Source organism: Deinococcus aetherius (genome assembly GCF_025997855.1).
Classification (GTDB): Bacteria; Deinococcota; Deinococci; order Deinococcales; family Deinococcaceae; genus Deinococcus; species Deinococcus aetherius.
In genome coordinates this window covers 992,991-1,449,264 of sequence record NZ_AP026560.1, presented here as the reverse complement: position 1 = coordinate 1,449,264, position 456,274 = coordinate 992,991, and the positions used below count along the sequence as shown (strand labels likewise).

The 456,274-nt window shown below is 69.5% G+C and carries 416 protein-coding genes, 5 tRNA genes, 2 pseudogenes and 2 riboswitches (2 of these 425 only partly in view); of the genes and pseudogenes, 198 read left to right on the top strand and 225 right to left on the bottom strand.

Annotated elements, in window-relative coordinates:
• From DAETH_RS07250 to DAETH_RS07240, 3 genes are all read right to left on the bottom strand, one after another.
• Positions 1–765, bottom strand: partial view of a S1C family serine protease gene (locus DAETH_RS07250; RefSeq protein WP_264777240.1) — the 5' portion only. The gene continues 552 nt to the left of window position 1, outside the view; the window shows 765 of its 1,317 coding nt (coding positions 1–765); its start codon is at positions 763–765; its stop codon lies beyond the left edge, outside the window.
• A 61-nt stretch (positions 766–826) separates the two neighbouring features.
• Positions 827–2,485: an FAD-binding dehydrogenase gene (locus tag DAETH_RS07245; RefSeq protein ID WP_264777239.1), complete on the bottom strand. Its 1,659-nt coding sequence runs from the start codon at positions 2,483–2,485 to the stop codon at positions 827–829.
• A gap of 172 nt (positions 2,486–2,657) precedes the next feature.
• Positions 2,658–3,050 (bottom strand): S1 RNA-binding domain-containing protein, encoded by a 393-nt coding sequence (locus tag DAETH_RS07240; protein ID WP_264777238.1) that lies wholly within the window; start codon positions 3,048–3,050, stop codon positions 2,658–2,660.
• A 123-nt stretch (positions 3,051–3,173) separates the two neighbouring features.
• On the opposite strand from DAETH_RS07240, the gene DAETH_RS07235 reads away from it, so the two are divergent.
• The 5 genes from DAETH_RS07235 (at position 3,174) to infB (ending at position 7,908) form a co-directional block, all read left to right on the top strand.
• Positions 3,174–3,773 carry a septum site-determining protein MinC gene (locus tag DAETH_RS07235; protein ID WP_264777237.1) on the top strand — a complete coding sequence of 200 codons (600 nt, stop codon included), beginning with the start codon at positions 3,174–3,176 and terminating at the stop codon, positions 3,771–3,773.
• 226 nt (positions 3,774–3,999) lie between these two features.
• Positions 4,000–4,467 (top strand): ribosome maturation factor RimP, encoded by a 468-nt coding sequence (gene rimP / locus DAETH_RS07230; RefSeq protein ID WP_264777236.1) that lies wholly within the window; start codon positions 4,000–4,002, stop codon positions 4,465–4,467.
• 15 nt (positions 4,468–4,482) lie between these two features.
• Positions 4,483–5,667, top strand: a complete 1,185-nt coding sequence (gene nusA / locus DAETH_RS07225) for a transcription termination factor NusA (protein WP_264777235.1) — start codon at positions 4,483–4,485, stop codon at positions 5,665–5,667.
• A 5-nt stretch (positions 5,668–5,672) separates the two neighbouring features.
• Positions 5,673–6,002, top strand: coding sequence for a YlxR family protein (locus tag DAETH_RS07220; RefSeq protein ID WP_264777234.1), 330 nt, complete (start codon positions 5,673–5,675; stop codon positions 6,000–6,002).
• Positions 6,003–6,072: 70 nt separating this feature from the next.
• A complete protein-coding gene (infB, locus tag DAETH_RS07215; protein WP_264777233.1) occupies positions 6,073–7,908 on the top strand; it encodes a translation initiation factor IF-2 in 1,836 nt (611 codons plus the stop codon).
• Positions 7,909–7,993: 85 nt separating this feature from the next.
• On the opposite strand, the gene DAETH_RS07210 is transcribed toward infB, so the two are convergent.
• A complete protein-coding gene (locus DAETH_RS07210) occupies positions 7,994–8,827 on the bottom strand; it encodes a hypothetical protein (RefSeq protein ID WP_264777232.1) in 834 nt (277 codons plus the stop codon).
• A 190-nt stretch (positions 8,828–9,017) separates the two neighbouring features.
• Here DAETH_RS07210 and DAETH_RS07205 point away from each other — a divergent pair, with 190 nt between their 5' ends.
• The 6 genes from DAETH_RS07205 (at position 9,018) to DAETH_RS07180 (ending at position 16,565) form a co-directional block, all read left to right on the top strand.
• Positions 9,018–9,380, top strand: a complete 363-nt coding sequence (locus tag DAETH_RS07205; protein ID WP_264777231.1) for a hypothetical protein — start codon at positions 9,018–9,020, stop codon at positions 9,378–9,380.
• Between the two features lie 57 nt (positions 9,381–9,437).
• Complete coding sequence (secD, locus tag DAETH_RS07200; protein ID WP_264777230.1) at positions 9,438–11,732, top strand: protein translocase subunit SecD; 2,295 nt, start codon at positions 9,438–9,440, stop codon at positions 11,730–11,732.
• A gap of 193 nt (positions 11,733–11,925) precedes the next feature.
• Positions 11,926–12,729, top strand: a complete 804-nt coding sequence (locus DAETH_RS07195; RefSeq protein ID WP_264777229.1) for an intradiol ring-cleavage dioxygenase — start codon at positions 11,926–11,928, stop codon at positions 12,727–12,729.
• Positions 12,730–12,950: 221 nt separating this feature from the next.
• Positions 12,951–14,645, top strand: coding sequence for a dihydroxy-acid dehydratase (gene ilvD / locus DAETH_RS07190; protein WP_264777228.1), 1,695 nt, complete (start codon positions 12,951–12,953; stop codon positions 14,643–14,645).
• Between the two features lie 66 nt (positions 14,646–14,711).
• The gene (locus DAETH_RS07185) at positions 14,712–15,626 is read left to right on the top strand and encodes a restriction endonuclease (protein ID WP_264777227.1); all 915 of its coding nucleotides are present in this window, start codon (positions 14,712–14,714) and stop codon (positions 15,624–15,626) included.
• A 162-nt stretch (positions 15,627–15,788) separates the two neighbouring features.
• Positions 15,789–16,565: a methyltransferase domain-containing protein gene (locus DAETH_RS07180; RefSeq protein WP_264777226.1), complete on the top strand. Its 777-nt coding sequence runs from the start codon at positions 15,789–15,791 to the stop codon at positions 16,563–16,565.
• Here DAETH_RS07180 and DAETH_RS07175 read toward each other — a convergent pair.
• From DAETH_RS07175 to DAETH_RS07160, 4 genes are read right to left on the bottom strand one after another with little or no spacing between them, the layout of a single operon-like run.
• On the bottom strand, positions 16,562–16,966 hold the full coding sequence (locus tag DAETH_RS07175) for a type II toxin-antitoxin system VapC family toxin (RefSeq protein ID WP_264777225.1): 405 nt from the start codon (positions 16,964–16,966) through the stop codon (positions 16,562–16,564). The genes DAETH_RS07180 and DAETH_RS07175 overlap by 4 nt on opposite strands.
• The gene (locus DAETH_RS07170; RefSeq protein WP_264777224.1) at positions 16,963–17,271 is read right to left on the bottom strand and encodes a type II toxin-antitoxin system prevent-host-death family antitoxin; all 309 of its coding nucleotides are present in this window, start codon (positions 17,269–17,271) and stop codon (positions 16,963–16,965) included. Before DAETH_RS07170 ends, DAETH_RS07175 begins: the two co-directional genes overlap by 4 nt.
• Positions 17,272–17,315: 44 nt before the next feature.
• Positions 17,316–18,497, bottom strand: a complete 1,182-nt coding sequence (locus tag DAETH_RS07165) for an acyl-CoA dehydrogenase (RefSeq protein ID WP_319993741.1) — start codon at positions 18,495–18,497, stop codon at positions 17,316–17,318.
• A gap of 37 nt (positions 18,498–18,534) precedes the next feature.
• On the bottom strand, positions 18,535–18,795 hold the full coding sequence (locus tag DAETH_RS07160) for a hypothetical protein (RefSeq protein WP_264777223.1): 261 nt from the start codon (positions 18,793–18,795) through the stop codon (positions 18,535–18,537).
• A 270-nt stretch (positions 18,796–19,065) separates the two neighbouring features.
• Between DAETH_RS07160 and DAETH_RS07155 the strand changes: the two genes are divergently transcribed.
• The 8 genes from DAETH_RS07155 (at position 19,066) to DAETH_RS07120 (ending at position 26,165) form a co-directional block, all read left to right on the top strand.
• A complete protein-coding gene (locus DAETH_RS07155) occupies positions 19,066–19,368 on the top strand; it encodes a hypothetical protein (protein WP_264777222.1) in 303 nt (100 codons plus the stop codon).
• Between the two features lie 76 nt (positions 19,369–19,444).
• Positions 19,445–20,485 (top strand): rod shape-determining protein, encoded by a 1,041-nt coding sequence (gene mreB, locus DAETH_RS07150; RefSeq protein WP_319993740.1) that lies wholly within the window; start codon positions 19,445–19,447, stop codon positions 20,483–20,485.
• Positions 20,486–20,554: 69 nt separating this feature from the next.
• Complete coding sequence (fabZ, locus tag DAETH_RS07145; protein WP_264777221.1) at positions 20,555–20,983, top strand: 3-hydroxyacyl-ACP dehydratase FabZ; 429 nt, start codon at positions 20,555–20,557, stop codon at positions 20,981–20,983.
• Between the two features lie 145 nt (positions 20,984–21,128).
• Positions 21,129–22,274 carry an LptF/LptG family permease gene (locus tag DAETH_RS07140; protein ID WP_264777220.1) on the top strand — a complete coding sequence of 382 codons (1,146 nt, stop codon included), beginning with the start codon at positions 21,129–21,131 and terminating at the stop codon, positions 22,272–22,274.
• Between the two features lie 80 nt (positions 22,275–22,354).
• Complete coding sequence (locus tag DAETH_RS07135; protein WP_264777404.1) at positions 22,355–23,461, top strand: MGDG synthase family glycosyltransferase; 1,107 nt, start codon at positions 22,355–22,357, stop codon at positions 23,459–23,461.
• The gene (locus DAETH_RS07130) at positions 23,458–24,723 is read left to right on the top strand and encodes a polysaccharide deacetylase family protein (RefSeq protein WP_264777219.1); all 1,266 of its coding nucleotides are present in this window, start codon (positions 23,458–23,460) and stop codon (positions 24,721–24,723) included. Before DAETH_RS07135 ends, DAETH_RS07130 begins: the two co-directional genes overlap by 4 nt.
• Positions 24,724–24,746: 23 nt before the next feature.
• On the top strand, positions 24,747–25,490 hold the full coding sequence (locus tag DAETH_RS07125) for a class I SAM-dependent methyltransferase (RefSeq protein WP_264777218.1): 744 nt from the start codon (positions 24,747–24,749) through the stop codon (positions 25,488–25,490).
• A gap of 54 nt (positions 25,491–25,544) precedes the next feature.
• Positions 25,545–26,165 carry a LysE family translocator gene (locus DAETH_RS07120; RefSeq protein ID WP_264777217.1) on the top strand — a complete coding sequence of 207 codons (621 nt, stop codon included), beginning with the start codon at positions 25,545–25,547 and terminating at the stop codon, positions 26,163–26,165.
• A 22-nt stretch (positions 26,166–26,187) separates the two neighbouring features.
• Here DAETH_RS07120 and DAETH_RS07115 read toward each other — a convergent pair whose 3' ends face one another.
• A complete protein-coding gene (locus DAETH_RS07115) occupies positions 26,188–26,700 on the bottom strand; it encodes a metal-binding protein (RefSeq protein WP_264777216.1) in 513 nt (170 codons plus the stop codon).
• Between the two features lie 67 nt (positions 26,701–26,767).
• Between DAETH_RS07115 and DAETH_RS07110 the strand changes: the two genes are divergently transcribed.
• The 4 genes from DAETH_RS07110 to DAETH_RS07095 all read left to right on the top strand — a co-directional run bounded on the left by DAETH_RS07110 (position 26,768) and on the right by DAETH_RS07095 (position 32,790).
• Complete coding sequence (locus tag DAETH_RS07110; RefSeq protein ID WP_264777215.1) at positions 26,768–28,852, top strand: S8 family serine peptidase; 2,085 nt, start codon at positions 26,768–26,770, stop codon at positions 28,850–28,852.
• A gap of 137 nt (positions 28,853–28,989) precedes the next feature.
• Positions 28,990–30,567, top strand: a complete 1,578-nt coding sequence (locus DAETH_RS07105) for an ABC transporter substrate-binding protein (protein ID WP_264777214.1) — start codon at positions 28,990–28,992, stop codon at positions 30,565–30,567.
• Between the two features lie 81 nt (positions 30,568–30,648).
• Positions 30,649–31,686 (top strand): ABC transporter permease, encoded by a 1,038-nt coding sequence (locus DAETH_RS07100; protein WP_264777213.1) that lies wholly within the window; start codon positions 30,649–30,651, stop codon positions 31,684–31,686.
• Positions 31,687–31,788: 102 nt separating this feature from the next.
• Positions 31,789–32,790, top strand: a complete 1,002-nt coding sequence (locus tag DAETH_RS07095; protein ID WP_264777212.1) for an ABC transporter permease — start codon at positions 31,789–31,791, stop codon at positions 32,788–32,790.
• 56 nt (positions 32,791–32,846) lie between these two features.
• Here DAETH_RS07095 and DAETH_RS07090 read toward each other — a convergent pair whose 3' ends face one another.
• Both DAETH_RS07090 and DAETH_RS07085 read right to left on the bottom strand, forming a co-directional pair.
• Positions 32,847–33,599: a shikimate dehydrogenase gene (locus DAETH_RS07090; RefSeq protein WP_264777211.1), complete on the bottom strand. Its 753-nt coding sequence runs from the start codon at positions 33,597–33,599 to the stop codon at positions 32,847–32,849.
• 73 nt (positions 33,600–33,672) lie between these two features.
• Positions 33,673–34,881: a hypothetical protein gene (locus DAETH_RS07085; RefSeq protein ID WP_264777210.1), complete on the bottom strand. Its 1,209-nt coding sequence runs from the start codon at positions 34,879–34,881 to the stop codon at positions 33,673–33,675.
• A gap of 197 nt (positions 34,882–35,078) precedes the next feature.
• Here DAETH_RS07085 and recN point away from each other — a divergent pair, with 197 nt between their 5' ends.
• From recN to pckA, 3 genes are all read left to right on the top strand, one after another.
• On the top strand, positions 35,079–36,773 hold the full coding sequence (recN, locus tag DAETH_RS07080) for a DNA repair protein RecN (protein ID WP_264777209.1): 1,695 nt from the start codon (positions 35,079–35,081) through the stop codon (positions 36,771–36,773).
• A gap of 83 nt (positions 36,774–36,856) precedes the next feature.
• Positions 36,857–37,984 carry a protease complex subunit PrcB family protein gene (locus DAETH_RS07075; protein ID WP_264777208.1) on the top strand — a complete coding sequence of 376 codons (1,128 nt, stop codon included), beginning with the start codon at positions 36,857–36,859 and terminating at the stop codon, positions 37,982–37,984.
• Positions 37,985–38,241: 257 nt separating this feature from the next.
• Entirely contained in the window at positions 38,242–39,831 is a 1,590-nt protein-coding gene (gene pckA / locus DAETH_RS07070; RefSeq protein ID WP_264777207.1) for a phosphoenolpyruvate carboxykinase (ATP), read from the top strand.
• A gap of 216 nt (positions 39,832–40,047) precedes the next feature.
• On the opposite strand, the gene DAETH_RS07065 is transcribed toward pckA, so the two are convergent.
• The 5 genes from DAETH_RS07065 to glgP form a co-directional block, all read right to left on the bottom strand.
• Entirely contained in the window at positions 40,048–40,833 is a 786-nt protein-coding gene (locus DAETH_RS07065) for an IS982 family transposase (RefSeq protein WP_264774389.1), read from the bottom strand.
• A gap of 43 nt (positions 40,834–40,876) precedes the next feature.
• Positions 40,877–41,227, bottom strand: coding sequence for a PIN domain-containing protein (locus DAETH_RS07060; protein ID WP_264777206.1), 351 nt, complete (start codon positions 41,225–41,227; stop codon positions 40,877–40,879).
• Positions 41,228–41,236: 9 nt separating this feature from the next.
• Complete coding sequence (locus DAETH_RS07055; protein ID WP_264777205.1) at positions 41,237–41,650, bottom strand: helix-turn-helix domain-containing protein; 414 nt, start codon at positions 41,648–41,650, stop codon at positions 41,237–41,239.
• Between the two features lie 134 nt (positions 41,651–41,784).
• Positions 41,785–42,675 carry an EamA family transporter gene (locus DAETH_RS07050; RefSeq protein WP_264777204.1) on the bottom strand — a complete coding sequence of 297 codons (891 nt, stop codon included), beginning with the start codon at positions 42,673–42,675 and terminating at the stop codon, positions 41,785–41,787.
• A gap of 89 nt (positions 42,676–42,764) precedes the next feature.
• Positions 42,765–45,281 carry an alpha-glucan family phosphorylase gene (gene glgP / locus DAETH_RS07045; protein ID WP_264777203.1) on the bottom strand — a complete coding sequence of 839 codons (2,517 nt, stop codon included), beginning with the start codon at positions 45,279–45,281 and terminating at the stop codon, positions 42,765–42,767.
• A 144-nt stretch (positions 45,282–45,425) separates the two neighbouring features.
• Here glgP and DAETH_RS07040 point away from each other — a divergent pair, with 144 nt between their 5' ends.
• Entirely contained in the window at positions 45,426–45,908 is a 483-nt protein-coding gene (locus DAETH_RS07040; RefSeq protein WP_264777202.1) for a hypothetical protein, read from the top strand.
• Positions 45,909–45,930: 22 nt separating this feature from the next.
• Here the strand turns inward: DAETH_RS07040 and DAETH_RS07035 are convergent, their stop codons facing one another.
• Positions 45,931–46,107: a hypothetical protein gene (locus DAETH_RS07035; protein WP_264777201.1), complete on the bottom strand. Its 177-nt coding sequence runs from the start codon at positions 46,105–46,107 to the stop codon at positions 45,931–45,933.
• A 6-nt stretch (positions 46,108–46,113) separates the two neighbouring features.
• Positions 46,114–46,899: an inositol monophosphatase family protein gene (locus tag DAETH_RS07030; RefSeq protein ID WP_264777200.1), complete on the bottom strand. Its 786-nt coding sequence runs from the start codon at positions 46,897–46,899 to the stop codon at positions 46,114–46,116.
• Between the two features lie 28 nt (positions 46,900–46,927).
• Here DAETH_RS07030 and DAETH_RS07025 point away from each other — a divergent pair, with 28 nt between their 5' ends.
• Positions 46,928–47,590 (top strand): hypothetical protein, encoded by a 663-nt coding sequence (locus DAETH_RS07025; protein ID WP_264777199.1) that lies wholly within the window; start codon positions 46,928–46,930, stop codon positions 47,588–47,590.
• Here the strand turns inward: DAETH_RS07025 and DAETH_RS07020 are convergent.
• A complete protein-coding gene (locus tag DAETH_RS07020) occupies positions 47,587–48,186 on the bottom strand; it encodes a hypothetical protein (RefSeq protein WP_264777198.1) in 600 nt (199 codons plus the stop codon). The genes DAETH_RS07025 and DAETH_RS07020 overlap by 4 nt on opposite strands.
• A 41-nt stretch (positions 48,187–48,227) precedes the next feature.
• Between DAETH_RS07020 and purB the strand changes: the two genes are divergently transcribed.
• On the top strand, positions 48,228–49,535 hold the full coding sequence (gene purB, locus DAETH_RS07015) for an adenylosuccinate lyase (RefSeq protein WP_264777403.1): 1,308 nt from the start codon (positions 48,228–48,230) through the stop codon (positions 49,533–49,535).
• Between the two features lie 33 nt (positions 49,536–49,568).
• Here purB and DAETH_RS07010 read toward each other — a convergent pair whose 3' ends face one another.
• Positions 49,569–50,444, bottom strand: a complete 876-nt coding sequence (locus tag DAETH_RS07010) for a phosphotransferase family protein (protein ID WP_264777402.1) — start codon at positions 50,442–50,444, stop codon at positions 49,569–49,571.
• Positions 50,445–50,595: 151 nt separating this feature from the next.
• Here DAETH_RS07010 and DAETH_RS07005 point away from each other — a divergent pair, with 151 nt between their 5' ends.
• The 7 genes from DAETH_RS07005 (at position 50,596) to DAETH_RS06975 (ending at position 56,012) form a co-directional block, all read left to right on the top strand.
• A complete protein-coding gene (locus tag DAETH_RS07005; protein WP_264777197.1) occupies positions 50,596–50,964 on the top strand; it encodes a phage holin family protein in 369 nt (122 codons plus the stop codon).
• A complete protein-coding gene (gene panC, locus DAETH_RS07000) occupies positions 50,961–51,845 on the top strand; it encodes a pantoate--beta-alanine ligase (protein ID WP_264777196.1) in 885 nt (294 codons plus the stop codon). The genes DAETH_RS07005 and panC overlap by 4 nt, the downstream gene beginning before the upstream one ends.
• Positions 51,842–52,918, top strand: coding sequence for a PilT/PilU family type 4a pilus ATPase (locus tag DAETH_RS06995; RefSeq protein ID WP_264777195.1), 1,077 nt, complete (start codon positions 51,842–51,844; stop codon positions 52,916–52,918). The genes panC and DAETH_RS06995 overlap by 4 nt, the downstream gene beginning before the upstream one ends.
• Positions 52,919–52,951: 33 nt before the next feature.
• Positions 52,952–53,149 carry a hypothetical protein gene (locus tag DAETH_RS06990; protein ID WP_264777194.1) on the top strand — a complete coding sequence of 66 codons (198 nt, stop codon included), beginning with the start codon at positions 52,952–52,954 and terminating at the stop codon, positions 53,147–53,149.
• A 33-nt stretch (positions 53,150–53,182) separates the two neighbouring features.
• On the top strand, positions 53,183–53,653 hold the full coding sequence (greA, locus tag DAETH_RS06985) for a transcription elongation factor GreA (RefSeq protein ID WP_264777193.1): 471 nt from the start codon (positions 53,183–53,185) through the stop codon (positions 53,651–53,653).
• Between the two features lie 183 nt (positions 53,654–53,836).
• Complete coding sequence (gene malQ / locus DAETH_RS06980) at positions 53,837–55,342, top strand: 4-alpha-glucanotransferase (RefSeq protein ID WP_264777192.1); 1,506 nt, start codon at positions 53,837–53,839, stop codon at positions 55,340–55,342.
• 97 nt (positions 55,343–55,439) lie between these two features.
• Positions 55,440–56,012 carry a cob(I)yrinic acid a,c-diamide adenosyltransferase gene (locus tag DAETH_RS06975; RefSeq protein ID WP_264777191.1) on the top strand — a complete coding sequence of 191 codons (573 nt, stop codon included), beginning with the start codon at positions 55,440–55,442 and terminating at the stop codon, positions 56,010–56,012.
• A 525-nt stretch (positions 56,013–56,537) separates the two neighbouring features.
• Here DAETH_RS06975 and DAETH_RS06970 read toward each other — a convergent pair.
• On the bottom strand, positions 56,538–57,650 hold the full coding sequence (locus tag DAETH_RS06970) for an N-acetylmuramoyl-L-alanine amidase (RefSeq protein WP_264777190.1): 1,113 nt from the start codon (positions 57,648–57,650) through the stop codon (positions 56,538–56,540).
• 142 nt (positions 57,651–57,792) lie between these two features.
• Between DAETH_RS06970 and DAETH_RS06965 the strand changes: the two genes are divergently transcribed.
• The 10 genes from DAETH_RS06965 to DAETH_RS06920 all read left to right on the top strand — a co-directional run bounded on the left by DAETH_RS06965 (position 57,793) and on the right by DAETH_RS06920 (position 66,580).
• The gene (locus DAETH_RS06965; RefSeq protein WP_264777189.1) at positions 57,793–58,419 is read left to right on the top strand and encodes a hypothetical protein; all 627 of its coding nucleotides are present in this window, start codon (positions 57,793–57,795) and stop codon (positions 58,417–58,419) included.
• A 120-nt stretch (positions 58,420–58,539) separates the two neighbouring features.
• A complete protein-coding gene (locus DAETH_RS06960; RefSeq protein ID WP_264777188.1) occupies positions 58,540–59,769 on the top strand; it encodes an RICIN domain-containing protein in 1,230 nt (409 codons plus the stop codon).
• A 376-nt stretch (positions 59,770–60,145) separates the two neighbouring features.
• Positions 60,146–60,637: a hypothetical protein gene (locus tag DAETH_RS06955; RefSeq protein WP_264777187.1), complete on the top strand. Its 492-nt coding sequence runs from the start codon at positions 60,146–60,148 to the stop codon at positions 60,635–60,637.
• Positions 60,638–60,908: 271 nt separating this feature from the next.
• Complete coding sequence (locus DAETH_RS06950; RefSeq protein ID WP_264777186.1) at positions 60,909–61,361, top strand: DUF1775 domain-containing protein; 453 nt, start codon at positions 60,909–60,911, stop codon at positions 61,359–61,361.
• A gap of 51 nt (positions 61,362–61,412) precedes the next feature.
• The gene (locus DAETH_RS06945; RefSeq protein WP_264777185.1) at positions 61,413–61,811 is read left to right on the top strand and encodes a copper resistance CopC family protein; all 399 of its coding nucleotides are present in this window, start codon (positions 61,413–61,415) and stop codon (positions 61,809–61,811) included.
• A 73-nt stretch (positions 61,812–61,884) separates the two neighbouring features.
• Entirely contained in the window at positions 61,885–62,820 is a 936-nt protein-coding gene (locus DAETH_RS06940) for a CopD family protein (RefSeq protein WP_264777184.1), read from the top strand.
• 90 nt (positions 62,821–62,910) lie between these two features.
• A complete protein-coding gene (locus DAETH_RS06935) occupies positions 62,911–63,858 on the top strand; it encodes a response regulator transcription factor (protein ID WP_264777183.1) in 948 nt (315 codons plus the stop codon).
• A complete protein-coding gene (locus DAETH_RS06930; RefSeq protein ID WP_264777182.1) occupies positions 63,855–65,234 on the top strand; it encodes a sensor histidine kinase in 1,380 nt (459 codons plus the stop codon). The genes DAETH_RS06935 and DAETH_RS06930 overlap by 4 nt, the downstream gene beginning before the upstream one ends.
• A 39-nt stretch (positions 65,235–65,273) precedes the next feature.
• Positions 65,274–65,963 (top strand): hypothetical protein, encoded by a 690-nt coding sequence (locus tag DAETH_RS06925; RefSeq protein ID WP_264777181.1) that lies wholly within the window; start codon positions 65,274–65,276, stop codon positions 65,961–65,963.
• An 83-nt stretch (positions 65,964–66,046) separates the two neighbouring features.
• Complete coding sequence (locus tag DAETH_RS06920; RefSeq protein WP_264777180.1) at positions 66,047–66,580, top strand: hypothetical protein; 534 nt, start codon at positions 66,047–66,049, stop codon at positions 66,578–66,580.
• A 3-nt stretch (positions 66,581–66,583) separates the two neighbouring features.
• On the opposite strand, the gene arsB is transcribed toward DAETH_RS06920, so the two are convergent.
• The 4 genes and pseudogenes from arsB to DAETH_RS24635 form a co-directional block, all read right to left on the bottom strand.
• On the bottom strand, positions 66,584–67,867 hold the full coding sequence (gene arsB, locus DAETH_RS06915) for an arsenical efflux pump membrane protein ArsB (RefSeq protein ID WP_264777179.1): 1,284 nt from the start codon (positions 67,865–67,867) through the stop codon (positions 66,584–66,586).
• A gap of 82 nt (positions 67,868–67,949) precedes the next feature.
• A complete protein-coding gene (locus DAETH_RS06910; protein ID WP_264777178.1) occupies positions 67,950–68,360 on the bottom strand; it encodes a response regulator in 411 nt (136 codons plus the stop codon).
• Positions 68,357–69,160 carry a sensor histidine kinase gene (locus tag DAETH_RS06905; protein WP_264777177.1) on the bottom strand — a complete coding sequence of 268 codons (804 nt, stop codon included), beginning with the start codon at positions 69,158–69,160 and terminating at the stop codon, positions 68,357–68,359. The genes DAETH_RS06910 and DAETH_RS06905 overlap by 4 nt, the downstream gene beginning before the upstream one ends.
• An 82-nt stretch (positions 69,161–69,242) precedes the next feature.
• Positions 69,243–69,836: pseudogene (locus DAETH_RS24635) on the bottom strand (PAS domain-containing protein); the annotation flags it as partial.
• Between the two features lie 96 nt (positions 69,837–69,932).
• Here DAETH_RS24635 and DAETH_RS24630 point away from each other — a divergent pair.
• The 3 genes from DAETH_RS24630 (at position 69,933) to DAETH_RS06890 (ending at position 72,944) form a co-directional block, all read left to right on the top strand.
• A complete protein-coding gene (locus DAETH_RS24630) occupies positions 69,933–70,376 on the top strand; it encodes a response regulator (protein WP_406585105.1) in 444 nt (147 codons plus the stop codon).
• 7 nt (positions 70,377–70,383) lie between these two features.
• On the top strand, positions 70,384–70,824 hold the full coding sequence (locus DAETH_RS06895; RefSeq protein WP_264777175.1) for a response regulator: 441 nt from the start codon (positions 70,384–70,386) through the stop codon (positions 70,822–70,824).
• A gap of 296 nt (positions 70,825–71,120) precedes the next feature.
• Entirely contained in the window at positions 71,121–72,944 is a 1,824-nt protein-coding gene (locus DAETH_RS06890) for an ABC transporter ATP-binding protein (RefSeq protein WP_264777174.1), read from the top strand.
• Positions 72,945–73,411: 467 nt separating this feature from the next.
• Here DAETH_RS06890 and DAETH_RS06885 read toward each other — a convergent pair whose 3' ends face one another.
• A complete protein-coding gene (locus DAETH_RS06885) occupies positions 73,412–74,452 on the bottom strand; it encodes an HD-GYP domain-containing protein (protein WP_264777173.1) in 1,041 nt (346 codons plus the stop codon).
• Positions 74,453–74,789: 337 nt separating this feature from the next.
• Here DAETH_RS06885 and DAETH_RS06880 point away from each other — a divergent pair, with 337 nt between their 5' ends.
• From DAETH_RS06880 to DAETH_RS06845, 8 genes are all read left to right on the top strand, one after another.
• Positions 74,790–75,599: a TIGR00282 family metallophosphoesterase gene (locus DAETH_RS06880; protein ID WP_264777172.1), complete on the top strand. Its 810-nt coding sequence runs from the start codon at positions 74,790–74,792 to the stop codon at positions 75,597–75,599.
• Complete coding sequence (locus DAETH_RS06875) at positions 75,583–78,069, top strand: phosphoenolpyruvate carboxylase (RefSeq protein ID WP_264777171.1); 2,487 nt, start codon at positions 75,583–75,585, stop codon at positions 78,067–78,069. Before DAETH_RS06880 ends, DAETH_RS06875 begins: the two co-directional genes overlap by 17 nt.
• A gap of 102 nt (positions 78,070–78,171) precedes the next feature.
• Positions 78,172–78,906, top strand: a complete 735-nt coding sequence (locus DAETH_RS06870) for a Stf0 sulfotransferase family protein (RefSeq protein ID WP_264777170.1) — start codon at positions 78,172–78,174, stop codon at positions 78,904–78,906.
• Between the two features lie 79 nt (positions 78,907–78,985).
• Complete coding sequence (locus DAETH_RS06865) at positions 78,986–80,434, top strand: alpha-amylase family glycosyl hydrolase (RefSeq protein WP_264777169.1); 1,449 nt, start codon at positions 78,986–78,988, stop codon at positions 80,432–80,434.
• A 73-nt stretch (positions 80,435–80,507) separates the two neighbouring features.
• The gene (locus DAETH_RS06860; protein WP_264777168.1) at positions 80,508–82,154 is read left to right on the top strand and encodes a chloride channel protein; all 1,647 of its coding nucleotides are present in this window, start codon (positions 80,508–80,510) and stop codon (positions 82,152–82,154) included.
• A gap of 56 nt (positions 82,155–82,210) precedes the next feature.
• Entirely contained in the window at positions 82,211–83,455 is a 1,245-nt protein-coding gene (locus DAETH_RS06855) for an MFS transporter (protein WP_264777167.1), read from the top strand.
• A gap of 96 nt (positions 83,456–83,551) precedes the next feature.
• A complete protein-coding gene (msrP, locus tag DAETH_RS06850) occupies positions 83,552–84,550 on the top strand; it encodes a protein-methionine-sulfoxide reductase catalytic subunit MsrP (RefSeq protein ID WP_264777166.1) in 999 nt (332 codons plus the stop codon).
• Positions 84,551–84,639: 89 nt separating this feature from the next.
• Positions 84,640–85,188, top strand: coding sequence for a protein-methionine-sulfoxide reductase heme-binding subunit MsrQ (locus tag DAETH_RS06845; protein WP_264777401.1), 549 nt, complete (start codon positions 84,640–84,642; stop codon positions 85,186–85,188).
• 3 nt (positions 85,189–85,191) lie between these two features.
• Here DAETH_RS06845 and DAETH_RS06840 read toward each other — a convergent pair whose 3' ends face one another.
• The 3 genes from DAETH_RS06840 to DAETH_RS06830 are packed head-to-tail and all read right to left on the bottom strand — an operon-like array spanning position 85,192 to position 87,155.
• A complete protein-coding gene (locus DAETH_RS06840; protein ID WP_319993738.1) occupies positions 85,192–85,977 on the bottom strand; it encodes an amino acid ABC transporter ATP-binding protein in 786 nt (261 codons plus the stop codon).
• 57 nt (positions 85,978–86,034) lie between these two features.
• Positions 86,035–86,529 (bottom strand): HIT family protein, encoded by a 495-nt coding sequence (locus DAETH_RS06835; RefSeq protein WP_264777165.1) that lies wholly within the window; start codon positions 86,527–86,529, stop codon positions 86,035–86,037.
• Positions 86,529–87,155, bottom strand: a complete 627-nt coding sequence (locus DAETH_RS06830; protein ID WP_264777164.1) for an HIT family protein — start codon at positions 87,153–87,155, stop codon at positions 86,529–86,531. The genes DAETH_RS06835 and DAETH_RS06830 overlap by 1 nt, the downstream gene beginning before the upstream one ends.
• 49 nt (positions 87,156–87,204) lie before the next feature.
• Between DAETH_RS06830 and DAETH_RS06825 the strand changes: the two genes are divergently transcribed.
• Together DAETH_RS06825 and DAETH_RS06820 are read left to right on the top strand one after the other, a co-directional pair.
• Positions 87,205–88,161 (top strand): TAXI family TRAP transporter solute-binding subunit, encoded by a 957-nt coding sequence (locus DAETH_RS06825; protein WP_264777163.1) that lies wholly within the window; start codon positions 87,205–87,207, stop codon positions 88,159–88,161.
• Positions 88,162–88,241: 80 nt separating this feature from the next.
• Positions 88,242–90,407, top strand: coding sequence for a TRAP transporter permease (locus DAETH_RS06820; protein WP_406585097.1), 2,166 nt, complete (start codon positions 88,242–88,244; stop codon positions 90,405–90,407).
• Positions 90,408–90,512: 105 nt separating this feature from the next.
• Here DAETH_RS06820 and DAETH_RS06815 read toward each other — a convergent pair whose 3' ends face one another.
• The 3 genes from DAETH_RS06815 to DAETH_RS06805 form a co-directional block, all read right to left on the bottom strand.
• Positions 90,513–91,304 (bottom strand): amino acid ABC transporter permease, encoded by a 792-nt coding sequence (locus DAETH_RS06815; RefSeq protein ID WP_264777162.1) that lies wholly within the window; start codon positions 91,302–91,304, stop codon positions 90,513–90,515.
• A gap of 183 nt (positions 91,305–91,487) precedes the next feature.
• A complete protein-coding gene (locus tag DAETH_RS06810) occupies positions 91,488–92,243 on the bottom strand; it encodes an ABC transporter substrate-binding protein (RefSeq protein WP_264777398.1) in 756 nt (251 codons plus the stop codon).
• 170 nt (positions 92,244–92,413) lie between these two features.
• Positions 92,414–93,619 (bottom strand): ABC transporter ATP-binding protein, encoded by a 1,206-nt coding sequence (locus DAETH_RS06805; RefSeq protein WP_264777161.1) that lies wholly within the window; start codon positions 93,617–93,619, stop codon positions 92,414–92,416.
• Between the two features lie 260 nt (positions 93,620–93,879).
• Here DAETH_RS06805 and DAETH_RS06800 point away from each other — a divergent pair, with 260 nt between their 5' ends.
• Positions 93,880–94,503 carry a LysE family transporter gene (locus DAETH_RS06800; protein ID WP_264777160.1) on the top strand — a complete coding sequence of 208 codons (624 nt, stop codon included), beginning with the start codon at positions 93,880–93,882 and terminating at the stop codon, positions 94,501–94,503.
• 65 nt (positions 94,504–94,568) lie between these two features.
• Here DAETH_RS06800 and secA read toward each other — a convergent pair whose 3' ends face one another.
• On the bottom strand, positions 94,569–97,178 hold the full coding sequence (secA, locus tag DAETH_RS06795; protein ID WP_264777159.1) for a preprotein translocase subunit SecA: 2,610 nt from the start codon (positions 97,176–97,178) through the stop codon (positions 94,569–94,571).
• A gap of 145 nt (positions 97,179–97,323) precedes the next feature.
• On the opposite strand from secA, the gene DAETH_RS06790 reads away from it, so the two are divergent.
• The gene (locus tag DAETH_RS06790; protein ID WP_264777158.1) at positions 97,324–97,578 is read left to right on the top strand and encodes a type II toxin-antitoxin system Phd/YefM family antitoxin; all 255 of its coding nucleotides are present in this window, start codon (positions 97,324–97,326) and stop codon (positions 97,576–97,578) included.
• A complete protein-coding gene (locus DAETH_RS06785; protein WP_264777157.1) occupies positions 97,578–98,000 on the top strand; it encodes a type II toxin-antitoxin system VapC family toxin in 423 nt (140 codons plus the stop codon). Before DAETH_RS06790 ends, DAETH_RS06785 begins: the two co-directional genes overlap by 1 nt.
• A 3-nt stretch (positions 98,001–98,003) precedes the next feature.
• Here the strand turns inward: DAETH_RS06785 and tsaD are convergent, their stop codons facing one another.
• Positions 98,004–99,014 carry a tRNA (adenosine(37)-N6)-threonylcarbamoyltransferase complex transferase subunit TsaD gene (gene tsaD / locus DAETH_RS06780; protein ID WP_264777156.1) on the bottom strand — a complete coding sequence of 337 codons (1,011 nt, stop codon included), beginning with the start codon at positions 99,012–99,014 and terminating at the stop codon, positions 98,004–98,006.
• 177 nt (positions 99,015–99,191) lie between these two features.
• Between tsaD and DAETH_RS06775 the strand changes: the two genes are divergently transcribed.
• Positions 99,192–99,926 (top strand): class I SAM-dependent methyltransferase, encoded by a 735-nt coding sequence (locus tag DAETH_RS06775; protein WP_264777155.1) that lies wholly within the window; start codon positions 99,192–99,194, stop codon positions 99,924–99,926.
• A 4-nt stretch (positions 99,927–99,930) separates the two neighbouring features.
• Here DAETH_RS06775 and DAETH_RS06770 read toward each other — a convergent pair whose 3' ends face one another.
• From DAETH_RS06770 to DAETH_RS06755, 4 genes are all read right to left on the bottom strand, one after another.
• The gene (locus DAETH_RS06770; protein ID WP_264777154.1) at positions 99,931–100,329 is read right to left on the bottom strand and encodes a barstar family protein; all 399 of its coding nucleotides are present in this window, start codon (positions 100,327–100,329) and stop codon (positions 99,931–99,933) included.
• Complete coding sequence (locus DAETH_RS06765) at positions 100,326–100,769, bottom strand: ribonuclease (protein ID WP_264777153.1); 444 nt, start codon at positions 100,767–100,769, stop codon at positions 100,326–100,328. The genes DAETH_RS06770 and DAETH_RS06765 overlap by 4 nt, the downstream gene beginning before the upstream one ends.
• Positions 100,770–100,820: 51 nt before the next feature.
• Positions 100,821–101,816 carry a heme-dependent oxidative N-demethylase family protein gene (locus DAETH_RS06760; RefSeq protein WP_264777152.1) on the bottom strand — a complete coding sequence of 332 codons (996 nt, stop codon included), beginning with the start codon at positions 101,814–101,816 and terminating at the stop codon, positions 100,821–100,823.
• Between the two features lie 75 nt (positions 101,817–101,891).
• On the bottom strand, positions 101,892–102,719 hold the full coding sequence (locus DAETH_RS06755; RefSeq protein WP_264777151.1) for an undecaprenyl-diphosphate phosphatase: 828 nt from the start codon (positions 102,717–102,719) through the stop codon (positions 101,892–101,894).
• 71 nt (positions 102,720–102,790) lie between these two features.
• On the opposite strand from DAETH_RS06755, the gene DAETH_RS06750 reads away from it, so the two are divergent.
• The 8 genes from DAETH_RS06750 to DAETH_RS06715 all read left to right on the top strand — a co-directional run bounded on the left by DAETH_RS06750 (position 102,791) and on the right by DAETH_RS06715 (position 110,251).
• Positions 102,791–103,594: an aminoglycoside phosphotransferase family protein gene (locus DAETH_RS06750; protein WP_264777150.1), complete on the top strand. Its 804-nt coding sequence runs from the start codon at positions 102,791–102,793 to the stop codon at positions 103,592–103,594.
• A gap of 151 nt (positions 103,595–103,745) precedes the next feature.
• Complete coding sequence (rpsB, locus tag DAETH_RS06745; protein ID WP_264777149.1) at positions 103,746–104,543, top strand: 30S ribosomal protein S2; 798 nt, start codon at positions 103,746–103,748, stop codon at positions 104,541–104,543.
• Between the two features lie 92 nt (positions 104,544–104,635).
• On the top strand, positions 104,636–105,439 hold the full coding sequence (tsf, locus tag DAETH_RS06740; protein WP_264777148.1) for a translation elongation factor Ts: 804 nt from the start codon (positions 104,636–104,638) through the stop codon (positions 105,437–105,439).
• 118 nt (positions 105,440–105,557) lie between these two features.
• Positions 105,558–106,265, top strand: coding sequence for a UMP kinase (pyrH, locus tag DAETH_RS06735; RefSeq protein ID WP_264777147.1), 708 nt, complete (start codon positions 105,558–105,560; stop codon positions 106,263–106,265).
• A 74-nt stretch (positions 106,266–106,339) separates the two neighbouring features.
• On the top strand, positions 106,340–106,891 hold the full coding sequence (frr, locus tag DAETH_RS06730; RefSeq protein WP_319993737.1) for a ribosome recycling factor: 552 nt from the start codon (positions 106,340–106,342) through the stop codon (positions 106,889–106,891).
• Between the two features lie 112 nt (positions 106,892–107,003).
• Entirely contained in the window at positions 107,004–107,834 is an 831-nt protein-coding gene (locus DAETH_RS06725; protein ID WP_264777145.1) for a phosphatidate cytidylyltransferase, read from the top strand.
• Between the two features lie 135 nt (positions 107,835–107,969).
• On the top strand, positions 107,970–109,136 hold the full coding sequence (dxr, locus tag DAETH_RS06720; protein WP_264777144.1) for a 1-deoxy-D-xylulose-5-phosphate reductoisomerase: 1,167 nt from the start codon (positions 107,970–107,972) through the stop codon (positions 109,134–109,136).
• A complete protein-coding gene (locus tag DAETH_RS06715) occupies positions 109,133–110,251 on the top strand; it encodes a M50 family metallopeptidase (protein ID WP_264777143.1) in 1,119 nt (372 codons plus the stop codon). The genes dxr and DAETH_RS06715 overlap by 4 nt, the downstream gene beginning before the upstream one ends.
• Positions 110,252–110,322: 71 nt before the next feature.
• Here the strand turns inward: DAETH_RS06715 and DAETH_RS06710 are convergent, their stop codons facing one another.
• On the bottom strand, positions 110,323–110,778 hold the full coding sequence (locus DAETH_RS06710) for an SRPBCC family protein (protein WP_264777142.1): 456 nt from the start codon (positions 110,776–110,778) through the stop codon (positions 110,323–110,325).
• A 184-nt stretch (positions 110,779–110,962) separates the two neighbouring features.
• Here DAETH_RS06710 and DAETH_RS06705 point away from each other — a divergent pair, with 184 nt between their 5' ends.
• Positions 110,963–111,610 carry a glycosyltransferase family 2 protein gene (locus DAETH_RS06705; protein WP_264777141.1) on the top strand — a complete coding sequence of 216 codons (648 nt, stop codon included), beginning with the start codon at positions 110,963–110,965 and terminating at the stop codon, positions 111,608–111,610.
• Between the two features lie 15 nt (positions 111,611–111,625).
• On the opposite strand, the gene DAETH_RS06700 is transcribed toward DAETH_RS06705, so the two are convergent.
• Positions 111,626–112,087: a MarR family winged helix-turn-helix transcriptional regulator gene (locus tag DAETH_RS06700; protein ID WP_264777140.1), complete on the bottom strand. Its 462-nt coding sequence runs from the start codon at positions 112,085–112,087 to the stop codon at positions 111,626–111,628.
• Between the two features lie 122 nt (positions 112,088–112,209).
• Between DAETH_RS06700 and DAETH_RS06695 the strand changes: the two genes are divergently transcribed.
• Complete coding sequence (locus tag DAETH_RS06695; protein WP_264777139.1) at positions 112,210–112,605, top strand: VOC family protein; 396 nt, start codon at positions 112,210–112,212, stop codon at positions 112,603–112,605.
• A 48-nt stretch (positions 112,606–112,653) separates the two neighbouring features.
• Positions 112,654–113,763, top strand: a complete 1,110-nt coding sequence (locus DAETH_RS06690; RefSeq protein ID WP_264777138.1) for a prephenate dehydrogenase — start codon at positions 112,654–112,656, stop codon at positions 113,761–113,763.
• Positions 113,764–113,768: 5 nt separating this feature from the next.
• Here DAETH_RS06690 and DAETH_RS06685 read toward each other — a convergent pair whose 3' ends face one another.
• The 5 genes from DAETH_RS06685 to DAETH_RS06665 all read right to left on the bottom strand — a co-directional run bounded on the left by DAETH_RS06685 (position 113,769) and on the right by DAETH_RS06665 (position 119,052).
• Positions 113,769–114,119 carry a hypothetical protein gene (locus tag DAETH_RS06685; protein WP_264777137.1) on the bottom strand — a complete coding sequence of 117 codons (351 nt, stop codon included), beginning with the start codon at positions 114,117–114,119 and terminating at the stop codon, positions 113,769–113,771.
• Positions 114,116–115,951 carry an arginine--tRNA ligase gene (locus DAETH_RS06680; protein ID WP_264777136.1) on the bottom strand — a complete coding sequence of 612 codons (1,836 nt, stop codon included), beginning with the start codon at positions 115,949–115,951 and terminating at the stop codon, positions 114,116–114,118. Before DAETH_RS06680 ends, DAETH_RS06685 begins: the two co-directional genes overlap by 4 nt.
• A 97-nt stretch (positions 115,952–116,048) precedes the next feature.
• Positions 116,049–116,468 carry a VOC family protein gene (locus DAETH_RS06675; RefSeq protein WP_264777135.1) on the bottom strand — a complete coding sequence of 140 codons (420 nt, stop codon included), beginning with the start codon at positions 116,466–116,468 and terminating at the stop codon, positions 116,049–116,051.
• Between the two features lie 39 nt (positions 116,469–116,507).
• Positions 116,508–118,415 carry an N-acetylmuramoyl-L-alanine amidase family protein gene (locus DAETH_RS06670; RefSeq protein ID WP_319993736.1) on the bottom strand — a complete coding sequence of 636 codons (1,908 nt, stop codon included), beginning with the start codon at positions 118,413–118,415 and terminating at the stop codon, positions 116,508–116,510.
• Positions 118,416–118,611: 196 nt separating this feature from the next.
• Positions 118,612–119,052, bottom strand: a complete 441-nt coding sequence (locus tag DAETH_RS06665; protein WP_264777134.1) for a class I SAM-dependent methyltransferase — start codon at positions 119,050–119,052, stop codon at positions 118,612–118,614.
• Between the two features lie 45 nt (positions 119,053–119,097).
• Between DAETH_RS06665 and DAETH_RS06660 the strand changes: the two genes are divergently transcribed.
• Positions 119,098–119,244, top strand: coding sequence for a hypothetical protein (locus DAETH_RS06660; protein WP_264777133.1), 147 nt, complete (start codon positions 119,098–119,100; stop codon positions 119,242–119,244).
• Between the two features lie 53 nt (positions 119,245–119,297).
• On the opposite strand, the gene leuB is transcribed toward DAETH_RS06660, so the two are convergent.
• From leuB to DAETH_RS06635, 5 genes are all read right to left on the bottom strand, one after another.
• Complete coding sequence (gene leuB, locus DAETH_RS06655; protein WP_264777132.1) at positions 119,298–120,353, bottom strand: 3-isopropylmalate dehydrogenase; 1,056 nt, start codon at positions 120,351–120,353, stop codon at positions 119,298–119,300.
• The gene (locus DAETH_RS06650) at positions 120,346–120,873 is read right to left on the bottom strand and encodes a 3-isopropylmalate dehydratase small subunit (RefSeq protein WP_264777131.1); all 528 of its coding nucleotides are present in this window, start codon (positions 120,871–120,873) and stop codon (positions 120,346–120,348) included. Before DAETH_RS06650 ends, leuB begins: the two co-directional genes overlap by 8 nt.
• 177 nt (positions 120,874–121,050) lie before the next feature.
• Positions 121,051–122,313, bottom strand: coding sequence for a hypothetical protein (locus tag DAETH_RS06645; RefSeq protein ID WP_264777130.1), 1,263 nt, complete (start codon positions 122,311–122,313; stop codon positions 121,051–121,053).
• A 33-nt stretch (positions 122,314–122,346) separates the two neighbouring features.
• Complete coding sequence (locus tag DAETH_RS06640; protein ID WP_264777129.1) at positions 122,347–122,673, bottom strand: hypothetical protein; 327 nt, start codon at positions 122,671–122,673, stop codon at positions 122,347–122,349.
• Between the two features lies 1 nt (position 122,674).
• The gene (locus DAETH_RS06635; protein ID WP_264777128.1) at positions 122,675–123,964 is read right to left on the bottom strand and encodes a 3-isopropylmalate dehydratase large subunit; all 1,290 of its coding nucleotides are present in this window, start codon (positions 123,962–123,964) and stop codon (positions 122,675–122,677) included.
• A gap of 352 nt (positions 123,965–124,316) precedes the next feature.
• On the opposite strand from DAETH_RS06635, the gene DAETH_RS06630 reads away from it, so the two are divergent.
• Positions 124,317–126,782 (top strand): Vgb family protein, encoded by a 2,466-nt coding sequence (locus DAETH_RS06630; RefSeq protein ID WP_264777127.1) that lies wholly within the window; start codon positions 124,317–124,319, stop codon positions 126,780–126,782.
• Between the two features lie 135 nt (positions 126,783–126,917).
• Positions 126,918–128,141, top strand: a complete 1,224-nt coding sequence (locus tag DAETH_RS06625; RefSeq protein WP_264777126.1) for a sugar efflux transporter — start codon at positions 126,918–126,920, stop codon at positions 128,139–128,141.
• Positions 128,142–128,216: 75 nt separating this feature from the next.
• Here the strand turns inward: DAETH_RS06625 and trpA are convergent, their stop codons facing one another.
• From trpA to gluQRS, 3 genes are read right to left on the bottom strand one after another with little or no spacing between them, the layout of a single operon-like run.
• Complete coding sequence (gene trpA / locus DAETH_RS06620) at positions 128,217–129,017, bottom strand: tryptophan synthase subunit alpha (protein ID WP_264777125.1); 801 nt, start codon at positions 129,015–129,017, stop codon at positions 128,217–128,219.
• The gene (gene trpB / locus DAETH_RS06615; protein ID WP_264777124.1) at positions 129,014–130,291 is read right to left on the bottom strand and encodes a tryptophan synthase subunit beta; all 1,278 of its coding nucleotides are present in this window, start codon (positions 130,289–130,291) and stop codon (positions 129,014–129,016) included. Before trpB ends, trpA begins: the two co-directional genes overlap by 4 nt.
• A gap of 60 nt (positions 130,292–130,351) precedes the next feature.
• A complete protein-coding gene (gene gluQRS, locus DAETH_RS06610; RefSeq protein ID WP_264777123.1) occupies positions 130,352–131,257 on the bottom strand; it encodes a tRNA glutamyl-Q(34) synthetase GluQRS in 906 nt (301 codons plus the stop codon).
• Between the two features lie 38 nt (positions 131,258–131,295).
• Between gluQRS and DAETH_RS06605 the strand changes: the two genes are divergently transcribed.
• Together DAETH_RS06605 and DAETH_RS06600 are read left to right on the top strand one after the other, a co-directional pair.
• Entirely contained in the window at positions 131,296–131,538 is a 243-nt protein-coding gene (locus DAETH_RS06605) for a hypothetical protein (protein WP_264777122.1), read from the top strand.
• Between the two features lie 255 nt (positions 131,539–131,793).
• Positions 131,794–132,627 (top strand): PIG-L deacetylase family protein, encoded by an 834-nt coding sequence (locus tag DAETH_RS06600; RefSeq protein ID WP_264777121.1) that lies wholly within the window; start codon positions 131,794–131,796, stop codon positions 132,625–132,627.
• A 24-nt stretch (positions 132,628–132,651) separates the two neighbouring features.
• Here DAETH_RS06600 and DAETH_RS06595 read toward each other — a convergent pair whose 3' ends face one another.
• The 4 genes from DAETH_RS06595 to DAETH_RS06580 are packed head-to-tail and all read right to left on the bottom strand — an operon-like array spanning position 132,652 to position 134,368.
• The gene (locus DAETH_RS06595) at positions 132,652–132,957 is read right to left on the bottom strand and encodes a roadblock/LC7 domain-containing protein (protein ID WP_264777120.1); all 306 of its coding nucleotides are present in this window, start codon (positions 132,955–132,957) and stop codon (positions 132,652–132,654) included.
• Complete coding sequence (locus DAETH_RS06590) at positions 132,954–133,295, bottom strand: roadblock/LC7 domain-containing protein (protein WP_264777119.1); 342 nt, start codon at positions 133,293–133,295, stop codon at positions 132,954–132,956. The genes DAETH_RS06595 and DAETH_RS06590 overlap by 4 nt, the downstream gene beginning before the upstream one ends.
• Entirely contained in the window at positions 133,292–133,642 is a 351-nt protein-coding gene (locus DAETH_RS06585; RefSeq protein ID WP_264777118.1) for a roadblock/LC7 domain-containing protein, read from the bottom strand. The genes DAETH_RS06590 and DAETH_RS06585 overlap by 4 nt, the downstream gene beginning before the upstream one ends.
• A gap of 27 nt (positions 133,643–133,669) precedes the next feature.
• Positions 133,670–134,368 carry a tyrosine-protein phosphatase gene (locus tag DAETH_RS06580; protein ID WP_264777117.1) on the bottom strand — a complete coding sequence of 233 codons (699 nt, stop codon included), beginning with the start codon at positions 134,366–134,368 and terminating at the stop codon, positions 133,670–133,672.
• Between the two features lie 219 nt (positions 134,369–134,587).
• Between DAETH_RS06580 and gyrA the strand changes: the two genes are divergently transcribed.
• From gyrA to ispH, 8 genes are all read left to right on the top strand, one after another.
• Entirely contained in the window at positions 134,588–137,017 is a 2,430-nt protein-coding gene (gene gyrA / locus DAETH_RS06575) for a DNA gyrase subunit A (RefSeq protein ID WP_264777116.1), read from the top strand.
• A 340-nt stretch (positions 137,018–137,357) separates the two neighbouring features.
• The gene (locus DAETH_RS06570; RefSeq protein ID WP_102126665.1) at positions 137,358–137,972 is read left to right on the top strand and encodes a helix-turn-helix domain-containing protein; all 615 of its coding nucleotides are present in this window, start codon (positions 137,358–137,360) and stop codon (positions 137,970–137,972) included.
• Positions 137,973–138,105: 133 nt separating this feature from the next.
• Positions 138,106–139,485: an FAD-dependent oxidoreductase gene (locus tag DAETH_RS06565; protein WP_264777115.1), complete on the top strand. Its 1,380-nt coding sequence runs from the start codon at positions 138,106–138,108 to the stop codon at positions 139,483–139,485.
• A 101-nt stretch (positions 139,486–139,586) separates the two neighbouring features.
• Positions 139,587–140,600: an NAD(P)/FAD-dependent oxidoreductase gene (locus tag DAETH_RS06560; RefSeq protein ID WP_264777114.1), complete on the top strand. Its 1,014-nt coding sequence runs from the start codon at positions 139,587–139,589 to the stop codon at positions 140,598–140,600.
• Between the two features lie 43 nt (positions 140,601–140,643).
• Positions 140,644–142,317: a glycerol-3-phosphate acyltransferase gene (locus DAETH_RS06555; RefSeq protein ID WP_264777113.1), complete on the top strand. Its 1,674-nt coding sequence runs from the start codon at positions 140,644–140,646 to the stop codon at positions 142,315–142,317.
• A 90-nt stretch (positions 142,318–142,407) separates the two neighbouring features.
• A complete protein-coding gene (locus DAETH_RS06550; protein ID WP_264777112.1) occupies positions 142,408–143,970 on the top strand; it encodes a phospholipase D-like domain-containing protein in 1,563 nt (520 codons plus the stop codon).
• Positions 143,954–144,499 carry a DinB family protein gene (locus DAETH_RS06545; RefSeq protein ID WP_264777111.1) on the top strand — a complete coding sequence of 182 codons (546 nt, stop codon included), beginning with the start codon at positions 143,954–143,956 and terminating at the stop codon, positions 144,497–144,499. Before DAETH_RS06550 ends, DAETH_RS06545 begins: the two co-directional genes overlap by 17 nt.
• Positions 144,500–144,562: 63 nt before the next feature.
• Positions 144,563–145,558: a 4-hydroxy-3-methylbut-2-enyl diphosphate reductase gene (ispH, locus tag DAETH_RS06540; protein WP_264777110.1), complete on the top strand. Its 996-nt coding sequence runs from the start codon at positions 144,563–144,565 to the stop codon at positions 145,556–145,558.
• 114 nt (positions 145,559–145,672) lie between these two features.
• On the opposite strand, the gene DAETH_RS06535 is transcribed toward ispH, so the two are convergent.
• Genes DAETH_RS06535 through DAETH_RS06525 form a run of 3 tightly spaced genes read right to left on the bottom strand, consistent with a single transcriptional unit; the run spans position 145,673 to position 147,537 of the window.
• Positions 145,673–146,554: a hypothetical protein gene (locus tag DAETH_RS06535; protein ID WP_264777109.1), complete on the bottom strand. Its 882-nt coding sequence runs from the start codon at positions 146,552–146,554 to the stop codon at positions 145,673–145,675.
• Complete coding sequence (locus tag DAETH_RS06530; protein ID WP_264777108.1) at positions 146,551–147,084, bottom strand: gamma carbonic anhydrase family protein; 534 nt, start codon at positions 147,082–147,084, stop codon at positions 146,551–146,553. The genes DAETH_RS06535 and DAETH_RS06530 overlap by 4 nt, the downstream gene beginning before the upstream one ends.
• Before the next feature lie 27 nt (positions 147,085–147,111).
• Positions 147,112–147,537 (bottom strand): NUDIX hydrolase, encoded by a 426-nt coding sequence (locus tag DAETH_RS06525; RefSeq protein WP_264777107.1) that lies wholly within the window; start codon positions 147,535–147,537, stop codon positions 147,112–147,114.
• A gap of 166 nt (positions 147,538–147,703) precedes the next feature.
• Here DAETH_RS06525 and DAETH_RS06520 point away from each other — a divergent pair, with 166 nt between their 5' ends.
• The 3 genes from DAETH_RS06520 (at position 147,704) to DAETH_RS06510 (ending at position 150,436) form a co-directional block, all read left to right on the top strand.
• Positions 147,704–147,979, top strand: a complete 276-nt coding sequence (locus tag DAETH_RS06520) for a cold-shock protein (RefSeq protein ID WP_264777106.1) — start codon at positions 147,704–147,706, stop codon at positions 147,977–147,979.
• A 163-nt stretch (positions 147,980–148,142) separates the two neighbouring features.
• The gene (locus DAETH_RS06515) at positions 148,143–149,315 is read left to right on the top strand and encodes a YjgN family protein (RefSeq protein ID WP_264777105.1); all 1,173 of its coding nucleotides are present in this window, start codon (positions 148,143–148,145) and stop codon (positions 149,313–149,315) included.
• Between the two features lie 17 nt (positions 149,316–149,332).
• Positions 149,333–150,436 (top strand): M48 family metallopeptidase, encoded by a 1,104-nt coding sequence (locus DAETH_RS06510; RefSeq protein ID WP_264777104.1) that lies wholly within the window; start codon positions 149,333–149,335, stop codon positions 150,434–150,436.
• 1 nt (position 150,437) lies between these two features.
• Here DAETH_RS06510 and DAETH_RS06505 read toward each other — a convergent pair whose 3' ends face one another.
• The 5 genes from DAETH_RS06505 to DAETH_RS06485 form a co-directional block, all read right to left on the bottom strand.
• On the bottom strand, positions 150,438–150,983 hold the full coding sequence (locus DAETH_RS06505) for an endonuclease dU (protein WP_264777396.1): 546 nt from the start codon (positions 150,981–150,983) through the stop codon (positions 150,438–150,440).
• A gap of 424 nt (positions 150,984–151,407) precedes the next feature.
• The gene (locus DAETH_RS06500) at positions 151,408–152,589 is read right to left on the bottom strand and encodes a trans-sulfuration enzyme family protein (RefSeq protein WP_264777103.1); all 1,182 of its coding nucleotides are present in this window, start codon (positions 152,587–152,589) and stop codon (positions 151,408–151,410) included.
• A gap of 21 nt (positions 152,590–152,610) precedes the next feature.
• Positions 152,611–153,084 (bottom strand): GNAT family N-acetyltransferase, encoded by a 474-nt coding sequence (locus tag DAETH_RS06495; protein ID WP_264777102.1) that lies wholly within the window; start codon positions 153,082–153,084, stop codon positions 152,611–152,613.
• Between the two features lie 351 nt (positions 153,085–153,435).
• Positions 153,436–154,224, bottom strand: coding sequence for a nitroreductase family protein (locus tag DAETH_RS06490; protein ID WP_264777101.1), 789 nt, complete (start codon positions 154,222–154,224; stop codon positions 153,436–153,438).
• A gap of 113 nt (positions 154,225–154,337) precedes the next feature.
• A complete protein-coding gene (locus DAETH_RS06485) occupies positions 154,338–157,427 on the bottom strand; it encodes a heterodisulfide reductase-related iron-sulfur binding cluster (protein WP_264777100.1) in 3,090 nt (1,029 codons plus the stop codon).
• A gap of 175 nt (positions 157,428–157,602) precedes the next feature.
• On the opposite strand from DAETH_RS06485, the gene DAETH_RS06480 reads away from it, so the two are divergent.
• Positions 157,603–158,406, top strand: coding sequence for a histidinol-phosphatase HisJ family protein (locus DAETH_RS06480; protein WP_264777099.1), 804 nt, complete (start codon positions 157,603–157,605; stop codon positions 158,404–158,406).
• Between the two features lie 165 nt (positions 158,407–158,571).
• Here DAETH_RS06480 and DAETH_RS06475 read toward each other — a convergent pair whose 3' ends face one another.
• Positions 158,572–159,657, bottom strand: coding sequence for a hypothetical protein (locus tag DAETH_RS06475; RefSeq protein ID WP_264777098.1), 1,086 nt, complete (start codon positions 159,655–159,657; stop codon positions 158,572–158,574).
• 705 nt (positions 159,658–160,362) lie between these two features.
• Between DAETH_RS06475 and DAETH_RS06470 the strand changes: the two genes are divergently transcribed.
• The 4 genes from DAETH_RS06470 to nudC all read left to right on the top strand — a co-directional run bounded on the left by DAETH_RS06470 (position 160,363) and on the right by nudC (position 163,918).
• Complete coding sequence (locus DAETH_RS06470; RefSeq protein WP_264777097.1) at positions 160,363–161,385, top strand: ATP-binding protein; 1,023 nt, start codon at positions 160,363–160,365, stop codon at positions 161,383–161,385.
• A gap of 97 nt (positions 161,386–161,482) precedes the next feature.
• Positions 161,483–162,598 carry a vWA domain-containing protein gene (locus DAETH_RS06465; protein WP_264777096.1) on the top strand — a complete coding sequence of 372 codons (1,116 nt, stop codon included), beginning with the start codon at positions 161,483–161,485 and terminating at the stop codon, positions 162,596–162,598.
• 280 nt (positions 162,599–162,878) lie between these two features.
• Positions 162,879–163,058 carry a hypothetical protein gene (locus tag DAETH_RS06460; protein WP_264777095.1) on the top strand — a complete coding sequence of 60 codons (180 nt, stop codon included), beginning with the start codon at positions 162,879–162,881 and terminating at the stop codon, positions 163,056–163,058.
• 53 nt (positions 163,059–163,111) lie between these two features.
• Positions 163,112–163,918: an NAD(+) diphosphatase gene (nudC, locus tag DAETH_RS06455; RefSeq protein WP_264777094.1), complete on the top strand. Its 807-nt coding sequence runs from the start codon at positions 163,112–163,114 to the stop codon at positions 163,916–163,918.
• Between the two features lie 7 nt (positions 163,919–163,925).
• Here the strand turns inward: nudC and DAETH_RS06450 are convergent, their stop codons facing one another.
• Positions 163,926–164,642, bottom strand: coding sequence for a metallophosphoesterase family protein (locus DAETH_RS06450; RefSeq protein ID WP_264777093.1), 717 nt, complete (start codon positions 164,640–164,642; stop codon positions 163,926–163,928).
• Positions 164,643–164,687: 45 nt separating this feature from the next.
• On the opposite strand from DAETH_RS06450, the gene DAETH_RS06445 reads away from it, so the two are divergent.
• Positions 164,688–166,091, top strand: a complete 1,404-nt coding sequence (locus tag DAETH_RS06445; protein WP_264777092.1) for a hypothetical protein — start codon at positions 164,688–164,690, stop codon at positions 166,089–166,091.
• A 518-nt stretch (positions 166,092–166,609) separates the two neighbouring features.
• A complete protein-coding gene (locus tag DAETH_RS06440) occupies positions 166,610–167,071 on the top strand; it encodes an NUDIX domain-containing protein (protein ID WP_264777091.1) in 462 nt (153 codons plus the stop codon).
• 172 nt (positions 167,072–167,243) lie between these two features.
• Here the strand turns inward: DAETH_RS06440 and DAETH_RS06435 are convergent, their stop codons facing one another.
• Together DAETH_RS06435 and DAETH_RS06430 are read right to left on the bottom strand one after the other, a co-directional pair.
• Positions 167,244–169,484, bottom strand: a complete 2,241-nt coding sequence (locus DAETH_RS06435) for an ATP-dependent helicase (RefSeq protein ID WP_264777090.1) — start codon at positions 169,482–169,484, stop codon at positions 167,244–167,246.
• Between the two features lie 75 nt (positions 169,485–169,559).
• Positions 169,560–170,015, bottom strand: a complete 456-nt coding sequence (locus DAETH_RS06430; RefSeq protein ID WP_264777089.1) for a DinB family protein — start codon at positions 170,013–170,015, stop codon at positions 169,560–169,562.
• A gap of 145 nt (positions 170,016–170,160) precedes the next feature.
• On the opposite strand from DAETH_RS06430, the gene DAETH_RS06425 reads away from it, so the two are divergent.
• Positions 170,161–171,048 carry a cation diffusion facilitator family transporter gene (locus DAETH_RS06425; protein WP_264777088.1) on the top strand — a complete coding sequence of 296 codons (888 nt, stop codon included), beginning with the start codon at positions 170,161–170,163 and terminating at the stop codon, positions 171,046–171,048.
• 57 nt (positions 171,049–171,105) lie between these two features.
• Here DAETH_RS06425 and DAETH_RS06420 read toward each other — a convergent pair whose 3' ends face one another.
• From DAETH_RS06420 to DAETH_RS06395, 6 genes are all read right to left on the bottom strand, one after another.
• Positions 171,106–171,312: a DUF1540 domain-containing protein gene (locus tag DAETH_RS06420; RefSeq protein ID WP_264777087.1), complete on the bottom strand. Its 207-nt coding sequence runs from the start codon at positions 171,310–171,312 to the stop codon at positions 171,106–171,108.
• Positions 171,313–171,511: 199 nt separating this feature from the next.
• Positions 171,512–172,036 (bottom strand): hypothetical protein, encoded by a 525-nt coding sequence (locus DAETH_RS06415; protein ID WP_264777086.1) that lies wholly within the window; start codon positions 172,034–172,036, stop codon positions 171,512–171,514.
• 105 nt (positions 172,037–172,141) lie between these two features.
• Positions 172,142–173,119, bottom strand: coding sequence for a hypothetical protein (locus DAETH_RS06410; protein ID WP_264777085.1), 978 nt, complete (start codon positions 173,117–173,119; stop codon positions 172,142–172,144).
• A gap of 184 nt (positions 173,120–173,303) precedes the next feature.
• Positions 173,304–175,085, bottom strand: a complete 1,782-nt coding sequence (gene typA / locus DAETH_RS06405; protein ID WP_264777084.1) for a translational GTPase TypA — start codon at positions 175,083–175,085, stop codon at positions 173,304–173,306.
• 184 nt (positions 175,086–175,269) lie between these two features.
• Positions 175,270–176,214, bottom strand: a complete 945-nt coding sequence (locus DAETH_RS06400) for a hypothetical protein (RefSeq protein WP_264777083.1) — start codon at positions 176,212–176,214, stop codon at positions 175,270–175,272.
• A 43-nt stretch (positions 176,215–176,257) separates the two neighbouring features.
• Entirely contained in the window at positions 176,258–176,752 is a 495-nt protein-coding gene (locus tag DAETH_RS06395; RefSeq protein ID WP_264777082.1) for a Uma2 family endonuclease, read from the bottom strand.
• A 117-nt stretch (positions 176,753–176,869) separates the two neighbouring features.
• Between DAETH_RS06395 and DAETH_RS06390 the strand changes: the two genes are divergently transcribed.
• Positions 176,870–178,516 carry a methylmalonyl-CoA mutase family protein gene (locus DAETH_RS06390; protein ID WP_264777081.1) on the top strand — a complete coding sequence of 549 codons (1,647 nt, stop codon included), beginning with the start codon at positions 176,870–176,872 and terminating at the stop codon, positions 178,514–178,516.
• A 122-nt stretch (positions 178,517–178,638) separates the two neighbouring features.
• On the opposite strand, the gene glgC is transcribed toward DAETH_RS06390, so the two are convergent.
• Positions 178,639–179,880, bottom strand: a complete 1,242-nt coding sequence (gene glgC / locus DAETH_RS06385) for a glucose-1-phosphate adenylyltransferase (RefSeq protein WP_264777080.1) — start codon at positions 179,878–179,880, stop codon at positions 178,639–178,641.
• Positions 179,881–180,069: 189 nt separating this feature from the next.
• Positions 180,070–180,978 (bottom strand): tRNA (adenosine(37)-N6)-dimethylallyltransferase MiaA, encoded by a 909-nt coding sequence (gene miaA, locus DAETH_RS06380; protein ID WP_264777079.1) that lies wholly within the window; start codon positions 180,976–180,978, stop codon positions 180,070–180,072.
• A gap of 37 nt (positions 180,979–181,015) precedes the next feature.
• Here miaA and DAETH_RS06375 point away from each other — a divergent pair, with 37 nt between their 5' ends.
• Positions 181,016–181,411, top strand: a complete 396-nt coding sequence (locus tag DAETH_RS06375) for an Hsp20/alpha crystallin family protein (RefSeq protein ID WP_264777078.1) — start codon at positions 181,016–181,018, stop codon at positions 181,409–181,411.
• A 28-nt stretch (positions 181,412–181,439) separates the two neighbouring features.
• On the opposite strand, the gene DAETH_RS06370 is transcribed toward DAETH_RS06375, so the two are convergent.
• Positions 181,440–181,514: transfer RNA gene (locus DAETH_RS06370), tRNA-Val, on the bottom strand.
• A 52-nt stretch (positions 181,515–181,566) separates the two neighbouring features.
• Positions 181,567–182,988, bottom strand: a complete 1,422-nt coding sequence (locus DAETH_RS06365) for an amidase family protein (protein ID WP_264777077.1) — start codon at positions 182,986–182,988, stop codon at positions 181,567–181,569.
• A 70-nt stretch (positions 182,989–183,058) separates the two neighbouring features.
• Here DAETH_RS06365 and DAETH_RS06360 point away from each other — a divergent pair, with 70 nt between their 5' ends.
• Positions 183,059–183,955, top strand: coding sequence for a prephenate dehydratase (locus DAETH_RS06360; RefSeq protein ID WP_264777076.1), 897 nt, complete (start codon positions 183,059–183,061; stop codon positions 183,953–183,955).
• Here DAETH_RS06360 and DAETH_RS06355 read toward each other — a convergent pair.
• The 3 genes from DAETH_RS06355 to DAETH_RS06345 all read right to left on the bottom strand — a co-directional run bounded on the left by DAETH_RS06355 (position 183,915) and on the right by DAETH_RS06345 (position 186,582).
• Complete coding sequence (locus DAETH_RS06355; RefSeq protein WP_264777075.1) at positions 183,915–184,565, bottom strand: hypothetical protein; 651 nt, start codon at positions 184,563–184,565, stop codon at positions 183,915–183,917. The two genes, DAETH_RS06360 and DAETH_RS06355, sit on opposite strands and share 41 nt — an antisense overlap.
• Positions 184,566–184,822: 257 nt before the next feature.
• Positions 184,823–185,236, bottom strand: a complete 414-nt coding sequence (locus DAETH_RS06350) for a DUF4383 domain-containing protein (protein WP_264777074.1) — start codon at positions 185,234–185,236, stop codon at positions 184,823–184,825.
• A 164-nt stretch (positions 185,237–185,400) separates the two neighbouring features.
• Positions 185,401–186,582: an MFS transporter gene (locus DAETH_RS06345; protein WP_264777073.1), complete on the bottom strand. Its 1,182-nt coding sequence runs from the start codon at positions 186,580–186,582 to the stop codon at positions 185,401–185,403.
• Between the two features lie 341 nt (positions 186,583–186,923).
• Here DAETH_RS06345 and ada point away from each other — a divergent pair, with 341 nt between their 5' ends.
• The 5 genes from ada (at position 186,924) to DAETH_RS06320 (ending at position 195,413) form a co-directional block, all read left to right on the top strand.
• Entirely contained in the window at positions 186,924–187,985 is a 1,062-nt protein-coding gene (ada, locus tag DAETH_RS06340) for a bifunctional DNA-binding transcriptional regulator/O6-methylguanine-DNA methyltransferase Ada (RefSeq protein ID WP_264777072.1), read from the top strand.
• Between the two features lie 54 nt (positions 187,986–188,039).
• A complete protein-coding gene (locus DAETH_RS06335; RefSeq protein WP_264777071.1) occupies positions 188,040–188,945 on the top strand; it encodes a DMT family transporter in 906 nt (301 codons plus the stop codon).
• A gap of 353 nt (positions 188,946–189,298) precedes the next feature.
• Positions 189,299–193,051: a methionine synthase gene (gene metH / locus DAETH_RS06330; RefSeq protein WP_264777070.1), complete on the top strand. Its 3,753-nt coding sequence runs from the start codon at positions 189,299–189,301 to the stop codon at positions 193,049–193,051.
• Complete coding sequence (locus DAETH_RS06325; RefSeq protein ID WP_264777069.1) at positions 193,048–193,812, top strand: methylenetetrahydrofolate reductase; 765 nt, start codon at positions 193,048–193,050, stop codon at positions 193,810–193,812. Before metH ends, DAETH_RS06325 begins: the two co-directional genes overlap by 4 nt.
• Positions 193,813–194,015: 203 nt before the next feature.
• Positions 194,016–195,413: an HD-GYP domain-containing protein gene (locus tag DAETH_RS06320; RefSeq protein WP_264777068.1), complete on the top strand. Its 1,398-nt coding sequence runs from the start codon at positions 194,016–194,018 to the stop codon at positions 195,411–195,413.
• 32 nt (positions 195,414–195,445) lie between these two features.
• Here the strand turns inward: DAETH_RS06320 and DAETH_RS06315 are convergent, their stop codons facing one another.
• From DAETH_RS06315 to DAETH_RS06250, 14 genes are all read right to left on the bottom strand, one after another.
• Entirely contained in the window at positions 195,446–196,723 is a 1,278-nt protein-coding gene (locus tag DAETH_RS06315; RefSeq protein WP_264777067.1) for a DUF4139 domain-containing protein, read from the bottom strand.
• A 133-nt stretch (positions 196,724–196,856) separates the two neighbouring features.
• The gene (locus DAETH_RS06310) at positions 196,857–197,882 is read right to left on the bottom strand and encodes an ABC transporter ATP-binding protein (RefSeq protein ID WP_264777066.1); all 1,026 of its coding nucleotides are present in this window, start codon (positions 197,880–197,882) and stop codon (positions 196,857–196,859) included.
• Positions 197,879–198,949: an ABC transporter ATP-binding protein gene (locus tag DAETH_RS06305; protein ID WP_264777065.1), complete on the bottom strand. Its 1,071-nt coding sequence runs from the start codon at positions 198,947–198,949 to the stop codon at positions 197,879–197,881. The genes DAETH_RS06310 and DAETH_RS06305 overlap by 4 nt, the downstream gene beginning before the upstream one ends.
• Before the next feature lie 84 nt (positions 198,950–199,033).
• Positions 199,034–200,173, bottom strand: a complete 1,140-nt coding sequence (locus tag DAETH_RS06300) for an ABC transporter permease (RefSeq protein WP_264777064.1) — start codon at positions 200,171–200,173, stop codon at positions 199,034–199,036.
• Positions 200,174–200,183: 10 nt separating this feature from the next.
• Entirely contained in the window at positions 200,184–201,164 is a 981-nt protein-coding gene (locus tag DAETH_RS06295; RefSeq protein WP_264777063.1) for an ABC transporter permease, read from the bottom strand.
• Positions 201,165–201,255: 91 nt separating this feature from the next.
• Positions 201,256–203,007, bottom strand: coding sequence for an ABC transporter substrate-binding protein (locus DAETH_RS06290; RefSeq protein WP_264777062.1), 1,752 nt, complete (start codon positions 203,005–203,007; stop codon positions 201,256–201,258).
• A gap of 287 nt (positions 203,008–203,294) precedes the next feature.
• Positions 203,295–203,519: a preprotein translocase subunit SecG gene (gene secG / locus DAETH_RS06285; protein WP_264777061.1), complete on the bottom strand. Its 225-nt coding sequence runs from the start codon at positions 203,517–203,519 to the stop codon at positions 203,295–203,297.
• Positions 203,520–203,669: 150 nt separating this feature from the next.
• Positions 203,670–203,752 (bottom strand) — tRNA-Leu (locus DAETH_RS06280).
• Positions 203,753–203,806: 54 nt separating this feature from the next.
• Entirely contained in the window at positions 203,807–205,060 is a 1,254-nt protein-coding gene (gene purD / locus DAETH_RS06275; RefSeq protein ID WP_264777060.1) for a phosphoribosylamine--glycine ligase, read from the bottom strand.
• Positions 205,060–205,977: an MBL fold metallo-hydrolase gene (locus DAETH_RS06270; protein ID WP_264777059.1), complete on the bottom strand. Its 918-nt coding sequence runs from the start codon at positions 205,975–205,977 to the stop codon at positions 205,060–205,062. The genes purD and DAETH_RS06270 overlap by 1 nt, the downstream gene beginning before the upstream one ends.
• Positions 205,974–206,159, bottom strand: a complete 186-nt coding sequence (locus tag DAETH_RS06265) for a hypothetical protein (protein WP_264777459.1) — start codon at positions 206,157–206,159, stop codon at positions 205,974–205,976. The genes DAETH_RS06270 and DAETH_RS06265 overlap by 4 nt, the downstream gene beginning before the upstream one ends.
• Before the next feature lie 43 nt (positions 206,160–206,202).
• Positions 206,203–206,547 carry an RNHCP domain-containing protein gene (locus tag DAETH_RS06260; RefSeq protein WP_264777058.1) on the bottom strand — a complete coding sequence of 115 codons (345 nt, stop codon included), beginning with the start codon at positions 206,545–206,547 and terminating at the stop codon, positions 206,203–206,205.
• The gene (locus DAETH_RS06255) at positions 206,544–206,978 is read right to left on the bottom strand and encodes a hypothetical protein (protein ID WP_264777057.1); all 435 of its coding nucleotides are present in this window, start codon (positions 206,976–206,978) and stop codon (positions 206,544–206,546) included. The genes DAETH_RS06260 and DAETH_RS06255 overlap by 4 nt, the downstream gene beginning before the upstream one ends.
• 342 nt (positions 206,979–207,320) lie before the next feature.
• On the bottom strand, positions 207,321–208,907 hold the full coding sequence (locus DAETH_RS06250; RefSeq protein WP_264777056.1) for a phospholipase D-like domain-containing protein: 1,587 nt from the start codon (positions 208,905–208,907) through the stop codon (positions 207,321–207,323).
• 147 nt (positions 208,908–209,054) lie between these two features.
• On the opposite strand from DAETH_RS06250, the gene DAETH_RS06245 reads away from it, so the two are divergent.
• The gene (locus DAETH_RS06245; RefSeq protein ID WP_264777055.1) at positions 209,055–209,702 is read left to right on the top strand and encodes an MOSC domain-containing protein; all 648 of its coding nucleotides are present in this window, start codon (positions 209,055–209,057) and stop codon (positions 209,700–209,702) included.
• Between the two features lies 1 nt (position 209,703).
• Here DAETH_RS06245 and DAETH_RS06240 read toward each other — a convergent pair whose 3' ends face one another.
• Both DAETH_RS06240 and msrA read right to left on the bottom strand, forming a co-directional pair.
• On the bottom strand, positions 209,704–210,321 hold the full coding sequence (locus DAETH_RS06240) for a hypothetical protein (protein WP_264777054.1): 618 nt from the start codon (positions 210,319–210,321) through the stop codon (positions 209,704–209,706).
• A 263-nt stretch (positions 210,322–210,584) separates the two neighbouring features.
• Positions 210,585–211,136, bottom strand: coding sequence for a peptide-methionine (S)-S-oxide reductase MsrA (gene msrA / locus DAETH_RS06235; RefSeq protein WP_264777053.1), 552 nt, complete (start codon positions 211,134–211,136; stop codon positions 210,585–210,587).
• A 669-nt stretch (positions 211,137–211,805) separates the two neighbouring features.
• Between msrA and DAETH_RS06230 the strand changes: the two genes are divergently transcribed.
• On the top strand, positions 211,806–214,868 hold the full coding sequence (locus DAETH_RS06230; RefSeq protein ID WP_264777052.1) for a DUF11 domain-containing protein: 3,063 nt from the start codon (positions 211,806–211,808) through the stop codon (positions 214,866–214,868).
• Positions 214,869–214,950: 82 nt separating this feature from the next.
• On the opposite strand, the gene DAETH_RS06225 is transcribed toward DAETH_RS06230, so the two are convergent.
• From DAETH_RS06225 to DAETH_RS06210, 4 genes are all read right to left on the bottom strand, one after another.
• Positions 214,951–215,763 (bottom strand): CAP domain-containing protein, encoded by an 813-nt coding sequence (locus DAETH_RS06225; protein WP_264777051.1) that lies wholly within the window; start codon positions 215,761–215,763, stop codon positions 214,951–214,953.
• A 115-nt stretch (positions 215,764–215,878) separates the two neighbouring features.
• A complete protein-coding gene (locus DAETH_RS06220) occupies positions 215,879–216,628 on the bottom strand; it encodes a TSUP family transporter (protein WP_264777050.1) in 750 nt (249 codons plus the stop codon).
• Positions 216,629–216,873: 245 nt separating this feature from the next.
• On the bottom strand, positions 216,874–217,665 hold the full coding sequence (gene proC, locus DAETH_RS06215) for a pyrroline-5-carboxylate reductase (protein ID WP_264777049.1): 792 nt from the start codon (positions 217,663–217,665) through the stop codon (positions 216,874–216,876).
• 70 nt (positions 217,666–217,735) lie between these two features.
• Complete coding sequence (locus tag DAETH_RS06210) at positions 217,736–220,060, bottom strand: HD-GYP domain-containing protein (protein ID WP_264777048.1); 2,325 nt, start codon at positions 220,058–220,060, stop codon at positions 217,736–217,738.
• Between the two features lie 150 nt (positions 220,061–220,210).
• Here DAETH_RS06210 and DAETH_RS06205 point away from each other — a divergent pair, with 150 nt between their 5' ends.
• From DAETH_RS06205 to DAETH_RS06190, 4 genes are read left to right on the top strand one after another with little or no spacing between them, the layout of a single operon-like run.
• Complete coding sequence (locus DAETH_RS06205; RefSeq protein ID WP_264777047.1) at positions 220,211–221,044, top strand: 50S ribosomal protein L11 methyltransferase; 834 nt, start codon at positions 220,211–220,213, stop codon at positions 221,042–221,044.
• 19 nt (positions 221,045–221,063) lie between these two features.
• The gene (locus DAETH_RS06200; protein WP_264777046.1) at positions 221,064–221,756 is read left to right on the top strand and encodes a 16S rRNA (uracil(1498)-N(3))-methyltransferase; all 693 of its coding nucleotides are present in this window, start codon (positions 221,064–221,066) and stop codon (positions 221,754–221,756) included.
• A gap of 44 nt (positions 221,757–221,800) precedes the next feature.
• Positions 221,801–222,187, top strand: coding sequence for a hypothetical protein (locus DAETH_RS06195; protein WP_264777045.1), 387 nt, complete (start codon positions 221,801–221,803; stop codon positions 222,185–222,187).
• Positions 222,184–222,612: an inorganic pyrophosphatase gene (locus tag DAETH_RS06190; RefSeq protein WP_264777044.1), complete on the top strand. Its 429-nt coding sequence runs from the start codon at positions 222,184–222,186 to the stop codon at positions 222,610–222,612. The genes DAETH_RS06195 and DAETH_RS06190 overlap by 4 nt, the downstream gene beginning before the upstream one ends.
• 25 nt (positions 222,613–222,637) lie before the next feature.
• Here DAETH_RS06190 and DAETH_RS06185 read toward each other — a convergent pair whose 3' ends face one another.
• The 3 genes from DAETH_RS06185 to DAETH_RS06175 are packed head-to-tail and all read right to left on the bottom strand — an operon-like array spanning position 222,638 to position 225,884.
• On the bottom strand, positions 222,638–223,549 hold the full coding sequence (locus DAETH_RS06185; protein WP_264777043.1) for a hypothetical protein: 912 nt from the start codon (positions 223,547–223,549) through the stop codon (positions 222,638–222,640).
• A 56-nt stretch (positions 223,550–223,605) separates the two neighbouring features.
• Complete coding sequence (locus tag DAETH_RS06180; protein ID WP_264777042.1) at positions 223,606–224,301, bottom strand: response regulator transcription factor; 696 nt, start codon at positions 224,299–224,301, stop codon at positions 223,606–223,608.
• Positions 224,298–225,884, bottom strand: coding sequence for an ATP-binding protein (locus DAETH_RS06175; RefSeq protein ID WP_264777041.1), 1,587 nt, complete (start codon positions 225,882–225,884; stop codon positions 224,298–224,300). Before DAETH_RS06175 ends, DAETH_RS06180 begins: the two co-directional genes overlap by 4 nt.
• A 203-nt stretch (positions 225,885–226,087) precedes the next feature.
• On the opposite strand from DAETH_RS06175, the gene DAETH_RS06170 reads away from it, so the two are divergent.
• The 3 genes from DAETH_RS06170 to DAETH_RS06160 all read left to right on the top strand — a co-directional run bounded on the left by DAETH_RS06170 (position 226,088) and on the right by DAETH_RS06160 (position 229,169).
• A complete protein-coding gene (locus tag DAETH_RS06170) occupies positions 226,088–227,035 on the top strand; it encodes a Bug family tripartite tricarboxylate transporter substrate binding protein (RefSeq protein WP_264777040.1) in 948 nt (315 codons plus the stop codon).
• Between the two features lie 109 nt (positions 227,036–227,144).
• The gene (locus DAETH_RS06165; RefSeq protein WP_264777039.1) at positions 227,145–227,678 is read left to right on the top strand and encodes a tripartite tricarboxylate transporter TctB family protein; all 534 of its coding nucleotides are present in this window, start codon (positions 227,145–227,147) and stop codon (positions 227,676–227,678) included.
• Positions 227,679–229,169, top strand: coding sequence for a tripartite tricarboxylate transporter permease (locus DAETH_RS06160; RefSeq protein WP_264777038.1), 1,491 nt, complete (start codon positions 227,679–227,681; stop codon positions 229,167–229,169).
• A 32-nt stretch (positions 229,170–229,201) separates the two neighbouring features.
• Here the strand turns inward: DAETH_RS06160 and DAETH_RS06155 are convergent, their stop codons facing one another.
• The 3 genes from DAETH_RS06155 to DAETH_RS06145 all read right to left on the bottom strand — a co-directional run bounded on the left by DAETH_RS06155 (position 229,202) and on the right by DAETH_RS06145 (position 231,704).
• Positions 229,202–229,597 carry a hypothetical protein gene (locus DAETH_RS06155; protein WP_264777037.1) on the bottom strand — a complete coding sequence of 132 codons (396 nt, stop codon included), beginning with the start codon at positions 229,595–229,597 and terminating at the stop codon, positions 229,202–229,204.
• Positions 229,598–229,688: 91 nt separating this feature from the next.
• Positions 229,689–230,318 (bottom strand): superoxide dismutase [Mn], encoded by a 630-nt coding sequence (sodA, locus tag DAETH_RS06150; protein ID WP_264777036.1) that lies wholly within the window; start codon positions 230,316–230,318, stop codon positions 229,689–229,691.
• 177 nt (positions 230,319–230,495) lie between these two features.
• Positions 230,496–231,704: a tetratricopeptide repeat protein gene (locus tag DAETH_RS06145; protein ID WP_264777035.1), complete on the bottom strand. Its 1,209-nt coding sequence runs from the start codon at positions 231,702–231,704 to the stop codon at positions 230,496–230,498.
• Between the two features lie 240 nt (positions 231,705–231,944).
• On the opposite strand from DAETH_RS06145, the gene coaE reads away from it, so the two are divergent.
• Both coaE and DAETH_RS06135 read left to right on the top strand, forming a co-directional pair.
• On the top strand, positions 231,945–232,604 hold the full coding sequence (gene coaE / locus DAETH_RS06140) for a dephospho-CoA kinase (protein ID WP_264777034.1): 660 nt from the start codon (positions 231,945–231,947) through the stop codon (positions 232,602–232,604).
• Positions 232,601–233,446: a phosphotransferase family protein gene (locus DAETH_RS06135; RefSeq protein WP_264777033.1), complete on the top strand. Its 846-nt coding sequence runs from the start codon at positions 232,601–232,603 to the stop codon at positions 233,444–233,446. Before coaE ends, DAETH_RS06135 begins: the two co-directional genes overlap by 4 nt.
• A 63-nt stretch (positions 233,447–233,509) precedes the next feature.
• On the opposite strand, the gene DAETH_RS06130 is transcribed toward DAETH_RS06135, so the two are convergent.
• The gene (locus DAETH_RS06130) at positions 233,510–235,171 is read right to left on the bottom strand and encodes a CTP synthase (protein WP_264777032.1); all 1,662 of its coding nucleotides are present in this window, start codon (positions 235,169–235,171) and stop codon (positions 233,510–233,512) included.
• 111 nt (positions 235,172–235,282) lie between these two features.
• Here DAETH_RS06130 and DAETH_RS06125 point away from each other — a divergent pair, with 111 nt between their 5' ends.
• Positions 235,283–235,588 (top strand): hypothetical protein, encoded by a 306-nt coding sequence (locus DAETH_RS06125; protein ID WP_264777031.1) that lies wholly within the window; start codon positions 235,283–235,285, stop codon positions 235,586–235,588.
• 164 nt (positions 235,589–235,752) lie between these two features.
• Here the strand turns inward: DAETH_RS06125 and DAETH_RS06120 are convergent, their stop codons facing one another.
• Positions 235,753–236,652, bottom strand: coding sequence for a toll/interleukin-1 receptor domain-containing protein (locus tag DAETH_RS06120; protein WP_264777030.1), 900 nt, complete (start codon positions 236,650–236,652; stop codon positions 235,753–235,755).
• On the opposite strand from DAETH_RS06120, the gene DAETH_RS06115 reads away from it, so the two are divergent.
• On the top strand, positions 236,651–237,436 hold the full coding sequence (locus DAETH_RS06115; RefSeq protein WP_264774389.1) for an IS982 family transposase: 786 nt from the start codon (positions 236,651–236,653) through the stop codon (positions 237,434–237,436). The genes DAETH_RS06120 and DAETH_RS06115 overlap by 2 nt on opposite strands.
• 188 nt (positions 237,437–237,624) lie before the next feature.
• Here DAETH_RS06115 and recD2 read toward each other — a convergent pair whose 3' ends face one another.
• The 5 genes from recD2 to DAETH_RS06090 form a co-directional block, all read right to left on the bottom strand.
• The gene (recD2, locus tag DAETH_RS06110) at positions 237,625–239,736 is read right to left on the bottom strand and encodes an SF1B family DNA helicase RecD2 (protein ID WP_264777029.1); all 2,112 of its coding nucleotides are present in this window, start codon (positions 239,734–239,736) and stop codon (positions 237,625–237,627) included.
• Positions 239,737–239,785: 49 nt separating this feature from the next.
• Positions 239,786–240,346 (bottom strand): Uma2 family endonuclease, encoded by a 561-nt coding sequence (locus DAETH_RS06105; RefSeq protein WP_264777028.1) that lies wholly within the window; start codon positions 240,344–240,346, stop codon positions 239,786–239,788.
• A 107-nt stretch (positions 240,347–240,453) separates the two neighbouring features.
• On the bottom strand, positions 240,454–242,304 hold the full coding sequence (locus DAETH_RS06100) for a VWA domain-containing protein (protein WP_264777027.1): 1,851 nt from the start codon (positions 242,302–242,304) through the stop codon (positions 240,454–240,456).
• Positions 242,305–242,415: 111 nt separating this feature from the next.
• Positions 242,416–243,411 carry a DUF6745 domain-containing protein gene (locus DAETH_RS06095; protein WP_264777026.1) on the bottom strand — a complete coding sequence of 332 codons (996 nt, stop codon included), beginning with the start codon at positions 243,409–243,411 and terminating at the stop codon, positions 242,416–242,418.
• Positions 243,411–243,722: a hypothetical protein gene (locus DAETH_RS06090; RefSeq protein ID WP_264777025.1), complete on the bottom strand. Its 312-nt coding sequence runs from the start codon at positions 243,720–243,722 to the stop codon at positions 243,411–243,413. The genes DAETH_RS06095 and DAETH_RS06090 overlap by 1 nt, the downstream gene beginning before the upstream one ends.
• 138 nt (positions 243,723–243,860) lie before the next feature.
• Here DAETH_RS06090 and sbcD point away from each other — a divergent pair, with 138 nt between their 5' ends.
• The 3 genes from sbcD (at position 243,861) to DAETH_RS06075 (ending at position 248,397) form a co-directional block, all read left to right on the top strand.
• The gene (gene sbcD, locus DAETH_RS06085) at positions 243,861–245,060 is read left to right on the top strand and encodes a metallophosphoesterase family protein (RefSeq protein ID WP_264777024.1); all 1,200 of its coding nucleotides are present in this window, start codon (positions 243,861–243,863) and stop codon (positions 245,058–245,060) included.
• Between the two features lie 88 nt (positions 245,061–245,148).
• The gene (locus tag DAETH_RS06080) at positions 245,149–247,881 is read left to right on the top strand and encodes an AAA family ATPase (protein ID WP_264777023.1); all 2,733 of its coding nucleotides are present in this window, start codon (positions 245,149–245,151) and stop codon (positions 247,879–247,881) included.
• A gap of 3 nt (positions 247,882–247,884) precedes the next feature.
• A complete protein-coding gene (locus DAETH_RS06075; RefSeq protein WP_264777022.1) occupies positions 247,885–248,397 on the top strand; it encodes an NUDIX hydrolase in 513 nt (170 codons plus the stop codon).
• Positions 248,398–248,401: 4 nt separating this feature from the next.
• Here the strand turns inward: DAETH_RS06075 and DAETH_RS06070 are convergent, their stop codons facing one another.
• The 3 genes from DAETH_RS06070 to murA form a co-directional block, all read right to left on the bottom strand.
• The gene (locus DAETH_RS06070; protein ID WP_264777021.1) at positions 248,402–249,226 is read right to left on the bottom strand and encodes an alpha/beta fold hydrolase; all 825 of its coding nucleotides are present in this window, start codon (positions 249,224–249,226) and stop codon (positions 248,402–248,404) included.
• Positions 249,227–249,307: 81 nt separating this feature from the next.
• A complete protein-coding gene (locus DAETH_RS06065; RefSeq protein WP_264777020.1) occupies positions 249,308–249,544 on the bottom strand; it encodes a hypothetical protein in 237 nt (78 codons plus the stop codon).
• A gap of 308 nt (positions 249,545–249,852) precedes the next feature.
• The gene (gene murA, locus DAETH_RS06060) at positions 249,853–251,136 is read right to left on the bottom strand and encodes a UDP-N-acetylglucosamine 1-carboxyvinyltransferase (RefSeq protein ID WP_264777019.1); all 1,284 of its coding nucleotides are present in this window, start codon (positions 251,134–251,136) and stop codon (positions 249,853–249,855) included.
• Between the two features lie 265 nt (positions 251,137–251,401).
• Here murA and DAETH_RS06055 point away from each other — a divergent pair, with 265 nt between their 5' ends.
• On the top strand, positions 251,402–251,626 hold the full coding sequence (locus tag DAETH_RS06055; protein ID WP_264777018.1) for a transcriptional regulator: 225 nt from the start codon (positions 251,402–251,404) through the stop codon (positions 251,624–251,626).
• A 72-nt stretch (positions 251,627–251,698) separates the two neighbouring features.
• On the opposite strand, the gene DAETH_RS06050 is transcribed toward DAETH_RS06055, so the two are convergent.
• Positions 251,699–252,661 carry a C40 family peptidase gene (locus DAETH_RS06050; protein WP_264777017.1) on the bottom strand — a complete coding sequence of 321 codons (963 nt, stop codon included), beginning with the start codon at positions 252,659–252,661 and terminating at the stop codon, positions 251,699–251,701.
• A 438-nt stretch (positions 252,662–253,099) separates the two neighbouring features.
• On the opposite strand from DAETH_RS06050, the gene DAETH_RS06045 reads away from it, so the two are divergent.
• Together DAETH_RS06045 and DAETH_RS06040 are read left to right on the top strand one after the other, a co-directional pair.
• Positions 253,100–254,407 (top strand): MFS transporter, encoded by a 1,308-nt coding sequence (locus DAETH_RS06045; protein WP_319993735.1) that lies wholly within the window; start codon positions 253,100–253,102, stop codon positions 254,405–254,407.
• A 48-nt stretch (positions 254,408–254,455) separates the two neighbouring features.
• The gene (locus DAETH_RS06040; protein WP_264777015.1) at positions 254,456–254,605 is read left to right on the top strand and encodes a hypothetical protein; all 150 of its coding nucleotides are present in this window, start codon (positions 254,456–254,458) and stop codon (positions 254,603–254,605) included.
• A gap of 47 nt (positions 254,606–254,652) precedes the next feature.
• Here DAETH_RS06040 and DAETH_RS06035 read toward each other — a convergent pair whose 3' ends face one another.
• The 3 genes from DAETH_RS06035 to DAETH_RS06025 all read right to left on the bottom strand — a co-directional run bounded on the left by DAETH_RS06035 (position 254,653) and on the right by DAETH_RS06025 (position 258,749).
• Complete coding sequence (locus tag DAETH_RS06035; RefSeq protein WP_264777014.1) at positions 254,653–256,395, bottom strand: SLC13 family permease; 1,743 nt, start codon at positions 256,393–256,395, stop codon at positions 254,653–254,655.
• A gap of 183 nt (positions 256,396–256,578) precedes the next feature.
• Positions 256,579–257,676 (bottom strand): [LysW]-lysine hydrolase, encoded by a 1,098-nt coding sequence (locus DAETH_RS06030; RefSeq protein WP_406585096.1) that lies wholly within the window; start codon positions 257,674–257,676, stop codon positions 256,579–256,581.
• A complete protein-coding gene (locus tag DAETH_RS06025; RefSeq protein ID WP_264777012.1) occupies positions 257,676–258,749 on the bottom strand; it encodes a hypothetical protein in 1,074 nt (357 codons plus the stop codon). Before DAETH_RS06025 ends, DAETH_RS06030 begins: the two co-directional genes overlap by 1 nt.
• A gap of 136 nt (positions 258,750–258,885) precedes the next feature.
• Here DAETH_RS06025 and DAETH_RS06020 point away from each other — a divergent pair, with 136 nt between their 5' ends.
• Together DAETH_RS06020 and DAETH_RS06015 are read left to right on the top strand one after the other, a co-directional pair.
• Positions 258,886–259,170 carry a hypothetical protein gene (locus tag DAETH_RS06020; protein WP_264777011.1) on the top strand — a complete coding sequence of 95 codons (285 nt, stop codon included), beginning with the start codon at positions 258,886–258,888 and terminating at the stop codon, positions 259,168–259,170.
• 29 nt (positions 259,171–259,199) lie between these two features.
• Positions 259,200–259,436 carry a hypothetical protein gene (locus DAETH_RS06015; RefSeq protein ID WP_264777010.1) on the top strand — a complete coding sequence of 79 codons (237 nt, stop codon included), beginning with the start codon at positions 259,200–259,202 and terminating at the stop codon, positions 259,434–259,436.
• Between the two features lie 9 nt (positions 259,437–259,445).
• Here DAETH_RS06015 and DAETH_RS06010 read toward each other — a convergent pair whose 3' ends face one another.
• A complete protein-coding gene (locus DAETH_RS06010) occupies positions 259,446–259,751 on the bottom strand; it encodes a magnesium chelatase subunit ChlI family protein (RefSeq protein WP_264777009.1) in 306 nt (101 codons plus the stop codon).
• 426 nt (positions 259,752–260,177) lie between these two features.
• Here DAETH_RS06010 and DAETH_RS06005 point away from each other — a divergent pair, with 426 nt between their 5' ends.
• The 3 genes from DAETH_RS06005 to DAETH_RS05995 are packed head-to-tail and all read left to right on the top strand — an operon-like array spanning position 260,178 to position 264,844.
• Positions 260,178–262,631 carry a Mu transposase C-terminal domain-containing protein gene (locus DAETH_RS06005; protein WP_264777008.1) on the top strand — a complete coding sequence of 818 codons (2,454 nt, stop codon included), beginning with the start codon at positions 260,178–260,180 and terminating at the stop codon, positions 262,629–262,631.
• Positions 262,628–263,467 (top strand): TniB family NTP-binding protein, encoded by an 840-nt coding sequence (locus DAETH_RS06000; protein ID WP_264777007.1) that lies wholly within the window; start codon positions 262,628–262,630, stop codon positions 263,465–263,467. The genes DAETH_RS06005 and DAETH_RS06000 overlap by 4 nt, the downstream gene beginning before the upstream one ends.
• The gene (locus DAETH_RS05995; protein ID WP_264777006.1) at positions 263,468–264,844 is read left to right on the top strand and encodes a TniQ family protein; all 1,377 of its coding nucleotides are present in this window, start codon (positions 263,468–263,470) and stop codon (positions 264,842–264,844) included.
• A 78-nt stretch (positions 264,845–264,922) separates the two neighbouring features.
• On the opposite strand, the gene DAETH_RS05990 is transcribed toward DAETH_RS05995, so the two are convergent.
• Positions 264,923–265,573 (bottom strand): hypothetical protein, encoded by a 651-nt coding sequence (locus tag DAETH_RS05990; RefSeq protein ID WP_264777005.1) that lies wholly within the window; start codon positions 265,571–265,573, stop codon positions 264,923–264,925.
• Positions 265,574–265,799: 226 nt separating this feature from the next.
• Between DAETH_RS05990 and DAETH_RS05985 the strand changes: the two genes are divergently transcribed.
• Positions 265,800–266,039 carry a helix-turn-helix domain-containing protein gene (locus DAETH_RS05985; protein ID WP_264777004.1) on the top strand — a complete coding sequence of 80 codons (240 nt, stop codon included), beginning with the start codon at positions 265,800–265,802 and terminating at the stop codon, positions 266,037–266,039.
• An 11-nt stretch (positions 266,040–266,050) separates the two neighbouring features.
• Positions 266,051–267,541: a TniQ family protein gene (locus DAETH_RS05980; RefSeq protein WP_264777003.1), complete on the top strand. Its 1,491-nt coding sequence runs from the start codon at positions 266,051–266,053 to the stop codon at positions 267,539–267,541.
• Between the two features lie 96 nt (positions 267,542–267,637).
• Here the strand turns inward: DAETH_RS05980 and DAETH_RS05975 are convergent, their stop codons facing one another.
• The 9 genes from DAETH_RS05975 to DAETH_RS05935 form a co-directional block, all read right to left on the bottom strand.
• On the bottom strand, positions 267,638–268,300 hold the full coding sequence (locus DAETH_RS05975) for a hypothetical protein (protein ID WP_264777002.1): 663 nt from the start codon (positions 268,298–268,300) through the stop codon (positions 267,638–267,640).
• Entirely contained in the window at positions 268,293–269,174 is an 882-nt protein-coding gene (locus DAETH_RS05970; protein ID WP_264777001.1) for a Panacea domain-containing protein, read from the bottom strand. The genes DAETH_RS05975 and DAETH_RS05970 overlap by 8 nt, the downstream gene beginning before the upstream one ends.
• 507 nt (positions 269,175–269,681) lie before the next feature.
• Positions 269,682–270,074 (bottom strand): hypothetical protein, encoded by a 393-nt coding sequence (locus tag DAETH_RS05965; RefSeq protein WP_264777000.1) that lies wholly within the window; start codon positions 270,072–270,074, stop codon positions 269,682–269,684.
• Between the two features lie 174 nt (positions 270,075–270,248).
• Entirely contained in the window at positions 270,249–270,788 is a 540-nt protein-coding gene (locus tag DAETH_RS05960) for a hypothetical protein (RefSeq protein ID WP_264776999.1), read from the bottom strand.
• Between the two features lie 1,255 nt (positions 270,789–272,043).
• Entirely contained in the window at positions 272,044–272,685 is a 642-nt protein-coding gene (locus DAETH_RS05955) for a hypothetical protein (protein ID WP_264776998.1), read from the bottom strand.
• Positions 272,682–272,918, bottom strand: a complete 237-nt coding sequence (locus DAETH_RS05950; RefSeq protein ID WP_264776997.1) for a hypothetical protein — start codon at positions 272,916–272,918, stop codon at positions 272,682–272,684. Before DAETH_RS05950 ends, DAETH_RS05955 begins: the two co-directional genes overlap by 4 nt.
• 21 nt (positions 272,919–272,939) lie before the next feature.
• Positions 272,940–273,650, bottom strand: a complete 711-nt coding sequence (locus tag DAETH_RS05945) for a LexA family protein (RefSeq protein WP_264776996.1) — start codon at positions 273,648–273,650, stop codon at positions 272,940–272,942.
• A gap of 33 nt (positions 273,651–273,683) precedes the next feature.
• The gene (locus tag DAETH_RS05940; RefSeq protein WP_264776995.1) at positions 273,684–274,085 is read right to left on the bottom strand and encodes a hypothetical protein; all 402 of its coding nucleotides are present in this window, start codon (positions 274,083–274,085) and stop codon (positions 273,684–273,686) included.
• 127 nt (positions 274,086–274,212) lie between these two features.
• Complete coding sequence (locus tag DAETH_RS05935; RefSeq protein ID WP_264776994.1) at positions 274,213–275,286, bottom strand: LGFP repeat-containing protein; 1,074 nt, start codon at positions 275,284–275,286, stop codon at positions 274,213–274,215.
• A gap of 383 nt (positions 275,287–275,669) precedes the next feature.
• Here DAETH_RS05935 and DAETH_RS05930 point away from each other — a divergent pair, with 383 nt between their 5' ends.
• Positions 275,670–276,857, top strand: a complete 1,188-nt coding sequence (locus DAETH_RS05930) for a helix-turn-helix transcriptional regulator (protein ID WP_264776993.1) — start codon at positions 275,670–275,672, stop codon at positions 276,855–276,857.
• A gap of 107 nt (positions 276,858–276,964) precedes the next feature.
• Here the strand turns inward: DAETH_RS05930 and DAETH_RS05925 are convergent, their stop codons facing one another.
• The gene (locus DAETH_RS05925; protein WP_264776992.1) at positions 276,965–277,975 is read right to left on the bottom strand and encodes an excalibur calcium-binding domain-containing protein; all 1,011 of its coding nucleotides are present in this window, start codon (positions 277,973–277,975) and stop codon (positions 276,965–276,967) included.
• Positions 277,972–278,256, bottom strand: coding sequence for a DUF3006 domain-containing protein (locus DAETH_RS05920; protein ID WP_264776991.1), 285 nt, complete (start codon positions 278,254–278,256; stop codon positions 277,972–277,974). Before DAETH_RS05920 ends, DAETH_RS05925 begins: the two co-directional genes overlap by 4 nt.
• Before the next feature lie 184 nt (positions 278,257–278,440).
• Between DAETH_RS05920 and DAETH_RS05915 the strand changes: the two genes are divergently transcribed.
• Together DAETH_RS05915 and DAETH_RS05910 are read left to right on the top strand one after the other, a co-directional pair.
• Positions 278,441–278,872 carry a DUF3761 domain-containing protein gene (locus DAETH_RS05915; protein WP_264776990.1) on the top strand — a complete coding sequence of 144 codons (432 nt, stop codon included), beginning with the start codon at positions 278,441–278,443 and terminating at the stop codon, positions 278,870–278,872.
• A gap of 514 nt (positions 278,873–279,386) precedes the next feature.
• Complete coding sequence (locus tag DAETH_RS05910; RefSeq protein WP_264776989.1) at positions 279,387–284,051, top strand: PKD domain-containing protein; 4,665 nt, start codon at positions 279,387–279,389, stop codon at positions 284,049–284,051.
• Between the two features lie 1,094 nt (positions 284,052–285,145).
• Here the strand turns inward: DAETH_RS05910 and DAETH_RS05905 are convergent.
• From DAETH_RS05905 to DAETH_RS05875, 8 genes and pseudogenes are all read right to left on the bottom strand, one after another.
• Positions 285,146–285,958, bottom strand: a complete 813-nt coding sequence (locus tag DAETH_RS05905) for a CAP domain-containing protein (protein WP_264776988.1) — start codon at positions 285,956–285,958, stop codon at positions 285,146–285,148.
• 153 nt (positions 285,959–286,111) lie between these two features.
• Positions 286,112–287,152 carry a hypothetical protein gene (locus tag DAETH_RS05900; RefSeq protein WP_264776987.1) on the bottom strand — a complete coding sequence of 347 codons (1,041 nt, stop codon included), beginning with the start codon at positions 287,150–287,152 and terminating at the stop codon, positions 286,112–286,114.
• A 42-nt stretch (positions 287,153–287,194) separates the two neighbouring features.
• Positions 287,195–287,599, bottom strand: a pseudogene (locus DAETH_RS24625) (TniQ family protein); the annotation flags it as partial.
• Positions 287,600–287,717: 118 nt separating this feature from the next.
• Positions 287,718–287,930: a hypothetical protein gene (locus DAETH_RS05895; protein ID WP_264776986.1), complete on the bottom strand. Its 213-nt coding sequence runs from the start codon at positions 287,928–287,930 to the stop codon at positions 287,718–287,720.
• Positions 287,931–288,156: 226 nt separating this feature from the next.
• Positions 288,157–288,462, bottom strand: coding sequence for a Sec-independent protein translocase subunit TatA/TatB (gene tatA / locus DAETH_RS05890; RefSeq protein WP_264776985.1), 306 nt, complete (start codon positions 288,460–288,462; stop codon positions 288,157–288,159).
• A gap of 106 nt (positions 288,463–288,568) precedes the next feature.
• Positions 288,569–290,518, bottom strand: coding sequence for a serine/threonine-protein kinase (locus DAETH_RS05885; RefSeq protein WP_264776984.1), 1,950 nt, complete (start codon positions 290,516–290,518; stop codon positions 288,569–288,571).
• A 91-nt stretch (positions 290,519–290,609) separates the two neighbouring features.
• On the bottom strand, positions 290,610–292,019 hold the full coding sequence (gene trmFO, locus DAETH_RS05880) for a methylenetetrahydrofolate--tRNA-(uracil(54)-C(5))-methyltransferase (FADH(2)-oxidizing) TrmFO (RefSeq protein ID WP_264776983.1): 1,410 nt from the start codon (positions 292,017–292,019) through the stop codon (positions 290,610–290,612).
• Positions 291,922–292,860 carry a YdcF family protein gene (locus DAETH_RS05875; protein ID WP_319993734.1) on the bottom strand — a complete coding sequence of 313 codons (939 nt, stop codon included), beginning with the start codon at positions 292,858–292,860 and terminating at the stop codon, positions 291,922–291,924. The genes trmFO and DAETH_RS05875 overlap by 98 nt, the downstream gene beginning before the upstream one ends.
• 55 nt (positions 292,861–292,915) lie before the next feature.
• On the opposite strand from DAETH_RS05875, the gene DAETH_RS05870 reads away from it, so the two are divergent.
• Together DAETH_RS05870 and DAETH_RS05865 are read left to right on the top strand one after the other, a co-directional pair.
• A complete protein-coding gene (locus tag DAETH_RS05870; RefSeq protein WP_264776982.1) occupies positions 292,916–293,245 on the top strand; it encodes a YciI family protein in 330 nt (109 codons plus the stop codon).
• Positions 293,246–293,283: 38 nt separating this feature from the next.
• Positions 293,284–293,910 (top strand): DUF305 domain-containing protein, encoded by a 627-nt coding sequence (locus DAETH_RS05865; RefSeq protein ID WP_264776981.1) that lies wholly within the window; start codon positions 293,284–293,286, stop codon positions 293,908–293,910.
• Positions 293,911–293,963: 53 nt separating this feature from the next.
• Here DAETH_RS05865 and DAETH_RS05860 read toward each other — a convergent pair whose 3' ends face one another.
• Positions 293,964–294,269 carry a hypothetical protein gene (locus DAETH_RS05860; RefSeq protein ID WP_264776980.1) on the bottom strand — a complete coding sequence of 102 codons (306 nt, stop codon included), beginning with the start codon at positions 294,267–294,269 and terminating at the stop codon, positions 293,964–293,966.
• An 82-nt stretch (positions 294,270–294,351) separates the two neighbouring features.
• Positions 294,352–295,215: a GNAT family N-acetyltransferase gene (locus DAETH_RS05855; protein WP_264776979.1), complete on the bottom strand. Its 864-nt coding sequence runs from the start codon at positions 295,213–295,215 to the stop codon at positions 294,352–294,354.
• A gap of 277 nt (positions 295,216–295,492) precedes the next feature.
• Here DAETH_RS05855 and DAETH_RS05850 point away from each other — a divergent pair, with 277 nt between their 5' ends.
• Complete coding sequence (locus DAETH_RS05850) at positions 295,493–296,137, top strand: DUF4258 domain-containing protein (protein ID WP_264776978.1); 645 nt, start codon at positions 295,493–295,495, stop codon at positions 296,135–296,137.
• Between the two features lies 1 nt (position 296,138).
• Here DAETH_RS05850 and DAETH_RS05845 read toward each other — a convergent pair whose 3' ends face one another.
• Positions 296,139–296,420, bottom strand: a complete 282-nt coding sequence (locus DAETH_RS05845) for a hypothetical protein (RefSeq protein WP_264776977.1) — start codon at positions 296,418–296,420, stop codon at positions 296,139–296,141.
• A 315-nt stretch (positions 296,421–296,735) separates the two neighbouring features.
• On the opposite strand from DAETH_RS05845, the gene mnmE reads away from it, so the two are divergent.
• The gene (gene mnmE, locus DAETH_RS05840) at positions 296,736–298,055 is read left to right on the top strand and encodes a tRNA uridine-5-carboxymethylaminomethyl(34) synthesis GTPase MnmE (RefSeq protein WP_264776976.1); all 1,320 of its coding nucleotides are present in this window, start codon (positions 296,736–296,738) and stop codon (positions 298,053–298,055) included.
• Positions 298,056–298,107: 52 nt separating this feature from the next.
• On the opposite strand, the gene DAETH_RS05835 is transcribed toward mnmE, so the two are convergent.
• The 3 genes from DAETH_RS05835 to DAETH_RS05825 all read right to left on the bottom strand — a co-directional run bounded on the left by DAETH_RS05835 (position 298,108) and on the right by DAETH_RS05825 (position 299,588).
• Entirely contained in the window at positions 298,108–298,389 is a 282-nt protein-coding gene (locus DAETH_RS05835) for an M-like protein (RefSeq protein WP_264776975.1), read from the bottom strand.
• A gap of 78 nt (positions 298,390–298,467) precedes the next feature.
• Complete coding sequence (locus DAETH_RS05830) at positions 298,468–299,028, bottom strand: phosphoribosyltransferase family protein (protein WP_264777395.1); 561 nt, start codon at positions 299,026–299,028, stop codon at positions 298,468–298,470.
• Positions 299,029–299,057: 29 nt separating this feature from the next.
• Positions 299,058–299,588 (bottom strand): phosphoribosyltransferase family protein, encoded by a 531-nt coding sequence (locus tag DAETH_RS05825; protein WP_264776974.1) that lies wholly within the window; start codon positions 299,586–299,588, stop codon positions 299,058–299,060.
• Positions 299,589–299,861: 273 nt separating this feature from the next.
• Between DAETH_RS05825 and DAETH_RS05820 the strand changes: the two genes are divergently transcribed.
• A complete protein-coding gene (locus DAETH_RS05820) occupies positions 299,862–300,350 on the top strand; it encodes a hypothetical protein (RefSeq protein ID WP_264776973.1) in 489 nt (162 codons plus the stop codon).
• A gap of 58 nt (positions 300,351–300,408) precedes the next feature.
• On the opposite strand, the gene DAETH_RS05815 is transcribed toward DAETH_RS05820, so the two are convergent.
• Genes DAETH_RS05815 through hspR form a run of 3 tightly spaced genes read right to left on the bottom strand, consistent with a single transcriptional unit; the run spans position 300,409 to position 302,409 of the window.
• Positions 300,409–301,233: a metallophosphoesterase gene (locus tag DAETH_RS05815; protein WP_264776972.1), complete on the bottom strand. Its 825-nt coding sequence runs from the start codon at positions 301,231–301,233 to the stop codon at positions 300,409–300,411.
• Positions 301,230–301,646, bottom strand: a complete 417-nt coding sequence (locus tag DAETH_RS05810) for an NUDIX domain-containing protein (RefSeq protein WP_319993733.1) — start codon at positions 301,644–301,646, stop codon at positions 301,230–301,232. The genes DAETH_RS05815 and DAETH_RS05810 overlap by 4 nt, the downstream gene beginning before the upstream one ends.
• Positions 301,609–302,409 (bottom strand): heat shock protein transcriptional repressor HspR, fused homodimer type, encoded by an 801-nt coding sequence (gene hspR, locus DAETH_RS05805; RefSeq protein ID WP_264776971.1) that lies wholly within the window; start codon positions 302,407–302,409, stop codon positions 301,609–301,611. Before hspR ends, DAETH_RS05810 begins: the two co-directional genes overlap by 38 nt.
• Positions 302,410–302,793: 384 nt before the next feature.
• Between hspR and DAETH_RS05800 the strand changes: the two genes are divergently transcribed.
• The 5 genes from DAETH_RS05800 to DAETH_RS05780 all read left to right on the top strand — a co-directional run bounded on the left by DAETH_RS05800 (position 302,794) and on the right by DAETH_RS05780 (position 306,279).
• Entirely contained in the window at positions 302,794–304,173 is a 1,380-nt protein-coding gene (locus DAETH_RS05800; protein WP_264776970.1) for a dipeptidase, read from the top strand.
• 94 nt (positions 304,174–304,267) lie between these two features.
• Positions 304,268–304,852 (top strand): phosphoribosylglycinamide formyltransferase, encoded by a 585-nt coding sequence (gene purN / locus DAETH_RS05795; RefSeq protein WP_264776969.1) that lies wholly within the window; start codon positions 304,268–304,270, stop codon positions 304,850–304,852.
• Positions 304,853–304,860: 8 nt separating this feature from the next.
• Complete coding sequence (locus DAETH_RS05790; RefSeq protein WP_264776968.1) at positions 304,861–305,400, top strand: DUF402 domain-containing protein; 540 nt, start codon at positions 304,861–304,863, stop codon at positions 305,398–305,400.
• A gap of 46 nt (positions 305,401–305,446) precedes the next feature.
• Positions 305,447–305,536: transfer RNA gene (locus DAETH_RS05785), tRNA-Ser, on the top strand.
• 656 nt (positions 305,537–306,192) lie between these two features.
• A tRNA-Ser gene (locus DAETH_RS05780) sits at positions 306,193–306,279 on the top strand.
• Between the two features lie 69 nt (positions 306,280–306,348).
• Here DAETH_RS05780 and DAETH_RS05775 read toward each other — a convergent pair.
• Positions 306,349–306,780 (bottom strand): type II toxin-antitoxin system VapC family toxin, encoded by a 432-nt coding sequence (locus tag DAETH_RS05775; RefSeq protein ID WP_264776967.1) that lies wholly within the window; start codon positions 306,778–306,780, stop codon positions 306,349–306,351.
• Entirely contained in the window at positions 306,780–307,025 is a 246-nt protein-coding gene (locus tag DAETH_RS05770) for a type II toxin-antitoxin system prevent-host-death family antitoxin (protein WP_264776966.1), read from the bottom strand. Before DAETH_RS05770 ends, DAETH_RS05775 begins: the two co-directional genes overlap by 1 nt.
• A gap of 94 nt (positions 307,026–307,119) precedes the next feature.
• Here DAETH_RS05770 and DAETH_RS05765 point away from each other — a divergent pair.
• Positions 307,120–307,207: transfer RNA gene (locus tag DAETH_RS05765), tRNA-Pro, on the top strand.
• A 239-nt stretch (positions 307,208–307,446) separates the two neighbouring features.
• Positions 307,447–308,238: an MHYT domain-containing protein gene (locus DAETH_RS05760; protein WP_264776965.1), complete on the top strand. Its 792-nt coding sequence runs from the start codon at positions 307,447–307,449 to the stop codon at positions 308,236–308,238.
• A gap of 73 nt (positions 308,239–308,311) precedes the next feature.
• Here the strand turns inward: DAETH_RS05760 and DAETH_RS05755 are convergent, their stop codons facing one another.
• Entirely contained in the window at positions 308,312–309,496 is a 1,185-nt protein-coding gene (locus DAETH_RS05755; protein ID WP_264776964.1) for an MFS transporter, read from the bottom strand.
• Position 309,497: 1 nt separating this feature from the next.
• Complete coding sequence (locus DAETH_RS05750) at positions 309,498–309,917, bottom strand: cobalamin B12-binding domain-containing protein (protein ID WP_264776963.1); 420 nt, start codon at positions 309,915–309,917, stop codon at positions 309,498–309,500.
• Between the two features lie 124 nt (positions 309,918–310,041).
• On the opposite strand from DAETH_RS05750, the gene DAETH_RS05745 reads away from it, so the two are divergent.
• On the top strand, positions 310,042–311,175 hold the full coding sequence (locus DAETH_RS05745; protein WP_264776962.1) for a WD40 repeat domain-containing protein: 1,134 nt from the start codon (positions 310,042–310,044) through the stop codon (positions 311,173–311,175).
• On the opposite strand, the gene gltX is transcribed toward DAETH_RS05745, so the two are convergent.
• The gene (gene gltX, locus DAETH_RS05740) at positions 311,172–312,611 is read right to left on the bottom strand and encodes a glutamate--tRNA ligase (protein WP_264776961.1); all 1,440 of its coding nucleotides are present in this window, start codon (positions 312,609–312,611) and stop codon (positions 311,172–311,174) included. The genes DAETH_RS05745 and gltX overlap by 4 nt on opposite strands.
• A 173-nt stretch (positions 312,612–312,784) precedes the next feature.
• On the opposite strand from gltX, the gene DAETH_RS05735 reads away from it, so the two are divergent.
• Positions 312,785–315,103 (top strand): putative bifunctional diguanylate cyclase/phosphodiesterase, encoded by a 2,319-nt coding sequence (locus tag DAETH_RS05735; protein WP_264776960.1) that lies wholly within the window; start codon positions 312,785–312,787, stop codon positions 315,101–315,103.
• 30 nt (positions 315,104–315,133) lie between these two features.
• On the opposite strand, the gene mutL is transcribed toward DAETH_RS05735, so the two are convergent.
• The 3 genes from mutL to mutS are packed head-to-tail and all read right to left on the bottom strand — an operon-like array spanning position 315,134 to position 319,772.
• Positions 315,134–316,795, bottom strand: a complete 1,662-nt coding sequence (mutL, locus tag DAETH_RS05730) for a DNA mismatch repair endonuclease MutL (protein WP_264776959.1) — start codon at positions 316,793–316,795, stop codon at positions 315,134–315,136.
• Positions 316,792–317,229 carry a hypothetical protein gene (locus DAETH_RS05725; RefSeq protein WP_264776958.1) on the bottom strand — a complete coding sequence of 146 codons (438 nt, stop codon included), beginning with the start codon at positions 317,227–317,229 and terminating at the stop codon, positions 316,792–316,794. Before DAETH_RS05725 ends, mutL begins: the two co-directional genes overlap by 4 nt.
• Positions 317,226–319,772, bottom strand: a complete 2,547-nt coding sequence (mutS, locus tag DAETH_RS05720) for a DNA mismatch repair protein MutS (protein ID WP_264776957.1) — start codon at positions 319,770–319,772, stop codon at positions 317,226–317,228. The genes DAETH_RS05725 and mutS overlap by 4 nt, the downstream gene beginning before the upstream one ends.
• A 398-nt stretch (positions 319,773–320,170) precedes the next feature.
• Between mutS and DAETH_RS05715 the strand changes: the two genes are divergently transcribed.
• A complete protein-coding gene (locus DAETH_RS05715) occupies positions 320,171–321,688 on the top strand; it encodes an MHYT domain-containing protein (RefSeq protein ID WP_264776956.1) in 1,518 nt (505 codons plus the stop codon).
• Between the two features lie 100 nt (positions 321,689–321,788).
• Here the strand turns inward: DAETH_RS05715 and DAETH_RS05710 are convergent, their stop codons facing one another.
• A complete protein-coding gene (locus DAETH_RS05710) occupies positions 321,789–322,562 on the bottom strand; it encodes a hypothetical protein (RefSeq protein ID WP_264776955.1) in 774 nt (257 codons plus the stop codon).
• A gap of 184 nt (positions 322,563–322,746) precedes the next feature.
• Here DAETH_RS05710 and DAETH_RS05705 point away from each other — a divergent pair, with 184 nt between their 5' ends.
• Both DAETH_RS05705 and DAETH_RS05700 read left to right on the top strand, forming a co-directional pair.
• On the top strand, positions 322,747–323,079 hold the full coding sequence (locus DAETH_RS05705) for a 4a-hydroxytetrahydrobiopterin dehydratase (protein WP_264776954.1): 333 nt from the start codon (positions 322,747–322,749) through the stop codon (positions 323,077–323,079).
• The gene (locus DAETH_RS05700) at positions 323,076–323,540 is read left to right on the top strand and encodes an acyl-CoA thioesterase (protein ID WP_264776953.1); all 465 of its coding nucleotides are present in this window, start codon (positions 323,076–323,078) and stop codon (positions 323,538–323,540) included. Before DAETH_RS05705 ends, DAETH_RS05700 begins: the two co-directional genes overlap by 4 nt.
• A 4-nt stretch (positions 323,541–323,544) precedes the next feature.
• Here DAETH_RS05700 and DAETH_RS05695 read toward each other — a convergent pair whose 3' ends face one another.
• From DAETH_RS05695 to DAETH_RS05685, 3 genes are all read right to left on the bottom strand, one after another.
• Positions 323,545–324,189 carry a cyclase family protein gene (locus DAETH_RS05695; RefSeq protein WP_264776952.1) on the bottom strand — a complete coding sequence of 215 codons (645 nt, stop codon included), beginning with the start codon at positions 324,187–324,189 and terminating at the stop codon, positions 323,545–323,547.
• A gap of 103 nt (positions 324,190–324,292) precedes the next feature.
• On the bottom strand, positions 324,293–324,808 hold the full coding sequence (locus tag DAETH_RS05690; protein ID WP_264776951.1) for a hypothetical protein: 516 nt from the start codon (positions 324,806–324,808) through the stop codon (positions 324,293–324,295).
• Between the two features lie 36 nt (positions 324,809–324,844).
• Entirely contained in the window at positions 324,845–326,803 is a 1,959-nt protein-coding gene (locus DAETH_RS05685; protein WP_264776950.1) for a vWA domain-containing protein, read from the bottom strand.
• A gap of 275 nt (positions 326,804–327,078) precedes the next feature.
• Here DAETH_RS05685 and DAETH_RS05680 point away from each other — a divergent pair, with 275 nt between their 5' ends.
• Positions 327,079–329,064: a DNA topoisomerase subunit B gene (locus DAETH_RS05680; protein ID WP_264776949.1), complete on the top strand. Its 1,986-nt coding sequence runs from the start codon at positions 327,079–327,081 to the stop codon at positions 329,062–329,064.
• Positions 329,065–329,133: 69 nt separating this feature from the next.
• Here DAETH_RS05680 and DAETH_RS05675 read toward each other — a convergent pair whose 3' ends face one another.
• The 5 genes from DAETH_RS05675 to DAETH_RS05655 form a co-directional block, all read right to left on the bottom strand.
• Positions 329,134–329,496 (bottom strand): endonuclease domain-containing protein, encoded by a 363-nt coding sequence (locus tag DAETH_RS05675; RefSeq protein WP_264776948.1) that lies wholly within the window; start codon positions 329,494–329,496, stop codon positions 329,134–329,136.
• Positions 329,497–329,661: 165 nt separating this feature from the next.
• The gene (locus tag DAETH_RS05670) at positions 329,662–332,793 is read right to left on the bottom strand and encodes a DEAD/DEAH box helicase (RefSeq protein WP_264776947.1); all 3,132 of its coding nucleotides are present in this window, start codon (positions 332,791–332,793) and stop codon (positions 329,662–329,664) included.
• Between the two features lie 105 nt (positions 332,794–332,898).
• Positions 332,899–333,336, bottom strand: a complete 438-nt coding sequence (locus DAETH_RS05665) for a hypothetical protein (RefSeq protein ID WP_264776946.1) — start codon at positions 333,334–333,336, stop codon at positions 332,899–332,901.
• A gap of 313 nt (positions 333,337–333,649) precedes the next feature.
• Positions 333,650–333,901: a hypothetical protein gene (locus DAETH_RS05660; protein ID WP_264776945.1), complete on the bottom strand. Its 252-nt coding sequence runs from the start codon at positions 333,899–333,901 to the stop codon at positions 333,650–333,652.
• Positions 333,902–333,916: 15 nt separating this feature from the next.
• Positions 333,917–335,092, bottom strand: a complete 1,176-nt coding sequence (locus DAETH_RS05655) for a VLRF1 family aeRF1-type release factor (protein ID WP_264776944.1) — start codon at positions 335,090–335,092, stop codon at positions 333,917–333,919.
• Positions 335,093–335,371: 279 nt separating this feature from the next.
• Between DAETH_RS05655 and DAETH_RS05650 the strand changes: the two genes are divergently transcribed.
• The 7 genes from DAETH_RS05650 (at position 335,372) to DAETH_RS05620 (ending at position 346,336) form a co-directional block, all read left to right on the top strand.
• Entirely contained in the window at positions 335,372–336,346 is a 975-nt protein-coding gene (locus DAETH_RS05650) for an ABC transporter substrate-binding protein (protein WP_264776943.1), read from the top strand.
• Between the two features lie 111 nt (positions 336,347–336,457).
• Entirely contained in the window at positions 336,458–337,213 is a 756-nt protein-coding gene (locus tag DAETH_RS05645) for a hypothetical protein (protein WP_264776942.1), read from the top strand.
• A gap of 289 nt (positions 337,214–337,502) precedes the next feature.
• Complete coding sequence (gene glgX, locus DAETH_RS05640; RefSeq protein WP_264776941.1) at positions 337,503–339,662, top strand: glycogen debranching protein GlgX; 2,160 nt, start codon at positions 337,503–337,505, stop codon at positions 339,660–339,662.
• Positions 339,663–339,849: 187 nt separating this feature from the next.
• Positions 339,850–341,664 (top strand): malto-oligosyltrehalose trehalohydrolase, encoded by a 1,815-nt coding sequence (gene treZ, locus DAETH_RS05635; protein ID WP_264776940.1) that lies wholly within the window; start codon positions 339,850–339,852, stop codon positions 341,662–341,664.
• The gene (gene treY / locus DAETH_RS05630) at positions 341,661–344,522 is read left to right on the top strand and encodes a malto-oligosyltrehalose synthase (protein WP_264776939.1); all 2,862 of its coding nucleotides are present in this window, start codon (positions 341,661–341,663) and stop codon (positions 344,520–344,522) included. Before treZ ends, treY begins: the two co-directional genes overlap by 4 nt.
• 144 nt (positions 344,523–344,666) lie before the next feature.
• Positions 344,667–345,359, top strand: a complete 693-nt coding sequence (locus DAETH_RS05625) for a Bax inhibitor-1/YccA family protein (protein WP_264776938.1) — start codon at positions 344,667–344,669, stop codon at positions 345,357–345,359.
• A 104-nt stretch (positions 345,360–345,463) separates the two neighbouring features.
• On the top strand, positions 345,464–346,336 hold the full coding sequence (locus DAETH_RS05620) for a methyltransferase domain-containing protein (protein ID WP_264776937.1): 873 nt from the start codon (positions 345,464–345,466) through the stop codon (positions 346,334–346,336).
• Positions 346,337–346,345: 9 nt separating this feature from the next.
• Here DAETH_RS05620 and DAETH_RS05615 read toward each other — a convergent pair whose 3' ends face one another.
• Both DAETH_RS05615 and treS read right to left on the bottom strand, forming a co-directional pair.
• Positions 346,346–347,536, bottom strand: a complete 1,191-nt coding sequence (locus tag DAETH_RS05615) for a multidrug effflux MFS transporter (protein WP_264776936.1) — start codon at positions 347,534–347,536, stop codon at positions 346,346–346,348.
• Between the two features lie 96 nt (positions 347,537–347,632).
• Complete coding sequence (gene treS / locus DAETH_RS05610) at positions 347,633–349,312, bottom strand: maltose alpha-D-glucosyltransferase (protein WP_264776935.1); 1,680 nt, start codon at positions 349,310–349,312, stop codon at positions 347,633–347,635.
• A 92-nt stretch (positions 349,313–349,404) separates the two neighbouring features.
• Between treS and DAETH_RS05605 the strand changes: the two genes are divergently transcribed.
• The 3 genes from DAETH_RS05605 (at position 349,405) to DAETH_RS05595 (ending at position 352,098) form a co-directional block, all read left to right on the top strand.
• Entirely contained in the window at positions 349,405–350,358 is a 954-nt protein-coding gene (locus DAETH_RS05605; protein WP_264776934.1) for a metal ABC transporter solute-binding protein, Zn/Mn family, read from the top strand.
• Positions 350,359–350,456: 98 nt separating this feature from the next.
• Positions 350,457–351,179 (top strand): metal ABC transporter ATP-binding protein, encoded by a 723-nt coding sequence (locus DAETH_RS05600; RefSeq protein WP_264776933.1) that lies wholly within the window; start codon positions 350,457–350,459, stop codon positions 351,177–351,179.
• A gap of 109 nt (positions 351,180–351,288) precedes the next feature.
• Positions 351,289–352,098 (top strand): metal ABC transporter permease, encoded by an 810-nt coding sequence (locus tag DAETH_RS05595; protein WP_264776932.1) that lies wholly within the window; start codon positions 351,289–351,291, stop codon positions 352,096–352,098.
• A gap of 10 nt (positions 352,099–352,108) precedes the next feature.
• Here the strand turns inward: DAETH_RS05595 and DAETH_RS05590 are convergent, their stop codons facing one another.
• Both DAETH_RS05590 and DAETH_RS05585 read right to left on the bottom strand, forming a co-directional pair.
• A complete protein-coding gene (locus DAETH_RS05590; protein ID WP_264776931.1) occupies positions 352,109–353,017 on the bottom strand; it encodes a DUF2268 domain-containing protein in 909 nt (302 codons plus the stop codon).
• 70 nt (positions 353,018–353,087) lie between these two features.
• On the bottom strand, positions 353,088–353,825 hold the full coding sequence (locus DAETH_RS05585) for a MerR family transcriptional regulator (RefSeq protein ID WP_264776930.1): 738 nt from the start codon (positions 353,823–353,825) through the stop codon (positions 353,088–353,090).
• Positions 353,826–354,138: 313 nt separating this feature from the next.
• Here DAETH_RS05585 and DAETH_RS05580 point away from each other — a divergent pair, with 313 nt between their 5' ends.
• The gene (locus tag DAETH_RS05580; protein WP_264776929.1) at positions 354,139–355,683 is read left to right on the top strand and encodes an ABC-F family ATP-binding cassette domain-containing protein; all 1,545 of its coding nucleotides are present in this window, start codon (positions 354,139–354,141) and stop codon (positions 355,681–355,683) included.
• A 551-nt stretch (positions 355,684–356,234) separates the two neighbouring features.
• On the opposite strand, the gene DAETH_RS05575 is transcribed toward DAETH_RS05580, so the two are convergent.
• A complete protein-coding gene (locus DAETH_RS05575) occupies positions 356,235–356,711 on the bottom strand; it encodes a hypothetical protein (RefSeq protein ID WP_264776928.1) in 477 nt (158 codons plus the stop codon).
• Between the two features lie 99 nt (positions 356,712–356,810).
• Positions 356,811–357,431 carry a nitroreductase family protein gene (locus DAETH_RS05570; protein ID WP_264776927.1) on the bottom strand — a complete coding sequence of 207 codons (621 nt, stop codon included), beginning with the start codon at positions 357,429–357,431 and terminating at the stop codon, positions 356,811–356,813.
• A gap of 88 nt (positions 357,432–357,519) precedes the next feature.
• Here DAETH_RS05570 and DAETH_RS05565 point away from each other — a divergent pair, with 88 nt between their 5' ends.
• Entirely contained in the window at positions 357,520–357,882 is a 363-nt protein-coding gene (locus DAETH_RS05565) for a winged helix-turn-helix transcriptional regulator (RefSeq protein ID WP_264776926.1), read from the top strand.
• A gap of 105 nt (positions 357,883–357,987) precedes the next feature.
• On the opposite strand, the gene DAETH_RS05560 is transcribed toward DAETH_RS05565, so the two are convergent.
• The gene (locus DAETH_RS05560) at positions 357,988–358,542 is read right to left on the bottom strand and encodes an AAA family ATPase (protein WP_264776925.1); all 555 of its coding nucleotides are present in this window, start codon (positions 358,540–358,542) and stop codon (positions 357,988–357,990) included.
• A gap of 93 nt (positions 358,543–358,635) precedes the next feature.
• Entirely contained in the window at positions 358,636–359,088 is a 453-nt protein-coding gene (locus DAETH_RS05555) for an OsmC family protein (RefSeq protein ID WP_264776924.1), read from the bottom strand.
• An 88-nt stretch (positions 359,089–359,176) separates the two neighbouring features.
• On the opposite strand from DAETH_RS05555, the gene DAETH_RS05550 reads away from it, so the two are divergent.
• Positions 359,177–360,037: an alpha/beta hydrolase gene (locus DAETH_RS05550; RefSeq protein ID WP_264776923.1), complete on the top strand. Its 861-nt coding sequence runs from the start codon at positions 359,177–359,179 to the stop codon at positions 360,035–360,037.
• Positions 360,038–360,049: 12 nt separating this feature from the next.
• On the opposite strand, the gene crtI is transcribed toward DAETH_RS05550, so the two are convergent.
• From crtI to DAETH_RS05535, 3 genes are all read right to left on the bottom strand, one after another.
• Positions 360,050–361,720, bottom strand: a complete 1,671-nt coding sequence (gene crtI / locus DAETH_RS05545; protein ID WP_264776922.1) for a phytoene desaturase family protein — start codon at positions 361,718–361,720, stop codon at positions 360,050–360,052.
• A gap of 211 nt (positions 361,721–361,931) precedes the next feature.
• Positions 361,932–362,831: a phytoene/squalene synthase family protein gene (locus tag DAETH_RS05540; RefSeq protein ID WP_264776921.1), complete on the bottom strand. Its 900-nt coding sequence runs from the start codon at positions 362,829–362,831 to the stop codon at positions 361,932–361,934.
• Between the two features lie 97 nt (positions 362,832–362,928).
• Positions 362,929–363,618 carry a class I SAM-dependent methyltransferase gene (locus DAETH_RS05535; protein WP_264776920.1) on the bottom strand — a complete coding sequence of 230 codons (690 nt, stop codon included), beginning with the start codon at positions 363,616–363,618 and terminating at the stop codon, positions 362,929–362,931.
• Between the two features lie 67 nt (positions 363,619–363,685).
• Between DAETH_RS05535 and DAETH_RS05530 the strand changes: the two genes are divergently transcribed.
• The 3 genes from DAETH_RS05530 (at position 363,686) to DAETH_RS05520 (ending at position 366,074) form a co-directional block, all read left to right on the top strand.
• On the top strand, positions 363,686–364,795 hold the full coding sequence (locus tag DAETH_RS05530) for a phage holin family protein (RefSeq protein ID WP_264776919.1): 1,110 nt from the start codon (positions 363,686–363,688) through the stop codon (positions 364,793–364,795).
• Complete coding sequence (locus DAETH_RS05525; RefSeq protein WP_264776918.1) at positions 364,795–365,604, top strand: hypothetical protein; 810 nt, start codon at positions 364,795–364,797, stop codon at positions 365,602–365,604. Before DAETH_RS05530 ends, DAETH_RS05525 begins: the two co-directional genes overlap by 1 nt.
• Positions 365,605–365,687: 83 nt before the next feature.
• Positions 365,688–366,074 carry a Fur family transcriptional regulator gene (locus DAETH_RS05520; RefSeq protein ID WP_264776917.1) on the top strand — a complete coding sequence of 129 codons (387 nt, stop codon included), beginning with the start codon at positions 365,688–365,690 and terminating at the stop codon, positions 366,072–366,074.
• A 3-nt stretch (positions 366,075–366,077) separates the two neighbouring features.
• On the opposite strand, the gene DAETH_RS05515 is transcribed toward DAETH_RS05520, so the two are convergent.
• Both DAETH_RS05515 and DAETH_RS05510 read right to left on the bottom strand, forming a co-directional pair.
• Positions 366,078–366,638, bottom strand: coding sequence for a hypothetical protein (locus tag DAETH_RS05515; protein WP_264776916.1), 561 nt, complete (start codon positions 366,636–366,638; stop codon positions 366,078–366,080).
• A 91-nt stretch (positions 366,639–366,729) separates the two neighbouring features.
• On the bottom strand, positions 366,730–368,808 hold the full coding sequence (locus DAETH_RS05510) for a zinc metalloprotease (RefSeq protein WP_264776915.1): 2,079 nt from the start codon (positions 368,806–368,808) through the stop codon (positions 366,730–366,732).
• A 214-nt stretch (positions 368,809–369,022) separates the two neighbouring features.
• A riboswitch (SAM riboswitch) is annotated at positions 369,023–369,128 on the top strand.
• A 197-nt stretch (positions 369,129–369,325) separates the two neighbouring features.
• On the opposite strand from DAETH_RS05510, the gene DAETH_RS05505 reads away from it, so the two are divergent.
• The 3 genes from DAETH_RS05505 to DAETH_RS05495 all read left to right on the top strand — a co-directional run bounded on the left by DAETH_RS05505 (position 369,326) and on the right by DAETH_RS05495 (position 373,199).
• Positions 369,326–370,333: a homoserine O-acetyltransferase family protein gene (locus DAETH_RS05505; RefSeq protein ID WP_264776914.1), complete on the top strand. Its 1,008-nt coding sequence runs from the start codon at positions 369,326–369,328 to the stop codon at positions 370,331–370,333.
• Between the two features lie 168 nt (positions 370,334–370,501).
• Positions 370,502–371,773 carry a glycosyltransferase family 2 protein gene (locus DAETH_RS05500; RefSeq protein WP_264776913.1) on the top strand — a complete coding sequence of 424 codons (1,272 nt, stop codon included), beginning with the start codon at positions 370,502–370,504 and terminating at the stop codon, positions 371,771–371,773.
• 103 nt (positions 371,774–371,876) lie between these two features.
• Entirely contained in the window at positions 371,877–373,199 is a 1,323-nt protein-coding gene (locus tag DAETH_RS05495) for a glycosyltransferase family 2 protein (RefSeq protein ID WP_264776912.1), read from the top strand.
• A gap of 58 nt (positions 373,200–373,257) precedes the next feature.
• On the opposite strand, the gene DAETH_RS05490 is transcribed toward DAETH_RS05495, so the two are convergent.
• The 4 genes from DAETH_RS05490 to DAETH_RS05475 all read right to left on the bottom strand — a co-directional run bounded on the left by DAETH_RS05490 (position 373,258) and on the right by DAETH_RS05475 (position 376,828).
• The gene (locus DAETH_RS05490; RefSeq protein ID WP_264776911.1) at positions 373,258–374,118 is read right to left on the bottom strand and encodes a bifunctional 5,10-methylenetetrahydrofolate dehydrogenase/5,10-methenyltetrahydrofolate cyclohydrolase; all 861 of its coding nucleotides are present in this window, start codon (positions 374,116–374,118) and stop codon (positions 373,258–373,260) included.
• Between the two features lie 13 nt (positions 374,119–374,131).
• Complete coding sequence (gene purH / locus DAETH_RS05485) at positions 374,132–375,676, bottom strand: bifunctional phosphoribosylaminoimidazolecarboxamide formyltransferase/IMP cyclohydrolase (protein WP_264776910.1); 1,545 nt, start codon at positions 375,674–375,676, stop codon at positions 374,132–374,134.
• Between the two features lie 60 nt (positions 375,677–375,736).
• Positions 375,737–375,825: riboswitch (ZMP/ZTP riboswitch) on the bottom strand.
• An 18-nt stretch (positions 375,826–375,843) separates the two neighbouring features.
• Positions 375,844–376,251 (bottom strand): RidA family protein, encoded by a 408-nt coding sequence (locus DAETH_RS05480; RefSeq protein ID WP_264776909.1) that lies wholly within the window; start codon positions 376,249–376,251, stop codon positions 375,844–375,846.
• Between the two features lie 34 nt (positions 376,252–376,285).
• Positions 376,286–376,828 carry a hypothetical protein gene (locus tag DAETH_RS05475; RefSeq protein ID WP_264776908.1) on the bottom strand — a complete coding sequence of 181 codons (543 nt, stop codon included), beginning with the start codon at positions 376,826–376,828 and terminating at the stop codon, positions 376,286–376,288.
• Between the two features lie 104 nt (positions 376,829–376,932).
• Between DAETH_RS05475 and DAETH_RS05470 the strand changes: the two genes are divergently transcribed.
• On the top strand, positions 376,933–377,829 hold the full coding sequence (locus tag DAETH_RS05470; RefSeq protein WP_264776907.1) for an FRG domain-containing protein: 897 nt from the start codon (positions 376,933–376,935) through the stop codon (positions 377,827–377,829).
• A gap of 15 nt (positions 377,830–377,844) precedes the next feature.
• The gene (locus DAETH_RS05465; RefSeq protein WP_264776906.1) at positions 377,845–378,552 is read left to right on the top strand and encodes a hypothetical protein; all 708 of its coding nucleotides are present in this window, start codon (positions 377,845–377,847) and stop codon (positions 378,550–378,552) included.
• Between the two features lie 9 nt (positions 378,553–378,561).
• Here the strand turns inward: DAETH_RS05465 and DAETH_RS05460 are convergent, their stop codons facing one another.
• Positions 378,562–378,825, bottom strand: coding sequence for an acylphosphatase (locus DAETH_RS05460; RefSeq protein WP_264776905.1), 264 nt, complete (start codon positions 378,823–378,825; stop codon positions 378,562–378,564).
• Between the two features lie 174 nt (positions 378,826–378,999).
• Here DAETH_RS05460 and DAETH_RS05455 point away from each other — a divergent pair, with 174 nt between their 5' ends.
• Positions 379,000–388,788, top strand: coding sequence for a translocation/assembly module TamB domain-containing protein (locus DAETH_RS05455; RefSeq protein WP_264776904.1), 9,789 nt, complete (start codon positions 379,000–379,002; stop codon positions 388,786–388,788).
• A gap of 131 nt (positions 388,789–388,919) precedes the next feature.
• Here the strand turns inward: DAETH_RS05455 and DAETH_RS24620 are convergent, their stop codons facing one another.
• Together DAETH_RS24620 and DAETH_RS05450 are read right to left on the bottom strand one after the other, a co-directional pair.
• The gene (locus DAETH_RS24620) at positions 388,920–389,162 is read right to left on the bottom strand and encodes an Imm7 family immunity protein (RefSeq protein ID WP_406585104.1); all 243 of its coding nucleotides are present in this window, start codon (positions 389,160–389,162) and stop codon (positions 388,920–388,922) included.
• 164 nt (positions 389,163–389,326) lie between these two features.
• Positions 389,327–390,067, bottom strand: a complete 741-nt coding sequence (locus DAETH_RS05450; protein ID WP_264776903.1) for an alpha/beta hydrolase — start codon at positions 390,065–390,067, stop codon at positions 389,327–389,329.
• A 124-nt stretch (positions 390,068–390,191) separates the two neighbouring features.
• On the opposite strand from DAETH_RS05450, the gene DAETH_RS05445 reads away from it, so the two are divergent.
• Complete coding sequence (locus DAETH_RS05445) at positions 390,192–390,710, top strand: pyridoxamine 5'-phosphate oxidase family protein (RefSeq protein WP_264776902.1); 519 nt, start codon at positions 390,192–390,194, stop codon at positions 390,708–390,710.
• A gap of 144 nt (positions 390,711–390,854) precedes the next feature.
• Here DAETH_RS05445 and DAETH_RS05440 read toward each other — a convergent pair whose 3' ends face one another.
• A complete protein-coding gene (locus tag DAETH_RS05440) occupies positions 390,855–391,493 on the bottom strand; it encodes a helix-turn-helix transcriptional regulator (protein ID WP_264776901.1) in 639 nt (212 codons plus the stop codon).
• 60 nt (positions 391,494–391,553) lie between these two features.
• Here DAETH_RS05440 and DAETH_RS05435 point away from each other — a divergent pair, with 60 nt between their 5' ends.
• On the top strand, positions 391,554–391,754 hold the full coding sequence (locus DAETH_RS05435; RefSeq protein ID WP_264776900.1) for a YgaP family membrane protein: 201 nt from the start codon (positions 391,554–391,556) through the stop codon (positions 391,752–391,754).
• 78 nt (positions 391,755–391,832) lie between these two features.
• Here the strand turns inward: DAETH_RS05435 and aspS are convergent, their stop codons facing one another.
• Both aspS and DAETH_RS05425 read right to left on the bottom strand, forming a co-directional pair.
• Positions 391,833–393,152, bottom strand: a complete 1,320-nt coding sequence (aspS, locus tag DAETH_RS05430) for an aspartate--tRNA(Asn) ligase (protein WP_264776899.1) — start codon at positions 393,150–393,152, stop codon at positions 391,833–391,835.
• 198 nt (positions 393,153–393,350) lie between these two features.
• Positions 393,351–393,833: a GreA/GreB family elongation factor gene (locus tag DAETH_RS05425; RefSeq protein WP_264776898.1), complete on the bottom strand. Its 483-nt coding sequence runs from the start codon at positions 393,831–393,833 to the stop codon at positions 393,351–393,353.
• A gap of 364 nt (positions 393,834–394,197) precedes the next feature.
• Here DAETH_RS05425 and DAETH_RS05420 point away from each other — a divergent pair, with 364 nt between their 5' ends.
• The 3 genes from DAETH_RS05420 to DAETH_RS05410 all read left to right on the top strand — a co-directional run bounded on the left by DAETH_RS05420 (position 394,198) and on the right by DAETH_RS05410 (position 396,799).
• Complete coding sequence (locus DAETH_RS05420) at positions 394,198–394,842, top strand: hypothetical protein (protein WP_264776897.1); 645 nt, start codon at positions 394,198–394,200, stop codon at positions 394,840–394,842.
• A gap of 89 nt (positions 394,843–394,931) precedes the next feature.
• Positions 394,932–395,486: a TetR/AcrR family transcriptional regulator gene (locus DAETH_RS05415; RefSeq protein WP_264776896.1), complete on the top strand. Its 555-nt coding sequence runs from the start codon at positions 394,932–394,934 to the stop codon at positions 395,484–395,486.
• Entirely contained in the window at positions 395,471–396,799 is a 1,329-nt protein-coding gene (locus tag DAETH_RS05410; RefSeq protein ID WP_264776895.1) for an MFS transporter, read from the top strand. The genes DAETH_RS05415 and DAETH_RS05410 overlap by 16 nt, the downstream gene beginning before the upstream one ends.
• Positions 396,800–396,884: 85 nt before the next feature.
• Here the strand turns inward: DAETH_RS05410 and DAETH_RS05405 are convergent, their stop codons facing one another.
• Complete coding sequence (locus DAETH_RS05405) at positions 396,885–397,562, bottom strand: hypothetical protein (protein WP_264776894.1); 678 nt, start codon at positions 397,560–397,562, stop codon at positions 396,885–396,887.
• Between the two features lie 220 nt (positions 397,563–397,782).
• On the opposite strand from DAETH_RS05405, the gene DAETH_RS05400 reads away from it, so the two are divergent.
• From DAETH_RS05400 to DAETH_RS05390, 3 genes are read left to right on the top strand one after another with little or no spacing between them, the layout of a single operon-like run.
• Positions 397,783–398,829, top strand: coding sequence for a 3'(2'),5'-bisphosphate nucleotidase CysQ (locus tag DAETH_RS05400; RefSeq protein ID WP_264776893.1), 1,047 nt, complete (start codon positions 397,783–397,785; stop codon positions 398,827–398,829).
• A 5-nt stretch (positions 398,830–398,834) separates the two neighbouring features.
• Positions 398,835–399,431, top strand: a complete 597-nt coding sequence (locus tag DAETH_RS05395) for a GNAT family N-acetyltransferase (protein WP_264776892.1) — start codon at positions 398,835–398,837, stop codon at positions 399,429–399,431.
• Positions 399,412–400,302 carry a D-2-hydroxyacid dehydrogenase gene (locus DAETH_RS05390; RefSeq protein WP_264776891.1) on the top strand — a complete coding sequence of 297 codons (891 nt, stop codon included), beginning with the start codon at positions 399,412–399,414 and terminating at the stop codon, positions 400,300–400,302. The genes DAETH_RS05395 and DAETH_RS05390 overlap by 20 nt, the downstream gene beginning before the upstream one ends.
• A 147-nt stretch (positions 400,303–400,449) precedes the next feature.
• Here the strand turns inward: DAETH_RS05390 and mnmA are convergent, their stop codons facing one another.
• The 4 genes from mnmA to DAETH_RS05370 all read right to left on the bottom strand — a co-directional run bounded on the left by mnmA (position 400,450) and on the right by DAETH_RS05370 (position 404,331).
• Positions 400,450–401,571: a tRNA 2-thiouridine(34) synthase MnmA gene (gene mnmA / locus DAETH_RS05385; protein WP_264776890.1), complete on the bottom strand. Its 1,122-nt coding sequence runs from the start codon at positions 401,569–401,571 to the stop codon at positions 400,450–400,452.
• A gap of 237 nt (positions 401,572–401,808) precedes the next feature.
• The gene (locus DAETH_RS05380) at positions 401,809–402,456 is read right to left on the bottom strand and encodes a phospholipase (protein ID WP_264776889.1); all 648 of its coding nucleotides are present in this window, start codon (positions 402,454–402,456) and stop codon (positions 401,809–401,811) included.
• A gap of 166 nt (positions 402,457–402,622) precedes the next feature.
• Complete coding sequence (locus DAETH_RS05375; protein WP_264776888.1) at positions 402,623–403,573, bottom strand: electron transfer flavoprotein subunit alpha/FixB family protein; 951 nt, start codon at positions 403,571–403,573, stop codon at positions 402,623–402,625.
• Positions 403,570–404,331, bottom strand: a complete 762-nt coding sequence (locus DAETH_RS05370) for an electron transfer flavoprotein subunit beta/FixA family protein (RefSeq protein ID WP_264776887.1) — start codon at positions 404,329–404,331, stop codon at positions 403,570–403,572. Before DAETH_RS05370 ends, DAETH_RS05375 begins: the two co-directional genes overlap by 4 nt.
• Before the next feature lie 352 nt (positions 404,332–404,683).
• On the opposite strand from DAETH_RS05370, the gene DAETH_RS05365 reads away from it, so the two are divergent.
• The gene (locus DAETH_RS05365) at positions 404,684–405,367 is read left to right on the top strand and encodes a hypothetical protein (RefSeq protein ID WP_264776886.1); all 684 of its coding nucleotides are present in this window, start codon (positions 404,684–404,686) and stop codon (positions 405,365–405,367) included.
• A gap of 19 nt (positions 405,368–405,386) precedes the next feature.
• On the opposite strand, the gene DAETH_RS05360 is transcribed toward DAETH_RS05365, so the two are convergent.
• The 3 genes from DAETH_RS05360 to DAETH_RS05350 form a co-directional block, all read right to left on the bottom strand.
• Entirely contained in the window at positions 405,387–405,794 is a 408-nt protein-coding gene (locus tag DAETH_RS05360; RefSeq protein WP_264776885.1) for a carboxymuconolactone decarboxylase family protein, read from the bottom strand.
• Between the two features lie 65 nt (positions 405,795–405,859).
• Positions 405,860–406,336, bottom strand: coding sequence for an OmpH family outer membrane protein (locus tag DAETH_RS05355; protein ID WP_264776884.1), 477 nt, complete (start codon positions 406,334–406,336; stop codon positions 405,860–405,862).
• Positions 406,337–406,418: 82 nt separating this feature from the next.
• Positions 406,419–406,907: an OmpH family outer membrane protein gene (locus DAETH_RS05350; RefSeq protein ID WP_264776883.1), complete on the bottom strand. Its 489-nt coding sequence runs from the start codon at positions 406,905–406,907 to the stop codon at positions 406,419–406,421.
• Between the two features lie 115 nt (positions 406,908–407,022).
• Here DAETH_RS05350 and DAETH_RS05345 point away from each other — a divergent pair, with 115 nt between their 5' ends.
• Complete coding sequence (locus tag DAETH_RS05345; RefSeq protein WP_264776882.1) at positions 407,023–407,658, top strand: CBS and ACT domain-containing protein; 636 nt, start codon at positions 407,023–407,025, stop codon at positions 407,656–407,658.
• Between the two features lie 141 nt (positions 407,659–407,799).
• On the opposite strand, the gene DAETH_RS05340 is transcribed toward DAETH_RS05345, so the two are convergent.
• Complete coding sequence (locus tag DAETH_RS05340) at positions 407,800–408,579, bottom strand: hypothetical protein (RefSeq protein WP_264776881.1); 780 nt, start codon at positions 408,577–408,579, stop codon at positions 407,800–407,802.
• A gap of 306 nt (positions 408,580–408,885) precedes the next feature.
• Here DAETH_RS05340 and rpoB point away from each other — a divergent pair, with 306 nt between their 5' ends.
• Complete coding sequence (gene rpoB, locus DAETH_RS05335) at positions 408,886–412,344, top strand: DNA-directed RNA polymerase subunit beta (RefSeq protein WP_264776880.1); 3,459 nt, start codon at positions 408,886–408,888, stop codon at positions 412,342–412,344.
• A 121-nt stretch (positions 412,345–412,465) separates the two neighbouring features.
• Positions 412,466–417,106: a DNA-directed RNA polymerase subunit beta' gene (locus DAETH_RS05330; protein WP_264776879.1), complete on the top strand. Its 4,641-nt coding sequence runs from the start codon at positions 412,466–412,468 to the stop codon at positions 417,104–417,106.
• A gap of 50 nt (positions 417,107–417,156) precedes the next feature.
• On the opposite strand, the gene DAETH_RS05325 is transcribed toward DAETH_RS05330, so the two are convergent.
• On the bottom strand, positions 417,157–417,690 hold the full coding sequence (locus DAETH_RS05325; protein ID WP_264776878.1) for a DUF2721 domain-containing protein: 534 nt from the start codon (positions 417,688–417,690) through the stop codon (positions 417,157–417,159).
• A 15-nt stretch (positions 417,691–417,705) separates the two neighbouring features.
• On the bottom strand, positions 417,706–418,176 hold the full coding sequence (locus DAETH_RS05320) for a hypothetical protein (RefSeq protein ID WP_264776877.1): 471 nt from the start codon (positions 418,174–418,176) through the stop codon (positions 417,706–417,708).
• A 101-nt stretch (positions 418,177–418,277) separates the two neighbouring features.
• Here DAETH_RS05320 and rlmN point away from each other — a divergent pair, with 101 nt between their 5' ends.
• From rlmN to DAETH_RS05290, 6 genes are all read left to right on the top strand, one after another.
• Entirely contained in the window at positions 418,278–419,315 is a 1,038-nt protein-coding gene (gene rlmN, locus DAETH_RS05315; protein WP_264776876.1) for a 23S rRNA (adenine(2503)-C(2))-methyltransferase RlmN, read from the top strand.
• Positions 419,316–419,526: 211 nt separating this feature from the next.
• Positions 419,527–421,143 (top strand): tetratricopeptide repeat protein, encoded by a 1,617-nt coding sequence (locus DAETH_RS05310; protein WP_264776875.1) that lies wholly within the window; start codon positions 419,527–419,529, stop codon positions 421,141–421,143.
• Positions 421,140–422,369 carry an SPOR domain-containing protein gene (locus DAETH_RS05305; protein ID WP_264776874.1) on the top strand — a complete coding sequence of 410 codons (1,230 nt, stop codon included), beginning with the start codon at positions 421,140–421,142 and terminating at the stop codon, positions 422,367–422,369. The genes DAETH_RS05310 and DAETH_RS05305 overlap by 4 nt, the downstream gene beginning before the upstream one ends.
• A 5-nt stretch (positions 422,370–422,374) precedes the next feature.
• Positions 422,375–423,073: a redox-sensing transcriptional repressor Rex gene (locus DAETH_RS05300; protein WP_264776873.1), complete on the top strand. Its 699-nt coding sequence runs from the start codon at positions 422,375–422,377 to the stop codon at positions 423,071–423,073.
• Positions 423,070–423,711 (top strand): hypothetical protein, encoded by a 642-nt coding sequence (locus DAETH_RS05295; protein ID WP_264776872.1) that lies wholly within the window; start codon positions 423,070–423,072, stop codon positions 423,709–423,711. The genes DAETH_RS05300 and DAETH_RS05295 overlap by 4 nt, the downstream gene beginning before the upstream one ends.
• 5 nt (positions 423,712–423,716) lie before the next feature.
• Entirely contained in the window at positions 423,717–425,810 is a 2,094-nt protein-coding gene (locus DAETH_RS05290) for a PKD domain-containing protein (RefSeq protein ID WP_264776871.1), read from the top strand.
• Between the two features lie 82 nt (positions 425,811–425,892).
• Here the strand turns inward: DAETH_RS05290 and cpdB are convergent, their stop codons facing one another.
• Entirely contained in the window at positions 425,893–427,779 is a 1,887-nt protein-coding gene (gene cpdB, locus DAETH_RS05285; protein ID WP_264777393.1) for a 2',3'-cyclic-nucleotide 2'-phosphodiesterase, read from the bottom strand.
• 44 nt (positions 427,780–427,823) lie between these two features.
• Positions 427,824–429,104, bottom strand: coding sequence for a lactate 2-monooxygenase (locus tag DAETH_RS05280; RefSeq protein WP_264776870.1), 1,281 nt, complete (start codon positions 429,102–429,104; stop codon positions 427,824–427,826).
• Between the two features lie 137 nt (positions 429,105–429,241).
• Between DAETH_RS05280 and DAETH_RS05275 the strand changes: the two genes are divergently transcribed.
• Positions 429,242–430,654, top strand: coding sequence for an SAM-dependent methyltransferase (locus DAETH_RS05275; protein WP_264776869.1), 1,413 nt, complete (start codon positions 429,242–429,244; stop codon positions 430,652–430,654).
• Positions 430,655–430,861: 207 nt separating this feature from the next.
• Here the strand turns inward: DAETH_RS05275 and DAETH_RS05270 are convergent, their stop codons facing one another.
• The 17 genes from DAETH_RS05270 to DAETH_RS05190 form a co-directional block, all read right to left on the bottom strand.
• Positions 430,862–431,521 carry a DUF5639 domain-containing protein gene (locus DAETH_RS05270; RefSeq protein ID WP_264776868.1) on the bottom strand — a complete coding sequence of 220 codons (660 nt, stop codon included), beginning with the start codon at positions 431,519–431,521 and terminating at the stop codon, positions 430,862–430,864.
• Positions 431,508–432,956, bottom strand: coding sequence for an FAD-binding oxidoreductase (locus DAETH_RS05265; RefSeq protein ID WP_264776867.1), 1,449 nt, complete (start codon positions 432,954–432,956; stop codon positions 431,508–431,510). The genes DAETH_RS05270 and DAETH_RS05265 overlap by 14 nt, the downstream gene beginning before the upstream one ends.
• A 181-nt stretch (positions 432,957–433,137) precedes the next feature.
• A complete protein-coding gene (gene glcF, locus DAETH_RS05260) occupies positions 433,138–434,415 on the bottom strand; it encodes a glycolate oxidase subunit GlcF (protein ID WP_264776866.1) in 1,278 nt (425 codons plus the stop codon).
• Between the two features lie 140 nt (positions 434,416–434,555).
• Entirely contained in the window at positions 434,556–434,735 is a 180-nt protein-coding gene (locus DAETH_RS05255) for a hypothetical protein (RefSeq protein ID WP_264776865.1), read from the bottom strand.
• Positions 434,729–435,874, bottom strand: a complete 1,146-nt coding sequence (dinB, locus tag DAETH_RS05250) for a DNA polymerase IV (RefSeq protein WP_264776864.1) — start codon at positions 435,872–435,874, stop codon at positions 434,729–434,731. The genes DAETH_RS05255 and dinB overlap by 7 nt, the downstream gene beginning before the upstream one ends.
• A 15-nt stretch (positions 435,875–435,889) precedes the next feature.
• The gene (locus DAETH_RS05245; protein WP_264776863.1) at positions 435,890–437,113 is read right to left on the bottom strand and encodes a 23S rRNA (cytosine(2499)-C(5))-methyltransferase; all 1,224 of its coding nucleotides are present in this window, start codon (positions 437,111–437,113) and stop codon (positions 435,890–435,892) included.
• A gap of 120 nt (positions 437,114–437,233) precedes the next feature.
• The gene (locus tag DAETH_RS05240) at positions 437,234–437,653 is read right to left on the bottom strand and encodes a DUF6194 family protein (protein ID WP_264776862.1); all 420 of its coding nucleotides are present in this window, start codon (positions 437,651–437,653) and stop codon (positions 437,234–437,236) included.
• Between the two features lie 150 nt (positions 437,654–437,803).
• Positions 437,804–439,015: a thiolase family protein gene (locus tag DAETH_RS05235; RefSeq protein ID WP_264776861.1), complete on the bottom strand. Its 1,212-nt coding sequence runs from the start codon at positions 439,013–439,015 to the stop codon at positions 437,804–437,806.
• Between the two features lie 14 nt (positions 439,016–439,029).
• Positions 439,030–439,248: a hypothetical protein gene (locus DAETH_RS05230; RefSeq protein ID WP_264776860.1), complete on the bottom strand. Its 219-nt coding sequence runs from the start codon at positions 439,246–439,248 to the stop codon at positions 439,030–439,032.
• 275 nt (positions 439,249–439,523) lie between these two features.
• Entirely contained in the window at positions 439,524–440,705 is a 1,182-nt protein-coding gene (locus tag DAETH_RS05225; protein ID WP_264776859.1) for an alpha/beta hydrolase family protein, read from the bottom strand.
• Positions 440,706–440,707: 2 nt separating this feature from the next.
• Positions 440,708–443,041, bottom strand: a complete 2,334-nt coding sequence (locus DAETH_RS05220) for a 3-hydroxyacyl-CoA dehydrogenase/enoyl-CoA hydratase family protein (RefSeq protein ID WP_264776858.1) — start codon at positions 443,039–443,041, stop codon at positions 440,708–440,710.
• A 110-nt stretch (positions 443,042–443,151) separates the two neighbouring features.
• Positions 443,152–444,258: a hypothetical protein gene (locus DAETH_RS05215; RefSeq protein WP_264776857.1), complete on the bottom strand. Its 1,107-nt coding sequence runs from the start codon at positions 444,256–444,258 to the stop codon at positions 443,152–443,154.
• A gap of 43 nt (positions 444,259–444,301) precedes the next feature.
• Positions 444,302–444,580, bottom strand: a complete 279-nt coding sequence (locus DAETH_RS05210) for a hypothetical protein (protein WP_264776856.1) — start codon at positions 444,578–444,580, stop codon at positions 444,302–444,304.
• Positions 444,577–445,416, bottom strand: coding sequence for a plasmid pRiA4b ORF-3 family protein (locus DAETH_RS05205; RefSeq protein ID WP_264776855.1), 840 nt, complete (start codon positions 445,414–445,416; stop codon positions 444,577–444,579). Before DAETH_RS05205 ends, DAETH_RS05210 begins: the two co-directional genes overlap by 4 nt.
• A 12-nt stretch (positions 445,417–445,428) precedes the next feature.
• Positions 445,429–446,175, bottom strand: a complete 747-nt coding sequence (locus DAETH_RS05200; protein WP_264776854.1) for a sulfite exporter TauE/SafE family protein — start codon at positions 446,173–446,175, stop codon at positions 445,429–445,431.
• A gap of 140 nt (positions 446,176–446,315) precedes the next feature.
• The gene (locus DAETH_RS05195) at positions 446,316–447,551 is read right to left on the bottom strand and encodes an MFS transporter (protein ID WP_264776853.1); all 1,236 of its coding nucleotides are present in this window, start codon (positions 447,549–447,551) and stop codon (positions 446,316–446,318) included.
• 56 nt (positions 447,552–447,607) lie between these two features.
• A complete protein-coding gene (locus DAETH_RS05190; protein ID WP_264776852.1) occupies positions 447,608–449,752 on the bottom strand; it encodes a molybdopterin oxidoreductase family protein in 2,145 nt (714 codons plus the stop codon).
• 219 nt (positions 449,753–449,971) lie between these two features.
• Here DAETH_RS05190 and nirB point away from each other — a divergent pair, with 219 nt between their 5' ends.
• From nirB to DAETH_RS05170, 4 genes are all read left to right on the top strand, one after another.
• On the top strand, positions 449,972–452,545 hold the full coding sequence (gene nirB, locus DAETH_RS05185) for a nitrite reductase large subunit NirB (RefSeq protein ID WP_264776851.1): 2,574 nt from the start codon (positions 449,972–449,974) through the stop codon (positions 452,543–452,545).
• A gap of 74 nt (positions 452,546–452,619) precedes the next feature.
• On the top strand, positions 452,620–452,976 hold the full coding sequence (gene nirD, locus DAETH_RS05180) for a nitrite reductase small subunit NirD (protein WP_264776850.1): 357 nt from the start codon (positions 452,620–452,622) through the stop codon (positions 452,974–452,976).
• Positions 452,955–453,788 carry a uroporphyrinogen-III synthase gene (locus DAETH_RS05175; RefSeq protein ID WP_264776849.1) on the top strand — a complete coding sequence of 278 codons (834 nt, stop codon included), beginning with the start codon at positions 452,955–452,957 and terminating at the stop codon, positions 453,786–453,788. The genes nirD and DAETH_RS05175 overlap by 22 nt, the downstream gene beginning before the upstream one ends.
• A gap of 26 nt (positions 453,789–453,814) precedes the next feature.
• A complete protein-coding gene (locus DAETH_RS05170; RefSeq protein WP_264776848.1) occupies positions 453,815–454,408 on the top strand; it encodes an FMN-binding negative transcriptional regulator in 594 nt (197 codons plus the stop codon).
• Positions 454,409–454,414: 6 nt separating this feature from the next.
• On the opposite strand, the gene DAETH_RS05165 is transcribed toward DAETH_RS05170, so the two are convergent.
• The 3 genes from DAETH_RS05165 to DAETH_RS05155 form a co-directional block, all read right to left on the bottom strand.
• Positions 454,415–455,500 (bottom strand): quinone-dependent dihydroorotate dehydrogenase, encoded by a 1,086-nt coding sequence (locus DAETH_RS05165; protein ID WP_264776847.1) that lies wholly within the window; start codon positions 455,498–455,500, stop codon positions 454,415–454,417.
• Positions 455,501–455,594: 94 nt separating this feature from the next.
• Positions 455,595–456,056, bottom strand: a complete 462-nt coding sequence (locus DAETH_RS05160) for an RrF2 family transcriptional regulator (protein ID WP_264776846.1) — start codon at positions 456,054–456,056, stop codon at positions 455,595–455,597.
• 114 nt (positions 456,057–456,170) lie between these two features.
• A protein-coding gene (locus tag DAETH_RS05155; RefSeq protein WP_264776845.1) for an alpha/beta fold hydrolase crosses the window boundary here: on the bottom strand, positions 456,171–456,274 show its end. 706 nt of this gene lie beyond the right edge of the window; 104 of the gene's 810 nt are visible here — the last part of the coding sequence; its start codon lies beyond the right edge, outside the window — the gene reads right to left on this strand; its stop codon occupies positions 456,171–456,173.

Sequence of the window (456,274 nt, the reverse complement as noted above, 5' to 3'; positions counted from 1 at the left end):
GCCGCCCGAGTTGCCGGGGTTGATCGCCGCGTCCGTCTGGATCACGCTCTGGCTCACGCCCTTGGTGCCGACGGGCACCGTGCGCTCCAGGCTGGAGATGATGCCCTCCGAGACGCTGAAGTCCAGGCCGAAGGGGGCGCCCATGGCGATGGCCTTGAGGCCCACGTCGAGCTGCGAGGAGTCGCCGAGCGGGATGGGCTTGACGGCGTCACGCGGCACCCCCTCCGCGCGGATGAGGGCGAGGTCGAAGTCGGGGGCGCGGCCGATCACCCGCGCCTTGTAGGTCTGCTTGTTGCCGTGAAGGCGGATAGTGATCTCGCTGGCCCCCTCGACGACGTGGTTGTTGGTGATGATGTCGCCCTGCGAGTTCACGAAGAAGCCGCTGCCGGTGCCCTGCTGCACGCCGCTGGGCCCACCGTCTGACCCGCCTTCCGGGAGGCCGGGAATGTCGAACCCGAACTGGTCTTGCGGGCGCTGGCCGGGTTCGGCCTGGGGGCCGCTCGCGTTCTCGGTCACGCTGATGTAGACGAGGCCGTCCTGGCGCCCCTTGACGACCTGCACGGTGTTCGCCTCCGACTCGGTGCGGGCGCGGCCCGAGTCGTAGACGGGAGAGGAGGGCCCGGAGGAGGAAGGTGTCGCCGTCCGGGTCACGGCGGTCGGCACGAGCGAGGTCTGCGCGTTCGTCCGCTCCGACAATTCAAAACCCGCGAACGCTCCGAGGGCGAGCGTGCCTGTCAGGGCCAGCAGGGAAAGGTTTCTGTTCATGCCCAGAGCTTGCCCGGGGTCGGTTACGCGGTGGTTAAAATGGGCGGAAACGGCCCTCGCTTCACACCGCCGCCGCGCTCGCCCGCCCCGCCACCCGCCCGCTGAAGAGGCAGCCGCCCAGGAAGGTGCCCTCCAGCGAGCGGTAGCCGTGCATCCCGCCGCCGCCGAAGCCCGCGACCTCGCCCGCCGCGTAGAGGCCGGGGATGACGTCGCCGCCCGGCCTCAGCACCCGCCCCTGCAAGTCCGTCTCCAGCCCGCCGAGGGTCTTACGAGTGAGAATATTCAGCCGCACCGCGATCAGGGGCCCGCCCGCCGGGTCGAGGATCGGGGCGGGCGGCGAGACCCGCATCAGGCGCTCGCTTCTCAACCCCCGCGCCCCGCGCACGAGGGCGAGCTGGGTGTCCTTGCCCACCTCGTTCGCAAGCTGGGCGTCGCGGCCTTGCACCTCGCGCTCCACGGTCGCGTAGTCCACGTCCCCGGTGCCCACGAGCGCGTTCATCCCGGCCACGAGGTCGCGCAGGTTGTCCCGGATCACGAAGTCCTCCCCGTGGTCCATAAAGGCCTGCACGGGAGCGGGCACCTTCCCCGTCACGCGGCGCAGGACGAGGCGCACGTCCCTGCCGGTCAGGTCGGGATTCTGCTCGCTGCCGGAGAGGCCGAACTCCTTTTTGATGATGCGGCGGTTGAGGAGGAACCAGGTGTGCGGATAGCCGCTGCGGGTGATGTGCGTCAGCGTGGCGAGGCTGTCGAAGCCGGGGTAGTGCGGGAAGGGCAGGCGCTTGCCGGTCGGGTCGAGCCACAGGCTGCTGGGGCCGGGCAGGATGCGGATGCCGTGCCCCGGCCAGACCGGGTTCCAGTTCCGCAACCCCTCGGTGTAGTGCCACATGCGGTCGGGGTGGATGAGGCTGGCGCCCCCTCTCGCCAGGGTCGCCTGCAACTCGCCGTCCACGTGCTGGGGCACCCCGGCCACCATGAACTTCGGGGGAGGACCCATCCGGTCCACCGGCCAGTTTCCCCGCACGAGGTCGAAGTTGCCGCCAATGCCGCCCGAGGTGACGACGACCGCCCCCGCGTTCAGGCTGAAGTCGTCCACCACCACCCGCGAACTCGCCTCACCGCGCGCCACGTCCGAGGATTCGAGCACGTCGCCGTAGACACCGTGGACGACGCCGTCCGTAATGTTCAGGCCGCGCACCCGGTGGCGGAAGCGGAGGCTGATCCGCCCCGCCCGGACGTGTTCGCGCACCCGCCGCTCGAAGGGCTCGACCACGCCCGGCCCGGTGCCCCAGGTGATGTGGAAGCGCGGGACGCTGTTGCCCGGCGCGTCCGCCCCCTGCCCGCCGCGCTCGGCCCAGCCGACGGCGGGGAAGAACCGTACCCCCTGCCCGGCCAGCCACGACCGCTTCTCCCCCGCCGCGAAGTCGAGGTAGGCCTGCGCCCAGCGACGCGGCCAGTGGTCCTCCGGGCGGTCGAAGCCCGCCGTCGCCGACCAGTCGCGCCCGGCGAGTTCGCGGGAATCGCGGATACCCAGCCTGCGCTGCTCGGGCGAGTCGATCAGGAAGAGGCCGCCGAAGGACCAGTAAGCCTGCCCGCCTAAGCTTTGCTCGCCCTCCTGTTCGAGGAGGAGGACGCGACGCCCGGCGTCGGCGATCTCGGCGGCGGCGACGAGTCCGGCGATTCCGGCGCCGACGACGATGACGTCTGTGTCAGGGGTGTGCATGGGGGCTCTCAGTAGACCGCCTCCTACGACACGCCGCAAGCTGGCGCCCTGTCGTGAACCCCCTGCGCCTCCTCGCCACAGGCGCCCAGCACCCGAAACGAAAGGACACCCACCGGCCGGGAGTGTCCTTTCCTGCTTTTCCTGCTTTGAATTGTGGCCCTGCTCGTGTGGTCTACTTCTTGCGCTTGGAGGTCGCGGGGCCCTTCTTGCCGCCGCCACCACCACCGCCGCCACGTTCCTTGGCGTCGCGCATGAAGGAGCGCAGCTTGGCCTCGAATTGGGGGCTCTGGCGGCCGATGGCGCGGGGGCGCGGGATCTCCTCGGGTTCTTCCAGCAGCTCCTTGATGGAGAGGTCGAGGCGGCCCCGCTCGTCGCGGCCCAGCACCTTGACCTCCACGTTCTCGCCTTCGCGGACGTGGTCGTGGATGTTCCGCACGAAGGAGTGCGCGATCTGCGAGATGTGGACGAGGCCGGTCTCGCCGTTCTCGAACTGGACAAACGCACCGAAGTCGGTGACGCGCGTGACACGGCCCTCGACGACCGCGCCGGGGTCAAGCTGCACCAAGGGTGCCCTCCTGAATCGACATGAGGGTCAGTCTACACCATGCCTGCCGCCCCCTGCATCCCCGAATGTGAGAGCTTGCCGGGAGCCTCCAGGGGCGACGGCCCACCCGCTAGAGTGAAGATCATGAAGCTTCGCGGCACGCTCGGCGGTCTCAATCTCCTCCTCGAACCGGGCGACACGGCCTCCGGCGTCTCGCACGCCCTCGCCTCCCGCGCGGAGCTGCTGGGCTCCAACGTGACCATCGAGATTCAGGGGGACACCGATCCCGCCGCGCTGGAGACGGCCCTGGGCGCCATCCGGGCGGCGGGCGGCACCCTGGGCCGGGTCCGCGCCCCCCGCGTGACGGTCCCCAGCGCCCCGGGCGACGACGGCAGCGCCCGCACGGTGATCCTGCCGCACGGCGTCCGGGCGGGCTTCCGGGGCGAGTACCGGGGCAGCGTGGTGGTCCTCGGGGACGTGAACCCCGGCGCCGAGATCGTGGCGGGCGGCGACGTGATCGTCATGGGCGCCCTGCGCGGGGTCGTCCACGCGGGGTACGGCGGGAACGCCGACGCCATCGTGTGGGCCCGCCCCATCGCCAGCGCGCAAATCCGCATCGGCGACGCCGTGGCCCGCGCCCCCGAGGGCAGCAGCCTGAGCAACATGCGGCGGCTCGACGGCCACGAGGGGGCGGAGCAGGCGAGGCTCCAGGACGGGGTGATCGTGATCGACGCGCACCGGTGAGTGGTTCGTGGTGAGTGGTCAGTGGGAAAGGAGGCTGAAGCAAGAGCTTTGACGAGGGGCTCCACTCTCCACCGATCACTCCCCCCTTTGTGACCCGTTTCCCCGCCCCAGCCCACATTTCGGGTATACTTACCGGGCAATTCCTCGAACGAGGGGTGGGCGAGTGGTGGCCCACCCTTTTTCGTGGAGGGGGTGGTGGAGGGCCGCCGCCGAGGTGGCCGACAATATGAATAACAACGCAGCCAACAACTCAAGCAACCTGCACGGGCTTGCCGACGGGGTCCTGCGGCCCCTGGGCTTCGAGGTGCTCGACGTGCAGGTGCAGAATCCCGGGCGGCGACCCATCGTGGTCATCCGCATGGACCGCCTCGACGAGCAGCCCGTCACGGTGGAGGACCTGGAGGCCGCGAGCCGGGCGGTCGGGGCCGAGTTCGACCGCCTTGACCCCATCTCTGGCGAGTACCGGCTGGAACTGGAGTCGCCGGGCGCCAAGCGGCCCCTGACCCGGGCGCGGCACTTCGAGCGGATGGTCGGCCTCAAGGCCCGGGTGCGCGGCGAGGGGCACGCCTTCACCGCCCCCATCAAGGCCGTGCAGGGCGAGCAGGTGACCTTCGACTGTGAGGGCGAGGACGTGACGCTGACGGTGGGGACCTTCCAGGGCAACTTGGCGGAGTTTCCGGACCGCCACCGCTAACAAAGGAAGAGTGAGATGACCCAAGGTGAATTCAATTTCGCGGACGCTCTGCGTGAGGTCGCGCAGGCCCGCAACATCAACGAGATGCAGCTGATCGAGGCCTTCGAGCAGTCGCTGGCGCAGGCCTACACGCGCAACGTCGAGCCCGACCGCCGGGTGGAAGTTCACCTCGACCCAGTGAGCGGCGAGCTGGAGGTGCTGATCGTGCGCGAGGTCGTCGAGAAGGTGGAGGACGAGAACCTCCAGATTTCCCTCGCCGACGCTCTCGAACTCGACCCCGGCGTCGAGATCGGCATGGAGATGGAGTTCCCGGTGGACCGCGAGAAGTTCTCGCGGATCGCCCTTCAGGCCGCCAAGCAGACCCTGACCCAGAAGATGCGCGAGACCGAGCGCAACGTGGTCTTCAACGAGTACAAGGACCGCGAGGGCCAGGTCTTGACCGCGCAGGTGGTCAGAAGCGACAACAAGGGAAACTGGTTCGTGGAACTGGGCGCGGGCGAGGCGATCCTGCCGCCCCGCGAGCAGATTCCCGGCGAGAAGCTGGTGCCCGGCAACCGGGTCAAGATCTACCTCAAGGAAGTTCGCAAGACGCCCAAGGGCCCGACCATCCTGGCGAGCCGGGCGGACGAGAGATTGCTCGACTACCTCCTCCGCCAGGAAATCCCCGAGGTCGCCAACGGGATCGTTGAGGTCAAGGCCATCGCCCGCGAGGCGGGGCAGCGGTCGAAGGTGGGCGTGTTCTCCCACAACCCCAACGTGGACCCTATCGGCGCGTGCATCGGGCACCGCGGCAACCGCATCCAGGCGGTGACGGGCGAGCTGGGCCGCGAGCGCGTGGACGTGATCCTGTGGGACGCCAACACCCGCGACTTCATCCGCAACGCGCTCTCGCCCGCCAAAGTGGGCCTGATCGAGGTCCACCCCGATGTGCGCGAGGCGACGGTCACCGTCACGCCCGACCAGCTTTCCCTCGCCATCGGCAAGGGCGGGCAGAACGTGCGGCTGGCGGCCAAGCTGACGGGCTTCAAGATCGACCTGCGCGAGACGGCGGCGGTCAGTGACCTCGACCTGGCGATGCAGCAGGCGATGCAGGACGAGCGGGCGGCGGCGAGCGGTGCCGGGAGCACCAAGTCGGCCTTCGACGCCCTCTTCAAGGACAGCAAGTCGGTCGCCACGGCCAGCCCGGACGACCAGGAGTAAGACCCGTGTCCGTCAAGCCCCGTCCCCATGAGCGGCACATTCCCGAGCGGTCCTGCGTGGCCTGCCGCCGCAAACGCCCCCAGGGCGAGTTCGTGCGGGTCACGCGGACGGCGGAGGGGTGGCGGGTGCTGGACGGGAAACGAACGGGCCGGGGCGCCTACGTCTGCGCCGACTCCCCTGAGTGCTGGGCGGAAAAACGCCTGCGCCGGGCCTTCCGGGGGGATGCCCCGGCGGTCAGCGCGGCGTTGCGGGCGCGGCGACCGGGCTCCACCCCCCCGAACTCCAGCCACCCAAACCCGACTCACACAGCAACGGATCAGCCTATGACAATCTGATCTTCTGCCCCCACCGCCCTCTTCCCTGTGGACGAACGGGCGGCAGGCGGGGGCCTCACCGGAGGTGAGCATGTCTAAAGTTCGCATCTACAACCTCGCCCGCGACCTGGGCGTGGACAACGGCAAAATGCTGGAAATCCTCGACGGGCTGGGCGTCTCCTACAAGAGCGTGAGCAGCACCATCGAGGACGACACGGTCGATCTCATCAAGCAGATTCTGGAGGAGGAAGCGGCGGGCGGCCCGGCCCAGGCACCGACGAGCACTCCTGCGGCGGAACCCGTTCAGGCCAGCGCTCCTCAGGCTCAGGCCGAGACGCAGGCCCAGGCCGCCTCCCAGTCCGCTCCGACTGCAACGGTGGAACGTATGCCTGAACCCGCCCCCACCGCTTCCCCCGCCCGTGAACTCCCCCACCGCGCCCCGGTCGTTACGATCATGGGGCACGTGGACCACGGCAAGACCTCGCTGCTCGACTACATCCGCAAGACGAAGGTGGCGGCCAAGGAGGCGGGCGGCATCACCCAGCACGTCGGCGCCTTCGAGGCGAGGACGAGCAAGGGCAGGGTCGTCTTTATCGACACGCCGGGCCACGAGGCCTTCACCACCATCCGTGCTCGCGGGGCGAACGTCGCCGACATCGCCATCATCGTGATCGCCGCCGACGACTCCTTGATGCCGCAGACGCGCGAGGCCATCGCGCACGCGCAGGCCGCCAAGGTTCCCATGATCGTGGCGATCAACAAGATCGACCTCCCCCAGGCTGATCCCGAGCGGGTGAAGACCGACCTCACCTCGCTCAACCTCGTGCCCGAGGAGTACGGCGGCGACCTGATCGTCGTGCCCGTGAGCGCGCGGACGGGCGAGGGCGTCGAGGACCTGCTGGAGTACATCTCGCTGACCGCCGAGCTCGAAGACCTGCGCGCCGACCCGGGGGGCGAGTTCCGGGGCGTGGTGATCGAGAGCCGGGTGGACCGCCAGGCGGGCGTCCTCGCCACCGTGATGGTGCAGGAGGGCACGCTGCACGTCGGCGACTTCCTGGTGGTGGGCGAGGGCTACGGCAAGATCAAGGCGCTGACGGACACGAACGGCGGGCGCATCAAGGACGCCGGGCCGAGCACGCCCGTGCAGGTGCTGGGCTTCTCCGAGAACCCGTCGAGCGGCGAGACGGTCCGCAGCGCGAAGAACGAGCACCAGGCGCGCGAGGTCGTGGCCGGGCGCGTGGGTGACCGCCGCGACGCCGAGGAGGCCCGGGGCCGCCGCCGCCTGAGCCTGGAGGAGATGATGGGGCCGCTCGGGGAGACCCGCACGGTGAACGTCATCCTGCGCGCGGACACCCAGGGCAGCCTGGAGGCCATTCAGGGCATCCTCGCCAAGAAGGAGACGGACGACGTGAAGATCAACGTCCTCCTCGCCGGGATCGGCTCGCCCACCGAGGGTGACGTGCTCCTGGCCTCCACCGCCGAGGCGACGATCCTGTGCTTCAGCGTGACGGCGGCGGGCGGCGTGAAGAAGATCGCCGAGCAGAAGGGCATCGAACTCAAGAGCTTCCGCATCATCTACGAACTCATCGACGAGGTGGACCGCCTGATCAAGGGCAACGTCGAGCCCGTCTTCGAGGAGCGTTACCTGGGCCGCGCCGAGGTCCGCATGATCATCAAGCACCCCAAGAGCGGCAACATCGCGGGGTCGTACGTGACCGACGGCATGCTGCGGCGAAATGCCAAGGCCAAGGTCACGCGCGGGCGTCAGGTCGTGTACCAGGGAACCATCGTGGGCCTCAAGCGCTTCAAGGACGACGTGCGCGAGGTGCAGACCGGCTACGAGTGCGGGATCAACCTCGACTGGAACGACGTGCAGGAGGGGGACATCATCGAGGCTTCCGAGATGGTGGAGGTCACGCAGGCGTAAGGGAGCGGTCAGCTCTCAGCAGTCAGCAAAAGGAGAGGGGCGGTCTCCCACACGGGGCCGCCCCTCTTCTCTTTGTATGGGAGGCTCAGGAGCCTTGGGTGCCGGGGGTGGTGTTGCCTGGGTTGTTCGGCTGGGTGGGGGCGCGCGGGGTGCCCTGGCCGTCCCGTCCGGGGTAGCCGTGACCGGCATGTCCGAAGTTCAGGCCGAAGTTCTCGTCCGCCTGGGCGCGGGCGAGGAGTTGCTGGGCCTGGGCCTGGGAGAGACGACCGGCCTGCTCCTCGGCGGCGAGGCTGGTTCTCAGGGCGGCGACGGCGGCGTTGTGGACGGTCTGGGTGCTGACGCCCCTGGCCTGGGCGATCTGGCGAACGGTCTGTCCGCTCTGAAGCTGCCCCACGAGCGCCTGCTCGCTCAGCCCGAGGGTGCGGGCGACGGCGGCGGCGATGGCCCGACCGAATCCGGCGCGGGGGCCACGGTCATCCATCCGGCCGTCGGGTCCACCGCGACCCATGTGGCCCCGCCCACCGAAACGGCCGAAGTTCAAAGGCGCGTCTTGCAACCGGGCCTTGAGGTCGGCGGCACGGCCTTCAGGGATGTCCCCGTTGCGCACCGCCTGGTCGATGGTGGCGTTCCCGGCGGCGACGGCGGCGGCCCGCAGGCGCTCGACGGTGATGCCGAGCCCTGCGGCGAGGCGTTGCAGGAACAGATCGGCGTAGTTCGTGCCGCTGGACTGACGCTGCCGCGAGGGCGTCTGCCCGCCGCTCTGGGTGCCCTGACCCTGCTGTTCCGGCTGGGCCGGTTGCACTCGCTGGGGGTTTGTGGACGTTCCCGCCGCGAACACCAGGCCCGCCGTGAGGGGCAGGGCGGCGGCGAGGGCGAGCAGGGCCGTCTGGCTCTTGGAGTTGGACTTCACTGGGTTCACGCTCCTTCTGAGGGGCGCCCGGCCAGAGGGAACCGGGCACGGCGCCAGGGTGGGGCGGGGCCGTTAAACGGGGGCTAACGCGGAAGAGGGTGACGGATGGGCTGTCCCGTCCCGGGAGCCTTGCTATGCTGGGGCGCTCCGTCGCACGGCCCGGCCCTACCGGGAACGACTCGCGCGCGGCCCTCCGAAGATGCCCACCCCCGAGCCCGTCCCCCCCCGCTCCACCGTGACGCCGCCCTGGCGGTCGCGGCTCCTCGCGTGGCCGGGCGTGCTGACGCTGCTCTCGGTGCTGGCGGTACTGCTGGGGCACCACCCGCCCATGCCGGATCAGGGACCGAGGGCCACGGCGGGCACCGTCGCCCCGGCCCTGCCCGAGTTGCGCCCGGCGCCGCAGCCCACCCCCGCGCCCGCCCTGAGCGCCGCCTCACCCCCCGAGCCGTTCCGGGTTGCCGAGCGGGCCGACCGGGCCCTCGGGCACCTGCCGATCTGGGCTCCTCCCCTGCCGGAGCGCAGCCTCGCCCTGCTGGGACGGCGGCAGACGGACGGAGGCTAGAGGAAAGGTGGTCGACCGCAACCGGCGCCTCTCCCCTTTCCAACCCGGAGTCTTTCCGTGACCTACAACAACCCGAACCGCAACCGCAACCGCCGCCCGCCCCCTAAGCGCGTGGCCCCGACGCCGGGCAAGCCGAACCGCTGGACGGGCCTGCTCCTGCTCCTCACCCTGCTTGCCAGCCTGGCGTACATCTGGCGGCCCTGGGAACACCCGCAAACCCCGTTCTCGCTGTGGAACGACAAGTACCAGTTCATGACGCTGGGCCTCGACCTCAAGGGCGGCCTGCGGATCGAACTCGCCCCGGAGGGCGGACCCGCCACCCGCGAGGAACTCGACCGGGTGAAGACCGTCATCGAGAACCGCATCAACGCCCTGGGCGTGGCCGAGCCGACCGTGACCGTGGCGGGCGGGCGCCGGGTCGTGGTGGAAATCCCCGGCGCGACCCCTGCCGTGCAGCAGCGGGCGCGCGAGATCATCCAGCGCACCGCCCGCCTCGAATTCCGCGTCGTGAACCAGGGAGCGCAGCCCGACCCCGGGCTCGCGCAGCAGAAGCCCGAGACGGGCGGGTACAAGCTCTCCGACCTCGGCCCGGTGCAGGCCACGGGGGAGGTGATCGCCAATGCGCGGGCGGCGACCGACCCCACGACCGGGCGCTGGGTGGTGACCTTTCAGAACACGGACAAGGGCGCGCAGACGTTCGGGGACTTTACCGGGAAGAACGTCGGGCGGCTGATGGCGGTCGTGCTCGACGACCAGATTCAGTCGGTGGCGACGATCCAGCAGCGCCTCTTCCGCGACGTGCAGATCAGCGGCAGCTTCGACGCCGAGGAGGCCGGGCAGCTCGCCCTCGTGCTGAAGTCGGGCGCGCTGCCCATCAAGATCAGGACGGAGGCGGAGCAGGCCATCGGCCCGACGCTGGGCGCCGACGCCATCCGCAGCGGCGCGATTGCCGCCGTGGTGGGCATCGGGCTCGTGTTCGCCATGCTCTTCCTGTACTACGGCTTCTGGTTCGGGCTCGTCGGCGCGCTGGGCCTGCTCTTCTCCAGCGTGATCATCCTGGGGATGCTGGGCGGCTTCGGCGCGACCCTGACCCTGCCGGGCATCGCGGGCCTGGTGCTCACCATCGGCGCGGCGGTGGACGGCAACGTGATCTCCTTCGAGCGGATCAAGGAGGAACTCGCGCGCGGCAAGGGCATCAAGAACGCCATCGGGGCCGGGTACGAGCACTCGACCGCCGCGATCCTCGACGTGAACGCCTCGCACCTGCTCTCGGCGCTCGCGCTGTACAACTACTCGACCGGTCCGGTGAAGGGCTTCGCCGTCACGCTGATTATCGGCGTCCTGGCCTCGACCTTCTCCAACCTCGTGTTCGCCAAGTGGGGGATGCAGGTGCTGGCGCAGCGGAGGCCGAACATCGGCGCCCGGCAGTGGATCAAGAACACCCGCATCGACTTCATCAAGGCCGCGCCCATCGTCACCACGGCGAGCGTGCTCCTCGCCATCGTCGGCGGGATCATCGTGGGAACCAGGGGGCTGAACTACGGGGTGGACTTCGCCAGCGGCACCACCCTGACCGTGCGCACGGGCGGGCAGACGACCACCGAGCAGGTGCGTGCGGCGGTGGCGGGGGCCGGGGTCGCCAAGGTCACCCCGCAGAGCGCGACCATCCAGCGCACCGTGACACCGGGCCTGAGCGGCGCGCAGTACACGGTGAAGGTGCCCGAACTCACGGCGCCCGAGGTGCAGCGGGTGGGCACCGCCGTCGCCCGGCTGCCGCAGGGTCAGGTGCAGGCCAGCGAGACGGTCGGCCCCGCCGTGGGGCGTGAGCTGACCCAGAAGACGGTCTACGCCGTGCTGCTCGGCCTGGGCCTGATCCTGATCTACGTCGGCTTCCGCTTCGACTTCATCATGGGGCTGGGCAGTATCGTGGCGGCGATTCACGACGTGGCAATCGCGATGGGCCTCTTCAGCCTGCTGGGCCTGGAGTTCACCATCGCCAGCGTCGCGGCGCTGCTCACGTTGATTGGCTACTCCTTGAACGACTCGATCATCGTCTCCGACCGCATCCGCGAGAACCTGCGCGAGATGCGCGGTCGGCCCTACCGCGAGATCGTGAACACCTCGATCAACCAGACGCTCTCGCGCACGATCATGACCTCGGTGAGCACCATGCTGCCCCTCCTGAGCCTGCTGATCTTCGGCGGCCCGGTGCTGCGCGACTTCAGCCTCGTGCTCCTGATCGGCATCCTGGTCGGCACCTATTCCTCCATCTACATCGTCGCCCCGATGGTCGTGTACCTGGAGGAGTGGAAGGATAAGCGCAAGGCGAGCGGGCGGGCGGTCAAGGCGTAAGGGGAACCGTCAGCTTTCAGCCATCAGCAGTCAGCCAAAGGGGCGGCTTCCGAGTGGAGGTCGCCCCCCTCGCTTTCTGGGTTGGGCGGTCGGCACGGCCAGCCCTATCGCTGCTTTCAGGAGGGTGCCCACCTCCAACCCAGCTCTAACCGGCGACCCGTACGCTGCATCCACCCTTCCCAGGAGGTCTGCCATGAACGCGCATCCACAGCACGACGACCCGGACAACGACGACGAGACGGTTGGAACCCTGCTCAGCAGGAGAACGGCCCTGCGGCTGCTGGGGCTGGGCGGCGCGGGGCTGGCGGTGGGCGGCGGCGTGCTCGCCCAAGGCACCCTGGCACAGCGGCGCGGTTCTCCCCCCGGTGGGGCGGGCGGCACGGGCGCGAGCGGCGCGGCCAGCCTGCCGGGCTGCGTGGTGCGCCCCGCTATGACCGAGGGGCCGTACTTCGTGGAGGAGGAACTGCGCCGCTCGGACATCCGCCGGGACACCACCACCGGACAGGTCAGCGCGGGCGTGCCGCTCACGCTCACCTTCGTTACCTCGCGCGTGGCGGTGGGCGCCTGCCAGCCACGCGCGGGCGTCCTGATCGACGTGTGGCAGTGTGACGCGCTGGGCGTCTATTCGGGCGTGCAGGGGGGCGGCGGCGACTTCTTGCGGGGCTCGCAGGTCACGGACGCTCGGGGCCGGGCGACCTTCACGACCGTCTACCCCGGCTGGTATCCGGGCCGGGCCGTCCATATCCACTTCAAGCTGCGGCCCCTGAACGCGGGCGGGCAGGCGACCGGCGAGTTCACCTCGCAACTGTTCTTCCCCGAGGAGGTCACCGACCGGGTACACGCCCGCGCCCCCTACAGCCGCAAGGGCAGGCGCAACGTCCTCAACGCCGAGGACGGCATCTACCGCAACGGGGGCAACCAGCTTCTGCTCAGCCTCACGGGCAGCCCGGAGCAGGGATACAAGGCGACCTTCGACGTGGGTCTGAACATCGGTTAGGGGCGGGCCGCGCAGGGTGCTGACGCTCTTTTCCTCTGCTGCGCCGCTCTGTAAGTCCCTCTTGAGGGGGGAGGCCGGGTAGGGGTAAGCAGGCAGGGCGCCCAAGAAGCGTCACCTCATGACCCCGTGCGGTCTTCCCAGGTGGAAGGTCGGAGGCGGGCCCAAGCCCCTGTCTGTGCCGCCGTTCTTTTCCCCCTGGAGGATTGGCGTAGCTTGAAGGCATGACGGACACCACAGCGAAGAGGAAGCTCAACTGGAACAGCCACCACGTCACGCAGGGCGACGAGCGCGCCCCCAACCGGGCGATGCTGCGCGCGGTGGGCTTCGGGGACGGCGACTTCGAGAAGGCGATCATCGGCGTGGCGCACGCGCAGAGCAACATCACGCCGTGCAACAACGGGCTGGGCGAGCTGGCGGGCCACATCACGGACGCGATCCGCGAGGGCGGCGCGATGCCGCAGGTGTACGGCACGATCACGGTCTCCGACGGCATCAGCATGGGCACGGAAGGGATGAAGTGTTCTCTCGTCAGCCGCGAGGTGATCGCCGACTCCATCGAGACCGTCTCGCGCGGGCAGTCGCACGACGGCGTGATCGTGGTGGGCGGCTGCGACAAGAACATGCCCGGCGCGATGATCGGGATCGCGCGGCTGAACATTCCCGCCGTCTTCGTCTACGGCGGCACCATCAAGCCCGGGCACCACGACGGCAAGGACCTCACCATCGTCTCGGTGTTCGAGGCCGTCGGCGCTTTCGGGGCGGGCAAGATCGACCGGGCGGAGTTCGAGGCCATTGAGAAAAAGGCCTGTCCCGGCAACGGCGCGTGCGGCGGCATGTACACGGCGAACACGATGAGCAGCGCCTTCGAGGCGATGGGGATGAGCCTGCCGTACTCCTCGACGATGAGCGCGGTGGACGCGGAGAAGGCGACGAGCAGCGCCGACTCCGCCCGCGCCCTGATCCGGCTGATCGAGCAGGACATCCGCCCGCGCGACATCCTGACGAAAGAGGCGTTCGAGAACGCCATCACCGTCGTCATGGCGGTGGGCGGCTCCACGAACGCCGTGCTGCACCTGATGGCGATTGCCCACGCCTGCGACATCGACCTTTCGCTTTCGGACTTCGAGCGTATCCGCGAGCGCACCCCCGTCTTCTGCGACCTCAAGCCCAGCGGGAAGTACGTCGCCACCGACCTGCACGAGGTGGGCGGCATCCCGCGCGTGATGAAGATGCTGCTGGGGGCCGGGCTGCTGCATGGCGACTGCCTGACGGTAACGGGCAAGACCATCGCCGAGAACCTGGCGGACGAGCCCGGTCAGCCCGACGAGGGACAGGACGTGATTCATCCCTTCGAGGAGCCGATCTACACGCAGGGGCACCTCGCCATCCTGCGCGGGAACCTCGCGCCGCAGGGCTCGGTCGCCAAGATCAGCGGCCTCAAGAGCATCAAGATCACCGGCCCCGCCCGCGTGTTCGACTCCGAGGAAGAATGCATGGCGGCGATCATGGGTGACCGGATCAAGGCAGGGGACGTGCTCGTCATCCGCTACGAGGGGCCCAAGGGCGGCCCCGGAATGCGCGAGATGCTCTCCCCCACGAGCGCGATCATCGGCAAGGGGCTGGGCGACAGTGTGGGCCTGATCACCGACGGGCGCTTCTCGGGCGGCACCTTCGGGCTGGTCGTGGGGCACGTCGCTCCCGAGGCGTTCGTGGGCGGTCCCATCGCGCTCGTGCAGGAGGGGGACACCATCGAGCTGAACGCCGAGACGCTGCAACTCACCCTGCACGTGGACGAGGAGGAGCTGGAGCGGCGGCGGGCGGCGTGGGTGGCCCCTGAGCCTCGCTACAAGCGCGGCGTGCTGGCGAAGTACGCGCGGCTGGTGAGCAGCGCGGCGGTGGGGGCGTACACGGACTGAGCGGAGGTTGGAAGGAGGGCCGTCCATCTGGAGCGGGCGGCCCTTTTGCCTAGGATAGGTTGAGATATGGCTGTACCGGATTTTCAAGCCTTCATGCGGCCCATTCTGCATTTGATTCAGGACGGTCAGGATCACCGGATCAGGGACCTTTACGAACCACTCTCACGGCACTTCTCGCTGACAAACGAAGAGGTGCAAGAACTTTTACCGAGTGGTCAACAGGCCAAGTATGTCAACCGCATCTTGTGGGCAAAATTCCACCTGAGCAAGGCGGGCGCAGTCGTCAGCCCAAGTCGGGGCACCGTGCGGATCACTGAGCAGGGCCGACGCCTTTTGCAACAGCACCCCAATGCTGTTTCCATGCGGGAACTGAGTACCATCCCTACCTACGCGCAATTCGTGGGACGTGGGAAGGCAAGCGCCGACCCTCCAGCGGAGCCGCAACCGACCTCAGCTACTTCAACAACCTCACCCGAGGAGCAACTCGATGCCCTTTACGCCGAACTCAACGCAGCACTCGCCGACGACCTGCTGGCCCAGGTTACGCAGCTCACGCCGCAACAGTTCGAGGCGCTGGTGGTGCAACTGCTCGTGGCGATGGGCTACGGCGGAACGACCCGCGACGCCGGACAGGCCCTTGGCAGAAGCGGCGACAACGGCATCGACGGTCTGGTCAAACAGGACCCGCTGGGACTGGACAAGGTGTACTTGCAGGCGAAGAAGTGGCAGAACACCGTTCACAGTCCGGAAATTCGGACCTTCGCGGGAAGCCTCAGCTACCACAAGGCCAGCAAGGGGGTGTTCTTGACGACTTCCAGCTTCAGCGATGGGGCCAGGGAGACCGCAGAACGTCTCGGCAACATCATCCTGATTGACGGGCCGAGGCTGGCGGAGTTGATGATTCAATACGGCGTCGGTGTCATCATCCGCACGACCTATGCCCTCAAACGCGTGGACAGCGAGTTCTTCGAGGGCATCTGATTCCCCATTGTCTACCCTCCCCCACCCTGCTACTTTGTCTCCATGCCACTGACGGGCTCGCTTCTTACCTCTGGGGTTCGCTAGAGGGAGTAAGCCCATCCCCGACGCGCCCCGCCCGAGCCTGGGCGGGTTTTTTCTTGCCTTACGGCAGATTGGAGACCGATGAACCCTTCCGAACAGCCCCCGACCGACCACTGGCAAGCCGCCCACTACCGCGACCGCCACGCCTTCGTGTACGAGTCGAACCGCGACCTCGTGACGGGCTGGCTCGCGCCGCAGCCGGGCGAGCGCATCCTCGACCTGGGGTGCGGGACGGGGGAACTCACCGTGCAGATCGCCGGGAGCGGCGCGGTGGTGACGGGCGTGGACGCCTCGCCGGACATGATCGCGGGAGCGCGGGCGCAGCACCCCGGCGTGACGTTTGAGGTCGAGAACGCGCACCACCTGGCCTTTCTCGCGGAATTCGACGCCGTGTTCAGCAACGCGGCGCTGCATTGGATGAACCCCCTGCCCCCGGTGTTCGCCAACATCCACGCGGCCCTGCGCCCCGGCGGGCGGCTGGCGCTGGAGATGGGCGGGGCCGGAAACGTGGCGGGCGTGCGGGACTCGGTCGAGCAGGCACTCAACGACCTCGGCCTGCCCACCCCGCCCTCCGTTTGGGTCTTTCCCACCCCTGGCGAACTCGCCACTCTGCTGGAGGCGGCAGGCTTCCGGGTCGAGCGCCTGCACCGCTTCGACCGCCCCTCGGTGCTGAGCGGCGCGGACGGGTTCCGGGCGTGGCTGGAGGGCTTCGCTGGAGGCTGGCTCGCTCCACTTGGAGACGGCGAACGGCAAGCCGTCCTGACTCGCGCCGAGGAACGGGCCCGGCCCCGGCTGTGGAACGGTCAGGACTGGGTGGCCGACTACGTGCGGCTGCGGGCGCTGGCGGTGCGGCCCTAAAGGTCTTCGGGGTACAGCACGCCCAGTTCCAGAATCTCGCCTGGCCGGAAGTCCTTGCGGTTGTTCGTGAGGAAGGCGTCGGCTCCGGCCTCCACGGCGGAGGCAAGGTGCAGGGCGTCCGGGGCCCGAAGGCGGTAGGCGGCGGCGAGCTGGGTGGCGAGGAGGGCTGTGCTGCGCGTGATGTCGCGCAGACTGAGTGCAGCCAGCAGGTCTCCGAGAAGTCGAAGCTCCGTGTCCCTCCCCTCACGCAAGGGTTTGGCGAGCACTTCCGTGAGAAGGAGGACGGAACCGACATGGGTCTCCGGTCCGGCTTGCTGAAGGAGTCGCCGAACTGACTCGCCGAGAGGGTGACCCTCGCTGGCAGCGTAAATCAAGACATCACTGTCGAGCGCGTACTTCACTCGCTCTCGTTTCTCTGGCGGTCGACGTCCTGAACCAACTCCTCGGCACGTTCGGGGCGGATGCCCTCGCCGGACAGCCTCAACCCATTTTGACGGACACGGTTTCTCGCTGCCTCCAGTTGTGCGCTGAGGGCGTTCACGGCGACAGTGTTCGGCGTCACCACACGGGAACGCAGCCGCTCGGGGTGGACCAGCGCGGCGACCACCACCCCGTTCTGGACCACCTCGATCTCCTCTCCGGCCTTCACCTGCTCCACCGCCTCACGCAGGTTCTGGCGAAGCTGGCTGATGTTCAGTCGGGTCATGCCGAAGTGTACAACGGACGTACTTTGAGCGTACGCCAGCCCTCTTAGCCCACGATCTCCCCGAACACCGCCCGGCTGATCACAAGCTGCTGAATCTCGCTGGTGCCCTCGTAGATCTCGGTGACCTTCGCGTCGCGGTAGAGGCGCTCGACCGGGTACTCGCGGCTGTAGCCGTTGCCGCCGAAAATCTGGATGGCGTCGCGGGTGGTGTCCACGGCAGCCTCCGAGGCGAGGAGCTTGGCGATGCTGGCTTCCTTGCCGTGGGGCAGGTTGCGCTCGCCCAGCCATGCGGCCTTGAGGGCGATCAGGCGGGCAGACTCGATGCGGGCGCTCATCCGGGCAATCTTGAAGGAAACGCCCTCGAACTCGCGGAGCTTCTTGCCGAACTGCTCGCGCTCGGCGGCGTAGCGGGTGGCGTGCTCCAGCGCGGCGCGGGCGATCCCGAGCGCCTGCATGGCGATCCCCACCCGCCCCGAATCGAGGCTGGAAAGGGCGATGACGAGGCCCTGGCCCTCCTCGCCGACCATGTTCTCCCCAGGGACGCGCACGCCGTCGAAGGTCACGGTCGTCGTGTGCGCCGCGTGCAGGCCCAGCTTCTCCTCGGGCCTGCCGAAACTCAGGCCGGGGGTGCCCTTCTCGACGACGAAGCAGCTCACCCCGCGAGCGCCGGGGCCGCCCGTGCGAGCCATCACGAGGTAGGTGTCGGCCTGGCCGCCCGAGGTGATCCAGGCTTTCGAACCGTTCAGGACCCAATCCTCGCTGTCGCGCGTGGCCCGAAGTTGCAGGCTGGCGGCGTCGCTGCCCGCCCCGCTCTCGGTGAGGCAAAACGCCCCGATGTGCTCCCCGGTGGCGAGGGGCCGCAGGTACCTCTCGCGCTGGGTGTCCGTGCCGTAACGCAGGAGCATCTTCTCCGGGAGGCCGTTTTGCACGGAGACGATCACGGCCACGCTGGCGTCGGCGGCGGCGATCTCCTCCAGGCACAGGGCGTAGGTCACGGCGTCGAGCCCGGCGCCGCCCCACGCCTCGGGCACCGTCGCCCCCAACAGGCCCAGTTCGGCGAGGCCACGCAGTTGCTCGCGGGGGTACTCGCCGCTGCGGTCGTACTCGGTGGCGAGCGGGGCGATCTCCGCCCGGCAGTAGTCGCGGACGTGCGAGACGATGAGCCGCTGGTCGTCGGAAAGGGCGAACCCCATGCCGAGGTCGGGGGCACTGGCGGTGGCGGTCATGTCCCCACGCTACCAAACGGGCGTTCGTTCGGGGGTGTCAGCCTTCACCGAGCGCCCCGGTCAGCGCCTCCTCGATGCCGCGCCCCCGCCAGCCCGGGTCCACTCCCAGGGCCTCGCCGTCCTCCCACTTCAAGGCCGCGCCGATCACCGCGCCGCCCGCGATGGCGAGGGCCGCTCCGGTCAGGGTGCCGGGCGGGGCTCCCGGGCACAGCCTCGCCGCCGCCGCCTTGAGATGGGGCGCGAGCGGAAGGGGGGGCCGGGTGACGCGGACGCGGGCGGGCAGGGACGGGCGGCTCACGGGGCGGAGTCTACCGCCCGGGGGCGGCCAGGCTTTTCTCTCAAATAGGTTCAGGATGTCTACGACGGCAAGGAAGCGTCGTTCTGTTGCCCCTCTCCCCGGGTGGGACTTGCAAAGCTGCGAAGCAGAGAGGGCGTTGCGAAGCAACGGGTGAGGGGGCGTGTGACCACCCCAGCCGCTCACCCAGGGCCAGGGAACGCCTCGCCCTCTGCCGAGAGAAAGGCCTGGGGGGGGCCTCCTTCGGCCCCTTCTCAGGCGGCACCTCCTACAATGCGCGGCGATGACGGCGACGATCCGGACAGCGAGGCGAGGACGAGGGTGCGGGCGCTGAGGTGGGGGCTGGTCCTCCTGCTCCTGCTGGCCGTGGTGGCGCTGGCGGCCCTCACGCTCGGGGTGTTCGCCACGCTCAACCCGAACGCGCCGCTGTGGCTGCGCTCGCTCGGCAGCCTGGAGGGCGTGCTGAGCGCGCAGGCGGGCCTCGGGGAATGGGGGGGTTTCGACCGCGCCGTGGCCCTGACGGTCCTGACGAGCCTGCTCGCGGGGCTGGCGGCGTACCTGAAGCCGAGGGGCTGAACGTGGGCGGCAAGACTGCTTCGGGGCGCTTTCATGGCCCGTGCTACGATTGGGGCGTTTTGAGCGGAGGCATGGCGTGAGGTTTTCTGAAGACATCGGCATCGATCTGGGCACCGCGACATTCCTGATCTACAGCAAGAGCCGGGGCCTGGTCCTCCAGGAACCCAGCGTGATCGCCATGACGCGCGACAGCAAGCAGGTAAAGGCCGTCGGCGAGGAGGCCTACCGCATGATCGGGCGCACACCGGGCGGGATCATCGCGGTGCGGCCCATCAAGGACGGCGTGATCGCGGACGAACTCCTCACCGAGCGGATGATCACCATGTTCCTGCAGAAGGTGCAGGGCGGGGCGGGGCGGCTTTTCGGCCTCAAGCCACAGCTCATGGTGGGCATTCCCAGCAACGTGAGCGACGTGGAGCGGCGGGCGGTGCTGCGCGCGGCGCTGAACGCGAACGCCCGCCGGGCCTTTCTGATCGAGGAACCCCTGGCGGCGGCCATCGGGGCGGGGATCAAGATTGCCGAGCCGGTGGGCAGCATGATCGTGGACATCGGCGGCGGCAGCAGCGACATCGCGGTGATCTCGCTGGGCGGGATCGTGGTGAGCGAGTCGCTGCGGGTGGCCGGGGACGAGTTCGACGAGAGCATCATCCGCTACGTGCGGCGCAAGCACAACGTCCTCGTGGGCGAGCGCACCGCCGAGGAGATCAAGGTCAAGGTGGGTGCCGCCACCCTCCTCGACGAGAGTGAGAACCTGACCGCCGAGGTGCGGGGCCGCGACCTCGTGAACGGCCTGCCGAAGACGATCACGCTCGACACCCGCGAGGTGGTCGAGGCCCTCGCCGAGCCCGTCAGCCAGATCGTCGAGGGCGTCAAGCGGGTGCTGGAGATCACCCCGCCCGAACTCGTGAGCGACATCCTCGACCACGGCATCGTGATGACGGGCGGGGGCTCGCTGCTCAGGAACTTCGATCAACTCATCCAGCAGGCGACGAACATCCCCGTGCGGGTGGCGGACAATGCCGTCGAGGCCGTCGCCGTCGGCACGGGCATGGCGCTGGAGATGATCCCGGTGCTCGGCGACAGCCTGGTGTCGAGCGACCACTACCTGCGCCGCTGACCCCCGCGAGACCTCGACCGGGGGCTGAGTATGGCCCCTGCCTCTCTCACGCCCCCTGGAGACGACCCGATGGAACCCCTCCTCATCCAAGACGTGCTGCGCGTCCTGCCGCACCGCTTCCCCTTCGTGCTCGTGGACCGGGTGCTCACGGCCGGGAACGGCGAGGTCCACGCCCTCAAGAACGTCACCGTGAACGAGCCCTTCTTCCCCGGGCACTTTCCGCAAGAACCCGTGATGCCGGGCGTATTGATCGTGGAGGCGCTCGCCCAGGCGAGCATGTTCTGCCTGCACGGGGAGCTGGAGCCGGGCACGGTCGGCTACCTCGCGGGGGTGGAGGGGGCGCGGTTCAGGCGCAAGGTGATTCCAGGCGACCAACTGCACCTCTATGCCAAACTCGACTTCCTGCGCCGGGGTCTGGGCAAGACGACCTGCCGGGCCGAGGTGGACGGGCAGGTGGCGGCGGAGGCGACGATTCTCTTCGCGGTGGGGAAGGGGTAAGTGGGAAGTGGTCCGTGGTGAGTGGTGGGCGGCGACCCATGCTTGACGATGTGCTCCTCGGGGCCCGGGGGGGGTGGGGGGAGGGCGGTCGGCCTTCCTCCACTGACCACTCCCCACTTCCCACTTCCTGCCCCGAAGGGGCCAAGTGACCCACCTCACCCGCTACGTCACCCGTGAGCTGCTGCCGCCGCTGCTGGCGGGCACGCTGCTGTTCACGGCGATCCTGAGCTTCGGGTACTTCTTCGTCAGCAGCCAGTGGCTGCGGGGGGTGCCGCCACTGCTGGTCGGGCGGTGGATCGGGTATCAGGTGCCCGACACGCTCGTCAAGATCTTCCCGATGGCGGTCGTGCTGATGACCGTGGTGGCCTTCGGGCGCCTCGCCACCGAGCGCGAACTCGTGGCGGTGCAGTCGGGCGGGATCGGGCTGGGGAGGGTGGCGCGGCCCGTGGCGGTGGTGGCGGGAGTCGTGACCCTGCTCGCCGTGTGGCTGAGCCTGTGGATCGCGCCCCGGGCGAACGTGGAGACGCGCGGCTTGTACTGGGACGTGCTGACGGGGGCGGGCCTGGGGCGGCTGGCCGGGCAGACGCTCGACCTGCGGGGCGGACTTACCCTCTCGCTTGCCGGGTACGACCACGAAACGCGGCAGATGAGCGGCGTGCGGGTGGAACGCTGGCAGCCCGGCGACCTCCGGCGCGGCACGGTGATCTTTGCCGACGCGGGCACCTTCGAGGGCAACGTGCTCACCCTGACGGGGTATCAGGTGTTCACCGTGAACTACGGGGCGGCGGCGAAACTCGCGCGGGTGCCCGAGGACGACCCGGCGGCCTTCCGCGCGGCGGTGCAGGAGGTCTTCCCCAGCGTGATCCTCCCCGAGCGGCCGAGCGACGTGCTGACCCTCGATACCGGCCTCTCCCGGCAGGAGACCTTCGCCCAGTACGCGGACGCCATCGGGGCGGACTCGCAGGGGTGGCGTGAACTGACCACGGCCCTGACGAGGCCGGGCGTGCCCCAGACCGAGCGGCAGGACGCGCGGCTGAACCTCAACCGCAAGCTGGCGCTGCCCTTCGGGAACCTCGTGCTCGCCCTTGCCGCCCTGCCCTTCGCGCTGCGCTACGGGCGGACGCTGGGCGTTTCGCTGGGCATCGCGCTGATGATCGCGGTCGCGTATTACCTGCTGTTCTTCGTAGGGCTGACGGTGGCAGGGAATCTGCCGGGGTTGCCCGAGGTCGGGGTGTGGCTGGCGAACGTGGTCTTCGCGGGGATGGGGATATGGCTGCTGAGGCGCGCGTGAGGGAGGATTCGCAGGACGCCGTGGGCGGGACGCGGGAACAGCCGCACACCTCACACAACGTCCCGTCTCCCTCTCCCGAGTTGCGCGCCCTGATCCTCTCAGCGTCGTTCGGGAGCGGGCACCACCAGGCGAACGACGCGCTCGACCGGGCGTTGCGGGCGGCGGGGGTGCGGCTCGACGCCCGGCACGCGGACTTCATCTCGTACCTGAACCCGCTGGAGCGGGCGGTCACGGTGGGCACCTATTCGGCGTGGCTGCGCTACGCACCGGGGATGTACCGGGCCTTTTACGAGTGGACCGACCAGGAGACCGAGCCCCGGGAGCTGACCGGGACGTTCGGCTGGCTGGGCCTGCGCGGGATGCTGCGTGACGTGCGGGAGGTGCGCCCCGAGGTGGTCGTAAGCAGTTTCCCGACACCCGTGGCGCTGGCCCACACCGCCCGTACCCGGCTGGGGACCGACTTTCTGAACGCCCTCGTCGTCACCGACTACCGGATTCACCACCACTGGGCGCGACCCGAGGCGGAGTTGCTGATGGTGCCCACCGAGGAGGCGCGCGAGCAGATGGGCCGCTGGCGCATTCCCGAGGCCGATGTGACCGTCACCGGCATCCCCATCTCGCCCAGGTTCCGGGAGCTGATCGGATCGGACCGGGCAGCCCTGCGGGAGCGGCACGGGTTGAGGGCGGACGAGCCGCTGATCCTGGTGTCGGGGGGCGGGACGGGCACCTACCGGGCGCTGGGGCGAGTGCTCGCCGAGTTGGCGAACCTGGGGCGCCGGGTGCAGGTACTCGTGCTCGCGGGGGCGCGGAGGCGGGGCGTCTGGCGGACGGGGGGCGCGACCATTCACGCCCTGGGCTTCACCCGGGACTTCCCCGAACTCCTCGCCGCCTCCGACCTCGTGGTGGGGAAGGCGGGGGGGCTGACGGTCGCCGAGGCCACCACGCTCGGGGTGCCGCTCGTCATCCACGACCCCATTCCCGGGCAGGAGGAACACAACGCCGACTACCTCGTCCGCCACGGGGCGGCCCTGTGGGCGAAGGGGGTGGCGGACGTGCGCCCTGCGGTGCTGCGCGCCCTCGACCCGGACGAACACGCCCGCCTGAGCGGGGGCGCGACCGCCGTGAGCATCCCCGACGCCGCCGACCGGGTGGCCTGCGCCCTGCTGCGCAAACTGGGGCGGTTATGAGACGGCGGGGCTGGCTGGGACTGGGCGCCCTCGCCCTGCTGGGGTACGTGGGTCTCCCCTCCCTGGTCGTGCAACGGCTGAACCTGGGCCTGATCCGCGAGGGGCGGCAGGGGAAGAAGGCGCTCGCCCTCACCTTCGACGACGGGCCGAACCCCACGACCACCCCCGCCGTCCTCGACGCCCTGAGGGGGGCGGGCGCGCGGGCCACCTTTTTCGTGATCGCTTCCCAGGCGGAGGCGCACCCGGAGTTGGTCGCCCGGATGATCGCCGAGGGGCACGAGGTCGAGCCCCACGCGGCACGGCACATTCACGCCTGGCTGAGGACCCCGTGGGGCGCCTTCCTCGACCCGGGGCGGGCGGCGCGGCGGGTCGGGGCCGTGACGGGTCGGCCCGCGCGGCTGCACCGCCCACCCCACGGCGCCTACACCCTCGCCACCATCCTCGGCCAGCGCGCGGCGGGGGTGACGGGCGCCCACTGGACGGTCGAGGGGCGCGACTGGCACCCGCAGTCCACCCCGGAGAGCGTGCGGGCGCGGGTGAACGCCCTGGCCCACCCCGGCGCGGTCGTCGTCCTTCACGACGCGGGGCCGGGGGCGCGGAACACGGTGCCCGCCCTGCCCGGCCTCCTCGCCGACCTGCAGGGGCGGGGGTACGCCCTGGTGCCGCTCGGGGAACTGGACGGGGCCGCGCCGCTGACCCTCCGGAGCCTGCCGCGCCGCCTGCTGGGGGGCCTCGACGGGCTGGTGGACCGGCTGGGAGGCGTCCAGCCCGGCGGGGGACGGGCGGACAACCTCTTCCGGGTGGGTCGCGTGCGCTTCGCGCTGGAGGGCGTCAGGCTCGCGGACGGCACTCCGTTGCCGCGCGGCATCCCCGCCGCCGAACTTCACCTCAACAGCCCGCTCCTCGTGGATATCGGCCTGCGCCGCGCCTTCCGCCTCGCCCAGGGGGACTTCCGCGACCTCGCCCGGGACCTCCAGAACCGCCCGGAGCTGAAAGGCGCGCAGGTGGTGTTCGGCATCAGCCCCTTCGCGCCCCTCCTCGCCCTGCTGGGCTTCGAGACCCACGAGCTTCCCCCAGCCGCCGCCCGCCGTCTGCGCCTGTGGTCACGGGTGCTGCGCCGCGCCTACCGAACCGAGGGCGCCCCCCCCGAGACACGGCTGAGCGTGGTGCCCCGGGAGGCGTTCCTGGAGAGGTTCGGGGAGCCGGTCAGTGGTCAGGAGTCAGCGGGAAGTGAGAAAAGACCCTGGCCCACTCACCACTAACCACTTCCCACTACCCTCTCCCAGTGAACTACGACGACTTTGCCGAGCTCTACGACCACCAGTACGACGTCTACCGCGACGACCTGCACTTCTACGCTGGGGTGGCGGAGCGCGTCGGCGGGCCGGTGCTGGAGGTGGGGGCGGGGACGGGGCGGGTGACGGCCTTCCTCGCGCGGCGCGGCGTGCGGGTGGTGGGCCTGGAGCCCAGCGCGCGGATGATCGAGCGCGGAAGGGCGCGAGCGGCGGAGGGCGGGCTCACGCTGGAGTTCGTGCAGGGGGACGCGGAAAGTTTCGCGCTGGAGGAACGCTTCCCCCTGGTGATCGCCCCCTTCAACTCCCTGATGCACTTATATACGCCGAACGAGCAACTGGCCGCGCTGGAGAACCTGCGGGCGCACCTCCGGCCCGGCGGCGCCTTCGTGTTCGACCTGTACGTGCCCCGCTTCGGGGAGATGAACACCTTGCGCCACGAGGGCGAGACCTTCCACGCCCCGGACGGCTCGCGCACCGACGTTTTTCTGGTGCAGCGTCACGACCGGCCCCGCCAGCACGTCACCACCGAGTATTTCGCGGACACGACCGCCCCGGACGGCACCCTGCGGCGGCGGCACTACACCCTCACCCAGCGGTATTACACCCGCTACGAGGTCGAGTGGCTCTTGCGCTGCGTGGGCTTCGAGCCGCCGCGAGTGAGCGGGAGCTTCCAGGGCGGGCCGCTGGAGGAGGGAAGCGACGTGATGGTGTTCCAGACGCGGCGGGAGGGGTAGACAGGCTCGCCGACCCGTGCCGCCGCCTCCGCGCCTTCCACGTTATGCTCAACCATGATTGACGCCCACCACTACAGCACCTTCCTCCTGGCGGCCCTGGTCCTCGCGGTACTCCCCGGTCCCGGGCTGCTCTACGTTCTGGCCCGCAGTCTGGGAGGAGGGCGGCGCGACGGGGTGCACAGTTCGTTCGGCACCCTCGTCGGGGGGATGGTCCACGTGTTCGCCTCCGCCGTCGGGCTCTCCGCCCTGATCCTCGCGTCCTCGCTCGCCTTCAGCGTCGTGAAGTACGCGGGGGCGGCCTACCTGATCTACCTCGGCGTGCGGACCCTGCTGTCCAGGGAGCAGCTCCACCTCGACGTGGAGGGCGTTCGTGGGCAAAATCACGCCTTCAGGCAGGGCATCGTCACCGAACTGCTCAACCCCAAGACCGCGCTCTTCTTCCTGGCCTTCATCCCGCAGTTCGTGAACCCGGACGCGGGGGGCGTGTTCTGGCAGTTCGTGCTCCTCGGAACGACCTCTGTCGTGCTCAACACGCTCGCCGACCTCCTGGTGGCCGCGTTCGCCGGACCGCTCGGGGCACGCCTTCGGCTCGACCCACGGTTTCAACGCGGTCGGAAGGTGGCCTCGGGCGGCGCGATGATCGCCCTCGGCACCTACGCGGCGGTGGAACGCTGAGCGGGTCGGCGTCCCTGCCCCCTCACCTCCCCAATTTCCGCATTCCCCGCCGCATCCCGTGGTCGGGCCTCACCCCGTCGGCGACGAGATGGAGCCACTGGCTGAGGTAGTAGCCGAGGAGGACGGGCACGAGGAACTTGAGGCTGATAGGCTCGGGGATGCCCGGCAGGGGCACGTCGGGCACGAACGTCCGCAGGAGGCCGACCACGAGGGCGACGATCACGGCGACGTAGGCGAGGCGGGTCAGCGGCCCGACGACCCAGGTGTGCGAGAGGCCCCGGTGGCTGAAGATCATGCCGTAGGGCACCCACAGGGCGCCGAGCAGGCCCCAGTGGCGCTTGCTGTCCACCCGCCCTTCCGCGAGGTCGAGGTCGGGCGAGAGGAGGAAGGTGCCCGCCGCGAACCCCAGGGTGAAGTTCAGCGCCTGCACGGGCGTCACGGTGACGAGCCCCGCCCGGGAGGCGACGAGCACCCCGGCGGCGAGAACGCTGTAGGCGGCGATGTTGATGAGGTTGTGAACACGTCCGCTGGGCACGCCCCCATTGTGGGGCCCGGCCCGTCTTCACACACTGCCCGCCCCGCTGCGGCATCCTGGGGCACGCATGAAACGTCTCCTCGGTCCCCTCACCGCCGCCCTCCTGCTGTCCGCGTGCAGCCAGACGCCCACCACCGTTCCCCCGCGAACGGTCGACCTCGGCGCGCGGCTGAGCCTCCCGGCGGTCCAGACCTTTGCGGGGACTTGGAGCGTGGAGGAAGCCAGTCTTCCCGCCTGGCTGACCGTCTCGCCCCTGGGGGGAACGGGTGACGTGCGGCTGACCGTCACGGCGGACCGGGCGCGGGGCACGCGGGCGGCGGCCGATCAGGCGACGCTCAGCGGTCAGATCACGGTCGTCTGGCAGCACGGCGCGGAGAGCGGGCGAACGACCTGGACGGTCACCGCCGACCAGTACACCCTGACCGGACGTGTGGTGGACGCGGCGAAAGTTCAGGGGGCGGACGTGGGCACGCGGGCGGCGACGACCCCGGCCCCGGCCCCGGAGGCGCGCGGCGTCATCGTCAAGTACCGCTCGGCGGCGGCGCAGTCGGTCGCCCTGGGACGCGACGTTCCGGCGGTCAGGCTGGGCGAGGCGGCGCAGGAGCGCACGCGCGGAGCCCTGGCGCGGTTGAACGTGCCCGCCGCCGAGAGACGCGACCTCGGCGGGCGGGCGGTGCGGCTGGAGACGGGGGACGTGGAAGCCGCGCTGCGGACGCTGCGGGCCGACCCGAACGTCGAGTACGCCGTGCCCAACGCCGTGCTGCGGGCGCAGGGGCTCGCCGCGCCGGTCGTGCCCACCGACAGTTACGCCGGGCTGCAATGGGCGTACAGGCTGCTCGGCTACGGGAGCGTGTGGCGGGACATGGAGGGGGGCGCGTACACCCGGCCCGTCACGGTCGCCGTGGTGGACTCGGGCGTGCGCTACGACCACCCCGACCTGGAGGGGCAACTGTACGGGCCGGGGGACGGGGCGCTCGACGTGCTGGGCTTCCGGGCGGCGGGAACGGACGTGTCCGGCTACGACAACGGGGACGGGGACGGCCCCGACCTCGACCCGACCGACCCCGACACGCCGGGCCGCACCGGGGGGAGCCACGGCACCCACGTCAGCGGCATCATCGCGGCGCGCTGGGGCGAGATTCGGCAGGCGTGCCCGGAGTGCAGCACGAGCGGGGTGGTGGGAGCGGCGTACCGGGCGCCCGTCCGGGTTCTGCCCGTGCGCGCCATCGACGCGCAGGGGGACGCCGAGATCGCGGACGTGGCCCTCGCCGTGCGCTACGCGGCGGGTCTTCCCGTCACGCTGGAGGGCAAGGCGTTCACCAACCCCCACCCGGCACAGGTCGTCAACCTCAGCCTGGGGGGCGACGTGGACGCGGAGACGGCCCAACCCCTGTGCGACGCGGTGGCCGACGCGGCGCGGGCGGGCGCGCTGGTGGTCGCGGCGGCGGGGAACGGCTCCGGGACGAGGCCCTTCTACCCCGCCGCCTGCGAGGGGGCGGTGGCCGTCGGCAGCGTGACCCTCTCGGGGGCGAGCGCCCCTGTTCGGGCCTCCTACAGTAGCGTCTACCCGCAGGTCGCCCTCGCCGCGCCGGGGGGAGTAAACCCCCAGGACGCCACCTTCTTCGGCGGCGGCACCCTGAACGGCCAGCCCTTCCCCGACCTGATCTTCTCGACCGAGTGGGACTATGCCAAAGACCAGCCCACCTACCTCGCCGAGTCGGGCACGAGCCAGGCCGCTCCCCAGGTCAGCGCCCTCGCCGCGCTGCTGCTGAGCAAGGGGGTCACGACCGGGCGCGAGGACACCCTCGCCCGGCTGGAGGCGACGGCGACCGACCTCGGCGCCCCGGGCCGGGACGATCAATTCGGCTTCGGCATGATCAACGCGGCGGCGGCCCTGGGCGCCCCGGCGGTGAGCGACACGCTCGGCGTGCGGGTGCAGGACGCGCGGGGGAACGCCTTCCAGCCCGCCCTCGACCCGCTGGGCCGCTTCAGCGCGTTCCTGCCGGACGGCACCTTCCGGGTCGTGGGCGGGCGCGACCGGGACGACAACGGCGTGTACGGGGAGGCGAACGAGCCGCGCGCCGAGGGCTCGGCCACCCTGGGGCCGGGGCGGACGAGCGCGGCGCTCGGGGACCTGACCCCGCAGCCGTAAGAGGAAGGCTCCGCCTTGACACGGTTCGGGGGGGCCCCTACCCTGGACCCACGCTGGCCCTTTACCCACCCCTCACGTCCGAACGCCGCCGACCCCTGACGATCCGGCGCGGACGTGCGGCGGCCCCTGGAGGCTTCATGAAGAAAGTGCTTCTGACCGCCCTGCTCGCCACCCTGCCCTCGGCGGGGGCGGCGACCCTCGTCTTCGGCGCGAACGGTGACCCCGTGAGCCTGGAGCCCGGCAACATCACCGACGGCATCAGCATCCTGGTGCAGCGTCAGATCTACGACACGCTGGTGGACTTCAAGGACGGCACCACCGACCTCGCCCCCGGCCTGGCGACGAGCTGGAAGAGCAACCCGAATGCGACCCAGTGGACTTTCACCCTGCGCCCGAACGTGCGCTTCCACGACGGTACGCCGATGAACGCGGACGCCGTCGTCTTCAACGTGAGCCGCTGGTGGGACCCCAAGCACCCCTACGGCTTCCGTGACCAGGGCCGCACCTTCGAGATCGTGGGCGAGCTGCTGGGTGGGTACAAGGGCGACCCCACCGCCGTCATCAAGAACATCGTGAAGGTCAACGACAACACGGTGCGCTTCGACCTGAACAAGCCCTCCAGCGTGTTCCCGAACGTGATGGCCGCTGGGTACTTCGGCATCGCCAGCCCCACCGCGATCCGCAAGGACGGCGCGAAGTACGGCACGCCCGCGAGCAAGCCGGTTGGCACGGGCCCCTTCATCTTCCAGAGCTGGCGCACGGGCGACCGGGTGACCCTGCTCCCCAACAAGCTGTACTGGGGCGAGAAGCCCAAGGTGGACCAGCTCGTCATTCGGGCGATCAAGGACCCCTCTCAGCGGCTCAACGAGCTGAAGGCGGGCACCATCGACTTCGCCAACGACCTGACGCCCGAGGCCCTCAAGAACGTGCAGGCCGACCGCAACCTCGTGGCGGTCAAGCGGCCCTCCTTCAACGTGGGCTTCGTGAGCCTGAACAACCGCAACCAGTACCTCAAGAACGACAAGGTGCGGCAGGCGATCTCCATGGCGATCAACAAGGACGCCATCGTGGAGGCCTTCTGGCCGGGGCTGGGTGTCAGCAACGCCTCGTTCCTGCCGCCCGTGCTGGGCTGGGCGAACTCGAAGAGCGTGCCCGCCGACTACAAATTCGACCCGCAGGCCGCCAAGCGGATGCTCGCGGAGGCGGGCTACCCCAACGGCCTCTCCATCGACCTGTGGTACATGCCGGTCAGCCGCCCGTACTTCCCCAGCCCCAAGCCCATCGCCGAGGCCATCGCCGCCGACCTGAGCGCCATCGGGATCAAGGTGAACCTCAAGACCGAGGACTGGGCCAAGTACCTCGACGACCGCAACAAGGAACCCGGTTTCGACATGTACATGATCGGCTGGACCGGGGACTACGGCGACCCCGACAACTTCTACAGTGCCTACTACGGGGCGACCGCCTCGGACGACATCAACTGGAACCCGCCGCAGCTCCAGCGCCTGCTCGAACAGGGCCGCGCCGCCGTATCGCAGGCCGATAAGGCGAAGATCTACTCCCAGATCCACGAGATCACCTACAACGCGAACTACCGCATCCCGGTGGTCCACAGCCAGCCGCTCGCCGCCGCGCGCACCTACGTCAAGGGATGGGTGCCCAGCCCGCTCGGCAGCGAACCCTTCAACTCCATCAGCGTGGTCGGCAAGCGGTAAACGAGGCAAACGTCGGGGGCGGGGCGGGCAGCACAGAGGCCCGCCCCGTCCCCCATCTCCACAGTAGAGGAGTCACCTCCCTTGGGCAGTTACCTGATCCGCCGCGTGCTGCGGACCCTGCTGGTGATCGTCGGCATCAGCGTCGTGGTCTTCGCGTTCGTGCGCTCGATTCCCGGCGACCCCGCCACCGCCCTCCTCGGCGAGCGCGCCACCCCCCAGGCCAGCGCCGCCCTGCGTGAGCAGCTTGGCCTCAACAAGCCCTGGTTCATCAACTACCGCGATCCCGCGAACCTGCTCGACGCCCAGTTCCCCAAGTACGTGGGACAACTCGTGCAGGGCAATCTCGGGAGCGGCCTCAAGAGCAACATCCCGGTGCGCAATGAGCTCGCCGCCCGCTTTCCCGCCACCGCCGAACTCGCCATCGCGGCCCTGCTCTTCGCCCTGATCATCGGCCTGCCTGCCGGGATCATCGCGGCGTTGCGGCGCAACAGCATCTGGGACAACCTCGCCACCACGATCAGCCTCGTCGGCATCAGTATGCCGATCTTCTGGCTGGGGCTGCTCCTCGCGTACTTCTTCGGGGTGCGGCTGGGGTGGCTGCCCCCCAGCGCGCGGCTCGGCAACGACACCGTGCTGGAGCCCATCACCGGCTTCTACGTCCTCGACGCAATCTTGCGGGGCCAGCCTGCCGCCGCGTGGGACGCCATCCGGCACCTGATCCTGCCCGCCATCGCCCTCGGCTCCATTCCGCTCGCCATCATCGCGCGCATTACCCGCTCCAGTCTGCTGGAGGTGCTGGGGCAGGACTACGTGCGCACCGCCCGCGCCAAGGGGCTCGCCGGACGGACCGTCACCCTCAAGCACGCCTTGAGAAACGCCCTGCTGCCCGTCGTCACCGTGATCGGCCTCCAGGCGGGCGCACTCCTCGGCGGCGCGGTGCTCACCGAGACGATCTTCTCGTGGCCGGGTCTGGGGTCGTGGGTGTACGACGCGATCAGCCAGCGCGACTACCCGGTGATCCAGGGCGGGGTGATCTTCGCCGCCCTGGTCGTGAGCGTGGTGAACCTGATCGTGGACCTGAGCTACGCGGCGCTGGACCCGAGGATTCAATACCGGTAAGTGGGAAGTGGTGAGTAGTCAGTGGAGGCTACGGCTTTCGCGGCTGCCTCTGCCCTCTTTCCCCACTCACCACTGTCCACTCACCACTCACCGAGGTAGCCCATGACCACCCTCTCCCCTCCCCAGACCGCGCGCAAGCGTCAGCCCAGCATCTTCTGGCGGCGCTTCCGGAAATCTACGCCCGGCAAGGTCGGAGCGGTGATCGTCGCCGTGTTCGCGCTGCTGGCCCTGCTCGCGCCGGTCATCGACCCCTACGACCCCACCACCGACCGCAACTACCGCCTCAACCTCAAGCCGCCCTCGGTGGCCGCGCTGTGGAATCCGGAGGTGGCGGAGGAATACCGCGACCCGGTGACCGGGGTGGTGAACGTCTGGGCCGCCCCCTTCGGCACGGACAACCTGGGGCGCAGCGTCGCCACGCGTGTCCTGCACGGGGCGCAACTCAGCCTCAAGGTCGGCGTGGTGAGCACGGTCCTCGCGCTGATCGTGGGCACCTTGCTCGGGGTGCTGGCGGGGTACTTCGGCGGGTGGTTCGACACGGTGGTGGGCTACTTCTCGGACGTGATGCTGGCCTTCCCGAGCATCCTGCTCGCCATCGGCTTCGCCTCCATCTTCTCCAGCGACAACCCGCCGCTGCTGATCGGGGCGCTCGACCGCCTCTTCGCGCTGAACAGCCCGCAGCTCGTGACCGCGATGCTCGCCGTGTCGCTCGTGCAGGTGCCCGTGTACGTGCGCCTCGCCCGCGCGGTCGTGCTCAGCGTGCGCGAGCGCGAGTTCGTGCAGGCGGCGGGGGCGCTGGGAGCCACCCAGGGGCGGATGATCTTCCGGCACGTGCTGCCCAACAGCCTCTCGCCCTTGATCGTGCAGGGTGCTTTGAGCATCGCCACCGCGACCATCGAGGTGGCGGCGCTGGGCTTCCTGGGCATCGGCGCGCAGCCGCCCCTGCCAGAGTGGGGCACCATGATCAGCGACTCGCGCCAGTATTACGTCGATGCGCCGTGGACGATGGTCTTCCCCGGCCTCGCCATCTTCCTCACCGTGCTGGGCTTCAACCTGCTCGGCGACGGCCTGCGGGACGTGCTGGACCCGAGAAGCACACAGTAGAAGGCAGATGGTCAAAGGCGGGAGGGGGGCCTTTTGCCCTCTGCCCTCCGCCTCCCTCAGGCCAGCCCGCCCGCGAGTTCCGTCAGGTCCTCGGGGCGATACCGCTGCCCGGTCGCGTGCAGGAGCTGGCGGGCGAGGCGCAGGGAGGGCAGGAGGCCGAGGTTGAGGGTGGCCGCGCCGCTCGCCCCAGGGGTCACGCGCCCCGTGAGGTCGGCGAGGGTGTGGTACGGCTGGAGGAGGCCTGGAGGCAGGGTGCCGCCCGTGAGGACGATCAGGTCGGCGCGCTCGGCGAGGGAGGCCAGGGCGGGGTCGAAGCGGCTGACGGGGAAGGCACGCAGACCGGCGGGGAGGTCGCGCACGAACCGCTCGGCGTCGGGCACGCTGTCGGCGGCGATGCCGACGGAGGTGAAGCCGAGCCGCATGAGGGGCAGGGCGCGGGCGAGTTCACCCCCGGAGCCCAGCAGCAGGGCGCCCGCGCCGCGCGCCGCGTAGCCGCTCGCCTCCACCGCGTCCGTGAGGGCGTCGGCGAGGGCGTAGGTGCCCTGGGCGCCCCCGGCGGTGAAGGCGGCTGCGTCCACCCGCCCCGCCCGCCGCGCACTCGCGTCGGGGTCCACCACCCCGGCGGTCGCCACCTCCCGCGACTCGTGCACGAGCGCCCCCGAAAATCGCAGGGTGCGGCACGCGCCCATGACCGCGCCCAGGTTCTCGTCCGGGACGCCGACGGCGATCAGACCCGCCGTTCTAAGGGCGCGGGCGGCGGCGGGGGAGTAACCGATCAGGGCGAGCGGCGCGTCTGGGGGGGTGGACATCCCCCCGAGTGTACCGCGCGTCACGAATGGAAAGGACCGCCCGGCAAGCGAGCGGTCCTTCCCCGACGTGAGGTCAGTTGGGCTTGTTGCCTTGATTCTGCGCCGGGGTCGAGGGGCCGCTCGCCCCGCTCGCGGCGGGGGACCCGGCGGCAGGCGAGCCGCCCCAGGTGGCGCCCGTGGTGCCCGCCTGGGTGCCCTTCGCCGCCGCCGGAGCGGGGGCCGGTTCCTCCAGCCGTTCGAGCCACATCGTCCCCACGAGGTTGCGGGCGTTGCGGCCCGCGCGGTGCAGGGTCTGCGCGGCCTCCGGGTTCACGTTCCCCACTGCGTTGAGGATGGCCTGGCGGGCGGCGGGAACACGTGCCAGGACGACCCCACCCATGACGAGCAGCACGAGGGCCGTGAGCCCGCCGCTCCCAGAGGAGCCGTCCTCGGCCCGAACAGCCCGAGCCTTGCGGCCCCCCTGCTTCTCCAGGCGGGCGAGTTCCTTCCGGGTTTCCTTGGGCAGGGACCCGAGCTGCCGCCTCACCTCGCGCTCGATCTCGTCGCTGCGCCAACTGCTCTGCGTGGCCCGCAGCTCCTTCGCGGCCTCCTGGCGGGCGGCCCTGAGGGTCTGTTCCGCCTGCCGCAAGGTAGCCTCGGCGGAGAGGGCGGCCTTCCCGGCAGTCTCGGCACCTTCGGCCTTTCCAGCGCGCACTTCCTTCTTCACCCCCGTCTTGACACCCTCTAGGATATGCTCACCCTGGCGGCGGCGAGTCTCGACGGCGTGAGCCGCCTTCGTGGCCGTACGGGCTCCCTGAGCCTGCCTGACCCGCACCTCGCGCTTCACCTGGCGCCCGGCCCCCTTCAGCGCCCGCTCGGCGTCCCCGGCGAGGTCCTGGGCCGTCTCTCCGAGCGCCGCCACGCCTTTAGTGACCCCCCGGTGCAGATCGTGGGCGAGGTCGGCGGCCTTCGCCGTGGCGCTCGCGGCGGCCGACGTGACCGTCCCCGCCGCCGCCTCCACCGTGTCCCCGGCGCGGTCGAGCACGGCCTCGGCGCGGGAGGCGCCGCCTTCCGTCTTCCGCGCCGCCTTGTGAACCGCGTGCCCGGCCCCTGCGGTGGCAGTCGCCAGCGCGGGCTTCACCGCCCTCGCCGTGTCCTCCACCGCCTCCTGAGCGTCCCCGAGGAGGTCGCGGGTGCCGCTCACCAGCTTGCGCCGCGCCTCGGCGTTCAGGGCCAGGGCGCTCAGGCCGCCCAGCAGCAGCATCCGGCGGCCCGTCCCCTTGTCCGGGTTGAGGTTGTCCATGTCCTTGCTCCTTTCACGTTCCGCGCGCCTCCTCGGGGAGGCGGGGAATCCACGCGGCCCCCATTGTGCGAGGCGCCGCCGCCCGGAGTGTGGGCAGACCGTAACGTGCATTTCATGTTCCCGGCGCCCCGCGCCCATCCACACACCGTGACGTCCGTGCTCCTTTCCCCCGCCCCGGACGCTCTACACTCGGGGGCGTGACCCGCAAGGCCCGCGCCGCCACCGCCCCCTCCGCGCCGCCTTCGCCCGCGCCCACCCCGGCCCCGGCGGGGCCCCTCCTGTCCCGGCTGGAGGTCCGCAACCTCGCCACCATCCGCGACCTCTCGCTGGAGTTGCGGGGGGGCTTCAGCGCCTTTACCGGCGAGACGGGCGCGGGCAAGAGCATCATCGTGGACGCCCTCGGGCTGCTCCTGGGCTCGCGGGCGAACACCGACCTGATCCGCACGGGGGAGGACGGCCTGCTCGTCACCGGCTTCTGGGGCGAGGGAGAGGGCGAATACAGCGCCAGCCGCCGGGTCACCAACCAGGGGCGTGGCACGGCCCGCCTCGACGGCGAGGTCGTCTCCGTGCGCGAGCTTCAGGAGTGGGCCTCCACCCGCCTCACGATCCACTGGCAGCACAGCGCGGTCAGCCTGCTGACCCCCGCCAACCAGCGGGCCCTCCTCGACCGTCAGGTGGGCGGGGAGGTCGCGGTGTACACGGCGGCCTACCGGGCGTGGGGCGAGGCGAAGGCCCGGCTGGAGAACCTGCGCGCGGGCGAGCGCGAGCGGGCGCGGCAGCTTGACCTCCTGACCTTCCAGGTGCGCGAGATCGAGGGGATGGCCCCCCAGCCCGGCGAGGAGGAGCCGCTGGGTGCCGAACTCACCCGCCTCTCCAACCTGGAGACCATCGCGCAGGGGGCGGCGGGGGCGCTCGACCTCCTCTCCGACGGCGAGACGAACGCGGCGGGGCTGATCGCCGAGGCGGTGAAGGCCCTGAACGCCGGGGCGCGGTACGACGAGACGAGTGCCCAGCTCCAGCGCGACCTGCGGGAGGCCCTGGACGCCGTGCAGGCCGTGGTCGGGGAACTGCGCGACGTGGCCGAGGACAGCGCCCCCGACCCCGAGGAACTGGGGCGGGTGGAGGGACGGCTCACGGCGCTCGGCAGGCTGCGCGCCAAGTACGGCCCGACCCTGGAGGACGTGCTCGCCTTCCACACCTCCGCCGAGGCCGAACTCGCCGAACTGGACCGCGACGAGCGGGACGCGGGCACCCTGGAGGCCGAGGTGGGGCGCCTGGAGCGCGAGGCGGTGCGGGCGGGCGAGGCGCTGGACGAGGCGCGCCGCCGTCTCGCCGGTCCCCTCGCCTCGCAACTCGTCGCCGTGATCCGCGAGCTGGGGATGCCGCACGCGCGGCTGGAATTCCGCCTGACGCCCCTGCCCCACCCCGGCCCCTCGGGGCTGAGCGACGTGGCCCTGCACTTCACCGCCAATCCAGGCGAGGACTTGGGGCCGCTCGCGGACGTGGCCTCGGGCGGCGAGCTGTCGCGCGTGATGCTGGCGATCAGCACGGTTCTCGGCGCGGAGACCCCCGCCGTCGTCTTCGACGAGGTGGACGCGGGGATCGGCGGGGCGGCGGCGCTCGCGGTGGCCGGGCAACTCGGGCGGCTGGCGGGAGAGCGGCAGGTTCTCGTGGTGACCCACCTCGCGCAGATCGCCGCCCGCGCCGACCACCACTACAAGGTGGAGAAACAGGTCGAGGACGGGCGGACGGTGAGCCGCGTCCGGCTGCTGGACGAGCGCGAGCGGCTGGAGGAGATCGCGCGGATGCTCAGCGGCAACACCTCGGAGGCGGCGCTCTCGCACGCGCGGGAACTGCTGGGGGCCCGGCGGGGGCGCGAGGCGGCGACCTGAGCGGGAGGAAGGCGCCCTCAGCGTGGGCGTTTCCTGAAGGTGAGCTTCAGTCGGTCGTCAGCCTGCGTGCCTAAGCTGGCCGCATGAAGACATCCCTGACTGCCGCGCTGCTTTTAGGCGCGGGCCTTCTCGCGGGCTGCTCAATGAACGGCCCCGGCAACCTAAGGGTCCACGAGGCCCTGCTCTACGGCGGCACCCAGGAGCGCATCACCTGGGTGTACGGCGACCTGCGGGGCTCGGCCCAGAGCAGCGTCAAATTGGGCAACACGGCGGTGGAACTGCGCGCCCAGGTGCCCGACCCCCTCGCCGTGGCGGGGAGCCTCAGCGTGAACGGGAAGGCGACGTACCGCCTGCCGACCGCCGCCATGACCCCCAAGCTGGCCCTCACCCACGACACGCAGGGCCTGTTCAACGTGACGCTCAACGAGGCGGCAGGCACGGTGTACTTCACCGACGGGCGCACCTGGAGCCGCCTGAGCGCCCCAGCGGGGGCGGGCCTGCGGGGCACCGCCGTCGCCGGGCTGCGCGGGGCGGGCAACTTCACCGACGCGGAGGCCGACGCCCTGAGCGCCGCGCTGCTCAACCAGGGCCCGCTCGCCGTGACCGTGCTGAACGAGGCGGGCGTGCCCGACGCGCCCCTCGCGGTCGAGCCCGCGCCCACCGAGTACCGCCGCACGGCCCTGTACGTGCTGCCGAACGTGCGCACGGTCGTCGCGCAGGGGAGCGCCACCGGCAGCGTCACGATCACACCGGGAGCGGGGCAGCCCGGTTCCGTTCAAGCCCAGGGGGCACGCGTGACCTTTACCGAACTCGCCAGCGGAACGAACGCCGCCGTCACCGACCCCACCGTGCGGGTCGCCACCAGCCAGGGCGAGCTGAGCGCGCTGTACGGCCTCGCCTACGGGCGGCAGACGGGCGTGCCCGCCGCGCCCAGCCTGGGGGCGGGAGGCACGGCGGTCGGCATCTTCCTGGGGCAGCGGCCCACCGGCGGCTACGGGGTGCGGGTTCTCGGCGCCAGCACCCAGGGCGGCGTCCTCACCCTCACCGCCGAGGTGCGCTCACCGGGGCCGGGCAGCATCACCACCCAGGCCCTCACGAGCCCCTGGACCATCGTCCGCGTGAGCGGCACCTACCGCGAGGTGCGCGTGGTGAACGCCCAGGGCCAATCCCTGCCGGGCGGCGCGGGCGGCGGCACCGGACAGACGCGTTGAGGCAGGGCTTCATCCAGAGGGGGGCATCCGGGAGACCGGGTGTCCCCTCGCCCGTGGTACTGGAGGCGTGCCAGCCGCACGCGAAAGGCCCGGAGGCGACCAAGAGGCGCCGGGGTGACCACCCGAAATTTGAAGGTTTCTCGCGTTCCGTGTGCCGGTGTTTCCGGCGGCGTGACAACACCAAGGTTGGTTTGGAACCGCTTCCTGGGCCAGGATCAGGGTGATCTTTCCTACACCAACTCTCTTGGAGGCAACCCATGAGCCTGACCAGCTCCAATCCACTTCAGACCCTCGGTATCCGCCACGCCGCCTTTCACCACAACCCCGGAGTGGACGAGCTGTACGAGGCCGCCCTGCGGCTGGGCGAGGGGCAGGTCGCGGCGGGGGGGCCGCTCGCCGTGCGGACGAACAAGACTGGCCGCAGCCCCAAGGACCGCTTCATCGTCGAGGACGACCTCACCCGCGACCGGGTATGGTGGGGCGGCTTCAACACGCCCATCTCCCCCCAGGTCTTCGACCGCCTGCTGGACAAGATGACCGCCCACGCCGAGGGCCGGGAACTCTTCGTGCAGGACGTCTTCGCCGGAACTGACCCCCAGCACCGCCTCGCCGTGCGGGTGGTCACCGAGATGGCCTACCACTCGCTGTTCGTCCGCAACATGTTCGTGCGGCCCACAGAGGCGGAGCTGGAGAACTTCGAGCCCGACTGGACGGTCCTGAACATCCCCTCCTTCAAGGCGGACCCGGAGCGGGACGGCGTGAGGAGCGACACCTTCATCATCGTGAATTTCACGCGGCGGATGATCATTGCGGGGGGCACCCAGTACGCGGGCGAGAACAAGAAGGGCATCTTCGGGGTGCTCAACTTCCTGCTGCCCGAAGCCGGGGTGATGCCGATGCACTGCTCGGCCAACGTGGGGCCGGACGGGGACGTGGCCCTCTTCTTCGGGCTGAGCGGCACGGGCAAGACCACCCTCTCCGCCGACCCCGCCCGCAGACTCATCGGCGACGACGAGCACGGCTGGACGGACACGGGCGTCTTCAACTTCGAGGGCGGCTGCTACGCCAAGGTCATCAACCTCAACCCCGAGGCCGAGCCCGCCATCCACCGCACTACACAGACATACGGCACCGTGCTGGAAAACGTCGTGTTGAGGGCAGACGGCACCCCCGACCTCGACGACGGCTCACTGACCGAGAACACCCGCAGCGCCTACCCCATCGAGCAGATCGGCAACATCGTCGAAGAAGGCCGCGCCGGGCACCCGCGCAACATCGTCTTCCTGACCGCCGACGCCTTCGGGGTGCTGCCGCCGCTGAGCCGCCTGACACCCGAGCAGACGATGTACCAGTTCATCAGCGGCTTCACCGCCAAGATTCCGGGCACGGAGCAGGGGGTGACCGAGCCGCAGCCCACCTTCTCGACCTGCTTCGGGGCGCCCTTCATGCCCCGCCACCCCGGCGAGTACGCCCGGCTGCTGGCACAGAAGGTGCAGGAGAGCGGCGCCCGCGTGTGGCTGGTGAACACGGGCTGGACCGGCGGGCAGTACGGGCAGGGTCAACGCATGAGCATCGCCCACACCCGGCGACTTATCAACGCGGCCCTCTCCGGCGAACTCGACAATGTACCCTTCGTGCGTGAGCCCTTCTTCGACCTGGAGATTCCGACCGAGGTGCCGGGGGTGCCGAGCGAGGTGCTTAACCCGCGCGAGGCGTGGGCGGACCAGGACGCCTATGACCGCACGGCACGCAAACTGGCGGGGATGTTCCGCGAGAACTTTGGGCGCTTCGAGGACGGGGTGGACCCCAAGGTCACGGCGAGTATGCCGGAGCACGGGGAGGGGTAAGGACTCACAGGCTCTCGACTGCCCCGGCTGAGGCTGGGGCAGTTTTTGTTGGAGTGGTAACCGGCCCCGTCTCCTGTCAGCGAGGCTTTCAGATCACACCCAGCCGCACAAGGTCCTTTGGCTCGATGACGGGCAGGTCGAGGGCTGTGCGAAGACGCAACAGGTGTTGATCCTTAGTCACCGCGAATAGGGATTGACTCGGAGCGCCAAGTGTGATTAGGCGGGGAGGTCAAAGAACTTGAGGTTGTGGGCGAGGACGAGGAGGGCGACCTTGAGCCGCAAGCTCGCCATCGTCTTGACCTGCCCCCACCGCAAGCCGGAACCCACCAGCACCGAGAACGCCGACTCGATGATCTTGCGGGCAGCCGCATATTCGTCTTTCCAACGAGGGTCAGGACGCTTGGCATTGCTTTTGGGTGGCGTCAGGTACGTGCCGGACTGATAGCCTTTGTCCCCAATCTGCTTCGGCCCACCGAAGGTGGGCCAGTCGCGGTTCATCACGCACCCGACGGTGAAGTCATGCTCGTTGGCGGGCCGGAGCACGTACTGGGCGATTTTGCCATTCAGGGTCGTCCAGGCATGCAGCTTGAACCCATACACCGGGCCGGAGGTACTGAAGCCGTGTCGTGCCCCCTTGAACTTGCAACGGGGAGCGCGCTTGAAGGTGCAGACTGGGAGGGGTTCGGAGTCCACGGCCACGAAGTCCAGTGCCTGGACTTCGACACTCGCGCCCTCGATCACAGGGGTCAAGCGTTCCAGCCGGGTACGGGCCTGGACCTCCGAAGGGTAATGGGGACAGTGGTTGAGTTTGAGCATCCTCCACCAGCCCCTGAAGTAGGGTGCTTTGTGAATCCGCTGCAATAGGGCCACCGCCACCAATTCGGCGTCACTGATCTTCTCGTGGGGGTGGACCAGCTTGGATGGCATCTGGGGGGTCAGCCAGACCGTCAGGCGTCGCAGGGCGTCGGGAATGGGGAGTAGACTGAGGTCGGGACGGCACATGAGCACCGTCCCTTTGCCATTTCTCCCCCCACCCTGTCAACCCCTATTCGCGGTTAGTCACTAACGCGTCCGGTTGCGCCGCCACAAACAGGTCGAGCAAATACCAGTCTTTTGGATCGGGGCACGACGGCCAGTCGAAGCGTTCCACCCGCCGTACCACCTCCGCCCCCTCGTAGAGTTCCACCGCCAAGCCAAAGGCGTCCGAGGCCGTGATGCCCCTACCCAGCCGTAGAACGTCCGGGTAGGTCAGCACCCGACGCAACTCCTGGAAGTGTCCCTCGCTCAGCACGAACGTCACCTCGAAGCGCCGCGCGGAGAGGTAGAGCGTGCGTGCGGGGCCACGTTCACTCGTGACCCCGCTCAGCAGCACATTTACGTCTGGGATCAGGCGCAAAGGCTGCACTCACTCGTCCCGAAGCTGGCCGAGCAGTTTCTTCGCCCTGGGGTTGAGGCGCCGGGCAATCTCTTCCCTCGTCTGTTCGGGCAGGCGGGGCGTATCGTCGGGCTCATCCGGGGTTTGCGCCCGTGCCCACTGGATCGCCCGTTCGATCAGCTCTTCTTTCTGCTCGTCGGTCAGCGGAGCGAACGCCTCGCGCAGGCGGTCGAGGGCCGAGGACTGGGACAGCGTGCTCTGTTTCAACTTCTGCTCGACAACTGTGCTGAGGATGCGGTAACGCGGCCTTCCCTTGGGCGTGGTGCCGATTCGTATGGCCTCCAGATCGCCCTCCCTGATCTGTCGCCGCACGGTGTCGTCGCTGATATGAAGCAGTCGGGCGACTTGCGGCACGGTGAACATGTCCTGGCCTTTGTCGGTCATCCTCGCCTCTCACTTCCCAGAATACCGCAAAAACCGCAGAACCTGCTGTTCCTGCCGCGCCCACTCCCTGAGGCAGCGGACAGGAAGCGGGTGTCAAGGCCAAAACGCGGAACAGGGCCAGAGCAATCGACCCCTCAATTCACCGGTTCCACCTCTACCACCCTCCGCTCGCCGCTCAGGCTGATGCCCACGCTGGCGGCGATCACGCAGCCCATCGCCAGCCATTGCAGCGGGGTCAGGCGCTCGCCCAGGAAGAGCAGACCGCTGAGGGCGGCGAGGGCGGGCTCCAGGCTCATCAGCACGCCGAAGACGCGGGCGGGGAGGGCGCGCAGGGCGGCCATCTCCAGGCTGTAGGGCAGGGCGCTCGACAGCACGGCGACGGCCAGACCCGCGAGGAGCGCGTGGGGGGCGAGCAACCCGGCCCCCGACTGGACCAGACCGAAGGGCAGGGTGACGGCCGACGCGACGAGCATTCCCGCCACGACTCCCGTCACGCCCGGCACCCGCCGCCCGACCGCCCCACCCGCCAGGATGTACAGCGCCCAGAAACCTCCGGCGGTGAGAGCGAGCGCCGCCCCGAGGGGGTCGAGGGTGCCGCCGGCTCCCCCGTGCGGCGCGATCAGGACGATGCCGACCGCCGCCAGGGCGACCCAGGTGAGATCCTGAAACCGGCGAGAGAGGGCGAGCGCCAGCACGAGCGGCCCCACGAACTCCAGCGTGACCGCCAGCCCGAGCGGCAGCCGGGTCAGAGAGAGGTAGAAGCTGAGGTTCATCAGGCCGAGGGCCGCCCCGTAGGGAACGACGGCCCGCCACGCCTCCACCGTGAGGTCACGCAAGCGGGGACGGAAGACGAGGCTCAGAAGGGCGGCGGCGAGAGTCACCCGCAGGGCGGTGGTGCCCGCCGCGCCCAGCGTGGGAAAGAGCGTCTTGGCGAAGGCCGCACCCCCCTGGATGCTCAGCATGGAGAGCAGCAGCGCCGGGACAGGGGGCAGGGAGGCGGGCAGGACGCGGCGCACGGGGGGCATTATGGCGCCCAAAGCCGGACTGCCCCACCCCGGCAGGGGCGAGAGCGGTTCGGCTGACAGCTAACGGCTGATCGCTGAGGGCTTTCCCCTCACGCCCACTTGATCAGCCCCGCCTCCAGCGGGTTGCTCAGGCCCTCGATCTCGGGGACCATGCGCACGCCGATGGAGTACAGCCCGCTGTCGTCGAGCGGCACCTGGGCGGTGAACCGGCCGCCCTCCTCGTGGGTCAGGGGCACGCGGGTGACGTGGTCGCCGCGCTTGAGGACCGCCTCGACCTGGAGTTCCTCGGGGCGGATTCCGGCGGGGTTGACGCTCGCGCGCACCTCGACCCGCTGGCCGGGGTGGGCCGTGGTGGGGAGGTTGGCGCTCGCTTGCAGGGTCGTGTACGGCCACTGCTGGCGCACCCAGGTCTTCCACGAGGCGATCTCGCGGGCACGCCTCCCCCCGTCGGCGGTGACCTCCGCGCCGCGCGCCGTGAGGGGCAGGTAGTACTTCCGGACATAGTCGATGACCTGGCGCTGCATCGAGAAGCGGGGGCTCACCGTCCGGATGGCGCGGCGCACCGTCCTCGCCCAGCCGCCGCGCTGACCGCCGCTGCCGTAGTACAGGGGCACGATCTCACTCTCCAGCGTGCTGTAGAGGCTGTAGGCGTCGGCGTCGTCCTGCACGCCCAGGTCGCTGTACTCGCGCTCCTCGCCGATGGGCCAGCCGTTCGTGCCGTCATAGCCCTCCCGCCACCAGCCGTCGAGGATGGAGAAGTTGGGGGAGCCGTTGAAGCTCGCCTTCATGCCGCTCGTGCCCGACGCCTCCAGCGGGCGGCGGGGGTTGTTGAGCCAGATGTCCACCCCCTGCACGAGCTGGCGGGCGACGCTCATGTCGTAGTTCTCCAGAATCACGACTCGGCCCCGGAACTCGGGCTCCTGGGAGACGCGGTAGATCTCCTGAATGAACGCCTTGCCGGGGTTGTCGGCGGGGTGCGCCTTGCCCGCGAACACGAACTGCACGGGGCGGTCGGGGTCGTTCACGATGCGGCTGAGGCGGGCCTTGTCGCGGAAGAGGAGCGTGGCGCGCTTGTAGGTGGCGAATCGGCGCGCGAACCCGATGGTCAGCGCATTCTCCGAGAGCACCGTGTCGGTGGCGGCCACGTCGGCGGCTGAGGCCCCGTTGCGGATCATCTGGGCCTTAAGGCTGCGACGGACGAAGGTGACCATCTCGCGCTTCATTTCGAGCTGCACGTCGGAGAGCTGGGTGTCCGATAGCTCCTCCACGGCCTCCCACATCGCCTCGTCCTCCAGCCGCTCGGTCCAGCCTTGCGGGAGCACCGTGCCCAGCAGGTCGCGCATGGCCTGGCTCGTGAAGGTGAGGTTGTGCGCCCCGTTCGTGACGTGGCCGATGGGCACCTCCTGTGCTTCGGCGCCCTCGTAGAGGAACTTCCACATGTCGCGGCTGACTTCGCCGTGGAGTTCGGAGACGCCGTTCGCCGCGCGGCTCATGTTCAGGGCAAAGACCGTCATGGAGAAGGTGGGCACCCAGTGGCCGTCCCAGAACTGCTCGTGGCGGGCCAGGGCGTAGAGGTCGTCGCGGCCGGTGCCCAGCAGGGCGGGCCATCCGCTGAGGTGGCGGTCCATCAGGTCGTAGGCGAAGGCGTCGTTCCCGGCGGCGACCGGGGTGTGGGTGGTAAAGAGGGTGCTGCTCGCCACCGCCTCCAGGGCGGCGCGGAAGTCCAGGCCCTGCCCCACGTACTCGCGGACGCGCTCCAGGCCCAGCAGGGCGGCGTGCCCCTCGTTCATGTGGTAGACCCCGGCGGGCACGTTCAGCAGCCGCAGCGCCCGGATGCCCGCCACGCCCAGCAGGACGTACTGCTGCACTCGCAGCTCCTGGTTGCCCCCGTACAGCCGGGCCGTCAGCTTGCGGTCGTCCTCGCTGTTCTCGGGCACGTTCGCGTCGAGGAGCAGCACCCTGATGCGCCCCACCGCGAGTTCCCACACCCGCACGTGGACGCTGCGGCTCCCGATGTACACGCTCACCCGGGCCTCTTCCCCCCCCGGCGTCAGCGCGGGCCGGATGGGCAGGGTGGTGAGGTCGAGTTCGTCGTACGCCTCCTCCTGCCAGCCGTCCTTGTTGAACATCTGCCGGAAGTACCCCTGGTGGAAGAGCATCCCCACCGCCGTGAAGGGCAGCCCCAGGTCGGAGGCACTCTTGCAGTGGTCACCAGCCAGCACGCCCAGGCCGCCGCTGTAGATCGGCAACGACTCGTGGAAGCCGTACTCCATGCTGAAATAGGCGACGGGCGCGAGGCCGGGGGCGTTCCGGCTCGCCCAGGTGTCCTTTTTCGTCATGTACGCGTCGAAGTCGGCCATCACCCGCCCGTAGCGCGCCAGGTAGTCGGGGTTGGCGGCGGCGTGCGTCAGCCTCTCCTGCGGGACTTCGAGCAGGGTGCGGACCGGGTTGTGCTGGAAGCGCTCCCAAACCTCGGGGTCGAGTTCCTGGTAGAGCGACTGGGCGTGCGGGGTCCAGGACCAGTACAGGTTGTAGGCGAGTTCCGACAGCCGCCCGATAGCCTCGGGCAGTTGCGGCAGCACGGTGACCTTGCCGATGACGTTCATACCCGCTGAGACTACACCATCACCTCCGCCGCGCTTTCCAGGCTCGGGAGTCGCTCTGCACGCGAAAAACGAAGTCTGTCCAGACAGGAACGGCGGGGGGTGGCTCCCCTCCCGCCCGGATCACCTCTCCATTAAGCTGCGCCCATGACGCAGACCTCACCGGCCTCTGACGACCCGCAGGCCCTGCTGCGCACGGAGGGGGAGCGGCTCGCGCGGCGCCTCACGCAGGCGCTCGGCGGCGGGGCGCAGGACGTGGCCCGCGCGCACCTGCTGGGGCTGAGCCTCGCCGTGAACCTCGTCAATGCCCTGCTGCCCACCATCGAACAGGTTTCACGCCACGCCGGGCGGCCCCTGCACGCGCACCTCAGCATCGACGGGCGGGGACGGGCGGTGGTGGAGACGGTGACCCTGGACGGGGAAAGGCACGCCCGGCTGCCCGTGGACGACCTGATCGAGTCGGCGCTGTACGTGGGCGGACGGCTCCACCCCACCGTCTCCGCCCACCTCTCCCAGGGGATGACGGGCAGCGAGGGGCAGGCCACCCGGGCCCTCGCCGCCTGCCTGAAGAGCGCGCCGGTGCTGGGGGCATTGCGGCGGCACCTGACGGCGTTGTTGAAGCGTTATTGAAGAAGGCGCCCTAGCTCCTCCCCTACCCCGGCTCGCGCAGGCGGCGCAACAGCCAGAAGCCGACCGCGTCCAGCGCCAGCAGGATCACCAGGGAACTCACGCCCGGTCCCCGCTCGCCGTGCCCGAATTCGAGCAGGATGCTGGCGACCCCCCCCAGGTTGAGGAACACGATCAGGACGGTGAGCAGGACGGGCAGCACCTCGCCTCACTCCTCCCGCAGCAGGGCGAGGAGTTCCGCGTGGACCCGCCCGTTCGTCGCCACGATCATGGGGGCGTAGGGGGTGGGCACGCCGTCCCGGCCCGTCACCGTGCCCCCCGCCTCCTCCAGGATCAGGCTTCCGGCGGCGCTGTCCCAGGGCTTGAGGCCGAATTCCCAGTAGGCGTCGATCCGTCCGCAGGCCACGTAGCACAGGTCGAGCGCGGCGGCCCCCGGACGGCGGACGGGCACCCCCAGCCTCAGCAATCGGGCGACGAGGGCGAGGTTGCCCTCCCCGCTCCCGTCGTAGGGGAAGCCGGTGGACACCAGGGCCGGGGTAGTCAGGGTGGGGGTGTCGCTCACGCGGATGAGTGAGCCGTTCAGGAAGGCCCCGCCGCCGCGCGTCGCCGTGAAGAGTTCGTCGCGGCCCTGGTCGAACACGGCGCCCACCACCCGCTCGCCGCGTTCCTCCAGCCCGACGCTCACGCACGAGAAGGGGAAGCCGTGCGCGTAGTTCACGGTGCCGTCGAGGGGATCGACCACCCAGCGGTAGGGCGCGTCCCCGCTGCCTCCCGCCAGGCCCTCCTCCTCGCCCAGGACGGCGTGGTCGGGGTACGTGCGGGCGATCACCTCGCGGATGGCGGCCTCCGACAGGGCGTCCACCTCGGTCACGAGGTCGCTGTAGGTGGACTTGCTGCGGATGTTCAGGGCCTTTCCGGCGTGGGCGCGGTGGATGGCCCCGGCGGTGCGGGCCGCCTCCACGGCGACGGTCAGGGCGGCGGCGAGGTCGGTCATCCCGGCGAGTGTAGGGGATAATGGCGGGGTGCCGCGCCGCTTTTTCCTGCCTGCCCTGCTGCTTCCCCTCATCCTCGGCGGGTGTACTCCCCCCGGCGGCGTGCGCGAGCTGAACTTCCGGGCGGGTCCGGCGGGGGGCGAGCCCAGTGCCGCGCGCCTGCTCACCGATCAGGTCGTGCCCGAGGGTCGGCTCGTCAGCGTGGCCGAGGCCCTCGACTGGGCGCCGGAAGGCAGCCTGATCCTCGTCTGCGGGAGGCGCTGGCGGCCCGCGAGCCCCTGGGGCGTCTGCCCGCACGTCTCGCGCAAGGTGGCGCCGGGGTTCCTCACCGAGGCGCCCGGCCTCTTCGCGGGCGGCCTGCTGAACGGCGGCCCGCAGACCGTCCCCCAGACCCGGCTCGCCTCGCGGGACGCCGTGATCGTGCTCGACGTGGGGGTGCGCCCCGAGCAGATGCCCGCTCTGCGCGCCGAGGCCGCCTGGCTTGACGGCCTGGCGTACCGGGTGGGCGGCGGGGATGACCCCGACCCCCGCGATGGGCTCGACTGCTCGACCTACCAGAACGCCCTTCAGCGCGCGGTGGGGCTGCCGAACGCCATCCCGAAGCACGGGGCGTGGAACCTGTACCTGCCGCAGGACGCCCTGACCGTGCCAGGCGTGCGGGTGCTGTGGGTGGGGGTGCGGGGCAAGGGCTAAAGAGCGGCGCGGCGGGCCTGAACCTCGTGTGCGGCGCGGTCGGCTCCAGCCGACTCGAAGGCGGCGTGGGCGAGGTCGTACTCGCTCCGGGCGGTGGCAGGATCACCCGTCTGCGCCGCGAAGTCGCCCAGGGCTCGGTGGACGCAGGCCGTCGTCACGAGGTCGTCGGCGGTCCGGGCGTCGTTCAGCGCGGCGCAGAGGGCTGAGCGCGCGGCCTCGATTTCCCCGAGCGCGAGTCGGTTTACGCCGACCTCGTAGCCGTTCACGGCCCGCTCGAAGGCGCGGTCGCCGGGGAGAACGTCGATCAAGGCGCGCTCCTCCATGAAGAGCTGGAGGGCCCTCTGGTGATCCCCGGCCAGCCGCTCCACCATGCCCTGCTGATGGACGAAAATGTGCTCTTTCGGCTGACCCGCGTAAGCATGGCGCAACCTCGCGTACACCGCCCGCGCCTCGCCCAGCAGGCCCTCGTGAGCGAGGATGTACCCGAGAGTGTGCTGCCCGTCGTCGGAAGCGAGCAGCGCGGGGTCAGTCTCCAGCAGGGCCCGCGCCTCCCCGTTCCGCCCCTCGTTGATGGTCGCCCAGACCTGTTCCAGCATGGCCCGAGGATAGGCCCGTGCCGGGTGCTACGCTGCCCGCCGTGATCGACCGTTACCTGACCCCCGAAATGCGGGCCCTGTGGAGCGAGGCGAGCCGGTACCGCGCCTGGCTGCGGGTGGAACTCGCCGCCATGCAGGCCCAGGCCGCCCACGGCGAGGTGCCCCGGGAGGCCTTCGAGGCGCTGACGGCCCGCGCGGCAGCCGACCCCCTCGATGACGCCTTCGCCGTGCGCGTCGCCGAGATCGAGGCGGTCACCCGGCACGACATCGTGGCCTTCACCCGGGCACTCACCGAGCGGTACGGCGAGGAGGCCCGCTTCATCCACCACGGCCTGACGAGCACGGATGTGGTGGACACGGCACAGAACCTCCTGCTGGACGAGGCGCTGGGGCTGATCGAGTCGGACGTGCGGGCATTGCGCGAGGTCTGCCGCAACCAGGCCATCAATCACAAGCACACACCCGTCGTGGGCCGCACCCACGGCATCCACGCCGAGCCCATGACCTTCGGCCTGAAGTTCCTGAACTGGATGGCGACGCTCGACCGTGACCTGGAGCGGCTGGCGGCCGCGAGAAAGCGGGTGCAGGTCGTCATGCTCTCGGGCTCGGTGGGCACGTACGCGCACGTCTCCCCGCAGATCGAGGAGGCGGTCGCCGCCGCGTGGGGCTGGCAGGCGGCACCCGTCACCAACCAGACGCTCGCGCGGGACCGCCACGTCGAGGTCCTGAGTGCCCTCGCCATCCTGGGCACCACGCTGGAAAGGGTCGCCGTCGAGATTCGCCACCTCCAGCGGTCCGAGGTGCGCGAGGCGATGGAGCCCTTCGGCAAGGGGCAGACGGGCAGTTCCTCCATGCCGCACAAGAAAAACCCCATCCTGACCGAGAACGTGACCGGCCTCGCCCGGCTGCTGCGCGGCTACCTCGTGACCGGGCTGGAGAACGTCGCCCTGTGGCACGAGCGCGACATCAGCCACTCCAGCGCCGAGCGGGTCATCCTCCCCGACGCCACGGCTGCGGCGAGCTACGCCACCCGGCGCCTGACGGGCGTGCTGAAGGGGCTCGTGGTCTTCCCCGAGCGGATGCTGCGGAACCTGAACGACCTCGGCGGCCTGGTGTTCAGCCAGCGGGTGCTGCACGCCCTGATCGACGAGAAGGGCATGAGCCGCGAGGCCGCCTACGACCTCGTGCAGCGCCACGCCCTGAGAAGCTGGGAGACGGGCGAGGGCCTGCGCGACTTGCTGCGGAGTGACCCCGAGAACCCGCTGAGCGAGGCGGAACTGGGCGCCGCCTTCGACCTGGGGTGGTATCTGCGGCACGTGGGGGAGATTTACGGGCGGTTCGGGCTGTAGGGGCGGGAATGGATGCTTGATCCCGAAACGCCCTCAGAGGGGTGGCCGCAGAGTACGCCACGCCGGAGGCACGTCCCCGACGAAAAAGCGCAGGAGTTCCAGCAGTCGGCCCACGGGCGGGGCGCTCCAGGTGCGTTCGGTTGAACGCTCACGCCGCAGGGCGTGTACAGCCCACCCGAGGTGGTACCAGAGGACGCGCACCTCACTCACCTCCGCTTCCACCCCCGGACGGAGTTCCCGGTAGCCCTCCAGGGCGAAGGGGACGGCCCGGAGCGGCAACAACGCGAACTCTGAGGCCGGGTCGGCCCATGCCGCATCTCCCCAGTCCAGGAGGGCGCGGTACAGCCCTGAACGCTCACTCACGAGCACATTGGTCGGTCGGGCGTCTCCATGAACGACCCGCCACACGAGGGGCTGGGCTGTCTGCGGTGCCAGGCGGTCCAGCCACGCGCCCAGCCACTCGGCCATCTCGGACGGCAGGTAGCCCTCCTCAGCCAGGGCTTCCAATCCCACGCGGGGGTCAGGATGCTCGTCGCGCGGCAGCAGCGCCAGCCCATCATGCTCGTGTGCCGCGCGGAGGTGCCAGCGCGCCAGGTCTCGTCCCAATTCACGGTAGGTGTCGGGGAGTTCTCCCGGGGGCCGCCCAAGCTGCCCAAGATTGACCCCATGAACGCGTTCGAGCAGCATATATGGCTTGCCGGGTGCCCAGGGCAGCGTGCCGAAAGCCAACAGCGCCGGGGTCCGCACGCCCGCCTGCCGTGCCAGGGAGATGACAAGCCGTTCCCGCTCAAAGCTCGCGCTGTGTTCCAGATCGGCGCGGGGAACACGCAGCACGACTTCGGGGTTCAAGAGGTAGACCGTGCTGGCACCTCCAGACAGGGGCGAAGAAACGGGCGGCGCGAAAGCCACACCATGACGTTCAGCCAGAACACGCACCTGGGCTGGAGTCAGAGGAGATTGAATGGGGGCGGCCACAGGGTTCACTGTAGCGAGGGGAAACCCCTGCACCTCATCTCTGACACCCCCGCCTTCTGCGTCCCTCAACCCCTATCCTCTCCCTATGGGCTTCCTGATTCGACTGCTCGTGAACGCGCTGGCGCTGTACCTCGTGACGCGGGTGTACGCGGGCGTGACGTTCGCGCCGGGGGCGGGCGCGGGTGCTGTCATCCTCGCCGCCCTCGTGCTGGGCATCGTGAACGCGCTCATCCGGCCCGTGCTGCTGCTGCTGAGCCTGCCGGTCAACCTCCTCACGCTGGGGCTGTTCACGCTGGTGGTGAACGGGGTGGTGCTGTGGATCGTGGCGGCGGTGACGGCGCTGAACGTGGCGGGCCTCGGGGCCGCGATCATCGGGGCGCTGATCCTGACGGTGATCTCGTGGGTGCTCGACGCCGTGGTGAACGCGCTGGGGCTGGACGGGGGCCGGGATTGACCTCCCGCCGGACGCTCAGCCTCGTCACCACTCCTGGGGAACTGCGCGCCGCCCTGGCGAACACGGGCACGGTCGGCCTCGTTCCCACGATGGGCTACCTGCACGAGGGGCACGCCCGGTTGATCGAGCGGGCGCGGGCCCAGAACGACACGGTCGTCGTGAGCGTCTTCGTCAATCCCCGGCAGTTCAGGCCCCGCGAGGACCTGAGCCGCTACCCGCGCGACCTGAAGCGCGACCTGCGGGTGGCGGGCGCGGCGGGGGCGGACGTGCTCTTCCACCCGGGCGTGGAGGTGATGTACCCACCGGGCTACGCCACGACCGTCTCGGTGAGCGGCGTGTCCGGGCCGCTGGAGGGGGCGTCGCGGCCCGGGCACTTCGACGGAGTGGCGACCGTGGTCCTCAAGCTGCTGGGCCTCGTGGGGCCGAATCGGGCGTATTTCGGGGAGAAGGACTGGCAGCAACTCGCGGTCGTCCGGCGGATGGTCCGGGACCTGAACGTCCCCGTGGAGATCGTCGGCGTGCCCACCGTGCGTGAAGAGTCGGGGCTGGCGCTGAGCAGCCGCAACAGCTACCTGACGCCGGGGCAGCGGGAGCGGGCCACTGTCCTCTCGCGGGCGCTGCGGGCGGTGCAGGCGGCGGCGGCGGGCGGGGAGCGCGACACGGCCCGGCTGCGGCAGGCGGGGCTGGACGTGCTCGCCCGGGAACCCGAGGTGACGCTCGACTACCTGGCGGTCGTGGACGGTGACATGGCGGAAAGAGAGCGTGTGGAGAATGATCCCATGACCCGCGTTCTGGTGGCCGCCCGGATGTTCGGCGTGAGGCTCATCGACAACCTGCCCCTCTGGCCGGACGCCTCCCGGCCGGGCGGGGAGGGCGCGTGACGCTCGAAGACCTCCTGCGCGAGATGGTCACCCGGCGGGTGTCGGACGTGCACCTCCAGGTCGGGAGCCCGCCGATGGGCCGGGTGGACGGGGCACTCGTGCCTTTCGGCGCGCAGCCGCTCACCCCGGTGGACACCCGCGCGCTCGCGCAGGCCCTCCTGACGCCCGAGCAGTGGGACGACTTCGAGTACCGCAACGAGGTGGACCTCGCGTACAGCGTCTCCGGCCTCGCGCGCTTCCGCTGCAACGTGTTCCGGCAGCGCGGGGTGGTCGGCGTAGTCATGCGGATCGTAGCGGACACCGTGCCCGGCTTCGAGGCCCTGGGCCTGCCCGTCGAGGTCATGTACGGCTTCGCGGCGGCGCCCCGGGGCCTGATCCTGGTCACCGGCCCCACCGGGAGCGGCAAGACGACCACGCTCGCCTCCCTGATCGACCACATCAACCGCACGTACGCGTACAACATTATCACCCTCGAAGACCCCATCGAGATCCTGCACCGCAACCGCAAGAGCCTGGTGGTGCAGCGCGAGATCGGGGCGGACACGCGCGACTTCCGCACGGCCCTCAAGTACGCCCTGCGGCAGGACCCCGACGTCATCATGATCGGCGAGATGCGCGACAAGGAGACGGTGGAGGCGGCCCTCACCGCCGCGCAGACCGGGCACCTCGTCCTGAGCACCCTGCACACGCAAGACGCCGTGCGGTCGGTCAACCGCATCATCGACCTCTTCGCCCCCTACGAACGCACCCAGATTCGCCTGCTGCTCGCCGAGTCGCTCGTCGGCATCGTGAGCCAGCGGCTGCTCAAACGGGCGGACGGCCTGGGGCGCGTGCTCGGCACCGAGGTGCTGCTTGCCACGCCCCTCGTGCGCGAGTACGTCAAGGACGAGGAGAAGACCCCGCTGATCAAGGACGCGATGATCGAGGACAACATCCGGGGGATGCAGACCTTCGACCAGCACCTCGTGGGGCTCTACCACCACCACCTGATCACGATGCAAGAAGCCCTCGACGCCGCCACCAGCCCCCACGAGTTCCGGCTGATGGTCAATCAGGCGGGCATCGCGTACTGAACGGCGGGGTCCGGGCGCGGGGTATCCTCGGCCATGACACCCGCGAACGCCCAACGGCGCGCCGTCCTCCTCCTGACCGCCGGGCTTCTCACCCTGGTTCTCTCCCTGGTCCTCGGCACCTTCTGGAAGGCTGACGCGGCGGCGGGCTTTCTGCTGGGCCTCGCCGTGGTGTGCCTCATCGCGGGCCTGATCCTCGTGGCCCGGGGAGGTGGGTGGCGAACGGGAGCATGAGTGCCCCTCCCCCCTGCCCTATACTGGGCCGCCATGACCAAACAGCGCATCCCCATGACGCAGCGCGGCTACGACAAGCTGGTCGAGACGCTGGACCACCTCAAGACCACCCGGCGCGAGCAGATCAGCGAGTACATGGGTTCGGCCATCGCCGACGGCGACCTGCGCGAGAGTGCCGCTTATGACGAGGCGCGGATGCAGCAGAGCGAGAACGAGGCGCGCATCGTGGAGATCGAGGACCAGCTCGAACGGGCCCAGATCGTCGCCGAGGACGCGGCGGGCGGCGCGGGCCTGGGCGCGAGGGTGCGTGTGCGCGACGAGAAGGGCGTCGAGCGCCAGTTCGAACTCGTGGGCACCTACGAGGTGGACGTGCTCAAGAACCGCATCAGCGACGCCAGCCCTATCGGCAAGGCGTTGAGCGGCAAGCGACCCGGGCAGACGGTGACCGTGCCCCTGCCCAGGGGGACCGCCAGGTTCGAGGTGCTCGAAGTCACCTACGACTGAGCCCCGGAGAGGTGCGGGGGACGGGACCCGGGAACGGCCCGTCCTCCCGTCTTTCCTCTTGTTTCAGAAAGCCCCGGCCCGCCGGAAATGGTCCTGCCCGCCCGGTGGGAACGGATACAATACAGCGGCTTTCTGGAATCACTTCCACTCTATCCCCCGCTCTCACCCAACGGAGGACTTCTCATGACGATCAAACGCTCCAGCGGCGTGCTGCTCCATCCCACCAGCCTGCCCGGCCCCTACGGCATCGGGGAACTCGGCGCCCACGCCCGGAAGTTCGTGGACTGGCTGGCGGGGGCGCGGCAGCACTACTGGCAGGTCATGCCGCTCGGGCCGACCGGGTACGGGGACAGCCCCTACCAGGCCTTCAGCGCCTTCGCCGGGAACCCGTACCTGATCGACCTCACCACCCTGCGAGAGGAGGGCTTGCTCCAAGCGAGCGACTTCACGGAGCTGCCGGGCTTCGACGAGAATCGGGTGGACTTCGGTTTGCAATACGTGTGGCGCAATCAGATGCTGGAGCGGGCCTACGCGCATTACGCCTCGGGCGGGGCGCCGAACCTCAAGGCCGACTTCGAGACCTTTGGGCAGGAGGAAGCCGCGTGGCTCGACGACTACGCTCTGTTCATGGCGCTCAAGGACGCGCACGGCGGTCTGCCGTGGAACGCCTGGGAGCCCGACACGCGCGACCGTGAGCCGGGGGCAATGGCCACCGCCCGCCGGGAACTCGCCCCCGCCATCGAGCGGGTGAAGTTCATCCAGTTCCTGTTCTTCCGGCAGTGGAGGGCCCTGCGGGAGTACGCACGGGAGCGCGGGGTCGGCATCATCGGGGACATCCCGATCTTCGTGGCGATGGATTCGAGCGACGCCTGGGCGAACCGGGAGGGGTTCTTCTTCGACGACCGGGGGCAGCCGACCGTGGTGGCGGGCGTGCCACCGGATTACTTCAGCGAGACGGGGCAGCTCTGGGGCAATCCGCTCTACCGCTGGGACGTGATGCGGCAAGACGGGTTCCGGTGGTGGATCGAGCGGTTCCGGGGCAGCTTGAGGCTCTACGACCTGATCCGGGTGGACCACTTCCGGGGCTTCGCCGGGTACTGGGAGATTCCCTTCCCCGCCGAGACGGCGATCCACGGGCGCTGGGTGCCCGCGCTGGGCTACGAGATGCTCGCCGCCGTGAAGGAGGCGCTGGGTGACGTGCCCATCATCGCCGAGGACCTGGGCGTGATCACCCCCGACGTGGAGCGGCTGCGCGACGACTTCGGGCTGCCGGGGATGGCGGTGCTGCAATTCGCCTTCGGGGGCGGCGACTTCAGCGTGAACGCCTTCCTGCCGGGGAACCTGCGGGAGAATCAGGTCGTCTACAGCGGCACCCACGACAACGACACCTCACGCGGGTGGTGGCGGAGCGCCGCCGAGAGCGAGCGGCACAACTTCCGCGTGTACTCTCACAGCGACCCCACCGAGGAGACGTTCGCCTGGCAACTCGTCCGCATGGCCTTCGAGAGCCGCGCCAACCTCGCCGTCGTGCCGCTGCAAGACCTCCTCAACCTGGGGAGCGAGGACAGGATGAACCTCCCGGGTTCGACGGGCCCCCAGAACTGGACCTGGCGTTACCGGGAGGGAGACCTGACGCATGAACTGGCCCAGCGGCTCCGCGAGCTGACGGAGGCGACGGGGCGGGCGTAGAGGAGTGTTGCGAGGAGTGGGAGCGAGGGCGAAAGCTTTGGCTCCCGCTTCCCTTTTTCCCACTTCCCACGCCCCGCGACCCACTACCCTGTCTTCCATGAAGCTCTATACGAAGACGGGCGACGACGGCTCCACCGGGCTCTACGGCCCCGAGCGGGTGAGCAAGACGCACGTCCGGGTCGAGGCGTACGGCACGGTGGACGAGCTGAACAGCGTGGTGGGCCTGGCGCGGGCGCACAACATGGGGAGCGGGCAGCCCGACGCCACCCTCGACGCTGACCTCGAATACCTCCAGAATGCGCTGTTCGACGTGGGCGCCGACCTCGCCACCCGGCAGGGAAGCGTCTCGGCGAGCAAGATCAGCCGCATGGACGCCGAGGACGCCGCCTTCCTGGAGGCGATGATCGACCGCTACCAGGAGGTCGCGCCCGTCTTCAAGGGCTTCGTCCACCCGGGAGGAACCGCCACGGCCGCCGCCCTCCATGTCGCCCGAACGGTCGCCCGGCGCGCCGAACGTGTGGCGATTGGGCTCGCGGGGGTCGAGGAGGTCAACCCCCACGTCCTCGTCTACCTCAACCGCATCTCCGACCTGCTGTTCGTGATGGCCCGCGCGGCGAACCAGACGGCGGGACTGGAGGAGCACGCCTGGACGGTGAAGGGGCGGCGGTAGCGGGAAGAGTCGAGTTCAGACCCTCGCAGAGAGCTGACAGCCTCCTGACAGCGGCATCGAGGGTTCGGGGCGCAGTCAAGGCACTCACTTCACAGCAAAAGCGAACAAGTGCTGTGGTTGAAGGACCCGACTGCCGCTCCGGTGGGTTTCCAGGCACAACACAACGTCTCCTTCCGGCCTGTGACACTGACGAGTGCCCGTCCCTCTCGGTGAGTTGCCAACAGTAATCACGTTCAGCCTGGAGGTCGTCTGAATGGGTTGGTTGAAAAATGCCCTGGTTTGCGGCGCAAAGACTTCTCCGAAGCACGACTCCGTGATCTGGCGGCCCTCAAAAGGAAGACCCTGCAAAGGAATGCACTCGACGTTCTTCGCTTGATATTCGCTCAGTCGCGCCTACATCTGCCGTTGCTCAGGCGAGCCTGGCGTGAGGTTACGCGTCTCCTTGAACCGACTGTCTTTACACCCCAACAGGATCGCACTTAACAGAAGGCAACCCATCAGTTTATGTATGCCGGAGTCCACTCCCTACTCCGCGTGCACGAAGTCCAGAATTGCCCGCGCAATCGCCGTCGCCACCCGGTCGCGGTAGGCGGGCTGGGCGAGGCGGGGGCCCTCGACGGGGCTGGAGCCGAAGCCGATCTCGATGAGGACGGCGGCGGTGGTGGGGTTGCGGATGACGTAGAAGGCGTCGGTCTGCACGCCCCGGTTCTGGGCGCCCGTGGCGGCGATCAGCCGGGACTGGACCTTCTGAGCAAGCTGGCGGGAAAAAGACATCTTCGCCTGGGCCAGGAGGTCGCCGAGGAGGTTCTGGGCGTTGTTCGCGGCGCGGCGGGTGAGTTCCTGGCCGAGGCTGCCGCCGCCGTTCTCCCGCACCGCGAGGCTGCGGTTCTGGCCCGCGAGCGGCTGGCCGAAGTAGTACGTCTCGATGCCCTGCCCGGCGGGGTTGGTGGAGGCGTTCACGTGGATGCTCACGAAGGCGCTGGTCTTGGCGTTGGTGGCGAGGCGTGAACGCAGGTTGAGGTCATCGGCCTTGTTCGCGCTGAGGTGCTTGTTGCTCTCGCGGCTCATCACGACCTCGACGCCGTGCCGCCGCAACTCGTCGCGCACCCGGCGGGCCACGTCGAGGGTGACCTCCGCCTCGGTGACCCAGCGGCTGCGCATCCCCTGGTCGATGCCGCCGTGCCCGGCGTCGAGCACGACCACGGGCCGGAGGGGACGGGCCGTGCCCGCCGGGCGCGTGACGGCGGCGGGGGACCGGGCGGGCGGGGCGGAAGAGCGGGCCGCCGCCCCCGTGGGCACGTCGATCACCAGCCGGGGGGGCTGTCCACTTTTGGCAGGCAGGACGGTCGCCGTCGCCTTTCCCCGGCCGGGGGCGAGGGTGAGCGTGACGGTCTTGCCCGCGACCGCAAAGCCGGTCACGCCGGGCGCGCTCAGGCGGCCCCGGGCGGCGGCGAGGGGCACGCTGAGCTTCACGGTCACCCGCCCGCCCGCGACCCGGGTGCTGGCGGAGGGGGTGCCCGAGGAGGCGGGGCGGGGCAGGTCGAACACCAACCGCGTGTAGCCCGGGTGGGTGCCCACGCGCGGCGCGGCGACCGCCGAGGACAGGGCGAGCGACAGGAGAAGGAAAAGGCGCTTCACAGCGCAGGGAGTGTACCCCGCCGCGCCCCGGGGGCGCACGAGAAGGGACGAGCCGGGGCGCGGTCCTCGCTCCTTCCCGGGCTGAAGCGGGGCTGACGGACCCGCTCACCGGGCTCAGGGGCCGGACGCTAGGGTGGGGCGCATGAAGCGCTTTCTCCTTCCCCTGCTCGCCGCGCTGACCCTCGGGGCGGGCGGGGCCGTCACGTTCGGCGGGCTGAACGTGACCCCCCGGGGGCCGCAGAAGCTCAACCTCCAGACGGGTGCCACCGAGTTGCCTCAGGGGGGCACCGCCACCGACGCCCGAACGGGGCTGAGGCTGAGCGCCGGGCGGATGGAACTGCAACCCGGCGAGCGCCTGACCGCCCGGGAGGCGACGGTCACGACCCGGCAGGGCGGCACCCTACGGGCTCAGAGCGTGGCTTACGACCTGAGGAGCGGCACGGTGACGGCCTCGGGCGGGGTGACCTACACGGACGCTCGGCTCAGGGACCTGAGGGCCGACCGCCTCGTCCTGCACGTGAAGACGGGCTTCGTGAGCGCGCTCGGCGCCGTGCAGTCCCAGACCCCGCCGCTCAGCGCCGCCGCCCTGGCCTTCGACGCGAGCACGTCCCAGGCCGTGCTGGCGGGTCCGTACCGGGTGAGCACGGGAGGCCTCCAGGCCGGGCCCGGCGGACGCCTGCTGCTCGTCTTCGGTGGCAACCGTCTCCTGCGCGTCACGCCGAACCCCGACGCGGTGACCGTCACCCGTTTCGCCCCCTACCTGAAATGACTGGTGGGATTGGCTTCCGTGGGGTCGGTGGCCGCGCGTCCCCTTTTCTGATCGAAACATCAGGAACGTGAAGTTTTCGATTTCATTAAGGCTGAGTCGTCTGTATCCTCCTCAAGTTTTATGACGTCAAATCAATTCCGCAACCTCCGCCCCCTCGGGCTCGCCCTCGCACTCGGTCTGCCGCCGCTTTTCACGGCCTGCGGCAGCGCACGCGCGCCCGTCACCACGGCGGCGGTCGAGTCGCTGGCGCTGCCGACGGCCGGACAGACCTACACCATCTCGAACCTGTGCTCGGGCAAGAACCTTGACGTGCAGGGGGGATCGGTGACGAACGGGGCGGCCATCGTCCAGCAGGCGCCCTCGGGCGCGGCCAGCCAGCAGTGGAGCCTCCAGGCGACCGACGGCGGCTACTACAAAGTCCTGGCCCGGCACAGCGGCAAGGGCATCGACGTGTCGAACGCCGCCACCTCCGCCGGGAGTCCTGTCGCCCAGTGGGACGCCTGGGGCGGCACCAACCAGCAGTGGCGGTTCGAGGACGTGGGGAACGGCGCCTACGAGATCGCTCCCCGCCACGCCCCCGGGCTGCGACTGGACGTGCGCGGGGCCTCGACCGCCGACGGCGCCGCCATTCAGGTCTACGGCGACAACAACACCTGTGCCCAGCGGTGGAAACTGAACCCCGCGCAGGCCGTCTCCGCCCCGACGACCACGGCCCCTGCCCCGGCTCCCGCCCCCGCCCCCACGGTCGCGCCCACCGTGACCCGGCGCGTGATGCCCCTCGGGGACTCCATCACCGACGGGTACAACATCCCGGGGGGCTACCGCATCGCGCTGCTGCCCAGGCTCGCGGCGGCGGGGCTGCCCACGGACTTCGTCGGCTCGGCGCGAAACGGCCCCTCGGCCCTCGCCGACCGTGACCACGAGGGGCACTCCGGGTGGCGCATCGACGAGATCGCGGCCCAGGTGGACGGCTGGCTCGACCGGACGCAGCCGGACGTCGTGCTGCTCATGATCGGCACGAACGACATGATCCAGGGCTACAACCTCAGCGGCGCTCCCGCCCGGCTGGGCGCCCTGCTCGACCGCATCGCCGCCCGGCGGCCCTCCGCCACCGTCGTCGTCGCCTCCATCACGCCCCTGAGGGACGGAACGCACGACGCCCGCGCCCGAGCCTTCAACGCGGCCCTCCCGGGGCTGGTGAGCACCCGCGCCTCCCAGGGGAAGAAGGTGCGCTTCGTGGACGCCTACTCCCGGCTCGGCCTCGGCGACCTCGCGGACGGGGTTCACCCCAACAGCGCCGGGTACGCCAAGCTGGCGGAGATGTGGCTGGGCGCCCTGCGCGGCCTCTGAGCCAAAGGTCCCCGTCACGACGAAGGGCGCCCAACGACCGGGCGCCCTTCGTCTGTTCGCCTCCCGCCGTGAACGCGGGGAGCCCTGGGAGCGTGTTGAAATGCGCGGAGCTGGACCATTCCCCACCCTCTCTACAAGGGAACTCTCAGGGCTGCACAGCCGAGGAGCAAATACCGCCCCGGCACCAAAGGCATGAGGAATGCCGCTCCCCCTCCCAGGTAGGCGTTGAGAGGCCCGGGTCTGCCCGCGCTGGATGAGCCGGGCAAAGGGACGACGTCCCCGTGGTCCTCACGCGCCTCCCGGAGCCAGGCGTGGCCCCATGATGCCCCCGCCTGAAAAGGACACGTTCCCCCCAGCCCTGTCGTATCTTCTCGATGTGCGGTCATATGACGGACGGGGCGCCAGCCGACGCTGGCTGCTCGCCTGTCTGTGCCTGCTTGCCTCGCTGGTGTACCTCGGCCGCGCCAGCGGACCCTCCAACCCGGCCCCCTTCTCCACCGTTCAGGGCCGTGCGGTGGAGACTCGGGCCACGCCGCAAGCCCACCTCGTTCCCGAGCGGAACTTCCGTGCCCCAGACGAGATGGACGGCAGGGCCACGGCGGATAAGGCGGAGGGCCACCGCTCATCCCCGGAGCACCGCGCTTCCGAACGGTTGGGCGCCGCCCCCAATGCCCCGCCTGCCGGACACCCTCACGCGGCCCATTGCCCCTTCTGCTTCACCTCGGCCTTCGCCCTGGAAGCGGACGGGGCATTTCTGGTGACCGTCGGCCGCTGGCGGCCCGTCCGGCTCCCTGCCGCCGCCGTCCGGCCGTCCCTCGCCGTGTTGCGACACGCCGACCCGCGCGCCCCACCCGCACGGCAGGGCTGAATCCGGCTCGCCCCAGCGGCACCGGCCGACCACCCTTCGGTTCCCCGGACGTCCGAGCCGGGCGGCCCGGCTGGCTCCTCGGTCTATCCCTGGCCGTCCACCCCGGCGGGGGCGCCTTGACCTGACCGGCGCCCGGTCCATATGGGCGCGGTGGCCGACCGGCCCTCCCTGAACCTCGCCGGAGCCTTCAGCCCTGTGAACGCCCCACGGGCCGCCGGGATGAACAGACCCGGCCGAGAACCTGACCTCTCTTCCCACTCCTGGAGCCCCTATGACCTCCCTGACCCGCACGCTGGCCCTCGTCACCGCCCTGCTCCTCCCCGTCGCCGCCGCGCACGCCACCGTCCGCACCGAGACGGGGCGGACCGAGAGCAAGGTGGGCGCCTCCGAGACGTACCGCCTGGGCGTCCCCACCGAGAAGGACGTCAGCACCACCGGGGTTCGCCTCGTCGTTCCGGCGGGGGTGGCGATCACCCGCTTTCAGGTCATGCCCGGCTTCGTGCGGACGGTGAAGACGAACGCCGACGGCTTGGTGACCGAGGTGACTTGGCGGGGCCGGATCGCGCCGCAGGAGTACGCCCGCTTCTTCTTCCAGGCGCGCAACCCGGAGCAGGCGGGCACCCTGAGCTGGAAGGTGTACCAGACCTACGCCGACGGCTCGGTCGTCGCCTGGGACGACACCGACCCCGAGAAGACGCCCGCCAGCAAGACCACCGTCAAGTAACCTTGCTCCCGTCCGGGGAGGTAGTTTTCTCCGCCTCCCGAGAGGTTCCACATGAACAGACTCCTCCCCCTCGCCCTCCTGGGCACCCTCGGCCTGGCCCTCGCCCACACCGAGGTGACCTCCGTCACCCCCGGCCCGCAGGCGGCCGTGGCCGCCCCCAGGAGCGTGCTCCTCAGGTTCAGCGAGCCCATCGAGCTGCGCTTCAGCACCTTCCGGGTGATGACCCTTCCCACGGGCAAGACGCCCGAGGCCGCCGCGAAGCTGGCGCTGGCCCTGGGGGCCGACGCGCCGGAGCTGGCGAACACGCCGTTCACGGCCAGGAGCCTGGCCGCGCAGCTCGCCCTCCCCCTCAAGCCCGGGCTGAAGTCCGGGACCTACGTGGTCGCGTGGAAGATTCTCTCCGACGACGGTCACCCCGTCACCGGCCAGAGCGTCTTCCGCGTGCGGTAGCGGGGCCCCGCGCCGTGTCCTGCTCCTGCTGCCACGCCCGGGCCCGGGGCCTCAAAGGTCCCCCGGAGAGGTCGTGTCCCCGGGGACGCGCGGTCCGCCGGGCGGTCAGCACGTGACGGCGGCCCTCGCCAGCTTCCTCGTGTTCGTGGGCTTCGCGGGGCTGTTCGGGGGTGCCGTGGCCCGGCGCCGCCTGGCCGGGGTGACCGTGCCGGGTGGCTGGCCGCTGTGGTGGGGCGTCGGCGCGGGGCTGATCCTGGCGGGCGTGGTCCTGGGGGTCGGCACCACCCTGGCCGTGCTGGGCTTCACCGCCCCCGGGGACGTGCTGGCCTACCTGACGGCCACGGGGCCGGGCCGGGCCGCGCTGACTACGCTGCTCGGCACGGCGCTCCTGCTGGCGGCCGGGGTCGGGGGCTGGCCCGAACGGCCGTCGCTGGGCGTGACCGGGCTGGGCGCCGCCATCACGGTCTGGGGCATCGCCGGGCAGGGGCACGGGGCCGACCACGGCCTGCTCGTGCGGCTGGCCCACGCCCTGCACACCGGGGCGATGGCGCTGTGGGTGGGAGGGGTGGCCGCGCTGTGGGGCGGGCGGCTCCGCGACTGGCCGGGGGCCGCCCGCGCCTTCACCCCCCTGGCCGTGGTCGGCGTCGTCATGCTCACCGTGAGCGGCCTGTGCATGGGCCTGGAGCACGCCGGGCCGATCAGTCAGTGGCCGAGGGAACCCTACGGCCGGTTGGTGCTCGTCAAGGTGGCCGTGTCCGCCGCCGCCCTCTACGCCGCAACGCGGGTCCGCCGGCACCTGAGTCGGCGGGAGCGGCCCCGGGGGGAGTTGCTGCTGGAACTCACGCTGCTCGTGCTGGTCCTGGGCCTGACGGCGGTGCTGGTGAACAGCGATCCCGGCCAGCACGGGGAGACCGGGACCAGCCGCCGAGCGTCTCCCCTGGTGGCCTCGCCAGCCCTGGAGGCACGACATCCGGCTCCCCTTAAAAATCTGCTCGTCCGCCGACCCTGACCCTCACCCGGGGGACAGGCTGAGAAGGGCGCGGTAGACGGGGAGAATTTCGAGCGTGGGTCGCCGTGCCTCACCGCGAATCGTCTGCTTGTGCCGGAGCGCCGCCCGCATCTCCCCCTGACCGTCAGGACGACGAGGATCAGGGGCGCGACGAGCAGGCCGAGCGGGGCGGAGACGACGTGCCGCCTCGGCGCGGTGGTGGCGGACCGCACCACCGCGACCCCGGTGGGCCGCCCAAGACCGGCGGGGGTCGTCGGGCTCCGGGCCTCCGCCGTGGTGGGGAAGTGCTCCCGCGCGCTGCTCGCCGACCGGTTCAGCGCGCGTTCAGCCTTCGCCCGCTACAGTACCGGCATGTCCACCCCCCGGCCACGCGTGCTGATCGTGGAGGACGATCCCGGCATCCGCGATCTGCTCGAACTCGGCTTCCGGTACGAGGGCTACGACGTGGCGTGCGCGGCGAGCGGCTCCGAGGCCCTGAGCCTGTTCTCGGCGACCTCGCCGCACGCCGTCATCCTCGACCTCGGCCTGCCGGGCCTGGACGGCGGCGCCGTGCTGCGGGCCGTCCGCGCCCAGGGCGGCACGCCGGTCCTGATCCTCACCGCCCGCGACGCGGTGGCCGAGCGGATCGCGCACCTCCAGGGGGGGGCGGACGACTACGTGGTCAAGCCCTTCGTCTTCGGCGAGCTGGCCGCCCGGGTGCAGGCGGTGTTGCGCCGCACCCAGCCGCAGCTCGGCCGGGAGTGGCGGTACGCGGACCTGTGCCTCGACACCCAGCTCCGCGAGGCCTCGCGCGGGGGGCGGGTCCTCGACCTCAGCCCACGGGCGCTCGACCTGCTCGCCACGTTCCTGCGCTACCCCGAGCGGGTGCTGTCCAAGGCGGTGCTGCTCGACAGCGTGTGGGGAGCGGAGTTCCTGGGAGACGACAACATCGTGGAGGTGTACGTGCGCCAGCTGCGCCGGGCGCTGGGCGAGCCCGAGCTGCTGCATACCGTGCGCGGCTCGGGGTACGTCCTGCGGCGGAGGGACGAGGCGGGGTGAGCCTGCGCGGGCGGCTGCTGCTGGCGCTGCTGGTGCTGCTGACGGCCACGCTCGTGCCGCTGGGGGTCTACCTCGGGCTGCGGGTGGGGGACTTCGCGCGGGAGCAGGCCGCCCGCGCCCTGGCGGGCCAGGTGGCGGTCGTGGCGCGCGACGGCGAGGCGGGCACGACGCGCGAGGCGCTCACCCTGCTGCAATACGAACTTTTCAACCTCGCCCTGACCCGGGGCACCTGGGGTCTGATCGTCACGCCGGGCGGGGTGCTGTACTCCGACAGCGGCCCGCACTCACCTCCCCCCCGCTCGGTCGTCGAGGAGGTGAGGGCCAGCGGCGCCGGGGAGTGGGGCGGCCTCCAGCTCGCGCGCTCGGGCGACGCGGTCATCGGGCTGGCGGTGCGCGAGGACGAGGTGCGCACCCTCACGCGGGACGTGCTCCTCGCCTACGGCCTGGGTGCCCTCCTCGCGTTCGTGTTCGCGGGTCTGCTGGGCGCCCTGCTGCTGCGGCTGGGCCTCGCGCCCCTGCGGCAGATGGCGCGCCGGGCCGAGCACCTGTCGGCCGCGTCGCTCGCCGAGCGCCTGCCCGAGACGGGGACACGCGACGAGGTGCAGTCGCTGGCCGTCAGCCTCAACCGGATGCTGGCCCGCCTCGACGACGCCTTTACCCGCCTGCGCGCCGAGGAGGAACGCACGCGGCAGTTCGCGGCGGACGCCAGCCACGAGCTGCGCACGCCGCTGACCGCTCTTCAGGGCGGGTTGGACGTGCTGGAACGGGTCAAGGACGACCCCGCCGCGCGTGACCGGCTGCTGGAGGGCCTGCGCCGGGAGGCACGCCGGGCCGGGCGGCTGGTCAACGACCTGCTCACGCTGACCCGCCTCGGCGCGGGCGAGGCGCTCCTCGCCGAGCGGTTCGACCCCGCCGCGCTGCTGCGGGCCGTGGCGCAGACCGCCTCGGACCTCGCGCCGCACCTCCACTTCCGGGTGGAGGCCGACCGGGCGGAAGTGTGGGCGGACCGCTCACGGGTGGAGGGCGCCGTGTGGAATCTGGTGCGCAACGCCGTGGCCGCGACGCCCGGGGGGGAGACCGTCACCCTGCGTGTTCGGGAGGAGGGGCCGGGCGTGACCGTGAGCGTGGTGAACCCGGCCGAGGTCGAGCCCGAATTTCTGGAGCGCATGTTCGGCCGCTTCGTGCGGGGCCCGGGCAGCGGGGAGGGCAGCGGGCTGGGGCTCGCCATCGTGCGGGCGACCGCGCGGGCGCACGGCGGCGAGGCGTTCGCCCGCCCCACGCCCGGGGGTCTGGAGGTGGGCTTCACCCTCCCGGCCGGGATTCAGCGCACGTTCAGCGGGTCACCCGGGGACGCTCAGCCCCCGCGCCTACCTTGACTCCGCAGGGCGAGAAGGCTCGCCCGAAAGGAGCAAGGCATGAGACAGATTTTCCTTACCACGTTGCTGCTCGGTCTGGGAGGCGCCGCCCTGGCGGACGCCCCCACCCAGCCCACCCTGCCCGGGGCGGTGGCCCAGGCGGCACCGGCCCCTCTCCCCGCCCCCGGGGTGAATCTGCCCGGCCAGGCACGTCCCGGCACGCCGGGTCCCCAGCGGGAGGCGCCGCGCCCGCCCGCACCTGTCGGCTGTGTCGCTCCTCAACCAGGCCCCGGCCGCGCCGCGCCCACCCCGGCGGTCCCGGGGCAGACGGGGGCCCGGCCGGGAACGCCGCCGCCGGTCCAGCCCCCCACACCGCCACAAGGCGCCGCTCCCACGGGACCGACCACCTCCGCCCCCGTGGCCCGGCCCGGCACGGCCATAGCTCCAGCGCCGCAGGGGGCTCCGGCCGTCCCGGGGGCGCCCGTTCCCCCGGCTCCCACCGCCCGCCCCGGCACGCCTCCTTCCCCGCCGGAGTGCGGCCCCGCCGGGCAGAGTCCACGGGGAAGCGCGGCGCGGGTCTCCCGCGTGGACCAGTTGCTCGCCCGGACCACCGACGCTCGGGTGCGCGGTTACCTGCGAGAGGCGCGCGTGTACCTCCTGAGCACGGACCGGGCGCGGCAGGAGGCGGGCCGGGCCCTGCTGCGGGCCGCCGAGGCCCTGCTGGGGACTCCGCCCGCGCCGCGCCGCTGATCAGCTTGGGGTGAGGCGCGTAGGGTAAGTTCAGGGCGGGGGGCGAGGCCGTGGCCCCGCCCCTTTCGCCGATGGAGGCCCCCGTGCGTGCCGTGTTGCTGACTCTCGCCCTGCTGACCCCCGCGCCCGCCGCGCCGCCCCCCCGGCCGGGCCCCCCGCCCCCGCCGAGGGAGGCGCTGCTCGCCTTCGAGGAGGCGCAGGGGTACCTGCGACGGGCGCGGGCGGTCACGGGGGCCCTGGAGCCGGGCGCGGTCCTGGTGCAGGACACCCCGGCCGGGCGGCGCCTAGTGGTTCCCCTGGAGTTCTCAGGCCGGACGGTGGCGCGGGCCTTTGTGACCACGGGGGGCGACCTCGTGCCGCGCGGCGGGGAGCGGGCGCTGCCCGGGGCCGGGGTTCCCACGCTCGGAGCGCAGGCCCGGGCGCGGCTGGCGGCCCAGGTCGCCGGGCTCACCCTGTCGAGCTTCGCGCGGGTGGTCGGGCCGCAGGTCCACTGCTACCTGCTGAGCGGGACTCAGGTGGTGGCGGAACTGCACTTCGACCGCAGGAGCGGGCAACTCCTCGAAGACCGGGGGCCCCCGGCCCGGCCCGGGCCTGCCCCGCCATCTCCCCGGCCCTGACGCTCAGCCCAGGCGCAAGGCGAGGGCGGCGAGCGCGACGAGCAGCACCGGCAGCGTCACCAGAGCGCCCAGCCGCAGGTACTCGCCCCAGGACACGTGCAGGCCGCGCCGCTCCAGCAGCCCCAGCCACAGCAGCGTGGCGAGGCTGCCGATGGGCGTGAGCTTGGGCCCGATGTCGGCGGCGACCACGTTCGCGTACACCATCAGCTCCCGCGCGGCGGGCGGGACGGAGGCGTACTCGATGCTCAGCGCCCCGATCAGGACGGCGGGCAGGTTGTTGGTCACGGCGGAGAGGGCCGCGACCAGGCCGCCCGTCCCGAGGGTCGCCGCCCAGGGGCCGAGCGGGGCGAGGGCCGTGAGCCCCCCGGCGAGGAGGGCGGTGAGGCCCGCGCCCTGCAGGGCGTACACCACCAGATACATGCCCAGCGAGAAGACGACGACGTCCCAGGGCGCCGCGCGCAGGACGGGACCGACCGCCCGCCCGCGCCCCCTCGCCGTGAGCAGCAGGGCCAGCGCCGCCGTCAGGGCCACGGCACTCACCGGGAGGTGCAGCGCCGGGGCGAGGAAGAACCCGGCGAGCAGCAGGCCCATCAGCCCGGCCCCCACCCCACTGGTCACCGGGTCGCGCAGGGCCCCGGCCGCCTCCGGCAGCGCGCCGGGGTCGTAGCGGGGCGGCAGGGACCGGCGAAAGAGCGCCCACAGCACGCCGAGGCTGGCGGCGACGACCGCGAGGTTCACGGGCAACATGACGCCCGCGTAGCGCGTGAAGCTCAGGCCGAACAGGTCGGCGGTGATGATGTTGGTGAGGTTCGACGTCACGAACGGCAGGCTGGCAGCGTCCACGACGAAGCCCACGGCGAAGAGGACGGCCACGGACGCGGCCCGGGAAAAGCTCAGCAGCCCGCACAGTTCGAGCGCGATGGGCGTGAGGATCAGGACCGCGCCGTCGTTGGCGAAAAGGGCCGCGAGCAGGGCCCCGAACAGCACCAGCAGCACGAAGAGGCGCCCCGTGTGCCCACCGGCGAGGCGGGCGACGTGCAGGGCCAGAAAGCGGAAGAGCCCCGCCTCGCCCAGCAGCAGGCTGAGCACGATCAGGGCGACCAGGGTGAAGGTGGCGTTCCAGGTGGCGCGCCACACCGCCAGGAGGTCCGGGAGGTGGACGAGCCCGAGCAGCAGCGCCAGGAAGGCCCCGATGGCCGCGCCGAACGCGACGCTCAGACCCCGGGGGCGCGCGATCACCAGCCAGAGAGTCAGCGCGAAGACCAGGGCGGCGAGGACGGCGTTCACCCCGTCTGCCGGGGCGGGAGGCCTGAACGGTTGGACAACACGGCCCCACTGTACCCGGAGCGGGGTGGCGGCGCGGGCCGGGTTACCCGTCGGGGGCGGGCGTGTTCAGGCGCAGCCAGTACAGGCCGAGGGTCTGCACGAGCGTGCGCAGGGCCTCGGCGTTCACGGGCTTGACGAGGTACGAGGTCGCGCCCACGTCGTACGCCCCGCGCACGTCCCGGGGCTCGTGCGAGGTGGTGAGCACCACCACCGGCACCCGCGCGAGGTGCGCCTGCGCACGCAGCCAGGCCAGCACCTCCAGCCCGCCCAGGCGCGGCAGCCTGAGATCGAGGAGCACGAGGTCGGGGGGGCGGGGCGCCGCGAGTTCCTCCAGGGCCTGCTCGCCGTCGCGCGCCACCCGCAGCGTCACGTCGAGGTCGGTGCCGCCAAACGCCCGCCGGATGAACAGCACGTCGTCCGCGCTGTCCTCGACGAGCAGCACGTCCGCGTTCACGCCGCCTCCCCGGGAGCGAGCGGCAGCTCGAACCAGAAACGGCTGCCGCCCCCCTCGCGCGGCCGGACGCCCACGCGGCCGTTCATGCGCTCCAGACCCTTCCTGACGATGGCGAGCCCCACCCCGGTGCCCGGGTACGCCTCCAGGGTGTGCAGCCGCTCGAACACCCGGAAGATGCGCTGCTCGTGCCGGACGTCCACCCCGATGCCGTTGTCCTCCACCCACACCCGCCGCAGGCCGCCGCGCGTCTCGGCCCACACCCGCACGCGGGGCCGCACGCCGGGCGCGACGAACTTCAGGGCGTTGCCGAGCAGGTTCGCCGCCACCTGCCACACCGTCGCCTCATGGCCCCACACGGTGCCGAGCGGCCCGGCGAGGTCCACCTCCGCGCCGCCCGCCTCCACCTCGGCCCGCAGGCCCGCGAGGATGCTGCCGAACACGCCGTCCAGGCTCACCGGCCCGGGGCGCAGTTCGGCGCGGCCGAGGTGGCTGTACGCGAGCAGGTCGCGGATAAGCTCGTCCATCCGCTCGGCGCTCGCCCGGATGCGGCCCAGCATGTCCCGCCCGTCCTCGTCGAGGAGCGGCGCGTAGTCCTGGGTGACCGCGCTGGCAAAGCCGGAGATCGAGCGCAGCGGGGCGCGCAGGTCGTGCGCGACGGTGTACGCGAAGGCCTCCAGTTCCTCCCCCTGCGCGCTGAGTTCGCGGGTGCGTTCCCGAACGCGGCGTTCCAGGGTCCGGTTCAGTTCCTCCAGCTCCCGCTCGGCCCGCTTGCGGGCGGTGATGTCCCAGTTGATCTCCACAACCGCGCGTACCTCGCCGCCCGCGCCGCGCCGCCTGACGGCTGAGCACCACGATCTCCTCGCCGCCGCGCGTGCGGTGCGTCAGCTCGCCCTCCCAGTAGCCGTGCCGCAGCAGCGCCCGGTCCACGGCCCCCTTCGACTCGGGAAAGCGCGTGCGCAGCAGGTCGTGCGTCACCCGCCCGAGCGCCTCCCCGGCCGTGTAGCCGTACATCGCCGTGGCGGCGGCATTCCAGCTGGTGACGCGGCTCCCGGGGTCGCGCAGGATCACCGTCTCGTTGGCGAGGGCGAGCAACTCGGCCTGCTCGCGCAGGGCCTCCTCGTCCCGCCTGCGCTCGGTCGTCTCCACGACAAGGCCCGCCGCGCCGAGCACGCGGCCCCCCTGTCCGCAGAGCGGGTACGGGGTGAGAAGCCAGGTGCGCTGCCTCCCCGGCGCGGCGGGCGTCTCGCCCACGACCTCGGTGGCCGGGCCGACCTTCCCCGTGCGCAGGGTTTCCTCCAGGCCCCGCACGACCCCGGGCGGCAGGTGCGGCAGCAGCTCGGGGACCGACCGGCCCACGTGCGCCTCGGGCGGCAGGCCGTTCATCTCGGCGAGCGCCCGGTTGACGCGCACGTACCGCGCGGCCGTGTCGAACAGGGCGAAGCCGACCGGCGCGCGGTCGAAGGCCTCGGCGAACATTTCCAGCAGGTCGCCGCGCCCCCCCTCCTGTCCCGAACTCGTCATGCCCCACCCTCCCGGACTCCGACGATACCAGGGCGGGTACAATGGAGCGGCATGCAGCCCTATGTGCTCCTGATCGAAGACGACGCGCAGGCAATCGAACTGGGCCGCCGGGCCTTCGCGGGGCACGGCCGGTTCGACGTGACGGCCGTGCAGACCGGCCAGGCCGGGCTCGACTTCCTGCGGCGGGCGGGCGCCTTCCAGGGGCGGGAGGACACCCTGCCCGCCCTCGTGATCCTCGACCTGGGCCTTCCCGACATGCCCGGGCTCGACGTGCTCGACGAGATCAAGCGCGACGAGCGCCTGTCGTTTCTGCCGGTCGTGATCCTCACGGTAAGCGAGGAGGCGAACGACGCCCGGGCCGCGCGCGACCTCGGCGCGGCGTTTTTCATCAGCAAGCCCGTGGGGCCGGAGGAATTCGAGGCGACCGTGAACGCGGTGGGTCACTTCTGGTCGAACCTGTCGCGCACGCCGTCGGCGCCGCGCCCACGCTGGTAGGCCGGCGATGGCGGGGCGTCACGTGCTGCTGGTGGACGACAACGAGACGGACGTGATCCTCGCGCAGGCGGCGCTCGAACTGTCCGGGCTGGGCGCGGTCGTGTCGGTGGCCCGCGACGGAGCCGACGCCCTCGCCTTCCTGCGGCGCGAGGGCCCGCACGCGAGCCGGGGCACGGGTGATCCCCACGTCGTGCTGCTCGACCTGAACATGCCGAGGATGAGCGGCCTGGAGGTGCTGGGAGAACTGCGGCGTGATGCCCGGCTGCGCCACCTCCCGGTCGTCATGCTCACCACGTCGCAGGCGGACGGGGACGTCTACAGCAGCTACGCGAGCGGCGCGAACGCGTACGTCGTCAAACCCGTCTCGTTCGACGGCACGGTGGAGGCGATGCGCACCCTGACGGCCTTCTGGGTGGCCCTCAACAACACCGTCGGGGACCAGGGGTAGACGGCGCGGGAGCCCACCTGCGGCCGTCAAAAGCCCCCGGGCGCAGGCTTTTCTCTCCTCTCCCTCCATAGGGGGCCGGGCGTTGCTTGGCCCTGGGGGAGCGACGGGGCTGGTCACACGCCCCCTCACCCGTTGCTTCGCAACGCCCTCTCTGCTTCGCAGCTTTGCAGGTCCCACCCGGGGAGAGGGGCAACAGAACGACGCTTCCTTGCCGTCGTAGACATCCTGAACCGGGTCAAGGCAAAAGCCTGTCCCGGGCGCACTTCTTTTTCCCGCGCGGGGCGTACCCTGGCCCCATGCTCTCGCGCCCCTCCCGCTCCGTCCCCGTGGCCCGGGACCCCGACGCACCGCGCGTGAGGCGCGACCCCCGGCAGCTCGCGCGGCTGCTCGCCTTCGCGCGGCCCTACCGGGGCATCTTCGCGGTGGGCGTGATCGCCACGCTGGTCTCCAGCGGCCTGAATCTGGTCTTCCCGCTGCTGTTCGGGCGGCTGATCGACGCCTCCTTCCTGCGGGTGGGAAGCACGGACACCGGGCCACTCGACCGGACGGTGCTCGCCCTCATCGGCATCTTCGCCCTCTCGTCCCTCTTCGCGGCGGCGCAGTCGTACCTGCTCGCGCGGGTGGGGGCGGGGGTGGTGGCCGACCTGCGGCGGGCCCTCTTTTCCCACCTCCTCACCCTCTCGCCGCGCTTTTTCGCCGACCACAAGACCGGGGACCTCACGAGCCGCCTCACCGCCGACGTGGGCACCGTGCAGACGGTGACGAGCACGGCCCTGGCGCAGCTCGCCGCCCAGACGGTCAGCCTGGTCGGGGCCGTCGTCCTGCTGATCACGACGAGCCCGCGCCTGAGCCTGTTCACCCTCGCGGTGATCCCCCTCGTGATCGGCACGGCGGTCCTCATCGGGCGCCGGATTCGCCGGGTCAGCCGCGAGGTGCAGGACGCGGTGGCCGGGGCGAACGCGAGCGCGGAGGAGGCGATCAGCGGGGTGCGGGTGGTGCAGAGCTTCACGGCGGAAGGGATCGAGCGGGAGCGGTACGGGCGGGGCGTCCTCGCCAGCTTCCGCGCGGCCCTGAAACGTGCCCGCCTCCAGGCCCTGATGGGCGGCACGCTGAGCTTCCTGACCTTCGGGTCGCTCGCCGCGCTGCTGTGGTACGGCGGGCGGCAGGTCATGACGGGCGGGCTCACCCCCGGCAACCTCGTCACCTTCCTGATCTACGCCCTCCAGGTGGGGGGCACGGTCGCCTCCCTGACGGGCATCTTCAACCAGTTCCAGGAGGCGCTGGGGGCGTCAGGCCGCATCTTCGAGCTGCTCGACGAGCGCAGCGACCTCCCCGTCCCGGCCTCCCCCGCGCCGCTGCCCCGCGCTCAGGGCCGGGTGACCTTCGACCGGGTGAGTTTCCGCTACGGGGACGCGCCCGTCTTGCAGGACGTGAGGTTCGACGTGCCCGCCGGTCAGGTCGTCGCGCTCGTGGGGCCCAGCGGGGCAGGCAAGACGACCCTGGTGAGCCTGATCCCGCGTTTCTGGGACGTGACGGCGGGCGAGCTGCGGGTGGACGGGCGCGACGTGCGGGAATACGCGCCCGAGGAACTGCGCGCCCAGGTGGGGCTCGTGCCGCAGGAGACGCTGCTCTTTTCGGGCTCGGTCGAGGAGAACATCCGCTACGGGCGCCCGGACGCCACGGCACAGGAGGTCGAGGCCGCCGCCCGCGCCGCCAACGCGCACGACTTCATCGCCGCCTTTCCGGCCGGGTACGCCACCGTGGTGGGCGAGCGGGGGGTGAAGCTCTCGGGCGGGCAGCGCCAGCGCGTCGCCATCGCCCGCGCGCTGCTCAAGGACCCCCGCATCCTGATCCTCGACGAGGCGACGAGTGCGCTCGACAACGAGTCGGAGGCGCTGGTGCAGTCCGCGCTGGAGCGGCTGATGCGGGGCCGCACGACCTTCGTGATCGCGCACCGCCTGAGCACCATTCGGAACGCCGACCGCATCCTGGTGATGGACGGCGGGCAGGTCGTGGCGGACGGCACCCACGCCGAGCTGATGGCGGCGGGTGGGCTGTACCGGGACCTGTACGACCTCCAGTTCCGGCGGGAGCAGGAGGCCCGGGCGGAACTGGCGTAGACGTCCTGAACCGACGCCCACGGCTCTCCGAATCCCCCGGACGAGACGTTTGGAGGCGTCCGCGATGAGATGGGTCCGGTGGCGGGGAAGAGCGGTGCAGGGCGACAACTCGGCCGTCCGGTCAGTGAATCCCGTGGAGAGTTGAAGCCGACCACGCCGGGCCAGGTGCGGCGTGCGGGATTCACACGGATGGGGCCGGAAGCAGGTTGGATGCCGAGTTCATGGTCGGACGGCTCGACCGTGGATCAACCCTTCGCCCAGCGTGACCCGGGGCAGGAGGAACGCCGCCCGATTCCTCGCGCGGGCGCTCATCGCGGTGCTCCACTCCGTTGCCAGGACAACCCGCGCCCCGCCAACTCCACGCCAGCCGCTCCCATCACGGTTCCTCGCTCTGCTGGACAGCGTTGCCGGTCCACTCGGGCCGCAGAAGCCGCAGGATTTCCCTCCGACCTCCACGGCCACCGCTGTCAGCCCAGCGGCGCCGAACCGTCCGCGAAGCGGCCTTCGAGGTGGTCGAAGCCCAGCACCACGCACACGAACAGGCGGGTGAGCCGGGGGTCGAAGTGGCGCCCGGCCTCGCCGATGAGGTGCTCGACGGCGTCCTGGTAGCTCCAGGCGGTCTTGTAGGGGCGGGCGCTGGTCAGGGCGTCGAACACGTCGGCCACCGCCACGATGCGGGCGGCGAGGGGAATGCGGCCCCTTTCCAGGCCCAGCGGATACCCCTGGCCGTCCCAGCGCTCGTGGTGGTGGCGCACGGCGTCCACCGTGGGCGCGGGCAGGAACGGCAGGTCGGCGAGGAGCTGCACCCCCCAGACGGGGTGCTGGAGAATCACCTCGTACTCCAGGGGGTCGAGGGGGCCAGGCTTTTGGAGGATCGCCTGGGGCACCCGCGCCTTGCCGATGTCGTGCAGGGCCGCGCCCCAGCGCACGGCGTTCACCTCGGCGGGAGGCAGGCCCGCCGCCTCGGCGAGGCGCCCCGCGAAGTCCACGATCCGGCGGATATGCTCGGCCTGCCAGGCGTCCTGGCTCACCCCCAGGAAGTTGACCGTCTCGTCGAGGGCCCGCTCGGTGTCCTGGAGTCGCTCGGCGGTGCGGAAGGCGTGCTGGGCGGCGGGGGCGAGCGGTTCCAGGGTGCCCGCCACGTACTCGCCCCGCGCTCCCCAGGTCGCCCGCACGACCTGGGTGTGCAGCGGCGTGACGAGCGTGATCTCCTCCAGCACCCCCTGCCCGACCCGCAGCGCCCCTGGGTGCCGGGCGCGGTCGTAGCGCAGCCAGCGGTGCAGGGGCTGCCCGGCGGCCTCCTCGGGCTTCGTCCCCGTGACCCCCTCCCACGCCCCGCCGACCTCCAGGAGCAGGCCCGCCCCGTCGAGCAGGAAGAGCGCCGACGGCTGGGCCTCCAGCAGCAACTGCCGCAGCCCCGGACGCGCCGCCGGGTCCTGGGGCGCGGGGCGCTGAGCAGGGCGGGCGGGAGCGGACGGCGCCCCGAAGAAGTCGAGGTCGTCAAACACGGAAGCCCCGCCTACCCCGGGGAACAGGGAGGCCCGCGCGCCTCTCGCGCACGCTCCGGGTCAGGCCACCTCCACTCACAGGGGTAACCTAGCGTGCGTGCTGTGAGGAAGACGTGAGCAAGCCCCACAGTTCCCCCACACCCAGCCACGCCCCTGCGTGAGGCGCGGGTGAGGAATGGTCGGAACTTCGTCACGTTCGCTCTTTTTCGGCTTCCCAAGCGTCCTCGTCAACCTGCTCGCACCCCTTCCCGGGGGCTCATTCTAACGCCCCCCCTGCTCGGAAGGTAAAGGTTAGATGATGGAGGTGGCACCGGAGCCACCGCGCTAGGGTGGGGGCATGTTGCGGGTGCTGTTCGTGGGGGACGTGTACGGGGCGCCCGGGCGCCGGGTGCTGGGGGCGCACCTGCCGGTTCTCCGGCACCGCTTCGACTTCGTGGTCGTGAACGGCGAGAACGCGGCGGGGGGCTTCGGGCTTCACCGGGAGGCGGCCGACGGCATCTTGCGGGCGGGGGCAGGCTGCATCACCCTCGGCAATCACGCCTGGCACCACAAGGACGTGTTTTCGCTGATGCTCGACGAGGAGCGGTACCCCATCGTCCGGCCCCTGAACTACACCGACCCCGGCACGCCCGGCGTGGGCTGGCGCAGTTTCGACGTGCGGGCGGCGGACGGCACCACCGAGCGCCTGACGGTCGTGAACCTGCTGGGGCGGGTCTTTATGGAGGCGGTGGCGAACCCCTTCCGGGCGATGGACGAGCTGCTGGAGCGGCCGGACCTCGGCAACGTGTTCGTGGACTTCCATGCCGAGGCCACGAGCGAGAAGGCCGCGCTCGCCTGGCACCTCGACGGGCGGGTGGCCGCCGTGATCGGCACGCACACCCACGTCCCTACCGCCGACACCCGCGTCCTGTCCGGCGGGACGGCCTTCCAGACGGACGCGGGGTTCACCGGGCCGAGGGACAGCGTGATCGGCGCGGCGCCCGGGGGACCGATAGCGAAGTTTCTGACCGAGCGGCCGCACCGCTTCGGGGTGGCGGAGGGGCCAGCCGAGCTGAACGGGGTGATTGTCCAGATGGCGGGGGGGCGGGCCCTCGGGGTGGACCGTTACCGTTACGTGGAGGGGGAAGACGATGGGCATTCGCAGTGACGTGAACGTGCTCGGCCGCACGCTCGGGCAGGTCCTCAAGGAGCAGGAGGGCGAGGCCTTTTTCGACCTCGTGGAGCGCACCCGGGCCCTCGTGCGCGACGTGCGGGCGGGCGGGGACGACGCGGAACTGCGCGCCCTGCTCTCGGGGCTCGACGCTTCAGGAGCCGAGAACCTGGTGCGCGCCTTCTCCTGGTACTTCCAGCTCGTGAACCTCGCCGAGGAGTACGAGCGGGTGCGGGTGCTCTCGGGCATCCAGGGGGTGCGGCCCCAGAGCATCGAGCAGGCGCTGGTGGACCTGAGGGCCCAGGGGGTCAGCGCTGAGGAGGCCGAGGAGTTGATCGCGCGGCTCGACCTGGGGCTCACCTTCACCGCGCACCCCACCGAGATGCGGCGGCGCACGATCCGCCACCACCTCGTCGAGGTGGCCCGCGACATCCCCACCCTCGACGAGGCGGGGCAGGAGCGGGTCGCCGCCCACGTCGAGGCGATGTGGAGCACGCCCGAACTTCGGCGCCTGAGGCCCACCGTCCTCGACGAGGTGAAGGGTGGCCTGACCTACGTGGCGAGCATCGCCCAGGCGCTTCCCAACCTGCAACGCGACCTCGCGCGGGGCTTCCGGCAGGTGTACGGGCGGGACACGGACGCCCGGCTCCCCCTCTCCTTCTCCTCGTGGATGGGCGGGGACCGCGACGGCAACCCCTTCGTGACCCCGGAGGCGACCCGCGAGGCTTTGAGTCTGCACCGCGAGCGGGCGCGCGAGTTGCTGCTGGCCTCCATCCGGCAGGCGTACTCGGACCTCAGCCAGGACGAGACGGGCTCGCAGGGGCAGGGGCAGGAGCCGTACCGCCAGGAGTTGCAGAAGCTGCACAACGCGATCCGGGACGGGGAAAGGGTCGAACTGCTTCCCCGCCTCGAAGCCCTCCAGGCGCGGCTCCATGCCGACGGTCAGCACCGCAGCGCCGACCAGCTCCTCACGCCGCTCCTCGCGGTAGCGCGGGTATTCGGCCAGCACCTCGTGAGCCTCGACGTGCGCGAGCACAGCGCGCAGACGGGGGCGGCGGTCGCGCGGCTGCTCGCGGAGGCGGGGGTGGAGCCGGACTACGGGAACCTCCCCGAGCACGCCAAGCAGGAACTGCTCACCCGCGAACTGCGCTCCCGCCGTCCCCTCTGGCCCGCCGGGGCGGCCTTGCCGGAGGAGTTGGAGATGGCCGTCGGCCCCATCCGCGAGGTGCAGGCGGCGACCCGGCTCGTGGGTCCCCGCGCCTTCGGGCGGTACGTCATCAGCATGAGCGAGAGCGTGTCGGACGTGCTCGAACCCCTCCTGCTCGCCCGAGAGGTGGGCTTCCGGGTGCTGCCGGTGCCCCTCTTCGAGACGCTGGCCGACCTCTCCCGCGCGCCGCAGGTCGTGTGGGAACTCCTCAGCCTGCCCGAGTACCGCGCGGTGCTGGGCGGGGACGTGCAGGAGATCATGCTAGGCTACAGCGACTCGAACAAGGACACGGGCTTTCTGGCAGCGAACTGGGCGCTGCACGAGGCCCAGCGGAAAATCAGCGACGTGTGCCGCCGGGCGGGGGTGCGCTGGCGGTTTTTCCACGGGCGCGGCACGAGCATCGGGCGGGGGGGCGGCCCGGCGAGCCGCGCGATCCTGGGGCAGCCCGCCGGGACCATCGACGTGGGGCTGCGGATCACCGAGCAGGGGGAGGCGCTGGCGGACAAGTACAGCCACCCGGTCCTCGCCCGACGCAACCTCGAACAGGCGCTCTACGGCCTGATGCTCGCCGCCGCCCGCCCCGCGCAGGACCCGCCCGCCGAGTGGACGGGGGCGATGGACCGGGCCGCGAAGGCGAGCGCCGCCGCCTACCGCGCCCTGGTGGACGACCCGGCCTTCATCCCCTTCTTCGAGGACGTGACGCCCATCCACGAGATCGCCCGGCTGAACATCGCCTCGCGGCCCGTGCGGCGGCCCGGGGCGCCGAGCCTCTCGAACCTGCGCGCGATCCCCTGGGTGATGAGCTGGACGCAGAACCGCGCGAACCTCCCCGGCTGGTACGGCCTCGCCGAGGGGCTGCGCGAACTCGGCCCGGAGCTGGCCCGCACGATGTACGCCGGGTGGCCCTTCTTCCGCACGATTCTCGACAACGCGCAGATGAGCCTCGCCAAGAGCGATTTCCTGATCTTCGGCGAGTACCTGCGGCTCACCGAGAACCACGACCTCGCCGCGCGGCTGAAGGAGACGTTCGACGAGACCGTCTGCCTGGTGCAGGAGGCGGTGGGCGCCGAACTGCTGGCGAACGAGCCCCGGCTGCGCGAGAGCATCGGGCTGCGCAACCCGTACATCGACCCCATCCACCGCATCCAGGCCGAGCTGCTGTGCCGCGCCCGCTCGTCGGAGGGGGGCCTGGACGAGTTCGAGCGTCCGTTGATGGTCAGCCTCCAGGGCATCGCGGCGGGGGTGCGGAACACGGGGTGAGGCGTTTCCAACCCCTGAGGATCAGCAACCGGCACAGCAGCTCCGGCACCAGCTAGGTCATCGGGCGGAGGCGGCGCCGATCCCGATGGGCCACAGTGGGGTGTGGAAGGCCCGCAGCCCGACCTCTGTTACACGATCTGGTTCTCCCAGCGGACGGGCAGCACCCTGCTCTGCGAAGCCCTGGGGTCCACGGGCGTCGCGGGACGACCCGCAGAATGGCTCAACGACCGTGATCCAAGGACGACGACGCTCCGCGACCTCCAGGAGATGCTGCGGGCGGGCACCACACAGGGCGGCGTGTTCGGTCTGAAGTACGGGCCAGATCAGAGGTTCGGGCAGTGGATACAGACCTTCCGCCGGGAACTGGCCCTCCCCCCGGAGATGCCCCGCCCGGACGTTTGGCAGGCCATGTTCCCCAATTCCCGGCACCTCTACATGACGCGCCGCAACAAGGTCCGGCTGGCCGTCTCGTGGTGGCGGGCCATCGTGTCGGGCGAGTGGCACCGCAGGCACGGGCAGGCGCCGCAGGACGGGGACCTGCAAGGCCGCTACTCCTTCGACGCGATCAACCACCTGTTCGCCGAGTGCAGCCTGCGCGAGGCAGCCATAGAGGAGTTCTTCGCCGAGGGGGGCATCCTGCCCCTCACGCTCGTCTACGAGGACTTCATCCGCGACTACGAGGGGACGGTTCGCGCGGTGCTGACGCATCTGGACCTCCCCACCCGCGTTCCCGTCGCTCCCCCGGCGTTCACGCGGCTCGCGGACGCGCTGACGGAGGAATGGGTGCAACGGTTCCGGGAGGAACGTCAGGCGGGCTGGAGCAATACCTTCTGGTGAGGCTCCAGAAGAGGGCACAACGGGCGGGAGGCCGAACGGAGGCGGGGCCCGCTGCCTTTCCCCTACCATGTCCCTACCTATGCGCCGCCTTCCCCTGTTCGGCGCGCTCCTGGCCTCCCTGGCGGGCGCGCAGACCTCCTCTCCGGCCCTGCCCTCCTGGGAGGGACAGATCATCTATCAGGTCATGCCCGACCGCTTCGCCGACGGAAATGCGTCGAACAACGCGGGCGTGGACCGCAGCGACCCCCGCGCCTGGCACGGCGGGGACCTCGCGGGGCTGACGGCGAAAGTGCCCTACATCCGGGGGCTCGGGGCGACCGCCGTCTGGCTCACGCCGATCTACCGGCAGCAGGCGGTCAACTCCTTCGACACCGCGCCGTACCACGGCTACTGGCCCGCCGACTTCCGGGACGTGGACCCGCACTTCGGGACCCTGGCCGACTTCGGCGCCCTCGTGACGGCGGCCAGGGGGGCGGGGCTGCGGGTGGTGCTCGATCAGGTGATCAACCACTACGGGTACGCGGCGGAGGCGGTGAAACAACACCCGACCTGGTTCAACGGGCAGGCCGAGTGCGACAAGACGACCAATAAGGACGTGGACTGTCCCCTCGCCGGGCTCCCCGACCTCAAGCAGTCGAGTCCCGAGGTGCGCGACCTCCTCCTCGGGAACGCGGACTTCTGGCGGGCGCGCGGGGTGAACGCCTTCCGGTACGACGCGATCCGGCACGTGGAGCGGCCCTTCCTGAAAGACCTCCTCGCCCGCGACCGCGCCGCCGGAACGTGGACGCTGGGCGAGTGGTACGGCGCCGACACGGGCACGGTGGCCGAGTGGCAGCGGGAGGGCTTCGACAGCCTGTTCCTCTTCAGCCTGCAAGAGGCGATGCAAAAGAGCCTGATGGGCGGGCAGGGCCTGACCCAGGTGGCGAACGTGCTCTCCCGGCAGGGCGAACTCGTGCGGCCCGGCGAGGTGGCGCTCTTCCTCGACAACCACGACCTTCCCCGCTTCGCGCAGGGCTCCCTCTTCGAGGACGAGGGGCAGGCCCGCACCCGCTACGGCCTGCGGGCGCTGATGACGCTCAAGGGGGTGCCCGTGATCTGGCAGGGCACCGAGATAGCCATGCGCGGCGGCAACGATCCCGACAACCGCCGTGACATGCGCTTCGAGAACGAGTGGACGCCCGGGGAAAAGGCCGTGTACGGCGCCGCGCGGGACGCCATCGCCGTTCGCAAGGCGAGCCGCGCGCTGAGTGTGGGGGCCCAGACCCTCCTGTCTGTGCCGGGCGCCCTGCAAGACGACCTCCTGCTCCTCACCCGCGAGGTGGACGGGGAGCGGGTGCTGGCGGCGTGGCACGGGGGCAGGGAGCGGAAGACCTACAGCGTGCGACTGAGTACTCTCGGGCTCACGGCGGCGGACGGGGCCGTCACGCGCGGCCTCTACGCGGGACAGGACGCGAAGATGAGCGTGGGCGGTGGGTGGCTGCACCTCAGCCTGCCGGGGAAGGACGCGGCGGTGTTCGGGCTGAAGTAGGGGGGCGGGGTGAGGAGTCAGGAGGGTGCTCACATCCACCCCCCCATCCCTAACCCCTCACCCCTGCACTACCATGCTCCCCGTGCGTTCCCCCCTGCCCCGCGCCGTCCGGACCCGCCTGGAGACCGGGCGGCTGGTCGTCCTGAGCGTGGTGCTCGGTGCCCTGGTGGGGGGGCTGTGCATCCCGCTGCGGCTGGGGCTTGACCTGCTGCTGCGCCTGGGAGCGGAGGTCACGGGCTACTCGCCCCCCGGCACCCCCGGCGAGGGCGGGCTGCTGATGGCCTTTGTCGGGACGGCGCTGCCGTGGGGACTGCTCGCCCTGCCCCTCGTGGGGGCCGCCTGCGCGTGGCTGGTCCCCAGGGACACGGGTGATCCCCTGGCTCAGCTCGTGGGGGGCTACCACGCGCGGGGGCAGTGGCCCGCCCCGCCCCGGCAACTCCTGACGCTGGCGGGCACGCTGCTGGGCTACGGGGTCGGGCTGCTGGTGGGCCGCGACGCTCCCTTCACGGTGGTCGGGCAACTCGGCGCGCGGGTGCTGCGCCGGGCCACCCGGCTCGACGCGGTGGAGACGCGCACCCTGACGCTGGCGGGGGCGGCGGCGGGGCTGGGGGCGGTCCTCCACGCACCGCTGGCGGCGGCGGTCCTCGTCACCGAGGTCTTGTACCGCCGCTTCGAGTTCGAGTTCGAGGTGCTGATGCCCTGCGTGCTCGCCTCGGTGGCGGCGTATGCCGTGTACGGCGCGGTCTTCGGGTTCACGCCCCTCTTCAGCGTGGAGGCCCTCCAGGTGCCCGGCCTGCCCCAGGGGTTGCGCTTGGCGGGGGTGGCATTGGCGGTGACGCTGGCGGGCTGGGCGTCCCTCCTCGCCTGCCGGGTGGTGCCGGGCTCCTGGACGACCGGGCCGCAGCGCGTGGTCCTGGGCGGCGCCTTCGGCCTGCTCACGGCGGCGCTGGCCGCCCTGGGCACCCCCGCCGTGCTGGGGGACGGGTCGGGCTGGGTGCAGCTCGGGCTGGCGGGCCTCCTGGGGCCCGAGGCGGTGGGGGTGGGCGCGTGGCGCTGGCTGCTCCTCGCGCTGGGGGCGCGTCTGGCCTTCGGGGGGGGCGTGCTGCCGTCGGTCGGGGTGGGCGGGCTGCTGGGCACCGGGCTGGCGACGTGGCTGGGGGTGGACCCGGCGGTGGGCGCGCTCGTCGGGGCGGTCGCCTTCCTGACGACCACCCTGAACGTGCCCGTGGCGGCGGCGCTGCTGGCGGTCGCCTGGGGCGGGGACGCCATGCTGCCCACCGCCCTGCTCACGGCGGGGCTGGCCCACCTGATCAGCGGCGAGTCGGGGCTGCTGCCCGGTCAGGCCCGCTCCCGCGCCGCGAGTGCCGTCCACGCCGGGGGCGCGGTGACACTTCTGCCCGAGGGGGTCCGGCTGGCCCCCCGCCGCTCCCCGGACGGCGCGACCGGCACCCCGCTCGACGCCCCGGCCGGGCCGGGCAGCCCCACCCCCCTCGCCTCCGACCGCGAGCTGTACCGGCGTGCGGTGCCGACGGGTTGGCAGGGCGCCCGGCTCTCCGTGCTGGCCCTGCCCCCCGGGGTGGAGGTCGTGGGCGTCGTGCGGGAGGGCACCGTGCGCCTTCCCCGCCCGGAACTGCGCCTCACCACCGAGGACGAGCTCGTGTTTCTGGCGCGGCCCGAGGCGTACGCCGCCCTCGAAGGCGTGCTGCGGCTGCCGGGCTGAGGGGGCCCGTCTCCCCATCCTGAACAGGCTCCCCGGGCGGTGCCGATAATGCCGGGGTGTCTGCCGTCCGCCCCCTCCCCCGCCACGAGCCCTGGAACCGCGACGAGCGGCTGGGCATCCTCAACGGCTGGCTGGTGCTGCTGGGCGACGGCTTCCTGAACGTGTCGGTCGTGCTGGCGGGCTTCGCGGCGCGGCTGGGGGCGCCGAACGCCGTGATCGGCCTGCTGCCCGCCATCGCGGGGGGCGGGTGGATGCTGCCGCAGCTCCTCGTCGCTTCAAAGGTCCGGCCCCTGCCCTACAAGCTCCCCGTGTACCGCTCGGCGGCACTCGTGCGGATGCTCTCGTACCTGGCGATGGCCGTCGTCGCGGCGACGCTGGCGGGGCGCCCCGCCCTCTGCCTCGCCCTCTTCGTCCTGGCGATGCTGACGAACGCCCTCGCCTCGGGCGTGGCGGGGCTCCCCTTCCTGGAGGTCGTGAGCAAGGTCGTGCCCCAGGGGCGGCGGGCCCGCTTCTTCGGCACGCGCAACCTGTACGGCGGCCTGCTCGCCTTCGGGGCGGGGCTGGGGGTGCGCTGGATTCTCGCGTCCGGGCTGGCCTTCCCGCTGAACTACGCGCTGATCTTCCTCCTCGGCGCCGTCGCGTACACCGTGGGGTACGGCGTGTTCGGCCGGGTGACCGAGCCCCCCGACCCGCCCCAGCCCCCCGGCAGGCTGTGGGACGAGGTGCGGGCGATCCCCTCCACGCTCGCCGACGGGCACTTCCGCGCCTTCCTGAGGGTGCGGCTGCTCCTCGCGGCGGCGAGCCTGGGGGACCCCTTCTACGCCGTGTACGCCCTGCGCGAACTCGGCTACCCGGCGGCCACCCTGGGCGTCTTCGTGATGACCCTGACCGGGGTGGCCCCCTTGTCGAACCTCTTCTGGCAGCGGGTGGCCGAGCGCAAGGGGTCGCGGCGCATCATCCGGTACGCGTCCGTCTCGGCGGCGCTCGCTCCCCTCACGGCGCTGACGGTGGGGGCGCTGGGGCTGGGAACGTGGGCGTACCTGTTCGTCTTCCTGTTCTCCAGCGTGGCGGCGCAGGGCTTCAACCTCGGGCACACCAACCACCTGCTGAACATCTCGCCGCCCGAGCACCGCAGCCGCTACATCGGCACCCTGAACACGCTGGTGGGCACGGCCCTCTTCGCCCCGGTGGTGGGCGGTGTCATCGCCGACGGCCTCGGCTACCGCACGGTGTTCGGCCTCGCCGCCGTGCTGTTCGCCGCCGCCTGGTGGCAGTGCGGCAAGCTGCGCCGGGACGCCTGAGGCGGCTTGGTGACCTGGACTGAACCTGGACGGGGCCGCGCTCCGTATCCTGGCTGAGGGAGGCGTCCCTCGCCATCCTTCGTGTCCAGGAGACCCATGACCATCCTTCCCCCCGAACGTGACCCCGAGGGCCAGCGCCCCCCGGCGACGACCGAAACCCCGTCCCGCCCCCACCCCACCCGCCGCGAGTTCCTGCGCCACGCCGCCCTCTTCACCGGCACGGTGGCGGCGCTCGGCGGCGGCCTGACCCTGCTCACCCGCCGTCCCGGGGCGGTGGACACCACGCCGGGCGAGAACCTCGTGTGGCGCCCCGACCGTCCCCTCGGCCCCTACGACACGACCGAGGCGGTCACGCCCTACCGGGAGGCCACGACCTACAACAACTTCTACGAGTTCGGCCTCGGCAAGGACGACCCCGTCCGCCTCGCCGGGAGCCTGCGCACGCGCCCGTGGACGGTGAGCATCGACGGCGAGGTCCGCAAGCCGCAGACGGTGGACCTCGGCACCCTCCAGTCGTGGTTCCCTCTCGAAGACCGCATCTACCGGATGCGCTGCGTGGAGGGTTGGTCGATGGTGATGCCGTGGCTGGGCTTCCCGCTCGCCGCCCTGTTGAGGCGGGTGGAGCCAACCGGGCAGGCGAAATACGTCCAGTTCACGGCCCTGCACGACCCGGAGCAGTTTCCGGGCCAGCGTTCGGACGTGCTCGACTGGCCCTACGTGGAGGGGCTGCGGCTCGACGAGGCGATGCACCCCCTCACCCTGATGGCGGTGGGGCTCCAGGGGCGGGTCCTGCTCCCCCAGAACGGGGCGCCGCTGCGGCTCGTCGTGCCGTGGAAGTACGGCTTCAAGAGCATCAAGTCAGTCGTGAGGATCACCCTGACCCGCGAGCAGCCGCGCACGACCTGGAGCGCGGCCGCGCCCGACGAGTACGGCTTCTACGCGAACGTGAACCCGGCGGTCGATCACCCCCGCTGGAGCCAGGCCAGCGAGCGCCGCATCGGGGAACTGGGGCGCCGCCCGACCCTGCCCTTCAACGGCTACGCGGAGGAAGTCGCCCACCTGTACGCGGGGATGGACCTGAGGCAGTTCTTTTGACCGTTCAGCCCGCCGCCCGAGTCGCCCGCCGCCCCCTCCCCTGGCTCGTCCCGGGGGTGACGGCGGGCGGCCTGCTGCCCGTGGCCCTGATGCTGCTCGACGCCTGGACGGGGGCGCTCGGCGCGAATCCGGTGCAACGCGCCCTGCACCAGACCGGCCTCCTCGCCCTCGTGCTGCTGATCCTCTCGCTCGCCTGCACGCCGTTGAGGCTCGTGTTCCGGTGGACGTGGACCGCCCGCATCCGCCGGGCACTCGGCCTGCTCGCCTTCGGGTATGCGGCCCTGCACTTCCTGATCTACCTGTTCGACCAGGGGTTCGTGCCGGGAACCATCCTCACCGACGTGCTGGAGCGGCCCTTCATCACCGTCGGCTTCACGGCGCTCCTGCTCCTCGTGCCGCTGGCGCTGACGAGCCGGGCGGACTCGGTGCGGCGGCTGGGATTTGCCCGCTGGCAACGGCTGCACCAACTCGTCTACGTGTCGGTCAGCCTCGCCGCCCTGCACTACTGGTGGGGGGTCAAGAAAGACCACACCGCCCCGCTGATGTACGCCCTGGTGATCGCGGCGCTGTTCGCGGTGCGGGTGGTCTGGAAGCGGCGGCAGCCTGTTCGGGGGCGGGCCACACAGCCGGGCGACTGACCCTCAGTGCCCCAGAATCTTGCCCAGGAACGCCTTCGCGCGTTCGTGCTGGGGGTTGGTGTAGAAGGCTTCCGGGGTCGTGTCCTCCACGATCTGGCCCGCGTCGAAGAAGAGGATGCGGTCAGCCACCTCCCGCGCGAAGCCCATCTCGTGCGTGACGACGAGCATGGTCATGCCGCCCCGCGCGAGGTCTTTCATCACGTCGAGCACCTCCTTGATCATCTCGGGGTCGAGGGCCGAGGTCGGCTCGTCGAAGAGCATCACCTTGGGGTCCATCGCCAGGGCGCGTGCGATGGCGACGCGCTGCTGCTGCCCGCCCGAAAGCTGCGCCGGGTACTTGTGCGCCTGCTCCTCGATCCCGACGCGCCGCAGGAGTTCCAGCCCCCGTTTCTCGGCCTCGGCCTTGCTAGTCTTCCGCACGCGGATGGGGGCGAGGGTGATGTTCTCCAGCACGGTGAGGTGCGGGAAGAGGTTGAAGGACTGGAAGACCATCCCCACCTCGCGGCGGATGGCGTCGAGGTTGCGGGCGCCCTGAAGGGGAATGCCGTCCACCGTGATGCTCCCGCCGTCGTGGGGGTCGAGGGCGTTGATCGTGCGGATGAAGGTGCTCTTGCCGCTGCCCGAGGGCCCGATGATGACGACGACCTCGCCGGGCCGGACACTCATGCTCACCCCGCGCAGGGCGTGGAAGTTCCCGAAGTGTTTCTGCACGTCCTGCGCGACGATGATGGGCCCCGCCGCCGGGGCACTCGTGCTGGTGGGCTGGGTGCTGGTGCTGAGCTGGGTCATGGGGGGAGTGTACAGGCTGCCGGAAGAGGGGAGGTTGAGCGGCGACTGCGACTCACCTCACGTCCCTCGCGGTTCAACCTGAGCTTGTAGAGCAGCCCGCAGCCTCCGCGCGTACGGCACCCGTTCCTCCGGTGAGGTCGTTCGACGACGGTCGGTGAGCGCGTACAGGCTATCGCCCTCGTAGCGGGGAAAAACGTGCAGGTGGTAGTGCCACACGTCCTGCCCGCCGCCCGGCTCGTTGTGCTGCCGCGTCGAGGTGCCGTGGCAGCCATAGGCCGACTTAAGGGCGAGTGCGATCCGTCGGGCGACCGCGTAGATGGCCGCACTATACTCGTCGGGAAGCTCGTAGATGTTCTCGAAATGCGCGTTGGGAGCGACGAGGACGTGGCCGGGGTTGTTCGGCCACCAGCCCGCCGCGACGAAGGCGGTGACCTTCCCGGTCTGGAAAACGATGTCCTCGGGTTGGGTCCGCGCCCGCCGCCCGCCACGAACGACCTCGCAAAAGGGGCAGAAATAGCCCTCGGGAGCGTGGTGGTACGTAGCCTTGACCATCACGGCTGGTCCTGGTTCATGACGAGCGTCCTCTTCAGACGTTCTCTCAACCGCGCGGTGAGGTCCGTCATCTCCTCCCGGGTCAACTCGACGACGCCGTGTTCCGCCATCAGGAAGTGGAACTGCTGTTCGTCGTAGGGGACGCCGGGGGGCAGGGAGACGACGTGCCAGTGGACGTGGCTGTTCCCCTGGTCGCTGCCGAGGGAGAGGATGTAGACCCGCTCGGTCGGCAACTCCTGCCGCAGGGCTTCGGCGACGTGGTACACGACCGTCTGAAGGCGCAGGTACTCGGCGAGCGTGAAGTCGTGCGTGGCCCCTTCCCTGTGCTCGCGGGGGACGACGAGCGTATACCCCGGTGCCTGGACGAGTTGCCTGCCCTCCCCATTCGGCGCGCGGGCCAGGAACACCACCGCGAGGTCGTCCTCGTACAGCATGTGATGGTGATGGTTGGGGTTCCCCTTCAGGAACTCGCAGATGAAGCACGGCCCCGTCCGCGTGCGCCGTACGTAACTCTCCAGGTCGAAAGGCCGCCGTTCCCGCATGGCCGACCGTAACACGGCCGCCGCCGCACTCCGGCCCACCTTTCCTGGAACCGCCTCCACTCCCGGCTCCATGCTAAAATTCACGCCACCCGCCACGCAGGCAACTGCCCAACGTTGCCCACAAGGAGCACCCATGAAGAAAGTCTTGACCGCCCTGCTGCTCGGCACCGCCGCCGTGGCCTTCGCGCAGGGCACCACCTTCCTGACCATCGGTTCGGGCTCGACCACGGGCGTCTACTTCCCGGTCGCCACCGGGATGGCGAAACTCATCAACGACTCGGGCAGCGGCGTGCGCGCCAACGCCCGCTCGACCGGGGGCAGCGTGTTCAACGTGAACGCCCTGGGAACGGGCGAACTCGACGCCGCCATCGCGCAGAACGACATCGTGTACTACGCCTACCGGGGCACGGGCATCCAGGCCTTCCAGGGCAAGGCGAACAACAAGCTCCGCACGATGGCGGTCCTCTACCCCGAGGTGCTGCACGTCATCGCCCGCAAGGACGCGGGGATCAACTCCATCGCCGACCTCAAGGGCAAGCGCGTGGTCATCGGCGACCTGGGCTCGGGCACCGAGCAGACGGCGCGGCAGGTGCTGGAGGCCTACGGGCTGAGCTTCGACGATCTGGGGCAGGCGCTGCGCGTGTCCCCGGCGCAGGGCATCACCCTGATGCAGGACAAGCGCGCCGACGCCCTCTTCTACACGGTCGGCGTGGGCGCCAGCGCCATCTCGCAGATCGCGCAGACGGTGGACGTGAAGGTGGTGCCGGTGAGCGGCAACCAGGCCGCCGCCCTGATCAAGAAGTACCCCTTCTACGTGCGCTACAACATCCCCGCCAAGAGCTACAAGGGCGTGGGCGCCACCGTCCCCAGCGTGGCCGTCCAGGCGACCCTGGTCACCACCACCGGGGCCAGCGAGGACGCCGTCTACAAGGCGATGAAGGCCGCCTTCGGCAACGAGGCGGAACTCAAGGCGCTGCACCCCAGCCTCGCCACCAACTTCTCGTACGAGAAGGCCGTCAAGGGTCTGCCCGCGCCGCTCCACCCCGGCGCGCTCAAGTTCTTCCGCGAGAAGGGCCTGAACGTCAAGTAAGCGCCCTCAGGGCCGGAACCCGGGCCAGCCGCCCAACCCTCGCGGCTGGCCCCCTTTGTTCGAGGAAGGATGAGCACGCTGTGAGTGACCCCACCAGACCGATCTCCACCGACCCCAGCCTGGGCATGACCGAGGGGGAACGCCGCGCCATCGAGATGGTCGAGGCCGCCGAGACGGGCGGGCGCAAGCTGTTCGGGGGGCAGCGGTGGCTGGTGACTGCCCTCGCCGTCGCCTGGTGCCTTTTCCAGATGTACGCGGCGCAGGTCGGCACCCTCGACCCCATCGTCCTGCGGGCGACCCACCTCGCCTTCGCCTTCGCGCTGGGCTACCTCGTCTTCCCCTTCCGCAAGACGCCGGGCAAACCGCAGGTCGGCGTGCCGTGGTTCGACTGGATTCTGGGGGCGATTGCCACCGCGAGCGCCGTCTACCTGATCGTCCAGTACCCCACCATCGCCAACGTGCAGGGCGGGGTGCTCACCTCACCGGATGTGTGGGTGGGGAGCGCGATGGTGATTCTGCTCCTCCTCGCCGCGTGGCGCACCATCGGGATCGCCATGCCCATCGTGGCGCTCGTGTTCATGCTGTACGCGCTGACCGGGCCCAAGGGCCTGATCCGGGGCGACCTGGGGCCGCAGCTTCAACTCCACGCCGGGCAGACCTGGCCGCAGGTCGTGGGGCAACTCTTCGCCAACACCGAGGGCATCTTCGGCACGGCCATCGGCGTCTCCGCGCAGATCGTCTTCCTGTTCGTGCTGTTCGGGGCGATCTTCGACAAGCTCGGGGCGGGCGACTGGTTCATGAACGTCGCTCAAGGGCTCCTCGGCGCCTTCCGGGGCGGCCCGGCGAAGGCGAGCGTGCTCTCCAGCGCCCTGAACGGCATCATCAGCGGGTCGGCGGTGTCGAACGTGGTCACGGGCGGCAACATCACCATCGGCACGATGAAGCGGGTGGGGTACTCCGCTGAGAAGGCGGGCGCCATCGAGGTGGCGAGCAGTTCCAACGGCCAACTGATGCCCCCGGTGATGGGCGCGGCGGCCTTCATCATGGCGCAGAACCTCAACATCGAGTACCGCAGCCTCATCCTCGCCGCCGCGATTCCCGCCTTCCTGTGCTACTCCGCCCTGCTCGTCGTGACGCACATCGAGGCGCTGAAACTGGGGCTGCGCGGCCTTCCCCGAAATGAACTTCCCCGCGTGCGGCAGACGCTCCTCTCCGGCTGGTACTACCTCGTCCCGCTCGTCTACCTGATCGGCACCCTGACGATCAACCCGGAGGCCACCCCCGAGCGGGTCGCGCTGAACACCATCTTCCTGATGATCGCCATGATGTTCGCGCAGGAGGCGTGGCGGGCGACCCGGGACGGGCGGGGCGTGGGGCGCGGTCTGGCGGACGGCGGGCGAATGCTCGTCCAGGCCTTCGAGAGCGGCGCCCGCTCGATGATCGGCATCGCCATCGCCACCGCCGCCGCCGGGATCATCGTCGGGATCGTGACGATCACCGGGCTGGGCTTCGGGCTCGCCGACATCGTGCAGCTCGTGAGCAACAGCTTCCGCGACCTGCTGACGGGGGTCGCGGGGCTGATTCCGGGGGTCAACGTCACTGCGGTCGCCGCCTTCGGGGCCATCCTGATCGTGCTGTTCATGGCGCAGCTCATCGCCCTGATCCTGGGGATGGGGCTGCCGACCACCGCCAACTACATCCTGATGAGCGCGTTGATCGTGCCCATCATCGCCAAGATCGCGGGTCTGGACACGGGCAACCCGGCGCAGATGCTCCCCGTCCACATGTTCGTCTTCTACTTCGGCATCATGGCGGATTCCACGCCCCCCGTCGCCCTGGCCGCCTTCGCCGCCTCGGCGATCAGCGGGGGCAATCCGGTGGCGACGGGCGTGCAGGCCTTCCAGTACGAACTCCGAACGGCCCTGCTCGCCTACATGATGTTTTTCAATCCGTCACTCCTGCTGATCGCCAATAACCGGCTCGGCGGTCTGCCCTGGGGCGAGGCCATCCCCATGATCCTCTTCGCCTTCATCGGCCTCGTCGCCTTCAGCGCCGCCACCCTGCGCTACCTGCACCGCCGCACGAACCTCCTCCAGACGCTGATCCTGCTCGTCGCGTCCTTCATCCTGATCATCCCCACCCACATCTTCTGGAACCTCGCCGCTCTCGGACTGATCGCCGTCGTGTACTTCTGGCAGAAGGCGGGGAGCCGGAACGAGCCGCCTGCGGTGGTGGCGACAGCCTGAGGGAGAGTCGCGAGTCGCCAGTTTCCAGGCACCAGGAAAAAGCCCCCGAAGCGTCAGGCCGGGGGCTTTTGCTGTTTCTGCTGGCGACTGGCCGCTGGCGACTCTCTACCTCGTGGCGATCTTTACCCGCTTCTCCAACTGATCCGTGAACAGCGTCATCACCGTCGTCAGGGCGAGGTAGACGCACGCGACGGTCGTGAGCACCGGGATGGGCAGGAAAGTCTCGCTCGACACCCGCGACCCGGCGAGGGTGAGTTCGAGCAGGGCAATGGAGGAGGCGAGCGAGGAGTCCTTGAGGAGCGCGACGAGGTTGTTCACCAGGGGCGGCACGACGATCCGGAGGGCCTGCGGCAGGATGATGGTGTTCATGGTCTGCCCGCCGCTGAGGCCCAGGGAGCGCGCCGCCTCGCCCTGCCCGCGCGGGATGGCGAGGATGCCCGCGCGGATCACCTCGGCGTTGTACGCGCCCACGTTCAGGGCGAGGGCGATCACCGCCGACCAGAACTCGTTGAGTTCCAGCCTGATCCCGACCGATTGCAGGAGGGGCGGCAGGGCGTTGTACACGAACAGAATCTGCACGAGAAGCGGCGTGCCCCGGACCAGCCAGACGAAGAGCCCGGCGGGCGCCCGCACGAGCCACACGGCGCTCGTCCGCGCGATGCCCACCAGGATGCCGATCACCAGCCCGATCAGCCCGCTCACCAGCGTGAGTTGCAGGGTCATCCGCGCCCCCTGCACGAACAGGTCGGCGCGGGGGCCGATGGGGTCGGGAATCCGGCGCAGGATCAGGGTGATCACGAAGAACAGGAGCAGGAAGGCGGCGGCCGCTCCCACGAGCCACACCAGCAGGTTCACCCCGCCGGGGGGTTGCCGGGGCGCGGTCCTTTGGGCCGTCATTCGTCGTCCTCAGCGGGTGAGGCGGAGCGGAATGAGGGATGAATTGTCATTGGCCGATCATCCCACAAATCCGCGCCCCCGGCACCGCCTCCATAGACCGCCCGTGCTCTAGAACTGACGTTCCACACGAGAAAAACCCCGGTTGCACGGGGCAACCGGGGTTGGAAGGGTGGGCCTCGCCGCTCAGCGGCAGCGGATGTCCTGGCCGAAATACTGGTTGCTGATCTTGGCGTAGGTGCCGTCCTGCTGCGCCTTGGTGAGGGCGGCGTTGAGCTCCCTCAGCAGGCTGCTGTTCCCCTTCTTGACCGCCATGCCGATGCGCTCGTTGAACAGCAGGTCACCCTGCACGAGCTTGCCCTTCTGCGCCTTCACGAGGTCGAGCCCCGTGAACTTGTCGCCCACCCAGGCGTCGGTGCGGCCCGCGAGCAGGGCGGCCTGGGCGTCGGTGTCCTTGGGGAAGGTCTTGACCGAGCCCACGCCGGGCACCTTCTGGACGTTCTGGAGGTATGTGGTGCCCACCTGCACGGCCACCGTCTTGCCCTTCAGGTCGGCGGCGGTCTTGGGGCCGCCCACCCGCGAGACGATGGAGCCGCCCGTGCAGTAGTGCGGGTTGGAGAAGTCCACCGCCCGCGCCCGCTCGGGGGTGATGCCGTGGCTGGCGATCACGAAGTCGTAGCGGTCCTGGTTCAGGCCGATCAGGAGGTTGTCGAAGGGCTGGGTCACCCACTGCACCTTGAGGCCCATCCCCTTGGCGAGCGCGTTGGCGAGGTCCACCTCGAAGCCCGTGAGCTGATTGCCCTTGAGGAGGTTGAAGGGCGGGAAGGCCCCCTCCGTGGCGATCCGAACGGTGCCGCTCTTCTTGATCTCGTCCCAGGTGCGCGCCTGGGCGGCGCTGGCGAGCAGGGTCAGGGCGGTGAGGGTCAACAGGGCTTTCTTCATCATGCGGGTTCCTCCAGTGTCAGGTTGGGCGGGATGCCCCGGCACTTTAGCGTCCAGATGAAGGTGGAAGAAAGAGCGCGCGGATGAGGAACCTGACCCGGCTCACACGAACCGGGCCCGAACGAACAGCGCCGCCCCCACGAGGAAGGCGGCGCTGAGGTGTGGAGGGTTCAGTCGTCGGCGGAGACGCTGCCCAGGTTGACCACGCGGCGGGACGAGTCGTCGTCGTACTGGTAGCCCAGGCCAAGGGTGTCGGCCTGACCGCGCGTGCCGGTCGGCGTGCCCCGGTCGATGGCGGCTTCCGAGTCGTTGTCGAAGGCGTGCAACCGGGTCTGGTCGATCAGCAGGTCGATGGAGTCGCCGGGTTGCACGATGGCCTGTCCCTCCACCTTGGCGGTGAGGGTCTGCCCGTCCACGTCGATGATCAGGTCGGTCTGGGCGCCCAGCGGCTCGACGACCACGACCTTACCGCGCAGGACGTTCGTGCCCTGGGGGATGTCACTCATGCCCACGATGCCCAGGTGCTCGGGGCGGATGCCCATGGAGACTTCCCTGCCCTCGTAGGCCCGCAGGCTCTGCGACAGACGACCCATTGGGGCGATGCGGCTCCCGCCGATCACGAACTCGCCGTTCTGCACCCGGCCCGTCAGGAAGTTCATGCTCGGGCTGCCGATAAAGCCCGCCACGAACTTGTTCTGCGGGAAGTCGTAGAGGTTCATGGGCGTGTCGACCTGCATGATCACGCCGTCGCGCATCACCACGATGCGGTTGCCGAGCGTCATCGCCTCAACCTGGTCGTGCGTCACGTAGATGATCGTTGCCCCCAGGCGGCGGTGAAGCTGGCTGATCTGCGAGCGCATCTCCACGCGCAGCTTCGCGTCGAGGTTGGAGAGCGGCTCGTCCATCAGGAAGACCTTCGGCTCGCGCACGATGGCGCGGCCCATCGCCACGCGCTGACGCTGACCGCCCGACAGCTCCTTGGGCTTGCGGCCCAGCAGGTGCTCGATCTGGAGGATCTTGGCCGCGTCACGCACCCGCTTGTCGATCTCGTCCTTCGGCGTCTTGCGGAGCTTCAGGCCGAAGGCCATGTTCTCGTAGACGTTCATGTGCGGGTAGAGCGCGTAGTTCTGGAAGACCATCGCGATGTCGCGGTCCTTGGGAGGCACGTCGTTCACGATCCGGTCCCCGATGCGCAGGGTGCCGTCGGTGATGTCCTCCAGGCCCGCGATCATGCGCAGCGTCGTGCTCTTGCCGCAGCCCGACGGCCCGACGAACACCATGAACTCGCGGTCCCCGATGTGGAGGTTGAAGTCCTTCACCGCGTGGTGCTTGGTGCCGTAACGCTTGTTGATGTGCTCCAGAACGACTTCCGCCATGATGAGCCTACCTTTCGCCCCTGCTCTTGCCCGTGAGTGTGCCCCTGGAATGGGGTGAGTCGGGCAACCGGGGTACGAGAACGAGAGTCCCGGGGTTTACGCTGACGCTGGGCTGACGGGTGAAGTTTACCACGGGCGAAGCGCGGCGGGACAGGGGTGCTCGATCATTCTCGTCTTCCTGGGGCGACGGGGGACCCACCCCGGGACGAACGTCCACGCGGGCGCGTCAAGAGGTGTTCCGGGTGTGGCGAGGTAAGGCTGTGAACGTCCTCGCCACGCTCTTCGTCATGCATCTGCTCGCCATCATGACGCCCGGGCCAGACTCCCTCCTGGTGGCGAGGACGGCGGCGAGCACCTCGCGCCGGGCCGCCCCGTTCGCCGCGTTTGGCATCACGGTCGGCAACATGTTGTGGGCGGGTCTGGCGCTGGGTGGGCTGCACCTGATGTTCGAGCGCGTGGTGTGGCTGCAAACCGCGCTCAAGGTCCTGGGGGGCGCGTCCCTGGTCTACCTGGGGGTGCAGAGGTGGCGCGCGTCCCTGGCCGGAGCACGCGGCGATGAGCCACACGTCGCCGCCCGGGTACCAACGACTGACCTCGTGGCCTTCCGCACCGGGTTCCTCACGAACGTCGCGAACGTGAAGGCGGTGGTGTACTTCAGCGGCATCTTCGTCACCTTTCTGATGCCGACGACGGCGAGCATGAAGACGGCGATGTTCGTCATGGTGCTGTTGGAGGCGGCGGCCTTCTTCAGCGTGATGGCGCTGCTCTCGCTGCCCGGGCCGCAGAGGGCGTACCGCCGGGCGACGGCCTGGATCGACCGGACGGCGGGGGCGGTGTTCGCCGCCTTCGGGGTGCGGCTCCTGCTGAGCAGCCGAACTCACTGACGCCACGCCACCGCAAAAGCGAGGGGGCGCGAGCCGCCCTGGCCCACGCCCCCTCTTCAACAGCCTCAGGCCGCCGTGCCGAACTCCATGCGGAAGACGTACTTCGTCACTTCGCCCTTGATGTTGTCGATCATGTCGTTGAACATGTTCGTCGCCTCGAACTTGTACTCCGTGAAGGGGTCGCGCTGCCCGTACCCGCGCAGACCGATGCCCTGCCGCAGCACGTCCATGCCGTGCAGGTGCTCCTTCCAGTGCTGGTCCACGACCTGAAGCAGCACGTAGCGGCTGAGGCTGTTGAGCATCGTGGGGCTGAGTTCGTCCTTGCGGGCGTCGAAGGTATCCGCCACCGCGCCCAGGAGGTGCGCGTGCGCGTCCGCCGGGGTCATGGCGCGCAGGGCCTCGAAGTCGTAGTCGCCGAGCTGGGGCACCGCGTCAATCATGTTCGTCCGCAGAGTCTCCAGGTCCCAGGTCTCGGGCGCCTGGTCGGCGGGCGCGTGTATGGCGAGCTGCATCTCCGCGAAGTCGCCGATCATCCCCTCGGTCGACTCCTCCACGTCCTCGTCGGCGCCGAGCAATACCTCGCGGCGCTGGGCGTACACGGTGTCGCGCTGCTTGCTCATCACGTTGTCGAATTCCAGCAGTTGCTTGCGGATGCCGAAGTTGCGGTCCTCGACGCGGGCCTGCGCACGCTCGATGGCCCCCGTCACCATCTTCGCCTCGATGGGCTGCGTGTCGTCCATTCCCAGGCGGTCCATCATGGCGACCACCCGGTCGTTGGCGAACAGGCGCATCAGGTCGTCCTCGAAGGAGACGTAGAAGCGGCTGCTCCCCGGGTCGCCCTGACGCCCCGCGCGGCCCCGGAGCTGGTTGTCGATCCGGCGCGACTCGTGCCGCTCGGTGCCGATGATGTGCAGGCCGCCGAGTTCCTGCACCCGGGCGCGGTCGGCGATGGTGTCGGTCTGGAGCTGCTGCGCCTGCCGGATGAACTCGCGGGTCATGCCGGGAATCTGCATCCCCAGCCGCTCGGCCTCGGGGTCCTGGCGGCTGATCGCCTTGATGAAGGCTTCCACCTCCGGCGCGTAGCGGCTGAGGCCGAGCTGCCCCTCAATCGCCTCGCCCAGGATGTACTCCGCGTTCCCCCCCAGCATGATGTCGGTGCCGCGCCCCGCCATGTTGGTGGCGATGGTGACGGTGCCCGAGCGGCCCGCCTGCGCGATGATGCTCGCCTCCTGCGCCTCGAACTTGGCGTTCAGGACCGCGTGCTGGATGCCTGCCTGTCCCAGCAGTTCGCTGAGCTGCTCGCTGGTGACGATGCTGGCCGTGCCGATGAGGACCGGGCGCCCGGTCGCGTGCATCTCCCTGACTTCCTCCACGACCGCCCGGTACTTGCCCAGCCGCGTGCGGTACACGAGGTCCTCGGCGTCCTTGCGGATGATCGGCCTGTTCGTGGGGATGACCAGCACGTCCGAGCCGTAGATGTCGAGGAACTCCTTTTCCTCGGTCTTGGCGGTGCCCGTCATTCCGGCGAACTTGTTGTACAGGCGGAAGAAGTTCTGGTAGGTGATCGTGGCGAGCGTCTGGTTCTCGTTCTCGATCTTGACGCCCTCCTTCGCCTCGATGGCCTGGTGCAGCCCCTCGCCGTAGCGGCGCCCCGGCATCGAGCGGCCCGTGAACTCGTCGATGATGATGACCTCACCCTCGGCGTTCACGATGTAGTCCTTCTCGCGGTGGTAGAGCTCCTTGGCGCGGATCGCCTGGGTGATCATGTGCGCCTTGTCCATGTTCTCGGGGCTGTAGAGGTCGTTCAGCGACAGCAGCCGCTCGATCTTGGAGATGCCCCCCTCGGTGAGGTGGACCTGCTTGCCCTTCTCGTCGATGGTGTAGTCGCCCGTGGGCTCGGCGCGCTTGCCGGGCTCGGCGGGCTCGCCCCGTTGCAGGCGGCGGATCAGCTTGGCGTACACGTAGTACAGGTCGGTGGCCTTCTCGGCGGCTCCCGAGATGATCAGCGGCGTGCGGGCCTCGTCGATCAGGATGGAATCCACCTCGTCCACGATGGCGAAGTTCAGCGGATTGTCGGCCCGCAGCACGAGCTGGTCGCGGCTCTGGGCCATGTTGTCGCGCAGGTAGTCGAAGCCCAGCTCCGAGTTCGTGACGTAGGTGATGTCGCAGGCGTAGGCGGCCTGACGCTGGTGCGGTTGCATGTCGCGGGTGATGAGGCCGACGCTGAGCCCGAGCGTCCGGTAGAGCAGCCCCATCTCCTCGGCACCGACGCGGGCGAGGTAGTCGTTCACGGTGACGAGGTGGGTGCCCTTGCCCTCCAGAGCGTTGAGGGCGAGGGCCAGCGTGGCGACGAGCGTCTTGCCCTCGCCCGTGCGCATCTCGGCGATGCGGCCCTGGTGCAGGGCGGTGCCGCCGATGAGCTGCACGTCGTAGTGCCGTTTGCCGATGGAGCGGCGACCGGCCTCGCGGATCAGGGCGAAGGCGGGGACGAGCACGTCGTCGAGGGACTCGCCGCCCTCCTGCACCCGCTTGCGCAGGGCCAGAAAAGCCTCGGCGAGGTTCTCGACCCTCATCGTCTCTTCTTCGAGCGCGTTCACGGCCTGCACCACCGTTTTCACGATGCGCTGCACGTCGCGCTGGTTGTTGTCGAACACTTTGTTCAGGACACGGAACATGACACCGGAGTATAGCGCGCTCTTGGTCACGCCCGCCTGACAAGTTCAGTGAGACGGGCGTAAGGAAGTTGAGCAGCAGGGGCTCAAAAGTAGGAGGCTTCAGGATGCTATTTTCTGGTCAGAAAGACCAGAAGGGGGCGAAGATATGACCAAGCTCGTGAAGTTGCAGGACGCCAAGGCCAACCTGAGCCAGCTCATCCGCGAGGCGGAGGCGGGCGAGACGGTCATCGTGACGCGGCACGGGAAACCGACGGTGCGGCTGGTGGTGGTGGAGCCGGAGGGAGAGGTGGGGCCGGTGCGCATGGGGATCGAGACGTTCCGCAGCATTCCCAAGATCGAGGACCTGGAATTCGAGCGGGACCGGACGCCCTGGGGCGACATCGAACTGGACTTCGATTGATGGCCTATCTGCTGGATACCAACGTCATCAGCGAAACGGCCAGGGCACGTCCACAGCCCGCCCTGGTGCAGCTCCTTACAACCACACCGCTTTCCGATCTATATCTCAGCGCGGTCACTTTTGGGGAGGTGGAGTACGGCGTCCAGAAACAGACCGACCCGGCCAGGCGACTGCAACTCCGCGCCTGGGTGGACGATGTTCTCCTTCCAGACTACGAGGGACGCATCCTGCCCGTCACCGGGGACGTGATGGTGACCTGGGCGCAACTCGTCCTGCGCAGCGGCAAAACGCCCGGGCAACTCCCCCGAATGGACTCGCTCCTGGCCGCGACGGCCCTCCACCACCGCCTCACCCTCGTCACCCGCAACGCCGCCGACTTTCAGGCACTCGGCGTGCCCTTCCTCAACCCCTGGGAGGGCTGAGCCCTACGCGTTCGCCAGCGGTGCGTACGCCACCGCCCCCTCGCTGAGGGCACTGGGTTCCCGCCCCGCCCGGATGGCCGCCGCTCCCGCAAGCGCGATCATCGCCCCGTTGTCGGTGTTCAGGTCCTTGCCGGGGAACACCGCCCGCACGCCGCTCGCCGCGAACGCCTCCCGCAGCGCCCGGTTCGCCGCCACCCCACCCGAGACGACCACGGTTTCCCGCCCGCACGCCTGCGCCGCCCGCAGGGTAGTCTTCACCAGGAAGCGCACGGCGGCCCGCTCGAACCCGGCGGCGAGGTCTTCCGGTTTCGCCCCGGCCTTGTGGGCGAGGAGGGCGGCGGTCTTGAGCCCGCTGAAGGAGAAGTCGAAGCCCTTCTGCCCCTGCAAGGGTTCCTTGAAGGGCACGGCGTCGGGGGCGCCCCTCAAAGCCGCCTCGCTGATCGCCGGGCCGCCGGGGTAGCCCAGGCCCGCCAACCGGGCGATCTTGTCGAACGCCTCCCCCGCCGCGTCGTCGCGTGTGGCCCCGACAAGCACGTACTCGCCCTCGCGCGGCACGTCGAAGAGGTGGGTGTGGCCGCCGCTCACCACCAGGGCAAGGTAGGGTGCTTTCAGGTCTGCCTCGCTCGCCGCCGCGAAGATGTGGCCTTCGAGGTGGTGGGCGGCGTAGAAGGGGACACCGAGCGCCTGCGCGAGCCCCTTGCCGTACATCAGCCCGACGAGGAGGGCGCCGACGAGGCCGGGGCCGGAGGTGGCGGCGACGGCCTCCAGGTCATTCACCTCCAGGCCCGCCTCCGCCAGCGCGTCCCCGGTCACCCGGTCGATGCGCTCGACGTGCTCGCGACTGGCGAGTTCAGGCATCACGCCGCCGTACTGGGCGTGGACGGTCTGCGACCACACCCGGTTCGCCAGCACCCGCGCCGAGCCGTCCGGGGCGAGTTCCACGATCCCGACCCCCGTGTCGTCGCAGGAGGTGTCGATGCCGAGGATGCGCACGGGGAACCGAGAAACGCTCATCGCGGGGAGTGTAACAGGGGGAGGCGAAACGGATGAGGCGCGTGGGCACCAACCCCGCTAGAGTGCAGGTATTCCACGAGAGGACCTGTCCACGATGCGTTTGCGCTGAGCCCCCGGACCCGACGTTTGGCCCGCCAATTCGATGCGGTGTCTTCGTTCTGTTCTGGAGGCTCACCTATGCACTGGTCCCACTCCTTCTACGAGCGGCAGGACGCCCTGACGGGGTGTTACAGCGCCCCCATCCATCCCTTCCATACCTCTCTCGCGGCGCGTGTCACGGCGCACCGGTGTCAGCCGGGAGCCCTCCTCGAACTCGGCGCGGGCGGGGGGCAGTTTGCGACCGCTGCCGCCCTCGTCGGTCATGGGGTCACGGCGCTCGACCTGCGGGCGGGGGTGGGGGGACACACCCGACTCCTGGCTGCCCAGCATGGGGTCACCGTCCACACGCTGACCGGAGACTTCTCCACCCTCGACCCCGGCGGTCCCTTCGACACGCTCTGCTACTGGGACGGCTTCGGCATCGGGGAGGACGACGAGCAGCGGTATCTGCTCTCGCGGGTGGCGGGCTGGCTCGCACCGGAAGGAGTGGCTTACGTCGAGGTCTATACCCCGTGGTACTGGGCGCGGCACGCGGGGTTCACCCGCCACGCCGAACGCCACACCCAGACCTACGGCTTCGACGCCGACGGCTGCCGGATGCTCGACACCTACGCGCCGCGCGGGGAGGAGCCCTTCACCCAGTCCCTGCGCTGTTACAGCCCCGCCGACCTGCGCCTGCTGCTGTCCGGCACGGGGTTAGGGCTGAGGGAGGTGTGGCCCGGTGGGTCCTACGATCCCGAGGCGGGGGTGTACCACCCGGAGGTTTCCCTGGGCGGGGCGATGACCTTCACGGCCGTCCTCACGCCCGCCTGAACCTCTACCAGTGACGGGGGTCGTGGTCGGGTTCCTCCGCCAGGAGCCACAGGTTGCGGTCCTGCCGGGCGGCGTCGCGCTGGGCGTCGAGGAGCACGGCTTCCAGCTCGGCGCCGAGGTGCTTGTGCCGTTTGCGGAAGTGGGCGTAATCGCACAGTACGAGGGCGAAGCGGGCGGGGCGGGCGCCCGGGTCGGTCAGGACGTCGTACAGGGCGTCCCAGTTGCGCCCGAAACTCTCGCTCAGGCCCAGGCCGCGCAACAGGGCGAGCATCAGGCCATCCTTGTCGCGCACCCCGGACAGGTCCACCTCGCGTACGGCCACCTGATACCCGGCGGCGACGATGCGCGGGTCATGCGGGGCGGGCTGGATGCCCTGGGGGGGAGCGCCAAACACGTTGATCACGGCTGGATTCTCCTGAACGAGGTGTAGTGGTCGCCGGTGTAGTAGCACTCCCCCACGCTGCGCGCCTGACCGCCACACACGATGCGCCGCGCTCCCCGGTCGTCCTCGCCAGGGGTAGGCACCGTGTACTCGCGGTAATAGCCCCGGGCGCGTCTGGGGAGGATTCCCTCGCGGTTGCCGAAGGTGCTCCCGTCCTTCGCGTACGGAAAGGGGCCGCCCGCCCGGATCAGGCTGAGGGTCCGGCGGGCCTCACGCGGGAGATCGGCAGCGGCAACGAAGGGGAGGCCGTGCCCGAGATCGCGGGCCGCACGGGTCGTGTCGGTCCGGGCCGTCTGAACCCGCGTGGCCGTGTCCTGTCCCGACCCGGGAGGCGAGCAGGCGACGAGAAGCGCACCGAGGAGGGCACAGCGCAGGAGGCGCGACGGGAGGGAAAAGCTCATCGGCACGAGTCTAGACCGCGCGGCGCCGACCCGTCTTCCCGAACGCACTCTTCAGGCGAACCTCTCCAGCCATGCGAGCAGGTCGGGGAGCAGCGGCGAGAGTCCCTTGTAGACCACCTGCTCGGGAGTCATCGTCCGCAGCGCGGCGGCGAGGGCGCAGGCATGCACGGGGTCGGCCACCACGTCCCGCAACGAATAGACGTAGGGCCGAATGGTGAAGAGGGCGCCGTGAGCCCGGGGAAAGCCGGTGAGCGTCTGACGTTCCACCCGCAGAAAGGCCCCGTCCGGGTCGAAGCGGGTGCCCTGAGCACGGTCCGGGCCCTGCGGCGCGGCGGGGTGGTGGTCGAGGCGGTCACTCATGGCGACGCCCCAGGCGAAGCGGACGAAGGGACCCCGCGTGATCACCGCGTCCATCAGCCGGGGTGCGGTGGCGTTCATCGGCCCGCTTCCGGCGACGGGCCCATGGACCGCCACGAAATCCCGCCCCAGCTTCTCGCGCGGGTCCCAGTGCTGCGGCGAGAGGACGTGCAGGGCGGCCACCCAGTCCCCGCCTTCGGGATGACGGGCGACGACGGCGAGGTCTTCGGGGACGTTCAGCCCCAGGAAGTCGAGCGCGTTCACGGGCGTCACGTCGGCAACGAGGGGGGCGAGGGGCGCGTCGAAGCGGCGCAGACCTTCCACCCCACCCCAGCGCGGGTCGAGGACCGCCGCCCAGCCGAGTGCCCGGTTGGTGAACGTCCTCCCGTCCCAGGTCATCACGCCGCCGCTCCCCTCGGCGAGGGTGCGGGCGACGAAGGACAGGGCGGCCTCCCTGAGTTCGGGGGTCAGGGCCGCCTCACCCATGTACTCGTGGAGCGCGCGGCGGTGGGCGGCGGCCTTGCTCGCCATGAAACGCGGGTACTCGCGGTCGAGGGCGAAGGTGTGCGTTTCCACCGGCTCCCCCTCGGCCCAGGGCACGGGCTGAGCGCCCAGCCTGTACAACCCCGCCGAGACGGTGTACTGCCCGGTCAGGAAGGGACGGTAGAGGGTCAGGGCCCGGTCGAACACGCCGCCAGTTTCGCAGACGGCGGAGGGTGGGGGCTCAACCCCTCCGCTCCCGTGATTCGGATACGCGGCCCGTGCTCAGGCCAGGCTCCCGTTGCTCATCACCCCGGCGGCGATCAGCACCAGGATCAGCACGCCGACGACGACCCGGTACACCGCGAAGCCCTTGAAGTTGTTCGTGGACACGAAGCGCAGCAGCCAGCCGATGGCGAGGTACGCGATCACGAAGCTCGTCACCGCCCCCAGCAGCACGTTCACGAGGCCGATCTGGGCGAGGAGGTCGCGGCTGCGGATGAAGTCGAGCAGGGCGGCGCCGCCCAGGGTGGGCACCCCCAGGTAGAAGGAGAACTGGGTCGCCGTGGGGCGGTCGAGGCCCATCACCATGCCGCCCAGGATGGAACTCGCGGAGCGCGAGAAGCCGGGCCACAGCAGGGCGAGACACTGCACCGCGCCGATCAGGAAGGAACGCCCCACGCCGATGTTCTTGATGTTGTGGATGTTCGGCGTCACGCGGCGGCTCTCGATCAGCCACATCAGCACGCCGCCCACGATCAGGGCCCAGGCGACCACGCTGGGGCGGAAGAGGGCCGCCTTGATCGCGTCCCCGAACAGCAGGCCCAGGATCACGGCGGGGATGCAGGCGACGATCACGCCGAGCCACAGCCGCTGGGTGGGCCGGTCGCGCCCGATGTCGCGCCCCTGCTGCACGAAGTCGCGCCAGTAGTACGCCAGCACCGCCAGGATCGCGCCGCCCTGGATCACCACCTCGAAGGTGTCCTTGACCTCCTTGGGCCAGGGCACGCCCATCAGGTTCCCGGCGACGATCAGGTGCCCGGTCGAGCTGATCGGCAGGAATTCGGTGATGCCCTCCACGATCCCGTAAACGATGGCGTAGAACCAGTCCATAATCCGGGGGAGCGTACCACCTCGGGCCTGGGGGCAACCTCACCACAAAGGGGGAGGTGCAGACTGGGACCGTGACCTTCGACCCCTACCTGCGCCGCTGGAACCTCGTGCCGGACGGCGAGCCCATCCACACGAACAGCAGCGACCTCCTGCCCGTGCGCCTCGCCGGGAAGCCCGCCATGCTCAAGGTCGCCCGGGTGAACGAGGAAGAGGTCGGCCACCGCCTGATGGTCTGGTGGAACGGCGAGGGCGCGGCCCGCGTCCTGCGGCACGACGGGGAGGCCGCCTTGTTGGAACGGGTGGAGGGTGATCTTTCCCTCGCGGAAATGGTCCGCGCCGGGCAGGACGACGAGGCGAGCCGCATCCTCTGCGCGACCGTGGCGGTGCTGCACGCGAGGCAGGCCCGGCCCTGGCCGGAGTTGACGCCCCTGGAGCGGTGGTTTCGGACGTTGGAGGAGCTGGCGCCACAGGTGGGAGGCGTGCTGGCAACATCCCTGGAAACGGCGCGACACCTCTTCCGGGAACCCCGCCACCTGCGTCCCCTCCACGGCGATATCCACCACGGCAACGTCCTCCACAGCCGCGAGCGGGGCTGGCTGGCGATTGACCCCAAGGGGCTGATCGGCGAGCGCGGCTTCGACTACGCCAACATCTTCTGCAACCCGGACCCGGAAACGGCGACACGACCCGGGCGGTTGGCACGGCAGACCCACGTCGTCGCGGCGGCAGCGGAACTCGACCAGCAGCGTCTTTTGCAATGGGTGCTTGCCTACGCAGGTCTCTCCGCCGCGTGGCATCTGGAGGACGACGAGCCTGACCTCGCCGCCCCCACGCTGGAAGTCGCCCGGATTGCCGCCGCCGAACTGGGCTTCTGACCTGCTATACTCCCCGTTTGGGTGCCCCCGTGACCCTGCCCCCGCGTGCTCGAACGTCGCGCGCGGGCCTGGCCGAGCAAGCGTCACTTCCTGACGTGCGGCTGGCGCGAGGACGGCAAACTTTTTCCCGACCAACGTTCAGGAGTCAGACGTGTCGTACATCAGCATGAAGCAGCTTTTAGAGGCGGGCGTGCACTTCGGGCACGAGACCAAACGCTGGAACCCCAAGTTCAAGCGCTTCATCTTCGCGGAGCGCAACGGCATCTTCATCATCGACCTGCAAAAGACCCTCAAGCAGATCGACCGTTCCTTCGACTACATCAAAGACCTCTCCGAGCGCGGCGGCGTGATCCTGTTCGTCGGCACCAAGAAGCAGGCGCAGGAGATCGTGGAGCTGGAGGCCCGGCGCACCGGGATGCCTTTCGTGACGAGCCGCTGGCTGGGCGGGATGCTGACCAACTTCCGCACCATCCGCACCCGCATCGACCGCCTCAACGAACTCGACGACATGTTCGAGTCGGGCGCCGTCAATAACCGTCCCAAGGCCGAGCGCATCGAACTCGGCGCCGAGCGCGAGCGGCTGCTGCGCTTTGTCGGCGGCATCCGCAAGATGACCCGCCTCCCCGACGCGATCTTCGTGGTGGACCCCACCAAGGAAGTGATCGCGGTGCAGGAGGCCAACAAGCTCGGGATCCCCGTGATCGCGCTGGCCGACACCGACTCCGACCCTGACGTGATCGACTACATCGTGCCCGGCAACGACGACGCGATCCGCTCGATCCAGCTCATCACCCACCGCATCGGTGACCTCGTGGTCGAGGCGCGCGGCGGCGGTGAGGACGTGAGCGGGGCGCGCGTCGAGGAAGGCAACGCCGAGATCGAGGCCGCCGAGGAAAACGTCGAGGGCGACACCACCCAGCTCACGAGCAGCCAGGGCCGCGCGGGCTAAAGGCGCCGACCTCGCACATTCGGGGGCGTCCGGCGCGAGTGCGGGCCGCCCCCTTCTCAAGACCAAAAATCCAGACCCAGGAGGTATCCCTCATGATGGAATCGATCAAGAAGCTGCGCGAACTGACCGGCGCGGGCATGATGGACGTGAAAAAGGCCCTCAGCGACGCGGGCAACGACGAGGACAGGGCGATTGCCCTGCTGCGCGAGCGCGGCATCGTGAAGGCCGCCAAGAAGGCCGACCGCGAGGCGAAGGAGGGCCTGGTCCGCTTCGTGGTTCAGGGCAACCGGGGCGCCATCGTCGAGGTCAACAGCGAGACCGACTTCGTGGCGCGCAACTCCGACTTCCAGGCGCTCGTGGAGCAACTCGCCCAGGCGGCGCTCCAGGCGGGCACGAACGATGTCGAGGAGTTCCGCAACTTCTCCGTGAATGGCGACACCGTGGGCAACACCGTCGCGGCGGCGGCGGGCAAGATCGGCGAGAACCTCGTCCTGAACCGCGTGGCCTTCATCGAGGCCCGTGACGGTGAGACGCTGGCCGGGTACGTCCACTCCAACGGCAAGATCGGCGTGCTCGTGGACCTGTTGGGAGGCACCGAGGCGCAGGCGAAGGACGTGGCCCTGCACGTGGCCGCCGAGCGCCCGCAGTACCTGACGCGCGATGAGGTCAACAGCGAGGACATCGAGAAGGAGCGCGAGATCCTCACGAACAAGGCGCTCAACGAGGGCAAGCCGCAGCAGATCGTGGAGAAGATCGTCCAGGGTCAGATCGGCAAGTTCTACGAGGAGAAGGTGCTGCCCGAGCAGCGCTTCGTGAAGGACAACAGCGTGACGGTGGGGGGCTACCTCGGCGGCGCGCAGGTCAGGCGCTTCGTCCGGTTCGAGGTCGGCGCGTAAAGAATGGGGGGCGGCCAAGCAAAGCCGCCCTTCTTCTTGAGCCGCCCCTCCCCTCCCCTGCCCGGCGGCTCCCCTGTGGCCCGCCGGGTTTTTCTCGCTTCTGGAACGAGGTGCAACTGTGTACAAACGCGTCCTGCTCAAGCTCTCCGGTGAATTCCTGTCGGGAGACTCCGGATTCGGCATCAGCCCCGACACGACGGCGGACCTCGCCCGGCTGGTCACGGGGGCGCTGGGGGGCACGGGGGTCGAACTCGCGGTCGTGATCGGCGGCGGGAACCTGTGGCGCGGCGCCCGCAACGGCAAGGGCATGGACCCCGCCACCGCCGACTACATCGGGATGCTGGGCACCGTGATGAACGCGATGGCCCTGCAAGACGCGATGGAGGCGACCGGCCAGCCCACCCGCGTGATGACGGCCATTCAGATGCACGCCGTCGCCGAGCCCTACATCCGCCGCCGGGCGATGCGCCACCTCGAGAAGGGCCGCGTGGTGATCTTCGGCGGCGGGAACGGGGCGCCCTTCTTCACGACGGACACCACCGCGACCCTGCGCGCCCTGGAGATCGGTGCCGACGTGGTGCTGATGGCGAAAAATCAGGTGGACGGCGTGTACGACTCCGACCCGCGCAAGAACCCGGACGCCGTGAGGCTCGACCACCTCAGCCACCGGGAGGTCGTCGAGCGGCGCCTGGAGGTCATGGACGCGACGGCGCTCACCCTGTGCATGGACAAGGGACTGCCCATCGTGGTCTTCGACCTCTTCCAGGAGGGGAACCTGCGGCGCCTCCTCACCGGGGAGCGGGTGGGCACGCTCATCGAGAGTTGAGCCGGGGCGGCACATCTTTTCCTCACGGGCTAGAATCGGCCTCGACTTCCCGATCCTCTGCAAAGGAGACCCCTATGGCGGACATGAAGGCCATTAGCGTAGACACGCGCGAACGTATGGGCAAGGCCATCGAGGCGCTGGAGAACAACCTCAGCGTCTTGCGCACGGGCCGCGCCAACCCCGGCATCCTCAAGAAGATCACGGTGGACTATTACGGCTCCACAGTCCCCGTCGATCAGGTGGCGAGCATCACGACGCCCGACGCGCGCACGCTCGTCATCACCCCCTGGGACCGGGGGGCGCTCGGGCCCATCGAGCGGGCGATCCGTGACAGCGACCTGGGGCTGAATCCCAACAACAAGGGCGACACCATCTTCATCAGCCTGCCGATGCTGACGGAAGAGCGGCGCAAGGAGCTGGTGAAGAACGCCAAGAACTACGCGGAAGACGCCCGCATCGCCATCCGCAACCTGCGCAAGCACGCCCTCGACGAGGTGAAGAAGCTCGAAGGCATCAGCAGCGACGACATCAAGCGCGCTGAAACCGAGGTGCAGAAGATCACCGACGAGTACATCGGGCGGGTGGACCAGACCTTCGCCAAGAAGGAGCAGGACATCCTCGGGTGAGGCCCGCTGCGTTCGTGGGCTCGTGGCCCGTGGCGTGTGGCCTGCGGCAGAAGAGGGGACTTCCCCGGCAAGCCGCGAGCGACACGCCACGGGCCCCCCGTCAGGGGCGACTATGGAATCCCTGAGCACCCGCGTCCTGACGTCGGTGGTGGGCTTTACCATCATCAGCCTGCTCGTGTGGTTCGGGTGGGTGACCCTGCTGCCCACACTCGTGCTGCTGTCGGTGATGGCCCTCTTCGAGTACATCCGGATGCTCGACCGCAACGACATCGACGTGCGGCGGGTCAGCCTGGCGGTGTTCGGGACGGCCCTCATCGTGGCGAGCCTGCCGCTGTGGCCGCAGACGCCGTGGCCGGGCGGCTCGTGGCGCGAGGCGGTGCTCACGGTGGCGCTGGGCTACATGCTCGTGATGGAGGTCATGCGGCCCGGGGAGCGCCCGCTGGAGCGCATCGTGTACTCGATGTTCGGGCTGCTGTATATCCCCTGGCTCCTGGGGTACTTCCTGCTGCTGCGCTACAGCCCGAACGCGGGAGACGGCCTGCTGTACTTCGCGCTGCCGCTGCTCGCCACCTTCGCGGCGGACATCGGCGGGTACTTCGGCGGGCACTTCTTCGGTCGGCGCAAGCTCGCCCCCGAGGTCAGCCCCGGCAAGACGGTGGAGGGGGCCATCGGCGGCCTCGCCTTCAGCTTCGTGACGGTGCTCGTGATGACGCAGCTCACGCGCATCTGGTCGCCGCTCGACGCCCTGCTGTACTCCATTCTGGTCGCCAGCGCCTCGCAACTCGGGGACCTCGCGGAGAGCCTGCTCAAGCGGGCGCTGAAGACCAAGGACTCCGGGAGCAGCCTGCCGGGGCACGGGGGCTTTCTCGACCGGCTCGACAGCCTGCTCTTCGCGGTTCCGGCGACGTATCTGTTTTTGAACATCAACGTCTTTACGAGGTAAGTGGGAAGTGGTCAGTGGGAGAAGAGGCCCCGGCGCAGGCTGGGGCTTTCGCGTCTGTCGTCCTTCTCCACTGACAACTGAGCACTCACCACTCACCACTGTTTCCCCCACCCCCATGCGCCATCCTGTCTCCCCATGAAGCTCACGGTTCTGGGCAGTACGGGCAGTATCGGCACGCAGGCGCTCGACGTGGCGCGGGAGCGCGGCTGGACGGTGGGCGCACTTGCGGCCGGGCGCAACCTGGACGCGCTGGAGGCACAGGTGCGCGAGTTCCGCCCCGAGGTGGTCAGCGTGGCGGAGGAGGCGTTCTCCGAAGCACAGGCACGATTTCCGGACATGCGGGTGATCGCCGACCCCGCCGAGGTCGCGGCCCTCCCGGCGGATGTGGTCGTGAACGCGATGAGCGGGCTCCTCGGCCTCGCCCCCACCCGGTCGGCGCTGGAGGCGGGCCGCGCGGTCGCGCTGGCGACGAAGGAGGCGATGGTCACGGCGGCGAGCCTGATCTGGGGGGCGGCGGCCCTCGGCGGGGGACGGTTGGTGCCGGTGGACTCCGAACACACGGGCGTCTACCAGTGCCTCACGGGCGAGGACATGGCGGACGTGGCCGAACTCATCCTGACGGCGAGCGGCGGCCCCTTCCGTGACGGCCCGGCGGACCTCTCCGGCGTTACCCCGGACCAGGCCCTCCGGCACCCCTCGTGGAGCATGGGCCCCAAAATCACCATCGACTCCGCCACGCTGATGAACAAGGGGCTGGAAGTGATGGAGTGCGCTTCGCTCTACGGCCTGCCCCTCTCGCAGGTGGACGTGGTCGTTCACCCGCAGAGCGTGGTCCACGCGGCGGTGCGCTTCCGGGACGGCAGCCTCAAGGGGCAGTTCGGGCCGACGGATATGAGGCTCGCCATCGCCTACGCCATCGACGCGGCGCCGACGGGGATGACCCGGCCCGGTGACGTGCAGGGCGCGCGGCGGGGGCCGGAGGTCGCGGGTCACCTTGGCTGGCCCATGCGGGGAAACTGGGAGTTCCGGGAGCCGGACGCGGCCCGTTTCCCCTGCCTGGGCCTCGCGTACCGGGCGGGTGAGGCGGGCGGCCTCCTGCCCACGGCGCTCAACGCGGCGGACGAGGTGGCGGTGGCGGCCTTCCTGGCGGGGAGAATCGGCTTCACCGCCATCCCGCGCCTGATCGAGCGGGTGATGGACGAGACACCTGCCGGGACGCCGACCTGGGAGACCTTGCAGGAGACGGAAGGCTGGGCGCGGACCCGGGCGGAGGAACTCGTGAGGACGGGGGTGCGGGCGTGAGTATCCTGCAAAGCATCGGGGCGGCCCTGACACCGGTGGGCCTGCTGTGGACCCTCCTGATCATCGGCGTGGCGACCTTCCTGCACGAGTTGGCACACTACGCGCTGGCAAAGAGGCAGGGGGTGCCGGTCAAATCCTTCAGCGTGGGGATGGGGCCGGTGCTGCTCCGCAGGGCGTGGCGCGGCACCGAGTGGCGGATCAGCCTGCTGCCCATCGGCGGGTACGTGGAGATCGAGGGCATGGCGCCGGAGGAAGGGCCGGGGGGTACGTACCGCCAGCCCACGCGGGGTTTTGCGGCGCTGCCCGCCTGGGGCAAGGTGGCCGTGCTCCTCGCCGGGCCGCTGATGAACCTCGTGCTGGCAATTGGGCTGATGACGGCCAACTTCAGCGCACAGGGCATCCCGGCCCTCGACCGGGTGCGGATCGAGTCGGTGCGGGAGGGCTCGCGGGCGCAATCTCTCGGTCTCCGGCCCGGGGACGTGGTCACGGCGCTGAACGGGCGGGACATTGCGGAGACGATCACCGTGAGCGGGCAGACCCGTCCCGGCTGGGAGAGCCTGCGCGACCTGCTGACCACCCCGGGCCGCAAGACGCTGACGGTCGAGCGGGGCGGGGCGGCGCAGGAGGTGACCTTCGACTGGCGACCGCGCGTGAACGGCGCCCGGCAGCTTCTCGGCATCGGGTACGGGCCGGACGTTCAGCCTGCCAGCGTGCCCACCGCTTTCGTGACCTCACTCCAGACGACCGCCGAGGCCGTGCCGCAGATTCTGCGGGCGTTCGGGAACCTCTTCGCCCGCTTCTTCACCCTCGACCTCTCGCGCGACGAGAACGTGACCGGGCCCATCGGCACGGCGGAGGTCGTCAGCCAGGCGGCGCGGGTGAGCCCCTGGGCGCTCGTGCAGGTCGCCATCCTGCTCAACCTCTCGCTCGCCTTTTTCAACCTGATCCCGATTCCCGGGCTCGACGGCGGGCGCATCATGCTCGTCCTCGTCGGGGCGCTGCGGGGCCGCCCGCTCTCGCTGGCGCAGGAGCAGGTGATCAACGTGGCGGGCTTCGCGCTGGTGATGCTGCTGATGGTGTTCGTGGTGGTGCGGGACGTGAGCCGGTTTTTCTAGAGCAGTCAGCTTTCAGCGGTCAGCAAAAGAAAGGGGCCCGCTCGGGATGGCGGGCCCTTTCGACATCTTGCTCAGGTCGCGGCGCTGGGTTCCTCCTTGCCGCCCCGGCCCTCGACGAAGTTCTGAATGGACTCCAGGGCCTTGTCGATGCCCTCCTGAATCTGGTTGTCGGAGGGGGCCTGGCCGGGCATGTCCTGGTTGGGGGCGCGCTGGGGGTCGGGCTCGAAGCGGAGCTTGACGCTGACCTGGGAGCCGTCGCCGTCGGGCATGACCTCCAGGGTGCCGGAATAGCTGATCTCGCCGTCACTGCCCCACTCCAGGCGGTGGTTCTGGGCGTCCTGGTGGAAGTGCCCGTCGGCCTGGTACTGGTGGCCGTTGGCCTCGCCCTCGACCGCGACCCGTTCCTCGCCCTGGGGCTCGGCACGCTTGGTGGTGGGCAGGTAACGGGGGAGGTTGCGCACGTCCGAGACGAACGCGAAGACCTCGTCGGGAGATGCCTGGATGCGGCGGGTGCCTTGGTATTCCATGAGGGGCCTCCGGGGGAGTGGGGCTGAAGGTGTCCGGGCGGTCAGTCTCAGCGTAGGCGCCCCCCGGAGAGGAAGCGTGAGGCGAGGGGAACGGCGGGCTTTAGTTTCCGGCGCGCGATACATTTCCTTCACGACCCGGCGGTCAGCCGACCTCACGCGGCCCGAAGCCTTACCATGAGCCCCGATGGGGCAGGCAGTGGCGCGCGTGGCGGTCGTGATTCCCGCCTTCAACGAGGAGGAGACGGTGGGAGACGTAGTCCGGGTCGCGCGGGAACTCACGCCCGACGTGGTCGTCGCCAGCGACGGCAGCAGCGACCGCACCCCACAGGCAGCGCGCGAAGCCGGGGCACAGGTGGTCGAGCTGAGCGAGAACGCGGGCAAGGGCCCCGCCCTCAAGGCCGCGCTGGAGGCCACGGACGCCGAGTACGTCGTGATGCTCGACGCCGACCTGATTGGCCTGACGCGCGAACACCTGGAGGTGCTGCTGCGGCCCGTGCTCGCCGGGGAACTCGACATGGCTATCGGTGTCTTCGAGGGCGGCGGCTTTGTCACCGACTGGGGGAACAAGCTCACCCCGCACCTCAGCGGGCAGCGGGCCTGCCGCCGGGAGTGGCTGCTGGAGGTCCCGCGTCTGGGCGAGGAACGGTGGCCCGAGCCGCCCATCACCGATCACCTCAAGGCCACGGAGGCACGCTGGGGCTACGTGGAACTCCCGCAACTGCGCCAGGTGCTCAAGGAGAAGAAGCGCGGCTTCTGGAAGGGCGTGGGCTTCCGCACGAAGATGTACGCCGACCTGCTGACGTACCGGGCGCGCAAGAAGCGGGAGGGGTGAAGCGGGAGAGCGGCGTCATCGTCCCCCTCCCCTCCCCTCCTCCCGGTCCAGCGCAAGGAGCAGGCGTTCGAGCAGGGTGACCGCCCGGCTCAGCTCCGACTCGCCCACGGCCTCTCCCACCCGGTTGGCCCAGTCCTGTTGGCTCGCCTCGATCACGTTCAGGACCTCCTGACCGAGAGGCAGGAGCCGCAGCAGTTTCGCCCGCCGGTGTTCGGGGTTGTCCTCGTACGCCGCCAGGCCGTCCTCGACGAGCAGGTCGGCGGTGCGCTGCACGCTCTGGCGGGTCAGGCCCATCGTGCGGGCGATGGCCGCCACGGTCATGGGCCGCTCGTCGATCACCCCCAGCACCTGCCAGCGCGCACTCGTCTGCCCGACGGGCGCGGTCATCCGGTCGCCCGCCTTGAGCAGCGTGCCGTTGAGTCGAAAGATCAGCACGACGAGATCGGAAAAGGCCAGGCCAGCCGGGGAGTACGCCACAGCATTGACAGGATACTGTCGAAATGAGTAGAGTGCTTGTCTTGACAGAGTGCTGTCAACTTGGCAGCGGGGAAGTCCGCTGGTTTCCGAGGGGAGCCCGGACAGCCCGCAGGAGGTCGAGCATGAACGTTACCGCGTCTGCCATCTCGCTCAACGTCGCCGATGTGGCCGCCTCCGCCGGGTTTGCCCGTAGGCACTTCGGGTTCGTGCCGGACATGGAGGTCGAGGGGGTGATGTCCTCGCTGGCGAGGGAAGACGTGGGATTCAACCTGATCTTCCTGCGGACCGGACTGGAGACGTTCAAGCCGGGGCGCATCGCCGGGCACGCGGGAGAAGGGCTGCTGGTCGTCTTCGTCGTGGACGGAATCGACGCCGAGTACGAGCGGCTGCGGGCCGAGGGGGTGCCCGTCGTCACGCCCATCGAGACGGAGCCGTGGGGGGAGAGGTACTTCCAGGTCGAGGACCCGAACGGGGTGATCTTCCAGCTCGTGCAGTGGGTGACGGAGCCTGGAGCCTGACCGAACAGCCCCCCGGCCCGCCCGGGGACGCGTGCTAGCCTCCCCCTCATGACCGACCCTGCCGCGCCCGTGACGCCCGCCCCGCTGTTCGATACGGCCGTCGTGGCGGGCGTGGGACTCATCGGGGGAAGCGTGGCGCTGGGGCTGCGGCAGCGGTTTCTGGCCCGGCGGGTGATCGGGCTCGACAACAGCGTGGAGGTGCTGCGCGAGGCGGAAGCGCTGGGGGTGGTGGACGAGGTGCGGGCCACGCCGGGCGAGTGGCTGCGGGACGCCGACCTCGTGGTCCTCGCCGCGCCGATGCGGTCGCTGGCACCGCTGGCGCGGGAACTGGCCCCGTGGCTGTCACGGGGGGCGCTCGTGACCGACGTGGGCAGCGTGAAGGCCGGGATCGCCGCCGAGATGGAGGCGCTGGGGGTGCGCAACTTCGTCGCCGGGCACCCGATGGCGGGCAGCGAGCGGGGCGGGGTGACACACGCGCGGGCCGGGCTGCTGGAAAACGCCGTGTGGGTTCTGACGCCGAGCGACCACACGCCGCTGACGGCCCTGAGCAAAGCCCGCACCCTGGTCGAACACCTCGGCGCGGCCCCGGTCGTGATGCCGCCCGACGCGCACGATCAGCTCGTGGCGACGGTGAGCCACCTGCCGTACCTCGCCAGCCTCGCGCTGACGCACATGGTCGCGCGGGACGAGCGGCTGAGCCTGCTCGCGGCGGGGGGCTTCCGCGACCTGACGCGGGTGGCGAGCGGCGACCCCCGCATGAGCCGCGACATGGTGGTGGAGAACCGCTCGGCCCTGCGCGAGGCCCTGTCCCGCTTCCGGCGGCAGCTCGACCGCCTGGAGGCCGACCTCGACGAGCCGGACGACCTGCTCGACGCGGCGCAGGAGGGCAAGCGCACGCGGGACAGCCTGCCGGTGGTCAAGCGCAGCCTCCTACCCCCCAAACACGACCTCGTGGTCGCGGTGCCCGACAGGCCGAACCAGATCGGCGCAGTGACCCAGGCGCTCGGGGAGGCGGGCGTGAACATCAAGGACATCGAGGTCCTCGCCATCCGCGAGGAGGGGGGCGCGATGCGGCTAGGGCTGGAGAGCCCCGAGGACGTGCGCCGGGCGGGCGAGATTCTGAGCGCGGCGGGCTTCGAGGTGCGGGCGCGGGGGTGAGGGGGTCAGTCCTCCCCGAACTGCCGTCGGAGCCGCTCGGCACCCATCCGGGAGACGCCGTGGCAGACGGTGGAGAGGGCCGCCTCCCCCTCGATGGGGTGACGCAGCAGCAGGTTGACGAGCAGCCATGCCAGCGGTTCGGACCGCCAGTTGCCCTCCGCCACCCAGCGCAGCCACAGGTGGAAGAGGGCGGCGGCGTTCCCGGCGTGGGCATCAGCCAAGCGCTCACAGAACGCGGCCATCTCCTCGACGCTCCCGAAGGGACTGAAGGGGATGAAATGGGCCAGGGTTTCAAGCGCCCAGACGAACTCCAGGGCCGCGCGGTACTCGGTCAGGCTGGCCCAGTCCCCGCTCACATCGCGCTTGGCACCTCGATCCCGATGAGGGCCAGCGTCTCCTCGAAGCCCCTGCGCAACCGGGCGACGAGGGCGAGGCGGGCCTCACGCAGACCCTCGGGGCTGTGGAGGACGTTGGTAGCGGACTTCCCGGCCTTGTCCTTCGCGTTGAACCAGGCGTTGAAGGCGGTGGCGAGGTCGAGGGCGTACTGGGCGACGACGTGCGGTGAGTGGACGCGGACGCTTTGAGCGACGACCTCGGGCAACTTGGCGACCATCTTGGCGAGGGTGAGGTCCACGTCGGGCAGGGCGGCCCAGTCGGCTCCCGTGCCGCCTACGGCGTACCCGGCTTCCTGCGCCTTGCGGAGAATACTTGCAGCGCGAACGGCGGCGTACTGCACATAAGGAGCCGCATCCCCGTTCAGAGCGAGCGCCTGCTCCCAACGGAAATCAATCTTGCGCGTCGGCTCTGCCTTAAGCATGGCGAAGCGGATTGCACCGATGCCCACGCGACGCGCGATCTCCGCCGCATCCTCTTGGTCGAGGTTGGGGTTGAACTCGGTCAGGACAGCTCTCGCCCGCCGTTCGGCCTCGTCCATCGCCTCGTCCGCACTCACGGCGATGCCCTTGCGCCCGCTGATCGTCTGCCCCTCCAGGGTCACGAAGGCGTAGGAGAGGTGGATGCTGCGTTCCTCCTCCTGCGGGTGACCCGCCACGCCCAGGGACGCCCGCACGATCTTCTGCGGGTGCTCCTGCCGCGAGTCGATCACGTTGATGACCTCCTGCGCGTGGCCGAAGCGGCGCTCGGTGTCGGGCTGCCCGTCGGGGGCGCTCGTCCAGACCGTCTTGCCCTCGGGGTCCCGCATGAAGGGCTTGAATTTCATCCCCTCGAAGAGGCCGAATTTCCAGAACTGGTAGCCGATGTCCTTGGCGGCGTACATCGCCGTGCCGTCCGAGCGCATCAGGACGACCTGGGGCTCTTCGAGACCAGGCATGAACTCCGACACGTCCATAACGAAAGCGCCCGCGTACTTGCCCCCTTGCGGGTGCGAGGTGGAGCGGCTCTCCTCCAGGATGTTCATGGCCTGCGCGAGAAAGCCGCTGCCCACCACGTCCGACTCCCAGTTCAGGAGATCGTAGCGGGCGCCCAGCCGGAAGCAGGTTTCGAGGTGAGCCCTCACGACCTTCTCGATCTCGCCGCGAAGCTCCCCGGCCTCCAGGCGGTGCATGACGGCGCTGATGCCCTCCTCCAGGCTGGGCTTCTCGGGGTCGGCGTTCAGGCGCACGTAGCCTTCCCCGAGCCAGTGGTCGTACTTCTGCACGCCGTTCCAGACGCGGTGGTAGTGGCCGACCGCGAAGAGGGCCTCCGCCGCCTGGCGCCCGGTGTCGTCGATGTAGTTCTGGACCTCGACGGTGTGCCCCGCTGCCCGGAAGATGCGGGCCATGCTGTCGCCCAGCACCACGTTCCGCAGGTGGCCGACGTGCAGTTCCTTGTTGGGGTTGACGGAGGTGTGCTCGATGACCACCTTGCCGCCCCTGGCCTCGACTTCGGTAGGGTTCTCGACCACCCCGCGCACGAACTCGCCCACGTCCACGAAGAAGTTGAGGAAGGGGCCGGTGGCCTCCACCCGCGCGATACCTGCCGGAAGCTCGACCTTCCCGGCGAGTTGCGAGGCGACCTGCGCGGGGTTCCCGCCGAGCGCCTTGGCGATCTGGAAGGCGGCGGGGGTGCCGTAGTCGCCGGGCTTGTTCGCGGGAGTCTCCTGAATCACGACCAGCGAGTCGGTGACAGGGGCACCGAGCGCGGCGGCAGCCTGTTCGACGGCGGCCTTGAGTTGAGCCTTGAGGTCCATAACCGGGGATTTTAGCAGCGGGAGGCGGCTGGGCGCGGCGACCCGGCATCACCGGAGCCGTGCAGGACCGGAATCGAGCCAGGGCGGAGCGGTCGTCTCACGGCGCCTCTCCAGCCCCTCGCCCGACGACGTTGCCCCGTTCGTCGGTGATCAGGAGGCCCCGGCTCAGATCGAGGAGGACCAGCCGATTTCCCCAGGGGTCCAGCAAAACGGCGCAGCGGCCCACCTGAACGTCGAACGGCGGCTCCACGACACTTCCGCCCGCTTGCACCACGGCCTCCGTGGCGGCGTCGGCGGAAGAAACGAGGAGGTTGACCTCCAGCTCGGGCCGCTCCGTCCGAAGCACCAGTTCGGCGTCCGTCTCGGGCATCCTCAGCCCGGCGGCGGTCGCCGTTCGCCAGAGCAGTTCGTGGCCCAGGCAGTCGCGGTAGAAGGTCAGGCCAGCTTCGAGGTCGGGCACGGGAATCTGCAAGCAGTCGACCTTATGAAAGAGTGGGCCTGGGCGCGGCAAGTCCATAGAGCGTTCTCCTCCCGAGGTGAAGCGCCCCCACCGGGCTCAATCCTCCCTCGCCTGGTCTGCGTAGAAGTCCGTGATGCCCGCCGCGATGGCCTGCGCGAAGCGTTCGCGCCTGCCCGGGTCCATCAGGACGCGCAGGTTCCCCGGATCGGTGAGGTACGCCGTCTCGACGAGGAGGCTGGGCTGGGTGGTGGGCCGGGTGAGGGCGAGGTCGGCGCCGGGCTTGAGACCCTGCCCCGGGCCGAGGTCGGGCAGCGTGCGGTGCAGGGCGGCGAGGATGGCGGCGGCGGGGGCCTGCGCCTGCGGGTGGGTGAAGTACACCTCCGGGCCACGGATGCCCCGGGGATCGCGCCCGTCGGGCAGGGCGTTGGCGTGGATGGAGACGAGGAGGTCGGCCCCTTTCTCCTCGGCGAGCAGGCCGCGTTCGTACAGGCCCAGGGTCACGTCGGCGTCGCGGGTGAGCACCGCGTCGGCGCCTTGGGCACGCAGCAGTTCGGCCACCCGGCGGGCGATGGGGAGGGTCAGGTCCTTTTCGGGCACCCGCAGGCTCCCGGCCCCGCCGAACTGGGTGCCGCCGTGTCCCGGGTCGAGGACGATCACCCGCCCCGCGAGGGGACGCACCGGGTCGAGGGTCGGCGGGCGGCGCACGGTGAGGAGCAGGTCGTCCCCCTCGTACCCGGCCGTGAAGCCCCACGTCTGCGCCTGCGTCAGGTCGAGGGTCAGCCGCGTGACCCCGAGGGCGACGGTCTCGATCTTCCCCCCGGCGATCAGCGGGTCGGCGAGGGGCGCGGCGAGGGTGGGCGGCGTGACCAGCCCGTACAGGGTCAGGGCCAGGCGGCGGCCCTCCCCCTCCTGGGCGACGGTGAAGGGGACGCGGGCGCCGCCGAGGGGAACGCGGACGCGCAAGTCCTCCCCGGGGGCGTCAGCGGGAGAACCAGCAGGCAAGGCACCCTCCGGCGTACTCGTGGGCACGAGCGGCGTGAAGGGAAGAGCCGGGAGCAGCGGGACGGGGGGAGTCTCCTCGGCAGGCCCGGCGTCCAGCCCGACCTCCCCACCCGTGGCGGGGGCGGGAATCCCGGGGGTCACATCCAGTTGCTTCGCGCTGATCAGCACGCTCACACCGGGCGCGAGGCGGGCGCGCACGTCCTCCCCCACCCGCCCGACGAGCGTGAAGGTCATGCCGCCTCGCGGGTACAGGAAAGGCTTTCCCTCCTGGGTGGTCGTCACGTTGCCCGCGTCGTTCAACCCCAGGCCGCGCACCGTGCCGGGCCGCTGGGTACCGGTGCGGAGTCCCTCACCCGTACTCGTCAGAGGCCCGGGGGCCGTGGCCGTCAGCGTCCTGCCGTCGCGCCCGGTGAGGCGGACCGTCACGGCGGCATTCTCCAGCCGGGCGGCGACGGGAACCACGTAGGCAGCCTCGTAGCGGCCCGGCTCGACCTCCGGCAGCGGGGACCACGCCCCGGTTCCCACGCGAAAGGCCGCCCGCCCGCCCGGCGAGCCCCGGAAGGACACGGGCACACGGCGCTCGTCCGGCGAGTCCCGCGCCGCGTCCCAGAACTCGTACGCCGCGCCCGGCGTCACGCTCTTCCGGTCAATCGAGGTGGGGGTGGCGGGCAGCGGCCCGGTGGCCGTGCGAATGACCCGCAGCGTCCGCGTGCCTGTCTGCCCGTTCAGCGTCGTGACCAGCCGCAGGTCGTTCGTGCCGACGCGCAGCGGCCACCACAGGATGAAGAGGCCGTCGGGCCCGACCTGCGCGGGCTGCCCGCCCACCCTGAGCCTCGCGCCGGGCGGCACGCTTCCCTCCAGGATCACGTGATCGAACGCGACCCGGTGCCCTTCCGGCGGGTAGGCGACGAACACCTCCGGCGCCGCCCGCGCGGCGGTCAGGGCGGGGACGGCGAGCAGGGCGAGGGTGAAAAAGGCGCGGCGCATAGGGAGGTCTACCACGCGGGGGAAAGGGAAGGAAGAGGCTCCCGAGCCTCAGTCCACCCGGCCCACGATCAGGGCAAGTTCCAGCCCCCTCCTCCCAAAACCGGCACCCCACGTCCACTTCCGCACCCACCCCACCTGTGCCCGGGCGGGTACGAGGCGGTGACTCAGGGCCTCCCTCGGCCCCACCCAGCAGCGTGAGAAACCAGGCGCGTTACGTCTCGTTCACCCTGGGGACGTGTTCGAGGTGGAGAAAATCACTCCGCCCGGTGCCAGGCAGGCACAAATCTGCCTGCAGAGCGTCCGCTTGCGCCCGTCGGGCAGGGGGGTGGATGGCGAAGCCGCTCACCACCGCGTCGAAGATGCCCAGGTCGGGCAGCGGGTCGTTCAAACCGTGGTGAGCTACCCTCACGCCAGCTTGTCCCGCGAAACGAACACGGGCCGCGTCGAACATCGTCTCCGACGCGTCGAGCGCCATACCCTCCGCGTGCCGGAAACGCGAGCGGACTGGAGCGAGCAGGCGACCGTCGCCGCACCCAGGATTCAGCACCCGCCGGGTGTGCGCGGGCAGGAAGTCGAGGAGCAGCCGCTCCCCCACCTCCCGCTGGGGCACGGCGTCCTGCGTGGCGAGGCAGGCGCGGGCGTACTGGGTCATGGGGCTCCTCGGGAACGGGACGGGCCGGGACACGTAAGCTGGGTCATGCCCACCCCCGGAGTGATGGACCTGATCGTGCTGCTGGCTTTCCTCGCGCTGCTGTTCGGTCTGTATGTGATCGTCAGGGTGATTCGCCGCGCGTGGGACGGGGGCCACTCCGCACGCCCCCGGGATCAGAAAGACAAGCGGTAAAATGTGGAGCGCAGAGGCACCTCCCCTTCCTCTGCGCTCCGCACGTTCCACCCCTACCCGACGCTCGGGCTCGCCATCGCGTCCAGCACGGCGTGGGTAAAGGTCCGCGTGTCCGCCTTGCCGCCCAGGTCGCGGGTGGGGTGCTCGCGCAGGGCCAGGGCGACGGCGCGGTCGATCTGGTTGGCGGCCTCGGGGCGGTGCAGCGAGTGGCGCAGCAGCATCCCCGCGCTCATGATCGCGGCGGCGGGGTTGGCGATCCCCTGCCCGGCGATGTCGGGGGCGCTCCCGTGGATGGGCTCGAAGAGGCCCGGGCCGTCTCCCAGGCTCGCGCTCGGCATCAGGCCCAGACTGCCCGGAATCACGGCGGCGAGGTCGGAGAGGATGTCGCCGAAGAGGTTCTCCGTGACGATCACGTCGTAGCGGCCGGGGTCGGCCACGATCAGCATAGCGACCGAGTCCACGTACTCGTGGTTCAGGTGGACGTTGCGGTACTCGCGGTTCCGCAGGGCGGTCACGTCCCGGCGCCACAGTTCGGAGACCTCCAGCACGTTCGCCTTGTCCACGCTCGTCACCCGGCCCCGGCGCTGCTCGGCGGCCCAGAAGGCGACCCGGGCCACCCGCTCGACCTCGGGCGTGGTGTAGCGCATGGTGTTGTAGGCCGCGCCGCCCTCGATCCGCCGGTCTCCGTCGAAGTAGATGCCGCCCAGCAGCTCGCGCACGATCAGGATGTCCACCCCGCGCGCCAGCTCGGGCTTGAGGGGCGAGAGGTGTTCCAGCCCCGGCTGCACGCGCACGGGCCGCAGGTTCGCGTAGCAGCCCAGCGCCTTTCTGAGCGCGAGCAGGCCGCTCTCCGGGCGCAGGTGGCGCGGGAGGCTGTTCCAGGGGCTGTTCTGCGGGCCGCCCACGGTGCCGAGGAGGACGGCGTCCGCATCCCCCAGGGCGTCACGGGTGCGCTGGGGGAACGGGTCGCCGTCACGGTCATACGCACCCCCCCCGATGGCGTGCTCCTCAACCTTCACGTCAGGAGCAACCTCGCGCAGCACCTCGACGGCGGCGGCGGTGACCTCGGGACCGATGCCGTCGCCGGGAAGGGTGACGACCTTAGGCATGGGTGGGCTCCCCCTGGGCGGCCTGCGCGGCTGCCGCGTCATCCCGCTCCTTCATGTACTCCAGCCAGCCGCCCGCCTTCTGCACGTCGAGGGCGAACTGGGGCACCGGAACGAAGGTCAGGGTCTGCCCCGTCCGCTTGTTCGTGATCGTGCCGCCCTTGAGGTCGAGATCGGCCTCGTCGCCGTCCGCAAAGGCCTCCACGATGCCCGCGCACTCCAGCGCGAGGAAGCCGTTGTTGATCGAGTTGCGGTAGTAGATGCGCGCGAAGTTGGGGGCAATCACGGCGGACACCCCCGCCCCACGCAGCGCCCAGACGGCGTGCTCGCGGCTCGACCCACACCCGAAGTCGGCCCCGGCGACGATGATGTCGCCACTTTGGACGCGCCTCACGAAGCCCTTGTCGTAATCCTCCATCGCGTAGGGCGCGAGTTCGGCCTCCACGTCGGTCGTCAGGTGGCGGGCGGGGATGATCTCGTCGGTGTTGATGTGGTCGCGGGCGAAGACGTGGACCTTGGGCATGGGGACTCCTTGAGGCAGACGGTGGGTCGGATGAAAGGGCACAGGTGGAGTTGGTGTTTCTCTTTTGCTCCTCCCCCTTGAGGGGGGACTGATACAGCTCGCACCGCGAGAGGTTGGGAGGGGGTGAGCGGGCAGGGCGTCCTCGGGAGATAGCCGGACAAACCACTCGGTTCTCTACTAATTCGAGGGGCGCAGGCGGCCCAGTTCTTCGGGCACGTCCTCGGCATAGAGGTCGCGCCAGTGTTCGCCGTCGAAGGTCACCTCGGACTCCATGAAGTACTGGGCGGGGTCGTCGGGGTCGGTGATGGCGTCGGTCGGGAGATCGAGCCGGACACCCTGCACGGCGGGCAGTTCGTCCAGGTCGGCGAGGTGGGGAGCCTCACCGGCGAAGGTCTCGACCAGCACGTTGCGGGTCCACTCCCCCCAGGCGTCGGGGTTGCCCGCCCCGGTCGCTTCTCTCAGGTCGGCGCGCACCCGGTCGGCGTGCTCCTCGGGAATGGCACGCTCCTCCCACTCGACCCGCCCGTCGGCCCAGACGGTGACCGGGACCGTGGGCACGTCGAGCATGGTGGACAGCAGTTCGCCGAGTTCGCCCGTGCCGTCCTCGGTGAGTTCGGCGTCCGGGTCGCCGTAGGAGTGCCAGGTCTCACCGTCGGGGGAGTAACTCGAACCCTCCGGGTTGGGGTGGAACTCCACGTTGCCCCGGGTGGCGAAGGCGAGGCTGAGGGGTGATTGCAGCGGCGCGGGTCGGCGCAGCTCCAGCAGCAGGCGGCGGGCGACGGGGACGGGTTCATCGTCCCCCTGCTCCAGCAAATCGTGGTGGGTCTGCGCCCACTCTTCCGGCGTCTCGCCGTGCCACTCGCGGGTCACCGCCTCGATGACTTCCAGCAGTTCCTCGGGCGGCTCGGGCTCGATGTCGATGCGGCCTTCGGGCCAGTGCTCGACCAGGAAGGAGGCCACGACCTCGCCCCGAAGGCTCAGGGCCGGGTGCTGCATCAGGAATTCGAGCACCTGCCGGGGGTCCTGCCCGGTGGGGAAGCCCTCCCACCGCGTGCCGTCGAAGGAGTGCTGCCGCTCACGCAGGCGCAGGTGGCCGCCCCCCTCGACGGGGATGTTCAGGCCCACCCCCTCCCCCGCCTGCCCCAGCACGAGGTCGCCCGCAAAGCGTCGCAGCGCGGGAACGGGGATGGCCTGCACGTCCTCCGCCGTGTTCAGCAGCCGGTCGGGGCGGCCCGCCATGACGTACGACGTGCGGTACTCGCTGTCCCAGGCCGCCCCGTAGGGCTGCGAAGTTTTCAGGGCAGCCTCTATCCGCCCGCGCAAATCCGCGTCCTCCGGCCCGCGCGTCAGGGTTACGTTGCCGTCCGCGTCCATCTGCGCCTCGAAGGGATGGACGGTGGGCATCAGCCCGAGTTGTTTGCGCCGTTTGGCTTCACCCATAGGGACTCCCACACTTTGAAATCACATTCCGCTCTATTTGTGCTGCCACACATCGCTCATAAAGGCGTAGAGGCAGAGTGCCAATGGCGTGGCGACCACCGAGGCCACGCCTGCCCGCCACCTTACCTTCCCCAACAGGGTCGCGCCCAGCAGGACTACGGTCATTGGAATTCCAAAGATCATGGGCATCTGTGGGTCGTAGTAGGGCAGCAGGGAAGCGAGCCAGAACCACACAGGAATGAGCAGGACACAGGCAAGTGCAGGCGACAGCGCCCAGCGTGGATTGCGGGTGACAGCCAAACCCATCAGATACCCAGCTCCGCCGAATCCCACCACGATCCAGACCCACTCTGCGGCCACCTCAATCCGCCGCTTCCGTGCCCCCCGCGTTGTACTCGCGCGGGTCGGTGATGAACCCGGCCACCGCACTCGCCGCCACCGTCGCGGGCGAGGCGAGGTAAATCTGCGCCGAGGGGTCGCCCATCCGGCCCACGAAGTTGCGGTTGGTGGACGAGATACACACGTCGTCCGGCCCCAGCACGCCCGAGTGCATCCCCAGGCACGCGCCGCAGCTCGGGTAGCTCACGCTGGCCCCCGCGTCCACGAAGATTTCCATCAGCCCTTCCTGTGCCGCCTGCTTCCAGATCGCCTGGGTGGCGGGCACGACGATCATCTGCACGCCGTCCGCTACTCGGCGCCCCTTCAGGATGCGCGCCACGTCCCGCAGGTCGCCGATGCGCCCGTTCGTGCAGCTCCCAACGTAGGCGTGCGTCACGGCGATGCGGTCGCTGCCCGCCACCCGCCCGTTGCTGGGAATGTGAGGGTAGGCGACGGTGGGCTCGACCTGCGAGGCGTCCACGTCGATGACGACCTTGTAGTTCGCGTCGGGGTCGGAGGTGTATTCGATGTACTGATCGGGCGTTACCCCGCGCTCGGCGAGGTAGGCGCGGGTGGTGTCGTCCACTTTGATAATGCCGGTCTTGCCGCCCGCCTCGATCGCCATGTTCGTCAGGGTGAAACGGCCCTCCATGTCCAGCCGGTCGATGGTGTCGCCCACCCACTCCATCACGAGGTAGTTCGCCCCGTCCGCCCCGATGCGCCTGATGACCTCCAGCACGATGTCCTTGGGAGTGACGCCGGGCTGCATGTCGCCCGTCACGCGGATCAGCATGGTCTCGGGCACCTTGAACCACACCCGGCCCGCGTAGATCGCGCCCGCGAGGTCGGTGCTGCCCACGCCCGTGGCGAACATGCCGAGCGCCCCCGCGTTGCAGGTGTGCGAGTCGCCGCTCACGAGGGTCTGCCCGGGCCTCACGAGGCCGGTGTTCTCCAGCACGACGTGGGCGATGCCGCCGCGCCCCACGTCGTAGAAGTGCTTGATGCCCTTTTCGTGCACCCAGGACTTGAGCTTCTGGTACATCTTGGCGGCCTTGATGTTCATGGCCGGGACGGAGTGGTCGGGCACGGCGACGATCTGGTCGGGGTTGAACACCCGGTCCATGCCGCGTTCTTCGAGCATCCGCAGGGCGGCGGGGGTGGTGATCTCGTGGCACAGCACCCAGTCGGTCGTGCACTCGATGAGCTGGCCGGGCACCACAGACTCGTGACCGCTGTGGGCCGCCAGAATCTTCTCCGCAATCGTCATTCCCATACAGGCACAACTCCTCTCAGACTGCACGTCCTGCAAGCGAAAGCCCCCGAAGCACTTTTCTGCTCCGGGGGCGGATAGGCGAACGCTGGGCTGCGCTCACCGCCCCCAACGAAGAAGAAGCGCCACGGGGGCGTCCTTCCGAGTCGGCGGCGCGGTGAACATCGGGGCAAGTGTAGCGCGGCCGGGCAGGGCGCGGCAAGGCGAGACGTGTAGACGGGGTCGCGGTGAACTCCTCCTCTTTGATGAGAACTTTCCCACTCCCGCCTTTATCTGACGAAGGCTTCATGAGACGGGTGGTCGCCTCAAAGTTGACAACGACGAAAGAAAAGGTTCCTTAGAATCCTGAGCGTACATGAAGAGACTTCGACTTTCCGGTACCATGCTCGGTCTCACGGTTCTCCTGGGAGCCTGCACGGGCGGGCCCATGCCTCCTCCCACCACCCACAGCCTCACCGTCAAGCTGGACGGAGTGGCGAGCGCGCCCGTCACCGTCATGAACACGACGACGAACGCTTCCGTCTTCAGCGGCACGTTGGAGGGCAGCAAGACTTTCGCCAGCCTCAAGGCCGGGGACGTGTTCAAGGTCGAGGGCGGGGCCGTCAACGGCTACACGACGCCCGGAGCGCAGACCGTCACGCTGGACGCGGACAAGACGGTCACGTTGGGGTATGAGTCGACTCCAACCCCCACGGCACTGAATCTCGCTCGTATCCAAGGCATGCTGCCAGGCTGGACCTTCGGCGCCGCTGCACTCGGGGTGTACTTCTCCTTGAGCGGTACAGTCGTGGATGCCACATCTCCCACCATCACGTCCACAGGCAGAGTGGATAGTGGTCTGCCTACACCGGGCCGACTGGGGTCTTTCCTGGAAGGCTGTACCTTCAATGGCGAACGCAGCACCCTGGACTTTGGTGCCGAACTCCCCGAAATTCTGGCCTTCAGCCGCCAGAGCGACTTCCTCGGCACAGTGACCGAGCAGACCTCCGACGGTCGTCCGGTGACTCGCCTCTACTCCGACACGAACGCCACCTTCACAGGTACCGCCACCTGCGGCACAACCGAACTCGACCTACGTCTCAACCTCACGCGCGGCTGGAACGCAGTGCAGATCACCGAGCTGCCCACCACAACGGCCCGGAACCACTACAACGTGAGCAGCATCGAGGCGGGCGCTAGCGTGACCCTCGGCTTCAAGCGGGCAGAGGAGAGCAGCCAGGTCTACTTCCGTGACGAGTCACCTCTGACCCTCCGCCCCGGAGCGTCTGCAACACGTGACGCGCTGTTTACACAGATGGGTGGCCTGAGCGGTGAGGTTACGCTAGAAACGGACGTGCCCGGCATCCGCGTCTCCCCGGCCAAGCTGACGTTGACACCGCTAAGCGGCCAGAGCCTTCCGGGTGTAGCGCGGCGGCTGATCCGCACCCTGGAAGCTCAAACGAGGGGACTCCAAGCCCAGACCCTCGGTACAACCCTGACCTTGACGGCCGAGGCGAACGCCCCCGCGTATACGGGACCGCTCCAGATCATCGTGCGTAAGGGCGGCACCCCGGTGGGTGGGGGCACGCTCCCCAGCGTGACGGTCGCCGCTCCCGCCGTCCGCGTCTATGCCGATCCCACCCGCTTGACCTTTCTGCCCCAGGGAGAGACGGCCGAGGTGACCGTCACGGCCTTCAGCGAAAACGGCTTCAGCGGCGTCACGACTCTGACCCTGACGGGCCTCCCCACAGGCATAACGGCTTCCAGCGAAACCGTCACACTCGGTGACGGTGCCAGCGCGGCCGTCACCTTGAGGCTCACCGCGAGTGCCGACGCCTCCGTCGGTGATTTCCAGGGCCAAGTGGGTGGACCTGCTGTCCAGACGCTATACGGGACACCCTCTACCGTGGCTGGAAAAGTAACGCCCCGCCGTACGCTCCTCGGCGATGGCGCCGTGACGGCGCTGACCCTGGCGAGCAACGGCGATCTGTGGGGGCTTCAGGGAGGCTATGTCCTTCAAATTCGCAACCAGCAGGTAATTTCCCGGGTCGCCCTGGGAGACGGCGTCAACGGCCAAGCTCTCCGCGTGGGGCCTGACGGGAGTGTCTGGGCCAGCGGAACGGGGAGCCGCGCGCTTTATCGCCTGGCCCAGGGTAGCGTGCAAACTTTCCCGGTGGGCGGCTACGGCGACCCGACCGCGCCACTCTCATTCGGTGTGGATAGCGCGGGCCGTGCCTGGTTCATGTTCTTCGACGGGTTCAACGTGCCGCAACTGCGCCGCCTGAACCCCATCACGGGCGAGATCGTCACTATTCCCACAGTGAAGAGCGCGTCGAGTGGCGTGGCCGTGACCAACGACGCGGCGGGGGAGTACGTGCTGTTCGCCGCCGGTGACGGCACCCTGGTTCGCGTGGACACAACGACCGGCGCGAGCGTGGCGTCTGCTTCTCCCCTGTATCTCGGCGGCATGGGCAGGGTCCGCGCCTACAGCCTGGACCGTCAGGGACAGCTGTGGGTTGCGGTGAGCGGACCAGATGCCACCCTCAACCGCCTCAACCTGGCTGACCTTTCCGTCGCACAGCGGGTAAACATCAACGGGGTTGCCAATGCGGGCGATGGCTATAAGCAGGTGGCCGTCGAAGACGGCGAGACGGCCTGGTTCCTGCGCCAGAAAGCGCTGGTGCGGCTCGACTTAGCTACGGGAGCGCAGGAGTATGTCGCACTGGAATACAGCGACCATGATCTCCACAGCCTGAGCCTCGCACCGGGTGCAGGTACGGCCTACACCTTTGGCTTTCAGTCCTCGCAGCCTGCTCCTGAATACCTGCGCGTACAACGTTAAATCTTCTTGCTAGCGTCCGCCCCCTGTGAAGAAGGGGGCGTCGTCACACTTCAACCCGGCCAAAGCACGCTGTCATTCGGGGAGAGGTGGGGCGTTCCCAAACCCTTCACACCCAAACGCTTTAGGGTGACGCCCATGTCGGACGCCCCCTCTCCCGCTCTCGCCGCCGCCTGGCGCCTTCCCCACGCCCCGGGGCTCGCCCTCACGGTGCTCCTGATCGGCCTGGCCCAGTCGCTCGCCGCCCCCTTCCTTCCCCTCTTCGCCGTGAACCGCCTGCAACTCACGCCGCTGCAACTGGGCGTCTTCCTCACCCTGACGGCCGTGAGCAGCGTCCTGATCAGCACCCGTCTGGCCCGCCTGTCGGACCGGCTGAGCGACCGACGGCCCGTCCTGCTGCTCGCGCTCGCGGCGTCCGCCCTCGGCTACGCGGGGTTGAGCGTTACCCGGGCGTACCCAGGGCTGCTGCTCGTCGGGGCGACCCTGCTGGCGACGGGGGCGGCGGCCTTCCCGCAGGTGTTCTCGCTCGCGCGGGCGCAGTTCGCGGCGGCGCCGGGGACCCTCCCCGACCGGGCGGTGACGGCGCTGCGTTCGGTCTTCGCGCTCGCCTGGGTGGTGGGGCCGGGGCTCGGCGCCTTCGCCCTCGCGCGGCTGGACTTCGGGGGGCTCTTTCTCCTCACGGCGGGGTGCCTCGCGCTGGCGGCCCTGCCCGTCTTGCAGGTGCGGGCCACACGCCCCGTCGCCATGAACGCCGTCACCACCGAGGCGGCCCAGGACGAACGGCCCCGCCGTCCCCTCGCCCCGGTCGCCGTCGCCTTCGTGCTGTACGGCATGAGCATGAGCATGGGGATGACGATGTTCCCGCTGCTCGTCACCCGGGAGCTGGGCGGCACGGACGGGCAGGTGGGCTTTCTCGTGGGCTTCTGCGCCCTGCTGGAGATCCCCTTCATGCTCGCCTTCGTGGCCGCGCGGCGGCTCCCCTCCACCGAGCGGCTGGTGAAGTGGGCGATGGGCCTCTTCGTGCTGCACTTCGCGTTGCTCTTTCTCGCGCAGGGGATGCCACTTCTGATCGTCACCCAGGCGGTGCGGGCGGCAGTCCTCGCTGTGCTGGCGGGGCTGGGGATGGCGTACTTCCAGGAACTCATGCCGGGGCGCTTCGGCGTCGCCACCACCCTGTACTCGAACACCATGAACATAGGGAGCATGTTCGCGGGCATCGTGTCGGGGGCCTGGGCGCAGCTTTTCGGTTACCGGGCGGTGTTCCTGCTGTGCGCGGGGCTCACCCTGGGGGCTTGGGTGGTGATGCAGGCCATCACGCGCTCACGAGCGGTGTCACGGCGGAAGGTCGAAGCGCCCCTGTGAAGGGGCCAGGGGAAGAAATGGAGGAGGGGTCAGCTTCAACCCGGCAAGCTGGCCCCTCGGTCGTGCTACCGGGTCCTACCGGCGGCACCCCTCGGCGATGCTGGCGGCGAGCGTCCCCACGTCCTGCCCTTCCCGCACGGCATTGATGAAGGCGCTGCCCACCACCACCCCGTCCGCCACCCTGGCGACCTGATGGGCGGTGGCGGCGTCCTTCACCCCGAAGCCCACGGCGACGGGTACCCGGGCGTGTTCCCGGGCGAGGGCGAGCATGGCGGGCACCTCGCCGAGCGCCGACCCCTCCCGCGCCCCGGTCACGCCCGTCACCGAGACGGCGTACAGGAAACCCGTGCAGGCGTCCGCCACCAGCCGCACCCGCCCCGGCGTGCTCGTCGGCGCGATCAGGAAGGTCACCGCCAGCCCGTGCTCGGCGGCGAGGTCGGCGATTTCGAGGTCCTGGTCGGGCGGCAGGTCGGGGAGGATCAGGCCGTCCACCCCCGCGTCCTTGCAAAGACGCATGAACTCGCGCGGCCCCACGGCGTAGATCGGGTTCACGTACGTCATGACCACGATGGGCGTGTCGTGCCGCTCCCGCAGGTCCTTCACGAGCGCGAGCGTGCGCCGCGTGCTCGTCCCCCCCGCCAGCGCCTGCTCCGACGCCCGCTGGACGGTGGGGCCGTCCCCGAGGGGATCGGAGTAGGGGATGCCCACCTCCAGCAGGTCGGCATGGGCGAGCAGGGTGTCGACCACGGCAGGAAACTCCTCGGCGCTCGGATAACCCGCCGTCATGAAGGGCATGAAGGCGGCGCGCCCCTCCTCCTTCGCCCGGTCGAAGGCGGCGTGAATGCGCTCGGCCCCCCTCGTCAACGTCGCGGTCATGCCACAACCTCCTCGATGACCCGCTCCACGTCCTTGTCGAGCAGGTCCTGATCCCGCTCCATCTCCAGCAGCCGCATGACCTCCGCCACGTCCTTGTCGCCGCGCCCGGAGAGGTTGACGACGATGACGCCCTCCGGCCCGAGTTCCTGCGCCAGCCTCACCGCGTGGTAGACGGCGTGCGCGCTTTCCAGGGCAGGAATGATGCCCTCCAGCCGGGTCAGGAGTTGCAGGGCCTCCAGGGCCTGCGCGTCGGTGACGGGGACGTACTCGGCCACGCCCGTTTCGCTGTAGTGGCAATGTTCGGGGCCGATGCCGGGGTAGTCCAGGCCCGCGCTGATGGAGTGCGGCGGGACGATCTGGCCCTCGTCGTCGTTCAGGAGGTACATCATCGAGCCGTGGAGGACGCCGACTCGGCCACCCGCCATGCTCGCCGCGTGCCTGCCGCTCTCCACGCCCTCCCCGGCGGCCTCGGTGCCGATCAACCGGGGACGCTCGCCCTCGGGCAGGTAGGCGTACGGCGCGAAGATGCCGATGGCGTTCGAGCCCCCGCCCACACACGCCACGATGGCGTCGGGGGCGGAACGGCCCTCCACCACCTGAAGCTGCACCTTGACCTCCTCGCCGATCACGGCCTGGAAGTCGCGGACCATCGCCGGGTAGGGGTGCGGGCCCACCACGCTGCCCAGGATGTAGAAGGTGTCCCTCACGTTCGTCACCCAGTCGCGGATCGCCTCGTTGGTCGCGTCCTTGAGGGTGCTCGTGCCGGAGGTGACCTCGCGGACCTCGGCGCCCAGGAGTCGCATCCGGAAGACGTTCAGCGCCTGGCGGCGGATGTCCTCGGCGCCCATGTACACCACGCAGTCCAGGCCCAGCAGGGCGGCGGCGGTCGCGCTGGCGACCCCGTGCTGCCCGGCGCCCGTCTCGGCGATCACGCGGCGCTTGCCCATCCGCACGGCGAGGAGGGCCTGTGCGAGACAGTTGTTGATCTTGTGAGCCCCCGTGTAGTTGAAATCCTCGCGCTTGAGGTAGATTTTCGCCCCGCCCGCGTGGTCCGTCAGCCTCTGGGCGAGGTAGAGGGGGCTGGGGCGACCCACGAACTCCTTGAAGAGACGGCCCAGTTCGTTCAGGAAGGCGGGATCGGCTTTGGCAGCCTGGTAGGCGGCCTCTAGTTCGTCGAGCGCGGGGATAAGAGTTTCGGGGACGTAGCGCCCGCCAAAGCGTCCGTAGCGCCCGCGCCCGTCCGGCTGCGGGTAGCTGGGGAGTGTCAGGGACATGGTGCCTACAGGGTAGAAGGTTCGACCCTAACGCGCGTTCGGAAAACTTAGACAAGTCATCTAAGTTTGTGGGGAAAGAGGGAATTGGGCCGCAGCTAATTGTGCCCGCCAGGACGGCAGTAACTCTTCCGGACAGACCGTTTCCGGCACCTCCCAGCCGAGCGAGCGGGCCAGGGCCGCCAGCACCCGGCCCGGCTCCTCTCCCCCCTCCTGCAGGGCCATCAGGGGCGGCGCTCCCCCCCGCTTGGCGAGGCGCTCGCCGCGAAAGTCGGTCATCAGGGGGACATGGAGGTAACGCGGCGTCGGGGAACCCAAAGCCTTTTGCAGAGCTACCTGCCGGGGCGTGGCGGGCCACAGGTCGGCGCCGCGCACCACGTCCGTCACGCCCATCAGGCCGTCGTCCACCACGACCGCGAGGTGGTAGGCGTAGGCCCCGTCGTTGCGGCGCAGCACGAAGTCACCGACCTCGCCGTGGAGGTGCTGGCAGAGGGTCTCGCCAGTCAGCACGTCATGGGCACACACGGTCTCGTCGGGCACCCGCCAGCGCAGGGCGGCGGGGCGCCCCGGGTTCACGCTGCCCGCCCGGCACGTTCCGGGGTAGACGGGTTCCTCGCCGTGGGGGGCCCCCGCGCTCGCCTGGATAGCCGCCAGCACCTCGCGCCGGGTGCAGGTGCAGGGGTAGGTGTCGAGCTGCGCTACCGCCTCCGCGTACACGTCCAGCCGCTCCGACTGTACGAACTCCGCGTCCCAGTCCAGCCCCAGCCATTCCAGGTCGCGGCGGGTGGTGTCGAAGGCCCAGCCCCTCACCCGCCCGGTGTCGAGGTCCTCGAAACGCAGGAGGTGTCGGCCCCCCAGGGCGCGGGAGTGCAGCCACGCGAGCAGGGCCGTGCGCGCGTTCCCCAGGTGCATCGCGCCCGTCGGGCTGGGAGCGAAACGGCCCACGACGGGGGAGGAGGGGGAGGTCATCGGCGCCAGGGTAGCGTCCTCCCCGCATCATGTCCCCCATGACCGTTCCCTCTTCCGACCAGGGCCGCCTGAGCACCCTGCTGGGTTCCGAGACGTACTGGACGGCCCGGGCGATGCGCGAGCAGGGCAGCCGCTTTTACCGGGCGCTCGGGGAGGCGCTGGAGGCCGCCGACCTGGGCAACCGCCGCCGCATCTACGAGGGCTGGACGGACGAGTTGTGGGACTTCTACGAGCGCGGCCTGCGCCTGGAAGCGGAGGAGGGTTCGCCCGGAGAGGGTTGACCGATCAGCGCGTAAAATGCTTCTCGCGCCACCGTTCGCAGCGTTCCGACCGGGCCGACGGGAGCTTCCTCCTTCTCCGGCCGCTCCTGTTTCCGGGCAGAGCGTCTCCGTTCGGGCCTCGCCGGACCCGGCACCGGCTGGCCGATCAGCGCGAGGACAAGTTGCGCCAGCAGCGCCCTGAGGGTACGCAAGGCTTCTTTCACCCTAAGGAATATGCCAACCGGCGGGCGGACGTTCCCGGCGTACACTGCCCCGGTGACGTTCTCAGAGCAACCCACCCTCCTCGCGGTGTTCGCCCACCCCGACGACGAGGCGTTCAGCGTCGGCGGCACCCTCACCCACTACGCGCGGCGGGGCGTGCGGGTACTTCTCGCCTGCGCGACCCGGGGCGAGGCCGGAAAGATCACCGTGCCGGGCATGACGGTGGACGACCTCGGCCAGCAACGCGAGCGGGAACTGCGCGAGGCGTGCCGGGCGCTGGAGATTTCGGAACCGATCTTCCTCGACTACCACGACTCGGGGCGTTACGAGCGCACCCGATACGACGACCCGCTCGCGCTGATGAACGTCTCGCCCCTCGATGTGGAGGTCAAACTCCGCGCCCTGATCGAGGAGGTGCGGCCCCAGGTGGTCGTGACCTTCGACCCGCACGGGGGATACGGGCATATCGACCACCTCCAGATTCACCGGGCGACTACTGCTGCCTTTTTCAGCACCGGGCATGTGGCGGGCGGGGGGCCCCGGCGCCTGTACTTCACCGCGTTCACGCACGAGGCGGCGCAGGGCATCTCGCGCATGGGGCAGGACCTCGACCCCCTGGTCTACGGGGTCAGCGAGGACACCATCGCCCTGCGAATGAACGTCGCCGCCTACGCGGAGAACAAGAAGGCCGCCCTCGCCGCGCACGGCACCCAGACGGGAGAGACGAGCCTGCTGGGCCGCATGAGCCCCGAGGAGCGTGAGGCGCTGGAAACCCGCCTGCTGGGCGTCGAGAGCTTCGCCGTCGGCGGGACTCGCACGCCGCTTCCCACCCTGCCGCTGCGGGGCCTCTTCGACAGCGTGCCCGGCTTCGAGACGCTGGACGGGTGAGGGACGGGGAGAGAACTCGCGTTCCTACCCCTGCCCCAGCAGCCTCCGCACCGCGAAGCGCACGCGCCCCAGGTTTGCCACGTCGTCGAAGGCGGTGAGCAGGATCTGGTCGCCGTGCGGGGTCAGCAGCAGGGGGCCGCCCTCCACGTCGAGAAGAAGGTCCTGCCACTGCCCCTGGCCGAGGGCCGCCTGGAGGCTGCCGATCACGGCCCGCCCCGCTCCCACGACGCCGAGGTCCGCCTCCTCCCCGACGGCGGTGACGACGGCTCCGCGCGCGTCCACCAGGGCGGCGTGCCGCACGCCCCGAACGTCGAGCAGCGGCGCGATCACGCGTGCTCCAGCACGGGCAGGTCGCTGAGTTCCGAGGCGAGGCGGGCGAGGAGTTGACCGGCGGCGCGGGTGTCGGTGCCCCGTTGCAGAGCGGCGGCGAGCAGGAAGGTCTCCCCGGCGACCGCGACGACCTCGACCCGCTCGGACGTGAAGGCGACCCGGGTCACGGCCCCGGCGCCCAGACGGCGGCCCATGCGTTCCAGGACGGCTCCCAGCGAGGTCAGCTCGGCGGCGAGGGCGTCTCCGCCCGGCCCCACCATCTCCAGGGGCAGGCCGTCGGGACCGGCGAGGACGCCCCCCACCAGGCCGGGAACGGTGCGCAGAACGTCGAGCCTCACAGTTGGGCCTCCAGCCCGCGAGCGGCGGCGCGGCCGTACAGCCGGGCCTGACCCAGGTTGCTGCGCCCGTCGAGGGCGAGGAGCAGGAAGAAGTCGGGGGTGATGGGGTGCAGATACACGCTGACCCGCTCGCCGCGCAGGTACAGCTCACGCGGGTTGACGTCGCCGAGGGTGTCGCTGTAGGAGGCATTGGCCACACGCATCAGCCCGGCGTGTTCGGCCACGAGGAGGCCCAGGTCGGTGTCGGCGGCGGCGTGACCCTCGACGAGCAGGCCGTCAAGTCCGCCTATGGCGGCGGCCCAGGCGCCGTCCACGTCGGTCACGAGTTGCGTGAGGTGGGGGAGCATCAGGGGCATGGTAGAGAGCGGGTTAAGTCAAAACTCTGACAGAGGCGGGGGAAGCAGACGTGCGGCGAGGGCTGCCTGCTCATTTGAACTGAACCCGTGGGTTGTGAGGTACGGCCCCACGCCACCCCAGTTGGTGTCGAGATGTGCCAAAGCCGCCAGAACGTCCTCTGGGCGTGGGGCCACGAAAGGTTCGAGCTTCGACCAAGCCTCAGGTGTCCTCCGAGCCCTGGCAGCCTCGTAAAGCGTCGCCAGCTCCGGCTCGCTCGCTGCATAATCGTCGGCGATCCGCTCAGGCGGCACCCCTGACAGTTCCAGGCACAGGGCCACTATCAGACGAGTGCGGTCCTTTCCGGCGTGGCAATGGACCAGCACGGGACCGGGCGGCGCGTCAAGGATGGCCCCGAGGACCGTCATGATCTGGTTGGCCGCGTAATCCAGGGATGCACGGTAGTGATCGGCATTGCTCCGCGCCTCGGCAGTGGCAGCGTTCAGGGCACGGTTGCGATATGGCAGCAGGGGAAGGTTCAGGTACTCGGTCCGCCCCAGAAAGGGCGGCGGGTCGATCTCGCGCTCCACGCGGTTTCGCAGGTCGATCATCCGGGTGACCCCCAGCGTGAGCAATTCTCCCCTCCCCCGCTCGCTCAGGCGGTCGAGGTCGCCGCTGCGATACAGATCGGGCAGAGGGCGGCGGAAGTTAAGAGCGCGGTCGGGCTGCGGTTCGGTCACGGGTGGAGTGTTGAGGCTCCGGCACGCTGTCGTCTCCCTGCCGAGTTCCTGTTTTCCGCGTCCCGGTGCGGTAGAATCCCAGACGGAAATGAAGGGTGAGTCGTTACGCTCACAGCATAATGTGATAGACTCATTCCATAACCCGGCTCCCCGCCGGGCTCACCTTCGCCTCCGCCGACGGGCCCTTTTTCCCGCGCGGCGCGCACAGACTGGAGCCTCATGACTGGAATTCAACCTGTTGACATCACGAGCGAAGTCAAGACGAACTTCATCAACTACGCGATGAACGTGATCGTGGACCGCGCGCTGCCCGACGTGCGCGACGGTCTCAAGCCCGTGCAACGGCGAATCATGTACGCGATGCTGCAAGAGGGCCTGGCCTCCAACCAGAAGCACGCCAAGTCGGCGGCGGTGGTCGGCGAGGTGATGAAGAAGTACCACCCCCACGGCGACGCGCCCGTCTACGACGCGATGGTCAGGTTGGGCCAGTGGTGGAACCTGCGCTACACGATGGTGGACCCGCAGGGCAACTTCGGCTCCATCGACGGTGACCCGCCCGCCGCCATGCGTTACACCGAAGCGCGCATGACGAAGCTCGCCGAGGAGCTGCTGGCCGACCTGGAGAAGGAAACGGTCGACCTCAAGCCGAACTACGACGAGACGACCGTCGAGCCCACGGTGCTGCCCTCCGCCGTGCCCAACCTGCTTGTGAACGGGGCGACGGGCATCGCGGTGGGCATGGCGACGAACATCCCGCCGCACAACCTGACCGAGATCAGCAACGGGCTGCTCGCCCTGATCGACAAGCCCGACATCACCCTCGACGAGATGATGACCCACGTGCAGGGGCCCGACTTTCCCACGGGCGGGCGCATCTCGCGGCAGGGCATCCGGGAGGCGTACGAGACCGGGCACGCGGGGCTGAAGGTGCGCGGCAAGGCCCGCATCGACGAGAAGAACGGGCGGGCGCAGATCATCATCTCCGAGATTCCGTATCAGGTGAACAAGACCAACCTGATCCAGACGATCTCGGCGATGTACAAGGCGGGCAAGATCCCCGACATCTCGGCCCTGCGCGACGAGTCCGACCGCAAGGAGCCCGTGCGGATCGTCGTGGAACTCAAGCGCGGCGCGATCCCCACGCTGGTTCTGAATCAGCTCTACAAGTACACGCAACTGCAATCGACCTTCACGGTGATCAACCTCAGCATCGTAGGGGGCGAGCCGCGCGTGCTGCCGCTGATCGACACGATGCGGCACTTTCTGACCCACCGCCGCGACGTGGTGACCCGCCGCACCGCCTACGACCTGCGCAAGGCCGAGGAGCGGGCGCACGTGCTGGAGGGGCTGCTCAAGGCGCTCGACCACATCGACGAGGTGATCGAACGCATTCGCGCGACCAACACGGCGGCGGAGGCGCGCGACGCGCTGATGCAGCGGTTCGCCCTCACCGAGATTCAGGCCCAGGCGATCCTCGACATGCGGCTGCAACGCCTCGTGGGGCTGGAGCGCGAGCGGCTCCAGGGCGAGTACGACGAGCTGCGCAAGACCATCGAGCGGCTGCGCGGCATCCTGGGCGACGAGCGGCTGCTGTGGCGCGAGATCAAGAAGGAGATCCGCGACGTGCGCGACCGCTACGGCGACACCCGCCGCTCGGTGATCACCCAGCTTGAGGACGACATCTCCAAGGAAGACCTGATCGCCGTCGAGGACATGGTCATCACCATGACGAAGGCCGGCTACCTCAAGCGCACGAACCTGGGCGCGTACCGGGCGCAGGGGCGGGGCGGGCGTGGGGCCTCGGGCGGCAGGCTGCGCGAGGAGGACATCAACACGAGCGTCTTCGTGGGCTCGACGCACGACTACCTGCTCTTCTTCACCGACGCGGGCCGCGTCTTCCACGAGAAGATCTACGACCTCCCGGAGGCGGGCCGCGACGCCAAGGGCACCCACATCCGCAACCTGCTCCCGGGGCTGCGCGAGGACGAGAACATCGCCTCGGTGCTAAGCGTGAAGGGCTTCGACGAGCCGGGCTGCTTCATCTTCGCCACGAAGCGCGGCATGGTGAAGAGGACCGCCATCGCCGAGTACGGCAACATCACCTCGGCGGGACTGATCGCCATCAACCTCCAGCCCGGCGACGAGCTGATCGGCGTGGGCATCCAGCGCGACGGCGACGACGTGGTGCTCGCCAGCCGCGAGGGCCAAGCGATGCGCTTTGCGGCGACCGAGGTGCGCGACACCGGACGGGCCACCCAGGGCGTGATCGGCATCCGGCTGCGCGAGGACGACGCCGTGGTGAGCATGGCGCTCGTGCCCGGCGGCGACGAGGGCAGCGAACTCCTGGCGGTCAGCGAGTACGGGCTTGGCAAGCGCACCCCCGTGGGCGACTACCCCAGCAAGGGACGCGGCGGCCTGGGCGTGATCACCCTCGGCGTCACCGACAAGACGGGCAAGCTCGTGACCCTGACCCACGTCGCCGGGAACGAGGAGCTGATGGTCCTCACCGAGAAGGGCACCGTCATCCGCACCCGCGTCGAGGAGGTCCGCGTGACGGGCCGAACCGCGCAGGGCGTCAAGGTCATCAACATCGGCGACCGAGACCGCGTGATCAGCGCCTTCCCGATCCGCCGCGAGGACGAGCTGTAAGCCTCGGCGAAGGAAGACCCGACGCGCTCGGCCCAGGTGGTCGGGCGCGTTTCCCTTCCGGCGACGATCCAGTTCCGGGGCCCTCGCATATTCCTGATTGAGGCACCGGAGCCGCGTTTCCAATGAAGTTTGCGTGAGAGGGGGGCAGGATGGACGAGGTTCAGTTTTGCCGTGACAGACGCACTCCCCCGGATCAGGCCCCACTGAGGAAATGGTGAGCTAAACGATGATTAAAGAAACAAAACTGTTTACAAAAACGTGACCAGAGGTTACACTGTGATCTATGCGGGGATGCACGCGCTCCCCCCTCACTGATCTCAACGCCCAGGAGGCGAGCCCCATGACGCAGACCAACTCCTCCCTGACCAAGACCTTCGTGGACACCGTCACCTACCGCCCCGGCGCGGTGATCCTCTACCCCGGCAAGAGCGACATGCTCTACCGCGTGGCGAGTGGCCTGGTGCGGATTCACACGATGGACGACGACGGCAACGGCCTGACCCTGCGCTACGTCAAGCCCGGCGAGTACTTCGGCGAGGAGGCTCTCGCGGGCGTGAACCGCGCCTACTTCGCGGAGGCCGTCACCGACTCCAGCGTGGACGTGATCAACCCCGCGCTGATGACTGCCGAGGACAACCTCGTGGTGACCACCCACCTCGTCAAGACGCTGGAGCGCGCCTACGAGAGCATCTACCGCCTCGTCGGCAAGCGGCTGCGCGCCCGGATCGCGGGTGAGCTGCTGGAACTCAAGGACACTGCCCTCGCCACCCAGCTCGACTCCGGCGAGACGATGATCTACGCCACCCACGACGAGCTGGCCGCCGCCGTCGGCTCCGTGCGTGAGACCGTCACCAAGGTCGTCGGCGAACTCAGCCGCGAGGGCGTGATCAGCGCCGGGTACGGCAAGATCACCCTCAAGAACGAGCAGGCGCTGAGCACCATCGCCGCCGCGTAAGGACACACTCACCGCACACCGCCCGGTTCACGCCGGGCGGTTTTTGCTTTTGTCTCCTGTGACCAGACGTGTGACAACATTCGTCCAGATACGGCTCCTGTTCTCTCCAAACGCGCCCTTTACACTCCCCGGTATGACGACCTTCACCCCCGAGCGACCCCTGCGCGTGGCTGTGATCGGCAGCGGCCCCAGCGGCATCTACGCCGCCGAGGCGCTGACCAAGCAAAACGACCTCCCCGTCGAGGTGGACGTGTTCGACCGTCTGCCCACCCCCTACGGTCTCGTGCGTTACGGCGTCGCGCCCGACCACCTCACCATCAAGAGCGTGACCAAGGGTTTCGAAAAGACGCTCTCGGACCCTCGCGTCCGTTTCCTGGGCAACGTCGAGTTCGGCAGCGACCTCACCCACGAGGAGGCGCGGGAGCACTACGACGCCATCGTTTACACCGTCGGCGCGTCCTCCGACCGACGCCTGGGCATCCCCGGCGAGGACCTGAAGGGCTCGATGAGCGCCACCGAGTTCGTCGCCTGGTACAACGGGCACCCCGACGCGGCGGCGCGCGAGATGCTGCTGAACGCGACGGGCGTGGCCGTGGTCGGCGTGGGGAACGTGGCGCTCGACGTGAGCCGCATCCTCGTCAAGACGGTGGCGGAACTGCGTGAAAGCGACATCGCCGGGCACGCGCTCGAAGCCCTGGAGCGCAGCCAGGTCAAGGACGTGTGGGTGCTGGGGCGCCGTGGACCCTTGCAGGCGGCGTTCACGACCAAGGAGCTGCGCGAGTTCGGCGAGCTGGAGGGGGCCGACCCCATCGTCAAGCCCGCAGAGGTGCAGGTGGACGAGGCCGCCGAGGCCGCGAACACGGACAACACGAAGAAGAAGAACCTGGAGGTCTTGCGTGACTTCGCCGTCCGCACGCCCGAGGGCAAGGACCGGCGCATCCACCTGCGTTTCCTCGCCTCGCCCGTCGAGATTCTGGACGACGGCGAGGGGAACGTGGGGGGGCTGAAGATCGAGCGCAACCGCCTGGACGAGAACGGCAACGCGGTGGGAACGGGCGAGTACGAGACGCTGCCGGTGCAGATGGTGCTGCGGTCCATCGGGTACAAGGGGGTGGCGCTGCCCGGCGTGCCCTTCGACGCCAAGCGCGGCGTCATTCCGAACAACGAGGGCCGTGTAGAAGGCCGTCCTGGCGAGTACACAGCGGGCTGGATCAAGCGCGGCCCCAGCGGCGTGATTGGCACCAACAAGAAGGACGCGGTGGACACGGTAGCGCACCTGCTGAGTGACGCGAAGGCCGGAGTTCTGCCCAAGCCCGCCCAACCCACCCGAGAGGCGGTGGACGCATTGCTCTCCCGCAAGAACGTGGACGTGTACACCTTCGAGGACTGGCAGGCCCTCGACGCGCACGAGCTGGCGCGGGGCAAGGCGCAGGGCCGCCCGCGTGGCAAGGTGGTTCTCAAGCACGAGATGCTTCAGCACCGGCGCAAGGCGTTGCAGGAGGCGGAAGGCTGAGAAGAGAAGGCTGGGGAGACGAGGCTGGGAGGCATCCCGGCCTTTCTCTTTTGCGCCTCCCGTCCATTTCCCGCCTCCGCCCTTCTGCGATACTTCCCGCCATGCAGGTCGAGCCGTCCTCCACCTCTACCCCACCCCGCACCGACGTTCTGGTCATTGGCGGCGGTCCGGCAGGGCTGCACGCGGCCTTCTACGCGGGATGGCGCGGCCTGAGCGTGCGGCTGCTGGAGGCGCGGGGGGAACTGGGCGGGCAACTGATGGCCCTGTATCCCGACAAGACCGTGTACGACGCGCCCGGCAGGCCACAGACGCGGGCGGCGGACCTCGTGCGGGCACTCGAAGACCAGCTTGCCCCCCTGGACGTGAACGTGCGGACGGGTGAGGTGGCCCGCACGCTTGAACCGGACGGAGAAGGTAGCTGGGTGGTCGGCACGGACCGGGGACGATACGCGGCGGGCGCCGTCATCCTCGCGGCGGGGCTGGGTGCCCTGCTGCCGCGAGAGGCGCGGGTGCCGGGGGCGGAGAGCCACCCGGACGTGCGGACGGACCTGCCCGACCTGGCTGAATTCGCGGGCAAACGCGTGCTCGTGGTCGGCGGGGTGCCCCAGGCGACGCGGGCCGTGCTCGAACTCGCGGACACAGGGGCAGAAGTCACCCTCACCCACCGCCGGGCGGGTTTCCGGGGAGAGCCGGGGGAACTCGCGCGGTTAGAGGAGCTTCGCTCTCAGGGGCGCGTGCAGGTCTTCGCACCCGCCATTCTGCAAGGGCTCACCCCACAGGGAGCAGACCTGACGGCGAACGGTGAGACGATCCACGTGGAGGCCGAGACCGTGCTCGTCCTGGGCGGCTACCTCCCCGACCTCTCCACCCTCCAGGGCTGGCCCCTCGAATGGGACGGCGAGTATGTCCCTGACGGCCCGGGTGGAGAGACCTCGCTCCCCGGCGTGTACGTGGTCGGGGACCTCGCCCGCTCCGGCAAGGATTTCAAGCTGCTCTCGCTCGCCTTCGCGCAGGCGGCCATCGCCGCCAACCACGCCGCGCACCACGTCCGCCCGGAACTCAAGGTGAGACCGGGACACAGCAGCGAGCGGGGCGGGTATCCGGTGCAGGGGTAGGACGCGAGGAGCCAACCCCGGCAAGCCGGATAGAATGCCGCTCATGGCGTTTTTGTCGGTCCTGCTCCTCGTCCTGGCGTTCTTCGTGGGGAGCCTGCCGCTGGGCCACTGGCTGCTCTCACGCATGGGCGTGGACCCGCGCGTGAACAACGCCTACAACCTCGGGGTGGAGAACGTCCTGCGGCGGGTGGGGCCGGGGCTGGCGGCAGCGAGCGCGGGGCTGGACTTCTCCAAGGGTTTCCTCGCCGTGCTGATGGCGTCGTCGCTCGGCTCGCGCGAGCTGTGCGTGCTCGCCGCGCTCGCCGCGTATCTGGGGCATCTCAACCCGCCGCGTGCCCTGTACGGGGGAGTGCCGCCGCGTGGGCGGGGAAACCTCGTGCTGCTCGGCGTACTCGCCGGGCTCGCGGTCGCGGGCGGGGTCGGCTTCTGGATCGCCGCGCTGCCCGTCGTCGTGTACGCCGCCGCCGTAGGGTACTGGGGTTACGCGAGCGCCGCGACGGTCCTCGGGCTGCTCGCCTTCGCCCTTCTGGTGGCGGTCTCGCCGCTGGGGATTCCCGCCAAGCTGGGGGCGCTGGGCCTCCTCGTGGCGGCGACGTGGAGATTCAAGGAGAACCTGGGGCGCATCCTCGACAGCACCGAGCCGCGCGTGGGCGAGGACGTGCCGGTGGCGGGGAAGCGGGACGATCAGGTCGTCACGGCCTTCATGATTCACCCGATGACGTTGGAGAACTTCTGGTCGGCGCGGCGCTTCGCGTGGCTCAAACCGCTCGTCGAGCGCGGCGTGATCAGCGAGGCGAGCGTGCGCCACATGGCGGCGAACCTGCGCCCCATGAAGGTGGGCGAACTCCACGGTATCAAGACGCAGGGGGGCAAGGAGATTCGCTGCTACCTCCTGAGCAGCCCCCTGCTCCCCGACATGTTCACCTCCGACCCCGACCTCGCCACCCGCCGCGCCATCGAGGGCGCCCGGCTCGCGCAGGAACTCGGGGCGGAGGTCTTCGGGCTCGGCGCCTTCTGGTCGGTCGTGGGCAACAAGGGAGTGGACGTGCAGGCCGCCGTGCCCGACCTCACGATCACGAACGGCGGCGCGTACACCAGCGGCACGATCAAGGCCGCCATTCCCGGCATCCTGCACCACTTCGCGCAGGAGGGCCGGGACCTGCGTCAGGCCACGGCGGGCATCGTCGGCGCGAACGGGGTGGTCGCCTTCGGCATCGCGCGGACCATTGCCCCGCAGGTCGGCAAGGTCATCATGATCGGGCGGGACATGGAGCGGCTGGAGCGGAGCGCCGCCACCCTGCGCCGCTCCGTGAAGGACACCGAGATCGTCACCACGACGAGCTACGACACCCTGCGCGAGGCCGACCTGATCTTCAGCGCGACCTCGGACCCCAGGCCGGTGATCTTTCCGCAGCACGTCAAACCCGGCGCCTGGATTTTCGACGAGGGGCGCCCCGCCGACGCCGACGAGAGCGTGCGGGAGGTGCCCGGCGTGCGGGTGATTCCCGGCGGCGTGGTGCGCCCGCCCGGCGGCATGACGAGCAACATCGACCTGCAATTTGGCGAGGGCGCGGTGCCCGCCTGCCTCGCGGAGACGCTGATCATCGCGGCGACGGGCGAGCATGGGCGCAAGAGCCTGGGGCCGCAGACCCTGACCGAGAACATCAACTTCTTCGTCGAGCAGGCCGAGAGGCTGGGCTTTCAGGTCGTGGACTGACCGGAAGCCGTAGACGCCAGCCCTTGTGTCAAGAGCCCGTCAGCAAACTTACCCTCCGCTCCTGGGGACGGGACCTATCTTGCCGGGGAGATGCCCGCCCCCTCCTACCGTCCTCGGCGCCCAAAACTCCGGCTCACCCTCGGCGCCCTGACGCTGGCCGGATTCAGCTTATTCGGGGGCGCGGGCGCGCTGGGCTCGGAGTTCCCGCTGGGGCTGGGCACCGTGGCGCTGCCCTCGCCGCTCAATCCCTCCGCTCTGGCTTGCCCCGCCCCCGCTGACCCCCTCGAACTCGCCCTCTGGCGGGTGACGACCGAGGGCGGGCGGGCGGACCACTCGTGCGGCAACGCTTTCGCGGGCTTCCTGCGGACGCCACGCGCGTCCGGGCAGCCGGACGCCTTCGACGTGACGGCGGAGCAGATACGGCAGGCCCGCTCCGAAGTCCTGCTCACCAGTATGGAGTGGCACGCGGGGGAGGGGCGCCCCGGCTGGACCTTCGCCCAGGCGGCCCGCGACCTGTACGGGTGGGTGCGCGCCAACCCCGCCGCCTATCCCCAGGGCATGACGGTGCGGGTGGCGCTGGGCGGCTTTCCCGACCTGACCCGCGAGGACGGGGCCACCTACGCGCTCGCCCTGGTGCGGGACCTGAGGCAGCTCGGCGTCCCCCTCAACGACGCGCGGGTGGGGTGGCGGCTCGGCGTGGCGAACTACCGCTACTTCCCGCACAGCCACGCGAAGCTGCACGTGATCGACGGGCAGGATCTCACCGTCTCCGGGTACAACTTCACCGAATGGCACCTGCCGGGCAGCGAGCCGGGCGGGCGCGACCTCCACGACCTCGGCCTGCGGATGCGCGGCCCGGTCGCCCAGGACGGGGTGGCCGCCTTCGACGACCTGTGGCGGAACTCGCGGCAGGTGCGCTGCCCGCAGGGCGTGGGGGCGGATGACGTGGCCCGTCTCTGCACGGTGGGCGAGCCCGACGCTCCCACCCACCCGGACGGGGCCAGGACGTTGACGACGGCGGGCGACTCGCGCGCCTTCCTCCTCTACCGCCGCCCCGGCTTCGACCAGGCCGACCGAGCGCAGGTGGCGCTCATCGGTGCGGCGCGGCACAGCCTCGACCTGATGCAGGCGGAGTTCAGCCCCTCGCTGGGGTGCTGGTACGCCTACCTCCAGCCGCAGGATTGCCCGGTGAGCCGCTGGCCCGTGTACCTCGGCGCCCTCCTGCACGCGATGGAGCGCGGCGTGAAGGTTCGCGCCCTGATGGTCGATTACGGCATCGACCGCATCCCCAACCGCAGCGGCGTGGCCCTCCTCCGCCTGGAAGCGCGGCGGCGCGGCATCGAGGACCGCTTCGAGGCCCGCTACGTCACCTTCGGGATGCACACTAAGGCCTTTACGGTGGACGACCGTATGGTGCTGGCGGGGAGCATGAACTTCCACTTCTCGTCCTGGGGCTCCCTCGGCCTGAACGAGGCCATGCTCGCCACGACGGACGCGGGTGCGGTGGCCGAGCAGCGGGCGAGTTTCGAGGACGTGTGGGCGAACCACAGCCGCGAGGTGCCGCAGGAGTGGTGGCTGCGGCACGTGGAGCCGGGGTCAGGAGAGCCCCAGCCGCAGACTGGCCCTAGAGTGAGGCATGACCGCGACCCGTGAGGACTGGCAAAGAGCCTGCGTGATCAAGCCCCCGCCCGGCTACACCCCCCACATCGGCGTCCTCGTCGCCATGCTGCACTACGCCCGCCTCACCACCCTGCAAGCGGTCGCGGGCCTGGGCGTGGAGGAACTGGACGCCACCCCGCCAGGCTTTTCCAATTCCATCGGGATGCTGCTCGCGCACATCGCGGCGGTGGACCGGGTCTACCAGCGCCTGAGCTTCGAGAACCGGGACTTCGACGAGGGGGAGAATGCCCTCTACGGCGGCGCTCTCAGCCTGGGGAAAGAGGGCGGGCGGGTTCAGGGTTTTCCGCTGGAGCACTACCTGGACGAGTTGGAGGCCGCCCGCGCCGACACCCTCGCCGAACTCGCCCGCCGCGACGACGAGTGGCTGGCCTTGCGCCTTCAGGTGCCCGATTTCGACTACCCCAACCACCACTGGGCCTGGTTTCACGTCATGGAGGACGAGGTGAGCCACCGGGGGCAGATTCGGGTCATCCGCAAGGCGCTGGCGGGGCAGGCGGGATAGAGACTTCACGGGACTTCCCGCACCGCTCCCAGCCGTAAACTGGGGGCATGTCGGGGGCCTCTCATGGTTGAACGCATTCACCTCGCCAAGCCGCGCGGCTTCTGCGCCGGGGTGGTCATGGCGATTGGGGCGGTGGAAAAGGCCGCCCGGACGGAGGACAGGCCCGTCACCGTCTACCACTCCATCGTCCACAACCACACGGTCGTCGAGCGGCTGGAGCAGGGGCACGACGTCCACTTCGTCGAGAGCCTGGACGACATCACGGCGCTGCCCTTTGGCAGCGAGACCGTCGTCTTCAGCGCCCACGGCATCAGCCCGGCGGTGCGCGAGCGGGCGCGGGCGCTGGGGCTCGCCACCATCGACGCGACCTGCCCCCTGGTCACCAAGGTCCACACCGAGGCCAAGAAGTACGCCCGCGAGGGCTACACCATCCTGCTGATCGGCGACAGCGCCCGCCACCAGGAGGTCATCGGCACGCGCGGCGAGGCGCCCGAGCACACCGTCGTCGTCGGCGTCCTCGGCAAGAAGGGCGAGGGGCTGCACGACCCCCACACCGTCGAGGTGCCGGACCCCGGGCGCGTGGTGGTCCTCACACAAACGACCCTCAGCGTGGACGACACGCGGCGCACGGTGGACATCCTGAAATCGCGCTTCCCCGCCCTCGTCGTGCCGCCCAGCGAGGACCTGTGCTACGCGACGAAGAACCGCCAGGACGCGGTGAAGGCCATCGCTCCACAGGTGGACGCCTTTCTGGTGCTCACGAGCACCCATTCGAGCAACGGGATGCGGCTGCTGGAACTCGCCCGCGAGACCTGCGGGCGGGCCGAGCGGCTGGAGACGGAGGCCGACCTCGCGGGGGTGGACCTGACCGGCGCGAGGGCGCTGGGCATCACGAGCGCGGCGAGCACCCCGGACGACCTCGTGCAGAACGTCGTCGCGCACTTCCGCCGCCTCAACCCGAACCTGGAAGTGATCGAGGAGGGCGAGTGGGAGAACATCGAGTTCCGCGAGCCGAAGAAGATTCTGCCGACGCAGGAGCTGCCGCGCACGTTGCGGTGAGGTCTTATGGCTTGTCACGTGTAGCTTGTGGAAGAGACAGGTCGGAGACACCGCTTACGTCTCCGACCTCTTCTTTTCCCTCCACGCGACGAGCCACGGGCGATAAGCTACCCGCTACCCCGCCTGGATGTACCCCGTCTTGATGAACTCCTGAATCATCGGCTCCAGGTCGTGCAGGGCGGCATCGGCTCGCATGGCGTGTTCGGCGGGCGAGAGCCCTTCGCGCAGGGCACGCAGGAAGGCCAGCCCCGCCGTGCCGTGCCGGGCGCGGAAGGTGAGATACACGTCGGTGATGGGGTTCACGGCGTCGCGCCCGCGCAGGGTCAGGTCGTACTGGCGGTGCGCCCACCCCGCGAGGCTGCGCGGCAGGATCAGGGTCTGCGGGCGCAGGGGCGCGGGAAAGGCCCCCTCGTAGGGCAGGGTGGCGGGCATCGTGGCGACGATCTGGCCCCGGGCGTAGAAGATCGCGCCCGTGGGCCGGGCGTGCAGCCCCGTGAAGTCCTCGGTGAGGTTGAACTTCCAGGCGCGCGAGCCGATGCCGCTCAGGACGTGCGCGAGGATGGGGGCCAGGGCGTAGGCGCTCAGGGCCGCCCCCTGCTCGTAGAGGTGCAGCAGGTCGCCGAGGGCCTGCTCGCCCGTCGCACCTGAGGCGGCGGCCGTTACCGTGCGTCCCTCGAACAGCAGCACGTAGGCGTTCTGCTCGCCGAGGGAAGCGTGGAGGTACCCACACCACGCGCCGTCGTGCAGGTACTTGAGGAAGGCGTGCAGGTCGCAGAAGCGAGTGTTCAGGCCCAGGTGCGTCGTGGGCACCATCGGCAGGAAGCGGGCCAGGAAGGGCTCGGCCCCCGGGAACATCGGGCGGAGTTCGGGGACGAGTTCGTCCAGTTCCTCGGGCGCGTCCTCGGTGGGCTCGCTGGGAGGCAAGGAGGACGGCAGGTGGACCTGACGGCGGCGGCCCTGGCGGTCGGGCTGGCGGGATTCGTCGGGCGGGGTCACCTCGCAACCTCCGCAGCATCCTCGCCGGGCACCGGGGCAAGACCCTGACGGTAACGGGCACCGTTTTGCACGTACCGCGCGGCGTTCCCCATCGCCTCCACGGAGCGGACCACCCGGGCGGGCACCCCCACGGCGAGCATCCCGTCGGGGACGTGCTCCCCCTCGCGCAGCAGCGCCCCGGCCGCCAGCACCGCGCCCGCGCCGAGGCTGGAGCCGTTGAGCATCACCGCGCCCATGCCCACCAGGCTGCCCGGCGCGCAGCGGGCCCCGTGGACGACCGCGCGGTGGCCGACTGTCACGTCCGAGTCCAGGGTGCAGGGATAACCGGCGTCGGTGTGCAGCACGGCACCGTCCTGCACGTTGCAGCGCGGGCCGATCACGATGGGTTCGATGTCGCCCCGGATGATGGCGCCAAACCACACGCTGGCCTCCTCCTCCACCGTCACGCGGCCGATCAGGTCGGCGCTGGGGGCGAGGAACGCGGTGGGGTGGAGCTGGGGGACTGCGCCGTCGAGGGCGTAGAGCGGCATGGGGCCTCCGGGAAAAGGGACGTGGGGTTACGCCCGCCCCAGCGGGGGGACGGACGCCAGGGCGGCGCGCAGAAGGTCGCGGTCTTCGGGATAGGTGAGCCGGGCAGCCGCCTCGTCGGGGGGAAAGAACTCCCCTTCCGTGAAGGTGGCCTCCAGGGCGGTGGGGGTGCCCTGGGCGGCGCGCATGACGAACCAGTGGATCACCCGCGCCTCGCCCCGGTCGTTCGTGTAGCGCGTCTCGGGGAGGGGGCTCAGGAGGGTGGCCGCCACGCCGGTCTCCTCGCGCACCTCGCGCACGGCGGTCTGCTCCAGGGTCTCGCCCGGCTCGACGTGGCCCTTGGGAAAAGCCCAGGCGCCGCTGCGGTAGCGCACCAGGAGCACGCGGCCGAGAGCGTCCAGCACGACACCGCCCGCGCCGGGGGTGGGGCCGGGCGGGGAAGACGGTGAAGGCATGGGCGGAGTATACGTGACCCCCCCCACCTTCACCATCCGGCAGACCTGTTCACGTGGAGGCACTTTGCGTGCGATACTTCGCTTGTCTCCAGTCCGACCCCATCCAGAGGTACCGGCTCAGAGGGCAGGTTGCCGGGTCCGTGACGTGTGAGATGCAAGGAGAGTTATGGCTCAAGGTCGGGTAAAGTGGTTTAACGTCGAAAAGGGTTACGGGTTTATCGAGCACCCCGGCAACCCCGACGTGTTCGTGCACTACAGCGCCATCCAGAGCGGCGGCTTTCGCAAGCTGAACGAGGGCGACGAGGTCGAGTTCGAGGTCGAGGCGGGCCAGGGCAGCAAGGGTCCGCAGGCCAAGAACGTCGTCGTGACGAACGCCGCGCCCGCCCCGATGGGGGGCAGCAACATGGGCGGCGGCAACCGGGGCGGCGGCAGCCGCTGGTAAGCCGAGCCTCCCCACCCGGGGTCCAGGGGTGAGCGCCACGCCGCGTTCGCCCCTTTGCCATGCCCTGCGCCTGGGCGGTGAGCAGGACCACCCCCTCCCCCACCACCCGACGTGTGGCGGCAGATGCGGCGCGCTCCCCTGGCCCCGGCTCTAGGATGCGTCCATGACCGAGCGGCCCGACGCGACCTCCTCCCCGCCCATACCGCCCGGTCCCCCAGCCCAGGAACCGCCCCGGGTGGTCGCGGAGGTGGCAGACCCGCCCGCCGCCCCGACCGTGACCACCCACCCGCTCAGCTTCACCGGGCAGGCGGGCGAGTATTTCCGCATCTGGATCTTGAACCTGGCGCTGACCGTCGTGACGCTGGGGCTGTTCCTGCCGTGGGCGCGGGTGCGGCAGCGGCAATATTTCTACGGGCACACCTGGCTGGACGGGCAGAACTTCGAGTACACCGCGAGCCCCCTCGCCCTGCTGCGCGGCTACCTGATCGTGGGGGCCTTTTTCCTGACCTACACCCTCGCCACCAACCTGCAATTCCAGGGGTGGGAGATCGTCGCCGGGGTGATCGGTCTGCTGTTCGTCGTGCTGTACCCCTGGCTGGTGATGAAGTCACTGCGCTTCCTCGCGGTCAGCACCACCCACCGGGGCCTGCGTTTCCGGCACCACGGGCGGGCAGGCGGAGCGTACACGGCCTACGGGCTGGCGAACATCGCGGCGGGAGTTTCGGGCGGGCTGGCCCTGCCGTGGGCGTGGTTCATGCAGCGGCGGTATCAGGTCGAGAACACGGCGTACGGGAGCGCGCGGGCGAAGTTCCGGGGGGACGTGGGCGACTTCTACGTGATCGGGCTGACGGGGCTGGCAGTCGCCATCGGGGGTGGGTTGCTGCTCGCCGTGCCGGTGATCGGGGTGCTCGTCGGTCTGGGGTTTCTGGAGAACTTCAACGTTGACGGGGACGTGACGACGGCGGGGGTGATTGCGGGCATCGCCGCCCTCTACGTGGCGCTGCTGGCCCTCTACGGGATCGCCTGGCAGTACGTCCGCGCCGCCACGTTGCGCTACGTCCTCAACCGGATCGAGGTCGGCGGGGTCGTTCGCACGGCGGCCACCTTCAGCCCGTGGCGGCTGGTGTGGATCGGGGTGACGAACACGGTGGCGCAGGTGCTCACGCTGGGGCTCGCCACGCCCTGGGCCGCCATCCGCCGCACCCGGTACATCGCGTCGGGGGTGCAGGTGCGGGCCATCCACAGCCTCGACTCCTTCGCCGCCGATGTGACGCCCGACGAGAACGCGCTCGGCGAGGCCGCCACCGAACTGCTCGACATCAACCTGGGCTTCTGAGGCCCGCGAGGTAAGCCGTGACCCATCCCGCCGCCCCTCCCCTCACCCTGTCCGGCGTGTATTTCGACGGGCGCACCAGCCGCGACCGGGCCGCGACGCTGGAGGTGAGCGGCGACACGCTCGTACTGCGCGCCGAGGGGGGGCTGGAGGCCCGCTGGCCGACCGGTCAGGTGAGCATCGACCCGCCCATCCCCGGCATCCGCCGCGTGCTGAAGTTCCAGGGCGGTGCGCGCTTCGAGACAGCAGACGACGCGGGGGTGAGTGCCCTGGAGGCCCGCCTGGGCCGCAACCGGGGGCTGGGGCGGGTGCGGCGCCTGGAGGCGCGCTGGGGCACGGCGCTGGGGGCGGTGGCCCTCATGATCCTCTTCGCGTGGGGGTTCGTGGCGTTCGGCCTGCCCGCCCTGGCCCGCACGGCGGCGAAGGCCACGCCGCGCTCCGTGCTCGCCACCTTCGACCGGGAAACCGTCGAGCTGCTGGAGGGGCAGGACTACGTCGGCCCCTCCCGGCTCAGCGCGGCGCGGCAGGCGCAGCTTCAGCGGGTATTCCGCCGGGTGACCTCCCGGGTGGGGGGCGGCTACCCCTACCGCCTGCTGCTGCGCGACGGGGACGCCCCGGACGCGCCCTTCGCCCTCGGGGCGAACGCCTTCGCCCTGCCGGGGGGCACGGTCGTCATGACCGATCAACTCGTCCGGCTCTCGCGTGACGACCGGGAGCTGGCGGGTGTCCTCGCGCACGAGGCCGGGCACGTGACCCACCGCCATACCCTCGCGGGGGTATACCAGGGCCTCGGGCTGAGCCTGCTCACGGTGGCGGTGACGGGCGACCTGATCAGCGCGGGAACCTTCGCCGCCGCCGTGCCCGCCGCCCTGTTGCGCAACGGCTACTCGCGGGTCGCCGAGACCGAGTCCGACGACCTCGCGGGCCGCCACCTGCTGCGCGAGTACGGCACCACCAAGCCCCTGCGCGACCTCCTCGCCCGGCTGGAGACGGAGGACCGGGGCGCGGACGAGAACGACGTGCAGGAGGGGAGCCGCGTCGAGGACCTCCTCCAGACACACCCCGGCACGGCCCAGCGCATCCGGCACCTGCGGGAGATGGAGGAGCAGGCGAAGGCCCGCTGAACTACACCCGGCCTCCCCGGCTGCTTCCCCGCGTCACGCCCCCGGCGATCAGGTGGGCCGCGCGCAGCGGCTCAGGGACGCGTCCAGACACGGTGAGGGCGGCGAGGGCCGTTTCCGCCTCGGGCAGGCTCAGCCCCACCCGCTGCACGAACACACCCCGGCAGGGCTCCATCGGGCCCAGGGCCTCGATCAGCCGCCACTTGCGCGCCCCACCCGGAACGCGAGTCAGGAGGGCCGCGCGGATGCGTTCCAGGTTCGGGGGCCGCCGCGCCACGATCAGGACGGGCAGGTCGGTGGACGCACTCAGGCTCCGCGCGTCCACCACGTTGAAGCCCGCCAGCGCCACCCCCTGAAGCAGGATCAGGTGCGGGTGCTCTGCCGCCCCGCTCGCCTCCACCAACCGGGCGAGTTCGGACGTGCTGCCCCGCCCGTCGCGCCGCACCCGCCCGCTCACGACGCCGTGGAGGGTGTGGAGCGCGAACACGGTGCCGAAGACCCGCACGTCTCCCCGGTGCTCGCGGGGAAAGGGGGCGTCGTCGAAGCCGATGGCGTGGGAAAAGGTTACAGGAACGTTTGTTTGTCCGCGCCCGTCTCCTCAGACCACTCCTCGGTCAAGGGCCCATGGTCAAGGAGCCGGGCTCTATGTAGAAGTTGTCCGTGCCCTTGGTAAAGGTGCAGTAGAAGGGCGCGCGTCTCAGACCGTTGGGAGCGCCGGTGAGCAGAGCAAAGCCCTGGAGTTTCCAGGTGCCCTGCCGATACGTCGCCGGTCGCGTGAAGACGAGTTTGACAGTCGATGCGCGCCGCACGGCTATGGCCGCAAGGGAGGCACAGGCTCCACGTGCCTGTCTTGGCGTCCATTCTGAAATGTCCGCTCCGGCTGACCCCGAGAGGACCGCTACCGCGATCAAGAAGTTTTTCAGAACTCGTCTGCTCACGAAACTTCCCCTCCTTGCCAAACACCGACTGCACCCCTACCCTTCCAGCGCCCCCTCGATGTCCCCCAGCAGATCGCCGATGTCCTCGATGCCGACCGAGAGCCGCAGCAGGTTGGGGGTAATGCCCAGGCGGCGGCGCTCGCCCTCGGGCAGGGCGCGGTGGGAGGTGCCCCAGGGCCAGGAGAGGGTGGTCACCACGTCGGCGAGGCTGGGGGCGAGGGGGATGCGGCCCGCCAGGGCGCGGACGAACGCGGGGGCGTCCTCGATGTCGGCGCTGAGCATCCCGCCGAAGCCGTAGGGGTAGAGTTCCTGCGCCCGCACGAACTGGGGGTGACTGGACAGACCGGGGTGATAGACCGCCCGCACCCCGGGGTGGTTCGCCAGCACGTCCGCCACCGCCTGCGCGTTGCCCGAGTGCGCCCGCATCCGTAGTCCCAGGGTCTTGAGGCCCTGGAGGGTCATCCAGGCGTCGAAGGCGCTGATGGTTCCGCCCAGACGTAGCAGACGGGTGCGGGCGGCGGCGATCAGGTCGGCACGCCCGCAGGCAACGCCCCCGAAGGCGGTGGAGTGACCGCTGAGGTACTTGCTGACGCTGTGGGTCACGAGGTCCGCGCCGTGGAGGGCCGGGCGGAAGACGGCGGGGCTGGCGAAGGTATTGTCCACGCTCAGCAGGGCGCCCCGGTCGTGGGCGAGGCGGGCGAGCGCGGGCACGTCGGGCACGGTCATCAGGGGGTTGGTGAGGCTCTCGACGTGCAGCACCCGCGTCTCGGGGCGGAAGGCGGCCGCCACCGCCTCCAAGTCGCAGCCGTCCACGAAGGTCACGGTGATGCCCAGCCGGGGGAACTCCTCGGCGAGCAGGGCGTAGGTCACCCCGTACACCCGGGCGTCCGCGACGACGTGATCCCCGGCCCTGAGCACCCCCAACAGCGCGGCGCTGATCGCCGCCATGCCGCTCGCGGCCACCAGCGCGGCCTCGGTGCCCTCCAGAGCTGCCAGCGCCCGCTCCAGCGTCCCCGCGTTCGGGGTGCCGTTGCGGTAGTAGAAGCTGCTGGGCTCCTCGCCGCTCATCGCCCGCTCCAGGGCGCCCAGGTCGGGGTAGGCGTAGACGGTGGACTGGTAGATGGGCTCGACGAGCGGGGTGCTGAGGTTAGGCAGCGCCTCCTCCCCCGCGCGGGCGGCGAGGGTGGTGAGGTCATAGTCGGGTCGGGAGCCAGGCATGGGGCGAGGATAGACGCAAAATCAGAGGGGCAGGTTGTAGGTGTAGAACCCCTCGTCCTGCCGCCAGCCCTGCGCCTCGTAGAGTGCCTGGGCGGCGGCATTGTCGATGGCCGTCGAGAGGGTCAGCCGGGCCGCGCCCGTCTCGATGCCGTGCTGCCTCGCCCGCGCGAGGAGGGCCTGCCCGGTACCCCGTCGGCGGCCCCCCGGCGCGACGAAAAGGTCGTTGAGAATCCAGAGGCGCCGCATCCCCACCGACGTGAACGACGGGTAGAGCTGCGTGAAGCCGACCGGAGTCTCCCCGTCCAGCGCGAGGAAGATGACGGACTCCCCACGGTCGAGACGCTCGGCGAGGAACGCCCGCGCGCCCTCGGGGTCGCTCGGCTGCCCGTAGAACTGGCGGTAACCGTCGAACAGGGGGACGAGGGCATTGAGGTGGAAGGCGTCTGCGCGAACGACGGTCAGGTCGCCCAGGAAGTTAGGTGCGTTCTTCGTCACCTCCCCATTCTTCCCGTTGGGGGTCATAGACAGCGAGGGACGGGGCGTCGGCGAGTTCCGTAACGTCCTTCCGTAAGTCAGGGAGAACTGCGCCCAAGCCGTCCCAATAGGGAGCAGAAAAGGAGACTTCGATGTCATACACGCCGACCTGAACGGGGAGGCCGCCGAAATCCTTCTCGTACTCTCTCACTCCGTCCCGCTGGTGGACGAGTCGGTAGCCCTAGGCCTCCAACCTCGTCGATACCCGCTCTTTTCCCCCTGGCTTAAGCAGAACGTCCTCCACATCCTCCCAGTCAGTTCCGGCTTTGATGGCCCACATGACCCTGGCGGGGGAGATGGCAAGGCTGTAACTCATTCCTCCCCCGCCCACAACCCCTGCCGTTTCAGGGCCGCCACCAGCCCCGGCTCGCGCCCCTCCATACTGCCCCCCTGGCCGAAGTAGGCGCGCAGCAGCCGGGCCCAGTCGCCGGGTTGCCCCTTCCTGGCCGCGATGGGGTTCATGACCTCGGTGGCCCCCCGCAGTTCCGCCTCCCCCGCGTCACGGTAGGCGTCCTCGTGGACGACGAGGTCGCGCGGGAGGCGGGGGCGGTAGGGAGTCTGCTCGTCGCTCAGGCCGATGGTCAGCGCCGCGTAGGGCAGGACGCCCTCCGGCAGGCGCAACTCCTCGATCAGGGCATCCAGGTTGTTCATCACGCCGCCGATCCAGCAGCCCTGGTAGCCCAGCATCTCGGCGGCGAGGAGCATGTTCTGCCCGGCGAGCGCGGCGTCCCCGAGCCCGAAGTGGACGGCGATGGCAGGCCACTCGCCCGGCGCGTGCCCGGCCCCCTCCAGCACACGCCGGGTGCGGCGCACGTCGAGGCACACCACGAAGCTCTCGGACGCCTGGGCGATATGAGGGTTGCCTGTGAGGGCGGCGACCCGCTCACGCACCCCGGCATCCTTCAGGTGGATGAAGGAGTAAAGCTGCGCGGTCGCGTCGGTGGGAGCCCGCTGGGCCGCGTGCAGGATGGCGTCGAGGTGGTCTTGCGGCATCGCCACGTCCTTGTACCGCCGCACGGTGCGGTGCGCGTCGAAGAAGGCGCGGACCTGCTCGGCGGTCTGGTGGCGGGTCGGGGGGTCGTTGGGCGGGGCGACGGTCATGAGGCCGAGAATAGTCGGTCGGCAGCGGCGAACCGTGGGCGGGGTGGGGGTGGGTGAACGCAAAGTGGAGGCGCCGCCCACGGGGGAAGCGGCACCTCGCCTGCACCTCGGGTTCACTCCTTTTTCTTCGGCACCCACTTCTTGCGCCCGCCCGCGCCCGCCTCTTCCGTCACGGGATCCACCACGGCCGGTTCGGGCTGGGGAGCGGGGGCGGCCTCGGCGCCAGGTTGCGTCGACATGTCGGCGGCTTTGGCCCTGGGCTGCCACTTCGGGCGCTCGCCGGAGGCCGGGGCGAGGATAGGTTCGGCGACCGGGGCGGCAGGCGTGGCCTCCACCGGAGCGGCGGGAGCCTCGCCGGGTGTGGTGCTCGCGGCGGCCTTGGGCGCCCACTTCTTGCGCTCGCCGGGCTGGGGAGCAGGTGCGGGGGGCCCGGGTTGGGACGGGGCCGTGACCTCGGGGGCAACCTGCGCGGGGGCGGCGGCCTTCGGACTCCACTTCTTCCGCTGACCCGGGACGGGGGGAGCTTCCGGGGCAGGAGCCGCAACCACCGGCTCAGGCTGAGACGGCGCCTCGCTCGCCTGCGCCTCCGGCTGGCTGGCCGCCCTGGGCTTCCAGGCTTTGCGGGCCGGGGCGGGAGCGGCCTCGGCCGTGCCCCGAGCTTCGGCCTGTGCCTCCGGGGTGACCGGGGCGGGGGTCACATCGTCGGTACTCGCTTTCGGCTTCCAAGCCTTGCGGGCGGCAGGGGTGCCCTCGCTGGCCGCTGCCGGTTGACCGCTGGCGACTTCCGCCACGGGCGCCGCGCTCACGTCGTCCCCGCCACTCTTCGGCTTCCACGCCTTGCGCGGCGACGAGTCCGCCGAACTCGACGTGACCGGGCTGGGCACGGTGTCCTGCGGTTCGGGCTGAGTGTGCGCGTTGCCGAGGGGGCTGCCGGGCTGGGCGTTGATCACCTCCGCGCTCGTCTGGCCGAGAATGTCCGGGTCCGCGCCTGCACCGGGCGTCTCGCCGCTGCGGGCCACGGGTTGCGCGGTGATGGGCACCGTCGGAATGGGCGACTCTTCCAGCGTGCTCTCCGGCGCCTCGGTCGGGGCCATCCACTCCCCCGTCGCGCGCTGCACGCTCTCCAGCATCAGTTCGGCCACGTCCCGCACCACGATGTCGTCGCGCCCCGCCTTCTCGGGCGTCGAGTTCAGCATCGACTTGCAGAAGGGGCAACCGACCGCCACCACCTTGCCGGTCTGCTCGTACTCGGCGACCGTCTGAGCCGCACCGTCCAGCCGGGCCTGAATCTCCCGGAAACGGTTGTCACTCAGCCGCTCGCGGCCCTCCTCCTCCTCCTTCCAGAACTGGGCGCCGCCCGCCCCGCAGCAAAAGGAGTTGTCGCGGGCGCGTTCGAGTTCCAGCACCTCGCCCGCCATCCGCGTGATCAGGGTACGCGGCGCGTCGTACACGCCGTTGTGGCGGCCCAGGTAGCAGGGATCGTGGTAGGTGACGGACTCCTGAAGCTGCGCCATCGGCAGCTTTCCCGCCGTGACGAGGTTTTCCAGGTACTCGGTGTGGTGGATGACCTTGTAATCACCGCCGAGCTGCTTGTACTCGTGCCCGATGGCGTTCATGCAGTGCGGGCAGGTGGAGACGATCAGCCGGGGCCGCACCGTGTTCAGCGTCTCGACGTTCTCCTGCGCGAGGCTCTGGAACAGGAACTCGTTGCCCGAGCGGCGGGCCGAGTCACCCGTGCAGGCTTCTTTCTTGCCGAGGACCGCGTAGCTCACCCCCGCCCTGTCGAGGAGTTGCACGAAGGAGCGGGCCACCTTCTGCGCGCCGGGGTCGTAGCTCGCCGCGCAGCCGACCCAGTAGAGAACGTCAGGCTCGGGATTCTCGTCGATGGTCGGGACCCTCAGCCCCTCGGCCCACTCCATGCGCTTGTCACGGCTGATCCCCCAGGGGTTGCTCGCGCGCTCCATGCCGCGAAAGGCCGTCTGGAGCTGCGGAGGGAACTCGCCCGCGACCATGACCTGATGGCGGCGGATGTCGATGATGTCGAGCATCTGCTCGTCCTGCACCGGGCAGACCTGCATACACGCCCCGCAGGTCGTGCACGCCCACACCGACTCCTCGTTGATGGCGAATTCGAGGAGGGGGTGGGCGGTCGAGGCACCCGACTCGAACGGCGCGGGCTTCAGCGTGAAGGGGCTGGGGTGCGCCGCGATCACGTTCAGCTCCATGCGCTTGTTGATCTCCAGCGCGGCGGGCGAGAGCGCCTTGCCGGTCGCGTTCGCCGGGCACACGTCCTGGCAGCGGTTGCACTGGATGCAGGCGTAGGCGTCGAGCAGCCGGGGCCACTCCAGGTCTTCGAGCTTCTGGACGCCGAGTTTCGGTTCCTCGGCCTCCATCGCCTCTTCCAGCCCCTTCATGGGCGGGAGGACGCCGGTCGGCACGGGCCGCTTCACCGTGTACTTGAGCGGAGCCGCGAAGATGTGGATGTGCTTGGAGAAGGGGAAGTAGGCCAGGAAGGCGAGGACGGACCCGAGAGCACCCCAGTACCCGAAGACGCGCCAGCCTTGCAACGCCTGCTCACTGAGCCCGCCGAAGAGCGTGTTCCCGACGAGGGTCGAGAACGGCTGGAAGGCGTCGCCCCCCTCCTGCGCCATCTTCGCCCCCTGCCCCAGGACGCGGCTGCCGACGTGGAAGAAGATGAAGCCCGAGACGATCAGCGAGTCGCGCAGGATGAAGTTCCGCTTGAGGAGGGGGTGCAGCAGCGTCTTCTCGGTGAACTTAAAGTCGCGCTTGCTGGGCGTGAACAGGCGGCGGATCACCAGCGAGACCACGCCGACGAGGACCAGGAAGCTCAGAATGTCGGCCAGGACGTTATAGATCGCACCTAAGGGGTTGGCCGACGTGATGTTGAAGTGGACGTACCCCTCCAGCCCGTCCACGATGTTGACGAGCAGGTAGTAGGTGAAGCCGTAGAAGATGAAGGCGTGCAGCACGCTCACCCACGGGCGGCGGCGGAAGGTGCGCTCCTGGGTCAGGCTGGTACGCAGGGCATAACTGAGGCGCTCGGGCAACTTGTCCCAGCGGGCCTCGGTGGCCGGTACACCCCGGCGGACGCGCAGGAAGAGGCGGTAAAAGCCCCACACGCCGAATACAGAGGCGATCAGGGCGAAGACGAAAAACAGGATTTTGTGTTCGAGCGGCAGCAAAGCGGGTCTCCTCGGGCGGGGTGGGGCAAAAACTTTGAACTCGGTCAAAGTATAGCGGGCGGGGAGGCGCCCGAACGGGTTGGGGAACCCGACCAGCATACGCGGGGCCCGAGGGGGCGGAACGTGGGGGAAGGCGGAGGAAAGCCGCTACCCTGGGCAGACCTCGGGAGGAGCCATGATCGTCGACTACCACACCCACCACCACCGCTGCGGTCACGCCAGCGGCAACCTCGAAGACTACGTGGAGGCGGCCGTACGGGCGGGCCTCTCCGAGATCGGCCTGAGCGACCACAGCCCGATCTACCACCTCGGGGACGACCCCCACCCGCTGCCCGGCACGGCCATGTCGCGCCACGAATTCCCCGCCTACGTGCGCGAGATGACGGGGGTGCGGGACCGCTTCGCCGGACGAATCGCCGTCCGCCTCGGCGTGGAGAGCGACTACGTTCTGGGCTGGGACGACCACTACCGCGACCTCTGGCGGCAGTACCCGCTCGACTACGTGATCGGCAGCGTTCACTGGCTGGGGCGGTGGAGCATCTTCTCGCCCGAGCTTCCCGCCGGGCGCACGCCGGAGGACATCTACGAGGAATACCTGCTGACGACCCAGGCCGCCGCGCGCAGCGGTGCCTACGACATCCTCGGCCACCTCGACTGCCTGAAGACCCGGGGGCACATCCCCGACCCCGGCATCACGCCCCGGTTGGAGGAGACGGTGCAGGTGATTGCGGAAAGTGGTGTGGCCGTCGAACTCAATACGAGCGGGTGGCGCAAGGGGCTGGGCGAGCCCTACCCGCGCGAGGAGCTGCTGGCGGTGTGCTGCCGCTATAGAGTGCCCGTCACCCTCGGCTCGGACGCTCACCGGCCCGAACACGTCGCGGCGGGCTTTCCCGAGGCGGTGGCGTTGCTGGTGCGAGTGGGCTATACCTCCATCGTCCGTTTCGAGGGCCGGAAGAGGTTCGAGTTGCCGCTGCGGTGACCGGGGGGGAGGCTGGACACGGGGCGCGCCCAACGCAGATTTCTGTTCCAATCCGAATATTGGGCGAGAAACAGAAAGGGACCGACCGCCGGAGGCAGTGGGTCCCTTCGCATTGCTGGGGTTTCAGCTGGCGCGGAGAGTGCCGAGCGGTCGCCGTTTCGCGCCCTACGCGGGCGTCAGGAGGACGGTGGTGAAGCCGAGCACCTGCCGGATCTCCACCCGGATGCGCTGACCGTTTCGCTCGAAGTACGAGACCTGGCGGCCGGTCGCCGTCACGTCGGTGGGGGTGCCGCCCGTGCTTGCCGCCCCGGCCGTGTCGGTCGTGCCCGTCGTCCCCGTGGTGCCTGCCGTGCTGGTGGCCGAGGTGTCTGCCGTTCCGGTGGCGGTCGTCGTGCTGGCCGCGTCTGTAGTGCCGGTGGTGCCCTGAGCCGTATCCGTCGTCGAGGCCCCGGTCGTGCCCGTCGTCGAAGTGTCGGTCGTTCCGGTGGTCCCGGTCGCCGTGCCGGTCGTCCCGGTGGCCGTCCCCGTCGTCGAGGTGTCCGTCGTGCCCGTGGCGGTGCCTACGGTGCCAGTCGTCGAGGTATCGGTGGTCCCCGCCGTTCCAGTGGTGCCTGTCGTCCCCGTCGTCCCAGTGGTGGAGGTGCCGGTGGTCGCCGTGCCCGTGGTGCCTGCGGTTCCCGTCGTCCCGGTGGCCGAGGTGCCCGTCGTTCCCGTGGTTGTCCCCGTCGTCGAGGTGTCGGTCGTCGCGGTTCCAGTCGTTGCGCCCGAGGTCCCCGTCGTGCCGCTGGCGGTGTCGGTCGTTCCGGTGGAGGTGGCCGTCGTGTCGGTGGTCGTCGTGTCGGTCGTCGTCGTGGTGGCCGAGGCGTCGGCGGTGCCCGTGGTCGTGCCGGTGGCGGCCGTCTCCGCCGTGGCCGCCGTGGAGGGTGTGGTCGGAGCTGCGACGGCCGTGAAGCCCGCCGCCACGAGCGCCTGGCTGTACCTGTCCAGCGCGTCGGGAATGGCGCCGCTGTAGACGATGCCGACTCCCGTGGCGGTCCTGACGCTGCGCAAAGGCGTGGCCCCGGTCAGGTAGGGCAGGGTCAACTCACCCGAGGGCAGGGTGAGGGTCGTCTGCGCGGGCAGCGTCTCACTGTCCGTCGCGGGCGCGGAGGCGGGAGCCGTGGGTGTGGTGTTCGTCTGGGCCAGCGCGGAGCCGAGGCTCAGCAGGAGGGCGCCGGTCAGCAGGGCGCGTCGGGGAAAGGTGGGGAGCATAGGGCCTCCTCGTTAGCAGGGCACTCTGAGGTTTCGGCACCGAGGCACCGAGCGTCTGCTGGGGGTCAGCGTAGGAGCCTCTTGTGTGATCCACTTTACCATTCACCTTAGCCCCTCTTGGCCGCAGCCTCACCTCTCCCTCAGGAACTGCGCTGGACGCTCTGCTGCTCCCACAGTCGAGCAGACAAAGTTCGGGCGCTGCCACTTGGGTAACACGCTCTTTCGTCGAGCTACCCAACACACAGGGAAGAGCCCGTGCGCCTTGCCGCGTCCAACGCGTTCCGAAAGCATTGCAGCGGGAAAAGCAGGTCCACGTAGGTCCGGCCCCAACCCACATCGGCCCCAGGCAGGTGAAGCCCACGCCGCTGCCACTCCCTTTCCAGAGCGTCCAGCTCCTGCTCCAACGCGTCGAGTTCAGCCGAAGTTTCAAGGCACCCACCCGGGTACAAAGAGGCCAGAAGGGGAAGCTCTAGCTGTGCGGCGACTTGGAACACCCACTGCGAGATGTAGCCGAGACTTCCCAATCTCTCGCTGTAAACGGAGAATCGCGCTTCCTCCTCAACCCACCTGTCCCACTCCGCCTCGGACGCTTCCCGAGGAGGCGCGGGAATTGGTTCGTGCGGTTGGGTAACCGAAATGTAGTAACCCACAGATCAACCTTACCCAGTGGGCCGCCACCCCGGCCCCGCGCGCTACCCTTCCCCTGTGAGCCTTACCCCGACCGAACTGCAAGCCTACCTCTCGGCCCTCGCCACCGGGGAACTCAAGCTCTCGACGATGATCTGGGGGCCGCCCGGCGTGGGCAAGAGCAGCGTGGTCGCGCAGGTGGCCCAGCGTCACAGTCTCGACTTCGTGGATGTGCGGCTCTCGCAACTTGCCCCCACCGACCTGCGCGGCCTGCCCGTTCCCGAGTCCGACGGGCAGGGCGGGGGCGTGAGCCGGTGGTACCCGCCCGAGTTTCTGCCCCGGTCGGGACGCGGCATCCTCTTTCTCGACGAGGTGAACATGGCGCCGCCCACCATGCAGGGAATGGCGCAGCAACTGATCCTCGACCGCCGGGTGGGAAGCTACGAGTTGCCGGAGGGCTGGTTCGTGTGGGCAGCCGGGAACCGCAAGGAGGACCGCGCCTCGGTCTTCGACATGCCCGCGCCCCTCGCCAACAGATTTCTGCACCTCACCGTGCGGCCCGACTTCGACTCGTGGCGGGCGTACGCGCTGGGGCGCGGCCTGCATGAGCACGTGGTCGCCTTTCTCACCTTCCGCCCCGAACTGCTGCACCGCCTCGACCCCGCCCAGCCCGCGTGGCCCAGCCCGCGCGCCTGGGAGATGGCCTCGCAACTTCACCGCGCCCGCCTCGACGTGGCCCCCGCCGTGGGAGAGGCCGCCGGGGCCGAGTTCAGCGCCTTCGTCCGCCTGTACGAGCAACTGCCCGACCTCGGCCTGGTGCTGCGCGGCCAGGGAGCGGGCCTGCGCCTTCCCGACGAGCCCAGCGTCCGCTACGCCGCCGTCGTGGGTCTGGCCGCCCGGGCGCAGAATGCCGACGAGGCCTACCACGCCTTCCAGTGGCTCTCGGAGAGCGCGGGGCCCGAGTGGCTGCAACTTTACGTCGCCACCCTGGTCAGTAAGTTCCAGGCCATCGGGCAACTCGGCGAGCTGGCCGGGCTCCTGGGGCGCGACGAGCGGCTGGCGGCGCTGGTGCAGGGGACGCTGGCTTTGGCGGAAGGATGAGACGGTTAGTGGTGAGTAGGGAGTGGTTAGTGGGTCTTGGTGAGTGTTTTTCCCACTTCCCACTGACCACTGACCACTTACCGCGCCGGGGGCGCGTATGACCCCCCCCGACTTCGGGCACCTCATCTCCGGTTCCCGCCTGCGGCTGCGCGGCAAGTCGGCCTTCTTCGCCACGCTGCTGCTGCACGCGGAGTTCGTGCCCTCAAAGGAGGTGATCGCGGCGGGCACCGACGGCGAGCGGGTGTACGTGAACCCGGAGGTCGCGGCGAGTCTGCCCCCCGACGTGCTCGACGGGCTGCTCCTCCACGAGGTGCTGCACGCCGCGCTTTCGCACGTCGAGCGGCGCGGGCCGCGCGAGAAGAAACGCTGGAACCGGGCCGCCGACACCATCGTGAACGGAATGGTCGCCGCCGCCGGGCTGCCCACTCCCCCCCAGGCCACGCGCGACGAACACCTGGAAAAGCTGAGCGTGGAGGAGGTGTACTCCGCCCTGGAGGGGCAGGAGGCGGACGAGGGCGAGGAGGAGTCGGACGATCTGCTCGACGGCCCGCCCTCCGACGCGCCGCCCAGGGGGAGCAAGCCGGGCCAGAACGCGGCGCGGCAGTGGCAGCAGGCCCTCGCCCAGGCGCGCAGCGTGGACGCGATGACGGGCGGTAAGGGCGACGATCCGCTGGGCGCCCACCGCGAACTCGCCCGGCTGGCCCCCTCCAGGCTCGACTGGCGGGCGCAACTGTGGCGCTTCCTGGCCCGGACCCCGGTGGACTTCGGGGGCTTCGACCGCCGCTTCGTGGGGCGCGGGCTGTACCTGGAGGCGCTGGACGACGAGTCGCTGACGGCGCTGATCGCCGTGGACACCTCGGGCAGCGTGGACGACGCGGCGGTGCGGGCGCTCGTCGCCGAGGTGCAGGGGGTTCTGGGTGCGTACCCGCACGTCAAGGCGATCCTCTACTACGCGGACACCGAGGCCTACGGCCCCTTCGAGCTGCGCCCCGGCGACGCAGTTCCCCAGCCGCAGGGGGGCGGCGGAACCGACTTCCGGCCTATCTTCGGGCTCGCGGGGACGCACGAGCCCGACGTGCTGGTCTACCTGACGGACGGGTACGGGGACTTTCCGGAGCAGCCCCCCGAGGTGCCGACCCTGTGGGCGGTCACACCGGGCGGGCTGGAGGACGAGGGCTTTCCCTTCGGGGACGTGCTGCGGCTGGAGGAGTAGGCGGCCTCCTTATCCTCATCAAGAACACCGCGCCTATGAGGTTGCACCTGTCAGGCTGGGCGGCGTTGGTTCGGGCACGAATGCAGAGGCCGCCGCCTCCAGGGCCATGCTTCTCCTGGCGACGAAGTGGGGACGAAGTGGGAGAGCACCCGTCCGGTCTAAGAGCCTGTTTTAACAGTCGGACCTGGCTTCTCACGGGCACGATGAAGGCAAGGTTGTGGCTCCTCCCTCCTTGCGGAGAGGGGAAACGCAGACGACCGCCCAGCGCACTCCACGGACGATGAGGGGCCTTCTGAAACACGCTCTCAGGCTGGCGGGCGCGGAGAATCGGAGCGGCAAGGTCGTGGTGGACAGCATCATGAGCCGCTCCATCGAGCCGCTCGCCCTGATCTGGATCACGCACGGGTTCAACTCGGGGTGGACGAAACGGAGCCACGCCTTCAAGCTGCTCAACCGCTGAGGGAAAGTCACCGATCTCGGTCTTCCTGACCGGTCCGCTCTATCCTGGCCCGCATGATCCGCCCCGCTTCCTTCGCGCCGTCCGTGCGGGTGGCCCCCTCCGAGGGCGCGCTGCTCTTCATCTTCCTGGAAGGCCGCCTGCTCCTGCGGGAGGACGGCGCCTTGCCACGAGGCCGCCCCGATGAGTTCCCCGTGGACCTCGTGAACCCGCTCGGTCTGCTGGACGGCATGCCCGTGGTGGGCGCGCGGCTGGCGGGCGAGGTGCCCCCGGGCTTCACCCTCCGTCCCCTGCGCGGCACGTACGGCGTGCTTCCCGAAGACCTGTTCGGCCTTGCCGGGTACGCGGTGCAGATCGTGGAGTGGGACCGCACCCACCGCTTCTGCGGGGCCTGCGGGACGCCCACCGTCCGCAGCGAGCGGGAAACGTCGAAGGTCTGTCCCAACTGCGGCCTGACCGCCTATCCCCGCGTCGCCCCCGTCGTGATGGTGCTCGTCACGCGCGGGGAGGGCGAGGGCCGGGAGTTGCTGCTCGCGCGCGGCCCCCACTTCGCCCCCGGCATGTACTCGGCGCTGGCAGGCTTCGTGGAGCCGTCCGAGACGCTGGAGCACGCCTGCCACCGCGAGGTGCGCGAGGAGGTGGGGGTGGAGATCGCCGGGCTGCGCTACCGCTTCAGCCAGCCCTGGCCCTTTCCACACTCCCTGATGATCGCCTTCACCGCCGAGGACGCGGGCGGCGACCTCGCGCTTCAGCCGGAGGAGATCGAGGACGCGGGGTGGTATTCGGTCGGCGCCCTCCCCACCCTGCCCCCGCCCTTCAGCATCGCCCGCAGGCTGATCGAGACGGTGGCGCGGGGGGAGTGAGGTGGGCTTACTCTCGTCGCCCGGTTCGCAGCAGCCGCGCCTCCTGCGCCCCGTTCGGCGCGTGGGCCTCGGCCCAACTTGCCGCAGCCTCCACGTCGTACCCGGTGCGGCGGAAGGTCACGTCCCAGAGGCCCGCGCGGCGTTCGAGCAGCACCCAGCGGGCCGCCGGGTCCCCGTGCATCTGCCTCGACACCGCACCCGCGTTCACGAAGGTGACTCCCCCGTGGGAGACGATTCCCTCCCGGTGGGTGTGCCCGACAACGACCACCCGGGAGGCGGGCCACGCGGAAACCCGCTCCAGCATCTCGCCCGGCCGGGCGGGGCGCGAGGAGTCTCCCTCCCTCGTCTGGAAGAGGGCGTCCCAGGGACTCGCCGGGCTGCCGTGCGTGAGCAGGACCTCCCCGTCCGCCACGGTCGCGGTCACGGGTAGCCGGGCGAGTTCGGGCGGCACCCCGCCCAGCTCGCGCTCCAGAAACTCACGGTTCGCCCGCGTCCCGGGGTCCAATTCAGCGGGGTCGGTCAACAGGAACTCGTCGGTGTTGCCCCGCACGGTGGGCGGCGCCTCCCGGGTCTGGAGGGCCCACGCCCCCGCCGGGTCGGCCCCGCCCCACACCGTATCGCCCAGGTTGAGCACCGCGTCCGGTGCCGCCTCTCGAATGTCGGCCAGCACCGCCTCCAGTGCGAAGCGGTTGCCGTGTACGTCGCCCAGGATCGCCAGTCGCATGAACCCATCCTGGCATCCCCCGGGCCTTCTGCCATATTGGTCCGCATGACCTTCTCCGAACTCGACCCCCGCACCCTCACCGCGCTGGGAGTGGAGGGGGCGCTGGAGGCGGCGGGTGCGCCCCGGGCGACGGCGGACACCCTCTTCGGCCTGAGCGCCCACCCCGACGCGCGGGTGCGGGCCCGAGTCGCCTCACATCCCAACACCCCCGTCGAGGTGCTGGGCACCCTTGCCGCCAACTTCCCGCGCGAGGTGCTGGGCAACCCCGGCCTGCCCCTGATGCGCCTGGCCCGCCCGAATCTGCTGGGCGTCTTCCCGGCGGAGGGGGTGATCGCGCTGCTGGCCCTCCCGGAAGCCCCCGGCTGGGTCCTCGACGGCGCCGCCCGGCACGAGGACTTCGGGGTGCGGACGGCGCTCGCGGCACGAGCGAATCTCAGCCCCGCGCGGGTGGAGGCGCTCGCTCAGGACGCCGGGTGGCAGGTGCGCGAGGCGGTGGCGAAACGGGCGAACCTCCCCGAACCTCTCGTCCGGCAACTCGCGGCGGACGACGACTACGACGTGCGTAAGGCGGTGGCGGTCCGGGCCGACCTCCCCGGCGACGTGCTGCGGACCCTCGTTGGGGACGGGCACGGCATCGTGCGGGCCTCGGTGGCGCGGCGGCTCGACCTGCCCCTCGACTGCATGCTGACCCTGGCGACCGACGACGACTCGGACGTGCTCGCCACGCTCGCAAGGCGGGTGGATCTCCCCCGGAACGTGCGCGAGTGGCTGGCAGGCAACGAGAACACCCTCGTGCGCGCGGCGGCTCTCCAGGCGTGGCGGGTGCCCCCCGCGTGGCTGACCCGCGCCGAGCACGACGCCGACCCCGAGGTGCGCGCGGCCCTGGCCCGCCGCCCCGACGCGGGCCCCGAACTGCTGACCCGCCTCGCCGCCGACGAGTCCGAGACGGTGCGCCGCGCGGTGCTGGAGCGCAACGACCTCCCCGAGGAAGCCGTACTCCTGCTGGCCCGCTCGCCCGAGCAGGACATCCGGCTGCATGTGGCGAGCGCTGAGGGGCTGGCGGCCAGCGTGCTCGACCTGCTGCTGGAGGACCCGGACCCCGCCGTCCGCACCATCCTTGCCGTCCGGCCCGACCTCGGCCCCGAACGTCTGGATCGCCTCGCCACCGACCCCGACCCGGAGGTGCGCCGCGCCGCCGCCTACGCGGAGACGCCGGGGGACGAGGTGCTGGGCCGCCTCGCCGCCGACCCGAATGCCGGGGTGCGCCGCGCGGCCGCCCGTCACCCCCACCTCCCCCCTGTCCTGCTCCCCACCCTCGCCACCGACCGGGACGACGGGGTGCGGCTGAGCGTGGCGGGCCGGGAGGACCTGCCGGAAGACCTGCGGGAGCGGTTGCGCGGCGACCCGGACGGGAGCGTGCGGGCGGAGGCGGAAGGCTCAGCCACTTGACCGATGCGATTCCCTTTCCAGAGCGCGAGAGTCGAGAGATGATCGACGTTCGGCTTCCCATTGGCGACTCCATCTTCTGCGTCCGGGCCGTCATTCTGTGCCTGCGAGACGAGCATTTGCTGGTCGATATGGAAAAGGACGTGGACTTCCTGTATCCGCCCGGCGGGGCCATCCTCGTTGCCGAGGCCACACCGGGCCTCCCCGCCGGGCCACTGCGTCTTGTGGGAGGAGCTTCCCCCTCTCCGGCAGGCGCTGGCATGAGCTTGGGTTCTCCTATCAGATGGATGCCCCAGCGGAATTGCCTCAGACCTCTTTCTCTGTGAAGGACAATCCAAATATCACTTGCATCTGGCTCCCACTGTCCGAAGTTCGGGAGCGGCGTGTCGTCCCCCTTCCCGTGCGTGACCTTCTCGACGTGCCCGCAGGCACCGTGAGGCACACCCTCAACCGGGATTGACCATCCTTTCCCCGTCAAAAAGCCGATGGCATAAGCGTCACCATCCGCCAGACTACCCACCATGACCGACATTCGCCTCCCCCTCGGCGGCCTCAAGTTCAGCGTCCGCGTCGCCGTCCTCTGCGTTCGGGGAAATTACCTGCTGGCAAACACGGCCCGGTGGCTCGGATTCTGGTTCCTCCCCGGCGGCGCCCTTTCGACGAGCGAGGACGTGCTGACCTGCGCCGCCCGCGAGTGGCTGGAGGAGACGGGCACGCCGCCCGGACAGATGCATCTCGTGGGCGTGCTGGAAAACTTCTTCGGCCCACCGGAGAAGAGGCAGCACGAGATCGGCTTCTACTTCCGCATGGAGGCACCTGCCGAACTCCCCGATGTGGGCTTCACGGTGCTTGACAATCCCGACTACTTCTACGACTGGGTGCCGCTGTCCGAGGTCGCCTCGCGCCCCGTCTACCCTCTCGCCGTCGCCGAGTTCCTGAAGGTCCGGCCCGGCGAGGTGCGCCACCTTGTCGAGCGGAACTGAGCCTGAGAGCCTGTTTTAGGAGTCGAACCCGGCTTCTGACGGGCACGACGCAGGCGGGGTTACTGCTCCTCCCCCCTCGCGGGGGACTGGTACAGCTCCGGAGGAGAGGGGGGAACGCAGGCGACTGCCCAGCGCACTCCACCGACGATGAGGGGCCTTCTGAAACACGCGCTCAGACCTTAGTGAGGTTGGCGAACTTCACGAGCAGTTTCTTGGCGCCCGCCGACGGGAAATGCACCGTCACCTCCTGCCGGTCGCCCACACCCGCCACCGCGAGGACCTGCCCCTCGCCGAACTTGGGGTGGCTGACCTTCTCGCCGCCCCGGTAGGCCATGCCCTCAGTCATCGGGCTGGTGTTCTTGACGGCGCTCGGCGCAGGCTGGCTCGGCATGGCCGGGCGGTAGTCCTTCCACGTCTTCTGGCGGTACTCGATGATCTGCCCGTAGGGGTCCACCGGGTCGAAGCCACCCTCGATCTCCTCCAGGAAGCGGCTGTCCTCGGTGCTGTTCGTCTTGCCGAACTGCATCCGGTTCTGCGCGGCGGTCAGGAAGAGGCGGTCCATCGCCCGGGTGATGCCGACGTAGAAGAGGCGCCGTTCCTCCTCGATGCCGCCCACCTCCAGCAGCGAGTTCTTGCTGGGCAGCAGCCCCTCCTCCGCCCCCACGATGAACACGACCGGGAACTCCAGCCCCTTGGCGTTGTGCAGGGTCATCAGGGTGACGGCGTCCTCCGGCACGTCGCGGTTCTCCTGCCTCGCGCGCATGTCGTCCACGCTGGAGAGCAGGGCCGCGTCGTCGAGGAAATCCCCAATCGTGCCCTCGTTCGTCTGCGACCACTCCTCGGCGGCGTTGACGAGTTCCTCTAGGTTCTCCATCCGCACCTGGCCCTCCTGTCCCTCCTGACGCAGCAGGTCGAGGTAGCCGCTCGTCTCGATCACGAAGCGCAGGAACCCGGCGGGCGCGTAGTTGTCGGCGGCCTCGCTCATCCCGTGCATGAGTTCGGCGAACTCGACCGCCTTCTGCCCGCCCCGGTCGAGGATGTTCCGCTCGACGGCGTTCGCGCAGGCGGTCAGGACCGAGGTGCCGTTCACCCGCGCCCACTCCAGCAGTCTCTCCAAGGCCGTGTCCCCGATCCCGCGCCGGGGCCGCCCGATGATGCGGCGCAGGGCCACGTCGTCATCCGGGTTGAGGGCGAGCCGGGCGTACGCCAGGATGTCCCTGATCTCCCGGCGGTCGTAGAAGCCCACGCCGCCCACGATCTTCGCCGGAATCTGCACCCGCCGCAGCGACTCCTCCATCACGCGGGACTGGGCGTTCGTGCGGTACAGGATCGCCATGTCCTTGAAGGGAGCGCCCTGGGCGTGCAGCCGCGTGATCCACTCCGCCACGAAGTCCCCCTCCGCCCGGTGGTCGGTCGCCCGGTGGAACATGACGGGATGCCCGTCCTCCTTGACGGCGCGCAATGTCTTTTCCAACCGCTCGGAATTGTTTTCGATCAGCCTATTGGCGATGCCCAACACGCGCGCACTTGAACGGTAGTTGTGTTCGAGCATGTAAACTTTGGCATCGGGGTAATCTTTCTGGAAGTCGAGGATGTTTTGAATGTCGGCGCCTCGAAATTTATATATCGATTGGTCGGGGTCTCCCACAACAAGCAAATTCCGATCTCGACTCGCCAGAAGCCGCGTCAATTCATACTGCGCCTTGTTCGTATCCTGATACTCGTCCACGTGAATGAAGCGGGCGCGGTCCTGCACCCGGTCGAGAACGCCGGGCACCTCTTTGAAGAGCCGAACGGTCTCGGTGATCAGGTCGCCGAAGTCGATGGCGTTCTGGCCCTTCTTCCGCGACTCGTAGCGGCGGTAGACCTCGGCGGCGGACTCGCGGGGCACGCCGCTGATGTACAGCTCATGGCTGCGGGCGAGGTCCTCGGGCGTCAGCAGATTGCTCTTGGCGCGGTCGAGGATGCCGCGCAGCACCCGGGGGTTGGTGTCCGGGCCGATGCCGGGGACGCTCCCCATGACCTCCTTGAGGATGTCCATCTGGTCGTCGTCGTCGTAGATCACGAAGCCGCGCCTCAGCCCAATGTGCTCCCCGTAGGCCCGCAGAATCCGCACGCCCGCCGAGTGGAAGGTGCTCATCCAGAGTCGGTCGGCGCCCCGGACGAGGTGCTGGGCCCGCTCGCGCATCTCGGCGGCGGCCTTGTTGGTGAAGGTGACGGCCAGAATCTCGCCCGGGTCCACCCCGTAGTGCAAGGTCAGGTGCGCGATGCGGTAGACGAGCGTGCGGGTCTTGCCGCTGCCCGCCCCGGCGATCACGAGCGCGGGCCCCCTGAAGTGGTTGGCGGCCTGCGCCTGATCGGGGTTGAGCTGGGCGAGCAGGGGCGAGTCGGGCAGGTCCGGCGCGGCAGTCACCGGAGGATTGTAGCAGGGCGGGTTACGTCAGAGACGTAACGCGGGACTTGCAAGAGTCGACCTCCTGTCCTTCTTTCAAGCCTGCGGGGACAACAGGCGGCGGTGATAGTTGATCTGGCCGAGGTGCCAGTTCAGATGACCGTACAGGGACATCAGGAGGTATTCGACGTTCGCGTCCTCGGGAAAGCCTGGAATGGTCACGGGGGACGGGCGTTTGAGCGCGGCGGCGTCGAGGCCCGCCAGCGCCGTCTGGACCGCCCCCGCCGTGGCGCGAACGGCGTCCAGCAGTTCGGCACGGGGCACGTCCTTGCGGCCGAACTCGGCGGGGCGGTCCCGGACATACGGGATGCCGCCCAGTTCCTGCCCGATGAACAGGCTGAGGTTGCCGACCAGATGCAGCGCCAGATTCCCGGCGGGATTCACGATGCCCGGCTGCACGCCCCAGAGCGAGGCCTCGTCCGGGTACAGATCCAGTTCCTCGACGAGTTTTGCCAGGTCGCGCTGGTACAGGTGGGCAAGTTCGGTCATCATGGCCCACCTTAAGGGATGGCGGGGACGGCAGTAACGGCCCGCGCGTCAGAACTGAATCGACGGAACGGGGTCAAGGGGAAGGCGCCTTCCCTGTCCCCTCCCCGGTGCCGCCGCCCCCTCACCGAAGCCTGTTAGCCTCAAGCCCATGCGAAGCACGACGCGACTGGCGCTGGGGAGCGTGGTGGTGGCCGCCGTCGTGCTGGGTCTCAAGTTCCTGGCGTACCTCCTCACGGGCAGCGTGGCGCTGTACTCCGACGCGCTGGAGAGCATCATCAACGTGGCCGCCGCCGTCGCCGCATTGATCGCGCTGCGGGTCGCCGCCCGGCCTGCCGACGCGAACCACCCCTACGGGCACACCAAGGCCGAGTACTTCAGCGCGGTGGCGGAAGGCGTCCTGATCGTCCTCGCGGCCGTCGCCATCCTGCTGGAGGCCGGGCCCGCGCTGCTGAGTCCCCGCCCGGTGGACGCTCCGTATCCCGGTCTACTCGTCAACCTGGGGGCGAGCCTCCTGAACGGGGTGTGGGCCTCGGTGCTGCTGCGCGGGGGCCACCGCCACCGTTCCCCCGCCCTGCTCGCCGACGGGCGGCACGTCCTGAGCGACGTGGTGACGAGCGTGGGCGTGCTCGTCGGCGTGATTCTCGCCGGGTTGACCGGGTGGGCCGTCCTCGACCCCCTGCTTGCCGTGCTCGTCGCTCTCAACGTCCTCTGGAGCGGGTGGAGCCTGATGCGCGAGAGCGTGGGCGGGCTGATGGACGCCGGGGCCGATCCCGCCACCACCGCCCGGCTGCGCCAACTGATGAGCGAGCACGCCGAGGGCGCCCTCGAAATCCACGACGTCCGCACCCGCCACGCGGGCCGGGTCACCTTCGTGGAGTTCCACCTCGTCGTGCCCGGCCAGATGACGGTCGAGGAGGCCCACCATATCTGCGACCGGCTGGAGGACGCCATTCGCAGCGAACTGGAGGGCGCGAGCGTGACCATCCACGTCGAGCCGCAGGAGAAGGCCAAGCACCACGGCGTCCTCGTGCTGTAGGCAGAAGAGGGCGGGCCAGGAGACTCCTCCCGGCCCGCCCCGTCTGCCCCGTTCAGGTCAGCGGGTGCCCGCGCCCATCGTCTGGGTATCGCCCATCATGTCTTCCGGGCTGAAGGTCAGGCACTGGGCCATCTGACCGCTGAAATCGACCTCGATCTGTCCCGCCATGCACTGCTCGTTCTCGTTGTAGCGGCAGTTCGTCGCCCCACAGCGGCTTACGACGCTCATCTGCTCTCCACCCTGCATCCTCTGCATGTCGTTCATAGCCTCGCCTCCTGCCCGCAGCCTGCGCCGGGAGCAAAACCGCGAAGGTGACACAGCCTGCAAAATAAGGGTTGGCACACAATTCCGACTGTTCCAGGCAGGATTCTCCCGCTTCGGGCAGGAAAGTCGCTCCCAGTCGTTCTTTTCTTCACCGAAGGACCCGCCATGCACCTCCCCTGGATGAGGCAGGTGAAGGCACTCAGTTGAGCAGGGTGCCCCGGATGCCCTGGGCGCAGGCGACGCGGTGGGCGACGGCCTGGGCGTCCAGCGCACCGTGTTCGCGCAGCCCCGCCGCGACGACCTCGACCTCGGCCCAGGAGCGGCGCAGCAGGGCGCGGGCACGGGCCTCCAGCACGGCGATCTGGGCGCCCAGCACCTCCAGCTCCTCGGGGTCGCGCAGGGCGGAGGCGAGCAGGGCGCGGGCGTCGCGCCCGGGCGTTCCCGCGTCCCCGGTCAGGCCCAGCAGCCGGGCCATCGCCCCCCGGGCCAGGGCGACGAGCGCCACCTCCTCGCGCAGGCCACGGTTCAGGGCGAGCGCCTGGGGATCGGGGGCGCACCTGTACGTCACCCCCGGCTTATCCAGGGACACTTCCGCCAGGCGGAGCGGCGCGCGGGGATGCAGGTGCGCCAGCACCGCCTCCGCCGCCAGCAACAGCGAGAGGCTACGGGGGTCGCTGGACGCATGGGCTGGAGTCTGGAGGGGGGCAGAGGCGGGTCTGGTCATAATCCTGAGTCCTGGGCTCAAGATTAAGGCTTAATGACCCAAGTGGCAAGGACAGAAGTCAGACAAGGTGTGACCGCGTGAGGGACGACGGTCCTGCGTCCTGTCCTACACCTCCAGATCACCCCGGGCCTTACGGAACTTCGCCTCCAGGAACCGCCCGTGGGTCAGCAGCTCGCGCCCGCCCGAGCGCAGGGCCGTGCCGAGGAGGTCCTGCACCCCGCCGAGCAGCAGGTCGAGTTGTTCACGCAGCAGGTCCCGGCCCGTCTTGCCGTCTTCCAGCGGCTCGACGTTCGCCAGGGTGGGAGGCAGCTTGAGGTAAGCCTGCACGGCGGTGGGCGCGTACTCGTCCCGGACGGCCCGGGCGAGGTAGGCCGCCTCGCTCCCCCCCTGCCCCGAGGCTTCCAGGTGGGTCAGGGCCTCTTTCGTTCTCAGGTCGAGGGCGGCGAGTTGCGCCCTGGCCTCGCCCGGCAGACGCTCGTCGCGCACATAGGCGGCGAGGGAGGGAGCGGGCTCCGGTGCCGAAGGCGCGGCGGGCGTGATCTCCCCGACCTCCTCGCGCCGCTCCTGCTCCTTCCTGGCCCGCTTCGCTTGACGCCGGGCGGCGCGGCGGGCAGCCCGGGCCTCGACATGCTCGGTCCAGTGGCCCGAGTGTCCTGAAAGGTGACCCATCGGCAATCCCCCCGCCTGCTCGGGCAGGGCCGCCGCCCCCGGGGCATTCAGGTGTGCCGTCTCCGGCGCCCGGGGAAACGACATGGCCGTGAACAGCCAGATGACGGCCATCACGCTCAGCGGGAAGATCAGCCAACTCGCCCCCAGCGCCATGAAAAACACGGCGGCGACCAGCCCCGCGAGCAGCCCCGGCCAGCGCCTGCGCCACTTGTGGAAGGCCCGCGAGCCGAAAAAGCCCAGCAGCATTCCAGCCGCCGGGTGAACCACCCAATCCGCCCCCAACATCGCCAGCAGGACGATGATCCCCGCCGCGAGCGCCACGGGCTGCCACTGGCGCCCCCGGCGTGAGAAGATCACCGACGCCCAGAAGGCCAGCGCCACGCCCGCCAGAGGATGCACCATCCACTCGAACATGCCCCACCTTACGCCTCCGGGCGGGAAGAAGTTTCCGCCAAAAGGCGGAGGGGCCGGAAAGCTCGCCGCTCCTGCTTACATCAGCCTCTGCCTCCCCTTGCCCCTTCCCCCAACGACGAAGACCCCCGGGACAGCCCAGGGGTCTTCGTGCTTCGCCCGGTCCTGGCGGGCGGCGACTGACTTGTTACTTGCGGAAGCTCGGGTTCAGGACCTTCTTGCGCAGCCGGATGCTCTGGGGCGTCAGCTCCACGAGTTCGTCGTCGGCGATGTACTCCAGCGCGTCTTCGAGGCTCAGGCGGCGCGGCGGGGTCAGGGTCAGGGCCTCGTCGGCGCCCGCCGAGCGCACGTTCGTGAGCTTCTTGTTCTTGCAGACGTTCACGTTCATGTCCTGCTCGCGGGCGTTCTCGCCGACGATCATGCCTACGTACACGTCCTGCCCGGGGTCGATGAAGAAGTTGCCCCGGTCTTGCAGCTTGAAGATCGAGTAGGCGAAGGCCACCCCGTCCTCCATGCTGACCAGCGAGCCGTTCTGGCGGGTCTTGAGGTCCCCGGACCAGGGCGCGTACCCGTCGAAGATGTGGCTCATGATGCCCTCGCCCTGGGTCATCGAGAGGAACTGGGTGCGGAAGCCGAAGAGGGCGCGGGAGGGAATCTTGAACTCGACGCGGACCCGGTTCCCCTGCGGCTCCATGTTCACCATCTGGCCCTTGCGCCCGCCCAGCACGCCGATCACCGTGCTCGCGTGGTACTCGGGCACGTCGATGACGAGGTGCTCCATCGGCTCGTGCTTCACGCCATCGATCTCGCGCACGATCACCTGCGGCGCCCCGACCTGCACCTCGTAGCCTTCGCGGCGCATGGTCTCCAGCAGGATCGAGAGGTGCAGCTCGCCGCGCCCGCTAACCTTGAACTCGTCGGGGCGAATCTCCTCGACGCGCAGCGACACGTTGGTCATGACCTCGCGCTTCAGGCGGTCGTTGAGGTGACGGCTCGTGACGTACTTGCCGTCCTTGCCCGCGAAGGGGCTGGTGTTGGGCTGGAACACCATCGAGACGGTCGGCTCGTCCACCGTGATGATGGGCAGCGCCTCGGGGTCGGCGAGGTCGGCCACCGTCTCGCCGATCTGCGCGTCCTCGATGCCCGCCAAAGCGACGATGTCCCCGGCGCCCACCTCGTCCACCTCGATCCTCCGCAGGCCCAGGTGGGTGAAGGGCTGCACGATTCGCGTCTTCGTCATCGTGCCGTCCTTGTGGATCAGCTGGACGAACTCGCCCTTCTTCACCTTGCCCCGCTGCACGCGGCCCAGCACGATGCGGCCCAGGTATTCCGAGTAGTCGAGGTTCGTCACGAGCATCTGGAAGGGGGCGTCCAGATCGACCCCCGGCGCGGGAATCTGCTCCAGCACCATGTCGAACAGTTCGTGCATGTCGGGCTGCGGGTTGTCGAGGTCCCTATACGCCTTGCCCTCGCGGGCGACCGCGTACAGGATCGGGAAGTCGAGCTGGTCGTCGCTGGCGCCGAGTTCGGCCATCAGGTCGAAGGTGAGGTTGACGACCTCCTCGGGCCGCGCGTCCTGGCGGTCGATCTTGTTGATGACCACGATGGGCTTGAGGCCGAGTTCGATGGCCTTGCGGAGCACGAAGCGGGTCTGGGGCATCGGGCCCTCCGCTGCGTCCACGAGGACGAGGGCGCCGTCCACCATGCCGAGCACACGCTCGACCTCGCCGCCGAAGTCCGCGTGGCCGGGAGTGTCCACGATGTTGATCTTGACGCCCCGGTACTCGACCGCCGTGTTCTTGGCGAGGATGGTGATGCCGCGTTCCTTTTCGAGGTCGTTGCTGTCCATCGCCCGCTCGGCGATCTCCTCGCCGTGGCCGAGCTTGAGGGTCTGCTTGAGCATGCCGTCCACCAGCGTGGTCTTGCCGTGGTCGACGTGCGCGATGATGGCGATATTGCGGTATTCCATTCGTTCTCAGCTCCCTGATTCGGAGCTGCTAGCTATCAGCAATTCAGCGTTCAGCCATCAGCCCGTCTTGCCATAAAAAAGCCCGCCACACTGTCTGCCGTGGGCGGGACACCCAAACTGGGATTTTAGCAGATGGGACGGCTTCAGGGTCAGGCGAATGTCACCCTGTCGGGTGGGTCGGCCTTCAGGTGGGCAGCGGCACCCAGGTCCAGCCGCCCACGTCGTGCCGCCCGGCCCTCAACGCCGCCCCCCGCGCACCGCGATTCTCACCGTGGATGGTGCCGAGAAGGACCCGCCCACCGTCGGGCAGAGCGCGGGCGAGGAGGATGGAGAGGTGGGGACCGAGGCCGTGGCCGCGAGCGTGGGGGGCGAGCAGCATCTCCTGAATCGAGTACGTGGGGAGGCCGTGCTTGGGTTTGGGGAGGGCCCCCACGTACCCGCTCCATTGGTCCCGCCAGATCACGTCGAACATGGTGCCCGCCTCGATGACCTCTCGCAGATCGTCCTCGTCCATTATGCGGGCCTGCCCGACGTGACTGGGATGCTCGGCATCTACGGCCGCGTAGGCGGTAACCGCGTCGGCGTAGTGGGTCAGGTCGCGGGTGGGGCGGAGGGTCAGGTCGTCCGGCACTTTGCACTCTTGCAGCTCGCGGAGGGGTTCGGCGAGCACTCGTCGGTCAGGCCGTGCCCCTGGCACTTCCGCCGTCCACCGGTCCATCGGTGCGGCACTCCAGATCCGTAACCGCCCCGGCCGGAACGCGCCGAACACATCGAGTCCAGTGGTCATCAGCACCGGGAGGTCGGCGGCCGTCAGAGGCCGCGAGGTCACGCTGGCGTCCACGAAGGGTTTCTCCCGGTCCAGCCCCTCGAAGCGGATGGAGAGCATGGCGCCCAGGTCGGGCCCGACCTCTTCCCACCGGTTCAGGAACGCCTCGGGGGGCTGTCCCACATCCAAGAATTCGGCCCGCTGCCGTGCCAGGTCGAGGTCCGTGGCGAGTTGCAGGTCGAAGGCGTGTTCCTCGGTCAGCAGCGCGAGACGGGTGGGATCATCCACCCAGCCCCGCGTCAAGGGATGCTGCGCGGCGAGCGAAAAGATGGCGAGGTCGGCGGCGGTCGGGAGGGTGGACATTCGCCGCAGGATAGGGTGGTCGGGGACGGAGTATTTTCGATACTTAAACCGTGCAGACGCAGCCGCATTCCAGTGCGAACTCCTGCGGCGAGGTCAGGCGTCTCACCCCGTCGCGGCGGTGGTGCAGCACCATCAGGGTACGTGGGTCGAACACGATCACGTCCCGGACGCCCTGACCCAGGTAGAAGCCCGGCGCGAGGTCGAGGTCCTTGGCCTCGTAGCCCGCGCCGACAATTTCGATGACAGCGCCCGGCAACACGCTGATGGCGCCGTCCTGCTCGGCCTCGTCGGGGGGCTCGCAGATGAGGGCGATGTCGGGACGCTTGAGGGAACCGTCGGCGAAACGGAACAGCACATCCGCCACATGCTCACAGGAACAGGAGGACGCCCCTGCCCGGATGGAGGCGCGAATGCGGTCCACCTCCCGCTGATGACGGTAATTCGGGCTCGCCTCCCGGACGGCCAAGCCGCGCACGAGTTCGAGCCGGACGCCCACCGCATCGGCGCGCTCGATCAACTCTTCGGGCGTCGGGTTCATGGGGTCAGTGTAGGAGACGGTGCGGCGGGAACGGCGACCTCCGCATGATGATTCAGGCACTCTGCTACCCTATACCCAACCTAACGAGCGTTCGTTTCCTCCCCTTCCGAGGTGCCTATGAAGACCAAAAACGAGTGGATGCAGAGCGTCTACCTCCCCGCCGCACAGAAGTTCCCCGAGCGCAAGTACAACTTCAAGAACCTCTCGGACATGGACCCCGAGCCGATCTACACGGCGGACGACCTGGGGGACTGGGACGAGGAGCGTGATCTGGGTTACCCCGGCGAGTTCCCCTACACGCGCGGGGTGCAGCCCAGCGTGTACCGGGGCAAGCTCTGGACCATGCGGATGTTCGCGGGCTTCGGGAGCGCCGAGCAGACGAACGAACGCTTCCACGCGCTGCTGAAAGCCGGGCAGACGGGCCTCTCGACCGCCTTCGACCTCCCCACCCTGATGGGTTACGACTCCGACCACCCCTTCTCCAAGGGCGAGGTCGGCAAGTGCGGCGTGGCGGTGAGCAGCCTGGCGGACATGGAAATCCTCTTCCGAGGCATCGACCCGGAGCAGGTCACGACCTCCATGACGATCAACTCACCCGCAAACGCGATCTGGGCCATGTACATCGCCAACGCTCAGAAGCAGGGCAAGGACCTGACGAAGATCGGCGGCACGATCCAGAACGACATCCTCAAGGAGTACATCGCGCAAAAGGAGTTCATCTTCCCGCCCGCGCCCGGCGTGAAGCTGGTGATCGACACCTTCGAGTGGGGGCCGCGCGTGGTGCCGAAGTTCAACTTCATCTCCGTGAGCGGCTACCACATCCGGGAGGCCGGGGCGACGGGCGTGCAGGAACTCGCCTTCACGCTGGCGGACGGCTTTCACTACGTTGAGAAGGCGCTGGAGCGGGGGCTCGACATCGACGAGTTCGCCCCGCGCATCTCGTTCTTCTGGGACATTCACAACGACTTTTTCGAGGAGATCGCCAAGTTGCGCGCCGCCCGCCGCATCTGGGCGCGGCAGATGCGAGACCGCTACGGGGCCAAGAATCCGAAGTCGTGGATGCTGCGCACGCACTCGCAGACCGCCGGAGTCAGCCTGCCCGCCCAGCAACCGCTGAACAACATCGCCCGCGTGGCGATTCAGGCCCTCGCCGCCGTGCTGGGGGGCACCCAGAGCCTCCACACCGACGCCTACGACGAGGCGCTGGCCCTGCCCACCGAGGAGGCCGCGACCATCGCCCTGCGCACGCAGCAGATCATCGCTTACGAAACGGGCGTGGCGGGCGTGGTCGATCCCCTGGCTGGCTCCTACTACGTCGAGCGGCTGACGAACGACATCGAGGCCGCCGCGATGGGCTATATCGAGCAGATTCGCGCGCTGGGTGGCGTAGAGGCGGGGATCGACTCGGGCTTCTTCCAGCTTGAAATGGCCGAAGCCGCCTACCGCTACCAGCGCGAGGTCGAGACGAAAGACCGCATCGTCGTCGGCGTGAACGACTTCGTGCAGGACGCGGTGGAGGTGCCCATCCAGCTCATCGACCCGGAGGTCGAGCGGGTACAGGAGGCCCGCCTCGCCCAGGTGCGCCGCGAGCGCGACCCGGAGCGGGCCGAGGCCGCCCTGGACGCCCTGCGCGACGCCGCCGTCACGGGCGCGAACACCATGCCCGCCTTCCTGGAGTGCGCCCACGCCTACACGACGCTGGGCGAGCAGATGGACACGCTGAAGCGGGTGTACGGGGAGTACGTGGAGCCGGTGTTGGTGTAGCGGTCAGTGGTCAGTGGGGAGTGGTGAGTGGAAAAAGAGGAAGGTGGGCAATCCCGGTCTGGGCGGCCCACCTTCCTTCTTTTCAACCACTGACTACTTACCACTTCCCACCTACTGCTTTTTCAGAACGTGTAACTCTTCGGCACCACCGTCACGCCCTGCTCGGTCACCGTGAAGCCGCGCGCCCGGTCCTCCTCGGGGTCGAGGCCGATGCGGGTGCCGGGGGGGATGGTCACGTCCTTGTCGATGATGACGCGGCGCAGATGCGCGTGGCGGCCCACCTCCACGTTGTCGAAGAGGACGCAGCTCTCGACGATGGAATAGGAGTGGGTCCGCACGGCGCGGCCCAGCACCGAGTCGCGCACCGTGCCGCCGCTGATGATGGTGCCGCCCGCCATGATCGAGTTGAAGGCCTGCCCCTTGCGGCCCTCGCTCTCGTGGACGAACTTGGCGGGGGGCGAGAACTCGCTGCTCGTGCGCAGGGGCCAGTCGGGGTTGTAGATGTCGAACTCGGGATTCACGCTCACGAGGTCCATGTTCGCCGCGAAGTAGGCGTCGAGGGTCCCCACGTCGCGCCAGTAGAGGTTCGGACCCGCCTGCCCGGGAATCGGGTTGCGGTGGAAGTCGTAGGCCAGCACGTTGTAGCCGTCCGACAGGGCGCGCGGGATCACGTCGCCGCCGAAGTCGAAGCCCTCCTCGCCGCCCGACATGCTCGTTTCGAGCAGTTCCTCCAGCGCCCGGCGCGAGAAGATGTAGTTGCCCATGCTGGTCAGGCTCATGTCCGGCTGGCCGGGGATGGGGGGAGGGTCCTTGGGCTTTTCCAGGAAGGCCGTGACCCGGCTGCGCTCGTCCACGTGCATGATCCCGAACTGGTGCGCCTGGCTGCGCGGCATCGGGTAGGCGGCGATGGTGAGGTCGGCGCGCGTCTCCATGTGCTTCTGGAGCATGTGCTCCACGTTCATCTTGTAGATGTGGTCGCCGCTGAAGATGGCCACGTAATCGGCGTCGTAGTTGTCGATCAGGTGCAGGTTCTGGTACACGGCGTCGGCGGTGCCCCGGTACCACACCGGGCCCAGCTCCTCCAGGCGGTACATCTGGGCGGGCACCAGGGTGATGAAGTAGTCGCTGAGGAAGGTGCCGAAGCGCCAACCGCGCTGGATGTGCTCGGTGAGGCTCTGGGCCTTGTACTGGGTGAGGACGTAGATGGAGAACACGCCCGAATTCATGAAGTTGTTGATGGCGAAGTCGATGATGCGGTACTTGCTGCCGAACGGCACGGCGGGCTTGGAGCGCTTGATCGTCAGCGGCGAGAGGCGCGAGCCCTGCCCGCCCGCCAGGATCATGCCGAGAACTCTGGGCTTCATGTCGTGACCTCCCCCGAGAAGTGCCGGGAATGGCGAGAGACCGGGCCCTGGGCGGCCCGTGAACGGGAGACGCGAAGAACCTCGCTGACAGGGTGCTCGCCTGACAGTGTAAAGGCTGAGGCCGCCCGTTCCGCCCCCGGCCTGAATGGACAGGCCGAAAGTAAAGAACTCGTGGAGGCGTGGCCGAGGTCAGCGGGTCTTCAGAAAGGTTCGCAAGGCTCCCGCCGCCTCACCCGAGGAAGTGGGCACGGCGCCGAGTTGCGTCCGCATCCAGGTGAGCTGCCGCCTGGCGTACTGCCGGGTGGCGAGGGCGATCACGCGGGCCGCGTCCTCCGGCGTGAGGGTACCTGTATGAACGGCCAGGGCCTCGCGGTAGCCCAGCGCCTGCCACACGGTCGGGCGGGGGTCACGGTCGGGGGACACCTGGGAGGCGAGCCAGGCGGCCTCCCCGGGCCAGCCCGCCGCGAGCATGACCCCCACCCGCGCGGAAATGCGCGCCTCCAACTCCGGCCAGGGGCGCGTGAAGGCGAAGACGCGGTAGATGAAGGCGGGAGGACGATGCCCGAACTCGCCCGGGAAGCGGCCCGTGCGGCGGTAGACCTCCAGGGCGCGGACGATGCGGCGTGGGTTGCGTTCCAAACGGGCGGCCTCGGCGGGATTCCGCGCCTCCACCTCGGCGAGGAGGGCGCCCAGGCCGCGCTCGGCGAGGTCGGCCTCCACCTCCGCCCGCGTCGCCGGGTCGGCGGGTGGCGTCAGGGGCAGTCCACGCACGAGGGCGGAGAGGTAGAACCCGGTTCCCCCCACGACGAGCGGCACGCGGCCCCGCGCGAGCACGTCCCCCAGGGCGGCTTCGGCCTCCCGGGTGTAACGGGCCACGTCATAGTCCTCCCCCACATCGGCCACGTCGAGGAGGTGGTGGGGTACGGCGGCGCGCTCCTCGGGGGTGGGTTTGGCCGTGCCGATGTCCAGGCCCCGGTAGACGGTGAAGGCGTCGGCAGCGACGATCTCCAGCCCGAATTCTGCTCCCAGGTCCAGCGCGAGCGCCGTTTTCCCCGCCGCCGTGGAGGCGGTGAGGATGGGAATGGGGGCACGCGTCACACGCGAGATTCTAGGGGTCGGTGCTACCGTGGAGGGCATGAACGAGCCGGTTCTTGCCCGCCTTCAGCAGCTCATGACCCTCCGGGAGGAGGTCGAGACGCTGGGCGCCGAGGTGCCCTGGACTCCGCCCGCCGACTGGATGGACGGCGACACCCACCTCACCCTGCTCCTCGACGTGCCCGGCGTGGACCCCTCATGCCTGGAACTTCAGGAGGACGGCGACACGGTGACGGTCGCGGGCCGCCGGGACGCCCCTCACCCCATCCTCCAGGCCGAGCGCCCGAGCGGGACCTTCAGCCGTACCCTCCGCTTCCCCCAGCCCGTCCTCCCGCAGAGCGGCGAGGCGAGCCTGAACGCCGGAGTCCTGAGCGTGCGCTTCGAGAAACGCCACCCCACCATCGACGTGAACGCCAGCGACGCGGAGGGGGCATAAAAAACCCCACCCTGAGGTGAGGCACTTTTGGTGGGCGGTGAGGGATTTGAACCCCCGACCCTCCGCTTGTAAGGCGGACGCTCTACCGCTGAGCCAACCGCCCCCTCGCTCCCGAGAGGAGAGCCCGCCCATGCTAGTCGCGCGGGAGCGGGGGGTCAAGCCGGGGAGTCGGGCGGGAACTGCACGCCGCCCAGCCGCTGGTTGAGGTCGGCGGCGAGCGAGAGCAGGCGCCCGTCGCTTCCGGCTGGGCCGGTCAGGAGGATGCCGGTCGGGGCGCCCTCATGCAACCCGGTGGGCACTGTGACGCTGGGGTAACCCGCCTTGGCGCCCACCGCGTACCCGTGCAGGCCGGGCCACAGCAGCGCGTCGAGCCCCAGGGCGAAGAGGGGGTCGAGGCCGCGCGTCTGGGCGAGGTCGAGGTCGCGCGCCCGCGCCTCCCGGTACGCCCGCTCGCTCAGGTCGCCGCGCGTGCCCTGGGCGGCGTGGAGGAGCGTCTGGCCGTACCGCTGGAGGCGTTCAGGGTCGGCGTCGTTCCCCTCGATCACCTCGGCGAGGCTGTGGGGGCCGTCCCGAACGCCCGCCAGGTAGGCGTTCAGGTCGTGCTTGAACTCGTAGACCAGCACCTCGAAGCGCCAGCCGCCCAGTTCGTCGGCGGTGGGGAGGGTCACGTCACGCAGCCTTGCACCCCTGTCCCGCAGGGCCTCCTCCGCGCGGGCGAGGGAAGCGCGTTCGGCCTCCGACACAGGCCCGCCGGGCGGGTCGCGCAGCACGCCGATCTCCGCCCCGCTCAGGGCCCCCGGCCGCAGGGCGAGGCCCGGCACGGGCAGGCGGCGGCTCGCCGGGTCGGCGTCGTCGGGTCCGGCCATCACCGAGAGGAGCAGGGCGGCGTCGCGGGCGCTCCTCGTGATCGGCCCGGCGGTGTCCTGGCTGTGGGAGATGGGCACCACACCCGTGCGGGGAATCAGACCCACCGTGGGCTTGAGCCCGATCACCCCGCTCTGCTGCGCCGGACTCAGGATACTGCCGCTCGTCTCGGTGCCGACCGCCGCGACGCACAGCCGGGCGACGACCGCCACCCCGCTCCCGCTCGACGACCCGCCCGTGTCAAGCCCCTCGCCCCAGGGGTTCACCGTCTGCCCGCCCGCCCCGGAGTACCCGTTGGGCATCCCCAGCGTCATGAAGTTCGCCCACTCCGTGAGGTTCGCCTTGCCGAGGATCACGGCCCCAGCGGCGCGGAGACGGGCGACGAGGGGGGCGTCACCTTCCGGGACGTGCCGGGTCATGAGCAGGCTGCCCGCCGTCGTGGGCAACCCCGCCACGTCGATGTTGTCCTTGATCAGGATGGGAAGGCCGTGGAGGGGACCGCGCCGCTCGGGGGGCAGGGCGTCGAGCCGGGCAGCGTCCGCCTCCGCCGCCTCGTTCACGGTGATGACGGCGCGCAGGCGGGGATTGTGTGCGGATAGCCGCCGCAGGTAAGCACGGGTCGCCTCCAGCGCGGTCAGGTCGCCCCGGCGCGTGGCCCCGCTCAGCGAGGCGGCGTCGAGGTCGAGGACGGGATCAGGGGTGACGGGGGGCACCCGGGCAGTCTAGTTCAGGCGGAGATAGGGGTCAGCCTTCCGCCGGGGCCCATACGCTAGCCTGCCCCCCATGAACGGGCAGCGGGGCACGCAGACACAGGAGCCGCAGACCGGGGCGGCGCCGCACCTCACCGTCGCCTTCCAGGGCAACCCGGGCGCCTACGGGGAGATCGCGGCCCTCAACGCTCTGAAGAGCGCGGGGGTGCCCCACTCCGGCGTCACCACGCGCGGCTACCCCACCTTCCACGAGGTCGCGCGGGCGGTCGAGGGGGGCGAGGCCGACTACGGCACCCTGCCCGTCGAGAACAGCCTGATGGGCGCGATCCACCAGGCCATCGACCTCCTGAGCGAGACGGAACTCCACGTCGTCGGCGAGGTCGTGGTGCGGGTGAGCCACTGCCTGATGGCGCTGCCCGGGGTGCCCATCGAGGACGTGCGGCGGGTGGTCTCGCAGCAGCCCGCGCTCGACCAGTGCACGGGGCTGATCCGCAAGTACGGCCTTCAGCCCGTCCCCGGGCATGACACGGCGGGGAGCGCCAAGGACCTCGCCGCGCGGGGGGCCCGGGACGAGGCGGCCATCGCCTCCGCCCGCGCCGCCGAGCTGTACGGCCTGGACATCCTCGCGCGCGAGATCGAGGACGAGCCCTTCAACTTCACCCGCTTCATGCTCCTCGCCCGCCACGAGCCCGAAGTGTCGGACGTGCCGCACAAAACCAGCCTCGTCTTCGCCGTGCGCCATACCCCCGGCTTCCTCGTCGAGACGCTGAACGAACTGCGCGGCCTGAACCTCTCGCGCATCGAGTCGCGCCCCCGCCGTGACCGTGCCTGGAGCTACCTGATGTACGTGGACATCGAGGGAAACGCCCGCGACCCGCAAGTCGCCCAAGCCCTCGCCGGGGTGCTGAGAAAGGCGAGCTACGCGAAGATCATCGGGAGCTACCCGAGGGCGATGGAGACGGTGGGGTGATGCTTATTTTGGACACCACTCCTGACAACTTCCAAATACTGATGGTGGCCGGGAAGAACAGACTATATAAAAACTTGCTATGCTCCGCTATTTCGTCGTACCTGATTACGAACTCTTTGAAGGTAATGCCTTCTAATATTCGTGGCATTACAAACTTAGCGTCAACTGTAGGAAAAATCCATCCGGCCACAAGGGTCACTGCAACTGTTTTAATTACATAGGAAGAAGCCTTGATTTGCCCTTTCATATACAATAAAGCCGCTGTAGAAAGCAGTAGAAGGAGAACAGCGTAATACAAGTATATGAAGGCACCTCTAAGGGAGTAAAGAGAACTCTCTCGCGAACCTTTTGCAAGCCGGATGGCAACACTCCTAACGCCCGCACTAACAGACATAATTCCACTGGATTCGTAAGAGCCGAGTGGATAATTCCTGTATACGGGAACCACAACGTCCAATTCCAGAACCCTCCGCTCTTGTGAAGAATACAGAGAGTACAAGCCTAAAAGCAAAGCCAACGTTCCAAAAATTGCGGATGCATTTCGCAAATATTTTGCAGTGTCATAATGTTCCCGCCACTCCTTCTTATATTCTGCGTAAAAGTCGTCCACGACTTATCGTATCCATCCGCTCTCGTCCTGGCCTGACGACATGCGGTACCCCCAATAGGGGTTGACCTCGGGGAGCATGTGTGGTGAGGGGCTTGCCCCCTTGTCTGCCCTTTCCCCCGCCCCACCCTTCACAGGTCGTGCCACTGGCACAGACGGAGCGGTGACCGGTCCCCACCACGGCAGCGGTGCCCGCAGGGAAAAGGACGCTAATAACGGAGGGGCGAGGCACCTCCGGCCCCGCCCCTCACTCAATACCCTCAGCGGTAGCTCGCGCTCGTGTCCCGCGCGGCGCCCCAGCCGAAGTAGGCGGCGACCAGGGCCGTGCCAAAGTGCAGCCACACGTCGTTGCCGTGCAGCGGGGCGAGGCCGAACATGGTATTCAGGCCGGGAATCAATCCCATGATGCCGAGGATGACGTAGAGAACGGTCAGGCCACGGGCAAAGCCGACGGCGCCGCTCAGGGAACGGGCGGCGGTGATTCCCCACAGCCCGATGGCGAGGTGGACGATGTTGTGCGTCAGGTTGACGGGAAAGAGCCCCAGCAGACGCCCGTGAAAGGCGTCGATGGCGAGGTCGGGGCCTGTGGGGGCCGAAAGCAGCGCGGGGAAGAAACCCAGAATGCCAACCAGAAGGTAAATAATGCCCGCCACCTGAGCGAAAGTTCGTACCATGTCATCCTCCTCCGTTCCCTACAGTGCGGCGGCATGAGAGAGTCCTGGCCTTCACGTCGCCGCCTGCATTCATGATTGATGCACGGTCCCGCTTCTGTTCGTTCTTCGTCCGACTTAAGAAACACTTATAAAAAGGAGGGTTGGTTGAATCAGGGGCGCCGGGCTCAGTTCCGCCGGGGTAGTCCCACGATCAACGCCAAAGGCCCCGCCAGCAGCAACCACATCGCCGCCGTCACCCCAAAGCGGTCGGCGACGAGCCCCAGCAGGGGCAGCACCGCCCCCCCGGCCAGCCCCGCCACGCTGCCCAGCGCCATGACCGTACCGCTGCGCTCCGGGAGGCTGCCGTACAGCCGCGCCTGCAAGACCGCGTACCACCCGGAGGTCAGCAGGCCGAGCGCCCCCACCAGGGCCAGTTTGACCCCAGGCGAGGGCACGAGCAGGAAGGCCGGAAGGACGACCGCCACCGCCCACGCGCTCAGGCGCAGGAAGTGCAGGCCGGAGACACGCTCCAGCAACGGGACCACGAGTGCGTCCCCCACCAGCCCGACCCCGGTCAGCACCGCCACGGCGAGGCTCGCCAGCGCGGGACTCGTCCCCACCGCGTCCACGAAGTACAGGGCGAGGAAGCCGCGAAACACGTCCAGGGGCAGGTTCGCGCACTCCAGCAGGATCAGGAAGCGGCGAACCTCCCCCCGGCGCAGGGCGGCCCAGCCCTCCGCCGCCGCAATCCTCCAGCTCGGGGACGTGTCGCCGTCTCCCTCACCCGCCAACGCCTCACGCGACCGCCACGCGAGGGCCAGCACCGCCACGGTCAGGGCGGCCAGCAGCGCGAAGACGGGCCGCCACCCCAGCCCCAGGGTCACGGCGAGGCCGATCAGGAGGGGGCCGACCACGTTGCCCACTGACCCGGCCAGCGCCCAGCGGGCCATGTTCTGTTCGCGCCGGGCGGGGTCGGCGTCCATCAGCGCGGCCTGGGTGAGGGCCACGAACGCCCCCGACGCAGGGTAGAACAGCACTGACGCAAGGAGCAGCGGCCAGAACCCACCTGCCACGGCGAACAGCGCGAGCGAAAGGGCAAAGACCACGCCCCCGCCGAGAATCAGCGCCCGCCGCCGCCCGAAGTCGGCCAGCACCCCGAAGGCGGGCTCGATCAGGTTGGCGAGGAGGGCGGGCACGCCGAGCAGAAGCCCGATCTCGGCGTAGGAGAGCGAGAGGTCCTGTCTGACGAGCGGCCACGCGGCGCCCGTCACGCCGTCCACCAGCTCGTCGAGAAGTTCGACCGCCAGGGCGGCGGTCAGGAAGGTCAGCGGAAAGCGTAGAAGGCGCGCTGGCAGTCGAAACGACACAGGTCTTGGTCCCTTTCACGAGAGCGGCGATGGACAGCGGCGGCTCGTCGTGGCAGGGGTGGGGACAGACCGGTCGAACCTGTCGGACGCGTGGAGAGGCCGACTGGGGCAAGCGAACTGGCGGAGGATCACCAAGGCGGAAGCGGCATGAGCCAGTGTACGCCCGGCGAGGCTCGAACATGCCCGAACCTCGCGGGTCAGGCGCGGTGCCCGCGTGCCCGGGCTCTCGGCAGGGCCCACCGAGTCGGCCGACCTGAAACCCAGTGTCCTTCAATTTGAGCGCAAGAAACGGATAGAACCAGCTTCATTCCCCCACTACGCTTGAGGCAACAGGAGCCTCCATGACTCAAGTGCGCTCGACCGCCCTTCAAGAAGATGCCCTCTGGCAGGCCGTGTTGAACCGCGACTCCTCCTGGGACGGACAGTTCTACTACGGTGTGCGTTCCACGGGCATCTACTGCCGTCCCTCGTGCCCGTCGCGCCGCCCGAAACGCGAGAACGTCGAGTTCTTCGACCATGCGGAGAGCGCCGACGCCGCCGGGTTCCGTCCCTGCCTGCGGTGCAGGCCCACGGAAGTCGAGGGGCGGCGACGTGCCGTTTTGCACATCCAGCATCTTCTGGACACCGTGGAGCCCACGCCGTCCCTCACGCAGCTCGCCGATGCGGTCGGGCTCAGTCCCTTTCACCTTCAGCGGGTGTTCAAGGCGGAGATGGGCGTGACGCCCAAGCAGTACGCGCTCGCACGGCGGGGTGAGCGGGTCAAGCGTGAACTCCGGGAGGGCGTGAGCGTGACCGCCGCCCTGTACGGGGCCGGTCACTCCTCACCCCGCACCCTCTACGACCGCGCGACCGACCAGATCGGTATGCCGCCGAGCAGTTACCGGATGGGTGGCGCGGGCCAGTGCATCACCTTCGCCGTCGCCGAGAGTGTGCTGGGGCCCATGCTGGTGGCCGCCACCGGGCGGGGCCTCGTGGCGGTGCGCTTCGGGGACGCGGAAACACTCGTCCGGAGCCTGCACGCCGAGTACCCCCGGGCCACGTTCGTGCAGGACGAGGCGCCGCTCGGCGAGTACCTGGAGGCCCTGCACCGGCACCTCGCGGGCGTCCGGCGCGATCCGCCCCTGCCCACCGACCTGCCGGGGACAGACTTCCAACGCAGAGTCTGGGACGCGCTGCGCTCCATCCCCTACGGCGAAACACGCTCGTATGCCCAGGTGGCCGAGATGCTCGGTGAGCCCAGGGCGGTGCGTGCCGTGGCGCGGGCCTGTGCGGTCAATCCCGTCGCCCTCGTCGTGCCGTGTCACCGGGTCGTTCGTTCGGGCGGCGCCCTTGGCGGCTACCGCTGGGGTACCGAACGCAAGCGAACCCTGCTCGAACACGAGAAGAGCCACACCGCCGGGTGAAACGCAGGCCCCCGTCATGCCGCCTCCCCTCCCCAGTGCAGGCCAGGAGCCCCTATGTCACCCCGAGATTTGACCGCACTGCTCGTCCTCTCCGCCCTGTGGGGGGGCTCGTTCCTCTTCATGCGGATCGCCGCGCCGGTCCTCGGTCCGGTCGTCCTGATCGAATTGCGCGTCCTCATCGCTGGCCTCGCGCTGCTGACTTTTGCCGTCGCCACACGGTCGTTGCCCAGCTTCCGCGTCCGCTGGCGGCAATTTCTGGTGATCGGCGTCGTCAACTCGGCGCTGCCGTTCCTGCTCATCTCGGCGGCCACCGTGCAGATCACGGCGTCCCTGGCGGCCACCCTCAACGCGACGACACCTCTGTTCGGGGCCCTGGTGGCGGCGGTCTGGCTCGGCGAGCGCCTGTCCTGGGGCAAGGGTGCGGGGCTGCTTCTCGGCCTGATGGGCGTGGCTCTCCTGGTCGGCTTCGGCCCTCTCCCGCTCACGTCCCCCGTGTGGCTTTCCATCGGAGCCTCCCTGCTCGGGGCGCTGTCGTACGGGGTGGCCGCCGTGTACACGAAACTCCGGATGACGGGTGTGCCGCCTTTCGCACTCGCGCTGTACAGTCAGTTGTGCGCCGCAGTCGTTCTGCTGCCCGCCGTGCCGTTCGCGCTCCCCACCGTCCTTCCGTCTGGAGTCGTCATTCTTTCGGTGCTCGCGCTCGCCCTCCTCTCCACGGCCGTCGCGTATCTGCTCTATTTCGGCCTCATCCAACGCGTGGGGCCGACCAGGGCGACGACCGTGACGTACCTGTCGCCCGCCTTCGGCATCGTCTGGGGCGCGCTTCTGCTGCGTGAGCCGTTGACGTTGTGGAGCTTCCTGGGCTTCGGGCTCATTCTCGCAAGCGTCGCGCTCGTGACCGGTCCGGTCCTGCCGGGGCGGCAGGCGGACACACAAGCGGATACCGAACTGGGGGCGTGACAGGCTCGCCCTGTTCCTCGGCCCACAACGGCACCACGTCGCCGTCGCTCGCGGTTTTCCTCCTTGTCTGCCCTTTCCCACCTTCTCCCGACCCCGCCCCGCGCTATCCTCCTTACGTCGTGCCGCTCGGCACGGCCATCCAGAGCGCCCGAGGGAATTTCCTGCCCACTGACGGCGCGGCAACCGGCCCCCATCACGGCACTCGGTGCTCCACGGGAAAGCTCCCGCCCTGTGCGGCCAACGATGGCGCGGCGGGAGGCGATGGCCCAGAGGCGGCGCAAAGAGCGCATTCGAGGTTTCGCGGGCTGCTGGAGTAGGACAAAGCGGCCCGTTTTTCGACCGGGGTGATTGAAGTGGCGGCAGACACACGCGACATTCGCGCACACGCGCGGGAACGGATTCTGGTGCTCGACGGGGCCTGGGGCACCATGCTCCAGCGGGCGGGATTGACAGAGGGCGACTTCCGCTGGGACGGCGCCGATCCCCTGCGGATGTACCGGGGCAACTTCGACCTGCTGCAACTCACCCGGCCCGACGTGATCCGGGGCGTTCACCGCGCGTATTTCGAGGCGGGCGCGGACATCGCCAGCACGAACACCTTCAACTCGACGGCGATTTCCCAGGCCGACTACGGCACCGAACATCTGGTACGCGAGATGAACGAGGCGGGCGCGAGGCTGGCCCGCGAGGTCGCCGACGAGTTCACGGCCCGCGACGGTCGCCCCCGCTGGGTCGCCGGGTCGGTCGGCCCCACCAACCGCACGGCCACCCTCTCCCCCGACGTGGAACGGCCCGAGTTCCGCAACGTCACCTTCGACGATCTGGTCGCCGCGTACACCGAGCAGGTGGAGGGGCTGCTGGCGGGCGGCGCCGACCTCATCCTGATCGAGACCGTCTTCGACACCCTGAACGCGAAGGCGGCCCTCTTCGCCTGCGAGGAAATGTTCAGCCGCGCGGGCCGTCACCTCCCAGTCATGCTGTCGGGGACGATCACGGACGCTTCCGGGCGCACGCTGAGCGGGCAGACGCCGGAAGCGTTCGCGGTGAGCACCGAGCACGCGAATCTCTTCAGCCTGGGCCTGAACTGCGCGCTGGGGGCGGACCTGCTGCGGCCCCACCTGCGGGCGATTGCGGCGAACACGGAAGCCCTCGTGTCCGTCCACCCCAACGCGGGCCTGCCCAACGCCTTCGGGGAGTACGACGAGACGCCGGGTCACACGGCCTCCGTGCTGCGCTCCTTCGCCGAGGAGGGGCTGGTCAACATCGTGGGCGGCTGCTGCGGCACAACGCCAGAGCACATCCGCGCGATCAAGGAGGCGGTGGCCGGTCTTCCTCCCCGCACTGCCCCCAGACTTCCGCCCTACCTGCGCCTGAGCGGCCTCGAAGCCTTCACCGTCACCCCCGAGACGAACTTCGTGAACGTGGGCGAGCGGACGAACGTCACGGGCAGCCCCAAGTTCAGCAAGGCGATCCTGGCGGGCGACTACGACGCAGGGCTCAAGATCGCGCGCCAGCAGGTCGTCAACGGCGCACAGCTCGTGGACGTGAACTTCGACGAGGGGATGCTGGACGGCGAAGGAGCGATGGTGAAGTTCGTCAACCTCCTCGCGGGCGAGCCGGACATCTCCCGCGTGCCGTTGATGCTCGACTCCTCGCGCTGGGAGGTGCTGGAGGCGGGCCTGAAGCGGGTGCAGGGCAAGGCGGTCGTGAACTCGATCTCGCTGAAAGACGGGGAGGCAAAGTTTCTGGAACGGGCCCGGCTGCTGCGCCGGTACGGGGCCGCTGCCGTCGTCATGGCCTTCGACGAGGAGGGGCAAGCGGACAGCGTGGAGCGGCGCATCGCCATCACCTCCCGCGCGTACCGGCTGCTGACCGAGGAGGCCGCCTTTCCTCCGCAGGACATCATCTTCGACCCCAACGTGCTGACCGTGGCGACGGGGCTGGAGGAGCACGACCGCTACGCTCTGGACTTCATCGAGGCGACGCGCTGGATCAAGGCGAACCTGCCGGGGGCGCTCGTGTCGGGCGGCATCTCCAACGTGTCCTTCTCCTTCCGGGGCAACAATCACGTCCGCGAGGCGATGCACGCCGTCTTCCTGTACCACGCGATCCGGGCGGGCCTCGACATGGGCATCGTCAACGCGGGGATGCTCGCCGTCTATGACGACATCGGGCCCGAACTGCGTGAGGCGGTGGAGGATGTGATTCTGGCGCGAAGGCCGGACGCGACCGAACGCCTGATTGCCCTCGCGGAGAGCTTCAAGGACGTGAAGCGCGAGGCGAGCGCCCAGAGTGCGTGGCGTGAACTTCCGGTCGCCGAACGTCTCCAGCACGCCCTCGTGCAGGGCATCACCGACCACGTGACCGAGGACGCGGAGGAGGCATATCAGCTTCTCGGCTCCCCTCTGGCCGTGATCGAGGGGCCGCTGATGGACGGCATGAACGTGGTAGGCGACCTCTTCGGGGCCGGGAAGATGTTCCTGCCGCAGGTGGTCAAATCCGCCCGCGTGATGAAGCGCGCCGTCGCCCACCTCACCCCCTACCTGGAGGCCGAGCAGACGGGGAGCAGCGGGAAGGGGAAAGTCCTCCTCGCCACGGTGAAGGGTGACGTGCACGACATCGGCAAGAACATCGTGGGCGTGGTGCTCGCCTGCAACGGGTATCAGGTGACGGACCTCGGCGTGATGGTGCCCACCGAGAAGATTCTGGACACGGCGCGGGAGATGGGCGCGGACGTGATCGGTCTCTCCGGCCTGATCACCCCCAGCCTCGACGAGATGGTGAACGTGGCGCGGGAAATGACGCGGCGCGGTTTGAAGACACCGCTCCTGATCGGCGGCGCCACGACCAGCCGGGCACACACGGCAGTCAAGATCGACCCCGCCTACGACGGCACGGTCGTTCACGTCCTTGACGCCAGCCGCGCGGTCGGGGTGGTGGGCGACCTGCTGGCCGACGAGGGCGCCGTGCAGCAACGCACCCGCGCCGAGTACGACACCCTGCGAGAACGGCACGGCGGGCGGCAGGTGCGGCTGATTCCCCTAAATGAGGCCCGCGAGCGTGCCCCCCGCCTCTCCCCCGCCGCCGTGCCCGCGCCGCACGTCCTGGGCCGGACGGTCATCGAGCAGCCCATCGCCGAACTCCTCGACTACATCGACTGGACGCCCTTTTTCATCGCCTGGGAGATGAAGGGCATCTACCCCAACATTCTCACCGACCCCCTGCGCGGCGCAGAGGCCCGCAAACTCTTCGACGACGCCCAGGCGCTCCTCCGCCGTGTGGTGGACGAAGGGTTGATGAAAGCGCGCGGCGTGATCGGCCTGTGGCCCGCGCATCGTGAGGGGGACGACATCGTGGTGGAGACGGGGGCGGTGGAAGCGGTCGAAGCAGACACCCTCGACCACGGGACGCACGAGCTGGCGGCGGGGCGGGCACCGCTCTCCCCCGTCACCCGCCTGCACACCCTGCGCCAACAGCGTGACCAGACAACGCCGAATACCGCACTGGCCGATTTCGTGAGCCTGCGGGGGGACCACATCGGCGCCTTCGCGGTCGCCATCCACGGGGCCGAAGAACTCGCCCGCGAATACGAGAGGCAGCACGACGACTACATGAGCATCCTGACCAAGGCGGTCGCGGACCGACTCGCCGAGGCCTTCGCCGAGAAGCTGCACCGCGACGTGCGGACCCATTACTGGGGCTACGCGCCCGAGGAGACGCTGGGCAACGACGACCTCATCAAGGAACGGTACATCGGCATCCGCCCCGCGCCCGGTTACCCCGCCCAGCCCGACCACACCGAGAAGCGCACCATTTTCGACCTCCTGAATGCTGGGGAGATCGGCCTCTCGCTCACCGAGTCCTGCGCGATGACCCCCGCCTCCGCCGTCTCCGGCCTGTACTTCGCCCACCCCGAGGCACGTTACTTCGCCGTGGGCCGCATCGGGCGCGATGGGGTGGAGGACTACGCGGAGCGCAAGGGCTGGACCCTGGAGGAGGCGGAGCGGTGGCTGGGGCCGATCCTGGCGTATGACCCCGGGAAGTTCCCGGCACCTCCCCCACAACCGACGGCCCACACCCCACAACCCGTGAGGGGCGCCCAGTGACCGCCAGCAACACCCGCGTCAACACCCGCGTCTCCGTCGAACTCGTCCCACGTAGCCGCAGCAGCCTGCGCGCGGAGTTGGAAGTCGTGGCGAACCATCTACCCGCCGTGGACACGGTGAACGTGCCCGACCTGACCCGCTACTCCACCCGCTCCTGGCAGGGCTGCGCGCTCGCCCGGCCCCGCTACCGCGCGATCCCACACGTCAGATCGGTGGACCTCAACCCGCGCGAGCCGCTGGCGATGGCGGAGACGCTGGACGCGGCGGGCATCGACGAGGTTCTGATCATCACCGGGGACGCGCCCGCCGACATGAGCGCCAGGGTGTACGACGTGGACGCGGTGCAGGCGATCCGCCGTTTCCGGCGCGAGTTGCCCCACCTCCGGGTGTACGCCGGGCTGGACCCCTACCGCCAGAGCTTCACCCGCGAGCGCGACTACATGGAGCGCAAACTGGACGCGGGGGCCTGCGGCTTTTTCACCCAGCCCTTCTTCGACCTGCGCCTGATGGACGCCTACGCCGACCTGATTCCCGAGGGAGCCGAGATCTGGTGGGGGGCGACCACGGTGCTCACGGAAAGCACCCTGAATTACTGGCGGGCGCGCAACCACGCCGTCTTTCCGCGCTCCTTCCAGTGCACCCTGGAGTGGAATCGCAACTTCGCCGCGCAGACGCTGGAGTTCGCCCGCGAGCGGGGCCATCACGCCTACTTCATGCCGGTGAAGGCGGACGTGCGGGAGTACCTGGAGGGGATCGTTTAGGCGCGCTCGGCCGCCAGCCTCCAGCGGTCGGCAGGAAGGGCACGCGCTCCAGCAGGAGCCTGTGGCACAAGGACGAGGCCGAACACCACGCCCTCCCGCCCGGCCCGCGCACCCTGGGCTGGGATGCCCGACCGCGTGCCCGGCTCCCCGGGGCCTGAATGTGAGAAGCCTGTGATCTCCCCCCTGCTAATGTTCGGCGCGTCATGCTCGCTGCCGCGCGACAACTGCTGTCTCGTTCCGACCCGTCGTCCGGCATGTACCGGCCCCTCACCCTCGTCGCGCTCGCGCTGTTCGTGGTGATGTGCGCTGTGGTCCGGCCGCCGGGCAGCGTGATGGTGTTCGTCATCTTCCTGCTCCTGCCCTGGACCTGGCGCGAGGGCTGGGCGGGGTTGCGCTGGACGCTGCCCATGAGCGCCGTGAGTTCGCTGCCGCTGCGGCTGACCGTCTACGCGGGGCAGCCGTGGCTCCTGCTTCTAACTGGCCTGGTCGCCAGCGGCGTGATTCTCGGCGTGATCGCGTGGTTGCGCGAGCGCGAGTTGCGGGCACAGCGCAATTTCGCGCGCACCCTGGAGGCGCTGGATGTGGGCGGCCTGCGGGTGGCCCACGCGGCGAGCAGCGCGGAGGTCGTGGCCGCGACCCTGCGGGCCCTCGAACAACTGGGCGTCAGCGAGGACATCGCCCTCGTGCACCTGGAACGCGAGCCCCGGGTGCTGGGGGCCAGCGGCGGCTTTGCGCCCGCGCTGCACCTGACCCTGCCCGCCCTGGCCTCCCTGGGACAAAGCACAGGTGACGCGTGGACGACCCTGCGCGGGGTGGACCATCCCCTCGTGCGGGTTGCGGGCGTCATCGACGTGGTTCCCGTACACCTCGGCGAGCCCCAGCCCCACGTCCGCGCCCTGATCCTGCTGTCCAGACCCGCAGGTCGTGCCTTTCCCCCCGCCCAGCGCACGATGATCGACGCGGTGGTGCGCCTCTTCGCGGCCCGGCTCGCCCAGCACCAGGCGGTGCAGGAGTTGCGAGCGGCCCACGAGCACACCCTGCTCGCGCTGGGCCTGGCGCTCGAACAGCGCGACTTCGAGACCCAGGGCCACACCCTGCGCGTGGCCGAACTCAGCGTGTCGCTCGCCCGCGCCCTCGGCCTGGGCGAGGAGGCGCAGGAATTGCTGCGGCGCGGCGCCTACCTCCACGACGTCGGCAAGCTGGGCATTCCGGACACCGTGCTGCTCAAGCCGGGGCGGCTCACCCCCGAGGAACGTGCCGTGATCGAGGAACACGTCACCATCGGGCACACCATGCTGGAGAGGCTGCCCTTCCTGCCCGCCGAGGTGCTGGGCATCGTGCGGCACCACCATGAACGCTGGGACGGCACCGGCTACCCGGACCGCCTGCGCGGCGAGGCGGTGCCTCCCCTGGCCCGCCTCTTCGCGGTCGTGGACGTGTACGACGCCCTCACGAGCGAGCGGCCCTACAAGGCGGCCTGGTCCCCCGAACGGGCCCTCGCCGAGCTGGAGCGGGGCGCGGGCACCCAGTTCGACCCCCGCGTCGTCGAGGCCTTCGTGCGCCTGCAACGCCGGGGGGCGGAGGTGGCGCAGCCCGCCTGACGCCCCCGCCTCCCGCACGCAGGATCAGCGCGTCACGAGTTGTCCACCACGAGGACGAAGGACCGGGTCACCTTCCCGTTCGCCGGGATGTCCACCCGCAGCTCGGCGGCCGGGTTCTGGCCCCGCGCCACGCCGTCGATGCTCACCCGGCGCCCGCCGACCCGCTCGGTCACCTCGGCGCGGACGGGGCGGTCCTTGCCGTTCTCGAAGGTGTAGGTGACGCGGTAGGTCGTCCGGACCGGGTTGCCCTGGGCGTTCCGCTGGTTGACGTTCGTCTGCACCGCGCGCTCGAACCGGACGTCCGGGTCGTCCCCCAGGCTGAACTCGACCTCGGCGCCCTTCGCCGTCTCGGAGATCGTCGTCTGCCCGACGATGCGGCCCTCCTCGCGCACGGTGAGGGGCCCGCCGGGGAGACGTTCGTCGGCCTTCAGGCGGTAGAAGCGGCTCAGCGTCCCCGAGGAGTTCTGCGGGGTGAAGTAGGTGTTCAGGCCCGCGTACCGCTCGAAGGCCGTGAGCTTCGGCGTCAGGAAGGGCAGGGTGACGACTGAGTTCGCGGGCAGCGTGAAGGGCGCGCTCAGGGCGTACCGGTACAGGCCGCGCAGTTCGCCGAGGGTGTTGATCTTGGGGGCGGCATTCCCGAGGGCATCGGCAGCCGTCGCCCGAGACTCGAAGGCGACGGGAGCAGGGAGGGGCGGCCCGCCCTGCACGTTCACGTCCCCCGCGTACAGTTCCGTGCTCCTCACGTCGTAGGCGAGGTCGGTGCCGTTGCGGATGTCCGCCAGCGCCGAGAGCTGGGCGCCGGTGGCGCTGGCCTTGAGGGTGTAGCGCGGCGACCACGTCACGGCGCGGGTGAGGTACGACAGGGTTCCCGTCCCGGGCCCCGGCAGCGTGAAGGTCAGCGTCTGCGAGGGCGAGAGGGGATTGAGCGGCGGGGCCACGTCGAACGCCAGGTCCTCGTACCGTGCGGTGCGGTAGCGGCCCTGTGCGTCGCGCACGAGCAGGTCGCGGGCGCGCACCAGGGTCACGGGCTCCTGCGTGCCGTCCTCCCCCCTCAGGTAGACCGTCTTCCCCTCCAGCGAGGCGAGCCAGTTCGCCTCCTGCCGCTGCACCGCGCTGGTAAAGTTCAGGCCGTCAAGGTCGAGGGTGCCGGGAATCAGGCCCGCCCAGGCCGCCTCGGGCAGCGTGACGGTGAGGGTGGTCCCGGTCGCCCGCACGGGCTCGCGGACCTCCGTGAAGCTGGGGTAGATGCGCAGGTCTGCCGCCGAGGCCGTGCCGACGAGCAGGGCCGCCGCCATAAGGATGCGTTGCATGACCGCATCCTGCCCCGGTCCCAATTGTGACGTGTGAGAGGTTTAGTCAGAAACGCGACAGCTTGAGGGTCCACGGAAAAGCCCCCGCACAGGGCGAGGGCTTTCTGACTGCTGACTGCTGACGGCCGACCGGTTACAGGATGTCGTCGCGGATGCAGGCCTTGAAGTGGCCCGGTGCCACCTCGCGCAACTCGGGCACCACCTTGGCGCACTCGTCCACCGAATAGCGGCAGCGGGTGCGGAACACGCAGCCACTGGGCGGATTGATCGGGCTGGGGATGTCCCCCTCCAGGATGATGCGCTGGCGCTTGACCGTGGGGTCGGGCACCGGGGCCGCCGAGAGCAGCGCCTCGGTGTAGGGGTGCTTGGGATTGCGGTTCAGGTCGCGGCTGGAGGCGATCTCCATGATCCGCCCGAGGTACATCACGATGATCCGGTCGCAGATGTACTCCACCACCGCCAGGTCGTGTGCGATGAAGAGGACCGTGAGGCCCAGCTCCTCCTGGAGGTCCTGAAGGAGGTTCACCACCTGCGCCTGGATCGACACGTCGAGCGCGGAGACGGGTTCGTCCGCCACGATGAAGGACGGATTCACCGCGAGCGCGCGGGCGATGCCGATGCGCTGGCGCTGCCCACCCGAGAACTCGTGGGGGTAGCGGCGCATGTGCTCGGGGCGCAGGCCGACCTTCTGGAGCAGTTCGGCGATGCGGTCCACCCGCTCGCGGCCCGGATTCAGGTTGTGAATCTGCATCGCCTCGCCGATGATGTCGGAGACCGTCATGCGCGGGTTGAGCGAGGCGAAGGGGTCCTGGAAGATGATCTGCATCTCCCGGCGGTAGTCCCGCAGCTCGCCCTTACCGAGCTTGGTGATGTCGGTGCCGTTGAAGATGACCTGCCCGCCGGTGGGCTCGATCAATCTCAGGATCGCCCGGCCCGCCGTCGTCTTGCCCGAGCCCGACTCGCCCACCAGGCCGACGACCTCGCCCCGGCCGAGGCTGAAGGACACGTCGTTGACGGCCTTCACGTTCGCCACCACCCGCGAGAGCAGGCCGCCCCGGATCGGGAAGTATTTTTCGAGGTTGCGCACGTCGAGCAGCGTCTCGCCGGTGGCGGGCACCGGGCGCGAGGCGGCGCTGAGGTTGACCACGTTGGTCGTCATGCGCCTACCCCCTGCTGGACCTGCTCGAACTCGTGCCAGCGGATGCAGCGGGCCGTGTGGCCGCCGCCCGTGTCGTACAGGGGCGGCACCGCCTCGCTGCACTCGGGCACCGCGAACTTGCATCTGGGCTCGAAGGGGCAGCCGGGCGGGAGGTTCAGCGGATTAGGCACGTTGCCGGGAATCGCCTCCAGCCGCGCCTTGGGCTGGCCCGGCTCGCGGTCCTGGGGACGCGGCACCGAGTTGAGCAGCCCCATCGTGTAGGGGTGGCGGGGCGCTTTGAAGATCTCCACCACGTCGCCCTCCTCCACCACGCGCCCGCCGTACATGACGACCACCCGGTCGGCCATCTCCGCCACCACGCCGAGGTTGTGGGTGATGAAGAGGATGCTCATGCCGACCTCCTGCTGGAGCTTGCGCATCAGGTCGAGAATCTGCGCCTGGATCGTCACGTCGAGCGCGGTGGTGGGCTCGTCGGCGATGAGTAAGGCGGGCTTGCACGAGAGGGCCATCGCGATCATCACGCGCTGGCGCATCCCGCCCGACATCTGGTGGGGGTACTCGTTCACGCGCTTCTCGGGGGCCGGGATGCCCACGAAGCGCAGCATGTCGGTCGCCACGCCCATCGCGTCGCGCCGGTTCTTGCCCTGGTGGAGCATCACGGCCTCGGCGATCTGGTCACCGACCGTGTACACCGGGTTGAGGCTGGTCATGGGCTCCTGGAAGATCATCGAGATGTCGTTGCCGCGAATCCGGCGCATCTCGGCTTCCGGGAGCCGCACGATGTCCTTGAGCACCCCGTCCTTGCCGCTGAACAGGATCTCGCCGTCCTCGATCCGGCCCGGCGGGGTGGGGATCAGGCGCATGATGCTGAGGCTGGTCACGCTCTTGCCCGAGCCCGACTCGCCCACCACCGCCAGGGTCTCACCCTTCTTGATGTGGAAGGTCACCCCGTCCACGCTCTTGACCACGCCGTCGTCCGTGTGGAAGTACGTCTTGAGGTTGTTGACCGCCAGCAACACTTCGCTCGGCTGTGTTGTGGGCGGCTGTGTTGGAGTGGGCAGGGTCATCTCGCCTCCGAAGGCAGCAACGGACTTGAAAACATGGGGGGATCATACAGTCCCGGCGGACTTTCCGTGTGGCCCGCGTGGGAATTACTGCCGCTTGCGGGGGTCGAAGGCGTCGCGCAGCCCGTCGCCGAGAAGCTGGAAGCACATCACCGTCAGCACGATGAAAAAGCCGGGGATCAGCACCCAGGGCCGCTGGGTGATGGAGGCGAAGCCCCCCTCCTGCGCCTGGCTCAGCAGGCTCCCCCACGACACGTAGGGCTCGACCGCCCCGATGCCCAGGAAACTCAGGCCCGACTCCGTGAGGATCGCGCCGGGAATCCCGAGGCTGAGCAGGACGATCACGTACGTCGTCATGGTCGGGAGCATATGCCGCCACATGATGCGCCCGTTTCCGGCCCCCAGCGCCCGCGCCGCCGACACGAAGTCCTGCTCGCGCACGCTCAGGAGTTGTCCCCGCACCACCCGCGCGAGGCCGCCCCACGAGATGAAGGCGAGCAGGCCCAGGATCATGTACAGCGCGAAGATCGGGTTGATGTTCTGCGGAAAGACCGACCGCAGCAGGATCAGGAGGAACAGGTAGGGGATGGACGCCAGCACCTCGACCAGCCGCATGATCACCGTCTCCACGAAGCCGCCGAAGTAGGCCGCCATCGCTCCCATGAAAAGGCCGATGACCGTGCTCAGCAGCACCGCCCCGACACCGATGGTGAGCGAGATCTGCGAGGCGTACATCGTGCGGGTGAAGAGGTCGCGTCCCAGAGCCTCGCCACCGAAGAGGTACACCTTGCAGTCGGGGTTCCCCGTGCCGAAAAGGTGCAGGTTCCCGGGGATCAAGCCCAGCAGTCGGTACGAATCCCCCCGCACCCCGAAGTAGACCGGGCAGCGCGTCTTGGTGGGCTTGAACTCGTTCACGAAGGTGTCGAGGTTGAGCTGCTGGGCGTACTGGTACACGAAGGGGCGGGTGAGCCCCCCGGTCTGCGGGTCGCGGACGTGGATCGGCGTTGGCGGGTGGAAGCGGGTGATGTTCGTGGTCGAGTAGTTCGACAGGCCGTCGGGGGCCACGAAGGGGGCGAAGACGGCGAGGGCGTACAGCAGCAGCAGGAAGACGCCGCCGAACCGCGCGAGCCGGTTCTTGCGGAACTGGCCCCAGGCGACGGCGAACTGCGACTGGGAGCGGGGGCGGCGAACGCGGGCCTGAGGGGGCTGGGGAGCGGTCGTGGTCACGGCAGGCTCCCTAGGCGACCGACACGCGCGGATCGACCACCGCGAGGAGGATGTCGCTGATCGCGTTGCCGATAATCAGCAGGACGGTCGTGATCATGGTGAACCCCGCGATGAGGTAGAGGTCCTGGGTGTTGATCGCGTTGAGCAGCATGGGCGTGATCCCGGGGTAGGCGAACACCACCTCGATGAAGCCCGCCCCGGCGATCAGTCCCGGCAGCGTGCCGCCGATCCCCGCCACGATGGGCAGGATCGCGTTGCGGAAGGTGTGCTTCCAGATCGCGGTGCGCTCGCTGACCCCCTTGGCCCGGGCGGTGCGGATGTAGTCCGAGCGCATCACTTCGAGCATCTGACCCCGGATCACGCGCGTCAGGCCCGCCGCGTCCGTGATCGCCAGGATGAGGGCGGGGATGACGAGGTGCTTGGCAACGTCGAGCGCCTGACCCAAGGGGCTCAACTCGGCGAAATCTTCGCTCCTCATCCCGCCGACGGGGATGTCCCAGCCCGTGGCGAAGCGCGCCTGCACGATGAAGTACAGGACGATCAGCGCGATGAAGAACGAGGGAAAGCCCAGCAGGAAGTACAGCACCACGTTGACGCTCTTGTCGCCGAGCGAGTTCTGCCGCACGGCCCCGTACACCCCGAGCGGGATGGACACCGCGTAGAAGATCACTGTGATGAGCAGCACCAGCCACAGCGAGTTCACGATGCGCGGCCAGATCACGCCCAGGACCGGCTGCTGGTACTGGAAAGACAGCCCGAAGTCCCCGCGCAGCATGTTGCCCACCCACAGGAAGTACTGCTGCCACAGGGGCCGGTCGAGGCCGAAGTTGCGCTCCAGGTTGGCGATCTGCTCCGTGCTGATGTTGGGGTTGAGCCGGGCGGGAGTCAGGAAGTCGCCGGGAGCGAGCGAGATCACGAAAAAGATCAGGATGCTGGCGAGCAGCAGGGTCGGGATGGCCTGAAGGGCCCGCCGCAGGAGGAATGGGATCATCGGGGCTCCTGTGATGCCGAGGGGGGGGAGTCATGCAGTGGGGGGCGGCCCGCTCGCGCGAGCCACCCCCGGGTGCGCGGTGGCAGGTGGATTACTTGATGAACGTCAGGGCGGTGTTGCGCGAGAGGTAATACGCGTCCATCAGTTCACGCGGGTACTCGCCGCCCAGGCGCTCGTTGTAGGCCACGTGGTAGTTGCCGCCCACGAGGTAGACGATGGGCTGGAGTTCGGCCTCGGTCTTGAGGAGCTGCGCCCCGATGGTCCGGCGCTGGGCCACGTTCAGGGTGGCGTCACCCTGGTAGTAGAGCTTGGTCATCAGCGACTCTTGCGGGGTCAGGCAGGCGCCGCTCGTGGGGTTGTTGTAGGCGTGCAGGTTGCCGCCGCAGGGCGTGACGTTCGACCCGAAGGGCCAGATGTTGTCGCCGCCCGAGAGGCCCAGCAAGATCGCGTCGAAGGGCCGGTTGTCGCCCTTGGCGGTGAGCTGTCCCACGAGGTTGTTGAAGTCGATGGGCGTGAAGTTCACCTTGACGCCGACCTTCTTCGCCTCGTCCGCGAAGATGCGCCCGAGCTGCTCGCGCACAGTGTTGCCCGCGTTCGTGCTCAGGTTGAACTCCAGCACCTTGCCCGCGTTGTTGACGAGGTAACCCTGGGCGTTCTTCTTGGTGTACCCGAGCTGCGCGAGCAGGCGGCTGGCCTGCGCGAGGTCGTAGCGGTACTTGGGGGCCGCGTCGTTGATGTAGCTCTTGAAGATCGGGTAGACCGAGTAGTAGGTCTCGGTGCCGAGTCCGCCCAGCGCGAGCTGCACCATCGCCTGACGGTTGGCGATGTGGCTCATCGCGCGTCGGAAGCGCGCGTCGCGGAAGAGGCGCTGCTTGTCGGGGTCGGAGGCCTTGTTCCAGTTGAAGACGATCCACTGGCTGCTCGCCTGCGGGCTGACGTTGGGCATCAGGGTCGCCTTGAGGTTACCCGCGTCGATGGCGCGCTTGATCTGCGCGAGGTCGTCGGCGTTGCGCGGCCCGAAGGTGTCGATCTGCCCGGCCAGGAACGCGGCCAGCGCGGCGTTCAGGTCCGGGGTCACCCGGTACGAGAAGCGGTCGAGGTAGGGCAGCGCGTTGCCGCGAGCGTCCTTGTTCCACTCGCCCCAGTAGGGGTTTTTCTTCAGCACCGTGCGCTCGCCCGCCTGGTAGCTCTCCAGCGTCCACATGCCGGGCGACACGACCTGATTGGCGGGCGTGCCCAGCGTCCAGAGCTTCTTGACCGCCTCGGCGCCGCCCTCACGGTAGGCCTTGCCGAAGATGTGGTCGGGCCAGGGCGCGTAGCTCATGGTGACCAGGGCCGAGGCGCTCTGCTGCGGGAAGTCGAACTGCAACGTGTAGTTGTCGATCTTCTTGAGGGTGATCGGCTTCTTGCTCAGGAAGAAGTTGTCGTAGAAGTTGCTGCCCACCTTGTCGTCCGTGTGGATGCGGAAGGTGGACACCCAGTCGTCGGCGGTAATGGCCTGACCGTCGCTGAACTTCATCCCCTGGCGAATCTTGACCACGAACCTCCGACCGTTGTTGCTGATCGTGGGGGCGCCGTCGGCCATGTAGGGAATCAGCTCGTCGTTCCGGGGATCTTGAACAAAGAGGCCCGCACCCTCGCCCATCCTCAGGGGAATGCTCTCCGCCTCCGCCGAGGTGAAGGGGTTGATCGTCTTGAAGTCCGAGATGGTGTAGCTCCGGAACTCGCCGCCGCGCTTGTTCGCGGTGTTCTGCTCCGCCGTCCAGGCCGCCGGGTACACGAAGGGGGCCGCGACGGCCGACCCAAGGGTCATCGCCAGGGCAACGAACATTGCTCTTTTCATAGGAAGCCTCCTGAGGCTTGAAACGGGATCAGGATATGGGCGCGTCCCCGGGCGCAAACCGGGAAGGGTGGAAAGCAGAGGATGTCAGGGATTCCAGCGTCGCCAATATATGAACCGACCCCAAAGAGGTCAAGAGGAATCGTTACGTTCCCATAAAGATTGTTCCAGAGGGATCAAATGGATATGGTGTTGGCTCGTCCCGGAGCACCCCATTGCGCGCATCAACACCGAACTCAACACGAAACCGCCGCCCCTGGCCCAGGAACGGCGGTCTGTCCGGGAAACTCTCAGCGCGAGACGACGCCGATGAGGAGGGCGAGCAGCATGAAGAGCCCGCCGAGCACGCTGGTGACGCGAATCAGGCCGCCCTCGACGCCGCGCCCGCCGAGCAGCGAGCCGCCGGAGGCCATGCTGGCCGAGAGCCCCGCCTGCTTGGGCACCTGGAGGAGCACGAAGAACACGAGCCCCACGCAGACGAGGGCGAAGAGGATGATGAAGAGGGTCAGGATCATGGGATTACCTCGGGGAGGGCTGGGGTCGGAATTCGGAGGTCCAGGCCCGCCGTCACTCAGCAGAATCTAGCAGGTATCCCCCCGCCCCTCCACTCCCGGCCTCACACCCGAGCAAAAACCCCCGCCGGGGCGGGGGCTCTCGCTTCTTGCTGGTGCCGGAGATGGGACTCGAACCCACACGGTTTCCCGCTCGATTTTGAGTCGAGTGCGTCTACCGATTCCGCCACTCCGGCCCTCACCCCGGCCAACCGGGGCAGGCGGATGCTAGCGCGTGGGGCGGGCGGGGGTCAAACCGGCTGCCCCTCGGCCCGGGCCCCGATGCGGGCGCCCAGGTCACGGCGCATCTGGGCGCCGGGAAAGTCTACCCTCCCTGCCAGGGCGTACGCTCGCCCCAGAGCGGCATTCAGCGTGGGCGCCGTGGCCGTGACCGCGAGTACGCGGCCCCCCTGGCTGACGAGCCGCCCCCCCTGCTCGGCGGTCCCGGCGTGGTAGATGGCCTCGCCGGGACCGGGGTCCGGCAGCCCGAGGGGAATGCCTTTCTGAGGCTCCCCGGGGTAGCCGGGTGCGGCGAGGACGACGACGGCGCTCGCCCCCTCCCGGAAGCGGACGCCCGACGGATCGAGGTGCCCGCGCGCCGCGCCCAGCGCGTGCCGGGCGAGGTCGGAGTCCAGCAGGGGAAGCACCGCCTCGGCCTCGGGGTCGCCGAAACGGGCATTGAACTCAACGACCCTGGGCCCCCCCGGCGTCAGCATCAGGCCCGCATACAGCACGCCGGTGAAGGGGTGGCCCTCGGCGCGCATCCCGGCGAGAGTGGGCTCGATGATCCCCGCGCGGATGCGGGCGAGGTCTTCCCCGGAAAGCGGGAAGGGGCAGATCACGCCCATGCCGCCCGTCATGGGGCCGGTGTCGCCATCAAAGATCGTCTTGTGGTCCTGGCTGGGCGGGGTGAGCGCGTACCGCTCGCCGTCGGTGAGCGCGAGGACCGTGACCTCCTGGCCGGTCATGAACTCCTCCACGACGGCCTGCGCCCCCTCCTGCGAGAAGATGCCCTCCAGGGCCGCCTCCGCCTCCCCAGGCGTGCGGGCGACCGTGACCCCCTTCCCGGCCCGCAGGCCCGCGTCCTTGACGACGAGGGGGAGGGGCTGGGTCGTGGCGTGGGCCAGCGCCTCCTCCAGCCGGGTGAAGCTGCGGTGGGCGGCGGTCGGGATGCCGTGCCGAAGCATGAAGGCCTTGCTCCACGCCTTGTCCCCCTCCAGCCGGGCGGCGGCGCGGGTGGGCCCGAAGGCGGGCACGCCCCGCTCCCGGCAGGCGTCCACGAGCCCGGCGGCGAGGTACGCCTCGGGCCCCACGATCACGACCTCTACTCCCTCGCGCACGGCGAGGGCGGCGAGAGAAGCGGGGTCCTGGGGGCTGGCGAGGACGCGCGCCGTGCGGGCGATGCCGGGGTTGCCGGGCGTGCAGAGGGTCTCGTGGCCCGCCCGGGCGCAGGCGTCCACGATGGCGTGCTCGCGGCCTCCCCCCCCGACGACGAGGACGCGCATCAGACCTTCCCGCGCGCCGCCGCCCGCCCCCAGTAGCGGACGAGCCCCTGCACGCTCATCCAGGGGGGGCAGGCGAACTCGTACCGGGCGGGGAGGTCGGAGTCTTCCGCCCGCAGGTCGTCCAGCAGCGCGCGGGTGAAGGCATCGGTGAGGTCCCGCGTGTCCTGGCCGCGCTCCAGCCCCTCGCGGACCCGCCCGGCGTCCACGTCGAGGGTGCCCAGCAGGCCGTCCCAGTGGGCCGCCGAGTTAGGGTAGGCTCCGAAGTGGGCGAGGTGCAGGGTGCGGGCCTCCAACTCGCGCAGGGCGGCGACGCTCTCACGCCAGGCGGGGAGGTCAATGTCGGGCGGCGGGGTGGGGGCGCGCGGGGTCTGCCGCCCGCTCAGCCGGATGCCGCCGACATCCCCCACGAAGAGGTCGTCCCCGACGTGGTAGGCGAGGTGGTGGACGGCGTGCCCGGGCGTGTACAGCGGGCGCACTTCCAGCCGCCCGACGCGCAGGGTCTCGCCACCCGAGAGGATGGTCAGGCGTCCCGGGTCCACCGGCCGCATCTCGCCCCACAGGCGCTCCATCTCGTCCCCGTAGATCTGCCCCGCGCTTGCCAGCAGCCGCTCGGGCCGCGACAGGTGCGCCGCGCCTCGCTCGTGGACGTAGGCCCGCACTCCCGGCACCCGCTCCAGGATCGTTCCCGTCGCGCCCGCGTGGTCGAGGTGGATGTGCGTGAGGAGGACGTGCCGGACGTCGCTCAGCGAGGCGCCCATCTCCGACAGGCCCGCTTCCAGCCCCGGCAGGGTACTCCCCGGCCCCACGTCCACGACGGCCAGACCGTCCCCGGTGTCGAGGACCGAGGCGGCGATGACGCCCGGCACGCCCTGGAAGTGCAGGTCGAGGGTCCGCACCGCCGCGCCGGGGGCTGTCACGCGTTCCCCGTCAGGCGGGCGCCCACGAGGACGAGGGCCGCCGCGTACTGGACCGCCGCGAGCAGCCGCAGCACGCGGACGTTGGCCGCCTTCCGCAGAGGGCCGAGGGTGAGCGCGAGGATCAGGGTCGCGCTCAGCGCGATGAACAGAACGACGAGCCACAGCACCATGCCGGGCAGCATAGCAACCCCTTCCCCACCCCCCGGGGCCGCTGCCTGACCTGCCTCAACCCCGCGTGCCGGTGCTCAGTGCCACGAGGGCGTCCCAACTGTCGGGCTGCACCGGATCGTCGAGGGCCGCCCTGTTCCGCCCCTCCCCGCCGCACTTCTCGCAGCGGTAGAGGATGACCCAGCCCTTCTTGCCGCTCTGCTCGACCCCGACCGGCCGCAGGGGACCCCGGCAGTCGTTCGCGCGGTCGCCGGGCTGCACGTCCACATGCAGGGAATACAGGCAGGCCGGGCAGTGGTTACGCACCGAGCCGTTCTCCAGAGGCCGCACCTCCGCCCCGCAGTGGACGCACGTGAAGGCGTTGTTGGTGCCCCGCACGGTGAAGCGCCTCGGGCCCGTCACGCGCGGCCTCCCCTGCCCCGGCGCGTCCAGCGCGAGTCGAGGAAGGCGCGGATGCTGGACACCCCGACGAGGCACGTCCCCAAGAGGAGGAACCCGAGCCCGGCGAGGCTCACGATCCAGCCCTGCCAGTTGCTCACGCCCGCGAGCATCCCCACCACGAAGACGAGCAGGCCTGCCAGGATGCTGAAGCCCACCGTGAGACGCCATGCCCACACGCTGCCGCGCCACACCTGCGCCAGCAGCACGGCGGTCGCGGCGGCGTACAGCACATTGCGCGCTAGGTTGTCGGTCTGCCCCTGAAGGAGCCGCCCGAGAAAGGGCGTGGTCGCCAGCATGAAGAGCCCGGCGAGCACCACCAGCGTGGGCGTCCGCCCCGTCTGCGCCAGGGCCGGGTCGAAGGGGGAGGCGTCGCGGGGGGCCTGGGGACTCACCCCAGTATTGCAGCACAGTGCCGCGCGGCGGACGGGGGGAGGGGTTACGAGGGGTCGGGGAGAGGGAGGGCTTGAGCGGTGCGGGGCACGGGTGGGCAGCCGCGCTTGCCCCCTCTGCCGCACCGCTCTGCGAGTCCCAACTCCCCCATAAACGCCCGGTGTGAATTGCGAAACGGGTTGTTAGGGCGTTTGTGCCGTCCAGGAGAAGGACGAGCTGCGCTCGTCACCCCTCTCCCCGGCCCTCTCCCGCAAGGGGAGAGGGAGAAAAGGACCTCGGCTGAGACGCTGTTCTTCGTATTGCGCATCTAACGTCACCAGGGGGAGGAGCACAAGAAGGCGGCCCTACCGGCGGTCCCCGGGCTGGACCCTGGGCTGCGGCGGCTCGGTCACCTCGGCGGGGAGCCACCACGGCGCGCGGATGGGCCGCGAGCGTCCCCACTCGAAGGCGAACATCCGCCTGTACTCGGCGATGGCCCCGGCGTCGCTCGTCGCCAGGGTGTACTCGCTGAGCCCCAGGGGCCCGAAGGCCGAGTGGTGGAGGTTCTGGCTTCCCACCGTGAGCATCTGAGCGTCGATCAGGGCGGCCTTGGTGTGCAGCCCCCCCGCCGGGCCGTACCAGCGGGCCTGAACGTGGTCCGCCAGCCCCAGCGGGGCGAGTTCGGCCTCCAGCCCCCGCAGGAAGGCGAGCGTCTCGGCCTGGAGCAGGGGGTCGTAGTCGAGGAGCAGCCGCAGCCGGACGCCCCGCTCGCGGATCGCCCGGACGGCGGCCCGCCACACCGGGAGCCCGAGGGCGGGCCCACACCCGCCCGGCTCGGAGAGCCTGCCCACGCAGCCCAGGGTGCCGCTCACCTGCGACTGCATCACGTCGACGCTCGTGCGGGCCGCGCCGAAGAGGGCGACCACCGCGTCGTCGGCGTCCGTGTAGCCGCTTCGGCGGTAGAGGCCGTAGACGCGCGCGGTTCCGGCGGCGGGGGCGGGGCCCGTCCAGACCAGCGGCCACGGGGAGGTGGGCCGCGAGAAGGAGCAGTCCCGCCGCAGCGTTGCGGGTGTGGGATTCACGCGGCAGGTCAGCCCCCGACTGAGCCGCCACCCGTCGCGGAAGGTGGCGACCGCGTGCCGGGCGACCGGGCCGTGCACCCGCACGGCGAGGTCGGCGAGGTCGAGGCCGCGCCCCCCCGGAGCCTGCGCCGGGACGTGGAAGAGGCTGACGTTGAAGCCGCCCGTGAGCACCGTCTCGCCGTCCTGCACGACGAGCTTGACGTGGCTGTGAGGCAGCGCGTAGGCGTAGTTGGCGATCTCCAGCCGCCAGCCGGGCACCGTGTCCCCCACCAGCGGCACGCCCGCCTCCAGCAGGTGCCGCGCGGCGTGATAGGCGTTCGCGGTCGGGTCGAGGAGGTCGCCGAGCCGGATGGAGTTCCCGAGCAACAGCCGCACGGTGAGCCCCCTCGGGTGGCGCTCGGGGTGGGCGGCAAGGTCCCGGCGCAGGTCGGCGACCGCCCGCGCGAGCCCCGCGCCGGGAGCGTCCGGGCCGTCGTCCCAGAGCATGTTGGCGATCAGGAGTTCGTCGCGCGTCTTCCGCACCTCGTCGTCCAGCAGCTCGAAGGCTCCCCCCGCACGGGGCGGCTGGGCGCTGTAGGCGGGGTCGGCGTTCGGGAAGTGCAGCAGCCCCTCCACCCGGTTGCCGCAGCTCAGGGCGGCGCCCTGCCCATGGGTGCGTTCGTACAGCAGGCGGTCGAGGGGCGAGGCGGGCGGCGGGCAGGTGTTCAGGCCCAGACCGTCGAGGGGGGCGAGGTCGGGCCGGGGAAGCGCGCCGCGCACGACCTCGAAGCCCGCTGGGAAGACGACCCGCCCCGCCTCCGAGCCCGGGCCCGCGAGCAGGGTCAGGAGGGCGAGCGCCCAGGCGAGCGGGCGGGGGCGGGCGGGGAGCACGGCCGCAGGCTAGCGTCCGGCCCGGCCCACGGGGGGCGAACCTCGGCACAGTCCCGTCGGCGCTGACTCGCCCATCCCCCGGCTGCTAGCCTGCGGCATGACCCGCAGCACACCCCAGGAAGGGACAGGCCGGGCGGGGCGGCCCGCGTGAAGGTCCTCAGCGTGAACGTCGGCCAGCCCACCGCCGCCCAGGTCGGCCACCGGACGGTCGTGACCGGCATTTGCAAACATCCCGTGCCCGGCCGGGTGCGGGTGACCGTGGAGGGGCTGGACGGCGACCGGGTGATGAACCGTAAGTACCACGGCGGCCCCGATCAGGCCGTCTACGTCTACACCCAGGAGGACTACGACCACTGGGCGGGGGTCCTGGGCCGCGCCCCCGAACCGGGCTTCTTCGGCGAGAACCTGCTCGTCGGCGGCCTCGAATCGGCGGGGGTGCGGGTCGGCGAGAGGTTCCGGGTGGGCACCGTGCTGCTGGAGGTGACGGCGCCGCGTATCCCCTGCGCCACCCTGGGGGCCAGGCTGGAGGACGCGGGCTTCGTGAAAGCCTTTGCGCGGGCCCGCCGTCCCGGCTTCTACACCCGGGTGCTGGAGACGGGCGACGTGGGCCGGGGGGACGAGGTGACACGAGAGCGGGCCGCCCCCGCAGGAGCGCCGACGGTCGCGGAACTCTTCGGCGCCTGGCTGGGGGACCCGCCGGTCCGCGAGACCCTGGAGCGTTACCTCACCGCCCCCCTCGCCGTCCGCTTCCGGCGGGGACTGGAGGAGAGGCTGGGCGGGGTGGAGTCCACCTGAGTCACGGGCCCTCCCGCGCCGCGTCCAGCCCCACGTGGTAGAGCGCCACCGCCTCCTCCCCCAGCCGGTCGGCGATGATCCGCTCCAGGGCCAGCCGGTTTTCCCGGGCGGTCGCCGAGCGGTAGAGGTGCTGGCGGCCCAGCCACATGTAGTCCCGCAGGATGCGGGTCCTCTCCTCGGGGGTGGCCCGCGCGTAGTAGCCGAAGCTCTGGAGGTAAGTCGTGAAGGCGTGCAGGTAAATCTCGCGCGCCTGCTCGCGCGGCAGGGCGTCGAGGGCCACGTTGACGAAGTCCACGAGCAGGCGGTTGCCGTTCGGGTCCCAGTGCATGGAGGCGGGGACGAGCTGGGGCAAGAGGGCGAGCACGTCGTCCCGGCTGAGTTCACTGAACCACTCGTACTGGAGGTTCTGGAAGTAGGCGTTCTTGAGCTGGAGCCGCAACTCCCCCACCCGGTCGATGGGCGCCAGCCGGTAGGCGACCGCCTCGTCGCGGTAGCCGTAGGCCCGCAGCAGCAGGGCGTCGCAGCGGTCAGGATCCAGCCCGCAGCGGCGCAGCTCCTCGAAGGCCCACCACGCGTCGTGTAACCGCTCCATCTCGGGGCTCGCGTCGCCTCGGCTCATGCTGCCCCACACCATAGGGCGAATCGCGGCCAGGGTGCCGTCGGGGCGACTCCAACCCGCACAGGTCCGACGTGGTGGACGGAACCCTTCAGCTCTGCCGAGCCCTCGACCTTCCGGCGGAAACACGCCGTCATGCGGAGTAAGTCGAAACCTTCGCGCCGCCCTGTTGCATGGCCTGACGAGTCAGGGAACGTCGTTCGTCCGGCGCCCAATGCGAGGGGCGCGGCCCACCCTGGCGCCGCGCCTCCTCCTGCCCGCGCCGTCTACGCCCGCAGGCGGTCGCCGTACTCCTTGCGCAGCTTGGCGACCTTGGGGGCGATCACCGCCACACAGTAGCCCTGGCGGGGGTTGCGCGCGTAAAAGTCCTGGTGGTAGTCCTCGGCCACGTAGAACTCGCTCGCGGGCTCGACCGTGGTCACGATGGGGCGGTCGAACACGCCCTGACCGTCGAGGTCGGCGATCACCTCGCGCGTCTCGCGCTCCTGCTCCGCACTCAGGGGAAAGACGGCGCTGCGGTACTGGGTGCCCACGTCCCCGCCCTGACGGTTGAGGCTGGTGGGATCGTGCGTGGCGAAAAAGAGCGTGAGGAGGTCTCTGAAGCTGACCTGCGAGGGGTCGAAGGTGAGGCGCACCGCCTCCGCGTGCCCGGTCGTGCCCTCGCACACGCTGCGGTAGTCGGGATTCGGCAGGTGACCGCCGATGTACCCGCTCTCGACCCGCAGGACGCCCCGCATGTCCTTGAACACCGCCTCGGTGCACCAGAAGCACCCGCCCGCGAAGATAGCCTGCTGCCCGCCCCTTGGAAGAGAAGTCATAGCGCGATTGTGGCGCCCCGCCGCCGAGGGCACGGGGGGGTGAGGCACGGTTAAAGCCCCACCGGGAACGAAACCGTCCTCCTCTCTTCTCCAGGACCGCCACTCATGAGGGCGGGGCGGAACCGGCTCGGCTCAGGCTCCACCCACCATGCTTCTGCCCCACCCGGCAACCCCTTCCTGGGGTCACGCAACTCATCAAATCGTTATCCTCCGAACACCCTTAAGATTTCTCACCATGAGAACTTTAAAGCCGCCTATGTTGTTGGATATACCACAATGTCGGGGGAGGTGGAGATGAAGTTCACCCCTGTGTAGCCGATGATGCTTCCGTCCAAGGCTTTCCGAACCTGAAGAAGTGGAGGGATCACCCGGCCAAGCCGACCGCTCGTCGCCTGCTCCAGGCGCAGCAAGAAGGCCGCGAGGCTCAAACCAGCACCGTATAGAGAGGATCGACAGCGGCCAGTGGCCAAGGAGCACGTCACGCTCCCGGCCACCGCAGCGCCGCCATCCGTTGAAGGCCCCGACTGCGACATCTGTGAGCCAAACGGTGAACCGAATTTGAACCGGTTCGCCGCATCCTATCCCGCCCGGGAAGCGAAAGCCAGTCCGCTGGCTTTTGTGGCGGCTCATCCTGCCGTCAGGATGCGCTCAAAACCGAGAGGAACCGAAATGAAGGGACTCAAGTTCGTCGGTCTCGCGTTGACCGGAGCCCTGACCCTCGCCGCGTGCGGCAACACGCCCACGCCCACCGAGACCAAGACGCCCGGGCCCGTCGCCCAGCCGCCCGGCACGCAACCCCCGTCGACCCCGGCGGCCTGCGCGAGCATCACCGTGAACCTCCAGAACGTCGCGCCGGTAGGCGGCGTGGTGGCCGCGCCCGTCAATGTCAGGAACGCCGCCGGTCAGGTCGTCTTCTCGGGCACGGCCGTTCACGGGCAGAAGCTGTCGACCTCGTTCGCGGCGGGCGCGTACACGGTCAGCGCGGGGCAGATGCAGGGCTACGCCCTGACGACCAACACCACGCAGTCCGTGACCCTCGACTGCGCCGCCAACAAGGACGCCTCCGTCACCCTGGCGTACCGCACCGCGCAGGCGACCCAGCAGCAGGTGAGCAGCATCGCGCTGAGCGGCGACACGCCCGTGACCGACGGGATGGGGGCGGCCCTCGACGGCCTGCGCGAGGCGAACACCAACAAGAACGTGATGCTGTACGCCTCGCAGACGGAGGAACCCGTCCTCGTCGAGATGGTCGTGCGTGACGAGGCGGGCGCGCCTGTTCCCGGGGCGCGGGTCGGCGTCTCGGCCGACAGCAACGACGTGACGATCATCGCGGGCCACGTGCAGCAGGACCTGCGGGCCAGGCCCGTGCGCCTGAGCGCCCAGGCCATTTCTGGGGGCACCACCGCCTTCTCCGACGACCAGGGGATCGTGCGCTTCACGGTGTACGCCACCAGCGCCCCCGCCCAGGGCACACCGGTGAAGTTCGTGGTGAGCGCGACCGACGGGTCCGACGCCCCCACGAGCGCGGCGCTCGCCGAATTCAAGATGTTCTTCACCAACATGAGTCACCTGTATTACAGCGGTGACACCAGCTTCGGCGCTACCGCGACCATCCCCACCAATCAGCGGGTGGGCGCGAACGTGGGCTCGTTCGAGAACAACTGGTTCAACGCCAACCAGCGGCTGCACACCTTCGGCACCGTCGCGTACACCAAGCAGCCCCAGACGGGCCCCTTCCCGGTCGGCGGCACGCAATTCCCCGGGTACGTCCGTTACACCCTCACGCCGGTCGCCGGGCAGGAGTCGGACCTGGCGCGTCTCTTCCTCACCACGAATGCAAGCGCGATCAGCGGCGCGGGCAGCGTGAACGCGAACGGCGGCCAGTCGGTGTACCTGCGGCCTGCGCTGGACGTGACCGCGCAGGAGCTGCCGCTGACGGCGGGGGTCCGGGCCGACTACTTCTACCGGGTCCAGTACGGCAACACGGCGTACGACTTCCTCCTCAAGAGCTACAACTTCACGAAGACCTTCAGCGGCGCCACCCTGGAGATCGAGAAGACCGGGCCGAACATCGTCACCTGGACCGGCTTCGAGCGGACGAGCCCGAACACGCCCCCGCACAACCCCTACGCCCCGGACGACGTGACCCTGCCGCCGCGCCTCGACCCCGGCACCCGCACCGCGACGACCGAGGACAACTTCACGGTCGGCAAGACGTACACGTACACCATCCGCGTGCGCAACACCTCGGGCACGGCGGCGCGGAACATGACCGTGCGCGACGAGCTGCCCGCCGAACTGGGCTACGTGCTGGGCAGCGCGCGGCTGGTGGACGCGGGCGGGGCGAACGCGGGGACCGTCGCGGCCGACTACGACCTCAACACGCACACCATCGACTTCAACGAGATCGGCGACCTCGCCGCCGGGGCCGAGCTGCGCGTCGCCATCGACGTCTACCCGCGCCACAAGCCCGGGTACGCCTGGAACGACAACGACCGCGACGGCAACTCCGACCCGGTCACGAACCTTCAAGGCGTGTTCGGCATCGTGCCGCCCGAGAGCGCGACGAACCTCAACAGCGAGTACGAGGACCCGTACGACATCAAGAACCGCGCCAAGGCCACCGCGAGCAACGCCGCCGAGGTGGACGTCTACAAGTACATCAACGTCGTGCGCCCGGTCGCCCGGATCACGAAGACCGCCCTCGACCGCGAGGTCGTGACGAACCAGCAGGCCGAGTTCCTGATCAACGTGGCGAACTTCGACCGCTCGACCGTGAACGAACTCGACCCGCGCGTCCGCACCGCCTACGCCCGCCTGAAGGGCCTCTTCCCCAACGAGTACGGCCAGGAGGGCTTCCTCCAGAGCGCCCGCATCGAGGACACCTACGGCCAAGCCTTCAGCGGCCCGGTGGCGCGCGACGAGCAGGGCACCATCCTCCCGCTCGAACGCTTCGACCAGGCGAACTCGGGAGACCGCCGCGTGGGCCTCAACCTGGGCACCCTGCAAAACGGCACCTCGCGCACGATCCGGATGTCCTTCCGGGGCGAGGTCGTGGGGAACGACAACCGCAACTGCGTGCGGCTGTTCGGCTGGAACCTCAACCAGATCTTCCGGGGCAACCCGAACGAGTACCAGCAGTTCGAGGGCCCGGCGGGCACGCTGCCGGGCGCATACACCCTGGACAACGGCCGCAACTTCCTGGAGAGCTGTGCGACCGTGGACATCGTCGGCAAGCCCGCCTGGGGCCGTGACCTGTGGGACAGCATCCTCACGAACACGGAGCTCTTCCAGGACACCTTCACCGACGCCTACCCGGTGGGCTCGCAGTACGTGTACGACCTGTACTACGAGAACGAGGGCAGCGCCCCGGCGACCAACGTGTTCATCAACGCCGCGCTCCCCCGCATGGCGAACCTGATAGGTAGCGCGTCGATCCTCGTGCGGTTCAGGAACAACGACGGCACGGTCACGACCCGCCGCGTCGACCTGCGCGACCCGTCCACCTGGACCTTCACGGTCAGCGGCTCGACAGTCACCGTGGAGCCCGCCGCCGACCAGCGCAGCTTCCGCTTCCATGTGGACCGCATGGACCCCGACGACCGCCTCTCGCTGGAGTTCCAGGTCGTGGCGAGCCAGAAGGGCGACGACCTCTTCACGAGCACGATGACCTGGGATCAGGGGGGCGGGCGCACACTCAGCGACAGCGAGCACACCTTCATCACCGACTGAGCCCCCTGGGCGCAGAGAACCCCCGTCGCCTGGGCGGGGGTTTCTCCTGCCGTATCTGCACGGCGGCGGGACCGGGGGCCGCTCAGCGCCGACCGAAGTTCTGGGTCCAGTAGTGGCCGTAACTCCCGCCCGCGTAGTACCCGACGCCCAGGTCGCGGTACGCGGCGTTCATGATGTTCGCGCAGTGGCTGGGGCTCTGGAGCCACCCGGCGACGACCGCCTCCGGGGTGCTCTGCCCGGCCGCGATGTTCTCCGCCGCCGCCGTGAAACCCGTGTACCCGGCGGCGCGCATCCGGTCGAAGGGATTTAAGCCGTCGGGGTTGGTATGGCTGAAGAAGTTGCGAAGGGCCATGTCCTTCGAGTGGTTGGAGGCGGCGGTGCGCAGCGCGGCGTTGTACGTCAGGGGCGCGGCCGCCGGGAAGGGCTGGGTGCCGCAGGTGCGGGCCTGGGCGCGGGCCTGGTTGGTGAGTTCCAGAACCCGCCCCTCGAAGGCGGAGGGCCCGGTCGCCGGGGCCGGGGTAGGCGCCGGGGCCGACGCGCCCGTCACGTTGACCGTGAAGTCGAGGAAGGTGGCCGGGTTGCTGCGCAGGGCGACGCGAACGGTGGTCGTCCCCGCGCCCCGGGCGGTCACCAGCCCGTACTGGTCCACCGTCGCCACCGCCGGATTGCGGCTCGTCCAGGTCGCGGTGGCGGGCGTGACGGGTTGGCCGCCGGAGTACACGTTCACCTGACGGGTCTGCCCGACCGTGAGGTTGATGGGCGTGGTGGCGAGCGCGGTGGCCCCGGGCGCGGGGGTCAGCGTGGAGCCTGCCGCCGAAGTGGTGTCGGTCTCCCCGCAGGCGCCCAGAAGCAGGGTGGAGGAGCAGAGGAGGGTCAGGAGAGCCTTGGAGGTCACGTGGGGGAGCTTAATGATTCCGTCATCTTCGGGCGTGAGTCCAGGCTGAGTTGTCCTCTCGCCCCCTCATGAGCGCGTCCGCGAAGGGGGAACACGCTGGGGGTCCTCACGTGAATTACTGTGTCAGCAGCCGCGCCGCCACGAGCAGCACGATGCCCGCGTACACCACCTTCACGAAGCCGCTGCCCCGCAGCATCGCCATCCGGGCACCCACAAAGGCCCCGGCGGCGTTCGCCACGCCCATCGGCAGGCCGATCCACCAGACCATCTGCCCCTGGAACAGGAAGAAGAGGAACGCCCCGAGGTTGGTGGCGAAGTTGATCGTCCGCGCGTTGCCGCTCGACCGCACGAGGTTGAAGCCCGCCAGCGCGAAGAGGAACATCAGGAAGGTGCCCGTGCCGGGGCCGAGAAAGCCGTCGTACACGCCGATCAGGAACGCGCCGGGCAGGGTGAGGGCCAGGGTGCGGGCGATCAGGCCGGGGTAGCGGTCCTCCAGCCCGAAACGCTTGTTGACGAGCACGAGCGCCCCCACGCCGAGGATGACCACGCCGACCAGGGTGCGAAAGGCGTCCGGGTCCACGAAACGCACGAGGAAGGCGCCGAGCGCACTCCCGACGAGCGCCAGCGGAATCAGGCGCAGCACGAGAGACCGCTCGACGTGCCCCCTGCGCCAGTACTGCACCGTCGCGCTCCCCGAGCCGAAGATGGCGAGCAACTTGTTCGTCGCCACCGCCTGCGCGGGCGAGAGCCCCATGAAAAACAGCGTGGGCAGCGTGATCGTGCCGCCGCCCCCCGCAATAGCGTCGATGAACCCGGCGAGAAAGGCGAGGGGAAGGCCGTAGAGGAGGACTTCGGGACCGGGCACGGGGGGAAGTATGGCGCAGGGTGGGGGGAGACTGGGTTGTTAGGGAACGGAGGCCATCTATGAAAGTCCCTCCCCCTTGAGGGGGGAGGTTAGGAGGGGGTGAACGGGCACCCCGTCCCAGAGCCAGCGAGAATGGCCTGGCGGTCGTCTTTCCGCCGCGTGGGTGGACGCTCGCGTTCCCCCCCTCTCCTGCGGAGCTGTGCCAGTCCCAGCCTCCCCCACAAGGGGGGAGGGGCAAGAACACCCTACTCCTGGTCCTTCCCCAATTCGCTTCCCCGCCGCGTCGCCGCCACGACCGCGCGCATGAACGCGCCGCGCACTCCCGCCACCTCCAGCGCCTCCAGCCCGGCGATGGTCGTGCCGCCGGGGCTTGACACCTCGTCCTTGAGGAGGCCGGGGTGGGCGCGTTGTTGCAAGAGTTCACCGCTGGCGACGAGGAGCTTGGCGGCGAGTTCGTGGGCGAGGGGGCGGGGCAGGCCCATGCGGACGCCGCCGTCCGCAAGTGCCTCGGCGACGACGGCGGCGTAGGCGGGGCCCGAGGCGCTCATGCCGGTGAAGGCGTTGAAGAGGTGTTCGGGGAGGTCATAGGCGTCGCCGACCGAGCCGAAGAGGCTGCGGGCGAAGGCAAGGTCTCCGGCGTCCTCGGCCTCACGGGGGGCGGTGATGGCGGTCTGGCTGCGGCCGATGGTGGCGGCGAGGTTCGGCATGACCCGCACGACGCGTCTCGTTCCCAGGCGGCGGGTGAGGGTGGCAGTGCTGACCCCCGCCATCGTGCTGATGTACCCGGCACTTTCCTGGGCGAGCCACTCGCTGATCTCGGGAAAGACGCGCGGCTGCACGGACACCAGGATGCGCTCGGCGCCCGCGAGGTCGGAGGCGGTGACCAGGCGCGCTCCCGTGCGGGAGGCGAGGTCGGCGGCGCGGGAGGCGTTCGCGTCGAGGAGGCCGATGTCCGCCGGGCGCAGCACCCCGCGCGACGTGACCCCTTCGAGGAGGGCGAGGCCGAGTTTCCCGACGCCGACGATGGCGAGTCTCATGCGGGGAGTATAGGAGGGGGCCTGCGGGCGCCGGGCCCGCCTTGCCTACCCCGTGCCCGAACAGGACGCGTTAGGCCGGAAACCGCGAGCCCTCGCCCCCGGGCAGATCGGGCAGGGTGAGAAAGGCCTCCAGCAGCCGGGGATCGAGGTGCCTGCCCGCCATCCGGCCCAGCTCGGCCAGGGCGTCCTCGTGGGTCCACGAGGGCTTGTAGGGCCGCTCGCTGGTGAGGGCGTCGTACACGTCCACGATGGTGAAGAGCCGGGCGAGCAGGGGAATTTCCTCGCCGCGCAGGCCGTCGGGGTAGCCGCGCCCGTCCCAGCGCTCGTGGTGGTGGCGCACGACCTCCAGCACCTCGCCCGGCACGAAGCCCTGCTCGCGCAGGATGAACTCGCCGATGGTGACGTGCCCGCGCATGAGTTCGCGCTCGGTGGGGGTCAGCGGCCCGCGCTTGAGCAGCACCGCGTCGGGAATGGCGATCTTGCCGAGGTCGTGGAGGTACGCGCCCCACCGGAGGTGGGCGAGGTCGCCGTACTCCAGGTCGAGGTGGGTGCCCAGCCGCAGGGCGAGCCCGGTCACCCGGTCGGTGTGGCCCTTGGTCTCGTAGGAGCGGTATTCGAGCACCTTGCCGAGGACGTGGAAGGCCTGCTCGCGCGTGCGCGCCAGGGTCCGCAGCGCCGCCTGCCGCTCGGCGGCCTGCCCCACCCGCTCGGCGAGCAGGGCGAGCAGGCCGGGCGTCTCGGGGGCAGGCTGGGCCCCCTCCCGTGTGTCGAGCAGGGCGAGCACGCCTGCCGTGCCCCCCGCCCCCTGCACCGGGGTCAGCAGCGCACTCGTGAGCGGGGTGGGGAGCAGCGGGTGCGGCGAGGTGAGCGAGACGGGCTCGCCCCCCCGGGTCACCCGGCGCACGATCTCGTGCGGCACGCGCAGGGGCTGGACCCCGTCGCCGCCGACCTCCACCAGGGCCGAGACCTCGCCCGAGGGGATGCCCGGCGCGGCTCGCACGGTGAGGTACGCGCCCGCCTCCGCGCTGCCCCCGCCGATCAGGTGGCTCAGGCCCCGCTCGGCGAGGGCCGAGGACACGTCGGTCTCGCCCAGACTGCGCAGGAGGCTCGCGGCGGTGCGGTGCCCTCCCTCGCCCCGTGGAGCGTCGGGGCCCAGGCTCTGGAGCAGGGCGGGGTGCCGGGCCGCGTCGAGCAGGGCCGCCCAGCCCTCGGTCCCAAGGCGGTGGGGCTGGTAGGGGCACGCGAACACCCACGCCCCCCGCAGCGGCCCGGCGGCGCCCAGCGGCACCACGAGCAGGTAACCCCGCTCGCTCCTCCACCCGGGCACGAACAGCACGTACGGGGTGGGATCGCGGCCCGCCGAGAGGCGGCGCAGCAGCGAGGGGCGCAACCGCCCGCGCACCGAACCCTCGCTGAGGCTGCCGAGGGTCATCACCCCACCGGGGAAGAGCTCGGGGTCGCCCCCCGACTCCGCGCCGCCCTCCACCGCCACGAGGGCGGCGCCGCTCGCCCCCAGCAGGCGCATCGCGGCGTGCAGGGGCGCGTCGGGAAGGGCGGCGCGGGTGGCGAGCGCGAGCAGTTGCCGGTGCAGCTCGGCGGCGAGACGACCGGCCCGCGCCCGGCGCTCGGCCTCGCCCCGCTCGCGCGCCTGCCGCGAGACGTGCGCGAGAAGCTCGGCGGCGGCCCCGGCGTCCGCCCGGGCCGAGGGGGCAAGGCTCCCGTGCCACTCCACCCGCCCGCACAGGAGGCTGCCGTCCACGACCGGCAGGGAGAGCGAGCCTGCTCCCCCGCCCTCCTGCCAGCCCAGGTGAACGGTGTGCAGCGCCGTGCCGTCACTCAGGCTCAGGCGCACCCGCCCGCCCCCCCGCGCGAGCCACCCAGCGGCGGCGTGCAGCGCCTCGGCGAAGGGGAGGGACAGCCAGCCCAGCAGGGCCGGGGGCACCGACACGGGCTCGGGCGGCGGCGGGGCGGGCACCCCCGGCGAGGGCGGCGCGGGCCAGCACAGGGTCAACTCGTCCGGACGGTCGGGCCGCGCGAGGAGGGCCGCGCTCGGGGTGCGGCGGTGCACTCCGGGCAGCCGCAGCCCCGGCATCCCCCCGCCGGGCAGGCGGGCGAAGCCGGTAAGAAAGGCGCGCGTGAGGTGCGGCTCGGTCAGGTCGGGCAGCCACGCCAGGGCCGCACGCGCCTGGGCCGGGGAGTCCGCGTGCAGGGTCAGGGTGCCGCTTTGCCGCCAGCGCAGCCGCACGCCGCCGGGCGCCACCCGGGCCGGAGACGCGGGGTGAGCCTCGCCCGCAGGGTCGCCTCCCGGCGGGCCGAACGACCCACGCCCCCGCAGCCGGGTGGCCCTGGAACTCGACGGGGTGACGGCAGTTGCGTTGACTCGGCTCGGCTTCACAGGTGCGTTCCTCTTCGGGAGCGAAACGCGCCCGTTCGGGCACTCTCGCACGTTCCCACGTTAGAAGTATTCAATATTCGGTCACGGACAATTTGATCACGAACAAAGCCGAATGCCAACTCGCGTCCACACGAGCACTACACTCGGTCCATGCTCGTGTACGTGCTGCCCGGCACCCTGGAGACCCGCGAAGCCGACCTCGACCTGCTGTGGGAGGCGGGGGCGACCGGCCTGGAGGAGCGCGCGGGCATGGTGCGTGCCTACTTCCCGGCCCGCGCCGAGTTGCCCGCGCCCGTCGCGGACGGCGAGTGGCGCGAGGAGGCCGACCAGGACTGGCAATCGGAGTTCAAGCGCACCCTGCGCCCGGTGCGGGCGGGCCGCGTGACCATCGTGCCGCCCTGGCTGCGGGAGGAGGTGGAGCCCGGCCGGATTTCGCTCGTGATCGAGCCCGGCATGGCCTTCGGGACCGGGCACCACGAGACGACGCGGCTGGCGGTGGAGGCGCTGTCGGGGCTGAATCTGGCGGAGCTTGGGCCGAACGGGACGGGGGCGCGTGTGCTCGACGTGGGCACCGGGAGCGGGGTGCTCGCCATCGCGGCGGTGCTGCTGGGGGCGAGAATCGCGGTCGGCATAGATATCGACCCCATTACCATTCCGATTGCCGACGAAAACGCGGAAATCAACGGCGTACAGGAACGTGTGCTGTTCCTCGAAGGCGCGTTGGGAGAGGTCTCCGTGCGGTTCAACGAACGCGGCGTGATGGCCTACGACGTGGTGATCGCCAATCTCTATGCCGAACTTCATGACCTGCTGGCAGGCGAGTACGCTGCTCTCCTCAGTCGTCAGGGCGGTGTGGTCATCCTGACCGGCATCCTGACCACCAAACTCCCCCTCGTGCGGGACGCCCTGAACCGCGAGGGCTTCACCGACGCGCGGGAGACGCTGGACGGGGAATGGGCGCTCGTCATCGCCCGCGCGCCGTGAGGGTGAGGAGGGGCCGCTGATGGCCTCCCACCGTGTCCGGGTGGACGCCCTGGCCCCCGAGATGACGCTGGGCCCCCGCGAGGCGCGGCACCTCCACGTCCTGCGCCTGGGGCCCGGTGACCCCGTGCGGGTGTTCGACGGGCGCGGGGCGGAGGCGGAGGCCACGGTCGGGGCGCTCGACGAGGGACGGGCGGTGCTCACCCTCGGGCGGGCGCTCGCGGGGGTCGCCGAGACGCCGCAGCCCGTCACCCTCGCCGCGCCGCTGCTCAAGGGGGACAAACTCGCGGACGTGGTGAGGGCGGCCACCGAACTCGGGGTGGCGCGCGTGCAACTCGTAATCACCCGCCACGCCGACGCCCGCGAGATCGGGGACCAGAAGCTCCTGAGGTTGCGCCGCGTCGCCGAGGAGGCGAGCAAGCAGTCGCGCCGGGCCGTCACGCCCGAGGTCCTCTCCCCCGTTTCCCTCGCAGAGCTGAGGTGGGAGGGAAGCCTCTTCGTGGCTCAGCCCGGCGCCACCGCCCGCCTGACCGATTACCTGGCCTGGGACGCCCCCGTGACGCTCCTCGCCGGCCCGGAGGGGGGACTGGCCGACGCGGAGGTCGCGGCCCTGGAAACGCGGGGCGCGGTCGCCGTCACGCTCGGCCCCCGCATCCTGCGCGCGGAGACGGCCCCGGTGGCGCTCCTGGGGGCGCTGGTGGCAACCGGGGTGTGAGGGCCACCGGCGCCCTCCTCACTCCCGCTCCCTACAATCCTCCCATGTCCCGCCCCATCTCCGTCCGCCTCCTCGTGCTGGCGTGCCTGCTCGCGCCCGCCCTCTCCGGTTGCCGCTACAACTTCCTGCCCGTGGTGCCCACGCCCGTCGAGGTGACGCTGCCCACGCGGGTGACGGCGGCCACGCTCGAACGCGACGGGGACACCCTCGTGCTGCGGGCGCGGGTGGACGGGCGCTTCTCGCCGGGCTACCTCAGCGTCGCGTGGTTCGACGGGGCGCGCGAACTCGGCCGCGACAGCGTGTACCTCGACGCGGCGCAGCGGGAGGCGACTTTCCGGCTGGACGCTCCCGATCCCGGCGCCTTCCGGGCAGTGATCGCCTTCGGTGGCAACGTCTTGCGGCAGGTCGAGCTGTACGAGGTGCAGCCTTGAGGGCAGGCTCAGGCCAAGCGGTCGAGGGCGTGGTCGAGTGGACGCGCGGCGAGGTGGACCGCTTTGTGCCGCGCGGCGGCGAAGTCGTGCCTTACCGCCGGGAGGCGCGGCCCGCCCCTGGCAACTACGGCTGCCTGCGCGGAACGCTCAACCCCGCCGACGGGACGGAGGTGGACGCCGTGTGGCTGGGCGCCCCGCTCCCCGTCGGCAAGCGTGTGCCCGCCGCGCCCTCGGGCCTGCTGTGGCTTGCCGACGGGGACCACAAGGTCGTCTTCGGGACGACCGGGGAACGCGAGGTGGCGGCCCTGCTCGCCTGGTTTCCCCCAGAACGCGGGGCGCGGCTCCTCGGACCGGCGGATGCGGCGGCGTGGCTGGCGTCCCTGACCCCGGCGGATCAGGAATTGACGACCAGCCCCCCGCGCTGACCTCTCACCGGCAACTGGCGACCCCCTAATTCAGCGTCGGCACCCCCGCGTCCGCCCGCTTCCAGTCCTGCGCGAGCCGCACGGCCCGGCCCGCCGCCCACGCGAGCGCGTCGCTGTTAGGGTACGAAACCGCGCTGTGGTCCTCGCGGCCCGAGACGAAGATCTCGATCCCGCGCGTGCTCCCGTCGAGGCGGGCGTTGCGGGTGGGGTCGAAGAGGTAGTTCAGGAGCAGGCCGCCGCTCTCGCTCACCCGCGCGGGCAGACGCTTGCTGAGGACTTCGAGGTTGCGGGCCACGTTCGGCCACGCGATGTCCTTGTTGCGCAGGGTGCGGCCCGGCACGCGCACGAGGTCGCAGGCGGTCAGGGCGGAGGGCTCGTCGCTCGTGCCCGGGGGCTGGGCGCGCAACGCCGCGCCGTGGTCGGACCTCCACGCCGCACAGATGCCGTCGAGGTCGATCTGGAGGGCGACGGGCACGTCGGGGTTCACGCGGGCGAGGTGGTGCAGCCACGCTACCCCCTGCGAGTGCCCCAGCAGCACCAGGCGGGGCGGACGCGGGCCCCTCAGCCATACCTGCCGCATCCGGGCGAAGTCCGCCGCCAGCGCCGCATACCCCCGCTGCTCGGCCCGCGCCTGCCGGGAGGTGAAGGTCGCGGCGGCGTTCGAGGCGTACCCCGCGACCTGCACCCGGTAGCCCACCCCGGCGATGGCGTCCGCGAGCAGGTCCACCGTGCCGCGTGAGGTGAGGTAGTCCCAGTTGTCGCGCGGGGGAAGGCACGGCGGGCCGCAGCGCCCGGACACGCTCAGGATCACCACGTCGGGCGCGGGGCCACTCAGGTCGAGGGCGGGCGCGCGGGCGGGCCGCACCGTCACGGGCGCGCAGGCCGTCAGGAGGGCCGTCAGCGCGAGCAGGGGGGCGAGGAGGCGGGGCGGACGCATCGGCGCCCAGTCTAGGCAGCGCGCGGGGAGGGACCGTGGCCCAGGTCTCCCCTCGTCTAGCCGCCCCCGCCGGAGGAGTCCTCCGCCCGAGCGCGGTAGAGCTTGGCGGGGCGCCCGGCGAGCCCGTACTGGTGATCGAGGCTCGCCCGCCCCACCCGCACAAGGTGTTCGAGGTAGCGCCAGGCGGTGACCCGCGAGAGGTGCGTCCGGTCGCCGACCTCCTCCGCGCTGAGCGCGTCCGGCGCCCCCGCGAGCACCTGCGCCACCCGCTCCAGCGTGTGCGGGTCGATGCCGCGGGGCAGGGGCTCGGGGACGCCCGGCCCCGTCCCCACCCCCAGCAGGCGGTCGAGGTGGGCCTGGTCGAGGGTGCCCCGGGCGGTGCGGCGGGCCCGGTGCCTACTCACCACCTCCGCGAGCCGCGCCCCCGTGAAGGGTTTGATCAGGTAGTCGAAGGCCCCCTGCGCCAGCGCGGCCTTGACGCTCGCCTCGTCGTCGGCGGCGGTGATCAGGGCCACGTCGGTCGTGCGGCCCTGGGCCCGCCAGTGGCGCAGCAGCCCCAGCCCGCTCCCGTCGGGCAGGTACACGTCGAGCAGGATCAGGTCGGGGGCGAGCGCCTGCGCGAGGGCGTCCCCCTGCGCGAGCGTCGCCGCGCTGCCGACCACATGCACGTCCGGGTCGCGCTCCAGCAGGTCACGGTTCACCCGGGCGACCCGCAGGTCGTCCTCCACGAGGAGCACCCGCACCCGGGTCACGCGCGCTCCAGGGAGGCCACCTGAACCGGCGTCGGGAGGCTCACCTGAAAGACCGTCCGCCCTCCGCGCCGGGTGTAACGGATAGTCCCGCCGAGCGCCGCCACCCGCGCCGCCACCCCCGCCAGCCCATAGCCGCGCCCCTCCCCCTTGCTGCTCGCCCCCCGGGTGAAGAGCCGGGCGGCCAGCTCGCCTTCGATCCCGGGCCCGTCGTCCTGCACCTCGATCTGCGCGCCCTCGGGGTCCTCACCGATGAGGACGGTGACGGTGCCGGGGCGCCCTCCCAGCGCCTCGAAGGCGTTCTCGGTGAGGTTGCCCACGGCGGTGAAGAGCGTGTCGGCGTGCCTCTCCCACACGGGCGAGAGGCCGCTTTCCGGCGCGACCTGGAAGTCGATCCCGAGTTCCTGCGCCCGCTCGCGCTTCCCGGCGAGGAGGGCGACGAGCCGGGGCACCTGCACGTCGCGCAAGAGGGCCCGGAACTGCGCGTCCGCCTCGATCTCGGCGCTGAGCATCCGCAGCGCCTCCTGGGGGCGGCCGAGTTGCAGCAGACCCGACAGGACGTGGAGTCGGTTCTGGTACTCGTGCGACTGGGCGCGCAGCACGTCCACGAAGCCCCGCGCGTGGGTGAGTTCGTCGGCGAGCGCGAGCGCCTCCGCCCGGTCGCGGAAGGAGGCGACGAACCCGCCCCCCTCCAGCGGCTCCACGTTCACGAGGACGGGCTGCCCCTTCAGGGTGAGTTCCACGTTCTGCTGCCGCGCCACGGGCAGCGCGGCGAGTTCGGGCCACACGGCGGCGAGGTGGTACGGGGTGGGCGTGCCGGGCGAGAGCGCCTCCCCCGCCCGGTCGCTGGCGAGGGTGACGCAGCCTTGGGCGTCCACCGCGATCACCCCCTCCCGCAGCGCCGCGAGGACCGCCCGGTGCTGCCCCACGAGCGCGGCGATCTGCTCGGGTTCGAGGTTCAGGATCTCGGCCCGCAGCCGCCGCGCCGTCCAGACCGCCCCCACGGTGCCCAGGCCGAGGGCGAGCAGGAACCACGGGGCCAGGGTGAGGAGAGCCTGCGCGACGAGGTGCCACGCCTGCGGCATCAGGTAGCCCGTGCTCACCACGCCGACCACGCGCCCGCCCGGCACGCCGCCCGCCCACACGGGCACCTTGCCCCGCACGCTCACGCCCAGGCTGCCGCGCGCCACGCTCACGGCCTCGCGGCCCGCCAGGGGTTCGCCGTTGTCCCCGCCCTCCATCGGCTGCCCCAGCCGCTCGGGGACGGGGTGGGCGAGCCGGATGCCCCGCCGGTTCCCCACCACGATGAAGTCCGCCTCCGCCGCGTCGCGCAGGGCGTTCACCCGGGCGTTGAGGGCCGGGTTCTGCCCGCCCGCCTCCGCCCCCTGGATCACGAAGGGCAGGCGGGCCACCAGGCGGCTCGTCGTGATCGCCCGCTCGCCCAGCCGCTCGCGGGCCTGGGTGTAGAGGTAGGCCGTCTGCACCCCCACGAGCACCGCCGTCATGGCACACAGCACGAGCAGATGCAGCCGTACGAGGCGGTCCTGCAAGCCCAGGCGGGGCCGAGTGCGGGGGGAGCGCGACATGGACTCCTCCCATTCTAGGGACCCCCCGGGGCCACCCGGCCTTTGCGTGCATTGCGTTCACACGTGTAAATAACGGTCTCAAAAAAGTGCGCGCTGCACGGCGAAAACTGCTTGCACCCGCCCAACTCTTAAAGTAGGCTGAGAGAGCTATCACAGCCGAACCCGCGTGGCCCGACCCGGGCCCGCACCCTCCCGGAGGACGTATGAAGAAAGCTCTGTCCCTCGCCGTGCTGACGGCCCTCGCCCCCCTCGCCGCCGCCCAGAGCCTAGGCAACCTGCGCATCATGGCCCCCGCCAGCCCCGGCGGCGGCTGGGACCAGACCTCGCGCGCCATCCAAACCGTCTTGCAGAACGAGAACATCGTCAAGCCGGTGCAGGTGTTCAACGTGCCCGGGGCGGGCGGCACCATCGGCCTCGCGCAGCTCTACAACTCCAAGGGCGACGGCAACCTGCTGATGACGATGGGTCTGGTGATGGTGGGCGCCATCCAGACGAACTCCAGCAAAGTGGACCTCAGCCGCGTGACCCCCATCGCCCGCCTGACCGGCGAGTACGAGGTCGTCGTCGTGCCCGCCCAGAGCCCCTACAAGACGATGGCGGACCTGACCGCCGCGTGGAAGGCGAACCCCGGCGGGGTGGCCTTCGCGGGCGGCAGCGCGGGCGGCACCGACCACATGCTCGTGGGTCTGCTCGCCAAGGCGGCGGGCGTGGACCCCAGGAAGATGAACTACGTCCCCTTCAGCGGCGGCGGCGAGACGCTGGCGGCGGTCCTGGGCAATCAGGTCGCGGCGGGTGTCGCCGGGTACGGCGAGTTCGAGGCGCAGATCAAGGCCGGGAAGCTGCGGGCCATCGGCATCAGCGCGCCCCGGCGTCAGGCGGGCATTCCGGTCCCCACCTTCAAGGAGCAGGGCCTGAACGTCGAACTCGCCAACTGGCGCGGCATCGTGGCCCCTCCTGGCATCGGTGCCGAGCAGAAGGCCGCCCTCGTCGCCGCGATGGACCGGCTGCACGCCTCCAAGGAGTGGAAAGACACCCTCGCCACCCGCAAGTGGACGGACCTGTACCTCAGCGGCAGCAAATTCGACGTGTACCTCAAGGTCGAGGCCAACCGCACCAAGAACATCCTCAAGGACATCGGGCTCGTCAAGTAAGTCCCGGTGTGGGCACCCGGCGGGGCGGGGAGCGAGTCACCTGCCCCGCCCCCCTTTTGCCCGGCGCCTGACGCCAGAATGAAGGCGAGATCCCCCGAGGAGGTTTTCCATGCAAGACGTTCCGCCCTCCGTTTCCAACGACGTGTCTCCTGTGACGGGACGGCGTGGGGTCAGCGTGCCCGACCTCCTCGTCGCCCTGGGGGTGACGGTGCTCGGCGTGCTGCTCTTGATCGGCACCCTGCAAATCCCCTTCGGCATCAACGCGGTCGTGGGCCCGCGCGTCTTTCCCCTGATCGTGAGCGTCGGCATGACCGTCCTCGGGGCACTCCTCACCGTGAATGCCCTGCGGGGAGAGCGAGCCGAACCCGCCGCCGAGGAGGACACCGACCCGAACGCGCCCGTGAACCTGGGGGCCGCCGGTATCATCCTGGGCGGCTTCCTGCTCGGCGCGGTGCTGCTGCCCTCGCTGGGCTTCGTGCTCGGCACGGCCTTGATGTACTTCGCGGTGGCCTACGCGTTCGGCGAGCGGCGCTGGGGGCTGATGGTGGTCGTGGCGCTCGTCGTGGCGCTCGTCACCTACGAGGTCTTCACCCGGGGCCTGGGCCTGACGCTGCCGCCCGGCGTGCTAAGGGGGATCATCTAGATGGAAGCCCTGACCGCCCTGTTCGCGGGCTTCGAGACCGCGCTGACGCCCCTCAACCTCCTGTGGGCGCTCGTCGGGGTCACGCTGGGGACCCTGGTCGGCGTGCTGCCCGGCATCGGCCCGGCGCTCACGGTCGCGCTGCTGCTGCCCGTGACCGCCAAACTGCCCCCGGTCAGCGCCTTCATCATGTTCGCGGGCATCTACTACGGGGGCATGTTCGGCGGCTCGACCACCTCCATCCTGCTCAACACGCCCGGCGAGTCGAGTTCGATCATCACGGCGCTGGAGGGCAACAAGATGGCCCGCCGGGGCCGCGCCGCCGCCGCGCTCGCCACCGCCGCCATCGGGTCCTTCGTGGCGGGGACTATCGGGACGATGTTGCTCACCTTCGCCGCCCCCGCCATCGCCGAGATCGCGGTGCAGATTCCGCCGTCGGCCAAGTTCGCCCTGATCATGCTCGCCTTCGTGACTATCAGCGCGACCTTCGGGGGCAGTCCCCTGCGCGGGCTCGTGAGTCTGTTCCTCGGCCTCGCGGTCGGCCTGATCGGCACCGACCTCCAGAGCGGGCAGGCCCGCTTCACCCTGGGCCGCCCCGAACTCCTCGACGGCATCGACTTCATCACGGTGGTGATCGGCCTGTTCGCCATCGGCGAGACGTTGTACGTGGCGAGCCGACTGCGCCGGGACAGGGCGAGCGTCATCAAGCTCGAAGGCAACGCCTCCATGACCCGGCAGGACTGGCGCCGCAGTTGGAAACCCTGGCTGCGCGGCACGGCGCTGGGCTTCCCCTTCGGCGCGATCCCGGCGGGGGGCGCCGAGATTCCCACCTTCCTGAGCTACACCCTGGAAAAACGGCTCAGCAAACACCCCGAGGAGTTCGGCAAGGGCGCCATCGAGGGGGTCGCCGGGCCCGAGGCCGCCAACAACGCCGCCGCCGCCGGGGTCCTCGTGCCCCTGCTCACCCTGGGCCTGCCGACGAGCGCGACCGCCGCCATCCTGCTCGCCGCCTTCCAGCAGTACGGGCTGCAACCGGGGCCGCTGCTCTTCGTCACGAACGCCGATCTCGTGTGGGGCCTGATCGCCTCGCTCTACATCGGGAACGTGATGCTGCTCGCGCTGAACCTGCCCCTCGCGCCGATCTGGGCGCGGCTGCTGCTGATTCCCCGCCCGTTCCTGTACGCCGGAATTTTGGTCTTCTCGACGGTCGGCGTGTACTCGCTGAACAACAGCGTCTTCGACCTCATCCTGCTCGCCCTCTTCGGGGTGATCGGGTACGGGATGCGCCGCTTCGACTTCCCGGTCACGCCCGCGATCATCGGCGTCATCCTGGGGCCAACGGCGGAGTCACAGTTCCGTACGGCGCTCCAGCAGAGCAACGGGGACTTCGGCATCTTCGCGCGGCAACCACTGACGGCCTTCATCCTGGTCGTCGTGGCGCTCGCGCTGATCCTGCCGCCGATCCTGCGGGCACGGGCGGCGCGGCGAGCGTAGGAAATCGTGGGTCGAAAAACGTCTGCAAAATATTATCTATATTCGATGGTAAATTTTGCAATTCTTAGATTGCCTGACACGAGGGGGCCCACGATAGTTTCGACCCAGAAATTTAAGTCAGGGGAGCTCAGAACTCTGGGGGCTCTTTCAAATCTCCCTGATAATAGGACCGACACGACGCTGTTGTCTATGTAAAAGGATGAGAGGAATTTACTGCCGTCCGTCCTCGCGTTGAATTTAGCAGAATGATCGTCCTTAACGAGAAGGGATTTGAGAGTCTCCGCTTCCACACCTACGTCCAATGGTATTTGTAAAATTTCGTCCTCCACTTTATATACTTTCCAACTCTGCTTGAGCAACGCCCTTACCACATCAATTGTTTGATACCAACCATCGAACTCAACTCTTAAAAAATAAGAATGTGCCACGAGACCAGAGTACATTCTTTTGAAGAATTAAGAGCAAGGAGACAAAGAAGCCCCCGCAGCCGCTCGGCCCGGGGGCGTTCTCCTTTCATCCTTACTGCGACCGCGCCGCCTGGTAGCGCCGGGCCACCTCGTCCCAGTTCACGACGTTCCAGAAGGCCGCCAGGTAGTCGGGGCGCTTGTTCTGGTAGTTCAGGTAGTAGGCGTGCTCCCACACGTCCACGCCCAGGATCGGGGTGCCGCTCACGCCCGCAGTCGCCTCGCCCATCAGCGGGTTGTCCTGGTTGGCGGTGCTGACCACCGCGAGCTGCCCGTTTTGCACGACGAGCCACGCCCAGCCCGAGCCGAAGCGCGTCTTGGCGGCGTCCTCGAACTTCTGCTTGAAGGCGTCGAAGGACCCGAAGGCCTGCTCTATGGCCTGCATCAGTTCGCCGCTCGGCTGGCCCTGCCCCTGCGGCGTCATGACCTGCCAGAAGAGGCTGTGGTTGGCGTGGCCGCCCGCGTTGTTGCGCAGGACGTTCTTCTTGTCGCTGGGGACCTGATCGAGCTGGGTGATGAGCTGCTCGACAGGCATGTCCGCGAACTCGGTGCCCTCCAGCGCCTTGTTCGCGTTGTCCACGTACGTCTGGTGGTGCTTGGTGCGGTGGATGTTCATCGTCCGCGCGTCGATGTGGGGCTCCAGGGCGTTCTCGGGGTAGGGCAGGTCGGGAAGTTGGTAGGCCATGATGAGGCTCCTTTCGGGCCGTGGCCCTCGCCCACCGTGGGCGGGGACGGCAGCGGTTCTCATCTTACGCGCGCCTTACGTCCCGGGGGGGGACGGAGGAGCTTAAGCGAACGTTGAGGAGCGGGCAACGCAAGCGGCCCCTCCCGCCTGGGGAAGGGCCGCGCGCAGGGAACGGCTTCAGCGCACGCGGCTCAGACCTTCCCTCGCCAGCGCGTAGTTCGGGCTGAGCTTGAGCGCCCGCTCGTAGTTCTCGCGGGCCTTGAGGCGGTCCGGGGCGATGGTGCCCGCGCCGCGCTCATAGCTCAGCCCGAGGTAGTACATGTACTCGGGGGTGGTGCTGCCCAGCGCGGCGGCGCGCGTCAGGTTCTCGCGGGCCGCTTTCAGGTCCCCGGCGTCGAGGTCGAGGCGGCCCAGGTAGAAGTAGAACTCGGGGTAGCGCAGGGGGTCGAGCTTCACCGCCTGGGTGAGCTGGGTGCGGGCGGTGGTGGAGTCCCCCGCGAGGTAGCTCACCACCCCGTACTGCCCGACCGCGTAGCTGTTGGTGGGGGCGAGGCGGGCGGCCTGGGCGGCTTCCGGCTTGGCGGCGGTCACGTTGCCGCTCAGGGCCAGGAGCTTGGCGTAGTACGCACGGTTGTAGGGGTCGCGGGGGTCAGCGATCACGGCCTGCTGCAGGCTGTCGAGCGCGGCCACGAGGTTCCCGGTCGCGTAGTACATGTCCCCCAGGTTAAATAAGATCACGTCGTTCTCGGGGTTGAGGGCAGAGGCCTGCTTGAAGGCGTCGATGGCCCGGCCCCCGTCGCCCTGGAGCTTGAAGACGTACCCGCGCTCGTTCCAGACCTTGCTGAGGTTGAGGTCGCGGTCCGTGCCGCCGATGACCTGCACGGTGGCCTCCGCCTCGGTGAGGACCCGCTGCGCCTCGCCGAGGTTGCCCGTGACGCTCGCGCGGTCGCTCGCGCCGATGTACTGCTGCTGGTACGCCTGCGCGAGGGCGATGTAGGCGCTGATGTTGCGCGGGTCGAGGGCGACCAGGCGCCGCAGGGTCTCGATGGCGGGGGCGTAGAGCCGCAGCTTGACCTGCGCGCGGCCCAGGCCCAGCAGCGCGTCGGTGTTGCGGGGATCAGCCTCGGAGGCGGCGCGGAAGGCGACGTAGGCCTCGTCGAACTTGCCCTGCTCGTAGTAGAAGACGCCGAGCGCCACGTAGTTCGCGGCGGGGCGGGTGGGACGTGCGGGGGTGGCGGGGACCGCAGCGGGCGCGGCCGGAGTGGCCGGAGCTGCCGGAGTCGCGGGCTGGGCGGGAGCCGGGGTGGCCGGAGCCGTCGGCGTCTGCGCGGCTGCGCCAGACAGGATGGCCGCCGCGAGGAGCAGGCCGAGGGGACGTCGTTTCACTCAGAAACCTCCGGGGTCGAGGCTAACACCGCGCTGGGAGCGGTGCAAGCCGAACCGACCAGCATGGGCAAGGGGCTTGCAAGCATGATAGGCACAGCGGCCGGGGAAGGGGTGAGTGGCCGTGAGAGCCCTTCCCACGCGGGGAGTGCCGAGTCATCCCGGCAGCGTAAAGGCCGAGCTTGACCTCCTTCTGACGGCGCTCCTCCCGGGGGGTGGGACCCGTCCCCTACAGTGGGCGGCATGTCCCCCCCTTCCTCCCGCCCCGCCCCGCGCCGACTGGGCCTGCTCCGACTGGGCCTGACGGGCAGCATCGGCGCGGGCAAGAGCACCGTCGCGGCCCTCCTGCGCGCACGCGGCCTGACCGTCCTCGACGCCGACGAGCAGGCCCGCCTCGTCACCCTGGAGCCGGAGGTCCTGGCCGAGATCGAGGCGGCCTTTCCCGGGGTCGTGCGCGAGGGCGTGCTCGACCGGGCGGCCCTGGCGGGATTGGTCTTCGGCGATCCCGAGCGGCTGACCCGTCTCAACGCCATCGTCCACCCGCGCGTCCGGACCCGGATGGTGGCGCTGGAGGAAGCGGCGGCGGCACGCGGAGAGGCCTGGGTCGTGCAGGACGTGCCCCTGCTGTTCGAGGGCGGGCTGGAGCGGCAGATGGACGGGGTGCTCGTGGTGGACGCGCCGCTGGAGACGCGGGTGGCCCGCGTGGTCGCCCGCTCCGGCCTCACCCGCGAGGAGGTGCTCGCCCGCGACGCCCGCCAGATGCCCGGCGAGGAGAAGCGGCGGCGCGCGACCGCCGTCCTCGACAACGGTGGAAGCCCGGAGGCGCTGGAGGCGCAACTCGACGCGGCCCTGGGGAGGCTGGGGGTGACGGGGACGGCAAGAGAGCCCGCCCGGCCGGAATGACCGACGAGGCGCACGCCCGGGCCCTTCTCGGCGGGCCGGTCACGTTCCTGGGCGCGGGCGCCTGTTGTGTGGCCTACTCGGACGGCCGCCGGGTGGTGCGCCTCAGCAGGGGCGAGGGAGCCCGCTTCGGGGTGGACGGCGCGATCCGTCAGGCCCTGCTCGCGGCGGGTGTCCCCACGCCCGAACCGCTCCTCTCGGGAATCCTGCCCGACGGGCGGCCCTTCAGTGTGGACGCGCTCGCGCGGAGAGACGGCTCCGTGCCGGATACCGGGGGCTGGCACGACCTGGGACGGGCCCTGGCCGCCCTGCACGCCCTCCCTCACCGCCAATTTGGGCTGCTGCAAGACCGCCCCGACGTCTTCGTGGGTGTCGCCCCGACTCCGGCTGACGGCCTGCGCTCCCGCCTTCAGGACGCCTGGCCCTTCGGCGGGGCGGCGCTCGCCGATCACCCACTCGTGAGGGCAGCTCCCGAGCTGGCTTCGCGCCTGCGGGAACTGCGGGACGACTTGGAGAACGTCATTCACAGCCCAACTGCCCTCTGCCACACCGACCTGCACGGGGAGCAGTTGCGGTGGCGCGGGGGGCGGCTCGCGGCCCTGCTCGACTTCGGGGACGCCAGCATCGGGCCGCCCGCGTGGGATGTGGCGAGCCTCGCCTTCTTCCACGGGTGGGAGGTCGCGGCTCTGGTCGCCGGGGCCGCCGGATTGCCCTGCGGACGTGACGCCGCCCTCTTCGGCCTGCTCCTCGCCCTGCACCACGCCAGCCGGTCCGTCACGCTCGGGCGCCCCGCGAGGATGCCCGCCGCCGTCACGCTCGCGCGGGACTGCCTGGCTCGGCTGTGACCCCACCACATAAAAGAGGCAGACCCACCCCCGGGCCTGCCCTCCTTCCTCCATCCCTCCCGCTCAGACCCGGGCGCGCTCCGGCTGACCGCTGACGGCTGACGGCTGACGGCTCCCCAACGCCGCCGCCACGAACCCTACGAAGGGCGGGCTGGGCCGCATCGGGCGGCTCTTGAACTCCGGGTGCGCCTGGAGCGCCACGAAGAAGGGGTGGCCGGGAATCTCGATGCTCTCCACCAGCCCGGCGCCGCGACCGTTCATGCCGGGGGTCACGCCGGAGATGACGAGGCCCGCCTCCTGAAGCCGGTCCACGTAGGCGGGATTCACCTCGTAGCGGTGGCGGTGGCGTTCGCGCACGGTGCCCCCCCCCGGCACCCCGTACAGCCCCGCGATCTTCGTCCCGGCCCGCAGTTCCATCGGCCAGTCGCCCAGGCGCATCGTGCCGCCCATCCCGGCGACCTCCAGCTGCTCGGGCATCAGGTCGATGACCTTGTGGGGCGCGTAGGGGTCGAACTCGGCGGAGTTGGCGCCCGTGAGTCCCGCCCTGTGCCGCGCGTACTCGATCACCGCGATCTGCATGCCCAGGCAGATGCCCAGGTACGGCACCCCCCGCGTCCGGGCGTACTCGGCGGCGCGAATCTTGCCCTCGATGCCCCGGATGCCGAAGCCGCCGGGCACCAGGATGCCGTCGGCGTCGCCCAGTTGCGCCTCTAGGTCCCCCTCCGTCAGCTCCTCGGCGTTCACCCACTTGATGTTCACCCGGGCGTCGTTGGCGATCCCCGCGTGGGTCAGCGACTCGAGAAGGCTGAGGTACGCGTCGGGCATCTGCGTGTACTTCCCGGCGAGGGCGATGGTGACCTCGCGCCCGGGCTGCTTCATCACCCGCACGGCGTTCTGCCACACACCAAGGTTGGGGTGCGTCCTCTCCAGCCCGAGGAGGTCCTCGACCGCCTTGCCCAGCCCCTGCTCCTCCAGCGCGAGGGGCAATTCATAGACGTGGCCCACGTCGTAGGAGGAGAAGACGCGGTTTTCCCGCACCGAGGTGAACAGCGCGATCTTGCGGGTGATCTCGGGCGGCAGCTTCTCCTTGCTCCGCACCATCACGATGTCGGGGCTGATGCCTACACTGCGGAGGGTGGCGACCGAGTGCTGGGTGGGCTTGGTCTTGAACTCGTTGGAGGTGCCCAGGTACGGCACCAGGGTCAGGTGGATGTACAGGACGTTCTCGTCGCCCTCGTCGAAGCGGAACTGGCGGATCGCCTCCAGGAAGGGCAGCGACTCGATGTCGCCCACCGTGCCACCGACCTCGATCAGGACGATCTCCGCGCCCGCCGTCTCCCCCGCCGCGCTGATGCGGCGCTTGATCTCGTCGGTGACATGGGGGATGACCTGCACCGTCTGCGAGAGGTAATCGCCCGCGCGCTCCTTGCGGATGACCTCCAGGTACACCTGCCCGGTCGTGATGTTGCTCCCCGCCGGGATGTCGAGGTCGAGGAAGCGTTCGTAATTGCCGAGGTCGAGGTCGGTCTCGGCGCCGCTCGCCGTGACGAAGACCTCGCCGTGCTCGTAGGGCCGCATGGTGCCCGCGTCGATGTTGATGTAGGGGTCGATCTTGACCGCCGTGACTCTGTACCCGCGCGCCCGCAGGAGCGCCCCCAGACTGGCGCTCGCTACGCCCTTGCCGAGGCTGCTGACCACGCCGCCCGTCACGAAGATGTATTTCATGCCTGAACACGAGCGCCCGCCCCACGCGGGGCCAAAAAGAAAAACCGGGGCGCTCGGCCTCCGGAATTGGAGGATAGCACGGGGAAGGGTGGCCCGGCGTACCCTGCCGGTATGAAGCACCTGCACCTTTCCCTGAGTGAGGAGTTGTACGCGGCCCTGATGCGGGAGGCGGAGGCGAGCGGACAAGCGGTGACAGCCTTAGTACAAGAAGCTATTGAGAAGCTGCTTGCCGAACAGGAGCGTCGAGCACTGAATACCGCATTGGACGCTTACATTCGGGCAGAGAATGGCGGATCACATGATCTGGACGAAGAATTAGAGGCAGGAGCATTGACTTCCCAACAGCAGCAACTTCGGCTAGCCTACGAGCAATACACGAGGGAGTACGAGCAGGATGAGCCGACGCAAGAGTGGTAAGGGCAGGAGGACGTCTGCGGATCCATCCATGAATAGGCTATATAGCCAGAAGTTAGTTGAGTTCCGCCCCTAGTGGGTTCGGAACTATGGCAGAAATGAGCATATCTAGGGTGTAATTCTAACTCAACCCTTCCCTATTATCTCCTTTATACCAAGACATGGCTTTAATTACTTGCAGCACAGTTTCGTCTTTTTCCCCCCGATGTTAAAAATTTAGATACGAAATACACTGGTAGTTCAGTTGGTTTTCCATAAGAAGACTCAAAATCTTGAAATCTCCTCCACAAAAATTCTTGACACTCATCCAAAGTATTGCCTACGTAAGAACTAAAGTCTTTTCTGCGAATGGTGTTGGGCGTCAGGACATTGCCGTCGAGCGCTGCTAGATATGCATGTCTCTGTTTATCCAGGCGAACGGCGAATCTTGATGATAAGTTTTGATTTCTGGCAGAGAAAACGATGGTATAGGGCGCGTTTCTTCTTCCGCCAACCCAGACGGACCAATTATACTTTCGTGCTTCGTCTACACTAAACAGAATCAAAGACTCAAACTCCTCATCTCTAAACCTCTGCCAATCCCCTATCCGCTTACGCGCGTACTTTCTCCAATTGTCTATCTTAAGTACATCACGATTGCGCACCCCTAGAGCGTCTACAAGCTCAGAGACACCAAGATCATAATTACCGCGAAAGTCGGCGTATTTTTTATCTGCCAGAAAAAGTGGGATTTCACACTCTCGATAGAGTATTGGCAGCACAAACACACGCCTTTCTGCCATCTGCCGAACCCAAGCCGCGCTAATTTCTGTTTTCACCCATTCAGATTTCAAAGCCTCGGGGGAAAGAACAATGGCAAGAAATTCATTCTCACGTATACCCTCTTCGATTTTCCAAGTGATGGATTGACCTACTTGAATCTCCCATTTATCGAACCAAACATTTACTCCTACTGATCTTAAATCGTGGGCTAGTTTCTCAACAAATGGTTTATCTATAGATGTGTGACTAACCGCGAATAGGGGTTGACAGGGTGGGGGGAGAAATGGCAAAGGGACGGTGCTCATGTGCCGTCCCGACCTCAGTCTACTCCCCATTCCCGACGCCCTGCGACGCCTGACGGTCTGGCTGACCCCCCAGATGCCATCCAAGCTGGTCCACCCCCACGAGAAGATCAGTGACGCCGAATTGGTGGCGGTGGCCCTATTGCAGCGGATTCACAAAGCACCCTACTTCAGGGGCTGGTGGAGGATGCTCAAACTCAACCACTGTCCCCATTACCCTTCGGAGGTCCAGGCCCGTACCCGGCTGGAACGCTTGACCCCTGTGATCGAGGGCGCGAGTGTCGAAGTCCAGGCACTGGACTTCGTGGCCGTGGACTCCGAACCCCTCCCAGTCTGCACCTTCAAGCGCGCTCCCCGTTGCAAGTTCAAGGGGGCACGACACGGCTTCAGTACCTCCGGCCCGGTGTATGGGTTCAAGCTGCATGCCTGGACGACCCTGAATGGCAAAATCGCCCAGTACGTGCTCCGGCCCGCCAACGAGCATGACTTCACCGTCGGGTGCGTGATGAACCGCGACTGGCCCACCTTCGGTGGGCCGAAGCAGATTGGGGACAAAGGCTATCAGTCCGGCACGTACCTGACGCCACCCAAAAGCAATGCCAAGCGTCCTGACCCTCGTTGGAAAGACGAATATGCGGCTGCCCGCAAGATCATCGAGTCGGCGTTCTCGGTGCTGGTGGGTTCCGGCTTGCGGTGGGGGCAGGTCAAGACGATGGCGAGCTTGCGGCTCAAGGTCGCCCTCCTCGTCCTCGCCCACAACCTCAAGTTCTTTGACCTCCCCGCCTAATCACACTTGGCGCTCCGAGTCAATCCCTATTCGCGGTGACTAAGAAAGACACTTGGCATTGATTTGACTCCTGGCATTTTTAGCGCCAACGCTGTCGTTTTCTTACTTCTATCTTGAGGAGGCCGTTGTACAATACCGTGTTATAAACAGACTACTTCATCCCTCCATAGACATTCATAGTCCCTACTCTACCGCCCCCGCACCCGCTCAAGCAGCGCCGTATTCCGTTCCTCGCGCTGACGGACGGCAGCCTTCTCCCACGCACTCGCCGAGCCCGCCGCGTAGAAGCGTTCGCGGGCACGGGTCAGCGCCGTGTAGGCGAGGTTGCGGGAGAGCATGGGCATATGCGCCTCGTGCAGCACACCGAGGACGGTGCCCCACTCGCTCCCCTGCGCTCGGTGGACGGTCAGGGCGTAGCCGAGCTGGAGGTTGAACAGTTCGGCGCCTACCAGTTCCACCACGTTGCCGTCGAAGTCCACGGTCAGCCGCCCGCCCTCGGCCTTCAGCACCATGCCCAGGGTGCCGTTGAAGACCTCGTTGGTGTAGTCGTTTTTCGTCTGGACCACCACGTCGCCGGGCCGCGCCTCACCCTCTGCGATGCGGGTGCCGCCCTCGCCGGGGTTGAAAAGGGACTGGAGGTGATGGTTGAGCACGTCCACCCCCAGCGGCCCTTTCCGCATGGGGGTGAGGACCTGCACCTGCCCCGGCCCCCCGAGTTCACGCACCATGATGGCGACCCGCCGCGCACCCACGTCCGGCTCCGTCTCGGTGAGGCCCAGGCGGCGGTCGCCCCACTCCGGTGCCTGGCCGTGCAAGAGGCCGTGCGCGGCGCGGATGATCGGGTTCTCGGCGGCCTGGCGGTACACGGTCGTGAGGCGGACGGTCGGCGCCGCAGCGGTCAGGGCGTGGAGGGGCAGCCCGGCGTCCACGGGGGGAAGCTGGTCCACGTCGCCTACGAGGAGCACCCGGGCCCCGGGCGGCACGGCGGCGAGGAGGGAGAGCATCAGCGCGTCGCCGCACATGCTCACCTCGTCCACGATCAGGAGGTCGTAGGGGGCGGGTTCGAGGTGGTTGTGCCGGAAGCCCGCCGGGCCGTAGCCGAGCAGGCGGTGAATGGTGGAGGCGGGGCGGCCCGTGACCTCGCCCAGACGGCGCGCGGCCTTGCCGGTGGGGGCGCACAGGCCGACCTCCAGCCCCAGCCCCTCCGCGAGGTCCGCGACCGCCCGCGTCGTCGTGCTCTTGCCCGTGCCCGGCCCGCCCGTCAGCACGACGAGGCGGTGGTCTTCGAGGAGCTTGAGCACCTGCGCCTGCTCCTCCGAGAGGCCCTTTGCCGCCCCCTCCGGCACCAGCCACTCGTCTCCCCCGGGCGGGGTGGCGAGCAGGGTGCGGATCAGCCCCGCGAGCTTCTTCTCCGCGCGCAGGACGTGGGGGAGGTAGATACGGGAGGTGCCGTCGGGGGTGGGGTCGTCCGACAGGCGGCCGAGTTCGACGGCCGTATCGACCGCGATCCTCGCCTGCTCGGGGGTGACGCGGGTGTAGTGGACGACGCCCCGCTGGGCCCGTTCGCGCGGCAGGAAGGAGTGCCCGCCCTGCTGCGCCGCCTGCTGGAGGGCATACACGGCGGCGGCGGTCAGACGGCGGGGGTCGTCGTGGGCGAGGCCCTGGGCGCTCCACAGCTTGTCGGCGGTCAGAAAGCCGATGCCCTCGACCTCGGTGAGGGCGAAGAGGTCCGCCTGAAGTCGTTCGAGCGCCGCCTCCCCGAAATGCTTCACGGCCCGCTGCGCCTGGGAGATGGAGAGCCCGAGGCCCTGCAACCCGGCGAGCAGGCGGCGCTCCAGCCCCTGCTGCGACCAACTGGCGGTCATCTTGTGCAGGGTGCTCTGGGTAATTCCGGGCACCTGGAGCAGCTTCTCCGGCTCCCCCTCCAGCACGTCGAAGGTCGCCGCGCCGAAGGTCTTGGCGATGCGCCCGGCGAGGACTTTACCCACGCCACCTACGCGCGCTTCGAGGTAGGCGGCGACTCCCGCTTCCGTCAGGTCGGTGGGCTGGGCCTCCAGCACCATGTTCAGGACCCGGTACTGGTGGCCGTACTCGCGGTGTTCTTCGAGGAGCACGTCGGCGCTGAAGGTGTCCCCGGCTTCCAGGGGAGGCATCACGCCGATCACGGTGGCGTCGGGGTCCTCGCCCTCCGAGTTGCGGAGCCTCGCGGTCATGACGGTGAAGCCACTCTCGGCGCGGAAACGGACCCGGTTCACGCCGCCCGTGACGCGGATGGGTTCGGGGGCGGGGGCGGCGGGCATGGCAAGCAGGATAGCGCCGGGGATCACTTCCGCGAGGGGCGAGGTGACGCTAGAGCACGCCGTCGTAGATGTCGTCGAGCGGGAGTTCGGCACCCAGGCAGGGCAGGGGAATCACATCTCGCCCGGTGTGTTCGGTGACGTTCCAGACCCCCTCCTGGTGCTGATAGACATAGACCCGCCGCTCGCCCGGTTCCACGATCAGGTAAGTTTGCAGAGAAGGGATGGCCGTGTAGGCGTGGTATTTGGCGTTGCGGTCGTTGTGAGACGTGCTTTTCGAGAGCACCTCCACGAGGATGCAGGGCGCGACCTTGAAATACGCCCCATCCTCGCGCGGTTCACAGGTAACGGTCGTGTCCGGGTAGAAGTAGGACCGGCCGTCGGCGGAGCGGACGCGCATGTCGGCGGTGTAGGCGCGGCAGCCCACGCTCCGGGCGAGTGGGCCGACGGCCAGCAGCACATTGACGACGATGCTGTCGTGCGCGTCGCTCACCCCGGCCTGTCCATGCCACGGATACACGAACCCGTTCACGTACTCCCGCTTGACCGGGCTGCCCGGCTCGGTACGCAGGTATTCCTCCACGCTCATGCGCCGGAAAGCCGGGTCACTCATGTCCACATGGTAAGGCGACCCGACTGCCGGCGGGCTTCCCGGAGCGGTTGGAGGTGAAGGGGCGGGGGGCCGTCTTTCCGCCGACCCTCCGCCCAGACCCGGTGTCCTCAGCTCGGCTGCACGAAGCGGCGGACGATGCCCGACGCGATGTAGGACTTGCCATCGGGGGCGGTATTCACCACATCCACCACGTACAGGGTGCCGTCCTCGCGGATGCCGCGCGGAAAGCGCATGTTCCAGTCGGGGTGGTAGCCGTCCGAGACGACGCGGGCGCGCAGCTTGCTCCCGTCCTTGAGGCACTGGACGAGGACGCCGGGGCCCACCGCATCCGTCGTCTCCAGGTCGGCGAGGGTGACGGGCGGCTTGGCGGCGCGGGGAGCAGAGAAGGAGCGAGAGACGCCGAAACCACCGTGGACTCCTGCCAGCGGATCGCTCTCTCCGGGGCGCACCACGCGGCGGATGTCGCCCGTCACCCGGTAGAAGGAGCCGTCCGCGCTCGTCTCCAGGCCGCCCACCACGTAACGGGCCCCCTCGGCGCGCAGGGCGCGAGGAAACTGGACATTCAGGCCGCCGTCATAGCCGTCCGCATCCACCTTCACGCGCAGGCGGCCCCCCTCGCGCACGCAGAGCAGTTCCACGCCGCCCGCAGAATCCGTGACGACGGGCAGGGCGAGGGCGGCGGCGTCCACCGTCACGCCGCGTCCCAGGAGATCGGGGCGCGAGCGGGCGCGGCCCTGGAAGGACTGGTCGCGCAGTTCCTTGCGGGAGTCGCCGTCCAGACGGCGGGACGCGATGCGGGCGGCGTAGTGTTCGAGCTGCTCGATTTCCTCGGCGATCTCGAAGTGCTCGTGCAGGCCAGCCGAGCGCAGCTCACCCACTAGGGTCCGCAACGTGGACTCCGCCCCCGCCGCGTCTCCCGCGTCCGCGAGGTCCACGGCACGCTCCTTGGCGCGGGCGACCCGCAGCCGGGCGAGGTCGAGGGTGACACTCACGTCGCTCCGCAGGTCCGGCCCCAGCGGCGCGGCCACCGCCCGAACGTCCAGCCCGCCCGTCAGCGTCTCGATAGCCCCCTCCCGCACGGCGTCGGCGCGGAAGGTGAGGCCGAGTAGCGAGTGGGTCCCGGCGGGCAGCGCGGGGAGGTTCAGGCTCAGGCCGAGCAGCTTGTCCTCGTCCTCGTACACGTCGCCGAGGTCGAGGGTGAAGGGATCGGCGCCGCGCCTGTGCAGGCTGAGCACGTCCGCCACGCTCACGCCGGGGGCCGGGCTCAGGGTGACGGTGAGGTTCTGGGCGGCGACGGCCTTGAGAGTCTGAAGCTCTATCCCGAACACGTCGGCGGCGTCGTCGGCGGACTGGATGAAATAGAAGTTCCCGCCCGCCGCCCGCGCCATGCCGATCAGCAAATCCTCGTTGAAGCCGCTCCCGAAGCCCAGGGTGGTCGTGCCCACGCCCGATTCCGCCTTCTGGGCCGCCGTCTTCGTGAGCACGTTCGTGTCGCTCACGCCCACGTTCGCCTGCCCGTCGGTCAGCAGCAGCACCCGGCTGACGACCTGGGGCCCCGCGTTCGCTGCCACGAGTTCCACCCCGCGCAGCCAGCCGCCCGAGAGGTTCGTCAGACCGCCCGCCCGGACGCCCGCGACCTGCGCCCCCAGGGCCGCGCGGTCGGTGACGCGGGTGGGGGCGATCAACGTCTGCACCTCGTCGTCGTACACGACCACGCTGAGGGTGTCCTCCGGGCCGAGCCCGTCCACCACAGCCTGCGCCGCGCGGATGGCGTGTTTGAGCGGCGAGCCCGCCATGCTGCCGCTGCGGTCGATGACCAGGGACAGGTTCAGGGGACGGCGCGTCTGCCCCATGCGCGGGAGCCGGAAGCGGATCAGGAGGTCCGACGTTCCCGCCATCCCCTCCACGAGTTGCGACTGACCGAAGCTGTACTCCACCTGCACGGGTTGTTGGGTCATGGGGTCTCCTGGAAGGACAGTGTTGTCGGCAAAAGGGGTGAGCGTCTGCCCGTCATTCTGACCGGGCAGGGAATGGAAGAGCTACCGACCTGATTGAACCGGCGGGGGTGCTCAGGCCTCCCGCAGGGGGTGGTACTCGCCCGGGTCGAGCCCCGCCGTCCACGCCACCGCCCCCGCGCAGGTGTGGATGTGGGGCGGCACGCGCAGGGCGTAACGCCCCCCGGTCGAGGGGCAGCGCACGAGCACGGCGACGAGCGGTTCGTCGTCGTCGAAGGGCACCCGCACGAGTTGCCGCTCGCCGCCCGCGTCCCGGTCCCGGTCGAGGATCAGGCCGCCGACCTCCGCCAGAAAGCGTTCCACGCCGATGCGGTCGAGCAGCACGCGGCGGCGCTGCACGTTGCGGGTGAGGAGCACCTCGCGGCCCGCAATGGTGTCGGGGCGGAAGGCGACGCGGGCGTCCACCGGAACGCCGCGCCACTGCAACCGGACCCGCAGACCCGGCGGCAGGGCCGTCAAGCCGCTGTCCGCGAGTTCGAGCGAGCCGGTGACGTGGAGGTCGGCGCCCAGAGTCGTCAGGGAGGCGCAGCCGCTCACGTCGAGGTGGCCGACGCTGATCCGCCCTTCCAGCCGGGTCAGGGCGCGGCAGTTGCCCAGGGTCAGGCGCGAAGCTCGCAAATCGGCGTTCAGGGTCCGCACCCCGCTTCCGCTCAGGTCCACCCCGTCCCGCACGCTCCATCTGCCGTCAACCTCGTGCAGGGACGTGGTGTTCCGCGCGTTCAGAGAGTCGGACTGAAGGTCGGTGGGCAGCGCACTCAGGTTGGGGCAGCCCTCCACGTTCAGGGACGTGCAGCGCAGCCACTCGGGCAGGGCGCGGAGCCAGGTGGACCCGCCCAGATTCAGGGGGCCGGTGACGTGCAGGGCGGGGGGAACGGGGCCGCGTCTAAGGAGCGTGCGGGCCTGATCGGGGGTGACGGTGGGCGCCGTGCCGGGGGCGTGGGAGGGCGAAGTGGTAGGCACAGGCTGGACCTTCACCTCCACCCGCTCCTCTCCCGGCCCTTCCCGGCGCGGCGCCGAGATCAGCCGCCCGCCGCTCCCCACCCGGAACATCAGTCGAGCACCACGCGGACGGCGCCGGGCGTGTACTCGCGCTGGCGCCAGACCCGGTACCACCCGCTCGGGAGGCGGATCGGCGCGTGCTCCTCGTGCGTCAGGGTCGCGTGCGCGGCGGTGACGTGCAGGTAACGGTGCGGGCCCGAGCCGTCGTACAGGTGCGCGGCGTGTGTCTCCGTGATGCGGTGCGCGTGGCCGGTCACCTCGCCGTGCGCCAGGGTCAGGTGCCCGACGGGGTGGAGGGGGCCGGTGGGAGGCATCGTTGCCTGCAAGAACACGTCACCGTGGCGGTAGAGGGGGGTGGGCATGGACGGCTCCTTCCGGGTGGAACGAGAAGCGTGAGGCTGATCTCAATTACGTTTCTAGCATAATAGAACGTCCCCTCTCTGTCAAACTATGTTGCACTTTACCGCCCCTAAACCCCGTCTCCATGCTATTTTTTCGTGATGCGCGTACTTCACACGGCGGATTTCCACGCCGGGCGGAATCTGAGGGGCCTCGACCGGACGCCGGAGGTTCATGAGGCGTTGGTGGAGATCGCGGGGCTGGCCCGGAGCGAGCGGGCGGACGCCGTGCTGGTGTCCGGCGACCTCTTCGACACGGTGAACCCGTCGGCGGAGGCGGAGGCGGCGGTCTTCGACTTCTTCCTGCGGCTGCGCGACGCACGGATTCCGGCGGTCGTCATCGCGGGGAACCACGACTCCGCCGCCCGGCTGCACGGGCTGGCGGGTCTGCTGGGGTGGGTGGGGGTGCAACTCGTCGCCCAGCCGACGGCCAACCCCCTCGACATGATCCGCACCGTGGAGACGAAGGGGGGCGAGACGCTGACGGTGGGCGCCCTCCCCTTCCTCTCCGAGCGGCGGCTGGTGAAGGCGGCGGACGTGATGGGCGGCGACGTGGGCGCGTGGCGACAGAAGTACCGCGAGGGGATGAGCTTTTTCCTGCGCCGCCTCTCGGGAGGCTTCAAACCCGGCTCCGTCAACATGCTGATGCTCCACGCGACGATGGACGGCGCCGTGCCCAGCGGTTCTGAGCGCACCATGCAGTTCGACCTCACGAACGCCTACACCCTCTCGCCGCTGCAACTTCCGGCAGACGCGCAGTACGTCGCGCTCGGGCACGTCCACAAGCCGCAATCCGCCTCGGAGATGCCGCTCGCGCACTACCCCGGCTCCGTCATCCAGCTCGACTTCGGGGAGGGAGGGGAGAAGAAGCACGTCAACCTGGTGGAGGTGGAGGCCGGACGCCCGGCCCGGGTGACCCCTGTTCCCCTGGCGAGCGGGCGCGAGTTGCGGACGGTGAAGGTGGACCTGGAGCACGTCGAGGCGCGGCTCTCGAAGCTCGCGGGCTTCGGCGGGCTCGTCAAGGTGGTCGTGCGGGCGCCCTCGGGAACGGCGATGCCGGGACTGAAGGACCGGGTGCTGCGGATGGTGCCCAACACGCTCGCCGTCGAACTCGAAGCCGTGCAGGACGACCTCGCCCTCCCGAACCTCAAGCGCGAGGGGCTGAGCCTGACGGAGTTGTACGAGCGCTTTCACCAGGAGCGCCGAGGCGAACTGCCCGACGACTTGCGCGCCGCCTTCAAGGAGGCCGACGAGGCCGCGCGCGGCGAGGAGCAGGAGGAGCGGGCGGAGGTGGTGAAGTGACTCGCGGGGCTCATCGTCGAGGAGTCGGGGAGTCGGGGAGTCGAGGAACCCCGGCCACGTTTGCCTCTCGACCCCACCGGGGGCGCCCATGAGGCCCCTTCGCCTCGAACTCCAGGGCTTCACCGCCTTCCGGCAGCACGTCTCTCTGGAATTCGGCGACCTCGAACTCTTCGCCCTCGTGGGACCCACGGGGAGCGGCAAGAGCAGCCTGCTCGACGCGATGACCTTCGCCCTGTACGGCAGCACACCGAGGCTCGGAGAACGCGGGCTCGACGCGCTGATCTCGCAGGGGGAGCGGGGGCTCTCGGTCAGCCTCACCTTCGAGGTCGGCGGCGAGGTGTACCGGGTGGCCCGGTCTCGCGGGCGGCGCCAGGCCGAGAACGAGGTGCGCCTGGAGCGGAAGGAGGGAGACCGCTGGGTGGGCCTCAGCGACGGGGGCACCAAGGGGATCAACGACCGCATCCGCCGGGTGGTGGGGCTCGACTTCCGCACCTTCGCGCGCTCGGTGCTGCTGCCGCAGGGCGAGTTCTCCCGGCTGCTGCACGGCACGGGCAAGGAGCGGCAGGCCCTCCTCGGGGAACTGATGGGCCTCGACCATGTGCGGGCCATGCACACCTTCGCGGGCGACCGGGCCAAGGAACTCAAGCACCGCTCGGCGAGCCTTCACGCCCTGCTGGAAGGCGAGTACGCGGGCGCGACCCCCGGGGCGGTGGCTACCCTGCGCGCCGAGCGGGAGACGGTGGACGGCGAGATCGAGCGGCTGGTGGAGACCCGCGAGCGGTTGCAGGGCCAGGTCAACCGCCTGCGGGCGCTGGAAGGCGTGTGGGCCGCCCGCGAGGACGCCGCCCGCCGCCTGAGCACCCTGGAGGCGCGGGCGGAGGGCGTGCGTGAGGGCGCCAAACGGGCCGAGCGGGCGCGGCGGGTGGCGGGGGTGCTTCCCCTCCTCGACGCGGCGGAGCGGGCCCGAATCGCGGCGGGGCGCGAGGCGGGCGAGTTGGAACGGGCGGTGCAGGCCGAGGAGACGACGCGGCGCGCGGTGGAGGCCGCCGACCGGAGTTTGCAGGCCGCCCTGGACGCCGAGGACCGCATTCCCGAGCTGGAATCCCGCGCCGACGCCCTGCGTGAGGCCGAGGCCGACGTGGCGCGGCTCAAGCGCGCGGGCGGCACACCCCAGACCACCCACGCCTCTCCCCTGCCCTGGGACGAGGACGCCCACCACGCGGCGAAGGAAGCGGCCACCAAGCTCGACACCCTGCGCCGCGAGCGGGTGCAACTGGAGACGGAGAAGGCGGGTCTTACCGCCCAGAAGGCCCGCCTCGCCGCCGACGAGCAACTTCAGGCCGACCAGACGCTCGAATGGGGCCGGGTGGAGCGCGAGGGCCGAAACGCGAAGGCCGACCTCGACGCCGCGAAGGCCGAACTTGAGGCGGCGAGGCGGGAAGCGGGGCTCTCGGCGTACCGTGCCCACCTCCACCTCGGCGAGCCGTGCCCCCTGTGCGAGGGGACCGTGCGAACGCTGCCCGCCGCCCCCGCCGTGAATCTGGAGGCGCTGGAGGGGCGCGTGAGTGCCCTCGACCGCACGCTGACCGAGCGCCGCACCCGTTACCTCGAACTCAAGGCCGAACTCGCCGCCCGCAAGAAGACCATCGAGGCCAAACGTGCCGAGGTGGCCGACTGGGAGGAGGCCCTCAAACAGCGTGAGGCCGACCTGCGGCAGCTTGAGGCCAACATCTCGGGCGATCCCCACGACCTCGCCCTGCGGCTGCTCACCGGGCTGGCACGACGGGTGAGGGCGGCGGGGGCGGACCCGGCGCGGGAACGGCAACGGCTGCTCAGCGAGGTCAAGACGATCCGCACCCGGCTGAGCGAGGCACAGGCGTCTTTGGCCCGCGCCCAGAGCGCCCACGCGGCGGCGCAGGCGACCCTGACCTCCGCCCGGAGTGCCGCCAATGCCCGCGCCCGTGAGGCCCAAGAGGCTCAGGCCGCCCTCGACGACGCCCTTGCCAGCCTGAGTCTGACCGCCGCCCAGGCCCGCGCCGCCGGTCTTCCCGAGGCGGATATCGCCGCGCTGGAACAGGCCGCCCGTACCCACGCCGCGCAGGTCGAGCAACTGCGGGCGCGGGTCGCCGAACTCGAACGGCAGCTCGGGGTGGAGCCCTTCGACCCGGCGAATCTGCGTCAGGTCGAGCGCGATCTCACCGCCACCGACGCGGCCCTCAACAACGCACGCCAGCGTGCCGGAAGCCTCGCCGAACAGGAACGGGGCGCCCGCGAGCGACTGCGGCGCCGGGGCGAGATCGAGCGGGAGGCGAAGGAAGTCGCTCACGGGCTCGACACCTGGCAGACGCTGGCGAATACCCTGCGGGCGAACGAGTTCCAGCAGTACCTCCTCGCCGAGGTGGAGGCGCGGCTGCTGACGGGGGCGGGGGCGCTCCTCTTCGAGATCAGCGACGGGCGCTACCGCCTCGCGCTGGAAGACGGCGAGTACGTGGTGCAGGACCTCTGGAACGCGGGTGAGACGCGGGCGGTCAAGACCTTATCGGGCGGTGAGACCTTCCTCGCTAGCCTCTCCCTCGCCATCGCGCTGAGCGATTACCTCGCCGGGAACAAGATTCTGGGGGCCCTCTTCCTCGACGAGGGCTTCGGCACCCTCGATCCGCAGGCGCTGGAGGCGGTGGCGAACGCGCTGGAGAACCTGCGGACGCAGGGCCGCATGGTGGGCGTGGTGACCCACGTCGAGAGCCTGTCCGAGAGGTTGCCCAGCCGGTTGATCGTCACGAAGAGCGTGGCGGGGTCGAGCGTGCAGCGGCTGGACGGGTGAGAGGTGACGCTCAGCGAGGAGACGACCTGGGAGGGACGCCCCGCCCGCCTGACCTGGCTGCCCGGCTACCGACCCCGTCCACACGAGACGGTGGGGCAGGTCGGCGGCCTGTGCTTCACGGCGGATGGGCACATCGTCCTCGTCTCGCGGGATGGAAGCGAATGGAGTCTGCCCGGCGGCAAACCCGAGGGCGATGAGACGTGGGAGGAGACGCTACGGCGGGAGGTGGCGGAGGAGGCGTGTGCGGAGGTGCTGGCCTGCCGACTCTTGGGAGCACAGCGGGTCGAGGGGCTGACGCCTCAGCCGTACCACCAGTTGCGCTTCTGGGCGCGGGTCGGCCTGCACCCCTTCGCGCCCGTATTCGAGACACGGCACCGGAGGGCAATCCCCACCGAGGAATATGCCCATGTCCTTCCCTGGGGTGCGGGGGTCATCGGGCAGGCGTTGTTGAGGCAAGCCTTCGCCACCGAGCGGGAACTTCAGGGAGGAGCCGCCGCAGGACACGATTCCCGTTGAAGGGTCACTCCAGACGTGCCCGAACCTCCTGCCAGACCTCCAGAACTGCCTCCATCACCACGTCGGGTGTGTCGAGGTGGACGTAGTGCCCGGGTTGAGAGGTCCAGACGGCCCGGCTGCGCGCCGACGTCCGCAGAATCTGCTCGTGTCGCTCACGGCGCTGCCGGAATCTGGAGTCGAGGGCTTCTCGCGTCGCCGTCGGCTGCTGCCACGCCACCTCGGCCACGGTGGAGGGCCGTCCCGGTGCGACCAGCACCAGCGGCAGATCGCCGAGCACGTGGGGGGCGACCTCCGGGGGCTCGAAATGCGTGAGCGCCAGACGCTCAGGACTCGGCCCGTGTGGTCTCGGCTCCAGCGGGGGCGGTGTCATGTCGAGCAGCACCAGTCCTCCAACCCTGGAGAGATGCCGCCTGGCGTAGGTGGAGGCGATCATGCCTCCCAGTGAGTGCCCCACCAGCACCGGGGGACGGGTGAGGTGCAGGGCATTCAAGACGGCCTCCAACTCCGCGTAGATTTCATCCCAGGTGCGGTCGTGGTCGAGAGCGGCGCTGCCTCCGACGCCCGCCCGGTCGTAGGCGACGACCCGCGCGACGGAGGCCAGCCCAGGGGCAAGGCCTGGACGGTCCCCCCTGGGGTCACCCTGCCAGTGGGGCCCTGCCTCCTCCGGGGAAGGCACGCTGAACCACCAAGAAGCCGGGTCACCCAGGCCGGACAGGAGAACGAGGGCGGGCTCGTTCGTCCCCAGCTCGGTCACTTGCAGCGGGCGCCCGGCGTGTTCCAACGTAGACGTGCGGCTTTGCCCCGTCGAATTCGACTCGGTGGATGACATAGAACGACGCCAGCGTACGTGACGCGCCGCTCCTGTCGGTGGATTCAGGAGAACATCCGGGATGTCGACCCGGTTGGGCCCTCAGATGTTCTCATCCCCGTCCGTCCGCTCGGCGCTCTCCACGATGGGCATCATCGGAACGCCCGTGGCAGTGCCGGTGGCCGCCGTTCCGCTCGTGCCGCCCAGGCCCATCGGCGGGATGATCACGCCTCCCTGCACGCCCTCCCCTTCGTCTGCGTTGCGGTCGGGGTCGAGGTTGCCGCTGTCGCGCTCGATCTCCTCGACGGACTTTCCGAGTGGGCTGGTGTCTTCGATCATGGCAAACCTCCGGGGTGACGACGCCCCCAACCGACGAGGCGGGGAACAACGGCTCGGGAACGACGTGCTCGGTTCACCCTAGGAGGGTGGATCGTGAAGTTGGTGGGCCTGCGCTCAACGTTGTCGGGCGGTGAGAAGTCGAGCGCCGACGAGGCCTTTCCCGTGCCCCAGCGCCCCCGCCCACCATCTCCAGACGGAGGAGGCGGTGAACCGGCGGGCGACTTCTGTGCATCCTCCACAGTCATCACGTCGTCAAAAGAACGTGCCTACCTCCTCCCCGGAAGCGGGCGCCGTTCCCATCTCTCCCCTCAATCCATCGCGTTCGCCAGCACCGGCTGGGGCTGCCAGGCGTTCGCGCCGATGGAGCGCAACCGCTCGGCCAGCCGCTCGTAGCCCCGGTTGAGGTACTGCACCCCGTCGATCACCGTCTCGCCCTCGGTGGTGAGCGCGGCGATGAAGAGGGCGGCCCCGGCACGCAGGTCGGCGGCCTTGACGGGCGCGGCATGGAGCTTCCCGCCCTGAATGACCTGCGTGTAGCCGCTCACGGTGATGTTCGCCCCCATACGCTGCAACTCGGCCACGTGGGTCAGGCGGTCGGGGTACACCGGGTCCTGCACGACGCTCGTGCCGGGAACGGTGGCGAGCAGGGCGCTCATCTGCGGCTGCACGTCGGTGGGAAAGCCGGGGAAGCTCTGGGTGGTGATGTTGACGGGCCGCAGCTCGCGGTCACGGGCGTCCACGACCAATCGGTCTCCGCCTTCGAGGATGTCCACCCCCATCTCGCCCAGCTTGGCGCTGACCGCCCGCAGGTGGTCGGGCCGCACGTTCGTCAGCGTCAGGCGGCTGCGGGTGGCGGCGGCGGCGATCATGAAGGTGCCCGCCTCGATGCGGTCGGGGATGATCCGGTACTCGCCCCCGCGCAGCGAGGGGACGCCGTGAATGGTGAGCGTGTTCGTGCCCGCCCCCTCGATCCGCGCGCCCAGGCCGTTCAGGAAGTTGATCAGGTCCACCACGTCGGTGTCGATGCTGGCGTTCTCCAGCGTGACGGTGCCGCCCCCCAGCACGGCGGCCAGGATCGCGTTCTGGGTGCCGCCGACTGTCAGCAGCTCGAAGACGAAGGAGCCGTTCAGGCTGCCCTCTCTCCGTGCGTCGAAGTTGCCGCCCTCCTCCACAACGCTGACGCCCAGGGCGCGGAAGGCCTTAACGTGCTGGTCCACCGGGCGGTAGCCGAAGGCGCAGCCGCCGGGCATGGAAACGGTGGCCTGACCCGCGCGGGCGATGAGGGCCCCCATCATGATGAAGCTCGCGCGCATCTTGGACACCAGCGCGTAGGGAGCGTCGGTGTTCACGATCTCGGGCGTGTGCAGGGTCAGGCTGTTGGGGCCCACCCAGGCGTGCCGGGCGCCGACATGGTGCGCGAGGTCGAGGATGGTGTAAACGTCGCTGAGGCGGGGGACACCGTGCAGGGTGACCGGTTCGCTGCTCAGGAGGCTCGCCACGATGATCGGCAGCGCCGCGTTCTTGCTGGGCTGAATGGCGAGGGTCCCGGAGAGGGTCCGGCCTCCTTGGAGGTGCAGCGGGGTCAGTTGCATGGCGGTCCTTTCAGTCGCGCGGCGCGCGGGGGTGGGCATAGGGGGACCCGGGCGCACTCCGCCTGGGCAGAGTGCATGTTACACATGATGCTCACTGTACGTCTACGCGGAACCCCACGTCCGCTTCACGTTCAGACGATGGCCTGCGTGTGAAGGACGGGGCCATACGTACTCACCCGAGTGACATGAGCCCTATGTTGAGGGTACTCATGCTGCGTGCTACGCTGCCGGGGAAATCAAGTCGCCAGGGTCAGAGGGAGAGGGGATGCCCAAGAAGGAACGCAAACGCTTGCAGGTGGTGATCAGCGAGGAGCAAGACGCCCTGCTCACCCGCACGGCGTACGAGCTGTCGAGCCCCGAGCGCCTGATCAGCAAGAGCGAGGTCGTCCGCCTCGCCATCGAAAAGATCGCCCGCGAACTCGGCGAGGGCGAGCACCTCGACGAGTACCGCGCCCTCCTCGACGACACCCCGGAAGAGGACGAGGGGTAGGGCGGGTCGAACGCGGGCACGCCTCTTCGAAAAACTGAAGAGCGTGCCTGCGTTCGTTGGGCAAAGGCTCGGCTAGCGGCCCGAGGCGTACGTGGTCGGCGGCAACACCCGGCGGGCACCGACGAGGCGGGGCGCCCAGTAACGGTCCGAGAGCAGGTGGTCCACGACGACCCCGCCCCGGTAGGAGTTGGCGTTCAAGAACTCGTCCTCGCCGAGGTAGATGCCGACGTGCGTGACGGTACCGCGCCCCTCGGTGTCGAAGAAGACGAGGTCGCCGGGCTGCAGCTCCCCGGCCGCGACCGGCAGCCCGACCTGGGCCTGCTCCGCGCTGCGGCGGGGAAGGTTCAGCCCGAGGGGCGCGAAGACCTGGAGCACCAGCCCGCTGCAATCGAGCCCGGCGAGCGTGCTGCCCCCGTACACGTAGGGCACCCCCAGAAGCGCCAGGGCCGCGCCGCGCCAGTCACCCGGGAGGGGCGCTGCCAGGGCGTCCCCGGGAAGGGGCTCGGGGGCGAGAACGTCCGGGGATGAGGCCACGGGGACGGCGGTGAGCGGTGGGGCGAGGTCGGGCACGGGCGGTTGCCCTGCCGTGACCGCCGGGGCGGGGGCCGTGACGCCGGGACCCGGCCCGGGAACGAGCAGCACCTGACCCGCCCGCAGCACGGTGTCGGTGGGGAGCGTATTCGCCGCGAGCAGGGCGTCCACGCTCACCCCGAAACGGCGCGCGAGGGAGTACAGCGTCTCCCCCGGCTGCACGGTGTACGGCGGGACCTCCCGCACGCGCAGCACCTGCCCCACGCGCAGGTCGGGGCCGCTCAGGCCGTTCAGGGCGAGAAGCACCTCGACGCTCAGGCCATGGGCGCGGGCCAGGCGAAAGGCCGTGTCCCCCGGCTGCACGGTGACGGTGAGTGGCCCCTCGGCGGAAGCAGGGACGGCGGGCGGCAGGGGCCCGGCCCCCCCGCCCGTGAGCGAGGCTCCCGCCCCGGAGGCGAGGGTAAGCAGGGTCAACGGCAACAGGAAGCGGGGAAGGAACGTCATGCAAAGGACTCGCAGGGCGCGGAGACATTCATGCGGCGCCACTTAGGCACGGCATCGCCAGGAGGGACGCTTCATATGAGAGGCTCCCCAAAGGAAATGAAACATCGGCACCGTAACATGGTCACACTCGTGTTGCCAACTCCGTCGAAGGCGAAGTTGTGGACTTTTCTACTTCTTCAGGCGCCTCGACGCGAAGTGTTAAGGCGTGTCCCCTGTCTGATTCCTGTCAGAGAAAGCGAGGCTGCCGCTCCATGAAGAAGGGAGGGCGCCAGCTCCACTCAAAGGATGAACGCCTGTTCGCTCCTCATTTCTGGGGGGAATCCGAGGATTCCAAGGCGAGAATTCTTCTTCGGCGACCGACTCTCATCCCGCGTTGGCGTTTCCATCATGGGGAGGGCGTGCCGGCTCGGCGGCTTGGCTCCCCCCTATCCTGGACGGGTGTTCGCCCGTGTCTCCGCGTGGCGCGTCCAGACGTTTCGCGCCCTACGTCACCCCGCTTACCGCCGGTACTGGTTCTCGCAACTGCTGTCGCTCGTGGGGTCGTGGATGCAGGCGACCGCGCAGCAGTACCTCGTGCTCGAACTCTCGGGGGGCAGCAGCGCGGCGCTGGGGTACGTGACGGTCGCGCAGTTCCTGCCCAGCCTGCTCCTCTCGCTCTTCGCGGGGGCGGTGATCGACCGGGTGCCCCGGCGGCGGGTCCTCCTCACCACCCAGCTCGTGCTCCTCTCGACCGCGACGGCGCTTGCGGTGACCACCCACCTCGGGGTCGTCACGCTGGGGCTGGTGATGGCGCTCGCCTTCGTCAGCGGCACGGCGAACGCCTTCGACATGCCCGCCCGGCAGAGCATGGTGGTGGACTTCGTGCCCCGGCCCGACGTGCCGAACGCGGTGGCCCTCAACAGCCTCTCCTTCAATGTGTCGCGCACGATAGGACAGGCCCTCTTCGGGGTGGTCGCCGCGCTCGGGGTGACCCTGCTCGCGGGCGGCGACCCGGACCAGCTCTCGCGGCTGGCGCTGCCCTTCTACCTCAACGTGGGGTCCTTTTTCGCGGTGCTCTTCGTGCTTGCCACGCTGCCCTTCCCCCCGCGCGAGATCGGCCAGCACGGCAGCGTGGCGGAGGACGTGCGCGAGGGGCTGCACTACGTGCGGGGCACCCCCGCCGTGCGGAACGTGATGCTGCTCGTGGGGCTGCTGAGCCTCACTGTCATCAACTTCAACGTGATCATCCCGTACTACGCGCGGGTGGTGTTCGGGGCGCGCGAGGCCGCCTTCGGCACGCTCAGCGCCGCCTTCGGGGTGGGGGCGATGGCGGGGGCGCTGTGGCAGGCGAGCAAGCCCAACCCGGCGCGCAACCTGCGCATCGGAGCGGTCATCCTGCTCGCGGCGACGGCGGCCCTCGCCTTCACGCCGGGGCCGGTCCCCGCCACGCCCGTCCTGGCGGTGTGCGGCTTCGGGATGCTCTCGCTGCTCGTGAGCGCGAACAGCACCGTGCAGCTCACCATCCCCGACCACCTGCGCGGCCGGGTGATGAGCCTGTACTCCTTCGTGCTCGTGGGGATGGGCCCACCCGGCGCGCTGCTCGCCAGCACCCTGATCGGCAAGGAGGGCCCGCTCGGCCCGCGCTGGGGCCTGGTGACCCTCGCCGCCCTCGGGCTGGGGGCGCTGCTCATCCTCTGGGGGCGGCTGCCCCGCCAGGTCACGCCGCCCGCCCCCTCGGCAGACCCCCCCGGCGTCCCCGCCGACTGAAAGCGCGTCCCAACCCGGCGGGCGGGGCACGGCTGTTATGCTGCGGCCATGAGTTTGGACCGCCACCAACTGGTGCTGACGTGGGCCCTGGTGATCATCGCCGTCGGCGCCGCCATCGGCATCGGCACCACCGCCGCCCTGCTCGCCCGCAAGGACCGCCCCCTGCCGGACGACCCGGACGCGCCGCTGTTTATCTAGCGGTCAGCCGTCAGCAAGATGGGGAGAGGTTTTGCTGACCGCTTCCCTCAAAACGGCCACACCCGGGGAATCACCAGCATCGCCACCACGAAGGTCACGACCGTCAGGCCCAGGCCGACCCGCACGAAGTCCATGAACTTGTAGCGGCCCGGGCCGTAGACGAGCATGCAGGAGGGTTCGAGCGGGGTGATGAAGGAGTTGCTCGCGGCGACGGTGATACCGATGACGAAGGGTCGCGGGTCGTAGCCCAGCGATTTGGCAGTCCCGATGGCGAGGGGGAGCATCACGAGGGCGGCGGCCTGGTTGCTCATGGGCTGGGTGAGGGCGACCGTCACCGCGAAGAGGGCGGCAAGCAGGCCGTAGGGGCCGAGGGGTTCGAGGAGGTCGGAGATCGCGCCCGTCATCACCCGGGCGGCCCCGGTGTCCTCGAAGGCGGTGCCGAAGGCGAGCATGCAGGCGACGAGGACGATCACCGGCCACTCGACTGCCCGGTACGCCTCCTCGGGGGTCACCAGCCGCAGCGCGAAGGCGAGGGCGACCGCCACGACGACCGCCACGCTGAGGGGAAGCAGGCCCAGCCCTCCCCCGACCACGGCCCCGCCGAAGAGCAGGAGCGCCAGGGGGGCTTTGCGCAGGTCGCGCTGGGCCTCGGTCAGGTCGCCGAGCACGGTAAGGTGGTCGCCGAGCGCCGTGACCCGGTCGGCGGGGCCCTGGATCATCAGCACGTCCCCGACCCCCACGCGCAGGTTGGCGAGGCGCTCGATGGTCCGGGCGCGGCGGTGCAGGGCGAGGACCGAGAGGCCGTACCGCTCGCGGAAGCGCGACTCGCGCAGGGTGCGTCCCACCAGGGGGCTGCCCGGCAGCACGACCGCCTCCACCAGCCGCACGGGCACGGCGCCCTCGACCTGGAGCTTTTGCTCACTCTTGCTGAACACCCCCAGGGTACCCTTGCCCGTCAGGATGCGGTGGGGCGGGCCCTCCACCGCGAGAGTGTCGCCCTCCTCGATTCGGAAGTCGGGGCCGGGGGCGTAGATCGTCTGGTCCCCCCGGCGCACCGCCACGACGGTCAGGCCGTGGTCGCGGCCCAGCCCCGTCTCGCGCAGGGTCTGCCCGGTGAGGAGGCTGCCGGGCGCCACCGTCAGGTCGGCGAGGTAGGCGCGCAGGGACGCCTCCAGCTCGGCGTCCTGGGCGGGCAGCAGCCGGGGCGCCACGAAGAAGAGGTACAGCAGCCCGACGGCGGCGACGGGCACCCCCACCCACGCCAGCTCGAAAAAGCCCAGCGGTCTCAGCCCGGTGGCGGGCAGCGCCCCCGAGACGACCAGATTGGTGCTCGTGCCGATCACGGTGACCGTGCCACCCAGGATGCTCGCGAAGGCCAGGGGCATCAGCACCCGGCTCGGCGCGACCCCGGCCCGGCGGGCGAGGCCCGTCACCACCGGCAGGAAGACGGCGGTGGTGGCGGTGTTGCTCGTGAACGCACTCACCCCCGCCACCGCGCCCAGCATTCCCCGGATCATGCCCGCCGCGTTGCGGGCGCGGCGGCTGAGGGCCACCCCCACCCACTCGATGACCCCGGCGCGCAGCAGCACCCGGGTCAGGGTAAAGAGGCCCGCCAGCGTGATCACGGTGTCGCTGCCGAAGCCCGCGAAGGCCTCCTTCGGGCTCAGCAGGCCCAGGACGAGCAGCGAGCCGAGCAGCAGCAGGGCGGTCACGTCCACGGGCAGCCATTCGGTGGCGAACAGCACGAGCGCGAGGGCGAAGAGGATGAGGAGGATCGTCACGGGGTCCATAGGTCTCCGGGTGGGGAGCGTCCCCCGCGCCGGGCAGCGGGACACCGGCCGGGCGCAGGAGGGGCGGGAAGGAGTCAGGAAGGCCCCGGACGCGCCGCCTCGGCCCCCTGCCCCCAGGACTATGGCGCGCAGGGGGGAGGGCTGTGCATGTGAAGGGTCCGCGCGTCCCTTAAAGCATGCCTCTCAGGACCGGGCAGGGTCAGTCGCCGAGAGCCGGGTCAGGGCTTGGGTCAGCACCGAGACCGTCCGGTCGTACTCCCGCAGGTCGAGGTGCTCGTGCGGGGTGTGGTCGAGGGCGCTGTCCCCCGGCCCGTAGGCGACGGTAGGGACCGGCCAGGCCTCCGCCACGACGTTCATGTCGCTCGTGCCGGTCTTCACCTTGAAGACGGGCGTGCCGCCGCGCGCCCGGATGGCGACCCTCAGCGCGCGGGTCAGCGCGTTGTCCCGGGGATGCCGCACCGCGCGCTCGTGCCCGGTGAAGGTGACCTCCACCCCCGCCGGGCCGGGCAGGCTGGAAAGCGCCCCGCGTACGGCCTCCTCGGCGGCCTCGGGAGACACCCGGGGCGGCAGCCGCAGCCCGAAGGTGCCCTCCGCGACCTGGGCGAGGCCGTCGGTGCGGCTCCAGAGGTCCTGGATCGTCGCCTGCACCGCGTCGAAGACCCCCTCCCCCCCCTCCCCGGCGGCCCACTCGCGCACCCGGAACCACCCCGAAGCGAGGTCGTCGGCGGCGCTCGTGCCCTCGCCCGCCGTGTGGAAGTTGTCCTTGTGCACGCGCACGCGGGCCACCAGCCGCCCTTTGTACCCCAGCGTCAGGCCCGCCCAGCCGCTCGGCTCGCCGATCAGGACGAGGTCGGGGCGGTAGAGACGGACGACATGCCGCGCCCCCCGGCTGCTCGGCGCCTCCTCCTCGGTCGCGCCGACGCACACGAAGCGGGCCCCGGCGAGCGCCTCCTCCGGCAGGGCTGCCACCGCCGCCACGAAGGCGCAGAAGCTCCCCTTGGCGTCCACGCTGCCCCGCCCGTGGAGGACGTCCCCCTCCACCCGCACCGGGATGTCCCCCGGCACCGTGTCGATGTGCCCGAGCAGCAGGACGGTCAGGGGACCCTGCCCCCGCTCGCCCACCGCGTTGCCCGCCTCGTCGACGTGCGCCTCAAAGCCGCGCCCCGCCATCCAGTTCGTCAGGTAGGCCGCGACCTCCGCCTCCTCCCCGGACCGGGAGGGGATGGCGACAGCCCCCACGACGAGCGCCCGGGCCTCGGCGGCCCGGTCGGGCGCGGGCATCACTGCGGCCTGTCGACGACGGTGCCCCCGCCCGCGTCCGTCGCTCCGTCGCGGCCCTCGCCCGCCACCGTCCGGGCGAGGGACACCACGAGGTCGGCGACCTCCGCGAAGGCGAGGAGCGCCAGGGCCCCCACGCCCCCGACGATCAGGGTCCACAGGCCCGTCAGGCGCGGTCCCTCGGCGAACTGAAAGGCGGCCAGCCCGAGCGCCGCGAGCCCCAGCACCGCTGCGAGGAGGCGCAACCGGCCCACCCACCCCAGCACCCCCTCCGCCCGCGCGTCCAGATCAGCCAGCCCACCGCGCGCCCGCCCCGGCCGGACGCGGGGCCCCGCCGGGGCCGGGGCGGCGGGCGCGACCTCCGGCGTGACCGTCACGGGCGCCGGGTCGGCCAGGGTGGGAGTCACGACGATGGGGGCAGGAGTCGGAGGGGCTTTCGTCGGGGTCGTCGGGGCGGGGGCGGGCGTCTGCACGCGGGCCGAGGGGCCGATCACCCGCACGGTCTCGCCGCCGAGGTCGTTCTGGCCGGGCGGTTTCCACTGGGTCGAGCGGGGGGAGGCGGGCGGCGCCGGACGCTCGCGGGGAGGGGACGGGTCGCTCTGCGCGGGGCGGTTCTCGGGTGCCTGTGCTCTCCCGGCGTCCGGACGGACCTGGGGGCCCGCCTCCTCACGCGGGGGGAGGGCGGGAGCCTGCCCCCTGGCCGCTGCGGCGGGCGCAGGCGCGGAGCCGAAGGTCTTCTGCCCACTCATGCCCGGGAGGGGCGAGGTCGGGAGGTGCTTGGCGCGAGCGGTGGCGTCGCGCACCTGCGCAAAGAAGGCCTGGACGCGGGCGGGGTCGTAGCCGAGGAGACTGGCGATCAGGGCCGTTCCGGCGGGGGTCTCGACCCGCAGCAGGCCCTCCTCGTCGCTGTGGATGCGGGTCAGGTCGCGCAGGGTGACCCGGCGGGTGCCGCCCGCGTCCTGGTAGATCAGCGTGTCCTCCAGGAGGGCGAAGAACGCGCCCTCGCGCTCCAGCGTCGCGGCGGGCGGCACGCCGATCCCCAGCACCTTCAGGGCCGACTGTACGCGGTCATTCATGGCTCTGCTCTCCTCACCTTGGGGGCAGCATAGCGGGTGAGTCGCCGCGCCCGCACGCCCTTCGCCGGGGGAGGGATGAAGGCGCCCGCAAGCCGCGACTCATACGCCCGGTCCGTCACCCCACACACACTGGACCATGACGAACGAGGACAACCGTTACGGTGACGCCCCCCTGGGCCGCAGCGTCGAGGAGGTCGAGGGCGAGGCGGGCAACCGGGTCAACCCCTCCGCGCCCGGCGAGCAGGTCCGCGACGACGAGATGCTCGCCGGGGTGCCGGTGCCTCCCGTGCTGAGCGGCCCGGCGGGCACCGCCATGATTCCCGGCATCACCGACGGGAACCGGGTCACCGACGGGGACAGCGGCGGCGCGGACGACGGCACCGCCCGCCAGAACCGCGACAGCAGCGAGGGAACGGTTTGACGCCGGGCGCGAAGGCAGGGGGAGAGGCCATGACCGACAGCGAGAACCGTTACGGCGACACGCCCCTGGGCCGCAGCGTCGAGGAGGTCGAGCGGGAGGGGGGCAACCTGGAAAACCCCCCGGCGGCGGACGGCGAACTCTGGCAGGGCGACGAGATCGCGCTGCCCGCCGTCGCCAACGCCAACACGAGTGCCGTGCCCGCCGTGCTAGACCCCGACGTGACCCCGGACGGAACGGACCCGGGAGGCGGCGACGACTCACGTTGAGAGAGGCGTCTAACTTAGCTCGCGCGGGCGATACGTCACCGCCTCCGCGAGGTGCGCCTCGCTGATGTCCGCGCTGCCCGCCAGGTCGGCGACGGTGCGGGCGACGCGCAGCACCCGGTCGAAGCCCCGCCCCGTCAGGTTGAGTTGCCGGGCGGCGGCGCGGAGGAAGGCGTCGGGGCCGGGCTTCAGCGGCGCGTGCCGCCGCAGGGCCTGTCCGCCCAGGTCGCTGTTGCGGCCCCCCTGCCGGGCCAGCATCGCCCCCCGGGCGCGGCTGACCCGGGCCCGCACCTGAGCGCTGCCCTCCGTCTCTGTCATCTTCCGTTTGCCCTGTCACCAGAACACGGCGTTTTTCCTGCCCCCTCTCCATCCTGTGCGTCAGTGTCTCTCTTTGCCATGTCAGCAGGTTAAAACGTCTCCATTTACCGTGTCAGCAGCTCCGGAACACCTCTCCATTTGCCATGGCAGCAGCGGAGGGATGCCCTCTTCCTCCTGTCCCACCAGGAACCCCAAAAAAATTATGACTTCAGGCATTTTGACACGGGCGTAAATACTCTGTTCTATTATCGGACTGGACGAGTGCTCCAGCCTCGTCTGCTGAAGTGCTCCACAAAAAGCGCCTGTTCTGACGGCCATCGGAACAGGCGCACGAGAGGGCTTCAGGTCTGGGAGACCTATGAAGAGTATGTCGCGGCGCCCCGGTGGGGCGCAAGGGTCCGTATTCCTCATCGTCGGGAAGGTGAGATGAGTCGGGGTTATGACGGCTCACTCCTGAGTCGCAAGGGGGAGGTGCTGCTGACCCGTCTGGGTGTGACGGTACGCTTCGAAAGCACCGTCGAGGAGCGGCTGTTGCAGATGCTCGACGTGGATGGCGGGGTCGTCTCCGTCGAACGGGCGGAGAGCGTCACGGTCTACACCTCCGACGGTGCCAGCCACACCTACACACCGGACTTCACGGTCACCTTCACGGACGGGCGGGTGCTGTCGCTCGAATGCAAGCCCCGAAAGCTTCTTCCCCTGCTGTTGCAGGAGAACGCTGATGCCTGGCAGGCGCGGGTGACCCGCCTGGAGGGACTCGGGCGACCGCTGTACGTGGTCACCGAGCGAGACCTCCCCCGTGAGCGGGTGCAACAGGCCATCACCTTCGGCCCGTTCCATGGGGTGGAGGGCTCCGCCGAACTTGGCGAACTGGCCCGGAAGACGCTCCGGGAGCGCGGCGCCCTGCCCCTGGTAACCCTCCGCCTTCTGCTCAAAGAGGTGGCGCCCAGACTGTCGGCCCACCTGGACGCCACCCTGCTCAGCATGCTGGCCCGGCGGGAACTCGTCGCGGACGTGACCGCCCTGCCCCCCACCTGCCTGGTCGACCTCCCGGGGAGGAGCATTCCCCTCCCACCCTCACCGGTCGGCTGGCCCCTCCGTGCCCTGCTCAGGGAGAGCCTGGAGCAGGTGCTCACGCCCGACGAGTCCACCGATCAGGGGGGGGAATTGCGGCTCGAGGCCCAGTTCCTCAGGACGGAGCGGGGGCAACGGGCGCTGCAACTCTTCGCCCTGTATTCCGACCCGACCCGGCCCCTGGACAACGAGCAGGCGGAAGAACTGGGTCAGAGGGTCGGCGTCTCGGGGCGAACGGTCTACCGCTTCCGTGAGGCTCTGGTGGAGGCAGGGGCACCCGGGATCACCTTCACGGAGCTTGTCCCGTACCTGGCCCGTCCCGGGCAGGGAAAACCCAGGCGGCAGGTCGAGGCCAGGGTCACCGCCATCATGGAGCGACTGGCACGGGAGCACTACTTCGTCCCTGTGGGAACGGCGGGCAGGACGGCGACGGTCAGCAATCTGTCCGAGCTGGTGCGGAAGGCCTGCCTGGCCGAGGAACTCCCGCCCCCCGCGTACAACACGGTTCGGCGCTTCGCGGATCGCCTGTGGGAACAGGACCCGGTGCAGGCAACGCTGTTGCGGGAGGGCCGGGAGAAGGCGCAGGCCCTCGAGCCGCGCCAGGGGCATCTGGAAGTGCGACGGTACGGCGAACTCCTGGGTGTGGACTGCACACCCTGTGACGTGTTCACACGTGAGGAGGGGCTGACGGTGGTTCCGCTGCGGGAAGGGCGTGGCAAGAGGCAGCGGCACCCGGAGGCTCGACGGGGCAACATCATCAACATCGTGGACGTGGTGACCTCCCAGGTCCTGCGCTCCGTGGTCGTCGTGAAACCCATCAGCGCTGCCCTCGTCCTGCGGGTGCTCCGAGACCTCTTCCTGGGGGACACGAGTGAGCTGGTGGCGGCAGGGGTCGTGACGGTGCCACAGGCGATGGGACTCCCCCAGCGTCTGCGTCTGGACGGCGGGTCGGAATTCATCAACCGGCAGGTCAAGCGTGTGCTGGCCCATCTCGGGATCACCGTGCTCCCACGGAACCAGTGGTCGCGGCATCACGGCGGAATCGAGGAGCGAACCATCGGAATCACGACGCACTACCAGCACATCCTGCCGGGGACGACCATGAACAACATCGCGAACCGGGGCAAATACGACGCCCAGCGTGGCGCCGTGCTGACCATCGCCGATCTCAACCGTTACCACCAGAGGATCGTGGAGCGCCACAACAATCTCTGTGCGCCACTGCGGGAGCTGACCCGGCACGAGCACGCGCAACACCTCCTGGATCAGGGGCTGACGGCCTGGCGTCCCCCGTCGACCACCCAGCTGGAGTTCCTGCGGAACCGGATGCATCCACAGGAGATCAAGAAATGCGGGCAGGAGGGCATCAAGCTGCTCGGCCTGATCTACAACGCTCCTGAACTGGACCCCCTGATCGTCCGGGGAGCCAGCGTCGAGGTGCTGTACAACCCGGACGACATCTCCACAGCCCGGGCCGTGCACCCGGACACGGGCGCCCTGATCCACTTGCAAGCCCGCCTGCCCGAGGGAGTGGAGGGGCCGCTGAGCCTCCAGGAATGGGTGGAGATCAAAGGGCGTTTCCGGGCGGCGCGGCAGTCCGCCCTCGACCGGGTCAAGACCCCTCAACAACTGTTGGCGGAGGTGATGGTGGAGCGGCAGGAGCGCCTCCAGCAAGGGAAGCAAAAGGCACCAGCCACTTCCCTGACCAGTTTGAAACCCCCGCCGGTAGAAAGGCCCGGTACACGTCCCAGCATCCAGCCCGCTGAGATTGTCTTCGAAGAGAATCCCCCCGGAGGGCTAAAATGAGTGGAGAAGATTTCCGTCGCGAGGATGGTCACGAGCAAAAAAACTCTCGTCACGAGATCATCCGGCGACGCGAGCTGCTGTGGTACCCCGAACCGGGCCGTCAGGCTCTGCTGGAGCGTCTCCACGCCATCGCCACCGACCCACAGCGTCACCGAACACGCAGCATCGCCATCATCGCGGAGAGTAATGGGGGTAAATCCGGACTGATCCAACGGTACCTGACAGTACACCCCCCCGTGGAGAGCGAGGAAGCCCTGCACATTCCAGCCATCATGGTCAACATGACCCAGATCATCAGGGTAGACCAGCTGAGCATCGCCCTGTTGGAATGCGTGCAAGACATCGATCCCGAGGCTGGCACCCACGCAGAACGCATGAAACGCTTCATCGCCCTGGCGAAAAAAGTGAAGTTGGGCCTGATCTTCCTCGACGAGTTTCATGACTGCGCGACCACGGAGGGAAAAGGGAAGGGGTTCCTGCGCTGCATCAAGGCGCTTATCCAGGCAGACCTGTGCGTGGTTCCCGTGGGGACGGAGGCACTGGCCGAAGTGCTGGCGCAGGATCCTCAACTGAATACCCGCTTTAGCTTCTCGCGTGGACGGCTCCCACGGTTGAAGGATGTGAACGTGGTGAAGAGCCTGATGGTCAAGGTGTCGGAACTAGAGAAGGACGACATCAGCGACGCGGCAGTAGAGTATGTGCTCTCCCAGTCCCGTGGCATCCTTGGTCACATCCTCGACCTGGTCGAGGGCACCCTGCTCGAACATGGCGATTTGAAGCTGGACTCCCTGAGGGACTACCGCAAGTACATGGATGTGCTGGACCGGGTGGTGTAAGTGCGGCTCCCGGTCTTTCCTGCTCCACGCGACGACGAGGTGCTGAGCAGTTACGTCACCCGACTCGCCCTCGCAAACAGAATGCGCCCGATGCGTCTGACGGCGGTTCTGGGCCTGCCCTCGTTCTGGAAGCGTGACCCGGACGTGAGTGTCACCCCGGACGAACTCGCCGTGCTCGCCGGGGCGACGGGCGTTCCACTCGAGCGGCTCCTCCAGTGCAGTGTGCTCCCGATGCTGAGCCGTCTCCACGAGAGCGCGCGACCCGACGCCAACCCCAGGTTTCTCGTGATGATGGGGAAGCACCGGGGCGTTCATGGGGTGAGGGGGCATCCCCTCTGCCCTGCCTGCGTCCGGGAGACAGGAGTGGTGCAGCGATCATGGCGACTGACCACCAGCGTGATCTGCCGGAGACACAGCCTGCCCCTCATCGATGCCTGCCCCCACTGTCAGTCACCCCTTGACCACGTCCGGTTGCATCGGAGGCGCTCCAGCCGCAGGCGGTTGATGGAGCATCGCCCGGGCTCCTGCCCCGGCTGCCGTCAGGCACTCCCCGACCCCCCATCCCTCGATGAGGTCACCCGGAAACATGCCCTGTTCATTCAGGACCTGATGGCCGAGGCGACCGCCACGGGGGAGGTGCTCTGGGGCGACCTGCGTCTGGACGCCCGGGAGTTCCAGGGGCTTCTGGAAAGCTTCCTGCAACTGCACTACCCCACCAGGGCGCAGACGGGCGTTGCGAAGTGGCGGCCCGAGACCAGTGGGGTCCGGGAACGGCGGGAGGTCGTGGTGGCGGCCGGCGAACGGATGGTGGACGGGCTGGTGGCCTGCCTGAGACGGCTGCGGGAAGAGAATGTTCGCCCACATCGAGTCGTGGGGTGGGCGAGTGGCAACGCCGGGGTGCCCGACTGGTTCCGAGAGCTGGTCTTCCTGGCCCTGTCGCCGGACGCCCGCCATCTGCCACCCGTGCAGTCCGGGCGGAAAACCTTCCAGTTCACGGAGAGGCAGTGGCGGGTCATCGCCCCGCTCATCCCGCCGGTGCCCAGAACCAGCCGCAAGCAGAAGGGGGCCCGGGAGGTCCTCCAGGCCTGGTGCACCCGCAACCTGAAGGGCACACGGCAGACAGAGTGGACGGGAAAATGGACGGGGCACGTGAGTTACCCCGCCATGTACCGGGGGATAAAGAAGCTGGCCGAGTCCGGCGTGCTGGATCAGGTCATCGGCCGGATGCTGGACATGCCGGAATGCCGAACGGCCTTGACGGCGCCAGGGACCGTTGGAGCCCTGATCAGGATGCGAAGCGCCCATGCCGGACATCTGTGGACACTGATGGTGGAAGAGGCACTCAGGAGCCGCATCGTCGGCTCCCTCCCTGCCTGAGAGCGTGCTGGTTCGAGGAGCGGGCCGGGGAACGGCGAGCCACAAGAGGAGGGGGACCAATCAGGTCCCCCTTTGGACTTACCGCGTCGGGAAACTCGCCTCTCGATAGAACCGGATCACCGCTTTCCCGAGGTCGATGCTGACCCGATCCCATTGAGTAATGATCTCAGGATCGACTTTGGCGTAAATATCAACGGTCCTGGCATTCCTCGGCACCTTGATCGTGCTCGCCTTGCCGTCGTAGTACAGGGGCTGGATAGCACCGCCGTCTATCTTCACACCGACCGTGAAGGGCACACTGCTGTAACTCGGGGGTCTGTAGGTCAGGGTGTAGGTGTTGAGATCGAGAACTGCATTCGATTTTGACCCCGGTCCTCCCATGCTCATGTCGGTGTAGGTGTTCTCCAGAACGAGCCTCTTCGTGTCCTGCCGGCCTTCCCTGAAGAGGGCTGAAAAGTTCGCCAGCCGTGGAGCCGTGATGGTCAAGACCTCCGCTTTACGGTCGGGCTTGAACGAAAAACCGCAGAGCGTGACGGCTCCGGCCGGATTGAATTCGTGGAAGAAGTCGAGCGTCACCACCTCGGACGGATCAGGAAACTTCGCCTTCGAGCTGTAAATAACAAAGCTGCTGTGTACGAGCATTGATTTGCTGCAATCAGCAGGCGGGGCGGCCTGCGCCGTCACGAGGGCGAGCAGGCCGATCAGGACGGACCATCTCGGCATCGTCACAACACCTCCTGACACCTGGTGAGCAGCACGAGGCAGGGAACGAGCGGTGCCAGCGACTTCGCGTTCATGAACCCTCCGTGGAACGCGGAGTGAGCCCCACGTCCCGTTGTAAATGCTGTCGGGGAAGGAAATGACCCCGCCTCATCGGTATAGCAGGAAATAAGATTTCAAGTGATAAGATATGGAGTGCATGGCCTAGACGGGGAAGGCTGACGACCCTGGGGTGGTGCCCCGCCCCCGGAAGAACCCCGTCCCGCAGGAAGCCAGCGCCTCACGCCGCCGTTTCGCCGAGAAGCTGCGGGCAGAGCGCAACCGGCAGGGGATGACGCTGGAGGACCTGGCGGAGAAGAGTGGGCTGACGTGGAGCTACATCTCGCAGGTGGAACGCGGGGTTCGGAATATCACGGTGGACAACATGGACGCGCTGGCGCGGGGCGTCGGGGTGGAGTTGCGGGACCTGCTGTGAGGTGAACGCTGGTGGAACATCCTCTGACACGATCAACAACCCCAGCTTCTCTCCGGCAATTGAGGAAGTTACCCTGCTACCCCCGGCCTTACGCAGATGAACTGTTCTCCTCCTGGTTTCTCCGCCTCGCTCACGCCAACGTCCAGCGCCTCCCCCACTTCACCTTCCGGATAACTGGCGACTCCTACTTCTGGAGGTTCGACCCGGATCGCTTCCTGCGCCCAGGACTGGCTGAGACCTTGGCCGAGGTCACGGGGCTCTCCGTGGATGCCATCCACGCCCTGACTCTGCGCCGATACGAGGGCAAGGTGGTCACCCAACTTCCTCCCCGCGCCCCTGTGCGCTGGATCATGCCCCTCTACATCCAGGGGTACAAGCGGCGACGACCCGGCCTGTCCTATTGTCCCGCCTGCCTGCGGGAAGCCCTGTTCTTGCGAACCCACTGGCGACTGTCCTTCGTGACGGTGTGTGAACGGCACGCCTGCCCCCTCCAGGGTGCCTGCCCGCGCTGCCAGGCTCCCTACGCCCCTCAGCGCAACGACCTCGGGCTCGGCTCCGACTGGAGCACCCAGCCGGAACCGCCCTTCGGCTTCTGCCCGGAGTGCCGCCTGGACCTCCGGGACACGCCCCCCAGGGACGCCGACCCCGAGGTGCTGAGGTTGCAGGCGTGGCTCCTGGGTGGCGCGGTCTCGGGCGTTCTCCCCTGGCCGGGGCAGGGCGAGGTGCCGAGTCTGGAAGGCTTCGACGTGCTTCACCAGTTGCTCGCGGTCGTGCTCAGGCAAGGCGTGCAGGGCCACCTTACAGAAACGTGCGGTTTGGCTGGGCCTGAGCGCCCCCCTCAGCGACGCAACCGCAGCTTCGAGGACTTTGACCTGCCCGACCGCCGCTTGCTTCTGCGACAACTGGCCTTCCTGCTGGAGGACTGGCCTCATCGCCTCTTGCGGACGTGCGAGGCCGCAGGGGTGACCAAGGAGCCTCTGGTCGTGAACTTTCGGCCTGTGCCGCCCTGGTACGAGGCGGTGGCTGACCGGCTGAGTCGGGCGAACGGGCGGCGGCCCTACAAGCGAGTGCCGCTTGAGCCGCATCTCACGCTGGAGGAGTTGGCGGCGAGGCGGGATGCGGCGCCCACGCCCGCCGAGCAGCGGCGCTGGGACCTGATCTGGCAGTACGCCCAGCAGGAGGAGCCCGCCGTGTTGCCCTTCGTCCGCGCCACGGGGTTCGCCAGGAACACGGTGGTGGAGGTGGTGAGGCGGTACAACCAGGGCGGCTTGGAAAGCATCGAGAACTGGTGGCGGGGAAAGAAGAACCCAAGGCGGCGGCTTCTCACGCCCGAGCAGGAGGAGGAACTGCGCCGCGTCCTCGCCCGGGGGTACATGACCAACGCCGAGATGGCGGACTGGGTGGAGGCGCGGACCGGGACGCGACCGGATCGCTCGACGCTGTGGATGTACCGGCGGGGCGTGAACTACCACACGATGGAGGGACGACGTGCTGGAACTTGACTCATCCCGCCATGTTGTCGAGACGGTCCAGGACAAAATGTGGTAGCAAGGAAGGGGGAGGCGTTCAGCCTCCCCCTATACTTTCATCTGGTTCAATTACGATGCGTCCGCCTCAACATCCATAGCCTCAGGCGCATCCGGCAACTGTTTTAGAAACTCCCCGCAGTAGGCATCATCCTTGAAAAGGCGGAGAGACTTCCCGCTGGGAAGCTCTTTCATCCAAGCTCCATTCAGCTTGCGTGGCTTCTGGCCATTGCAGTTGCCCTGCCGCGCAATCTTCATCCATTCAAGGTCTTTTGCTTCGATGACTTCACCGAGGTACATGTCTATGTCTTTGATGTTCACTCTGCACTCTATAGAATCGTAGTTTGTTATCAGGCTTGAAATGAAGATGTCGAGATCATTCTTATCCCTCATTTTGATCTCGTGATGAGCGTCCGATATATAGCAGAAGTGAGTCCTCGCAAGCGGCGACGGGACAAGACTTCTGCCACCGATGTAATCCGTTACCCTAACCAAGGTAAGGTTCTTGGATGGAGAGGACAAGGGAATATTGGCAGAGTGTTGAAGGAGCACCTTTGCCAGGGTGCATTTATCAATTGCATCAACCTTGTAGACAGACACACTTAAATCAGGAAGCCGATCCCCAGTGAGGGGATCGGTCCCTTTTAAAAGGAATTCGTTGTCGTAAACTTCTTGATGGTTCGACTCTCTAAATGGCGTAGGGAATTTAATAATACGCATCACATATTCAGGCATGATACAGAAGGTCCTCAACGGTTGGACGGACGGCAGGGTTGTAGGTCTCCAGCGGCTTCCCATCGATCAAGCTCCGCACTTCAGGGTCGCCGTCGTAATAAAAGCTGATGAGGCCTCTGAATGCCCTGTCCTGTACCAGGGAGGACTGATCGCTGAGGGCAGAGATGAGGGCCGAACGCACGGCGTCCGGATCGTCCTCCCAGTGGTCGCCAACAGCCTCGATCATACGTGCCTTCGAGTAGGCATTGAACGGGACCTCGCGGGTGATATACGCGAGGAGGCCGAGGTCAGACTCCGCCAACGCCTCCACAAAATCCTCAACCGAATTCATATCAGCTAGCTGGGCCAGGACTCGGCTGTAGGTCAGCGGATCGACACCCGGCGGGACCGGCACAGGGATTACGCTGTCACCCTGCCGCTTGTACCCCCTCTTCACGTTCTCCGACATATTCACCTCCATCTCCGTCTTCCAAGAATTTGGATGCACCATCCCGAGCTGCTTGGCCTGCTCGTAGGCGACGTGCCATGGCAGCTCTTTATGATTGCGGTCAGAAAGCTCCTCGGCGGTCAGCCTGGCCTGGTCTCTCAGCGTCAAGCGAAGGACCCTTGTGCTGTCCGGCTGGAGTGCTGCCGACTCACCAGGGAAGCTGGCAGGGATGTGAAAGTACCCATGGTGTAGCTCCTCAACAACCGGGGCGACACAACCATTTTTCCAGGCGTAAAAATCCGCATCGAACAGCTTCTCATCCCTGAGGATGACCGAGTAAACCTGAGCGTAATAAAGCAACTTCTGCAGCTTCATCCCGGTCAACGGCCTCTTGTTCTGCCTCTCATGCTCGATGATGTACTTTGCAACGTTGAGGACATTCTCCATACTTCCATTCCTCTTCCAGCCCGGCGGTGCCTGAGACGGTGGGTCTGCCAGCGAACCGGCGCCTCCTCAACACCCTACTTCTTGACGACGTACTCCAGCCCTACCCTTGCCCCAACTCCTGGACGTGTGGTCTTAGGAACATTTATGCTTAGGACATAATACAGCACGGCAGGTGGGATGTGATGAGCAACGCCGTCAGGTAAGGGAAAAGGCGGGTGCAAGGCACCCTTCTAGGGGGCCCGATCACACCGTTGGGGGCCGTGGGTCGGGGAGAGGGGCAGTCAGCAGGAGGACTGGTCGGCGCAGTGGTACCTGAAGTCAAAATGTCGCTACAAGAGGATGAACCCTCCCTTCTGTCAGGAGAATGTTCCCGCACGCCCTACTCAAGCCTTACCGGTGCGGTTCGTCCTTCCACAAACCCGCACCCCCGGAGGGGGTCGGGTGTCGCTCCCCCGCGATCACAGCGGCGAGGAGGCCACCTACCAACATTGACTGACATCTTGCAGTTTAGGTTTTGAGGGCAAGAAGGGCGTTCTGAAAGGCGTCGAGCGCATCCAACTCCAGTTGGAGAGCACGACGGCGAACTTCTGGGACAAACGAGAACCGTACGGTTCTCGCCAGGTCGCCCCAATCGGGCCAGGTTCCCGGCGCCTCCACAGGGAGGTCGAGGTCCTGGAAATGGCACAGTAAAAAGGCCATCCCGGACAGGCACCACCAGCGCAACACCCCCTGTTCGCTGTGCTGGGCGAATCGTTCGAGCCCGAAGCGCCCCTTGACCGTTTTAAAGAAGGCGAGGGTAAGCCAACGGCGCTTCCCCACGCGGGCGAGGTACTTGCCGCCCAGATCGAGGTTGGACATCACGAAGCGCTGTTCCGGCTCTTTGTTCCGGTAGAGCCACACCCAGGAGACGCACATCGCCTGGCGGGGGCCCCGTGGGCTTGACCAAGCTCCCTCGCACCATCACGTCGCGGAGCTGGCGACCGTCCTCCAGCTTACGGGTGCAACGCACGCCGACGATGTTGTGGCCACGGGCGAGCACACCCCGAATAAACTCGGCACTCTCGAAACCCCCGTCTACATGCAGATGGGGACGCCGTTTTCCAGACAACAGGGCAGCAGAAACGGTGCGGAGCAGTCCAACGCGAGTTGCGCGGGGGAAGGGGACCCCTTCCCCCGCCAGACTTGAAAGGCCCAGGGAAGACGCAGCTCCCCACAACACAACAACACCACCAGGTGAACGCCGTGGATGCTGTTGAAGATATGGACCCAATCGGCAAGCAGGGCGAACTTTCCAGTCTTGTCCAGGCTGGTCAGGTCCACCAGCAGTTCCAGCCGAGGGCGCTGGTGGGGCTGCTGTCGCCAGAAGTCCTGCAACGTCTCCTGGGCATGCTGACGCAACACCCGGCACAGTTGCCAGGTGTTCCAGGCCGCGTGATTGAGAAAGCGGCTGAGGGCTGCGGGAGATTTGACGGTGGCCCGTTCTGGCAGCGGTTGACCGGAACCGTCCAGCAGCAGGTCGAGGAAGACCTCGAAGGATTCCCGGTGCTGCTTGCGGGAAAAGCACGGCAGGATGTCAGAATACAGCCGTCTGGAATGCTGTTCTTTTGGGTTCACACCCCTCTATGGGGCCAGAAATCCGTTCCAGACGTCCTTTTTCAACACTGCAAGATGTCAGTTGGGGCAACCCTGCCCGCGCTGTATCGAGGAGGACGCTACACAGACGGGGAAGCCCTGCTGTCGTTCGGGTTCCTGGTGGCCGTCGCAACCTACTCGGCGCACTCGCCACTCACTGCGACGGCGGAATGGTGGCGTTATTTGAACGCAGATTAAATTTTGAATCGAATGTTAGAATGGTGGGCTCAAGGGGGAAGAACCTTATTTGGCAGTCGTGAAGTCGTGATCGCAGCCAAGCTTTTCGATGAGATGGATAAGCCCGGCCACCACCTGACCGTGAGAGCGGGGGACATTATACCCAACCTCCACAGTGAGTGGGCGGTGGACAATTGGTGGAGTGAGAATAATATTTGAAATAACGCTCGAAATGCCTACACAAACTCTCAGTTAGGTTTCCGAAATGTGTTTGATGCGTACTATATTTAATCAAAACCTGTATAGTAGGCTCTCTAGTAAATCAACGACGCTGGGATTGATCAGTGAAGGAGGATCTACAACAGTGAACGGAGTAGATGCGGTTAATCGGTTTTTACAACGTAATTTCTATAAAATATTTATTCTTCTCGCAGTTGTAATTTTTCTGGGTTTCGTGCTGGTTATATTCAAGACATCGGCTATACTTTTAAGTAGTATTAACGTACCGGCGATAGAGTTACTCTATCAACCAAGTATAGACAGTTGTGTCAAGGGCCGAGTGGAAGTTCCCAAACGTAGAAACGTTGCAGGAGAGCAAGGTGCCCAGGTGGCAGGTGGCCGTGATCCAGTTGCAGACGCAGAAAGCGTGTGTGGGCAGGTAGCGATAAGGAACATTATACGCAATGCCATGCTGTTCATCTTTGCTCTAGGCTCCGTTCTAATTTCAACCTGCAAGAGCCTATTCGATGTTTTTAGAAATAGGGTTACACGAGTAGACAGTACGGGCATCTTGAAGACTCTAGGACTATCCGAGCTAGTTGCCATCCTATCAAGCTTGTTGTTCTTTCCACTGGGCGCGTTCGTATTCTATCTTCTTACATCGGTTCCAAACCCTGTAGTCCATTTTGCTTACTCTTTGCTAATCTCTTCTATTCTTATAGTGTTTTATTCGGTCTCTGTTATGATAGGCTTATCTGTAGCAGTTTTTCGCAATTTCGAGGTGGTAGCACCCATCGAAAAATAAGGGGGACAGCTCCTACATTATGGCGGCTCAGAAGTTCTATCCATGTGCCAACTCTGCCCGCGCCAACGCCCAGCAGGGGTCTTCCACGAGGTCCAAACGCCCCCACGTCAGGCAGGCCAGCAGGGTATGGAGGTGGTGCTGGTCAGGGTGGCGGTGGGCGGCGTAGGCCCACGGGCGACGGAGGAGTGCGGCGGGCAACTCGGGGAAGAGGTGGTCCCGCAGGAACAACCCCAGGTCGTGCAGGCGATGCAGCATGACCTCTTCCGGCACTCGGTAGTTGCGGAGGATGCCGTCCAGCTCACCCTCTTGCATCCCGAACATCTGGATCACGTGCAGGCGCGTGGGCTGGTTCCGTAGAGGCGCCGGGGGTGTCCCGTGCCGCAGCAGGGGCAGGAGGGGCCGGTAACGCTCCTCCGGTGGCACCACGCCGAGGTGGGTCAGCCACGGCGGAGCGTGTTCGGCCACCACCAGATGCCAGGGCAACCGGAAGCCGCCCGGCCATCTCAGGGCGAGGCCCTCCTCCGAGACCCGCACCCCCCCGAAGACTCGGGGCATCACCAGGGGGAGCATGGGTTCCGGGCCTCGCAGCGGGTGGAGCTGGACACGCCAGGTCTGGTCGCCCAGAGTGACCCAGAGCTGGGTGTGGCTGTCGGTCAGGGCCTCGGTGATCAGGGTCATGGGGTCACCAGCAGGCCGAACACGGCAACGAGGTGACGGTGGACCTCGGCTGCTGGGATGGGCCACGACCCGCTCAGGTAGTAGGTGGTGTGCCTCGCCCACCGATCCTCCGCGCGGACGACCACGACCGTGCAGGGACCGCAGCGAGACGTGATGAGATTTTGCAGCCGGCGCTGCACTTCCGGCGATGCGGGAGAGGGGGCGTGGAACGTGACGGTCGGGTGGATGGACACGGGTGACGCCTCCCTACCTTTTCAAGGCTCCTGGGCCTGTCGACTGCGACGTGTCCGGCCCGTGCCGACGTGCCCGACCAGGCAGCCCCGCACCTCGACCTCCTCAGTCCGGTAGGTCATGTTCGGGTAGGCCGGGTTCTCGCTGATCAGGGTCACCGTGCCGTTGTTGCGGTGCCAGCGTTTGAGGGTGGCGGTGTTCTCCCCAGGCACGGCGACCAGGGCGATCTCACCGCTATGGGGCTCGTCAATCAGGGGGTGGATGGCGACGTAATCACCGGGGTAGATGCCGACGCCGATCATGCTGTCGCCGCGCACCTTGAGCAGGAAGTCCCCTTCGCGCAGGTCCAGCACGTCGGAGAGTCTGGCGGCGTAACCCTCGATGTGCTGCTCGGCCAGGATGGGCTCACCCGCCGCCACCTCACCGACAATCGGGAAGGCTAGGGGCTCCCCCGCTTCACCTAAGGCCCCTAAGGGCGGGACACGGCCCTGGGTGACGGCCCAGCCTTCTTCGGTGAGGCGGATCATGGCCGTCCGGCGTTCCGCGGCGTCGTAGCGGATGAAGTCCTTGTCCCGCAGGGCAATGAGGTACGTCCGCACGTTCTGACGCGGCAGGGAGAGACTTTCGGCTAATCTCCCCGTCGTCACGCCCTCGCCCTGGCGTTCCAGCCGGGCGATCTCCTCCAGCACGTCTCGCTGCCGTCCGCTCGGTCCCTCCGGCTGTCGCTCGCTCATATGTCACCTGACACAAGTGTAGGAGCGAGGCGTTCAGAAATGCAAGTGAAAGGGAGGGGGCTCTCGGCTGACGAGAATGCGCTGACTTGCCACCCTCCCGCTGACCCTCACCCGCGCTCCGGCTGGCCTGGCACCAAGGAGGCCGGTGGTCCGGCCCTCAAGTTGCAGGTGCCCCTGCTTCCTGGTCATGTTGTCGTGGTGGAGGTACCCGGCGTTGCGCAAGGAGCGCAGGGTGACGACCAGGCCGCCCGCATCAAGGTGGGGCTTCAGGCGGCGAAATACCTCCTGCGCGTGTGGGGTGCCCGGATAGAAACCTTCCTCGTGCAAGTCGAGGATGTGGGTGCCGCGCACGAGAGCATGAGCCTGGACCCAGCGCTCGCTGCCGGGAATCTGGCCGAGCAGGGTGTGGACGAGGGCGTCGTCTTGAGGAGACATGAACGCACGAACACCCCGCTCGCTGAGCGGGGTGTCGAGGCTCCCCCGGCACCGACGCCGTGGCAAGCTGGGGCAAGTTCCAGGTCAGTCCACCGGGGGAGGCGCATGGCCTTCCCCGGCCACGGGGTCAGATGGCGTAGTTCGAGAAATTCATGGAGACCACCGCCAGGTCGCCGCCCTCGTCCTCGTTGCGAACGGTCACCTGTTCGGAGGTGATGCCGTCGCGCGGCACCAGAATATTGAATGTCTCGTTGCCGTCGAGGTCGTTGTTCTGCTCGCTGGTCCCCTCGAAGAGGTCGAGATTCCCTTTCACCAGCACGTCACCGTTGCTCCTGACCTGGGCGATGAGCTTGAGTTCGACCCGCAGTTCTCCTCCGGCCCCGTCGCTCATCGTCAGGACGTCCTGAGGCAGATCGGTGGTCAGGACGGCCTCGTTAGTCCCGTCGGCCGAGCTGTGCTCATCGTGCCAGGGCCAGCTCTCGTCGTCGGTCAGGTCCATGTGCGCGGAACACACCAGCCGCCGGCGCACCTCGGGCTCGCCGTTCCCCGGCAGGCCCTGAGGCTTCACCCCGCCGCCGCCGCCTGCCGCCGGGTCGTAGGAGGTGAAGGAGACCGCCGCCCCGAGGGCGGGCGACCAGGTGATCTGACCGTGCTCGAAGTCGCTGTAGCGTCCGATGCCGTCGGGGGTCGTCTGCTCGTCGCTCATCGGGTACCCCAGGTAGGAGCGTTCCCAGCCCAGCGCGGACCATTTCGTGCGGATGTCGCCGTGCACCTCGTGCGCCCCGGTCGCCGGCGTCCAGTAGATCGAGCCGCCCTGGAAATGGTTGAAGCGGCCCACCCCGTCGGGGGTGGTGGTCTCGTCGGTGATCGGGAAGCCGAGGAAGGAGGTCTCCCACCCCAGCGTCTCCCACTTCGCGCGAATGTCGCCGTGGACTTCAAAGGCGCCCGCCGCTGAGGTCCAGTAGATCGAGCCGTGCTGGTAGTGGCGGTACCACCCCTGGCCATTCGGGGTCATCTGCTCGGGTCCGGTGGCCTTACCCAGCAGCCCGGTGTCGCCGCCCAGCGCCTGATGCTTGGCGAAGATGGCCGTCACGCCGGGCGGCATCTTGATCTTGGGCCCTGGCTTGTACTCGCCTTTGGGGACGACCTCAACCTTGATCTTGGGCTTTTGCGTCGCGCCCGTCTTCGTCACGTTCGTCATAGATAGGTTCCTCGCGAGCTGCTCAGGGCCTGAGCCGGGTCCTGGCGTGGGCTGGATGTGTGGGCGTGGTCTTTGCTGGTTCAACGTGCCTCCTCCGGGTTCGACCCCTGCGGGGTCCACTCGCTGCCCTGTCGTGGCACCTGCGCGGGCCGGGACGTTCTCTCGGTGTCCTCCTCCGGCAGGCCTGGGGGAAGCGCCGTGCCCTGTGGCACGGGCCGGGACCTGTCTGGATGCGGGCATTGTCCAACCCCATGGCGACCGGCGCATGTCCCGTCTGGGCTACGCCGTTTTGACTATCCTGACGACAGAGCACGGGGCATGGCGCGCTGTGGAGGATGTGGGCCCCGGGCGAGCCTGAGAACGCCGAACACGAGGTGCAGGTCATGACGCGACTCTCCGAGCAGGCAACCGTCGCCCTCACCGCCGCCCTGTACTGGGCCGCCACCGATCCCCACCTCTTTCCGGCCTTTGTCGAGGCCCTGTGCGCGCATCACGGCGCGAGCAAGGCTTACCTGCACCACGTCGTCAAACAGCCGGGACTCAGCTGGTACGAGAGTTCCCGGCAGGGCATCGACGCCCCGGGGGAGAGTTTTTCCATTGGCGTGAACCATCCCCGCGAGACCCAGCGCGAGTACATGGCGCGCTGGGTGGACCAGGACGGCTTCACCAACGCCATCCTGGCCCGTGGCCTCACTCAGGGGCCGCTGGTGTTCGACCGCCGTGAGACGTGTCCGGACGCGGAGTTCGAGCGCTCGGCTTTCCACCATGAATTCGCCCGCCACCACGAGTTGTTCCACCTGATCGGGGGTGCTGGGTTCTCCCTGGACAGCCCGGCGGGGTTCTTCGTGTTGATCGGTCGCCCCCGGTCACTCGGTGCGTTCCCTGCCTGGGACGTACAGGCGCTGAGCCTCCTGCTCCCGCACCTGGGCCGGGCCCAGGCCATTCACCGCCAACTGTGGAACCTGCGCCGGGAGCGCGACACCCGCGCGTTGGCACTCGACACCCTCGACCGTCCGTGCCTGGCGGTGGACGCGGCCTTGCGCGTGGAGTGGATGAACATAGCGGCCGAAGGGCTGCTGCGGGGCCCAGGGGGGCTGAGCGTCAAGGGCGGGCAGGTACGCGCAGAGGTGGCGTGGCAGCACGAGCAGCTCCGCGAAGCGGTGCGTCGCACGGCACTCCTCGGTCGGGGGATTTCGGCACAGGCCGGGAGCACCCTGGCGATCACCCGCCCAGCCCCTGCTGGGCCGCTGCGGGTCACGGTGATGCCGCTGCCAGGAGCCGGGGAAGATTGCATGGGGGTCTTGCTGTGGCTGGAGGACCCGGATCAGGTCCGGCCCATGCCGCTCGAGGTGTTGAGGCAGCGGTACGGGCTGACGGCTGCCGAGGCACGCGTGGCCGTGCGGCTGTCCCAGGGCGACTCCGTCGAGGAGATCGCAGCGGGCTCTCAGGTAAGCCTGGGCACTGTACGCAACCAGCTCAAACAGGTCTTTGCCAAGACGGACACCCACCGGCAGGCCCAGGTCGTCCAGCTGGTCCTGAGCCTGGCTGCCGCACTTCCCGACCGTCGCTAGTCCCTCGACTCAGGCTTCAGGAACGTCCGGCGGGGGTGGAGCTGCTCCCCACTCGCTTCAGTGCCACACCTCCTTCTCCTGAACAGAGATGGAGAACGGGAGGCCGTTCACTCGCAGGCCACGCCGTCCCCATCCCTATCCAGGGCCGGGTTGTAGCCGGGTTGCCCTCGCCGCAACGGTGCCGCCCCCGCCGCCCGAGCCTGGGCACAACTGGAATAGACCGGGGTGGCAGGAGAGGGAACAGGGACCGGGGTGGCCGGTCCAGGGACAGCGCCCCGATTGGCAGGAACCGCGCCCCCTTTTTCGGTGGTGATGGCGAACTTCCCGCCGGGTTGCACCACCACGGTCACGGTCCCCTGCTGGTCGGTGCGGTAAACCGTCGCCCCGACCTGTCGGTAGAGCGACAGGGCCTGCTGGGTCGGGTGTCCGTAGTTGTTCGGCCCGACTCCGATCACGACGTTCTGGGGCCGCACCGCCTTCAACCACGCCGGGTTGTCACCGTTAGCTGCGCCATGGTGGATGCTTTTGTAAACGTCCACCGGCCCCAGGGCGCTGGCTGGATATTTTTTCAGCCAGGCCATCGTCTCCGGGATTTCACTGTCCCCCGTCATCAGGGCCCGGAACGTCCCGTATTGCACCAGCAGACCGACGCTGTTGAGGTTCTGTTCGTCCCTGGGCATTCCGGGAGGGGGCGGCAACACGGTGATCCTCACGCTCCCGAGGTTGATGACCTGATCCCGGGCGAGGAGGCCCTGCGTCCCCGCCTTCCGCACGGCCGCCGTCAGCCTGTCCCAGACCCTCGTCGTGCCTGCCACGCCGTTGTTCAGGAAGAAACGGGGCCTGAACAGCGTCACGGCGGGGATGAGTCCGGTGATATGGTCCGCGTCTGCGTGGCTTGCCGCCACCAGGTCCAGGCTCTGGACGTCGTACTGGCGGAGCAGGGCCTGCAACCGGGGCTCCGAGCGTCCCCCGTCGTACAGGATCGACTTGCCCTCCGGGGAGGTGATCAGCACGGCATCCCCCTGGCCCACGTCGAGGAAGCGGATGATCAGGACCCCGGGTGCCTGGGCGGCGGCCAGCCCCAGGGAGAGGGCAGCGAGAGCGAGCAGGCGCCTCACAGATCGATCTCCCCGACAGGAGCGACACCGTTGAGAGCGTCGAGCTGGGCCTGGGCGGCCTCGCGGCGTTCCCGTGTCGCCCCGTGGTCGATCTCCACGGTCAGGTCGCCGCCTTCCAGATGCAGCCGCAGCACGTCTCCCTCCCGCACATTCCCGGGCAGGCTGGCGAGCGGCCAGTCCTCGGTCTGGCCGTCCTCCAGCTCGACCCGGGCGAGGTTGCCCTCAATGCCGTCCACGATTACCCGGCCGGTCAGCGTGTCCTGTTCCTCTGCTGGCACCATGCCGCACAGTAGCGTCCGGGAGCCTCGCCGCAGCACAATTTTGAGCCGGCAGAGTTCCCTGCGGATGGGGCTGGGCGTCCTGGCGCTTCGAACCGTCACAGCCACCGCCCCAGAGTGCGGTTCTGGTCAAGTTCGCGCGACCAGGGCCGGGAAACGTGATACGCCTGGAGTGGAGGTTCTCCCGATGAAACAGCTGCTGTTCGCTCTGGCCCTCGCTCTCGGCACCCAGGCCACGGCCCTCCAGGTCACCACCACGAATAACGTGAACCTGCGCGGCGGACCCAGCACCAGCGCCAGGGTGCTCACGGTGATCCCCAGGGGAACCTCGCTCAACGTCGGCAGCTGCACCACCTGGTGCCCGGTCACCTACGGCGGGCAGAAGGGGTTCGTTTCCAGGAGTGTCCTGACCTTCAAGGCACCGGTCACTCCGGCACCCGTGCCCGTGCCGAGCAATGGCACCTACACCAACGTGGATGGGCAGCAGATCCAGAGGCCTGTCTTTTTCGACAGCGTTCCCTCCGGAGCTTCTGCCCGGTGCCGGGATGGCAGCTACTCCTTCAGCGCCCACCGACGCGGGACGTGTTCCCATCACGGTGGTGTTGCCACCTGGTACTGAGCTTGTCCCTCCAACCCACACTGCCGACGAGGCGAAGGCCAACCGGCTCGGGTTGTGGGCGGGGTCGTTGGTGCGGCCGGGGGTTTACCGGAAGACGGGGAACTTCGCGAGTATAGCGGTGCAGGCGAGCAGGACAACACCCCCCTACACCCCCCTGGCCGTTCCTGTCGTCCAGAACTGTACCGAGGTGAGGGCGGCAGGGAGGGCTCCCCGTCTCGGGGGAGCCGGGCTATGGGGGTCCGGGTTGGACAGGAACGAGGACCGGACGATCTGCAAGTGATGACGCCCATACCCGAACCATGGGAACGCTTGAAAAAGTGCTCCCCGCAGTGAGGGCGTTGGTCGGCACGAGGTCTGACTCGGACTCCTGTCTAGACACAATCCGAGTTTCGCCTCACATTCGTTCACGACATCTTCACGGCTCCCTTATGTTCCCAGGGTGTCAAATTCACCTTTCAGGTCAGGGCGACCTCGCCCCACCGACGTCCAGGGGAACGTGTCACGGAAGCTCTCCGTGAAGAGACCCGAAGCCGTCACCCTCTCGCTCATCCTGGTGCTGGCGTCGTGTCAGCAGGCACCCCCGGTGCAGGTGAAGACCACGACACCCACCCAGTCGTCGTCCACAAGTCAGACTTCTGCACAGGGCACGGCGGTCGTGCCCACGGCGCTTCCAGGCGTCGCCTTCCTTCCCCCCATCGCCGCAGACCCTGGCACCCTGGGGACCCTGGAACAGAACCCACGCGTCAATATCGAAATTTACAAGTTGAATGTGGACAAGGCTGCGGCACCCGCCGTCGCCCCGATATTCAGCGTCAAAGCAGGAACCATCCGGAAACAGGACACCTTCTACCTCGCGAACTGGAAGACCGCCGATGCCAAGCTGCCAGACGGAACGCCGGTTCGCATCGAGCTGCGGCTGGATAGTGCGACCTCTGGGCAGCCGGTCTGCAACGAAGGCGCGAACCTGGACGCTGGTTGTCTCGCATTCATCGACGCCAAGGTCTGGCCGACCAAAGCCGAAGCGGTCAAAAATGGGGTGCCCACCGTGGTCAACCTCGTCAACGGCCAGGACCTTCCCATCAAGTTCCATGTGAAGGTTGGGGCGATCAACCAGGCCCCACGCGTGACCATCCAGACACCTGCCAGCGGCTCGACGGTCCGAGCGGGCGAGGTCACCAAGTTCACCGCGTCTGCCCTGGACTTCGAGGATGGTGAACTGACGGCTGCTCTCGAGTGGCGAGTCGACGACCGTGTTGTCGGAAAGGGAGGCGTTCTGGAAACGGCACTCCTCGCCGGAGCCCACGTCGTGACCACCCAGGTGAAGGACAGCGCGGGCAAGACGGGCCAGGCCAGCATCCAGGTCCAGGCGAAGGCACCGGTCGCCTCGATGACCCTGACCAGCCTTCAACCGGACCGGGGTCCATTGGCGGGTGGCACCGAAGTCACCCTGACGGGCACCGGCTTTACAGGCGCGACGGGAGTGCGATTCGGCACGCAACCGGCCCAGAGCTTCAAAGTCGTCAGTGACACCGAGATCAGGGCCGTGTCCCCGAAGGGTGAAGCGGTCGCGGCCGTCAACGTGACGGTGCAGAAGGCGGACGAGACCAGTCCGGGCAAGGAGTTCACGTACGGGGAGTCCTACGAGATCATCTCCCGGGGCACCGATGACCGGATGCTCACGCTGCTCAACGGCAAGGTGGTGAGCGATGTCGAGTATTCGTGGGGCAACCCTGTCCCCCAGGCCAGCGTTTACGCCAAAGACGGCGACAGGATCGAACTGATCCTGATCAACCGGTGGCCTCACCACTGCGGCATCGGCCAGATCACGGCGAAGACGCCCTCGGGGGTGGTGAAAGAAATTCACCCCGGCTTCTCTAACCCGAACTGCTCGGACCGTCTCGGTGAGGTCTTTCGCTACGAATACGTTCTCCCCGACGGCCCGGGGAAGGAGTTGCCGATCCAGGCGCCCGATCTGACGGAGTTCAAGATCACTCCAGGAGTGGCGGGAACGCCGAGCACCCTCCAGTGGAGTGCGGTGAACCCCACGAATGCCAAACTGGTGTGCACCGTCGATTTCGGCGACGGGAAAACGCAGACCCTCGAGCCGTGTCAAATGAACGACTCGATCCAGCACATCTACGACCAGCCGGGAACCTTCAAGGCCAGGCTCAAGGTCGCCGACGGGCCATACGCGAGTGGACTGCCGAGCGACCTCACCTCCGGCAACAGCAACAGCATCCAGAAGTTCACGGAGGTCGTGGTGACCGCCGCTCCCCCTACCGTGAACGTGGCCCTCACCGAACTGACCCCCACCCTCGGCTCGACGAACGGTGGCAACGAAATCGTTCTGAAAGGGACGGGCTTCACGGGCGCGACCGACGTCAAGTTCGGGGACGTGAGCGCCCGCAGCTTCACCGTGGTGGACGACACGAAGATCGTCGCCATCGCCCCCACTGCGTCGGCTCCGGGAGACGTGCAGGTGAAGGTGCTGTCGAAGGGGACGGTCAGCAATACGCTCGCCTACTCGTACCGCCGTTCCTTCCAGCTCTCCGCCCAGGCCCGCCCCCTGAACAGCAGCATCTATCAGTATTTCGACGACCGGCTCATCGTCAAGCTGAACGATCAGGTGCTCGCCGACATGGCGGGTGAGAATCTTCCCCCCGGCAATTACCCTCCACGCGTCCTCAAGGACTTCGAGGCCAACAGTGGGGACAAGCTGACCTTCATCGTGGTGAACGGGTGGCCCTGGGCGTGTGGTTCCGGGCAGATCGACCTCATCACCCTGGAAGGCCAGAGCCGGGTGGCGTACCCGGGGTTCACGGACGCGAACTGCAACGACCGCATCGGGGAAGTCGCGCGTTACGAATACACCATGCCCGATGGCCCCGGTCGAGCGGTCCCGATTGTGGCGCCCGATATCGAGACCCTGACGCTCACGCCGGGTGTGGCAGGCACCTCGACCACCGTGAGTTGGAAGCTCCTCAACCCTGGCAACAAGACGCTGACCTGCTCCGTGGACTTCGGCGACGGGCAGAACCGAACGGTCGACCCCTGCAACCTGAGTGATTCCATTCAACACACGTATGGGGGGGCGGGAACCTATCGTGTGAAGCTGAAGGTGGTGGATGGTCCCTACGCCTCCGGTGACTTCAACGACAAGCGGTCCGGCGAGAGCAACGGCATCCAGAAGTTCGCAGAGGTCTCCATCGGAAGTGCGCCCACCACCAATCAGCCGCCGCTGCTCGACGCTCTGTCCGTCAGCCCCAGCCCGGCTCAGGTTGGTCAAGCGGTGACGCTGAGCTGGAAGACGACGGACGCGGAGAACGACGCGGTGTCCTGCGTGGTGGACTTCGGCGACGGCCAGACGAAGGCGTTGGAGAACTGCACGGGCACCCAGTCACTTCCCCATACTTACGCTGCCGCAGGCACCTACACCGTCAAGGTGACGGGGACGGACGCCAGGGGTGGCAGCACGACCAGGACGGTCTCGGCCGACGTGAAAGCCGGCGTGACGAACACCGCAGCCGTCATCGCCAACCTGACCGTCACCCCGAGCAGCGTGACGGTGGGCCAGGAGACCTCGGTTGGCTGGAGCGTCACCGACCCGGAGAATGACGCTGTTTCCTGCGTCGTGGACTTCGGGGACGGGCAGACGCAGAACCTTCAGAACTGCGCGGGGCAGCAGACGCTCAAGCACACCTACGGTGCAGCAGGCTCCTTTACCGTAAAGGTCGTCGCCACGGATGCCCCGGGGAACAAGACGGAAAGGGCTGTGGGTGTCACGGCAACCGCCGCTCCTGGCAACACGCCTCCGATGATCTCGGAATATAACTACTCGCCGACGAACGTGGTTGCTGCTAGTGCTGTCACAATCAATTGGACCACGACGGACGCACAAACCGACTTGATTCATTGCGAGGTGTCATTCGGTGACAACGAAGATCGAAGCCTGAATAATTGCGCAGGCGCGCAGAGCCTAGAACACGTGTACGTCAAGCCAGGGACGTATACGGTAACAATTCTCGCCACTGACGCTAGCGGCCTACAAGCACGCAGTGTAAATTATATTACAGTCACCGAGGGCAAAAGGGTTTCCTACTCTCTGGTACAGGAGGGAGACAGTGGTGTTGAGAGTGCAAGAGGCATCTTGCTGCAAGACCCAACCTTCGTGAAAACCGGCTATAAAATCATAGGTATAGCAGGCACCAAAGAAAACGATGGATATGGATATTACTTAAATGTAATGACTGATGCTTATGATGAACATCACGTTACCTTTCTAATTGCTGACATTGACCAACAAGGAGTAAGTAGCCTGATCCAGGCGTTGTACACTAGTGACACGGATACGATGGATTACACTAATTTGAATAACGGACGCACCCTTAGTATTGAAAATTTTAGCACATACAGCAGGCCAGAGAATCAACAGGGTTTATTTGATAAGCTACTCATCTTATACTCCAATCCCTTAAATGATGTTTACAGCTCAATGAGCCCGTCCACCAGCTCAACACTCTCCTCTGTTGGGGGAACAAGAAGTGCCGCATCTAGTCTAACTTCGTCTCGAAGAATTATGCCCACGTCGGATGTCTCATTCTGCCGAGACTGCTCCGCCGTCTATCAATCGTACCAACCAGCCGATCTGATTGCCAGAGTCAAGAGGGGGCAGAAAAACTTTCTTAACAACATCGCCCTGGCTGCAACAATTGCCAGCACAGCGCTTATCGTACCTAGCATCATCGTCGGTGGCACTGCAGCTCTTGTCGTCGGCCTCACATCTACAGTGGCAGGTATCGCGGGCGCAGCCACAACCCTGTATCTAGCGATTGGTGAACCCGAGAAGGACGTCCAAGAGTATGAACGTATCGCACGAGACCTATTCGCAGGCTGGCAACACTGTGTTGATCCGTACAACGAAATTGCCAACGGCGTTATACCGGTTACCATAGCATTTGCTGAGCAGTTCTTCAAAGAATTCTGGGTTCGCGATGCTTTATACAATACAGTTATAGGGAAGGGGGCCACAAAGACAGGGGCGCTTGTTGCTACTCAAGAGACAGCAGAGAGCGTTTACCAAACCTTATCTGGATACACCATACTGGGGAGGTCTTACGTCAACGGTAATGCCATCAGTGCAACTGCGTATGTTCCTCCGACAACTTGTGTCGCAAGGTGATATAAATTTATGAAAATGCGAGCCATTATTATTTCTCTGGTCTTTCTCTCTTCTTGTCGGCAAGATATAAAGGTGGGCGAGGAAAAGAGGTGGGAGAAACATTACTCTAACATAATTAACGACCCATACTGCGCGTTCGAAACCACGTCCAAGGTTTACTCAAATAACCCAGACGATATTAATGAGGACCTATCGTGTAGTGGCAACTCCAAGTTGACAGTGGATGAACGAATAGATTTATTGGAGAAAGCCGAGGAGTTTCGTGTAAAATTATTACCATCCAGTATCGTGAACTCAACTAAAATTCAATTCGACGAGAATAAATTCGCTTTGCTTTTTCCTCTTGGCACTCCAACGATAAATACTCAAATTACTCACATTGTTAAACACGATCACTGAGAAGTCACCTCAAGCAGGCAGGGCAGTTACTCTCTTGCCCTGCCTGCTTGAATAATTACTCGGAGCATTTACCTCCCACACTAGTCGGCCGAAAATTCTAAGCAATATCGAAATTTTGAGAGCAGACGACTTCATCAAGCTATGGAGAGCTGTTAGTTCAAAGGGAAGTCTTCAGCCCCAGGGGACCATCCAGCGAAAAGGTGAACGGAAATAGAAATTACAGGAAGTTCAATTCTCCAGGAGAGGCAGTTGCACTTGAACGCATAACCGACTAACCACGCGAAGCAAACCCTCCGTCAACGTCTCGGTCGAGGCGAACTGCTGGTTGAGTCGGCGCAGCTTCCAGTCGGGCTGCCCCTTCGGCCATGCCCGGTGGCGCGCCCGCCAGAGCAGGAGGGCGTTGAGTTCATACTCTGCGGCAGGTCGGCTGTCCACGGGACGACCGACCAGGGTGGAGACGTGCTCACCGGGCAGACGTTCCTTCTCGAAGAGGTAGACCGCCGTGTCTGGGGAGCGATCCGATCAGCGTCCGCAGATTGAGCAGGAAGAGCCTCACCTGTCACGCATCACGGCTGAACCCAGCCTTCGACGTTGTTCGGCGGTCACAGCTCAGGAGGCGGAAGAGCTGGCTCAACTGTTTCAACGATAACTGGCAGTCGGGTTTCCAGAGGGTGCTGGCAGCGAGGTGACCACCTTCAGAACCGCCCGAAGAGCTGCACCCAGTGGATGCCATAGTTGCTGTTCTCGCTGGCCCAGTAACTTCCCCCCATCACCGTCCAGCGGGGGTCAAGCATGTTCTCGCAGTGCCCTGGGCTGGTCACCAGGCTCTGCACTGCCAGCAGCGCGGTGTTGCGCCCATGTTGCAGGTTCTCCCCGACGGCACCCCGAAAGCCCACCCGTTGCGCTCTGTCCTGCGGGCCCTGGCCGGTGTATGGGTCGATGTGGCCGGTAAAGTTCAGGGTCGCCAGCCGCTGGGCGTAGAGTTGCGCGGCAGCGAACAGCCGGTCGTCCCAGGCCAGCGGAGGCGCGGGGGGCATCCACTTCCCGCCGCAGTCGGCGCCCTTTGCCCGAACCGCGTTGGTGGCGTTCAGCAGAGCCTTGCCCTCCGTGGAAGGGCCTCGAAGATTGGGGGGAATTCTGGGGTCGGCGACGATCAGGGCGTAGCCCCGGCCGTAGGGAGCGACACCGTAGGCGATGAGTTGTGCTTCGCGGAACTCGACACAGCGTTCCCCGACGGACTGCACGATGAAGGAGAGGGGACCGTTCATCCGCAACCCCTGCATCTTCTGATAGGCGTAGCCAGCCACTGCGGCGGCCTGCTTCACCGTACCGAGGCGGGCATAGGCCGCCGCCACCCGGTCAAGATGAGCGCTGCGGACGAGGTGCAGTCCGCACCGGGAGAAGGTGCCTTCGAGGGCAGTGCGCACGCCCGGTGGGGGACCGGCTTGCGAGTGGGCCACGCCTGTGAGGAGAAGGCTGAGCAAGGTGCCGCGCAGGAGACTTCGCATGCCCTCCATCTGACCCCGGCGGTTCTGTCGCTTCTCTTGCAGGACGACGCGGAGGGTGTTCCAGAGCCTGGGTGACCGGAAGCGATTTCAGCACATGGCCCTGGACTTCTTGCTCAGGTGAACGGCCGGCGGCATCCTCACCCCATGCGAGAGCTATTCGCGCGACAGCTCCCTGAGCGAGGCCAGCAGAGTCAGGTGCAGCTCGGTGTTGACCTGCCGCGTCAGTTCGAGCAGGCCATCACTGAGGAGGATACGGGCAGTGTGGTTGCGCCAGTCTTCCTCCGGGTCCGCCCAGGCGAGTGATGCCAGCGATTGCTGCGGTGTGATGTGCTCACGCAGATGTGCGTGCATGACACCCAGGGCCACGCCAAGCTGGCCGGATCGACTCCAGAGTTTGACCTGCCTGACTTTGTTTGTAAGCTCGCTCGTCTCCAGATCCATGCGCGCGTTGCGAAGACTCAGCGCTGCCCGGTAAAGCAGGAATTCAAATACCTCTCGGGGATCGATTCCTGCAATGGGCGGGCTGAGCAAGAGGGTGGGCTGCATCTGTTCCCACTGCTCGGTCGTGAGCGTGATCGGCAGCGAGGGGGCGGGTGGCCCTGGCCTGTCCTGGAGCAGCCGGTCACTCAGGTGCTGCACGAGCGCGGGCCAGTGCATGAGGACCTCGGTCGGTGGATCGTCGACCAGACGTCCGGTCAGCCAGACGAGGTACATCAAGCGCCGGTTTGGGGTGAGGTTGGGCTTGATGATCAGCGCCTGCAGGGTAGCTGCCGTCGTCCGCAGGCGGTGGGAGAAGGAGTGGAAGCCGTCATCCTGATTTCCCAGAACCCAGGCCGTGAGGCGTTGTGCAGCGAACCTCGTCGAGGTGGCGTGTGGGCTGCGGGTGTTACGTTCCACCGGCCTGATGGGAAGCAGTCCCGGCTCAAGCATCTGGTCGACCCGGAACGTGTTCATCATTGTCCAGACGCCCTCGACGAACCCTTTCCAGACCTCCGGGGAAACGATTTTGAAGGAACGGAGATACTGGGGTTGCGGGATGTCGGGGAGGAGGGTTAAAGGTGTTGAGTCCGGCGTAGCGATGTCCAGGTAACAATCACGGCACCGTCGCAGGTCATTGTGTTCCCGCGGGCCTTGCTTCGGCAGGTCGCCACCCCATCGGCCGACCTGTCGGTGAACTCGTTCGGTGACCTGCACAAGGTTGCCACAGTGTGGGCAGGCATCACGCAACGGCCCCCCGTGTTCTGGACACGCCGCGACTCTCCGGCGAACCCAGTCCTGGCGAATGTAGGGGATAGCATCACCCAGGAGGCAGGAGGGGCAGACCTGGACGTAACGCACGCCCAGGAAGGGCAGTGGAAGCTCGGAGCCCCGCCGACCCAGATCTCGAAGAGGATCAGGAGGGGTCTGCATGCCAATCAGGTCCCGGACAGACACCCCCGTGGCCCAGGACAGGCGCTGAAGTTCAGGCTCCGAGAGGCGAGCTTCCCGCTCTGGAAGTTCCAGGGCCTTCATCAGTTGGACGACGGGAAGGGCATTGGCCCTGGCAACGCGAGCCAGCCAGGAGCCGAGCCACTCGTCAGGAAGAGGTCTCGGGTAGACGGGCAACCTGCGGGGGGCCTTCCCCTCCTGCCCTACTGACATGGCAAACGGAGGGGCGTGGAAATATGCCCGGCATAACGCTGTTGCCTGGAACGGATCTGTTGCCGCGTCTTTCTCCTGACACGGCAAATGGAGAAGGGCTTCTTCGGATTCACAGCCTCTATGCTGCCACTGCCAGGGCAAAAGGCAATGAAACGCAAAGTGGAGACCACTGACAAGTTAAATGGAAAATGTCATCGCGCGCCTCACTGACCGCCTGGTCAGGAAGGCCGACCACAGTAAAAGCAGGCAGGCCGGGGCTGACATCCACCTCGACCTCGACGGGCACGGCGTCCACGCCGATCAAGGCGACGCTGCGGGCGCGGGCGAGCATCAGCGTCCCCCCGGGGGTCGGCCCGCCCCGAGCCGCGTCCTGTGGGTCTTGCCCCCGGGCCCTGCCGCCGTCTCTTCCAAGATCACGGGCGCAGTGTAGCGAAGGGGCTCACCTCCTCAGCGCGCAAACTCGCGCCGCACAGCGCCTTTTTGACCCCCCACGATGGGGGTAGACCGCAACGGAAACACCGCCCCCGCTGGGCAGGGGCGGCGCGCGGCAGGCGGGGTCAGCCGCGCTGCGGGTCTTCGGTGGCGGGGGTGGCTTTCTGGGGCGTCACAGCCTGGGGGGTGACGACCTGCACGGGCTGGGGCGGGGCGCTGACGACCACCGTCTGCGAGGGCGCGCCCGGCTGGGTGGGGGACGGCTCGCGGAAGCTGCCCTCCAGTTCCTCCTTGAGGCCCTGGGTGCCCCGGCGGAACTCGCGGATGCCCGCGCCGAGGCTCTTGCCGAGTTCCGGCAGCTTGCGCGGCCCGAAGACGAGGAGCGCGATGAGGAGAATGACGAGGAGTTCACCGGGTCCGATGTTGGGCATGTTCTTTCCTCCGTGGCGTGAACTTCGCGTGGGGAGCGGCGTCCTTCCCGGAGTGTACGCTTCCGGCCTGAGACAAACGTCAGGGCCGTCTCTCGAAATGGGCCAGTCAGGACCGGCCGCCCACCTCCGCCGTGCCCTCCCGGTAGGCCCGCAACGTGCCGTTCATGAAGGCGACGTACAACGTTCCCCCGGCGGCGAGCGGTGTGGCCTGGACCCCCTCGCGCTCGCGGCGGCTCCAGCGCACGGCGCCGCTGCGCACGTCGAGCGCGACGAGTTCGCCCTCCTCGGAGGCCAGGAAGACGAGTCCGGCGCTCACCACGGGGCTGGCCGTCAGCCGCCCTTCCAGCGTGTGGGTCCACACGTCCTCGCCGTCCGCGAGCCGCAGGGCCCGCACGGTGCCCCCCCACCCCGCTACGACGGCGAGGTCCCCGGTCACCGCCGGGGCGGCCCAGATCTCGTCCTCCACGTCGTAGGTCCACAGGGTCGGCTCGGGTTGGACGAGGGCCGCGCGCCCCGACGCCGCGCTCAGGCTCAGGGCGTGGACCTCCCCCATCCAGGTGGGAATGACCAGGGTGGCCTCCCCCGGCCCGGTCGGCGCGAGGGCGGGCGTGGCGTGGACCGTCCCCACCTCCACCTTCCACATGGGCGTCCCCACCCGCGCGTCGAGGGCGTGCAGCCAGCCGTTCTCGTCACACAGCAGGGCCGCTCCCGCCCACACGACGGGGGAGGCCGCGACCGGCCCCGCCGCCCGGTAGGCCCAGGCGAGTTCGCCGCTCGCCGCGTGCAGGGCGTGCAGATGCCCGTCGCGGCTGGTGGCGAGCACCCGTTCGCCCCAGAGGGTCGGCGCCCCCGTGAATTCCGCCCGCGCCTGGTGGCGCCAGCCCTCGCTCCCGTCCTCCAGCCGCACCCGGCGCAGGGAGCCGTCCCACGCCCCGTAAAGAACGGCGCCGCCCGTGAAGGTCGCCGGGGCCGTCACCTCGTCGCGCGCCGCGTAGGTCGCGTAGGGCCGCCCGGAGGCGTGGGTTAGGACGAGTTGGCCGCCCCGCGTCCCCACCGCCACGAGGTCTCCCTCCCCCACCACGGCGGCGGGCCAGGTCACCTCGCCGGGGAGGGCCACGCTCCAGGCCTCGCGCAGGTTCTCCACCCGGGCTGGGCCGTCGGGGTGCTCACCGGTGCGGGCCCGGCCCCCCCGGTACTGGCCCCGCGCGTGCCGGGTCCACACGTCCCGCCGGGCGAGGTCCCACAGGTGCGTGAGCGCCTCGCCGCTCCCCGGGCGGTCCTCCTGCCCCTTGGCGAGCAGGGCCAGCAGCACGCTCGCCACGGCGTCGGGCACGGCGGGGTTGAGGTCGCGCGGATCGGGCGGCGGCTCGTAGACATGCTGGTAGAGAACGCTCTGGTCGCTGTCGCCCACGAAGGGGGGGCTTCCGCAGGCCACCCGGTAGAGCACCGCCCCCAGCGCGTACAGGTCGCTGCGCGGGCCCACCCCCACCCCGCGCGCCTGCTCGGGAGCCATGTAGGCGGGGGTGCCCAGCGTCACGCCCGAGCGGGTGAGGTGCCGGGTGTGGTCGGAGAGGGCCACCAGCCCGAAGTCCATGATGCGCGGCAGCCGGGCGTCGTCGAGGAGGACGTTGCCGGGCGTCAGGTCGCGGTGGACGATCCCGTGGGCGTGGATGTACGCCAGCGCCCGCGAGGCGAAGGCGGCGGCGGTCAGGAAGTGCGCGAGGGGGCCGGGGGCGTCCTCCAGCGGTCCCAGCGCCGTGATCGGCCCGCCCGACAGCAGCGGCATGGTGAAGAAGACCCGCTCCGCCCCGCTCTCCTCCCGCGTCTCGCCGAGGTCGAGGACGGGCACCACGCCGGGATGGGCCAGCCGCGCGAGCGTTCGCACCTCGCGCAGGAAGCGGGCGCGCTCGGCGTCGGAGGTGTGGGGGTGAAGGACCTTGACGGCCACCTCACGGTCGAGGCGGGTGTCCAGGGCGCGGTACACCCGCGCGCTGCCGCCCTCCCCCAGCAGGGCGCGCAGCACGTAGCGTTCCACGACGGTCGCCCCGATCTCCATCGGGGAAGAGTCTACCGCCGCGCCCCGGCAGTCGCCGGACGGGAAGGGCGGGTCGTCTGGGCGACGCCCGCCATCCCCCCCACTTCCCCCCTCACCTCAAGACGGGCGCGGCCTTCTCCTCCGCCTCGGGCGCGGGCTGGGGCACCGGGGGCGGGGTGACGGTCAGACCCGCTTCCTCCCGAGCCCAGCCCATGAAGGCGTCCAGGCCCCGGCGGAACATCACGGGGCGTTTCTCCCGCTTGCCGAGCTTGCGGACCTTGCCGTTCGGCCCAGGCTCGTGCGCGGGCAGTTCGGGCACGAGCGCCCAGTTCACGTTCATGGGCTGGAATCCCCTGGGGTTGGCAGAGGCGAGGTAGCGTACCAGGCCGCCCAGCATGGACTCGGCGGGAGGAGTGAGGGGCGGCCCACCGAGAGCGAGACGCGCGGCGTTCAGTCCGGCCAGCCAGCCCGTCGCCGCCGACTCCAGATAGCCCTCGGTGCCCGCCAGCACGCCCGCGACGAACTTGGCGGGGTCGGCGCGGAGTTGGAGCGTGGAGTCCAGCACCTCCGGCGCGTTGAGGTACGTGTTGCGGTGCATGACCCCGTAGCGGACGACCTCAGCGTTCTCCAGACCCGGGATGAGCTGCACGACCGCCTTCTGGTCACCCCACTTCAGGCCCGTCTGGAAGCCGACGAGGGACCACAGCCGACCCTCGCGGTCCTCCTGACGAAGCTGGGCGACAGCGTAGGGCCAGCGCCCGGTGCGCGGATCGTCGAGGCCCTTGGGCGACATCGGGCCGAAGCGGGGAGTGTCCACGCCCCGGCGGGCGATCTCCTCGATGGGCATGCAGCCCTCGAAGAAGTCGAGCTTCTCCCAGTCGTGGGGGGTGTGACTGCGGGCCTGTTCCAGCGCCCCGAAAAAGCGCAGGTACTCTTCCTTCGTGAAGGGGCAGTTGATGTAGTCGGCACTCTGGTCGTAGCGCCCGGCCCGCCACGCCCGGTCCAGGTCGATGCTCTCGAAGGCGAGCACGGGCGCGGCGGCGTCGTAGAAGCTCAGGCGCTCGCTTCCCGTCAGGCGGGCGAGGTCGGCGGCGAGCGCGTCCGATGTCAGCGGTCCCGAGGCGATCACGGCGATGCCCTCCGGCACCTTCTCGATCTCACCCTCGACGACCTCGATGAGGGGATGTTCGCGGACAGTGCGGGTGACGCGGGCGCTGAACTCCTCGCGCTCGACCGCGAGGGCGTTCCCGGCGGGGAGGCGGGAGGCGTCCGCCGAGAGGAGGATCTCGCCGCCCACGCTGCGGAGTTCGGCCTGGAGGAGGCCCTTCGCCTGCATCTCACCCTCGCCGCCCAGGGAATTGGAGCACACGAGTTCCGCGAAGTTCCCCGAACGGTGGGCGGGCGTCATCCTGACGGGCCGCATCTCATGGAGGCGCGCCCGCACTCCCAGGGAAGCCGCCGCGAGCGCCGCCTGCGACCCCGCGAGCCCCGCGCCGATAACCGTGATTTCCGGGAAGCTCATAACACGTCAGTGTAGAGGACGGGGAAGGGTGGATTGTGGAGCGCCACCGCTCCGGCGTGCCCCCGAGCGCCGCCTTGAGCCGCGACAGCCCCTCGTAGGCGAGCACCCGCGCGGCGGCGAGACGGTCGGCGGGGGTGGGCAGCGTGAGGTCGAAGCGGGTCTCGGGCGCGTTCACGCTCACGGCCCCCACGCCCTGCGCCCGGAAGAGGCCGAGCGCCCGGCGGGAGTGCCACGGTGAGGTCACCAGGAGCACCCGCGACCACCCCCGCGCCCGGGCGAGATCGCGCACCCGGGCCGCCTCGTCCCGGGTGGTGGTCACGCGGCGCAGGGTGAGGACCTCCGGCCCGCCTGCCGGGTACAAGGCGGTAATCTGGGCACGTTCCAGATCGCTGAGCTTCACGCAGTCGCCCGGCCCGATCCGGCCGGACTGTTCGGACACGGTGAGGACGGGAGCGTACCCGGCCCGCCACAGTTCGAGGCCCCGCAGCAGCCGGATGAGGCTGGTCGTCTCCGGCGTGCGCGACCGGCACTGCACCCCGCCGCCGAGCACCACGATGGCGTCGGCGCGCGTCGGGGCCTGGTTCACCGCCAGCGCCGCGAGGGGCCCGCGCAGGACCGGCGTGACCAGGCACGGGACCAGGGACAGGGCGAGGACCCCCGCGCCCATGTTCAGCACCCGCCGCGTTCTGGAAAAGGCCCCCCCGAGCATTCCGGCTGCCAGGAGGGCCAGCAGCAGGGGGACGGACGCCCGTATTTCTCCCAGAAACGCGGCGAGGACGGCGACGGCACCGCCGACCGCCGCACCACCCAGCACCCCACGCCCCCGCTCCCCCAGCGTCACGCGGGCCACTGTAACCGAACGCGGTCGCCCTTTCCCCGCAGGGTACGCTGACCGCGTGCCGACCTTCTTCGCAGTCTGGCGGTTCAGGGGGACGGCCTGGAACGCTGCACTGCCCATGCGACAGCAGGCCCTGTGGGAGGAACATGCCGCCTTCATGGACGCGCTCACAACCCGAGGGTTTGTGGTGCTGGGCGGTCCCCTGGGGCCGGGTGAGGAGATTCTGCTCGTGGTCCGGGCACGAAGCGGGGCAGCCGTCCACGCCCGCCTCGCCGCCGACCCTTGGAACGCGGCGGGGTTCCTGGTCACCGGGCGGGTCGAGCCTTGGACCATCCTTCTAGACGGCCTTCTGGATGGGCGGGCAGGCCCGGAAGCGCCGGAGGGCTGAGGACCTTTCGCCTCATCCCCCCTTCCTATACTCGCCCCATGAAGCTCCGCCCCGGCCTCCTCGCCCTGCTTGTGCTCGCCGTCCTCGGCCTGTTGGCGGTCCTGGCCCTGCCCCGGCTCGCCACCCCGCGCGAGGGCAGCACCGAGGTCCGCTTCGTGCGCGAGATGATCCAGCACCACGCGCAGGCGGTGGACATGGCGACCCGCATCCGCGACCGCAGCGACGATCCCACCCTGCGCTCCCTCGCCCTCGACATCATGCTCTCGCAGCAGGAGCAGATCGGGCAGATGCGCGGCTGGCTCACCCTCTGGGGCCTGCCCTGGGGCGGCCAGGGCATGACGGCGGAACACGCCCGGATGATGGGAATGGCGACGCCCGCCGAGCTGAACAGCCTCGACACCCCACCCGTCCCGCAGGCGGAGAAGACATTCCTGCAACTCATGATCCGCCACCACCAGGGAGCGTTGGAGATGCTGAAACCCGCCCTGGGCGGCGGTGTCCGGCCCGAGGTCCAGGCCCTTGCCCGGCAGATTCACGCGGCGCAGGGGGGCGAGATCAAGCTCATGACGCAGCTTCTCGCCGACCGCGACGCGCAGCCCCTCCCGGCTCCGGCAGGGGACGGCGGAGGAATGGACGGTATGGAGATGGGCGGGCACCAGCATTGACAAAAGAAGCGGGCGCAGCCTTCCACCTCTGCGCCCGCCTCCCCTTTGCCGCCCTAATACTCCTCGTCCAGCCCGTCCCGCTTGCCCTCGCGCCTCTCCTTGCGGCGCTCCTGCTTGCCGCCCTTCTTGCGGGGGCGAGGCGGCAGGGCGAGTTCGTAGGTCAGGCCGGGGTCGCACATCGCGGGCTGCTCGCCCAGACGCTCGCCGGGGTCGGCGGTGCGGAGGTTCCCGGCGGGGTGGAAGTGCCGCCCGCCGCAGTACGGACACTCGTCCACCACCCAGAACATCACCCGCGAGCCGGGCAGGTCGCGCAGCGTGACGTAGGCGGTGCGGACGGCGAGGCGGTCACGTTTCCCCATGCGCCAGAGGCTAGCGCGCAGGGCCCGCAGGGATTGTGCCGCCCTCCTCCTCAGGGCCCACAGCGCCCACCCCACCACCCGGCTACGGTTCCCCCTCGGTGTCGTCGCGCAGGTAGGTCACCACGGAGCGGCAGTGGGTCAGCCCCGCGCGGGCGTACAGGGCGCGGGCCGGGCGGGCGTGGTCGTGGGCGCGGGCCCGCAGGGTGCGGACCTCGGGGTGCGCGGCGGCCTCGGCGGCGGCGAGCCCCAGCAGGACGCGCCCCAGCCCCTGCCCCCGGTCGGCGGGGTGGACGGCGACGTAGGTGAGGTCGGCGCGGGCGGCCTCGGCGTTGAGTTCGAGTTCGGCAAACCCCACCGCCCGCCCGCCCCGGCGCAGGGCGACGAGCCGCACGTCGTCCCGCGCGAAGTGCGTCCGCAACTCGGCGTCCGTCCAGTCGAGCCTTCCCGACCAGCCGTCCTCGGCGGCGCGGAAGAGCGCGCGGTACTCCTGCGGGGCGAGGGCCGTCTCGGTGGTGTACCCGGTCGGCACGCGGGCCGAGCGGGCGAGGTGGTCGGCGCGGCCCGTGTAGAAGTCGGTGGTGTGCATCGCCGTGAACCCCGCCGCCTCCAGCACCTCGCGCACGGCGAGGTTGTCCCGAGCGCTGAAGGCGTAGACGGGCAGGCCGTCCGTGCGCTCCACCGCCCGCAGCAGCAGCCCGTGCAGCTCGCCGGTGCCGAGCGGCCCCTCCAGCACGAGGCCGTCACGGAAGGGGGCGAGGGCGCAGTAGCCCTGCACCGCGCCGTCCACCCCTTCGGCGACGAGGCACACCCGGTCCTCGCACTCGTCGTGGAGGGCGGCGGCGTCGCGGGCATCGGGGGCGAAGACCTCGCGCTCGGGCGCGTCGTCCATCCAGGAGAGCAGGGCGAGCACGTCGGGGGCGTCGGTCGCTTGCATGGGGCGGATCATGGGGAGGCACCTCCTGGGGGCGCGGGCTGAGGCAGGCGGTCAACACGGTCAGCGTAAGAAGGCGCGTCCTCCCCCGTCTGCACGGGCCGTCACGTCACACCCGCAAGGAGTCGTGCTATACTCGCTCCATGCCCTGAACAGGGTACGCCGCCTCCTTCCCCACGAACACGAAGCCGTGTTTGAGGGGTCTTTTCTTTTAGGAGGCGGCCTCTTCTCCCCGAACGGAGACGCCCCCGAAGAAGAGAACCACGGGGAGACGGCCGACGGGAGGCCCGCCGTGACGAAAGCATCTGCTCCCAGAGCATCCGCGTCCAGCCCCACCACCCCGCGCCGCCCGGCCAAAGGCGGCACGGATCTGCTCGCCCTGCGTGCGCAGCTCGCCCGCGCCGAGAAGGAGGCCAGGCGGGCACCCACGCCGGTTCCCGCGAGGCCCGAGCACCTGCGCGCCAAGCCCGTCAAGCCTCAGCGCGAGGCCGACCTGGCGGGCATCGACACCACTGACCATACGCTGACCCGCGCCCATGCCCGGTTGCGCGACGCCGTGTACGAGGGCAAGTACCACCTCTGCCCCCACGCTATCGGCCATGCCCGCGCCGAGGGCTTTCTGGAACAGGACATCGTGCATGTGCTCGTCGCCGGGCGGGTGCGGGCCGTGTACCCGGAAGACCGCCGCTGGCTGGTATGCGGCTACTTCGAGTCGCACGGGGTGGCGCTGCCCCTGCACGTCGTCGTCGAGCACGCGCCCGACGGGCACCTCGACGTGGTGACCGCCTTCGTGCCCAAGCAGCCTCACCACATCATCTCGCGCGCCCGCCTCGCCGTCATGCTGCGCTACGACGACGAGAGAATCAGGACGCGCACGGCCCCGGTCGGGAACAAGCCGGGCAACCGCAGCAAGGGGAAGTGGAAGAAGGGGGGGTAAGTCAGTAACTCTCCCAGAACTTCTCGCCGTTCGCTTGAGCGAATCGTTCAAGAAAATCGGCCGGATTGTCCCCGACTTTGGACCACTCGACACGAGGATCGAGAGGCGAAGCGACGTACACGGCGCCAAAATCTGAACTGTCAACGTCCGCCACGATCAGAAGAACATCCAGATCGCCCAGGGATTCACCGACGACCAGATCACCGGCACGGTAATCCTCTGGGCGTTCTTCTTTGGCTTTTTGCGAACGTGTTCCTGCTTCTTCGGGCGAGTAGAGGACCAACCCCCATTGACCGTAAGTAACGTCCTCGCATCAACGCGCACCCGACATTCTCAGCCAAAAATCCTCAAGGGCTGTGGGCAGCCCTCTTTGCTCGAAGACGCTAACAATGGCAGAACGCTCAGCAGGAGCGTAAAACGTGTGAAACAACGGCCCGAGCGGCGACTGCCTCGCCACTCGGCCTTCCCGGTAGCACAACAGCACGCTTTCCATCTCCTCCATAAGTCGTGGATAACGTAACAGGGGCGAGTCGGCACCTGGGGGAACCGTGTCACGTCTCAACAACCAGCTCCGCTCCCCCCTGCTACCCTGCCCCCCGTGACGCGCCTCGGCTTATCGGACACCATCGCCGCCATCGCCACCGCCCCGGGCAGCGCGGGCGTGGGCATCGTGCGGGTGAGCGGACCGGAGGCGCTGAGCATTGCGGACGGCGTGTTCCGGGGGCGGCGCCGCCCCAGCGCGACGCGGGGGGGGCGTTTCCTCTTCGGGCAACTCGTGGCCGGGGACGGCGAGGTTCTGGACGAGGGGCTGTGCCTGGTCTTCCGCGCCCCGCGCAGCTACACGGGCGAGGACGTGGCCGAACTCCAGACGCACGGCAGCCCGGCGGTGCTCGGGCAGGTCCTCGCACGGCTGCTCGAACTCGGGTCGCGTCCGGCCCGGCCCGGCGAGTTCACCCAGCGGGCCTACCTGGCGGGCAGGCTCGACCTCGCCCAGGCGGAGGCGGTGCTGGGGCTCGTGAACGCTGGGACGGACACGGCCCGGAGGCAGGCGTCCCTGGGCCTCTCGGGCGCACTGGGCGAGCGGGTGGAGCGGGTGGCGGCGCACGTCACGCGCACGCTGGCCGCCATCCAGGCCCTCCTCGACTACCCGGAGGAGGGGGTGCCCGAGGAGGACCGGGACGCGCCCCTCACGGCGGCGGCGGCGGAACTGGAGGCGCTGGTGGGGACGGCGCGGGCCGGGCAGGTCGCCACCCGGGGCGCCCGACTCGCCCTGATCGGCCCTCCCAACGCGGGCAAGAGTAGCCTTCTGAACGCGCTGCTGGGCTTTGAAAGGTCCATCGTCACGCCGATTCCGGGAACCACGCGCGATTACCTGGAGGCGAATCTCTCACTCGCCGGGATGCCCGTCACGCTGGTGGACACGGCGGGCATCCGCGAGACGGAGGACACGGTGGAGGCCGCCGGGGTGCGCCAGGCGGTGAGCCTCGCCCGTTCCGCCGACCTCGTGCTCGCGCTGGAGGACGGCAGCCTGCCCCGCGAGGCGCTGCCCGCCGAGTTGCCGGGGGACGCGCGGGTGCTGCGAGTGCGGACGAAGAGCGACCTCCCCGCTGCCTGGACCGACAGGGGCACCCTGGCGGTGAGCGCGGTGACCGGAGAGGGGTTGCCCGAGTTGCGCGAGGCCATCCACGCGGCATTGATCGGGGACGCGGCGCGGGGCGAGGCGTGGCTGACCACCGAGCGGCAGGCGGACGCGGCGCGGCGGGCGCTGAGTCACGTCCGGGCCGCCCGCCTCCTCTCCGACGAGCTGGCCGGGTACGAGCTGGAGGAGGCACTGCGCTCCCTCGCCGAGCTGACCGGGCGCGACGTGGGCGAGGACGTGGTGGACGCCGTGTTCCGGAACTTCTGCGTGGGCAAATGAAGCGAGGGGGCCAGCGGGAGGTCGCTCCCCTGGCCCCGTGTGCCGAACAGCCTCAGCGGTTACTCGTGTCGTCCGAGGTCTCGTCGCCCGGCGTGGTGCTGGCGGGGTCGGAGGTGATCATGCTGCCGCTGGAGGCCACATCCTGCTTGTCGAGGCCACGGTCCTCGTACTCGTCGGCGATGCGGGCCTCGGCGCGGGCGTCCTTGAGGGCGTCGCGGTGTTCGTCGGTGCGGCCCATGAACTGGAGGTCCACGTTGCTGATCTCGTCCTCCGTCTTGACGGAAGAATCGGTGGAGGCGCCGTTCTGGAGCTGCTGGTCGTCGCTCTGGGTCATGGGAATTCCCTCCTGTCCTGCCAAGCTAGCAGCGCACCCCGTGGGGCGGCCTGAGCATCCCTTTAAGGTTCCGCCCCCTCAGACACTCGTCGGCAACTCCTGAAGGTACGCCACCGGCAGGGTCGTGTCCCCCTGCTTGAAGGCGGCGACGTACCCGGTCAGCGTGCCGCCCGCGCGCTCGACCAGCCGGGCGAGGGCCTGCGCGGTGCCCCCGGAGGCGATCACGTCCTGCACGATGGCGACCTGTTTGCCCCTGAGCCGGGCGGCGTGCGGGCCGTCGAGCCAGAGGGTCTCCGACACCCCCAGGGTCATGCTGGGCACGTTCTGGATCAGGGGGTCTTGCATGTAGGTGCGGCGTTTCTTGCGCACGGTCACGTACGGCAGCCCCGAGCGGTCGCTGAGTTCGTGCGCGAGCGGCAGCGCGTTCGTGACCACCGTCAGCAGCACCTCGGTGCCCGGCGGGATCAGGGGCAGCATCGCCCCGGCGGCGGCCTTGGTGAATTCGCTGTCCCCGATGAATTCCACCAGGGGCACCCTCCCGACGCTGCCGACGCGGACGGTGGGAAGCTCGCGGGTCACGCCGCCGACCGTGACACGCGGGGCCTGCGGGTTGGGCTGGTTCGCGGTGTTCTGGGTCATCTCGCCTCCCCCGCTCAGGTGGCGGTATTTCATGTGTAGAGGGGCAGGTGCCCCAGCGCGGTGACCTCGGGCCGCTCCTGCCCCTCGGTGAAGACGGCGACGACCGACACGACCTCCCCGCCGACCTCCTCGACGATCTGGCGGATGGAGTTCAGGGTGCCGCCGCTGGAGACCACGTCGTCCACGACGGCGACCTTCTTCCCGCGAATTTTGTCCACGTCGAAGCCGTCGAGGACGAGCAGTTGGGGCCTCCCGGTGGTGATGCTCACGACCTCGCGGGCCACCGGGTCCACCATGTAGGGTTTTTGCGTCTTGCGAATCACGATGTAGGGCTTGCCGCTCTCCCGGCTGATCACGTGCGCGAGCGACAGGGCCTTGACCTCGGGCGTCACGAGCACGTCCACGTCCTGTGGCAAGCGGGCGGCGAGTTCGCGTCCGGCGGCCTCGGTGACCTCGGTGTCCCCCAGCATGTTGAAGAGGGCCACGCTCACCCCCGGCGCCACCGACACGACCGGCAGCTCGCGCGTCACGTTCCCCACCTCGACCTTGTGCGTCTTCACGTGCCCGAGTGTACCCCCTCGCCTCGCGCTTTTTCCGCGCTGCCGGGCGGGAACGCACGCCCACCCACGCGCGGCGGTTCGTCACGGTCCGGCTTTGAGGAAGCCTTCATGCTCGGGCGTTTGTGGAAAATTCTTTATCTCGCTCGCAAAAACGCGGACCGTGTGCCCCTCAGACTTCACGAGATCGGGGTGGCCGCGCCGGGAAGCAGGAGGCCACCGCACAGTTCACCAAACCAGCACTCGTCACCGAACCAGCACTCAGGAGGAAGCGACATGACCACCGCCACACGCACGACGACCGACCTCAAGCAGGCCGCCCAGAAAGCCCGTCACGAGATGGAGGAGCAGGTCACCAAGGCCGTGATGAAGCAGCACGCCGAGATGGCCGCCGCGCTGACCAAGCAGCAAAAGGAGCTGCAAGGCCTCCAGAGCGAGGTGAGCACCCTGACCGCCGCGCTCCGCAAGTCGCGCTCCTCGGGCGGCGGCTTTCCCTGGGGCCTGGTGCTCCTCGCGGGTGGCGGGTACGCCCTGTACCGCACCAACCCCACCGTGCGCCAGCAGATCGACGGGCTCCTGAGGCGCGTGAACCCGGGCCCCGAGGGCAACCTCACCCGCGCGGGCGACGCGGTCAAGTCCGCCGCCTCCGACGTGATGCAGGGCCAGTCGCCGACCACTTCCCTGCGCGCGGCGGGCGGCGAGGCGCAGCGGGCCGGGGAGAAGATCGTGGGCGAGGTCAAGGACGACCTCCAGGGCAAGTCCTGAGCCACGCCTGAATAAGGCGGGGTGGACCGGGCAGGGCGGTCCACCCCTCTCCTTTAGCTCAGTCCGGCGAGAAGGTCCGCACCTCGGCCACGCCCCGGTCATTCAGGCGGACGATGAAGCCCGCATCCTCTCGGTAGGCCATGCCGCTGTCGAGGGCCACGCACAGCCCGCCAGCGTAGAGGACCGGCCGACCCGCGCCCGGCCCGTCCTCGTCGAGCAGCACGTAAACGGGCGTGTGGCCGTGGGCGAGGCGCCGACCGCCGAAGGTGTCCAGCAACTTGCGCGCCGCCCCTTCCCCCTCGGGCCCCACGAAGGCGAGGCGGCCTGCGAAGGCGTTGGCGAAGTGACCCCAGACCTCGGCGCTCGCGCTGTCCAGCAGGGCGGCGACGCGGACGTTCACGGCCTCCACGCTGCCGCCCAGGTGCAGGTACATCGGGCTGTCGGCGTGCAGCAGCAGCCAGCGGCCCACCCGGGCGAGGGCAGGTCGGGCGGCGAGCCAGGCGAGGTCGTCCGGCCCGGCGCGGGCAGCGTCACTCGCCTGACCCCCGTTCGCCTCCCAGTACTCCTGAAAGCCGAAGCGGTCCCCCAGAGCGGTGCGGCGGAAGCGGTCGGCGGCGAGGAACATGACCTCGTGGTTGCCGAGCAGGGCGGTGACGCGCCCGCCCGAGCGGGGAGCCTCCTCCTCCAACCGCCGGACCAGCCGCACGACGCCGAGGCCGTCCGGCCCCCGGTCGAGGTAGTCGCCGAGGAAGACGAGGTGGGCCCCCCCGCCCGCCCACGCGCCGCCCGCGTCCATCAGACCCGCCCCCAGCAGCAGGGCGCGCAGCTTGTCGTGCTCGCCGTGAACGTCGCCGACCACCCACAGGTCGGGGGGATGGCTCATGCCGTCTCCCCCACCCAGGCCCGCAGGACCTCGAAATATGCCCGGGTCGCCTCCCCCACACCGGTCGGGAGGGCCGTAAGGGGCCACCACGCGACCTCGGCGGCGTCATCCCCAGCACGCGCCGTTCCGCCCGTGTGGGGCGCGGTGTAGAGGACGGTGACCCAGGCGACCACGTTGCCGTCCGGGTACGCGTGGCAGTGCCTCTCCCCGCTGAAGACGCCGAGCGGGGTGAGCGGGCCGGGCGTCAGGCCCGTCTCTTCCAGTAACTCGCGGCGGGCGGCGGCCTCGACTTCCTCACCCACCTCTACCGCGCCGCCGGGAAGGTCCCAGAGCCCGTTGTCGCCCCGGCGCACGAGCAGGACCCCGGCCCGCCGGTCAAGAACCGCGACGCCCGCGCCGACCCGCTGCTGCACTTTCGCGTTCCTCCAGGGCGCCCGAGTTGTCCGCGTCCTTCCCGTCACCGCCGTCTTCCGGCTCTCCGGCGCGCTCGGGGGCGGGCAGCGTCCGCCAGCTCGTCATCCGCTCGGTGATGTCCTGCTGGATGCGGCGGACGTTGCCCTCCATGTGCGAGCGCGAGGCGTCGAGTTGGTGGCGCAGCCGCATGATCTCCTCGACGCCAGCGAGATTGACCCCGAGTTCCTGGGTCAGCCGCCGGATTTCGCGCAGGTGCTCGATATCGCGCTCGGAATACAGCCGCGTCTTGCCACTGGAGCGGCCCGGGCGGATGAGTTGCTTGCGCTCGTACAGCCGCAAGGTCTGCGGGTGCATGTCCACGAGTTCCGCCGCGATGGAGATCACGTACACCGGGCGGTCCCTGGGGTCCGCCTTGCCGTCCGGGGCGGGCAGGGCCTGGGGCTGGGAGGCCCGCTCGCGCAGCTCGTCCTCGATGCGTTCGATCTCGGCCTCGAATTCGCCCTGGAGGTCGTCGAGTTCGTGCTGGAGGCGCATGACCTCCTCGACCCCGGCGAGGTTGACGCCGAGTTCCTGGGTCAGCCGCCGGATTTCGCGCAGGTGCTCGATGTCGCGCTCGGAATACAGCCTCGTCTTGCCGCTGGAGCGACCGGGGCGAATCAGGCCCTTGCGTTCATACAGCCGCAACGTCTGCGGATGCATGTCCACGAGTTCCGCCGCGACCGAGATCACGTACACGGGGCGATGCTTGGAGTCGGCGGCCATATCTTGCTTGAGTATACCCGCCGCAAGGTTTTTGAACGTGGGAAAAGGTGACGGTAGGCGGGTGAAAAGGTGGGAGTTTCCCCCCCTCTCCCGCGTGGGAGACTTGCAGAGCCGCGCAGCGAACTTGTAAAGCTCCGAAGGAGAGGGCTGGGGTGAGGGGGAAGGCAGACCAACTTCACCGCCGAGAAGACGGCTTCACCCTTCCCATTGGCCTTGGGACGCTGTGCCCGCTTCCCCCCTCTGCTCCGCAGCTCTGCGAGTCCCAGCCTCTCGTGGTGCAAGCTGTACCAGTCCCCCACGAGGGGGGAGGAGCTAAAGGCGCCGCCCCTGCCCGTTCCCTCTCCTCTGCCCACCTCCTCCCTACCCCGCCGCTATCATCCCGACATGACCACATCCCAGACGGACCTCGCCGCCCTTCTGAACCGTGAGGAGGCCGAGCGGGAACTGTTCGAGCTGCTGCGGATTCCCAGCGTGAGCGCCGACCCCACGCACGCGGAGGACATGGGGCGGGCCGCCGGGTTCCTGCGGGCCAAGCTGGAGAGCCTGGGCTTTACGGCGCGGGTGGACGCCACCGAGCACGGCGGGAAGGCCGGGCACCCGGTCGTGTACGCCGAGCGGCAAGACGTGCCGGGCAAGCCGACCGTGCTGATCTACGGGCACTACGACGTGCAGCCCGAGGCGCCCGTGGAGGAGTGGGTCTCGCCGCCCTTCGAGCCCACCGTGCGGGAGGGGCGCATCTACGCGCGGGGCAGCACGGACGACAAGGGGCAGGCGTACGCGCACGTCCGGGGCGTGGAGTTGCTGCTCTCGCAAGGCGAGTTGCCCGTCAATGTCAAGTTCCTGCTCGAAGGCGAGGAGGAGGTCGGCAGCCCCAGCCTCGCCGCCTACCTGGGGGCGCACGCGGACGAGTTGAAGGCCGACGTGATCCTCATCTCCGATGGCTCGCGCTTCGCGCCGGACGTGCCCACCGTGACGTACGGACTGCGTGGGCTGAGCTACGTGGAAATCCTGGTGCAGGGGGCGAACCGGGACCTGCACTCGGGGGCGTACGGGGGAGCGGCGCCCAACCCCATCAACGCCCTCGCGGAGATCATCTGCGGGCTCAAGGACGAGCAGGGCCGCGTGACCATCCCCGGCTTCTACGACGGGGTGGAGGACCTGACCCCGGAGGAGCGTGAGATGTGGGCCCGCCTCCCCCACTCGGACGAGGAGTTCGCCGCCTCCATCGGCGCCTCCGCCCTGCCCGGGGAGGAGGGGTACTCCACGCTGGAGCGGTTGTGGGCGCGGCCTACCCTCGACGTAAACGGCATCTGGGGCGGCTACCAGGGCGAGGGCAGCAAGACGGTGATCGCGGCGAAGGCCGGGGCCAAGGTGTCCATGCGCCTCGTGCCCGGGCAGGACCCCGAGCGCATCACCCGCCTCGTGCAGGAGTACGTGCCGACCATCGCGCCGCAAGGAGTGAAGGTGGAGGTGAGGGCCCTGCACGGCGGCCAGCCCGTCAAGGTGGACCTCGACTCGCCGTACATCAAGGCCGCCGACCGGGCCCTGCAAAGGGTGTACGGCAGGCCCGCCGCCTTCGCGCGCACGGGGGGCTCCATCCCCATCGTCGCCGACTTCCGCCGCCTGCTGGGCGCCCCCGTCCTCCTCGTGGATTTCGGCCTGAACGAGGACGCCCCCCACTCGCCCAACGAGAGCTTCGCGCTGGAGGACTACCACAACGGGATTCTGACGAGTGCGTATCTGTTGCAGGAGCTGGGGGAGTGAGGGAAGTGGTGAGTGGTCAGTGGTTAGTGGGCGGGGCCAAGTCTTTTTCCACACACCACTCACCACTTCCCACTGACGGCGCGGAGCGCCACCCATGAACCTCGCCTTCCTCGCCTCCCACGGCGGCAGCGCGGCGCGGTTCCTGGTGGGAGCGTGCCGGGACAGGCGGCTGGATGCCGTGCCCGTGGCGCTGATCAGCAACAACAGCGGGTCGGCGGCCTTGAGATGGGCACGGGAGGCGGGGCTTCAGACGGCGCACCTGAGCACGGCGACGCACCCGGACGCGGAGGCGCTGGACAGGGCGATTCTCGACTTTCTGCGGGAGGCGGGGGCGGACACCGTGGTGCTGAGCGGGTACATGCGGGAACTGGGGCCGCGCGTGCTGGGGGCCTACGCCGGGCGGCTGCTGAACGTTCACCCCAGCCTGCTGCCGAGACACGGCGGGCGGGGAATGTACGGGGACCGGGTTCACGCGGCGGTGCTCGCCTCGGGGGAGGCCAAGACGGGGGCGAGCGTTCACCTCGTCACGGCGGGGATCGACGGGGGGCCGGTGCTGGCGCAGTCGCGGGTGGACGTGCGGCCCGGCGACACGGTGGAGACGCTGCGCTCACGGGTGCAGGCTACCGAGGGCGAACTGCTGCTGCGCGCCCTGCAAGGGATGGCGGTGGGGGCAACTTGAAGAGGAAGGTGTTCGACCTCCGCCTCTGGCCGCGCGTGGCCCGGGGGACGCACACGGTCACCCATATTCCCGGTTTCGTCATCGTGGACTTCACCGCCCACGAGGTCGCGCAGGTCAAGGACGTGGCCTTCGGGGAGCGCACCCTGCGTGTCCTGGGCGACGGTTACCGCTGGGTGCGCGTCCACCCGACCGGCGCGGGCGAGGGGGTCATGGGCGACTCGTTGACCGCCATGCTGAACGCCTCCGGGCAGCCCGAGCAACTGTACGTGGACATCCACGCGGGCGAGGGGCTGGGCGAGGACGGCCTGCCCTGGCACGACGACCTCTACCTCGACGTGATCGCCGACTGGCAGCCCGGCTGGCGGGTGACCGAGACGCACATCATCGACGCCGATGAGCTGGAGGAGGCGGTGCGGGCCGGGGAGGTGACGCCGGAACTCGCCGCCGAAGCCTGGGCCCACGCGCGAAAGGTGGAGGAGGAGTTGCGGGCGGGGACGTACGGGCCGCTGGGGGTGCTGAGGCGGTATTTGGAGGACCCGTATACGTGAGCAGGGTTTGCTTTTCGCCGCCTTCTCCGCTAACCTGTTCGGCGCTGGAACGGTGCCCGAGTGGTTGAAGGGGTACGCCTGGAAAGCGTATGTACGGGTCACCGTACCGAGGGTTCGAATCCCTCCCGTTCCGCCACCTAGACAGAAGCGCCGCAGTAAATAATTGCGGCGCTTCTACTTTTAAAGGCCTCTTTTGTCTAAATAGTTTCAACTTTCCTCGGGAAGCTCAACTTTGTACCATGGAGAACGTATTTCTGAACGAACGTCAGAGTCGGACTCCGCCTCGTACATTGCACGTCTTAGAGCTAATAGACGCATTCCGTAAAACAAATAATTTGGGTCCTCTCGGCGCCTTCTTACCAAATCCAGATATTGTTCTGAATTAAGGTTTACATTTGGACCCCTAACACCAGGGAGGCGGCCATAACCCTTTTCCTCGTTACAGGTCCAACACGAGAGAACAAGATTCCTCGGACTCCAATATTCCTCGTAAGGTAAATACGGGTCTTGGTGCTCAAGATGGCCTCCTATTCCATCCTTCCCAGCCCCCGTATATTCATCAGGAACACTACCACAATAGTAACATTTCCCATTACTTTTCCAAGCGACTTGATGTTTAAGAGCCTGTTTTTGACTAGCAGATTTTCCCATAAGACTTATCCTTCCGACTTTTCAACACTTTAGTCCTTTCCATCCTTCACGCGTTGATCAACGGCAGGAGCGCGTGGAGGGCGCAGCGTGGGCAACGATGGGAAATGAGAACGCCCGCACGGACAAAGATAGGTCTTCAATGGGGTGCCCGAGTGGTTGAAGGGGCACGCCTGGAAAGCGTGTGTACGGGCAACCGTACCGAGAGTTCGAATCTCTCCCGTTCCGCCAAAGCCCGTGCCTGTGCGTCCCTCCCCGGACACCGCAGGCACTTTCGTTTGGGGCAGGGAGGGGGCGGCCTCAAGGGTTGGGCGCTTCCCAGGGATTCACGAGACGGTCACAGCCAAGCACCGCCTCGAAGTCCGGGATGTTCCGTGTTACGACGGTCAGGCCGTGCGTGAGGGCGGTCGCGGCGATCAGCGAGTCCGCGTAGCCCGGTGGCCTGCCCGCCGCGATGGCCCCAGCCGTCATGCTCGTCCAGGTTCGCGCTACCGCCCGGTCGATGCTCAGGACCCTCCCCGCAAACTGCACTTCTACGCCACCAAGAAACGCCCGCAGTTCCGCCGCCCGCTTGGTGCTCCCAAGTCGGATGATTCCCTGCTCCAACTCGGCCAGGGTGATGACGCTGAGGTACGTCTCCCCGACCTTATGCGTTCGGAGCCAAGAAAGAACGCGCTCGTCGGGCTGGGGACGGCTGCGTTCGCTGACGACGTTCGTGTCGAGGAGGAACATCACTCCAATGTGACCGCAGGAACGGGCGTACGGTCACGCTCAAAGACGAGTTCTTCCGGCGCTCCGCTCAGCGCCTCATCCAACGTCTTCTCTGCCTGAGTCAGTCGCATAAATTCACTGTGGGCCAGCACCACCACAGCCTTCTCGCCGCGCCTCGTCACGGTCTGTGGTCCCTTCTGCAAGGCAGCCTCCACCAATTCGCTGAAGTGCGCTTTCGCCTCCTGAAGTTGCCAAGCTTCCTTCATCTCAACCCCCTGACCAGTGCTGACCAGTATAGGCACCCCACTTGGAGCAGGGCAATGTGAGGCGTTCCCCTCCTCCACTCCTCTGTCCACCGCTGGAACAGTGCCCGAGGGGTTAAAGGGGCACGCCTGGGAAGCATGAATAGGGGCAACCTTACCGAGGGTTCGAAATCCCTCCCGTTCCGCCCAAATCTGGGTGTGTCTCCCGGACGACACAGGCGTGGTCATGGCGTCTGCTTCAAGGGTTGAGCCACGCGGAAGGCCCGGAACTCGGGGACACCCGGCTCAGTTCGATGAAGCCTGCGGCCAGGCATACCTCCACTTCATGAGGGCTGTTCGTTCGACGTTGTAAGACCTCCGTGCGTGCCGGGAACCTACGCTCCTTCCATCCGCCTCGTCAGGGGCGATCAGAAGGAGATCGGGAATGGACCATATGCACCACGCTCTGTCCTACGACTGGAGCGTCTTCTACATCGTTTTGTCCTACGTCATCGCGGCGCTGGCGTCGTACGTGTCGCTGGAGGTCGCCGCCCGCGCGGGCCAGCGTCCGGCGCAGAGCCGGGGCCGGGTCTGGCTGCTGGCGCAGGCCTTCTTGCTGGGATACGGCATCTGGGCGATGCATTTCGTCGGGATGCTGGCCTTCCAGGTGTCGGCGACCGTGAGCTACAACCTGCCGCTGACAATTCTGTCGGGGATTCTGGCGGCGGCCCTGATGTACCCCGCCCTGCTCATCCTCCACGGGGGGCCGCTGCGGCTGCCCCGCCTGCTGCTGGCCGGGCTGGTGTCGGGCAGCGGGATCGTCCTGATGCACTACCTGGGCATGTTCGCCTTCCAGGTGCCGGGAACCGAGGTGGCGGTGCGCCCGGTGCCCTTCGTGCTCTCGGTGGTGATCGCCGTGGGGGCGAGCATGGCGGCGTTCTACCTGTTCCGGCTGGTGTCGAGCAGCGGGGCGACCCGGCTGTCCACCCCCGCGCTGGCGGGCCTCAAGCTGGCGGCGGGCCTGGTGATGGGCGGGGCCATCGTGGCCATGCACTACACCGGCATGGCCGCCTGGCAGTTCAACGTGGTCGACGACGAGATGATGTACCAGGCGGCGGGCGGCGTGGATACCGACTTCCTGGCCCTGGTGATCAGCGTGGTCTCCATCATGCTCCTCAGCCTGACCGTGACCAAGCTCCTGATGGACGCCAGCCTCGCCCCCGCACCCACGAAGTAGGCTCGCTTTCCGCCAATGGCGAGGGCCGCCCCCCGGGTGGGAAGGCGGCCCTCGCCGTCGGCCCGCTGCTCCCCTACCCCCTCCCCACCCGCCACGCGCTCACCAGCGGCAGCAGCGCCAGTACGGCGCAGGTGTGGGCGAGGACGGGGAAGCCCGCGCGGGCGATCACCAGACCACCGACGAGGGTCCCCGCCCCGGCGGCGACGTAGCCCAGGCCGTCGGTCACGCCCTGCGCGGCGGGCCACTGGGCCAGCGCCTTGCTGCCGGAGACGAAGGCGAGGTTCCAGCCCAGCCCCAGGACGAACATGGAGACGCCCAGCCACACGGCCCCGGGCAACGTGGCGCTCAGCGCGGCGAGGACGAGGAGCAGCGAGCCGCCCACGTACCCGAACCGCACGCCCAGCCGGTCGATCAGGGAGCCCGTGAGCCAGCCGAAGGCGAACATGCCCGCGATGTGCCCGGAGATCAGCGCGGCGACGCCCGTATGCTCCACCCCCATGTGGTGCGCCCGCAGCGGGGTCAGGCTCATCAGCGTGACCATCAGCCCCTGCGCGGTGGCGAGCGCGAGGGCGGTGGGGCGGACCCCGGGCACGGCGAAGGCCTCGCGGACGGAGAGCCGCGCCTTCGCCGTCACCTGCGCGGGAGCCCGAACGGGCGTCCAGGCGAGGATCAGGAGGGCCGCCACCCCCAGCAGTCCCCCGCCGACGAGCCACCCGGCGACCTCGGCGGAGGTGCCCAGACGCTCTCCCAGCGCCTCCACGCCGCCCGAGAACCCGGTTATCAGGAAGGAGCCCAGGACGCTCATCAGCATGAGGAGACCCAGGGCCGTGCCGCGCCTGGATTCGGGGACGCTCTCGGCGGCGGCGTAGCGGGCCTGCTGGTAGCCGCCCTGCGCCGCGCCCATCATCGCCGCACCCAGCAGAAAGACGGGCGTGAGGGCCGCCCGCGCCCCCAGGAAGCCCAGCACCGCGCCCACCGCCCCCAGCGAGAAGGCCGCACCCAGCCCCACCCGCCGCCCCGAGCGCAGCATCAGCGCCCCGAACAACCCCGCCGAGAGGGCCGCCGACGCGCTGATGAGGGTGCTCGGCAGCCCCGACAGGCTCTCGCGCCCCAGGCTGCTCATGACCAGCGAGGCGAGGATGGTGCTGACAGTCGTGGCCCCCGTGGCGAGGGCCTGGGCCAGGTAGAGGGGCACGAGCCGCCCGAGGGAGAAGGTGGGGGCGAGGGCCGGGGTCCGGGCGCGGGCGGGTTCGCTCACGTCACACGCCCTGGGCAGCCCACCGCTGCGCCACGGCGGTCTTCAGGTACGTGGCGGCGTCCTCGGTGCTCGCGCCCGGGGTGAAGACCTTCCCGACACCCAGTTCCGCCAATTTGGGCAGGTCCTGGTCGGGGATGATGCCGCCCCCGAAGACGAGGATGTCCTCGGCGCCGCGCTCGCGCAGCAGGGCCGTCACCTCGCGGAAGTAATGCATGTGCGCTCCCGACAGCACGCTCAGGCCGATGGCGTCCACGTCCTCCTGAATGGCGGCGTTGACGATCATCTCGGCGGTCTGGCGCAGGCCGGTGTAGATGACTTCCATCCCCGCGTCCCGCAGCGCCCGCGCCACCACCTTCGCGCCCCGGTCGTGCCCGTCCATGCCCGGCTTGGCGATCAGCACCCGAATCCGGCGATCCTCCATCTTCTCTACGCCTCCTAACGGTCGTTTGGAGGCATTGTACGGGGTGCGGGGTGGCGGATGGCGAGCCGAGGGCAGCAGGAAAAGTTCAGGGGCAGGTCAGAGGGACAATCTAGACTGCCCTGTCATGCGCCTCCTTCTGCCCCTCCTGCTCGCGCTCGGTGCCTCCGTTCCGGCACCGCTGCCCGCGCCCCTCCAGAGGGTGACTCACCCCAACGCCCGGTGGGCCTTCCATGTGGACGCCCAGCGCACCGTTGCCGTGGACTATGACGGTGCGGCAGCGGTGCTCCTACCCCGGCAGGGATCGCCCCGCGCCGTGAAGTTCCCCGGCAACAGCAAGCTTCGTTCCCCCCTCGTGACGCCGGATGGCCGCGTCCTGGCTGTGCAACTGGACTTCGACAAGTGTCAGGTCGCCGTGTGGGACGTGACGGCAGGGCGAAAAGTGACGGCGTTAAACGGTGCCCTCACGCGGGTTCTGGCCTGTGGGCAGGACACCGAGTTCATCTTCGACACCGGCTTCACCCCTGGTGGCCGCTTCTTGCTGACGGCCGACCAGACGGGCCTGCGCCGCTGGGACGCCCGCAGCGGAAGGCTGCTCAGGACGCTGCCGGGCCAGTTCTTCAGCCTCCACATCAGCCCGGATGGGCGCTCGGTGGTGACGGTCGGGGCGGAGTACCGGGCAGAGCTGTGGGCCTCTGACCTCTCGCGCCGCCTGGGGGCCCTGCCCCAGCAGCCCGCCGACTGCCTGCGTGGACCGGGTGCCTGGCCCAGCGGGATCGCCTGGAGCCCCGACAGCACGAAGCTTGCCTTCTCCTGCGGGCGCGAGGTCCGGGTCTGGAACGTGGCCGCCGGAGGTTTGCAAAGCCTGAAACGTGAGGGCAAACTCACGTACGCCGACGCCCCCACGTTCAGCCCGGACGGGCGCTTCGTGGCGGCGGACGAGGACAGCGCAGGCGTGTCGATCTGGCGAACGGGGAGTGGCCAGCAGGTGACCCGGATTGACATGCCTACTCCTGGCGTGCAGGTCACGGACGTGGAGATTGCACCGAACAACGTGCTGTACGCGGCCCAGACGGACGGGCGGGTCGTCCGGGCCGATCTGGAACGGGTGGGGACGCCGCCGACGCCCTGGACCCCCTTTGCCAGCAGGCCGGGAAACGTGCAGATGTGGCCCTCTCTCGCCGTCAGCCGTGAGGGAGACCACCTGCTCACCGCGTCGGGCGACGGTCGCCTGAAGGTCTACGCACTGACCGGCAATTAGCCCCGCGCCGCCCGCTCCACCCGCGCGACCACGCGCCCCTGTCCCAGGGCCTCCAGCATCTCGAACATGCCGGGGCTCTCGCTCGTCCCGGCGAGGGCGGCGCGCAGGGGCTGCATCACCTTGCCGGGCTTGAGGCCCCTTTCCTCGGCGAAGGCGCGCAGGGCGGCCTCGGTCGTGGCCTGGTCGAAGGCGGGGAGGTTCTTCAGGCGGGCGGCGAGGTCATTCAGGAAGGGGCGGCCCTCCTCGATCAGCCCCTGCGCCTTCTCGTTCACCGGGTAGTCCTCGGACCAGAAATAGGGCGTCTTCTCCAGAAACTCCGAAAACACGTCCATGCGCGGAACCATCATCCGGACGACGGTGCGGAAGTAGTCGTCGAAGGGGAGGCCGTGCTTCTGGGACGCGAGGTAGTCGTGCAACCTTTTTGCCACCTCTTCCTCCGTCAGGACCTCGCGGAGGTACTTGCCGTTCATCCATTTCAGCTTGTCGAGGCTGAAAACGGGGCCGCCCAGCGTCACGTCCTCCAGGCGGAAGACGCGCTGGAATTCATGGAGGTCGAAGAGTTCGCGGCCTTCCGGGTGGGTCCAGCCCATCGTGGCGAGGAAATTGAGCATGGCTTCCGGCAAGAAGCCCCGATCCATGTACCACTCGACGGAGGTGGGGTTCTTGCGCTTGCTGATCTTGGACCTGTCGGCGTTGCGGAGCAGGGGCATGTGCGCGAAGACGGGCTGGGGCCAGCCGAACGCCCCATAGAGCAGCACGTGGATGGGGGTCGAGGTGATCCACTCCTCGGCGCGGACGACGTGCGTCACGCCCATCAGGCGGTCGTCCACCACGTTGGCGAGGTGGTAGGTGGGGTAGCCGTCGGCCTTGAGGAGCACCTTGTCGTCGATCTCGCGGTTCTGGAAGACGATGGGCTGGCGCAGGGCGTCGTGCACGACCGTCTCGCCCCCCTGCGGGACCTTGAGGCGGATGACGGCGGCCTCGCCCGCGTCCACCCTCCTTCGCGCCTCCGCCGGTTCGAGGTCGCGGCTGGGGACGGCGATCACGCGGCCCTGTTGTTGGGCCTCCTCGCGCAGGGCACCCAGCTCCTCGGGCGTCTCGAAGGCGTAGTAGGCGTGGCCGGACTCGACGAGCCGCCGCGCGTACTCGCCGTAAATGCCTACGCGCTCACTCTGGCGGTAGGGACCGTTCGGGCCGCCCTGCAGCGGGCTCTCGTCGGGGGTCAGCCCAAGCCACTGCATCATCTGGAAGATGCGCTTTTCACTGTCGGGCACGTAGCGGCCCCGGTCGGTGTCCTCGATGCGGAGGATGAACTTGCCCTCCTCACCCCGGTCGCGGGCCTGGTGGGCGAGGGCATGGTTGAAGAGGCCGATGTAGGCGGTCCCGACGTGCGGGTCTCCGGTGGGGCTGGGGGCGATGCGGGTGACGACGGGCATGGGGGACAGGATACGGGGCGCGGGGGAAAGACGTGGGGGAGGCGGGCCGCCGAACTTCAAGAGCGCGGGCGTCTTGCTGTAAGGCGCCCGTGACGCCCCGGACGGCATCGTAGGCGCATCCTCGTGCGACGCTTCCTCCCCCTCCTGCTCCCCCGAAGAGGCCGGGCCTGCGCATGAAGCTCTCCTGGCGGCAACACGGGATGCTCGCGGCCCTGGTCGGCCTGGCGACCCTCCACCTGCTGTGGGTGCTCGGCGGGGCTGAGCCGGAGGCCCTGCGGCCCTACCTGGGCAACTTCGTCTTCTTCCCGATCTACGGGCTCAGCGCCGGGCTGGCCCTTGGGGCGGCGCGGCACCACACCGGGCCCGAGCGCCGGGCCTGGAGGTGGCTGGGCCTGGGCATCCTGTGCTGGGGGCTGGGACAGGTGGTGTACACCTACCTCAACCTCACCACGGGGACCATTCCCTTTCCGTCGCTCGCGGACGTGGGCTTTCTCGCGCTGGCGCCCTGCTTCCTGCTCAGCCTGCTGCACTTTCCGCGCCACACCTACGGTCGGCTGCAAAACGCCTCTTTCCTGCTCGATATCGTCATCGTCGTGCTGGCGGTCGGCGACCTGCTGTGGGTCCTCGACGCCCGGGCGACGGCCGAGGGGTACGCGGGGCAACCCTTCGAACTCTCCATCGCGCTCGCCTACCCGGCGACCGACCTGCTGCTGTGCGCGCTGCTGCTGGGCCTGATCCTGTGGCGACCCCGGCACCTCTCGGCCCGCCAGCTCCTGACCCTGGCGCTGGGCCTGGTGCTGTTTTTGCTGGGTGACCTGATCTACGCCTACCGCACGAGCAAGGAGCTGTACGAGCTGGCCCAGCCCATCGACGCCTTCTGGGTGTGGGGGGCGGTGTTCTTCGGCCTGGCGGCCTCGGCCAGCCGTCCGGGAGAGGCGCGGGAGGCGCAGAGGCGGGCCAGGTTACCCAGCACCCGCATGGTTCACCTCCAGCTTCTGGTCCCGAACGCAGCCATCGTGGTGACCTACGCGCTGTTTTTCCTGCTGCACAGCCCCGGCCTGGGGCGGGATGTGGGGATCGACCCCACCGTGGGCGTCGTGACCCTGCTCGTCCTCGTGCGGCAGGTGCTGGGCCTGATCGACAACACCCGGCTGCACCGCCGACTCGCCCACCAGGCGGAGCACGACCCCCTGACGGGGCTGTACAACCGGCTTCACCTCCAGGCGTACCTCGCGGGGGCCATCGCGGACGCCCGGGAGCACCGGCGGCTGGTGGCCGTGTTGTTTCTGGATCTCGACCGCATGAAGCTCGTCAACGACTCGCTGGGCCACCCGGCCGGGGACACCGTGCTGCGCGAGATGGCCGTCCGGCTCTCGGGGGCCGTGCGCGAGGGCGACATCCTGGCGCGGGTGGGGGGCGACGAGTTCGTGGTGGTCCTCACCGGGCTGCGGGGGGCAGGCCAGGCGGTCAGGACCGCCGAGGCGCTGCTGCGGGCGGTGGCGGCCCCCCTGCGGGTCCAGGGGCAGGCGGTCTTTCTGACCGCGAGCGTGGGCCTCACCCTCTGCCCCCGGGACACGGACGACGCCGCCTCGGCGATCAAGCAGGCGGACATCGCCATGTACCAGGCCAAACGGCAGGGCAAGAACACCTGGCGCTGGTTCGACGAGCGGGACACCGAGGCGGCCCTGGAACAGGTGCAGCTCGACAGCCACCTGAGGCAGGCCCTCACCCGGGCCGAGTTCCAGGTCCACTATCAACCCATCGTCCGGCTCACCGACGCGGGGGTGGTGGGGTACGAGGCGCTGTTGCGCTGGACGTCCCCGGTGCTCGGCCCGGTGCCACCCGCCAAATTCATCCCGGTGGCCGAGGCGCACGGCCTGATCGAGCCCCTCGGCGAGTGGGTGCTGCGCGAGGCGCTGGCGCTGGCCCGGACCTGGCGCCAGGCTGGGGAGACAGCGCGGTACATCTCCGTGAACGTCTCGGCCCTGCAATTCGCGCGCGAGGGGTTCGTCGCGGGCATCCGGTCACTGCTCGCCGCCCAAGACGTGCCGGGCGAGGTGCTGATGCTGGAACTGACCGAAAGCGCCCTGATCAGCGACATTCCCGGTTCGGCGGACAAGCTGCGGGCCCTGAACGCCCTGGGCGTGCGGGTCGCCCTCGACGACTTCGGCACCGGGTATTCGAGCCTGAGTTACCTTCAGCAGCTTCCGGTGCAGGTTCTGAAGGTGGACCGCTCCTTCGTGAACGGGGTGAAGATGCACGGTCCGATGTTCGTGCAGGCCGTCGTCACGCTGGCCCACAGCCTAGGCCTGATCGTCGTGGCCGAGGGCGTCGAGGAGCCCCACCAGACCGAGACGCTTCTTTCCCTGAGCTGCGACCTGGGCCAGGGCTTCTTGTTCGGGCGTCCGGCTCCGTTCCTGGACCCGGGGGGCGACGCCCGGGAGTCCGCCCTTCCTCCGGCACCCGCCGCTCTGGCGGGAGGAAGCGACTGAGGGACCGGACCGCGTCCCCCCCGGTTCCCCCTACTCCCGGAACGGCCCCACCCGCTGCCCCTCTCCCGTGTCCCGCCCCCGCGCCACGTCCCGCACCCCCCGCCGCCCGAAGGCATGGGCGAGGTCGCGCTCGGACAGCCGCAGGGTGGTGGGCCGTCCGTGCGGGCAAGACCAGGGCTGCTCGCAGGTGCCCAGGGAGGCCAGCACTGCCTCTCCCCTGCTCCCGTCGAGCATCCCGGCCTTCAGCGCGGGCGCGCAGGCGAGCCGGGCGAGGACGTGGCGGCGGGGGTCGGGGTTCTCGCCCAGCGCGGCCTCCGCGATCTCCTCGTGCAGCCGGGGCACGGGCAGCGCGGCGAGGACGGCGGGGAGAGCACGCAGCCGAGCCAGTCCCGCCCCGAAGTCCTCGATCACGAGTCCCCAGGCGCGTAACTCGGCCCCGCGCTCGTGCAGCCGGGCCACCTGCTCGGGCGTCAGGTGCAGCAGTTCGGGCTCGGGGAGTTCGACGGGCGGCGCCGAGCCCAGCGTGCGGGTGAAGTGCTCGTAGAGGGCCCGCTCGTGTGCCGCGTGGGCGTCCACGACCCACAGGTCGCCCTCTCCCTGGGCAAGCAGATAAAGCTCCTGGTACACGCCGACGAGCGTGAGGTCGGGGAAGTTGCCCCGGTTGGGCGCAGCCTGCGGCTCGGGGGGAGCGATCAGGCTGGGCGCGTTGCGGGCGAGGGGGTGCGCGGCGAGGGCTGCCGTCACCGCCTCCCGCACCCGGGTCGCCACGCCCGGCAGATCGGCGAGGGCGACGACCTGTTTGGCGGGGTGCACGTTCGGGTTGTGGTCCTCGGGGGCGATGCGGAGGTCGAGCACGCACAGCGGAGCGACACCCGAGGGGATGAGTTCGGCGAAGCCCTCGATCACGGCCCTCTCCAGCTCAGGCGGGGCCACCACAGGCCGACCGTTCACGCTGAAGTGCATCCGGTCGCGGCGGGCGCGGGTGAGTTCGGGGCGGGAGACGACGCCGCACACGCCCCCGGCGTCCACCCGGAGAACACGGTTCGCGCTCAGCGGCCCGTACACGCTCGCCACCGCGCCCCGGTGATCGGCGGGAGCGTGGGTCAGGCGCGGCTCGCCGTCCACCGTCAGCCGCCAGTGGAGGCCGGGGTGGTGCAGGACGTAGCGGCCCACGAGCGCCGTGATCTCGCGCGCCTCGACCGCCGCCGGGGCCTGGGTGCGCAGGCGGGCGGGCAGGCGGGCGAAGAGGTCCCGCACCGTCACCGTCGTCCCCGCCGGGGCGGAGGTGCGGCGCACGGTCACGGACTCGCCTGAAGCGAACACCTCCGCCGCCCCCACCTGTGCCGCCGGTCGTGTCACCAGATGGAGGTCCCCCGCCTGCGCCGCCGCCCACAGCGCCTCGCCCCGGAAGCCGAGGGTCGTCACGCGCTCCACCGCCCCCACCTCCGGTTCCAGCTTGCTCGTCGCGTGCCGCACGGGCGCGAGGGAGACTGCCTCCGCCGGGATGCCCGCCCCGTTGTCCCGCACCCGCACCAGCAGAAGGCCGCCCCCCTCCACCTCCACCTCGACGCGCGTGGCCCCGGCGTCCAGTGCGTTCTCCACGAGTTCGCGCACCACGTCGAGCGGGCGGGAGACGACCTCGCCTGCGGCGATCAGCCGGGCGACGTGGGGGGGGAGGACGCGGATGGTCATGATGGGGACTCGGAGCGTGTGAGAAGAGGAGTGAGGGTGAGGTCGGGCAATCTCAATTCGTAGATACCTGCGCGCTTGTCGTAAACGTCGGCAACCAATCGCACCACACCTTCCTCCCCAGGTTCATAGACGGCCTCGAACGACCAGAAGACACCCGGTTGGGCGAGGCAATGAACCGCAGCCGACTTTTCCCACACTTCCGCATCTCGGATTGGCTCTCCGAAACGGCTGAGATCGGTGGCGATGAAGCCAGTCCCGACGACCACCGCGTATTTGCCAGCCATCGTCAGAAGTGCAGCCTGTGGATTGCCGTACATCGAGCCGACGCGCCAATACAGGCCGTCTGGGCGTTTGATGGCAACCTCTTCAAAATCAGCCACCACAGCCCAGCCTTGCCGTGTAGCGAGCGTGACCGGCCAGGGGGCAAGACTCATAAACTCCTGACCTCCTTCTCTTCACCCTCGGCGACCCGTTGCGCCTCCCGCTGCCAGGTGTGCAGGATTTCCAGCGCCGCCATCGGCGTCAGGCGGCTGAGATCGAGGGTGGCGAGTTCGCGGGTGAGCTTGCGGTCGTCGCCCCCGGCGTTCAGGGCGGTCAGCAGCCGGGCGGCGCGGGTCGTCACGGGCGCGGGCAGACCGGCCAGCCGCGCGACCTCCACCCCGTAGGACTGCCGGGCCGCGCCGGGAATGACCTGATGGTAGAAGGTGAGCCCCCCCGCGTCCTCCTCGGCGGCGACGTGCAGGTTCACCAGGCCGGGGTGCTCCGATTCCAGCCGCGTCAGCTCGAAGTAGTGGGTGGCGAAGAGGGTGTGCGCGCGGGTGGCGTGCAGGTGTTCGAGGGCCGCCTGGGCAATGGCGAGGCCGTCGAGGGTGGAGGTGCCGCGCCCCACCTCGTCGAGGATGACGAGGCTGCGGTGGGTCGCCCCGTGCAGGATGGCGGCGAGTTCGCTCATCTCGACCATGAAGGTGGAGCGGCCCCCGGCGAGGTCGTCGCTGGCCCCGATGCGGGTGTGGATGGCGTCGTAGACGGGAAGCTCGGCGTGGTCGGCGGGCACGAAGGAGCCGACCTGATGGAGCAGGGCGCACAACGCCACGGTGCGCAGATACGTGCTCTTGCCCGCCATGTTCGGCCCGGTCAGGAGGAGGGTGTGGCGGGTGTCGTTCAGCTCTGCGTCGTTCGGCACGAAGCGGCCCCCGGTCGCCCGCTCGACGACCGGGTGGCGGGCCTGGACGAGCCGCGCCCCGTCCGTCACCGTCTGAGGCCGTACCCACCCCCGCTCCACCGCGAGTTCGGCCAGCGCCGCGATGACGTCGAGTTCGGCGACCGCACCCGCCGCCTCGGCCAGCGCGTCCGCGTGAGCGGCGAGCCCAGCGCGCAGGTCGGTGAAGACCTCGACTTCCAGCCGCTGCGCGGAAGTCTCCAGCCGGGCGATCTCGCGCTCACGCTCGCGCAGGTCGGGGCGGGTGAAGCGGGCGCGGTCCTTGAGGGTGGCGATCTGGCGGTAGTCGGCGGGAACCTTGCCCAGGTTCGGGCCGCTGACCTCCAGGTAGTAGCCGAAGACGTTGTTGAAGCCCACCTTCAGGCTGCCGATCCCGGTCCGGGCCCGCTCGCTCGTCTCCAACTCGGCGAGCCAGGCACGGTGCCCCAACGCCTCGCTCCGCAGCCCGTCGAGTTCGGCGTGGAAGCCGTCGCGGATCAGCCCGCCGTCCCCGATGCGGATGGGCGGATCGTCCACCAGCGCGGCGCGGATCAGCGTCACCACATCGGGCAGGGCGCCGAGCCGGGCGCGGACGGCGCCGAGGAGACCGTCTTGCGCCTCCAGCAGCCGGGATGCTTCGGGCAGCAGGTCGAGGGTGCGGGCGAGCGAAGCGACCTCGCGCGGGGTGGCCCGCTGGGTGGAGACGCGCGCGGCCAGCCGTTCCAGGTCGTGCGCCCGGTAGAGCAGCGCCCGGAGTGCTCCCCGCAGGTCGGCGGCGCGGGTCAGCGCCTCCACGGCGTCAAGACGCGCCCGGATGCTGAGTTCGTCGAGGAGGGGGGCCCGCAGCCAGGCCCGCAGCCGCCGCCGCCCGCCCGCCGTGCGGGTCTCGCTGAGCACGTCCATCAGGGTCATCCCCTGGGGGGCCTGCGCCTGGAAGACCTCCAGCGCCCGGACCGCCGCGTCGGGGAGCCGCATGTGGGCCCCCGGCTCGAAACGGACCACCCGCCGCACCATCTCCAGCCGCCCCTGCTGGGTTACGCGGGCGTACGCCAGTACCGCCCCGCACGCCCGCACGAGGGCCGCGCTCGTCAGGGAGCCGGGCACCTCGCCGAGCGTCTCCTTCAATTCCGCCCGGGTCGCCTCCTCGTCGAAGTTGGCGGGCGAGAGCATCACCGGAAAGCGGGTCTGGAAGTCGGCGAGGAGAGCCGGGTTCCCCGACAGTTCCGGCGCGAGCAGCACCTCGCGGGCCCGGTGCCGCGCGAGTTCGTCGTACAGGGCGGTGCGGGTGTGGAAGGCGGCGCAGCGGAACTCGCCGGTCGAGACGTCGAGGAGCGCCAGCGCGTAGCCGTCCCCCGTCGCCACCGCCGCGAGGTAGTTCTCGTCGGCGGTGAGGTGCCGCTCTTCCGTCACGGTGCCGGGCGTCAGGAGTTGGGTGACCTTGCGGTCCACCAGCCCCGAGCCCGGCTCCTCGATCTGGTCGGCGACGGCCACCCGCACGCCCGCCGCAAGGAGCCGCTCGACGTTGTGGTCGAGGGCGCGCACCGGCACGCCCGCCATCGGGGTCGAGAAGTCCCTGCTGCTCTTGTGCGTCAGCGCGATGCGCAGCAGCCGGGCGGCGCGTTCGGCGTCCTCACCGAAGGTCTCGTAGAAGTCGCCGACCTGAAACAGCAGCAGGAAGTCGGGGTGCTTGTCCCGCAGCGCCACATACTGTTCGAGCATCGGCGGCAGCACCCCCGATCCCGTCCCCTTCAACACGTTCTGCGGCACACCCACCGGCATGGGTCGAGAATATCGCACGCCGTTCTGTTCACGGCGGAACGGGCGTCGCAATTGGGGCGCGGGCACGAAGAGGACGGTCACCGACGGTCCCGCCCGTGACCGCTCGCGTCAGGAGCCCAGGAGGCACACAACCCTGCTGTGGCTCGACGACCTTTTCAACCAAATTTAACCAAAAGCGGCTGGGCCGTGTGTCACGAATACGCAACCGAACCGCACGAGACCAGCACTCCCGTTGCCCACCAGGCCGGGGTGCTGTCGCGCCCACATACGGGGCTGCGCTTCCTCCATCCCCGACGCTGGAGGTGACGCCGCAGACCTGACGGCGGCAATCATGAAGGGAGATTGCCGGATAGTTCCCGTTATGAGGAATGGATGGGACATAGGCTGGGGACATTCACATGGTCTCCACTCCCTCCACGTACCAACCCGAACTCGTCGCCCTGTCGATCATCGTCGCCTGCCTGGCCGGGTACGCGACCCTGAGCCTGGCGACGGGTGGTCTCGGCGGGGGGCCCAGACGCTCGTGGACGTGGCTGGGCGGCAGCGCCCTGATCCTGGGGGTGGGCATCTGGGCCATGCACTTCATCGGCATGCTGGCCCTGAAGGCTCCCGTCCCGATGTCCTACGCCCTGCCCACCACCCTGTTGTCCTGGCTGACGGCCGTGCTCGCCGCCGCGCTGGCCCTCCTGATCATCAACCGGGAGCGGGTGGGGTGGGGGGAACTGCTGAGTGGGGGTGGGCTGCTCGGCCTGAGCATCACCGGCATGCACTACGTGGGGATGTCGGCCCTGCGCTTCGACGGGCATCTGCGGTACGACCCCGTCGGCGTGGCGCTCTCGGTCCTCGTTGCCGTGAGTGCCGCCACCGTGGCCCTCTGGCTCGGCCTGCGCGTTCGTGTCACGCCCCCCGCCGAGCAGGAGCGCTGGCGATTGGGGGGAGCCTTGGTGCTGGGCCTCGCGGTTGCCACCATGCACTACACCGCCATGCACGCCGCCCGGTTCCACCTGGATGACCTGTCCGCCGCCGGACACGCCCACGGCGCCGTCTCCGGCGTGGGGCTGGCGCGGGGCGTCGCGCTGGTCGCCGTCACCCTGCTCGGCGCGGCGGTCTGGGCCCTCCTGATGAACGAGCGGGTGGCCTCGCACGTCGCCCGGTCGTCGGAGCTGCAACGCCTGAACAGCGAACTCGAACGCCGCGTCGCCGAGCGGACGGAGGCCCTGGAGGACGCGCACGCCGAGTTGCTGGCGTACGCCGTGTCGATCTCCCACGACCTCGCCGAACCCACCCGCCGCGCCGCCGGGGTGACCTCCCTGCTGGAACGGGCCCTGGCAGACGGGAGGGACGCCCGGGTCCAGCGGTACCTGTCCCTGCTGCGGCAGGAGATGGACAGCGTCAACACCCACGTCGCCCAGCTCAAGCAACTCCCGTTCTTCCGGGGAACGCCCGCCAGGGTCGAGCGGGTCTCGCTAAACGTATTGGTCACGCAGGTGCGCAGCGACCTCGAACCCCGGCTCAAGGGACGGCGCGTGCAGTGGGTGATGGGTGACCTGCCGTGGGTGCGGGGCGACACGATGTTGCTCCGGCTGGCCTTCACGGAAGTGCTCGCCGCCACCCTCGACGCGGCGGGCGGGGCATCCCGGCCGCGCCTGGAAGTCCGGGCCGAGCGGCAGGGAGACGAGGTCGTGGTGTTGATCGGGCACCACGCGGACAGCGAGGGGGCGCAGGGTCAACCCGCCCCGTCATCGTCCTCGCGCGCGGGGGAGCGGATCGGACTGGGGAGTGCCCGGCGGATCCTCCGTCAGCATGGTGGCAGCCTGGAGCTGGAGGGCGACGTGACGCTGCTGCGCCTGCCCGCCGACGCCGACGTGAAGGCCGGGCGGGTGGACGGCGAGGGGGTCGTGTACCAGCCCGTGTGAGCGGCGACAGGCGGCGGAGCGGAACGGGCGGCGCAATTGGGGAGCAGGGACAAAGAAGGGCCGCCCCGCGCAGGAAGGCAGGGCGGCTGGAGGGTGGGGGTTAGCGGAAGAGGGAGAACTTCTCCAGGGCCTTGAGGCTCTGAACGCCCAGGGGGGATGCGCTGCCGCTGTTCAGGAAGACCCAGTTGCTGGGGTGGCTACCACTGCGGACCACGAGGCCGGTCAAGGCACCATCTGCATTCAGTTGGAGGGTGAGGCTGACCTTATTCCAGCCCTGTTGCAGACTCACGTCGATATCGCCCTTGAAGGTGTCACTGCCGTTCGTGCAGGTCTGCGTCCCCTTGATGGTCAGGCCACGGTCCACGTACAGCAGTTCACCCAGGGTGGCTTCGTAGCCGATCACCTTCCCGGCACTGTCAACCTTGCTGGTGACGGACAGAGGAGTAATGCCCCCGCTCTTCGTCGCGCCCTCCGCCCCGATGGCCAAAGCCGCACCCCGCGCCTGGCTGGTGCTGACCGTAACCGTCCCCGTGCAGTTGTCCTCTTCGGCGTTGAATTCGTCGGCGGCGATGGCCGACAGCGTCCCCGCTGCGGGCGCGGTGGGAAGGTTGAGGCTGAACTTGCCGTCGGCGGCGAGGGCTGTGGTGACGACGTTCTGGGGTTGGCTCCCCTCACCCGTGTACGCCCTGACGGAGCCCGCCCCACCCGTCCAGGCGCTTGTCGTGAGGGCCAGGGTACCGTTACTCGACGCGGCGAGACTCCCTTCTACGACAGTCCCCGACACATTGGTGAGGTTGCTGGGGACGTTCGTGCGGTCACAGGAGGCGAGCAGGAGGGCAGAGCCGACCATCAGCAGAGCAGGAATTCTTTTCATACGCCACTCACCGTAAATGCTCTGCGACTCCCCGGGTTGCAGAGATGACGCGGAAAATCCGGACGCAGACGTGCTTCAAGGTTTGATTAAGCCGCGTTTCAATCCTGCCCTGCGTGGAGGGGAGAACCTTTCAACCGCGTCCCACCCCCACCCTCTCCCCCGCCCCCTCCCGTAGCATGGCCGCATGAGTTACCACCCCTACGACCCGCGCATGGCGTACGACCCAGGCCGCAAGCTCACCGACGGCGACGTGCAGGACCTCAAACCCGAGGGCTGGTGGGGCGACGACGGCAAGCTCTACCGCGACTTCACCTTCGACACCTACGGGGCGGGGGTGGACTTCGTGGTGCGTGTGGCCGCACTCGCCGAAGCGCAGGGCCACCACCCCGACATCCGGCTCTCCTACCGGCGGGTGCGGGTCAGCTACTTCACCTACGACGCGGGCGGCGTGACGAGCCTCGACATCGAGGGGGCGCGGGCGGTCAACGACCTGCTGGCGGAGGCGGGCCAGCCTTGAAGCTCCGGATTCCCGACGCGGACGTGCTGTGGGACGCGCTCCCGCACGCCCGGCGGCACGAGATGGAGGTCGTGGTGGGCCCCGGGGACCTCGACGACCTGAACCACGTCAACAACACGGTCTACCTGGCGTGGTGCGAGGGGGTGGCCCGCGCCCACGCCCTGCGGCTGGGCATGGGCACAGACGCCCTGATCGCCCTGGGGGCCGTGCCCGTCGCCCGGCAGCACACCATCGTCTACCACCGCCCGGCCTACCTCGGGGACCGGGTGCGCGTCCGCACGGCGCTCACGGTGACGGCGGGGGTGCGAAGCGTGCGTGCCTACGCCATCGACCGCCTCACGGAGGACGGGCAGGAGGAGACCCGCCTTGCCGAGTGCGAGACCGAGTGGGTGTGGGTGGACCCGGGCAGCGGGCGCCCCAAGCGCACCCCGACGGAGGTCGTGCGGGCCTTCGGGTTCTAGCCGCTCAGGCGCCGACGGGCGGGGGCTCGGGCAGGGAGCGGGCGGGAAAGAGCACCGCGCGGGCGGGGGCGCCGTCCACCCGGGCCAGTGGCAGCGGCAGGCACATCAGGTCGTACTCGCCGTCGGGCACGTGGCTGAGGTTCAGGCCCTCCACGATCAGGATGCCCGTCTCGCGGCAGGCGGCGTGGGCGTCCAGCGTCTTGCTCGTCAGGGGGTCCACGCTGGGGCTGTCCGTGCCGATGAGTTGCACGCCACGGCGGTACAGCTCGTGGATCAGGGCGGGGTCGATGGCGGCGAAGTCCTCCGGAAAAGCCTCCCAGTGGGCGGGCTGGCCGGTGTGGAGGAGCAGCCGGAGCGGGAGGTCCTGTGGCAGGCTGCCCAGCACCTCCAGGCCGACCAGGGGACCCCGCGCCGTGACCACCAGGCAGCGGCCCACGTACGGGTCGAGGCCGAGTTCCTCCAGCCGCAGCCCCGAGTCGTCGTAGTGCCAGGGAGCGTCCACATGGGTGCCGGTGTGGGTGCTCGCGTGGATTTCGGCGGTGTTCACGCTGTCCCCGCCCGCGATTTGCATCATCGGCTCGACCCGGAAGGGGGGGTCGCCCGGCCAGGTGGGGTGCCCGCTGACGAGTTGCCTGGAGATGTCGATCATGGGGGAAGGATAAGCGGTCAGCTCTCAGCGGTCAGCTTTCAGCAAGAAAGGCCGAAGCTCTGGCGTAGGGTTCTGTGGCTGACGGCTGAAAGCTGACCGCTCCTCACGTCCCCGGCGTGCTTCCCGGCAGCAGGGCGACGCGCACGACCATGTAAGCGACCCCATACAGGAAGAGGGTGGCGACGGGCAGGAAGCGCAGGCCGGAGCGGTGTTCGACGAGGCGGCCCTTCACCAGCACCTCGATCACGTAGAGGCTCAGCAGGGCGAGACCGGTGTACATCCAGTGTTCCCAGTCGCGGCTGGGATCGACGGGCAGGCAGTAGCGGGTGAGGTCGCCGACCTGGCGGCAGTTCTCTTGCAGGTACTCGGTGTTCGCGCGCACGGCGCTGGGCACCTTCGCCCCGCCCACCGCCAGGATCACGCCCGTCACCGCCGGGATCAGGGTGAGCACCCACACCACGCGCAGCCACACCAGGAAGCCCCGGCCCACCTGTCGTTTGAGGGCCGGGCCCAGGCTCCACACGAAGAGGATCAGCGCGGAGAGGGTGTAGGGCGTGGGAAACAGCAGGGCGAGGGGCGTGTCGAAGAGGTAGCCGTGGACGAGCCGCAGGAACTCCATGCCCCAGCGTAACGTGGGGCTCCGGGCCGGAAGCCCTCACCCCTCGCCGGGCAGGTCGAGGTGCACTTCAGGAGGCAGGTAGGTGCCGGGGCGCAAAGGCGTTCCATCCGCCACCCGCCGCACGGTGAGGGACGCGGGCACGTCGGCGAGCAGGAGGTGCGAACCGCTGGGGGTGAGCTTGAGCCCGCCCAGGACGGGCGCCCCGAACGCCTCCCCCAGGTCCGTGACGCCGGTCGGCAGGGTGAGCGCGTGGTCCCCGTACGGCCCGACGACGTGCAGGGTCACCCCGTCCGCGCGCAGCCGCAGCGGCAGCCCCAGCCCCACGAGGGTGCCGAGGGGCGGCCAGGGAGAACGGGCAGGTCGGGCAACCGCGACCCCGAGCAGGGCGCCGGGTCGGATCACGTCGCCCGCCTCCAAGAGCCGCGCCCCCTGGCTGACCTCCAGGTCGGCGGGCACGCGAAGCACGCTCAGGCCGCCCTGAGCCTGTTCCAGCCGCAGCCCGCTGAGGTGCGGCACCCGCGCCACCTGCCCGAGGTCGAAGGGGCCGCCGAGCGGGGCCGACACGGCGGTCACCAGACCGTCCGCGTGGGCGAGGGCGAGCGTGCGGTCCTCGCGGTACTGGATGCCCTCGACCGTCGGCGGGGCTGGGGTGGGCGGCAGGGTGGGCCGGGGAGCGCGGCGCGGGCGGGAACGGGGACGGCGCCGCCGGGCGAGGAGGAGCAGCGCAAGCCCGCCGAGCGCGAGCAGTCCGAGCAGGCCCGCGAGGAGACGCGGCAGCGGGGAGCCTTCCGAACGGGAGCCGTCTGGAGAGGACGGGCTGGGAGGCGTGCGCCTGGGGATGGTTGCCGCCCCGGCCCCCGTCACGCCCGCCAGCGGAACGCCGCCCCCACCCGCGAAGGTCAGAACCGGCGTGACCCGCTCCGGCTCCAGCCCCACGTTCGTCAGCCGCACGCCGAGGTCTCGTCCACCCGGGAGGCGCACGAGTTCACCCACCAGGCCCGAAGGGAGGGTGAGGGCCGCGCCTCCCACGTCCGCCCCGTCGTCCAGCCGGTACCGCAGCGTGACCGTCTCGCCAGGCGCGAGTGTGCGGTCGGCCCCGGGGTTGAGCCACGTCAGGTCGGGAGCGGGAGGCACGTTCAGGCGCAGGAGGACGCGGCGCACCTGTCCCCCCGTGGTTTCCGCACACAGCAAGGCGGGTGTGCCGAGAGGAACACGGCCATTGACATTCAGCCGTGCCCAACCACCTGTCACCCGGCCCTCCGCCAGGCTCACCCGGTCTCCGGCCTCCCCCACGGCGAGGCTCAGGGGTGCGCTCTCGGGAAAGGGGACGGGCACCTGCGCCGGGTCGCGGACGGTCACCACGCCCCCGCCCAGCCGGGTCAGGTCCGGCACCTGCCCCACGGGAGCGGTCAGGCCGTCCCCGTACCCGCTCGCCCCCAGCGCCGTGTGGGCGGCGGCGGGAATGTCGGTGCCCAGCGCCACGTAATGCAGCGTGTCGAGAGGGCCGCGTCCCCGGAAGGCGGCGAGGGCGCGCTCGGCGGTGTACTGAGCCTTCGGGTCGTTGTCGATGCCGTCCGTCAGGATGAAGACGGTCGTCGCGTACCGCTCGCGGGCGGCCAGCGGCGCGAGCGCCCGGGCCACGCTGCGGTAGAGGTACGTGTTCCGCCCGTTCGCGCGCAGGGCGGCGAGGTCGGCGTTCCAGCGGGCGGCGTCCCCCGGCAGCGTGTAGCTCCGCGCCGGACGCGGCCCGGTGTCGAAGGTGACGAGTTCGACCTGATCCGGCCTCGCCCCGCGCACGTAGCCCTTCACCGCCGCCTTCACCCGCCCGAAGATGTTCGCCCGCCCGTCCCCGATGCCGCGCATGCTGCCGCTCGTGTCGAGGATGAACACGGCGCGGGTCTGGGTCGGCAGCGGCCCGGTGGGGAGGGCGCAGCTCGGCCCGGCGTGGGCGAGGCTGCCCGCGAGGAGGAACGTGAGGGCGGGAACGCGGCGCATCGGGTGCCCATTGTGCCCCGAGCGACCCGGAACGCCAAACCCCGGCCGTCCATCAAACCCCCCTTGCTGATTTTTTTCGCCCTGGACGCCATCCAGCCTGACCACGCCGATTCATACTCGGGCCGCCTAATTACGCTATTTACGTAATCTATTTGACCCGTTTCAACTGGAGGGGTATACTGTCAGGACCTTCGGGGGCGCACCCAGCGCCCGTTTTTTCCGAATCGACCTTTCTACCGCCGCGCTTTCCCCCTGAGGGCGCCGCCAGGAGGACCATGACGCAATCAACCAGCACCCCGCCCGCCTACGACGCCAGCTCCATCTCGATCCTCAAGGGCCTGGAGGCGGTGCGCAAACGCCCCGGCATGTACGTGCAGGGCGGCACGGGCGTGGACGGCTACCACCAGCTCCTGACCGAGATCATCGACAACGCCATCGACGAGGGCCTGGGGGGTTTTGCCGACGAGGTCCACGTCATCATGCACGCGGACGGCTCCGCCACCGTGACCGACAACGGGCGCGGCATCCCGGTGGACATCATGAAATCCGAGGGCAGAAGTGCCATCGAGGTCATCTTCACCGAGCTGCACGCGGGCGGCAAGTTCGGCGGCGGCGCGTACAAGGTGTCCGGCGGCCTGCACGGCGTGGGATCGAGCGTGGTGAACGCGCTGTCCACCTACCTCGACGTGACCGTCAACAAGGACGGCTCACTCCACCACATCCGCTTCGAGCGCGGTGAGGTCACGACCCCGCTGGAAGTCGTGGGTAAGACGCCGAGGGACGTTCACTGGGCCACCAAGGTCACCTTCCATCCCGACCCCGGCGTCTTCCACGAGTTCGAGAACAAGTTCGACTACGACCGCATCCGCCGCCGCCTGCGTGAGCTGGCGTACCTGACCGGGCTGAAGATCGTGGTGCGTGACGAGCGGACCGAGCTGCACGCGGGCGAGATCAAGGAAGAGACCTTCTTTGAACAGGGCGGCATCGCCAACTTCGCCCGCGCCCTGGTGATGGACGACGGCAAGCTGCTGTACGACCAGCCCATCGTGATGCGGGGGACGCATTCCGACGTGGAGGTCGAGGTCGCGTTCATCCACGCGAACACGTACTCCAGCGACAACATCCTTACCTACGCGAACATGATCCGCACGCGCGACGGCGGCACGCCGCTGACGGGCTTCAAGACCGCTTACACCCGCATCCTGAACAAGTACGCCAAGGACAAGAACCTGATCAAGGCGGGGAACCCGGTGCCCGGCGGCGACGACCTGCTGGAGGGCATCTACTGCGTGGTGTCGGTCAAGCTGGGTGATCCGCAGTTCGAGTCGCAGGCGAAGGTCAAGCTGCTGAACTCGGAGGCGCAGACCGCCGTGAACGCCGTCGTGGGCGAGAAGTTCGCGGAGTTTCTGGAGGAGAACCCCAGGGTGGGGCGCACCATCGTGGAGAAGGCCGCCGAGGCCGCCCGCGCCCGCGAGGCCGCGCGCAAGGCCCGCGACATCGTGCGGCGTTCTAACCCCCTGGAGAACGACGACCTGCCCGGCAAGCTCGCGGACTGCTCCAGCCAGGACCCCTCGGAGAGCGAACTCTTTATCGTGGAGGGGAACTCGGCGGGCGGCTCGGCCAAGGGTGGGCGGGAGCGGCGCTTCCAGGCGATCCTGCCCCTGCGCGGCAAGATTCTCAACGTCGAGAAGGCCGAGCTGAACAAGATCCTCAAGAACGCCGAGATTCGCTCGCTGATAGGCGCCATCGGCGCGGGCGTGGAGGGCACGGGCGACAACGTCCACTTCGACCTGTCGAACCTGCGCTACCACAAGATCATCATCATGACCGACGCCGACATGGACGGCGGGCACATCACGACGCTGCTGCTGACCTTCTTCTTCCGCTACATGCGCCCGGTCGTGGAGCAGGGGCACTTGTACATCGCGCAGCCGCCGCTGTACCGCATCACGGTGGGCGCGCAGACGAAGAACAACAAGGGCACCTACCTCTACAACGAGGAGGAGCTGAAACAGCACGTCGCCCGCGCGACCAAGGAAGGCAAGAAGTACGAGATTCAACGCTTCAAGGGCCTGGGCGAGATGAACGCCGAGCAGCTCTGGGAGACGACGATGAACCCCGAGGCGCGCGTCCTCAAGCGCGTCAGCATCGAGGACCTGATGGACACCAACCGCATCTTCGAGGACCTGATGGGGACGGACGTGACGCCCCGCAAGGACTTCATCCGGGAGAACGCGCGGTTCGCGGAGATCAGCGTGTAAGGGAAGCAAGACAAGAGCCGCCTGCCCGTGTGGTGGGCGGTTTTTGCTATGGCTCTACTCAATGACAGATCAGAAAGGCGCTTCTCCCCGACAGAGGGCCTCAATCACCTTGCATACGCCTTCGAACTGCCCGAACACTTCCGCATTCCTGAAGCGCACCACCTGGATGCCCGCCGCCGTGAGTTGCTGCGTCCGCTCGGCGTCGTACTCCACCGCCGCCCGACCGTCGTGACTGCGGCCATCCAGTTCGATGCACAGCTTCAGGGAAGGCGAGTAGAAATCCAGGATGTAGCCGTGAAGCGGGACCTGACGCCGGAACTTGACCGGATGCGTGCGGAGGAACTCGAACCAGAGTTTGCGCTCGGCGGGGGTCTGGTTGTTGCGGAGTTCGCGGGCGCGGGGAGCGAGGTGCCGGGTGTAGGCGTGACGCATGGCGCTAGCTTAGGCTGGGGGACCCCTCAGTCGGCTGCGCCGACAGCTCCCCTTAAAGGGGAGCCTTGAGGCGCACGACACCGGAGAAACGATGCCGACGATAGCCTCCCTTTTAAGGGGAGGTGGCGCGAAGCGCCGGAGGGGTCCCCCCGCCCAAGCCTCCCCTCACCCAAAGTACCCCAACACCTCGATGAGCACCCGCGCGTAGTCGTCCGGCCTCAGCCCCCGCTTCTCCAGCTTCACGCCGGGCGGGAAGGTGGTGACTTCCGTCTTGTGCGGGAAGCGTTTCAGGCCGGGGGCGTCGTAGTCCAGGCCCTTGTAGGCGAAGGCCACCTGAATGTGGGTCATCGTCTCGCCGATGCTCAGCACCCGCTTGGCAAGGGCGGTCAGGCGCAGCTTGGCGAGGTCGATGAAGTTCTGGACCTCGGCGGTGGGCGGGCCGTACTTCTTGCGCAGGTCGCGCTCGACCCGGCTGACGGCCTGGAGCGTCCGCGCCTCCGACAGCCGCCCGTAGGTGGCGATGCGCTCCTCCTCGTTGCCGTCGAAGTAGTCCGGCGTGAGGCGGGCGTTGATGGGGAGGTCAATAGCGACGCTGGCCGGGGTTTCCATCTTCTCGCCCTTCAACCGGGCGACGGCCTGGGCGAGCATCTCGGTGTACACGTCGATGGAGACGGCCTGCACGTGCCCGTGCTGCTCCTCGCCCAGGATGTTGCCCACCCCGCGAATCTCCATGTCCTTTTCGGCGAGGAGGTGCCCGCTCCCCAGGTCTTGCAGGTCGGCGATGGCCCACAAGCGGCGCTGGGCGTTCTCGGTCATGCGCGGCGGGTAGAACATATAGGCGTAGGCGGTCTGCTGCCGCCGTCCCACCCGCCCGCGAAGCTGGTAGAGCTGAGCGAGGCCCAGGCGGTCCGCTCGCTCGATCAGAATGGTGTTCGCCTCGGGGATGTCCAGGCCCGTCTCGACGATGGTGGTGGAGAGCAGCACGTCGAACGCACCCCCCGCGAAGCCGAGCATGATCTCCTCCAGCTCCTCCTCGTTCATCCGCCCGTGCGCCACGCCGATGCGCGCCTCCGGGACGAGGTTACGGAGGTACAGGCTGCGCGCCCCGATGGAGGCGATGCGGTCGTGGATGTAGAAGACCTTGCCGCCGCGCTCGATCTCGGAGAGGATCGCGTCGCGTACCGTCACCGGGTCGTAGGGGGCGAGCACCGTCTGGATGGGCTTGCGGCCCTTCGGCGGCGTCTGGATGCTGCTCATGTCGCGCAGGCCCACCATGCTCATGTAGAGGGTGCGCGGGATGGGCGTGGCGGAGAGGGCCAGGGTGTCCACCGCCCGCACGTCCTGGGGAATCTCGATCTTGCCCTTGCCGTCTTTGGGCACCTCGGGCAGGCCGCGCAGGGCCCGCAGCTTCTCCTTCTGCCCCACCCCGAAGCGGTGCTCCTCGTCCACGATGATCAGGCCGAGGTCCTTGAACCCAACGTCGCCCGACAGCAGGCGGTGGGTGCCGATGATGATGTCCACCTTCCCCTGCGCGAGGTCGGCGAGGATGGCGCGGGCCTGCTTGTCCCCAGTGAAGCGGCTCAGGCCCTCGACGCGCACGGGGAGGTTCTTGAACCGCTCGACAAACGTGGACGTGTGCTGCTCGGCGAGGAGGGTCGTGGGCACGAGGACGGCGACCTGCTTGCCGTGGCCGGTAACCCGGTGCGCCGCGCGCAGGGCGACCTCCGTCTTGCCGAAGCCCACGTCGCCGGAGATCAGGCGGTCGGCGGGGTTGGGCTTTTCGAGGTCGCGCATCGTCTCCTTGAGCGCCGTCTTCTGGTCGGCGGTCAGCTCGAACCCGAAGTTCTTCTCCACCTGCGCGTCCCACTCGGGCTGCGGGGGGAAGGCGTTACCGGGCGTGACCTGCCTCGCCGCATACTGCACGAGGAGTTTGGCGGCCACCTCCTCCGCGTTCTTGCGCGCCCGCTCCTTGGCACGCGCCCAGTCCTTCTTGTCGAAGCTGGAGAGGACGGGCGGATCGTCGGTCGTGCCGGGGTGGCGGCGCAGCACGGGCAGTTGCTCTATGGGCACGGCGAGGCGGGCGCCGTTCCGGTATTCGAGGTTCAGGTAGTCGCGCGTGACGCCGAGGACCGTGCGCGTCTCCAGCCCCTGAAACTGCCCGATGCCGTGCTCGGGGTGGATCAGGTAGTCGCCGACGTGGAGGCCCAGCGCGTCGGTGACGGGCTTGCCGCCGAGCTTCTTGCCGCGCAGTGCCGAGCCTCCCTGGAAACCGTAGATCAGGTCTTCCGTGATGACGACGGTGCGGTGTTCTGGGATGGCGAAGCCGCCCTCGCCGCCCGCGCGCAGGAAACCGAGGCCGCCCTCCTCGACACGCGGGATGGTCAGCCAGGGGACCTCGCGGGTCTCCAGCAATTTCTCCGCCAGATACGTCGCCGTCCGGTCATGCCGCACGAGGATCAGGACCCGGTAGCCCGCCCCCCGCCAGTCGTCCACGTCCCGCGCGAGGTCGGAGAGGCGGGCGCGGTAGAAGGGCAGGACTTTGAGGTCAAGGTCGAAGTCGGAGAGTTCGAGGGGGGAGCGGCCAAAAGAAGTGACTTCGCGGTTCCGCAACCGGGGCCAGAGGGTGTCGGCGAGCGGGCCCAATGCCGAGGCGTAGAACTCCGGCGCGTCGAGGAACACCCGGCCTAGCAGGAGGTCGAGGCGGGTGGCATCCCACTTCACCTCCGTCAGGTAGTCGGCGGTGGGCTCCAGCGTGAAGGTCCTGATCTTCTCGCCCGTCAGCTCCCCAGGAGAAAGGCGGCGCAGGGTATCCAGCTCGTCCCCGAAGAACTCGGCGCGAATCCAGACGGCTTCGGCGTCCTGAGGCACCCCCGCCCCCGGCTCCAGCCTCAACTCCAGCGTGTCGCCGCGCAGCTCGAAGCCGGGTTCCTCGCCGCGCTCGTAGCCCAGCCGCTCCAGGCGGCCCAGCAACTCCTCGCGCGGGTAGGAACGGCCCACCGTGAGGGTGACGGCGTGGTCCTCGGGGTGCGCGGGGAAGAGGTCGAGGGCGGTGTTCACGTCGAGGACGACGTGCTCGTGCTTCTCGCCCCAGTCGCGCAGGCCGGGGTTGACGGTCACGGGGGCGCCGAGCACGCCCGACGAGGCGTAGAGCGCGGCGCGGTCGGGCGTGGTCAGCAGCACGGCGGGACCGGGGTGGGCGGCGAAGAGGGCGGCGCGGGCCACCTGCGGGAGCAGCAGGACGTTTCCGACCGGCGCGGACGGCAGCAGTTTGGAGAGGTTGGGGGTGGCGACCGTCACAGGGGGGATTGTACGCGGGGAGACCTGGAAGGGATGGAAGGGAGACGACGAACGGGCAGGGCGGAACGGCCCTCTCCCTTGCCGTTCCGCCCACGCGTCCCTATCCTACTTCTTCATGTACATGAGCACGGCCTGGCAGGGCTCCCAGTCGCAGGACTCCATGCTCAGCCGCACGGTGTAGTCACCTCGCCCGGTCCGGAAGGAGACGATGGGCACGCTGTCCAGTTCGTAGTCCGAGGCGACGACCTGCCCTCGCGAATCGCGCACCACGAGGTCGATGTCGCCGCAGGCACTGTCGCAGATCGCCTTGAAGCGGTACTCGCCGCCCGACAGGGTAACCTCCTCGGTCTCGACGTCGCCCTCGTCCATCCGGTAAACGTCCGGCTCGAAGACCTCGTGGTAGCCGAAGCCGCGCGTCACGTCCCGCTGCGCCTCGTACTGGGCATACAGCCCCGACGGGACCGTGTCGGCCCGCACCGGGCTTCCCGCGAGCAGCACCGCAGACGCCAGCAGGGCCACCATCTTCCTCCACCCTTCGCGCATACCTTTCTCCTTCCCCCACCGGGGCGGGGTGAGCGGGCCGGGTGATTGTCCGTTCGCGTCCCGTCCGCTGTGCCGCCACATTAGGAAGGCCCTCATGACCTCCTCGTGACCGTGGGATGACCGCCGGAACCACGGGGTGTGGAGAGCGGCGGGGAGCACGCCGAATGCCCACAGACCCCTCCTGGGCGCGTCCGGGCGAAGTCGACGTGCTTTGAAGAGGTTGACGGAACACTGTTGTCCCGCTGAGCAATCCGGGAAATGCCTCGTGTTGCTCAGCGGAACGGTGTTGTATTGCCGGGGACTTTAAACTGATCTACTCCCGCTTCGGCCCCGAGCTGTACTGCCGCGCGTCGAGCCACAGCCCGGCGGCCACCTGCGCGAGCCCGATGGCGCGGGTGGCATGGGGCCGCTCGGCGCACCACTCCATCAGCCCCCGCACGCCGGGCACCGGCATCCACCACAGCAGGCTGTGCCGCACGGGCCGGAGCAGGGAGATCAGCCCGTCCCCGATCAGAAGGGTGGCGAACAGTTCGAGGGCGCGTCTGGTGCGAATGCTCGTCGCCATGTCACTCCCTCCCGCTCAGTACCGGGGCAGCCCCGCCAGCCCGCCGAACTCGCGCACGAGGCGCCCGGCGTAGTCCCCGTGTACCCGCTTGACCTCGACGCCGTAGAGGTCGATCAGATCGGGCAGCACTTCTTCCAGGGTGACGCGTTCCATCAGGCTGTCGTCGAGGGGGCTGTGGACCACGTCCTTCTTGCTCGTGAAGTAGGGGACCTCGCGGTTGTGGCTGCGGTAGATGTTCATCTGCGAGCCGTCCTCGGGGATCACGAGCTGGTAGATGCGCGCCTCCTGGATCATCTCCAGCACGCGCTCGACCTCCATCACGCCCTGTTCCTGAATCTGGTCGAGCAGGGCGGCCTCCGTCTTCTGGCGGTACTCCTCGACGATAGGCTGAATCTTTTCCAGAATCTCCGCCGGGTTCACCCAGCCCGCGCCGCCCACCACGTTCGTCTCGCCGATCACCTCGTAGGGCGCCTTGTCGGGAATCTCGGCCTTGAACTCGGCCACGCGCTGCACGGTGCCCACCAGAATGAGGGCCTTGATGTCGCGGCGGCTCATCATCTCGCCCAGCTCCGCCACGATCCCGTTGTAAAACCGCTGCTGGATCGCCGCCTCGCGGTTCTCGAAGAGGTCGGTGCCGCTGTCGCTGCGCGGGCCGCTGCCGGGTTGGCCCCTGCCCGCCCCGCCGCTTCCAGGCGCCCCCGGCACGTGGCGGGTGCCCGAGACCATCGAGTCCCAACGCTCGCCGTCGTCGAGGCGGACGTTCTCCTCGCGCCGCAGCTCGATGAGTTCGCCCTGACGCAACAGGAAGAGCCGTGCCCACTCTCTATCCACCGCGAGGACGGCCACGGTGGGGAGCAGTTCCATGATGCTCGCCAGGAGCGACTTGACGGGGCGCCCGTAGTGGAAGCGTTCGGGCAGGTCCGCGTTGATGTCGAAGCGCTCCAGCGTCTCGCCCTCCACGAGGTACAGGGCGCTCTTGCCGTGGTGGGTGCGGGGCTGGGAGAGGTCGTCGAGGACCAGACCCATCACCGTGGGGGGAACCCCGGCCTCCTGCATCGCCACCTTGGCCCGGGTCTGGAGTCCGCCGCCCTCGTTGTCCACGTTGGCGGGGTTGTCGTTCACGACGGCCATCAGAACCATCGCGTTGTCGGGAAGCTCCTGGATGCGGCGCATATCGGCTCTGGAAATCATGTTTGCCCCTTTCTGCGGCCCCATTTTTGAGAGGCGCGATGCGGCAGCGTCTCCTATTTCGCTGAAGACCGGTTCACGCTTGCCCCGCCCCGGCCCTCAAGCCGCCACCGGCCGCCCCAAAGGGCGGGATTCCAGAGCGTCCGCGCTGCTCCGGCAGCCTCACTTCCCCGGAGGCCTCCCCGGGAACAGACGGCTCGGCGCCCCCCCTGGCCGCTCAGGTCCGCCCTCTTGCCCATACAGTTTACAAAATAGATCAATTTATTTGGTAGACTGGCCTCTATGAAGCGCACTCTCCTTTCTCTCGCCACGCTCGCCCTGACCCTGGGCGGGGCGCAGGCGCAACAGGTCAAGGAATTTCGGCTGGGCATCTTTCCCAACGTCACGCACGCGGCCGGGCTGGTGGGTGTGCAGCGCGGGCTCTTTCAGAAGGAACTCGGCAACGTGCGGCTGGTGGTCAAGGAGTTCGCCAACGGCTCGCAGATCAACGAGGCGTTCGCGGCGGGCGCCATCGACGCGGCGTACGTGGGCCCCGGCCCGGCGATGAACGCCTTCATGCGCGGGGTGCCCATCCAGGTCTACGCGGGGGCGGCGAACGCGGGCGCAGTGCTCGTGGGCCGGGGGGACAGCGGCATCCGGGGCGTGAAGGGGCTCGCGGGCAAGAAGGTCGCCGTGCCCACGCGCGGCTCCACCCAGGACATCAGCCTGCGCCACCTGCTGCACGAGAACGGTCTGAAGGCCACCGACGAGGGCGGCACCGTCACCATCGTGCCCATCGACCCGGCGAACATGCCCGCCGCCTTCGCCAGCAGGCAGGTGGACGCCGCCCTCGTGCAGGAGCCGTGGGGCGCGGTGATGGAGACGCAGGGCGCGCGGCTGATCGCCAATGAAAAGGCGATCTGGGAGGGCGGCAACTACACGACCACCGTCCTCGTCGTGAACACCAAGTTCGCGGAGCAGAACCCGGAGGTCGTGAGGGGGCTCCTGCGCGGGCACCTCGCCGCGATCAACTTCATCAAGACGAGCAACGCGGGGGCACAGAAGGCCATCGCCGACCAGATTCAGGCTTTCACGGGCAAGCGACCCAACTCCGCCGAACTCTTCAAGGCCCTCGCGCGCACGCGGGTCACCTGGGACATCAACCTCAAGACCCTGGGCGAGTACGCTCAACTCAACAAGGAGGCGGGCTTCGCGCGGGACGTGCCGGACCTGAACCGCTTCGTGAACCTGAGCGTGGTGCGGGGGCTGGCGAAGTAGGAAGCCGTCAGCGGTCAGCTTTCAGCCCTCAACACAGAACACCCCGGCTCCGGCTGGGGCGTTTGTCTGGCTGACCGCTGATGGCTGACGGCTGACCGCTATCCTTCCCCCATGACCGGACCGAAAAAGGGATCAAGGGGCCGCGCGCCGAGGCGCAACACGGCGCAGGGACGCGGGGGAGCAACGCGCGACAGCACGGCGCCCGTCCGCGAGCGCACCCCACGCGCGGAGGGCGAGTCGGGAGGGCGGTCCGCCTCCAGTCCCCGCCGGGATGGGCCGAGGGCCGGGGACACGCGGCCGGGCGGGGCACGCGGCGACACGGCAGGCGGGAGTCGTGCAGGAGGTGGCAACGCGGCCTCGCGCGGCGGCACCAACCCGGCCCGGCGCAAACCGGGCGAGCGGGCGGCGGCGGGCGAGGTGACCTTCAATCCCGCCACCGGGCGCAAGACTCCGCCCAAGGGGGTGAAGAAGCCTCTGCCCGAGCGGGGGCGCGTGCAGCTCGACGCGCCGCCGCCCGAAACCGTCTTCCGCGACCGCGACGGGCAGGAGCTGACCTTCCCGGACAGCAGCCTCAAGCGGGTGGCCGCCCGCATCCTGGGCACGCGGAACAAGGCGTGGCGCTACCGGCCCTTTTCCTTCCCCCTCTTCACCGAGTCGGGGCGCGAGCAGGCCTTTCACTTCGACTTCTACATCTACGACGCCGAGGATTCGGTGATCCGGCTGATCCTCGTGGTGCCCTTCGAGACGCGCGAGGTGTGGGACCGCATCGGGCGCTTCAAGCGGCAGTACCCCATGTACACCTACGAGCTGTGGACGCCCGAGCGCCTGGCGCAGCTCGACCGGCCCAGGGCACAGCTCGGGTTCTGACAGCGGTGGCCGGAGAAGTGGAGCGAGAAACCGGGGTGCAAGCGGTCGGAACGGAGCACCGCGATCAGCGTTTCCTTCCGCCCCCACCCCTCCCTTGAGCCGTTCTTGAGGGACGGCGGGGGGTGGGAGGGTCCCGTAAGGTTTCTGTAATTCACCTCGCCCGTGATCTGGGCGGCTTTTGGTAACGTTTCCAGCAACGGGTGGCGTCTTCGCGGGTGAACCGTGGAGTCGCCTCCTCCTTACATATCTACCCTGACGAAACCGGGCTGCGCGCCCGTGGAGGACCCTCATGACCGCCACCGAACCGACCGTCCCCTCTCCCCTCGACACGACCGCGCCCCCGGCGCGCGTGCGGCCCGGGAGCCCCTATCCCCTGGGAGCCACCTGGGACGGCAAGGGCACCAACTTCGCGCTGTACTCCGAAAACGCCAGCGCCGTCGAGCTGTGCTTCTTCGACGACCAGGGCCAGGAGACGCGCTTTGAAATCAACGAACAGACCGCCTTCGTGTGGCACGGCTACCTTCCGGGCGTCGGGCCGGGGCAGCGGTACGGCTACCGGGTACACGGCGAGTATGCCCCCGAGCGGGGGTTGCGGTTTAACCCGAACGTCGTGCTCCTCGACCCGTACGCCAAGGCGCTGGGCGGGGTGGAGAACCTGGAGGCGGGCATCTTCGGGTACGTTCCCGGCGGGGAGGACACCGTGATGCAGACGCAGGAGCAGCGCGGCATCCCGCTCGGCATCGTGATCGACCCGGTGTTCAACTGGGTGGGCGACAGGAGGCCGAAAGTTCCCTTCCACCAGTCGGTGATCTACGAGACCCACGTCAAGGGCCTGACCATGACCCATCCTGACGTGCCCGAGGCGCTGCGCGGGACGTACGCGGGTGTGGCGACCGAGCCCATCTTGCGCTACCTCCAGGACCTCGGGGTCACGGCGGTCGAGTTTCTGCCCGTCCATCAGCATGTGGACGACCCCTTCCTGGTCGCCAAGGGGCTGACGAACTACTGGGGCTACTCGACCCTGAACTTCTTCGCGCCGGACGTGCGCTACTCCGCCGCCGCGCGCCGGGGTGACCCCGCCGGGGCCGTGCCCGAGTTCAAGAACATGGTGCGCGCCCTGCACGACGCCGGGATCGAGGTGATCCTCGACGTGGTGTACAACCACACCGCCGAGGGCAACCACCTCGGGCCCACGATGAGCTTCAAGGGCATCGACAACCCGACGTACTACCGCCTCGTCGCCGACAAGCCGCGCTTCTACTTCGACTATACGGGCACCGGGAACTCCCTGAACGTCCGGCACCCGCAGACCCTCCGGCTCATCATGGACAGCCTGCGCTACTGGATCACCGAGATGCACGTGGACGGCTTCCGCTTCGACCTCGCCTCGACGCTGGCGCGCGGGCTGCACGAGGTGGACCAGCTCTCGGGCTTTTTCACGATCATCCACCAGGACCCCGTCATCTCGCAGGTCAAGCTGATCGCCGAGCCGTGGGACGTGGGCGAGGGCGGCTACCAGGTCGGCAACTTCCCGGTGAACTGGGCGGAGTGGAACGGCATCTACCGCGACGACATGCGCGCCTTCTGGAAGGGCGAGGGCGGGCTGGCCTCCGAGATCGGCTACCGCCTGACGGGCTCTTCGGACCTCTACCAGCGCGACGGTCGCAAACCCTCCGCCTCGATCAACTTCGTGACCGCCCACGACGGCTTCACCCTGTGCGACTCGGTGATGTACGAACAGAAGCACAACGAGGCGAACGGCGAGGGCAACAAGGACGGCCACAACCACAACCTGACCTGGAACTGCGGGGTGGAGGGCGAGACGGACGACCCGGAGATCAAGGTTCTGCGCGCGAGGCAGCAGCGCAACTTCCTGGCGACGTTGCTGCTCGGGCAGGGCACGCCGATGATTCTCGGTGGCGACGAGATCGGGCGCACGCAGAAGGGCAACAACAACGCCTACTGCCAGGACAACCCTGTCAGCTGGTACGACTGGGCGAAGATCGACGCGGACCTGCTCGCCTTTACCCGGCGGGTGATCCGGCTGCGCAAGGCGCACCCCGCGCTGCACCGCCGCAAGTTCTTCTCGGGGCGCACCATTCGCGGCGAGGACGTGCGCGACATCGTGTGGCTGCGGTTCGACGGCCAGCAGATGAGCGACGCCGACTGGAACAACCCTCAGACTCAGTCCCTGGGCATGTTCCTCGACGGCGACGGCCTGGACGACGTGGACGCCGAGGGGCGGCCCGTGCGGGACGACGACCTGCTGCTGCTCCTGAGTTCGTCGTACATCGACCTGCCCTTCCGCCTGCCCGACCTCGACGGCTGCGAGGCCTGGGAGCTGCTGCTCGACACCGCCGACGACGGCGCCCACGAGCTGCGGGCCGCCGGGGGCGAGACCACCCTGCGGGCGCGCAGCGTGAAGCTCTACCGCTGCGTGCGCGACTGAGGGCGGGGCAAGGAGGCCGGGAGGGCCTGACGCGTGGCCCCTTCCGGCCTTCTCGCTTTGTTGCCCCGCGCTCCTCTCCAACTCAGGCTTGACCCTTCTCTCACGGCCCTCCCCGTCCACCCGCTTACGCTGATCCGTTTCGTCCCCCTCCCTCCCGTTGGCAGGTGGGCGACCCGCAAGGAACACCATGACGACCTCTGCGAACTCTTCCCTCCCTTCCAACCGCTCCTCCGACGACCTCGCCACCCGGCTGGGCGCACACCTGTTGCCTGGCGGCAGCGGCACCCGTTTCCGGGTGTGGACGACCACGGCCCGCGAGGTCGCGGCGCGCGTGAACGGTGGGGACCACCCCATGCAGTCCCTCGGGGACGGCCTCTTCGAGACGGTGCTGCCTGTGGGCGCCGGCGCACGCTACAAGTTCGTGCTGGACGGTCAGGCCTGGCCCGACCCCTACGCCCGCTTTCTGCCGGACGGCGTGCACGGTGAGGCGGAGGTCGTGGACCTGAACGCCTACGGGTGGAAGAACACGGGGTGGCGCGGCCTGCCCCTGGGCGGGTGCGTGTTCTACGAACTGCACGTCGGCACCTTCACTCCCGAGGGAACCTACCGGGCGGCGATGGAGCGGCTGCCCGACCTCGTGGACCTGGGTGTGACCGCCGTCGAACTGATGCCGCTCGCGGCCTTTCCCGGCGCGCGCGGTTGGGGGTACGACGGGGTGGCCCTGTACGCCTCCTACGCCCCTTACGGCCGACCGGAGGACCTGATGGCCTTGGTGGACGCCGCGCACGGGCTGGGGCTGGCGGTCTTTCTGGACGCCGTGTACAACCACTTCGGGCCGGACGGGAACTACCTGGGCGTGTACAGCCCCACGTACTTCACCGACCGCTACTCGACCCCCTGGGGCGCCGGGCTCGATTACGCCGAGCCTCATATGCGCCGCCTGATCACCGGCAATGCCCGGATGTGGCTGCGCGACTACCGCTTCGACGGGCTGCGGCTCGACGCCACGAACGCGATCTTCGACGACAGCCCGGTCCACATCCTGCGTGAACTCGCCCACGAGGTCCACTCGCTCGGCGGCACTCACCTCCTCGTCGCGGAGGACCACCGCAACCTGCCCGAACTGATCACCGAAGACCACCTCGACGGCGTGTGGGCCGACGACTTCCACCACCAGGTGCGGGTCACGCTGACGGGCGAGCACGAGGGCTACTACGCCCCCTTCACGGGCGGCGCGGCGGGGATCGCGAACGCGATCAACCGGGGCTGGGTCTTCGAGGGGCAGGACTACACGGTGAACGGCGAGACCCACCCGCGCGGCAGGCCCGCCGACACGCTGGGCGCGCCGAGCTTCGTCTACTGCATCCAGAACCACGACCAGATCGGCAACCGCCCGGTGGGCGACCGCCTGCACCACCAGGGGCCGCGCGGGGTCAGCGACGCCATCTTCCGGGGAGCCTCCATGCTCCTCCTCACCCTGCCGATGACGCCGCTGCTCTTTCAGGGGCAGGAGTGGGCCGCCTCCGCCCCCTTCCCCTTCTTCAGCGACCACCAGGGCGAACTCGGCCGCCTCGTCACCGAGGGGCGCAAGCGGGAGTTCGCGTACTTCGAGGGCTTCGGCGGCGACAACGTGCTCGACCCCCAGGCGGAGGCGACTTTCCGGCTGGCGAAGCTGAACTGGGCCGAGCGCGGGGAGGGCGAACACGCCCGCACCCTGGCCCTCTACCGCGAGTTGCTGCGGCTGAGGCGGGAGGACCTCGTGCTGAGGGACCGCGAGCGCCGCAACCTCACCGCCGGGAGCGTGGGGGACGTGCTGTGGGTCCACCACAAGACCGAGGACGGCGAGCGCGCCATGCTGTGGAATCTCGGACAGGCCACGCTTGCCCCCCAGGCGCTGATCCTCTCCCTCGACCTCCCCCCCACCGTGCTCCTCCACTCCGAAGGCCGCGAGGACCTCGCCCTCGCTCCCGGTGAGGCCGCCCTGCTGAGGTCCCAGCCATGACCCAGGTGCTCGAAGCGCCCACCCACACCCCACAACCCGCCGCCCACATCCCCTCCTCCACCTACCGCCTCCAGCTTCACGAGGGCTTCGACTTCGCGGCGGCGCGGCGGGTCCTGCCCTACCTGCGGCGGCTCGGGGTGACGGACGTGTACCTCTCCCCCATCTGGACGAGCACGCCGGGCTCGACGCACGGCTACGACGTGACCGACCACGCGGAGGTGAACCCCCGGCTGGGCGGCGAGGCGGGGCTGCGGAAGCTGGCGGACCGCGCCCGCGAACTCGGGCTGCGGCTGATCGTGGACTTCGTGCCCAACCACATGGGCATCCAGGGCGGGCACAACCCGTACTGGGAGGACGTGCTGATGCACGGGCGGGCGAGCCGCTACGCCCACTTCTTCGACATCTCGTGGCAGCCCCTCAAGCGGGCGCTGGAGAACAAGGTGCTGCTGCCGACGCTGGGCGACCAGTACGGGCGGGTGCTGGAGCGGGGCGAACTGAGGCTGGAGCGCGACGGCGGCCGTTTCTTCCTGCGCTACTGGGAGCGGCGCCTGCCGATCTCGCCCCGCAGCCTCGCCGCGCTGCTCGCGCAGGTTGCGGGGCGGCTCTCGCCGGGGCCCGACCACGCCGAACTCGCCTCCATCGCCCGGGCGGCGGCGAGCCTGCCCCGTTCGACCTCTTCGGACCTGACGGACGCCGACCGCCTCGCCCGCGCGGAGGAGGTGGACGTGATCGCCCGCCGCCTCGCTATCCTCGCCCAGGCGTCCCGCACCGTCCGGGAGGCGCTGGACTCCGTGCTGGAGACGGCGAACGGCGACCCAGCCCTCCTCGACTCGCTGATCCAGGAGCAGAACTACCGCCTGGCGTACTGGCGGGTGGCCGCCGAGCAGATCAACTACCGGAGATTTTTCGACATCAACGACCTCGCGGCCCTGCGGATGGAGGACCCGCGCGTCTTCGCCTGGGCGCACGCCAAGCTCTTCGAACTCGTGCGTGACGGGGTGGTTTCGGGCGTGCGGCTCGACCACACCGACGGCCTGTACGACCCCGCCGGGTACTTCCGGGCGCTGCAACGGGGGGCCGCCGAGGCGCTGGGCCTGCCCGCCCCGGAGGAGGACACCCCGCGCGAGGCGCTGCCCCTCTACGTCGTCGCCGAGAAGATTCTGGAGCCCGGCGAGCGGCTGCCCGAGGACTGGCTGGTCCACGGGACGACCGGGTACGACTTCCTCGGGCAACTGAACGGCGTGTTCGTGGACGGCGCGAACGAGGAGGAGATGACGGCGATCTACCGCCGCTTCACCGGGGACCGCGACCCCTACTCCGAGCACCTGTACCGGGGCAAGTCCCTGATTCAGCGGGTCTCGCTGCCGGGCGAGGTGAACGTCCTCGCCGAGCACCTGGAGCGGCTGGCGGAGGCAGACCTGCGCTTCCGGGACTTCACGCTGAGCGCCCTGCGCGACGTGATCCGCGAGGTGATCGCCGTCTTCCCGGTGTACCGCACCTACGTGCGGGCAGACGGCTCGCGCGAGCCCGGCGACAACGCCAAGATCGAACTCGCCATCCGGGACGCCAAGGCCAACAGCCGCCGGGGGAACCGCGACCTCGACCCCAGCCTCTTCGACTTCCTGGAGGCGGTCCTCAAGCTGGGCGCGCCCGACGAGGCCACCCGCGAGCGTTACGCCGACTTCGCCCTCAAGTTCCAGCAGCTCACCGGCCCGGTGACAGCGAAGGGGGCGGAGGACACGGCCTTTTACCGTTACGGACGCCTCCTCTCGCTGAACGAGGTGGGCAGCGACCCCGCGCACTTCGGAACGCCCCCCAGGGCGTTCCACATGGCGGCGCGCGACCGGGCCGAACACTGGCCGGGGGCCCTCCTCGCCGGGAGCACGCACGACACCAAGCGCGGCGAGGACACCCGGGCCCGCATCAGCGTCCTGTCCGAGATGCCGCAGACCTGGACGGCGTACCTCAGCGGGTGGCTGCCCCTCGTCCGCGCGCTGGAGACGCCGACCGAACTCGGCCCCGCGCCCTCCGCGCTCGACGTGTACCTCCTGCTGCAAACGGCGCTGGGCGCGTACCCCCTGGGCGGCAGGCTCGACGGGTTCGCCGACCGCCTGAGCGACTACCTGCTCAAGGCCGCCCGCGAGGCCAAGCTGCGGACAAGCTGGGCCGCCTCCGACAGCGAGTACGAGGGGGCCCTCGACCGGATGGTGCGCGGGCTGCTGGAGAACGAGCGGTATCTGGAGACCCTGCGCGAGCTTCACATCCGGGTCAGCCCGTACGGGGCGCAGAACGGCCTCTCGGCGACCCTGGTGCGCCTGACCGCCCCCGGCGTGCCCGACACCTACCAGGGCTCGGAGGGCTGGAACCAGAGCCTCGTGGACCCCGACAACCGCCGCCCGGTGGACTACTCTTCGTACACGCGGACGCTCGCCCGCATCGAGCGGCGGCACGCGGAGAACGAGTTGAAGCTCGCCTCGGAACTCCTGGCGGGGTACGAGGACGGCGGGGTCAAGCTCCTCGTCAGCTGGGCCGCCCTCCAGGCCCGGGCCGAGCACCCGGAACTCTTCGGGCACGGCAGCTACCGCCCGCTGGGGGCGAGTCGGCACCTCCTCGCCTTCGCCCGCGAGCACGGGGACGAGTTGGCGGTGACGGTCGCGCCCCGCCTGACCTACAGCCTGACCCGCGAGAAGACGCCCTGGGCCCTGGGTGAGGTGTGGGGCAACCGGCAGCTCTCCCTTCCGCGCCCCGGCACGTACGAGAACGTGCTGACGGGTGAGCGGGTGCGGGTGCGCGGCGAGAAGATCGCGCTGGCGAAGGTGCTGGAGGACTTCCCGCTGGCGCTGCTGGTGAGGAGGTGAGGGGGAGCTGTTAGCCGTCAGCTCTCAGCGGTCAGCAAAAGATGTGGGGCTTTCGCCGTGGCCTTCCCTTTGCTGACGGCTGACGGCTGAGAGCTGAACGCTTCCCGGGAACTTTTCACCCGCCTTCCCCGTACCCTGAGGTGTATGCAAATCACTGCGACACGTACAGAAAATCTGGTCCGCACCTTCATGGCGCGGACGTACTCGTGGATGGCGGCGGGGCTGGCCCTCACCGCCGGGGTCGCCTACCTGACCGCTCAGAACGAGGTCCTGGCCTCGCAGGTGATGAGCCTGCGCCTGCCGCTGATCCTCGCCCAGTTCGTGATCGTCCTCGCGCTGAGCGGCCTCGCCACGCGGCTGAGCAGCGCGGTGGCGGGAACGCTCTTCATCGCCTACGCCGCCCTGACGGGGCTGACCTTCAGCGCCCTGCTCTTCGCCTACAGCCCCTCGGCCGTGATCTCCGCCTTCCTAACGACCGCCGGGACCTTCGGCGCGATGAGCGTGGTAGGGTACGTCATCAAGCGCGACCTGAGCGCGATGGGTCGGTTCTTCCTCTTCGCCCTGATCGGCCTGCTCGTCGCCATGATCGTGAACCTGTTCGTGGCGAGCAGCGTCCTGACGCTCGGAATCAGCGTCATCGGCGTGCTGCTCTTCGCGGGCCTGACCGCCTACGACACACAGATGCTGCGGAACCTCGCGCTGAGCGGCGTGCAGGGCGAGATGGCCGAGCGCGCGGCGATCAACGGGGCGCTGGCGCTGTACCTCAACTTCATCAACATGTTCCTCTTCATCCTGCGGATATTCGGCATCGGCGGCGGGCTGAGCCGGAGCGACTGAGGACGGGAGACGGGAAGGGGGCCGGACGCGACTTGTCCGGCCCCTCTCCTTTGGGTTGAACGACGGTCCTCCTCATGACAAGCCGGACCGGGTAAGGTGGCAACATGCCCCCCGACGACCGGGCCAGGACGCTCCGGGACGCGCTGGTCGATGACCTTCTGCGACGGAACATTCTCCGTTCCCCACGGGTGGCGGAGGCGATGCGGGCCGTGCCGCGTCACCCCTTCGCCCCCTGGCTCTCATTAGAGGAGGCGTACGCGGACCGGGCCTGGATCATCCCCGGCACGACGCCCGAGGCCCCAGCCACCCTCTCCCAGCCCACCGCCGTCGCCCTGATGCTGGAAGGCTTCGACCTCGCCCCCGGCCAGCGCGTGCTCGAAATCGGGGCGGGCACCGGCTACAACGCGGCCCTGATGGCGCACCTCGTCGGTCCGGCGGGGCGCGTGGTGACGGTCGATATCGAGGCGCAGCTCGCCGAGGCGGCGCGGGAGCGGCTGCGGTTTGACCGGAACGTCGAGGTCGTCCACGGGGACGGGGCCTGCGGGTATCCCCCGCTCGCTCCCTACGACCGGATCGTGGCGACGGTGGGCGCGTGGGACCTGCCCCCGGCCTGGCGGGAGCAACTGGCGCCGGAGGGGCGGCTGGTCGTGCCCCTGCACCTCGGGGGCGAGGCCCAGGATCACGTCCTCGTCTCCTTCCGCCGCGAGGGGCCGCTCCTCGTCGGGGTCGGTCTCTGCTCCCTGGGCATGGTGCTGATGCGCGGTGACTTCGCCGGTCACGGCCGGGCCGCCGCTTTCCAGAACGGGCCGGACTGGAGGGGCCCCCCCGTCCCCGGTCTCTCCGTCGTCCCCAGCCTCCGGGTCACCGCCTACCCGCGCGGCGTGCCCCACGAGCTTCGGCCCCACGAGAAGGTCATCGAGAAACCCTCGGTGCGGCTCGTCCTGGCCGCCCTCGACCCAGGTGAGCCGTCAGGCTGAGGCCGGACCTCACCGCCGCGCCGCCGCGTGGCACACCACGACCCCGACCGCGCAGGCCGTGATCACGCCCATGATCGCCACGCTCCCGCCGCCCAGCGCGCCGACGAGGGTGCCCGACAGCGCCCCGAGGGCCGACTGGGTGGTGCCGCTCAGGGCGCTCGCGCTGCCCACCCGCTCGCTGACGCTCGACAGCGCGAGGGCGGTGTTGTTGGGGAAGAGCAGTCCCGCGCAGCACAGCAGGGCGAAGAAGAGGAGGGCGACGAGCGGCACGCTCAGGACGTGGAAGACGGCGGCAACGAGCAGCGAGAGCCCGACCACCACGGCCACCCGCCCCGCCCACCGCGCCATCTGCCCAGGCTCGAAGCGGCGCAGGAGCACCCGGTTGACCTGCGAGGCCAGGGTCAGGCCCGTCGCGTTCACCCCGAAGAGCAGGGCGTACAGGCCGGGGGAGGCGTCCAGCTCCCCCAGGAACAGGAAGGGCGAGCCGGTGATGTACGCGAAGAGCATCCCGCCGGAAAAGCCCGCCGCCAGCGAGTAGGACAGGAAGACGCGCCGCCGCAGCAGGCCCGCGTACACCGAGGCCGCGTCGCGCAACCGCATCCCGACCCGGGCCGGAGCCGGATGGGTTTCCGGCAGGCGCAGGGCGACGAGGAGCAGGCACAGGGCGCCGTACACTGCGAGCACCCCGAAGATCGCCCGCCAGGGCAGGAAGGTCAGCAGCCAGGTTCCCAGGGTCGGCGCGATGGCGGGCGCCACCCCTGTCACGAGCATCAGGGTGGAAAAGAGGCCCGCCGCCGCCTTCCCCTCGTAGCGGTCACGCACCACCGCGCTCACCACGACCGCGCCCGCCGCTCCGCCGAGCGCCTGCACCACCCGCCCCACGATCAGGACACCGACGCTCGGGGCGAGGACGCAGACCAGGGTGCCCAGCAGGTACAGCCCCAGCCCGGCGAGGAGCGGCGCGCGGCGCCCGTACTTGTCGGTCACCGGGCCGAGCGCGGCCTGTCCCAGCGCCACCCCGAAGAGGTAGGCGGCCAGCGTGTACTGCACCTGTCCCGGGGTGGCCCCCAGGTCCCGGGCGATCTGGGGAAAGGCCGGGAGGTACAGGTCCACCGTCAGCGGCCAGATCGCCTGGATCAGCCCCAGGACGAGGGTGAAGCCCAGCGTCGGGGCGCGGGAGTCGGCGGCGGCGGCGGTCACGGCCGGACCCGGGTGAGGAGAAGTGGGGGACACATCCCGCTATTGAAGCACCTGCGCTTTATTTGGCAAAGCGGGTTGTTCTCCCCAGGCGAACGCCTACCGCACGCCGCTGAGCTTGAGCCAGTAGTAGTCGTACTTGCCCAGGATCATGGGGTAGGGTCCCTCGGCAACGTCCGGGAGGTGGCTGCCGCCCGCGAGGGTGACGGGCCGTTGACCGACGTGGGCGCCGAGGTCGAGCTGGGCCGCCTGGGCGTTCCCGGCGAAGTTGCTCACGATCAGGAGGGTCTCGTCACCGTAGCTGCGGGTGAAGGCGAGGACGGCGGGGTTGCCCGTCTCGACGAAGGTGAGGTCGCCGTGCGCGAAGGCGGCGTGCTGGCGGCGCAGGTCGAGCTGGCGGGAGATCCACTTCAGGAAGCTGCTGGGGTCCTGCTGCTGGCTGTTCACGTTCACCCGCTGGAAACCGTAGACGGGGTCGGTGATGGGTGGGAAGGCGCACAGCTCGGGCGCGGCGGTCGAGAAGCCGCCGTTGACGCCCGCGTTCCACTGCATCGGGGTGCGCACACCGTTGCGGTCGGCCAGCGAGAGGTTGTCGCCCATGCCGATCTCGTCGCCGTAGTACAGGATCGGGCTGCCGGGCAGGGCGAGGAGGACGGTGTGGAGGAGTTCGATGCGGCGGCGGTCGTTGTCGAGCAGGGGCGCGAGGCGGCGGCGGATGCCCACGTTGATCTTCATGCGCGAGTCGGGCGCGTAGGCCATGTACATGAAGGCGCGCTCGTCGTCGGTGACCATCTCCAGCGTCAACTCGTCGTGGTTCCGCAGGAAGGTCGCCCACTGCCCGAAGGAGGGAATCTCGGGGAGGCGGCCCATGATCTGCCGGATGCTGGTGGTGTCCTCGCGCTTGAGGCTCATGTAGAGCCGGGGCATCACCGGGAAGTTGAAGCACATGTGGAACTCCGGGTCCTGCTCACTCCCGAAGTACTCCACCACGTCCTCGGGCCACTGGTTCGCCTCGGCCAGCAGCAGGCGGCCCGGGTACTCGGCGTCCACCATCTTGCGCATCTGCCTCAGGATGGCGTGCGTCTCGGGCAGGTTCTCGCAGTTCGTCCCCTCGCGCTCGATCAGGTACGGCACCGCGTCCACCCGGAAGCCGTCGAGCCCCAGATCGAGCCAGAAGCGGGCCCCCTGCATAATCTCGGCCAGGACGGCGGGGTTGTCGTAGTTGAGGTCGGGCTGCGAGGAGAAGAAGCGGTGCCAGTAGTACTTGCCGCACATCTCGTCGCGGGTCCAGTTGCTCGTCTCGGTGTCGGTGAAGATGATCCTGGCTCCCGCGTACTCGGTGCCCGTCTCGCTCCAGACGTAATAGTCGTGGTACTCGTTCGGCGTGCCGTCGGGAAGCACGGGCCCGCGCCGCGCCGCCTGGAACCACGGGTGGTCCGAGGAGGTGTGGTTGGTCACGAAGTCGCCGATCACCCTGAGCCCCCGGGCGTGCGCCTCGCGCAGGAAGACCTTGAAGTCGTCCAGCGTGCCCAGGTCGGGGTGGATGCCTACGTAGTCCGCCACGTCGTAGCCGTCGTCGCGCAGCGGGCTGGGATACCAGGGCAGCAGCCACAGGCAGTCCACGCCGAGGTCCTTGAGATAGTCGAGCCTGCCCGTCAGCCCCGGGAAATCACCCTTGCCGTCGCCGTTGCCGTCGGCGAAGGTGCGGACGGACAGCTCGTAGAAGACGGCGCTCTTGTACCACTCGGGACTGGCGGGTTGGACGGCGGCTTGAGTCATGGGCCGCAGTGTAGGGCGTGGGGTCGAAACGGTGCCAGGGGGAGACCGGCCTCACCACGCCGGGAGGGGCAATGTGATAAAGAGTTATCATTATGATCCACGACGGCGAACGGCTGGAACACGAAGGGCCCGCGCGGGGCAAACTCCCCCTCCCCGGGCGGGGTCTGGCGGCCTGCCTCCTCCTGGCCCTGGGCACGGCCTCGGCGGCGCCCCTGCCCGTCAGCGCGACGACGACCATCGTGGCGGACTTCGTGCGGTCGGTCGGGGGAAACCGCGTGGCGGTGAACGTCATCGTGCCCCCGGGGGGCGACACCCACGCCTTCCAGCCGACCACGGCGGCGATTCGCGGCCTGGCGGGCAGCCGCGCCCTCTTCGCCAACGGGGCAGGGCTGGAGCCCTGGCTCCCGAAGCTCAGGGCCGCCGCGCCGAGGGTGCCCGTGACCGGGTTGACGGCGGGCCTGAAGCTGCGTGAGGCCCCGCACGAGGAGGGTCACGCCGAAGACCACGGCCACGCCGCCCTCGACCCCCACGCCTGGTGGGACCCGACGCTCGCCGCCGGGTACGTGCGGAACGTCCAGGCTGCCCTCACGCGCCTCGACCCCGCCGGGAAGACGACCTACGCGAAGAGCGCCGCCGCATACCTGGGGCGACTCCGGGCCCTCGACACCTACGCGAAAAAACAGTTCGCCAGTCTCCCCGCCACCCGCCGCAAGATCGTCACCAACCACGACAGCCTGCACTACCTGGCGAATCGCTACGGCCTGACGGTCGTCGGCGCCGTCCTCCCCGGGATTGGCACCGAGCGCGAGCCGAGTGCGCGCGAACTCGCCGCCCTCATCGGGACGGTGAAGGGGAGCGGCGCCCGCGTCATCTTCACCGAGAACACCGTCAACGCCCGCCTCGCCCAGACCCTCGCCCGCGAGACCGGCGCGACGGTCGCCCCGCCCCTCTACACCGACGCCCTGGGGCCGAAGGGGAGTGCGGGCGACACGTACCTGAAGGCGTTCCGGTCGAACGTGGACACGATGGTGAGGGCGCTGCGCTGAGCGAGGCGAGGAGTCGGGAGGTCAAGGGAGGCTTCCGGTTCCTCGACTCTTTTGATTCCGCACTCGCAATATCACCCTCACCGCGCTATCCTCGCCCGGTGCTTGGGGTGGAGAACCTGACGGTGCGGTATGGGGCGCACACGGCGCTGGAGGGGGCGACGGTGCGGTTCGCGCCGGGCAGCTTCACCGCCGTGATCGGGCCGAACGGGGCGGGCAAGAGCACCCTGCTCAAGACGGTGGTGGGGCTGAACGTTCCCTTCGCCGGGCGGGTGACCTTCGCGGGGGGCGGGGCCGCACGGGAAGACGTGGCTTACGTGCCCCAGCAGCAGACCCTCGACTGGGCCTTTCCCGTGACCGTCTGGGACGTGGCGATGATGGGCCGCACCGGGCGGGTGGGCTGGCTGCGCTGGCCGGGTCGGGGGGACCGGGAAAAGGTGGCGAACGCCCTGCGGCAGACCGGCGTGTACGAGTTGCGTGGGCGGCATATCGGGGCGCTGAGCGGCGGGCAGCGCCAGCGGGTGCTCCTGGCGCGGATGCTCGCGCGGGACGCCCGGGTCCTGCTCCTCGACGAGCCGCTGACGGGGGTGGACGCCGCCACCCAGGAGCAGCTGATGGCCCTGCTGCGCGCCCAGGCGGACGCGGGCCGCGCCGTCGTGATGGTCACGCACGACCTGGAGCAGGCGCGGCGCTGGTGCGATCACCTCGTCCTCGTCAACCGCCGGGTGATCGCCGACGGCACGCCGGGGGAGGTCTACACCCCGCGCAACATCGAGGCGACCTTCAGCTCCAGCTTTCTCGGGCATACTCACGCGGAGGCGTGATGGGGGGGGCAGTTCACCGAGTCGAGGTGTCCAGAAGTCGAGAAGTCGAGGTCCTTCTTTGCTTCCGCTCGACTCCTCGACCGCTCGACCCCTCGACCCTATGACCCTTATGACCTGGCTCACTGACCCCCTCCAGTTCGACTTCTTCCTGCGGGCGCTGGGGGCCGTCGCCCTCGTCAGCGTGCTGTGCGCGCTCGTGGGGGCCTGGGTGGTGCTGCGGGGGCTGAGCTACATCGGGGACGCGATGAGCCACGCGGTCTTGCCGGGGATCGTGGGCGCGTTCCTGACGGGGGGAAATCTGCTGCTGGGCGCGCTCGTCGCCGCCGTGCTCACCGCGCTCGGCATCGGGGCCGTCAGTCAGCGGGGCGGATTGAAGCAGGACAGCGCCATCGGCATCGTCTTTGTGGGGATGTTCGCGCTCGGCGTGGTGATGCTCTCGCGGGCCGCCACCTTCACCACCGACCTCAGCAACTTCCTGATCGGGAACCCGCTGGGCGTCACCCCGGGCGACCTGTGGGGGGCGCTCCTCGTCACGCTCGTCGTCGGCGGCATTCTGACCGCCGTGCAGAAGGAACTGCTGCTCGCCTCCTTCGATCCCACCGAGGCGCGGGCCATCGGCCTCCCGGTGCGGACGCTCGAAAGCCTGCTGCTCATCCTGATCGGGCTCGTCGTCGTGCTGACGGTGCAGCTCGTGGGCACGACCCTCAGCGTCAGCCTCCTGATCACGTCGAGCGCCGCCGCCCGCCTGCTCGCGCGCAGTCTGCGGAAGATGATCCTGCTCGCCGCCGTGCTGGGCACGGTCGGGGGCGTGGTCGGGCTGTACCTGAGCTACTACCTGGACACGGCGCCCGGCGCGACCATCGTGCTCGTGAACACGGCGATCTTCCTGGTGGCGCTGGCGTTCCGGCGGCGGGAATAGCGCGGGACGCTCAGGCCGTGAACCAGCCGGAGCCGTTCACGATCTGCCGCCAGGGGTCGTAGGTCGCCTGCGCCGCCGTGCGGCCCGTGCGGGCGAGGTAGTCCCGGACGACGTGGTAGCCCAGCGCGTACCCGGCATAGGGAGGAAGGCCGGGGCCGCCCCCGCCGTTCGCCTGCCCGGACTGCCGCATCACGCTGTCACCGAAGATGTACCCCCGCACGACGTTGAAATCCTGCTCGTGGAGTGCCGCCTGGAAACGGGGCCGAAGCGGGCCAAGCTCCTCCATGCCGAGGGTGGTCGTCCAGAGTCCCAGACTCTCCGGGCCAAACAGTTCCGCCGCGAACGTCTCCGCCAGCCCCTCGGCCACGAGGTAAGCCCCGAGGGGGATGGGGAAGGTCCAGTCCGGCTGCCCAAACCGGACGTTGTGGTTGAACTCGTGCGCCGTGACGGCGGGCAGCCTGGACAGGTTGTGCTCCTTCGGCCACACGGAGACCATGACCCAGCCCGGCGTGTTCCCGGCCCCGGTGTACCCCTCCTCACCCAGCCCCTCCGGGTCGGCCAGGGTCAGGGCCAGGTGAACCTCGCTCAGGCGGGCGCCGTGTTCGTCCGGTCGCAAGGCCCCGGCAGCGCGCCGGAGGGCCCCCAGGTTCTCTTCCCGGACACGCGCCCGCTCCAGGCGTCCCAGGGCCTCCAGCCCGCGTTCACGGCCCATCTCCGGCAGGTACAGCCTCATCATGCGGGCGGCGGTCAGGGCAGGATCACCCGCCCCCGCCTGCCCGGGAATGAAGCGCAGCATGTTTTCCCAGACGGGCCGCAGAGGTTCCATGACCCGTTCGCGGAACAGGTCGTCCTGACGCGACTCCTCGCTTTCCAATACTTCCCGCAGGGCGCCCAGGGTATTCACTTCGGTGATCTGCATCTTCGTCTCCAGAGTTCATGGGAACACTTCACCGCCTCAAGTCGGGGCGGCGCGTGGATGAGGGTGATGGTTACCGGCTGGCCGCCCGGATGTAATCCCACATCGCCTGCATCTCGGGGGTCATGCGGCGTTCGTAGCCCCGGTTCAGCCCCTCCCCAATGTCCTGTCGTCCGCCCGTGAACTCACGCACGAGGGCATGCCAGCGTTCGGCCAGCGCCTTCACCCTCGGGTCACTCGGGGGTGTGCCGCGTTCTAGCTCGGTCAGCACCTCGGTCATCAGTTCGGGCCACTCGCGCTGCACCTCCTCTATGCGGGTCTGCCCGACTGCCTCGGCCCGCTCGCGCAGGTAGGCCATCTGGCCCTCATCGAAGTTCTGGCTGCCTTCCCCGCCGACCTCGCGGGCCGTCTCCAACATCCGGTCCACCTTCTTGCGACTTTCCTCGTTCATCCGAATCACCTCCATGAGGTCCGACCAGGTGGGTTGCCCAGCACGTTCCAGCCGCCGCAGGCGGGCCAGATACGCCTGCTCCTCCCGCACGCGCGCCTCGACGTGCTCGATGTGCCGCCGCAGCAGCTCGGCGGGGTCGTGCCCCGGGTCGCCCAGCACGCGGCGGATCGCCTCCAGGCTCAGGCCGAGGGACTTGAGGGCCTGAATCTGCCACAGCCGCTCGGCGTCCTCGCGGGAGTACAGGCGGTGCGCGCCGGTCGTGCGCTCTCCCGGCGTGAGCAGGCCCAGCGCGTCGTAGTGGCGCAGGGTCCGGACGCTCAGGCCGGTCTGGCGGGAGAGTTCACCGATTTTCACGCGCATCCCCGTCCTCCTGAGCCCCACCCTAGAACCTGACGCCGCGAGAGGTTCAAGCTCCGCCGAATGGCCTAGCGGGCGGGGGGCGGGGTAGGCTGTCCCCAACGTTCCGGGCTCCCCGGCGTTCGGCCTTCCCCCACTCAGCGGAGTCTTTTCCTTGCGTCCCCTCCCCCTGTAATTCGGCCCGAGCCCCGGCCCCGCGTGTTGTGGGGGCCGCTCGCCCGCAGGGGGACTGTGTTCGCAGGGGGAAGGTGTGCTGTTACAACTCAGGGGGGTCGCCCGTGTCTTTGGCGACCGGACAGTTTTTGAGGATGTTGACTTGGAGGTCGGCGGGGGCGAGCGGCTCGCGCTGGTCGGGGAGAACGGCGGCGGGAAGACCACGCTGCTGCGGGTGATGGCGGGGCTGGACGCGCCCGATGCGGGGACGGTGACGCGGGGGGGCCGGGTGGCCTTCCTCGCCCAGCACGCGGATATGGGCGGCGGAACGGTCCAGGGCGCCGTGACGCCCGAGGAGGTGAGGCGGGCACAGCGGGAGTTCGAGGCGGCCTCGGCGGGGCTCGGCGACGGCACGGACGCGGCGCTGCACGCCTTCGCGGACGCCGAGGAGACCTTTCGCACGGTGGGCGGGTACGACTTCGAGGTCCGAGCCGCCGAGGTGCTGGACGGGCTGGGCCTCGTTCCGGGTGCTCCCACCGCATGCCTGTCGGGAGGGCAGATGCGCCGGGTGATGCTCGCCCGGCTGCTCCTCTCCCCCGCCGACCTGTACCTCCTCGACGAGCCGACGAACCACCTCGACGCGGAGGGGGCGGCCTGGCTGGAGGGGTGGACCCGCGCGAGTGAGGCGGCCTTCGTGCTCGCCAGCCACGACCGGGCCTTTCTGGACGCAGTGGCGACGCGGACGGCGGAACTGGAACGCGGGCGGCTGACCGTGTATCCCGGCGGCTACTCCGAAGCGATGGCGGTGAAGGCGACCCTGCGGGAGGCCCAGGCGCGCGACTACGCGGCGTACCGGCGCAAACGGGCGGCCCTGGAGGAAGAACGCCTGCGACGGGCGAGCAAGGCCCGCAGCGCCTCGCAGTACAACCCCAACCGCGCCCCCGACGGCGACAAGCTGCTCGCCAAGGGCAAGGCGCAGAACGCCCAGAATGTGAACGCTTCCCGCGCCCGCGCCCTCGAACGGGCGGTGGAGCGGCTGGACACCCACGCCGCCGAGAAGCCCTTCGAGGACCGCCGCATCGTCCGCCTCGACCTGCCGGACGCGCCTCCCGGTCCCTCCGAGGTGCTGACGGCCCGTGACCTCACCGTCATGCGCGGCGCGCGGGACGTACTCTGTGGTGTGCGGCTCGACGTGCGCCGGGGCGACCGCATCGCCCTCACCGGGCCGAACGGTGGCGGCAAGAGCACCCTCCTGGCCGCCCTCCTCGGCACCCTGCCCCACGCGGGCGAGGTTCGGCGCGGACAGGGCCTCACCGTCTACGCGGCGGGCCAGCACGGCGAGGAACTGGCGGGGCTGGAGACGGTCGGGGACGCGCTGCTGGCTGCCAACCCGGCCCTCACGCCCCACCAGCTCCACGAGGTCGGGGCGCAGGTGGGGCTGCCGGGCGGTCCCGCCTTTCCCCTCGCAGGCCTGTCGGGGGGACAGCGCACCCGGCTGAGCCTCGCGCGGCTGGGGGTGACGCGGGCGCAACTTCTGGTGCTCGACGAGCCGACCAACCACCTCGACATCCGGGCGATTGAGGCGCTGGAGGCCCTGCTCCTCGCCTTCCCGGGCACCGTGCTTCTCGCCAGCCACGACCGGACGCTGGTGGGGCGGGTGGCGACGCGGGTGTGGGACGTGCGGGGCGGGCGGGTGACGGAGGGATGAGGGTCAGGCTTTGAGGGTGGTGCTGAGGCGGTCGATCACGCCCAGGAGTCGCCCGGCGTGGTGGAGGCTCGTGGAGGGCGCCCGGCTTGATGATCCTGTCCCGGTCGAACGCCTCGCGCGAGTCGATTTCCTTGGCGCTGTAGAAGTCCTCCAGCCGCCACCACTCGCGCGGGTTTCCCGTGAGCATGTGCCCCCGGCTAACAAAAGGGGCCGGACGCCGGGGTGCAGAGGCGTAATTCCAACAAAGGGCAAGGGTCTTTTTCCCCTCCCCCCTTGTGGGGGACTGATACAGCTCGCACCGCGAGAGGCCGGGACTCGTAGAGCTGCGTAGCAGAGGGGGGACGCAAGCGCCAGCTTGCCCTGCACCCTCCAGGTCCGGCGCCTAAAATTCTCCCGGTGGCCCTTGGACGCGGCGACGGTTCACCCACTCTCCTGCGGAGCTTTACAAGTCCCGACTTCCCCCTCAAGACGCTTGACGCGAATTGCAAAACTGGCGCGGCTCTGCAAGTCACCCGCAAGGGGGAGGGGCAAAAAACAGGGTGACGGGCCGATCACGGCGGGGCGGGCGTGTCCTCCTCCCCCACCACCACCAGGCGGAAGACGAAGACGCGCCGGGTGCCGTCGTGCTCCTGAACAGCGTCCGTCAGCAGGAACAGGCCCCGGTCCAGCCACTCCCCCGGCCGCAGCTTCTCGTACACGCGCACCCGTTCGGGCGGCGCCTCCCCGGCACGCGCGGCGAGGGCAGCCCCGAAAAAGAGGCCGTTCTGGGTCGGGCGCCCGCCCGGTGTATGCAGGGGCTGATCCAGGGTCTTGGGGTCCTGCCCGCCTCGGAGGGAGGGAGGCGCGTCGTGGCCCTCATAGCGCAGCACGGTGCCGTCCTCACTCAGGCGGTCGCGGTAGGGGGCGCCCGGCCGGGCCGACATCAGCAGGACGCTGTGACCCACGCGCACCCGGAAGTTCATGCCGCGCCGCAGGCGAACGCCCTCCCGAGCGCACATCTCCGCGTGGGTCAGAATCTCGCCGGGCATGGGGCCGAGGCTAGCAGGTTGGCCGGACCTCCCGGACGCGGCCCCACAAGGAAAAACCGCCCCCTGGAGGGAGCGGCTGAGGGCTGAGGGCCAACCGCCTCAGTAGAACTTGGCAATGCGGTCCACGCTGTGACGGTGGTGCGGGAAGCCCTCCTCGGCGCGCTTGCCGACGGGCAACAGACCGGCGAACTGTACGTGGGCGGGGAGGCCCAGCAGCTCCCTCACCCTCTGGGGGTCGAAGCCCAGCATGGGCACCGTGTCGTACCCCAGGCCACGGGCGGCAATCATCAGGAAGCCGAAGGCGATGTTCGCCTGGGCCAGGCCCCACTGCCCGCGCTGGGCCTCCTCCTGCGCGCCGAACGCGCGGTCGAAGGTCTGGCGCTGGCCGGTGCGGCCCGCCTCGCCCATGCCGGGGTGCGCGGTCTCCTCGGCGTTGTGGAGGGTGTCCTCCATGTCGCTGTAGACCACGATCACGGCGGGGGCGCCTCCGATCTGCTTCTGGCCGTAGGCGGCCTCCTGGAGCCGCTCCTTGAGCTGCGGGTCCTGCACCACGGCGAATCGCCAGGTTTGAGCGTTCCACGCGCTCGGGGCGAGGCTCGCTAGGCGCAGGATCTCGCGCAGGTCGTTCTGGTCGATGGGTTCCTGCACGAACTGGCGGATGCTGCGCCGGGTTTCGATGGCTTCGGTGGCGCTCAGGGGTCGGGTCTGCGTAACCGTCATGGGTGTAGGATAAGCTCAAGTACTTTGAAAAGTCAAGCGGTGTGATTTGCCCCTCACTTTGCCTGCACGGAGGGTGTAGAGTGGGGGCATGAGCACCGCACACACTGGTTTCTGCCCGGTCTACCGGGCCATCGGCGTGTTGCAGGAGAAGTGGGTGCTGCACATCGTCCGGGCGCTGCTGGTCGGCGAGAAGGGGTTCAACGAACTCGCCCGCGCCGTCGGCGGCTGCAACAGCGCCACCCTCACGCAACGCCTGGAACATCTCGAAAGCCTCGGGGTCATCGCCAAGCGCACCGAGGAGACCCAGGGCAAGCTCGCCCGCAGCGTCTACACCCTCACCCCCGCCGGGCGCGAGCTTCAGGGTGTGATCGACGCCATCGGCACCTGGGGGCGGGCGCACCTCTCCGAAGAAGTCGCCGAGGCTGACTGCACCCCCGCCCGCTCGGCGTGAGGGAAGCCATCAGCTTTCAGCGGTCAGCCGTCAGCGAATAAGCCCTCATCACAGCAGAGGCTCTCCTGGTCCTGCTGATGGCTGAAAGCTGACGGCTGACCGCTCCTAAAACAGCGCCCCGGCGTGCGACGCGATCAGCAGCGCCGCGTCTGCCGGGGCAAGTGCCGCCGTGTCGACAAGGATGGCGTCGGGCGGGGGTGGGAGAGTCCCGGCTTCCCGCAACAGCGTCTGGAGTTGCTCCGGGTCACGCAGCTTGAGCCGCTCGGCGCGCTCGGGGAGGGGCAGGCGTCGGGCGAGTTCGTCGGGGGCACAGGACAGCCACACCGGGACGAAGGTAGCCCCACGAGCGTCCGCGAGCGCACGAAAACGTTCCAGCGACTCGGCCTCGCCGGGACGGTTCGTCAGGTAGATCGTGAAGATGTGCGACAGCTCGCGGGGAGCCTCCTGCACCGCCTCGCGGAGCACCGCCCGCATCCGCGAGGCGAAGACCCACGCCTCGGGCGGCACCGGCTTCACACCGTCCAGCCCGAACGCCCGAAAGACGGGATCGTTGGTGAGGTGGTTGTCGAGCAGGGGCGCCCCGGTCAACCCGGAGAGGTGCCGCCCCACCGTGCGTTTGCCGCTGCCCGGGGGACCGACGAGGAGGTACAGGAAGGCCATAGACGCCAGGGTAAGTGGAAGTGGGGCCAAGGGCATGGGCCAAATGGCAAAGCCCCCGCCTAAGCAGGGGCCTTGAGCTGATTCCTTCGCCGATTACGAGTTGACCGGCTGCTCCAGCATCGCCTCGTGGGTGATCTCCACGTTGCCCTTCATGACCTGACTGATGGGGCAGACCTGGGCGGCCTGGGCGACCATCTGCTCGAACCCCGCCTGATCCATCCCGCTTACCCGACCGCTCACCTTCAGGCGCATGGTGCTGACCTTGAAGCCCGCGCCCTCGCGCACCATCTCGCAGGTGGCGTCGGTCCGCAGGTCCTCGGGGGCGTGGCCCGCCTGGGTCAGCAGCGCCGAAAGCTGCATGGTGAAGCAGCCCGCGTGGGAGGCGGCAAGCAGTTCCTCGGGGTTGGTGCCGACGCCGTTCTCGAAGCGGGTCTTGAAGGAGTACTGGGTGTTCTGAAGGACGCCCGAGCCGGTGCTGACCGTGCCCTGGCCCTTCATCACGTCGCCGGACCACTGGGCGTTTGCCTTCCGTGCAATGTCTGCCATACGAGATAGTTTGCGCCCAATCTATTAGAAGGCGTGTTTAGTCTCACTTCATGTCAGGGTTGGGACAGTGGGTCCTACACTGGGGCTCATGTACAACGCGAGTTGGGAGCCCTCCGCCTGGGAGTCGGGCGCGCCCGTCCGGGGGTACGTGTGGCCCGCCCTGGAGCCACGCGCCGCCGTTCTCCTCACCCACGGCTTCGGGGAGTACGCGGGCCGCTACGTCGAGAAGTACCACCGCCTGATCCCGGCGCTCGTGGGGGCGGGGCTGAGCGTGTACGCCTACGACCTGCGCGGGCACGGGGGTTCGGAGGGGCGGCGGGCGGTCGTGGACGCCTTCACGCTCGTGGAGGACCACCTGCTCGCGCGGGAGTCGCTGCGGACGGGGGGACTGCCCCTCTTCGCCTTCGGGCACTCGCTGGGCGGCCTGATCACGGCGGCGAGCGTGGCGCGGGACCCAGGGGGACTCAGCGGCGTGATCCTGAGCAGTCCCGCCCTCCTGATCGGCGAGGACCAACCCGCGTGGCTGAGGGCGCTGGCCCCGGTGCTCGCCCGGGTCGCGCCGAACGCCCCAGTGACCGCGCTGGGCAGCGAGGGCCTGTCCCGCCTCACCGACGAGGTGAGCGCCTACGGGACCGATGCGGGCATCTACCAGGGCAAGGTGCCCGCGCTCACCGCCGCGTCCATGCTGCGCCTGAGCACCGGGCTCTGGCCCCTCTACGCCCGCTGGCGGCTGCCCACCCTCGCCGTCCACGGTACCGCCGACCGCATCACCGACGTGAACGGCACCCAGCGCTTTATCAAGGCCATTCCCGCCGAGGACAAAACCCTGCGCCTCGTCGAGGGCGGCTACCACGAACTGCTGAACGACGAGCCGCGCGAGGAGGTGCTGGGGTGGATCGTGGGGTGGCTGAGGGAGAGGAGCGGGGAGGAGGCCAGCGTCAGCCGTTAGCCCCTGTCCCCCTCAGTCCGCCGCCCCCGCCCCTTCCGGCACCCCATCCCTGATCTCGGGGTGGATGCCGAAGTCGTGAGCGATCAGCCGCGCCGTCATCTTCGCGCTCATCATCACGCTGGGGGTGCCGCCGCCGGGCTGGGCGCCCGCCCCCACCAGGTAGAGGTTGCGCACGTCCTCGCTGCGGTTGTGGGGCCGGAAGTAGGCGCTCTGGGCGAGGATCGGCTCGGGCCCGAAGGCGTTCCCCAGGTAGGCGCCCAGCGTGCCCTCGAAGTAGTCCGGCGTGATGAACTCGCGGTGGGTCAGGCGGGCCCGGAGCCCTGGAATGTACCCGCGCTCCTCCAGGAAGTCGAAGACGCGCTCGACCAGCCTCGGCCCCTCGACCTCCCAGTTCAGGCCGCTGCCGTTATGGGGCACGGGAATCAGGGTGTAGGCGGCGTGGTGGCCGGGGGGTGCCAGGGACGGGTCGGTCAGCGTCGGCACGTGGAGGTACTGGCTGAAGTCCACGCCGAGCACCCGGTCGCCGAAGATTTCCCGCAGCAGTTCCTCGTAGCGCGGGCCCAGGATGATGTTGTGGTGCCGCAGGTCGAGGGGCTGGCCGTCGTCGCGGAAGCCGAAGTAGACGACGAGGAGGCTCATGCTCTGCTTGGCCGCCCGCACGCGCAGGTCGGTGTTCACGAGGCGGGCCTGCGGGGGAACCATCTTCAGGTAGGTGTTCGCCCAGTCGCCGTTGCTCACCACGAGGTCGGCGGACAGTTCCTCACCGCCCGTCAGCCTCACGCCCCGCGCGACGCGCTTGCCGACGGGTCGGCGGACGGGACGGCCCCGGTCGTCGGTGACCAGAACCTCCTCCACCTCCGCCCCGTAGCGGATGCGCCCGCCCAATTCCTCGAACTTCCGGACGAAGGCCCGCACGAGTTCGCCCGTGCCGCCCATCGCGTAGTGGATGCCCCACGTTTTCTCGACGAAGTGGATCATCGCGTAGATCGCGGGCACGCTGAGCGGATTGCCCCCCACCAGCAGCGGCTCGAAGGAGAAGACCTGCCGCAGCTTGGGCGACTCGAAATAGCGGCTGGTGAAGGAGAAGAGCGTCCGCACCGCGTCGAGCTTGAGCAGGTCGGGCACCACCCGCAACATCGTGGGCAGGTCCCCGAAGTGGGTATAGCCGAGTTCGAGGAAGCCGCGTTTGAAGATCGCCTCCGCGTCCGCGTGGAAGCGTTCGTAGCCCGCGAGGTCGCCGGGCGCGAGGACCTGAATCTGGCGCCGGGTGGACTCGGGGTCGCCGTCGTAGTCGAAGAAGGTGCCGTCGTCGAAGTAGATGCGGTAGAAGGGTAGGATCGGCACGAGCCGCACGTACTCGCGGGTGCGCGGCCCGCCGCTCTCGCCCTCGCGGACCCGCTCGCCCGTCAGGACATGCTCGGGATAGTCGGGCTCGGCGAGCATCCCCTTGTCACGTTCGAGAGCGAACAACTCCTCGATGAAGTGCGGCACCGTGATCACGGTCGGCCCCATGTCGAAGACGTACCCGCCTTGCGTGCGCTTCTGGTAGGCCCGCCCGCCCGGCGCGTCCAGCTTCTCCAGGATGGTCGTGTCGAACCCCAGGCTTTGCAGGCGAATCCCGAGACTCAGGCCGCCGAAGCCCGAGCCGATGATGAGGGCGGTTTTGCGTTTGGTGTGGGACATAGAGGTTCCTTCGTCGCTAAGCGTTCTTTTCTCTCCCTCCCCACCTGTGGGGGAGGGCTGGGGAGGGGGGGCGTGTGACCAGCGCCAGCGGCGGCAAGATAGTCTGCCTCTCCTTCCGGCCGCGCCGCAGGTCGTCGGCGTTCACCCCCTCCCGACCTCCCCCCTCAAGGGGGAGGGGGACCGGGCCACGGCTTACCCTGGGGGGCACCCCTCACGCCCGCGCCGCCGCCCCCCGCAACTCCCACCACGCCTGGGGGAGCATCAGCAATTTACGCGTGCCGCTGACGTGCGCTCGGCGGCGGAAGTTGTCGTAGTCGCCCCGCGCGAGGTCGTCGAGGATGCCCTCGTAGGCGCGGGCGGCGGCCTGCACGGCGAGGCGTGCGCTGCCGTGCAGGCAGGGGATGCCCCGGCGCCCCTCGGCGTACCACTGGCGGGCGAGGTCCGAGAGGTGAGTCATCAGGGCGCGGTACTCGGGGGTGACGGCGCCCCGTTCCAGGGTGGTGCGGGTGACCCCGTACTCCTCCAGCAGCGTCGCGGGGAGGTACACCCGGCCTCGCTCCAGGTCCTCGCCCACGTCGCGCAGGATGTTGGTGAGCTGCATCGCCTGACCCAGCATCAGGGCGTGATGCAGGGTCCGCTCCCCGCCGCTGTAACCGCTGATGGGCGCGATCATGAAGCCGACCACCCCGGCGACCCGGCGGCAGTACAGCACGAGGTCGTCCATATCGCGGTACTCGAAGCCGCCCAGGTCCATGCGCAGGCCCTCGTGCAGTTCCGCGAAGGCCGAGAGGGGGATGGGGTGCCGCGAGGTCGCCCAGGCGAGCGCGGTGTCGATGGGGTGGGCAGCGGGCTCGCCCGCGAACGCCCCCTGCACCCGCTCCCACCACCGCTCCAGGCCCCGCTCGGCCTCGGTGCCCGTCCACTCGTCCACCGCGTCGTCACCGTCGCGGCAGGCGGCATAGACGGCCCAGACGGCCTCGCGCTGCCGGGGAGGAAAGAGCCGCGAGCCCAGGTAGAAGGTCTTGCTGTGCTCCCGCGTGACCTCCCGGCAGTGGGCGACCGCCTCCTCCAGCCGGGGCGGAGGGTGCGGGGCGGCGGGGGCAGAGGTCACAGTCAGGGAGGCTCCTTTGCAGCCGAGTGTAAGCGGGGGGCCCAGGCGGGAACGTCACGCTTTCTTACAGATTAGTCACAGAACTGCCGTGCCGACCTCAGCTCCTCCCCTCCCCCTTCACGTACCGCTCGAACGCCACCACACCGACTCGCAGGCCGTCCGTGCGGGTCCACCCCGGGAGGCGCCGGGCCACCCAGGCGGGGTCGGGGAAGGTCAGCCCGCCCAGCGCGGGGACGCCCAGCGCACGCTGGAGGGGCCCGCCCGTGCGGCACACGTACATCAGCCACAGTTGCCCGCCGGGCCGCGTCAGGCGCGCGAGTTCGGCGAGGAGGCGGGCGGGCTCCCGCGTCTCGTTGAGGGTCGCGCCCACCGTCACCCCGTCGAAGCTCGCGTCCGGCAGGCCGCTCGCCTCCAGGTTGGTGAGCAGCCAGTCGATGCCGGGGTGAGGCTCACGGCGGGCCCCCTCGGCGAGCATGGGGGCGCTCAGGTCGGCGGCGATCACCCGGCAGCCCGCCCGCGCGAGCACGCCTGAGTAGAAGCCCGCGCTCGTGCCCGCGTCGAGCCAGCGTTCGCCGGGGCGGGGACGGCACAGGGCGCGGAAGAGGGCGGCCTCACGGCGCAGGGGAAAGGCTTGTCCGGTGAGCAGGGTGAGGGAGCGCGACCGCCACGCCATGTAGCCGCGCGCCGTGAGGGGCGAGAGATTGCTGCGCTGGGCGGTGGTGAGAGGCAGACTTGCGGGCCCGGGCGCGAGGTTCAGGGTTTCTTGGCTCTGGCGCGGGGCGGGCATGGGGTTCATTATGCTGGCGGAGTCGGCTCCCCCTTGTCGGGGGGGTCCCTGGTTCGTGGAGGAAAGCATGCAAGAAGAACGCAAGAGCATGGGGGGCGCGCTCGTCGATGTCTTCGACGCGGGCGTCACGCTCGTGAAGGCCGAGGTCCGCAACCTGCTGCGGCATGTGACGGCGGTGGTCAAGGCGAAGGGCATCGGCGTGGTGCTGCTCCTCGCGTCGGTCGGACCGCTGGTGATGGGGTTGGTGTTCCTGATCCTCTTCGTCTTCTACGGGCTGATCCGCCTGGGCCTGGGGGCCTGGGCCGCCGCCCTCCTGATCGCCCTGGTGGCCTTCGCCCTGACCGGCGCCCTGATCCTCCTGGGCCTGCGCCGCCTGAGCGCCCAGGTTCCGCAGGAGGACGACCTCCGCACCCGCAGCGGCCACCCCACCGAGGACGAGGAGCTGGAGGCCCGCTACCAGGCCGAGCAGGCCGCGAAGGCTCAGGGCGAGAAGAAGACGGTGGTCCTCGGCGGTCCCACCGAAGTCTCAGGACGCGCGGCGGGGGGCACGACCGTGGCGACCACGACGGTCAACCTGAGCACCGGGCAGACCACTTCGGCCCCGACGGGCACGGGAAGCGCGGGCGTCGGGTACTCCGGGCAGGTGCGGCACGACCCGGGGAGCGGCGGGGTGGCGGCGGGCTCGCCCGACACGCCCGACCAGCGGGAGAACATGCGCAGCGGTGGACTTCCGAACACCGGCACGCGCGGCAACGCCATTCAACACGAGATGGAGGAGGGCCGCCAGCGCGGGGTCGTGCGGCCAGGCGTGAACACCTCGGGCTTCACCTCGGGCGACGCCGGGGTCAACGCCAGCGACCGGGGCCAGGGCATCAAGGACCCGCTCACCGAGCGCGAGGGCGTGTCGCAGGGCGTCGCGGTGCGGGGGACCGACGCGGGCGAGGTGAGGCTGCCCGTGTATGAGGCGACCGAGGACGGCGAGCCGCAGGTGTACGGCAGCGGCCTGAACAAGAAGCTCGACGGCAGCGAAACGCACGACGCGGGCGCGGGCGGCCACGGCGGGCACGACAAGCCTGACCCCAACGTCCGGCATCCGGTCGTTCTCAAGGACGCCCCCGGCATCAGCGTGAGCACCGAGCCCACGTTCCAGGACGACATGAAGAAGGAGGGCTACTGATGGCGGACAGCTCCCGCAGCGAACGTGAAGAGGCCCGCGCCCGGCTGAGGGCGAGCGTGGACGCCCTCGCCGAGCGCGCCAACCTCCAGGTGCAGATGCAGAAAGAGCCCCTGAAGATGCTGGGAGGTGCGTCGGCGGTCGGGGCATTGATCGGGGTGGTCGCCGGGCGGCAACTGCGCCGCAGCAAGAAGATCTACGTCGACGCGACCAGCCCGGAGAAGCAACAGAAGGCCCTGATCAAGGCCCAGAAGCAGCATCAGGGCGGCGGCGGGGTGGGCGGCGCCCTCGTGGCGACCCTGGGCACCCTGGCCTTCAAGGTCCTGCAAGACCGGGTGATCAAGCCCCGGCTGGAGGAGATGGCGAACGGCCTGCTCGAACGGGCGGGGCAGCAGCCGTCGTCCGGGGGCCAGACCCGCCCGGCCCAACCTCACCAGACTCAGGCTCGCCCGACCCAGACCCGTTCCGCCCTGTCGCGTCCCGCCCAGCCGCAGCCCGCCGGGGACCGCTCCGTTCCCGAGTGGGCCGGAACGCCTGTCAGGGGAGGCAGGGCCCACATGCAGCCCGTCATCCCCGCCCGTCCTCCCGGTGGAGACGATCCCTCGCAGCACGCGCGGACGGGGGGCGTGGCGGGCTTTCTCAAGCGCGGTGACGCGCCCCACGAGGTTGGCGCCGACCCGCCGGGGGTGGTGGGGAGCCAAGACCTCAACGTGACGGCGAGCAACCTGCCGCAGCCGGAGGGCACGGTGGAGGCCAAAGCCCAGGGCAGCCCCATCGCGCCGCAGGAGAAGGCCAACCCGAACATCTCCTGAAGGCGGAACCCCTCCACGAAACCCACCCCGCAAAGGTGGGTTTTTTGGGCTTCGGCGCGCCCGGGCTCTGTTAGCCTGGAACCATGACCGCCACCCGCAGCACTCGCCAGCGTGACGTGATCGCCCGCGTCCTCGACGGCGCGGAGGGCCCGCTCGCGGTAGGGGACGTGCTGGTGCGGGCACAGGCCGACCTGCCGGGGCTGGGAGTGGCGACGGTGTACCGCACCCTCAAGCTGCTCACCGAGCAGGGGCGCATCCACCCCGTCACCCTGGACGGCGAGACGCGCTACGAACCCGCCGGGCGGGGGCACCACCATCACTTCTCGTGCACGGGCTGCGGACGGGTCTATACCCTGCACACCTGCCCGGTCGCCCTGCCGAGCGGCACCGTCTATCCCGGCGGGTTCGTCGTGGAGGCGCACGAAGTCACCCTGTACGGCCGCTGCCCCGCCTGCGCCGGGCCTGACTGAGCCCTACGGGCCCCGCAGCAGCGCGAGCAGGCGCTCCAGGGTGGCGGCGCTCGCCCCCCCCCTCGCGTAGGGGTTGAGTTCGGGGTCCGCCGCCACCTGCCGGGCGAGGGCGAACCCGCCGGGCAGCATGAAGCCGTAGCGCAGCAGCGCGACATTCACCGGGCCGTCCGGCGCGGCGAAGCGGGCACGGCTGAGGTTGAGGTCGGCGCGGCGTTCGAGGTCGGCGCGGGCGGCGTCGAGCGTCCCCCGCTGGGTCCCCGTCAGCGCCCCGCGCACCCGGTCCAGCGTCCGGTCGGCGGCGAGGGGCCCCAGGGTGGGCCGGGTGGACAGTTCACCCAGTGCGGCGGCGAGTTCGGCCCGCGCCTGAGCACCGGGGGCCAGCGTGCCGCGCTCCAGCAGCCCGGCGAGCAGGCGGACGGTCACGAGCAGGTCGAGGGTGGGCCTCGCCTGCTGCATGGTGGTGACCGTCGAGAAGGAACTGCGGGGGGGCTCACTCATCCGGCCGGGGGTCGCCGCCACCGCCGGGCCCAGGGTGAGGCAGGCGAGGAGCAGGGCGCGTCTCATGGCTCCAGGGTAGTCGGCGCGGGTGATGAACGGCTGACAGGCCGGGAGGGGGACGGCCGTGGTTCCCGCTGTCCCCTCCCGGCCCCCGCGTTCAGGGCGCCAGACGCTTGAGGCGCTGCTCCTTGGTCTCCTCGGGGAAGAGCACGGCGCCCGGCTGCGGCAGGAACGTCTTGCTCGTGCGCGGCTTCTTGCCCTGCGCCGAGAGGCCGTTCAGGTTCTGGTACCACCGGTAGGGCTGCACGTCCACCCCCGCCGAGAGGGCGGCGTTCAGCACCGAGCGGTAGCTGCTGTGGGCAAGTTGGGCCGCCTCGAAATACGACATGGCGTCGTAACGGGCCTTGGCCTTCACGAACCCCGCGTCGGCGCTCTGGGCGGCCCCGCGCACCTCGTTCACCTTCCCGGCGCGGCGGGCGAGTTCGAGGATCGCGTTGGTGTTGTTCAGGTACGCGCTCGTGAGGTAACGGTACTGGCTGTCGAGGTTGAACTGCCCGAAGGTGACGGCGAGGCTGTTGTAGGTCATGACGGTCTGGCTCTCGTCGCCGGTGTCCACGAAGCGGAACGGGCCGCTGGGGCCGTAGGAGGTGTCCTCCTCGCTGTCGTAGCCGTCGTGGGGGTGCGAGAGGCTGAGGTGGTGGCCGACCTCGTGGACGGTGGTGTCGGTCAGGCCGAACCCGGCGTTGATGGAGCCCGGCGAGAGGAACGAGTACACGAAGCTCTGGGTGCCCGTCTGGTTGTCGTCGATGGCGATGCCGAGCAGCCCCGACTCCTCGTCCTCGGCGGCGTTGAAGGCGTAGATCGGCAACAGGTAGCGGCCCTGGGGCACCGACTGATACTCGCTCCGCAACTCGTTCACGCCGAACTGGAAGAGCCGCTCGAAGAAGGGGTCCTGGTACTCGGGGGTGCAGAGGTCTTTCTCCTCCAGCACGAAGACGCACTTGTAGGCCTCGGCGATCTCCCCGCTGAGCGGCCGCTGCCGCACGGTGTTCGAGAACTGCGCGAAGGGTTGCAGGACGGAGACGCGGGTTTGCGTCAGGGGCACGTTGAAGACGTCGGTGGGATTGGCTGCCCCCGCCCCCTGCTCGATGTGGACGTCGAGTTCGATCTCCTCGGGCTGGCGGGGTGGCGTGAGGGCCACCCGGTAGAGCGGGCTGGGGGTAAAGAGCAGGTTGAGCGCGATATAGCGCGTCACCCGGGCGAGGTCGGGGCCCACCTTGCGCGCGTACCCGAGGCTGGCCTTGCGGGTGCCGTACTCCCAGATCGGCGGCATCCGGTAGTCCGCCACCTTGTCCCCGTTCACGTCGGGATTCGTGACGTCGTAGGCGTCCGTCCAGTAGTCCGGGTTGGCCGAGAGGTCGTAGAACCACACCCGCTGCGCCGGGGCGTTCTCGCGGACGCTGCCCCCCCAGGCGATCAGGCGGCGGCTGCCGCGCTTGCCAAACTTGCCCACCTCGGCCACCGGCCCGATGTCGGTGTCGATGGCGTCCGCCCGCGTGTACGAGTGGAACTGGAAGTCGGGTCGGTCGTACCAGTTCACCAGGAAGATCGTGTACTCGCCCGGGTTCACGCCGAGGCGGCCCGCGTTGTCGGCCAGCCAGTTCTCGGTGACGTTGCCGTCGATCTCCAGGTTCGAGGTGATCTCCCGGCTGATGTTCGCGGCGGGCGTGGGGCAACGGTAGCCCTGGCCCTGTCTCAGGGTGGTGGGGTCGAGCACCGGCACCGCCACGATCTCGTCACTCTGGCAGTTGTACAGGGCGCTGGCGATGGTCAGGGACTGCTTCTTCCCGTTCTGGGCCAGGAAGTTGAAGAAGTCATTCTCGAACGACTGATCCGCGAAGACGTAGTTGTACGCGTAGTCGAAGGCGTTCCCCGTGCGCTCGGTCGTGCCGTAGGCGCTGGGGGCCCGGGCAATCGTGTCGTACGTCCCCGGCAGGATCTCGGAGAAGTCGGCGGTGTTCACGTCCCGTGCGCCGGGAACGCTGCCGGGCCGGGTCTGGCGGTAGCCCACGAGGACCACGTTCACCTTGAGGGTGGTGCGCAGGGTGTCCTGCTGCCCGGGCTTGAGGGCCGAGAGACGCCCGAAGTCCGTCTGGGTGCCGGGCGTTCCCCCACCCCCGCAGGCGGCCAGCAGCGAGAGGCTGAGGATGGAAACGGCGGCGATACGAAGGTGCATAGGCCTCCCGAAGGGGTGGGCGCCCGGGGCGCCATGAAGGTCCGGTGACGGAGCGATGACGTGACAATGTGAAGCTTACGGCTTTTGCCAAGGGCGGGGGAGGTTCCAGCGCGTGTGCCAAGGAATGTTCAAGAGCGGAGAGGGAGGGTCCCGCACCCGCCTTGACCCCCCCGCGCGGCCCCTGCTACCTTGGGCGCAGCTCCCGCGTGGAGCGACCCTATCCAGAGCGCCCGAGAGACCTGGCTCGCTGACGGCGCGGCAACCGGACCCCATCGCGTCACGGTGCCAAGGCCAGCCCGCCCCGGCGTCAACGATGACGTGCGCGAGGCGGGACCGATCAGGGAAGGTCACGCGGACGACATGCGAACCGCCCCTTCTCCACCCCGAGAGGGGGCGGTTCGCCGTTTCCCGGCGGCCCTCGCCCCCAGGGGCCCCGACCCCGAGGAGACCCGCCGCGTATGTGTCACCCCGCCCAGCCCACCCCTTCGCCCTCGCCCATCCCCGCCCGGTGCGGTGCATGACGGCCTTGACGCTTCCCCCGGTTCCCGCCCGGCCGCCCGCTCCCGCCGAGGTTCCTCCCCGGCAGGGGACGACTCTGCTCTATCAACGTGAGCCGCTGCTGCTCGATTGCGGGCGGCCCGTCAATGACGTGCGCGTCGCGTACCACACCTACGGCACACCGGGGGAGCACGCCGTCCTCGTGCTGCACGCGCTGACCGGCACGAGCGCCGTCCACGAGTGGTGGCCGGACTTCCTGGGGCCGGGTCGCCCACTCGATCCAGGGCGGGACTACGTGGTGTGCGCGAACGTGCTGGGAGGCTGCGCGGGGAGCAGCGGGCCCCGGGACCTCTCGGGGGGCGGGGCGGACGTGCCGGTCAGCCTACGCGACATGGCGCGGGCGGGGCGGGCGCTGCTGGAGCACCTCGGGGTGCGGCGGGTGACGGTGGTGGGCGCGAGCATGGGCGGGATGCTCGCCTACGCCTGGCTGCTGGAGTGTCCCGACCTCGTGGACCGGGCGGTCGTTATCGGGGCGCCCGCGCGGCACTCGCCGTGGGCGATTGGGCTGAACACTGCCGCCCGGAGTGCGATTCGGGCGGCTCCCGGCGGGGAGGGGCTGAAGGTCGCGCGCCAGATCGCCATGCTGAGTTACCGCAGCCCGCAGAGCTTCGCCCTGACCCAGTCGGGCGAGAGCCCACGCCGCCCGGGCACGCCCGCCATCACGACCTACCTGGAGCATCAGGGCGAGAAGCTGGGGGCCCGCTTCTGTGAACAGACCTACCTGGCCTTGACCGAGGCGATGGACCGCTTCCAGCCCGGCGACGCGGAGCTGCGGTCCATCCGCGCCCCCGTCCTCGTCGTCGGCATCTCCAGCGACGTGCTCTACCCCCCCGCCGAGGTGCGGGGCCACGCCGAACTGCTCCCCTACGGCGAGTACTGGGAGCTGGACAGCCCCCACGGCCACGACGCCTTCCTGATGGACCCGGGCGAGTTGCCGGGGCGGGTCCGGGCGTTTCTGGCGGGCTGACCTCGGAGCGGGGGAAGGGGGCGGGGTGCCGGTCGGCCCCGCTCTCGCTTTCGTGGGACGGACGACCGGATGGGAAAGCTCCGCCGTGCGCCCTGGACAAAGTTTCCAGGATAGTTCGGGGTGGTTTACCATGCCCCCACCCAACAAGGGGGGGTTGACATCCGGACTATGGAGACTGTCTTTCAGCTCGTCGAAGGGCTTGGGATGTTCCTGATGGCCCTTTACCTCGTTTATTCCCTGTGTGTCCTGACGGCGAGGCCCCGGGCCTCCTTGCCCGCTGAACGGCCCCTGCACTTCACCTTCCTGATCCCGGCGCTGAACGAGGCGGCAGTGATCGGGGCGACGGTTCGCAACCTACGCGCGGTCGCCCCGGACGCCCGGGTGGTCGTCATCGACGACGCCAGCGAGGACGGCACGGCGGGGGAGGTAAATTTGCTCGCCCGGCAGGACCCGGCGGTGATCCTGCTCCGGCGCCGCCTCCCCCACGCCCGCACCGGCAAGGGGGAGGCGCTCAACTGGGGGGTGGCCCAACTCCTGCGGCGGCAGCTCCTGCCCGCCGCACCCCTGGAGGAGCAGGTGCTGGTGATCTTCGACGCCGACGGGCGGCTTGACGCCGGGCTGCTCCCCGAGGCGCGGCGGGCCTTCGCCGACCCACACGTGATGGCCGCGCAGGCGCGAATCCGGGTGCGGCAGAGCGGCGTGACCGCCCCGGGCTGGCGCGGGCTGCTGGGCCGCCTGATGCTGCTTCAGCAGGACCTGGAGTTCTACGTGGTGCGCCACATCCAGCTCCTGCGCGAGCGGGTGCACACGGTCGGTCTGGGGGGCAACGGGCAGTTCATGCGGCTGTCGTACCTGGCGGGGCGACTGGAGGGGGGGCTCTCTCCCTGGCCGCCCGTGCTCCTCGAAGACTTCGCCAGCGGGCTGGAGATTCGGCTCACGAATCCGCTCTACCGCCTCGTCTTCCTGGAGTCGGGGGTGAGCCAGCAAGGACTGACGGACCTCCGCCGCTTCCTGCGCCAGCGGGCGCGCTGGACACAAGGCAATCTCCAGTGTACGCCCGCGCTGCGCCGCATCTGGCGAACGCCCATGCCCCTGGGCGCGCGGCTCGACCTCACCTACTTCCTGGCCCAGCCCTGGCTCAGCCTCCTGACCCTGGCGCTGCTGCTGTACTACCCAGCCCGCGCGGTGGACCATATGGTCAGCGGTACCGTGAACTGGCCGCTCACACTGGAACTCATGGTCCTGAACCTGAGCTTTCCCCTGCTGTGGGTGCGCCTCTACAGCCGCGAGAACGGCCTGGGCCTTCGCCGGGCCACCTTCGCCGCCCTAGGGATGCCGATCTACCTCCTGATCATGACGTGCAGCGTGCCTCTAGCCTTTCGCAATTTCTGGCGGGGCCAGCACGGCTGGGCGAAGACGGCCCGGCACGCCGAGGCGTAGGAGCTGGAGCGACCAGACTGTGTGTGCGGTGGTTGAGTTCTCCTCCCAGGCGTGCATAGTGGGGAGGTTGTGCGGACGCCGTGAGGCCCGCCCGGGGTGAACCTTGACGAATTTTCTCTCTGTTGTGGACGTGATCGGGCTGATCCTCTTCCTGCTCTACGTGGTCCATCAGGTCACCAGCGCGCTTCAGCCGCGCCCGAAACCGCCCACCGCCGAAGAGGGCGTTCACCTGACCTTCCTGATCCCGGCCTTGAACGAGGCCCCGGTGATCGGCGCGACCCTGGAGAACCTGCGCGCCACGGTGCCGGACGCCCGGGTGGTTGTGATCGACGACGCCTCCGACGACGGCACCGACCGGATCGTGGCCCGCTTCGCCGCGAGCGACCCGGGGGTGACCCTGCTGCGGCGCGAGTTCCCGGAGGCGCGGCAGAACAAGGGCCGCGCGATGAACTGGGCGGTCGGCCGGCTGCTCACCCAGCCTCCCCTCGCGGGGGGCGACCTCATCGGGGAGGTCTTCGTGGTCCTCGACGCGGACGGGCGGGTCGGGCCCGACTTCGCTCCCCAGGTGCGCGGGGCCTTCGCCGACCCGCGCGTGATGGCGGCGCAGGGCTGGATGCGCTTTCGGCAAACCGGGGCCCCCGCCGGGCGCCGGGGCCTGTGGGCGCGGATGCTGCTCTTTCAGCAGGACCTGGAGAGCTTCATCGTGGGGCACGTCCAGCGGCTGCGCGCTCTGGGGGGCACCGCGTCCCTCACGGGCAACGGCCAGTGCATGCGGGCGAGTTACGTGGCGGCTCAGCTCGCGCGCGGGGTGGACCCCTGGCCCGACGTGCTCCTCGAAGACTTCGCCAGCGCGGTCGAGGTGCGGCTGCACGACCCTTCCCACCGCATCGCCCTGCTGACCGCCCACGTGGGGCAGCAGGGGCTGGTGGCGCTGGGGCCCTTCGTGCGGCAACGCACCCGCTGGACGCAGGGGGCGATGCAGTGCCTGTCCTACCTGCCCGAGCTGTGGCGCCACCCGGCCCACCCCATCACCCGGCTCGACTTCTCGTACTTCATCCTGGTGCCGTGGCTCAACGTGATGCTGCTCCTGAGCATCCTGAGCCAACCGCTGCGCCGGGCCTTCGGCTGGCAGGGCCTGGCCCTTCCCGGCTGGATGGGGGTCTTCCTTTCCGTCGCGCCGCTCGCCCTGCAACTGAACTGGGCGCTGCGCTACCGCGCCGAGCGGCGGCTGCCCTGGTGGGCGGTGCTCTACACGCTGGTGAGCCTGCCGATCTACAGCGCCGCCCTCTTCCTGAGCATGCCGCTCGCGTACTACAACCACTTCACCGGGCGCCGCGTCTGGTACAAGAGCGTGCGGCACGACGACCGGGCGCCGGTCGAGCCCACCACCGCGAAGGAAACGGGCAGCCTGGCCTCGGGCGACTGAAGGACCACAGAGAGGAGGGGACGCCAACCGAACAGCGTCCCCTCCTCTCCTTGTTCTGTCACTCCACCGGCTCGCCCCGCCCGAGCCGCACCGCCCTCACGAGGTTCTGGTACATCAGGGCGCTCGTGAGGGGCCCGACCCCGCCGGGCACGGGCGTTTGGGCGCGGACGGGGAGGTCCGGCAGCGCGTCGCCCACCACGCCCCCCGGCGTGACGTTGATCCCCGCGTCGATGACGATGTGATGGGGCCAGACGTGCTCGGGGCGCAGCAGGCCCGCGCGCCCCACGGCGACGACCACCGCGTCCTGCGGGGCGAGCACTTCCGCGAGGTCGCGCGTGTGCTCGTTGCAGACGGTGACGGTCACGCCTCTGTTGTTCAGCATGAAGATCAGGGGCCGCCCGACTGTCCGACCCGGCCCGATCAGGGCGACGCGCCGCCCACGCAGATCGTCGCCCAGCGCCTCACGGAGCAGGAAGCGCACGCTGCGGGGAGTGGGAGGCAGCAACGCCTCCGGCTCCCGCCCCGCCGCGACGAGGGCGAGGTTGGCGGGGGTCAGGCCCTCCACATCCTTGCGGGGGGCGAGGTGGAGCAGGGCGGCGTCGGAGTCGAGATGGGGGGCGAGGGGCAGTTCGAGGACGATGCCGTGGACCTTGGGGTCGGCGGAGAGGTCACGCAGGACGGCGTGCAATTCCTCCTGCGCCGTCTCCGGCCCGAGGTCGCGCACCAAGAAGCGCACGCCCAGCCGCCCCGCCCGCCGCGCCTTGCTCTCCACGTACACGCGCGAGGCGGGGTCTTCCGAGGCGAGTACGCTCACCAGCCCCGGCTGGGAGTCCCACCCGGCCAGGGCCGCCTGCACGCCGCGCGTCACCCTGTCGGCGAGGGGCTTGCCGAGGAGGGGCCGGGGTCGAGGCTCGGTCATGCGGGCCACCTCCTCAGTGCCGGAAGTGCCGCGAGCCGGTGAAGACCATGCTCACGCCGAGTTCGTTCGCGGCGGCGATCACCTCGGGGTCGCGCTTGGCCCCGCCCGGTTGCAGCACGGCACTCACGCCTGCCCCCGCCGCGAGGCGCACCACGTCGTCGAAGGGGAAGAACGCCTCGGAGGCGAGCACCGCCCCCCGCGCCCGCTCGCCCGCGTTCGCCACCGCCCGCTCGGCGGCCCAGATACGGCTGACGGCCCCGGCGCCCAGGCCCACCGTCACCCCGTCACGGGCCAGGACCACCGCGTTGCTCCGCGCGTGCTTCACGACCGCCCACGCAAAACGCAGGTCGAGCCATTCCCCCTCGGTGGGCTCGCGGGTGGTGACCACCTCCGGGCAGAGGTCGTCCCAGGGCCGGGCGTCGCGCCGCTGCACGGCGAAGCCCCCGGCGAGGGGCCGCACGTCGAGCGTTCCCGGGTTCGCGTCCGGCGCGGCGACGAGGACCCGCAGGTCGGGCTTCTTGGCGGCGAACCACTCCACCGCCTCGGGTGTCACCTCGGGTGCGATCAGGACCTCCAGGAAGGTGCCCCGCATCGCCTGGGCCGCCGCGAGGTCCACCGGGCGGCTCACCGCCACCACGCCCCCGAACACGCTGAGGGTGTCGGCGTCGCGGGCCCGCTCCCAGGCAGTCTGCCCGGTCTCCGCCACCGCCACACCGCAGGGGTTGGCGTGCTTGACGGCGACGCAGACGGCGCGGGTCCCGGCGGGGTGGTCCTCCTGCGAGGCGAGTTCCTGCGCGAGGGCCCAGGCGGCATCCGCGTCGGCGTAGTTGTTGAAGCTCATGGGCTTCCCGGCGACCACGCGGGCGTCGAGGACCGGGCCACGCTCACTCCCGAGCCGGTACACCGCCCCCGGCTGGTGAGGATTCTCGCCGTAACGGACTTGCGCGACGCGGGACAGGTCGAGGGTGAGGTGCCCGGGCAGAGCCTCGGCCGTCTCCCCCATCCCCTCCAGGTAAGCCGTGATCGCCGCGTCGTACTCCGAGGTGTGGCGGTAGGCCTTGGCGGCGAGGCGGCGGCGGTCTTCTTGTGAAACCTCGTCCTGCAACGCCAGCCCATAGTCGGCGGGATCGACGAGGACGAGCACCCCCGCGTGGTTCTTCGCCGCCGCCCGAATCATCGCGGGGCCACCGATGTCGATGTTCTCGACCGCCTCCTGGAAGGCCGCCCCGCGCGCCACCGCCTCGCGGAAGGGGTAGAGGTTCACACACACGAGGTCGATGGGGCCGATGCCGTGCGCGGCGAGTTGGGCGAGGTGCCCCTCCTCCCGCCGGGCGAGGATGCCGCCGTGAATGTGGGGGTGCAGGGTCTTCACCCGCCCGTCCAGAATTTCGGGAAAGCCCGTCACGTCGCTCACCGCCGTCGCGGGAACGCCCGCCGCGCGCAGGGCGGCGAGGGTGCCGCCCGTGCTGACGACCTCCCAGTCGCGCGCCGTGAGTTCACGCGCGAAGTCCTCCACACCTGTCTTGTCGCTCACCGAGATGAGGGCCCGCCTCGCCATGTCCTGCCTCCGCGCCGGGGGAAAAGTCAAGTGGACGCTTGCCGCCCCGGAAAGGGCAGTGCGTCCGACCCAGGCGCGCGATCCATTCTCTTTGCGGGGAGGCTTCCCCGTGGTGTGCCCCACGTTCAGCGCCAGTCGCCCCCCGCCGCACGGCCCAGCATACAGGGTCAGGGCAGGACGGCTATCGCCTCGACCTCGATCAGGAGTTCCGGGCGCACGAGCGCCGCCACCTGCACCGCGCTGCTCGCCGGGGGAGCCGCCACGTTCACGAACTCGTCCCGCACCGCCCGCATCTGCCCCAGATGGGCGAAGTCCGTCAGGAAGAAGGTCAGCTTCACCACCGAGTCGAACGTCAGCCCGACCTCGGCCAGCGCCAGACCGATGTTCTCGAAGACCTTCCTGGCCTGGGCCGTGAAGTCACCGACTCCGACCGCCTCGCCGTGTTCGTCCACCGCGATCTGCCCGGAAACGTAAACGGTGCGGCCTCCTCGAACCTCGGCCAGGTGCGAGTACCCGGGCGCGCGGCCCAGGGCGGGGACGTGGACGAAGCGGACCTGGGGGGACGGGTCGTTCATGGGCCCAGCGTACCGGGCACTTCCCCTCAGGGGTTCAGAGGCCGCCCGGGTTCACATTCGGCGGCGTCTGACGGACCGCCGCGTCGTCGTCCATCCCCAGGACGCTTCGCAGTTCACTCAACGCCGCGCGCTCCCCCTCGCTGACCTGCTCGCCGCCGATGCCCAGGAAGCCGCCCTCCCTGGCCGCCTCCGCCGTGCGCTGCGCCACCGTCCACAGCAGGCGGCGGTACGAGGCGGCGTCTTCGGGAGTCGCCTTGCTGCTCACCAGCCACACGGCCTGACGCACGGCGTCGACGCTCTGAGCGCGGGCCTCCTCCATGGAGCGGGCGCGTTCCTGCCGGGGAAGCTCACGGGGGTCGGGCGGGGTGCCCATCAGGTCGGCGGCCATCGCTTCCAGGAGCGGGGTGCGACCTGCGCCGCTCACCTGCTCGCGGATCGCCGCGCCGATGGCCTGCGCCTCGGCGACGAGGCCCGTCACGCCGCTGGGGCTGGCCGCCACGACGGCTGCCCCCGCGCGGCCCGGGCCCGTCATCACCTTGAACCACTCGTCCGGGGTGAAGTTGTCCTTGACGCTCATGGGGCTCACCTTAAGCCCGAACCTGGAAGCGCGGCCTTGCGGGAGCCTTCACGGGGGGCGGCGGGACCTGTGCGCCCCCCCGGGAGTGTCCCTATGGTGGGGCCATGCACGACATCCGCGTGGGCTCGTGGCTGGAACTGCTGGACGTCCTTCATGCGGAGGCGTGGAACCCGCAGCTGCGCCGCTTCCGCTCGCCGTTCGTGTTCCGGGGGCAGGCGGTGGACGCCAAGCTGACGACCACCCTGCAACGGCTGGAGGGCGAGCCGCGCGAGATCGAGCGGCACCTGATCCGCAACTTCCGCAAATATGCCTACCGCTCGGGGATCGACCGCGACCTCTCGTGGTACTGGCTGGCGCTCGGGCAGCACCACGGCCTGCCCACCCGGCTCCTCGACTGGACCTCCTCGCCGATGGTGGCCCTGCACTTCGCCACCGCCGAGGAGGAGCGGTACGACGAGGACGGGGTGATCTGGATGGTCAACTTCGTGGAGACGAACCGGGAACTGCCGACGCCCCTGCGGCAGCTTCTCGAACGGGAGGGCGGGCAGGTCTTCACGGTGGACATGCTGGCCTCCTACTCGCGGCGGCACCAGCGGGCCGAGCACGAGCCCGTCACGACCTTCGACATGGGCTGGCTCGAAGACCTGGAACACGAGGCCGAGCAGCCCTTCCTGCTCTTTTTAGAGCCCCCCTCGCTCGACGAGCGGATCGTCCAGCAGTCGGCCCTCTTCGCGCTGCTCTCCAGCCCCGACGCGGCCCTCGACGACTGGCTGGTGGAGCACCCGGGCACCTCCCGCAAGGTCGTCATTCCCGCCGGGCTGAAGTGGGAGGTCCGCGACAAGCTCGACCAGTCGAACATCAACGAGCGCACCCTCTTCCCCGACCTCGGCGGGCTCAGCCGCTCGTTGCGGCGTTACTACCGGCTGAGGAGGGACGCCCCCGCCCCCCCACATGACGACCACGGTGGCCGCCCCGAACAGGAAACCCCGGTCCAGCGGTAGGAGGCGGGGGCGGGGATGACCAAGCGGATCGACGAGCTGGTGGGGCTGATCTGCGGCGGGGAGGGCCACCCGCTCGCCCCCATCCTGCGCGGGTGGTGCGAGTCCTCGCGCCCATGGCTGGCCTTCGCTGAAGCGCACGCGGCCAAGATTCGCAAGAAGGTGCGGCACGCATCCTCCGGCGAGGACCTCGGGGACCTGATCGCCGAACTCGCCGTCGCCGCCCTACTGGTGCGGGACCGCCGCTTCTCGGTTGCCTACGAGCCCCACCGCGCGACCGGGGAACGCGGCCCGGACTTCGGGGTCACCTTCAGGGCCCACATCCCCTTCTTCGTCGAGGTCGCCCGGCTCCGTCTCCCCGGGGGGACGGGGGACGACCTCGCCGCGCTCCGGCTGGCGCGCGTGGTGGGCGACAAGATCGAGCAGCTTCCCCCCGGGGCGGCGAACCTGCTCGCCGTCGCCTTACCGCCGGGGGCAGCCGGGGACGACCTCATGCCGGCGGCACTCCGGCGGCTGGACGGCCCGCCGGGGCAGGAGGAGGGGTCGCCGTTCCCAGGGGTGCGGGCCTACGCGCGGGGGCGCCACCGATTGAGCGCCGTCGCGCTCTGCTCGCTCACCCCCGGTGGACAGCTCGTGGACGTGCGGCTCTGGCTCCACCCGCAGGCCAGGCACCCGCTCCACCCCGAGGTCGCCCGGTATCTCGCCCGGGTGCCCGGGTCGGGTTGACCAACCGGGTCAGTACGTGTGGAAGTCCCTGAGGCCGGTCGCCTCGCTGTACTGGGTCTGCACGTCCCGCACGCGGGCGTGGGGCGGGCCGCGCCGCAGCCAGTGGAGCAGGCGTTCGAGGTCGGCGGGCGGGCCCTCGGCGACGACCTCGACCCGGCCGTCGAGAAGGTTCTCGGCGCTGCCGCTGAGATTCAGGTCGCGGGCGTGACGCTGGACGTAACGGCGGTAGCCGACGCCCTGAACGGTTCCAGAGACGAGAGCGGTCAGGCGCATGGGGGCATGGTAGCGGGGGCAGTGGGGGCAACAGGGTGCGTTTCTGACCCTCAGGTGAGGTTTTCACCTAGGCGCTCACCCGGGGGGGGATAAACTGCCGGGGATGCCCGCCCGCACCGCCCGGTTTTCCCGTTTCTCCTCTTCCGCCCGCCCCTCCGGCATGACGGGGTGCCCGTGACGGACACGCCGACCCCCACCCCCGAGCGGAGCGCGTCCGCCCCGGCCCCCCGTCGCCGGGTGCGGCGGCGCTGGCCCTGGGTTCTTCTCGCGCTCGCGGGGCTACTCGTGCTCGCGGCGGCGCTGGCCCCCCGGCTGCTCGGCGCATGGCTGCTCGCGCGCCTCAGCGGCGGGGACACGCGCGTCACGGCGGACGCGGTGGGCGGGCCCCTGTGGTCCCCCAGCCTCTCGGGCGCGGCGGTAGACCTGCCCGGCGTGAGCGCGACGGCGGGCCGCGCGGGCGTGAGTGTGGCGGGCGTGGACCTCCGCAACAAGACGGTGCGGCTGAACGTGGCGGTCTCCGACGCGACCGTGAACCTGCGACTGAAAGACCTCCTCTCGGGCAGCGGGGGGCAGGAGCAGGGCGGTGGAGGCGGCTGGAAGGTCGTCTTGAACGGTCTCGACGTGCAGCGGTCGAGGGTGAACGTGGACGGCTCGGGGGTGAACATCCCAGGCGGCTCCTTCCGGGTGCGGCCGGGCGAGAACGGGGCGCTGGCCGTGCGCGGCCGGACCGACGAGGGCGAGCTGAATGCCGACGTGCGGGTGCGCCAGGGCACGGGGGGCAACGTGTTCGACCTCGAACTCGGCGCGGACGCCCGGGTTCTGGGCCACTACTGGCCGGGCGTGACGGGCGGGCGCATCACCGGGCGCTACGTCCTCGGCGACGGCCCGGTGCGCGGTGACCTGCGGCTCACGAACGGCAGCATCCGGGTGCCCCAGGCGCGGTTCGTCACGGTGCGGAACATCGGCGGGACGGCCACCCACCGGGGGAACAAAATTGCCCTGGAACTCGCGGGGGTCGGCTGGGACGGCCCGGTCGTGGCGCGCGGCGGGGTGGACACGGCGGCGAAGAACTGGACGGTCACGGCCGAGGGCTCGCCGACCGTCCAGGGGCTCGCGCAGGCCCTGGGTACCACCGGGCGGGGCAGCCTGAGTCTGAGCGTCACGGCGGGCGGCTGGAGCACCGTCCGGGTGAAGGCGTACGGCAAGGGGGCGGGCATCCTCGCGGGCATCCCCTTCCAGGACCTCAAGGCCGAGTACACCTACCTCAACCGCGACGGCTCCACCGGGCAGACGAACGACCTCGCCCTCAGCGCGCGGACGACGCTCGCGGGCGAGCAGACCCTCACCGGGCGCTGGGCCTTCGGGCGCGAGGGGCGGGCGCGCTGGGCGGGGACCTTTGCCGGAAAGCCCCTCGACGTGACCGGGAACATCGACGCGGGGAACGTGCTCACCCTGGCGGGGCGGGGGCTCGGCGGCCCCCTGGCGGGCACGTACAGCCTGGGCACCCAGGCCACCCAGGCGACCCTGAACCCCAACTACGGCGCGGCGCGGGCGCGGGTGGCGCTGAGCGGCAAACCCTCGGACCTGCGGGCCACCGTGACGGACGGGACCGCCGGGCCCTTTCCCCTCGCCGGAACCGCCCGTCTGAACCGGGGCGGGCTGAAGGCCGACCTCGGAAGCGTCGCGCTCGACCTCGACCGGAACTTCCGTGGAGCGTGGACGGCGCGGGACCTGCGCGGCGCGGGCGTCACCCTGAACGGCTCGGGCACCCTCGACCTGACGGGGGGGGACGTGGTGGGCACCCTGGCGGCGAACGTGCCGGGGGTGGAGGGCACCCTGCGCGGGCCGCTCAGCGTCAACTACGTGCGGCGGCAGGGCACCTTCACGCCGGGGGGGCAGCGGCTGACGTGGCGCGGGGACGCCTTCACCCTGAACGCGCGTGACCTGCCGGTGGCGGGCGGCGTGCGGGTGAACGGCACGGCCACCGTGACGACCGGGCTGCGGGCGACGGGGACGCTGACGGCCACCGGGAACGGCTTCGACCTGACGGCCACCGGACGCGGCAGCGCGGCCAGCCTGCGCGGCACGGCGGGCGGGGTGACGGTGCTGGCCGACACGGGCTTGAGACCGGGCTTCCCGACGACTGCCCGGGTGGAGGGCGCCGACATCCGGGGCACGCTGAGCGTGGCAGACGGCGTGCGCTTCACCCTCACGACCGCCGGGGAGACGGCGCGGGGGGTGCTGGACGGCCGGAACTGGGACGCGACCGGGCGGGTGAACCTCGCCGCGCTGCGGCCCCTGGTGGGCGTGGACGACCTTGGCGGCACCCTCGACCTTGCGCTCGCGGGGCGGGGCGGCACGGCGCGGGTGAACGCGACGGCGGCGGGCGCGGCGGTGCGCGGGACTCTGACGCGGGCGGGGGGACCGATCAACGCGGACCTGCGGCTGACCTACCAGGATGCCGTGGCGAACCTCGCCGGGCGCGTCTTTCCGACCGTTCAGGCGAGCGGCACCGCCTCCTGGCAGAGCCAAACGTTGAACGCCGCGCTGGCGGGTGAGTACGGCAACCTCCGCGCCCGGCTGACGGGCCGTACGGGTCCCCTCTCCTTCTCGGGCGTGACGATTCCCGGCCAGCCCATCGACCTGACGGGCACGCTGACCCCGACCCTCACCGCGAGCGGGACCTGGGGCGACCTGCGGGCGCGGTACGACGCGCGGACGGGCCTGCTGAGCGTGGACGGGCGGCAGGCGTTGACGGCCTTCGGGCAGGCTGGGCAGGTGCGGGGAAGCGCGACCTGGGGTCCCGGCTTCCGGGGCACGGTGAATGCGAGCGGCGTGCTCGACCAGTACACGGTGGCCCTGCGTGGCCCCTGGAGCAACCTCGACGTGCTCCTCACCGACGCCGAGGGCCTGCGCGCCACGGGCACGGCGGCGCTTCCGACGGGGAGATATGACTTGAACGTGCGCGGCCCGGTCGCCGGGCTGTTCGTGGACGGGCGCGTCACGGGCACGGGCACCGAGCCGCGCGGCACCGTGAACGTCTTCGACGGGGCGGGCGGCTCGGCGAGGGTGACGCTGCGGGGCTTTTCCGACTTCGACGTGCAATCCGGCGGCCTGACCCTCGCCGGGCAACGGCTGAACGGCAACCTGACGGCCCGCGACGGCGTGCTCTCCGGGGACCTCACCGCCGGGCCCCTGCGGCTGATCGCGCGGAATGGGCGGGTGGACGCCAGCGGCGAGATTGCGGGGCACACCGTCACGGCACGGGGACGGCTGACGCTGCCCGCAACCCTGGAGGACCTGCGGGTGCGCGTGACCGGGCCCTACGTCACCGCCGACGCGACGGGCGGCGTGGCGAACCTGCGGGGTTCGCTGCGGCTTAACCCGCAGAGCTTTGGCTCTGGACAGGCGCGGGTGACGGTCCCCGCCCAGGTCTTCCCGCTCACCGCCTCACTGACCGGCGCAAGGGCGAACGTGGGCGGCCTGACGTACCGGAGCGGCACCTGGGGCGGAGGGGTGAACGTCCGCTACGCGCTGGGGGGCAGGGCGGGGACCGTGCGCCTGGTGGGGGGCGGGGCGAGCCTCGCCGCTGTGCCCTCCGGCCCGGTCGCCGGGCGGGTGACCCTGCTCCCGGCGCTTGTGGGCACGCTGACGACAAGCCTCTCCCCCGCCCTGGCCTTCGTCCCGGCCGAGTTCCGGCGAGAGATCGTGCCTGGGCAGCTCGTGGCGACACTGAACGGGGACGGCGCGACCCTCACGACGCGCGGCACCCGTTACCTGGGTGATCCCCTCACCCTGAATGCGCGGGTTAGCTGGAGAAACGGTGTGACCGCCTCCGGCACGTTGACCCACCCCGGCACGCGCATCCCCGTCCGGTACGACGGGCGGAACCTGACGGTGGACGGCGCCCTCCTCGACGCGCGGGCGCTGCGGCCCCTCGTCGAGGCGACGGGCAGCGTGACGGCGGACCTGCGGGTGCCGGACCTCGACTTTGGCCGGGCGAACGGGCGGGCGCGGGTGAACCTGGCGGCGGCGGGGCAGCGGGCCGTCGGGACCGTCACGCTGGTGCGCGGGCACCTCGGGGCCGACCTGACGAGCACCCTCGCGGGCCTGAGCGTGCGGGTGCGCGGTCCCCTCTACCCCGAGGCGAACGCCGCGCTGGCCCTGGACGGCGTGCGGGGGACCCTGAGCGGGAACGCCGCCGAAACGCTGACCCTGCGCGCCGCCGGGACGTACCGGGGCCGCGCCCTCGACCTGACCGCCAGCGGGCGGGCGCTGAGCGGACCCGGCGCGGCGGCCACCCTGAACGCCGCCGTCTCGGGGGCGAGCGTGAACCTGGGCCTGAACCGGGCCGGGACCGACTGGCGCGTTCAGGGGGCCTTCACCGCCCCCGACCTGCGGGCGCTGGCAGGGACGGCGGGCCACGTGAGCGGCACCGTCGCGGGCACGCTCTCCAACCTGCGGGTGAACGCGGACGGGGAGGTGGCGGGCGTGGCCTTCCGCGCCCCGGCCACCTACGCGGGCGGCGTGTTGCGGCTGAGCGGGGCGACGGCGACCCTTCCCGGCACCCTGGGCACCCTGCGCGCGAGCGGGCCCCTCTTCCCCAGCCTGAACCTCAGCGCGAAGGCGACCCTGCGGGATTACCTGCCGGGCACCTACACCGTGCAGGCGAGCGGCGCCCTCTCCAAGCCTGACGTGCGGGCGCAGGGCACGCTGACGAACGGGGCGGGCGGCCTCCAGGCGGGCGGGTCGGCCCTCACCGCGCGGCTGTTGGGCCGGGACTGGAAGGTGACCTTCACGGGCGAGCCGTTGGCGGGCACCCTGCGTGGGCAGCTCGGCGCCAACGCGCTGGGGGGCTTGCAGGATGGGCGGTTGAACATTCACACCTCGTTCCTCTCTGGCGACACGCGCGTGCGGCTGGACGGGGTGACGGGCTGGAACGCCCGGCGCGGCTGGCTGGGTGACCTGCGGGCGAGCGGGAACGTGCCCGGCGGGGCGCTCGACGCGCGTCTGACGGGCGCGGGCACGCTCGCGCTCGCGGGCGGCATCGGCCCGGCGCGGGTGACGGGAACGTTCCCCGCCGACCTTCCCTTCCGCCCGGGCGGCACGCTCGACCTCGCCGCGCTGGACGCGGCGGCACTGTGGGGCCGCGCGGGTCAGCTCCGGGTGACCGGGCGGGCGACCCTGGCCGGGAGGAACTGGGTCGCCCTGGAGGCAAACTTCGCGGGCCGCTTGCAGGATACCCTCGGGGACCTGAGCGGCGACGTGGGGGCGAGCTACCGGGCCGGGAACGTGACTGTGCGCCTCGCGGGAGCGCGGCTGGCGGGCGGCGCGACCCTCACGCAGGGGCGCTACGACGCCAGCCTGCGCGCCGACACCGTGCGCCTCGCGCGGCTGCTGCCCCCCGCCTGGGACGTGGACGCGCTGACGCTGGCGGGCACCGTGCGCGCCTCGGGCACGCTGGCGGGCGGCCCCGAGCGGGTGGAGGCCCGCACCCTCGCGCTGCGGGGCGAGCAGGAGCGAGTCGGACCCTTCAGCCTGTACGGCAGCGCGACCTACTCCCGGCAGCCAGGTCAGCCCGACGTGCTCAGGGCGGCCCTTTCCGGCAGCCTGCGCGGCGGCGTGCTGAGGGCCGACGGCTCCCTCCCGGCAGGCGTGCGGGTCACCGCGCGGGACGTGGATGCCCGCGCGTTCGGGGCCGGGATCGTCGGGGGGGACCTCACCCTCACCGGGCCGCTGCGGGACATCCTCGTCGCGGGGAGCGTCACGGCGCTCGCCGACAGCTTCGACGCCCGGGTGACGCTCTCGGGACCACTGCGGGAGGCCCGCGCGAACGCCCGGGTGGCCCTGCGCGGCCGGGACCGCGACGGCCTGCTGTACGCGGACGTCTCCGGCTTCGACCTCGCGGCGGGAACGGTGCGGGGGCGGGTGTACGGCACGGCGCGGCAGGGTGGGAATGCCGTCCGCCTCGACCTGGGCGGCGTGTGGCCGCGCCTGACGGGTAAGGCGACGGCGACCCTCCCCGGCCTGCCCGACCCGGTGACCTTCACGGGCGACGGGCAGGGGGGGTACGCGCTCGGGGCCGGACGTCTGGGCACGGGCCGCCTCACCCTGATCCCCGGCGATGGCCTCGTCCCCACCCTGGCCGGACAGCTCCGCCTCACCCCCCTCACCCTCGTGAACGGCGCGGGCACGGCGACGGCGGACGTGACCCTGGCGGGTCCCCTGACCTCACCTCGCCTCGGGGCGACGCTGACCACCCGGGACGCGGTGGTGTCCGGCGTGCGGCTCGCGGACACCACCGGAACGTTCGCGGGCACCCTGAGCGGCCTGCGCGGCACCTTCGCCCAGGCGGGCGTCACCGTCGCCACGCTGGAGGGGCAGACATTGACCTTGAACGGCCTCAACGCGAGCGCGGCGGGCGCCACCCTGCGCGCGAGCGGCACAGCGAACCTGAACGGCACGGCGGACCTCACCCTGAGCGCCAGCGGCGCGGTGGACGGCAACGTCCGGGCCACCTACCGGGCCGGGGCGCTGACGGCGGTCGGGACCGTGGCGGCGCAGGGGCTGCGCGCGGCCCTCGACCTGAACGCGAGCCAAAGGCTCGGCTGGCGCGGGACGGCGCGGGTGACGGGCGGGCCCGAGGGCGTGCTGACCGACCCGGCCACCCTGAGGGTGAGCGGGCCCTTCGAGCGGCCCCTCGTCACGGGCGAGGCGGGGCTGCTCGGGGCGGGCGCGCGGGTGGTGGCGAACGCGGCGGTCGTGCAACTGCGCCTCGTGGACGGCCCCGGCGCGACGGCGAGCGGCGTGCTGGAACTCCGGCCCGACGCGGGCGGCGAGTGGAGGTGGCTGGGCCGCGCGTCCCTGAGCCGCCCCGAACTCAGCCTGAGCGTCACGCCGAGTGGGCCCCTGGCCGACTCCCGCCTCGCCCTGGACGTGCGCCGGGGCGAGTGGCACGCGTCGGGCACGGCGGGGCTGCGGGCCGCCGACCTGAGCGTGACCGACGGGCAGGCGTCGGGCACCCTCACGTGGCAGGACGGCACCGTGCGGGCGAACCTCCCGGGCCTCGACCTCGCCCGCCTGGACATCCCCCGGGTGAGCGGGCGGCTCACGGCGCGCGGCGCGCTGAGCACGGACACCCGGGACGGCCGCCTCACCCTGCGCGCGGCGGGCGTGAAGACTGACCTCACGGTCCCCTACCTGGGGGTCGCGCTCGACGGGGACATCACGGCGGACGTGACGCTCACGGGCGGAAGGCCGCAGGTGCGGGCCACGGCGACCCTCCCCTCGGGCGTGGTGAACCTCAGCGCGACCCAGGGAACGGCGACTCAGGGGACGGCCGGGTGGACGGGCAACCTCACGGGCACGGTCGCGCGGGGTGGCGGAACCCTCACCGCCAACGTGACGGCGGGGGCGGCGGGCCTGAACGGCAGCGTGACCGCCGCGCGCTACCCGCTCCAGGCCCTCGGGCAGGACGTGCGGCTGGCGGGGCAGGTCACGCTGGGCGGGCAGACCTTCGGGGCCGACCTCACCGCCGGGAACGAGATGGGCGAGGCGCGCGTCGAGGCCCAGGGGGGTCTCGCGGACCTTCTGCCCACCCTGGAGCGCGTGGTCGCCGTGCGGCCCACCGGGCAGGGCTACCGGGTGCGCGCCGTCCTCGACGGGGTGGACGTGGCGGGCCTCAAGATCGCCCCCGGCCTCTCGGGCCGCGTGAACGGTGAGGCCAACCTGCAAGACGGCGGCGGCACGGTCGTCCTGAGCAGCCCCGCCCTGAGAATCGCGCAGAAGGCGCTGGGGGCGCGCGTCGAGGGCACGCTGAGCGGCGGCGACTGGCGTATTCGCGGCTTCCTGGGCGAGACCGACTTCTTCGCCTCACTGACGGGCGGCGTCCTCTCGGGGCGGGCGACGCTCCAAGCCCTCCCGCTGGGGGCGGTCGCCGGGGCCTTCGCGGGCACGACCGTCGGCGAGGGCGTGGTGACGGGGGTGGCCCGCTTCCAGCTTCCCCTCGCCGATCCCCTGGCGGGCAACGCCACCGTCGTCGCCGAGCGCATCCGGGTGACGGCCACGAGCGGCACGGGCGAAGGCGCGGTGACGGAGACCCTGACGGGCACGGGCACGCTCGACTACGCGGCGCGCGAGCTGCGGAACGTGAACATCCAGCTCGGCGGCGCGGGGACCTGGGACGTGCGCGGCGGGTACACGCGGCAGCGGGTGGACCTCTCCGCCCAGTTTCGGGACACGACCTTCACCCCGGTCCTGCGGCTGATTCCCGGGCTGGCCGAACTGACGCCCTCCCTCAAGGGCACGGTCACCCTCTCGGCGGCGGGGACCTACGACCGGCCACGCGGCCTGCTGCGGGCGCAGAACCTCGTGGGGTCGCTGGCGGGCCTGAGCCTCCAGCTTCCCACCTTCGCGGGCGACCTCCCCGACTCCGGCGCCTTCACGGCGGGCGGGCGCGTCCTGACGGGCGGCACGGTGGGCAGCGACGGCACCGTGGACGTGCGCGGGCAGCTCACCCTCGGCCGCCTCTCGGGCACGCGGGCCACCTTCACCGGATTGATTGCCCCGCAGGCGCTCGGGGCCCTGCCGAACACGACCGTCACCGTGGCGCAGACGACCGAGACCCGCTGGACGGTGGACGCCCGCAGCCGCAGCGCGGCGACCACGGCCAACCCGGCGGGGGTGCTGAACGTGACGGGGGCGCTCACGCCGCGCCTGGACCTCGCCCTCACCGCTCGGAACTACAACCTGCCCCTCGCCCTGATCTACGCGCGCGACAGCCTGCTGAACGCCGACCTCCGCCTCGTGGACGACGGTGCCCTCGTGCGGGTGAGCGGGGCGGCGAACTTCCTGCGCCTGACGCTGGGGCGCCCGAACACGGCAACGACCATTCCGGCCCCGGGGCAGAGCACGAGCGGCGGCGCGGCCGTAGGCCAGAACGGCCGCACGACGGACGACTTCCCCAGCCCGCTCCCCGAGCAGTTCCGGACCTTCCCCCAGCCGCAGGAGGAGGTCCAGGCCCCCGAGGACCGCCCCGCCCGCCCCTTCCTGGAGCGGCTGGTGTTCGAGGACATTCCCATCCGCGCTCCGAACGGCATCCGGGTGGACGAGGCGCTCGCGCGGGCGGAGTTCAGCGGCAACCTCGTCGTCTCGGGCACGGGGGCGCGGCCCAGGCTGCGCGGCGATATCCTAGCCCAGCGCGGCACCCTCTTCCTGCGCGAGAACGAGTTCGCCCTGCGAACCGGGCGGGTGACCTTCTCCGGCGAGGGGGTGTACCCCAGCTTCGGCGTCGTCGCAGCGGGCGCGGTGGAGTCCAGCACGAGCAGGCAAAGGGTGCCCGTCACCCTGAACGTGGGGGGCAACTTCCGCACCCTCCCGAACGGCGAGAGCGTCCTCGACCTCCAGACGAACCTGAACTGCACGGCGCCGGGGAACGCCTGCGTCGATCCCGTCACGGGGAACCCTTACACCGAGGCGCAGCTCTACGCTCTCGTCGCCACCGGGGTGCCCAACCTGGAGGCGTTGCCGGGCAACCTCACCGCCCTGGGCACCTCGGCCCTGCAAACGGCCCTCAACGTCTTCGTCCTTGGCGAGATCGAGCGCAACGTGGCCCGGGCGCTGGGCCTCGACGTGTTCCGCCTCACGCCGAACCTCTCGGTGGACGACGGCACGCTGGGGGCGACCCTCACGCTCGGCTCGTACCTGACCCGCGACCTGTACCTCCAGTATCAGGTGGACCTCAACGGCGAGGGCCTGCTCGACGCGACGTACAGCACGCCGGACGGGCGGGTGACCTTCAAGGTCAGCACGCCCCTGAACGGCCTGAACCTGGAGTCGGTGCGGCCCAGCTTCAGCGCCGCCTACAACCTGGGCCGCCGCGCGAGCGTGAGCCTGGGGGTGCAGAACGACGAGGACAGCACGCGGCTTCAGTTCGGGGTGACGTACCGGCTGTTTGCGAGGTAGAGGGGGGAGCGGTCAGCAGTCAGACGAAACAGAGGCGGCCCGGCGGAGGTTGGGGCGTTTCTATATTGAGGGTGGTCTTTTGATACACGCGTGGTTGGGTTTGAGCACTCGACGAAGGAAGAGGACCGCCGTCATTCCATGCCGGGTTCCCAGGCGTCCTCGACGGTGGGGATGACAGGCGATAGGAAGGGATCAGGGTGGTCTGAGAGCCGCCCTCTCGCCATCACCCTGACGGTAAAGTCGTCGTCTCGTTCCGAGTCACGCCAGGACATTACCCCGTAGGAGCCGGGCGCCTCTGACGCCACAGAGACAAGCAGGGCATCCAACTCTGGACCGTAGAAGCCTCTGCGGTTGAGGTTGCCGTGGACGAACAGAAACTACGTCCCATTGATGGCCCGGACTTCTGCGGAGGCCGAGGACTCTCAGCCCAACCTCTGAACGCGTTCCCGAAGGCGCGAGACGATGCCCCACATCTCCTGGTCGTCTTGTTCATTTGTCGAATCCCGAAGCGCGAACCACCCGTGAAACTCGAACACTCCTACCCTCCCGTCAGAAACCGCGCCGTCTCGCGGTACAGCATCTCCACCGCCTCCAGCGAGTCGAAGGTGTGGTTGGCACCGGGAATGGCTATGGCGTCGCAGCCGAGGGCCTGGGCGTAGCGGACGCCGAAGGTCGGGGGGCAGACCTGATCGGCGTCGCCGTGGAAGACTCGGGCCACGCCGCCCCAACGTGCGGCGGCGTCCAGCGGTCTGAGACGCGGCATCTCCAGCAGGAACTCGCGTCCGACCGGCCAGCCGCCGTAGTCGAGGATCACGGGCGGGGCGTAACCGCCGCGCAGGAGGGGGAGCCACAGCTCGGGCAGGGCGGGGGCCCATAGGGCGAGGCGGTGGGGACGCACCCGCTCGGCGGCGAGGGCCGCGATGAGGCCGCCCATCGAGAAGCCCAGCAGCATCACCCGCTCGGGGTCGAGCAGGGGCAGGCCGCGCACGTACCCGAAGGCCGCCTCCACGTCCTCGACCTCGCGCAGGGCGGTCATCTCGTTGAACTCGCCTTCCGACTCGCCGCTGCCCCGGAAGTCGAAGCGCAGGGAGGCCACCCCGCGCGCCGCCAGGAAGCGCGAGAGCAGGGGCAGCAGGCGGTGGTCGCCGCCCCGGTTGCCGGTGAAGCCGTGGAGGATCACGACCGAGGGCCACCCCGGGGCAGGCCGCTCCCCGTCGGGGACGTGCAACATGCCGTAGACGCGCTGGGTGCCCACCTTGAACTGCGCGAACTGTTCCATGCGGGGATGATGGCAGAGACTCAGGGGAGTGGCCCTGCTTGTGAGAGGACGGGCACGGGACGCCTAACCTCCGCTCAAAATGCTCCCGCACCCCCGCGCCTACACTGCCCGGCAAGGAGGCGACATGACCGAGCCGCAACACGTGACCGATTCCCAGGAAGCCGCCCGACTGCTCACCGAGAAGATCAAGGGCGTCCGCTTCGCCACGTTCACCACCGTCTCCCAGGACGGCAGCCTGCACGGGCGGCCGATGGCGACCCAGCAGGCCGAGTTCGACGGCGACCTGTGGTTTTTCACCTACCGGGACAGCCACAAAGTCGATGATGTCCGCGCGAATCCCCAGGTCAACCTCGGGTACAACAACCCCGACAAGAACCTGTGGGTCAACGTGACGGGCAGCGCCGAGGTGGTGGACGACCGCGCCAAGATGCAGGAACTGTGGGAGCCGCCGCTCAAGGCCTTCTTCCCCGACGGGGTGGACGACCCCAACCTGATCCTGCTCAAGGTCACGCCCCACCAGGCCGAGTACTGGGACGGCCCGGCGAGCGGTATCGGCAAGGTGGTGGCCTTCGCCAGGACGCTGGCGAGCGGGGGCAAGACGCCCCCCGGCAAGGACGTGAAGCTGGACCTCGAAGGGCAGTAGGACCGGCCCCTCCTGGCAGCGCGGCCAACGACAGGAGCACCACGCGCCCCCGGTGATCCCAGCCGGGGGGCAACTTCTGGTCCAGGGCACCGTCTTCCCGGGCGGCTGACCCGGCCACGCGCCGTCTAAAGGACCCGGGGAAGATCAACCCACGGTATTCACCATGAACTCACAGGCGCGTGCCCCGTCCCGCTGGCAACGCAAGCGGGTGGTTTTCAGACCGGTGGCTGCGGTGATGACGCCAGGCAGCAGTTCGCAGACCGCCGGATGACGCCGCCCCGCCTCCACATACACACAGTTGTAGGCGTGCAGGCACACCCCGGCGGGAACGACCTCAAGCTCGGGGAGCAGGTCGCCGTAGTCGAGGAGCTGAAGCAGCCGGTACAGGCGCTCCGAACCGTCCAACCCCACCTGCGGGGGCTGCACCCGCGCGGCCATGTCAGCGGCGACCCGGGCCAGCAGCCGTTCCTCCAGCCCCTCGGTTCGGGCGGCCGTCAGCACGGCGTCGAGCAACTCCAGGTAACGCTTGGGAAACAGCCCCTCGGCGCGGGCCGTCAGGGCGTAGCGGGTCGCGGGGCGGCCCCGGCCGGGCCCGGTCGAGCCCTCGCGCGTCAGCAGCCCGTGCCGCTCCAGAGCTTGCAGGTGGTGGCGTACGGCGTTCTCGCTGAGCCGCAGGGCCGCCCGCAGTTGCGGTACCGTGGCCGGACCATGCCGTTTGAGATAAGCGGCGAGAACCTGGGCCGTCGCCTCCGGCTCAGCATCGGGAAGGAAGTCTTTTTCCACCATTTCTACCATAGAAACACGGCAACCTTGGGTGCAGGATGAGGGCGGAGGAACGCCCTGATGACCACCAACGAAAGCATCACCGACCGCATTATTCGCGCTGTCCTGGGTATGGCGCTGCTCATCGCCGCCTTCACGCTGGCGGGCGTCTGGACCTGGATCGGCGGTATTCCCGGAACTGTGCTGGTGCTGACCGCCCTCACGGGCTTCTGCCCGCTGTACGCGCTCCTGGGCATAAGCACCCACCGGGCACACAAGTAGCCCCGTTCCGCCGGGCGGGGGGCAGAAAGGCGGGGCATCCGGGATCACGCCCGGATGCCCCACCTTCCCCGATCACGTTCAGGGCGTCAGCCGGTGCCGGTCGCGCGGGAAGGCGCGGGCATAGCGCACGTTGCTGATCCCCAGCAGCTTCGCCGTCAGCCGCTCGGCCCCGATGGCGAAGCCGCCGTGGGGGGGCATCCCGTACTTGAAGACCTCGGTGTAGCCCGCCAGCGACTCGGGATTCAGCTTGTACGCGGCGATGGACTCCATCAGCATCGCGTGGTCGTGGATGCGCTGCCCGCCCGAGGTGATCTCGATGCCCCGGAAGAGGAGGTCGAAGCCGCGCGTGAGGTCGGGGTCGGCGGTGCCGTCCGGGTTGATCTCCGGGTGCGCGTAGAAGGGCCGGGCGGCGCGAGGGTACTTCGTCACGAACACGAAGTCCGAACCCTCGGTTTCCGCGTAGTGCTGGCTCAGCAGGCGCTCGGCCTCCGGGTCGAGGTCCTTGCCGCCGACCGCGTGGCCGTACTTCCCCTGCACGAGCTGCCGCGCGTCCATCAACGTGATGCGGGGGATGCGGGCGGGCACGTCGGGGATGGTCGCGCCGAGCAGGCTGAACTCCGCCCCGGCCCGCTCCCTCAGCCGGGTCATGATCGCGTCGAGGAGGCGGGTCTCCAGGTCCATCACGTCCTCCTCGGACTCGATGAACCCCATCTCCACGTCGAGGGACAGGTACTCGTTGAGGTGGCGGCTGGTGGCGTGTTCCTCGGCGCGGTAGACGGGCGCGACCTCGAAGACGCGCTCGAAGACGCCGACCATGATCTGCTTGTAGAGCTGCGGGCTCTGCGCGAGGTACGCCGGATGCCCGAAGTAGTCGATGGGAAAGAGGTTCGCGCCGCCCTCCGCCCCCGCCGAGACGATCTTGGGTGTGCTGATCTCGGTGAAGCCCTCCGTGAGGAGGTGGTCGCGGAAGGCCGCCACGAGTTCGGCCTGGACCTTCAGCGCCGCGCGCTCCTTGAGGCCGCGCACGGTGACCACGCGGTAGTCGAGCAGGGTCTCGGGGTTGACGTTCCACTCCATCTTGGGAATCTCGACGGGCGGGGGCTCGACGGCGGCGGTCAGGACGCGCAGGCTCTCGACCTGAACCTCGAAGCCGCCGGGCGCCTTGGGGTGTGCCTTCACCTTGCCGACCACCTCGATGCTGCTCTCGGGGAGGGGCAGGTGGAGGCCGCTGCCCACGCACTGGGCCACGCCGCTCCTATCCCGCAGGACCAGGAACTGCACGCCCCCCAGGTCGCGGCGGGCGTGCAGGAAGCCCTGGAGCCGGACGTTCTGCCCCTCGTGGTGCGGCAGTTCGCGGGTGAGGGTGCGCTGGAGGTGGACGGCGGGTTCGGTGGTCACGGTTTCAGGTCTCCTTTGCGGGGCGGGTCAAGAAAAGGCCCCGACTCCGTGGGGAAGTCGGGGGCGCATGTGCGGCGAGGCGTCCCCTAGCGGGGATCGTCATTCACGTTGTTCGCGTGGGCCGCCGTCATGACGAGGAGTGTAGCGGGGACCGGAAGAGGCGGTCAACGCGGGCGGCTAGGCAGGGCTGGGGAGTTCTCAGCCCGAGCCGACGCTCTTTACCGTGTAACGGACGTGCCGGTCGCCGACCTCCACCTCGAAGGACTCGCCGACCTGCCGACCCATCAGGGCCTTGCCGACCGGGCTGTCCTCGCTGACCTGGGTCACGCCGCCCTCCAGGGCCGTCACCTCCACGGGGCTGACAAGCTGGACCTGCATCTCCCGGCCGTGTTCCTCGTCCTGCAACACCACGACCGAGCCCAGGCCCACCCTGCCCTCCTCGCCCGGCAAAGACTCGACGACCACCGCGCGGGCGAGGATGTCCTCCAGCTCGAAGATGCGGGCGTCCATGCTGGGCAGGTCGATCTGGGAGGCCTCCAGGTTGCGGTCCTCGATGTCGCTGGTGTCGTCGCGCAGGGCCGCGATGGTCTCGGTGGCGGCCTCGCGGCGCTCGCGTTCCTTTTGCAACGTCTCCTCCAGGCGCCGGTAGCCCTCCGCCGTCATGGGAATCTGTTCTGCCATCTGCCCCTCCTGTGGCTGGCCTTCCCGTGTGGTCGGGAAGGGAGACGAAGCGCGGCTCCCCCTGCGGGCATCACCGAAGGGAGGTGGCGCCGTCTCGTCAATGCCGGTCCAATCTGACCTGCCCCGGGTGCGCCCCCTGGGAAGAAATTGCCCAAGGCCGCTTTACGAAGCGGGAACTTGACGAGGCCGGGGCTTCACGAACCGGCCCGCGCGGCGTGGGCCGCCTCCAGCCCTTCCCGGCCCGGGACAGGCGTGGGCCAACAAACGTTGCAGGAGTCCTCATCGGCAGGGACTTCGCCGTCCGTTCTAATTCGTGGCGACACACGGCCCCGGCACCAGCCAGGCCCTTTCGAGGAGGAAGCCCATGACCGACCCCACCGACCGCGACCCCACCACCGATATCGACCCCGAGCTGAACGCCCGGCTGGACGACGACGCCACCGTGACCGGCGAGGACCTCGACCGGGACAGCCGCGAGCTGAGCGACGCCGAGCTGCACCCCGTCGGCGGCGCCAGCGTGACGGGCGCGGAGACGATGGATTTCTCCCTCCCTGAGGACGACGACCCGGCGAACCAGGACACCCAGTCGAACGCCGACCTGATCCGGGACGTGGCCGAGACCGAAGACGACTTCCCGCGCTCCGGCGACGTGACGGGCGGGGAGCGCGGGACCACCGGGAGTGACGCGCTGGCGGGCGCGGGGGTCGCCTACGACGACGGCATCGACCCCTCCATCCGCACCGAGATGCTCGACAACGCGATGGCCTACGGCGACGACTTCACGCCCAACAACGTGAACGACGAGCCCTCCTTCGACGACGGCACTCCCGGCAGCTTCTCCGACTTCAGCGTGATCACCCCTGACACCCCGGGCGGCACCACCCGCCTCGCCGACCCCAACCAGGACGCGGGTGGCGAGGTCAGGGGCCCCCGGGTAGGCGGTTCGGGCGGCATAGACGGCGGCCCGGCCCGCACCCGGCCGCTGCCGGGCACGACCGAAGACGAGTAACGGGGAGCAGGGCAAAGAGGCGGGTCCGCGAAGGCCCGTCCTTTCCCTGTTCTCATCTTAACCGACCGTCCAGACGGTATGCTTAATTCATGAATAGACCCCGGAATCCCGAGCTGACGCGCTCGGCACTGCTGGAGGCGGCGGGAAGGGTGCTTCAGACGCAGGGGGCCGCCCTCTCGCTCGACGCCGTGGCGCGGGCGGCGGGGGTGAGCAAGGGGGGCCTGCTGCACCACTACCCCAGCCGCGAGGCGCTGCTGTCGGCGCTGGCGCTGGAACTCATCGAACGGTTCCGGGCGTGTGTGGAGGCGGCCCGGGCGCGCGAGGTCGCGGCCCACGGGGAGGGGCCGGGGGCGTGGCTGCGGGCCTACATCGAGGTGAGCTTCACGCCCGCCGCCGGAGAGGACGCCCTGATCGCCGCGCTCGCGCCGCTGGCAGGGCACCCGGAACTCATCGCCCGGTTGCGGGAGGCGCAGGCCTTCGTTCTGACAGAGGCGGAGGCGGACGGCCTGCCCCCCGCCCGCGCCCACGCCGTCCGCCTCGCCTGCGACGCGCTGAGCCTGGGGCCGCTCACCGGGCTGCCTGACCTCGACCCCGGGCGGCGGACCGCGCTGAAAGAGGAGCTGCTGGCATGGACACGGGTGTAGGCGAGCGCCCCTCCCCCGCCCCGCCCGGGCACCCCGACCCCGGGCCGGGCTGGCAGCGGCGGTTCTGGGCGATCTTCGGGGGACAGGCCCTCAGCCTGACGGGCTCGGCGATGACCCAGTTCGTGCTGCTGTGGTGGATCACCGACATGACGGGAAGCGTGGGCGCGCTGGCGACGGCGGGGATGGCGGCCCTGCTCCCCCAGGCGCTTCTCGGGCCGCTGGGGGGCACCTTCGCCGACCGCTATAGCCGCCGGGTGCTGATGATCGCGGCGGATACGGTGAGTGCGCTGTGTATGCTCGTCCTGATCGCCCTCTTCGCCAGCGGGCGGGTCGAGCTGTGGCACGTCTACACGATGATGTTCGTCCGCTCCTCGATGCAGGCCTTCCAGGGACCGGCGGCGGCGGCGAGCACGGCGATGCTCGTCCCGGCGAGCTTCCTGCCTCGGGCGGCAGGCCTGAACCAGACCCTCCAGGGGATCATGACGGTGGCCGCCGCGCCGCTGGGAGCCCTCGCCATCGGCGCGTTGCCGCTGTGGGCGGCCCTCGGCCTCGACGTGGCGACGGCCCTGCTGGGCATCCTGCCGCTGCTGGTCTTCCGGGTGCCGCAACTGCGCCTCCCGCCTGGGGAAAGGGCGGGCGTCTGGGCCGAGTTTAGGCAGGGGGTGAGCCTGGTGTGGCGCCACCCCGGCCTGCGCCAACTCTACGCGGTGATGGCGGCCGTCGTGCTGGTGATCATGCCGACCTTCACCCTGACCCCGCTGCTCGTGAAGGAGCACTTCGGGGGCGGCGCGGGGCAGGTCGCGCTGATGGAGGGACTTTCCGGGGTCGGGATGATCGCGGGGGGGCTCGCCGTCGCCGTCCTCGCCCCCCGGCGGCGGGTGGCGACCGTGCTCGTAGCCTTCGCGCTGTCGTGCCTCGCGGTGGCCCTGACGGCCCTCGCGCCCGGGCACGCCTTCTGGCTGGCGGTCGTGTGGTGGGTGGTGAGCGGCGTGACCTTCAGCTACGGCAACGCGCCCATGACGGCCGTGCTCCAGACCGTGATCCCCAACCAACTTCAGGGCCGGGCGCTGTCGCTGCTCTCGACCGTGATGGGCCTGGCGGGGCCGGTCGGACTGGCCCTGGCCGGGCCCCTCGGCGAGTGGCTCGGCGTGCGGGGGCTGTTCGTGGCGGCGGGCGTGCTCTCGGCGCTGGCGAGCCTGGCAGGGTTCCTCTCCCCGGCGCTGCTGCGGTTGGAGGGGACGGCGGTGGGGGCGGAGGAGCGACCCGAATTCTCCTCGCCCACACGCCGCACAGGAAACCGGGAGGGGATCTGACGGGGAGGGACGTACGCGCCCTGTACAGGAGACGGCAACGGCGGCACTCCTCCAGACAAGGGGTGCCGCCGCTCGGGTTCGGGGGTTACTTCAGGATGGAATCCAGGTCGAGGCTGGGGAGGGACTGCACCCGCTGGGCGGTCACCTGATCGGCGGCGGTCTTCGCCTGCGTGAACACGTCGGACAGGACCGTCCCGTAGCTCTTGTCCGGGTTGGTGTCCACCTGCACGAAGGCGACTTTGGCCGTCTGGCTGGTCGGCTCCCACGTTCCGGCCCCAGACATCACCGGGCGGCCCTTGGCGTTGAGCGTGACCTTGTTGTCGCTGTCGGTCATGGTCAGGCGGCTCCCCAGGATGGCCCTCAACTGGGCGCCGGAGTTGGTCACCTGGCTCAGGACCACGGCGAAGGTCTCGTTGGTCGGGGTCGTGCAGGTGTCGTTCGCACACGTGGAGTTCGAGCCAAACCCGCCGTTCTTGGCCTGGTCGGTGGGCTGACCGCGCTCCGAAATGGTCATGACGCCCTGCTGGTAGGAGCCGTCAGGCAGCTTGGCAACCCAGACCCAGTCACCCTTGTACGGCACCCGGGGGTCGGTGGACTCCGTGGCCGAGGGGTCAGGGTTGTAGGCGTCCGTCAGGACAGGGGTGACGGTCGTGCCATTGTCCCCGTTACCCCCGTTCCCGTTGCCACCGCCCCCTCCTGGGTTGTTCTTACCACACGCCACGAGACCGAGGATCAGGGCACCTGCAACAAGCATTCGTTTCACGTTATTTCCTCCTTGGTTGGGATGGCCCAGGGTAAGTCCGGTTCGCCATGAACATCGGTTGATCATACGGGCCCAGGGGCTGAAGAGAACGCTTCGACACGGCTCATCCCGTCGTCAGCTTGAAAGAGACGGAGGTCCGGAACGTGACCTTGCAACGTCGGAGACGACGTTTTCTGGCACACCGCCCTCACTCCTGCCCCGCCAGCATTATTCTCCGGCCATGACCTCCCCTCCCCTCCTCGCCGAACTCGACGCCGCCACCCGTCTCGCCCTGGAGGCGGGGGAGTTGCTGCGGGCGCACCTGCGGCGGGGCCTCACGGTCGAACACAAGACGGGGGCCGACGACCCGGTGACCGCCGCCGACCGCGAGGCCTCCGACCTGATCCTGCGGGGGCTGCACGCCGCCTTCCCGGAGGACGGCCTGCTGAGCGAGGAGGCTGCCGACAGCCCCGCGCGGCTCGGCGTCGAGCGGGTGTGGATCGTGGACCCCATCGACGGCACGAAGGAGTTCACGACGGGCAGCCCCGACTTCGCCGTCAGCATCGGCCTGGCGGTGGGGGGCGACCCCGTGCTGGGTGTGGTGTACGCTCCCGCCACGGACGAACTCTTTGCCGGGGTCGTGGGCGTGGGCGTGACGAAAAACGGCGAGCCTGCGGGATTTAGCGACCGGAGCGAGTACGTGGTCAGCGTGTCGGACACCGAGTTCCGGCGCGAGTTGCACCGCGCCTCCCTCCCCGGCATGGCGCCCAGCGGCTCCATTGCCCTCAAGCTCGCGCGGATCGCGGCGGGCGAGGCGGACGTGACCTTCACCATGAGCCCGCGCAGCGAGTGGGACATCGCGGCGGGGCACGCCCTCGTGCGGGCGTCGGGCGGGGAGGTGCGGCGCCGCGACGGGAGGCCCATCCGCTACAACCTCGCCCGGCCCCATATCGAGCAGGGGCTTCTCGGAGGCCGGCTGGACGCCCTCGCCTGGCTGGAGGAGGAACTCGCGGCCCGGGGCCTCCCGACCGCCCACCTGGGCCTGACGGGCGAGGACCCCGCGTGGAACGTGCTGCCCGAGGGGGACCGCGCCGCTCTCGCGGGGCACCCGGGCGTCTTCGTGCGGCACGCGGGGGGGAGGGCACTCGCGCTGATCGTCGTGGGGGAGGGCGGCACCGTCGAGCGGGCGGAGGGGGACGCCTTTCACCTCGAACGGCTGACCCGGGACGTGACGCGGGCGCTGGGAACCCTCGGCGCGGCAGCGACACCGACGGGGAGGCTAGACTGACGCGCATGGAGTCGGAGGGCACGGGCATCGGGTGGGGCCGCGTCACCCTCAAGCCGGTGCCCGAGTTCACCCCCGCCGAGTGGAGCACCCTCTACCGCTTCTTCCGCGACCGAGAACTCGCCGACTGGAACGACGCCAAACCCATCCGGCTTCCCGAATGGCTCTTCCGCCGGGTCATGCTGGAGGAGGAGGCCACGGGCGAGCGCGCGGGCTTCGGCGTCCTCAGCGAAACGGGCGAACTGATCGGCAGTGCGGAGCTGTACGACCTGCGCCCCCCGCCCCCCACGACCCCGACCGTCGCCACCCTGGGCGTGATGATCGGCGTGCGCTCGCTGTGGGGCCAGGGCTACGGGCGCGAGGCGGTCATGGCGCTCCTCGCCTGGGCCTTCGCCGGGGAGGGGGACGTGGGACAGCGGGGGCGGGCCCGGCCCGTGCCGCTCGCCCGGGTCCGCCTCACCACCTTCGGCCACAACCGCCGCGCCCAGCGGGCTTTCCTGGCCTGCGGCTTCCGCGAGGTCGGGCGCACGACCGGCCCCGGGCGCACCGACGTTCACATGGAGATCACGAGAGGAGAGTGGCTGAATGCGCGTGCTGGTGCCTGACCTGCCCGAGTTCCGCGAGTTGCGAGTGGAGGGGGTGGAGCTGGGCTTCTTCTCCCGCGACGAGGCCCCGCAAGGCAGCGCCGAGGGAGTAGTCCTGTGGTTCGCCTCCCCCGAGCTGCGCCGCGAGTTGCTGGGGCGACCCGGCCTGCGCTGGGTCCTCACCCTCACGGCGGGGATCGACCATGTGGCGGGCAGGCTGCCTCAGGGGGTCACCCTCTACAACGCCCACCGCCTGCACGACCGCGCCGTGGCCGTCCACACCGCCGCCGGGATGCTCGCCGCCGCCCGGGGCCTGCACCGCTTCCGGGACGCGCAGCACGAGGGTCGCTGGCAGCCGACGATGGACCTGGGCACGCTGGACGGCAGGCAGGTGGTGATCTGGGGCTACGGTCATATCGGCAAGATTCTGGAGGAGTTGCTGACCCCGCTCGGGGCGCACGTAACGGGTATCCGCTCCCGCACCCCCGAGGCCGAGCGGAACGCGGCACTCGCCGGGGCCGACTGGGTGGTCCTGCTGCTGCCCAGCACGCCGGAGACCAAGGGCATCGTGAGTGCCGACGTGCTCGCCCGCCTGGGGCCCGGCGCGTGGATCAGCAACCAGGGGCGCGGCAACCTGATCGACACCGATGCTCTCCTCGCCGCGCTGAACTCGGGGCACCTCGGCGGCGCAGTCCTCGACGTGACCGACCCCGAGCCGCTGCCGGAGGGGCATCCCCTTTGGGCCCAGGAGAACGTGATCATCACGCCGCACATCGCCAGCACGACCTCCGACCTCGTTGCGCGGGGGGCGGAGTACACGCGGGCTTTCCTTGAGGAGATGGCAGCGGGACGCGAGCCGGAGGGGCGAGTGGAGGCGGGGCAGACGTATTGAGGGACGAATCTCGCGGGGAGTTGAGCGGGAAATGGGCGCTGGGGGACGCTCACGATTCCCCCCTCTCCTGCGGAGCTTTACAAGTCCCGGCCTCTGCGAGCAGCTCTACGAGTCCCCACAAGGGAGGAGGGGCTAGACCACCACCGCTCAGGACGAGACGGCGACCCTCCGGTCCTCTCCCACCACCGGCAACTCCCGCGCGTGGTCCGCGATCAACCCGCCGCCCAGCAACCTCGTCCCGGCGTACAGCACCGCGCTCTGACCGGGCGCGACGGCGAACTGGGGCTCCTCGAACCGCAACTCGAAGCCCCGCTCATCGGCGTGGAGGACCGTCGCCCGCACCGGCTTCGTGCGGTAGCGCACCTGGACCTCTACCTCACGCGGCAACTCGGCGAGGTCGAGGAGGTAGTTCGCCCCCTCCGCCCGTAGCCCGTTCCACAGGCAGTCCTCGTAGTCGCCCACCCAAACGGTATTCGTCCCCGGGTCGAGGTGGACGACGTGGCGGACGCGGTGCGACTGGTACAGGCCCAGGCCCTTCTTCTGCCCCAGCGTGTAGAACTGGGTGCCCAGGTGCTCGCCGACGACCTCCCCCGTGCCGATCTCGCAGATGAAGCCCCGACTCTGCGGCAACTGCTCGGCCACGTAGTCCTGCACCCTGCCGGGCACGAAGCAGATGTTCTGGCTCTCAGGCTTGCGGGCAGTCAGCAAGCCGCGCTCCTCGGCGATCTCGCGCACGCGCGGCTTTTCCAGTTCGCCCACCGGGAAGAGGATGAAGGGCAGGGCCTCCTTCGGCGTACCCCACAGGAAATACGTCTGGTCCTTGCGGGGGTCGTCGCCCCGGTGGAATTCCACGCTGCCGTCCTCGCGCTCCACCCGCTTGACGTAGTGCCCGGTCGCCACGTAGCGGCAGCCCAGCATCCTCGCCTTCCTCACCAGCTCGTCGAACTTGACCTTGGTGTTGCAGTTCACACACGGGTTGGGTGTGCGGCCCCGCGCGTACTCCTCGATAAAGGGGCCCACGATGTGGCGCTGGAACTGCTCACGGTAGTCGAGGAGGTAGAAGGGCACGCCGACCTGTTCGGCCACCCGGCGTGCCTCGTACGCGGCGTCCGGCGAGCAGCAGGTATCGAAGGTCGAGGCCCGCTTGTCGTCGGGCCAGAAGCGCATCATCGCGCCGACGACCTGATAGCCCGCGTCCCTCAGGAGCGCCGCCGAGACGCTGGAATCCACCCCGCCCGACATCGCACACAGAACGCGCTCACCCGTCATACGGCGGGGAGCTTAGCAGGCGGAGGGGGGACAGACCGTGAGTGGGGAGTGGTTGGTGGTCAGTGGAAAAGGCGAGGTGCGGACCCTGCGCACCTCGCCCCCGCGCTCCTCCCGCCCGACGCGGTGAGAGCGTTTGACACGGAAACGATGTCCTGCTGAGCGCAGCGAAGCATCTCGCCTTCCAGGCGGAGGACCCTACGCTTCCCTCAGGGGGCAATGCTTCTTGCGTCAAATGCGCTAGAAGCTGCCACTGCCCCCCACCCGCACGCCCTGGTAGTAGGCGTAAGCGGCGCTGTAGCAGCCGGGCCGGGCGTACCAGCTCTTCGCCGCGCAGATGGTCTTCATGTTGGCGTAAAAGGCGTCATCGGTGGCGAGACGGTTGGCGGATGTGCGCTCGTAGACCTTGAGGTTGCGGTAGCCGAAGTCGTGGACGTTGCAGGCGGGCCGGAAGTCCTCGCGGTACCCCAGGCCCAGGCCGTCGGGCGCCGAGCAACCGTCACGGGTCCAGTCGAGGCCGGAGTAGGGCACCGTGGTGCCCGCATAGGCGCCGTACTGGCTGTTGTACCCGGAGACCGTGCCCCACGCGACGCCCTTGATGTACGCGAGGCGGTCGCTGGCGAGGTCGAGGCCCCTCACCACCGGCGCCTGCGGGCGGCTGAAGTTCGCGGGCCGCTCCCCGTACGCCTCCTGGAGGGCGGCGAGCAGGCCGGGGTCGTTGCCGTACCGCGCCAGGATCGCCTGGCTCTCGGCGTCCTGCAACTCGGGCCGGGCGGCGTAGTCGGCGGCCAGCGTGTCCTGCGCGGCGGGGCCGTTGGCGGTCGGCGTCTGTCCACAGGCGGCGAGCGTGAGGGCGAGGGCGGCGGCAGCGAGGGGGGTGAGCTTCATGCACGTCTCCTGGGGAACCTGGGCACCGCACGGACATAGAAAGGTCCAGACGGGTCGAACACGGGCTGAATTAAGGTGACCTCCATAATGTAAGCACAATTTTTCAGGCGCGGTATGAAAAACCGCCCACCCACAGGGGGCAGGCGGCTCCGGCGGGCGCGGGAATCTACTTCCGGGCGGCCTCGATCAGGGCGGGCACGATCTGGTTCACGTCCCCGACGATGCCGTAATCGGCGACCTTGAAGATCGGCGCCTCGGCGTCCTTGTTGATGGCGACGATGTAGCGGCTCTTGCCCATGCCGCTGAGGTGCTGCACGGCGCCGCTGACGCCCAGCGCCACGTACGCCTTGGGCTGCACCGTCTTGCCCGTCTGCCCGACCTGCTCGGCGTAGGGCCGCCAGCCCGCGTCCACCACGGCACGGGTGGCGCCGACGCCCGCGCCCAGGCGGTCGGCCAGCCCCTCGACGTAGCGGCTGAAGTTCTCGGGGTTGCCCACCCCGCGCCCGCCCGTCACGATGACGTCCGCCTCGGTGAGCGCCACGCGGCTCGTCTTCTCGAGGCTCCGGCCTGTCACCTCGACACGTGGGGCGGGGAGGTCGAGTTCCACGTCGTACTGCTCGCCGGGGGCGGCCAGCGGCGCGGCGGGGGCGAAGGCGCCGGGCTTGACGCTCACCACGACGACCGGGCCTTCCGCCTCGACCGTCTCGGTCACCCGGGCGAGGTAGGTGTACCGCTGCGCCTGGAGGGCCGTGCCCGTGCTCGCCAGGTGGATGGCGTCCTCCAGGTAGGGGGCGTCGAGCCTCACAGCGACGCGGGGGGCGTACTCCCGGCCCGAACGGCTGCCGCCGATGACGACGGTGTGCGCTTCGCCCTCCTGCGCGATCTGCGCAGTGGCGGCGGCCCACAGCTCGGCGTTGTAGGTGGCGAGCGCGGGGAGATCGGCCACGAGGACCTGATCGGCCACGGCGGCGGCGGCGTTGGCGATCTCCGCGACTCCCTGGCCGAGGACGAGAACGGTGACGGGTCCCTCGCGCCCGGACTCCCGGGCAGCGGTGACCATCTCCAGGGTGGACTTGGCGAGCTTCCCGCCCGCGTGTTCGGCGACGATCAGGATCATGCCAGCACCTTCGCTTCGTTGCGCAGGAGGTCGAGAAGCTGTTCGGCGGCGGCCTGCGGGTCCTTGCCGTCGATCATCCGGTTCAGCCGGGCACGCGTCTGGATCTCGGCGTTCACCACGCGGACGGTCGGCCGCGCCCCGTACTGCTCCAGGCTGTCCTTACGCAGTTCCTTGCGCTTGGCCTTCATGATGTTGGGAAGGGTCGGGTAGCGCGGCTCGTTCAGGCCCTGCTGGGTCGTCACGACGGCGGGAAGGGAGGCGCGGAAGTTCTCGTTCCCGTCGTCCACGTCATGACGGCCCGTGAGGCTGTCGCCCTCCAGTCGAAGCTCGTTCGTCCAGGTGAGCTGCGGCCAGCCCAGGCGTTCGGCAGTCGCGGCTCCGAGCGCCTGGCTGTCCCAGTCGGCCTCCTGCCCGCCGACGAGAATCAGGCCCGCCCCCTCCGATTGAGCAACCTGCGCGACGATCCGGCTCAGGGCGATGGGGTCGAGCAATTCACTCGTCTCGACGTGGATGGCGCGGTCCACCCCCATCGCCAGGGCGGTGCGCAGGGCGTCCTCGACCCGCTTGGGGCCGACGGCCAGCGCCACGATCTCCTCGATGTTCGCGCCGCCCTCGCGCAGCCGGAGGGCTTCTTCCACACCGTACTCGTCCATCCCGTCGATGACGAGGGTCGCGCCCTCCAGATCGACGCTTCCGGCGCTGATTTTGACGCGGGCCTCCGCGTCGGGCACTTGCCTGACCAACGTAAGAATCTTCATGGGGCCTCCGCAGGAGTCAGCCTGGAGCGGCACCGTGTATTCGGCCTCGCCTGCTCCGGCGGCGTTAGGAATTGAACCGGGTGTAAGTTTAGCAGGGGAGGCGGGCGGGCGCCAAGGCCGGGCTTTCTGGCGATGATGTCCACGTTCTTCCCGGCTGGACGGCGGGAGGAGTGGGGGAGCGAGGTTCTTCCCGCTCTGACACACAACCTGAAGGGAGACCCACCTCCATCTTCTCTCGCCGGGTTCCCCCACCGGACTCCCCCCGACCTGACTCCCGTCTGTCCAGTTCATAAAGTCGCCATCAATCACATGAGGGCGCTCGCTCATCTTGGGGCCTCAGGCTACGGGCGACATGAAGAAGCTTCTTGCACTCACGATCAGCGCCGGGCTCGCCACGGCGGGCGCTCAAACCCTTGGGGTCGGCTTTAGCACAGGCGGCGGCCTCGAACTGGGCCTGACGGGCGGCTACGCGAACGGGCTGAGCGGCGAGGCCTTCGTCCACGCGCCCAACCTCGCGGGACCGTTCGGTCTTAAGGTGGGGGCGAGCTACACCCGCGCCGCCGACGCGATCAACGACAGCAGCCCGGTTGACCCGACGGGAACCCTCTTCCCCACGACCTACACCTTCGGGCAGGCCAAGCAGGACGGAGTTGCCAGCGAGTCGGGCAGCCACACGGTCCTGAGCGTGGACGGCACCTACAACGTCGGGGAGCTGACCCCCGGCGTGGGCGCGACCCTGTACGCGGGCGGGCGTTACGGCTTCTTCCGCTCGACCGAGGACTACGGGACCAGCGGCAGCACGACCTACTCCAGCAACGCTTTCGGCATCGGCGCGGGCGTGATGGTGAGCTATGCGCTCGCCGGAAACCTCAGTCTGGTGGGCGACCTGGGCGTGGACCAGTTCTTCGGCTCCTCGATTAACACCGGCTCGGACACCTTCCAGCAGGGTGAGGCCGGGTATAGCGCCATCAGCAACAAGTTCGTCCGCCCCGGCACCGTCTTCAAGGCCCGCATCGGCGTCAAGACCACCTTCTGACCCTCGTCGCCCGGTGCCCTCACCCCTCGCGGGTGGGGGTTTTCTGCTGCGCCTCCAGCAAGGCCTGAAGTTGCGAGAAGGCCGCCACCACGCGCGGAAAGCCCAGGTACGGGGCACACAGCAGGAGGGCCTCGCGCACCTCGCGCTCGCTCGCCCCGGCCCGCAGGGCGCCGCGCAGGTGGGTTCGCAGTTCGGTCGGGCTGCCCAAGCTGACGAGCAGGGCGCAGGCGATCAGCTCCTTGGTCTTCAGGTCGAGGCCGGGCCGTTCGTACACCGTGTCGTAGGCGAAGTCGCGCACGTACGCCATCAGGTCGGGGTCGAGGGCCGCGAGCCTGGAAAGGATGCGTTCCTCCTGTGCCCCGAAGATCGCCCGGCGGGCCGAAACGTGCTCCTCCTTCTCCCCCTCGTCCCGCCTCTCGTCCGTCATGGGCAGCAGCGTAACAGGCCCCCGCTCCGCACGCGACGGAGGCGGGGGCCTGGGAGGGCCGGACCTTACTTCTTGATCGCGCGCAGCACGGCGGGCGTGAGGTCGGTCGTGGCGGTGTTGGCGTACACCACGAGGTTCGACTGGGCAGCGACCCGGCGGTCGAGGACCACGGTGAAGCCGCTGCCCTTGGCGACGTTCGCCACGGTCGTGTTGAGCTTACTCGCCAGGGGCTTGAACTGGGTCGCGAGGCGCTGCTGGTGGCTTTGCTGGGTGCTCAGGAACTCCCGCTGGGCCCTCTGGGCGGCCTGGATATCGGCCGCGCTGCGCGAGGCGTTGGCCCTGGAGATGAGCTGCTGAAGCTTGGCCTGCTTGCCCTTCAGGTCGGCGTCCACCCGCTTGGAGAGGCTGAGGTAGCCGGCGCTGCCGGGAAGGGCGGCGACGACCTGCTGCACGTCCACAATGCCGACGCGGGCGCGGGTCTGGGCGGCGTGCGGCACGGTGGCGAGCAGGGCCAGGGGCAGGATGAGAAGGGCAGGTTTCATCAGGATTGGGCTCCTCTAGGCTGGGAAGACTTCAACCAGAAACCCCCGCGCGCAGGCGGGGGCCGTTTCCGGGCGGCTCCGCTTACTTGACGGCCTTGAGGGTCGCCTCGGTGATGTCGGTGCTGTTGTCGGCGTAGACCACCAGACCGCTGCGGGCGGCGACGCCCCGGTCCATCACGATGCTGTACCCGTTCGCCTTGGCGGTGCTGTTCACGGCGGCGTCGACGGCCTTCTCGACCGTCTCCATCTTGGGCTTCATCTGGTCGTCGTAGGTCTTGGCCTTGGCCTGGAGGGTCGAGACCAGGGTGGCGCGGTTTTGCTTCTCGGCGGCGGTCGCCTGAGCGCCCTTGGCGTCGATGGCCTGAATCTGCTTTTGCAGGCCGCTGAGTTCGGTGTTCGCCTTCTGCTGGATCGCCTGGAGGTCCTTGTCGGCGGGGTGGGCGGCGAGCAGGCGCTGCACGTCCACGAAGGCGATCTTCTGCGGTGTGGTCTGGGCGTGTGGGGCGAGGGTGCCCAGGCCGAATGCGGCCACGATGGCAAGAGGGGCGAGCGCCTTGGCGTTGATCTTCATGGCGGGCAAGCTAGCACGGGCCTTTCTGAGCCGAATGAATCTCTTCACAGTCTACTCACATACCCAGTCAGCGGGCCGTCAGCCGGGAGGAGGATCGGGAGGGTAAGGTTGGGCCATGCTCGTACGCGACTGGATGACCCCCAGCCCCCTCACGGTCACGCCGGACACGACCGTCATGGACGCCCTGCGGCTCCTCAAGGAGCGGGGGTTTCGCCGCCTCCCCGTGATGGAGGGGAACCAACTGGTGGGCATCACCACGCGCAAGGACCTCAAGGACGCCGTGCCCAGTCAGGCGACCACCCTGAGCGTCTGGGAACTCAACTACCTCCTGAGCAAGCTCACCGTCGCCGAGATGATGGCCCGGCCCGTGATCACGGCACAGGAGGACGAGTCCCTCGAAGACGCCGCGCTGCGGATGCAGGAATACGGGGTGGGCGGCCTCCCCGTGCTGGGCGGCGACGAGCGCCTGCGCGGCATCCTCACGATCACCGACGTGCTGCGCGCCCTCACCGACATCCTGGGCCTGCGGGAGGGGGGCACGCGCCTCACCCTGGAGATGCCCGACACGCCGGGCAGCCTCGCCCGCGCGGCGGGGGCCGTGCTGCCCAGCAACATCATCAGCGTCGCCACCTCGGGGCAGGGGGAGAGAGGCGGACAGCCTCGCCGCCGCTTCGTGATGCGCGTGATGGGCGAGGGCGTGCGGGACGTGGAGGCGCGGGTGCGGGCGGCGGGAATAGACGTGGTGGAGTAGGCGCCTCGAAGCGGGAGGGAGAACGCTCCGGCGGCCTGATTCGATCAGGTTCGGTCCTCAGTCCTCAGGCGGGAAATTCCCCCGGCTCAGCCGCCAGGCTTGCTTGTCGCTGGCGCCTCGCCCTCCCGCAGCCGCTGCCGATCACCTCAACTCCCGCCGCAGCCCCGCCGCCATCTGGAACCACTCGCGCTCCTGGCGGCGGTAGAGATTTGTAGCCCGCTGCTCCGTCCGGGCGAGTTGATCGAGCAGCCGCGCGGCTTCGTCCCGTCTCCCCTGCTTCAGGAGGAAAGCGGCGTAGCGGGTGCGTGGTTCCTCCGTCGTGGCGGCGGTCATCGCGTCGCGGTAGGTCTGGTCGGCCTCGGCGGTCTTGCCCTGCGCTTCCTGCGCCTGGGCGAGCAGGGTCAGGCTGCGGGTGCGGGTGGCGGCACTCGTCTTGAGGTCCACCCGGTTGAGGAGGCTTTCGGCGGCAGCGGCGTTCCCCCGCGCGAGTTCGAGTTCGGCGCTCGTCAGCAGAACCACCGGATCGTCCGCGTAGATGCCGTTCAGCAGGGGTTGGAGGGTCGCCTGCGCCTCGTCGGGACGACCTGCTCGTGCTTGAAGGGCGGCAAGGTCGGCACGGTGGGAGAGGGTGTCGCTCTCGGCCAGCCGTTCCTGCGCCTCACGAATGCGGGTGTCGAGCGGCTTGATCGCCTCCAGCCCCGCCCCCAGGGCGGCCCCTGCCCGCCGCGTTCCCCCGCGCAAGCCCGGCAGGATTTCCAGGAAGAGGTAGGCGAGCACGGCCAGATACGAGCCGATCAGGAGGATGAAAATCCAGTAGAAGTTGCGCCGGGTAACGACCGCGTGGACCAGAAAGACGATTTGGAGTACGCCGGACAGGTACACCAGCCACGGGTACTGGTTGAGGAAGCCGAAGAGACTCACACCTGATGGTACGGGGTCCGGCGCCCAGGCGTTTCCGCACCTGTGGGGCAAAAGGTGCTATCCTCAGGTCAAACTCATCGGCCCCACCACGCCTCTTGACAGGCGCTTCTTGTCTCGTCTATACTTCCTGTTCGCCGACCATGATGGGCCGGACAGGAGAGCCTTGCAGGTACGCGCCGTTTTCAATTCGGACTCCACAATCTAGCACGTCAATGACGGGACACAGCCGGAGGGGCTGTCGTCTCGACTGCGCCGTTTCCCGCCCCGGAGGCCGCGCAGGAGTTTTTCAGGGGAACCGAGGTGTGAATGAGCCTTACCGACCAGAAGCCGCGCATCGAGCGTTTCGGTGAGATCACCGAAGTCATCCCGCTCCCGAATCTGACCGAAGTGCAGGTGAACTCCTTCAAGGCGTTCCTGCAAGCCGACAAAGCACCCGACCGCCGCGACAACACCGGGCTCCAGAGTGCCTTCCGCGAAGTCTTCCCCATCGACGAGACCGAGAAGGGCCGCTCCACGGGCCTCGTGCTCGACTTTCTGGAGTACCGCCTCGGCGAGCCGCCCTACACCCCCGAGGAGTGCCGCGAGAAGGACCTGACCTACCAGGCGCCGATGTACGCCAAGCTCCAACTGATCCACAAAGACAGCGGGCTGATCAAGGAAGACCAGGTGTTCCTGGGCGACCTGCCGCTGATGACCGAGGACGGTTCCTTCGTGATCAACGGGGCCGACCGCGTGGTGATCTCGCAGATTCACCGCTCGCCCGGCGTGTACTTCACGTCGAGCTACAAGGGCATCAAGAAGCTCTACACCGCCGCCATCATCCCCATGCCCAAGCGCGGGCCGTGGATTGAGCTGGAGTTCAACGGCGGCGTGCTGGAGATGAAGGTCAACAAGCGCAAGTTCCCGGTGAGCCTGCTGCTGCGTGTCCTCGGTTACGACGACGCCCAGCTCCGCTCCCTCTTCACCGAGTTCGAGCCCGACGCTGAACTCCCCGAGGACAAGAGTGCGGGCATGAGCGCCGACGAGGCCCTGCTGCGCCTCTTCACCGTGCTGCGACCCGGCGACCCGCCCAAGCGCGACAAGGCGATCCAGTACCTCTACGGGCTGCTCGCCGACCCCAAGCGGTACGACCTGGGCGAGCCGGGCCGCTTCAAGATGAACACCAAGCTGGGCGTGCACCGCGAGGAGCGCACGCTGCTGACCTTCCAGGACGGCAAGTTCAGCGACGCAGGTCTGGTGGACACCATCCGTTACCTGATGGCGCTGCAACGCGGCCTGGAGACCGTGGGCCTCGGCGCGGACGAGGACGGCGTGGTGAACGAGGTGCCCGTCACCGAGGACGACATCGACCACCTCGGCAACCGCCGCGTCCGCACGGTGGGCGAGCTGCTCGCCGACCAGCTCCGGGTGGGCATGGGCCGCATGGCGCGCGGCGTGCGCGAGCGGATGCTGCTGGGCAACCCCGATGCGGCGACTCCGACCAAACTCGTGAACAACCGCCCCATCGTGGCGGCGATGCGCGAGTTCTTCGGTCGCTCCCAGCTCTCGCAGTTCAAGGACCAGACGAACCCGCTGTCCGACCTGCGCCACAAGCGCCGCATCTCGGCCCTGGGGCCGGGCGGTCTGACCCGTGAGCGGGCAGGCTTCGACGTGCGCGACGTGCACCGCACCCACTACGGGCGCATCTGCCCCATCGAGACGCCGGAAGGCGCCAACATCGGCCTGATCTCCTCGCTGTCGAGCTACAGCAAGGTCAACGAGCTGGGCTTTATCGAGGCGCCGTACCGCCGGGTCGAGGGCAGCAAGGTCACCGACGACGTGATCTACATGACCGCCGACATCGAGGACCGCTACACCATCGCGCAGGCCAACAGCCCGCTGAACGCGGATGGCACCTTCGCCGACGAGCGCGTGCTGGCTCGCCGCAAGGGTGACCCCCTGCTGTACACGCCCGACGAAGTGGACTTCATGGACGTGTCGCCCAAGCAGATCGTCTCGATCAACACGTCGCTGATCCCCTTCCTGGAGCACGACGACGCGAACCGCGCGCTGATGGGTTCCAACATGCAGTCGCAGGCCGTGCCGCTCGTGCGCGCCGACAGCCCCGCCGTGGGCACGGGCGTCGAGGAGCGTGTGGTCACCGACTCGGGCACCAGCGTCATCAGCGACGTGACGGGCCGCGTGAGCTACGTGGACTCGCGCGTGATCCAGGTGACCCTGACCGAGGACTCGGCTCAGGCGGGCATGGTGACGGGCAACATCCGCACCTTCGAACTCGTGCGCTTCACCCGCTCGAACCAGGGCACCAACCTCGACCAGCACCCCATCGTGAGCGTGGGCGAGGACGTGCGGCCCGGGCAGGTCATCGCCGACGGCCCCGCCTCCGACCTCGGTCGCCTCGCGCTGGGGCAGAACATCACCATCGCCATCATGCCCTTCGACGGCTTCAACTTCGAGGACGCGATCTGCATCTCCGAAGGGCTCGTCCGCAAGGACTTCTACACCTCGGTCCACATCGAGAAGGACGAGATCGAGGCGCGAGACACCAAGCTCGGCCCGGAGAAGATCACCCGCGACATTCCGGGGCTCTCGGAAGCCGCGCTGCGTGACCTCGACGAGGACGGCATCGTGCGCGTGGGTGCGGAAGTCAAGCCCGGTGACATCCTCGTCGGCAAGACCAGCTTCAAGGGCGAGAGCGAGCCGACTCCCGAAGAGCGCCTGCTGCGCAGCATCTTCGGTGAGAAGGCGCGCGAGGTGAAGGACACCTCCCTGCGCGTGCAGTCCGGCCAGGGTGGCATCGTGGTGAAGACCGTGCGGTTCCGCCGTGGGGACGAGGGCGTGGACCTCAAGCCCGGCGTGCGCGAGATGGTGCGTGTGTACGTGGCCCAGAAGCGCCAGCTTCAGGTCGGCGACAAGGTGGCGAACCGCCACGGGAACAAGGGCGTGGTCTCCAAGATTCTGCCCCCCGAGGACATGCCCTACCTGGAAGACGGCACCCCCGTGGACCTCGTGTTCAACCCGCTCGGCGTCCCCAGCCGCATGAACCTCGGCCAGATTCTGGAAACGCACCTCGGAGAGGTCGCGCGCCTGACCGGGCAGAAGTTCATCACGCCCGTGTTCGACTCGGCCACCGAGATCGCCATCAAGGAGATGCTGGAGGTCGCCGCCGCCGAGAGGTTGCAACGCCGCAAGGACGAGGGCTTCGAGGTGGACAAGCGCGAGCAGGAAGTGCTGGAGCGCGCCGGGAAGCTGGGCGTCATCAACGCTCCCAACGGCGAGTTCGAGCCTGCTCAGATGAGCCTCGCCCGCACCGGCAAGAGCGTCCTGTACGACGGGCGCACCGGCGAGCCGATCAGCGGCCCGGTCGTGGTCGGCACCATGTACGTCATGAAGCTCTACCACATGGTCGAGGACAAGCTGCACGCCCGCTCGACTGGCCCGTACAGCCTGATCACCCAGCAGCCGCTCGGCGGCAAGGCGCAGTTCGGCGGCCAGCGCTTCGGCGAGATGGAAGTGTGGGCGCTGGAAGCGTACGGTGCGGCGCACACCCTTCAGGAGATGCTGACGATCAAGTCCGACGACATCGACGGACGCGACGCCGCCTACCAGAGCATCGTCAAGGGCGAGGAAGTCAGCGGCAGCACCATCCCCGAGTCCTTCAAGGTGCTCGTCAAGGAGCTCCACTCCCTTGGCCTGGATGTCGAGGTGCTCGACAACGGCGACAAGGCCGTGGACATCTTCGAAGGGATGATGCCGAAGCGATAAGCCGTCAGCTCTCAGCTTTCAGCCGTCAGCGGCGAAAGCTCAAGCCCAAGCCGAGGTTGCTGAAAGCTGACTTCTGATCGCTGACCGCTCCCCCAAGCCTCCCACCCAAGGAGCACTTGCTTTGAAAGACTTCAACAAGGTCCGCATCGCCATCGCCAGCCCCGCGAAGATTCGTGAGTGGTCGTTCGGTGAGGTCGAGAAGCCGGAAACCATCAACTACCGCACCCTCAAGCCCGAGCGCGAAGGTCTCTTTGACGAGCGCATCTTCGGGCCGATGAAGGACTACGAGTGCGCCTGCGGCAAGTACAAGCGCCAGCGCTACGAGGGCAAGGTCTGCGAGCGCTGCGGCGTCGAGGTGACGAGCAGCAAGGTGCGCCGCTACCGCATGGGTCACATCGACCTGGCAACCCCCGCCGCGCATATCTGGTACGTGAAGGACACGCCGAGCAAGATCGGTACCCTGCTCGACCTCAGCGCCGGACAACTGGAGAAAGTGCTGTACTTCAGCTCCTTCCTGGTCACCCAGCCCCTCAACGCGCAGAAGGAAGGCCGCCCGCTCAAGCGCGGTGAGCTGCTGACCGACGACGAGTACCGCGAGCTGCGCTTCGGGCGGCAGGAGACCTACACCATCCCCAACGGGCAGGAGGCGGTCGTCCGCGACGGCGAGTACGTGACGCGCGGGCAGACCGTCGGCGGCAACGTCGTGAGTAAGATGGACGGTCTGGCGCAGTACCGTTTCCCCCGCCGCGCCGAGATCGCCTACGCCGAGCAGGTAGAGGCCTCGCTGCCCCTGCCCGCCGACGTGCTGGTGGAGCAGGACGCCTTCCGCGCCGGTGAGATCTTGGCCGAGTTGGAAGGGGACGTGCAGATCACGAGCCCCGTGGACGGCACCGCCTTCCTCGTGGACCTCGGTGAGGACAGCGTGCTCATCGAGCTGCGCGACACCGTGGCCGCCCCCGAGCCCGTCGAGGGCGAGGAGGAACAGGCCGCTCCGAAGGGCGACCTGCTGGCCCGCGTGTACGTACCGCACGGTATGAACGTGGCCGTCGTCCCCGGCGAGATCGTGGAGGCTGGGACCGTGCTGGCGAGCGCCGAGGCGGGCAACCGTCTGCGCGTGAGCCGCGACAGCCGCCTCTCGGCCGTGACCTTCCCCAAGAAGAAGGGGGACGTGAAGGCGACCGTCCACTGGACCCGCCGCGCCGAGTACCCCATCAACCCGACCATGCACGTCCTCGTGGGCGACGGCAGCGAGGTCCGCGCGAGGCAGCGCGTGATCGGCGCCATCGACAAGGACGAGGAGGTTGTGGCGGAAGCGGACGGCGTGATCACCCTGCACGCGCCCGCGAGCATCATCGTCTCCAAGGCGAAGGTGTACGCCTATCAGGACGAGCCCCTCGTCGTGAACGGCGACCGGGTGGAGCCGGGTGACGAGCTGGCCGACAGCGGCAATCTCCGCAGCGAGATCAGCGGGCGCATCGAGATCGACCTCGTGCGTAAGCAGGTTCGCGTGATCGAGTCCTACGACTTCGAGGCCAAGATGGGCGCCGAGGCGGTCAAAGAACTCCTCGACGACCTCGACCTGGATCAACTGGAGGCCGAACTCGGCGAGCAGATGCGGGACTCCTCGCGCCACAAGCGCGCCAAGGCCCGTAAGCGGCTGGAGGTCGTGCGCGCGTTCAAGCGCAGCGGCAACAACCCCTCGTGGATGATCCTGGAGACGGTGCCGGTCATGCCGCCCGACCTGCGCCCGATGGTGCAGGTGGACGGCGGGCGCTTCGCCACCTCCGACCTCAACGACCTGTACCGCCGCCTGATCAACCGCAACAACCGCCTCAAGAAGCTGATGGGCCAGGGCGCCCCCGACATGATCATCCGCAACGAGAAGCGGATGCTTCAGGAAGCCGTGGACGCCTTGATCGACAACGGGCGGCGCGGCAGCCCCGTCACCAACCCCGGCTCCGACCGCAGCCTGCGCTCGCTGACCGACCTGCTCGGCGGCAAGCAGGGCCGCTTCCGGCAGAACCTGCTCGGCAAGCGCGTGGACTACTCGGGTCGAAGCGTGATCGTGGTCGGCCCGCAGCTCAAACTGCACCAGTGCGGGGTGCCGAAGCGGATGGCCCTCGAACTCTTCAAGCCGTTCCTGTTCAAGGTGCTCGAAGAAAAGGGCGAGGTCACCAACATCAAGCAGGCCCGCAAGATGCTGGAGCGCTACCGCGACACCCGCGACTCCGTGTGGGACGCGCTGGAAGAGGTGATCGAGGACAAGGTGGTGCTGCTCAACCGCGCGCCCACCCTGCACCGCCTCGGCATCCAGGCGTTCGAGCCCGTGCTCGTCGAGGGTCAGTCCATCCAGCTTCACCCGCTCGTCTGTGAGGCATTCAACGCCGACTTCGACGGCGACCAGATGGCGATTCACGTCCCGCTGAGCGCGCAGGCGCAGGCGGAAGCCCGCATCCAGATGCTCTCGGCGCACAATCTGCTCTCGCCCGCGAACGGCGAGCCCAACGTCAAGCCCAGCCGCGACATCATCCTCGGCATCTTCACGCTGACGCAACTCCGCCGCGACAACCTCGGCGCGGGCAGCGCCTATTCCAGCGAGCAGGACGCCCTGGCCGCCCTCGACGACGGCAAGGTCGCGCTGAACACGCCGATCACCGTGAACGGCGTGGAGACGAGCCCCGGGCGCATCAAGTACGTCTTCTCCAGCCCCGACGAGGCGATCATGGCCGTCGAGCGCGGCGGGATCGACTACCAGGACCACGTGCGCATCCGCCTGAACGGCACCGTGTACGAGACCTCCGCCGGACGCGTGATGTTCCGCCGCCTCGTGCAGGAGGCGCTGGGCAACCAAGCGCACCTCGTCGACACGCTGGTCAACCTCGACACGGCCTACGAGAAGGACAACCTCAAGGACATGATCATGGGGTGCTTCAAGCATCTCGGGATCGAGGCGACGGCGGGGCTGCTCGACGCGCTGAAGGACAGCGGGTTCAAGCTCTCCACGACCTCGGGCATCACCATCGGCATCGACGACATCGTGCTGCCGCCCAACAAGGCGGAGCTGCTGGCGGAGGCCGACGAGAAGCTCAAGTCCATCGAGCAGAACTACGAGTTCGGCTTCATGACGGAAGAGGAGCGGTACAAGCAGGTCGTGCAGCTCTGGAACGACACCACCGACGAGGTGAAGAACGCGGTCTTCGAGAACTTCTCGCAGAACTACCCCTTCAACCCGCTGTGGATCATGTCGCAGTCCGGCGCGCGTGGTAACCCGCAGCAGATCCGTCAGCTCGCGGGAATGCGCGGCCTGATGGCCCGCCCGGACGGCTCCACCATCGAGGTGCCCATCAAGGCGTCCTTCCGCGAGGGTCTGACGGTGCTGGAGTACTTCATCTCCACCCACGGCGCGCGTAAGGGCGGCGCGGACACGGCGCTCCGCACGGCCGACTCGGGCTACCTGACCCGCAAGCTGGTGGACGTGGCCCACGAGGTCGTCGTCCGCGACGTGGACTGCGGCACTACCGACTACACGGTGATTCCGCTGGGCGGGACCGACGAGCGCACGGGCGAGTGGCGCACCCGCAAGGGCAGCGAGATCGAGACGAGCATCTATGGTCGGACCCTCACCGCCGATGTGGAGGTCGCGGGGCGCACCCTCCCGGCGGGGCAGATGCTCAGCCTGGAGGACGTGAAGGCGATTACCAAGGACGCGAGGACCATCGGCGAGGTGTTCGTCCGCACACCGCTGAATTGCCGCGTGAAGGCGGGCGTGTGCCAGAAGTGCTACGGCTACGACCTCTCGCAGGCCAAGCCCGTCAGCATGGGTGAGGCGGTCGGCGTGGTCGCCGCCGAGTCCATCGGCGAGCCCGGCACGCAGCTCACGATGCGTACCTTCCACACGGGCGGTGTGGCGGGCGGCGGCGACATCACGATGGGTCTGCCCCGCGTGATCGAGCTGTTCGAGGCGCGCAAGCCCAAGAACCAGGCGGTCGTGGCCGACCGTGACGGCGTGGTCCGCATCGAGGAGGAGGAGGAGCGCTACCTCGTGCGCATCGAGGCCGAGGACGAGGCCTTCAGCTCCAAGACCGCGACCAAGATCAGCAAGGGCCTGCGCCTCGTCGTCCGCGACGGCGACCGGGTGGAGGCGGGCCAGCCGCTGACGCGCGGTGCCGTAAACCCGCACGACCTTCTGCTCTACCGCGACACCGACGCCGCCCAGCGTTACCTCGTGGAGGAGGTGCAGCGCGTGTACCGCTCGCAGGGCGTGAAGGTCCACGACAAGCACATCGAGGTCATCGTGCGGCAGATGCTGCGCTACGTCGAGATCACCGACGGCGGCGACACCGACCTGCTGGAGGGTCAGACGGTCGAGCGCTGGGAGGTTGATGGGGCGAACGAGGCGCTGGAGGACGGTAAGACGCCCTCCTCCTGGAAGCCGGTGCTGCTCGGCATCACCAAGAGCAGCCTGACGACCAAGAGCTGGCTGTCGGCGGCGAGCTTCCAGCACACGACGCACGTACTCACCGAAGCCTCCATGCGCGGCCAGGTGGACGATCTGATCGGCCTGAAGGAGAACGTGATCCTCGGCAAGCTGATCCCGGCGGGCACAGGCCTCACCACCGTCCGCGAGATGCAGGTCGCCGACGAGCGCACGCTGGAGAAGTACGGCGAGGAGAGCCGCAGCCCCGACTCGGTGACGGGGACGCAACGCTACGACGACACCCGCCCCGGCAGCACGCCGACCGTTCCCGGCTACGCCGACTGAGCACGGCTAAACTTCTTGACCCCCACTCGGAGACGGGTGGGGGGTTTTCGTTACACCTCGCGCGCCACCTTCTCGGGCTCGTCGCTGTAGAGGGTGGCGTAATGCTGGCCGAGGTTGACGAGGAAATGCATCTCCTCTTGCGTCGTCCGCGCACTCAGCCGTGTCTCGAAGCTCAACAACAGCGCTCCGTAAGCCAGGGAGGCCGCGCCGAGGATGGCAAGGATCACCGGCGCAGGGCCGAACGCCGCCCCAAACAATGCTCCCGAGCCGATCAGGATGCTTGTCAGAACGAGGAGGGCGACCGCAACGTACAGCGCCGTCATGGCCCGCTGGATAATGCGGGTGCGGCGGGCGAGGCGTGGCAACTGGCGGATGATCATGCGTTTTTCCTCGCGCGCCAACGGCTCCTGCTGTCCGTTCTCGGAAACGAGCACTTTGAAACGCGCCGTAAGCTGCCGCACCCGGTCCGTCGCGCGGCCCAGCCGCGTACTCGTGCTCATCAGCAGGGTGCCCGCGCCGCTGATCAGCACGGCGGGGGTGATCATCGCCGCGAGGACGCTGAGGGTGGGGTCGGGCGCCGCCATGCGTCCAGGGTACGGCTAGCGGGAACTTACCCCGCAGATGCCACCTGTACGGGGCGGACATCTGCCATCGCTCACCCCGAAGCTGCCCTTCTCGTCGCCGGTGATGACGAGGCGGACAGGCTCTCCGTTCCGGCGAAGGTCGGTACTGGTCGCCGTCCTCCCCGCGTCAAGCACATGGATGATCAAGTTGCCCCGCGCGGGCAGTCGCCCTCTCCAGGTCAGCTTCTCGCCGATCCCGACGGGGCGGCTCTCGATATTGACGGCCTCGCCCCCTGGTGTGATGGCCGTGACGAGGATGCGGAGGGGACCGCCGGGCTGGGTGCGTCTGCGGGACAGGTCGATCTCGACGGTGAAGGGCACGGACGCTCCGCTGAACCGCGGGGCTTGTGCGAACGGCATCAGCGGCGCCGCCGCACCTCCACCGCGCGCCATTGCAGGCGCGGCGAGGACGGCCAGGAGGACCCAGGCGAGGGTATGGGCGCGCATGTTCAACCTCACTCTCGCAGCATACTTCCACCCTTACACCACACCCGTCGAAGGTGCATCTGCCCCTCCCCCCACCCTGCCCAACACGGTAAAATCTCCTGATGCAGCTTCTCCTCGACCTTCACCCTGATCAGTACCCGCTGGACGGTTTCCGGCGGCGGCAACTGCTGGAGTGGGTCTTCGTGCAGGGCGTGGGGACGTTCGACGCCATGACGAACCTTCCGGCAGAGGCCCGAGCCGACCTCGCCTCCAACTTCAAACTCAACCCTTTCAAGGACATCGAGACCGTTCGCAGTGCCGACGGCTCCGTCAAATACCTCTTCACCCTGGGAGACGGACGGCAGATGGAGGCCGTCTACATGCCCTACCTCGACCGCAAGACGATCTGCGTCTCGACGATGGTGGGCTGCCCCGCCAAGTGCGCCTTCTGCGCGACGGGCGCGATGGGCTTCGGGCGCAACCTGACCCCGGGCGAGATCGTGGGTCAGGTGCTCGCGGTGGCGGGTGGCGAGGGGATCGCGCCGCGCGAACTCCGCAACCTCGTCTTCATGGGGATGGGCGAACCGCTGCTCAACTACGCGAACACGATGGCGGCGGCCCGCATCCTCCTGCACCCCCGGGCCCTCGGCATGAGCAAGCGGCGGGTGACACTCTCGACGGTAGGCCTGGCGAACGGCATCCGCAAACTTGCCACCGAGGACGACCTCGGCATCAAGCTGGCGATCAGCCTGCACGCGCCCGACGAGGAGACGCGGCAGCGCATCATCCCGACCGGAGCCGCCAACTCCATCCCCGAGATCATGGCCGCCGCCCGCGAGTACCAGGCGGTGACGGGCCGCCGGGTGACCCTGGAATACGCGATGCTGCGCGGGGTGAACGACCACCTCTGGCAGGCGGAGTTGCTGGCCGACCTGCTAGACGGGCTGGTGAGCCACGTCAACCTGATCCCGATGAACCCCTGGGACGGCTCGGGCTTCGAGTCGAGCACCGAGGCGCAGATTCAGGCGTTCTACGACACTCTGGAGGCGCGTGGCGTGGACGTGAGCGTGCGGCGCTCGCGCGGCAAGGATGCGGGGGCGGCCTGTGGTCAGCTTGCGCTCAAGCGGCCCGGTGCGGTGGCGGGGGCGGTTCCGGCCTAGCCTCCCAACCTCATCTGCTGGACGTGCCTTCCGTGACCGGAGGGCGCGTTTTTTCTGTGCCACACAGCCCCGGGCCAGACGCCTCCTTGCCCAACACGGTCGTCGCCCCGCCGTGGAACAATTACAGCGCCCAGCGCACGCAAGGTGAGTAAGGGTTCAGAAAGAGCCGCGTCGATACGATTCCCCCGTTCCCCCGTACAGGAGGCCCCCGGTGACTCAACCTACCCCCCTGGTGCTGCTCAGCCTCTTGCTGGCCGCCGCCCCCGCCGCCTCGGCGCAGACGCTGGTCGAGACCTCGACGGCGATCTCCGTGCAGAACACGCTGACGCAGACGGGCACCCCCGCCGTCCCCCGTGTGCCGTCCCTGCCCACCCCACCGACCCCCGCCACGGTGGCCTCCCCGACCGTTCCGGCGGCACCGGTCACCCCAGCCATCCCCTTCACCCCCGCGCAAACCGCCGCGCTCGGTCAGGCGCAGGCGGCGCTGCGCGGGGGGCAGCTCGGGCAGGCGCGCACCCTGTTCGAGCGGCTGATCGCCCAGAACTACGCGCAGCCGGAACCACACTTCGGGCTGGGCCTGACCCTGTTCGCGCAGAACGACCTGCGGGGCGCGGCCTTCGAGTTCACGCAGCTTATGGCCCTGGCCCCCGACCGCTACGAGGGGCCGTACAACCTGGGAGTGATCGCCACCCGCGAGGGGCGCTACGCCGAGGCGCTCAAGTTCTACGGCGACGCCGCCGCTCTGGCACGCGGCAAGGCGGGTGCCGCCACCGTGCGGCAGGTGCTGGAGGCCCTGGCCGCCGAGCAGACCCGCGCCGGGGACTTCGCCGGGCTGAGCACCACCCTCGCCGAGGTCGTGGCGCTCGACCCGAACGACGTGGACACGCAGTTCCGGCTGGCGCAGGCGCGCACGCTGGCGGGGCAGGGCGCCCTGGCACTGCCGGGGGCGTACGCCGTCTTGCAGCGTCAGCCCGCCCACCTGGAGGCCGCGCTGCTGGTCGCCGACATCTACGTGGTGCAGGGCCTGCCCAGCCGGGCGGTGCGCGAACTCGACGCGGCGGCCGCACGTGTCTCTGGCGGTGAGGACCGGGCGCGGCTGTTCCTGCGCAAGGCGGACGTGCTGGCCGCCTCCGGTAACGCTCGCGGGGCCGTCCTCGCCGCGCAGGAGGCCACCCGGGCGGACGGGCGCAACGCCTCCGCCTTCGCCCGGCTCGCCGAGTTGCGGGTCGTGCGGGGGGACCGCTCCGGGGCGCTGGCCGCCTACCAGAGCGCCGTCCGGCTCGCCCCGCGTCAGGCCGGGTACCGGGTCGGTCTGGCCGCCCTGCGGCTCGCCCTGGGGCAGAACGCAGACGCCGCGCGGGACGCCGCCGAGGCCCTGCGCCTGAGCCCGGACCCCGCCACCCTCGCCCGCGCCCAGTTCGTGCGGGGGCTCGCCGCGTACCGCCAGGGGCAGTACGGCCCGGCGCGTGCCGCCTTACGCTCCAGCGCAATGAGGGCCCCGAGCGCCGAGACCTACCTGTGGCTGGGTCTGAGCGCCTACGCCCAGAAGGACTACGCGGGCGCCGCCACCGCCCTGGGCGAGAGCGTCAAGCTCGACCCGACGCCTACCGCGCGCCAGAACCTCGCCTCGGCGCTCCTGGCGTCCGCCCGCTACCCGGAGGCCGAGGCGGTGCTGCGCGGCCTGGTGACCGAACAGCCGAAGAACAATGAGGCCTGGTATCTCCTCGGCCTGGCCCAGCGCGCCCAGACCCGCGAGGCGGAGGCCCGGCAGTCCCTGAAGACTGCCGCCAACCTCGGCAACGCCAAGGCGCAGGGGGCGCTGAAATGACCCGCGCGTCCGGCAAGGCCCGTCGCTGGCCCGACCTCCTGATCGGCCTGCTGGTGCTGCTGCTGCTCGGCGGCTTCGCCTTCCTGCTGGTCGGCCAGCGTCCTGAGCCCGTGGCGCAGACACCTACGCCCACGACCCCGCCCGCCACCGAACCGACACCCGAACCCATCACCATTCCCACCGCGCCGGGCACTGAGGCGACTGAGGGCACCACCGCCACCGTCACGCCCCCCGATTCCTCCAGCGGGACAGGCGACGCGGCCCCGCCGACCGCCACCGAGACACCTACCGAGCAGCCGACGCCCAGTACCTCAACCCCCCCGGCGGCGGCCACAACGGACACGGGGGGGGCGAGCGGGCAGGACAACGGGGACAACACGGCAGGCACTACGGAGATTCCCGTGGTGCCCGCCGCTCCCATTGAGGAGGCGCCCTCGGCGAGCACCACGACCCCGGACGCTGAGGGCAGTGAGACGACCACCTCGCCCTCGACCACGACCCCGCCCGACACGACGACGCCTCCGCGCGCCGCCGCCCCGGTGGCTACGAGCGAGCAGCGCACCCCCCTGCGCAGCGACTACCGGGTCAGCCTGGGGTCCTTCGCCACGAGGCGCACGGCCGAGCGGCTCACCCAGGGGGTCAGCGACCTGGGGTACACCGTCTACCCCATCGACTTAGGCGATCAGGTCGTGGCGCAGATCGGCCCCTTCGAGGACGAGGCGAACGCCCGCCGCGCCCTGGCGGACATCCGGCGGGCCTACCCGGGAGCAGTCCTCTACCCGCCCCGGGGACGCAGCCTGAAGGGCGACACCACCGAAATCTCCCCTCCGCCAGCCCCCACCCCCGCCACCCCGGACACGAACCGGCCCTCGACGTCCGCCCCGACTTCGGCGGCCCCCGCACCGGCCACCGAGTCCCCCGCTCCCCCCGAGGCGGTGCCCGCGCCCGCGCCGACCACGCCCACCCCACCCACGAGCACCGAGCCCAAGGCGAGCGCCCCGGCGGCCCCGAGCGGTCCGGTGTACCTCCAACTGGGGGCCTTCGACCAGGTCGAGAGCGCGCAGGGTCTCGTCTCGCGGCTTCGGAACGAGGGCTACGCGCCCACCGTGAACGCCCCCGACGGGCGCAAGGTCACCGTGCTGGTCGGCCCCTTCAGCGGCTCCGCCCTCACGAACGCCGAGACGAACCTGGCGGCCAGCGGCCACGACTTCTTCCGGGTGCGGTGAGCGGGGTGACCGGGATCCCCACCGCCACGATCAGCCGCCTGGTCACCTACCTGCGCATCCTGGAGGGACTGGAGGCGCAGGACGTGGCCCGCACGAGCAGCACCGACCTCGCCGTTCTAGCCGGGGTGACGGCCTTCCAGGTGCGCAAGGACCTCGCGTACTTCGGGCGCTTCGGCACACGCGGCCTGGGGTACACGGTGCCCATCCTCAAGCGGGAGCTTTTGCGCGTGCTGGGCCTGAACCAGACCTGGAACGTGGTGATCGTGGGGGTGGGGCGTCTGGGGCAGGCCATCGCCAACTACCCCGGCGCGAGGGACTACCAGTTTCAGTACGTCGGCCTCTTCGACGTGAACCCCGCCCTGATCGGCACCGGGGTGCGCGGCCTGACCGTGCGGCACACGGACGAGCTGCGCGACTTCGTGGGGAGCACGCGGGTGGACATGGGCTTTCTGGCCGTGCCACCCGAACGAGCGCAGGACGCGGCCCAGAGCCTCGCCGACGCGGGCGTGCGCGGCATCCTCAACTTCGCCCCGGTCGTGATCCAGCCGCGTACGGTGGAACGCTCCGGTCTGCAAGAAATTGGTGACGAGTGGCGTGGTGTGATCGTGGAGAACGTGGACTTTCTGGCCGGGATGAAACGCCTCGCCTTCTACGTCCTCAACCCCGACCTCAGCACCACCGGACCGGAGGAAATCGAAGAATGAAGAGACTCTTGCCCGCCATCGCTTTACCCCTGCTGCTTGCCGCATGCGGCTCGGCAGGAACCAGTTTTGGTCCAACGGTTGGAATGACGCCTAGCGTCGACAACGCGGGGATCACCGTGACCGTTAATCAGGTGGTTAACGCTCAGACAGGGGCGTTGAAGCGCCTCGAGACCGAATACGAGATCAAGCAGCCTTCGCTACGCCTCGTGGTCGCTCCTAGCAGCCTGGGAGTCACACTCGATGGGTACCAGCTCACGGTTAAGGACAGTGCCGGGACACGATTCGGGGGAAGCGAAGGGCAGGCCCAGCGAGGCGTGTCTACACATGTCATGAGCGGCTACGCCTGCCAAACCAGTAGTGCCGATGCAACCCTGATCACCTCTACCGATCAATGCGCAGGAACGCTCAAAACGCCGTACCCCCGGAACGTCGATTTGGGAAGTCTCGTTCTTTTAAATGACTCGGTAGCGAGCGCTGTAGTGGAGGAGTATGTCGCCTCCAGCGGCACAAACTGTCCCACCCTCAAACTCAACGTCACCCTTACCGGCCGTGACGACCTGAATCGCAGCATCACACCGCTCCAGGTGCAAAATGCGCCTCTTGCTGTGACCTGCAACTTGACGACTTCCGAGGAGTGAATTTGATGACCCCCCGCCCTCTCTGCGCCCTGGCCCTCACCCTCCCCCTGCTGCTCGCCGCGTGCGGTGGCACGACGCCTGGCACCTCGGCCTCCACCAGCGGCAGCAATCAGGCCCCTGAGGCCAGCATTCTGAGCGCCAGCGGCGCGAAGCTGGGCACGGCGGTCGTGGTCGGCCCCAGCGCACAGTTCACGTTGAACGTCAGCGACTCGGACGGCACCGTCAGCCGGATCGAGTGGACGGTCGCGCAGGGCTCGAAGGTTATTTCCAACGGCAAGTTCAGCGGTGAGGAGGTCAAGGCCCGGCTGCCCCTTACGCTGCCCAGCCTGACGGGAGGAACGTACACCCTCACCGTCAAGGCGACGGACGATGGGGGTGCCAGCACGAGCGCACAGACCAACTTTACGGTAGACGCTACTGCACCCGTCCTGGGCACCGTCGCGCTCAACGGAGCGGCCCTTGCAGAGGGAGCGAGCGCGAATCTAGTGGTCGGCGCGACGGGGACTCTGACGGCCAGCGCGACCGACAACGTCGCGGGCGTGACCCTGAACGTGTACCGGGGCAGCACCCTTGTCGGCTCGGGGACGGGCAGCGTCACGGCGGACGTCAGCGGCGGCGCCGCAGGCAGCGCGTCTTACACGGTGGTCGCGGTCGATGCCGTGGGGAACAGCACCAGCCGCACCTTCACGGTCAACTACCAGGCCAGTTCCAAGGAGACGCCCGCCCCCACCCCGGTCCTGCTGATCAACAACACCGGCACGCAGCCCTACAGCAACGTGCTCAGCATCACCGCCTCGGCGGGAGTGGCGCCTGGGGTCGCCGTGAAGCAGTTGATTCTGGAGGTCACCGACGCGAACGGCATTGTGGACACCACGACCTACACGGCTGCGAGCGAGAACGCCACCTTCAACATCGACACCACGAAGTTCCCGGACGGAGCCTTGAGGCTGCGGGCCATCGCTATCGACGCGACGGACCAGCGCGGCACGAGCGGCGTCAGCACGGTACAGATCAGCAACTTGGTCGCTCCGACCCTTACCATCGTCACTCCCGCCAACGGCGGAGACGTGACAGGGATCACGGACGTGACGGTTCAGGTCCGCCGCAACAACACGGGCTTCAGCTTCACGACAGAGGCGGGCAACATTGCGCTCGACGTTATCGACTCGCGTGGGCAACTCGTGACGACCCAGACCGGAACTTTGAGCAAGGTAAACGAGGGTTTGTACCAGGCGAAGCTGAGTGTGGACTTCAACGCCACCCAGTACCTCAATGGGACCTACACCTTGCGGGCGCGTACAGACGTCCTGCTGAGCGGTGAGAGCACCAGCCGTACTCTCACGGCGGTCAACAAGGTCTCGAACCTCTCCCAGATCAACGTTCCTCCCGCAGTGAACATCATCCTACCCGCGTTCTACGGCAGCGATACCAACAACCCCCAGAGCAGCAGCCGCCCTGTTCTCACCCGCAAGAGCGCCATCGCCGTTCAGGTCAGCGACAGCGACGCAATTCAACAGGTGCAGCTCCAGTTCACCTGCGACCAGGCCACCAAGCTATCTACCCAGACCTGCAACACATCCGCGTACAACTTCAACTTTCCCATCGGAAAGGCCGGGCTCTTCTACCGCGTCTTCGATACGGGCGTGCTCATCGATGGGCAACCGTTCGTCGAGAACGGTAACTACGTGATGCGCGTGACGGCCACCGACGCGGCGGGAAACAGCAACATCAAGGAAATCAACGTGCTCGTGGACCGGAGCAGCGCGGGGATTGCCAATCTGAGTCCCGTGGTCACCACCACCTACGAGAGCGCGGCCAGCAAGTTTACCCCGGCCTCCGCGATCTGGCAGATCCAGGGGACGAACGTGAACCCCACCCGCATCATCTCCCTGTGGTACGACAGCAACGGGGAAGGTCTGGCCCGGGAGATTCCAACCCTCGTCGGAATCGAGACAGACGCGGCTCCAGGCAGCGTCATTGGAGACGGCGCTGCCTTCAACAAGGCGGGCTCCTACCGTCACGACTTCTTGGTGCAAGACCTCGTCACGGGCGTCGTGGAGCTGTACCCCGGCGGGTTGGTGAACGTGAGCGAGAAGTAGGCCCCAAGAACCCGGCGTGATCACCGGGCATTAAAAAGAGCCGCACCCTATTCGGTGCGGTTCTTTCTTCTTTCGTGCGCGTTCAGAACTTGATCGTGTACTCCGCGAACCCGTCCTCGCGCGTGCGCAGCAGCGTCGCCCCAGCGGGCAGGGACTTCTGGGCGTTCGGGCTGCTCACGTAGAGCAGGGTCGCGCCAGGAATCGGGGTGAGCTTCCAATTGCCGTCGGCGGTGGGGTTCACCGTCTTCTGCTGCTGGAAGTAGGAGATCAGGGCCTGGCGGGTCTCGTCGGGGGCCTGGAGGATGATGTTCTTGCCGTTCAAGCCGGGAAAGGAGCCGCCGCCCGAGGCGCGGTAGTTGTTCGTGGCGATCACGAACTGCGCATTGGGGTCGATGGGCTTGCCCTGGTATTGCAAGTTCTTGATGCGGCGGGCGCCCTCATTCACCAGCTCGCCCTTGCTGTTGTAGCGGGAGGGCTGGGTCACGTCGATCTCGTACGTCACCCCGTCGAGGATGTCGAAGTTGTAGGTGGGGAAGGAGTCGTCCACCAGGGCCTGCGGCTCGGTCTTGCTGGGATCGATCTGCTTGAACTGCCCGGCGGCGCGCTCCAGCCACTCCTGCACGCCCGCGCCGTTCACGAGGACGGCTTGCACGGTGTTGGGGTACACGTACAGGTCGGCGACGTTCTTGATAGCGAGCGTCCCGGCGGGGATGTCGGTGTAGTAGCTCGCCCCGCCCCGGCCCCCGGCCTTGAAGGGCGCGGCGGCGGAGAGCACCGGCAGGTCCTTGTACTGGGTGTTGCTCAACGCGGCCTTCACGTAGGCGGTCTGCGCGTTGCTCACGAGTTGCACGCTGGGGTCGTCCTGCACGAGCGCCCAGTAGGAGTTGATGGGGGCCGCGAGGTCGGCGACCTTGCCGCGCACGTAGGCCAGGGTGGCCTCGTGCGCCTGTTTGACCGCGCTGGCGATGCGAGGGTCGGGGGTGACGAGGCTCTTCTTCGCCGTCTTGTCCCAAATTGGGCGCAGGCTGCCCGTACCGTCCGCGATGGTCCACTTCTGGGTCTTGCGGTCGTAGCCCAGCTTCAGGTCCACGATGCCGAGGTCGTTGCCCCAGAACCCGGCCATCACGACGGGCTTGCCGTTGATGGTGCCCTTGGTGACATCGGCGCCGGGGATGCTCTTGTACACCGGCCCGGGGAACTCCTGGTGGCTGTGGCCGCTGAGGACCACGTCGATGCCGTCCACCCTCGTGAGTTCGGCGGCGACGTTCTCCTGGCCCGGCTGGTAGTCGGCGCTGATGCCGCTGTGGGCGATGGCAACCACGATGTCGGCCCCCTGCGCCTTCATCTGCGGGACGAACTTGCGGGCGGTCTCCACGATGTCGGCGGTGACGATCTTGCCGTCGAGGTTGGTCTTGTCCCAGTTCACGATCTGCGGGGGCAGCAGGCCGATCACACCCACGTTGAGGACGTAAGGGCGTCCCTCGGTGTCGTAGACGACCTTGCGCTGGATCACGTAGGGGGTGAAGGCGTTCTCGCCGGGCTTGCCGGTGCCGTCGTCCTTGTAGGCGTTCGCGCTGACGTACGGCATCGGCGCGGCGGCGAGCACCTGCTGGAGGAAGGGCAGGCCGTAGTTGAACTCGTGGTTGCCGAGGTTACCCGCGTCGTACTTCAACACGCGCATCGCCGCGTGCATGGGGTGGAGCTGGCCGGGCCTAAGCGGCTGCACCCGCGCCACGAGGTCGCCCAGCGGCGTGCCCTGGATCAGGTCGCCGTTGTCGTAGAGCAGGGTGTTGCGCTTCTCGTCCCGTGCCTGCTTGATCAGGGTGGCCGTGTACTCGAACCCGAACTCGCCTGTGGGCTTGTCCTGGTAGTAGTCGTAGCCCAGCGCGTTGGTGTGGAGGTCGGTCGTCTCCAGGATGCGCAGGTCCACGGTCTGCGCGCCCGCCGCGCCCAGCAGGAGCGCGGTCATGAGAGCAAGTTGCTTATGCACGCCCCGCAGGATACCGGGTCGGGTCAGGGCTGTGTCTGTGAGGCAAGGGGGACGAGGTGCCCCGGTCCAAGATCGCGGGCCGCCCGCACGCCCAGCAGGCCCAGGGTGAGGTCGAGTTCGGCCAGGACGTTTTGAATAACTTCCCGCACCCCCGCCTCCCCCGCCACCGCGAGGCCGTAGACGTAGGGCCGCCCGAGGAGCACGGCCCGCGCCCCCAGCGCGAGTGCTTTCGCCACGTCCGACCCCGTGCGGACGCCGCTGTCGAAGAGGACGGGCAGGCTCCCCGCCGCCGAGACCACGCCGGGCAGGGCGTCGAGGGCGGCCACCTCCCCGTCGATCTGGCGCCCACCGTGGTTGCTCACGATGAGGCCGTCTACCCCCCGCCGGGCGGCCTCGCGGGCGTCTTCCGGGTGGAGGATGCCCTTGAGGAGCAGGGGCAGCCGGGTCCACTCGCGCAGGCGGCTCACGTCGTCCCAGCCGAGGTCGGGGCGGGTGTAGGTGGCGGTGAAGCGGGCGGCGGCGGCGCGCATCTGGGTGGGGGTGAGACCGAAGGCGCGGCCCTTGGCGGCGAGTTCGGCCCCGGCGCGCAGCAGGGCGGGCGTGCGGGGCGGCTGGACGGCGGGGGCGGGCAGGGGTGTGTCCAGCCGCGAGCGGAACAACGGGTCGCTGAGGTACTGGGCGATGCCGCGCCCGCGCAGGAAGGGCAGGTGCCCCAGGTCGAGGTCGCGGGGCCGCCACCCCAGCAGCGTGGTGTCGAGGGTGAGCACGATGGCCCGCGCCCCGCAGGCCTCGGCCCGGCGGACGAAGGAGCGGGTCACCTCGTCGTCGGTGCCCCAGTAGAGCTGGAAGAGGCGGGGCGAGTCGCCCATCGCCTTCGCGCACGCTTCCATCGGGACCGACGCCTGGGAGCTGAAGACGAAGGGCACGCCCTCCTGGGCGGCGGCACGGGCCACGGCGAGGTCGGCCTGGGGGTGGGCGCACTCCAGAACGCCGACCGGGGCGAGCAGGAGGGGCGTGGGAAAGGTCAGGCCCAGCAGCTCGACGCTCAGGTCGCGCTCGCGGGTGCCGCTCAGCATTCGGGGCAGGAGTTGCACCCGCTCGAAGGCGGCGAGATTCGCCCGCATCGTCCGCTCGGTGCCCGCCCCGCCCGCGAGGTAGGCGAAGTCGGGGGCGCTCAGTTTCGCGCGGGCCGCCGCTTCGAGCCTGTCGGGGCCCACCGGCACGCGCGGGCGCTCGCCGCCCAGTCCGCGCACGTAGACCCGCGTCTGCCTCGACCTGCCCGGACCTGATCCGATGTTCGTCATGCTCCCCCCGGGGCCCTCCCGGCCCTCTTCTCAATGTGTTGCAGGTGCTGTGGCGTCCGCGAAGGATAGCGCCCGGAAGCGCCGGGACGGACGGGCACTATCCTGAACGGCACTTCTCCCACCCCTTTGGAGGTCCCATGTCCCCCTCTGACCCGCCCCGTTTTCAGCCCAACCCCTCGCCCGCCACCTCCGCTCAGACGATGGGGCTGGCCGCCGTGCTCACCGCCCTGGGGGCCGTGGTGGTCGCCCGCGCCCGCACCCGGCCGGGCGAGGCGCAACTGCTGGAGGCGGCCCGGCGCGTGCTGACCGCCGTGCTTCCCCCCGAGCGGCCCTTCGCGGTGCGGCTGTGGGACGGCCATGAACTCCCCGCCTCCACGCCCGAGCCCGCCGCCCGGCTCGTCCTGAACTCCCCGGAGTCGCTGGGCCGGATGCTCCGTCTTCCGCTCGACGTGGCGCTCGGCGAGGCGTACCTGCGCGGCGACTTCGACATCGAGGGGGACTTCGGGAGGATTGTGGGGCTGGCCGACACCTTGAATCCGCACTTCTCCCCGGCGCAGGTGGCCTCCCTGCTGCGCGACGTGAGGGTCCTGCGCCGGGGGGCCAACGCCAGACCTCCCACGCCCCTGGCCCGGCTGCACGGCGAGGCCCACAGCCGCGAGCGTGACCGGCAAGCGGTGCAGGCACATTACGACGTGTCCAACGATTTTTACAAGATGTGGCTGGACACACGGATGGTTTACTCGTGCGCCTACTTCCCGCGCGGCACGGAGACCCTCGACGAGGCGCAGGAGGCCAAGCTGGAGCTGATCTGCCGCAAGCTGCGCCTGAAGGAGGGCGAACGCCTCCTCGACATCGGGTGCGGGTGGGGTGGGCTGGCGGTCTACGCGGCGCAGAGGTACGGGGTGCGGGTGCTCGGCGTGACGCTCTCGGAGGCGCAGCTTCACGAGGGCCGGGCGCGGGTGAGGGCGGCGGGCCTGGAACACCTCGTCACGCTGGAACTCCGCGACTACCGGGACGTGACGGGCGAGTTCGACAAGATCGCGAGCGTCGGCATGGCCGAGCACGTGGGCCGCCGCAACATGCCCGAGTATTTCGCCGCTGCCCACCGCGTCCTGAAGCCCGGCGGGCTGATGATGAACCACGCCATCAGCGACGGGCTGGGGCAGGCAAAGGTCTCGAACCTGATCCAGTCAGGGAACTTCGCGCGCCGGTACGTCTTTCCCGACGGCGAACTGCTCCCGATCTGGGAGACCCTGCGGTACGCGGACGCCGCCCTCTTCGAGGTGCGCGACGTGGAGAACCTGCGCGAGCACTACGCGCGGACGACGACCGAGTGGGCACGGCGACTGGAAGCGCGGGAGGCTGAGGCCCGCGCCGAACTCGGCGAGGAGCGTTACCGCCTGTGGCGCATCTACCTCCATGCCTGCGGGTACTACTTCTCCGCCGGGCACCTCAGCATCTTCCAGACCCTCCTCGCCAAGCCGGACGAGCGGAGGCACGTGCCCCTGCCCGCCAGCCGGGGAGACGTGTACGCGGACGGGAGGTTGTGAGGGGAGGTTGCGGCCTCTCCTGCCCGACCCGCTCACCCCCTCCCCCCGGGGGACGCCTGATGCGAATTGCGAAACTGGCGAAAAACCCATTTTCGTCGTCTGGCAAAAGGACGAGCGGCGCTCGCCACCCCTCTCCCCGCAACTTTGCAAGCCTCCCGCAAGGGGAGAGGGGGTAAAAGACCTCGGTTGAGCCGTTGAAGTTGCGCCCTACAACGCCGCCGCCAACTTGCCGAACAATCCGGGCACGGGCGGCACGCTGACCCCATTCACCCAGCCGAAGCGGCGGTCACGCAGGTCGGCACCCTCCCCCACCCCCAGCCCGTCCGGGAAACGGAGGCGCAGGTCGAGGGCCTGCGTGACCTCGCGGGCGCCGGGCAGCACGCTCAGAGCACGATCCACCTCCCGCGCGTGGCCGAAGTGCATCAGGTGGACCTCCTCCCCGTCCTGCCACGCGAAGCGGGCGCCGACGTCCCCCAGCGCGGCGAGGTCACCGGGGGCCGCGACGTGCCGCACGCTCAGGCCGGGCCTCAGCCGCAGCGTCACGTCCAGCGCCTCGCCCAGCGCCCCGAACGAGCCGACGAAGGGGCGGGTGAGGTCGTAGCCCTGGACGTTTTTCACCGTGCGCCCACCCGCCTTCACGACCCGGCCGGAGGGAGCGCGGAAGGTCACGCCCAGCACCTCCGCGCCGAAGAAGAAGTTCTGCCCGAAGCCTCCCCGGGAGACGAGGCCGCCCACGCCGCCGGGCAGTTCGACCCGGGGAAAGGGGGGGAAGAGGCCTGGGGGCAGGGCCGCGTACACCTCCAGCAGCCCGGTGTCGCCGCTCACGGTCACGGTCTGGTCGCCGGGCGAGAGGTCAAGGATGGGCATGGGGGGCGTCCTCGTGCTCGTCGGGAAGAATCTTGCCGGGGTTGAGCAGCTCCCGGGGGTCGAGAGCGTGCTTGACGCTCCACAGGGCGCCGAGGGTCACCGGGTCCACCGCCTCGCGCATGAAGGGGCGTTTCATGGTGCCGATGCCGTGCTCGCCGCTGAGCACCCCGCCGTGGCGGATGGCGACGAGGGCGATCTCGTGCGCGAGGTCGTGGACGGCGGCCGGGGACTCGCGCCGGGGATCGAAGAGAATGTTGGGATGGAGGTTGCCGTCGCCGATGTGCCCGAACTGCACGAGCGGCAGGCCCGAGGCGTCCCCGAGCGCGCGAATCTCGCGCACCACGTCGGGCAACGCGGAACGGGGCACCACGATGTCCTCGTTCATGCGCTGGGGGCGGATGCGGCCCAGGGCGGGCGACACGCTGCGGCGGGCCTGCCAGAGGGCGGCGCTCTCGGCATCCGTGGCCGCCCGGCGCACCGTTCCCCCGGCCCGCAGACAGGCGGCCTCCACGAGCGCCCGTTCCTCCTCCACCGTCTCCAGGTCGTCGCCGTCGGTGTCCACCAGGAGGACCGCTCCCGCCTCGCGCGGGAGGCCGATGGCGAGGAAGTCCTCGACCGCGTTCGTGCAGGCCCGGTCCATGAACTCCAGCTTGCTCGGCACCGCCCCGGCGGCGATGGCGGCGCTGACGGCCTCGGCGGCCTCACCCACCTCGGGAAAGCTCGCCATCAGGGTGCGGGTGTACCTGGGAGGAGGCGTGAGGCGCAGCGTCGCCTCGGTGATGAGTCCCAGGGTGCCCTCCGAGCCGATGAGGAGCCCGGCGAGGTCGTAGGCATCGCGGGTCAATTCATGCACCTCGCCGCCTTCGTCCACGAATTCCAGCCCCTTCACGTAGTCGCCCGTCACCCCGTACTTGAAGCACATCGGCCCGCCCGCGTTCTCCCCGAGGTTGCCGCCGATGGTGCTCGTGCGGAAGCTCGCAGGGTCGGGGGGATAGATCAACCCGTGCGGCCTCGCCTTCTCGGTCACGGAAAGGGTCACCACGCCCGACTGCGCCCGCGCCTCGCGCCGTTCCGGGAAGACCTCCAGCCGGGTCATGCGGGTGAACGAGATCACCAGCGACTCGCGCAGGGGGGCGGCCCCGCCGCTGAGCCCGCTCGCCGCCCCGCGCCCCACGACGGGGACGCCCGCCGCCCGCGCCGCCCGCACCGCCGTCACCACGTCTGCCGTCGACTCGGGCAGCACGACCGCCAGGGGGGTCTCCCCGAATTGAATCGCGTCGTAACGGTAGTTCAGGCGCTCGGAGCGGGCGCTGAGCACCTTCTTCGGGCCGAGGGTGCGGGTCAGCTCGGCGGCGAGGGGACTGTCCGGCACGCCGTTCGAGCGGGGCCCCCGGGCGGGGGAGCCGGGGGTGGAGGCGACTTTCTCGGGGGTCATGGGTGGGCTCCAGGCGTGGGACGTATGGCTGGATCACAGGAACGGGTCGCCCGCTTTCCCCCCCTCCCAACCTCTGCTTCGCAGCTTTGCAAGTCCCCCACAAGGGGGGAGGAGCAAATAGCGAGCCCCCAGCCTTCTGTTTTTTCCCACTTACCACTGCCCACCAACCACTGCCTCTGCGTCACAATTCCCCCCGGTACGCCAGATCCAGCACCTCGACCGTGTGCAGCACCGGCACCCGGCTCCCCTGACGGCGCACATGACTCTGAATCTGCGTGTGGCAGCCGATGTTGCCGCTGGCGATGAGATCGGGGGTGGTCGAGAGGATGTTCCCCGCCTTGCGGACGCCGAGTTGATTCGCCAGTTCGGGCTGTTCGAGGTTGTAGGTGCCCGCCGAGCCACAGCAGAGGTCGCCCTCGGGCACCTCCGCCACCGTCACGCCGGGAATGGCGCGCAGCAGTTCGCGGGGCGCCAGCCGAATCTTCTGCGCGTGGGCGAGGTGGCAGGCGTCGTGGTAGGCGACCGTGAGGGGCCGCGAGGTGGGCATGGGCCGTTCAAGGTCCCCTTCCCGCAGCAGCTTGCCCAGGTACTCGGAGATGTCCTGCACCTTGGCGGCGAAGGCCCGCGCCCGCTCCTCGCCTTCGAGGCCGTGCACCACCACCGGGTATTCCTTGAGCCCCGCCCCGCAGCCCGCCGCGTTGGAGAGGATGGCGTCGTACTCGTCCGGGTCGAAGGCGCGCAGGTTCTGGCGGACCAGCCGCAGCGCCTCGTCCCGCGCCCCCGTGTGCAGCGCGGCGGCCCCGCAACAGCCCTGCCCCTCGGGGATCACGACCTCGATGCCGTTGCGCGCGAGCACCCGCAGGGTCGCGGCGTTGAAGTTGGGCGCGAGGGCCTGCTGGGCGCACCCGGCGAGGAAGGCGACCCTGCCCCGCTTCCTGCCCCTGGCGGGCGTGACCCTGGCATTCGGCTGCATCGCCGGGACATGCTCGGGCAACAGGTCCATCGGGGCGCGCAGGGCGGCAGGGAGGAGGGGGGCGAGCGGCTTGGCGTACTGGCCGACCCTCGCCGCCACGCTGAAGACCCTGGGGGCGGGAAGGATTTTGAGAATGGCCGCCCGCTTGGCCCGGTCGAAGGGGCTGCGCTCCCGCAGGGGCTCGCTCCAGCCCCGGAAGCTCGTGATGAGTTCGCCGTAGGGCACGCCGCTGGGGCAGGCCGAGACGCAGGCCTGGCAGCCCAGGCAGCGGTCGAGGTGCGGGGCGGCGTCGGCCAGCGGCAACTCTCCCTCCAGCACCTCTTTCATCAGGACGATGCGCCCGCGCGGGCTGTCCATCTCGTCGCCCAGGATCGCGTAGGTCGGGCAGGCGGGGAGGCAGAAGCCGCAGTGCACGCAGGCGTCGACGGCGTGCGCCATGACCTCGCCCTGCGGGCCTAAGCTCTGCACGGGAATCTCGTTGTTCACGGGCGGGCCCTCATGCCAGGCAGGATAGGCGGGGGCGCGGGCGAAAAAAGGAAGTCATGTAGCCTGCCGCCGCGCCGCCTGTCTATCCTTCCCGCGTCCCGGAACACGGACACACCCGGGAGAGACGGCCCGGGCGGGCCTCACTTCAGGCTGTCGGCCGAGACGATCTGGATTTTGGCGACCTGGGGCTGCAACACGTCGTCGAACCGCATGACGAGCAGGCGGGAGGTTGGATTTGCGCAGGGCGGCGCTGACCCCGGCGCGGGTGGGAAGGCCCCACCGTCTTCATGCTCCAGGTAAAAAGCCCGAGTCGTCACCATCCTACCCACAACCGCCCGACACGGTGGCCTTCCTCCGGGTCAGCCCCACATGAAGAACCCTCCCCGTCCACCTCCCCGAAGAGGGACGGGGGCGGCTCGGACGGGGGGCCCAGCCCGGAGACGGTGATGCCGACGAGCCGCACCCCCCGTCCCGCGATCAACTCGGTGCTGACGAGGCGGGCGGCGTGGCGCGAGAGCGTGCCCGCGTCACGCACGGCATGGCCCAGGGTGACCTGCCGCGTGACGCCGCTGCGGTCGTCGAACTTGAGCTTGAGAATCACCACCCGTCCCGCCAGCCCGGCCCGCGTGAGCCGACCCTCCACCGCCCGGGCGAGGTCCGGCAACGCGACGCGGACCTGCTCGGTGGTGCGCAGGTCCTGGGCGTACGTCTCCTCGGTGCCGATGCTCACGGGCGCGCGGCCTGGCTCCACCGGGCGGTCGTCCTGCCCCCGGGCGATGCGGGCGAAGTGCTCGCCGACCCGGCCGAACCAGGCGACGAGTTGCGCGGGCGGCGTGGCGCGCAGGTCCGCCCCGGTGTGGATACCGTGCGCGGCGAGCTTGGCAGCGGTCGCCGGGCCGATGCCGTGGAAGTCCCCCGTCGGCAACTTCGCCAGGAGCGCGTCGGCCTCGTCCGGCAGCAGGACGGTCAGGCCATCGGGCTTATTCATGCCGCTCGCCAGCTTCGCCAGGAACTTGTTGACGCTCACGCCCGCCGTGGCGGTGAGCCCGGTCCCCGCACGAATCTCGGCACGAAGACGTTCGGCGATGCGGGTGGCGCTCGGCCCACCTCTGAGCGGCGCGGTCACGTCCAGGTACGCCTCGTCCAGCGACAGCGGCTCGACGAGGGGCGTGTAGGCGGCGAAGATGTCCTGCACCTGCGCGCTCACCTCTCGGTAGGCGTCGAACCTGGGCTCCACCACGAGCAGACCGGGGCAGCGTTCGAGCGCACGGTAGAGGGGCATGGCGCTGCGGACCCCGTACACCCGCGCCTCGTAGCTCGCGGTGAGGACCACGCTGCGCTTGCCCCCCCAGGCGACGGCGAGGGGCCGACCACGCAGCCCGGGGGCGTCACGCTGTTCCACCGACGCGTAGAAGGCGTCCATGTCCACATGGATGATCTTGCGCGTCCCCCCGCCCACAAGGGAAGTGTAGACTCAGGAGTCGAGTCGCAGGTAAATGGCCTTGAGGTACTCGGCCTCGGGAAAGGTGGCGTGGTGGTCGGGCGCGTGGCGGGTGGTCGCCAGCTCGCGCCACCTGCGACCCGAGCGGTCCGCCGCCCCCCTCACCACGTCCCAGAACTCCTCCGCGCTGACGTGGGCGGAGCACGACGCGCTGACGAGGATGCCGCCCCGCGCCAGCCGCCGCAGCCCGTCCCCGGCGAGCCTGCCGTAGGCCCTAATCGCCCCCGCCCGCTCCGATTCCCGCCGCGCGAGGGACGGGGGATCGAGGACGATCAGGTCGAACTCGCGCCGGGTATCCGAGAGCCACTCGAAAACGTCGGCCTGTACGGTCTCATGATGGCAGGCGGCAACCTGGGGATCGTCGGCGTTCAAGGCAAAATTCCGCCGGGCACTCTCCAGCGCGTGCGCGCTGATGTCGAGGCTGACGACCTCGGACGCTCCCCCCCTCGCGGCATAGAGCGAGAAGCCTCCCGAGAACGAGAAGGCGTTCAGTACCCGCCGCCCCCGGCTCATCTCCCCCACCCGGCGGCGGTTCTCGCGCTGGTCGAGGAAAAAGCCGGTCTTCTGCCCGCGCACCACGTCCGACTCGAAGCGCAGGCCCGACTCGCGGAAGATAACCGGGCCGTCCGGCTCGTGGCCCACGAGCGTCAGGCCGTCGTGCAGACCCACCTCCCCCGCCGCGTCCTGGGTGTTGCGGCTCAGACGCAGGACCACTCGGAAGCCGGGAAAGCGGTCCTCCAACAGCCGCAGCAAGAGGGGCAAGTGCGGAAACCACGCCGCCGTGTACAGCTTGAGGACGAGCGTGTCGGCGTACCGGTCCACGACCGCGCCGGGAAAGCCGTCCGACTCACCATTTACCACCCGGTAGCCGTCGGTATCGGGGCCGAAGAGGGACGCACGACGCAGGAGGGCCGCATCCAGCCGGGCCGCCCACCACGCCTCGTCCACGGTGACGGGAGAGCCCGTGTGCAGCACCCGCAGCCGCAGCGGCGAGGCAGGGTCGTACAGGCCGAGGGCGAGGAAGCGGTCGCGGCGGTCGTATACCACGGCGAGTTCCCCGGCCTCGCCCGCCCGGTTCTGCTCGCGCACGCTCGATTCGTACAGCCAGGGATGCCCGGCACGCAGATGCGACTCCGCCGCCGCCGTCACGCGCAGGCGCAGGCGGGAGCGGGCCGGGGTGGCAACCGGAGCGGACATGGGGGGAGGGTAGCGCAGTCGGCCGCAAGAAAAAGGAACGGCGCGGGTGGCAACGTGGGTGAGGCGGAGGCGCAGGCACCGCTCACGAGGTTCAAGACCATAAGTGAGTAAATGGACCCCTTACTGGTGCCTCCCTGCCTTCTCGTAGGCCTCCTGCAACAGTGGGCGCAGCCTCTCAAAGGTTGCGGCGCCCGGATTCAGGACGCAGATCCAACCCATTGGTGCATAGATGGGATGGGGCATCAGGGTATCGAGGGCCGCGTAGTTGTGACCCGTGTCAATCACGTCCCAAGCCGTGTGGGGTTTCGGCACCGCTCCGAACAGCGTTATGTAAGTGTCCCGCTTTACCCCCAGATTCAAGCGGTAGACGCCCTCACGGTTCAGGTTCGAGGCTGCGTCATGTTGATCGGAGGTGACCAACGTGGCAAAAGGCATTTTCTGGTCTGCCTTCGCCATGAAATAGGAATCTCCGTCAGCGTGAATGACAGAGCTCTCAGGGAATAGGCGACCCAGCTCTACCAGCACGTCATTTGGCGTCATCCCTTCCTGGTTTGTAGGCCGATCCATAGCTCTTACAGTTTATGAGGCCTGTGAGTAAAGGCCGGGGCACGCTCTTGAGCAGATCTTTATCTTCAGAAGTTAAGACAAAACCCCGCACCAGCCGGGGCTTGCCGAAAGGAAGGATTCGGTTCAGTCCGCCGCCTGCTCTCCCTGCCCCTCCTCCTCGGACGGGAAGACCTCGATCACGCCCGCCGCGCCCATGCCGCCGCCGATGCACATGGTGATCAGCGCCTTGCCGCCGCCCCGGCGCCGCAGCTCGTAGATCGCTGTCGCCGTGAGCTTGGCGCCCGAGCAACCCAGCGGGTGCCCCAGGGCGATGGCGCCGCCGTTCACGTTCATCTTCTCCTCGTCGAAGCCCAGCTCGCGGGCCACGGCGAGGCTCTGGGCGGCGAAGGCCTCGTTCAGCTCGATCAGGTCGATGTCGTCCAGGGTCAGACCCGTCTGCGCGAGGACCTTCGGCACGGCGCGCACGGGGCCGATGCCCATGAGTTCGGGCTCCACGCCCGCCACCGCGAAGCCCAGGAACTTCGCCAGGGGCTTCACGCCGAGTTCCTGCGCCTTCTCCGCGCTCATCACGAGGACGGCGGCGGCCCCGTCGGAAAAGGGGCTGGAGTTGGCGGCACTCACCGAGCCGGTCGCCTTGAAGGCTGGGCGCACCTTCGCCATGTCCTCCAGGTTGGCGTCGCGGCGGATCAGCTCGTCCTTGTCGAAGGTGACGGTCGTGCTCGTGAGCTTCGTGCCCTTGACCTTATCCACCTGCACGGGCACGGGGATGATCTCGGCGTCGAACTTGCCCGAGTCCTGGGCCGCCGCCGCTCGCTGGTGGCTGCGGAGGGCGAAGGCGTCCTGATCCTCGCGGCTCACGCCGTACTTGGCGGCCACGTTCTCGGCGGTCAGGCCCATGCCGATGTAGGCGCCGGGGCGCTCGTCCACGAGGTCCGGGTTGGGGCTGGGGTTGTGGCCGGTCATGGGCACCATGCTCATGCTCTCCACGCCGCCCGCGAGCATCACGTCCGCCTGCCCGGTCTGGATCGCCGCCGCCGCCATAGCAATCGTCTGGAGGCCGCTGGAGCAGAAGCGGTTGACGGTCACGCCGCCCACCGAGTCGGGCATCCCCGCCCGCAGCGCGGCCATGCGCGCGACGTTCAGGCCCTGCTCGGCCTCGGGGATGGCGCAGCCCATGTACACGTCCTCCACGATGGAGGGGTCCACGCCCGCGCGCTTCACGGCCTCGGACAGCACGAGGGCGGCGAGGTCGTCGGGGCGGGTGTTGGCAAGGGTGCCTTTGACGCCGCGACCGACAGGGGTACGAACGGCAGAAACGATGACAGCATCACGCATGGGAAGCTCCTCTTTCAATACATCTGCACGAGCTTTGACTCGTGGTGATCGGGTTGCTTGTAGAACAGTCGCGTGTCGGGAGGCCGGGAAGTCAGGGCAACATTCAAAATGGTGTGCTTGTACCGCCAGGTGTGCTCAAGGACGATGCGCTCGTTCCACTCGTACTTTGCCGTCTCACCCGGCTGCAATTCAGTGATCTTGCTCTGCCCCAGTGGGTTACTTGAGTAGGGCATGACGCGGAGAGCGTCGCCGTCAAGCCTGATCTCAAGCTCGGCAGGGCGAGCAGAGACCAACTTCTCGTACTCCTACACCCGCTCACGCGCTTGGGCGAAAACGTCAGCATCGTTAAGCTCCAGAACTTGCACCAGAGCAGTTGTCGAGAGCTTGAGGTTCCATGTAGGCAGAAGCGCGTGCTTAAGGGCTTGGGTGCGCCGGGTAGCGAGTGGACCACCCCGCGCCTCCTTGCCCCACTCGAAGGAAAGGCGTTGCACCACTACGAGCAGAGAACTCACGCTTTCACCTCCCCCAACACCCGCGCCACAAACTCCTCCAGCGCCCCGTCATACTTTGCCGGGTCGAGGTTCCAGCAGCGGATGTGCTTGGCTCCCTCGACCCGGTGGTACTCCACCAGATCGGGGCGGGCGGCGGCGAGGGCGTCCGCCTGCGCTACCGGAATGGTACGGTCGCGGGTGCCGTGCCACAGGAGGATGGGCACCCGGAAGCCTGGCGCGGCCTTGATCTGGTCCACCGCGTCGAAGTCCTGGCCTGAGCGGCGGGTGACGACGTACTGCACGAAGGTCGCCACATGCCTCGCCACGAGGGGCGGCAGGCCGTACCTCTGCCCCTGCCAGCGAATCGTCGCGCGCCAGTCGAGCACCGGGCAGTCGAGCATGACGCCCAGGACGGGAAGGGGCAACGGCTGGAACTTGTCGCGCAGCACGCTCAGGACGATATTGCCGCCCATGCTGAAGCCGTACAGCACTGCCCGCCGGTAGCCCGCCTCCCTCGCCCACTGGAGGGCGGCGAGCACGTCCTCGGCCTCCTCGTCGCCCAAGGTGTGAAAGCCGTTCCCGGAGCGGGGGGCACCGTAGGCGTTGCGGAAGGTGACGAAGAGGGAACCCGCGCCCGTGCGCCGCAGGGCCGGAAGCATCCTGAGCGCCTGTGACCGCTGTCCCCCGTGCCCGTGGACGACGATCACGATGGCGTCCCGCTCGCCCGAGACAGGCGGGATGTGCCACGCGGGCATGTCTCCCAGGGGCGTGTGGACGGCGGTGCTCTGGTACGGCACACCCAGTTGCGCCGGGGTACCGTTGTAGACGAAGGTGGAGGCCCAGGCGAGGGCGCCGTTGGGCAACACGCCGTGCTCCTCCTGAACCTCGCGCCGCACGAGGGTCCCGACGATCTTGGCAGGTCCCAAGATCGCATGTCCCCGGTTGGGCCGCAGGGGCACGATGCCGATGACGCCGCGTGAGAGCGTTTCCGGCGAGGCGGGCAGGTAGATCGAGTTCCCCCGCCGCCCCACCGGTACGAACGTCCCCTTCACCCGGCGCGTCTTGGACCGCAGGGTGATCTCGGCGCCGACGAAGGCCCCGACCGCCAGCAGGGCAGCGTAGCCCAGGGCAGCCCAGGCGGCGACGCGACGCTTGCGGATGTGGCGCAGACAGTCGAGGAGGCGGGGACGCTCGCTCACGCTCAGTTCCTCAGCGGCTTGCCCGTCTTGAGCATGTGGGCAATCCGGTCCTGCGTGCCCTTCTTGCCCAGCAGGGTGAGGAAGGCGTCACGTTCCAGGTCGAGGAGGTGCTGTTCACTCACCTTCGCGGTGCGGTTGTTGCCCGTGCCGCCGCCCAGGACTCGGGCGAGTTGCGTGCCCACCTCGGCGTCGTACTTGGAGGCGTACCCGCCTTCGGTCATGCCGTAGAGGGCGAGCTTGACGGCGGCGATGGCAGCGTCGCCCATCACGGGGATGTCCTGGCGCGGCGTGGGCTGCACGTAGCCGGGCGCGAGGGCGAGGACCTGCCGCTTGGCCTCCTCGATGATCCGGTTCTTGTTCATGGCGATGGTGTCGTGGTCGCGCAGGAAGCCGAGCTTGCGGGCTTCGAGGGCGCTCGTGGAGACCTTCGCCGTGCCGATGAGTTCAAAGGCACGCTGGACGGCAGGCAGCAGGGGCTGATTCGGCTGAAGCTGGTCCGTGAAGCGCAGCAGCATTTCCTTCGTGCCGCCGCCGCCGGGGATCAGGCCGACGCCGACCTCCACGAGACCCATGTACGTCTCCGCGCTGGCGACGATGTGGTCCGCGTGGATCGAGAACTCGCAGCCGCCGCCGAGTGCCAGGCCGAAGGGCGCGGCCACGGTCGGGTGCGGGCTGAAGCGCATGGAGGTCGTGACCTGCTGGAACTGCTTGATCGCGCTGTCCAGCTCGTCCCACTCCTCGGCCTGCGCCTGGGCGAGGATCAGCGGCAGGTTCGCCCCCGCGCTGAAGTTCTCGCCCTGGTTGCCGAGGACGAGGCCCGCGTAGCCCATCTCCCCCACGAGCTTGTGCGCGTCCTGCACGGCGCGGAGCTGGTCTTCCCCCAGCGCGTTCATCTTCGCGTGCCACTCGACGAGGAGCACGCCGTCGCCGAGGTCCACGACGCTCGCGCCAGGCCGCTTCTTGACGACCTTCGTGGCGTCCTTCTTCAGGTCGGTCAGGATGAAGTAGGGCGCCTCGTACCGCGTCGGCTCACCCGTCGGCGTGACGGTCTCCTCGCCCTGGTAGAAGCGTTCGCGGCCCGACTCCTTCATCGCCTGGAGCAGGGGCGGGAGGGTGCGGCCTTCCGCTTCCAGGTTGGCGATGACGGTCTGAACGCCCAGCGTGTCCATCGTCTCGAAGGGGCCCTCCTCCCAGCCGAAGCCCCACTTCAGGGCGTTGTCGATGTCCTGAAGGCGGCCCGACACGACCCCGGCCATCTTCGCCGCGTACCAGAAACCGTCGTTCATCACGCCGCGCAGGAAGTCGCCCTCCCTGCCCTCGGCGTTGTAGAGCGCCTTCACCCGCTGGGCGAGCGGCTGACTCTTCACCGCCTCCACGGCGGGCACGCTGACCTTGCCCCGGTCCTCGTACTCCAGCGTGTCCAGGTTCAGGCTCAGAATCTTGGTCTTGCCGCGCTCGTCCTTCGTCTTCTTGTAGAAGCCGCTGCCCGTCTTGTCGCCGAGCCACTTCTTCTCCTCCACCAGACGGCGGAAGGTGTCGGTGAGGCTGAAGTCCTCGTCGGGCGGCGTGGCTTTCCCGAGGTCGTTGGCGACGTGGTAGATGATGTCGAGCCCGCTCAGGTCGGCGGTGCGGAAGGTCGCACTCTTCGCGCGGCCGAGGGCGGGGCCGGTGAGCTGGTCCACCTCGTCCGGCGTGAGGCCCGTGCGCTCCATGTGCTTCATCGCGCGGATGATGCCGTACACGCCGATGCGGTTGGCGACGAAGCCCGGCACGTCGTTGGCGACGACCACGCCCTTGCCGAGCGTGTGGTCCGCGAACTCGGAGAAGGTCCGCAGCACCTCGGGATCGGTCTTCGGCGTGGGGATCACTTCGAGGAGGTGCAGGTAACGCGGCGGGTTGAAGAAGTGCGCGCCGACAAAGCGCCGCTGGAAGTCCTCGCCCCGGCCCTCGATCTGGAGGTGCATGGGGATGCCGGAGGAGTTGGAGGAGATGATCGCCGTCTTCTTCGCCACGCCCTCCACCCGCGCCCACAGGTCCCGCTTGGCGTCAAGCTTCTCGATGATCGCCTCTAGAATCCAGTCGGCGTCCTTGAGCTTGCCGAGGTCGTCTTCGAGGTTCCCGGGCGTGATCAGCACGGCCCGCACCGGGTCCATGAAGGCGGCGGGGCTGGCCTTCAGCGCCCGCTGAAGGCCCTGCTTGGCGAGGAAGTTGCGGTCGGGCTGGTCGGGCAACACGATGTCGAGCAGGGTGACGGGAATGCCCGCGTTGGCGAGCTGGGCGGCGATGGCGGCCCCCATGACGCCCGCGCCGATGACGGCGGCTTTCTGTATCTTCATGCGACCTCCGGTGGCTCTGGCTCGATTCTTGAACTCAGTTCAAACTTTAGGGCGCGCGGGGGCGTTTGTCCACTCGGAGGGGCACAAGGGAATTGGGGGTGGGGCGGGGTTCAGCCTCCCGCCAGCCACGCCCGGGCGGCAGCCTCTAATGCGGTGAAGGAAGGGAACCCGGTGGCTCTGGCCGCAGCATTGGCATCCCCCGTCTCTGCGAACGCCTGAGTGAGGCGCCACGGCTCCCCTTTCCCCCGTGTCTGAGCCAGGAACTCCACCACCCCGAGGCCCTGGCGGTAGGCGTTGTCCCAGCGGTTCTCGGGAACCGAGGGGAAGTCGGCGAGTTCGGAGAGGGGGACCCAGCCCGACTTGGCGTAGGCACTCGCCCGGCTGTGCCACGCCTGCCAACTCCGCCCGGGCACGAAGGCGCGGGCCGCGAAGTTCGCCAGTCCCTCGTGCAGCCACCAGGGAATGCGCTTGTCCCTGCCGGGGCCCGCCGCGAGACCGACGGCGAGGTGGGTGAATTCATGGGTGAGCACTCGCAGCGTTGTCCCTTCGACCTCTGCCGGGGTTCCGCCTGCCAGGACGAGCTTGATGGCTTCACCGGGCTCGTTCCAACCGGCGACGGGGGGCAGGGACAGGTAGACGCTGGCGCTGAGGATCGGCGAGTCCGGGTAGACCTTGACCACGGCGTCCGGGGGCACGGTCAGGCCCAGCACGTTCTGCACCTCGCGGGCGGCCCGGGGCAGCAGCGGGGCGAGGGGTGCAACACGTTCGGGCAGTCCGGGCACGTCCAGCGCGAGGAGGGTGCCCGTGTCGGTCTTCAACGGCCGGAACGCCTCGCCCGCGTACCGCCAGACCTCGCCGACCCGCACGAGCCCCACAGGCAGCGTCACCCGGGTCGCCTGCCCCTCGGCCGGGCCTTTCCCCTCCGGCACGCGGGTCCACACGAGGGTCAGGTTCGCCGTCGCCCGCGAGCCCTGCTGGCGCAGATCGCCGAGGGTGTAGGTCACGTCGGCGGGAGCCCGGCGCGCGAGGTCCGCCGCGAAGTTGGCGCCCTCGACGGTGAAAGTGCCGTTCGGGGCGAGGAGGTCGCGGTAGGCGGCGGCGTCGCCAGCGCGGGCGGCGGTCTGGAGTGCCTGCGCCAACTCCTGCGGCGTGCGTTGGGCGAGGGCGGCGGAAGGCAGCAGCGTCAGCCCCACGAACAGGGCGGCACGAGGGATCATGCCTCAGCTTAGAGAAGATGGTGGACCGGGCGCCGACCCGATCTCACCCTCCGGGCAGGAAGCCCTTCACCACGAACACGACCGCCAGCCCCCCCAGGGCCGCGAGTGCGGCGACGCTCAGGCGGCGGTCTCTCCTCCACGCCCCCAGCGCCACCCACACGGCGGCGAGGACGGGCACGAGCGCCACGCATACCACGCCGAGGAAGGCGTAACCCGGCAACAGGACGCCCAGGGCGAGGAGCACCACGGCCACCCAGAACCCCGCCGGGTAGAGCCAGGCGGGCAGACCCGCGAGTTCGGTGTCAGACGGGGGGCGAGTCATTCGAAGTCCTCCTCATAGTCCGGGTACTGCTCGGGCGCGGTGCCGAGGCTTTCCAGCACACGCGGCAATCGGACACGGGGCGGGGCGTCCTGCACGCCCTGGTAGGTCACGTCAAAGGTCCAGTCGTCGCCGTAGTCGAAGAGGAAGGTCCACTTGGGTTGCCGCTCGAAGGGAACGGTGGCCGGAACGCCCGTGACGCCGTGTTCCTCGCGGGTGGGGGCGCCGAGAGCTTCCGGAGCCGTCTGCACGACCTGGAACATCCCCAGAAGCCCCTCCAGGCCGCCCGGCTGCCGCAACAATTCGCGGGCCTCCGGGGGGAGGGGCAGGCTGTCCTCCGCCTGGGCCGCCTCCAGACCCTCCACGTCCAGCAGGTCGGCGGTGAACTCCCGCAGACGCAGGCGCACGGGGTCGCGCAGTCGCTCGGGCAGTCGGGGCAGCAGTTCCTCCTCCAGGCGGCGGGCCAGGAAGTCGGCGGTCTCGCGCAGCAGGGCCAATTTGTCCAGCGCCTCCATCCCCAGCATCAGGGCGAGGTCGGTTTCACTGGGCATCCCCTGGGGGGCGGGAGCGGGACCGCCCTCCATTCCCTCCAGGTCGCGGAACAGCTCGTAGGCCACGTTCGCCCGGTAGGGATCGGGGGTGTCGAAGAAGCCGAAGGCGTGGTCGAAGTCGAAGCCGAACGCGCCCACGATGGCCTGCGCGAGCCCGTGCAGGTCGGCCCCCTGGGGCAGGCCCAGCACCCGGTAGGGATATCGGCGCTCGCCCGCCACCTTCACCCGGCTCACCACCCTGAAAACGTGCATCTGCCGACCGGCGGCCTTTTGCCTCTGTTTGGTCACCCGCCCACCTCCCTAGGCCCAGTATTTCCACAGCAGTTGCCCCGCCGTGAAGATCAGGAGCAGGCTGAAAAAGAGCTTGAGCTGCGCGGCAGGAATCCGGCTTTGCAGCCCCGCTCCCGCCCGCGCCCCGACGAGGACGCCCAGCGCCACCCCCGCCGCGAGGCGCACGTCAAGGAGTCCGCCCGCCCGGTACACGAGCGCGTTCCCCACGGCGGTCAGGCCCATGATGAAGGTCGAGGTGGCGATGGCCTGCCGGATGGGCACGCCCGCGAGCAGGTTGAGGACCGGCACCTGCACCGTCCCGCCGCCGATGCCCAGCAGGCCACTCATCACCCCCGCGAAGGTCATGGCGGGGGGCACGAGACGGCTGGGGGGGCGCTCGACCTCCACCCTTCTCAGGCCGCGCAGCAGGTTGTAGGCCGAGTACAGCAGCAAAAGGGCGAACACCGTCGCCACCGCCTGGGCGGGCAGCACGAGACCCAGGAAACTGCCCAGCGCGCCGCCGACGATGGTGTACGGCGAGAGCAGGTATCCGGTCCGGGCCCGCACCAACCCCTGTTGCAGGTAACTCGCCGCGCCGCTCAGGCCCACCGCCAGCACCCCGATCTGCGACACGGCGACCGCCTGCCCGATGGTGATGGGGTGGCCGAAGTGCGGCAGCACGAACTCCAACGCGGGCACAACGACCACGCCGCCGCCGAGGCCGAGAATCGCGCCCAGCACCCCGGCGAGCAGGCCGACACCGATCACAGCGAGCATCACGAGAGGATCACGGGAAGGAGGCTAACACGGGCCGGGGGGTGGCCTACTTCGGGTTTTGTTCGGGAAGGCCCTACCCCACCGGGCACGAAGAAGGGGAAGGGCACGCGGCCCCTCCCCCACGGTCTGCGGTGATCGGGTCAGGCGAAGCTGGGCCGCCGCCCCAGCGCCCGCAGGCGCAACATGCTCCCCACGAAGATCACGGTGCTGGCGAACGTCACAACGAGCAGGGTGATGAAGGCCGCCTGGGCACCCATCGAGGGCCCCAGGGCCGCGAAGGTCAGCGGGAGGATGGAGCCGCCCAACCCGCCGAGCAGCCCGACCAGACCGCCCACCACGCCCATCTGCCCCGGATACCACTGCGCGACCAGCGTGTAGGTGCTCGCCTTGCCCACGCCCATGCCAACCCCGACCACGGTGGTCAGCCCCAGGAAGGTGGCGAGCGGGAGTTCGTGGGTCAGGGGCAACAGGCCGAGGAGCATCACCGCGAAGGAGGTAATCGTCACCCCGCGCGGCCCGAAGCGGTCACTCAGGTAGCCGCCCAGGGGACGCAACAGGCTCGCCGGGAAGATGAAGAGGGCGGTGAGCAGGCCCGCCTCCGCCAGCGGCAGGCCGTAATGGTCCACGTAGTACTTCGGCAGGAAGAGGCTCAGGGCCACGTAGGCGCCGAAGAACACGACGTAGTACAGCCCGAAGCGCCACACCTGCACGTTGCCCAGGGGCCGCAGCCAGTCGGCGAGGGTGCGCTGGGGACGCACGGCGGCGTCGGCGGGCGTCAGCCGGGCGGTCAGGAGCGCGCACAGCACGAGCGTCAGCGCGAACACGAAGGGGACGAAGTGCCACCCACCCGGAATCAGCAGTCCGGCAGGCACGAGGGTAATGAGCAGGGGCGCGACGAGCTTGGTGATGCTCGCCCCCGCGTTCCCCGCTCCGAAGGTCCCCAGTGCAAGCCCCTGCCGCGAGGCGGGCACCCACTGGGCGATCCAGGCGTTCCCCACCGCGAAGCTCACCCCCGCCAGCCCCACCCCGAGGGCGAGGGCGAGCAGCGTGTCGTACCCCGTGGCGAAGGAGAGCGCCAGCGAGAAGGCGGCGGTCACCAGCGTCACAGCCAGGAACATCTTCTTGCCGCCGAGCCGGTCGGCCAGCAGCCCGGCGGGCAGGCGCAGCAGCGAGCCCGTGAGGACCGGAATCGCCGTCAGCAGCGTGAACTGCGCGTCGGTGAGCCCGAGCCCCTTGCGGATCGGCAGGGCCACGATGGAGAACATCACCCACACGGCGAACATCAGGGTGAAGCCGAGCGTGCTCCAGGTCACGACGCGCCGGGCGTCGGCGCTGAGGGCGAGGGCGGGGAGCGGGATATTGGCGGGCTGGGTCATGGGGAACCTCGGGGGAGCGAAACGGGGGGCCGGGGGTGGAGGCTGAGCGGGATCGGTCAGACGGGCACTCCCCCCTCCAACGGGGCGGTTCGGGCGGGGCGGCCTTCAGAGATGGAACCGGCGAGTGCGGTGACGGGAACGGGCACGAGGCTGGCGGGCGTGGCCTTGAAGGCGGGCATCCGCGAGTGAGGGTCGAGACTGTCGGGGCTCGTCAACAGGTTCGCGCTCGCCTCCCAGTGGAAGGGCATGAACAAGGTGTCGGGGCGCAGGCCGGGGTTGAGCGCCACGGGCAGGTCGAGCGTGCCGTGCCGGGTGGTGACGCGGGCGAGGTCGCCGGGGTTCAGGCCGCGCTCGCGGGCCGTCTCCGGGTGGACCTGAAGTTCGAGGCTCGCGCGCAGGGCCGGGTTGCGGCGGGTCTGGGTGCCGCTCTGGTACTGGTTGCCCAGCCGCCCGGTCGTGAGGGTGAGTCCCCGAGGCGCGGGAGGCGGCGGGAAGCTCGGGACGTGCAGCCTGGCGAGGCCGTCCGGCGTGGGGTACGTCGGCGCGTAGGCGTAGGGGGTGTCGGGGCCGTCCGCACTCCGCACCGGCCACTGGGCGCTCGCCCGGTCGAGGCGTTCGGCGCTCAGGCCGCCGTAGTCGGCCACGCCACCCCGCGTCGCCCGGAAGAACTCGTCCTGAAGCTCGCGGAAGGTGGCGTAGGTGAAGCCCCGGGGCCGCCCGACCGCCGCCGCCAGATCGCACAGGATGCGCCAGTCCTCACGGGCCGCGCCGGGGGCGGTGATCGCCTTGCGTCGGCGCTGCACGCGGCCCTCCAAGTTGGTCGTGGTCCCCTCCTCCTCGCACCACATGGAGCCGGGGAGGACCAAGGTGGCGAGCTGCGCGGTCTCGCTGGGCAGGAAGTCGATGACGATGAGGTGCTTGAGGGCTTCAAGCCGTTCGCGCACCTGAAGGGCTCCCGGCGCGCTGACGACCGGGTTCGAGCCGAGGACGATCAGGGCCTCGATCCCGCCTTCCTCACCGCAGGCGTTGAAGAGTTCCTGGGCGCTCCGGCCGGGCTGGGGCAGGTCGTCGGGCGAGCAACCCCACAGGGCGGCGATCTCCGCACGGTGCCCCGGATTCCGCAGGCTGCGCGCTCCGGGAAGCTGGTCCGCCTTCTGCCCGTGTTCGCGCCCGCCCTGGCCGTTTCCCTGCCCGGTCAGCGTGCCGTATCCGCCGCCCGGCTTGCCGAAGTGCCCGGTCAGGAAGGCGAGGTTGAGGTACGTCTGCACGGTATCCGTGCCGTGCGCGTGCTGCTCGGGGCCGCGTCCGGTCAGGATCAGCGGCTTGTGGGCGCCAGCGTAGAGCCTGCCCAGGGTGAGCAGTTCGTCCTCGGAGATGCCGCACTCGTGCGCCACCCGGGCGGGTGGGTAGTCGTCGGCCTGCCACAGCACCTCGGTCATGCCGTGGGCGGGGGCGGTCGGGCGGATGCAGTTCCACGCCTTCATCAGGTGGAGGAGGCCGAGGGCGAGCACGCCGTCGGTGCCTGGGCGCACGGCGAGGTGACGCCCGGCCACCTTCGCTGTTACGGTGGCGCGCGGGTCGATGGAATACACCGTGGCCCCCCGGTCCCGCGCCCCCTTGAGGTACTGCATGACCGGCGGCAGCGTCTCGGCGATGTTCGCGCCCACGAGCAGGATCAGGTCGCTCGTCGCCACGTCGCCCAGCGGAAAGCCCAGGCCCCGGTCGTAGCCCACGGTGCGGTTCAGCGCCGCCGCCGCCGAGGACATGCAGTAGCGCCCGTTGTAGTCGATGTTCGCGGTTCCCAGCGCCAGGCGGGCGAACTTGCCCAGGAGGTAGGTCTTCTCGTTCGTCAGGGCGCCGCTGCCGAAGACGCCGACCGCATCCGGGCGGGTGGCGAGCAGGGGCCGCAGGGCCTCCGACACGTAGGCCAGCGCCTCGGCCCAGCTCACGGGCACGAGTTCGCCGTTCCTCCGCAGCAGAGGCCCGGTCAGGCGGTCGGGGTGCCGCACGTCGTTCAGGGCGAACAGGCCCTTCTTGCAGACGGTGCCGTGGGCGACCGGACACTCCTTGGTCGGCGTCACCCTGACGGGCAGGTTGTCCACGACGTGCAGGTCGAAATTGCACTGCACCGCGCAGTACGGGCAGGTCGTCCGCACGACGCGCGTGGAGGGGTCGCGGCTGGGGAAGGGCGCACTCGACATGGGCGCACCCTGGCAGGAGACGGGGGACGAGTCAAGGCCAAATTTGCAGCTTGTAAACAAATTTGTAGACGATTTGCATAGGAATGGGGCCTTGAGAGGGTAATGGGGCCAGAAGTATGCTCAAGTTCTTCTCTGCCTGTTGACAACTTGCATCTCTTCCTCCTCAATAGGGGCATGGCGGCGGGCCGTTTCTCCTGCTCGGCCCACCTGGAGGACCAGATGATTCAAGCCATTCCCCAGACCCAACTCCCCCACGTCGTCATCGTCGGGAACGGCATGGTCGGTCACCGCCTCGTGGACAACCTGCGCGCTGGGGCCGAGGCGAACACCCTGAGCATCACCGTGATCAGCGAGGAAACGCGGCTCGCCTACGACCGGGTGCGCCTGAGTGCCCACTTCGACGACGACTGCCCCGACCTCTCCCTCGCCACCGCAGATGGTTACGAGGAGCAGGGCGTCCACGTGGCCTGGGGACGCGCGACCGCCGTGAACCGGGACTCGCGGACGGTCAACGTCACGGGCAAGACGGGGGAGCAAACGCTCGCCTACGACGCGCTCGTGTTCGCCACCGGCTCCTTCCCCTTCGTGCCGCCTACTCCCGGCAGGGACGCGGCGGGCTGCTTCGTCTACCGCACGCTGGGCGACCTGGACGCGATTCGCACCGCCGCTCAGGACGCTAAAACCGGCGTGGTGATCGGCGGCGGGCTGCTCGGGCTGGAAGCTGCCGGGGCCCTGCGCAAGCTGGGGCTGGAAACGCACGTGGTCGAGTTCGCCCCCCACCCCATGCCCGCCCAGCTCGACGCGGAAGGCGGGGCGCTGCTGAAAAGGATCATCGAGGACATGGGCATAGGTGTCCACACCTCCAGGGCGACGAGCGAGGTCAGCACGGACGACGCCGGGCGCGTGACGGCCCTCGTCTTCGCGGACGGCTCGCGGCTGGAGACCGATCTGGTCGTCTTCTCGGCGGGTATCCGGCCCCGCGACGACCTCGCCCGCGCGTGTGGCCTGACCGTCGGGGAGCGCGGCGGTATTCAGATCGACGACCGCTGCGTGACGAGTGACCCCGCCGTGTACGCGGTCGGCGAGTGCGCCCTGCATGGCGGGTGGGTCTACGGCCTCGTCGCCCCCGGCTACGCGATGGCGAAGGTGGCGGCGGCCAACCTCCTCGCGGACCTGGGGCTGAGCGGGCCCACGGATGCAAGGTTCATCGGCGCGGATATGAGCACCAAGCTCAAGCTCCTCGGCGTCGAGGTGGGTTCCTTCGGCGACGCGAAGGGGCAGACGCCGGACGCGCGTTCGGTGAGCCTGAGCGACAACGTGCGGGGCACGTACTCCAAGCTGGTCCTCAGCCCCGACGGTACCCGCGTGCTGGGCGGTCTGCTCGTCGGCGACACCGCCCGCTACGGCGATCTGCTCGACCTCGCGCTCTCGGGGACGCCGCTCACAGTCCCGCCCGAGACCTTGATCGTGCCGCCCCTGCCCGGCGGTGAAGCCCTCCCGGTCAGCACCAATGCGCTCGTCTGCTCCTGCGAGAACGTCCGCACGAACACGCTCGTTTCGGCCATCGAGGGAGGCTGCCGCGACGTGGCGGGCCTGAAGAAGTGCACCGGGGCGGGGACGGGCTGCGGCGGCTGCGTGCCGAGTATGCACAGCCTCCTCCAGCTTGAACTGCGGCGTCTGGGCGAGACGGTCGTCAACCACATCTGCGAGCACTTCCCGCACTCACGGCAGGAACTCTTCAACCTCATCCGGGTGAAGGGCCACCGCACCTGGGACGAGGTGCTGGGCGCCCACGGCACCGGCCTGGGTTGCGAGACCTGCAAGCCCGCCGTGGCGAGCATCCTGGCGACGCTGCACAACGAATATGTCCTGAAGGCCGAGCACGCCCCCCTTCAGGACACGAACGACGCTTTCCTGGCGAACATCCAGAAGAACGGCACCTACTCGGTCGTGCCCCGCGTGCCGGGCGGCGAGATCACGGCGGAGGGCCTCATCGCCATCGGTGCGGTTGCCAGGAAGTACGGCCTGTCCTGCAAGATCACGGGCGGGCAGCGCATCGACCTGCTGGGCGCCCAGCGCGACGACCTCCCCGCGATCTGGGGCGACCTGATCGCCGCCGGGTTCGAGAGCGGCCACGCTTACGGCAAGAGCCTGCGGACGGTGAAGAGCTGCGTCGGCTCGACGTGGTGCCGCTACGGGGTGCAGGACTCGACGGGCCTGGCGGTCAGGCTGGAGTTGCGTTACCGGGGCCTGCGCTCCCCGCACAAGATCAAGTCGGGCGTCTCCGGCTGCACCCGCGAGTGCGCCGAGGCGCGCGGCAAGGACTTCGGCGTAATCGCCACCGAAAAGGGCTGGAACCTGTACGTCGGCGGCAACGGCGGCGTGACGCCCAGGCACGCGGTCCTCCTCGCCGCCGATCTGGACGAGGAGACGCTGATCCGCACCATCGACCGCTTCCTGATGTTCTACGTCCGCACCGCCGACCGTCTCCAGCGGACAAGCACGTGGCTGGAGAACCTGGAGGGCGGCCTCGACTATCTGCGCGGCGTCATCATGGACGACACCCTGGGCATCTGCGCCGACCTCGATGCGGCGATGGCCCGGCACGTCGATTCCTACTTCGACGAGTGGGCCGCCGCCCTCGCCGACCCCACCAGCCACGCCCGCTTCCGAACTTTCGTCAACTCCGACGCCCGCGACAACGGGGTCCAGTGGGTGAACGAGCGCGGTCAGATTCGCCCGGCCTCCCTGCACGAGCTGATCCCCCTGCCGATGGCGGGCGGGGACGACTGAGTGAGCTGGAAGGAAATCCTCTGGCCCCTTCCTCATGCCTGAGCCTCTTTGACCCCTCCCGAAGGAGCCCTCCCATGACCCTGACCCTGACTCCCCCCTCCTCCGAACAGACCTGGACGCGCGTGTGTGCCGTCCACGACATCCTGCCGGGGACCGGCGTGTGCGCCCTCGTGCAGGGCGAGCAGGTCGCCGTCTTCCGTGTGGCCGGGCGCGTGTTCGCCCTGGGGAACCGCGACCCCTTCACGGGCGCGAATGTGCTCGCGCGCGGTCTGACCGGCAGCAAGGGCGACACGCTCAAGGTCGCCTCTCCCCTCCTCAAGCACGCCTTCGACCTGGAGACGGGTCTCAGCCTGGATGACCCGGCGGTCATGGTGCCCACCTACGCGGTGCGGGTGGAAGGCGGTGACGTGTGGATTGGTTCGCGGGGCTGAGGGTCCTGAGCCTGGAGTCGCGCCGCGCGGAGGAGATGGCGACCCTGATCCAGAAGTACGGCGGGGAGGCGACCGTCGCGCCGAGCATGAGGGAGCAGAAGCTCGACCTGAGCGCGCACCTGGCGCGGTTCGAGGCGGGGCTGGCGGCGGGCGACATTCACGCCGTCGCCTGCATGACGGGCGTGGGGACGAAGATGTTCCTGCGCGACCTCGCGGCGCGCGACCCCCGGCACCTGGAGAAACTGGGGGACGTGCCCCTCGTCGCACGGGGAAACAAGCCCACCCAGGCGCTCAAGACCTTCGGCCTGACCGGGACCGTCGTGCCCCGCCCGCACACCTGGCACGAGGTTCAGGACCACCTGCTGGGGACGCTGAAGCCCGGCCAGCACGCCGTCATCCTCGAATACGGCGACCCGACCCCCGGGGCGATGCTGCGCACGCTGACCGGGGCTGGCCTGCGCGTGACGAGCGTCCCCGTCTACCGCTGCGCCTTCCCGCACGACACGGCTCCGCTGGGCCTCGCCGTCCGCGACACGGCGCTGGGCGGGCAGGACCTCCTGCTCCTGTCCAGCGGCACCCAACTCCTGCACTTCCTGAAGTTCGCCGAGCGGCTGCGGCTGGAGGCCGAGGTGCGCGCCGCACTGGGCCGCATGGTCGTGGTGAGCATCGGCCCCGCGTGCAGCGAGAGCGCCGCCGAACTGGGCATCCGCATCGACCTGGAAGCGAATCCACACAAGATGGGCATCCTGGTCCGCACCGCCGCCGAACACGGCCCGGCGCTGCTGCGCGGAAGGCTCAGCCGGGCCGGGTAAGCCCGCGCCGCGCCCTATCCTGGGGCATGTACATTCCCGCCCACAACCGCATGGACAACCGGGACGAACTCCTGCGCTTCATGCGGGCGCACTCCTTCGCCACGCTCGTCACCGCGCCCGGCGGCGTGCCCTTCGCCACCCACCTGCCCCTGCTGATCCAGGAGGAGGCAGACACGGTGTTCCTCCGCTCGCACCTCGCCCGCGCGAACGGGCAGTGGCGGCACTTCGGCGACCAGGAGGTGCTCGTCATCTTCCAGGGGCCGCACGCCCTGGTGGACCCGGGGTGGTACGACTCGGTGCCCAACGTGCCCACCTGGAATTACGCGGTGGTCCACGCCTACGGCCACGCGCGGGTAGTGGAGGGTGAGGTCACCCGCGCTATCGCGTACGGGATGGTGGGGGCGTTCACGCCGGACATGCGGGCCATCCCGGAGGAGTTCGAACGGCGCCTCCTTGCGGGCGTGGTCACGTTCGAGGTCGCCGTGACCCGCCTGGAGGGCAAGTACAAGCTCAGCCAGAATAAGTCGGCGCCGGACAGGGCGAACGTTCGCCGCGAGCTGTCACGAAGCCCCCACGGCCACGAGCGGGAGACGGCCGGGCTGATGGAGGCCGAAGACTGACTGCGCTCAGGCGTCCACCCCCACCGCCTCCGCCACGTTCCGCAACCCGTCGCGTTCCAGCAGCCGACTCAAGCCCCGGTTCAGCCGCGCGACCAGACCCGGCCCCTCGTAGATCAGCGCCGTGTAGACCTCGACGAGGCTGGCCCCCGCGCGGAGCTTGGCGTAGGCGTCCTCGGGCGTGAAGACGCCGCCCACCCCGACGATGGGCACCCGCCCGCGCGTGAGGCGGTAGGCGTCGCGCACCAGGGCCGTGCTCCGCGTCGTGAGGGGACGCCCGCTCAACCCGCCCGTTTGAACGCGGTGCCCGTGGGTCAGGCCATCGCGGCCCAGGGTCGTGTTGCTGACGATCAGGCCATTCGCCCCGGCCTCCACCACCCCCCCCACGCTCGCCTCGAAATCTCCGGGGTGCAGGTCGGGGGCGAGCTTGACGAGGACGGGGGGAGCGCGGCGGGCGGTGCGGACGCGGGCCGATTCCACCTCGTCCAGCACGGCGCGCACGAGGTCCGCGAGGTCACCCGCCGCCTGCAAGGCCCGCAACCCCGGCGTGTTCGGGGAGCTGACGTTGACCACGAAGCCGTCCGCCACCTCGAAAAGCGCGCGGACGCAGGCGCGGTAGTCCTCCACCGCCCGCTCGTTCGGCGTGGCCTTGTTCTTGCCGATGTTCACCCAGACGGGGGCCGGGCGAGCGGGCAGAGCGGCGAGGCGGGCGCGCAGGGCCTCCGCCCCGCCGTTGTTGAAGCCCATGCGGTTGATGAGGGCGGCGTCCTCGGGCAGGCGGAAGAGGCGGGGACGCTCGTTGCCCGGCTGGGCGAGGGGCGTGACCGTGCCGACCTCCAGAAAGCCGAAGCCCAGCGCGGAGAAGGCGGGCACGGCCTCCCCGTTCTTGTCGAGCCCCGCCGCCAGGCCCACCGGGGAGGCGAAGGGGCGGCCCCAGAGCGTCTGACTCAGCCGATGACCCCCGGCTGAGTTCAGGCGGCGGGCGGCCTCCGGCCACGCGGGCACCCGCGACGCCGCCCCCAGGGCCCGCAGGGTCAGGTGGTGGGCGTCCTCCGCGTCCAGGCGGAAGAGGGCGGGCTTTATGCGGCGGTACATCCCCCGCAGGATACGGAGGGGAAGGCGGAACGTCCCGGACTTCTGCCCCAAACAGAAATCCCGCCGCAGGGGCGGGAAGACGGGGACAGGAGGTTCAGAGCCTTGGCACGACGAAGCTGGGTTCGAGCTGCACCAGCCGGGCATGTTCCTGCCGCTCGCTGTCCGCGATCAGGTCGGCGAGGGTGGTGCCGCCGAGCACGTCGCGCAGGGCGGTGTCCACCCGCTGCCACAGGTCCACCGTGCCGCAGACGTGGCCCCTGTCGCAGACGTGGTCTTCTTCCACGCACGACACGGGCGCGATGCTGCCCTCCATCGCCGTGACAACCTCGTAGGCGTTGATGGCCGACGCCGGACGGGCGAGGCGGTAGCCGCCGTGCGCCCCCCGCACGCTCTTGATGAAGCCCGCGCGGCGCAGGTTGCTGGCGATCTGCTCCAGGTAGTGCTGGCTGATGCCCTGCCGCTCGGAGACGTCCTTGAGCGGCACGGCCTCGCCGCCCCGCCGCCCGATCTCGATCAGGGCGCGCAGACCGTACTGTGCTTTGGTCGAGACCCACATAGGGACATTCTACCCGGAAATCCGGGTCGGGAGTAGGGGTTTCCTGGCAATTGGCGGCCGAGGGGAAGGCCGCCAGGCGGGCTGGCGGTTCTTCCCAAGAATGCAAGCTGGTCCTCAACCCCGGGGCGTTCCCGGTTCGTCTCCTTGCGCCATTCCGGCACGCAGGAAGAACACCAGCAGGCTGCCGACCACCTCCGGACATTCCATCGGCAGGGCGT

Coding starts and splice junctions, on each gene's coding strand:
- DAETH_RS07245 (WP_264777239.1), bottom strand. CDS start 2,485: ATGCACACCCCTGACACAGACGTCATCGTCGTCGGCGCCGGAATCGCC.
- DAETH_RS07235 (WP_264777237.1), top strand. CDS start 3,174: ATGAAGCTTCGCGGCACGCTCGGCGGTCTCAATCTCCTCCTCGAACCG.
- rimP (WP_264777236.1), top strand. CDS start 4,000: ATGAATAACAACGCAGCCAACAACTCAAGCAACCTGCACGGGCTTGCC.
- nusA (WP_264777235.1), top strand. CDS start 4,483: ATGACCCAAGGTGAATTCAATTTCGCGGACGCTCTGCGTGAGGTCGCG.
- infB (WP_264777233.1), top strand. CDS start 6,073: ATGTCTAAAGTTCGCATCTACAACCTCGCCCGCGACCTGGGCGTGGAC.
- DAETH_RS07205 (WP_264777231.1), top strand. CDS start 9,018: ATGCCCACCCCCGAGCCCGTCCCCCCCCGCTCCACCGTGACGCCGCCC.
- DAETH_RS07195 (WP_264777229.1), top strand. CDS start 11,926: ATGAACGCGCATCCACAGCACGACGACCCGGACAACGACGACGAGACG.
- ilvD (WP_264777228.1), top strand. CDS start 12,951: ATGACGGACACCACAGCGAAGAGGAAGCTCAACTGGAACAGCCACCAC.
- DAETH_RS07185 (WP_264777227.1), top strand. CDS start 14,712: ATGGCTGTACCGGATTTTCAAGCCTTCATGCGGCCCATTCTGCATTTG.
- DAETH_RS07180 (WP_264777226.1), top strand. CDS start 15,789: ATGAACCCTTCCGAACAGCCCCCGACCGACCACTGGCAAGCCGCCCAC.
- DAETH_RS07170 (WP_264777224.1), bottom strand. CDS start 17,271: ATGACCCGACTGAACATCAGCCAGCTTCGCCAGAACCTGCGTGAGGCG.
- DAETH_RS07165 (WP_319993741.1), bottom strand. CDS start 18,497: ATGACCGCCACCGCCAGTGCCCCCGACCTCGGCATGGGGTTCGCCCTT.
- DAETH_RS07155 (WP_264777222.1), top strand. CDS start 19,066: ATGCGCGGCGATGACGGCGACGATCCGGACAGCGAGGCGAGGACGAGG.
- fabZ (WP_264777221.1), top strand. CDS start 20,555: ATGGAACCCCTCCTCATCCAAGACGTGCTGCGCGTCCTGCCGCACCGC.
- DAETH_RS07130 (WP_264777219.1), top strand. CDS start 23,458: ATGAGACGGCGGGGCTGGCTGGGACTGGGCGCCCTCGCCCTGCTGGGG.
- DAETH_RS07120 (WP_264777217.1), top strand. CDS start 25,545: ATGATTGACGCCCACCACTACAGCACCTTCCTCCTGGCGGCCCTGGTC.
- DAETH_RS07110 (WP_264777215.1), top strand. CDS start 26,768: ATGAAACGTCTCCTCGGTCCCCTCACCGCCGCCCTCCTGCTGTCCGCG.
- DAETH_RS07105 (WP_264777214.1), top strand. CDS start 28,990: ATGAAGAAAGTGCTTCTGACCGCCCTGCTCGCCACCCTGCCCTCGGCG.
- DAETH_RS07095 (WP_264777212.1), top strand. CDS start 31,789: ATGACCACCCTCTCCCCTCCCCAGACCGCGCGCAAGCGTCAGCCCAGC.
- DAETH_RS07090 (WP_264777211.1), bottom strand. CDS start 33,599: ATGTCCACCCCCCCAGACGCGCCGCTCGCCCTGATCGGTTACTCCCCC.
- DAETH_RS07085 (WP_264777210.1), bottom strand. CDS start 34,881: ATGGACAACCTCAACCCGGACAAGGGGACGGGCCGCCGGATGCTGCTG.
- DAETH_RS07075 (WP_264777208.1), top strand. CDS start 36,857: ATGAAGACATCCCTGACTGCCGCGCTGCTTTTAGGCGCGGGCCTTCTC.
- pckA (WP_264777207.1), top strand. CDS start 38,242: ATGAGCCTGACCAGCTCCAATCCACTTCAGACCCTCGGTATCCGCCAC.
- DAETH_RS07065 (WP_264774389.1), bottom strand. CDS start 40,833: ATGTGCCGTCCCGACCTCAGTCTACTCCCCATTCCCGACGCCCTGCGA.
- DAETH_RS07055 (WP_264777205.1), bottom strand. CDS start 41,650: ATGACCGACAAAGGCCAGGACATGTTCACCGTGCCGCAAGTCGCCCGA.
- DAETH_RS07050 (WP_264777204.1), bottom strand. CDS start 42,675: ATGCCCCCCGTGCGCCGCGTCCTGCCCGCCTCCCTGCCCCCTGTCCCG.
- glgP (WP_264777203.1), bottom strand. CDS start 45,281: ATGAACGTCATCGGCAAGGTCACCGTGCTGCCGCAACTGCCCGAGGCT.
- DAETH_RS07040 (WP_264777202.1), top strand. CDS start 45,426: ATGACGCAGACCTCACCGGCCTCTGACGACCCGCAGGCCCTGCTGCGC.
- DAETH_RS07030 (WP_264777200.1), bottom strand. CDS start 46,899: ATGACCGACCTCGCCGCCGCCCTGACCGTCGCCGTGGAGGCGGCCCGC.
- DAETH_RS07020 (WP_264777198.1), bottom strand. CDS start 48,186: ATGCTGGAACAGGTCTGGGCGACCATCAACGAGGGGCGGAACGGGGAG.
- DAETH_RS07005 (WP_264777197.1), top strand. CDS start 50,596: ATGGGCTTCCTGATTCGACTGCTCGTGAACGCGCTGGCGCTGTACCTC.
- DAETH_RS06990 (WP_264777194.1), top strand. CDS start 52,952: ATGACACCCGCGAACGCCCAACGGCGCGCCGTCCTCCTCCTGACCGCC.
- greA (WP_264777193.1), top strand. CDS start 53,183: ATGACCAAACAGCGCATCCCCATGACGCAGCGCGGCTACGACAAGCTG.
- malQ (WP_264777192.1), top strand. CDS start 53,837: ATGACGATCAAACGCTCCAGCGGCGTGCTGCTCCATCCCACCAGCCTG.
- DAETH_RS06975 (WP_264777191.1), top strand. CDS start 55,440: ATGAAGCTCTATACGAAGACGGGCGACGACGGCTCCACCGGGCTCTAC.
- DAETH_RS06965 (WP_264777189.1), top strand. CDS start 57,793: ATGAAGCGCTTTCTCCTTCCCCTGCTCGCCGCGCTGACCCTCGGGGCG.
- DAETH_RS06960 (WP_264777188.1), top strand. CDS start 58,540: ATGACGTCAAATCAATTCCGCAACCTCCGCCCCCTCGGGCTCGCCCTC.
- DAETH_RS06950 (WP_264777186.1), top strand. CDS start 60,909: ATGACCTCCCTGACCCGCACGCTGGCCCTCGTCACCGCCCTGCTCCTC.
- DAETH_RS06945 (WP_264777185.1), top strand. CDS start 61,413: ATGAACAGACTCCTCCCCCTCGCCCTCCTGGGCACCCTCGGCCTGGCC.
- DAETH_RS06925 (WP_264777181.1), top strand. CDS start 65,274: ATGAGACAGATTTTCCTTACCACGTTGCTGCTCGGTCTGGGAGGCGCC.
- DAETH_RS24630 (WP_406585105.1), top strand. CDS start 69,933: ATGCAGCCCTATGTGCTCCTGATCGAAGACGACGCGCAGGCAATCGAA.
- DAETH_RS06895 (WP_264777175.1), top strand. CDS start 70,384: ATGGCGGGGCGTCACGTGCTGCTGGTGGACGACAACGAGACGGACGTG.
- DAETH_RS06890 (WP_264777174.1), top strand. CDS start 71,121: ATGCTCTCGCGCCCCTCCCGCTCCGTCCCCGTGGCCCGGGACCCCGAC.
- DAETH_RS06880 (WP_264777172.1), top strand. CDS start 74,790: ATGTTGCGGGTGCTGTTCGTGGGGGACGTGTACGGGGCGCCCGGGCGC.
- DAETH_RS06875 (WP_264777171.1), top strand. CDS start 75,583: ATGGGCATTCGCAGTGACGTGAACGTGCTCGGCCGCACGCTCGGGCAG.
- DAETH_RS06865 (WP_264777169.1), top strand. CDS start 78,986: ATGCGCCGCCTTCCCCTGTTCGGCGCGCTCCTGGCCTCCCTGGCGGGC.
- DAETH_RS06860 (WP_264777168.1), top strand. CDS start 80,508: ATGCTCCCCGTGCGTTCCCCCCTGCCCCGCGCCGTCCGGACCCGCCTG.
- msrP (WP_264777166.1), top strand. CDS start 83,552: ATGACCATCCTTCCCCCCGAACGTGACCCCGAGGGCCAGCGCCCCCCG.
- DAETH_RS06845 (WP_264777401.1), top strand. CDS start 84,640: ATGCTGCTCGACGCCTGGACGGGGGCGCTCGGCGCGAATCCGGTGCAA.
- DAETH_RS06840 (WP_319993738.1), bottom strand. CDS start 85,977: ATGACCCAGCTCAGCACCAGCACCCAGCCCACCAGCACGAGTGCCCCG.
- DAETH_RS06835 (WP_264777165.1), bottom strand. CDS start 86,529: ATGGTCAAGGCTACGTACCACCACGCTCCCGAGGGCTATTTCTGCCCC.
- DAETH_RS06825 (WP_264777163.1), top strand. CDS start 87,205: ATGAAGAAAGTCTTGACCGCCCTGCTGCTCGGCACCGCCGCCGTGGCC.
- DAETH_RS06815 (WP_264777162.1), bottom strand. CDS start 91,304: ATGACGGCCCAAAGGACCGCGCCCCGGCAACCCCCCGGCGGGGTGAAC.
- DAETH_RS06810 (WP_264777398.1), bottom strand. CDS start 92,243: ATGAAGAAAGCCCTGTTGACCCTCACCGCCCTGACCCTGCTCGCCAGC.
- DAETH_RS06805 (WP_264777161.1), bottom strand. CDS start 93,619: ATGGCGGAAGTCGTTCTGGAGCACATCAACAAGCGTTACGGCACCAAG.
- secA (WP_264777159.1), bottom strand. CDS start 97,178: ATGTTCCGTGTCCTGAACAAAGTGTTCGACAACAACCAGCGCGACGTG.
- DAETH_RS06790 (WP_264777158.1), top strand. CDS start 97,324: ATGACCAAGCTCGTGAAGTTGCAGGACGCCAAGGCCAACCTGAGCCAG.
- DAETH_RS06785 (WP_264777157.1), top strand. CDS start 97,578: ATGGCCTATCTGCTGGATACCAACGTCATCAGCGAAACGGCCAGGGCA.
- tsaD (WP_264777156.1), bottom strand. CDS start 99,014: ATGAGCGTTTCTCGGTTCCCCGTGCGCATCCTCGGCATCGACACCTCC.
- DAETH_RS06775 (WP_264777155.1), top strand. CDS start 99,192: ATGCACTGGTCCCACTCCTTCTACGAGCGGCAGGACGCCCTGACGGGG.
- DAETH_RS06765 (WP_264777153.1), bottom strand. CDS start 100,769: ATGAGCTTTTCCCTCCCGTCGCGCCTCCTGCGCTGTGCCCTCCTCGGT.
- DAETH_RS06755 (WP_264777151.1), bottom strand. CDS start 102,719: ATGGACTGGTTCTACGCCATCGTTTACGGGATCGTGGAGGGCATCACC.
- tsf (WP_264777148.1), top strand. CDS start 104,636: ATGATGGAATCGATCAAGAAGCTGCGCGAACTGACCGGCGCGGGCATG.
- frr (WP_319993737.1), top strand. CDS start 106,340: ATGGCGGACATGAAGGCCATTAGCGTAGACACGCGCGAACGTATGGGC.
- DAETH_RS06725 (WP_264777145.1), top strand. CDS start 107,004: ATGGAATCCCTGAGCACCCGCGTCCTGACGTCGGTGGTGGGCTTTACC.
- dxr (WP_264777144.1), top strand. CDS start 107,970: ATGAAGCTCACGGTTCTGGGCAGTACGGGCAGTATCGGCACGCAGGCG.
- DAETH_RS06710 (WP_264777142.1), bottom strand. CDS start 110,778: ATGGAATACCAAGGCACCCGCCGCATCCAGGCATCTCCCGACGAGGTC.
- DAETH_RS06705 (WP_264777141.1), top strand. CDS start 110,963: ATGGGGCAGGCAGTGGCGCGCGTGGCGGTCGTGATTCCCGCCTTCAAC.
- DAETH_RS06695 (WP_264777139.1), top strand. CDS start 112,210: ATGAACGTTACCGCGTCTGCCATCTCGCTCAACGTCGCCGATGTGGCC.
- DAETH_RS06690 (WP_264777138.1), top strand. CDS start 112,654: ATGACCGACCCTGCCGCGCCCGTGACGCCCGCCCCGCTGTTCGATACG.
- DAETH_RS06680 (WP_264777136.1), bottom strand. CDS start 115,951: ATGGACCTCAAGGCTCAACTCAAGGCCGCCGTCGAACAGGCTGCCGCC.
- DAETH_RS06675 (WP_264777135.1), bottom strand. CDS start 116,468: ATGGACTTGCCGCGCCCAGGCCCACTCTTTCATAAGGTCGACTGCTTG.
- DAETH_RS06665 (WP_264777134.1), bottom strand. CDS start 119,052: ATGACCCAGTACGCCCGCGCCTGCCTCGCCACGCAGGACGCCGTGCCC.
- DAETH_RS06660 (WP_264777133.1), top strand. CDS start 119,098: ATGCCCACCCCCGGAGTGATGGACCTGATCGTGCTGCTGGCTTTCCTC.
- leuB (WP_264777132.1), bottom strand. CDS start 120,353: ATGCCTAAGGTCGTCACCCTTCCCGGCGACGGCATCGGTCCCGAGGTC.
- DAETH_RS06650 (WP_264777131.1), bottom strand. CDS start 120,873: ATGCCCAAGGTCCACGTCTTCGCCCGCGACCACATCAACACCGACGAG.
- DAETH_RS06645 (WP_264777130.1), bottom strand. CDS start 122,313: ATGGGTGAAGCCAAACGGCGCAAACAACTCGGGCTGATGCCCACCGTC.
- DAETH_RS06635 (WP_264777128.1), bottom strand. CDS start 123,964: ATGGGAATGACGATTGCGGAGAAGATTCTGGCGGCCCACAGCGGTCAC.
- DAETH_RS06630 (WP_264777127.1), top strand. CDS start 124,317: ATGAAGAGACTTCGACTTTCCGGTACCATGCTCGGTCTCACGGTTCTC.
- DAETH_RS06625 (WP_264777126.1), top strand. CDS start 126,918: ATGTCGGACGCCCCCTCTCCCGCTCTCGCCGCCGCCTGGCGCCTTCCC.
- trpA (WP_264777125.1), bottom strand. CDS start 129,017: ATGACCGCGACGTTGACGAGGGGGGCCGAGCGCATTCACGCCGCCTTC.
- trpB (WP_264777124.1), bottom strand. CDS start 130,291: ATGTCCCTGACACTCCCCAGCTACCCGCAGCCGGACGGGCGCGGGCGC.
- gluQRS (WP_264777123.1), bottom strand. CDS start 131,257: ATGACCTCCCCCTCCTCCCCCGTCGTGGGCCGTTTCGCTCCCAGCCCG.
- DAETH_RS06605 (WP_264777122.1), top strand. CDS start 131,296: ATGACCGTTCCCTCTTCCGACCAGGGCCGCCTGAGCACCCTGCTGGGT.
- DAETH_RS06585 (WP_264777118.1), bottom strand. CDS start 133,642: ATGCTCCCCCACCTCACGCAACTCGTGACCGACGTGGACGGCGCCTGG.
- gyrA (WP_264777116.1), top strand. CDS start 134,588: ATGACTGGAATTCAACCTGTTGACATCACGAGCGAAGTCAAGACGAAC.
- DAETH_RS06570 (WP_102126665.1), top strand. CDS start 137,358: ATGACGCAGACCAACTCCTCCCTGACCAAGACCTTCGTGGACACCGTC.
- DAETH_RS06565 (WP_264777115.1), top strand. CDS start 138,106: ATGACGACCTTCACCCCCGAGCGACCCCTGCGCGTGGCTGTGATCGGC.
- DAETH_RS06560 (WP_264777114.1), top strand. CDS start 139,587: ATGCAGGTCGAGCCGTCCTCCACCTCTACCCCACCCCGCACCGACGTT.
- DAETH_RS06555 (WP_264777113.1), top strand. CDS start 140,644: ATGGCGTTTTTGTCGGTCCTGCTCCTCGTCCTGGCGTTCTTCGTGGGG.
- DAETH_RS06550 (WP_264777112.1), top strand. CDS start 142,408: ATGCCCGCCCCCTCCTACCGTCCTCGGCGCCCAAAACTCCGGCTCACC.
- DAETH_RS06545 (WP_264777111.1), top strand. CDS start 143,954: ATGACCGCGACCCGTGAGGACTGGCAAAGAGCCTGCGTGATCAAGCCC.
- ispH (WP_264777110.1), top strand. CDS start 144,563: ATGGTTGAACGCATTCACCTCGCCAAGCCGCGCGGCTTCTGCGCCGGG.
- DAETH_RS06530 (WP_264777108.1), bottom strand. CDS start 147,084: ATGCCGCTCTACGCCCTCGACGGCGCAGTCCCCCAGCTCCACCCCACC.
- DAETH_RS06525 (WP_264777107.1), bottom strand. CDS start 147,537: ATGCCTTCACCGTCTTCCCCGCCCGGCCCCACCCCCGGCGCGGGCGGT.
- DAETH_RS06520 (WP_264777106.1), top strand. CDS start 147,704: ATGGCTCAAGGTCGGGTAAAGTGGTTTAACGTCGAAAAGGGTTACGGG.
- DAETH_RS06515 (WP_264777105.1), top strand. CDS start 148,143: ATGACCGAGCGGCCCGACGCGACCTCCTCCCCGCCCATACCGCCCGGT.
- DAETH_RS06500 (WP_264777103.1), bottom strand. CDS start 152,589: ATGCCTGGCTCCCGACCCGACTATGACCTCACCACCCTCGCCGCCCGC.
- DAETH_RS06490 (WP_264777101.1), bottom strand. CDS start 154,224: ATGACCGTCGCCCCGCCCAACGACCCCCCGACCCGCCACCAGACCGCC.
- DAETH_RS06480 (WP_264777099.1), top strand. CDS start 157,603: ATGATCGTCGACTACCACACCCACCACCACCGCTGCGGTCACGCCAGC.
- DAETH_RS06475 (WP_264777098.1), bottom strand. CDS start 159,657: ATGCTCCCCACCTTTCCCCGACGCGCCCTGCTGACCGGCGCCCTCCTG.
- DAETH_RS06465 (WP_264777096.1), top strand. CDS start 161,483: ATGACCCCCCCCGACTTCGGGCACCTCATCTCCGGTTCCCGCCTGCGG.
- DAETH_RS06460 (WP_264777095.1), top strand. CDS start 162,879: ATGAGGGGCCTTCTGAAACACGCTCTCAGGCTGGCGGGCGCGGAGAAT.
- nudC (WP_264777094.1), top strand. CDS start 163,112: ATGATCCGCCCCGCTTCCTTCGCGCCGTCCGTGCGGGTGGCCCCCTCC.
- DAETH_RS06450 (WP_264777093.1), bottom strand. CDS start 164,642: ATGCGACTGGCGATCCTGGGCGACGTACACGGCAACCGCTTCGCACTG.
- DAETH_RS06445 (WP_264777092.1), top strand. CDS start 164,688: ATGACCTTCTCCGAACTCGACCCCCGCACCCTCACCGCGCTGGGAGTG.
- DAETH_RS06440 (WP_264777091.1), top strand. CDS start 166,610: ATGACCGACATTCGCCTCCCCCTCGGCGGCCTCAAGTTCAGCGTCCGC.
- DAETH_RS06430 (WP_264777089.1), bottom strand. CDS start 170,015: ATGATGACCGAACTTGCCCACCTGTACCAGCGCGACCTGGCAAAACTC.
- DAETH_RS06425 (WP_264777088.1), top strand. CDS start 170,161: ATGCGAAGCACGACGCGACTGGCGCTGGGGAGCGTGGTGGTGGCCGCC.
- DAETH_RS06420 (WP_264777087.1), bottom strand. CDS start 171,312: ATGAACGACATGCAGAGGATGCAGGGTGGAGAGCAGATGAGCGTCGTA.
- DAETH_RS06415 (WP_264777086.1), bottom strand. CDS start 172,036: ATGACCAGACCCGCCTCTGCCCCCCTCCAGACTCCAGCCCATGCGTCC.
- DAETH_RS06410 (WP_264777085.1), bottom strand. CDS start 173,119: ATGTTCGAGTGGATGGTGCATCCTCTGGCGGGCGTGGCGCTGGCCTTC.
- typA (WP_264777084.1), bottom strand. CDS start 175,085: ATGGAATACCGCAATATCGCCATCATCGCGCACGTCGACCACGGCAAG.
- DAETH_RS06400 (WP_264777083.1), bottom strand. CDS start 176,214: ATGTCCACCCTCCCGACCGCCGCCGACCTCGCCATCTTTTCGCTCGCC.
- DAETH_RS06395 (WP_264777082.1), bottom strand. CDS start 176,752: ATGAACCCGACGCCCGAAGAGTTGATCGAGCGCGCCGATGCGGTGGGC.
- DAETH_RS06390 (WP_264777081.1), top strand. CDS start 176,870: ATGAAGACCAAAAACGAGTGGATGCAGAGCGTCTACCTCCCCGCCGCA.
- glgC (WP_264777080.1), bottom strand. CDS start 179,880: ATGAAGCCCAGAGTTCTCGGCATGATCCTGGCGGGCGGGCAGGGCTCG.
- DAETH_RS06375 (WP_264777078.1), top strand. CDS start 181,016: ATGAACGAGCCGGTTCTTGCCCGCCTTCAGCAGCTCATGACCCTCCGG.
- DAETH_RS06360 (WP_264777076.1), top strand. CDS start 183,059: ATGAACGGGCAGCGGGGCACGCAGACACAGGAGCCGCAGACCGGGGCG.
- DAETH_RS06350 (WP_264777074.1), bottom strand. CDS start 185,236: ATGGTACGAACTTTCGCTCAGGTGGCGGGCATTATTTACCTTCTGGTT.
- ada (WP_264777072.1), top strand. CDS start 186,924: ATGACTCAAGTGCGCTCGACCGCCCTTCAAGAAGATGCCCTCTGGCAG.
- DAETH_RS06335 (WP_264777071.1), top strand. CDS start 188,040: ATGTCACCCCGAGATTTGACCGCACTGCTCGTCCTCTCCGCCCTGTGG.
- DAETH_RS06320 (WP_264777068.1), top strand. CDS start 194,016: ATGCTCGCTGCCGCGCGACAACTGCTGTCTCGTTCCGACCCGTCGTCC.
- DAETH_RS06315 (WP_264777067.1), bottom strand. CDS start 196,723: ATGCAACGCATCCTTATGGCGGCGGCCCTGCTCGTCGGCACGGCCTCG.
- DAETH_RS06310 (WP_264777066.1), bottom strand. CDS start 197,882: ATGACGACCAACGTGGTCAACCTCAGCGCCGCCTCGCGCCCGGTGCCC.
- DAETH_RS06305 (WP_264777065.1), bottom strand. CDS start 198,949: ATGACCCTGCCCACTCCAACACAGCCGCCCACAACACAGCCGAGCGAA.
- DAETH_RS06295 (WP_264777063.1), bottom strand. CDS start 201,164: ATGATCCCATTCCTCCTGCGGCGGGCCCTTCAGGCCATCCCGACCCTG.
- DAETH_RS06290 (WP_264777062.1), bottom strand. CDS start 203,007: ATGAAAAGAGCAATGTTCGTTGCCCTGGCGATGACCCTTGGGTCGGCC.
- secG (WP_264777061.1), bottom strand. CDS start 203,519: ATGATCCTGACCCTCTTCATCATCCTCTTCGCCCTCGTCTGCGTGGGG.
- purD (WP_264777060.1), bottom strand. CDS start 205,060: ATGCGCGTCCTCGTCGTCGGGGGGGGAGGCCGCGAGCACGCCATCGTG.
- DAETH_RS06265 (WP_264777459.1), bottom strand. CDS start 206,159: ATGCTGCCCGGCATGGTGCTGTGGCTCGTCGTTCTGTTCATCGCGCTG.
- DAETH_RS06240 (WP_264777054.1), bottom strand. CDS start 210,321: ATGAGCCGAGGCGACGCGAGCCCCGAGATGGAGCGGTTACACGACGCG.
- msrA (WP_264777053.1), bottom strand. CDS start 211,136: ATGACTTCTCTTCCAAGGGGCGGGCAGCAGGCTATCTTCGCGGGCGGG.
- DAETH_RS06230 (WP_264777052.1), top strand. CDS start 211,806: ATGAAGGGACTCAAGTTCGTCGGTCTCGCGTTGACCGGAGCCCTGACC.
- proC (WP_264777049.1), bottom strand. CDS start 217,665: ATGAGACTCGCCATCGTCGGCGTCGGGAAACTCGGCCTCGCCCTCCTC.
- DAETH_RS06205 (WP_264777047.1), top strand. CDS start 220,211: ATGCTCGTGTACGTGCTGCCCGGCACCCTGGAGACCCGCGAAGCCGAC.
- DAETH_RS06200 (WP_264777046.1), top strand. CDS start 221,064: ATGGCCTCCCACCGTGTCCGGGTGGACGCCCTGGCCCCCGAGATGACG.
- DAETH_RS06195 (WP_264777045.1), top strand. CDS start 221,801: ATGTCCCGCCCCATCTCCGTCCGCCTCCTCGTGCTGGCGTGCCTGCTC.
- DAETH_RS06185 (WP_264777043.1), bottom strand. CDS start 223,549: ATGCGTCCGCCCCGCCTCCTCGCCCCCCTGCTCGCGCTGACGGCCCTC.
- DAETH_RS06175 (WP_264777041.1), bottom strand. CDS start 225,884: ATGTCGCGCTCCCCCCGCACTCGGCCCCGCCTGGGCTTGCAGGACCGC.
- DAETH_RS06170 (WP_264777040.1), top strand. CDS start 226,088: ATGAAGAAAGCTCTGTCCCTCGCCGTGCTGACGGCCCTCGCCCCCCTC.
- DAETH_RS06165 (WP_264777039.1), top strand. CDS start 227,145: ATGCAAGACGTTCCGCCCTCCGTTTCCAACGACGTGTCTCCTGTGACG.
- DAETH_RS06160 (WP_264777038.1), top strand. CDS start 227,679: ATGGAAGCCCTGACCGCCCTGTTCGCGGGCTTCGAGACCGCGCTGACG.
- sodA (WP_264777036.1), bottom strand. CDS start 230,318: ATGGCCTACCAACTTCCCGACCTGCCCTACCCCGAGAACGCCCTGGAG.
- coaE (WP_264777034.1), top strand. CDS start 231,945: ATGTCCCCCCCTTCCTCCCGCCCCGCCCCGCGCCGACTGGGCCTGCTC.
- DAETH_RS06135 (WP_264777033.1), top strand. CDS start 232,601: ATGACCGACGAGGCGCACGCCCGGGCCCTTCTCGGCGGGCCGGTCACG.
- DAETH_RS06130 (WP_264777032.1), bottom strand. CDS start 235,171: ATGAAATACATCTTCGTGACGGGCGGCGTGGTCAGCAGCCTCGGCAAG.
- DAETH_RS06125 (WP_264777031.1), top strand. CDS start 235,283: ATGAAGCACCTGCACCTTTCCCTGAGTGAGGAGTTGTACGCGGCCCTG.
- DAETH_RS06115 (WP_264774389.1), top strand. CDS start 236,651: ATGTGCCGTCCCGACCTCAGTCTACTCCCCATTCCCGACGCCCTGCGA.
- DAETH_RS06120 (WP_264777030.1), bottom strand. CDS start 236,652: ATGAGCACCGTCCCTTTGCCATTTCTCCCCCCACCCTGTCAACCCCTA.
- recD2 (WP_264777029.1), bottom strand. CDS start 239,736: ATGCCCGCCGCCCCCGCCCCCGAACCCATCCGCGTCACGGGCGGCGTG.
- DAETH_RS06105 (WP_264777028.1), bottom strand. CDS start 240,346: ATGAGTGACCCGGCTTTCCGGCGCATGAGCGTGGAGGAATACCTGCGT.
- DAETH_RS06100 (WP_264777027.1), bottom strand. CDS start 242,304: ATGACCCAACAACCCGTGCAGGTGGAGTACAGCTTCGGTCAGTCGCAA.
- DAETH_RS06095 (WP_264777026.1), bottom strand. CDS start 243,411: ATGTTCCGGGTGGGGAGCGGCGGGCGGCTGATCTCGGCGCCGCGCCGG.
- DAETH_RS06090 (WP_264777025.1), bottom strand. CDS start 243,722: ATGCCCACCCCCCTCTACCGCCACGGTGACGTGTTCTTGCAGGCAACG.
- sbcD (WP_264777024.1), top strand. CDS start 243,861: ATGCGCGTACTTCACACGGCGGATTTCCACGCCGGGCGGAATCTGAGG.
- DAETH_RS06080 (WP_264777023.1), top strand. CDS start 245,149: ATGAGGCCCCTTCGCCTCGAACTCCAGGGCTTCACCGCCTTCCGGCAG.
- DAETH_RS06070 (WP_264777021.1), bottom strand. CDS start 249,226: ATGTCATCCACCGAGTCGAATTCGACGGGGCAAAGCCGCACGTCTACG.
- DAETH_RS06065 (WP_264777020.1), bottom strand. CDS start 249,544: ATGATCGAAGACACCAGCCCACTCGGAAAGTCCGTCGAGGAGATCGAG.
- murA (WP_264777019.1), bottom strand. CDS start 251,136: ATGCAACTGACCCCGCTGCACCTCCAAGGAGGCCGGACCCTCTCCGGG.
- DAETH_RS06055 (WP_264777018.1), top strand. CDS start 251,402: ATGCCCAAGAAGGAACGCAAACGCTTGCAGGTGGTGATCAGCGAGGAG.
- DAETH_RS06050 (WP_264777017.1), bottom strand. CDS start 252,661: ATGACGTTCCTTCCCCGCTTCCTGTTGCCGTTGACCCTGCTTACCCTC.
- DAETH_RS06040 (WP_264777015.1), top strand. CDS start 254,456: ATGAGTTTGGACCGCCACCAACTGGTGCTGACGTGGGCCCTGGTGATC.
- DAETH_RS06035 (WP_264777014.1), bottom strand. CDS start 256,395: ATGGACCCCGTGACGATCCTCCTCATCCTCTTCGCCCTCGCGCTCGTG.
- DAETH_RS06030 (WP_406585096.1), bottom strand. CDS start 257,676: ATGCCCGCGCCCGACCGGGCCGCCGAGGCCCGGGCGCTCGTCGTGGGG.
- DAETH_RS06025 (WP_264777012.1), bottom strand. CDS start 258,749: ATGAATGACCGCGTACAGTCGGCCCTGAAGGTGCTGGGGATCGGCGTG.
- DAETH_RS06020 (WP_264777011.1), top strand. CDS start 258,886: ATGACGAACGAGGACAACCGTTACGGTGACGCCCCCCTGGGCCGCAGC.
- DAETH_RS06015 (WP_264777010.1), top strand. CDS start 259,200: ATGACCGACAGCGAGAACCGTTACGGCGACACGCCCCTGGGCCGCAGC.
- DAETH_RS06010 (WP_264777009.1), bottom strand. CDS start 259,751: ATGACAGAGACGGAGGGCAGCGCTCAGGTGCGGGCCCGGGTCAGCCGC.
- DAETH_RS06005 (WP_264777008.1), top strand. CDS start 260,178: ATGAGTCGGGGTTATGACGGCTCACTCCTGAGTCGCAAGGGGGAGGTG.
- DAETH_RS06000 (WP_264777007.1), top strand. CDS start 262,628: ATGAGTGGAGAAGATTTCCGTCGCGAGGATGGTCACGAGCAAAAAAAC.
- DAETH_RS05975 (WP_264777002.1), bottom strand. CDS start 268,300: ATGCCTGAATATGTGATGCGTATTATTAAATTCCCTACGCCATTTAGA.
- DAETH_RS05970 (WP_264777001.1), bottom strand. CDS start 269,174: ATGGAGAATGTCCTCAACGTTGCAAAGTACATCATCGAGCATGAGAGG.
- DAETH_RS05955 (WP_264776998.1), bottom strand. CDS start 272,685: ATGACCCTGATCACCGAGGCCCTGACCGACAGCCACACCCAGCTCTGG.
- DAETH_RS05945 (WP_264776996.1), bottom strand. CDS start 273,650: ATGAGCGAGCGACAGCCGGAGGGACCGAGCGGACGGCAGCGAGACGTG.
- DAETH_RS05940 (WP_264776995.1), bottom strand. CDS start 274,085: ATGTCTCCTCAAGACGACGCCCTCGTCCACACCCTGCTCGGCCAGATT.
- DAETH_RS05935 (WP_264776994.1), bottom strand. CDS start 275,286: ATGACGAACGTGACGAAGACGGGCGCGACGCAAAAGCCCAAGATCAAG.
- DAETH_RS05930 (WP_264776993.1), top strand. CDS start 275,670: ATGACGCGACTCTCCGAGCAGGCAACCGTCGCCCTCACCGCCGCCCTG.
- DAETH_RS05920 (WP_264776991.1), bottom strand. CDS start 278,256: ATGGTGCCAGCAGAGGAACAGGACACGCTGACCGGCCGGGTAATCGTG.
- DAETH_RS05915 (WP_264776990.1), top strand. CDS start 278,441: ATGAAACAGCTGCTGTTCGCTCTGGCCCTCGCTCTCGGCACCCAGGCC.
- DAETH_RS05905 (WP_264776988.1), bottom strand. CDS start 285,958: ATGCGAAGTCTCCTGCGCGGCACCTTGCTCAGCCTTCTCCTCACAGGC.
- DAETH_RS05895 (WP_264776986.1), bottom strand. CDS start 287,930: ATGCTCGCCCGCGCCCGCAGCGTCGCCTTGATCGGCGTGGACGCCGTG.
- tatA (WP_264776985.1), bottom strand. CDS start 288,462: ATGCCCAACATCGGACCCGGTGAACTCCTCGTCATTCTCCTCATCGCG.
- DAETH_RS05885 (WP_264776984.1), bottom strand. CDS start 290,518: ATGGAGATCGGGGCGACCGTCGTGGAACGCTACGTGCTGCGCGCCCTG.
- trmFO (WP_264776983.1), bottom strand. CDS start 292,019: ATGAGCTTCCCGGAAATCACGGTTATCGGCGCGGGGCTCGCGGGGTCG.
- DAETH_RS05865 (WP_264776981.1), top strand. CDS start 293,284: ATGAAGCTCCGCCCCGGCCTCCTCGCCCTGCTTGTGCTCGCCGTCCTC.
- DAETH_RS05860 (WP_264776980.1), bottom strand. CDS start 294,269: ATGGGGAAACGTGACCGCCTCGCCGTCCGCACCGCCTACGTCACGCTG.
- DAETH_RS05855 (WP_264776979.1), bottom strand. CDS start 295,215: ATGATCCGCCCCATGCAAGCGACCGACGCCCCCGACGTGCTCGCCCTG.
- DAETH_RS05835 (WP_264776975.1), bottom strand. CDS start 298,389: ATGACCCAGAGCGACGACCAGCAGCTCCAGAACGGCGCCTCCACCGAT.
- DAETH_RS05830 (WP_264777395.1), bottom strand. CDS start 299,028: ATGACCCAGAACACCGCGAACCAGCCCAACCCGCAGGCCCCGCGTGTC.
- DAETH_RS05820 (WP_264776973.1), top strand. CDS start 299,862: ATGACCACCGCCACACGCACGACGACCGACCTCAAGCAGGCCGCCCAG.
- DAETH_RS05815 (WP_264776972.1), bottom strand. CDS start 301,233: ATGAGCCATCCCCCCGACCTGTGGGTGGTCGGCGACGTTCACGGCGAG.
- hspR (WP_264776971.1), bottom strand. CDS start 302,409: ATGGCCGCCGACTCCAAGCATCGCCCCGTGTACGTGATCTCGGTCGCG.
- DAETH_RS05800 (WP_264776970.1), top strand. CDS start 302,794: ATGACCACATCCCAGACGGACCTCGCCGCCCTTCTGAACCGTGAGGAG.
- purN (WP_264776969.1), top strand. CDS start 304,268: ATGAACCTCGCCTTCCTCGCCTCCCACGGCGGCAGCGCGGCGCGGTTC.
- DAETH_RS05775 (WP_264776967.1), bottom strand. CDS start 306,780: ATGTTCCTCCTCGACACGAACGTCGTCAGCGAACGCAGCCGTCCCCAG.
- DAETH_RS05770 (WP_264776966.1), bottom strand. CDS start 307,025: ATGAAGGAAGCTTGGCAACTTCAGGAGGCGAAAGCGCACTTCAGCGAA.
- DAETH_RS05760 (WP_264776965.1), top strand. CDS start 307,447: ATGGACCATATGCACCACGCTCTGTCCTACGACTGGAGCGTCTTCTAC.
- DAETH_RS05750 (WP_264776963.1), bottom strand. CDS start 309,917: ATGGAGGATCGCCGGATTCGGGTGCTGATCGCCAAGCCGGGCATGGAC.
- DAETH_RS05745 (WP_264776962.1), top strand. CDS start 310,042: ATGCGCCTCCTTCTGCCCCTCCTGCTCGCGCTCGGTGCCTCCGTTCCG.
- gltX (WP_264776961.1), bottom strand. CDS start 312,611: ATGCCCGTCGTCACCCGCATCGCCCCCAGCCCCACCGGAGACCCGCAC.
- DAETH_RS05735 (WP_264776960.1), top strand. CDS start 312,785: ATGAAGCTCTCCTGGCGGCAACACGGGATGCTCGCGGCCCTGGTCGGC.
- mutL (WP_264776959.1), bottom strand. CDS start 316,795: ATGACCATCCGCGTCCTCCCCCCCCACGTCGCCCGGCTGATCGCCGCA.
- DAETH_RS05725 (WP_264776958.1), bottom strand. CDS start 317,229: ATGAGTCTTGCCCCCTGGCCGGTCACGCTCGCTACACGGCAAGGCTGG.
- mutS (WP_264776957.1), bottom strand. CDS start 319,772: ATGCCGGTGGGTGTGCCGCAGAACGTGTTGAAGGGGACGGGATCGGGG.
- DAETH_RS05715 (WP_264776956.1), top strand. CDS start 320,171: ATGGTCTCCACTCCCTCCACGTACCAACCCGAACTCGTCGCCCTGTCG.
- DAETH_RS05710 (WP_264776955.1), bottom strand. CDS start 322,562: ATGAAAAGAATTCCTGCTCTGCTGATGGTCGGCTCTGCCCTCCTGCTC.
- DAETH_RS05705 (WP_264776954.1), top strand. CDS start 322,747: ATGAGTTACCACCCCTACGACCCGCGCATGGCGTACGACCCAGGCCGC.
- DAETH_RS05695 (WP_264776952.1), bottom strand. CDS start 324,189: ATGATCGACATCTCCAGGCAACTCGTCAGCGGGCACCCCACCTGGCCG.
- DAETH_RS05690 (WP_264776951.1), bottom strand. CDS start 324,808: ATGGAGTTCCTGCGGCTCGTCCACGGCTACCTCTTCGACACGCCCCTC.
- DAETH_RS05685 (WP_264776950.1), bottom strand. CDS start 326,803: ATGCGCCGCGTTCCCGCCCTCACGTTCCTCCTCGCGGGCAGCCTCGCC.
- DAETH_RS05680 (WP_264776949.1), top strand. CDS start 327,079: ATGACGCAATCAACCAGCACCCCGCCCGCCTACGACGCCAGCTCCATC.
- DAETH_RS05675 (WP_264776948.1), bottom strand. CDS start 329,496: ATGCGTCACGCCTACACCCGGCACCTCGCTCCCCGCGCCCGCGAACTC.
- DAETH_RS05665 (WP_264776946.1), bottom strand. CDS start 333,336: ATGCGCGAAGGGTGGAGGAAGATGGTGGCCCTGCTGGCGTCTGCGGTG.
- DAETH_RS05660 (WP_264776945.1), bottom strand. CDS start 333,901: ATGGCGACGAGCATTCGCACCAGACGCGCCCTCGAACTGTTCGCCACC.
- DAETH_RS05655 (WP_264776944.1), bottom strand. CDS start 335,092: ATGATTTCCAGAGCCGATATGCGCCGCATCCAGGAGCTTCCCGACAAC.
- DAETH_RS05650 (WP_264776943.1), top strand. CDS start 335,372: ATGAAGCGCACTCTCCTTTCTCTCGCCACGCTCGCCCTGACCCTGGGC.
- DAETH_RS05645 (WP_264776942.1), top strand. CDS start 336,458: ATGACCGGACCGAAAAAGGGATCAAGGGGCCGCGCGCCGAGGCGCAAC.
- glgX (WP_264776941.1), top strand. CDS start 337,503: ATGACCGCCACCGAACCGACCGTCCCCTCTCCCCTCGACACGACCGCG.
- treZ (WP_264776940.1), top strand. CDS start 339,850: ATGACGACCTCTGCGAACTCTTCCCTCCCTTCCAACCGCTCCTCCGAC.
- treY (WP_264776939.1), top strand. CDS start 341,661: ATGACCCAGGTGCTCGAAGCGCCCACCCACACCCCACAACCCGCCGCC.
- DAETH_RS05625 (WP_264776938.1), top strand. CDS start 344,667: ATGCAAATCACTGCGACACGTACAGAAAATCTGGTCCGCACCTTCATG.
- DAETH_RS05620 (WP_264776937.1), top strand. CDS start 345,464: ATGCCCCCCGACGACCGGGCCAGGACGCTCCGGGACGCGCTGGTCGAT.
- treS (WP_264776935.1), bottom strand. CDS start 349,312: ATGACTCAAGCCGCCGTCCAACCCGCCAGTCCCGAGTGGTACAAGAGC.
- DAETH_RS05605 (WP_264776934.1), top strand. CDS start 349,405: ATGATCCACGACGGCGAACGGCTGGAACACGAAGGGCCCGCGCGGGGC.
- DAETH_RS05595 (WP_264776932.1), top strand. CDS start 351,289: ATGACCTGGCTCACTGACCCCCTCCAGTTCGACTTCTTCCTGCGGGCG.
- DAETH_RS05590 (WP_264776931.1), bottom strand. CDS start 353,017: ATGCAGATCACCGAAGTGAATACCCTGGGCGCCCTGCGGGAAGTATTG.
- DAETH_RS05585 (WP_264776930.1), bottom strand. CDS start 353,825: ATGCGCGTGAAAATCGGTGAACTCTCCCGCCAGACCGGCCTGAGCGTC.
- DAETH_RS05575 (WP_264776928.1), bottom strand. CDS start 356,711: ATGCCCGGCGAGATTCTGACCCACGCGGAGATGTGCGCTCGGGAGGGC.
- DAETH_RS05570 (WP_264776927.1), bottom strand. CDS start 357,431: ATGACGGTTACGCAGACCCGACCCCTGAGCGCCACCGAAGCCATCGAA.
- DAETH_RS05565 (WP_264776926.1), top strand. CDS start 357,520: ATGAGCACCGCACACACTGGTTTCTGCCCGGTCTACCGGGCCATCGGC.
- DAETH_RS05560 (WP_264776925.1), bottom strand. CDS start 358,542: ATGGCCTTCCTGTACCTCCTCGTCGGTCCCCCGGGCAGCGGCAAACGC.
- DAETH_RS05555 (WP_264776924.1), bottom strand. CDS start 359,088: ATGGCAGACATTGCACGGAAGGCAAACGCCCAGTGGTCCGGCGACGTG.
- DAETH_RS05550 (WP_264776923.1), top strand. CDS start 359,177: ATGTACAACGCGAGTTGGGAGCCCTCCGCCTGGGAGTCGGGCGCGCCC.
- crtI (WP_264776922.1), bottom strand. CDS start 361,720: ATGTCCCACACCAAACGCAAAACCGCCCTCATCATCGGCTCGGGCTTC.
- DAETH_RS05535 (WP_264776920.1), bottom strand. CDS start 363,618: ATGCCCGCCCCGCGCCAGAGCCAAGAAACCCTGAACCTCGCGCCCGGG.
- DAETH_RS05530 (WP_264776919.1), top strand. CDS start 363,686: ATGCAAGAAGAACGCAAGAGCATGGGGGGCGCGCTCGTCGATGTCTTC.
- DAETH_RS05525 (WP_264776918.1), top strand. CDS start 364,795: ATGGCGGACAGCTCCCGCAGCGAACGTGAAGAGGCCCGCGCCCGGCTG.
- DAETH_RS05520 (WP_264776917.1), top strand. CDS start 365,688: ATGACCGCCACCCGCAGCACTCGCCAGCGTGACGTGATCGCCCGCGTC.
- DAETH_RS05515 (WP_264776916.1), bottom strand. CDS start 366,638: ATGAGACGCGCCCTGCTCCTCGCCTGCCTCACCCTGGGCCCGGCGGTG.
- DAETH_RS05510 (WP_264776915.1), bottom strand. CDS start 368,808: ATGCACCTTCGTATCGCCGCCGTTTCCATCCTCAGCCTCTCGCTGCTG.
- DAETH_RS05505 (WP_264776914.1), top strand. CDS start 369,326: ATGACGGCCTTGACGCTTCCCCCGGTTCCCGCCCGGCCGCCCGCTCCC.
- DAETH_RS05500 (WP_264776913.1), top strand. CDS start 370,502: ATGGAGACTGTCTTTCAGCTCGTCGAAGGGCTTGGGATGTTCCTGATG.
- DAETH_RS05490 (WP_264776911.1), bottom strand. CDS start 374,118: ATGACCGAGCCTCGACCCCGGCCCCTCCTCGGCAAGCCCCTCGCCGAC.
- purH (WP_264776910.1), bottom strand. CDS start 375,676: ATGGCGAGGCGGGCCCTCATCTCGGTGAGCGACAAGACAGGTGTGGAG.
- DAETH_RS05480 (WP_264776909.1), bottom strand. CDS start 376,251: ATGAACGACCCGTCCCCCCAGGTCCGCTTCGTCCACGTCCCCGCCCTG.
- DAETH_RS05475 (WP_264776908.1), bottom strand. CDS start 376,828: ATGAGCGTCAAGGACAACTTCACCCCGGACGAGTGGTTCAAGGTGATG.
- DAETH_RS05470 (WP_264776907.1), top strand. CDS start 376,933: ATGCACGACATCCGCGTGGGCTCGTGGCTGGAACTGCTGGACGTCCTT.
- DAETH_RS05465 (WP_264776906.1), top strand. CDS start 377,845: ATGACCAAGCGGATCGACGAGCTGGTGGGGCTGATCTGCGGCGGGGAG.
- DAETH_RS05460 (WP_264776905.1), bottom strand. CDS start 378,825: ATGCGCCTGACCGCTCTCGTCTCTGGAACCGTTCAGGGCGTCGGCTAC.
- DAETH_RS05450 (WP_264776903.1), bottom strand. CDS start 390,067: ATGGAACAGTTCGCGCAGTTCAAGGTGGGCACCCAGCGCGTCTACGGC.
- DAETH_RS05445 (WP_264776902.1), top strand. CDS start 390,192: ATGACCGAGCCGCAACACGTGACCGATTCCCAGGAAGCCGCCCGACTG.
- DAETH_RS05435 (WP_264776900.1), top strand. CDS start 391,554: ATGACCACCAACGAAAGCATCACCGACCGCATTATTCGCGCTGTCCTG.
- DAETH_RS05425 (WP_264776898.1), bottom strand. CDS start 393,833: ATGGCAGAACAGATTCCCATGACGGCGGAGGGCTACCGGCGCCTGGAG.
- DAETH_RS05420 (WP_264776897.1), top strand. CDS start 394,198: ATGACCGACCCCACCGACCGCGACCCCACCACCGATATCGACCCCGAG.
- DAETH_RS05415 (WP_264776896.1), top strand. CDS start 394,932: ATGAATAGACCCCGGAATCCCGAGCTGACGCGCTCGGCACTGCTGGAG.
- DAETH_RS05410 (WP_264776895.1), top strand. CDS start 395,471: ATGGACACGGGTGTAGGCGAGCGCCCCTCCCCCGCCCCGCCCGGGCAC.
- DAETH_RS05400 (WP_264776893.1), top strand. CDS start 397,783: ATGACCTCCCCTCCCCTCCTCGCCGAACTCGACGCCGCCACCCGTCTC.
- DAETH_RS05395 (WP_264776892.1), top strand. CDS start 398,835: ATGGAGTCGGAGGGCACGGGCATCGGGTGGGGCCGCGTCACCCTCAAG.
- DAETH_RS05390 (WP_264776891.1), top strand. CDS start 399,412: ATGCGCGTGCTGGTGCCTGACCTGCCCGAGTTCCGCGAGTTGCGAGTG.
- mnmA (WP_264776890.1), bottom strand. CDS start 401,571: ATGACGGGTGAGCGCGTTCTGTGTGCGATGTCGGGCGGGGTGGATTCC.
- DAETH_RS05380 (WP_264776889.1), bottom strand. CDS start 402,456: ATGAAGCTCACCCCCCTCGCTGCCGCCGCCCTCGCCCTCACGCTCGCC.
- DAETH_RS05375 (WP_264776888.1), bottom strand. CDS start 403,573: ATGATCCTGATCGTCGCCGAACACGCGGGCGGGAAGCTCGCCAAGTCC.
- DAETH_RS05370 (WP_264776887.1), bottom strand. CDS start 404,331: ATGAAGATTCTTACGTTGGTCAGGCAAGTGCCCGACGCGGAGGCCCGC.
- DAETH_RS05365 (WP_264776886.1), top strand. CDS start 404,684: ATGAAGAAGCTTCTTGCACTCACGATCAGCGCCGGGCTCGCCACGGCG.
- DAETH_RS05360 (WP_264776885.1), bottom strand. CDS start 405,794: ATGACGGACGAGAGGCGGGACGAGGGGGAGAAGGAGGAGCACGTTTCG.
- DAETH_RS05355 (WP_264776884.1), bottom strand. CDS start 406,336: ATGAAACCTGCCCTTCTCATCCTGCCCCTGGCCCTGCTCGCCACCGTG.
- DAETH_RS05350 (WP_264776883.1), bottom strand. CDS start 406,907: ATGAAGATCAACGCCAAGGCGCTCGCCCCTCTTGCCATCGTGGCCGCA.
- DAETH_RS05345 (WP_264776882.1), top strand. CDS start 407,023: ATGCTCGTACGCGACTGGATGACCCCCAGCCCCCTCACGGTCACGCCG.
- rpoB (WP_264776880.1), top strand. CDS start 408,886: ATGAGCCTTACCGACCAGAAGCCGCGCATCGAGCGTTTCGGTGAGATC.
- DAETH_RS05325 (WP_264776878.1), bottom strand. CDS start 417,690: ATGGCGGCGCCCGACCCCACCCTCAGCGTCCTCGCGGCGATGATCACC.
- DAETH_RS05320 (WP_264776877.1), bottom strand. CDS start 418,176: ATGCGCGCCCATACCCTCGCCTGGGTCCTCCTGGCCGTCCTCGCCGCG.
- rlmN (WP_264776876.1), top strand. CDS start 418,278: ATGCAGCTTCTCCTCGACCTTCACCCTGATCAGTACCCGCTGGACGGT.
- DAETH_RS05305 (WP_264776874.1), top strand. CDS start 421,140: ATGACCCGCGCGTCCGGCAAGGCCCGTCGCTGGCCCGACCTCCTGATC.
- DAETH_RS05295 (WP_264776872.1), top strand. CDS start 423,070: ATGAAGAGACTCTTGCCCGCCATCGCTTTACCCCTGCTGCTTGCCGCA.
- DAETH_RS05290 (WP_264776871.1), top strand. CDS start 423,717: ATGACCCCCCGCCCTCTCTGCGCCCTGGCCCTCACCCTCCCCCTGCTG.
- cpdB (WP_264777393.1), bottom strand. CDS start 427,779: ATGACCGCGCTCCTGCTGGGCGCGGCGGGCGCGCAGACCGTGGACCTG.
- DAETH_RS05280 (WP_264776870.1), bottom strand. CDS start 429,104: ATGACGAACATCGGATCAGGTCCGGGCAGGTCGAGGCAGACGCGGGTC.
- DAETH_RS05275 (WP_264776869.1), top strand. CDS start 429,242: ATGTCCCCCTCTGACCCGCCCCGTTTTCAGCCCAACCCCTCGCCCGCC.
- DAETH_RS05270 (WP_264776868.1), bottom strand. CDS start 431,521: ATGCCCATCCTTGACCTCTCGCCCGGCGACCAGACCGTGACCGTGAGC.
- DAETH_RS05265 (WP_264776867.1), bottom strand. CDS start 432,956: ATGACCCCCGAGAAAGTCGCCTCCACCCCCGGCTCCCCCGCCCGGGGG.
- DAETH_RS05255 (WP_264776865.1), bottom strand. CDS start 434,735: ATGGTGACGACTCGGGCTTTTTACCTGGAGCATGAAGACGGTGGGGCC.
- DAETH_RS05245 (WP_264776863.1), bottom strand. CDS start 437,113: ATGTCCGCTCCGGTTGCCACCCCGGCCCGCTCCCGCCTGCGCCTGCGC.
- DAETH_RS05240 (WP_264776862.1), bottom strand. CDS start 437,653: ATGACGCCAAATGACGTGCTGGTAGAGCTGGGTCGCCTATTCCCTGAG.
- DAETH_RS05235 (WP_264776861.1), bottom strand. CDS start 439,015: ATGCGTGATGCTGTCATCGTTTCTGCCGTTCGTACCCCTGTCGGTCGC.
- DAETH_RS05230 (WP_264776860.1), bottom strand. CDS start 439,248: ATGCCCTACTCAAGTAACCCACTGGGGCAGAGCAAGATCACTGAATTG.
- DAETH_RS05220 (WP_264776858.1), bottom strand. CDS start 443,041: ATGAAGATACAGAAAGCCGCCGTCATCGGCGCGGGCGTCATGGGGGCC.
- DAETH_RS05215 (WP_264776857.1), bottom strand. CDS start 444,258: ATGATCCCTCGTGCCGCCCTGTTCGTGGGGCTGACGCTGCTGCCTTCC.
- DAETH_RS05210 (WP_264776856.1), bottom strand. CDS start 444,580: ATGACTCGCCCCCCGTCTGACACCGAACTCGCGGGTCTGCCCGCCTGG.
- DAETH_RS05200 (WP_264776854.1), bottom strand. CDS start 446,175: ATGCTCGCTGTGATCGGTGTCGGCCTGCTCGCCGGGGTGCTGGGCGCG.
- DAETH_RS05195 (WP_264776853.1), bottom strand. CDS start 447,551: ATGACCCAGCCCGCCAATATCCCGCTCCCCGCCCTCGCCCTCAGCGCC.
- DAETH_RS05190 (WP_264776852.1), bottom strand. CDS start 449,752: ATGTCGAGTGCGCCCTTCCCCAGCCGCGACCCCTCCACGCGCGTCGTG.
- nirB (WP_264776851.1), top strand. CDS start 449,972: ATGATTCAAGCCATTCCCCAGACCCAACTCCCCCACGTCGTCATCGTC.
- nirD (WP_264776850.1), top strand. CDS start 452,620: ATGACCCTGACCCTGACTCCCCCCTCCTCCGAACAGACCTGGACGCGC.
- DAETH_RS05170 (WP_264776848.1), top strand. CDS start 453,815: ATGTACATTCCCGCCCACAACCGCATGGACAACCGGGACGAACTCCTG.
- DAETH_RS05165 (WP_264776847.1), bottom strand. CDS start 455,500: ATGTACCGCCGCATAAAGCCCGCCCTCTTCCGCCTGGACGCGGAGGAC.
- DAETH_RS05160 (WP_264776846.1), bottom strand. CDS start 456,056: ATGTGGGTCTCGACCAAAGCACAGTACGGTCTGCGCGCCCTGATCGAG.